This is a genomic window from Curvibacter sp. T50 (assembly GCF_057219955.1).
The window spans coordinates 1069746-1525033 of the sequence record NZ_JBXVVU010000001.1; the positions used below are offsets into that span (position 1 = coordinate 1069746).

Sequence of the window (455288 nt, forward strand, 5' to 3'; positions counted from 1 at the left end):
TCACGACCGGCCAGTTGCAGCGCCGTATAGGGCTTGACCCCTTCGATCGGCTGGGTTGTCGACTTCTGGAAGAAGAGCGGCACGATCTCCACGAGGCCGCCGAAGGCGACGGCCACGAGGATCAGCACGATCATCAGGAAGTTGTTGGTTTCGATCTTCTCGTGCGAGAGACCGCTGCTGTGGGTTTGATTGGCCATGTTGTTGTTCTCCTCAGGCGTGAGCGGCGACGGCAGGAATGGTGACCGGCTGAGCGCGGCCGACCGTTGCCGTCTTGATGACGTTCCACAGCATGATCAGCATGCCGCCCAGGTACAGCAGTCCGCCCAGCAGGCGCAGCACGTAGAACGGATAGGTCGCCTTGACGGACTCGACAAAGGTGTAGGTCAGCGTACCGTCGGCATTGACCGCGCGCCACATCAGACCCTGCATCACACCGGCGATCCACATTGCGGCGATGTAAATCACGATGCCGATCGTGGCCACCCAGAAGTGGATTTCCACGGCTTTCATGCTGTACATCTGCTTGCGGCCGAACAGGCGGGGGATCAGGTAGTACATGGAGCCCATGGACACCAGTCCCACCCAGCCCAGCGCGCCGGAATGCACGTGGCCGACGGTCCAGTCGGTGTAGTGCGACAGCGCATTGACGGTCTTGATCGACATCATCGGGCCTTCGAACGTGGACATGCCGTAGAACGACAGCGACACGATCAGGAAGCGCAGGATGGGGTCGTCACGCAGCTTGTGCCAGGCGCCCGACAGGGTCATGATGCCGTTGATCATGCCGCCCCAGCTCGGTGCCAGCAGGATCAGCGAGAACAACATGCCGACCGACTGGGTCCAGTCCGGCAGCGCGGTGTAGTGCAGGTGGTGCGGGCCCGCCCACATGTACGTGAAGATCAGCGCCCAGAAGTGGACGATGGACAGGCGGTAGGAGTAGACCGGACGCTCGGCCTGCTTGGGGATGAAGTAATACATCATGCCCAGGAAACCGGCGGTCAGGAAGAAGCCCACGGCGTTGTGGCCGTACCACCACTGAACCATCGCGTCCTGCACACCCGCATAGGCCGAGTAGGACTTGAACAGGTTCACCGGAACCTCGGCACTGTTGACCAGGTGCAGCAACGCCACCGTCAGGATCATCGCGCCGAAGAACCAGTTCGCCACGTAAATATGGCGAACCTTGCGGGTACCGATGGTGCCGAAGAACACGACGGCATACGCAACCCAGACCAAGGTGATCAGGATGTCGATCGGCCACTCGAGTTCGGCGTATTCCTTGCCGGTGGTCAGGCCCAGCGGCAGGGAAATGGCCGCGAGCAGAATGACCAGTTGCCAGCCCCAGAAAGTGAACGCCGCCAGCTTGTCACCGAACAGGCGAACCTGGCAGGTTCGCTGTACGACGTAGTACGAGGTGGCAAACAAGGCCGACCCACCGAACGCAAAAATCACCGCGTTCGTGTGCAGCGGACGCAAGCGCCCGTAGCTGAGGAAGGAGATCCCCAGGTTGAGCTCTGGCCAGGTCAGCTGGGCGGCGATGATCACGCCGACCAGCATACCGACCACGCCCCATACCACCGTCATGATGGCAAACTGTCTGACAACGGTGTCGTTGTAGACAGTGGCTTGTGTATTGGCAAATTTCATTTCCACCTCGTTTTTGATGTTCGCCTCGGGAGTGTCCCCGCGTAAACCCTTTGTGAACTTGATGAATATCAATCGTCTTTCAGAATGCGCTGGCCTTCGGCCTCGACATCCTCAAATTGGCCCCGGTAAATGGCCCACCACAACCCCCCCAGGATCAGGAGCACCAGAACAACCGACAACGGAACCAGCAGGAAAAGAATGTCCATGACTTATGCCCTCGCAGGGTCTGACGTTCGGGCAGACAGCCGCAAGGCATTGACCACCACAAACAAGGAACTGGCGGCCATGCCCAGCCCGGCCAGCCAGGCCGGGAGCCATCCGACCACGGCCAGCGGGACACAGACCGCGTTGTAGGCAGCCGCCCAGATCAGGTTCTGGCGCACGATACCCATGGTGCGGCGCGCCAGGTGCACGCTGTCGCCGATCGTTTTCAGCCGTTCACCCAGAACAACAAAATCGGACCGTGCCTGCGTCAGGGGAACGGACTGGCCGAATGCGAACGACGCATGCGCGCCCGCCAGAACCGGCCCGTCATTGAGTCCATCGCCGACCATCGCCACCCGGCGTCCCCGGGCCTGCGCCGCCCGCAGAAAATCCAGCTTGTCCTGTGGCGTGCAGCCACCACGGGCGTGGTCCTGGTCTATACCCACCTGGCGCGCCACCCGGGCCACCGCCGGCGCCACGTCGCCGGACAGCAACTGCACCTCGATACCCTGCGCCGCCAAGGCTTTGACGCTGGCGGCCGCGTCATCGCGCAGATCTTCGAGAAGCTCGAACGTGGCCAGCCAGCCGTCCTCGTCGGCCAGGCAGGCATGCAAGGAATCCGTCGGCGGCACATCGACGCCGCAGAACCGCGCGGAGCCGAGACGCATCGACGCCGGTTCCGCCGTCTGAGCGCCGTCCGCCCGGCGCACCAGGCCCTGCACTCCGGCGCCGGCATGTTCCTGCACCGCATCGGTCACCCAGGCCACGTCATCGCCTGCGGCCCGCACCAGCGCGCGCGAGACCGGGTGCAGCGAACGGCGGGCCAGCGCGGCCGCCATCTGCAGCGCCTGCTGCGGGGAGCAACCCGTCCGCGTCGTCACCGTGCCCAGGGCAAACGCGTCGCGGGTCAGCGTGCCGGTCTTGTCGAACACCACCGTATCGACGGTTGCCAGGACCTCAAGGGCGTGCAGCCGTCGCACCAGCACACCGCCCCGTGCCAGCGTTCCGGCGCCGGCGAGCATGGCCGCCGGGGTGGCCAGTGACAGCGCACATGGACAGGTAACGATCAATACCGCCACGGCCACCATCAGCGCATGGCCCGGGTCATGCCCCCACCAGAAAGCCGCGGCACCCGCCGCACAGACCAGCACCGCGATCAGAAACGGCCGCGCCATCCGGTCGGCCAGTTGGGCAATGTCGGGTTTGGAGCTTGAAGCGCCCTCCATCAGCGACACGATCTGGGCGAACCGTGTCTGGTCACCGGTCCGTTCGATGCGCACCAGAACCGGTGCCCCCAGGTTGTGACTGCCCGCAATGACGGCGCTGCCCTCTCCGCGTGCCAGCGGCCGCGATTCGCCCGTCAGGAGCGACTCATCGACATGGGTGGCGCCCTCGGTGACGGTACCGTCACCCGGGAAAGCTTCCCCGGCCAATACCCGCACCTCATCGCCCACCGCAATCCGGCGCGCCGCGACCCGCTCGAACCCGCCATCGGGACGCCGGCGTTCAACGCTGTCGGGCAGGCGGTTCATCAGTGCCTCCAGGGCGCCGGCGGTGCGGTCACGCATGCGCAGCTCCAGCCAGCGGCCGGTCAGCAGGAAGAACACGAACATCGTGAACGAATCAAAGAAAACCTCCTTGCCGAAAATCCCCTCCGGTTCGAAAGTGCCCAGACTGCTGACAATGAAGGTGATGATCATGCCCAGCGCCACCGGCAGGTCCATGCTGATGCTGCGCTGGCGCAAATCCCGCCACGCATTGGCGAAAAAGGGTTTGCAGGAGAACATCAACACGGGAATGGACAGCACCCACGAAGCCCAGCGCAACAGCAAATCCATATCGCGGGACATGTCGCCCGGCTCGGCCACGTAAGCAGGCCACGCGTACATCATCACCTGCATCATGCACAGCCCGGCGACACCCCAGCGCCAGATCATGGTGCGGGTTTCGGCACGGCGCCGCTCGCTGGCGAACGCGTCCCCGGCGGGCAACGGCCGGTAGCCGACCCGCTCTGCGGCCGCCATCCAGTCCGACGGTCTGACCGCCTGATCCGACCAGACAATGCGTCCGCGATGGCTTGCCGCGCCCACGGTGACCGACTGCACCCCGGGCACGGCGCGCACGGCGTCTTCGATGGTCAGCGCGCAGGCGGCGCAATGCATGCCCTCAAAGACCACGTTGGATTCCCAGCACGAGGGCTGATCCGGTACCGGACGGCTGAAAGACGTCCACTCCTGCGGATCATCCAGCAAGCTCCAGGCCGTGCGGTCGTCGACCGGCCGGCCGCCGGGGGCCGGAGGCAGTGAGGATGGCGCAGAGACAGTGTCGGCCAAGGCGGCCGCAGCGGGTGTGGACATGGAAGGCGAGCGTACCGTCCCGCGCCCGGCAAACACTTGATCTTGATCAAGACAGCAAACGCACCAGACGCTAATCTGACAACCGTGCCCGACACGGGTTGGCCTGTGCGCCCGGCTGGAGGGCACTCCCCCACATCAGGAGAACCGCATGTACACCAAAATACTCGTTGCCACCGATGGCTCCACCCTGTCCAAGAAGGCCGTGAATCACGCCATCGGCCTGGCAGCCCTGAGTGGCGCCGAGCTGGTGGCTGTCAAAGTCATCCCCCGCTATCCGCAAAGCTATTTCGAGGGTTCCATTCCCCTGTCGACCGAAGACGTGGCCCGCGTCGAAAAGCAGTGGCTTGACGAAGGGCAGACCGTGGTGGATGCCGTCAAGAAGGCCGCAACCGCCAAAGGGGTGGCGGTCAAGGCGGTGACGGTCAAGTCCGATCTGGTCTCCGATGCGCTGATCGCTGCCGCCAAGAAGCACAAGGCCGACCTGATCGTGATGGCCTCCCACGGCCGCAAAGGCATCAAGCGGCTCTTGCTCGGCAGCGAGACCCAGCAGGTTCTGACCCATTCCACGGTCCCCGTGCTGGTTTTGCGCTGATTTCAGGCGAAAATGGCCGATACCCAGCGTAAAAAGGTCATTCTCCGCTATCGAAAAAAAAGTAAAAAGCCCGGCTGACGCCGGGCTTTTTTCGGTTCCATACCCCTCGCGTCAGACAAACAAGGTCTTGTACTGGTCGCGCAGCAGGTTTTTCTGCACCTTGCCCATGCTGTTGCGCGGCAGTTCGGCCACGACGAAGCAGCGCTTGGGAATCTTGAAATTCGCCAGTTTGGACTTGAGGTCGGCAATCACGGCCTCGGGTTGCACCGTGGCGCCGGGTCTGGCGATCACCACCGCCACACCGACTTCGCCGAAATCCGGGTGCGGCACCCCGACCAGGGCGCTTTCGGCAACCCCCGGCATCTCGTTGATGGTGCCCTCGATCTCGGCCGGATAGACGTTGTAGCCGCCGGAGATGATCAGGTCCTTGCTGCGGCCGACAATGGTGACGTAGCCGCGCTCGTCCACCTTGCCGACGTCGCCGGTCTTGAACCAGCCGTCGGCGGTGAACTCCTCGGCGGTCTTTTCGGGCATGCGCCAGTAGCCGCTGAACACATTCGGGCCCTTGACCTGGATGCCGCCGATCTCGCCGACGGACAGGTCGGCGCCGTCGTCGCCCCGCACCCGCAGGCCTACCCCCGGCAGCGGAAAGCCCACGGTGCCGCCCCGGCGTTCGCTCTGGTTACCGAAGCGCGGGTCGGCCGCGTAGGGATTGGAGGTCAGCATGATGGTTTCGCTCATGCCGTAGCGCTCCAGAATGGTGTGACCGGTGCGCTGTTGCCATTCGGTGAAGGTTTCGAGCAGCAACGGTGCGGAGCCGGCGATGAAAAGGCGCATGTTTCGGGCCGCCTCGCGGGTCAGCGCGGGCTCGGCCAGCAAACGCACGTACAGCGTGGGCACACCCATGAAGACCGTCGCCTCCGGCATCCTGTCGATGACGATCCGGGGGTCGAACTTGCCCAGCCAGATCATCTTGCTGCCGTTGAGCAGCGCCGCGTGGATGGCGACGAACAGGCCGTGCACATGGAAGATGGGCAGTGCGTGGATCAGCACATCGCCCTTTCGCCATCCCCAGTAGTCCTTGAGCATGACTGCGTTGGAGCGCATGTTGCCGTGCGAGAGCATCGCGCCCTTGCTGCGGCCCGTGGTGCCGCTGGTGTACAGGATGGCAGCCAGATCGTCGTCGCGCCGGAACGCCGGCACCTGCTGGTCGCTGCAGTGGGCGGCCCGCTCCAGCAGACTGCCGCTGCGGTCGTCGCCCAGCGTGAACACATGCCGGGTGCCCGCAGTGAACGCGATTTTGCTGACCCAGCCGAAGTTCTGCGGGCTGCACACCACGACGGCGGGTTCCGCATTGCCGATGAAATATTCGATCTCGGCGCTCCGGTAGGCGGTGTTCAGCGGCAGGAATACGTAACCGGCGCGCAGCGTGGCCAGGTACAGCATCATGGCCTCGACCGATTTCTCCACCTGCACCGCGATGCGGCTGCCATCGGGGATGTCCAGCGATTGCAGCAGGTTGGCGATCATGGCGGTGGCGCGGTCCAGGTCGCGCCATGTGTAGCGCAAGGCGGGCGCGCCGGCCTCGGCGGTTTCCACCGCGATGGCGTCCAGGTCAGCGGGAAAGCCGGCGCGCAGCGCGGCAAAAAGGTTCTGGTTGGCTTGTTTCATGGTCCGGGACTGCAAAGGGAGTCAGAAATCGGGGCGGCGCTTTTCCAGGAAAGCACCGACACCCTCACGATGTTCGGCGCTGTCGGCATAGGCGTAGGCCCCGGAAACTATGTTATCCATAGCATCGGAAGACGCATTTGTGCTGGGTATTGCCTGTTTTAATGCCAGAAGTGTCCGTTTGTTCAGCCGCGCCGCCTGCGGCGCCATGGCGGCGACCCGCACGGCACGCGCATGCACCTCGGCGGGCACGGCGTCATCCGGCACCACACGGTTGAGGAATCCGCGCGCCAGCATCAGTGGCGCGTCCAGCACCGCGCCTTCAAGCAGCATTTCGCGCGCGGTGAGCTCGCCGGCGGCGGATGCCACCAGTTGCGCCTCACGCGGCGCCATGGGAAAGCCAAGCCGTCCTATGGGTGCGCCAAAGCGGGCCGATGCACCGGCCACGCGGATGTCGCAGCAGCTGGCGATTTCCATGCCCGCGCCCATGCAATGGCCCTCGATCTGCGCGATCAGCGGCAGCTCACAGGCCAACATGGCAGAAAGCCCGCCCCAGACATCGCCTTCGTGAAAATCGCGCAGACCGTCTTCGCGGAAGCGGAACGCCGGGTACTCGGCAATATCGCCGCCGGCGCAGAACTGCCCGCCCTGCCCCCGCACGATGACACAACGCAGGTCGCCGGGCGCGTCCGCAAGCTGGACAAAAACCGACCGCAGCTGGCGCCACATGGCCCGCGACATGGCATTGAGCTTGCCGGGATGGGTCAGCGTGACGGTCGCGGTGGCACCGTCACGCGCCAGTTCAATCGATCCGGACACCACCGGACGCCTTCACGACCTTGGCCCAGCGCTGCACCTCCAGCTTGATGAAGCCGCCGAAGGCGCCGCCTTGCAGGTCTGCGAACTCGGCCCCCTGGTTGGCCCAGACCTGGCGGTTTTCCGGGGTCAGGCAGGCGTTGCGAATGGCTTCGATGATGCGTGCCTGCGTGTCGGCGGGCGTGCCTTTGGGCGCCCAGATGCCGTACCAGGTGCTGACGTCGTAGTCAGGCAGGCCGAGCTCCCGCGACGACGGCACGTCCGGAAACGCCGGGTTGCGCGTGCGGCCGGCCACCATCAGTGCCTTGATGCGCCCGCCCTTGATGTGGGCCGCCGACGAGCCCAGCCCGTCGAACATCATGTCCACGTTGCCGGCAATCAGGTCCTGCAGGGCCGGCCCGGCGCCACGATACGGAATGTGCGTGATGAAGGTTCCGGTCTGCTGCTTGAACAGTTCGCCCGCCAGGTGGTGCGAGGTGCCGCTGCCGGCCGAGCCGTAGTTGAGCTTGCCCGGGCTGCGCTTGACCAGGTCCAGAAACTCCTTGAAATTCGCCGTCGTGATCTTGCGCGGGTTGACCACCAGCACCTGCGGTACCCGTGCGACCAGGATGAGCGGCACAAAGTCTGCCTCGATGTCATAGGACAGTCTGGGGTAGACCGAGGGCGCAATGGCATGGTGCACCGCCCCCATGAACAGGCCATAGCCGTCCGGTGCCAGCTTGGCCGCCGCAGCGGCCCCCACCGTGCCCCCGCCGCCGCCTTTGTTGTCGATGATGAGCTGCTGCCCGGTCAGCCGGGAAAACTGGGCCGACATCGGGCGGGCAAAGGCGTCGGTGCCGCCGCCAGCGGGAAACGGCACGACCATGGTCACGGGGCGGGTCGGCCAGGCCGCCTGGGCATGGGCCAGCGGCGCCGCCGCTGCGGCAGCGGTCCAGGCCAGAAAGTCACGACGCGCAAGCAAGTTTTTCATGGTTTGTCTCCGGTGGTTTCAGGGGAAATTTCGCGCAGGCACAAGCCGGCGATGGTAGCGGACGCGGCCGCTTTGCCGCGGGCCAGCACGGCCCGGTTGCGGTCCAGGCGCGGCAGGTCATACAGATAGTTGACCATCACCCCCCAGGACTGGCGCATGCCTTTCGGGGACGGGTCCGCCGCCCAGTTGATTCGCTCGATGCGGGCGCCGTTGCCCAGATGGAAACGCGCCACTGCATCGGCCGGGCGTCCCTGCACACGGGCCTGGGCCAGGTACTGCGCGGCGCAGCGCTGCAGCCACCGCGCCACGGCACCGTCGCTGTCACCGGCCGCCGCCCGGTCCAGCGCCGCCAGCAAGGACACGGGCGTGAGCGGTTCCGGGCCCAGCGCGCGCGCCAGCTCGTCGCGCTCGCGCGGTGGGGTCCATTCCAGCAAGGTGGCCGCTTGCCGGCTAAGCCAGCTGCGCAGCCCCGGTATCGGCGACAGCGTGGCAAAGGTGCGCAGCCGGGGCAATTCCGCCTGCAAGGTCTCGACGACCCGTTTGATCAGCGAATCACCGAAGCTCACACCCTTGAGCCCCGGCTGGGTGTTGCTGATCGAATAGAAGATGGCCGTGCGGGCGCGTTGCAGATCGGCGGGCGCGCCCTTTTCGTCCAGCAGCGGCGTGATGCTGTCGGCGATGTCGGGGGTAAAGGCCACCTCGACGAAGATCAGCGGCTCGCCGGGCAGGCGGGGATGGAAAAAGCCGTAGCACCGCCGGTCGGAGTCCAGCCGGTTCTTGACGTCGTCCCAGCTGCGAATGTCGTGCACCGCCTCATAGCGAATGAGCTTTTCGACCAGCGAGGCCGGCGAGTCCCAGCTGATGCGGTGCAGTTCCAGAAAGCCAACGTCGAACCAGGTCGAGAACATGTACTCCATCTCGACGTCGAGGGCGTACAGGCGGCGCTCGCCTTTCAGCGCCGCCTGCATTTCGGCGCGCAGGTCGACCAGAAACCGGATGCCATCGGGATTGACACTGAAACGCTGCAACAGACGCCGCCGCGGCGAGACGGTGGCCCGGCGCACCAGCACCTCGGCGGCGGCTTCGTCCGGTGTGCCGACAGCGGCCGTGTACTGGGCCTGGGCGGCACGCACCGTCTCGGGGTCCGCCATGAATTGTTCGCTCATCAGCCGCCACAGGTCCTGACGCTGCTCCGCCGGAGCCTGCGTGTACCAGTCGACCAGGGTCCGGGCCCGGCGGCCGCCTTCGACTTCGCTGACGGTGGGGTCGATGATGGCGCGCAGGTCGTCGTGCAGGCGCCGCAACTGGCGCGGCGACAAGGCTTCGCCTGTCTGGCGCAGCGTCGCGGCAAGGCGCTCTGCCGTGGTGCGCGCGGGCACCGCCGTCTCTACTATCTTTTCTGTAGCTGCTGGAGACTGTTTTACGATGGGTTTGGCCTGCTTTTGCGGATTTTTCCGCTCCGACAGCAAACCGGCGACGCGGCGGGGTATCCAGGCGGGGGTGTTCATGATTGCGGCGCCATCGGTTTGGGGCTCAGCCCAGCGCCTGCAGGCGCCGCAGGCGGGCCAGCTCACGCAATGCGGCCCGTTGGCGGGTCAGGTGGGTGCGCATCGCCACCTCGGCACCCTCGGCATCGCGGGCCTGCAGCGCTGCAAACACCGCCAGGTGCTCGGCCAGGCTCTGCTCCAGGCGGCCGGGTGCATGCAACTGCTGCAGCCGGGCCAGCTTGAGGAGCTTGCGCAGATCGGCAATCACCAGGGCCAGCCACCGGTTGTCCGCCAGCGTGATGATCGCTTCATGGATGGCCAGGTTGGCGGCGTAGTACTCGGAGATTTCTCCCGCGCGGGCATGCGCCTGCAGCCGGTCGTGGAGACTGGTGAGGGCCCGCAGATCGGCGTCCGTGGCATTCAGCGCCGCCTCATGGGCACAGCGCCCCTCCAGCAGCGCAATGACCGGAAAGATGTCGTCCAGATCCTTTTCCGTGATCTGGCTGACGAAACAGCCCCGGCGGGGCTCATGCCGCACCAGACCTTCGGCCGTCAGCACCTTGAGCGCCTCGCGCAACGGGGTGCGCGAAATGGCCAGGCGCTCGCACAGCGCGGGCTCATCAACAAAACTGCCGGGCTCCAGATGGCCATCGAAAATCAGCTCGCGCAGACGGTCCGCAACCGAATCATGCAGGGATTGCGCAACCGAACGGAGACCGAGGGGGTGGACGGACATGGGGGTAACGATGGTGATAATTTCCTGTAATTACCGGTAATTCTGATCAGTCTGCACTGCAGCGGCAAGGGCATCGTGCTCAGGACAAACCCTGAGAAGCAAAAATCGCTATATTTACGATAGCGTAAAAATACCTTTTTACGCTGGGTATCGGGCAAAAACACCCGAAACGGCCTGTCCGGACCGTCGGACGGGGGGCGGGACGACCCCGCTGGCGCGCAAGGGAGGGCTCAGCGACCGCCTGGCGCTGCGGCGCGCTGGCCGAACCACCACCAGAGGGCTGCCCCACCGGCGATCATCGGCACACACAGCCACTGGCCCATGCTCATCCCCAGCGAGAGCAGGCCGAGATGGGCGTCGGGTTCACGGAAAAACTCGGCGATGAAGCGGAACAGGCCGTACCCGCCCAGGAACGCCGCCGCCACCTGGCCCGGGGCACGCTCTTTGCGGGCGTACAGCCACAGCAGAACAAACAACAACAGGCCTTCGAGCAGAAACTGGTAGATCTGCGAGGGATGCCGGGCCGAACTGCCGGCACCCCGGAACACCATGGCCCAGGGCAGCGACGGATCCGCCACACGGCCCCACAGTTCGCCATTGATGAAGTTGCCAATCCGCCCCGCCGCCAGGCCGGTGGGAACACAGGGGGCGACGAAGTCCATGACCTGCAGGAACGGTTTGCTGCGCGAACGCGCAAACCAGGCCATCGCCGCCATCACGCCCAGCATGCCGCCGTGAAAGCTCATGCCGCCCTGCCAGACGGCAAAGATCTCCAGCGGATGGCTGGCGTAGTAGCCGGGTTTGTAGAACAGGCAATAACCCAGACGTCCGCCGGCGACGACACCGAGAACGCCCAGGAACAACATGTCTTCGACATCCTGGCGAGTCCAGGCGGAGGAACCTGCCAGCGTCGCAAACGGCGGGTGACGCAAACGCCGAAAGCCCAGGTACAGGAACAGGCCGAATGCGGCCAGATAGGTCAGGCCGTACCAATGGATGGCCAGGGGCCCGATCTGCAGGGCAACCGGATCAATTTGCGGGTGGTTCAGCATGGGCTGCGATTGTGCCGCAAGCCATGCCGGGCCGACTCCCCACGATCAGGAATGCTCGATGCGCACGTACTCGAAGTCCTGCGGCTGGTTGTTGATGCCCACGCGGGGCGGCGCAATCCAGCTGGCGTATTTTCCGGGCTCGAAGCAGGGCTTCATCAGCGCGTTGATGTGCGCGTAGTCGTCGTCGTTGCACAGCCACTCGCCCTGCCCGGCCTGCCAGGCTTCCTCGGTCAGGATCTCGCCGGCCGGATTCACCCGCACCCGCGAGAACTCGCCGATCTTGCGGTTGAACGCCTTGTGCGGCTGGGTGAACCGGAAGTCGATACCGGCCTTCTCGATCACCTTGTTCCAGCGGTCAATGCCCCCCTGGCAGTCGGCGATGTAGTCGTCCAGCAGGCGGCTGTTGATGGAGCGCAGCGCCGGCACCTCTTCGGTCACCAGCTTGCCGTCCACCACACGCAGCACCGGGTAAGTGGCGTTTTCCAGCTGGTGGTCGTCCTGCAGCGCGCTTTCGTTGAAGCGGCCCTTCAGGCCGGAGCTGAAGGCCTCGGCACCGTTGGAGGAAATTTCCGAGCCAAACAGGTCGCGCGTGACCGACATGTGGAAGTTGGCCTTCTTCTGCAGCGTGGGCAGGTCCACCACGCCGAGCTTGCGGATTGCGGCCTTGTCGTACGGGTCGCTGATGCCGGCGGCCTTCATCGCGTTGCAAGTGGCTTCGATGGTGCGGCCGACGCCGGTTTCACCGACGAACAGGTGGTGCGCCTCTTCGGTCAGCATGAAGCGGCAGCTGCGCGACAGCGGGTCGAACCCGGACTGCGCCAGCGCGGCCAGCTGCATCTTGCCGTCGCGGTCGGTGAAGTAGGTGAACATGAAGAACGACAGCCAGTCGGGCGTGCGCTCGTTGAAGGCGCCCAGGATGCGGGGGTTGTCCTCGTGGCCGGAGCGTCGCTCCAGCAGCGCCTGGGCTTCTTCCCGGCCGTCCTTGCCGAAGTACTTGACCAGCAGGTAGACCATGGCCCACAGGTGGCGGCCCTCCTCGACGTTCACCTGGAACAGGTTGCGCATGTCGTAGAGCGAGGGCGCCGTGGCACCCAGGAAGCGCTGCTGCTCCACAGAAGCTGGCTCGGTGTCGCCCTGCACCACGATCAGCCGGCGCAGCAGCGAGCGGTATTCACCCGGCACTTCCTGCCAGGCGGGCTGGCCCTTGTGGCGGCCGCAGGGGATGGTGCGGCCTTCTTCCTTGGGCGCCAGCAGGATGCCCCAGCGATACTCGGGCATCTTCACGTGGCCGAACTTGGCCCAGCCGCTCGGGTCCACGCCCACGGCGGTGCGCAGGTAGACCTCGGCCTCCTGGAAGCCGTCCGGGCCCATTTCCTTCCACCAGTCCACGTAGTTGGGCTGCCAGGTTTCCAGCGCGCGCTGCAGCTGCTTGTCGCTGGACAGATCGACGTTGTTCGGAATGCGGTCGTCGTAATTGACCGCGACAAACGCGTCGCTCTGGACGGCGGCGGCTTCTTCAACAAGTTCGGTGGGTTCGCTCATGGGGTCTCCTGATGGTCGGGGGTGAATCCAGTGAAATGCACTATGTTGCTTTTCGTGAATTTCAATGCATGCATTTTTATGCACGCCATCCCGAAAAAGTTTGATCCAACGCAAAGACCGCGCGCCTTCACCCCGCCGGGAGACGAAAAAAAGGGGCCGATGGCCCCTTTTCAAGTTCGAAACGCCGATCAATCCAGCAGCGACAGGTCGCGCACGGCGCCTTTGTCGGCCGACATCACCAGCTTGGCATAGGCCTTGAGCGCGGCCGACACCTTGCGTGGCCGGGGCTGGGCGGGCTTCCAGCCCCGCTTGTCCTGCTCCACCCGTCGCGCGGCCAGCTCTTCGTCCGACACCAGGACGTTGATCGTGCGGTTCGGGATGTCGATACGGATGCGGTCACCGGTGCGGACCAGGCCGATCGCCCCACCCGCCGCGGCCTCCGGCGAGGCGTGACCGATCGACAGGCCCGACGTGCCGCCAGAGAAGCGCCCATCGGTCAGCAGCGCGCAGGCCTTGCCCAGGCCTTTGGACTTAATGTAGCTGGTGGGATAGAGCATTTCCTGCATGCCAGGGCCGCCTTTCGGGCCCTCATAACGCACGATCACCACATCGCCCGCCTTGACCTGGTCGTTCAGGATGTGATCGACCGCCTCGTCCTGACTCTCGACCACGTGGGCGGGACCTTCAAACACCAGCAGGCTGTCGTCCACCCCGGCCGTCTTGACCACACAGCCGTCCAGCGCGATGTTGCCGCGCAGCACCGCCAGGCCGCCTTCCTGGCTGAAGGCATGCCCGACAGAGCGGATGCAGCCTTCGGCGCGGTCGGTGTCCAGGCTGGGCCAGCGCGCATTCTGGCTGAAGGCCACCTGGGTCGGGATACCGCCAGGGCCGGCCATGTAGAAGGTCTTGACGGCATCCGAGGGGTTGCGCGCCACGTCCCATTCATCCAGCGCGTCTTTCATCGTCTTGCTGTGCACCGTGGGCACGTCGGTATGCAGGCGTCCGGCGCGATCCAGCTCGCCCAGAATGCCCATGATGCCACCGGCCCGGTGCACGTCTTCAATGTGGTACTTGTTGGTATTGGGCGCCACCTTGCACAACTGCGGCACGAGCCTGGACATGCGGTCGATGTCGGCCATGGTGAAGTTGATCTCCGCCTCCTGCGCAATCGCCAGGATGTGCAAAATGGTGTTGGTCGAGCCGCCCATGGCGATATCGAGGGCGATGGCGTTCTCGAACGCCTTGAAACCCATGGACCGCGGCAGGATGCTGGTGTCGTCCTGCTCGTAATACCGCTGGCACAACTCGACCGCCAGGCGCCCGGCGCGTTTGAACAGCTGCTCCCGGTCGGCATGGGTGGCCACCACCGTGCCATTGCCCGGCAACGAGAGGCCCAGCGCTTCGGTCAGGCAGTTCATCGAGTTGGCGGTGAACATGCCGGAGCAGGAGCCACAGGTCGGGCACGCGGAACGCTCCACTTCGGCCAAGTCGGCGTCGCTGACCTTGTCGTCGGCGGCCATCACCATGGCGTCGATCAGGTCCAGCTTCTTGAACTCGATGGTCTGCGTGGCCGGGTTGGCCAGGCGCACCTTGCCGGCCTCCATGGGGCCGCCAGAGACAAACACCACCGGGATGTTCAGGCGCATCGCAGCCATCAGCATGCCGGGCGTGATCTTGTCGCAGTTGGAGATGCACACCATGGCGTCCGCGCAGTGGGCGTTGACCATGTATTCCACGCTGTCGGCGATGACGTCGCGGCTGGGCAGCGAATACAGCATGCCGTCGTGGCCCATCGCGATGCCGTCATCGACGGCGATGGTGTTGAACTCCTTGGCCACACCGCCCGCCGCCTCGATTTCGCGGGCGACCAACTGCCCCAGGTCCTTGAGGTGCACATGACCCGGCACGAACTGGGTGAAGGAGTTGACTACGGCGATGATGGGCTTGCTGAAGTCGCCATCCTTCATGCCGGTGGCGCGCCACAGCGCACGGGCGCCCGCCATGTTGCGGCCGGCGGTGGAGGTCTTGGAGCGGTATTGGGGCATGTTCAGGAGCCTTGACAAGTCCGGGAGGGAAGAAAACGCGCTCGGATTATCGCGCAGCCCTCTTCTTGTCGACGAAGCCCCTCCGACTGAGCGGGCTTCGCCGCGCGGCTTGGCCCGGCGAAACCGCCCACTGAAATGTCAACGACGTTTGCGTGGCGCGATGCCCAGAGATTCGCGCTGCTTCTCGATCCGATCCTGCTTGCGTTTCTCCATGGCTTCCATCGCCTTGCGTTTGCTGTAGCCTGTGGCGTCGGCCACCGCCCACCAGGCCGCTGCCAGCCCGAAAGGCGTGAGGATCCACGCCCAATGCCAGCCGGCAACGGGCGCGACCTCCAACACCTTCAGCAACAAAAGTATGACTCCGATACCCAGCAAATACATGGCGGTCTCCGAAGCAGCATCCCCGGGCAAACGTCAAGTCCACGTCAACCGGCAACACTACAATTGCGTTCAGACTACTGTACCCCAACCCCAAAAGGAAATCACGATGAAACGCGCTCTGTTTGTTCTGGCTGCCGCTGTCACGGTTGCCACCCCCGTTCTGGCCGACGAAGCTCTGGCCAAGGCCAAAAACTGCATGGCTTGCCACGCGGTTGACAAGAAGCTCGTCGGCCCGGCTTACAAGGAAGTCGCTGCCAAATACAAGGCCGACAAAACCGCCGCCGACAAGCTGGCTGCCAAGATTGTCAAGGGTGGTTCCGGCGTCTGGGGTGCGGTGCCGATGCCCGCCAACCCGCAGGTCAGCGAAGCGGAAGCCAAGAAGCTGGCTGCCTGGGTGCTTGCCGCCAAATAATCTGCGCATTCGCACAAAGCAAAAAGCCCGCTTCTGCGGGCTTTTTCTTTGGCCTGCGCACAGGCCGGCGGGACGAGCCCGCCGCCAGGCTATCAGTAGTTTTCGCCCAGTTGCTCCAGGATCGCCGGGTTTTCCAGCGTCGAGGTATCCTGCGTGATGGCCTCGTTCTTGGCAATCGAGCGCAGCAGACGGCGCATGATCTTGCCCGAACGGGTTTTGGGCAGGTTTTCGCCAAAGCGGATGTCTTTGGGCTTGGCGATCGGGCCGATTTCCTTGCCGACATGGTCACGCAGCTGCTTGGCGATCGCCTTGGCTTCGTCCCCGGTGGGGCGCGGGCGCTTGAGCACCACGAAGGCGCAGATGGCTTCCCCGGTCGTATCGTCCGGGCGACCGACCACCGCCGCTTCAGCCACCAGTTCGGTGCAGGACACCAAGGCCGATTCGATTTCCATCGTGCCCATGCGGTGCCCGGAAACGTTCAGTACGTCGTCAATGCGGCCCGTGATGGTGAAGTAGCCCGTATTGACGTCGCGGATGGCACCGTCACCGGCGAGGTAGTACTTACCCTGGAAATCAGCCGGGTAGTAGCTCTTCTTGAAGCGCTCGGGGTCACCCCAGATGGTGCGAATCATCGAAGGCCACGGCTTCTTGACCACCAGAATACCGCCCTGGCCGTTGGGCACGTCCTTGCCGGTTTCATCCACGATCGCCGCCTGAATACCGGGGAACGGCAATGTGCACGAACCCGGAATCATCGGTGTGGCACCAGGCAGCGGCGTAATCATGTGGCCGCCGGTCTCAGTCTGCCAGAAGGTGTCGACAATCGGGCAACGTCCGCCACCGACATGTTTGTGATACCACTCCCAGGCGGCCGGGTTGATCGGTTCCCCGACCGAGCCCAGCAGGCGCAGGCTGGAAAGGTCGTAGCTCTTGGGATGCACGGCGTCATTGGACTCGGCAGCCTTGATCAGCGAACGGATGGCGGTGGGCGCGGTGTAGAAAATGCTGACCTTGTGGTCCTGGATCATCTTCCAGAAACGGCCGGCATCCGGGTAGGTCGGCACACCTTCGAAAACGATTTCGGTGCCGCCGAGCGCCAGCGGGCCGTAGGTGATGTAGGTGTGACCCGTCACCCAGCCGATGTCGGCCGTGCACCAGAACACGTCGTCTGCCTTCAGGTCGAAGGTCCACTTGGTGGTCAGCGCGGCATGCAGCAGATAGCCGCCGGTGGAATGCTGCACACCTTTGGGTTTGCCTGTGGAGCCCGATGTATAGAGCAGGAACAGGGGATGCTCGGACTCGACCCATTCTGGCTCACAGGTGTCGGCCTGACCGGCGACTACATCGGCCATCCAGCGGTCACGTCCGGCCGTCATGGCGACTTCGGCGCCGCTGCGCTTGACAACAAGCACATTACCGACCGTGTCACAGCCGCCCAGCGACAATGCTTCATCGACGATGGATTTCAGCGGCAGCTGCTTGCCGCCACGAATCTGATGGTCGGCCGTGATGACCGCCTTGGCGCCGGTATCTTCAATCCGGTCACGCAGGGACTGCGCCGAGAATCCGCCGAAAACCACCGAGTGTGTCGCGCCGATACGGGCGCAGGCCTGCATCGCTGCCACACCGTCAATCGACATCGAGATGTAGATGATGACGCGGTCGCCTTTGCCGATACCAATGGAGCGGAGACCGTTGGCAATCTGGCAGGTCTTGGCCAGCAGGTCCTTGTAGCTGATCTTCGTCACTTCGCCGCCGTCGGCTTCGAAAATCAGGGCGGTCTTGTCACCCAGGCCGCGTTCGACATTGCGGTCCAGGCAGTTGTAGGAGGCGTTCAGGCGTCCGTCGGCAAACCACTTGAAGAACGGCGCGTTACTGTCGTCCAGAACCTGCGTGAACGGCGTTTTCCAGCTGATCAGTTCACGGGCGAGGCGAGCCCAGTAGCCTTCGTAATCCGTTTCGGCTTCCTTGCACAGGGCATGGTAGGCATCCATGCCGGAAACCGTCGCATTCTTGACAAACGCTTCGCTGGGCAGATAGAAATTTGCGGCGCCTTCACCGGATGTTGCACTCATTGGAATCTCCTCAGGTAGATGGGTGGCGGATAAGAACCCGTGAACTGTCGTTTCCAGCTCTTACAAACTACTGACTGTCGGCCAGATTACAAATCGATGATATCGGGAACGGCGTCACGGCCCAGCCCTACAATCGCCCACCCGTTCACCACCCCCAACCACCCATGCGTCCTTCCGATAACGGCAACAACTCCCCTTTGCGCCCGCTCCCGAATCTGATTTTTGCCAGTCGTTGGCTGCAGTTGCCGCTCTATCTGGGTTTGATTCTTGCCCAGGCGGTTTACGTTTTCCATTTCTGGGTAGAGCTGGTCCACCTTCTGGAGGCCGTTTTCGGCAGCCAGAAGGCCTTGCAGGCGTTGATCACCAGCATCGGCTACAAATCCGACGTACAGATTTCAGCATTGAACGAGACCATCATCATGCTGGTCGTGCTGGCACTGATCGATGTCGTGATGATCTCCAATCTGTTGATCATGGTCATCGTCGGCGGCTACGAGACCTTCGTCAGCCGCATGAATCTGGAAGGCCACCCGGATCAGCCGGAATGGCTCAGTCATGTCAACGCCTCGGTTCTCAAGGTCAAACTCGCGACGGCGATCATCGGCATCAGCTCGATCCATTTGCTCAAGACCTTCATCAATGCCGCCAACTACGACCTGAAAGTGCTGATGTGGCAAACGATCATCCATATCGTGTTCCTGCTCAGTGCGCTCGCCATCGCAATGACCGACCGTTTGATGTCGGCGCCGTCCGGGTCGAAATCGCACTGACCACGGTACGGCCCCAGTCCCGCCGTCCGGCTCCATAACCGGTCCTGCGCGTCAGGTCCGGGTCATCCGCGCTGTCAAAATAGCGGCCTCTCCACACGCCCAGCCTGCAAGTACCATGACCACGACCATCCAGCAAGCCGACCTGATCGAGTCCATCGCGGCCGCCCTCCAGTACATCAGCTACTACCACCCGGCGGACTACATCGCACATCTGTCGCGCGCCTGGGCCCAGGAACAGAGTCCGGCCGCCAAGGATGCGATGGCGCAGATACTGACCAACAGCAAGATGAGCGCCATCGGTCACCGCCCGATCTGCCAGGACACCGGCATTGTCAACGTGTTCCTGAAAGTCGGCATGGATGTGCGCTGGGAGGGCTTCACCGGAAGCCTGGACGACGCCATCAACGAAGGTGTGCGCCGCGGATACAACTACGCCGAGAACATGCTCCGCGCCAGTGTGGTCGACGATCCACAATTTGCGCGCAAGAACACCAAGGACAACACCCCGGCCGTGATCTTCACGGAGATCGTTGCCGGCAACACGGTGGACGTCACCGTCGCGGCCAAAGGCGGCGGCTCGGAGAACAAATCCAAGATGATCATGATGAACCCGAGCGACAACCTGGTTGATTGGGTACTCAAGACCGTGCCGACCATGGGTGCAGGATGGTGCCCGCCGGGAATGCTGGGCATCGGGATCGGCGGAACGATGGAAAAGGCGGCGTTGCTGGCCAAGGAAAGTCTGATGGACGAGCTCGACATGTACGAGCTTCAAGGCAAAGCGGCGCGCGGCGAGAAGCTGTCTCAGGTCGAAGAGCTCCGTCTGGAACTGCACGAGAAGGTCAACGCACTGGGCATCGGCGCGCAGGGCCTCGGAGGCCTGACCACGGTACTGGACGTCAAGATCAAGATGTACCCGACCCATGCGGCCAGCAAACCTGTGGCAATGATTCCCAACTGCGCCGCGACCCGGCATGCCCATTTCGTGATGGACGGCTCCGGCCCCGTGTATCTGGATCCGCCCAGCCTGGATCTCTGGCCCAAGGTCGACTGGGCGCCGAATACGGAAACCAGCAAACGTGTCGATCTGAATACGCTGACCAAAGAAGAAGTGGCCAGCTGGAAGCCGGGTCAGACCCTTCTGCTCAATGGCAAGATGCTGACCGGCCGTGACGCCGCGCACAAACGCATCCAGGACATGCTGGCCAAGGGCGAAGCCCTGCCGGTCGACTTCACCAACCGGGTGATCTACTACGTGGGGCCGGTCGATCCGGTCCGCGACGAGGTGGTTGGTCCGGCCGGACCAACCACCGCAACCCGCATGGACAAGTTCACCGACATGATGCTAGCAAAAACCGGTCTGATTGCCATGGTCGGCAAAGCCGAGCGGGGTCCGGTAGCCATTGAAGCGATCAAGAACCACCGGTCGGCCTACCTGATGGCGGTCGGGGGAGCCGCTTACCTGGTGTCCAAGGCCATCAAAGGTGCCAAGGTCGTTGGTTTTGCCGATCTGGGCATGGAGGCAATCTACGAGTTCGATGTTGTCGACATGCCGGTGACGGTGGCCGTCGATGCCGGTGGCACAAGCGCCCATATCACCGGCCCCGCCGATTGGCAGCGGCGCATTGCCACCGGGGAATTCAAGGGTATTGCCGTCGCCACGTCCTGACGTGGTGTTGGCCCGGCAGCGCACCCCCATGGATCACCGTCCGGTCGGCGTCTTTGACAGCGGCATCGGCGGACTGAGCATCTTGCAGGCGCTGCGCGCGGAGCTTCCGGCCGAGCCTTTTGTCTACGTCGCCGACAGCGGGCACGCGCCCTACGGCGAGCGCGATGACACCCATGTCATCGCTCGTACCGAGTCCATCCTGACGTACCTGCGCCGCCACCATCACATCAAGGCCCTGGTCGTGGCGTGCAACACGGCGACGGCGGCGGCCATTGCGGGGCTGCGGCGCCAGCATGGCGATATGGCATTGGTCGGCGTGGAACCGGCCCTCAAACCGGCACGGTCGCTGACCACCACAGGAGTGATCGGGGTGCTGGCTACGCAAGGAACACTGGCCAGCGAGAAGTTCAACCGGCTGCTGGCGGCGTTGGAAGGCCCGGTCCGGTTTCGGCTTCAACCCTGCAATGGCCTGGCCGAAGCGATCGAACAGGCCACCGTCACGACCGATAACGAAAAAACCATAGCACTTATCGACCGATATACAACGGGTATTGGCCCTTTTGGCACAAAACCGGGTGAAATCGACACCGTGGTCCTGGGTTGTACCCACTACCCCTTGGTCGCCGACATCATTCAGGCCGCCGTCGGCCCTGGCGTGCGTCTGCTGGAGCCGGGTCGCCCTGTCGCCCGTCAGTTGCGTCGGCTTCTGGAAGAGTCCGGCTCCCTCCATCCAGCAAGGCCCCACGGTCAGCCGGGCAGTGCCTCATTCCTCAGCACAGGCGAGCCCTCCCTGCTTGCGCGAGCCGCGCAACAGTGGTTAGGACTCGGTTCTGCTTCGGTTCAATACACCCCGATTGGCACAGCCCCCGCCAAGAACTGACAGCACTCGGGACACCGCGCGGATCAATCCGCCTTGCTGCTCGCTGGCACGCCCTCGGGCCACGCTCGCCAAAGTGGGCCGCCGCCTGCCGCCAGGTGCGTCAGGTACAGGCGAACATCCAGCTCGATCTGGTGATAGTCAGGCTCCATGTGGGCACAAAGCTGGTAAAAGGCCCGGTCGTGGTCCGGATGCCGCAGGTGCGCCAGCTCGTGCACCACGATCATCGACAGAAAAGGCAGCGGGGCATCACGAAAAAGCGCTGCGATACGAATGTCGTGCCGCGCCTTGAGCTGGGCACCGTGGACCTTCGTGGACCGAACGTGCAAGCCCAAAGCCTGATATGCCAATTGCACCTTGCTGTCGTAGACCACTTTTGCGATGCGACCGGCGGAGCGCAGGTGCCTTGCCCGGACTTGCTCGACAAAATCGTACAGCTGCCGGTCAGAACGCAGGCCATGGGCATGCGGGTAGCGGTCCAACAGACGACTGGACAGGCCATCTGGCTGGCTCAGGAGCGATTCAACCTGTCGGAGCAGTTCCGGAGGATAGCCTGACAACGCCGACAGATCAGGCATCCGATGGATCGGCCAGTGCTGCGGCGCGGCCGCGCTCAATCTGGATCGGGATCAGCAAGACGAGACCGATCACAAACAAGGCTGCCGTGGAAGCAATCGCCAGCCGCTGGTTTCCGCCAGTTCCCCAGGTGATCAGCCCGTACGCCAAGGGCCCGATGATGCTCGCCAGCCGGGTTGCGAAGGTCCACAAGCCGTAGAACTCGGCCAGTTGGCGGGGTGGCGCCAGCAGGCCGGCCAGCGCTCGGCCGCAGGATTGGCTGGAGCCCATGCTGATGCCCGCAATGGCTGCAGCCCACCAGAAGCCCGCCTTGGTCGTGGTCGCAGCGGCCAGAAAACAGGTCGCGGCCCAGGCGACCAGAGTGATCGCCAGGGTCCGCTTGTGACCCAGCAGGTCCTGAAGGTAGCCAAAGGCGAATGCCCCGAGCGCCGCGGCAATGTTGAGCACGAAAATAAGCACCATCGTTTCCTGCTGCTGGAAACCGATCACCTGCTCCGCATAGATGGCAGCAAGCGTGATCGCGACGGCCACCCCTCCTTGATAGGCGGTCGCGCAGGCCAGCAGCCAAGCAAAATCAGGATAGTGACGCAATTGCCGAAACGTCCCGTGCAACTGGCGAAGGGCGGCGCGAAGGCCCTTGTCGCCATCGGCTCGCGGACTCGGGGTGGCTCGCTCCCTGAGCCAACGAAAAGTCACCAGCGATGCCAGGCCATAGATGGCGGCAGTGATCAGCATGGTCACCGGAACAAACATCGCGGCAGGTTGTCCCTGTCCTTGCGCCCAGATTACGTAGGCCAGTGAAAGGCCCAAGGCCAACATTCCCCCAAGGTAGCCAAAACTCCAGCCCCAGCCGCTGACCCGGCCTAAGGCATCCGCGCGAGCAAGCTCCGGAAGAAAGGCGGCCGAAACAGATTCCCCATAGGAGAAAAAGAGGTTGGAAGCAATGATCAACACCACAGCAAGCCAGACATCGCCCGGCTGCACCCCGCCTAACGCCGCGGTTGAAACCACACAACCGGCCGTGACCATCATCAGAAGTGGCTTCTTTTTGGCCCGTTCGTCCGCCCAGGCCCCCAGGCCAGGCATGGTCAACATCACCAGGGCATACGAGACACTCAACGCAGCCGACCACGCAAGGGGCCCCCAATCAGCCTTGCCAGCGACAGCACCGGCAAAGTACGCCGAAAAGACAGCCGTGAGAACAACGGTGGTGTACCCGGAGTTCGCAAAGTCGTACATCGCCCAGGCAAACACTTCACGGCGTTGCACACCGGGATTGAGGGACTCTTCGCTTGCGAGGGAAGCCATGCTGTCTCCTGACCCTTGCGCCCCTTGACCTACCAATGCCAAATCACCCGGTCAGGAGCAACCGCCCGGTCGATACGTTCTTTCAGTGCAGATGGCGCGGACGCCGGCCACCACCACCTCCGTGACCGCCGGAGCCAGTCCCACCACCCCCGCTGCGGGGAGGTTTGCCCAACTCCAGCGAAGTGACCAAAGCATCAAACCGCTGGTTGAACAAACGGTCGATTTCGCCGACAACGCCGCCGAGTTCGCTCGCATCGAAATGGCGCTCCATCAGGCTGATGACGTCCTGGACCAGGAGATCGCGCTGCGCCTGCATGATGGCCGCCGGCGTGGGACCGACAAACAGCAGGACAAAATCGTCGCGGGCTTCTTCCTCCGCCGACTCGTCTTCCTCATCGAACTCGGTATCGTAAAAGGTCACCTCGATCGCGGCACCGGTTTCGGTCAGGTCATTGAGCGCCATACACATTTCGTCGAGAACCTGGCGGAAATCCTCGTCACCGGACACCGTCCAGCAAATCTGCAGGACATGGTTTTGCGGATCGAAACGTATGCCCGGTTCTTCCTCGTAGGCACTGGCAGCACCATCGGCCAGAGAGCGAGCACCCGCGTACTTCCACAGGGGCTTGAGGGCATCCTGAATCGCGTCGTACCCGACATCGGCGCGCAGGCGGATGTCCCCGTGAACATGGATTTCGAAAGGGGCGTCGTAGCTGCTCATGATGGGGTTCCTTCTGGTGCCTCGAGCCGGAATCGAACCGGCACGCTCCCTTTCGGGCAAGCGGCGGATTTTAAGTCCGCTGTGTCTACCTGTTTCACCATCGAGGCGGTGGAGGAATTGTCGCAGGGACCGATGCTGAAAAAAATCCCCGGCAACCAAACGATGCCGGGGATTTCTGGAGGCGCGGGCCGGAGTCGAACCGACCTACACGGATTTGCAATCCGGTGCATAACCGCTTTGCTACCGCGCCAGGGTTTCTGCGAACTCTCTGACAAAAAAGGGAAGCTAGGCTTCCCTTTCAGCGGAAGATGTTGGCACTTCTTCCTGAATATTGGAGCGGGAAACGAGGCTCGAACTCGCGACCTCAACCTTGGCAAGGTTGCGCTCTACCAACTGAGCTATTCCCGCGTAACCGCAAACTATACATCGAAGCATCGTTTGCTGCAATAAAGAAATTATAACCTGAATTTCCGCCCTTTTGCGCCGACAGTGTCACTTTCCGGAAAAAGCAGCCTCATCAATGCTTCACCGAGTCATCCACCGGCGCGACCACCGAAGGCGTCGGGGTTGCAACAGGCGTGGCAAGGTCATCGACGGGCAGCGGGGCCGGCTTGCCGCAAAGTGCAATCTCCAGAACCTGATCAAACCAGCGAACCGGAACAATCTCAAGGCCGTTGCGGACATTCTCGGGAATCTCCTGCAGGTCCTTTACGTTCTCGTGAGGAATCAACACCGTACGGATTCCACCGCGCAACGCAGCCAGAAGCTTTTCCTTCAGACCACCAATCGCCGTAATTTCACCGCGAAGCGTAATTTCACCGGTCATCGCAACATCGGCTTTGACGGCAATCCCCGTCAGCGTAGAAACCAGGGCGGTCGCCATGGCGGCTCCGGCACTGGGCCCATCCTTGGGCGTCGCACCATCGGGTACATGGATGTGAATATCCTTTTTTTCAAAGGCGTCATCACGGATTCCCAGCCCCCGCGCGCGGCTGCGGACCACGGTGCGGGCCGCTTCGACAGACTCCTTCATGACATCGCCAAGCATCCCCGTACGCGTGATCGCTCCTTTGCCTGGCATGACTGCAGCCTCAATGGTCAGGAGATCCCCACCGACTTCCGTCCACGCCAGACCAACAACCTGTCCGACCTGATCTTCCTTCTCCGCACGCCCGTAGGTGAACTTGCGCACACCAAGCAGCTCATTCAGGTTCTCGGCGTCAACAACCACGCCCGGCTGAAGGGTGCGCAGTTGAAGTCCTTTGACGACCTTGCGGCAAATCTTGGAGAGCTCGCGCTCGAGCGACCGCACCCCGGCTTCGCGGGTGTAGTAGCGCACGATATCCCGAACGGCAGCCTCGGTTACCTCCAGCTCACCGGATTTGACCCCGTTGTTCTGCATCTGCTTGGGCAAGAGGTACTTGGTGGCAATGTTGGTTTTTTCGTCTTCCGTGTAGCCGGAGAGACGAATCACCTCCATTCGGTCGAGCAAGGCGGGCGGAATGTTCATGGAATTCGACGTTGCCACAAACATAACGTCGGACAGATCGAAATCCACTTCGACATAGTGATCGGAGAATGTATGGTTTTGCTCCGGGTCCAGCACTTCCAGCAAGGCACTGGATGGGTCCCCCCGGAAATCCATACCCAGCTTATCAATTTCATCGAGCAAAAACAGCGGGTTGCGAGTCTCCGCCTTGCTCAGGCTCTGCAGAACTTTGCCTGGCATGGCGCCGATGTAGGTGCGGCGATGGCCCCGAATTTCTGCTTCATCACGCATTCCGCCCAAGGCCATCCGGACATACTTCCGCCCGGTCGCCTTGGCCACGGACTGCCCCAGCGAAGTCTTGCCCACCCCGGGGGGGCCGACCAGACACAAAATGGGCGCTTTGACCTTGTCAACCCGCTGCTGAACGGCAAGGTACTCGAGAATGCGGTCCTTTACTTTTTCGAGTCCGTAGTGGTCTTCATTGAGGACTGTCTCGGCGTACGAAAGGTCGTTTTTTATGCGGGTTCGCTTGCTCCACGGCAGGTTGACCAGAACATCAATATAGTTTCGAACGACGGTCGCCTCGGCCGACATCGGCGACATGAGTTTGAGCTTCTTGAGTTCGCCTTCTGCCTTCTTGCGCCCTGCAGCCGGCATCCGGGCCGCCTTGATCTTCTTTTCGATCTCTTCGATGTCGGCCCCGTCTTCCCCTTCACCCAACTCTTTCTGAATCGCCTTGACCTGCTCGTTCAGGTAGAAGTCCCGCTGGTTCTTCTCCATCTGCCGCTTGACGCGCCCGCGGATACGCTTGTCGACATTGAGAATTTCTACCTCGCGGTCGAGTTGCCCGAACAGATTCTCAAGGCGCGCTTTCACCGCCGCCTGATCCAGGACCAGTTGCTTGTTTTCCAGCTTCAGCGGCAAGTGGGCCGCAATCGTATCGGCGAGGCGCCCCGCATCATCAATGCTGGCAATCGAGGTCAGGATTTCGGGCGGGATCTTCTTGTTCAGTTTGACGTACTGATCAAACTGCTGCATGACCGCACGACGCAGGGCCTCAATTTCGGGATCGCGATCCCCCTGCTCGACCGGGAGCGGGCTCAGGGAGGCAGTGAAATGGGTCTCGCTTTCGTCGATCCGCGTCACGCGGGCTCTCTGTTGTCCTTCGACCAATACCTTGACCGTCCCGTCCGGCAGCTTGAGCATCTGCAGGATCGTTGAAACACAGCCGACCTCGAACATGTCGCCGATCTCTGGTTCATCCTTCGCGGCGGTTTTTTGGGCCACCAGCATGATGCGCCGCTCTGCCGCCATTGCTGCTTCCAACGCCTTGATGCTCTTGGGGCGCCCGACAAAAAGCGGAATGACCATATGCGGGAAGACGACAACGTCCCGCAAGGGCAGCAATGGCAGTTCGATCGGGTCGATAGGCAGCGGTGTGTTTCCGGACATGGCGATTCTTTCTATGACCCTGTCATATGGTTGTCGGGCTGGTATTTTCAACCCTGCCCCGGCACAACGGGTCAGCAGTTCGAAAAAAGCTGCGGGCAACGGGCAAATGCCCGCGCCCGCGTTTCAAGCCTTGCGGGCAACCTCGCGATAAAGCAGCAGCGGGGCCTTGTTCTCTTCGATCGTGGCCTCGTCGATCACGACCTTTTCGACATTCGCCGAGTGGGGCAGCTCGAACATGGTGTCTATCAGAGCCAGTTCGAGAATGGACCGCAGGCCCCGTGCGCCGGTTTTTCGCGCCAGTGCCTTGCGCGCGATCGCCTTCAGCGCCGAAGGACGAATTTCCAGCTCCACCCCTTCCATGGCCAATAGCTTCGCATACTGCTTGGTCAACGCGTTACGGGGCTCGGTAAGAATCTGGACCAACGCTTCTTCAGTCAGTTCGGCAAGGGTTGCGACCACCGGCATCCGTCCGACCAGTTCCGGAATCAGACCGAACTTGATGAGGTCTTCGGGTTCGATCTCGGAGAAAAGATCTGAAATCGAGCGCTGCTGCTTGCTGCGCACACTCGCCCCGAAACCGATTCCGGACGCTTCCGTCCGGTTTTCAATCACCTTTTCCAGACCGGCGAAGGCACCGCCGCAGATAAACAGAATGTTGGTGGTGTCAATCTGCAGGAAATCCTGGTTCGGGTGTTTGCGCCCACCCTGAGGCGGCACACTCGCCATCGTCCCCTCGATAAGCTTGAGCAACGCCTGCTGGACCCCTTCGCCCGAAACGTCACGCGTAATGGAAGGGTTGTCCGATTTGCGTGAAATCTTGTCGATTTCGTCGATGTAGATGATTCCTCTCTGGGCCCGTTCGACTTCGTAATTGCAGCTCTGCAGCAGCTTGGAGATGATGTTCTCGACATCTTCACCCACATAACCTGCTTCGGTCAGCGTGGTCGCGTCGGCCATCACGAAGGGAACATCGAGCATGCGCGCCATGGTCTGCGCAAGCAAGGTCTTGCCGGAGCCGGTCGGTCCGATCAGCAAGATGTTGCTCTTGGCCAGTTCGACATCGTCCTTTTTGCCTTTTTCCCGGTGCCGAAGCCGTTTGTAGTGGTTGTAGACGGCCACAGCCAAGGTCCGTTTGGCTTTCTCCTGCCCGATCACATACTGGTCGAGATTGGCCTTCAGGTCAGCAGGGGTCGGGAGATCGCCACGACCGTCGGACTCCGCCGCGGCAGCGGGGATTTCGTCGCGAATGATGTCGTTGCACAGGTCAATGCACTCGTCGCAGATAAACACACTCGGGCCGGCGATGAGCTTCTTGACTTCATGTTGGCTCTTGCCGCAGAAGGAGCAGTAAAGGGTTTTTTCCGACGAAGAGCCTTTTTTTTCGGCCATGGGCAACGCCTGTCAATTGGGATCACGAATGATAGCGAAAACAAAACGGCGTTCTCCCCGGGGAGAAACGCCGCCACAAGGCATCCCGATCAGGGGCGCTTGGCAATGACCTGATCGACGATGCCGTACTCGCGGGCTTCGTCAGCTGTCATGAAATAGTCGCGCTCGGTGTCGCGCTGGACCTTCTCGAGCGGCTGCCCGGTCCGCTCCGCCAGGATGCGGTTCATCTGGTCCTTGGTACGCAGAATATCGCGGGCATGGATTTCTATGTCCGTCGCCTGTCCCCGCGCACCGCCCAGAACCTGGTGGATCATGACCTTGGAGTTAGGAAGCGAAAAGCGCTTGCCCTTGGCCCCCGCTGCGAGCAAAAAAGCCCCCATGCTGGCTGCGAACCCACAGCACAGCGTGGAAACGTCGGGCTTGATGAAGTTCATCGTGTCGTAAATGGCCATGCCGGCCGTGACGGAACCGCCCGGAGAATTGATATAGAAGGAGATGTCCTTGTCAGGGTTCTCGCTTTCCAGGAACAACAACTGGGCCACCACCAGATTGGCAGTCTGGTCATTGACTTCGCCGACCAGGAAAATCACCCGCTCCTTGAGCAAGCGGGAGTAGATGTCATACGAACGCTCCCCGCGCCCCGATTGCTCGATGACCATCGGAATCATGCCTAAACCCAAAATTTCCTGTGCGCTCACTGCGTGTTCTCCATTGAATGACGGACTGTAACGAATTTTCAGCCCCGACAAGAACATAGGGCCTGTGCCCTTCGACACAAGCCCTGTTTCGATCAGAACTGAAAGGCAGAAGGTCTGCGACTGATCAGCCCTGACCCATCAGTTCGTCAAACGACACCGCCTTGTCGGTGACCTTGGCCTGCCCGAGCACAAACTCGGTCACATTGTTTTCGATCACGATCGCCTCGACCTCGGACATGCGGCGGTTGTCGCCGTAGTACCAGCGCACCACGTCGGCCGGTTTCTCATAGCTGGCGGCCAGCTCTTCAATATGCGCGCGAATCTGCTCCGGTTTTGCCTGGAGGTTGTTGGCACGCACCAGTTCAGCCACCACCAGACCCAAACGGACCCGGCGTTCGGCCTGCTCCTGGAACAGCTCGGCAGGAATCGGCGCCTTGTCGGCATCCTTGACACCGCGTTGCTTGAGGTCGGCACGGGCACCCTCGATCAGGCGGTCCACTTCAGCCTGGACACTGGACTTGGGCAGATCCAGCTCGGCCTTGGCGATCAGCGCGTCCATGACCGCCTGCTTGTTTCGGCCCATGAGGCGGAACTTCACCTCGCGCTCCAGATTCTTCTTGATGTCGGCGCGCAGTCCTTCGACCGTGCCATCGGCGATGCCCAGTCCCCGGGCCAGGTCGGCGTTGACTTCGGGCAGGTTGGCCGCCTCCAGCTTCTTGAGCGTGACCAGGAAGTCTGCGGTTTTGCCAGCCACATCCTTGCCATGGTATTCCGCCGGGAAGGCCAACGGAAAGGTCTTGCTTTCCCCGGTCTTCATGCCGCGCACGGCGTCTTCGAACTCCTTGAGCATCTGGCCTTCGCCGACGTGGAACTGGAAGTCCTCCGCTTTGCCTCCGGCAAAGGCTTCGCCGTCGATCTTGCCCTCGAAGTCCACTGTGACCCGATCACCATCCTGTGCCGCCTGGTCATGGGCACGCTGGGCGAAAGTCCGACGCTGCTTGCGCAGGATTTCGATGGTGCGATCGATCGCCGCGTCGGACACCTCGGCCGAGACGCGTTCAATCTCGGCACTGTTCAAATCACCGATCGTGACGTCCGGGTACACCTCGAAAATGGCGTCGAACGCCATTTGCCCCTCTTCGGCGCCGTCCTTCTCGCTGATTCGGGGCTGACCGGCAACCCGCAATTGGGCCTCATTGGCGGCCGAGGCAAATGCTTCACCGACCTTGTCGTTCATCACCTCGTAGTGCACCGAATAACCGTAACGCTGGGCGACGACATTGAGCGGCACCTTGCCGGGGCGGAAACCATCCATCTTGACGGTACGCGCCAGCTTGCGCAGACGGGCCTGGACCTCGTTCTGGATGTCCGTGACCGGAAGGGTCAGCGTCATCTTGCGTTCAAGTTTTTCGAGCGTTTCAACAGTAACAGCCATGGTGTTCTCAGCCTTCAGAGGTCAGTGGTGCGCGGGGGGGGACTCGAACCCCCACACCCTTGCGGGCGTCAGGACCTAAACCTGGTGCGTCTACCAATTTCGCCACCCGCGCGGGTCCAAACGAAACGGGCGCGTCACCCGAAAGGATTCAGTGCCTTCCGGACCAACCGCCCGCATGAAATCGGTCAACCTTTTATTTTACCCTCAAGCGGACTCCCGCCGTACCTTGAACCAGGCAGCGTACATGGCCGGCAAGGCCAGCAGGGTCAGGATGGTGGCGACCACCAGCCCTCCCATGATGGCCACCGCCATCGGCCCCCAGAACACGCTGCGCGACAACGGGATCATCGCCAGCACCGCGGCCGCCGCCGTCAGCACAATCGGGCGCAGGCGGCGCACGGCCGATTCGACGATGGCCTCCCAGGCGGGCACCCCGCGGGCACGGTCCTGCTCGATCTGGTCGATCAGAATGACCGAATTGCGCTGGATCATGCCCATCAGCGCGATCACCCCCAGCAACGCGACAAAGCCGAACGGTCGATCGAGCAACAGCAATGCGGCGGCAACGCCGGCAATGCCCAGGGGCCCGGTCAGGAAAACCAGCATGGCCCGGCTGAAGCTGTGCAACTGCAACATCAGCAGCGTGAAAGTGATGAACAGCATGATCGGCATTCCGACCACAATCGATGCCGAGCCCTTGGAACTCTCTTCGACAGCGCCCGCCACCTCGATCCGGTAGCCCGGCCCCTGGCGAGCCCAGTTTGCCTCCAGCGCGCGCAAAGCGGGCAGGAGCTCATTGGTCACCGTGGCGCCTTGCAAGCCTTCGACCACTTCGCTTTGCACGGTGATGGCAAACTCCCGGCCTTCACGCCAGATCACCCCCGGCTCCCAGGTGAAGGAAACCTTGGCAATCTGGGTCAGGGGAATGGCGCGTCCCGTCGCGGTCGGCAGGTACGCATTGCCCAGATCGGACAGGGTGTCGCGTTCCGATTCCGGCTGGCGCAGGACGATTTCGATCAGACGGTCGCCTTCGCGGTATTGCCCGACCGTTGCGCCGCTGAGCTGCACCCGCGACGCCTGCGCAATGGACTGGCTGGAAACCCCCAGCGCACGCGCCTTGGCCTGGTCGATCTCCAGGCGGAGGACCTTGACCGATTCATTCCAGTTGTCGTTGACACCCCGGGTATTGGGGCTGCCGCGCATGGCCAGCTTGACCTCGTCGGCCCGCTCCCGCAGGACCTGGGGGTCCGGCCCGACGACCCTGAACTGCACCGGATACGGCACTGGCGGCCCGTTGGGCAGAAGTTTCACCCGTCCCCTCACCTCCGGAAACTCCTGCGCCAGCACGGCGGGCAGGCTTTGGCGAATGCGCTCCCGGGCCCGCAGGTCCGACGGCATCACGATCAGCTGAGAAGCATTCGTCTGGGGAAAAATCTGGTCCAGCGGCAGGTAAAACCGCGGCACGCCCGAGCCTACCCATTGACTGACCGACACCACGCCGGGCTCAGCGCGCAGGCGGCTTTCCACACGCCGGGCCACCTCCTCATTGGCCGCAAATGCGGTGCCCTCCGGAAACCACAGGTCGACCAGTATTTCGGGCCGGCCCGAATCGGGAAAGAACTGCTGCTGCACCTTGCCCATGCCCGCGATACCGAGCACAAAGGTCAGCACCGTCGCGCCAATGGTGATCCAGCGGTGCTGCACACACCAGTCCACGGTCCGTCGGAAGACCCGGTAGAACGGGCTATCGAACACCTCGTGCAACTGCGCGCCGGCAGACGCATCGGTGACGTGGGGCGGATGCCGAAGCAACCGGGTCCCCAGGTAGGGCACAAAATAGACCGAGACCACCCAGCTGATGACCAGGGCGATGACCGTGACCGCAAAAATCGCAAAGGTGTATTCGCCGGTGGTCGACCGGGCCAGACCGATCGGCAGGAAACCGGCTGCGGTGATCAGGGTGCCCGTCAACATCGGCATCGCCGTGATTTCGTAGGCAAAGGTCGCGGCACGCACCTTGTCATAACCCTCTTCCATCTTGCGAACCATCATTTCGACCGCAATGATCGCGTCGTCCACCAGCAAACCCAGGGCGATGATCAGCGAACCCAGCGAGATCTTGTGCAGGCCGATCCCCCAGTAATGCATGGCCAGAAAGGTCATTGCCAGCACCAGGGGAATGGTGATGCCCACCACCAGACCCGGACGCAGGTCCAGCGTCCAGCGGCGCCACAGGGGATGAACCCCCTCGCGCCGGTGCAGACCCAGCGCCAGCAGGCTCACGCCCAACACGATCGCCACCGCCTCGATCAATACCTTGACGAATTCGTTGACCGAACTGGCCACCGCGCGAGGCTGGTCCTGGATCTGCGACAGCTGCACACCCGCCGGCAAGGAGGTGTCCAGCTCCCGGACGGCCACCGCCAGCGCCTTGCCCAGGGCAATGATGTCGCCCCCTTTGGTCATGGACACGCCCAGCGCTATGACCTCATGGCCATCGTGACGTACCTTGACCACCGGCGGGTCGACGTAACCGCGCCGGATCGTGGCAATGTCGCCCAGCCGCAATTGCGCGCCGGAGGCTCCCCGAATCGGCATGGCCCGCAGTTCATCGGGGGAGCGGAAGGCGCCGCCCACCCGGACCTGCACCGAATCCGCGGGGGTCTGCAGCACACCGGCGGACTCCACCGCGTTCTGCTGGCCCAACTGGGCGAGCACCGCGTTCATGTCCAGCCCCAGCTGCGCAAGCCGCTGCTGGCTTACCTCGATGAACAGCTTTTCGTCCTGGACGCCAAACAGCTCCACCTTGGCCACATCGGGTACCCGCAGCAGGCGCTGGCGTACGGTGTCGGCAAAGTCGCGCTGCTCGGCATGGCTGAAGCCATCGGCCCGCAAGGCATAGATCACGCCGTAGACGTCGCCGAAATCGTCGTTGAAAAACGGACCGACCACCCCTTGCGGTAGCGTACCCCGCATGTCGCCGACCTTCTTGCGCACGGAATACCAGACGTTGGGCACATCGGCCGGACGGGAAGAGTCCTTGATCTGGAAAATCACCTGGGACTCACCGGGCTTGGAATAGCTGCGAATCTTGTCGGCGTAAGGCACCTCCTGCAAGGTGCGCTCGATCTTGTCGGTAACCTGTTCAGCCACCTGCTGCGCGGTGGCGCCGGGCCAGTAGGTGCGCACCACCATGGCGCGAAAGGTGAACGGGGGGTCTTCGTCCTGGCCGAGCTGGAAATACGCCGCGACCCCCAGCAGCATCAGCACCACCATCAGGAATCGGGTCAGTTCGGCATGCTCCAGCGCCCAGCGCGAGAGGTTGAAACCGGCTTTGGGTTCGACTGCGTTCATGACGCTCACCGCTTCGCCGAGGCTGCCGGGGAGGCGCCATCAGATACTTTTTCGATAGCAGAAGAAGACCTTTCTGCGCTGGGTATCGGCTGTTTCTCCTTATAGACGGTCACTTTCTGCCCCGGCGCCAGCACGTGGACCCCGGCAACGACGACCTGATCGCCGGGTTGCAAACCGCCAGCGACCACCGCCCGGTTGCCGTCCACACCGCCGATCTGCACCGTGCGCGAGCGCACCGTCGTGTCGGACGGGTCAAAGACCCACACCGCGGTGTCCTTGCCTGCTTGCCACAACGCGCTGGTGGGCAGGCGGATGGCCTCCGCGCGGGCCCCCTCTCCCGCCCGCTGGGCCACAACCGTCACGGTCGCGCCCAAGGGCGGCAGCCGCTCGCCGGCGATGGCCACCTTCACGCCAAAGGTCCGGGTCACCGGGTCGGCACTGGCGGCAAGCTCGCGTACGGTGCCCGCCAGCGCCTCACCACCACCCCAGGGACGCACCAGCACCCGCTGGCCGACCGTAACCGACGCCACCCGGTCCTCCGGCACGGCAAAAACCACATCGCGTGGCCCGTCGAGCGCAAGCCGGACCACCGGCGCACCGGCGGCGACCACCTGCCCCACCTCGGCATCCACGGCCGTGACGACCCCCGCCCCGTCCGCAAGCAAACGGGTGTAGACGGCCTGGTTGCCCTGAACCTGCATCTGCGCCTGCGCCTGCTCCAGTGTGGCCTGGGCCGAGCGCAGCGTGGCTTCACGTCGCTCCAGCTCGGCGCTGCTGATGAAGCTCTGCTCCCGCAAGGCCTTGAAGCGCTGGAAGTCGGCCTGCGCCAGGTCCCGCTGCGTCTGCGCGGCGCGCACCTGCGCCTGCGCCGCGGTGGAGGCCAGTTGAAGATCCTGCGGATCGAGCTGCGCCAGCAACTGGCCGGCCCGCACCCGTTGGCCGGGCTCGGCGGGCCGGGCCGTCAACTTGCCCCCGACCCGAAACGACAGGCGGGACTCCACCCGGGCGCGGACTTCGCCCGCATATTCGGTGCTGGTGGACACGGCCTCCGGCGCCACGGTCATCAGTTTGACCGAACGGACCGGGTCCGGCTGCGGCGCCGGACGGCTGCAGGCGCCCAGCGCGATGGCGACCGCCACACCCACGGCGGGGATGGCAAGACGGCGGAACGTCCGAGCCGTGGCAACGGCAGAGGGACGGGTTGGAAACGGCAACGGACCCATGGCAGCGCCTTTATTAATGACTGACTGGTTAGTAATCTACTGAAGAGCCTGATCCATGTCAAGCGACAATGTCGATGTGAAACACACCGAGTCCGCCGCCCCGCTCCGCAGTCCCGGCTCAGGCCAGGCCGGGGACGGCGCCGGTGCGCCCACCCCGTTGCCCCCTGCGGTGACCCATTACGAGAACTTCCCGGTTGCCTCCTGGCTGTGCCCGGCGCCCTTGCGCGCCCCGATTGCCGCGATCTATCACTTTGCCCGCACCGCCGACGACCTTGCCGATGAAGGCGACGCCACGGCCCAGGAGCGCCTGCAGGCGCTCGGCAGTCTGCGCCAGGCGCTGGACGACCAGTTGCAGGGCCGCCCGGTCATGCCACGCTGGGCAAGCCTGCTGGCGCCCCTGGGCGAGGCGGTGAACCGGCACGCCTTGCCGCATGGACTGTTCACCGACCTTCTGGATGCCTTTGAGCAGGACATCCGCCGCACCGATGCCGGCCAGGGCTATGCCGACCTGGCCGATCTGCTGGACTATTGCCGCCGCTCGGCCAACCCGGTGGGTCGCCTCCTGCTGCACCTGTACGGCGTGCGCGACGAACGGGCGCTGGAGGCCAGCGACGCGATCTGCACAGCGCTGCAGCTGATCAATTTCTGGCAGGACCTCAGCGTCGACCTGTCCCGCGGCCGGTTTTACCTGCCGCAGGACCGCTGCGCGGCGCTGGGAATCGACCCGCGTCAGCCTGCGAGCGCCGGAAACGCTTCTAAATTGATAGCAGAATATGACCTTTTCACGCTGGGTATGATGCAAAAAGGCCAAAATCTGGTCCATCAGGTGCCCGGACGGGCCGGCTGGGAGCTCCGCCTGGTTGTCCAGGGGGGTCTGCGGGTGCTGGAGAAGGTTCGCCGCCTCGGTCCGGAGGTACTGGCGCGGCGCCCGCGCCTGCACTGGTGGGACGCGCCCTTGCTCGTCTGGCGCGCGCTGTGGATGTAGGGCCGCCGCCGCGATGGGACAATCGGCGCCGACCGAACCATGACTCCGCAAGACTACGTCCAGCAAAAGGCCGCCGCCTCCGGCAGCAGCTTCTACTACGCCTTCCTGTTCCTGCCGCCGCCCCGTCGCGCGGCCATCACGGCTTTTTACGCCTTTTGCCGCGAGGTGGACGACGTGGTCGACGACGTGCAGGACCCGGGGGTTGCCGCCACCAAACTGGCCTGGTGGCAGTCCGAGGTCGACCGCGCCTGGCGTGGCCAGGCCAGTCATCCGGCCCTGCTGGCGCTGATGCCCCATGCCCCCACCTTCGGGATCGAGCCCCGGCATCTGCAGGCGGTGATCGAGGGCTGCCGCATGGACCTGGAGCAGACGCGCTATCTCGATTTCGTCTCACTGAAGCGGTACTGCCACCTGGTTGCCGGGGTGGTGGGGGAAGTGTCGGCCCGGATCTTCGGCCAGATCGATCCGGCCACCACGCAGTACGCCCATACGCTGGGGCTGGCGTTCCAGCTGACAAACATCGTGCGGGACGTCGGCGAGGACGCCGGCCGCGGCCGGATCTATCTGCCCATCGACGAATTGCAGCGCTTCGACGTCAAAGCCCATGAACTGCTCAAACGCCAGTATTCGGACCGTTTCGAGGCGCTGATGCAGTTTCAGGCGACACGGGCCCATGCACTGTATGACGAGGCGCTGGCCCTGCTGCCCGCCGCCGACCGGCGCAGCCAGAAGCCGGGCCTGATGATGGCCAGCATCTACCGCACCTTGCTGCGCGAGATCGAACACGAGCGTTTTCAGGTCCTGCACCAGCGCGTCGCGCTGACGCCGCTGCGCAAACTGTGGCTGGCCTGGAAGGTGCAGGCGCTGGGGCGGATGTGAGCGGAAACAACCGGCGAAATCACATCGCCGTGGTGGGCGCCGGCTGGGCGGGTCTGGCAGCGGCCATAGCCGCCCACGAGGCCGGGCAGGCCATCACCGTGTTCGAGGCCGCCCGCAGTCCCGGCGGGCGCGCGCGAACGGTTCAGCACCACCATTCGCAAGCCCCGACCGCGGCCCTGGACAACGGCCAGCACATCCTGATTGGCGCCTATACCGAAACGCTGGCACTGATGCGCCGGGTCGGCGTCGATCCGGATCAGGTCCTGCTGCGCTTGCCCCTGGCACTGGTCGATGCACGTGGCCAAGGCCTGGCTCTGCCGGACCTGCCGCCGCCCTGGGATGCCCTGGTCGGAATCGCCCGAACGCGCGGATGGTCCTGGTCCGAACGTCTGGCGCTGCTGCGGTGCGCCCTGGACTGGCGCCTGGGCGGTTTCACCTGCTCGCCGGGGGAAACCGTCGCCGACCTGTGCCACGGTTTGCCCGCGCGGCTGTGGGACGATTTCATCGAACCGCTGTGTGTTTCCGCCCTCAACACCCCCGGCGACCAGGCCAGCGGCCAGGTTTTCCTGCGGGTATTGCGCGACGCCCTGTTTGGCGGCCGGGGCGGCTCCCACCTGCTGCTGCCACGGACCGACCTGGGCGGCCTGCTTCCCGATGCGGCCCTGGCGTGGCTGCGCGCGCGGGGCGCCTCGGTCCACCTGGGCCGGCGCGTGCAGTCGCTGTGCGCGGCCCGGAACACTGCCTGGGAAATCGATGGCGAACCCTTTGATGCCGTGGTGCTTGCGACTCCCGCCTGGGATGCTGCGCGCCTGTGCCGGCAGGCCGCCGAGTCGCGCCCTGACGGCGGTGCAGCGGCCCGCCTGCGCGCCTGGTCCGAACGGGCCCGTGCCCTCACCCATACCGCCATCACCACGGTCTACGCCCTGGGGTCGACGCCCTTGGCGCGGCCGATGCTGGCGCTGCGCGCGGCGCCCGGTGCCCCCGCGCAATTCGTGTTCGACCGCGGCCAACTGGGCGGTCCGAGCGGCATGCTGGCCTTTGTGGTCAGCGCCAGCGCAGGCGAGCGCACGGTTCTGGCCGAGCAGGTCACGCAACAGGCCCGCGATCAACTGGGTCAGACCGTCCGGCCGGTGCAGGTGCTGTGCGAGCGCCGGGCAACCTTCGCCTGCACCCCCGGCCTGCAGCGGCCCGCGACCGCCGTGGCGCCGGCGCTGTGGGCCGCCGGCGACTTTGTGGCCGGACCTTATCCCGCCACCCTGGAGGGCGCGGTGCGCAGTGGCCTGGCCGCCGGCCGGGCCGCGTCCGGGCGCGAGCGCCCGTAAAGAATCAGCGCCAGCGCCGCAAAGATCAGCGGCAACGCGGCCCAGACCCAGCCGGTGAGCAGCTCGCCGCCCACCACCGTCCCCACCAGCAACGCCACCGCCGGGTTGACAAAGCTGTAGCTGCCGGCCAGCGCCGGCGCGGTGTTCTGCAGCAGCCACAGGTAGGCGTTCAGCGCCACCAGCGTGCCCATCACCAGCAGGTAGGCCCAGGCCAGCCAGGCGCTGGCGCCCGCCTGCAGCAGCGGCGCGGGCGACTCCAGCGGCGCGGCGACCGCGGCGCACAGCAGCCCGCCGACCAGCCACTGCACCCCGGCAGCCATGGCCGGTGCCGGCTGCTCCAGCTTGCGGCTGGCATAGGAGCCCAGGCTCCAGGCCAGCGGCGCGCCAAAGGCCATCAGGCCCCCGGCGAGCGTGGTCGAGAAATCCCGCTCCAGCGCCAGCAGCAGCGCGCCCACCACCCCCAGCACCAGCCCGACCCAACTGGCCGCGGGCACCCGTTCGCCGCCGAGCCGGCTCCACAGGGCCAGCCACATCGGCATGGTGGTGACCACGGTCGCCATCAGGCCCGAGCCGATGCCCGCGCGCTGCGCCAGCACCACCAGGTTCATGGCCCCGAACACCATCAGCGCGCCCACCAGGGCCGCGTTGCGCCACTGCCGCGTCGTAGGCAGGCATTGACCTTGCATGCGGGCCCACAGCATCATCAGCAGCCCGGCGGTGACGAACCGGCTGGCGTTCAGCCACAGCGGCGGCATCTCCTTGAGCGCCACGCCGATGGCGAAATAGGTGGTGCCCCAGACCACATAGACCAGAAACAAGGCCGCTGCCGTGCGGCGGATCAAACCAGAAAAGGAAAAACGGTTGAAAATGATCGACATGGAAGCTCGATGTCCGTAAATTTTTCGACGCGATTCGCCGTTCAGTCGATTTTATTCAAAACTCATACCGATGCAAGCAAATATTCAGCTCGACGACATGGATGCCAGAATTCTTTCGGCCATGGGGGCTGACAGCCGGCGTTCGTACGCCGACGTCGGTGCCGAGGTGGGCCTGTCCACCGCGGCCGTCCACGAACGGGTGCGCAAGCTGGTCGAGCGCGGCGTGATCCGGCGCTTTTCGCTCAGCGTGGACCCGCTGGCCCTGGGGCTGGCCTTTACCGCGTTTGTGGCGATCCGCAACGACGGCGGCACCCACTGCCGCGACGTGGCGCCGCGGCTGCGCGACATGCCCGAGGTGCAGGAACTGCACAGCGTGGCCGGGGAGTACGACTTCCTGGCCAAGATCCGCGTCACGCATCCGCGCGCGCTGGAGGACGTGCTCTACGCCATCAAGTCCATTCCCGGCGTGGCGCGCACCACCAGCACCGTGGTGCTGAACACCGAATTTGAAGACCGCCCCCTGGTCCTGGCCCGACCCCACCCTGCCCCGTCGGCCACCGCCGGTGGCGGCTGATTGCCCCCTGATGACCCGTATTGCCCTCCAGCTGGACCTCTCCTACCAGATCGACGCCCAGGGCGCCGACTTCGTTTTCAACATCCACGCCGCGCAGACGGCCGGCCAGAGTGTCAGCGGCGAAAACCTCTGGCTCAGCCAGCCGCTGGCCACCCGCATCCACACCGACCCCGTCACCGGCACCCGCTTCATGCGCCTGCGCGCCGGCCCGGGCGAGCTGCGGGTGCACTACGCGGCCACGGTGGACATCCACCACCACTTTGCCGACCCGGCCACGCTGGCCGAGGTGCCGGTCTGCGACCTGCCGCCGGAGGTGTTTCCCTACATCCTGCCCAGCCGCTATTGCCAGTCGGACCGGCTGGGCAAACTGGCCATGGCCGAATTCGGCCGCCTGTGGCCGGGCTACGCCCGGGTGCTGGCGATTCAGCACTGGGTGCAGCGCCAGGTGGTGTTTACCTCGAACACCACCAACTCCAGCACGTCGGCGGTGGACACCCTGATCGAGCGCGTGGGGGTGTGCCGCGACTTTGCCCACCTGATGATCGCGCTGTGCCGGGCGCTGAACATTCCGGCGCGCTTCACCACCGGCACCGATTTCGGCGCCGACCCGGCGCTGGGCCCGCCGGATTTCCACGCCTATGTGGAGGTCTACCTCGGCCACCGCTGGTACCTGTTTGACCCGTCGGGCACCGCCATCCCCATGGGCCTGGTGCGCTTTGGCACCGGCCGTGATGCGGCGGACGTGGCCTTTGCCACGATTTTTGGCGGTGTGCAGGCCCGCGCCCCGGTGATCCAGGCGTTCGACGTGGCCGACGCCAGCGGAGCCCGCCACCCTCCGTACCACCGCAGCGAGGCCATTTCGACCGACGCAGGCGGGCGGGCGCCCATGGGGCCAGGGATCGGCCCGGCTTGAGCGATGCCGTGCCGGCCGGGGCCGGGCTCTTCAATCCTGCGCCAGGATGGTGCAGAGCTGGGTCAGATTGCTCACGGTAATGTGCGGCACATGCGGCTCAGGGGTCCAGACGCCGCCGGGGCGGTTGACCCAGGCGACCTGCATTCCGGCCTCCAGGCCGCCCACGCCATCGAGGTGTGCGTCATCGCCGACATGCAAGACGTCTCCGACCGCGACCCCGGCCAGATCCGCTGCGGCATGGAAAATCGGGGCATGGGGTTTGCCAATGCCGGCGCTGCGCATGCTGATCGCGGCGCTGAAAAAGCGGCCGATGCCGACACGGTCGACGTCGGCATTGCCATTGGACAGTGCCACCACCGGGAAACGGTCGCTGAGAAACTGCAGCGCCGGCAGGGCATCGTCGTACAGGTCCACCCGCTGGCGCATGTCGTAGAAAACCTCGAAGGCGGCCTGGTCCAGCGCCGGGTCTTCCCCGGCGTGGAGCAAAGCCAGCCGGATGGCCTCGCGCCGCTGCGCGCCCAGGTCATGGGCCAGATCCGGGCGATTGACCCGCACCTGGCGCCGCAGTTCCTGCTGGCGGGCGGCGTCCTCGCACCAGAGCACCGCCTGCGGCGCGTGGTCGGCCAACCAGTCCCGCAAGGCCTTCTCGGCGCGTTCGATGGTGGGGGCAATCGGCCACAAGGTATCGTCCAGGTCGATGGTGATCGCCCGGATGCGCGCGCGGTCGAGTACGGGGGCGCGAAGGCCAGGGGCCGGGCTTGTCGAGGGTTCGGGCAGGGCATTCATGCTTGACCGAGAATACCGCATGTCCTTTCGCCCCGAACCCCCCTATTCCCATGGTCAGCCCGCCCGAACCGCCGTGCTGCTGTGCAACCTGGGCACCCCTGACGCCCCTACCGCCGCCGCGCTGCGACGTTACTTGGCCGAATTCCTGGGCGATCCGAGGGTGGTGGAAATCCCCCGGCCGCTGTGGTGGCTGATCCTGCACGGCATCATTTTGCGCACGCGGCCGGCAAAGTCGGCGGCCAAATACGCCAGCATCTGGACGCCCGATGGCTCACCGCTGGCCGTCTGGACGGCTCGGCAGGCCACCTTGCTGCGGGGCTGGCTCGGTGAGCGCGGCCATCAAGTCACGGTGCGACATGCCATGCGCTACGGCAATCCGTCCATCGCATCGCAACTGGACCAGCTCAAGGCCGAAGGCGCCACCCGCGTCCTGATCTTGCCGCTGTACCCGCAGTACAGCGGCACCACAACCGCCAGCATGGTCGATGCAGTGACGGACTGGAGCCGGAACATACGCCAGCTGCCCGAGCTGCGGTTCGTCAACCGTTTCCACGATGACGCCGGCTATATCGGGGCGCTGGCCGACCGTATTCGTGCCCACTGGCGTGACCATGGCCAGCCCGAGCAGCTGGTGATGAGTTTTCATGGCGTGCCCGAACGCACCCTTCACCTGGGCGACCCCTACCACTGTGAATGCCTCAAGACCGCCCGGCTGCTGGCCGAACGGCTGGGTTTGCCGCGGGAGCGCTGGCGGGTCACCTTCCAGTCCCGGTTCGGCAAAGCCAAATGGCTGGAGCCCTATACCGAGCCCACCCTGGTGGAGCTGGCCCGCTCCGGTGTTCGACATGTGCAGGTGGTCTGCCCCGGCTTTCCGGCGGACTGTCTGGAAACGCTCGAAGAGATCGCGCAGGAGGTCCGTGAGGCCTTCGTGCATGCCGGGGGCGAGCGTTTCGAATACATTCCCTGCCTGAACGACAGCCCGGCGTGGATCACCGCCCTGGCTGACCTGGCCGAGCGCCACCTGGCCGGCTGGCCGACCCGTGAACCAGCCGATCCCGCCGCATTGGCCGCGTCCCGCGCAGCCGCGCTGGCGGCCGGCGCGCCGCGCTGAACCGCATTTTTCGCCCTTTTTCGACACCATGAGCCTGAACGACAGCACCCACGACAGCAGCGCCCCCCTCGCCTGCGCCCATCCTCTCGACAATACCGCCATGGCGCCGCTCCAGGACACCGCGCCGGAAACCGCCGACGCGTCGCCCCCGACGAAATCATCGACCGCGCCCGCCCGCCAGGCCAGCCCGGCGGTGCGGGCCGCCCTGGCAACCCTTGCCGAGCGCTTCCCCCAGCTGTTCGGACCGGAACCGCGCCCGCTCAAACGCGGCGTTTTCGAAGACCTCGCCGGTGCCGGCCTGGAGGGTCTGGACCGGGACACCCTCAAACTCGCTCTGGCCCAGCACACCCGATCAACCCGCTACCTGCAGGCCGTCGCCCACGCCCAGCCCCGGCACGACCTGCAAGGCAAACCGGTCGAGGCCATGGCGCCGGAGCACACGGCGCAGGCGCTGCTGGAAGTGTTTCGCCGGCGCCAGCGACGGGACGGCACCCTGGCGCACGAGGCCCTGGTGCGCCGACTCGTCCACCTGATGGTGACGTCCGACCTCAGCGTCGCGCAATGGGCCGACTGCGTGCAGACCCGGGACGAGGGTCTGGCGCGGGCCATGACCGAGGCCCGCGACAACTTCGCCATGCAGCTCGCCCGCGACGAGGCCCTGCTGCGGGCGTTTGACACCAGTGGCACCGCCCTGGAAGACTTCGCGCACCAGTACGGGCTGCCCGTCCATACCGCCCGGATGCGCCTGGCCAGCGCCCGTCGCCGACGGACTGCGACTGCAGAGAGCACCTGAGAACTTTATTTTTTATAGCTGAAAAGCACCTTTTCACGCTGGGTAAGCCCCTGTTTCGCGTGAAATCAGCCGCCCCGCACCGCGTCGCGCCGCTCCCGCTCTGGCGCAGCGGCTTTCGCGGTCGGCGGCGGTGCGACCGCGGCGGTGTCAGGCCGCCGATTTGGCCAGAAAGCCGCTGACCAAGTCCAGCTGGGCGGCGACGTTCAGCGCCGGGGCATGGCCACAGCCGGGCACCTCGATCACCGTGAGCTGGCCGGTGCGGCCGGGGCCGCGACCGACCATTGCCGACACGGTCTCGGGCAGCACCAGGTCGCTTTCGGCGCCGCGCAGGCACAGCACCGGAATGTCCAGCGCGTCATAGTGGTCCCAGATTCGGTAGTCGTCGGGGTACAGCACAAACTGCTGCACCATCGCCGGGTCGTAATGCGGCGTGACCCGGCCGTCGGGCAGGCGCCGGGTGGAGGTTTCGGTCAGGCGGCGCCACTGGGCGTCGCTGAGCCATCCGTAGGGCGCATAAACCTGGCGAAAAAATGCTTCCAGCTCACGCACCGTGACAAACGCCGGCGGTTGGCCGGCGTAGGCCTTGATGCGCTCGATGGCCGGCTGGGCCAGTTCGGGCGCGTTGTCATTGAGCACCAGCGAACGGATGCGGCCCCGCAGTGACGGCTCCAGCAACCCGGCCGCGCAGACGGTACCGATTGCACCGCCCATGGACGTCCCGACCCAGTGCACGGTGGCCAGTTCCAGCTGATCCATCAGTTCGCGGGCCTGGCGGGCGTAGAAGGCCAGGCAGTATTCGTCACGCGGCGCCGGACTCCATTGCGACAGGCCGCGGCCCAGCGTGTCCGGGCAGATCACCCGCCAGCCCTGGCGGCTCAGGTGGACCGCCAGCTCGTCCATGTCGCGTCCGGTGCGGGCCAGTCCATGCCAGGCGATGACGGTGCCCCGCGAACGGGTGGCGACCCCCTCGCCCGGCCAGGCGGGCGCGGGCGCGGCCGAGCCGGTAGCCGGCCAGTCCAGGTAGTGAATCTCGCGGCCGGCGCAGGTCAGGTAGGCGGATACGGGGGTCATGGGGTCAATCCTTGGTCAGGGCGGACGCCGGCCAGCGACCGGGTCCGCATCCGGGGCCGCGCCTTGCAGCACGGCCCCATCGCGACGCACTCAGTTGGGAACGTTGATGGCGGTCCCGGCGAAACCGATCACGTTGCCGGCCGCTGGCGCAGCCACGGCAGCGGGCACCTGCGCAGCCGTAATGGCCGGCGCCGCGCCCGCGGCACCGCCACGCGGGGTGGCGCGAACCACCTGGCTGGGTGGCAGCGCTGCGCCCGACTTCAGATTCGCCCAGACCGCGTTGAGCGCCTGGTTGAAATACGGGTGCAGGGGCACGAAACGATTGTCGAAACCGGAGAACGGCAGGAAGGCGTCGAAATGCTGCGCGTTGGTCACTTCCCAGTAGGTCAGGCGGGTATTGGGCCCTTCCGTGACGCGGTTATAGGCCACATAGGCCCGGGAGGAGTGGTTGACCGGCACCAGGGCGTCGTTGCGACCGTGGACGATCACGGTGGGTTTGCCACGCAGGTTGCCGCCCAGCTGCACTTCTGCCATGCCCGCCCGAACCGCGTCGCTTTGCGCTTTGGTCGGGGTGCTGGCGGCGTTCAGCTCGGCGCCCGTCATCGGGTCGCGGCCGGTCACCAGCGCGCGCTGGCACAGGGCAGCGTCCAGCGCGAAGTCGGAGCGGGTGGAGCTCTGCGATACGCCAAACTGCCAGGCCTTCGCGCCACCCACCGAGTTGTTGAACACCACCGTGGCCGGAACGCCATTGGCGGTGCCGTTGCCAGTGGCGTAGGACGTCGCCTTGACTGCCGCAACGGGGGCGATCACATCTCCGGTGGCGTTGGTTTGCGCCAGGCTCGTGCCACACAGGTTTTCCGTGACACTGAAACGCCCCAGCGCGTTGGTGTACATCATGGCGATGATGGGCGAGTTGCCCAGCCCGTAGTGCGCGGTGTGCATGGTGTCGTGGACCGCGTCGTAGCCATAGGCCCGCAGCTTGGCCAGCGCGTCGGACGCGCGGGCCGCTGTGGTGGCGCCGGTCACCATGCCTTTTTCGGCCAGTGAGGTACAGCGGTTCTCGGCACGGCCGGACATGCCCAGCAAGGCCATGTAGTTGTAGATGCTGGCCTCGGCCATCGCCGCCTCGGGCGCCAGCGCCGCGCAGGGCTGGAAGATGTTGCCATAGGTGAAGTAGTCGATCAGCGCCAGGCCATGCCGGCCGGCCGCCACCCCGCCCTGTTGCACGCCGTAACCGGCGGTCGACTTGGGTTGGGCGCTGGGCTCGGACGCCACCACCGCATCGATCAGGCCGGCGCCGTCCTGTTCGGCCGCCTGCAGCACGGCCGCGCCCCCGTTGGACACCGAGGCGGCAATCACCAGGGTGTTGTCCGGCTTGAACTTCACCTGTTTGCCCGAGCCGCTGGAGTGCGCCGGGGCGTATTCCTGGTTGAGGACGTACAGCGCGTACTGGATCGATGCCAGCGTGTCGTTACCCCAGTCTTTCTCGGGGTTCTGTTGCGAGTGGGCATGTTTGAGCGCCAGCCGGTTGGGGAACGCGGCATTGAAGGCGGCGCGTGCCGCGTCGGTCACGTTGGCCGCAAAGTGTGCCAGCACCCCGGCTTCGGCCCGCGTGGCGCGAGTGCCGTCGATGCGGTGAACGCTGTCGTCGCCCAGGTCATGCAGGCCCATGCCTTTGCCCGAATCGGTCAGCGCGACCGCGCAGCCGCGCTTGAGGCCCCATTCGGCCGCACTGCCGATCGAGCCGTACACCCCCCGCGAGCCCGACGAAGGCCCGGCCACGATACAGGGGTTGTTGACGTCAAAGCTGGCCGGAACCTGCACCGCCATGGTGACGTTCTTGCGTCCGGTGCCGTCGTCCAGGCGGGCGACATATTCGACCCCTGGAATCAGGCCTTCGCCCAGCGTATTGTTGCCGGCAAGGTCGATATTGGGGCCGTACAGCGTGCCATAGCCGCCATTGGCGGACGGGTCCAGGATTCCCCGGTAATTGGCATAGATTGCATTGCGGCGCAGCTCCATTGCGGTGGGCGCAGCGGCATTGGCGTAAGCGGGCGCGGCGGCGGCCCCCAGCCCCGTGCGACCCAGGCCGCCGGTCAGCAGGTCCTGCGTGTCCGCACTGGTGCCCGCACCCGGTGCGGTCGCGGTATAGGCCGTGCGCGACAGCTCGACCGATCCGGCCGGCGCGCTGGCGCGTGGCTCCGGCGAATCACTGCAGGCTGCCAGCGCGGCGGCGGCAAGCAGGCTCAGTCCCAGGCGGGTGGTGTGGTCCTTCATGGTGTCTCCTTGTTGATGGACGGGTGGGGGGAATCGGGTGGAAACGGTGTCACGGTAAGGCACGCGCGGGCCGCTGGCGGAGGGCTCGTTCGCGCAGCCGCCCGACAACGCCCGTCGGGAAGTAATAGACCGACAGCACAAACAGCAGGCCCAGCCACAGCAGCCAGCGATCGGGCGAGAGCAAGGCTGCAAGCAGGGGCACGGCCGCGGCGGCCTCGCTGGCCAGACGCAGCAGGTCCTGCAGGTAGCTTTGCGCCACGACAAAAATCACCGCACCGATGGCCGATCCGTAGATCGTGCCCATGCCGCCGATCACCACGATCAACAGCACGTCCATCATGATTTCGAAGGACAGCGAGGTATCCGGTCCGTTGTAGCGCAGCCAGATGGCCAGCATCGCCCCGGCCAGTGTGGCAAACAGCGCCGACAACACGGCGGAGGTGGTACGGTAGACGACCACACGGTAGCCGATGGCTTCGGCGCGGAATTCGTTCTCGCGAATGGCCTGCAGCACCCGGCCGAACGGGGAATTGACCACCCGCAGCAGGGCCAGCATCAGCACCACGGTCAGCACAAACAGTCCGTAGTAGGTCAGCAGCCGGCCATCGAGCGAAACGCCCAGCAGCGGCTCCTCGCGAAACACCGTGCCGGGCGACAGCAGCGCCGGGAGCTTGAAGGTCAGACCGTCCTCGCCACCCGTGATTTCGGACAACTGGGACGCCAGCGTCTGGAAGGCCGCGGCGACCGCCAGGGTGATCATGGCAAAAAAGATCGCGCGCACCCGCAGGGAAAACAGGCCGATGACCAGCGACAGCAGCAGCGACAGGCCCAGCGCCACCGCCACGCCGGTGCCCAGCGCCGTCCAGGTCGGCCCCAGGGCGGTGCTGGCGATCGCCACCCCGTAGGCGCCGATGCCGAAAAACATGGTGTGCGCGAAACTGACGATGCCGGTGTACCCCAGCAACAGGTCAAAGCTGGCGACCAGGACAATGAAAATCAGAATCTTGGCCGCCACACTGAGTGCCTTGACACCAGGAAAGAGGAACGGCGCGAAAGCCAGTCCCAGCAGCACCGCCGCCAGCACAAGGGCCAGCACAAGGCTGCGCGGGAAGTCGTTGGAAAGAATCCGGTTCAGCATGGGAAAGCCTTCATTCGGAGGAGCCGGCGAACCGCTTCAGCGGTTGGCCACGGGGTACACACCCTGCGGACGCCACAGCAGCACCGCCACCATCAGCGCGATGTTGGAAAACAGCGCCACCTTGGGCGCCAGAAATCCGGTGTAGTTGGCCATCAGTCCCACCAGCAGCGCCCCGATCAGCGCGCCACCGGTGCTACCCAGGCCGCCGATGATGATGACGATGAAAATCAGCACGTTGACCTGCGCGCCCATCTGCGGCACCACGTTCTGCTGGTACAGCCCCCACATCACGCCGCCCAGGCCGGCCAGCGCGCTGCCCACCACAAACACCCCGACAAACAGCCGGCGGATGCGGTAGCCGAGCGACTCGACCATCTCGCGGTCCTGCACGCCCGCGCGAATGAGCAACCCGATCTTGGTGCGCGACAGCGTCCAGATCTGCAGCCCGAACACCAGCAGCCCCACAACCACGGCAATCAGCCGGTATTTCTCGACCGAGGCGTCGCCCAGCAGCAGCGACCCGCGCATGCCCTCGGGCAGCGGCAACGCGATCTGCAAGGGCCCCCAGATCACCTTGATCAGCTCTTCACCGATGATCATGCCGCCCATGGTGATCAGGATCTGCTTGAGGTGCTGGCCGTACACCGGCCGGACGATGAAACGCTCGAAGGCCAGCCCCACCGCCGCCGCCACCGCCATGGCAATCACCATGGCCGGCACCACCGCCACCAGGTTGCGCCACAGCTCGGCCGAGCCGGTCCAGTCGCCCATGGCGCCCAGCACGCTGGTGGCCACAAAAGCGCCCAGCGCAATGAACACGCCGTGGCCGAAATTGAGCACGTCCATCAGCCCGAAAACCAGCGTCAGGCCCGACGCAATGATGAAAATGATCATGCCCATGGCCAGACCGGCGACCGTCAGCGTCACCCAGGTCGAGCCCGATCCCACCGCCGGCAAAGCGGCCAGCGCCAGCAGCGGCACCAGGGCCAGCGGCTTCCAGTCCAGTTCCAGCGCCTTCATGCGGCACCTCCACGGAGTTTCATTACTACAAACCTGATAGCAAAAAAGCACCATTTTGTGCTGGGTATTGCCACTTTTTCCATGAAATCGCTCATAAGGACAGCCCGAGCAGCGACTGTTGCAAGGCCTCGTCGTCCGCCAGCGCCTGCATGGCGCCGGCATGGACCACCACACCGTTGTCCATGACCGCCACGGTGTCGCCGAGCCGCTTGGCAAACGACAGGTTCTGCTCCACCAGCAAAATCGTCACGCCCTGCGCCTTGAGCTGGCGGAAAGCGTCGATCATGTTGTTGATGATGGCCGGCGCCAGGCCCTTGCTGGGCTCGTCCACGATCAGCAGCTCGCGCGGCTCGACGATGGCGCGGCTGACGGCCAGCATCTGTTTCTGCCCGCCCGAGAGCTTGCCGGCCGGGTGGTTCCAGAACTTTTCCACCGCCGGAAACAGGCTGAAGATCCACTGCAGCCGGGCCTGGTCGATCTGGCCGGCGTTTTTTGCCTGGCGCGCGGCCAGCAGCATGTTTTCCTTCACCGTCAGGTCGGCAAAGATGCCCATGTTCTCGGGAACATAGGCAATGCCACGTCCGGCGATCTGCGGTGTCGCCTGGGCCGTGATGTCATCGCCCTGGAACCGGATGCGCCCCCTGGACGCTGGCCACAGCCCCATGATGGTGCGCAGCGTGGTGGTTTTGCCCGCACCATTGCGGCCGAGCAGCATGGTCAGCTGCCCGCGCGGCACCACCAGGTCCACCCCGTGCAGGATGTGGTAGGCCCCGATGTGGGTGTGCACCCCTTCGAGGGTGAGCAGCACGTCGTTCATGCGGCCTCCTTGCTCACGCCCAGATACGCTTCCTGCACGACCGGCGAAGCAATCACCGCGGCCGGCTCGCCGTCGGCCACCAGCGTGCCGTTGGTCAGCACGATGATGCGGTCGGCGAGTTCGCGCACCACATCCATCTTGTGTTCGACCAGCAAGATGGTCTTGGTCTTGTCCTGCTTGAGCCGGCGGATCAGGTTCAGGATCACCGGCGCCTCGTCATGGCTCATGCCCGCCGTGGGCTCGTCGAACATGTACACCTGTGGCTCCAGCGCCATCAGCAGGGCCACCTCCAGCTTGCGCTGGTCGCCATGGGGAAGGCTGGCCACCGGCATGGTCTGGCGGTCGGCCATGGACACCGACTCCAGAAGCTCCTGCGCGCGCCGCGTCAGCGCCGTATGGTCGCTCCAGATGCTCCACAGGTTCAAACCGCGCCGGTGCGGCCCTTCGCGGGTGGCCTGCACCGCCAGGCGCACGTTTTCCAGCACGCTCAGGTTGGGAAACAGGTTGGTCAGCTGAAACGCCCGCCCCAGCCCCGCCCGCGTGCGCGCCGAAACGCTCAAACCCGAGAGGTCGCGGCCGTTGAGGCTGACACGGCCTTCACTGGCGCGCAACTGGCCGGAGATCAGGTTGAAATAGGTCGTCTTGCCGGCTCCGTTGGGGCCGACGATGGCCGTCAACGTGCCGGGCTGGAACGTGCAGGTCACCCGATTGACGGCCACATGGCCGCCAAAGCGGATGGTCAGGTCCTGGGTTTCAAGCATGGTTTCCTTGAAAAATGCGGCCTTCAGGGGCAGGTGCCAATCACGTAGTAATTGGTTCCGGTCATTTTGAGGGTGGTGGTGGTGAACACATTCCACAGCCCCATGTTCTGGTTCGATCCCTTTGCATAGGTGTAGCCGCCGGACTGCGTTGCCCGACCGGCGGTGGTATGGGCATAGTTGCTGGCTGTGAAACAGGTGGCCGGCGGCGGCGGGTTGGCACTCGCGGTGGTTCCCGTCACCGTGGCCGAGGCCGGGCCCTCGACGCCGTTGGCATCCGCAGCGCGGACCGCCCAGTTGTAGGTGGTGGCCGCAGCCAGTCCGGTATCAGTGAAGCTGGTGCCATAGACCGGCAACGCGTTGGTCTTGTTGCTGTTTCGGTAGACGTTGTAGCTCGCAGCGCCCCCGACCGGATTCCAGGTGATGTTCATGGAACTGGTGGTGGCGTTCGAGCTTGCGACGCCCGTCGGCGCGGTCAGGGCCGTTCCGCCGCCACCACCACCGCCACCGCCGGAGCCTGTGCCTGACGAGATGCGGTCGACCATGGCCTTGATGGCGCTCATCTGGGGCCCGGTCTTCTGCGCGAAGTTGGTGCCGTACCAGCCGATCCAGTCCCAGCAGGCGTTGGCGTTGGCCAGCGAACCGCTGGCGGCCGTGCTGCGGCTGGTGTTATCGGTCTTGGTCTGAGGGAACAGCACAATGATGTTGTTGGTGTCGGCCCAGCGGGCGTAGCCGGTGTTCCTGACGAATTTGTCGCCGATCTTGTCGGTACTTTGCTGGCAACCATGCAGCGCCACATGCACCTTGCACTGGGTGCCGCTGGCACAGCTGCTTGGGACATAGACCCAGCCGGTGGACGCCATCCCGGGGTTGGCCGTGAATTCACTCTGGTTGAACTCGATGAAGTTGCTGGCCGCCGGCGCATTGTTGCGGGCATTCAGCGGGCCGTAGAACTTGGTCAATACCGCCTTGGCGCCGTCGTAGCTGCAGTTGCTGATGTAGGGCGACGCAGCCGTGCCGCAACTGTTGTTGCCGGTGCTGTCGAAGTCGGTCGGAAAGGTGTGCGAGGCGCCACTTCGCACCACATGCTCCAGGTTGGCGGCGGAAACCCCGTTGTTGGTGTACTGCGTCTTCAGCGCCGTCACCGGGTTCTGACCCACGGTGGTATCGCTGGTGCCGATGAACAGATAGACCTTCTGGCCGGCGATGTTGGCCTTGTTGTCGATCTGCGCGCCGCTCCAGGTGTCGATGCGGTTTTGCATGTTCGTCAACGCGGTGCTGCTGATGCTGGCGTTGTACATGCAGGCGGTGTAGTTGCTCAGGCCGGCGCACATGTAGGGGCCAGCCGCGAACACGCCCACACCCTTGAACAGCGACGAGTAGGCAATGCCCAGCTGGTTGGCCATGAAGCCCCCCGAGGACAGGCCGGATACCGTGGTCTGGCTGGTATCGACGTTGTAGGCCGGGAGGTTGATGGCCGCCGACGCCGCACCCGACGCGAAAACTCCAAGAAGAACCGCCGCACGCACATGTTTCATGGTCATTGAATGTCTCCGGTAGTTGATGGAAAGAACACAAATGACTCCCGTGGGTTCGGGGGTTCCTGAATAGGTACATCGCAACGACGGACCGCCGTGAAGGTCATGCGCGGCCAGCCCATCGCGTGTACCGTCTCCCTGTCCATACGGTCAGCGGGCCAGCGCACCGGCGGCTTCGGACGCGAGTTGCGTCCGGTTGCGCAAGGGAACACTGATCTCCGACGCCTTGATTTCCTTGACCAGAAACAGGTCGGGAATGGCTCCGGGGCGCGCGCCGGGAGCGACGCGGAAGTGGTACATCGCCTGCATGGCCTGGTGGTCTTCCTTGCGGAAGGTCATGGTGCCCTTGGGTGTCTCGAAGCTCATGCCTTCCATGGTGGCCAGCAATCGGGGGGTGCTGGCATCGCCCTGCGTCTTGCGCAGCGCCGTCACCAGCGCCATGGCCGACGAGAAGCCCCCCGCCGTGAAGAAGTCCGGCGGCGACTTGTAGCGGCTGTAGTGGTTGGTAACCAGCCACATGTTCGACGGATTGCGGGAGAACGCGTAGTAGTAATACGTGGCGCCCTGCATGCCCGGGAAGTTGCCGAACTGCACCATGGCCGGCAGGATGTTGCCGCCGGTGGCGATCTCGATGCCGTAGCGTTTCAGATCGAGGTCGGCGATCTTGAACGGATTGCCTGCCCCGGCCCAGTTGATGAACACGACCTTGCGTTCCGCCGCGACGGGCTTGAGCTTGTCCACGATGCGCTGCGCTGCGGCGGTGAAGTCGGTGGTGGCGGGCGGCAGGTACTCCTCGTGAACGATGCGGGCCGATTTGGCCGCATCCCTGAATGCCGTCACGAAGTCACGCCCGAACGCGGAATCTTGCCCGAGCGTGGCGATCACGACACCGGGTTTGTCCAGCGCTACCGCGTTGGCGATGGCGTCCTGCGAGCTGTTGCGACCCGTGCGGAAAACGTACTTGTTCCACCGCTCGCCGGTGATGCTGTCGGCCACGGCCGGTTCGACCAGCAGGATCTTCTTGAATTCTTCGGCCACCGGCAGCATCGCCAGCGCGACGCCGGACGAGGTGGGTCCGACCGCAATGTCGGCCCGGTCATCCGCGTAGGCCGCCGCGAGCAAGGACTTGCCCAGGTCGGGCTTGCCCTGGTCATCCTTCTCGATCACCACCAGCCGCTTGCCCGCGACCATCATCGTGCCCTCGGTGGCGTACTCCAGACCCATCATGAACCCGGTCGACGTCTGTTTTCCGTAGGCTTCCAGCGGACCGGTCGCGCTGCGGATATGGGCGATGCGGATCTCGCCGCCCGGAGACGGCGTGGCCGTTCGGGATGCGCTCCCTTTGCCCTGCGCCAGAACCAGTGAACTGGCCACCAGCGCGGCCGCCAGTAGGCCGCTGCGGCGCGTGTTGCGCCAGAAATCAGAAGAAGTCATCCGTGGCATGCGTGGTCTCCAATGGTGTTTTGAGGCAAACCATCCCTGACCCCGAACGAATCGGGGTTCTTTTTTTCTTTGTGGGAATCCGGATTGGCGGACGGCGGCTCGGCCCCCGTCGCGCGCACAGCACCGTGCGCCCGGGTCCGGACGGACCCGGCGCCGGGGTGGTCGATCAGCGCTTGTTGCGGATCGGCACGTTCATCTCGGAGGGTTTGATCTCGCGAACCAGCTCGGGCACACCCCAGGCGAAGGCCGGGTCAACCTTGATCCTGAAGTGGTACATGCTCTGCATGGCCTGGTGGTCTTCCTTGCGGAAGGTCATCGTGCCCTTGGGGGTGTCAAAGCTCATGCCTTCCATGGTCTTGATCAGCGTCTCGGCGCCGGTATCCCCATTGGTCTTTTTCAGAGCGGTCACCACGGCCATGGCGGCCGAGAAGCCGCCGGCAGTGAAGAAATCGGGCGGCGACTTGAACTGGCTGTAGTGGCGCGACACCAGCGCCTCATTGACCGGGTTCTTGGGCATGCCGAAGTAGTAGTAGGCCGCGCCTTCCATGCCCGGGAAGTTCTTGTAGGCCACCATGGCCGGCAGGATGTTGCCGCCCGTGGCAATCTCGATACCGTGGCGCTTCAGATCCATGTCGGCCACCTTGAACGGGTTGCCGCCCGCCCAGATGATGAAAATGATCTTGCGGCCCGGCAAGCCCTTGAGCTTGTCGATCATGCGCTGGCCACCGGCAGTGAAGTCGGAGGTTGCCGGCGGCAGGTATTCCTCGTGCACGATCTTGGCCTTCTTGACCGCTTCGCGGAAGGCCTTGACGCCATCGCGGCCGAATGCCGAATCCTGCGCCATCGTGACAATGGAGACACCCTCCTTGTCCAGCGCGACGGCGTTGGCAATGGCGTCCTGGCTGCTGTTGCGGCCGGTGCGGAAGATGTAGCGATTCCACTTGTCGCCGGTGATGGAGTCGGCCACCGCCGGCTCGACCAGCAAGATCTTCTTGTATTCCTCGGCCACCGGCAACATCGCCAGGGCCACCGGCGAAGCCGTCGGGCCGACCGCCAGGTCGACCTTGTCGTCGCCGTAGGCGGCGGCCAGCAGGCTCTTGCCCAGATCGGGCTTGCCCTGGTCATCTTTTTCGATCACGGTGATCTTTTTGCCAGCGACGGTCATGGTGCCGCCGGTGGCGTAGTCCAGACCCATCATGAAACCGGTCTGCGTCTGTTTGCCGTAGGCCTCCAGCGGACCGGTCTTGCTGTAGATGTGGGCGATCTTGATGTCTTTGGACTGGGCGAAGACCGGCGCGGCAAAGGCGGCAGCCACAACGGCCAGAGAAATCACGGAACGGCGATGCATGGAAAGGTCTCCTTGAGTGGTGCGACAGATATGCAGACACCGTGCCAGCACGCAAACCCTTGATTTCAATGATTTTTTCCAAACCACCCCCATCAAAACGCCTGAATTTCAGACACTTGACATGTATATTTTTCAGTCAACTGTCTGAAAAAGAATCAGGGTTTTCCAGACGTTGATACAAGGTCGCACGGGAAATGCCCAGCAGGCGCGCGGTGGCCAGCTTGTTGCCGCCGGTGGCCTGCAGGGCGGCATCGATGGCGCGCCGCTCCAGCGCCGCCACCTGTTCGGCCAGCGGGCGCAGCAGGTCCGAGCCGGCATCGCGCGGCGCCTCGGCCGCCGCCAGGGCGGGCGCAATCTGCGCCAAGCCCGAGCCGCGCAGCACCGACGCCAGCTGGCTCGCGTCGATACGCGCCGTGTCACAGGACATGGCGGCCTGCTCCAGCACATTGCGCAGCTCGCGAATGTTGCCGCGCCATGCCTGGCCGGCCAGCAGGGCCAGCGCGTCGGGCTGCCATTCGGGCGGTGGCATGTTGCTGCGATGCGCCAGGTCTTCGGTCAACGCCTCCACCAGGGCGGGGATGTCACTGCGCCGCTCGCGCAGTGACGGCACGCGGATGGGCAGCACATTGAGGCGGTAAAACAGGTCCTCGCGAAAGCGCCCCTCGCGCACCAGCGCGGGCAAGTCCCTCGAGGTGGCCGCAATGACGCGGGCATCGAACGGCACCAGCCGGTTGGAGCCCAGCGGCTCAATCTCGCCCTCTTGCAGGGCGCGCAGCAGCTTGGCCTGCAGGCTGGGCGGCATGTCGCCAATTTCGTCCAGAAACAGCGTGCCGCCGTCGGCCAGCTTGAACTTGCCATCGCGCCCCTTGCGGTCGGCGCCGGTGTAGGCACCGGGCGCGACACCAAAGAACTCGGCCTCCAGCAGGGTATCGGGCACGGCGGCGATGTTGACGCCCACAAACGGCCCGCCCGCCCGCGCCGAGGCGGCGTGAATGGCATGGGCCAGCACTTCCTTGCCGGTGCCCGTCTCGCCCAGCAGCAGCACCGGGCTGGATGACTGCGCGGCACGTCGCGCCTGGCGTTTGACCTCCACCGCCGCCGCGCTGGCGCCGACAAAACTGGCAAAGGTGTAGCGCGACTGGCGCTGCCCCGCCACCGCCGGGCGGCTGCGCTGCACGGCCAGCTCGCGCCGCGCGTCGTCCAGGTCGCGCTGCAGCAGCGAGAACTTGTCCATCAGCGGCTGCAGGTTGGTTTCCGCATGGTCGAACAGCACAATGCCCAGCGCGCCGATCACCGCCCCGGCGCCATCACGCAGGGGAATGCGGCTGACGACAAAGGTGCCGGCACGGTTTGTCAGCAGGTCGATCAGGATCGGCTTGCCGGTTTCCAGTACCTTGTGCATCTGCGTGTTCTGCACCACCCGCGAGACAGGGTGGCCGACAAAGTCTTCCTCGCGCTCGAAGCCCAGCGCGGGCAGGTAACGCCGGTACTGGTCATTGATCCAGACCACACGGGCCTCGCGGTCCACCAGCAGCATGCCCTCGCTCGCCGTGGCAAACAGATCGAACATCGACCGCGCGGCCAGCTCCAGAATGCTGGCGGCATCACGCGGCAGCGCCGCCTGAGCGCCGCCCGCCCGGGGTTCGGTGGCAGACATGGCGCGGATGTTACCCAAGCGGCTGCGGCCGGGGCATGGGCGCAGGGGTTGCTCGCACCCTCTTTACTATATTTTTTATAGCGCAAAGTGACCTTTTTACGCTGGGTATGGGCATTTTTCGCCATATTTTCCCCAACCAGAGCCATTGCGGCCGGCCCCCCCTCCCGTCCGCCCGCCGATGCGTCACCACGGGCGAGGCGGGCGCCCCCGAAACCACTCACTCAATACCGCAGACGACCGTCGGTATCCACGGTCGCCAGTTCGACAAAGGACAAGCCAGCCCTTCGCTGGGGCGTGTAGCGAAGTACCAGGCCGGCAAGATCAATCTCCGCGTCGCGCAGTCCATCAATGAACCGTCGGCGCGTGAGGCTCGGGCCCGTCCGTTCCAGGGCCTCGGTCAGGGCCCAGGCCGTCAGATACCCCTCCAGGCTCGCATAGGTTGCGACCCCACCCGGATATCGCCTGTCAAATTCCGCCCTGAATGTCCGGATGACCGGATGCTTCAGGCTGCCGGGCGGCGGTGTGATGGTCGCGAACACCATACCCGCCGCTCCTGGGCCCAGCCGCTCGACAATCTGGGAGATGCCGGAGTTGACGGCATACACCCGCACATGGGGAGCCAATCGCTGCAAGGCCTGGAACAGGCGCACGTAAACGTCCGGGCTTCCATGGTTCATCACCATCTGTGCGCGCGAATCCAGAATCCGGCCCGCCACGGCTTGAAGCGCCGCATCGCTGACTTCCCCTCGGAAGGGCAGATCAGCGACAACCGACATGCCCAGTTCACGGCTTAACGTGCGGACATTGCTGACGTGTTTTTCACCCGTGGGGCTGTCCGCACGAAAAAAGGCCAGGCGGGTGAACCCGGAGGTTTTCGCGTGCTGCATCATCTTCCGAAACTCGTCCTTGTGCTCGGCGCGCACAGGCACCACCAGGGGGTCGTAAACCTCGCGAAAATCCGGCGACCCCGCCATGGGGCCGAACAGCGGCACGCCCAGACTCCTGGCAACTTTCAACACCGCCGTGGAGGGCCCTCCCTCCAGCGTGCCAAAGAGAACAAAGGCCTTGTCGCGTTCGACAAGCGTGCGGGCGTTGTCCTCGGCAAGCGCAGCTTTCCCCTGATCGTCAAGTGTTCTCAGGACCAACTTTCGCCCGTGGACACCGCCAGCCCGGTTGACGGCATCAAGCTTGAGCCGGATGCCGTCCATCACCGCGGTTCCATAGGGGTCGCGGCCTTCTTTGAGGCTGAGGGTCTGTCCGATGACGATGGCGTCTGCCGAAACACCTTCGTTTGCCCGCACCTGGCCGGCAAGCATCCCGGTCACGCCGACAAAAAGGGCAAATCGAAGGACCCGCCGACGGGTCCATGGGAAAAGTGGAAATCTCATGGTGATCAAGGAATTCACGTTCCGGTTGCCGTGACCAGACAATCGACGACGAACCGGACCACCCCCCCTGCAGGAAACGAAGGCAGACTCGTCCCGCCAGGAGTCAGGATGTCCGCGGGTGTCGCCGGACACGTAGCCGCCGGCAGTCCACCCGCCGCGGTACAAGCCGAAACACTGCAGCCGCCAAGGCCGGGGCCGGGGGTATCGACAACGATGGCGTTATCGGCTGCGGAAGGCCCCAGGTTGCTGAAGGTCACCGTGTAACTGGTTGTTTGGCCCGAATACAGCTGGGTGACGTTATTGGTCTTGGTGACCTGCAGGTTCGCGCTGCAAATGAGGCTGGTAACCGCCGTCGCGGTGTTATTGGAAGGCGCAAGGTCGGCCAACGGGCTGCTGAAGCCGGAAATCGTCACCGTGTTGGTCGCGGGTCCGGCACAGGCGGCCGAGGAAACACGGGTCGTGAGCGTGATGGAGTCGAGCGAGGTCGCGGCCGAAATCGGGGCCACAGGCCCAACGCGGTCGCAGGTGATCGTCTGTCCAGCTGGCGTGCAAGTCCAGTTGAACGGCGTCGGAGCCGCGGTGAGCGTTAACCCGACAGGCAACGTATCGCGCACACGAACCGTACCAAGGGCCAAGGTCTCAGTGCCGGTGCGACTGGTGGCCTGATGGGTGGCGTAGTTCAGGTCGCCGATACCCCTGCCGTTGTTGCGGGGTGTGAGGGTATAGCTCAGCGTGGCGCCGGCAGTCACGCTGGCTGGCGCGGACTTGGAGATGGAAAGGTCGCCGTTCAGGCACACATCCTCGGCAGAGGGGCCGGCCTCCAATCCGGAATAGTTGGACCCGCCCACCGTGGTACCCGGCCCGGGATTCGTCTGATAGGCCGTAGTGACGGTGCCCCCGACCATCGCACCGGCGCGATTGGCCGTGTTGTTGGCGGCAATCGTTACGGTCCGGTTGATGTCCGAACGCGTGGGATCGTAAAAGTTCAAACCTGCCGGGTTGTGGTAGCAACCCACCGTGGCCGTTGCCGGTATGCTGACCGCAAAGCTGAGCGTAAGCCGTCCCGGCGAGCCGTTGACCTGGCCAGGCACCGTAAATCGCCCCCACACAGGTGCCGCAGCCGGCGTGCCGTTCACCGAGAGATTTGCGGTACCGCCGGGCGAACCGGTGACAGCGGGCAACCCGGGCGTGGGGCCCTCGACGAATCCGCCGAAAACGGTGGCCGAAAGGGTGGGCGAAAACGTGATGCCCGTCGATTGCGCGAAGGTCCAGCCTGGCGGCAGGGCATTGTCGACCAGACTGGCACCGATGGCCGCGCCGCCAGCGTTTGTGATCACCAAGGTGTAACTCGCCGATGCCGCCCCCAAGGCGCTGATGCTGGGTGTGAGCGTCGCCTTGGAAACGTTCAGCTCCGGCAGGCAGCGCGCGCCGGGGCGAGTACCTGGCGGTGTGCCCGCGTCGATGATGTCAGTGCCGCTTCCGCCCGGGGTCGCACCATGCGCGGCACCGCCGACCGGGTCACTACCCAGGTTGGTTGTGCCGTTCGGTCCACCGGAGACATCGACGGCCGCCCCGGACGCACGGATCACAACACCGCCGGCACCACCCCCACCCCCCGCGTGGGAATCCGGACCTGCCAGGTACGAATCACCGCCGCGGCCTCCCCGCGCCAGCACCACCAGATTCCCTAACGCACCGGACTGGCTCGATATAACAACGGAGCCTCCCGCACCTCCTGCGCTCGCCCCGTCGTTATCCGGGTTGTTGATTCCGGCCAAACCGTTTGCGGTAATGGTTCCGCTTCCCACCGCAGAGCCGACGTGCACCAGCACGATACCGCCGCCCGCCCCTCCTCCAAAAGCAACCGGGTCACCCGAATTGTTGGCGCCACCCGCTCCTCCACCTCCGCCCATCACCAGCCGGTTCAGGCCCGCCGCCGCAAAACGTGCGCCCCCAATGCCACGCATGTCGAAATCAGCGACCGTGAAGGTCCCGCCCCACCCGGAGTCTTTCCACCCATAGCCGCCATAGCCGCCGATGCCACCATTGCCGCCGCCACCGCCGCCACCGTTGTCCCTGCCGCCATCACGGTTGTTTCCACCACCGCCTGCGGTGGCCGGTGCGCCCCGCCCGTCATCGCCGTTGGCGTATCCACCCCACGCGACACCGTTGTCCGTGCGAAGGTTCGTCGCAGGATCAAACGTGAAGCGCGGAGTCCCACCAATGCCCTCACCTTTGGTGGCGTGGGCATTGTTGGCGACGGTTTCCACCCAATCGGGTAGCACATCGTCGTCATTCGACAGCTCCCAATCCAGCGACGCCCCCCCGCGAAACCCGAAACCGCTGACGTTGATCGTCTGACCATTCCAGTTGAGTTGGCCTGTCACATCAATGGCCACTACCCCTCCGACGCCCTCGGACGCCACCCAGTAGAGCGGCGTGACCGGACCACTGAGCGCAAGTGCGGAGTACTGCGGAACCCGGATGACCTGAAACGTCCTTCGGTTGAAACTACTGGTGTCCTGCTGAACGTATGCTGCCAAAAGCTGGTTTGTGCCGCCGTCCAAACGCAGATTCAGCACCGAAGCACTGGAGCCGGGGCTCGCCCGAACATATTGGTATCGGCCGGCTGCACAGGTACCGGGTTCGGTGTACCCGCGCCCTTGTGTGCCGCCTTCACCATAAGCACTGGTATTCGAAGTATTCAGCGTCGCGCATTGCATCTGAATCACGAGCACAAGGTCGCCCTGAGTGATGTCGGTGCCGCCACCCACTTTGGTCAAGCCGATCGTCGTACTGCTTGCGTCGTACGTACCGACCGCAGGGCGGTAATAGGTGTTTACCTGCCCAGCCGTCGGACCGATGGCGTCACGCCCGGGGATCGCGCAGGTTTGGGCTTGAACCCAGCCAGGAAAAAAAACAAATAAGAAAACCGCAAGCGGAGGAAATGCCCGAAAAATAACTTCGCGTAAAAGAAACGCCGATAATCTTCGATAGAGAAAGTCTCGAATAGAAGCGCCAGTTTGCATTCGCACATGCTAATTGCGCAAGGCATCTGCGTTATGTGCAATCGAATCGATCCGCGTGTCCAAGGGAACTGATTGGTCGTGCCAAAACGGCAAAAACACCTACCGCACGAATTTTCCGCCACGACTGATCATGGTGAGCTCCGTGAATCGGGAACCTTCGTGATTCTGTGGTGTAAATGTGATGCGGAAACCACCGATATCAAATTCATACAGTGATTCGAGGCCAGCCACAAAGGACTCGCGCGTCAGGCCGCGACCAGCTCGCCGTAATCCTTCGGTCACAACCCGTGCAATGAGATAACCCTCCATGCTGGAAAAATCGATCTCTTTTTCCCCCATGGCGGCCATATGACGTTGATAATCCCGAACCACCGGCAAGGCCGACTGAAACGGCGAGGGCACCACCTGCGAAATCACCACGCCGATCCCGCTTTCACCAAGCTCATCTGCCAATGCCTTGGAACCCACAAAACTCACATTGAAAAACTGCCCCCCGTAACCCCGCTGACGCGCCGCCTTGATGAATGCGGCACAGGATTTGTAGGCGCTGACCTGGACAATGGCCTCCGGTTGGGTTTTGAGAAGCTGGTCCAGTGCCTTGGCGACATCCACACTGTTGCGCTCGACGGTCCCCAACCCCGCCGGCTCCATCTTGCGCCGTTGAAGCGCACGGCGCACACCGGCCAGGCCCGCCTCGCCATACGAGTCGTTCTGGTAAAACACACCGATCTTCGTGACGCCGAGGGTTGTCAATTGCTGGACGATGCGTTCCATCTCATCGAAGTAACTCGCCCGTACATGAAAAAGATTGCGATTGAACGGCTCACGCAGGCCTTGCGCACCGGTAAACAGACCGATGAGCGGTATGCCGGCTTCGGAAATCACCGGCACCGCCGCAAGGCCGGTGGGCGTACCCACTGAGCCCGCCAAGGCAAATACCTTGTCCTCGTTGATCAGTGCGTTGACGGCCGCGACTGCCCTGTTGGCTTCATACCCGTCGTCCCGGGAAACAAGGCGGATGGTGCGCCCGCCTACGCCTCCACCGGCATTGACCTGCGCAAAACAGGCTTTCATACCCGCTTGCAAACGCAAGCCCAATTGGGCGGCGGGCCCACTCAAGGCAGCAAACTGCCCGAAAACCACTTCCCTATCAGTAACGCCAGGAGCGCTTGCCCAGGAATGCGGCAGGTGGGCAAAAGTAAGCGGCAACGAATAAAAAAGGCGGCGTGAAAGAAACATGGTACAAACCTCATTCTCACCAGGACATCAATGCAACAGCACTGAAAAGGCCGCAGCAATAGGCATCAGCGACAGTCAAAACCGAAATTAATCGGAAAAAACCGGCCAGATCCGAATCAACCTCGACCGACGTCGACTGAATTGCTGAAATTCAGCGTAGAAACATCAAAAATCATGGAATCATCATGATAGATTTTCGCCTCACGTATGGAACGTCTATCTGCAGACTTCCAGTGGTCCAGACAATAGTCAAGTCTTGTAAATATCTCATGACGTTTCATCTGCCCGCCACTGGATGCAACCCATGCAATCCGCGGGGAAAGATCAACCTTCTCCTGATTCTCGAATACATTCAGTCGCAGCAAACCTGAAAGAACCTTGGATGCCGTCGCCTTGATATCGTCGCTCTTGCCCAGCGTCTCAACAGCAACATAGAATTCTGTATCGGAAATACGGCCCGCCATATTGAACTCGCCTGCTGTATTTTCAATCACCCGGGCAACGGACTGAATATTCGTCAAACTCAAAACGACATTACTTGCAGCCTTGATACGAATTTGGACCTTTATCAAACCGTACGAATGCCCGTTTCGCCGGCTTCTTTCAATCATTTCATCGACGAACTTTGCCAATCCGACCTTATTCAACAAACCGGTCAATGCGTCCCGAGTATGTCCGTAATACGCAGCAACGCGATTCCGATGCTTGCTCAAAACACGGACAAAAAGCAATGCAATGCCGATGGTGATGTGCACACAAAAACCGAACTCGACAGCACCTTTCACCCACCACTCCTCATTGCTCACGACACCAGAGTCCCGAAGCGCGGCAACAAATGAACCACAAACGAGAGGAATGCCACTCAACGCGGCGGCGACAAGATGACGATTGCCCAACTTGATCGCAGTGAACAGGATTCCGCCGGTGACAACAACGGCCACGGCAAATAAAAGCCCCAGCAAAACCGACGGATTAGAGCCGAAGAAAAAGACAACAAATACCGGCAAAACAACCGAAGCAAGGGAAGCGGAATTCGCAATATCCACAGCGAAGGGATGCCTCTGCCCCTTCGCCGTAAGCGCAAGGACAATTTGAATCGCCATCGCAATGGCCGCGCCGGATAAAAGTGCATCGAAGAGATAGACACTGCCTGGCCCGGGCCGCACCAAAGCCGGCAACGGCAATCCGTTGTAGTGATAGAGGAAAAGAAAGGCGATGAATGTTCCGCCCAAGTAAAGCAGATTCAATCGATCGGGAAGGAAATACAGAAGCGAAAACAGAATCAACGTGGCGAGTACACCGTAGCCAATCAGAATGCCAGCGTACAAATTATCAATGCCTTCATGCATCCGCCCTTCCAGACCATCTTTCTGGAGTTCAACTTTCATGATGATGGGCAGCTTGTTGCTGATTCGCACAAGATAAACGTTCGAATACTCACTGCCTGGATTGCCAGAAACCTGAAGATGGGGAAAGCGAAGTTGCGGCAATGCCCAGGATTCCCTGGGGAACAACAGGCCCGTCAGGCCAATTCGCTCTGCCGCCCCGGCACGATTGATCCTGTACAACTCGGCCTTTTCCAGTCGAACGTAGTCAAGATACAGAAAAGCAGGGCCGGACAAGCGGGGTATCTTTCCAACATCGATCGCAAGCCACAGACTTCGCTCATCACGAGGAATCTGCACGACATTGGACGTGAGGGGGACAAAAGAAGCTATTTGCTTCGCCGCATCGCTGGCGCCGACTTCACCAACGTAGGATGCAGGCAAATGGGAAAGCGCCGGATTCGGTGCCGCATCGTGAGATCGTGGCGCAATGAAAAAAAATACCGCCGCAACAATGATGACAAAAATCGGTGAGTACCTCATTACCTCGATGGCCAAAAGTGACTTCAAATAGCCAGATTCTTTCCATGATTTCATGACTCGCGCTTCCTGATAATGATGTCTTTATCGGTCACCGTGCGCCAGAAGAATAGACATCGGAAACTCGGTCATACATTTCTTCTGCGAGATCCTGATAATGTTCTCGGGAGACCATTTCGTAGACCATGGTTCGAACTATCTCAATATCACGCCGACCATTCGCCTGAAGAACCTTCAATCTTGCTCCATGGGCCTCTTTGCACGCACAGGTCTCTAGATATTCAAGAATAATTTCCTTGGCCTGTTCATTGCGATCCAGAATCCTTTTCCCTGTTGTATTTTCGTCCTTCTTCAACCAGAAGCCGATGAGATTAACAAAACCAATGACTATGGAAGAATTCGGTTTGATCAGGGATTCCTTTTCATTTTTTTTCATTGGTGTCGTCACTCGACCTCCGTTTGAAAGCGTCGTGTTTCTGAAAGGTAGGCGACTCACTTGGAAAACTGAACGGTTCAGCAAAGGGCCTCATACGACCATCGCGAAATTAAAAAAAATCGCCAGACATACCCGCCATGCCCTTCAGCTTGCTCGGACACAGGCAAAGCCCCGAGTGGAGCAATTAATCCGCGGGAACCGTCAAATTTTGAGTCACCGGGGAGCGCCAGAAACCGAGAGGACATTTGCATTTTCCCCATAACGATGCACGCGCTTACAGAGCCCTTGGAACGCGCGAAAGAAATTCCGCTTAACTCATGCGAAGGTCCGAAACTTCGGGCCTGATAGCAAATTTCAAGGAGAATTCGCTATCAAGTTCAATTTCCGATCTGTGACCGATGAGCGATCAGGTTGTGCTTCAGAATGTCATTTCTTTGTCAAGCTCCATGATCTTGCGCCGCCCAAGCGCCAGATTGGACCGGTTCTTATCGAGGACGACGTAAATGAATACCCCCTCTTTTCTTGTCGACGGCCGAAGAATGTGGTACTGCTTCGACAAAGTAATAAGCATGTCTTCAATCTCGTCGTTCAGCCCAAGCGCTTTCATGGTCTTGTTTTTCGCCCGAACCACTTCCGTGTTGCCCGCAGCCGCGATCTCCAGATCCAATCCGGCGCCGACACTGCCGAGCATCATGCCGCTTTGACTATCGACCACTGCCGCACATAGCGCGCCATCGATGTTGAGAATTTCATCCAGGGTTTGTTTGATTGTTGCCATATTTGCCGTTCACGTTCGCGGATTGAGAATGGGTAAATCATATTGCCGCGAACACCAATATGAATTACTTTCATGGCGAGAGGGGTATCGCTTTCTGCGACACGTCATCAGGCCGACCGAAACACCATTTTCCAAAGTTACGGATGGAATCCCTGCTTGCTGCGTACTGCAAAGGGAACTAGAAAGTTGAATTTCCAGCAGCTGAAAATTCCTTTGCCAACTGGTTGGCTCTATACATCACCTGCGCGAGGAGGCCAAAACCATCTGCCACGACAATCATGACAACCTCGCGTTTCTCTATTTCAAATTGACGTACGACGGCAAACCCGCGTTCGGTATTCAATATCATGTTCGAGCAGTGCCCGAGACCAGCCTCCTGCGTTGCCACCGAGCCGATGCTCGCTATTGAGCTGGCAAGTGCCGCAATTCGTTCCGGCTGGGCGGGCCCGGAAACGGCAGAGACAATCTCAAACCCATCAATCGTCGCAACCACGACGGCTTCGAGGCCCACCTCGCTGGCCATAGCCACTTGCGCACTTTGCCTGCACTTTCGAAGGCATTCTTCGGAAAAAATTTGGTTCGTATTCATTTTTTATTCAGTTCAGGACAGGTCTGCTTCGGCCTGGGACAGTAAAACATCGATGAGCAAAACAACATCGTCACGCAATCTGACATCTACGGGTATGACAGGGAATACGTATCCTTCGCTTTCCAGCAATTTGGCATAATCTTCGATTGTCGGAAAGCTACTGTTTTCAGTACGTCCGACCCCGATCACACAGGGAACCTTTTTCAACTCTTCGGCAAAGCCCTGCAGGTAGACCGACAGATCGCTCAGCGGCTCCGCCCGGGAGTTGTCAATAAGGATGATGATTCCGAGTGCGCCCCTGGCAACAATTTGCCAGACAAAGCGAAAGCGAGACTGCCCGGGGGTTCCGAACAGGCGAATTCGGTCCCCGTTATCCAGCGTAAGAAATCCATAATCGAATCCCACCGTTGTGGTTGCCTTGGCAACCTCGACATCATTATTGGTGACGTCCGTCAGGATGGGCGGCACCTCACTGACGGCGGCAATAGCCGTTGTTTTGCCAGCGCCAACGGTGCCAGTAAATATTATTTTGTACTCTTTCATGGCCTCAGATTCCAAGGCGCCGTCGAATTCTTGAAATCAGGGAAACTCCCTGAGTTTCATTCTTCGTTTCCGGCTTGCGGCTTTCGCTGCCATAAATGGAATCGAGGAAATTTTTATTTGGTGGCGGCGAAGCGTCTTGCATTTTTCGCAATAAACCTCGCCGGTCCAGCTCCACAACAAATTTTTCACATTCGCTGAACGACACATTCGCATGACCGGATATCGAATTCAGATCAAAATATCTGCGGGTCAACAACGTTGCGATCCGTATCCGGTTGTGATCACCTTGTATCAGGTCGGGCCCGGGCCAGCGAATCAGTTTGAAGTACGCTTTTCTGCCTCCGCCCTCGGGGTTGTGTTTCGAAGGCGTACCTGCACCGTTAAGCCAGGAATCCGCACCAATATTTGCCGATTCGGGGGCCGTGGATTGCGGTTTGGCCTTCCAGCGGCTCAATATTCCCTTGTCAATCTGTCGGGTTCCTTCGATCTCAAGCTGAACCTGACCGAGCCAATCAACAAGTTGCTCTGACCGGATGGGCCGTCGCATACCGTCATCGGCTTCCTGGCCGAACGGCGCTACTTTCATGACTGATCGCCCGTAGGTATTTTTGTTCAGATCGTCGGGCCAGTATCGGTAATCAATCAACAGGGCATCGTAAGGGGGATTGGTAACCAGGTGCCATCTGAATTCCGGCTCGACACCGTATAGACGGAACAAAGTTTTTATCAACGCCTCTTCAGCGGGATGCAATTCGATGACCCCGAGCCTCAGGATTTTCATGTTGCCGCTCACCGAAAAGGATTCTTGCGCCGTGTTATTGATATTTCGACTACCCATTTCTTTTCCTTTGTTGGCTTCCGCCTTTTTCAGCACTTGATTTTTTTATAGTCCCGTTCGATGCCAGTTTTAGCTTTCAAGGCGTCGGTCGTCTTTTCTCAACCGGATGGAGTCTACGTTTTCATTGGTGCGGATTCATGCGCAATCGGCTTGATGTTCATGCTGGTTCGGATATTTTTCGAGATCAGTTCGATGTGCTGCGGCTACTCTTTTTCCGGATGGCGTTTAAAATGGAATGTGCTTTTTCCGCACGGCTCTCCGCCTTTGTTTATTGAACTCTCTATGCCTATCAAAAGCTTCGATGCCGGCTGCTCGGGTCATCCGATTGAATTGCTATTGGCTTTGGCCAGCTGTTCATCGCCCGAGGTTCGGACCCTGACATTGACGCATTTGGGTTGGGTGCCATCGGTTTCGGAGGACGCGGCCGGGTTGCGTCTGATCTGGGTCGAGCGCGGACACTGCAGCATCCAGACTCACGACGGGCATTCGGTACTTTTGGAGCCGGGGTCGGCTTGTGCCTTGCGGCGTGACGCACAGGTCAAAGTCAGTGCCACCGCGTCCAGGCCAATGCCCTGGCTGATGGTGGTGGAGGTTCCCACCACCGGATGGCTGCAAGAGCAACTACTGCGCGTAGATCGTGTTGCTGGCCTGGACCTGTGGCATTGGAATCATCCTGAGGCTGAGTCCTTGCGGATGTTGCGCCTGGTCGTTCAGGACCAGATCCTCGCGGAGAACTCGCGAGAACAGCAGCAGTGGCTTGCTCCCGCCGCCATGGCGCTGATCAAATGCGCCGCCAGCGAGCTGATCAATCAGCCTGGGCTCAGCCCCCTTTCCGCGCTCGTCGCTGATCGAAGGCTTGGGCGCGCCATTTCATCCGTCCTGATGACGGAGGGGCCACTTGCGGATATTGATAGGCTCGCTCAGGTTTGCTATTGCGCTCGTGCGACCTTCACCAACAAGTTCAGTGACCTGACCGGTGACAGCTACCTCAGTTATCTGACGTCGTGGCGCATGAATCTGTCCAGTCTCCGATTTCGCCTTCAACGGGCAACGGTCGCGGACGAATCGGCCCGATACGGATATCGCAGCGAGGCGGCCTTCCGAAAGACGTTCAGCCGCGTCAATGGAATCGCACCCGGCAAAGTGCGGCGGGCGCTCGATGCAGGATCAGCGTCCACGCCCGCAACCACAGCGGCAAAGTCACATGCCAAACTGTTGCCGCCCGTCATCCATGTGGGTCACCATGCCTCTCCCCCAGACCTGCAGCAGCTGATTTCCCAGGTGATTACGAGACTCTGATCCGGGCTTTGGGGTGGGCGTCCCCATCACCCAGCCAGCGGAACCGGACCGGCACGCCCTTTATCGCTTTTGACTGCGGGTGATTGCGAGAAATACCGGCTCGCCGTTGACCAGCAAATGGCTGAGGGTAATCTCCACGTTGATCAGGTCACCACTCTTGCAGGACAGGTCGGCACTGTAGACAACCGAGTCGTTCAACTTCATGGATTGGGTCAGCGCGCGCCATGCGGCGGCATCCGTGACCGCTTTGTTGATATCCGTCACACCCATTTGAGTCACTTCGCTCAAATTGAATCCGAGTTGATCGATGGCTTCCCCGTTTGCATCCAGAAAGCGGGAAGTGGCCGGGTCAATCACCCACGCCGGCTCTCGAATGTCCTGCAGCAATTGAGCAAAGTTTCCCGAGGCCAGGAAAGGCGACTTTTGCAGTTCATCCCGCATGAAATGTCTCCGATTTTTTGTGTTTTGAAAGGCCCCCAATGTATCCGCCGTGACCCAGAGGGAGACGTCCCATCCGGAAAGTTGCTTGGAATGAACATGAATCTGCATCCGATCAGACGCACTTTTGTTGCCGGGCACACCACGGCGGCCGGTTGCTTGCTGCGGCTACTTGCGGGGAGGCCCAGGGTGACCAGCCCGACTCACCGGAATGGACCATGCCGACTGCAGGCAACTTTGCGGATCAGTTGGCGAGGTTTCACGGAATGGTCTCTTTTCGATAGCAAGGAACGACCTTTTTACGCTGGGTACGGGCACAAAACGCCTGTAATTGGCCCAAATGGCCTGTTTTCGGACGGCCGGGGCAGCCGCGCAAGGGGCGCGGGGCTGCGTCACCGTGCCAGGCGGGTCATCAGCAGGCCGAGCCACTCGTGCAGGGCGTTTTGCCAGGCCAGCAGGCTCTTGGCCAGGGAGTATTCGGTCAGTGGGGTACTGGCGCCGGTGCGAAAGTCCACCGGATAGGGGGTCACGGTACAGGGCACGGCGGCAAATTCGGCCATGGCGCGCGGCATGTGGGCGGCCGAGGTGACCAGCAGCCACGGCTGGCGGCAGCGCGGGCCCAGCAGGGCCGCCACCTCACGCGCGTTCTCACGGGTATTGCGCGAGCCGCTCTCCAGCAGCACCCGGCGTGGGTCCACTCCCTGTTCGCGGTAGAAGGCGCGCGCCAGCTCGGCTTCGGGTACGCCGGTGGGCAGCAGGCGCCCTTCCCCGCCGCTGAACACCACGGTCATGCCGGGGTACTGCCGCAGCAGGGCCAGGGGCACGGTCATGCGTTCGGCGGCCTCGTTGAGCGGCACCTGCGCATGCGCGCGAAAGGTGTCTGTGGGGCCAACGGCGCCACCGAGCACGATCACCCCCGCGTACCGCGACAGCGATTCGGCGGGTGGCACCGGGTAGCGGTTTTCCAGCGGACGCAACAAGGCATCGGGCAGCGCCCGAAACCCCAGCAGCCCCAGCAGCAGCAGCCCCACCCAGAGCATCACCGTCGCGGTGCGGCGGCGCCGCGCCAGCAGCAACAACGCCAGCAGCCACCACAGCGCCAGCCAGAAAGCGGGCTGAGTGATGGCGGTCAGCAGTTTGGAGAGGGCGAACATGCGCGGCGAAGTCCGGCGGCGACGTTTGACGGCAGCGACGGCGCCGGTGTCGGTGTCGGGTGCTTTTCAGACGGGGGCACCACCGGCGGCGTTTCGGCGTTGCCACAGCCGCGCAAGTCGGGGCAGCAGGAGCACCAGGGCAACCACCACCAGCAGGAACAGGGATGCCGGCCGCTCCACGAACACGCCCCATTTGCCTTCGCCGATGGACATGGCGTTGCGCAACTGGGCCTCGGCCAGCGGGCCGAGAATCATGCCGACAATGACCGGCGCCACCGGGAAGTCGTACCGGCGCATCAGCACACCCAGCAGGCCGATGCCGTACATCACGAACAGGTCGAAACTGCTCTGGCGCATGCCGTACACGCCCACGGTGGCGAAGATCAGGATGCCGGCATACAACTGCGGGCGCGGGATCTTCAGCAGTTTGACCCACAGGCCCACCAGGGGCAGGTTGAGGATGAGCAGCATCACGTTGCCGATGTACAGCGAAGCGATCAGCGCCCACACCATGGTCGATGAGGTTTCGAACAGTTGCGGCCCGGCCTGGATGCCGTAGTTCTGCAGCGCCGACAGCAGGATGGCGGCAGTGACCGAGGTGGGAATACCCAGGGTGAGCAGCGGCACCAGCGTGGCGGTGACCGCCGAGTTATTGGCGGCCTCCGGGCCGGCCACGCCTTCGATGGCGCCCACGGTGCCAAATTCGTTCTTGTGTTTCGAGAGCTTCTTTTCCGTGGCGTAGCTCAGGAAGGTGGGGATTTCCGAGCCGCCGGCCGGGATGGTGCCGAACGGAAAGCCCAGGGCCGTGCCGCGCAGCCAGGCCGGCCAGGAGCGGCGCCATTCGCTTCCGGTCATGTGCACCTTGTTCAGGCGGTTCATTTCGGTGACGCTGCGGCCCTCGTACATGGCGTTGTAGATCACCTCGCCCACGGCAAACAAGCCCACCGCGATCAGCACCACTTCGATGCCGTCCATGAATTCAGGGATGCCGGCGGTGTAGCGCACCTGGCCGGAGATCTGGTCCATGCCGATCAGCCCGGCGCCCAGACCGAGGAACAGCGCCGTCAAGCCACGCAAGGTGCTTTTGCCCAGCACGGCGCTCACGGTCAGGAAGGCCAGCACCATCAGCAGGAAATACTCCGGCGGCCCGAGTTTGACGGCGTGCTCGGCCACGATGGGGGCGAACAGCGTCACCAGCACGGTCGCAATGGTGCCCGCCACAAACGAGCCGATGGCCGCCGTGGCCAGCGCGGCACCGGCGCGACCGCTGCGGGCCATCTTGAAACCCTCCAGCGCAGTGACCATGGTGCCGGTCTCGCCCGGCGTGTTGAGCAGGATGGACGTGGTAGAGCCGCCATACATGGCACCGTAATAAATGCCGGCGAAGAAAATCATCGAAGCGGTCGGCTCCACCTGGCTGGTGATGGGCAGCAGCATGGCCACGGTGACGGCCGGCCCCAGGCCGGGCAGCACGCCGATGGCGGTGCCGACCGCGCAGCCGACAAAGGCCCACAGCAGATTGACGGGACTGATGGCGGTGGCAAAGCCACCCATGAGATGGGTCCAGGTCTCCAGCATGGCGACTCCCGAAAAAAGGAAGGTGTGGCGCGCGGGCGCGCGCTCAGATCCAGCCGGTGCCGGTGAGCCCCGGCAGATTGATGGCCAGCAGCTTGGTGAACAGCCAGTAGACGGGCGCGGAAACCAGCATGCCGGTGATGGCGTCCATCACGGTCTGGCGGACACCCCCGGCGGGTTTGCCTTCGGACAGGCGCAAACCCCGCACGGCGAGCGCAAAACACAGGGCGCAGCTCAGCACAAAACCGGCGGTGGTGATCAGCGTGGCGTTGGCCAGCACGCCTGCAGACACCCAGGCAAAGGCTGGCCAGTCACCGCGCTCGGCTCCCGAGGGCTCTTCCAGTTGCCGGAAACCGCCGGTTGCCGCCTCCCACAATAGCCAGACGCCGCAGACCGCCAGCACCGCTGCCACCACCCAGGGCAGGAAGTTCGGTCCGACGCCGGCGTAACCAGCATCGGACGGGATCGAGGCCGCACCGTAGGCCAGCACGCCGGCCACACCCAGAGCCCCCAGCGCGATGAGCCAGTGGGCTCGACGGTCGTGGCTGGAATGCGACCGCGACGGAGACACGGCGGCGTGGTCCATGATCAGATCATTCCGGACTTGACCATCGTGGCCCGCAGGCTGGCGAAGGAGTCGTCGACAAAGTTGTCGAAGTCCTTGCCAGTCAGCACCGCAGGCGTCCAGCCGTTCTTTTCCAGCGCCTCGGCCCAGGCCTTGGACTTGGTGGCCTTGACGATCATGTCGGTCAGGGCCTTGCGTTGCTCGGGTGTGATGCCGCCAGCGGCATAGACGCCGCGCCAGTTGCCCAGTTCGACGTTGAAGCCCTGTTCCTTCATTGTGGGCACATTGACACCCTTGATCCGCGTGGCGGAGGTCACGCCGATCGCCTTCATCTTGCCGGCGGTGATGTATTGCTCGAACTCGCTGTAGCCGCTGCCACCGACAGTGACGTTACCGCCCAGGATGGCGGCGGTGGCTTCGCCACCCCCACGGAAAGGCACGTAATTGATTCTGGTCGGGTCCACGCCCACTTCCCGGGCGAGCATGGCAATGGCAATGTGTTCGGTGGAGCCGCGCGAGCCACCGCCCCACTTGACGCTTCCGGGGTCTTTCTTGAGCTGGGCCACGACATCGGCCATGGTCTTGAACGGCGAATTGGCCGGCAGGACAAAAACGTTGTATTCGGTCGTCAGCCGGGCAATCGGCGTGACTTTGTCCAGCCCGACCGGGGGTCTGGTCTGGATGATGCCGCCCAGCATGACGGCGCCCATCACCATCAGCGCATTCGGGTCCCCCTTGGTGGCGTTGGCGAACTGGGCCAGACCGATGGCGCCGGCCGCGCCGCCCTTGTTCTCGAAGGTGACCGACGATGCCACACCGGCGTCCTGCAGAGCCTTGCCCAGCGCACGGCCGGTGCTGTCCCAGCCGCCACCCGGGTTGGCGGGAATCATCATTTTCACGTTGGCGGCGGCCAGCGCGGGCAGCGGCAACGCGCCTGCTGCAGCCAGGGCGGCCATGGATTTGAGGAAGGTGTCACGGCGCATGGGAGGTCTCCTGAGTACGATGAACGATGACCCGATGTTGCCGCATCGCGCTGTCAGATACCTGTCCTTCGACCTAGGGGAAACACCGATCCGGGACTTTTCGAAGTCCGCCAATCCGTCCGAGAATCACGCATGCGCAAACCCGGGCACCCATGCTGATCAAACTGCTCCTGATCGAAGACGACCCCGCCATGCAGGCGACCCTGGCGCGGTCACTCAGCCGCAAGGGGTTCGATGTGCGGTCTTTTTCCACGGCACGCCCCGCGCTGCTTGCCTGGCCGTCGCTGTCTCCCGACGTGGTGGTTCTGGATCTGAGCCTGCCGGACCTTGACGGACTGGAGGTCCTTCAGCATGCCCGTAAATCGGGCTGGACCGAGCCTGTCCTGATCCTCACCGCGCGTGGCACCGTAGGTGACCGGGTGCTGGGCCTCAACACCGGCGCGGACGACTATCTTCCCAAGCCTTTCGACCTGGACGAGCTCGAAGCGCGGGTCCGGGCCCTGGCGCGCCGGCGCACCACCAGCCCAGCGGACGCCAGTGCTCAAGGGGGGGGCCAATCCACGCGACTGGGCTCACTTCGGCTGGACGGATACAGCGGCGCGGTCTACTGCCGCGACACGGTGATGGACCTGACGCCCCGCGAGCTGGGCCTGCTGCAGGCGCTGATGGCCCGCCCCGGGCAGGCAGTGACCAAGGAGCGCCTGTTCGACCGGGTCTTCCCGGGCGAGGAGACAGTCCACCCGGAGGCTATCGAAGTGGTGGTCTATCGCCTGCGCAAGAAGCTGACGGACTCGGGCACTCAGCTGGTGACGCTTCGAGGGCTGGGGTACCTGCTGAGGGCAGACCCGTGAGCCTGGAACAATCGTGGCTGCGTCGCTACGGCGCATCGCGCGCTTCTTTGCGGAAACAGCTGCTGACCGGCATTCTGGTTCCGCTGGCCCTGATCGGGCTGGTCGGGGCGTGGAGTCTTTACGATCAGGCTTTCGATGCGGCCAATCGAGCCTATGACCGCACCCTGCTCGCGTCGGCCAAGACCATCAGCGAACAGATTGACGTCCAAGGCTACGACGCGGCGGCCCGGATCAGGGCGCTGGTACCCTTTTCCGCACTGGAGGCGTTCCAGAACGACAACCAGAGTCGAATCTTCTACCGGGTTTCCGGCCCGGACGGCAGCACCGTCTCTGGCTATGCAGACTTGCCTGTCTGGCAGGGGTCCGTGCCGGACCGTCCGAACTATGACTCCCTGGTCGACTTCTATGACGACCGGTACCAGGGTGTGGCGGTGCGGGTCGCCGCTTTGCTGCAACCGGTGGTCGGACCGGACGGCCGCGGCATGGCGCTGATTCAGGTTGCAGAAACGCTGGAGCTCCGCAAGGCCATGGCCCGCCAACTGTTGACCGATTCACTGTGGCGGCATGCGGTACTGGCGCTGGTGGTGGGCGCGGTGGTGGTGCTGGTGGTCCAGCGGGTCACCCGCCCGGTGCGCCAATTGTCGGCCGACCTGGACGCTCGCCCGGAAGGTGACCTGTCACCCTTGTCGGCCGAGGACGCGCCCCGGGAAATGCTGCCCCTGATTGACGCGACCAACACCGTCATGGCGCGCCTGCGGCACCTGCTGGAGCATCAGAAGCGTTTCGTTCGGGATGCATCGCACCAGCTGCGAACACCGCTGGCGGTGCTGAAAGTCCAGGTGCAGTCTGCGCGGCGGGGCGATCTGCCGTCTGAACTGGCATTGGCCGAAATTGCCGCTACGGTCGAGCGCGCCACCGAACTGGCAAACCGCATGCTCTCGCTGGCACGCATTGAGCAGCTGCGCCATCAGGGCGACTCCGAGGTGACCGAAGCCAGCGACGAGGTTCGCGCTGTCGCGCTGGATCTGGCGCCCCTGATCGCGGAGCGTCGAATCGATTTCGACATCCATACGGAGTCGGCCCCGGTACGCGCCCATGCCTGGATGCTGCAGGAGCTGACCCGCAATCTGTTGCATAACGCCGTCCGGCACACCCCGCCGAACGGAAGGCTCACCGTACGGCTGGTCAGGGAGGGGAACACGATGGTCCTTACGATTGACGATGACGGACCTGGCATCAGCGCAGAACTGGCGGCACGGCTGTTCCAGCCGTTCTCGGCCGGTGATGAACGGCGCGGCTCCGGCCTGGGGCTGACGATCTGCAGGGAAATCACCAACGCCCTGGGGGGATCGGTCTCGGTCAATAACCGCGTGGAGGGCGACAGGGTCAGCGGACTCACGGCGACGGTTCGCCTGCCCATGCCATCCCGCCTGCGAAACGGGGCTCCCTGATGGATAAACTGCGTATCGACAAATGGCTGTGGGCCGCCCGGTTCTACAAGACGCGCAGCCTGGCGGCAGATGAAGCGGACCGCGGGCGCGTGCAGATCAACGGCAGCGATGCCAAACCGTCCCGCGAAGTTCGGCCCGGCGATACCGTCACCTTGCGCCAGGGGGTGGTGCTGCGCTCAGTGATCGTGCGGGGCATCAGCGCCATGCGAGGCCCCGCCGCGATCGCACAGGCCTTGTACGAGGAAACAGCCGACAGCGTGGCGGCCCGGCTGCGAGCCGCAGAACAGCGCCGCCTGGCACCGGAACCCGCCGAAAGCCTCACCCAGGGCCGCCCGACCAAACGCGACCGCCGCGACATGACGCGCGCCACCCACAACTGGGATGACCGCTGGAGCGCGTCGCTGGATGACTGATGCAATGGCGACAGCCGGCCCACTGCGGTGTGCCGTCTTCGCACAACCTCCACGCCCAAAGAAAAACCGCACCGGACAAGCGCCCGGCGCGGTTGGTCTTGGCGGAAACGGAGGGATTCGAACCCTCGATGAGGCTCTACACCCCATACTCCCTTAGCAGGGGAGCACCTTCGGCCACTCGGTCACGTTTCCAATCCCGCCATTATGCCAGAAGGGCGGCGAATTCAGCCCCCCGGCACGCCCCGATCAGGCCTGGTCAAGATCGAACGCGCGGTGCAGGGCCCGGACGGCCAGCTCCATGTATTTCTCGTCGATCACGACGGACGTCTTGATCTCGGAGGTCGAAATCATCTGGATATTGATCCCTTCTTCGCTCAATGCACGGAACATCTTGCTGGCGATGCCGACATGGCTGCGCATGCCGATACCGACGATGGAAACCTTGCAGATCTTCGCGTCCCCCGCAACTTCCTGTGCGCCGAGCGCGGGGACGACTTTGTCCTTGAGCAGATCAATGGTCCGGGCGTAGTCGTTGCGATGCACCGTGAAGCTGAAGTCGGTCTTGCCGTCCTTGCTGACGTTCTGGATGATGACGTCGACTTCGATGTTGGCGTCGGCCACGGCACCCAGAATCTGGTAGGCGATGCCAGGCTTGTCGGGCACACCGAGTACAGAGACTTTGGCTTCGTCGCGGTTGAATGCAATGCCGGAAACGACGGCTTGTTCCATTTGTTCGTCTTCCTCAAAAGTGATCAGGGTACCGGAGCGGGCTTCTTCACCCAGATCGATGTCCCAGGGGGTGAAGCTGGAAAGCACCCGCATGGGCACTTTGTATTTGCCTGCGAATTCGACGGAGCGGATCTGCAGCACCTTGGAGCCCATACTGGCCATCTCCAGCATTTCCTCGAAGCTGACCGTGTGCAGGCGGCGAGCCTCGGGAACGATGCGCGGATCGGTGGTATAGACCCCGTCGACGTCGGTGTAGATCAGGCATTCGTCGGCCTTCATCGCGGCCGCAACAGCCACCGCAGAGGTATCCGAGCCTCCCCGGCCAAGCGTGGTGATATTGCCAGCATCGTCAACACCCTGGAATCCGGTGACGATCACCACGCGGCCAGCGGCCAGATCGGCGCGGACCTTCTGATCGTCGATGGACTCGATGCGGGCCTTGGTGTAGGCGCTATTGGTCTTGATCGGAACCTGCCAGCCCGCGTAGCTCACAGCCTCCAGACCCTCGGCCTGCAGGGCAATGGCCAGCAAGGCCGATGATGCCTGCTCACCCGTTGCGGCGAGCATGTCGAGTTCGCGGTTGTACGCGGTATCCGGGCGCGGGGGGGCCAGATCCTTGGCCAATGCGAGCAAGCGGTTGGTTTCGCCGCTCATGGCGCTGGGAACGACCACCATCTGGTGTCCGGCCCGCGCCCATTTGGCCACGCGTTTGGCGACGTTGCGGATGCGCTCGGTAGAGCCCATCGACGTACCGCCGTATTTGTGAACGATCAAAGCCATCGTGTTCGTATCTCAGGGGAACATAAGAAAGCCGGCTGTCGCCGGCAAAACCTTGCAATTGTATCGGCACTTTTCGCCCTGTTCAGCGCTGGAGGTGAGCCCAACGGTCCGGCAACTCAGGCCCCCACCGGGTCGGGCACCCAGCGCAGGCGTTCCCCGTCGCGCAGAATCCGGCCGCCACCGACCTTCAGATTCAACCGATGTCCGCGTGTGGTGCAGGCCGCAATCTGTTTCTGCAGTTGCGCCAGTTGCGCCTCCGCTGGCATCTGGTTATGGCTTCGCTTGAGCCAGAACCGAAGAACGTTCGCCTGTCGATCCGCGCTGTAACACTGCAATGCGTGAATGGACGGGGGATCTCCCACGACTGCCAGATCTTGCCCGGCCAGCTCATCCAGCAGGCGAACCGCCTGCGCCGCATGGCGTGCTCCGCGGGCGACGGTCTGCCGAAAATGAGGAAAGGACGCATCGATGCCCGGCACCAGAAGCTGGCGCAACCGGTTGCGAGTGAATCGGTGATCGTCGTTGCTTGGGTCATCCACCCAGGCAATACCCTCTTGCGCCAGCCATTGGCGCAACTGCGCCCCGGTGACCTGCAAGAACGGGCGGTGAAAAGTCATGTGGCCACGGGTCCAGACGGCCGGCATGGCGGCCAGTCCCGGCAGGCCGCTTCCGCGCAGAAGAGCCAGCAAGACGGTCTCGGCCTGATCATCGAGATGCTGCCCTAAAGCTATATTTTTTATAGCTAAATGCGACCATTCTGCGCTGGCTATCTGGTCAAAAGCTGCATATCTCGCCCGACGGGCGGCATCTTCGGGGCTGACCCCGTTGCGCGCCGTCGCATCGACATGTCGCACGACCAAGGGAACCGACATCGCGGAGCAGAGCGACTGGCAGTGCGACACGAACAGGTCTGCCGCCGGCTGCAGTCCATGGTGAATATGCACGGCATGCACCTGCCCCGGCCAACGCCGCACGCAAGCCAGCAGCAAAGCAGTGGAGTCCGCGCCGCCGCTGAACGCCACCCCGAATGGAAGGTCCGGGCGAAACGCGTCCAGGGCCGCAGCAATCGGCGCCGGCAACGCGCCGCGCAAGTTGACAGGTTGGTGACCGGGCCCCGGTTCAGCGCCCTGTTGCCTTGGTGTCGGTGAACCGGCCATAGGCGCGAATACGCTCGTAGCGTCGGTCAAGAAGCTCGGGCGTCTTCAGATCTGCCACCTGGCGGAAGGCATCGGTCAACGCCCGCTTGAGAAATGCAGCCATCTGGGCAATGTCCCGGTGGGCGCCGCCTACGGGTTCGTTGACGATTTTGTCGACCAGGCCCAGGGCCTTGAGCCGATGGGCGGTGATACCCAGCGCATCGGCCGCTTCCTGGGCTTTTTCGCTGGTTTTCCAGAGAATCGACGCACATCCTTCGGGGCTGATGACGGAGTAGATTGAAAACTGCAACATCAGTACCTGATCGGCCACCGATATGGCCAAGGCGCCGCCAGACCCACCTTCGCCGATGATGGTGGTGAGTATCGGAACGCGTAACTGCGCCATTTCGAAAATGTTGCGTCCGATCGCTTCGGACTGCCCGCGCTCCTCCGCATCTATGCCGGGGTAGGCGCCCGGTGTGTCCACAAACGTGAATACCGGCAGGCCGAACTTTTCGGCGGTTTTCATCAGACGCAACGCTTTGCGGTAGCCCTCGGGTTTGCTCATCCCGAAATTTCGCATGGCGCGTTCTTTGGTATCGCGCCCTTTCTGGTGCCCGACCACCATGCAGGCCTGCCCGTTGAAACGCGCCAGGCCGCCAACAATCGAGAGATCGTCCCCGAAATGGCGGTCGCCGTGCAATTCCACGAAATCGGTGAAGATTTCCCGTACGTAATCCAGCGTGTACGGACGCTCGGCATGGCGGGCAATCTTGGTGATCTGCCAGGGACTGAGATCGGAATAAATGTCCCGGGTCAGCTGATGGCTTTTTTTGCTGAGCTGGTCGATCTCCGCAGAAATGTCGACCGCCGACTCGGTCTGGACATAACGCAACTCTTCGATTTTTCCTTCGAGCTCCGCGATCGGTTGCTCGAAATCGAGAAAGGTTCGTTTCGCCAACGTAATTCTCCTAGTGGTGGTGCGCGCGACGGTGCAACCGGACCGGCAAGGTCAGTACGCGACCGGCACCGGATCGAGCGATCGCCAAATATACCAAGTTGCCACGCTGCACCAGGGCTGCCAGGCCTGTGCGACCTCGCGGGCGTCGCTGCGGCTGACAGGCTCGCCGGAAAAGTAATTGAGACTGATGCCCTTGATCAGCCCCACATCGTCCAAGGGCAGGACGTTCGGGCGCAGCAGATGGAAGATCAGGAACATCTCAGCAGTCCAGCGACCGATGCCGCGGATGGCCACCAACTCCTTGATGATGGACTCATCGTCCATTGTCGTCCAGCGATCGGGTTTGAGCTTTTCGCCGTCAAAATGCAAGGCCAGATCGACAAGATACTCGACTTTGCGGGCGGACAAACCGGCCGCCCGCATGTCATCCACCTTGAGACGCAACACAGCCTGTGGCGTCATCCGACGCGCCAGGCTCTCAAAACGCCCCCAGACCGATTGCGCCGCCTTGACCGAAATCTGCTGGCCGACCACGCTTCGTGCCAATGTGGTGAAGGCATCGCCGCGCGATTCGATACAACCCGCGCCAAATTGCGGAATGATCCGGCCCATCACCCGGTCCTGATCGGTCAACTGGCAACACGCCTGATCCCAATACCCGGGACGGCTTGACACAGAGGACGAGGCCGGCTTATTGCTCATGTCTGCGGGTCAACGGATCTGAGTGGGTCGGGTGAAATCGAAAACGTCAGGCGACGTTCAGGATACCGCTTCCCAAGTGGTCCCGGAGGGAGAATCTTTGAGCACGATGCCCTGCTCCACCAGGTTTTGCCGGATTCGGTCGGCTTCGGCAAAGTCTTTCGCCTGTTTCGCTTGGCGGCGGGCCTCGATGAGGCGCAGGATCTCGGCCTCATCGACGCGTGCACCAGACTGGAGAAAGGCGCGCGGATCGCCCTGCAGCAAGCCGAGATGCCCCCCCAGCGCGCGCAACAGGCCGGCATCGGCGGCGGAGTGGCTGCGGTTGACTTCCGATGCAAGATCAAAAAGCACCGCGACGGCCTCGGGGGTTCCAAAATCCTCGTCCATCGCTGCCTTGAAGCGCCTGGCGTACGGATTGGCCCAGTCGACCGGCACATCGGATGGCGGAGCAGAGTCCAAGGCGGTGTAGAGGCGGCGGAGCGCACTTCGGGCATCCTGCAGATGCACGTCGCTGTAGTTGAGCGGGCTTCGGTAGTGACTACGGACAACAAAAAAGCGCAAAGTCTCCGGGTCAAACGCCTTGAGCACCTCGCGAATGGTGAAAAAGTTGCCCAACGACTTGGACATTTTCTCGTTGTCAACATTGACGAAACCGTTGTGCATCCAGAAACGGGCCAGCGGCTTTCCATGCGCCCCCTCACTCTGGGCTATTTCGTTTTCGTGGTGTGGAAACTGAAGATCGGCCCCACCGCCGTGGATATCAAGGGTTTCGCCGAGTATTGCGCAGGCCATGGCGGAACACTCGATATGCCAACCCGGTCTACCTTTGCCCCAGTTGCTGTCCCATTTGACATCGTCCGGCTCCGACTCTTTGGCGGCTTTCCACAGCACAAAGTCAAGCGGGTCCTGCTTGCCGTCGGCCACTGCGACCCGTTCACCTGCATGGAGCTCATCCAGTGACTTGCCAGACAACTTTCCGTAGCCGAAGAAACGGCGAACCGCGAAGTTCACGTCCCCCCCCTCGGCCTGATAGGCAAGGCCTCGCTCTTCCAGCCGCGCAACAATCTCCAGCATGGAGGGAACGAAATCGGTGGCTCGCGGATCGAAAGTGGGTCGCTCGACACCCAACGCATCGAAATCGCGGTACATCTCGTCGATCATCCGGGAGGTAAGCGCTTTGACCGACTCGCCGTTTTCGACCGCCCGACGAATGATCTTGTCGTCGATATCGGTGATGTTTTTCACAAACGTGACGCGGTAGCCACTCGCTCTGAGCCACCGCTGAACCACATCAAAGGCGATCGCCGAACGGGCGTGCCCGATATGGCAATAATCATAGACCGTGATTCCACAGACATACATCCGGACATGACCGGACTCGATCGGCGTGAATTCCTCAAGGCCGCGCGAAAGTGTGTTGTGAATGCGCAAAGACATGTATCGGGAAAAGTGGCGTGTTCCTTGACGACCTTGGGTCGCTTGCGCATCGCGCCAGAGCCCACACGGTCAACCCGCCGAAGGTCCGCAAAGACGACCCTCAGCTACAATCAAAGCCAGTATATCGTTCAGCGATGCGCGCGATTGAGGCGTGGCGCGGCTGACACCACAGATTCCGCGAGCGCCCATGAAAACTCTGACGTCACCGCCTTTTGCTCCCGTTCGGATTGCCATGCTGAGCGCAGTGTTGCTGGGGGCACTGAGTGTCGGCGTATCGGCCCGGGCCGACGAGTTTTCGGATGTCAGCCAACTGCTTCGCGCAGGCAAACCGGGCGAAGCGCTTGCCAAAGCCGATCAGTTCCTCGCAACGAAACCCCGCGATCCGCAAATGCGCTTTCTCCGCGGCGTGATTCTGACCGAATCGGGCCGCGCCAGCGACGCGATTGCCGTCTTCCTGAAGTTGACGGAGGACTTCCCTGAGTTACCTGAACCCTACAACAATCTTGCCGTGCTCTATGCGGGCCAAAGCCAGTTCGACAAGGCGCGTGCCGCGCTGGAAATGGCCATTCGCACCAACCCGAGCTACGCGACCGCCCACGAAAACCTGGGCGACGTTTATGCAAAACTGGCCAGCCAAGCCTACAGCAAAGCGTTGCAGCTGGATGGTTCCAATGCCGCCGTTGCTCCCAAACTTGCGCTGATCCGGGATTTGTTTGCCCCTGGCAGCAAGGCGCAACGCCCGGCGGCATCCGCACCGGCCACCGCGCCTAGGCCCGCGACATCCGTCGCTGCAGCGCCGGCGGTTACGCCGCCTGTTCGTCCCGCGTCTCAACCGGTGGCGGTGCCTGCACCGGGCCCCGTCGCCGCACCACCCGCTGCGCCGGCACCCGCGCCCGCTGCTGGGGGTGCCGACAAAGAGATTGAAGCGGCCGTCAGGGCCTGGGCAGCAGCATGGTCGGCAAAGGATATGAGCGCCTACCTGGCGGCGTATGGGAAAGATTTCGAACCGGCCAACAAGCAGGCCCGCAAGGCCTGGGAAGAGGACCGGCGCTCCCGCATTGTTGGTAAGTCCAGGATATCCGTGACCGTGAGCGACCTGGCTGTTTCCGTTAATGGCGACAAGGCAACGGCGCGTTTCCGGCAAGCCTACTCGGCCGATAACCTGAATGTCACCAGTCGAAAAACACTGGAATTGGCCAAGCAGGCCAACCGCTGGGTTATCGTCCGCGAGTCCACCGGTTCGTAACAATGGGACCGCTGGCCGCCCGCAATCCCGCTTCCCGGGCTACACCTCAGCAACGCCATAGCGCGCCGTGAGGCTCTACGTTCTGATCGTGCCGGCCCTGGTGGCTGGTGCCGGCGCAATGTGGGCTGCGGGTTCAGAGGCTCAGGTCGTCCGAACGGAAAGATCTGTCGGCTCTCAATCAACATCCAAGCCACGTGAATCGGTCCGGCAGAAGGGGCGCAAAGAAGCGCCCCGCTCCGGACGAGCCAGCGGCGCGCGCAAGACGGCCGCCGCAGGCGCTGCTGCCGGAGCCATTGCCGCGGCGCGTTCCAATGTGATCTCAGCCAAATCCACTGAAGACGGTGCTGCCGAGGCGCGACTTATTGAGGTCTATCGACTGGTCGGACAAGGTCGTGGCGAGAGCGCTTTGCGCAAAGCGGAAGAATTGGTGCGCGATCATCCTAACTTCCAACTCGCTCAACTGGTGTATGGCGACTTGCTGAGCAGCCGTACGCGATCGCTCGGACGTTTTGGGGATGTCCCTGACGCTCTCGCTTTCCGCGGAGCCACGACTTTGGTGGACCTGCGTGAGGAGTCCCAATTGCGGCTCCGTGCCCTGCGCGAACGCCCCCCAATCGGTAGTGTTCCCGCCCAGTTTCTGCAGTTGTCCGCCCGCGTGAAACACGCCATCGCAGTCGACACGTCCCGGTCGCGTCTTTATCTCCTTGAGAACAACTCTTCGGGAACCCGGCTCATTGCCGATTACTATATCTCGGTAGGGAAGCTGGGTATCGAAAAGCAGGTCGAAGGCGATCAACGGACACCGCTGGGCGTCTACTTCATTACCAGCAATCTTGACCCAGCTTCGTTACGGGACTTCTACGGATCCGGCGCTTTGCCCATCAACTACCCCAATCCGCTCGACATCAGTCGCGGCAAGACGGGAAGTGGCATCTGGTTGCATGGTTCTCCGCCAAACCAGTTCGCTCGCGCGCCCCGCGCGTCGGATGGCTGTGTTGTGCTAGCGAATCCCGATCTGGAGCGCCTCCTTCGCACGGTGGAAATCCGGACAACCCCGGTAGTCATCGCACAATCCCTTCGATGGGTGTTGCCAAACGTCATCCAAGCGGACCGAAAGCCCTTTGAAGACCAGTTCGAAGCATGGCGTCGGGCAAAATCGTCGGGCGATCTGACACGAACTCTTGCACACTATCACGCGAACTTTTCCAGCAATGGTCGCTCGCTGCGGGAATGGACGCCATTACTCAAGCAAGAGCTTTCCCGGGCGGGAGGTCAATCGGTCAACGTCAAAGACCTTTCCATCATCCGATGGACCGATCACGCCGATGTGATGGTTGTGACGTTCGGTGAAGTGCTGTCCGGGGCTCGCACCGGAGCCGTAAAGCGGCAATACTGGATTCGCGAGGGCAGCAATTGGAAAGTTTTTTTTGAAGGAGTCATCGGATGAGAGCGAGAAGCCTGTTTCCTGCACGCCGGACGGCCGTACTGCTGACCTTGGCCGCGAGCCTTGCGGCAAGTCCGGCCATTGCTCAGGACGCCCCGAAGGTCAGACTGGTTACTTCCATGGGGGACATTGTGGTCGAGGTGTACCCCGACAAAGCGCCCAAGACCGTCGAAAACTTCCTTCAATATGTGCGGGACAAGCACTACGACGGTACTGTTTTTCACCGGGTCATCGAGAACTTCATGATTCAGGGGGGCGGATTTGACGGGAAGTATGTGCAGAAACCAACCCGACCGCCGGTGACTCACGAAGGCCGGGAGGCCCTGGGCAAAGGGCTGAAGAACGCCGTTGGCACGCTGGCCATGGCCCGGACAAATGATCCAAACTCGGCGTCTTCCCAGTTTTTCATCAATGTCAAGGACAATGCGTTCCTGGACCCGACACTGATCCCCCCCGGCGATCCGGTTGCGCGCTTCGAGTTCCGCGGCCGGGTATACGAGAACATCCCTCGCGCGAGTTTGCTTGGAGCGGCCGAACTTTACGGCTACACCGTTTTCGGCAAAGTCGTCAGCGGAATGGATGTAGTCAACAAAATCAAGTCGACCCCGACCGGACCAGGGGGCCCCTTCCCGACCGACGTGCCGAAGACACCGGTGATTATCCAATCCGCGACCATCGTGAAATAGGAACTGACCATGACAAACCCCCGCGTTGAGCTGCACATCACCAGTTTTGGTGTCATCACACTCGAACTGGACGCGCAGCGCGCACCGAAATCGGCTGCCAACTTCCTTGCCTATGTCGCAAAAGGCCACTACGACAACACCATCTTCCATCGGGTGATTCCGGGTTTTATGATCCAGGGTGGTGGGTTCGAGCCGGGCATGAGCCAAAAAGCCACCGATGCGGCGATAGAAAACGAAGCGAACAACGGGCTGCTCAATGATCGCTACACCGTTGCCATGGCGCGCACCAATGTGCCTCACTCCGCAACGGCACAGTTTTTCATCAACGTGAAGGACAACGCGTTCCTGAACCACACGGCCCCGACCGCCCAAGGCTGGGGCTATGCAGTATTCGGTCGGGTTGTCGCTGGCTCCGATGTGGTCGACCGGATCGAAGCCGTTGCGACGGGTCGCAAAGGGTTCCATGATGATGTACCGAAGGCAGACGTGGTGATAGGCAAAGCCGTGGCCCTCTGACCTGCGACCTGTGGCCGTGTCCGACCTGGACCAAGCCAATTTTTCGCAGCTGGTCGCCATGAACAGCTGGCGGCGGGTTGAGTTCATATCCGATCTTCACCTGGACGAGCCGGAATCCCCCACTTTCCAACTTTGGCGGGATTACATGGCCTCTACGGCGGCGGACGCGGTGTTCATTCTCGGTGACCTTTTCGAAGTGTGGATCGGCGACGACTCGATGGACATGCCAGGGGTCGGCCGGGCCGCTTCTTCCGTTCTTGCCAGCGTGAGGCCCGGTACGTCCGTCTATTTCATGGCGGGCAACCGGGATTTCCTTGTCGGCGAGGTCTTTCTCCGCTCCTGCGGAGTCATTCGACTGCAGGATCCAACGTGCCTGCACTTTGCAGGATGCCGATATCTGCTGACGCACGGCGACCAGCTGTGTGTGGACGATCGGGCCTACCAGGAATTCCGGCGAGCCGTCCGAACGCCGAAATGGATCGATAGTTTTCTTGAAAAGCCCCTGTCGGAGCGGCATTCCATCGCGCGAAGCCTGCGGCATGCAAGTGAGGAACGTCGCCAGAGAGGCACGGTGGAGGCTCTGGCCGATGTCGACGATAGGGAGGCCAGCAGCTGGTTAAGTCACGCCGACGCGAACGTCCTTATCCACGGCCATACTCATCGCCCCGACGATCATGATTTGCCGCAAGGTCGGCGCCGTGTTGTGTTGTCGGACTGGGACGGTTCGGCCAAACCCGCTCGTGCCGAGGTGCTGGGCCTCGACCAAAACGGCCTGACGCGGCAGAGCGTGCCGTGAAGGCCTCCTGGCTACGGCGCCTGTTCAGCGCCCCAATTCCTGCCCTTCAGCAGCGCTCGACCATTCCCGACAGGCTGTGGACCACGCAGCTTGCCGCCTTGCCTTTCATCGCGGCCCGCGACCCGTCGATTCACGAACGACTGCGTACCTTGTGCGAGCGTTTCCTGGCATCCAAGGAATTTCACGGAGCCCAAGGTTTGGCGGTTTCGGACGAAATGGCGCTGTCTGTCGCAATGCAGGCCTGCCTGCCCTTGTCCACCATGCCGACGGGCTCCTCGGCTCACTCTTTGCTGGCCTGGTACGACGATTTTGTCGGCATCGTCCTTCAGCCTGGTGAAGTGGTGGCCCCACGCAACATTACCGACGACAGCGGGGTCGTTCATGAATGGCAGGAAGTCATTGCCGGCGAAGCGATGGAACTCGGGCCGGTGATGCTCAACTGGAACGACGTTGCTCAGGCGGGAGAATCGGCGGCCGACGGCTACAACGTAGTGGTTCACGAATTCCTGCACAAAATGGATCTCCGCGACGGCGTCGCAGACGGGTGTCCGCCCCTCCCATCCGGGTTTTGTGGCGCGGGCTCCTACCGCCAGGCGCGCCAATGCTGGGCGGCTGTCTTCGAGCCCGCCTACCAGCGATTCCGCGAAAGGGTGATCCGCGCCGAGCGCTTTGGCAGCCCCGCGCCATGGCTGGATGCCTACGGCGCAGAATCGCCAGACGAATTTTTTGCCGTGACCGGCGAAGCATATTTCGTCAACCGTCGCCGTTTCGACGAGGAATTCCCCGAACTTGCGCAGCTGTACGACGCTTTTTTTGCTGCAACCGTATCACCGCCTGATCAGCGCTGAAACCGCGTACCCGCCACCTTGAGCCCCCAGAAAAGCTCCACCAGTGCCGGGTTGTTGACCAAGGGCTCGCCCCCGAGAATCAACCAATAACCAGTCCCATCTACCCAGAACGGCATGAACGAAACACTGGGCAACAGAAACTCGGCGTCCCGATGGAACGAGACAAATCCCGTCGCCGCGCCGTCCCACCCGCGCCGCGCCTGTCGAGTCGAAAAGTCCCCGAAATCGGCCGCAGCTGCGCTGAGCGCATCGGCCTCGTCCTGCTCGATCCCTGCACGCCCCAGGCAGAACCCCTCCCCGGAGGCCAGTACCGCGCGCCGCTCGCCTGAGAGCGCCGCAATGACGTGCTGCAAAAAATCATCGAGATTAGCGTCCGGACCTTGCATTGGCCGGCCCAGCGACTGAATCCAGCCTTTGGCGAGCGCCTCCGAGTGCAACTGCGCCGCCAAGGGCGAAGCCCGAGTCCAGTCTGACAAATCCAGCGCACGATCACCGGTCAACAAGGACTGCAAACAGGTTTGCTCGGGGGTTGGCTCGGACTGGGAAAACGCATGCAATCCACCCGCCGGCGTCAGCATGAACCATAGTGCGGTGTTGGTATCCATTACGAGTCCTCGATAGGCGAATGAAGTGTGCCGGCTGACCGCTGGCAACAAGCTGAGCTAAGTCAAGATTTTTCACCGAACGAGGCCTTTTCGAGCCGCGCCAGAAACGGCTCCAACGGCTCGACCGGCAAACCCAGACGGTGTGCGCGGCCGAGTGGGTCCTCATCGTCCAGCACACGAAAGTTCACCACCGACGCCAGCGCGCTGCTTGAGCAAAGGCGCTCGATGACAGCCATCGGAGTATTGGATGCGACCCAGCGGTCCGTTGCGTCAACAATCACGACATTGTTGACGGTCAGCCGCATTTCGACAGCGGACGCCCCCGAAAGCGCCTGCAGCAGCGCACCCAGAAAGCGGGGGCGCTCCTGAGCCGCCGTCCGTTCCAGACGCTGACGGATCGCGTCGAGTCCGACTTCCCGGTCCGTCGGCAGGGACTGAGGCGGCTGCATACCCTGGTCAACAACCGGGACTGCAGGCATGGCCGAAAGGCGGACGGATGCCAGAACCGGCTTGCCCAGGCTTTCCGGTTGTCGTGATGGTGGCGCCGAAACCGGCTGAGCCACCGGCATGGCAGCCGCCTTGCGGGCAAGCCCCTCCAAAGCGGCTCGCAGTTCTTCGGATCGGATCGGCTTGTTCAGTACCGCGATCATTGCGTTCTGCGCCAAGGGGCTCTCCGGCCCATTCCAGCTGGTATCAAATGCAGGGGCCAACAGGACGGTTGGCCGTCCATTGAGATACGACGCCACGTCCCGGTCGCCCGCCTCCAAGTTTCGCTGGAGTCCGGCCCCAGCGAGGTCAAGCACATACACGTCGGCCTGCGCCAAAACGACACCGCGGGTGAATGACACGGGCTCGCCGCGCCATCCCTTCATGTTGCGAGAAATGTAGAAACGGAGAGCCGCTTCCTCCCGGGCAGGTAGCGCCACCAGGCCGACCAACATTGCCGAACTACCCAGCCTGTTCGAGTTGGCCGCTGACCACTTCCCATTCGGGCGGGAGTACCGCGCCCGATTTCAGCAAGGCCCGGCGGGCAAGCATGAAGGCCAGGTTGTCATGGCAGGTCACGCAATGGTGCAGAAAGGCCTGTACGGCGACTTCGTCGCCACGATCCATTGCCGCGATGGCATTTGTCGCCAGCGCACGCGAGTCATCCACGCTGCAACGGCGGGCCCGAGTGGAAATGTCCGCAGACGGCCGAGCCAGCACACTCCAGCGTGTTGCAAGCGCATTGATCTGCGGCAAAGGCTCCGCCTTGGCCTGCGCGTCGAACCAGCGAGCCACATGACCCGCCAGCCGCCCGCTGGCCAACTGCAAGGCGCTGTGTTTGAGGGCATGCTCGCGCGCGCCAAATTGGGTAAACAGATCGGCCAAAGCGCCTTGAACCGGTTCGGAGCCGCCCATTTCCAGCGCAGCATGAAGTCGGGAAAGATGCGCTCCCACATCTCGGGGATCACGTTTGATCCGCCGGGCCTGCACGCGGAATGCGCGCCGTGCCAGCATGGGGTCGGAATGGGCGGGATTCACAGGCATCGTCCTCAATCGAGCAAGGTGTCCATCAAATCGATCATGAACTCCGCATCCTCCTGCTCCATTGATTCAAAACCTGCGGGCAAACCCAACGCATCGAGGATCTCAGCATCGCCCGCAGTCGCGCCAATGCCCAACAGTGCCGCCTTGATTCGAGGCAATTCGCCAGCAATCCGAGGATGCGCAAGAACAACATGGGAGATGTCACGTATCCGCGATTCGACCAGAACCTGCAGTTGCGAGCGCGTCATCCGTGAAAGCGAGGCAAATGCATCGGCCAGGAAGAACGCCGCCTGAACTTCACCTTTGATCGCCATCCGGGCCGCGGCCTGGTAACTGTCGACCGCCACCCATTCCAGCAGCGATTCAGTCAGATCGGCCGGCTCAAGCAAGCGCAGACCAATGAGCTTCACGTCCTTGTTGTCGGTCATCGCAATTCGATGCCCGGGGCGAAGGTCTTCGACCCTGCCAAGACCGGATTCGGCACCGGTAGCGATCACCATTTCGTCGAACCGCTCAGCCGGCCGCGCGAACGGGATGAAGCCTCGCGCACGGACCATGTCGGCGGCATCGAAGGGATTGGCGTAAATGACATCGGCCTGGTCGGCGGCAAGCACCGCAGCCTGTTCGGACGCACCGGACGGCGTCATCAGATGCAAGTGGATGCCCGAGCGGCGCTGCAACGCGGTGTTCAGCATGTGCCAGCCGGCAAAACGTTCTGGCGCGAAATCAGGAGCGATAAGGAAATTGAGCGTCATGATGGCGACTTCTCCTGCTCAAGCCATTGGCGGTACACCGGGATCAGTTCATTGATGCGTGTTCGTGACGGCTTGCGGCGCACCGATGTGTATCCGACGATCTGACCGTTGCGAATATTGGGCACCGCCGTGGCATACACCCAATAGTAAGAGCCGTCTTTGCGAAGGTTTTTCACGTATCCGTGCCACTTCTTGCCGGCCGCGACGTCATCCCACAGGCCCTTGAAAGCGACAGCGGGCATGTCCGGGTGGCGCAGGATATGGTGCGGCGCGCCGATCAGCTCGTCTCGCTGCCAGCCGCTCATTTCAACAAAAGCATCGTTGGCGTGCGTGATGACACCCGCCAGATCGGTTCTGGAGACAATCAGGCGACCTTCCGGGAAGGGCACCTCCACGTCCGTCGTGAATACCGTCCGCGACGTACCGTCGCTATAGTTCAACCGGGCCTCGACCGCGTCGGGTCCGGGCCGCGTCATGTCGGGTATCGCCATGTCCCGCCTCCTCAGATCATCTGGGACAGCGCCTGCGCTGCCCGCTTGATGTCCAGAAAGATGAGTCCCAGCTTGGCATTCGGTTTGGCCAGCACGGTCAGCACCGCTTCGGGACCTGCCGCGCTCATGATCACATAACCGCGCTCACCCTGAATCAAAACCCGCTCCAGAGAACCCCGCGCCAGTTCTTTGGCGGTACGCTCCCCCAGCGACAGCAAGGCCGCCGACATCGCGCCGATCCGGTCTTCGTCCATGCCCTGAGGCAGGGCCGAGGCAATCATGAGGCCGTCGGTCGAAATCAGCGCCGACGCTTCAATGTCGGCAGTCGAGCCGTTGAGTTCTTCCAGCGACTGCTGGAACATGTCGGTGCGCATGGTCTTCCCCTCTTTTCGAAGATTTGTTACGAACCTGCCGATTTGACAGGACTGCGACAGCCTCAACCTTGACACGGATCAGCATTGACAGCAATCAATTTACTGCCCGCAACAGGGGCTTCGACGGGCCCGGACAACACCCGCTTCCAAACCGAATACTTTCCCATGACATCGTTTCCCGCGTGCAGAAGAACGGGCCCCGAGGGGCCCGTATACCTTCACAAGAAATCCAGAGTACGCCTTACCGGCGCAGCAAGACCTTGAGTACGTTCTGCAATCGGCGGCCGTCACGCGGGTCATGGGCCGCACGCAGGACAGTGGCCACATCCTGGGCCCAGGTTTGCGCGGGCGCAGGCTCATTGCGTCGGGTCAGCAGCTGCAACTGATAAGCGCGTCGGGCTTCGAGTTGTTCGGCCGGTGTGGGTACTTCGGCAGCCATTTCCAGGCGCATCAATGGCTCTGCCGTACTGCCGGTCGGCACTTGCGCCAATGCCTGCCCCCAACTGTTCCGCACGCCCGGCGGAACCGCCTTCCCCAGCTCCTGCACGGAAGGCAACTGATCGGCATTGCGCGACTGCCAGGCATCCAGCAATTGGGTCAAGGCCTCGCCGTGCGCTTGCGCGGCGAGCTTGCGCAGCGTGGACTCCGCATGTTCCAGTGCCTCACGCTGCGCCCGGAACGCGGTGTCACCAAGACGTGGACCGCGATCTTCCCGCGGAGCCCGGTCGGTGAATCGACCGCCATCGCGGGCCGGACGGTCACCAAAACGCGCGGTCGCCCGATCGTCGCGACGGGGTTCGAACCTGTTGTCGCCTGGACGGCCAGGACCGCGAGGGCCGTCCTTTCGGTCACCGAATTTGCCACCCCGACCTGCGGCGGCTGGCTCAGCCTTCTTCATGCCGGGACGGTCATCCCCGCGCATCGCCACAACCCGTTTGGGTACTGGCGTCGGCGTCGCGGGAGAAGAAGCCTCGCCATTCACCACCTGTTCAGGTCTATCGACCGCTACGTCATCGATAGCATAAGACGACTCTTTTGCAGTGGGTACGGGCTGTTTTTCATCCGAATTTGCCGGTGCGACGCCTGCCCGCTCTACCTGCGCGGCTGCCAGCGCCTGTCCGCGAAGCGCGGCGTCCAGCGCAGCCATTGCTGCACGAATTTTCTGCGCATCACCGCCAGAATTGGCGGCCTCCAGCGCTTTGGCCGCGTCGAGCACGATACGGTCCCGTTCGCTCAAGGCGGCGGCCGCCTTGTCACGTTCGGCGTTCTTGCGGCTGAAAGCCTCGTCCAGCGGTTTGCGGAAGGCATCCCAAAGGCGCTGCTCGTGTTTGCGATCGAGCGCAACGGACTGCGCCTCGTGTTGCCAACGCTGCTGCAAGCCTTTGACCGCATCGATGCGCAGGATGGGCGATGCGCCCAGTGCCACAGCTTCGGCGATCAGGGCCTGGCGCCGCGCCACACTGTCCTTCTGGGCCGTCTCCAGGGGCAAGGCGGCCGCATGGATTGCGTCCTTCCACTGCGCCTGCAACTCTGCAAACGCTTTTTCACCCAGGTGTCCGGATTCGCGCCAGCGTTCGGAGAACTGATGTATCGCCCGCATCTGCGCCTTCCAGTCGGTGCTGGACTGATGGTCAGCCGTCCATGCGCGGACTTCCGCAATGAGGGCCAGTCGGCGGGCGCGGGTCTCGGCCGACTCGGCCTTGAGCTTGTCCAGCCAGATGTCGACAAAATGGTGCGCACGGTTGCAGGCTTCGTCAAATCGTCGCCACAGCGCATGGTTGGGCGTGCCGCCCTGGTCGGTGGCCTTCCATTGCTCGCGCAACTGGCGAATCGCCTCCTGCAGTTTGCGCCCCCCCAAAGCGGGGACCCCTTCGCCAGCCGCCGGGACCGCAGCCGTCTGTTCGACCGTGCCTGTGTCCTGCGCCTCCTGAGCGGCCACAGTAGCCGGAGCCGCCTGGGTGGGCGCGTTGCGAACCAGTGCCTCCGCCTTGTTCACCAGCTCTTCGCGGATCTGGTCCGCACGCCAGCGCTGCCAGCCTTCCAGTTCCCCGGCCTGAGCCAAAGCGGCATGCACTCGGGCTTCGAGGGCAGAATCGATCAGTCGGCCCTGCGTCTTGACCGCATTGCGCAACTCCGCCGCGGCACCCGCACTGGCACGGGCATGTCCCTGTGCCAGCTCAGCCTCCACCCGGGCCAGGGCCGCACCGACCAGCCGCGCCGCCTGCTCACGCGCCGCAGCCCTTTCCGCCACATCCACAGCCGAACGCACGGCCGCAGTTCGGCCATCATCGGCCGGCGCGCGCCCGGCGGCAATTTCTTCCGACCAGACCGGCACTGAGGGCAGCGGCGCCTGCGGATCCTCGGCCGCAGCCGCCGCCTGGGTCAGCGCCGCATCAAACGCCTCCCAGACCACCAGCAGTTGCGCTCGCGCACCGTCGATCTGGTTGTGAAAGCGTACATCCACATTGACCCAGTCAGGATGCGCCGCCAACTGGCTGGCCTGGTCCTGCCAGTGGCGGACGTCCGTGCCCAAACCCGACTGGGTTCCTTGCGCATCCCGCCAGCTCTTGGTTGACAACAACTCGATACGCTGGGCCAGCAGCACGGCAGCCTCACGCTGCACCATGACCTGATGCTGCAGGTCCTCGACCGCCTTGACCCGTTCTGCCAGACGCGCCTTCATCGATGCCAGGGGTTCCCGAGAAAGCGGTGCGCCCGCTTTCGCCGCGTCGCGCTGCCAGGCCATCGCATCGGCAATGTTCAGCCGCGCGCCGTCCAGCAGGAGTTGCCCTTTGGCGGCCCATTCGGCCGCCACCGCCTCCTGTCCCTTGGCCCGCTTGATGTCATCCAGCCGTTCGCGCAACGCCCGGGCAGCACCTTTGTCCTTGACGCTCAGTTCACGAAAAACTTCCTGCATCAGGTCAAGGCTCGGATCGGTGGCCAGCCATTCCCGGACGCGGGCGCCCCGTTCACCGGAGGTTGCCGCCGTAAAGGCGCCGCCCGTGAGGGCGTCGAGCTGATTCAGATCATGTTTGCGGGGCAAAGCGTTCGTCACGGGGAAACCTGATGCGAGGAATGGGATGGACAAGAGCCTGGATGGGCCAAACGGATATTGTCGCCGGGAAACGGGCCTGCGCGAGAACGATCCATGCGGCCGGGCTTGGTATCAGCCCCGCGTCGGAACACGGTGAACCTAGGGAAAACACCCGGAAAAATGTTGCGAATCCTCATTGAATTGATTATTCAACATAACCAGAATAGCGCCATTGAGGAGTTTCCATGACCGGTGCCAAAGACCTAGACCTGCAGATCCGTGACGATGTCGCGGTCGTCCGCCTGACCCGCCCGCACAAACGCAACGCGCTCAGCGACGGACTGATATTCGCTTTGCGCGACACCTTCCAGAATTTGCCGGGCACGGTGCGCGCGGCTGTCCTCGACGGCGAGGGAGAGCATTTCTGCGCCGGCCTGGATCTGTCGGAATTGAAGGAACGCGACGCTGGACAGGGCCTGCACCACTCGCGTTCGTGGCATGTCGCCCTGGAGGCACTGCAGTACGGCCCGGTTCCCGTAGTGGCAGCGCTACACGGTGCCGTGGTCGGTGGCGGCCTCGAACTGGCCAGCGCCTGCCACGTGCGGGTGGCGGACAGCACGACGTTTTATGCATTGCCCGAGGGTTCGCGCGGCATCTTCGTCGGCGGCGGCGGCTCGGTGCGCATTCCCCGCCTGATCGGTGTGCCGCGCATGATGGACATGATGCTGACCGGCCGCGTCTATAACGCCGCAGACGGCGAGCGCCTGGGCTTCGCCCAATATCTGGTCGACGAAGGCACCGCCTTCGACAAAGCGCTGGAACTGGCGCGCCGCATCGCCGAAAACGCCCCGTTGACCAACTACTCGCTGATGCACGCCCTGCCGCGTATTGCGGAGCAGCCCGCCGACCACGGCTTCCTGACCGAAGGCCTGATGTCTGCGATTGCCCAGGCTGCGCCCGAAGCGAAGGAACGGGTTCGTGCCTTCCTTGAGGGACGTGCGGCGAAGGTCAGCCGCGGTTAAGCCGACGGCACCGACTGCACCGCGAACAGACCATTCCCATTGAGGTATCCATGAACGCCCCATCACCGCGATTTCGGCCCTTGAAGTTCGGCGTGACGCAAGTCAGCCTGTCGGGTGACAAAGGCGCCGTGCAGTACCTGCGAGCCCAGCAGCCACTGCAGTCATGGTCGCCCCGCATGGCCGATCGCCTCTTGCATTGGGCCTCTGAAGCACCGGACCGAAGCTTCCTCGCCCAGCGCGTCAGAAGCGCCGATGGCACGCGTGGTGACTGGCGCCACGTTACCTTTGCCCAGGCACTGGATGCCGCACGGCGCATCGCACAGGCGCTGCTGGACCGCGGTCTTTCGGCCGCGCGCCCGGTGGTGATCCTGAGCGAAAACGACATCGAGCACGCCTTGCTCACGCTCGGATGCCTGCTTGCCGGTGTGCCCTGGTGCCCGGCATCCCCGGCGTACTCCACCATCAGCCAGGACTACGGCAAGCTGCGCCATGTTCTGGATACCCTGACCCCGGGCCTGGTTTTCGCCAGCGATCCGCACCGCTACGGACGCGCCATCCTCGCGACCGTCGGCGAAGACGTTGAGGTCGTCACCACGGAGTCCAGCGTTCCCGGTCGTGACACCACCAGCTTCGCCCGTTTGCTGGCCACCGAGCCCACGCCGGCCGTGGACGCCGCGATGGCCGCCACCGGGCCGGACACGATCGTGAAGTTCCTGTTCACGTCGGGCTCCACCAAGCTGCCCAAGGCGGTCATCAACACCCAGCGCATGTGGTGCGCCAACCAGCAGCAGATGCGCCAGTCCATGCCGGTGCTGACCGAAGAGCCGCCGGTGCTGATCGACTGGCTGCCCTGGAACCACACCTTCGGCGGCAACCACAACTTCGGCCTGACCCTCTACAACGGCGGCACGCTGTACATCGACGAAGGCAAACCCACGCCGGCGCTGATCGGCGAGACGCTGCGCAACCTGCGCGAGATCGCGCCCACGCTGTACTTCAACGTGCCCACCGGCTTCGAGGCGATTGCCGGCGCGATGAAGACCGACGACGCGCTGCGCCGGAACTTCCTGTCGCGGGTCAAGATGTTCTTCTATGCGGGTGCGGCGCTGGCCCAGCCGGTGTGGGACAGCCTGTACGAGAGCGAAGAGCGCGAAATCGGCGAGCGCATCGTCATGACGTCCGGGCTGGGCATGACCGAATCCAGCCCCTACGGCCTGTTCGTCACCAGCCCCAACGTCAAGGCCGGCGACCTGGGCGTGCCCACGCCCGGTCTGGAGCTCAAGCTGGTGCCGGTCGACGGCAAGCTGGAGATCCGCTACCGCGGCCCCAACATCACGCCCGGCTACTGGCGCTCGCCCGAAGCCACGGCCGAGGCTTTCGACAACGAGGGCTTCTTCTGCACCGGCGACGCGGTGAAATGGATCGACGAGAACGACCCGCACCAGGGCCTGCGCTTTGACGGCCGTATTGCCGAGGACTTCAAGCTGGCCACCGGCACCTTCGTCAGCGTGGGGCCGCTGCGGGCGCGGATCATCGGTGCGGGCGCGCCGTACATCCAGGACGCGGTGCTCACCGGGCTGAACCTCAAGGAAGTGGGCGCCATGATTTTCCCCACCGCCGCCGTGCGCACGCTCAGCGGACTGGGCCCGGACGCCAGCATGGACGAGGTGCTGGCCAGCGAACCGGTGCTGGCGCATTTCCAGAACGTGGTTGACGACCTGGCCATTCTGGCCACCGGCAGCGCCAACCGCATTGCGCGCCTGATCGTGCTGGCGACACCGCCTTCGATCGACCTGGGCGAGATCACCGACAAAGGCTCGATCAACCAGCGTGCGGTTCTGAAACACCGCGACGCGCTGGTCACGGCGCTGCACAACGACACCGCCCCGAACATTCTCAAACCCCGCGTCCGCCAGGGCGCCTGAAAGGAACACGGCCATGGCCACCAAGGGATTTTTCAACGCCTTCGACGACGTCTGGATGCTGGACGGCGTGCGCACGCCAATGGTTGACTACTGCGGCGCGCTGGGCCACATCTCGCCCACCGATCTGGGCATCAAGGCTGCGCGCGAAGCGCTCCAGCGCGCGGGCGTGCCGGCCAGCGACATCGGCTCGGTGGTCACCGGCAACATGGCGCCGGGCGACTTCGACCAGTTTTTTCTGTCCCGCCACGTGAGCCTGTACGCCGGCGTGCCGCTGGAAGTGCCTTCGATCAACGTGCAGCGCATCTGCGGCACCGGCTTCGAGCTGTTCCGCCAGGCGGGTGAACACGTGCAGGGTGGCCAGGCCGAGGCCGCACTGGTCGTCGGCACCGAAAGCATGACGCGCAACCCGATCGCCGCCTTCGACCACCGCACCGGCTTCAAGCTGGGCGCGCCGGTGGGCTTCAAGGACTACATGTGGGAAGCGCTGAAGGACCCGACGGCCGGCATCAACATGATCCAGACCGCCGAGAACCTGGCAAAGAAGTACGGCATCACCCGCGAAGAGGTGGACCAGTTCGCCAGCGACTCGTTTGCCAAGGCGGTGGCGGCGCAGCAGGCGGGCTTTCATGCCGGCGAGATCGTGCCGGTGGTCACCGAGAAGTTCGAACTCGACGGCTACAAGCCGCGCGGCATCAAGCTGCAGGGCAAGCTGACCGAGGTGGCGCAGGACACCCATGCCCGCATCTCGCCGGTCGAGGTGCTGGCCAGGCTCAAACCCGTTTACGAAGGCGGTGTGCAGACCGGTGGCAACAGCTCGGCGCTGGTGGATGCGGCGGCGGCGGCGGTGGTGGCCTCGGGCGCCTACGCGAAGGCGCGAGGCAAGAAGCCGCTGGCGCGCCTGGTGGCAGCGGCGGCGGTGGGCGTGCCGCCCGAGATCATGGGCATCGGCCCGGCGCCGGCGATCCGCCTGGTGCTGGAGCGCGCCGGCCTCACGCTGGACCAGATCGGCCGTTTCGAAATCAACGAAGCCCAGGGCGCGCAGACCCTGGCGGTGGGCCGCGAACTCGGCCTGGACCTGGCCAGGCTGAACGTCAACGGCGGCGCCATTGCGCTGGGCCATCCGCTGGCCTGCACCGGCGTGCGCCTGACGATCACGCTGGCGCGCGAGATGAAGCGTGCCAACGTGCGCTGGGGCGTCTCCTCGGCCTGCATCGGCGGCGGTCAGGGCATCGCCCTGCTGCTGGAGAACCCGGACGCGGCCTGACGAGGCCTGGCGGCGGCGGATTTTGAATAAAAAGTGCCGTTACCCAGCTTCAAATGGTCATAGTTTGCTATTAATTCATGAGTTAACCGGAGTCATGCGATGAACATTCAAGGACAGGCCGCCCTGGTCACCGGCGGCGGATCGGGCCTCGGCGAGGCCACCGCGCGCGAACTGGCCCGCCTGGGCGCCAAGGTCGCGGTGCTCGACATCAACCTGGCCAACGCCCAGAAGGTGGCCGCGGAGATCGGCGGCGTGGCGTTTGCCTGTGACATCACCGACAGCGCCAGCCTGCAGGCCGCGATCGATGGCGCAGCCGCCGCCCACGGCGCGGCGCGCATCCTGGCCCACATCGCCGGCATCGGCGCGGCCAAGCGCGTGATCGCCAAGGACGGCAGCGCCGCCCCGCTGGAAGACTTTGCCCGCATCATCAACGTCAACCTGATCGGCACCTACAACGCGGCCCGCCTCTTCGCCGCCGCCTGCGCCAAGCTGGAGCCACAGGAAGACGGCGAGCGCGGTGTGATGGTGTTCACCGCCAGCGTCGCCGCCTTTGACGGCCAGGTGGGCCAGCAGGCCTACAGCGCCTCCAAGGCGGGTGTGGCCGGCATGACGCTGCCGATGGCGCGTGATCTGGCCCAGCACGGCATCCGGGTCTGCACCATCGCGCCGGGCCTGTTCGCCACGCCGCTGATGCGCACCCTGCCCGAGCCGGTGCAGGCTTCGCTGGCGGCCAGCATCCCGTTCCCGCCGCGCCTGGGCAAGCCCGAAGAATTCGCGGCCCTGGCGGCGCACATCGTCACCAACACCCACCTGAACGGTGAAGTGATCCGCCTGGACGGCGCGCTGCGCATGGCGCCACGCTGAACGCTGGAACGTCATCCATGACCAAAACCACCGTCTACGACATCAAGGTGCAGTTCGGCGACTGCGACCCGGCCGGCATCGTGTTCTTCCCCAACTTCTCGAAGTGGATGGACGCGGCCTCGCTGCATTTCTTCATGGAGTGCGGCGTGCCGCCCTGGCGCGAGCTGAAAAAAACCACCGGCATCATCGGCACGCCGCTGCTGGAGATTCATACCAAGTTCATGCGACCGGCCACCTACGGCGAGACGCTGCACGTGCACACCAGCATCGAATCCTGGGCCGCCAAGACCTTCGTGCAGAAGCACGTGGTGATGCGCGGCGACACGGTGCTGTGCGAAGGCCGCGAAACACGCGCTTTTGTGGTGCATCCCGAAGGCGAACCGGACCGCATCAAGGCGATTCCGGTGCCCGAGGACATCAAGGCCCTGTGCAGTTGAACTTCCTTCCGTTTTCCCACCCCGCACCTTCCCTTCAACAGGAGACACTCATGAGCACCCGTCGTCAATTCATTCAGGCCAGCGCCGCCAGCACCTTGCTCGGCAGCCTGGGTTTGCACCCCGCCTTTGCCCAGGGCCTGGATCAAGTCAAGATCGTCAACGGCTTCCCTGCCGGTGGAACGGCGGACACCACCAGTCGCCGGGTCGGCGAGCGACTGGCCGGCACCCAGTACACAAAGAACGCGGCCGTGGTCGAGAACAAGACCGGCGCCGGCGGCCGCATCGCAGTGGAAACGGTCAAGAATGCCGCGCCGGACGGCGCCACCCTGCTTCTGACCCCCTACTCGATGATGGCGGTCTACCCCCACATCTACCGCACGCTCAGCTACGACCCGTTCAAGGACTTCGTTCCGGTCGTCATGGGCTCGATGCTGACCCACGGTCTGGCGGTCGGACCGCTGGTTCCAGCCTCGGTAAAAACCGTCAAGGAGTACCTGGCCTGGGCCAAGGCAAACCCCAAAGATGCCAGCTACGGCTCGCCGGCCGCTGGCTCCACGCCCCACTTCCTGGGCGCGCTCATGGGCTTGAACAACAACGTTGACCTCAAGCACGTGCCCTACCGGGGCTCGGTACCTGGCGTCGCCGACCTGATCGGCGGCACCCTGGCCAGCATGGTCACCCCACACGGCGATTTCCTGGCCAACCACAAGGCCGGCAAGATTCGTATCCTGGCCACCTCCGGCAAGGCCCGCTCTCCTTTTGTGCCGGAAATCCCGACTTTCGCCGAGCAGGGATTCCCCGAACTGACCGTGGAAGAGTGGTTCGGCTTCTTCGCGCCGGCCAAGACTCCGGCTGGCGTGATCACCAATGCCAATGCCGCCATCAACGCTGCGCTCAAGGAAAAGTCCGTGATCGACAGCCTCGCCGTTTCGGGCCTCGTGCCGATCGGCGGTACTGCGGACGCCATGGCCAAGGACCTGAAAGCCCAATACGACGCCTGGGGTCCGATCGTCAAACGCATCGGCTTCACGGCCGAATCCTGATCGGCCTTTCTGCGGAGACAGCGCATGTACGACGAACCCGGCAGGACACCCCCGGGTTTTCCGCGCGATCCGTGACGTACTGCGTCGTCCCGTAGCCTGGTGCCCGCATCGCCACGGTGGACGCGCGGGGGCGCGACCACGTGGCACCCTGCAGCCAGTTCCGGAAAATCTCGCTGATTACCCATTTCTTTTCGCTGCCGTGAACCACTACCAGCCCCGAACCGACGACATGTTTTTCATCCTGCAGCAGGTGCTGCAGGCTCCAGCCCAGTTGCAGGAGTTGCCCGACTTCGGCCCTGCAGGGACCGCGGTCGACACCGAACTGATGCGCCAGGTCCTCGACGAAGCGGGCAAGTTCGTCGGTGACGTGGTCGCTCCGCTGAACCGCGCCGGAGATCAGGTCGGCGCCCGATGGCAAGACGGCGTCGTCACGATGCCGCCCGGCTTTCGGGATGCCTATCAGGCCTTCTGGCAGGGTGGCTGGCCGGCGCTGTCCGCCGCCAGCGAAGACGGCGGACAGGGTTTGCCTGCCGTGCTGGAAGCGATGCTGTACGAAATGCTCTCCGCCGCCAACCATGGCTGGACGATGGCACCAGGGCTGCTGCACGGGGCGTACGAGTGCATACGGCACCACGCCAGCGACGAACTCAAGGCACGGTACCTGTCCAAGATCGCCACCGGTGAATGGCTCGCGACGATGTGCCTGACCGAACCCCACGCCGGCTCGGACCTCGGACTGTGCCGGTCCCGGGCGGTGCCGCAGGCCGATGGGAGCTACCGACTGTCAGGCACCAAGATCTTCATCTCCGGTGGCGAACACGACTTGACGGACAACATCATCCATCTGGTCCTGGCCAGACTCCCCGACGCCCCGCCGGGACCCAAAGGGCTATCCCTGTTTCTCGTGCCGAAGTTCTGCCCCGACGGATCGCGCAGCGCCGTGGTCTGCGAACGGATCGAAGAAAAAATGGGTCTGCACGGCAGCCCGACCTGCGTGATGCGCTTCGATGAGGCATCGGCCCGGATCGTCGGCGAGCCGGGCAAAGGCCTGAACGCGATGTTTGTCATGATGAATGCGGCCCGACTGCACGTGGGGCTGCAAGGCATCGGCCTGCTGGAGGCGGCCTGGCAGAAGGCCGATGCCTATGCCCAAGAGCGCCGCCAGATGCGCGCGCCCGGTGCCCGCAGGGCCGCCGATCCGTCGCACGGGGCCAGCGTCCCCGCGGACGCCCGCGCAGCAGCGAGCGCCGGCGCACCCCTGACGCCCAGCCCGATTGCCGAACACCCCGCGATACGGCGCATCCTGGACACGCAGCGCGCCTGGATCGACGCCGGGCGGGTAGTCGCCTACCGCACCGCGCTGGAGCTGGACATCGCCCATCGTCACCCGGACGCAAAGCGCCGCGCTGCGGCCAGCCGATGGTGTGCGCTGGTCACCCCCGTGCTCAAAGCGGCCTGGACGGATCAGGCGTTTCAGGGCGCCAGTGCCTGTCTGCAGGTTTTTGGTGGCCACGGCTACGTGAGCGAATGGGGTATCGAGCAGATCGTGCGCGACGCGCGAGTGGCCATGATCTACGAGGGCACCAATGAAATCCAGGCCATCGATCTGCTGCTGCGCAAAACCTTGCCCGACGGCGGCGCTGCGATGGCCGATCTGCTGGGTGACCTGGCAGCCGATCTGGCCGGGCGCGGGGGTGCGGCAGCGACCGTAGTAGCCCACCTGGAAGCGTTCTCCCGTTTCCTGCGCGAGCGCTTGTTGCCCCGTGTTGCCGCACCCGACGCGCCGGCCGACCTGCCTTACTGGCTGGCCGACGACTTTTTGCGCGCGGTGGGGCTGTTGCTCCAGGCCTGGGCCTGGGCACGCATCAGCAACGCTCCGGGGTGCGACCCGTATGCCGCCGCGGGAACGGCCTTCTGGCGCTGGATATGGCCCGAATCGTCCATGAGGCTCGCAATGATGGAAGCCACGCTGGCCGCCTGAGCATCAAACAGCAACGGAATTGCACCGGCCACGGAGGCGGTTATGCTTGCCAGCCATGCCTGAAACCACTGTCGCCAACACCCTCCGACGTCCACGTGCCGTGCGCAAGAGCCCGATCCGGCAGGCGCGCCCTCCGGAGCCGGACGGCGGTGAATCGCGTATCGACACCCGCTATCTGGAAACACTGCTGGGCTACAACGCCCGCCGCGCGGCGCTGGCCATTATCGAAGTCTTCCTGGAGCAGATGTCCGTATATGGCCTCCGGCCGGTAGATTTTTCGGTGCTGTCTCTGGTGCGTCACAACCCGGGAATCACCTCCCGCCAGCTGTGCCAGGCGCTGGGGCTGTTGCCGCCCAATCTGGTGGGACTGATCCAGTCACTGGAGCGCCGAGGCCTGATCGAGCGTCATCCCCACCCCCACGACGGGCGGGCCATGGGCCTGCACCTGACCGCATCCGGCGACAAGATGATGCAGGCGGCGGAGATCACGGCGACCGAGCTGGAGATCAGTGCCGCCGCTCGCCTGAGCATGGCAGAGCGCAAAACCTTGATCCGCCTTCTGCAAAAGGTCTATCTCTGAGCGCATGCCGCCCAGCGATCAGGCGTTCGTTGGCAATCAGGGTTAACCCCCGCCCTGCAACCAAAGCTACTAAACTTGTAGCGACCGATGAACTGCGCTATAGTTCTCGCCAACATCGCCGCCGCTGGCACCCCATCGCCTGAACCCCTTGAGGAGTCCACCCGAATGAGTTCCAAAGAAAACGCCAACGTCAACCAACTGCTGGCCCTGCTGGAGGCTCGCTACGCCCTGCGAGTGCTCTGGGCACTGCGTGATGGTCATCCGCAGACCTTCCGCCTGCTCCAGGACAGCGTCGGGGGCATCACGCCCAACACGCTCAATACCCGCCTGAAAGACCTGCGGGCTGCGGGGCTGATCGTCCACGGCGGCGACGGCTATGGCCTCACGCCCTCGGGGCTGGACCTGCTCAAGCGCCTGTCCGACGTCCAGGCTTTTGCGACCAAGTGGGTCAACGCGCAGGCCCGCAAGAAGGTCTGAGGCTGCCGCCACGGCTCCCACAGCAGCTGCGGCTGCTTTTTTTTCGCCTGAGGGTGCCAGCGGGCGGGCTGGTATGATCTCGCCCGCAAATTTGCCGCCTTTTTGTGCCATACCCAGCGTAAAAAGGTGCTTTCAAGCTATATTTTCAATAGTGATTCGGAGACCGGAATGATCACAACCCCCAGCGGCCTGCAAATGGAAGACACCCTTGTCGGAGGCGGCGATGAAGCTCGCCGTGGCCAGCAGGTGACTGTGCACTACACAGGCTGGCTGTGGGTCAATGGTCAGCAGGGCGCCAAATTCGACTCCAGCCATGACCGACGCGACCCGTTCGAGTTCACGCTTGGCGCCGGCATGGTCATTCGCGGCTGGGACGAAGGCGTCGCCGGCATGAAAATCGGCGGCCAGCGCACACTGATCATCCCCGCCAACCTCGGCTACGGTGCCCGTGGTGCCGGTGGAGTGATTCCGCCCAACGCCACGCTGAAGTTCGACGTCGAATTGATCGCCATCAAGGGCTGATCGGCTCGACTGCGGCCCCGGCCGATCGGGGCTGCCTTCCGGCGGGCCGCACTTTCTGCGGCTATGCCCCCTTGAAAACCGGAAAATTGTCGCCACCTCAGGCCCAAGTTCAGGTCTTCTTCCCGCATGTCCATGTCCGATACACCATCCCCAAGCGCAAATCCCCCTGTCGACGGCGACGCGTTCGCCCAATCACCCGACGCCGAGAGCCGGCCGGGGGATCCGTTGGCCGAGGTTCAGGCCGAGTTGGCCGAGCTGAAAGCCAAAAGTGCCGAGCTGGCCGACCAGTACCTGCGCGCCCAGGCGGATGTGCAGAACGCCCGCCGCCGCGCCGAGGACGAAATCGCCAAGGCACGCAAGTTCGCGGTCGAGAGCTTTGCCGAAAGCCTGCTGCCGGTGACGGACAGCCTGGAAGCCGGCCTGGCCATCAGCAACGCCACCCCGGAGCAGATCCGCGAGGGCGCGGAAGCCACGCTGCGCCAGCTCAAGAGCGCGCTGGAGCGCAACAAGGTCATCGAGATCAACCCCGCCGCCGGCGCGAAGTTCGATCCGCACCAGCACCAGGCCATCAGCATGGTGCCGGCCGAGCAGGACGCCAACACCGTGGTCACGGTGCTGCAAAAGGGCTACCTGATCGCCGAACGCGTGCTGCGCCCGGCCCTGGTGACCGTGGCCGCCCCGAAATGAGATGACTTGAAAAACCGCAAGTTATCCACACGTTATTGACATTCCAACTTTTTCAGATCTCGGAGAACACACATGGGACGAATCATCGGCATTGACCTGGGCACCACCAACAGCTGCGTGTCCATCATGGAAGGCAACACCACCAAGGTGATCGAAAACTCGGAAGGCGCCCGCACCACGCCCTCCATCGTCGCCTACCAGGAAGACGGCGAAGTGCTGGTCGGCGCCAGCGCCAAGCGCCAGGCCGTCACCAACCCCAAGAACACGCTGTACGCGATCAAGCGCCTGATCGGCCGCAAGTTCACCGAGAAGGAAGTGCAGAAGGACATCGACCTGATGCCCTACTCCATCGTGGCCGCCGACAACGGCGACGCCTGGGTGGAAGTGCGCGGCAAGAAGATCTCGGCCCAGCAGGTCAGCGCCGACATCCTGCGCAAGATGAAGAAGACCGCCGAGGACTACCTGGGCGAGCCGGTCACCGAAGCCGTGATCACCGTGCCGGCCTACTTCAACGACGCCCAGCGCCAGGCCACCAAGGACGCCGGCCGCATCGCCGGCCTGGAAGTCAAGCGCATCATCAACGAGCCCACCGCGGCGGCCCTGGCCTTCGGCCTGGACAAGCAGGAAAAGGGCGACCGCAAGATCGCCGTCTACGACCTCGGCGGCGGCACGTTTGACGTGTCCATCATCGAGATCGCCGACGTCGATGGCGAAAAGCAGTTCGAGGTGCTGTCCACCAACGGCGACACCTTCCTGGGCGGCGAAGATTTCGACCAGCGCATCATCGACTACATCATCAGCGAGTTCAAGAAGGATCAGGGCGTGGACCTGTCCAAGGACGTGCTCGCGCTGCAACGCCTGAAAGAAGCCGCGGAAAAGGCCAAGATCGAGCTGTCCAGCTCGGGCGCCACCGACGTCAACCTGCCCTACATCACGGCCGATGCGTCGGGCCCGAAGCACCTGAACATCAAGCTCACCCGCGCCAAGCTCGAAGCCCTGGTGGAAGAGCTGATCGAACGCACCATCGCGCCGTGCCGCACCGCCATCAAGGACGCCGGCGTGTCGGTGGGCGACATCCATGACGTGATCCTGGTCGGCGGCATGACCCGCATGCCCAAGGTGCAGGAGAAGGTCAAGGAGTTCTTCGGCAAGGAGCCGCGCAAGGACGTCAACCCCGACGAGGCCGTGGCCGTCGGCGCCGCCATCCAGGGCCAGGTGCTCTCGGGCGACCGCAAGGACGTGCTGCTGCTTGACGTGACGCCGCTGTCGCTGGGCATCGAGACGCTGGGTGGCGTGATGACCAAGATGATCACGAAGAACACCACCATCCCGACCAAGTTCGCGCAGACCTTCTCCACCGCCGATGACAACCAGCCGGCCGTGACCATCAAGGTCTACCAGGGCGAGCGCGAGATGGCCGCCGGCAACAAGCTGCTGGGCGAGTTCAACCTCGAAGGCATTCCGCCGGCCCCGCGCGGCCTGCCGCAGATCGAGGTGAGCTTCGACATCGACGCCAACGGCATCCTGCACGTGGGCGCCAAGGACAAGGGCACCGGCAAGGAAAACAAGATCACCATCAAGGCGAACTCCGGCCTGTCCGAGGCCGAGATCCAGCAGATGGTGAAGGACGCCGAGCTCAACGCCGCCGAAGACCACAAGAAGCTCGAACTGGTCCAGGCCCGCAACCAGGCCGACGCCACGGTGCACAGCGTCAGAAAGAGCCTGACCGAATACGGCGACAAGCTGGAGTCGGGCGAAAAGGACAAGATCGAGGCGGCGATCAAGGAGCTGGAAGAAGCCCTCAAGGGTGACGACAAGGCCGCCATTGAGAGCAAGGGCCAGGCCCTGATGACCGCCAGTCAGAAGCTGGGAGAGAAGATGTACGCCGACATGCAGGCACAGCAGGCGGCAGCCGGCGCTGGCGCGGCGGGCGGTGGCGGCCAGCAGGCTGGTAGCGGCAGCGCGGCACCCGACGACAACGTCGTCGATGCCGAGGTCAAGGAAGTCAAGAAGGGTTGATTGCTGCGGCGCAAAGCGCCGCCAATCCTGCGCCGCGCGTGAATGATTCCACCCCGGAATCGACCGCGCGGCGTTTTCGCTGAAATGGTTTGAGAAACACGATGGCCAAGAGAGACTTTTACGAAGTGCTGGGGGTTCCCAAGAACGCCTCGGACGAAGAGATCAAGAAGGCGTATCGCAAGCTGGCGATGAAGTACCACCCGGACCGCAACCAGGGTGATGCCGCCAAGGAGGCCGAGGTCAAGTTCAAGGAGGCCAAGGAAGCCTACGAGATGCTGTCGGACCCGCAGAAGAAGGCTGCCTACGACCAGTACGGGCATGCCGGGGTCGATCCCAACATGCGCGGTGGCCCCGGTGGACCGGGCGGCGAAGGCTACGGCGGCTTCGCCGAGGCGTTCGGTGACATCTTCGGTGACATCTTCGGTCAGGGTGGCAGCCGCGGCAGCGGTCGGGGCGGCCGACAGGTCTACCGTGGCGCCGATCTGTCCTATGCCATGGAGGTATCACTCGAAGAAGCGGCGCTGGGCAAGGACGCCCAGATCCGCATCCCCAGCTGGGACGACTGCGACACCTGCCATGGCACCGGTGCCAAGCCAGGCACCCAGGCCAAGACCTGCCCCACCTGTCAAGGCGCCGGGGTGGTGCAGATGCGCCAGGGATTCTTCAGTGTTCAGCAGACCTGTCCGCAGTGCCACGGCAAGGGAAAGATCATTCCCGATCCGTGCACCACCTGCCACGGCCAGGGCAAGATCAAGAAACAGAAAACGCTGGAAGTGAAAATTCCCGCCGGTATCGACGATGGCATGCGCATCCGCAGTGCCGGCAACGGCGAGCCCGGCACCAACGGCGGCCCGCCGGGCGACCTGTACATCGAGATCCGCCTGAGAAAGCACGACATCTTCGAACGCGACGGGGACGACCTGCACTGCCAGGTGCCGATCAGTTTTGCCACCGCGGCGCTGGGAGGCGAAATCGAGGTGCCCACCCTCGCGGGCAAAGCGGCCATCGACATCCCCGAGGGCACCCAGGCGGGCAAGCAGTTCCGGCTGCGTGGCAAAGGCATCAAAGGGGTCCGCTCCAGCTACCCGGGTGACCTGTACTGCCATGTCCTCGTCGAAACACCGGTCAAACTGACCGAACACCAGCGCAAGCTGCTCAAGGAATTCGACGAATCGCTTCGAAAGGGCGGTGCCAAGCACTCTCCGGGCGGCGAGAGCTGGACGGATCGCCTCAAGGGCCTGTTCGGCTGAGCGATCCAGGCAGGCCCGGCAGTATCATGGGCCCATGACTGTTTCGATTACGTTCCTGGGCGGAGCCGGCACTGTCACCGGCTCGAAATATCTTGTTCGCCATGGTGACCAGACAGTACTGGTCGACTGCGGGTTGTTTCAGGGCTACAAGCAACTGCGCTTGCGCAACTGGAGTCCGCTGCCTGTGGTGCCAGCCCAGATCAACGCGGTCCTCCTGACCCACGCCCACCTCGACCACAGCGGCTACCTGCCCTTGCTGGCGCGAGAGGGTTACCGCGGCCGGGTCTTCGCAACGGCCGGTACCCGCGACCTCTGCGGCATCCTGTTGCCCGACAGCGGCCACTTGCAGGAGGAAGATGCCGCATTTGCCAACCGGCATGGGTTTTCGAAACATGCGCCGGCACTTCCCCTGTACACGCGCCAGGATGCGCTGTCCTGCCTGAGGCTGATCAAACCGGTGCCGATGGATCGCCCTTTCCAGCCCTTGCGGGGCTGGCAGGCCCGTTTCTCTTCCGCCGGTCACATTCTGGGCGCGGCCAGCCTGACGCTGGAGGTTGCCGGTCGCCGCATCCTGTTCTCCGGCGACCTGGGCCGGCCGGACGATGCGCTCATGAATCCGCCGGCCCCGCCCCCGCCGGCCGACACCGTGCTGATCGAGTCCACCTATGGCGACCGCCTGCACCCGCCGACCGACCTGGTCACCGAACTGGCGCCCGCGTTGCAGCGGGTGGCCGCCCGCGGGGGCGTGGCAATCCTGCCGGTGTTTGCGGTCGGCCGGGCGCAAGCGGTGCTGCATGCGATCGCACAGATGAAAAGCCGCAAACTCATTCCCCGGTCCCTGCCGGTCTTTCTCGACAGCCCCATGGCCATACACACCACCGAGCTGTTCGGCCACCATATGGATGCGCATCGGCTCAATGCGACCGAGGTCCGCGCGATGGGAAAGGTCGCCACGATGCTGGAAACCACCGAGCAGTCCAAGGCCCTGGCACGACGACATGGGCCCAAAGTGATTCTGGCCGCCAGCGGCATGGCAACCGGCGGGCGGGTATTGCACCACCTGGCGCTGTACGCGCCCGACCACCGCAACATGATCGTTCTTACCGGTTACCAGGCCCCCGGCACCCGCGGTGCCCGACTCGCCGCGGGCGAATCCAGCCTGCGCATTCACGGCCAGGAAGTGCCGGTACGCGCCGAAGTGGTCCAACTGCAAGCCGCGTCGGCACACGCCGATGCGAACCAGATTCTCGACTGGCTGCGCCTGATGCCGGGGCGACCCGACCAGACCTACGTCATTCATGGCGACATGGCGGCGTCGGACACATTGCGCCAGCGCATCGAACATGAACTGTCCTGGCGCGCCCTGGTTCCTGAACATGGCTCAACCTGGCCCTGTTGACGCGCCAGTTTCGCCCCCCGCCCCGGTTGGGCACACTCCCGGCCTGAGATGGGAGATTTTTTGTCGGGTGATCGACAACCACGGCGATATCGGGGTGTGCTGGCGTCTTTGTGCCGATCTGGCCGAGCGCGGTCACCGTGTCCGGCTGTGGGTGGACGACCCGTCGGCTTTGGCCTGGATGGCCCCGGGTGCGCTGCAGGGCCTGTTGCCGGGCATCGAGGTTCGTCACTGGATGCGGCCCGACCGGGAAAAGGAAAATGCCCCTGCCGAACCGCCAGACGTGCTGGTGGAGGCTTTCGGATGCGACATCGAGGAAGAACGCCTTGCCCAGCTTTTTCCCAACCTGCCTGCCCGGGACGGCACGGAGTACGCCCCCCCCGTCTGGATCAACCTGGAATACCTGTCCGCAGAAGCCTGGGTAGAACGCTGCCACGGCCTGCCATCGCCGGTACAACGCGGGCTTGCAAAAGGCCAGGTGAAAACGTTCTTTTTCCCGGGCTTTCGCGCCCAAACCGGTGGCCTGCTGCGTGAGCGTGACCTGCTGGCTCGTCAGACCCGGTTCGATGGGCTTCAGTGGCTGAGCAAGCTCGGCCTGTGCGGGGAACAACAACTGCGCCTGTCCCTGTTCTGCTATGAGCCGGTGGCGCTGCCTGCCTGGTTGAACCGTCTGCACCGGTGGCCGTGCCCGGTCCACCTGCTGGTGGCCGCCGGGCGCCCGACAGCCGCCGTAAAAGCCCTGGAGCCGATCGATTCGAAGGAAAACAACACGCACCCAGCGCAAAAAGGTCACTCTCCGCTATCAATTTCGTACTTGCCGAATCTCACACAACGGGACTTTGACCACCTGCTGTGGAGTTGCCACCTGAACTTTGTCCGCGGTGAAGACTCGCTGGTACGCGCCCTATGGGCGGGCCAGCCGCTGGTCTGGAACATTTATCCGCAGGACGACAACGCCCATCACGCCAAACTGGAAGCATTTCTTGACTGGCTTGAGGCCCCCGATTCGCTTCGGGACTTTCACCGGATATGGAACGGTCTCCAGCCCGGCGAGCTGCCGGTCCCGGAATGGGGTGCGTGGCGGGCCTGTGTCGGGCGGGCGCGCGAACGATTGCTGTCCCAGGACGACCTGACCACCCAATTGCTCCGAACTGTCGCGGAAAAACGCTAAAATAGACGGTTTTGCAAACTTCGCCAGCCTAAAACTGGTCGGTTTCGCCCAGCTGGTGCGCCTTGACTGTCCGCAGCATCGGCAACCCAACCTCAGGAAAAGCTCCATGAAAATCGCCCAGGAAATCCGCGTCGGCAACGTCATCATGCATGGCAAGGATCCAATGATCGTTCTGCGCACCGAATACGCCCGCGGCGGCCGGGGCGCTGCCACCGTGCGCATGAAACTCAAAGCCCTGCTCAACAACATGGGCACCGAAGTGGTCTTCAAGGCCGACGACAAGATGGACCAGATCATTCTGGACCACAAAGAGTGCACCTACTCGTACTTCGCCGACCCGATGTACGTGTTCATGGATGCCGACTACAACCAGTACGAAGTTGAAGCCGAAAACATGGGCGACGCCCTGAACTACCTGGAAGACGGCATGGCCGTGGAAGTGGTGTTCTATGACGGCAAGGCCATCTCCGTGGAACTTCCCACCAGCGTCGAGCGCGTGATCACCTGGACCGAACCCGCCGTCAAGGGTGACACGTCCGGCAAGGTGCTCAAGCCCGCCAAGATCGCCACCGGCTTCGAAGTGGCTGTGCCGCTGTTCGTGGCCCAGGACGACAAGATCGAAATCGACACCCGCACTGGCGAATATCGCCGCCGCGTCTGAGCGCCGAAGTACGTCTGGCAGATTCAGGGCTCCTTCGGGAGCCTTTTTCATGCGCCACAGAACAATCCGGACCTGCCGTGCGAAACTTGTCCCATGAAAGCCACCCAAGACATTTCCGAGCGGCGCATCGCCGATGCCTGGGCCGACCTGCAGGCACACTCCAGCAACGGCAACCCGATCGCGGCCGACGCCTACCGGCTGGCCTTCGCCGACCCTGAATTCCTGCTGCGCCGTGAAACACGGGGCATTCGTTTCCAGCTGGAGATGCTCAAGCCAGACCTGGCGCAGTCCGAGCTGGGGATTGAAAACACCATTGTCGTCTTCGGCAGCGCTCGGGTGCGGGACCCGGACGAAGCACGGGAACACCTCCGCGTTGCTCAAGCCAGCGGCGATGCGGACGCGATCGCCCGGGCACATACGCTGCTCAGAAACGCCCACTACTACCAGCATGCTCGCGAGTTCGGGCGCCTCGTGGCTCGCTACAGCGCCCGTTGTCCCCGCGAAGATCAACTTTTCATTTGCACCGGGGGTGGCCCCGGCATCATGGAAGCCGCCAACCGGGGGGCGCACGACGAAGGGGCGCTGAACGTGGGCCTGAACATTGCGCTGCCGCACGAACAATCGGGCAACCGCTTCATTTCACCCGCCCTGAGCTTCAAGTTCCATTACTTTGCGCTGCGCAAGATGCACTTCATGATGCGCGCCAAAGCCCTGGTGGCATTCCCCGGCGGCTTCGGCACGCTGGATGAACTGTTCGAAGTCATCACCCTGGTTCAGTGCAAAAAGGCCAAGCCGGTTCCTATCGTGCTGTTTGGTACCGGCTACTGGAAACGGCTGATCCACTTTGACGTGCTGGTCGAGGAAGGCATGATCTCGCCGGAAGACGTGAAGCTTTTCGTTTTCGTCGACGACCCCCAGGCGGCCTGGGATCACATAGTCTCCTTCTACGACCTGCCCGCCTGAGCGCTGTCCGGGTACCTCTCCCGTCCTCAGAGACCCGGCGGCAGATCGGTCGGCTCAGAGGCTCGCGAAGGCAGGCGCAGATGCAGTGCCGCTTGCGCCAGCAGGTTCGCCGAAACCGGTGCTGTCACAAACACGAACAAGGTAATGAGCAGTTCGGCCACGGCAAGCCGCTCCTGCGACCAGCCCAGCAGCAAAGACGCCAGCAAAACCCCGCCCACGCCCAGCGTGGAAGATTTGGTGGGCGCATGCAGCCGCATGTAAAAGTCCGGCAGTCGCACCATGCCGATGGCACCCACCAGCAGAAAGAACGCGCCGATCAGAATCAATGCGGCAGCGAGCCATTCGACGACGGGATTCAGTGTGTCCATGGTCTCACTCCACCACGTCGCCACGGCTGAGGTAGCGGGCCAGCGCTACCGTGCCGACAAAGCCCAAGAGCGCGACGATCAGCGCGGCCTCGAACAACAGCGTTGTCTGCCAGCGCAGACCCAACATCACGACCAGCGCCACCAGGCTGAGGTACAGCGTGTCCAGCGCCAGCACACGATCGACAACCGTGGGGCCGAGCAACAGGCGCCAGCCACACAGCAGCAAGGTCAGGGTCACCGCGCCGATTCCGATGGTCAGTGCCAGGTCCAGAACGTTCATGTCAGCCCTCCCCGTCCAGGCGGAACACCGCCAGCAGTGGCGCTTCGTAGCGGGCCTTCATCTCGCCCACCATGCCGTCCGTGTCGTCGCAGTTGAGCGCGTGCACCCAGATGCAGCGGGCCTGTTCATCCACCACGGCAGAAACCGTGCCCGGCGTCATGGTGATGATGCTGGCGAACAGTGCGTTGACCCGGGGGTGATCGCTGGCCGTGGGCACCCGCAGCCAGGCGGGTTGGGGTCGGCTCATGGGGCCGAGCACCAGCTTGGCGACGGTGATGTTGGACATGACGATGTCCCAGGTCACCACCAGCATCAGCCGTGATGCAGCGCCCCAGTGGACTGCGTTCCCCTCGGGCAGAAGGCCACGCAGCAGGCGCGGCACGATCAGGCCCAGCAACGCGGCGGAGATGAGGTGCACCGGCTCCAGGCTTCGCGACAGCGCCAGCCAGCTGGCGGCCAGCAGCAGGGACAGCACGGGGTGGTCGAACCAGCCGCTACGGCGTTCCGTGGCTTCGGATGTCATGGTTGTTTCTCCTGCGCAGGCGCGGCGCGACGTCCGTCGTAGTCCCGCGTCGTCGGTCGGCCAGGCGCATCGCTGCCAAGTACGGCGCGCACATAGTCGGCCCGGGTCGAAAGCTGTACGGCGGAGGCATCGGTGTAACGCTTGACCGGCGATGCCATCACCGCCAGCACCAGGGTCAGGGCCATGAAACCCCAGACGGGTGCCAGCAGGCGCGGGCTGGAACCGCCCGCGCCGGCGTGGGTCGCCGGCTGAACATGCCAGAAGACGATCACGCCGGCGCGCGCCAGACCGACAATGGTCAGAAAACCGACCGCCAGCACGACACTCCAGACCCAGGCTTGGGCCGGCAGACCTGAACTGGATTGCAGCACCATCAGCTTGCCAAGAAAGCCGGGCAACGGCGGCAATCCGGCAGCCGAGGCAGCGCCGAACAGCATCATCACCCCCAGCAGCACCGGTTCACGGACCGCGTGAGCCGGTTGCAGACTGTCCGCGGCCTCGCCCCGCTGCGCGGCGATCAGTTCCACCAGCAGGAACAAGGCAGCGATCACGATGGTGCTGTGCAGGGTGTAGTACAGGGCTGCAGACAGCGCCTGCGGCGTGAACAGGCCGACACCCGCAAGAATGGTACCGACGGAAGAGACTGTCAGATAAGACACCAGACGCCCCATCGAATGAGCCGCCAGCGCCCCCAGCACACCCAGCACGCTGGTGGTCAGGGCCAGCGGCAGCAGCCAATCCGCCACGGCCAGCGCAGCGCCGCCCGCCTCGGTACCAAACAGCTGCCAATGCACGCGTACGATGCTGTAGACACCCACCTTGGTCATGATGGCAAACAGCGCCGCGACGGGCGCACTGGCCGCGGCGTAGGTACCGGGTAGCCAGAAGTACAGTGGCAGCATGGCCGCCTTGAGCCCAAAAACCACCAGCAGCACCAGTGCTGCGGTCCGGGCAAAAACCAGTTGGTCACCCTGCAGCTGCGCCAGACGCTGCGCCACGTCGGCCATGTTCAGCGTGCCCGTCGCCGCGTAGACCAGCGACAGGCCGATCAGGAACAGCCCCGAAGCCACGAGGTTGAGCACCACGTAATGCACACCCACGCGGAAACGCTCCCGCCCCTGACCGTGCACCAGCAGGACATACGAGGCGATCAGCAACACCTCGAAGAACACGAAAAGGTTGAACAGGTCACCGGTCAGGAAGGCCCCGGCCAGGCCCATGAGCTGGAACTGGAACACCGCATGGAAGTAGCGGCCATGACAGTCCCAGCCACCAGCCGCGTACCAGAGCACCGGCAGGGCCACCAGGCAGGTCAGCAGGACCATGAGCGCCGAAAGGCGGTCCACCACCATCACGATGCCGAACGGCGCCGGCCATTCACCGAGGCGGTAGACCAGCAGCTCCCCCGTGGCCGCATGCTGCACCAGGCCTGCGGCCATCAGCAGGCCAAGCATGGCCGACGCCAGGCTGATGCGCCGGCGCCAGCGCAGCGGCGCATCGTCGTGGGCCCCACCCTGCCCGGCCATGCCGCCCTGGTCGCCGATCAGCAGCAGAACCACCGCCGTCAGCATCGGCAGCACCACCGACAGCACCGGGGCGTGTTGCAGCCAGAAGCTCGTCAAACCCCCGGTCATGCGCGTGGCCCCCCCGGCTCGTGACCGTCCACATGGTCGCTGCCGCTCTCATGGCGACTGCGCAGCGCAAGCTCCACCACGAAACCGGTGGTGGCGAAACCGATCACGATGGCGGTGAGCACCAAGGCCTGTGGCAGCGGGTCGGCCACGGGGCCCTCGCCGACCAGAATCGGGGAGGCATTGGTCCACAAGCGGCCCATGAGGAAGATGAACACGTTGACCGCGTAACCAAACAGCGACAGTCCCAACACCACGGGAAAGCTGCGCCCTCGCAGCATCAGATAAATACCGGTGGCGGTGACCATACCCACACCCGTCGCAACAAGAAATTCCATGCTCATGACAGGCTCCGGTGGGGAGAAACCGCGGGCGCCTCCCGGGACGCCTGGCCCAGCACCGAAAGCGTCAGCAAGGTGCTGCCGACCACGGTCAGATAGACACCCAGGTCGAACAGGGCCGCCGTGGCCAGCGGCAGCTCACCCAGCAGCGGTACGTGGGGGTGACCGAAGGCGCTGGTGAGGAAAGGCCGGCCCAACACGAAGGCACCCACCCCGGTGAGCCCGGCGATGCCCAGCCCGGCGCCGATCCAGCGAACAAAGCGTCGACCTCCGCCAGCGCGCAGCAGCTGTTCGGCCCGCGCCTGCCCCAGCGACATGAACTGCAGCACCAGCGCCACTGCCGTGATCAGCCCGGCGATGAAGCCCCCGCCGGGCAGGTTGTGCCCGCGCATGAAAATGTAGAGGCTGAATACGAGCGCCAGCGGCAGCACCACCGAGGCGGCCACCCGCAGAAGCAAGGGGTGTTGGGCGAACGTCCAGGCCCTGCCCTCCGGGTCCATGCCGGGCTTGCGAGCACGCATGCCGTCCATCAGGGCGAGCACGCCGATGGCGGCGATGCCCAGCACCGTAATCTCGCCCATGGTGTCATAACCGCGGAAGTCCACCAGGATCACGTTGACCACGTTGGAGCCACCGCCTTTAGGCAGCGACTGCTCCAGAAAAAACCAGGAAATCGACTCCTGATCGCGGGTCAGCACCAGCCATGTGACAACCGACATGGCCGCGCCGCCCGCCAGTGCCAGCGCAGCATGCAGGCTCTTGCGAAGCCATGGCGTCTCCCTGGGGCTGGTCTGCGGCAAAAGGGCCAGGCCCATGAGCAACAACACCGTCGAGACGATGTCGACCGACAGCTGTGTCAGTGCCAGATCGGGTGCCGAGAATCCCAGAAAGGTCATCGAGGCCGCCACGCCGACCACCCCCACCAGCACCACCGTCACAAAGCGCTGGTGGTGCATGCGCACGATGGCCAGGCAGGTGACCAGCAGCAACACCCACATCGCCCAGGCCAATGGCGTGGCGGGCATTTGCGGTCGGGCCCCTGTACCCATGCCGCTGCCCACCAGCGGCAGTGCACCCAGCACCAGTGCGGTCAGCAACAGCCACCCGACGTAACGCTGCAGCGAGCCGGTCTCCAGCCTTGCCGTGATGCGGCCGGCCAGCCCGAACAGGTGGTCGATCAACCCCTCGTAGATCGCCCGTCCCGTGGCGGCGCCAAACCAGTCCTCCGAGCGGATGCGGTGCAGCCGCCTGCCCTTGGCCAGCCACAGGTAAAGGCCGACACCCACCGCGAGCGCGATGGCACTCATCAGCAACGGCAGGTTGAAACCATGCCAGATGGCCAGGTAATAGTCAGGCAAGGGCTGGCCCGCCAGGGCGGTGGCGGCCACGTGCACCAGCGGCCCGAAGGTGACAGCGGGCAGCAAGCCGACCACGATGCACATGACCACCAGCAGCACGGTAGGCAGCTTCATGCCCAGCGGCGGCTCATGGGGATGCTTGTTGGGCACATCGCCCAGCTCACCGTTGAAGTAGGTGTCGTGCACAAAGCGCAGCGAGTAGGCCACGCTGAACACACCGGCCAGCGTCACGAGCACCGGCACCAGCCAGGCATACGGGCCGCTTGTACCGGCCACCGCTTCGGTAAAGAACATCTCCTTGGACAGGAAGCCGTTGGTCAGGGGCACACCCGCCATCGACGCGGCGGCCAGCATGGACAGCGTCGCTGTCCAGGGCATCAGCTTGTAGAGGCCGCCGAGCTGGCGCATGTCCCGCGAATGGGTTTCGTGGTCGACGATGCCCGCGATCATGAACAGCGAAGCCTTGAAAGCGGCGTGGTTGAGCACATGGAACACCGCGGCCACGGCGGCCAGCGGAGAACCCAGCCCGATCAGGAACACGATCAGCCCCAGGTGGCTGACGGTCGAATACGCGAGCAATCCCTTGAGGTCATGTTTGAAGATGGCAATGAAGGCCGCGAACAGCAACGTCGCCAGGCCGGCTGCGCTGACAATAATCTCAAAGTGGCCGGTGCCGGCAAGCACCGGGTACATGCGCATGAGCAGGAAAACACCGGCCTTGACCATGGTGGCCGAATGGAGGTAGGCCGAGACCGGCGTCGGCGCCGCCATGGCGTCGGGCAGCCAGAAGTGGAACGGGAACTGCGCGCTCTTGGTGAAGGCGCCCAGCAAGATCAGCAGCAGCGCCGGGACAAAGCGCGGATCGGCCTGGATCGCCGCCACGTTGGCGGCCATGGCACTGAGCTCGAAAGTGCCGGCAATCTGCCCCAGCAGCACGAAACCGCCCAGCATGGCCAGCCCGCCGCCGCCGGTGATGGCCAGGGCCTGACGGGCGCCGGCGCGTGCGTCGGCACGATGGCTCCAAAAGCCGATGAGCAGGAAAGACGAGATGCTGGTCAGTTCCCAGAACACCACCAGCAGCAGCAGGTTGTCCGACAGCACCACGCCCAGCATGGCGGCCATGAACAGCATCATGAAGCTGAAAAACTTGCCCGCGGAGTCCTCGGAACTGAGGTAATAGTGTGCGTACACCACGATGAGCAGGCCGATGAACAGGATCAGTCCCGCAAACATCATCGACAACCCGTCGAGACGGAAGCTCAGCTGCAGACCGATCTCGGGCACCCAGGGCCAGGCGTTCATCAGCGTGGCGCCGCCCATGACCGCTGGCGCCTGCGACAGCAGCACCGCCAGCGAAGCGGCAGTGACCCCGCCGGCGGCCATCGCGGCCAGAAGGCGGGACTTCGAGCCGAGCCAGGCGCTCAGCAAGGTCCCGACAAGCAGCGGCAACACGACAATGAGAAGGAGCACATCAACCTTTCGTACTGCCGGGTATTCTAGGAAAGCGGGCCATATCCCCCGGAATGGGAGGGCGTCTGATCTGCCACTGGCGGTCTCACTCCTTCGAGCGCGACCCGGGGTCGATGCGCGCGGCGACCACGGCACCGAGTCCGACAACGCTACCCACAAACCAGAAGACGCCGCCGGCGCCAATCACCAGGCCAGCCGATCCGAACAGCAGGGGCATCAGTACGCTGGACCCGTTGATCGCCATGGAACGAAGACCCAGCGCCTCGCCGTGCCGGTTCCGTGGGGTGATCTGGTGCAGGGTGCTCATCACCATCGGTTGAACGGATCCCAGCGCCAATCCCAGCAGCACGGAAAGCGCACCCATGGCCCAGGCGGCCTCAACCAGTGGATAGACCCCAAAAAGCACCGCCGTACTGACCATGGCACCGGCGATGACCCACGATTCGCGCAGACGCGCAGCCATCAGGGGAAGGACCAATCGGATCAGTGTCGCGGCGATGGCAAAGGCACCGAGGATGGTCCCGATGACCGTGGCGGAATAGTCCCGATCGTGGCCCAGGACGGGAACCAGAAAAGTGTGGACATCCCAGCACGAGGAGAGCATCCAATTGACCAGCATCAAATTGCGAAAGGGCCGATTGCGCAGAAGGCCCCAGGCTGACCCCTGGGATGCGACCGTTATGTCGGGTTTGCTGCGATGCTCCGGAATCTTGCGTATCCACCACCAGGCCAGCGAAGGCAGCAACGCCAGGAGCAGATAAGCGGCGCGGAAGCCGCTGGCGTCAATGAGGAGCCCGGCCAGAAATGGCCCCAGGAAATTGGAAATCGAAGGCCCGATAGCCACCCAACTGAAAACCTGACGCAGTTCTGTCGCGTCCGCCGCGAGGTGGCCCACATGGCGCTGGAGTGCAATCATCGCCAGACAGACGCCGGCCCCCCCGCACAAAGCCGTGAAACACAAGACGCCAAAGTGCGGCCACACCACCGCCGCCATGCCGCCGCCCGTCGCCACGGCGCTGGCCAGCACAAACGGCTTGAACAATCCGTGCCTTTCCGCGTAGCGCCCGGCGGGCAAGGCCAGAAACACCTGGGCCAGGGCAAAAAGGGCCAGCAACACGCCTACGGCGGCGGCGCTGTAACCCTCGCGCAGCGCCATGAGCGGCGCAGCCATGCGAAAACCGGTCATGCCCGCATGGACACAGATCTGCGCACCGATCAGGCGCGCTACCGCAGCGCGGGTGCCGTGTTTCAAGCCCGGTCGGCGTCGGGCGCCTCCGTGGGGTCAGCCGGCAGCAAGGCCTGCGCCTTGTCCTGGGGCAGCGCCTCCACCGTCTTCAGGGCGCGGCCCATGGCGCGACTGCGGGTTTCGGCGGCGTCCAGCGTGTTGAGCACGGTCTGGGTCTGGCTCTTGACCCGGGCCAACACGTCGCCGAACTTGCCGAACTCGGTCTTGACCGCCCCCAGCACCTGCCAGACTTCGCTGCTGCGCTTTTCCAGGGCCAGCGTGCGAAACCCCATCTGCAGTGCGTTGAGCATGGCCATCAGCGTGGTCGGGCCGGTCAGCGTCACGCGGTGCTCGCGCTGCAGCGCCTCCATCAGCCCCGGGCGGCGCAACACCTCGGCGTACAGGCCTTCGGTCGGCAGAAAAAGGATGGCGAAGTCCGTCGTGTGCGGCGGCTCCAGGTATTTCTCAGCCATGGATCGGGCTTCCATGCGGATACGCTGCTCCAGGGCACGCGCCGCCAACTCGGCGCCTTCGGCATCGGCGCGTTGCTGGGCGTCGAGCAGGCGCTCATAGTCTTCATTGGGGAATTTGGCGTCGATCGGCAACCAACACGGCGCGCCGTCGTCGCCGCGGCCGGGCAGCCGGATGGCGAAATCGACCGCGTTACGGCTGCCAGGCCGGGTGGCGACCTGGGTGGCGTACTGGTCCGGCGCAAACACCTGCTCCAGCAGCGTCGCCAGCTGCGCCTCACCGAACATGCCCCGGGTCTTGACGTTGGACAGCAGGTGCTTGAGATCGCCTACACCCTGCGCCAGGTTCTGCATCTCGCCCAGGCCTTTGTGCACCTGCTCCAGGCGTTCGCTGACGAGCTTGAACGACGCCCCCAGGCGCTGCTCCAGCGTGGCATGCAGCTTCTCGTCGACGGTGCGGCGCATCTCCTCCAGCTTGGCGGTGTTGTCCGCCTGGATCGCGGCCAGCCGCTCATTGAGCGCGGACCGCAGCTGTTCGGCGCTGTGCTGCGTGCCCTGCACCAGGCCGGCGAGCTGTTGGGACACGGCATCCTGCAGCACGGTGAACTGGTTGCGGATCTGCTGACCATTGCCGGCGAGCTGGTCCGCCAGCGCGCCGGACATCGTGCCCAGCTGGCCCTGAAGGTCGGCTTTGAGCGAATCGAGGGTCTGCCGCGTAGCCGCCGTCAGCGACTCGAAGCGCTCCTGGATGCGCTGCTCGAACAGGGCCGTGCTCTCGGCCATGGCCGTGCGCGACCTGACGCTGTCGGCGGTCAGCGCGGCGGCCGTGGTGGTCAGCTCGGCGCGAAATCCCGCCAGCATCTCGGACAGTTCGCGGCGGGCCACCGCGGCATCGGCCTGGCCGCGTGCCAGGTTTTCCGCCAACGATTTTCCGTTGGCGTCGAGTCGCCCGGCGATCAGCTGTTGCAGACCGTCCAGACGCCCCGTCAGGGTCACCTCGAAACCGGCCAGGCGCTGGCTTTGGGTGCTGCCCAGGGCTCCCATGTGTTGCGCCAGCTGGGCCTCAAACGACCCGAAGGCGCTCATCAGCTCGGCGCGGCCGGCGCGCGACTCGCCGATGGCCTGGGCCAGGCGCTCGTCGACCGCCTGGCGCAGTGCGCCGAGATGGGCTGTGGACGTTCCGGTGAAATCCTGCAACCGCGCTCCCATGGCCGACAGCGCGCCATCGCTGCGGGCCACGCCCTGCAGCGTCCCCTGGGCGGCGCGCTCCAGCGCCTGCAGCCTGGCGTCCCACTCCGGCGGAAACTCGACGCGGGGACGGCGCAGCAACAGCACCAGTTGCAGAACCAACACGACCAGCACAGCCAGCCCAAGCGCCACAAGGGCGGGATCAGACCCGTTCATTTCCGACTCCTGCGCCCCGAGAAGGGTGCATGATTACTATAAGAACAATAGCTAAATATGACCTTTTCACGCTGGGTATTGCCACTTTTTCTTCAAAACTCCAGTCCGCGGGCCGCCGGGGCGGTTCCGGCCAGCCTCAGGGCGTCAGAACTTCGGAGTTCAGGGGTGTCAAGGGCTTGCCGTGGACCAGAAAACCGATCAGGTTGTCCGCCGCCAGCATGGCCATGGCCCGGCGCGTGGCCAGCGTGGCACTGGCGATATGCGGCGTCAGAACCACATTGGGCACCGTCAGCAGATCCGGATGGACGGCCGGTTCGCCCTCGAAAACGTCCAGGCCCGCCGCCGCGATGCGCCGCTCGCGCAAGGCCGCCGCCAGCGCGGCGTCATCCACAACGCCCCCGCGCGCGATGTTGACCAGCGTGGCGGTAGGCTTCATCTGCGCCAGCTCCGCAGCGCCGATGGTGTGGTGCGACTGCGCCGAATAAGGCAATACCAGCACCAGGTGATCTGCCGCGCGCAGCAGCTCGTCTTTGCTCACATACCGCGCTTTGCAGGCTGCCTCCCGATCCGGGGCCAGGCGGGACCGGTTGTGATAGAGGACATTCATGCGAAAGCCGTGGGCTGCGCGCCTTGCGATGGCTTGACCGATCCGCCCCATGCCCAGAATGCCCAAGGTGCTGCCATGGACTTCGGCCCCGGCAAACAAGTCCAGGGACCATTCTTTCCAGCGACCGGCCCGCAGGAAATGTTCGCTCTCGGTGATGCGCCGAGCCGTTGCCATCAGGAGCGCAAAGCCGAAGTCGGCGGTGGTCTCGGTCAGCACATCCGGCGCATTGGTTCCCAGCACCCCGGCCGCCGTCATGGCCACCAGGTCGAAGTTGTTGTAGCCGACAGCTAGGTTGGCCGCAATCTTCAGACCCGGACAGGCCGCAAGCAGCCCGGCATCAATGCGCTCGCCGCCGGTGGTGAGCACGCCGACCTTGCCTTGCAGGCGGTCAACCAGCTGCGCAGGGGTCCACACCACCCCGGGTGGCGTGGTTTCGATTTCAAAGAATGGCCGGAGACGATCTTCGATCTCCGGAAAAACGGCGCGGGCGATCAGGATGGCAGGGCGAACAGTCGACATCCGTCTATGGTAAGCCCCGGCCGGCCCGGGCCGCGGACGATTACAGGAAGAATATCCAGGTCATCAGGATGAACAGCGGCACCAGAATGGCAATCGACCATGCCATGTACCCGAAGAAGCTGGGCATCTTCACGCCGCGGTCTTCGGCGATCGCCTTGACCATCAGGTTGGGCGCGTTGCCAATGTAGCTGTTGGCACCCATGAACACCGCGCCGGTCGAAATCGCCACCAGGGTGGGCGCCATGGTCGTCATCAGCACCTGCGCATCACCGCCTGCCGTGTTGAAGAACACCAGGTAGGTTGGTGCATTGTCGAGGAACGAACTCAGAATGCCGGTTGCCCAGAAATACATCGCCGGATTGGGCGTGCCATCCGGATTGGTCACGGCCCGGACAACAGCGCCGAACGGACCGTCGACGCCGGCCTTGAGCATCGCAATGACCGGAATGATGGTCAGAAAGATCCCCGCAAACAGCTTGGCCACCTCCATCATGGGGCCCCAGTTGAACTGGTTGTCGGCATGCACACTGCCAGGCGTGACCTGCAACGAAACCACCGTGATCAGGATCAGGCCGACGTCTCGAATGATTCCGGGCAGGCCGACCTCCGTGCCCGCGATGGTGAAAACAATGTCCGATTTCCACAGGCCACTCATCAGGACGAGCCCCACCACGCCACCAAGCAACAGGAAATTGATCGCACCGTCGAAGCCGAACTTCTGGTCGTCGGGTGTCGGATCCTGGGGCTTGATCTCTTCCTTCTTGTGGTAGTACCACCAGTCCATCGCATAAAAAAGCGCCAGCAGGATGCCGACGAGGAACAAGGTCTCCGGGAAGATGTGCAACAGAGTCCAGCTGAAATCCACCCCTTTCAGAAAACCCAGAAACAAGGGCGGATCACCCAGGGGAGTCAGGGAACCGCCAGCGTTGGACACGATGAAGATGAAAAACACCACCACATGCACCACGTGTTTGCGGTTGTCGTTGGCCCGAATCAGGGGACGGATGAGCAGCATGGACGCACCCGTCGTGCCCATGAAACTCGCCAGGATAGCGCCAATGGCCAAAATGGCGGTGTTGAGCGCCGGACTCCCATGCAGATTGCCCCGGATGAAAATGCCGCCGGCTACGGTAAACAGCGCCGTCAGCAAAATGATGAACGGGATGTACTCGGCCAGCAGCGCATGGACGACGCCGGCACCGGCAGCAGCTGGCCCGAACACCATCGCAAAAGGCAACAGAAACGCGAGCGCCCACGCCGCGGCGACCTTGCCGAAATGGTGATGCCAGAAAATAGGCGCCAGAAGGGGCATCAGCGCAATGGAAAGCAAAATCCCTGCAAAAGGAACCCCCCACAGGACGGAAAGCGCCCGTCCGTCCAGGTCAGCTGCCAGTCCCACGGTTGGCACAAGAAGCGCCAGCACAAGGGCGGCCGATCGCAAAAGTCGCTGACGTGGGGTGATGAGGGCCATCATGCCATCCGTTTTCATGTTGTTCGGTGAAAGTCGCGCTTGCCGGCGAACCGGTCACGCACTGTGGGGCGAATCAATTTCAAAAACCTGACGCAGGTAGGCCAGATACTTCTCGTCATCGCACATTCCTTTTCCGGGCGAATCGGAAAGTTTGGCCACCGGCTGTCCGTTGCACCGGGTCATCTTGATCACGATCTGCAAGGGCTCATAACCAAGGTCATTGGTCAGATTGGTACCGATACCGAAGGCCAGCTGGCAACGGCCCCGAAACCGGTTGAACAGTTCAATGGTCTTCGGAATGGTGAGGCCGTCGCTGAAGATCAGGGTCTTGGTGTGGGGGTCAACCCGGTTTTTCCGGTAGTGCTCGATCAGCCGTTCCCCCCATGCGAACGGATCACCACTGTCGTGGCGGGCGCCATCGAACAGCTTGCAGAAATACATGTCGAAGTCGCGCAGGAAGGCGTTGAAGCCGTACACGTCCGACAACGCAATTCCCAGGTCGCCCCGGTATTCCTTCGCCCATGACTCAAAGGCGAAAACCTGACTGTCGCGCAATCGGGGACCCAGTGCCTGGCACGCCTGCAAGTACTCATGCGCCATCGTCCCCAGCGGCGTCAGCCCCAGCTTCATTGCCAGCAGCACGTTGCTGGTTCCGGCGAAACGTCCGGCCGAGCCGGTCCCCAGACGTGCCGCCAGTACCCGCAGCACCTCTTCTTGCCAGGCTTTGGAGAAACGCCGGCGGGTGCCGTAATCGGCAATTTTCAGTTCGCCCAGGCCTGCGTCTCCCAAACGGGTGATTTTCTCGTCCAGGCGTTTGCGCCCCTCGACGAAATCGGGAACCTGATGAACATTGCGGAAATACACCTCGTTGACGATGGCCAGCACCGGAATCTCGAACAGGATGGTGTGCAGCCAAGGCCCCTGAATGGTGATGTCGATCTCGCCCGAAGGCAAGGGCGAAACGGAAATGCACTTTTCATTCAGGCGAAAAAGCCCCAGGAAATCGACAAAGTCGCTTTTGATGAACCGCAGCGAACGCAGGTAGGTCAGTTCCGCTTCCTGGAAATGCAGGCTGCACAAGGACCGGATCTCGTCGCGGATTTCCCGAACATAGGGTGCCAGCGCAACCCCCGGGTTGCGGCAACGGAAGCGGTACTCCACCTGAGCACCCGGGAACTGATGCAGGACAACCTGCATCATGGTGAACTTGTAGAGGTCTGTGTCCAGCAAGCTGGTGATGATCATGAACGCGGTCCCGGACAACTGCCGGCGGCAGGCGGCAGACCCGATTGAGTGTACGTGAGCGGGCGACGCAATCGACCGGACCGCGCCCCGGAAAAACCCCTGCCTGGCGGAGGCGCTGCGAGTGCGACGGGCCTGGCGCCGCCAGCAGATTTCGGAATATCGCCGCAGCCCCTTTTCCCGGCGACGGGTTCAGGCACCGACCCGGCCACTGACCAGGGTGACGACCCGATCAGCCCGATCGGCCAGGATTCGGTTCTGCTCGGCGACCAGCATGGGCATTCCCTGGGCCTTGAGGTGCAGCAGCGCATCACGTATGGCGACGACCAGCAAAGGGGCAATACCCTCACAGGGCTCATCGAGCAGGAGCAAGCGCGGCGAGGTCATCAGCGTTCGCGCAATGGCCACCATCTGCTGCTCGCCGCCACTGGTGTGGCTGGCAGGTCGGCCCATGAAGCCCGCCAAGGGCGGGAAAAGCTCCAGCACTTCGCGTTCCCGCCGCGCCACATCGCCCCGTGCGGCAAGGTGCAGGTTCTCGCGAACCGTCAGCGCACCGAACAAGCGCCGGTCTTCGGCCACGTAACCGAGTCCCGCCTGGGCACGACGGTACGACGGCCAGTGCGTGATGTCGGCGCCGTCCCACGTGATGGTGCCCGACGCCCGATCCGCGAGCCCGATGATCGATTTCAGCAGGGTGGACTTTCCCGCTCCGTTGAGGCCCTGGAGCACCACCATCTCACCGGCTTCCACGCGCAAGGACACATCAAAAAGCGCCCGCGCCGGACCGTACCAGGCGCTAACGGACTGCAGATCAAGCACCGCCACCGCTCCCGAAGCCAAAATCATGGCCGAGATACCGGCCCCGCACCCGATCGTCCTGCGCCACCGCATCAGGGGGTCCGCTGGCCGCCAGTTGGCCGTCAATCAACACCAGGACCCGATCGGCAACGCCGAACACGGCATCCATATTGTGTTCGGTGTACAACACGGTCACCCCCTCTGTCACCAGGCTTCGCACCAACGCCATCAGTTCCTTGCGTTCGGCCGCCGCCAGACCCGCGGCCGGCTCATCCAGCAGCAAGAGGCGCGGTCCGGTTGCCGACAAACCCGCCAGCGCAATTCCCAGTTCCAGACGTTTGCGCGCGCCGTAGGGCAAATCCGCAGCGGCCTCATCGGCGAGCGGCGTCAGCCCCAGCCGCTCCAGGATGCGGTCGGCCGCCCCGACCTCAACACCCGCCAGGGCCCGCCAGGCAGACAAGGCCGGCGCGGCCAGCGCCAGTTGCACGTTCTGCCGAACGCTCAGTGCCTCGAACGTCTGCGCAACCTGAAAGGTACGCGACACGCCATGCCGAAGCCGCGCTGCGGGCGCCAGATGGTCCAGCCGAATGCCATGCCAATGGACCTCTCCCGCCGTCAGCGGGTGTTGTCCGGCGATACAGGCGAACAAGGTACTTTTGCCGGCTCCGTTGGGCCCGATCAGCGCCGTGCACTCGCCCTCGGACACGGAGAAACTCACGTCATCCACCGCATGGACGCCGCCAAACCGCTTGACCAGGTGGGTGACCTGCAGCCCCACGCGTTCTGCCGTCACACCCCACCTCCGCCGTGAGCTTTTCGGCGCAATCCACCCGAAACCAGTCCCAAAAGACCCGACGGGGCGAGAACCATGATTACCATGACCAGGACGCCGAGCGCGCCACGCCAATAATCGAAGCCCCGGCCCAGCTCGGCAGCAAGGCCCGTCAGCAGCGCGCTGCCGACGGCCACGCCCCACAGCTGGTGCACGCCACCGAGCAAAACAACCAGCAGCGCATCGACCGAAGTCGCCACGCTGGCCACCGAGGGGAAAACCGACCCCTTATGCGCCGCAAACAGCCCCCCGGCCAAACCGGCCAGTACCGCGCTTTCCACGAAGATCCGATAGCGCATCCAACCGAGCGAAAACCCCGAGGCAGCGGTCCGCTGGGGCGCATCCCGGCCCGCCTGCAAGGCCCCGCCGAAGACCGAACGGGAGAGTCGTCCCAGAACAAGGACGCTCAGCAGCGCCAGTGCCAGCAACAACAGATCAAACACCATTCGGGTATCCGCCGTGACCAGGCGCAGCCCGATCAGGCCGTTGTCACCGCCCGTGAGCCCGATCCATTGCGTCGCGGTGGCCCAGATGACCTGCGCCAGGGCCAGAGACATCATGGCCAGATACACCCCGGCGCTGCGGACCGCCGCCGCACCGAACACAAGGGCAACCGCCATCGCCGCCGCACAACCGACCGCCAACGCGGCTGGAAGGGAGAAATCCCACATCCGGTGTGACAGGGCGGTGCCATAGGCCCCCAAGGCGAAAAACGCTGCGTGCCCGAAACTGACAAGCCCGCCCAGCGCCATCATGGCCTGCAGACTGATGCCGAACATCATCAGGATCAACGCATCGGCGGCAAGCAAGCGCCAGTACTCACCCCCACCCCAGGCCAACAGAACCGGACCACAAAACGCTATCATATAAATAGCGTTAGATGACGTTTTTACGCTGGGTACGATGAATTTTTGCGCTATTTCTCGCGGTCCATCGGCTAGGGGCTTCCCCAGCAGCCCCTGCGGCCGGATCGCAAGCACCACCGCCATGGTCAGAAAGACCAGTACCAGGGTCGCCTGCGGGAAATAACCCACACCGAAAGAATGCACCAGCCCGATCAACAGGGCCGCCAGAAAAGCGCCGGTAATACTGCCCAGCCCCCCGGTGACCACCACCACAAAGGTCTCGACCACAACACTCACGTCCATCTGCAGGTGGGCAGGCTCGCGGGGCAATTGCAGCGCCCCGCCCAATCCCGCGAGACCACAGCCGATGACCACAGCGGCCAGCATGAGAGGCTTGGGATTGACCCCCAGGGCCGCCAGCATGGCGCGATCCTGCGTGGCCGCGCGCAGGCGACGACCGAAGACCGTCCGGTTCAGCATGGCGTGCAAGCCCAGCCAGACCAGCGGCCCAAGAACCAGCGTAAACAGTTGCCAGGTCGGGAAAAACTGGTCGGGCGCGATTTCAACCGCGCCTTTGAGCCCCGGAAAGCGCGGCGCGAAGACTTCCTCCGGGCCGAAAAACCAGCGCATCAGGTCATGCAGTGCCAGGGTCAGCCCGAAGGTTGCCACCAACTGATACAACTCGGGCACCCCATACATCCGCCGCAACAGCACCCACTCGACCAGGGCACCGACCAATGCAGCTGCCACAGCCCCCAGGACCATGGCCCCCGCATACAACAAGGCACTCTCGGACCAGGTGGGGAACCACTCGGTGACCCAGTGGGCGCTCAGCAACGCCCCCAGCATGAAAAAGCTGCCATGCGCGAAGTTCACGATCCGTGTCACCCCGAAAATCAGGGTCAGACCGGCCGCCATGAGAAACAGGGTGGTCGCGTGGCTGAGGCCGTTGAGCAGCGGAAGGAGGAAAGCTTCGGTCATGACAGAAGTCCGCCCGGGTCAGGACAGTCCGGCACCGCAAGGGCAACCGGGCGGAGAACGCAACATCGTTGACGCGAAGGCCCGCTCACCCGACCCAATGGGTGAAATCAACCGGATCGACCCGGGTGGTCTGGTAATGATTCACCGGCTCCGATTCGTCCGCATAGCCGAGCGACATCCCGCAGACCAGCATTTCATTCTCGGCGGCGCCGATCAGGGGCAGCACGATGGAGTGAAAGCCGTTCCAGGCAGCCTGGGGACAGGTATGCAAACCGCGGGCCCGCGCCGCCACCATGATGCTCTGGAGGAACATGCCGTAATCGAGCAGGCTGCCCCGGCCCATGATCCGGTCGATGGTGAACATCAGACCGACCGGCGCGTCAAAAAACCGGAAATTGCGCTGATGCTGCTGATGCATGCGATCGCGGTCCCCTTTGCCGATGCCCAGCACCCCATACAGGCCAAAGCCACATTCGCGGCGGCGGTCGATGTAGGGGCTGACCCATTTTTCCGGATAGTAGTCATAGGGTTCGGGGTGTCCGGCCGCCAGCGCCGGGTTCGCCGCAATGGCATCGTGGGCGGCGCAGACCTGGCTGACCAGTTCGTCCTTTTTGCTCCCTTGCAGCACGTACACCTTCCACGGCTGGGTGTTGGTTCCGCTCGGCGCTCGCGAGGCAACCCGAAGAATGTCCTGCAGAACGGTCTTCGGGACGGGCCGGGGCAGAAACGCACGGGCCGAAAAGCGGCTTTCAATGGCGGCATCCACGCTGGCCGGATCGTGGATGACGGTGCTTACCTGCACAACGGTCGAGGGGTGTTTCATGTCAGTCCTTTCAATACGGAAAGCAGATCCGGTGGCAGCGCCGCAGGGCGACGCGTAGAGCGATCCACATACACATGGACGAAATGCCCCCGTGCGGCGCACAGCGGCTTGTCCCTGGCAAACAGCCCCACTTCATAACGAACACTGCTGCTGCCGATCCTGGCCACCCGGATACCGGCTTCGATGGACTGGGGAAAGGCCAGCGGCTCGAAGTAATTGCACTGGGTTTCGATGACCAGGCCAATCGTCTCGCCACGTTCAATGTCCAGAACCCCGCGCTCGATCAGATACGCGTTGACCGCCGTATCGAACCAGCTGTAATAGACCACGTTGTTCACATGCCCGTAGGCATCGTTGTCCATCCAGCGGGTCGTGATTTCACGGAAAACGCGATAGTCGGCACGAGAAGCCGGCGTGGGTCGGTGGAAAGTTGGCAATTCGCTCATGCCCGCGGATTCTGCCAGCCCGGCTCGGCAGGGGCTGACGCAGGACCGACAGGCACCGGGGCAATCACGCGCCGCCATCGCCGCCAGTACTCCAGCGCGACACGAAAGGTCGTCTCCTGGATCTGCAGGGTGCTCTCCAGGCGCTTTCCGTATCCCCCCGCCATCACAAACGCCAGTGGCAGCCGGCGCTGCCAGGCCCAATCGAAAACCCGCCGGTCCCGCGCCTCCAGCCCTTCGAAGCTGAGGGAAAGCCGGCCCAGGCGATCGTCTTCGTGCGGATCGGCACCGGCCAGATAGATCAGCAAGTCCGGATCGAAGCGATGGCTCAGTTCATCGAGGGCGCCATCGAGCGCCTGCAGGTATTCCGCGTCGCCGCAGCCGTCGGGAAGTTCACAGTCCAGGTCGCTGCGCGCCTTCCGAAACGGGTAGTTTCGCGCGCCGTGCAGCGACAGGGTGAACACGCACGGGTCGTCGGCGAATATCCGCGCGGTGCCGTCGCCCTGGTGGACGTCCAGATCAATGATGGCAACCTGAAGTACTTGCCGGCTCTGGCGGGCGTGTTCGGCTTGCGCCAGCCGCGCCGCAACAGCGACGTCGTTGAACACACAAAATCCGGCCCCGCCAGCCACACCCGCATGGTGGGTGCCTCCCGCGAGGTTGGCGGCCAACCCCTCCGTTCGGGCCACCCGCACCGCTGAAATGCTGGCGCCGACGGACAGCCGGGCACGCAGCGCCATGGCCGGTGACCAGGGAAAGCCAATTTCACGAACCACGGCGGGCGGCACCGTGCCGTTGCGGATCGCTTCGACATAGTCTGGCGCATGCACCAGTGCCAGTTCTCCGGCAGTCGCCTCCGGTGCTGGCCGCAGTTGCAACTCGGGGAGTGAACCGAGCAGACGATCACGCAGGAGCCCGTACTTGGCCATCGGAAAGCGGTGGCCCGGTGGGAGCGGCAGGACAAACTGATCGGCGTAAAAGGCGCGCACGGACGGTGAACAGCAATCGACCGCGCATTGTGACGCGGGTACGAAACGGAGCCGATTTAGGGTTTTCCGCCTAGATGTTGCACCGCAACAAAAAAGCACTTGCAATTGCCGGGCAAGTCCATAAAATACGAACCATGCTGCACTGCAACATATCGTCATTCTGACGGGTTCAGCGTGGCAGAAGATCCACCATCACCTTTTGGAGAGCCCTATGCTGACCCCTGAACAACTCGTCGCCGCCCAGAAAGCCAACCTCGAAACCCTGTTTGGCCTGACCAACAAAGCCTTCGAAGGCGTCGAAAAACTCGTCGAACTGAACATCACCGCCACCAAAGCGGCCCTGAACGAATCGGCGACCCACACCCAGGCCGTGCTGAGCGTCAAGGATGCGCAAGAACTTCTGGCTTTGCAAGCCAGCCTGTTCCAGCCCCTGGCTGAGAAGACCGCAGCTTACAGCCGCCACCTGTACGACATCGCTCAGGGCACCGGTGCCGAATTCACCAAGGCGTTCGAGGGCAAGGCCGCTGAAGCCCAGCAGCAGTTCGCCGCTCTGGTTGACAACGCCGCCAAAAACGCCCCCGCCGGCTCCGAAACCGCAGTTGCGGTGGTCAAGAGCGCTGTCGCCGCTGCCAACAACGCATTCGAATCGGTGCAAAAGGCTGTCAAGCAAGCGTCCGATGTCGCCGAAGCCAACTTCAACGCCGTGACGACCACCGCCGTCAATGCGTCCAAGACGGCCACGAAAAAGCGCTGATCGGTCCCCGCGAGGACCCGCAGTGGAGGGGAACCTCTACACCCCGGGCCCGCGAAACCTCATACTGCCGGTCAACGAGATGTCGCTTTGAAGCGTTTTCTCAACCAGTTGTCTCCTCGGGTCCTTTCGTAACCTTCAGGGTTCAGGGATCCCTTGAAGGCCCAGTCGCAAGACTGGGCCTCTTTTTTTTGTCCGCCCGTCAGTCCACCGCGCCAATTCCCGGGCGGATTGCTGCCCTGGCGGCTCGACTCTTCAACCGGCGGACCACGGAAATACCTGACCGGATTACTGGATTTTATTAGGAATGATTCGCGTTTGCTTTATCATCACGCCATTCGCTTCAACCCTCTCTCTGCCTTCACATGACCACACTCCCCACCGTCCGCCCCCTGATGTTCGGCCTGCTCGCCGCTTTGCTCGCCAGCGGCACCGCATTGGCGCAGGAAAAGGTACTCAACATCTATTCGGCCCGGCACTACCAGACCGATGACACGATGTACGACACATTCACACGAACCACCGGCATCAAGATCAACCGGGTCGACAGCGACGATGCCGGACTGCTCAACCGCCTCAAGACAGAAGGCGCCGCTTCGCCGGCCGACATCGTCTTGCTGGTGGATGCGGCGCGTCTGGCCCGCGCCGAAAGTGACGGTCTGTTCAAACCTGTCACGTCCAAAGTGCTGGAAGAGCGCATTCCTGCGCAGTACCGGGGCCCGGCATCCGCTGATGGCACCGCCTGGTTCGGCTTTTCCACCCGTGCCCGGGTCGTGGTCTATGACAAGCTCAAAGTCAGGAAGGACGATGTCGACACGTACGAAGAACTCGGAGACCCGAAGAACAAAGGAAAACTGTGCACCCGCTCCGGCTCACACCCCTACAACATCAGTCTGTTCGCCACCATGGTCGAGCATGTCGGTGAGGCCAAGGCGGAAAGCTGGCTCAGGGGCATGGTGGACAACATGGCGCGCCCGCCCAAAGGCGGCGATACCGACCAGATCCGCGCCGTAGCCTCGGGCGAATGCGCCATTGCCGTCACCAACACCTACTACCTCGCCCGTCTGATGAAGTCGACCAAACCCGAGGACCGTGCCGTGACCGAGAAAATTGGGGTGGTTTTCCCCAACCAGAGCAGTTGGGGCACCCACATGAACATCGCCGGTGGAGCCGTGGCGCGTCATTCGAAAAACCCGCAGGCCGCCATCCAGTTCCTGGAGTTCCTCTCCAGCGACTTCGCCCAGAACCATTTCGCCAACGGCAACAACGAATGGCCCACTGCCAAGGGCGTCGCAATCGACAACCCGGCGCTCAAGGCCATGAGTGGCGGCCAGTTCAAAGCCGAGACCATCCCGCTGAGCGTGGTATCGAGGAACCTGACACGGACCCAGCAGATGCTGGACCGCGTGGGCTACAAGTAACCGGGGTTTGCGCTGCCGGCGACCGGCGCAATCGGGATGACGGAATCCAGCCAGAGGCATTGGGGCGCCGTGAAACCCCTGCCTGCGCAAAGCCCGTCATCGGCGCCGAGGTGACCGCCAACGCGATTCCTCGGCCACCAGCCCTGACTCTCGTCGGTATCTGCCGGGGAGTGCGAGAGGAGCGAATGCTTGCCCAACTGCCGCGGGGTGACGACCGGAACAAATGCGATCAATTCGCATTTGAAAACCTCGGATCAGGCATAATTGACGTTTACGTCAACGTCAACTCTTTCAGGAGACTCCCCATGCAGATTCAAGGCAAGGTTTTTATCGTCACCGGCGGCGCTTCCGGCCTGGGTGAAGGCACGGCGCGCATGCTGGCGGCCCACGGCGGCACTGTGGTGATTGCCGACATGCAGGTTGAAAAAGGCGAAGCCGTCGCGAAAGAGATCGGTGGCGCTTTCGTCAAGTGCGATGTCAGCAGCGAGGCCGACGGCCAGGCCGTGGTGGCCAAGGCCGTTTCGATGGGCAAGCTGATGGGCCTGGTCAACTGCGCCGGCATCGCCCCGGCGGAAAAGACGGTGGGCAAGAACGGCGCGCACAGCCTGGCCCTCTACACCAAGACCATCATGGTCAACCTGGTGGGCAGCTTCAACATGATCCGCCTGGCCGCGGACGCCATGTGCAAGAACGAACCCGAGGCCACCGGCGAGCGCGGCGTGATGATTTCCACCGCCAGCGTGGCCGCCTACGACGGCCAGATCGGCCAGGCGGCCTACGCCGCCAGCAAAGGCGGCGTGGTCGGGATGACGCTGCCGGTCGCGCGTGACCTGGCGCGCAACGGCATCCGCAACATGACCATTGCCCCCGGCATCTTCGGCACGCCCATGCTGTTCGGCATGCCCAAGGAGGTGCAGGACGCGCTGGCCGCCAACGTGCCCTTCCCCAGCCGCCTGGGCACGCCGGAAGACTATGCCAAGCTGGCCAAACACATCTTCGAGAACGACATGCTCAACGGCGAGGTGATCCGCCTGGACGGGGCCATCCGCCTGGCACCGCGATAACGCCCGAACAGCCCGGCGCATCGGTCCTGATTTCGTAGCAAAGAGTGACCTTTTCACGCTGGGTATTGGCCGTTTTTTCTTGTAATCGGTGATTTCGATCGCCCGGCGCCTGGTGCGGCGTAAGATGGTGCATCCACAACCAGGAGACACCATGTTGACGCACCATCGCCCCCCTCTGACCCGCCTGCACTGGCTTGCCGCGCTGATGCCGCTTGTTCTGGCGGGCTGTGCCAGCGCTCCACAAGCGACGTTCCAGTACACCGTCCCCGCGCAGCCCGAGGGCTCCAGCGGTTACCAGGAAAAGCCGGGCTGGACAACCCGGAAATTCGCCGTGGCGGCCGCCAATCCGCTGGCCACTGACGCCGGCTACCAGGTCCTCAAGGCCGGCGGCTCCGCAATTGACGCCGCCGTGGCGGTGCAACTGGTGCTAGGTCTGGTCGAACCGCAGTCCAGCGGCATTGGCGGCGGTGCCTTTTTGCTGCACCACGACGGCAAACGCATCGAGGCGTTCGACGGCCGGGAAACCGCACCGGCGGCGGCGGACGAAAAACTGTTTCTGGGCGCTGACGGCAAGCCCCTGCCCTTCATCGAGGCGGTGGTCGGTGGACGCTCGGTGGGGGTGCCGGGCACGATACGGATGCTGGAGGTCGCGCACCGGCAACATGGCCGGCTGCCCTGGGCCGACTTGTTCAAACCCGCGATTGCCCTCGCGGAAGGCGGCTTCAAGGTCAGCGCGCGCCTGAATACCCTGCTGGGCAACGAGAAGAACCTGAGCAAAGACGCCACCGCTGCCGCGTATTTCTACGATGCGGCCGGCAAGCCCTGGCCCGTTGGCCATGTCCTGAAAAATGCGCAGTATGCCGCCGTCTTGCGCGCCATCGCCGCGCAAGGATCCAAAGCCTTGCATGAAGGGCCGATTGCCCAGGCCATTGTCGACAAGGTCCGCAGCCACCCCACCAATCCCGGCCGGCTGAGTCTGGCTGACCTGGCGGGCTACCAGCCGAAAAAACGGGAAGCGCTGTGCCACGACTATCGGGCCCGCGATCGCGACTACCGCATCTGCGGCTTCCCGCCGCCCAGTTCGGGCGCGCTGGCGGTGGGCCAGATTCTGGGCATCCTGAACCAGACCAATGCTGCCAGCCTGCCGCTGCAAAACGGGCTGCCCTCGGCCGACTGGCTGCACCTGTACACCGAAGCGTCGCGGCTTGCGTTCGCAGACCGCGCCCAATACGTCGCCGACCCCGACTTTGTTGCTCCGCCCGCCGGCAACTGGATGAGCCTGCTGGATCCGGCCTATCTGGCCGAACGGGCCCGCCTGATCGGCCAGGGTCCTGCCGCCCCGTCCATGAAAACCGCACGGCCCGGCACCCCCGGCGGAACGAGGACCAGCCACGCGCCCATGCCAGACCAGCCGGAATACGGCACCAGCCACATCAGTATCGTGGACGGATTCGGCCATGGTCTGGCCATGACCACAACCATCGAGGACGCCTTTGGCGCCCGCCAGATGGTTCAGGGCTTCCTGCTCAACAACGAACTGACCGACTTCAGCTTCACGCCGGCCGATGCCAGCGGCGCACCCATTGCCAACCGCGTCCAGCCGGGCAAGCGCCCGCGCTCGTCCATGTCGCCCACCCTGGTGTTTGACAAAGCCACCGGTCAGCTGGTCATGAGCGGCGGCAGCCCCGGTGGCGCGCTCATCATCCACTACACGGCCAAGACGCTGTACGGCACTCTCAACTGGGGCATGACCCCCCAACAAGCCATCAACCTGCCCAATTTTGGTTCCCTGAACGGACCGAGCCTGATGGAAGAAAAGCGCTTCCCCGCCGCAACCGTTGACGCTTTGCGCGCCCGCGGTGCCGAAGTGCGCGAGATGAACATGACCAGCGGCTTGCAGGCCATCCAGCGCCTGCCGGGCGGCGGATGGTCTGGCGGCGCCGACCCTCGACGTGAGGGTATCGTCATGGGTGACTGAGCGACACGACACGCTGCCATGCCCCAGGCGCCACCCGCCCCGGGGCACAGGCGGCGTCGAAGACCTTTCCGGGGTGCCGCCATTTCGCATTCCGGGATCTGGTTGCAGAATAATGGCCGAAATTCAGCCTCGCGAAAGCCGGGGCTGGAAAGATACCGGCCCACACCGGCGCCCGGGTCCCGGCGCCCGGCACGACCCACACCGACAACAGGAGATATGCCATGAGTACCTCGCAGCAGTCCACCATCATCTACACCCTGACGGATGAAGCGCCGCTTCTGGCGACCGGCTCGTTCCTGCCCATCATCCAGGCGTTTGCAGCCCCGGCGGGCGTCAAGATCGATACAGCCGATATCTCCGTGGCCGCACGGGTGTTGGCACAGTTTCCCGAATTGCTGCGCGAAGACCAGCGCGTGCCCGACACCCTGGGCGAACTGGGCAAGCTCACGCTGCGTCCGGACGCCAACATCATCAAGCTGCCCAACATCAGCGCCTCCGTCGCGCAGCTGAAGGCCTGCATCAAGGAACTGCAAAGTCAGGGGTTTGCGCTGCCCGACTATCCCGAAGACCCGAAAACGGATGAAGAAAAGGCCATTCGGGCCAAGTACGGCAAGTGCATCGGCAGTTCCGTCAACCCGGTGCTGCGCGAGGGCAACTCCGACCGCCGCGCACCCAAGGCCGTGAAGGAATACGCGCGCAAGAATCCGCACAGCATGGGCGAGTGGGCCCAGGCCTCGCGCACCCATGTGTCACACATGCATCACGGCGACTTCTATCACGGCGAGAAGTCCATGACGCTGGACCGCGCCCGCAACGTCAAGATGGAGCTGATTACTGCCAGCGGCCAGACCATCGTGCTCAAGCCCAAGGTCGCTTTGCAGGACCGCGAAGTCATCGACAGCATGTTCATGAGCAAGAAGGCGCTGTGCGCCTTCTATGAACAGGAAATCGAAGACGCGCGCAAGTACGGCGTGATGTTCTCGCTGCACGTCAAGGCCACGATGATGAAGGTGTCGCACCCCATCGTGTTCGGTCATTGCGTCAAGATCTTCTACAAGGAAGCCTTCGAGAAACACGGCAACCTGTTCAAGGAGCTGGGCATCAACGTCAACAACGGCATGGTTGACCTGTACACCAAGATCGCCACACTGCCCCAGAGCCTGCAAGACGAAATCAAGCGCGACCTGCATGCCTGCCACGAACACCGCCCCGAACTGGCGATGGTCGATTCCGCCAAGGGCATCACCAACTTCCACTCGCCCAACGACATCATCGTCGACGCCTCCATGCCCGCGATGATCCGCAACGGCGGCAAGATGTGGGACGCCAACGGCCGCCTCAAGGAAGTCAAGGCGGTCATGCCCGAATCGACCTTCGCCCGCATCTACCAGGAGATGATCAACTTCTGCAAATGGCACGGCAACTTCGACCCGAAGACGATGGGCACCGTGCCCAACGTCGGGTTGATGGCCCAGCAGGCCGAGGAATACGGCTCGCACGACAAGACCTTCGAAATTCCCGAAAACGGTGTGGCCAACATCACCGATCTGGACACCGGCGAAGTGCTGCTGAGCCAGAACGTCGAAGAGGGTGACATCTGGCGCATGTGCCAGGTCAAGGACGCAGCCATCCGCGACTGGGTCAAACTCGCGGTCAATCGGGCCCGCAACTCCGGCATGCCCGTGGTCTTCTGGCTCGATCCGTACCGTCCGCACGAGGCGCAGCTGATCACCAAGGTCAAGATGTACCTGCACGAGCACAACACCACCGGGCTGGACATCCAGATCATGAGCCAGGTGCGCGCCATGCGCTACACGCTCGAACGCGTGGTGCGCGGTCTGGACACCATCAGCGCCACCGGCAACATCCTGCGCGACTACCTGACCGACCTGTTCCCCATCATGGAGCTGGGCACCAGCGCCAAGATGCTGTCCATCGTGCCGCTGATGGCTGGCGGTGGTATGTACGAGACCGGCGCCGGCGGCTCCGCGCCCAAGCATGTGCAGCAACTGGTCGAAGAGAACCACCTGCGCTGGGACTCGCTGGGCGAATTCCTGGCGCTGGCGGTGTCGCTGGAAGACCTGGGCATCAAGACCGGCAATGCGCGCGCCAAGCTGCTGGCCAGAACACTGGACGCCGCCACCGGCAAGCTGCTCGACAACAACAAAGGCCCCAGCGCCCGGACCGGCCAGCTGGACAATCGCGGCAGCCAGTTCTACCTGGCGATGTACTGGGCCCAGGCACTGGCCGCGCAGACGGAAGACGCGACCCTGGCGGCAACCTTCGCCCCGTTGGCCAAAACGCTGGCCGAGCAGGAAGCCGTCATCCTGGCCGAACTGGCCAGTGTCCAGGGCAAGCCCGCCGATATCGGCGGTTACTACCGGCCGGACTTCGCCAAACTCGCTGCCGTCATGCGCCCCAGCGCCACCTTCAACGCGGCGATTGCAGCCCTGACGGCCGCCTGAAGCCCCCTGTTGCCCGCCCCGCCGCAGCGCAGGGCAGGCGACCCGGTGAAAAGTGCTCTGTTATTTATAGCTATAGAACACCTTTTTACGCTGGGTATCGCCTGAAATCAAGCAAAAACCGGTCCCAGGACCGGTTTTTGCGCTTCAGACGTCGATCGCCCGGGCCGACCCCGCCTGTTTGCGCAGCTCGAACTTCTGGATCTTGCCGGTGCTGGTCTTGGGCAGTTCGCCGAACACCACGAAGCGCGGCACCTTGAAGCCCGCCAGGTGTTTCTTGCAATGCGCGACGATCGCCTCGGGTGTGGTCTGCGCGCCAAGTTTCAGCTCCACGAAGGCGCAGGGCGTCTCGCCCCACTTCGGGTCGGGCCGCGCCACCACGGCGGCGGCCAGCACATCGGGGTGGCGGTAGAGCACATCTTCCACCTCGATGGACGAGATGTTCTCGCCGCCGGAGATGATGATGTCCTTGCTGCGGTCCTTGATCTTGAAGTAACCGTCGGGGTATTGCACCGCCAGGTCGCCGCTGTGGAACCAGCCGCCGGCAAAGGCCTCGGCCGTCGCCCCGGGATTCTTCAGGTAGCCCTTCATGGCGATGTTGCCCTTGAACATGATCTCGCCCATGGTTTCACCGTCCTGGGGCACGGGCAACATCGTCTCGGGATTCAGCACCCGCACGTCGCGCTGCAGGTGGTAGCGCACGCCCTGGCGCGCGTTCAGGCGGGCGCGTTCACCGATGTCGAGCGCGTCCCAGGCCTCGTGTTTGGCGCAGACCGTGGCCGGGCCGTAGACCTCGGTCAGGCCGTAGACATGCGTCAGATCGAACCCCATCGCCTCCATGCCCTCGATCATCGAAGCCGGCGGCGCGGCCCCGGCCACCATGGCCTTGACCCCGGCGGGGATGCCTTCCTTCATCGCGGCCGGTGCGTTGACCAGCAGGCCGTGCACGATGGGCGCGCCGCAGTAGTGGGTGACGCCGTGGTCGCGGATGGCGTCGAAGATGGCCTGGGCCTCGACCCGGCGCAGGCACACGTTCACGCCCGCGCGGGCCGCCACCGTCCACGGAAAACACCAGCCGTTGCAGTGGAACATCGGCAGTGTCCACAGGTAGACCGCGTGCTTGGGCATGTCCCACTCCAGCACGTTGGAGATCGCGTTGATCGCCGCGCCGCGGTGGTGGTAGACCACGCCCTTGGGGTTGCCGGTGGTGCCGCTGGTGTAGTTCAGGCAGATGGCGTCCCACTCGTCCGCCGGCAGCTGCCAGGCGAAAGCCGGGTCACCACCGGCCAGAAAGGCTTCGTAGGTCGCACTGCCGATCGGCGTGGACTCGCCAGTGAACAGCGCGTCTTGCACGTCGATGACCAGAATGGGCGCGGCGGACTGGCGCAGCGCCAGGGCTTTCTTCATCGTCGGCGCAAATTCGGGGTCCACGATCACCACCTTCGCCTCCCCGTGGTCCAGCATGAAGGCGATGGTCTCGGCATCCAGCCGGGTGTTGAGCGCGTTGAGCACCGCGCCGGCCATCGGCACCCCGAAATGCGCCTCCACCATCGGCGGCGTGTTGGGCAGCATCACCGCCACCGTGTCGTTCTTGCCGATCCCGGCGCGCTGCAGCGCGCTGGCCAGGCGCCGGGCTCGGGCATGGGTCTCGCCCCAGGTCTGGCGCAGCGCACCGTGCACGATGGCGAGACGGTCCGGATAGACCTCGGCGGTGCGCTGGATGAAACTCAGCGGCGAGATGGGCGCGAAATTGGCCTCGTTGCGGGGCAGGTCCTGGTCGTAGATGCTGGGCATGGCGGGGCTCCGGTCGGGGATTGGCGACCCCGATTTAACCAAAAGCGCCGCCGGCCCGCCCGCGCGTGATCGGTCAGAATAGGCCCGTGGCCATTCCCCCGTCTTTCATCACCGAACTGCTCTCCCGCGTCGACGTAGTCGAGGTGGTGGGCCGTTATGTGCAGCTCAAGAAGGGCGGCGCCAATTTCATGGGTCTTTGCCCGTTCCACGGGGAAAAATCACCCAGCTTCAGTGTCAGCCCGACCAAGCAGTTTTTCCACTGTTTCGGCTGCGGCAAAAGCGGGGACGCCATCGGTTTCCTGATGGAGCACAACGGTCTGAATTTTGTCGAGGCCGTCAAGGATCTGGCGCAGCAGGTCGGCTTGCAGGTTCCCGAGGAAGAACGATCCCCCGCCGAGCGCCAGCGCGCCGCGGCGGAGCGCGAGCACCGCGATACCTTGACCGACGTCCTGGAGAAAGCCGGCGCGGCCTGGCGCGCCCAACTCAAACGCGCACCACGTGCCGTCGCCTACCTCAAGGGCCGGGGCCTGTCGGGCGAGATTGCCAAACGCTTCGGCCTGGGCTATGCGCCCGAGGGCTGGCGCGGCCTCGCCAGCGTCTTTCCTGCCTACGACAGCCCGCTGCTGGTCGAAAGCGGCCTGGTCATCCTGAATACCGAAGAGGGCGCCGAAGAACGGCGGTATGACCGCTTCCGGGACCGTGTCATGTTCCCGATCCGCAATGTCAAGGGCGAATGCATCGGATTCGGCGGACGGGTGCTGGGTGACGAAAAACCCAAGTACCTGAACTCGCCGGAAACCCCGGTGTTCCACAAAGGGCGTGAACTCTACGGCCTGTACGAGGCGCGGCAGGCGATCCGCGAGTTTGGCTACGTGCTGGTCACCGAAGGCTACATGGACGTGGTCGCCCTGGCCCAGCTGGGTTTTCCCAACGCCGTGGCCACCTTGGGTACCGCCTGCACACCCGAACATGTGCACAAGCTTTTTCGCTTCACCGACGCGGTGGTGTTCAGTTTTGATGGCGACGCCGCCGGCCGGCGGGCGGCCCACAAAGCCCTGACCGCCGCCTTGCCGCTGGCCACGGACGTGCGGTCCGTGCGTTTCCTGTTTCTGCCCCCCGAGCACGATCCCGACAGTTTCATCCGGGAGCGGGGTGTCGACGCATTTGCCCAGTGTGTGGCGCAGGCGGTGCCCCTGTCGCGCTTTCTGTGCGAAGCGGCGGGCGAAGACTGTGATCTGGGCAGCGCAGAAGGCCGATCGCACATGCTCGCCAATGCCCGCCCGCTGTGGAACGCCTTGCCCGAAGGCGCCTTGCAACAACAAATACTGACCGAACTGGCGAGCCTGGCGCATCTGGAGCGCACCGACCTGGCCCGGCTATGGGCCGGGGGTTCTGCCACCGAAAGCCCCGGCGGAGCACTGGCAACGCCGCGCGGCCGGACGGCCGGCTCCACCGGCACGCGAACCGCGCCGTGGTCGCGGCGCCGGCCGGGTGGACGCAATCAGCCAGCCAGCCGCGCGGACCATGCCGCCCGCCTGCTGCTGGCACGGATGGATCTGTGGGAACGCCTCGCCCAGGCGGACCATGACCTTCTGTGTACCTTGCCGGATCCCCATGGCGAGCTGTTCCGCTGGCTGGACAGCCGCTTTCATGACCAGGGGCCACTTGCCTGGGGCGGCCTGCGGGAAGCCCTGGCCGGTCAGGGACTGGAACCCTTCGCCGTCGCGCTGATGGAAACCGTCCTGCTGGCGCCAGCCGATGCCACGGCGGCGCCTCCTGCACCGGCCGCCGGCTCGAACGAAGCGTTGCGTGAACTGCGCGACCTGCTCAACCGGCTGCGTATCGACGGCCTGATGGAGGAAGAAAACCAGGCGATGGCGGATGCCGCCCACGACCCCGAAGCCCTGCAGCGCTGGCGGGCGGCGCACGAACTGCGGCGCGAGCTGACGGCGGCACTGGCAGCCGCTGATATGGGACAGCGTTGAGACCGGGCGGCCCAGGACCGCCAAGGACAATGCTGGCCCCGCTATAATCGGGGGTTTTGCGATCCGCAAGAGCGACAGCAGCACCTCCGGTCCCGGCCACCGCTGAACACCAGCGCACCCGCAACGGGCAGGCCAATTTCCCGCAAGGACTGCATCCCAAATGTTCGCCCCACCATCTTGCGCTCGTCAGCGTGCTCTCGCGGCACGCGAGGTTGCCCTGCCCGCGCCGGTAGTTTGCGGCGCCAGTGTGTTTTCTGTCCGAGTTTTCTGATCCGAGGTCGCCCGATGCCCGCTCAAAAGCCGAAGAAGCCCGCTTTGCCCGCTACCCCAGCCCCTGTGGCAGTCAAAAAGCCCGCCACCGCGGCCGCGCCCCCCAGGGCGGCGGCCAAAGCCAAACCGTCTGAACCGAAAGCTGCTCCCGTGCCTGCATCAAAGAACAAGAGTCCCGAAGCCGCCGTCAAATCCCCCAAGGCCGCCAAAGTGGCAACGGAAGAGAAAGTCACCAAAGCGCGCAAGGCCGCCGAACCCGAAGCCCCTGCGGCCGATGCCGAATCTGCGCCCGCGCGCAAGAAGCCCGGCCGCCCGCCCAAGAGCGACGCCGCCGCAGTCAGCCCCGCAGCCGGTGGCGCCAAGCGGGGCCGCAAGCCCAAAACTTCCGAGGCACCCAAGCGAGAGATCGAAGAAGAAGATCTCGGCGACATCGAAGAGGACCTGGTCGGTGATGTGGAGGTGGAAGCCGACGTCGAGACCCCGACGGCCGAAAAGGCCAAGCCGCTGCGCATGAAGATCAGCAAGGCCAAAGAGCGGGCCTTGATGAAGGAGTTCGGTCTGGACGAAGCGGTTCTGACCGAGGAGGAAATGACCAAGCGCCGCCAGCGCCTGAAGACCCTGATCAAGCTGGGCAAGACCCGCGGCTACCTGACCCACGCGGAAATCACCGACCACCTGCCCGAGAAACTGGTGGACGCCGAGACGCTGGAAGTGGTGGTCTCCATGCTCAACGACATGGGTGTGGCAGTCTACGAACAGACCCCGGATGCCGAAACGCTGCTGCTGACCAATACCGGCCCAACCACCGCCACCGAAGAAGAAGCGGAAGAGGAAGCCGAGGCCGCCCTGTCGACCGTGGACAGCGAATTCGGTCGCACCACCGACCCGGTGCGCATGTACATGCGCGAGATGGGCACGGTGGAACTGTTGACCCGCGAAGGCGAAATTGTCATCGCCAAGCGTATCGAAGGTGGTCTGATGGACATGATGGAGGCCATCAGCGCCTCCCCGGCCACGATTGCCGCCATCCTGGAAATGGCCAACGAGATCCGCGAAGGCAAGGTGGTCATCTCTGCCGTGGTCGACGGTTTTTCCAACGCCGGTGAAGCGGACGACTATGTCGCCGAAGAAGACTTCGATGAATTCGACGAGGCCGACGACGACGACGGCAAAGGCGGCTCCAAGGCGCTGACCAAAAAACTGGAAGAACTGAAGAACCAGGCGCTGGAGCGGTTTGACCGTATCGCCATGCTGTTCGAGAAGGTGCACAAGATCTACGACAAGGAGGGCTGGGGCACCCCCGCCTACCAGAAGGCGCAGCACGCCCTGTCGGAAGAGCTGATGACCATCCGTTTCACCGCCAAGACCATCGAGAAACTGTGCGACATGGTGCGGGGCCAGGTCGACGACGTGCGCAAGAAAGAGCGTGAACTGCGCCGCATCATCGTCGACAAGTGCGGCTATCCGCAGGAGCTGTTCATCGCCGACTTCAGCGGCCGCGACAAGGCCGGCAACCGGGTTCCGTCCCACGTCCTGGACCTGACCTGGATCGAAAAGCAGGCCGCCGCCGGCAAGCCATGGAGCGCCATCATGGGCCGCAACATCCCGCCGGTGCAGGACCTGCAGCAGAAGCTGATCGACCTGCAGGCGCGCGTGGTGGTGCCGCTGGAGGAACTCAAGGGCATCAACAAGCGCATGAACGAGGGCGAAGCCTCGTCGCGCGACGCCAAGAAGGAAATGATCGAGGCCAACCTGCGCCTGGTGATTTCCATCGCGAAAAAATACACCAACCGCGGCCTGCAGTTCCTGGACCTGATCCAGGAGGGCAACATTGGCCTCATGAAGGCGGTGGACAAGTTCGAATACCGCCGCGGCTACAAGTTCTCCACCTACGCCACCTGGTGGATCCGCCAGGCCATCACCCGCTCGATCGCCGATCAGGCGCGCACCATCCGCATTCCGGTGCACATGATCGAAACCATCAACAAGATGAACCGCATCTCGCGCCAGCATCTGCAGGAATTCGGCTTCGAGCCCGATGCATCCATCCTGGCGGCCAAGATGGAGATTCCGGAAGACAAGATCCGCAAGATCATGAAGATCGCCAAAGAGCCGATCTCCATGGAAACACCGATCGGCGACGACGACGACAGCCACCTGGGTGACTTCATCGAGGACAGTTCCAACACCGCGCCGATTGAGGCCGCCATGCAGGCGGGCCTGCGCGACGTGGTCAAGGACATCCTCGACAGCCTGACCCCGCGCGAGGCCAAGGTGCTGCGCATGCGCTTCGGCATCGAAATGTCCACCGACCACACCCTGGAAGAAGTCGGCAAGCAGTTCGATGTCACGCGCGAGCGCATCCGGCAGATCGAAGCCAAGGCGTTGCGCAAACTCAAGCATCCCAGCCGGAGCGACAAACTGCGCAGTTTCATTGACACCCTGTAAGTCCCCGGAAAGCTTTCGGACCCTTGCGGGAGCGCGAGGGCGTTCTTACCGGACGAGCGCTTTCGCGGCACCAAAAAAAGATCCTGACCCATGTCAACGGCAGGTAAACCCGCCGCGTTGAGAGCAGGCCCTGCGCTTTCACGCGGGCAATCCATTCCAACATTGCAATCCAAGGACAGACTGTTCATGAACTTCAAACTCGCCCTCCTCGCCCTGTTCGCTGGCGCTTCCATGGTCGCCACCGCACAGACCCCCGCCGCTGCTCCGGCTGCCAAAGCCGAAGTGAAGGCCGAGAAGAAAGAAGAAAAGAAAGAAGAGAAGAAGGCCGAAGCCAAGGCCGAGAAGAAAGCTGACGCCAAGGCCGAGAAGAAAGCCGACGCCAAAGCTGAGAAGAAAGCTGACGCCAAGGCTGAGAAGAAGCCCGAAGCCAAGGCTGAGAAAAAAGCTGAAGCCGCTGCTCCGGCCGCTGCTGCCGCTCCGGCCGCTGCTGCCAGCGCCAAGAAGTAATCCGGCAGCGTCCGCGATTACACCGAAAGGGCCCATCGGGCCCTTTTTTCATTTCGGGGTCGCGCCCGCACCAACGTGCCGGCGGCATGGCGCCCCGGTCGGCCCGGCCTGCGGGCGCCCGAGCCCGCATCGCCCGCCCGAACCCGCAATCTGAGGCGGCTGTCCGGACGGCGACAGCGCAAGCGGGCTCGGTCGCCGTAAGGTCACTGTCTGACAACCCTCCCTACCGACCGAAGACCAGGAGACCTTGATGCGCGCTTTCCCCATTGTCGTTGCGGGCCTGCTGTCCGCCCTCCTCGCCGGCTGCGCGAGCAGCCCGCCCGCCACGCCCATCCCCGCTGACAAGGACGTGCCCGAAATCCGTCCCGGCATGATGGCCGGCTATCTGGACCGCAAGCAGCTGCCTGACAGCCGGGCCCTGCTGCCGCCCCCGCCCGCGCCGGGATCGCCCGCCCAGGCGGCCGACGATGCCGCCTTCCGCGCCACGGTGGCGCAGCGCAACACGCCGCGCTGGGCGCTGGCCCGGGCCGACAACGAGCTGCGCTTTCCGCAGGCCGCCGGCACGTTTGCCTGCGCGCTGGACGTGACCATCAGCCCCGACACCACGCCCCACCTGCACACCCTGCTGCGCCGCACGCTGGTCGACGCCGGTCTGTCCACCTACGGCGCCAAGGACCACTACAAGCGCACCCGCCCGTTCGTCGCGGAAAAAGCGCCGCTGTGCGCACCGGAAGAAGCCGAGCGACTGGCCAAGGACGGCTCCTACCCCTCGGGCCATTCGGCACTGGGCTGGGCCTGGGCGCTGGTGCTGACCCAGATTGCCCCGGAGCGCGCCGACGCCCTGCTGCAGCGCGGCCACGCCTTCGGCCAGAGCCGGGTGGTGTGTGGCGCGCACTGGCAAAGTGATGTGGACCAGGGCCGGGTCATGGGCGCGGCGGCGGTGGCGCGGCTGCAAAGCGACCCGGTGTTCCGCGCCCAGCTCGACGCCGCACGGGCCGAGGTGGTGGCCCAGCGGGCCAAGGGCGCCCGGCCTGCGGCCGCCGCCTGCGCGGCCGAAGCCGCCGCACTCAAGCCCTGACCGCGGCACGGCACCGCCCGAGACGGCCCTTCGGGGCCGTTTTCAGGCAAAAAGTGGCCTTACCCAGCGTCAAATGGTCGTTTTCAGCTCCTGTTTTGATACCGATTGTTCGCCTGAAAACCGCCCTCACCGCACGGCCGTGACCGCAATGCCGCGAAACTGGCCGGCCTGGGCCGCGCGAGGCGGGGCCGGGAACCGGTTAGGGTCCCAGCGGTGCAGCAGCTCGACTTCGCGCGTGTGCATGCGGGCGGCGGCCGCCTCCTTGACGGGGCCGTAGCCGCGCACCGACTGCGGCAGCGCCGCGATCTGCGTCGCCAGCGGCAGGCGGTCGGCATCCAGCGCACCCAGCAGGTCGTCCAGCCGGGCCTCGTAGGCCGCCAGCAACGCGCGCGACAGCCGGGCCTCGGCGCCGAAACGCAGCGGATCGGCCCAGCCCCCGCGCAGCGCCCGGCCACGGGCCAGCAGGCGCAGCAGCGGCAGCACCCAGGGACCGAAGCGGCGTTTGGCGGGCCGCTGGCCGTTTTTCGCCCGGGACAGGAAGGCCGGCGCGAAGGCAAATTCCAGCCGCAGATCACCTTCGAACTGCGCCTCCAGCGCCCGCTGCAGGCTGCCGTTGGTGATCAGGCGCGCCACCTCGTATTCGTCCTTGGGGCTCATCAGCCGCAGCAGGCTGCGCGCCACGGTGGCGGTGAAGCGCCCGTCGCCGCCCACGGCCTGTTCCCGCGCGGCCACCGCCTGCACCCGGCGGCGGTAGCGTTCGGCCCAGTCCGCGTCCTGCCAGGCGCGCAGGTGCTCCCCGGCGCGGCTCAGGAAGGCGTCGAGCGGCTCGTCATCGGGCTCGGCCGCCGGCGCGGGGGCGTCGCGCAGCGCGGCCAGGGCGGCCGGATCACCCGCCGCCAGCCGCCCGAGCGAAAACGCCAGCTGGTTGGCCGCCACCGCCACGCCGTTGAGTTCGATGGCACGCTGCAGCGCCGGCAGCGCCACCGGCACCAAGCCGCGCTGCCAGGCATAGCCCAGCGCCAGGATGTTGGCCGCGACGGTGTCGCCCAGAAAAGACTGGGCCAGCGCCTGCGCGTCAAAGGTTTCCAGCTGCGTGTCACCGGCCGCGTGCGCCAGCTTGGCCAGCAGCAGCGGGGTCTGCAGCTGCGCGTCGGGGTCGCGCAGCGCGCCGGCCACCGGCGTTTCGTGGGTGTTCACCAGCACCCGCGTGCGGCCGTGGCGCACCGCCTGCAGCGCCTCGGGCGAGGCGCCGACCACCGCGTCGCAGGCCAGCAGCGCGTCGGCCTGCTGGGTGTCGATGCGCACCGGGTTCAGCAGCTCGGGCCGCGCGGCCAGGCGCACAAAACTCAGCACCGCCCCGCCTTTTTGCGCAAACCCCATGAAATCGAGCACGCTGGCGCTGTGCCCCTGCAGGTGCGCGGCCATCGCCACCACGGCGCCCACCGTCACCACGCCCGTCCCGCCCACGCCGGTGACCAGCAGATCCCAGGGCGCCGCGCCGTCCGGCACCGGCGGCAGCGGCAGCGCAGCGACGCGGCGTTCGAAGTCCGCGCGGCCGGTCCCCGCCAGCACCCCCGCGTGGCGGCGCAGCCGCGCGCCCGTCACCCGCACGAAGCTGGGGCAGAAACCCTGCTCGCAGGTGGTGTCCTTGTTGCAGGCGGTCTGGTCGATGCGGCGCTTGCGGCCGAACAGGCTCGCCGACGGTGCGCGGTCGTGCGGCAGCACCGCCACACAGTTGCTCTGCACGGTGCAGTCGCCGCAGCCTTCGCAGACCGCTTCGTGGATGAACACCCGCGCCTCGGGCTCGGCCAGCTGGCCTTTTTTGCGGCGTCGGCGCTTTTCGGCGGCGCAGGTCTGTTCGTAGATCAGCACCGTCACGCCCGGCACTTCGCGCAGCCGGCGCTGCACCGCGTCGAGTTCCGCGCGGTCGTGGAAGGTGGTGGTGGCCGGGAAGCGGCTGCGCTGGCCGTCGTAGCGGGTGATGTCGTCCGAGACCACCACCACCTGCTTCACGCCTTCGCTGTCCACCTGGCGGGCAATGGCGTCCACGCTCGTGACCCCGTCCACCGGCTGGCCGCCCGTCATGGCCACGGCGTCGTTGTAGAGGATCTTGTAGGTGATGCTGGCGCCGGTGGCCACCGCCTGGCGGATGGCCAGGTAACCCGAGTGGTAGTAGGTGCCGTCGCCCAGGTTCTGGAACACATGCGGCACGCGGGTGAACAGCGCGTGCGACACCCAGTCCACGCCCTCGCCGCCCATCTGGATCAGGCCGGCGGTGTCGCGGTCCATCCAGTTGGCCATGAAGTGGCAGCCGATGCCGGCGCGCGCCGTCGAGCCTTCCGGCACCCGGGTCGAGGTGTTGTGCGGGCAGCCGGCGCAGAAATACGGCAGGCGCCGCACCGCGTCGGCCGCGTTGGAGAGCACCGGCGGCGCGGTGAAGTCGCGCACCCGCGGCAGCCGGTCGGCAAAGTGGTGCGGGAAATGCCGCACCAGCCAGGCCGCCACGGTCTCGATCAGCCGCGAGGGCCGCAGCTCGCCCAGCGCAGAAATCAGCGGCGCGCCGTCCGCCCCGCGTTTGCCCAGCACGGCCGGGCGGGCACCCGCCGGCGCGTCGTACAGCAGGTCGCGCAGCTGGGTTTCGACCACCGGGGCTTTTTCTTCGATCACCAGGATTTCGCGCAGCCCCTGCGCAAAGGCGCGCAGCCGCGTGGGCTCCACCGGCCAGGCCAGACCCACTTTGTACAGGCGCACGCCGGCCGCGGCCAGCATCTCGGGGCTGATGGCCAGCCGGCGCAGCACCTCCAGCAGGTCGCGGTGCGCCTTGCCGCAGGTGACGATGCCCACCGTGGCCTGCGGCGACACGATCACCTCGCGGTCGATCGGGTTGACGCGCGCAAACGCCGCCACCGCCGCCAGCTTGGCGTGCACCCGCTCCTCGATGGCCAGCGACGGCAGATCCGGCCAGCGGTAATGCAGCCCGTCGGCGGGCGGCTGGTGGCCGGTGGCCGCGCGCACCGCGTCGGCCCCCTGCCAGGCGGCCACACGGGCGGCGAGTGTGTCCAGGTCCACGGTGGCGGCCGATTCGACCACTTCCGACAGCGCCGCCAGCGCCACCCAGTTGCCGCTGTAGCGCGACAGCGCCCAGCCCCACAGGCCGAACTCCAGCAGCTCGGCCACGCTGTCGGGCTGCAGCACCGGCATGTGAAAGGCCTGGAACAGGCCATCGCTCTGGTGCGGCATGGACGAGGACACACAGCCGTGATCGTCTCCCGCCACCACCAGCACCCCGCCGTGCGGCGAGCTGCCGTAGGCATTGCCGTGCTTGAGCGCGTCGCCGGCGCGGTCCACGCCGGGGCCTTTGCCGTACCACAGCGCGAACACGCCGTCGCAGGTGCGCTCAGGATCGGACTCCACCCGCTGCGTGCCCAGCACCTGGGTGGCGCCCAGCTCTTCGTTGACGGCCGGCACAAAACGCACACCGGCCTGCGTGAGCCGCTCGCCGGCCTCCCACAGCGCCTGGTCCAGCGCGCCCAGCGGCGAACCGCGGTAGCCGCTGACAAAACCGCGGGTGTCGAGCCCGGCGGCGGCGTCGCGCGCCCGCTGCATGCGCAGCAGCCGCACCAGCGCCTGCGTGCCGGTGAGGAACACCGTGCCGGCGTCGGCCCACAGGGCATCGTCCAGGCGGTAGTCGGGGCGCAGCAGGTCCAGCGGTGCGGCCGCAGCCAGGTCGGGTTCGCCCGGTCGGGGGGTGAGCACGTCGGTGAGGGTGGATTCGGGCAGTGTCATGCCGCCAGTGTGTTCGCATTTTCCGAGAGATTTTTCCTTCTCTTTCTTGCAAACGGCACAATACAGACCGATCCATTCCTGAAAATCGCCATGAACGAGGAAATCCATCTCGACCGCTGGAGCCTGCACATCCTGCAGGAGCTGCAGCGCGACGCGCGCCAGACCGTGCAGCAGATCGCCGACGCGGTGGGCCTGTCGGCCACCCCCTGCTGGAAGCGCATCAAGGCGATGGAAGACGCCGGCGTGATCCGTGGCTACACCGCGCTGGTGGACCGCCGCCGTGTGGGGCTGGACCTGCTGGTGGTGGTGGAGGTGAACCTGACACAGCACAACGAAGAGCTGGTGCAGGGCTTCGAGCGCGCCGTCGCCGCCGAGCCCGCCATCGTGCGCTGCCTGTCCACCACCGGCGGTTCGGACTACATCCTGACGGTGATGGTGCCCGGCATTGCCGAGTACGACCGGTTCCTGCACGGCACGCTGTTCAAGCTGCCCGGTGTGACGCGCGTGCGCTCCAGCATCGTGCTCAAGGAGATCAAGGCCGAGGTGCGGCTGCCGGTGACGGCCGCCGCGCCACCCCTGACGACCACCACCGTCGCCGAAGTGCCGAAAATCTCCCGCCGGTCGGCAGGCAAAAACCGCTGAACCGTACACTGGCGCACTTCACAACCCGATGACCAGACCACCATGCCCCTGACCTCCGCTGCTCGACGCCGCGCCCTGCTCGCGGCCACTTTTTCCGTCATCGCCCTGGCGGCCTGCGGCAAGAAAGAGCCGGCTCCGGCGCCCGCTGCGGCGCCAGCCGCGCCACCGGCGCCGGTGGTGAAAACCTATACCGTCGGCACCGACGCGGCCTACGCGCCTTTCGAGAAGCTCTCGGCCAGCAATGAGGTGGAGGGGCTGACGGCGGATCTGCTCAAGGCCGTTGCCGCCAAGGGGGGCTTTGAAGTCAAGTTCGTCAACACCCCGTGGGAAGGCATCTTCAAGACGCTGGAGTCGGGCGAGCGCGACATCGTGGCCTCCAGCGTGACCATCACCGACGAGCGCAAACAGACCATGGATTTCTCCAAACCCTACTTTGACGCCGTCCAACTGATTGCGGTCAAAGAGGATTCCAAGGTCACCCAATTCGCAGATCTCAAGAAGCTCAAGGTCGGTGTGCAGACCGGGACCACCGGCGACGAAGTGGTGCAAAAGCTCCTGGGCAAGACCAACCCCAACATCAAACGCTTTGAATCAACGCCCTTGGCCCTGCAGGAGTTGTCGGCCGGCGGCGTGAGCGCGGTGGTCGCGGACAACGGTGTCGTACAGCACTACATTGCCAACAACCCGGCCGCAAAGTTCAAGTCGGTCAGCGACGCCTCGTTTGTGCCGGAGCAATACGGCTTCGCGGTGAAAAAAGGCAATGCCGAACTGCTGGAAAAAATCAACAAAGGCCTGGACGCCATCAAGGCCGACGGCAGCTATGACGCCCTGATGGCGAAGTATTTCGGCGCCAGACCGGCAGCCGCCTCGGCTGCACCAGCGGCGTCGGCCACACCCGCCGCCCCACCGGCTTCGGGCGCCGCCAAGTAAACTGCGACATCTCCGCGCCAGGGCGCATCGACTGCGGTTGATGCGCCCTGTTGCTTTTTCGGCCCCTTCAGGACTTGATTCCCCATGGATCTTCGCTGGGAAATACTGGCGCCCTACGCCTCGCTTTTTTTCACCGGCGCCTGGATGACCGTCCAGCTGACGACGATCGCGCTGGCGCTGGGACTGGTTGCGGGGCTGGCGATTGGCCTGGTCACCGCCCGGCGCCAGGCCGGCTGGCGCCAGCCATTGCGCTGGCTGTGCCTGGCCTATGTGGGCTTTTTTCGCGGCACGCCGCTGTTCGTGCAGATTCTGCTGGTGCACTTTGCCTTCATGCCGCTGCTGATCCACCCCAGCGACGGGCTGCTGATCAGCGGCGAGGCCGCACGCGAGTTGCGCCAGAACCATGGCGCGTTTGTCTCCGGGGTTGTGGCGCTCACACTCAACGCGGCCGCCTACATCAGCGAGATCGTGCGCGCGGGCATCCAGTCGATCGCGCGTGGCCAGCTGCAGGCTGCGCAGAGTCTGGGCATGGACGACCGCCAGGCGATGCGGCTGATTATCCTGCCCCAGGCACTGCGGCGCATGGTGCCACCGCTGGTCAACGAAGCAATCACCTTGCTCAAGGACTCTTCGCTGGTGTCGGCCATCGGCCTGGCCGAACTGGCCATGGCGGCGCGAACGGTGGCGGGCGCGTATTCCCGCTACTGGGAGCCCTATCTGGCGATTTCGCTGGTCTATCTGGTGCTTACCGGCGTCCTGACCCTGCTGGCCCGACGGCTGGAAACCCCGACCGAGATGCGGGGGCGGTGATCGGTCAGCGCCCCAGACGCCCGACGTGGAAGTCCTGCACGGCCTGGTGAATTTCGGCGGCGGTGTTCATCACAAACGGGCCGTACTGCGCAATCGGCTCGCCCAGCGGACGGCCAGCGATGAGCAAGGCCCGGGCGGGGCCGGTGGTTTCCACCACCACACCATCCGCCTGCGGCTCGTTGGCCAGAATCGCCATGCGCTGCACCGGTACCGGCTGCCCCCCCACCTCCGCGGTGCCCCGGTAGACATAGACAAAGGCGTTGTGATCGGCCGGCAGCGGCTGCACAAACCGCGCGCCGCCGTCGGGGAAATGCAGGTCGAGGTAGAGCGGCGCCGCGGCCTGGCGCGTGACGGCGCCCGTCACGCCGCCACTGGCGCCGGCAATCACCGTGACCGCCACACCGGCCGCGCTGGTGTAGCGTGGCAGATCGGCGGCGCGGAAGTCGCGGTACCACGGCGGCTGCATCTTGTCGCGGCCGGGCAGGTTCAGCCACAGCTGGAAGCCCTCCATCACCCCGGCTTCCTGTTCGGGCATCTCGGAGTGAATCACGCCGCGCCCCGCGGTCATCCATTGCACGCCGCCGTTTTCCAGCAAGCCTTCATGCCCGGCGCTGTCGCGGTGGCGCATGCGCCCGGCGATCATGTAGGTGACGGTTTCGAAGCCACGGTGCGGATGGTCGGGAAACCCGGCGATATAGTCGCCGGCACGGTCGCTGCCAAAGGCATCGAGCATCAGAAACGGATCCAGCCGCCGCTGCAGGTTCTGGGTCAGTACCCGCGTGAGTTTGACGCCCGCCCCGTCCGACGTGGGCTGACCGGCGATGACCTGTTCGACACGGCGCGGCCGGTGCACCGGCGCGTCAGCGACCGCCCCGCACGAGGCCGCCGTCATTTGACTTTGAGGTTGTTCTGGACGCCTTTGACGTCCGCTACCCCGGCAGCGATTTTTGCGGCGGCCTTGATCTGTTCCGGGTTGTCGACGAAACCCGACAACTGGACACGGCCTTCGTAGGTTTCAACCGAGATCGCGGTCGACGGAATTCCCTTGGCCACCAGCAGCTCACCCTTGATCTTGGTCGTGATCGCCGAATCCTTCAGCACCCGCTTGGCGTTGTCCTGTTCCGCCTTCTGAAACTCGGCTTCCTGCAGCTTGCCGTCCTTGTTGGCGTCAAAAGCCTTCAGCCGCTTGGCGATTTCCTTTTCGGCGGCCGCCTCGGCGGCGGTGACCGCCCCATCGCCGTTCTTGTCCAGGCGCGAGAACCCGGATTGGACCACTGCGGCCCCGTCGGGGTTGTTCGGCTGGGCGTGGCCGGTGCCCGCCAGCAGGGTCAGGCCCAGGCCGAGCGTGGCAAGGCGAATCCCTGCCGTGACAGAGGCCCCGGGACGGGCAGAGGAGGTTTGCAACAGACGCGATGACATAAGCAGCTCCGGTTGAAATGTGAACAGGACCCCCACTGTATCCGTGCCGGAGCCAGCACGCCGCGCCGCCGGACCGTCCCCCAACCGGTTTCACCCCTGGCTTCGATCAAAAAGGGGCGATACCCAGCGTAAAAAGGTCATCTTTCGCTCTGTTTTTTGACAGAAAAGGCGCCGACCGGATCGCCTTCCCGCCGGCTCAGCGCTCCACAATCGCCACCACGCCCTGCCCACCGGCGGCGCAGATGGAGATCAGGCCGCGGCCGGAACCCTTTTGCGCCAGCAGTTTCGCCAGCGTCGCCACGATGCGGCCGCCGGTGGCGGCAAAGGGGTGGCCGGCGGCCAGGGAGCTGCCGGTGACGTTGAGTTTTTTCGGGTCGATCTTGCCCAGCGGCCGGGCCAGGCCCAGGCGCTCCTTGCAGAAGGTCTTGTCCTGCCAGGCCTGCAGCGTGCACAGCACCTGGGCGGCGAAGGCTTCGTGGATTTCGTAGAAGTCGAAGTCCTGCAGCGTGAGGCCCGCGCGTGCCAGCATGCGCGGCACGGCATAGGCCGGGGCCATCAGCAGGCCTTCCTTGTTCTCGCCGAAAAAATCCACCGCCGCCACCTCGCTGTGCGTCAGGTAGGCCAGCGGCGCCAGGTTGCGCTCGGCGGCCCAGCGTTCGCTGGCCAGCAGCACGGCCGAGGCGCCGTCGGTCAGCGGGGTGGAATTGCCGGCGGTCAGCGTGCCCTGGCCGGGAGCGACCTTGCGGTCGAACACGGGTTTGAGCTTTTGCAGCTGCTCCAGCGTCAGGCCCGGGCGCAAGTTGTTGTCGCGGGTCAGGCCCCGGAACGGGGTCATCAGGTCGGTGAAGAAGCCCTCGTCGAAGGCGCGCGCCAGGTTGGCGTGGCTCTTCAGGGCCAGCTCGTCCTGGGCCTCGCGGCTGATGCCCCAGTGCTGCGCCATCTGTTCGGCGTGTTCGCCCATGGACAGGCCGGTGCGCGGCTCGCCGTTGCGCGGCAGGTTCAGGCTCATCAGCATGCCCGGGCGCAGTCGGGCCAGCACCGCCAGACGCTGCGCGGGGGTTTTGGCACGCGACAGGTCCAGCAGCACGGCGCGCAGCCCTTCGCTGACGCCGATGGGCGCGTCGGAAGTGGTGTCCACCCCGCCGGCGATGCCCGCGTCGATCTGGCCCAGCGCGATCTTGTTCGCCACCAGGATGGCGGCCTCCAGCCCGGTGCCGCAGGCCTGTTGCAGGTCATAGGCCGGGGTCTCGCGCGCCAGCGTGGTGGACAGCACACTCTCGCGCACCAGGTTGAAGTCGCGCGCATGTTTCATCACCGCGCCGGCGGCCACTTCGCCCAGGCGCTGGCCGTGCAGGTCGAAGCGGTCCACCAGGCCTTGCAGCGTGGCCGTGAGCATCTGCTGGTTGCTGGCCTTGGCATAGGCGGTGTTGGAGCGGGCAAACGGAATGCGGTTGCCGCCCAGGATGGCAACGCGGCGGATGGAGGATTCGGTCATGGTCGGTAGGACAGGCAAGGGTGGATCAAAGTCAGGGGAGAAGGCGCCACTGGCCGCGAAGATGGGGCTTTTCGCCGCGGGCGTCGCGCACCTCGAAATCGGCGCCGCCGGCGCTGCGGCGGCTCCACAGGCTGGCGCGGCCGGGCAGCAGCAGCGGAGCCTTGAAATCCACCGCCACCTCGGCCGCGTTGACGCCGACTGGCGGCAGCAACAAGGACAGCGCCCGTGCCTGCGTCCACATGCCGTGGGCAATGGCGCTGCGAAAGCCGAACAACCGGGCCGACAAGGCGCTCAGATGAATGGGGTTGTAGTCCCCCGAAACGGCGGCATAACGCCGGCCGGTGTCGGCCGGCGCATCCAGCTCGGCCTGGCGCGACAACCCGGGCAGCGTGCCGACGGCACCGGGCCAGGCCTCGCCGGTGGCGGGCGCGCCGATGCGCAACAGGGTCTGGGTGGCGGTCCAGACCGTCTGGCCGCCGCGCTCGATGCGCAGGTCCAGATTCAGCGCCTGACCTTTGTCGTGACTGAACAGCGCGCCGGGCTGAAGCAACACGTCAACCCGGTCGCCGATCGCCAGCGGCGCGAGCTGCACGACCCGGTTGGCCAGATGCACCGTGCCCAGGGCCGGCCAGGGACAGTCGTCCGAGGTGATCCAGTCCATCGCCAGATCAAAGCTCAGCAGCTGGGGATACAGCAGCGGCACACCCATGCGGTCGGCAAAGCCACACAGCGCGGCGTAGCGCGCCACCGCGTCGCGCTCGATGGTCACGCCGTGGCGCGCACGCCCCCGTTTCGGCAGGCGGCGCACAAAACCGGGCTTCTTGCGGCTGGCGGCCAGCGCCCGCACGGCCAGCAGGGCCGGACTGCGCACGGGAGTTTCCTGGGGCAGGCGGCTGGCCATGTCAGGCTCCCAGCAGGCTCTGGCCGCAGACCCGCACCACATTGCCGGTCAGGGCCTGCGAGGCGGGGCTTGCCATCCAGGCGATGGTCTCGGCCACATCGACCGGCAGGCCGCCCTGGCCCATGGAGTTCATGCGCCGCCCGGCCTCGCGGATGGCAAACGGCACGGCCGCTGTCATCTGCGTCTCGATGAAGCCGGGCGCCACCGCGTTGATGGTGATGCCGCGCGCGGCCAGATGCGGTGCGTGGCTTTGCACCATGCCGATCACGCCGGCCTTGGAAAACGCGTAGTTGGTCTGCCCGAGGTTGCCGGCAATACCCGAGATGGACGACACGCACACGATGCGCCCGCCGGCGCGCAGCGCGCCGGCGTCGACCAGGGCGGCGTTGATGCGCTCCTGGGTGGACAGGTTCACGTTCACCACCGCGTCCCAGAAGGCGGGTTTCATGTTGGCAATCGTTTTGTCGCGGGTGATGCCGGCGTTGTGCACCAGCCCATCCCAGCCGCCGTCGGCCAGCGCGGCATCCACCAGCGCCTGCGGCGCCTCGGGTGCGCCGATGTCCAGCGCCAGCGCGCGGGCACCCAGACGTTGCGCCACAGCCTCCAGCCCGGCCTGGGCCTGCGGCACGTCCAGCAGCACCAGATCGGCGCCGTCGCGGGCCAGCACCTCGGCAATCGCCTCGCCAATGCCGCGTGACGCACCGGTCACCAGCATGCGCCGGCCTGCCAGCGGGCGCGCCGGGTCGGCCAGGACCGCGTTCGCGGCTTCCCCGGTCACCGGCGCCAGGCGGACCACCTGGCCCGACACATAAGCCGAACGCGGTGACAGCAGGAAAGCCAGGGTGGAATCCATCTGCGTTTCAGCGTCCGGCGCCAGATACAGCAGGTTGGCAGTGATGCCGCGTTTGAGTTCCTTGCCCAGCGAGCGCACCAGGCCTTCGAGCGCGCGCTGAACCGTGGCCTGCCGGGGTTCGGCGCAGGACTCGGGCGACCGGCCGATCACCAGCACCCGCCCGCCCGGCAGCACCGAACGGGCGGTGTCGTGGAAGAACGCGTACAGCGCGTCGGACTGCTCGCTGGTCTCCAGGCCGGTCGCGTCAAACACCAGCGCGCGCACCTTCACGCCCTTGTCGCCGTCGGTGTTCCAGCGCCCGGTCATCAAAGCGGCCTGGTTGGCCAGCGGAATCCAGCGCGCGGCGCTGGCATGCGCCAGCGTGGCGACGCGGCGCGGGGCCAGGCAGGCAGCCAGTGCCGGCAGCACGCTGGCGCCGGGGCCGGCACCGATCAGCAGCGGCCCTTCGATGTCAGCGCGGCCAGCCTGGTGGCGCGGCAGCGGAACCGGTTGTGGCAGGCCGAGCAGCGTCGTCAGGCGTGCGCCCAGAAGGGAATTGGCAAAATCAAGGTAGGAGTCGGTCATGATGTCGGGGAGTTTCGGCGCGGATTGTTGGGGCTTTTTCCCCGGCCGCGTAGGGTATGGCGTCTAGGAAATGCCGCACTTGCACCCGCCCCGGCCGCAGCCGCCCGCCCGGACACCCCAAAAATTGCCTTAGACTTGGCCCCCGACCATCCGGGTGACATTCGCCCGCCATCCCTACCCATGACCACCAGGCCCAACCGACCCAAGCCGTTTGCGATGATCCGCGAGTTCCATCTTGCGGACTGGTTCACGCTGGGCAACGCCGTCTGCGGCACCGGGGCGCTGTTCGCCGCCATGAGTTACATGCAGACCGGCGACGTGGTGCATATCTACTTTGCCGCGGCGCTGGTGGTGGCGGCGCTGATATTCGACATTCTGGACGGCCGCATCGCCCGCTGGCGGCACAAGAGTTCGCCACTCGGCCGCGAGCTCGATTCGCTGGCCGACGTGATCTCGTTCGGTGTGGCGCCCGCCGTCATTGCCTACGGCTGTGGCATGCAGGGCCTGTACGACCGCATCGTGCTGGTGTTTTTTGTCGCCTGCGGCGTGTCCCGGCTGGCGCGCTTCAACGTCACCGCCGAGGCCATGGCCGATGAGGATGGCAAGGTGAAGTACTTTGAGGGCACGCCGATTCCGACCTCGGTCGTTCTGGTGGCCCTGCTGGCCTACGCGGCCTCGCAGGGGGCCGTAGGCGCCAACCTGTGGGCCGGCTCGACCGAGATCGCCGGCTACACGCTGCACCCGCTGGTGCTGCTGTTTGCGCTGTCGGGCTCGCTGATGATCAGCCGCATCCGCATTCCCAAGCTCTGAGCGCCACCGACTGACCTGGTCCGCTGCCATCGGACGATCCCCAGGTGCGCAGCGCCCCTTTTTGAGATTTTTCAGACCTTTTTTGGGCATACCCAGCGTAAAAAGGTCGCTTTCTGCTATGGTTTTTGACCATTCGCCAACCACCCTGGCGCCCCGGGCTGCGGCCACGGCCTACAAAGGGTGGCGCGTCAGCGACTGCCGGACATGGGCCACCAGCTGCGCCACCGCACGCGGCACGATGCGCGAGGCGGTCACGGCGTAGAGCGGCCAGGCGGGCGTGGCTTCCCCGGGCAGCACGGGCTCCAGCTGGCCACTGGCCAGGGACGGTGCGGCCAGGTGACGTGGCAGCAAGGCCACGCCGTGGCCCTGTTCGGCCAGCACCCGCAGCAGCCCGACGCTGTTGGCCGCCATCGCGCAGGGCCCGGGCGCCTGCGGCCAACGGTGGCCGCCGACGGACCAGGCCATTGCCCCCTGCGCGGTGCGCAGCTCCAGGCACGGTACGGCCGGCAGCTGACTGGCGCGCTCCAGCGGCGCCACGGTGCGCAAAAAAGCCGGCGCGGCATAAAGCCCGCTGGCAATGACGCCCACACGCCGCGCCACCACACGGTCGTCCAGCGCCCGGCCGATGCGGAACGCCAGGTCCACCGGGTCGCGGAACAGGTCGCTGGCGCTGGACGAGAGCGCGAACTCCACCCGCAAGGCCGGCCGGTCCGCCAGGTACGCGGCAATCAGCGGGCCAAGCACCTCCACGCCCAGGTCCACCGGCATCGCGATGCGCAGGCGGGCGGGCTGCTCGCGGCCGGCGTCGAGTGTGTCCCGGGCCTGCTCGGCCGCCTCCAGCACTTTTTCGCAGCGCGCCAGATACGCCTGCGCCAGCGGCGTGAGCGCCAGGCTGCGCGTGGTGCGCTGAAAAAGCGTCACGCCCAGGCGCTTTTCCATCGCGGCAATGCGTCGCGACAGCGTGGAAGCCGGCATGTCCAGCCGCTCGGCCGCCCGCCCGAAATGACCGGCCCGGGCGACCGCGACGAACAGCGCGATGTCGGGCAGGATGCTCCAGGATTCTTTCATGAATGGAATGGTGTTTTCCATCGATGCTACTTCAAGCGGCGGCCGGCCGCGCCTACCATCAGCCCAACGCCCCGCGGTGGGGCCGCTGAGGAGACACCATGACCCGTTTCACCCTGTTCGGCGCCGGCCTGATGATGCTGGTGGTCGGCACGCTGCACCTGCTGGCCCCGCAGATGATGATGAAAGAACCCGGCATCGCCCTGGAGACCGTGAACCACCTGCACGTGGTCCGCGCGGCCTACGGCGGGGCCTACCTGGGCATTGCCGCGCTGTTCCTGGCGGGAGCCTTCCGGGTGGTGGACACCCGCGCGGCGCTCAGCGCGGTGGCGATCATCTTCGGCGGCTTTGCGCTGGGGCGGCTGGTCAGCGTGGTGGCCGACGGCCTGCCGGTGCCGCTGTACCTCGGGGTGCTGGGTGCCGAACTGTTTTTCGCCACCTGTGCGGTGCTGGCACTTCGGGGTGCAACCCCGGCCGGCGCCGGCGGCAGGCACTGAATTCGCCCCATCCGGACGCCCGGAGCCGTTGGCACAGGCCTGCGACCGCACAGCTCCCCCGGCGTCAGGTTCAGGGCAGCCACGGAGGGAACCGGCCTCATCGCCCGCCGGCAAACAGCCCCGCCAGCACCACCCCCCCCAGAAACAGCGTCTCGCCCAGCATCAGCGCCACCGGGCGCCAGCCCACCGTGGCCAGCTCGGCCAGGCGGGTCTTCATGCCGATGGCGGCCATGGCCGCCACCAGGCAGCCGCGCGAGACCTCGCCGCCCAGCGCCTGCACCGGCGCCGGCACCCAGCCGGTGCTGTTCACCGCCACCAGCGCCGCGAAGACGACGACAAAGCCGGGCAGCAGCGGCGGGCGTTCGGCCCCCGGCTCGCCGCCGCTGCGGGCGCGGGTGATGGCCACCGCCAGCAGGATCACCGGCAGCAGCAGGGCCACGCGCAGCAGCTTGACCACGGTGGCCACATCGCCGGTTTCGCGCGACAGGCTGTAGCCCGCGCCCACCACCTGGGCCACGTCGTGAATGGTGGCGCCCAGAAAGATGCCGGCCTGCGCCGCGTCCATCCCGGCCGCCCGCACGACCATCGGGTACACCACCATGGCCAGCGTGGACAGCGCGCTGACACCGATGACGGTGAACAGCGTGGCGCGTTCCTTCAGCGGGTGCGCGGGCAGCGCGGCGGACAGTGCCAGCGCGGCCGAGGCGCCGCAGATGGCGGTGGCGCCCCCGGTCAGCAGGCCGAAGATCGCCTGAAAGCCCATGCGCCGCGCCGCCACCATCGACACGCCGATGGTCAGCGCCATCGACCCCACCACCAGCGCCACCGGCTGCCAGCCCAGCGCCTGCACCTGCGCGACCGTGATGCGCAGGCCCAGCAGCGCAATGCCCAGGCGCAGCACCGTGCGCGCGGTGAACCCGATGCCGGCCGCGCAAGGACCCTCGCCAGCCAAAAAATTCATCGCCAGGCCCAGCAGCAGCGCAAACAGCATCACCGGCGCGCCGTAGTGGCCCGACAGGAAAGCCGCCGCGGCCGCCACCACCGCGCAGGCCATGACACCCGGCGCCAGCGCGCGCGCCTGCTCGCGCCCGCCGGTCCAGATCGTCCGGATCGGTGCCACGCTCAGATCACGCAGCCGCCGTTGGGGCTGATGACCTGCCCCACCAGGTAATGCGGGTCGCACGCCAGGTGCACCACGGTGGCGGCGTATTCGGCCATCGTGCCCAGGCGCCCGGCGGGAATCATCTGCCACAGGCGGTGGCGGGCGGTCTCGTCCAGGCTCGCCAGGTACGCCTCGAAATCCGGGGTGTGCACGCCACCCGGCGCCAGGGCATTCACCGCGATGTTGGCGCCCGCCACCTCGGCGGCCACCGCTTTGGTGAAGGCCACCACCGCCCCCTTGGCGGCGCTGTAGTGCGGGCTGTGGGCGCTCATGGCCGAGATGCCGGCCACCGACGCGATGTTGATGATGCGACCGTAGCGCTGCGGCTCCATCAGGCGCAGCACCGCGCGGGTGCAGTAGAAGACACCGTGCACGTTGACGGCCCAGAAGCGCAGCCATTCGGCGTCGGTCATCGCGGTGGTGAAGCCCAGCGCGCGCCGGGGCTCGGGGGTGGTCAGGTAGCTGTAGTGCGCGCTGCGCCGCTGCTGGTCCGCCGGGCCGGCGGGAATCAGCGCCGCGTTGTTCACCAGCACATGCACGGTGCCGAAATGGCGCGCGGCCTCGTCCACCAGTGCGTCCACCGCGGCGCTGTCCGACACGTCGCACACGCGGGCGAGCACTTCGGCGCCCAGCGCCTGCAGCCGCTGGGTGGTCTGCGCCAGCCGCTCGGGGTCGATGTCGCAGATCACCAGCCGGGCGCCGGCCTCTGCCAGCGCCACCGCCAGCGCGCCGCCCAGCCCGGGGCCCGCGCCGGTGACCAGGGCCACCGGGTTGGGCACTGCCGCAACCGGGCGGCGGGCCGCTGCGGCAATGGCGCTCATTCCGGCTTGAAGCCCACCGCCTTGAGCGCGGCGGCCTGCCGGTCGGAGGCGGTGCGCAGCGCGCGGGCCAGATCGTCAGGGGTGGAGGCCGGCGCCGGGTCCAGGCCCAGCGCGGCAAAGCGCTGGCGCACGGCGGGCTGCTCCAGCACCTTGGCCGTGGCCTCGCGCAGGCGGGCCTGGGCAGCGGCGGGCACGTCGGCGGGCAGGAACAGGCCCATCCAGGCGGTTTCGGTCAGGTCCTTGTAGCCCAGCTCGGCAAAGGTGGGCACGTCCGGCAGCAGGGCCAGCCGGCTGGGCGCGGTGGTGGCCAGCACCTTGAGCTTGCCAGCCTTGATCATCGGGATCGAGGTGGCGGGCCCGTCGAACATGAAGGCCACGTGGCCGCCCACCACGTCGGTCAGCGCCGGGGGCGAGCCCTTGTAGCCCACGTGGGCCATGTCGGTGCCGGCCAGCTGGTTCAGCGTCAGGCCCAGCGTGTGCGACAGGCTGCCGGGGCTGTAGGACGCGTAGCTCACCTTGCCCGGGTTGGCCTTGATGTAGGCCACCGCCTCTTTCACATTGGCCGCCGGCACCTGCGGGCCGGCCACGAACAGCAGGCCGGTGCGGGCCAGTTCGGCCACCGGGCGCAGCTCTTTCATCGGGTCCAGCGGCAGCTTCATCGCGTGCGGGATTTCCGACAGCAGGCCGTTGACCGACACCATCACCGTGTGGCCGTCGCGCGGGGCTTTCAGCAGCTCCTGCAGGCCGATCAGCCCGGCGGCGCCGGGTTTGTTGTCGACCAGCACCGGCTGGCCGAGCTGCTGCGACAGCCCCTCGGACAGGGTGCGCGCCATCACGTCGGCGGTGCCGCCGGCCGGCGCCCCGACCACGATGCGCAGCGGCTTGTCGGGAAACTGCGCCCAGGCGGGCGCGGCAGCGGCCAGGGCGGCGCCGGCCAGGGCCAGCAGGGTGAAACGGCGGTTCAGCGTGTTCATGAATGTCTCCTTGGTGTTCAGGGGTGATCGTGTACTGTTTTCATGCGAATTTGATTTCAAGCTACCCGGCGCAGCGGCATGCCGCGCACACCAGCGGCGCGGTTGGGTGCCAGGCCGAGCTGGGCCAGGGTTTCGTCGGCGCTGCTGTAGTGGGTGCCGATCTGGTAGATGGCCCGCGCCTGCGCGCCGGTGGCCACCTCGCGGTGCAGCTCGCGGGACAGGCGCACCATCTGCTCCACCTGCTGCACGCTGGTCATGCGTTCGCCTTTCTTGCCCCAGAGGTTGTCTTCGATGCCGCAGCGCACATGCAGGCCCATGGCAATCGCCATCGCGCCCAGCGGCGCCACGGTGCGCATGATGCCCTCGACGGTCAGCACCGCGCCGGGCGGGGTGCGGCGCACAAACTCCATCAGGTTGAACGGGTTCGGGCCGTCGGCGCCGCCGCCGATCATCACGTGGTTCAGCACCAGCGGGCCGGTGTAGACACCGCGGCGGATCAGCCGCTCCACGGTTTCGAGCTGGCCCACGTCGCCCAGCATGAAGTGCGGCTGGATGCCCGCGGCCTGCAGGCGGCGCAGGTGCTCGGCCACAAAGGCCGGGCCGGAGGGGATGGTCATCTCGCTGTAGGCGGCCTGGTAGGCGGGCAGTGCGAGCGACGTGCCGGCCACATCGTCGGCGCTCATCAGCTCGCAGACGTTCATCTGGTTGGTGTTGATGGCGATCGTCACCTGGTCCGGCGTGGGGGTCAGCTCGGCCAGCATGTGGCGGGTGTCGTCGTTCAGCCATTTGGCGTCGCCGCCCTCGCCTTCCGGCGCGAACGAGATCGAGCCGCCCACCTGCAGCAGCATGTCCGGCACCGCTTCGCGCAGACGCGCCAGCATCTCGTTGAACATCGACAGCCGCTTGGAGCCCTGGCCGTTTTCCTCGCGGCAGTGCACGTGCAGCACGGTGGCGCCGGCGTTCCAGCAGTCCACCGCTTTCTGGATCTGCTCGTCCATCGTCACCGGAATGTCGGTGGAGTCCTGGGGCAGAAATTCGGGGCCGTAGGGCGCGACCTGGATCACCAGGGGTTGCTGGTTTTCGGGCAGCAGGGAGTCGTCGAGAAATTGCATGGTGAAAGTCCTTGGGGTGGGCGGTGGGGGATGGGTGAAGACAAGCCTTCAGGCCTGCGCGGCGGGTGCCGGCGCCTGGGGGGAACGGGTCTGGAACGCGGCCAGCTCTTCCTGCAGGATCGGCGCGCCCAGGCTCATGGTGTGGATGCCGAGCACGCTGGTCAGCTGCAGCACGGCGGTGATCTGCTGCGGGGTGGCGCCCAGCTCCAGCGCCTTGCGGATGTGGCGGCGCACGCCGGGCGCGTACATGTGGGTGCACGAGGCATCGACCGCGATGGCGATGAACTCGATGGTCTTCGCGTCCAGCACGCCGGACATCATGGGCTTCAGGCCCATGGCCATGAAGCGCTCGGTCCAGTCCGGGTCCAGCTCGGCAAAGGGCGTCCAGTTGGGGTTCCACTCGCCGGTGCGGCGCAGGTGGTCACACAGCGGGGTGGCGGATTCGGCCGCGGCGGCGGGGGCATTCGGGGCAGTGGTCATGGGGCTCCTCGGGTGGCGCTGCATCGTTGACACCTGAAGTTCTGATGCAGATCAAACCCGTATTCTGGGAATCCGCCGCGCCCATGTTTTGCTTTTCGGGACAGGCATTTATCATTTCGGGACAACTCCGGGCAAACCCACCCCCGCCGCCATGACCGATTTCGTCCGCGCTGCCACGCTGACCCACTTCCCCGAGGTGGCGCGCGCCGCCGGGCTGGACCCGCTGCGCCTGCTGGCCGCCGCCGGGCTGGACGCCGCCTGCCTGCGCGAGCCCGAGCTGCGCGTGCCCGCCGCCGCCGTGCAGCGCCTGCTGGAAACCGCCGCCGCCCAGGCCGGCCAGGAAAATTTCAGCTTGCGCATGGCCGAAAGCCGGCGCCTGTCCAACCTGGGCGTGATCGGCCTGCTGGTGCGCGAGCAGGCCACACTGCGCCAGGCGCTGGCCACCCTCACCCGCTACAGCCGGCTGCACAACCAGTCGCTGTTTTTGCAGTGCGAAGAAGCCGACGGTGTGGCCGTGATCCGCGAAGAAACCCTGCTGCAGGGCGCCGCCGCCCCCGCCACCGGCCTGCGCCAGGCCACCGAGCTGACGGTGGGCGCGCTCTACCGCTTTCTGAGCCTGCTGCTGGGGCCGGACTGGCGCCCGCGCCGCGTCTGCTTCACCCACGCCGCGCCGCGCGACACCAGCGTGCACCAGCGCCTGTTCGGCCCGGTGGTGCGGTTTGACCAGGACTTCAACGGCCTGGTGCTGGCCAGCCGCGACCTGGACACCCCCCTGCCCTCGTCCGACCCGGTGATGGCCCGCTACGCCCGCCAGGTGCTGCAGGCCGCCGAAGACGCCGCCGACCGCAGCCTGGCCGCCGAGGTGCGCCAGCTGATCCTGGTGCTGCTGCCCGCCGGCCGCTGCACCGTGGAACAGGTGGCCCGCCAGCTGGGCGTGGACCGCCGCACCGTGCACCGCCAGCTCGCCCGCGAAGGCACCGCCTTCACCACCCTGCTGGACGCCACCCGCACCGAACTCGCCCGCCGCCACCTGGCCCAGCCCCAGCGCCCCCTGTCCGAAGTGGCCCAGCTGCTGGGCTTCTCCGGCCTGAGCGCCTTCTCACGCTGGCACCGCAGCCGATTTGGCGACACGGCCAGCGCGCGGCGGGGGCGTGGCGGGGAGGCTGGGGGCGACGCCGGGTTGCCGCCGGGCGGTGGTTTGGGTGCCGGGGGGTGAAATCCGGATGAAAAAGACCGGTTCCCAGCGTGGAATGGTCGTTGTTTGCTCTGGACTAAGAAATTTAATCCCCGCATCACCAGGATTCAACCCTCCATATAGGAAACCCAGTTCCGGAGACAAGGGGAATGCAAAGAAAAATTTGCACCGCACTGAATTACCAAGGCCGAAATCAAAAAGCAATGATCACTTTCCTATTAGGTTTGCACTCGAATCACCTTCGCAACACCGAATGGGTTCCATTTTTTGTAGAATTTCATATAGAGTGATGAGCACAAATATCTTGCAAATTTCAGCACCCAAAATCTAATTCAATTTATACAATTGAAAACAATGACATCGCCAAAATATTAAAATATTTATAGATTTTGTGTTTTGCACACCAACATCACGTCTTCAAGAAAAGATAAGGATTATTTTTCTCTTGATCCAATCGCTCAATATAATCACCGCCATTGATCCGGCGTGTGTACAGATAGTCAATCATGTAGGGTTTACATGCTGCGGCGTCGGTCGCATCACGAAGGACCTTTATAGCAGCAAATCCCTTTTCAACAGAAGAGCCGAATGATAATGGCGTCAAAGACGAAAACAAATTGTTGTACTCGGAGGAAACGGCTTCAGAAACAGTCAGCGCATGACGCAGTTCATTGGTCCGGATACGACAATCGATACGGACGCTGTTGCAAAGCATGAGCATCTGAACCATTTGCCAGAAAATTTCCGGATCGATTTGACCTTTCGTTTTAGCGATAAATGCAATTTCACCTTCAAAGTACGCGGCCTGATCGCCCAATGCTGCGGCGACTTCAGAATATTCTACGCGAGGATCAGAGAGCGCCTGCGCTTGCTGGGTTCGTTGCAAGAGGCTTTTGGTGAGGTGCAGTTGTTTTCGCAAGTCCCGGTGTCCGGCATTTTCGAATCCAGCTTTGATAGTTTCACTGAGCTGATCGATGCGACTCTCCAAGGAATTGAAACGCTTGTGCATGTAGTAAAAACCTGCAACGCTAACGCCAACACCGGCAAGGGAGACGCCAAGTGTCGCCACCTGTAATGTCTGTAGCGTTTCCATCATTTCCTTGAGTTGGTTGATCTTAACGCCAGCATAAATACTCGCTCCAGCGTTAATTACATCAGCCGCCATAGAAATCGGTGCAAAAGGACCAGCGCCCAAACCAGACATCACAGATTGCGCAACTCCTGTCTCCTGCAAATGACGAACGATCTGTCCGGTGGCGGAGTCTTTTAGAATCGTCCCATATCGTACAAGTTCGCCACTTGCAACTCGACCAAAGACTTGCGACGGTATTTCGAAGGCAATAGTGCTGATCATGATCCATTAGCTTCCAGTAGTTTTCTTGCAAGATGTTGAGCTTGATCGCGATAGTGCTCAGCGAGTCCTGAGGGCTTAAAAATAAATGTACGAATTCTAGAATTAATTAAATCCTCATTACTAGGTTTAAAACCAACATCATGAAGGACCCGACATTCTCCAGTCAGCGTGTAGACATCAAAGGTCAGTTCGAATATTTCCAGTAAACCCCATTTTTTTGCGCAATCATTCAACCTTTTTTCTTCTTTTCTAAGTTCCAAAACAAACGGAGCGCGCACTATATGTATAAACTCTGACTGAAGCACCTCATCTGATGGGCGAGTTATTAATCCCCTCACCAGCCCCACCCCCCTAATTTCTTCGAAAACATGTTCTTCAAAGGCATTCTGCAATCGATTCAAGGTAATAGTTATATTAGCATGGCAGGCATCACGCCAATCCAACACCTCGCGGCGAAAAGCCATTTGTGACAGTTTTTTAATATCAACCAAGGATTCGAGCGGAACAATATTATTCTCCACCAACCCCATATCGCCCATTTGATAAAAATCCTTCTGATTTATTATTTGCTTTTCTTCACCACTCGACCAGAAAGATCTTACATCTCTATTCAAAAATGTGGCGGCTTTACCCCATATTTTATTTGAATTATTTTCGGCTTTTGTCATTTTGAATTTAGAGGGGTTTTGAATTTAATTTATTTAATTAATTTTCTAGGCGATCGCTTTCGAATATTTTTTAAGCTGTACAAGCAATTCGGTATTCCACTCTTTCGGAGCTTCGATCATCACGCTCGGTATCCAGTACCGCACTATCGGCAATATCTGGTTTGGATGTCCAACGGTGGTCTCGACTTTTATCGAACCGTCTACGTTTTCTTGGAGCACCTTCTGGTGTGGGATCAGTTGTCGCCGCTTGAAATATTCGGCTGCTTCTGGCGCCACTGACAGCAGCACCTTTTGAGGTTGTGGTGAATGCCATATGCCCTCTTCTGCCTCAACAGACGATTCGACGACCGGATCTGGGATGAACGTTTCAGCTTGCATTTCCACCGACCGGATCTTCCCCACGCCGAAGGTCTTGAGTCTCCCGTCATGCACGGCAGCCAAGTACCAAATTCCCTTGGTGTTAACCAGTCGGTATGGCTGAACGGCGGAGTAGCGTTTGGTCCGCCCATTTCTGTGCATTTCCAAGTTCAGCAACCGAGTGTGTAAAACAGCCTCTTCCAGTCTGCTGAAGATCGCGCGGTGTTCAGACAGGTCTTCGTAGTGATGACCGTGTACCAGCCAGGGCGGAGGAGTTTGGTCCGTCAGCAAGTCTTTCAAATAGTCGCGGCTCAGCGACGGGAACAGACCTTTGAGGCCCGTCAATGAGGCAAATCGCTCGATGTCCGCGAAGTTCAGTTTGCCTAAATGAGCGGGTTCGAGGTGGTAGCGGCCACGGGTTTTAAGCAACGGCAGGTACGCGAGGCGAACTTTCAGATCCCGCTGAATGGTTCTGACGTGTGTACCGAACTCTTCAGCCAATTCTGAGGGGTCAAGATAATCCCCTTGATTTAGCTTGATCAGAATGTGCGACAGCCGGTATGCAATGGTGTCGCGCTGTCCGGTAGCCATGGTTGAGCGAACCTTCCGTGTCTTGCGCCGCACAGATGGACATCGGCCATCCTTTGGCGCACTGTTTCTTCGTCAAGACCTTACACGATATGTTGTCAGCCTTGGCGACCAGGGCCAGCTTTTTTCTTGCGCAACCACAACCAAGCAGCCGTAATCAGCCCGGCAAAGATGACAAACAGGAGCAGTTTGACCGCCAAGGTCAGGATACTCGCAGTAGCAGACAGGGCGCCAAGCTTGATGAACATCCACGAAAACGAAAGGCCAAGAAACGCGATCCAGAACATGTGAAAACTCCAATAAGCAGTTGAGGGCTTCAGTGTGGAGAGTGGTTTGGACAGGTGGTGTCGTTTTTGACAGCGAGTTGTCCTGGCGACGCACTTTTTTCGCGTGACTCCGGGGTGTCCGATTTTTTGGGTGCGGATCATCGTTGGTGCTCCATGGCGGAGTGGAGTTGGACTCCAACTCCAAAGGGCGTGAGTTCCGCCGAACGCAGGGATGAAGCTACCGGCGACCCCAGCGATCAAGCCTAAGCATCCGCAGAAGAAAATTTCAAGCCAAAACACCCGGTTCCCAGCGTGGAGCGGTGATTGTTCGCTACTCTTTTCATATCAAACCGCCTCCTTCCTGACGCCGCCACCGACACACACCGGGCGCTGGGCGCGCCTCGCGGGCGGGTGCTGGGGGTCGCACGTGGAGCGGGGCCGCTGCGCACGCAACTTCGCAGCAACGTCACCGCCCGGCAGCGGGTCATGCGTGTGGCGTCTTCGCCGGATCAATTGCTGGGTGCCCTGGGCATTTCAGCTCCCGCACGGCGCTCGCGCAGCCCGGCGATGTAGCGCAACTGCCCCTGCGCCGTGCGGTCGTCCGGGTTCAGCTGCAGGCACTGGGCGTAGAGCTTTTCGGCGTCGTCCAGCTGGTTCAGCTCGATGCGCACATAGGCCTGGCCCCGCAGTGCCCGGCCCCATTCCGCCTTGCGGCTCTCGGGTGACGAGAATTCCCGCGCGGCTTTTTCGGCCGCCGCGAAGGTCTTCTGGGCTTCGGTCCAGTTTCTGGCCAACAGGTGCAAGTGCCCGCGCTCGTTCAGGTAGTGGGCGTTCTGGGGCGACAGCGCGATGGCGCTGTCCAGGGCCGCAGCCGCCTCAGACGAGCGCATGAGCTCACCCAGCGCATAGCCTTTGAGGAAATACGCCATGCCCCAGGCCCCGGGGAATAGACCCTGACGTTTTGTCGGGGCTGCGCATCGGCGCCCTCCAGCACATAAAACAGCGTTTCAGCGGCGCCCATGGCGGAATAGACCCGGGTCTTGCCGTCCCGGTAGCGCTGCTCGTAGGCCTGGATGACCGGTTCGAAATGCTGGGCGATGGCCTGCGCCGGCTGCCCGCCGCGCATCACCCCGATGCCCTCGACCAGCTGGGCTTGCAGCCGCTTGTCATCCAGCGGCGGCGCGCCGGCCGCCTGGCCCCATGCCGAAACCCACCCCGCCACCGCAAGCAGCACGCCCACCACCACTTTGACCATGACACCCATGTTTCCCCCCATCAAGTTTGCGTTGCAAGGCAGTCTACGTGCCGGCCCGCGCGCTGTCGCGGACACCCCTGTCAGATTTGACAGTCATCTGCGCTGGCGCGGTGCCAGGCCGGGGAGAAGTCAGGATATTTTTGGACGATACCCAGCGTCAACGGGTGAATGTTTGCTATGGATTCAAAAGCAAAAAGCCGCCCGAAGGCGGCCGGTGAGTGGGTGCGCGTGTGGGGGCCGGATGGATCGCGGCGGGCGCTTCGGCAACGAGCCATTGATCGGTCAGCTTCATGCTGCCGGGAGGCAGTGTGTATGCGAACGGTCAAGGGCCACCATTTGTGCACCCCGGTGACGGATGTCCGTTCCAGCGAAGAGGCTCGCCGCCCGCGCTATTTGGCTATTTGGCGAACGGACGGGTGCACAACTGTTGCTCACAAGGTATCCCATCGTTGTTGCCGTCCATCGTCGTACCGGGGCAGTTGTTGATGAACCAAGTTGCCTCGGCACAGGAAGTCATCTGCGAGCAGTGAGTTCGACCGTCGCAACGAAACGTCGTGGTTGCAGTCGTGGGCGCTGCTGCAACCGGTGCTTCGATTGAGCGACCGAGCGACGGTGGCGTCTCCGAAGCCAGTGCGCGACGATGTTGGCCTGCGGCGAAGTGCTGGTAAGCCCATGCGCCGGCGACAAGGACAAACGCAAGGACGACCAGGTTGCCGACCAACGAAGACTTTGTGTTCCGAGTTTTGACACCAGCCGATCTGGCGGGTCGATCCACACCGATGGCCAAGCGAACAACTTTGACTGCCTGGGCCTTTCCATCGCGGCCCCGCCCAAGCTCGTAGCTGAGTTTCTCTCCGACAGTCGGTCGGGAGCCGTCGCGCGGGAACTCACTGATGTGGACAAATATCTCTGCGCCTCCTTGCGTCGGGGCAATGAAGCCGAACCCGCGTTCATCATTCCAACTGCGGAGCGTTCCGAAAAGTTGCATGCGAGGCCTAACGAATAGAAGGGACTTCCCCGTCCCGGGTGATCCGCGCAGTGGCGGGGTGCGGCATCCAGGCGCCACGTCGGGAAATGCAATCTCTCATCAACTCACTCGCTTTTCGGAAGTGGAACCCTTGATCATTTTCACCATGGGCATCGATCTCGCCAACAAACTCTTTGCCCTCCATGGCATGGATGCCACACGCAAATCAGGCGTGCCGTGTTGTCTATTGCGGCCAAAAACGCGCGCATGCGCCAAGCGATGATGCAGGGCGGCTTGGCGTTTACCCACAACAACCGCGGTCGTTAAACGAATTTGCATGGTTTCTCCGCAAAGTGTTTGAAATCAACGGCCGACCGCCGCAACCGGTGCGCTTGATCAGGTTGACCAGGTCCGAGCAACCCGACGGCTTCTACGCCCAAGCCTCAGTTTTCCCAATCACCCGCGCGAACCCGTTTGCGCCTCGAACGACAGCCTACCGACCCGAGCGGCTGGCGTCCAGCGAGACGCGGCGTTGGTGTGCGGGCCGGCGCCGGGTGTGGCGCCACCGGCCCGACCGGGCTGCTCACAACCCCGCAAACACGCCCAAACGACCTGCCCGGCCAGTTTTCAAGCCAAAACACCCGTTACCCAGCGTCAAAAGGTGATGGTTTGCTATTGATTCAGAAGTAAAAAAGCCGCCCGAAGGCGGCCTGGTGGGTGAGTGAAAGGGCGGGTGACCGCTGGCGCTTCGCAGACGGGCCAGCTGTCGGTCAGGTTGTTGGCGGTGTGGGTAGCGTGCGTACGACGGCTGTGACGCGACCGGATGCAATTTCAGGCCGGCTGGGCGTGCAGGCGAACGCCCAGAGCGCGTGCAACTTTGAGCACCGTCGCGAAGCTGGGATTCCCGCCTTCGCTGAGCGCACGGTACAGGCTCTCCCGGCTCAGGCCTGCTTCCTTGGCAACCTGGCTCATGCCCTTGGCCCGAGCGATGTCCCCCAACGCACGTGCAATGCCGGATACGTCATCCGGCGCCTCTTCCAACCACGCATCCAGATAGGCGGCCATCTCCTGCGGGGTGCGCAGATGTTCAGCAACATCGTACGCGGAGGTTTTGAGTTTGGCGGTGGACTTGCGAGCAGTGCTGGCCATGTTCATTCTCCGAATGCCTGTGCCAGGCGGATGGCCCTGGCAATATCCTTGGACTGTGTGGACTTGTCGCCGCCGACGAGCAGAAGCAGCAGGCGATCACCGCGCTGGGTGTAGTAGACACGATAACCCGGACCCACATCGACCTTGAGTTCGGAAACGCCGTCGGTCAGGTTGCGGTGCGTGCCGGGGTTGCCATGGGCAAGGCGATCAACCCGCATCAGTATGCGAGCCCGCCCAGCGAGATCCGTCAATCCATCGAGCCAGTCGCGGAATTCGTCCGTCTTTTCGACACGCATCCGTTGATCGTAGCCCATAAGCTACATCGAGCGCAACCGTGCGTGTGGCGTCGAACGAAGCGTTACCCGGCTTGCAGCGGCGTGGCGCCCTGGCCGTGACGCGTCCGGGTCAATGCCAAGCGAGGCTGCGCTGTCTGCACGGCGTTCTGCATCTTGCTGGTGCAGGCGCATCGCCTCCGCCTGCAGGGCGACCACAATGTCGTGTTGCGGTTGTTCGTCACGTGAGAGATGTCAACGTCGTCTGGCGAGACGCGCAGTGGCAGCGATGAACGGTCGAGCGGGCCAAGGAATGCGGCGCGGGTGCTCAGGCCGGCGCCGGGTGTGGCGCCATCGGCCCGCCGGCCGGCTCACAACCCCGCAAACGAACCGCAGCAGCCTGCGCGACCAGATTTCAAGCCAAAACACCCGTTACCCATCGTCAACAGGTGATGGTCTGCTATTGATTCAGAAGTAAAAAGCCGCCCGAAGGCGGCTGGCGGGTGGGTCATCGGCTGCATGACCGGGTGAATCACCGGGGGGGGCACCGGCTGCCAGCCCGTGCGCACCGGCCTTCCGCCGTGGGTCAGCCCTTCTTGGCCACCAGGGTCAGGATGTCGTAGCTGGCGACCAGTTCGCCGTGCTGGTTTTTCACTTCCACGTCCCAGGCGACCACGCCCTGGCCGTTGCCGTTGGCGTCTTTTTTGTTGCGGTCGATCTTGCGTTTGCAGGTCAGGCGCACCTGGATGCTGTCGCCAATCGCCACCGGCTTGACGAAGCGCAGCGTGTCCAGGCCGTAGTTGGCCAGCACCGGGCCGGGTTCGGCCACGACGAACAGGCCGGCGGCGTCGGACAGCACCAGGTAGCCGTGGGCGATGCGCTGGCCGAAGGGCGAGGCCTTGGCGGCTTCGTCGTCGAAGTGCATGTAGAACATGTCGCCCGTCAGGTGGCCGAAGGCGTGCACGTCTTCGTCGCCGATCACGCGGCTGGGGGTGAGCAGCGATTCGCCGATCTGGATCTCTTCAAAGTGGCGGCGGAACGGGTGCACGCCGGTTTCCAGCACGGCGCCGCCGCGCACGTATTCGCGCGTCACCGCCGTCAACATGGTGGGTGAGCCCTGCACCGCCGCGCGCTGCAGCAGATGCGTGACGGCGCGCAGGCCGCCCAGCTCTTCGCCGCCGCCGGCGCGACCCGGGCCGCCGTGCTTGAGCACCGGCAGCGGCGAGCCGTGGCCGGTGGATTCAGCCGCCGAGACGCGGTCGAGCACGTGCACGCGGCCGTGCAGCGCGGCCAGCGCCGGCACCATGGTCGCGGCCGTCTCCGGGCTCTTCGTGATGAGCGAGCACACCAGGCTGCCCTGCCCGCGCGCGGCCAGTTGCAGGGCTTCTTCCACGCGGTCATACGGCATCAGCGTGCTGACGGGGCCGAAGGCTTCCACGTCGTGCACTGCAGCATTGGCCAGCGGGTTGCGCGCCAGCAGCAGCGTGGGCTGGAAGAAGGCGCCGGCGGCGGTGCCCTCGCCCACCGGGGCAAAGCCCTCGCCGCCGCCAAAGACCACTTCCGCGCCCTGGCGCAGCAGCGCCACGCGCTCGGCCACGTCGGCCTGCTGCGCGTGCGAGGCCAGCGCGCCCATCTTCACGCCGTCCACCAACGGGTCGCCCACCGCCACCTTGGCCAGGCGGGCGGCAATGCGCTCGGCCACGGCGTCCAGGTGCTGGCGCGGCACGATGGCGCGGCGGATGGCGGTGCATTTCTGGCCGGCCTTGATGGTCATCTCGCGCACCACCTCCTTGACGAACAGGTCGAACTCTTCGTCGTCGGGCGTCACTTCGGGCGCCAGGATGGCGCAGTTCAGCGAGTCCGCCTCGGCGTTGAACGGGATGCTGTGGCGCACCACGTTCGGGTGCACGCGCAGCTTGGCGGCGGTGTCGGCCGAGCCGGTGAAGGTGACCACGTCGCGGCCGTCCAGGCGGTCCAGCAGATCGCCGGTGGAGCCGATCACCAGCTGCAGCGCGCCCGCGGGCAGGATGCCGGATTCGTTCACGATGCGCACCATCGCTTCCGTCAGGTAGCTGGTGGCGGTGGCGGGCTTGCCGATGCAGGGCATGCCGGCCAGGAAGCTGGGCGCGAACTTTTCCAGCAGGCCCCAGATGGGGAAGTTGAAGGCGTTGATGTGCACCGCCACGCCGCCGCGCGGCACCAGGATGTGCGTGCCGCCGAACAGGCCCTTTTTGCCCAGGTTCAGCGCCGGGCCTTCGTGGATGAGGTTGCCGCTGGGCAGCTCGGCCGCGCCGGTGCTGGCATAGGAAAACAGCGTGCCGCTGCCGCCTTCGATGTCGATCCAGCTGTCCACCCGGGTGGCGCCGGTGTGGGCCGAGATGGCGTACAGCTCTTCCTTGCGCTCACCCAGGTATTTGGCCAGCGCCTTCAGCCGCGCGGCGCGCTGCTGGAAGTCCAGCGCCAGCAGGCCCGGCAGGCCCACGCGGCGGGCGTAGTCCACCGCCTCGGCAAAGTCGAGCGCTTCGGCATGCGTGTGGGCCACGGTCTGGCCGTTGACGGCGCTGCGCAGCGCCTGGGCCGGCTGCGCGCCGATCCAGCGGCCGCCGATGAAGCTTTGGAGAAGAGTGGTCATGACAGCCTCGACAGGTAAGAAAGAGGAAGTGGGCGGGAAACGGAACGCGAAGCGCGAATATTAACCGACCGATGGGTCGTGAAATATCGTGCATATCCCGATAGAGCAAGGGAATTTTCCTGGGGACCTTGCGTGACGGAACCCGGGGGAAACAGCAATGTAATGCATCTCGTTAACCCTTACGGGTTTACGCTAGAAAAAAAACGAACGTTCGTTCGTATATTCCGCCCAGTCGCAGTACCCCTCCACCCCGCCCCTTGTCTTTTCTGGAGAAAAGTCCGATGAAGCGCTTCCTCGCCGCCTGCGCGGCTTCCCTGGCCCTGCTGGGCACCCCGGTCGCCCTCAATGCCGCCGACACCTACACCCAGACCCGCCACCCCATCGTGCTGGTGCATGGCCTGCTGGGTTTTGACGCGCTGGGTCCGGTGCAGTATTTCTACGGCATTCCGTCGGAGCTGCGGCGCAGCGGCGCGGTGGTGCACACCGCCAGCGTGTCGCAGTCCAACAGCACCGAAGTGCGCGGTGAGCAGCTGCTGCGCGAGCTGCAGGGCCTGCAGGCCCGCTACGGCTACACCAAGTTCAACCTGATCGGCCACAGCCACGGCGGCAGCACCTCGCGCTATGTGGCCGCCGTTGCGCCCGGCCTGGTGGCCAGCGTGACCACCGTGGGCACGCCGCACAAGGGCAGCAAGGTGGCCGACGCGGTGGCCGGCATCACCAGCTTCACCGGCACCACCGGCGCCGTGGCCGCGCTGGTCAACGGCCTGAGCAGCGTGGTCGCCTACCTGTCGGGCAGCGGCGCCAACCCGCAGAACGCGCTGGCCTCGCTGCAGTCGCTGTCCACCGCCGGTGCGGCCGACTTCAACCGCCGCTTCCCGCAGGGCGCGCCCACCACCGCCTGTGGCCAGGGCGCCGAAGTGGTCAATGGCGTGCGCTACTACTCCATGGGCGGCACCTCGGTGCTGACCAATGTGCTGGACGTGTCCGACGGCTTCCTCGGCGCGGCTTCGGTGTTTTTTGGCTTCGAGCAGAACGACGGCCTGGTCGGCCAGTGTTCCAGCCACTGGGGCAAGGTGCTGCGCGACGACTACAACTGGAACCACATGGACGAGGTCAACCATGTGTTCGGCCTGCGCAGCTGGTTCAGCTCCGACCCGGTCAGCGTCTATCGCACCCAGGCCAACCGGCTCAAGTCGCTGGGCCTCTGATCGGCCGGCTGCGCCATGTCCACCGGGCTTGCCTTGCACGCGACACCCCCGCGCGCCGGCACACTGCGCCGGCGGATCGTGGCGGGCGCCGCGCTGGTGGCTGCCATGGCCCTGGTCCTGTGGTGGGCCGTGCCGAGCCCGGCGCCGGTTGAGGCCCCGCCCACCGCCACCGACACCCGCCCCGTTCACGCCGGCATGACCAACCCGTTTGGCACGACCCCCGGTCCGGGCACGGGCGCCGGAAACTCATCGGGCGCCCAGCGTGCCGCCGAAATCCCCGACCTGCGCCAGACCTCGCTGGCCGGCACCAGCGCCGACGGCGACTGGGCGGTTGGCGCCGACGGCCGCCTGACCCCCAGCCACACGCTGCGCCGCCGCTTCGACTACTACCTGACGCTGGTGGGCGAGGTGCCGCTGGACAGCCTGCGTGCCCTGGTGGCCCAGCAGGCGGCGGCTGAATTGCGCGAGCCCGCACTCAGCGCCGTGATGGCCCTGTGGGACCGGTACGTGGCGCTGCAGCAGACGCCATGGAAACACGCGGTGGACCTGCGCCGCCGCGACACCTGGGCAGCGGCGCTGGCCGAGCGCAGCCAGGGCCGCCGGGCCGCCCTGGGCGCCGAATGGGCCGAGGCCTTCTACGCCGACGAAGAGCGCGAGCTGGCCGCCATGATCGCCGGCCAGCCGGGCAGCCCCGCCGCGACCGGCGCCACCGGCGCGCCGCCCGCCCACCCTCAGGCCGCCGAGCGCGAGGCCGCCGTCGCCGCCCAATGGCAGCAGTGGGAGCAGCGCCTGGCTGCCGCCCGCCAGCAATTGCAAGCCCTGAACACCGACGCCACCCTCACCCCCGCCCAACGCGCCGAACGCGCCGACCAGCTGCTGGCCGCGCAGTTCACCGGCACCGAGCTGACCCGAGCGCGCGGGGTGCTGCTGGGACGCTAACAGAGCTGAGGAGGGGCGCCGCCGAACCCAACAAGGCGCCCGTTCACGCGGTTTTCCAGACGGCAATGAGGTCATTGAGGTGCCTGGGCCTGGCACCCTGGTGCCGGCGTTACGATTTCTCCACCTTATGAAATCCGATCATTCGACACACACCGGCCGCCAACGTCACAGGTTCTGGGTCGCGGGTCTGCTGGGCATCTGTGTCGCCGCAGTCAGTCTGGACGGCCCGCGCGCTCAAGAGGCCGGGCAAACGGTCGCAATCTCCGCTTCACCCGCTCCAGAAGCTTTGGCAGTGGACGCGTCGCGGTTCACCGCACAAGACTTCGATTGGTTCGACAGCGAGCGCCAGCGACAAGTGCCCGCGAAACTGTATCTGCCCGCCGGAAAGCCTGCGGTGGGGTCGGTCCCTCTGGTCGTCTTTTCGCACGGAATCGGCGGCTCCAGGGACGGCTACCGCTATCTCGGTCAGTACTTCGCCGCGCACGGGTATGGCAGCCTGCACGTGCAGCATGTGGGCAGTGACCGTCAGATATGGCGGGGCAATCCGTTTGCGCTGACGGCCCGCTTGAGCGACGCGGCGCAAGCTGCTGAGGCGCTCCATCGCGTGCAGGACCTTCGCTATTCGCTCGATACGATCCTGGCTGCCCCAGTGGGCGCACTGTTCGACACCCGGCGAATCGCCGCCGCCGGTCATTCCTATGGCGCCAATACCTCCATGCTGATTGCAGGGGCGCAGTTCGAGCAGCAAGGGCGAACCGTGTCATTGCAAGACCCCCGAATCAGCGCGGCCATCCTCATTTCAGCGCCCCGCTTGTACGACCAGGGCGATCCCAAGCGAATCCTTGGCAGCATTGACATTCCGACGCTTCACATCACCGCCACCGAAGACGTGATCCAGATCCCCGGCTACTTCTCGGGCCTCCAGGATCGGGTGGACATTTTCCAGGCCATCGGCAGCGAACGTGGGGCTCCCAAGGTCCTTGCCGTTTTCAACGGCGGGTCGCACAGCATCTTCACCGACCGCGCAGCCACCGGCGGGCTGGACCTGAACCCCAAGGTAAAAATCGCCACCCGCCAATTGGCGCTGGCCTTCTTGAACGCGATACCTGCGCGCGATCATCAGGCGATGGATGCCTGGCCACGGGACAACGCCGGCCTTCTTGCCCGATTCGAAAAGCGCGAACCTTAGCCCGCTTGCCACCGCGCCACGGGCGTTCATCTGACCACACCCCGGCATGCGGCGCGTCAAAGCCTTCCAAGCTTGCGATCCGTCTTCAAGCCACGGGTTCGATCCCGCTGGCGGAAAGCCGGACGGCGGCCATCGCCCCTTCCCGCCGCCCGCGCAAGTTCCGGCTGCACGCGCATATTCCCGAAGTGTCTCGTCGAAATTTTCTGCTTTTGGCGAAGCGATTCGCCCCCAGATCGGACCTTTGAGTCCCCTTGCGGCGCCGCCCCCCCCGGCGCTCTTCGCAACCCGAGATCGGAGGCCACACCATGCAAACCCATCTGGACGAGCTGCTGGCGCGTATCCGCGCGCTGCAGGAAGAGGTTGAAGACGAATATCACCAGCAGCGCAGCGTCTGGGAGGCGCGGCGCCAGGCGCTGGCGGGCGACCTGTCGCGCCAGCAGCGGCGCTACAAGATCGGGCTGTTCCGCTTTCTGCGGCGCTCCAGCCTGCTGGCGGTGATCACCGCGCCGGTGATCTACCTGGGCTGGATTCCGTTTGTGCTGATGGACCTGTTCGTCACGCTCTACCAGGCGGTGTGTTTCCCGGTGTACCGCATTCCCAAGGTGCGGCGCGCCGACTACCTGGTGTTCGACCGCGAAGATCTGCCCTACCTGAACGCGATCGAAAAGTTCAACTGCTTTTACTGCTCCTACGGCAACGGCGTGGCGGCCTACACCCGCGAGGTGGCCGCACGGACCGAGCAGTACTGGTGCCCGATCAAACACGCCCGCCGCATCCGCGACGCGCACGGCCGTTACCCCAGGTTCTTCGACCACGGCGACGCCGAAGCCTTCCGCCAGGGCCTGGCGCGGCTGCGGCGGCAGTATGAGGACGAGACGCGCCAACCCGGGGGTGGTGTTCCGCCGGACGGACCGGGGCGGGACTGAGGTGGGGGCGGCGGGCGGGATCTGGTGGACGGTGGCCGTGGCGAAATCTGGATGAATTTGACCGGTTCCCCACTTTTAATGGTCTCTTTATGCTATTGAATCAGGAGTTTCGGGAGAGCTGTTCGCGGGAGCGAATCAGGCTGGTTCGAGCCTGAGAAACCCTTGTCCAACGGCTGTTTCAGGCTTGGTCCGGTCATTCAGCTCGTTCGATGCTGATCGACTTCGCTGATGGCGAGGCGCCACCAAAACAAAGGAATCGCCTCTGGGCGGGCCAATGAATGCTGGCACTTACCACGTGTGTTCCTCCCTGTATTTGCCAGAAATTCGACCGTCGCGCTCCCTGACTTCGCAGACAAATACATTTGCCAAGAATCCGGAGAACCGAGCTTGATGTCGAGTTGTTCCGGACACTGGCGGCCATGTCAGCAACTGCGCACTTGCTTCACCAGCCTGGTATGCCAGGTGACTTGCATCCTTGCCGACTGGAAGTGAGGAACAGAATGCATCTGCAGCGGCTCGCGCTTCCCTGTCCTGTTTTGGACCGAGGTAAGCGAACCATAGGACGATCAACGCGATGCTTCCGAGCAGTCCGTAGCCAATTCCATAGGCTGCTATCTCCAATCTCGATATCGGCTTGACCATAGAGCGTTTACTTGATGCCAATAGCAACACGATGCGCTGCATTCTGGCAGACACAGTGCAAGGCGAGCCGTCGATTCCGGGGCTCCAGGTCGAATTGCAAAACAACCGGTACAAGAGTGCCCAACGACCGCATTCGCTGCACAACGGTCACCACCAGAGGCCGCCGCCACACCGCACACCGCACCGCCCCCCGCAGGCCCCCGCCCCATCACCACAGCCCCATCACCACAGCCCCATCACCACAGCCCCATCACCACAGCCCCATCACCACAGCCTCGCACCCACCCCGCCGGCCCAAACCACCCAAGTCACCCTTCCACCGCCAAAACCCCAATAAAAAAGCGACCATCCCATCACGGAATGGTCGCTTGTTGCCACACATTCAATAGCAATCAAAGGCCACCCTCACCCCCTCACACCACCTCCCACCCCAGCAACCCGGTCGCGGTGTTCGCGATCGGGATGTGCTCGTTGCCGTGCACCTTCTTGACCCCGGCGCCGCCGGCCGCGAGGGCGCCGCGCCTGGCCAGGCAGCTGAGCAGTTCCACGCCCTGGGTGCCGGCTTTTTCCACCAGTTCCAGGTCGCCGAACGGCGTGGCCCGTTCGGGGTCGGGTTCCCTGCTGTCCGGAAACGGCGGGTCAAAGCGCGGGTTGATGAAGCCGGCGCGCTCGAATCGGCGACCCGAAAGGGCCGCCAGCCCAGCGGTCGATGTTGCAGGCGCCGCCAGCACGCCGCAGGGCCCGGCCGGGCGCCAGGGTTGCGCTGCCGGTGGCCGCGTCGCCGAACGCCGCTAGTGGCCCAACCGGCCCAGTCCGACCTCGATCAGGCCTTCGGCGCGGCGCAGCAAAAAGAGCACATCCAAGCCCATGTGCTGTGCCATGGCAAGTCCGTCGTCGGGGCCTGCCACCAGCAGGGCCGTGGCCCAGGCATCGGCCTGCATGCAGCTGCTCGCCAGCACGGTGACCGAAACCACGGCGTTGTTCACCGGCGCACGGCGGCGGGGGTCCATGGTGTGGGCCAGGCGGGTATCGCCCACTTGCAGAAAGCGTCGGTAGTCGCCCGAGGTGGCCACCGCCACGTCATCGAGTTCGATGACGCCGTGCGCCGCGCGGCGCCCGGCCTCCGGGCGTTCGAGCGCCACCGCCCACGGCACACCGCTGGCCTGCGGGCCCAAAGCGCGCAGCTCACCATCCAGCGACGCCAGCGCATGCCGCACACCATGCTGTTGCAGCACGTGGACCATGCGGTCCACCGCGTAGCCCTTGGCAATGCCGCACAGGTCGAGCTGCACGGGATCGTGCTTGCGGGCCCGGCCTGCGCGACTGTCCAGCTCCAGGCAGCCGTTCGCATGGTGTGGTGTGGGCTGCCGCGCCATGCGGATCGCTTCCGGATCGGGGGTCTCGCGCACGGCGCCAAAGCCCCAGGCATCGACCAGTGGTCCCACGCAGGGGTCGAACGCGCCTGCGCTCAGGCGGTGGACGTCGAGCGCACAGGCCAGCACCTCCATGGTCTGCATCGGCAGGTCCACCCAGTCGCCCACCGGCGCGCGGTTGAGGCGCAGGAGGTCGCTGTGCGGCTTCCAGGGGGACATCTGCGCGTCCACCTGCTCCACCGCTCGGGCGAGGTCCAGGCGCAGGGCGGCCAGGTCGACCGTGTTTTCGGCATCAACACGGACCGACCAGCGTGTGCCCATGGTCGGGCCATGCAGGGTGGTGCGATGGCACGGCGCAGCGGATTCAGAAGACATCTTCGGCATACCGCTCCCTGGCTTTCAGGTTCGCGACGCTGAGCTGCAGTGGCGCCAGCACCGTGTCGAGCGCTTCGGCCACGCCCTGCGCCATGGCGCGGCTGCCGCACACACGCACGAGGGCGCCCTGCGCCACCAGGCGGCGCACGAACTCGGCGTCTTGGCGCAGGGCGTCCTGCACATAGCCACCGCCGTCGGGCACGCGCGAAAAAGCCGTGTGCAGCGTTGCCAGGCGCCCTTCGCCAAGCCAGCGCTGAATGTCGGGGTGGAAGTAGAAGTCCTGCGCCGGGTCGCGTCCACCAAAGTACAGGTGCATGGGCGTTCGCCGGTCGTTGCGACGGATGAAGCCCGCCAGCGGAGCAACCCCGGTGCCTGCCCCGATCAGCAACACCGGCTTGCGCTGGTGTGGCAAAGCAAATCCGGGGTTGGGCCGGATGAAGGCGGTGATGAGCCCCCCCGTCTGCAGGCCCAGCAGGTGCGTGGAACACAGCCCCCCGGGCATCTGGCGCACGCAGATTTCCAGAAACCCGTCCTGCCAGCCCGATGCCAGCGAGTAGTACCGCGGCACGGCCGAGCCGGGCGGCACGATGCCCACCAGATCGCCCGCCGCGAACGGCGCCAGGCCCTGCCCGCGCAGGCGGGCGCCAAGGCCTTGTGCAGGCCATGCAAAGCGCAGGATCGAGGTGGCCTGTCCGGCGGCACCGACGAAGTCCTGGCGCCCGATGAGCGTGAGCGCCGTGGTGGCTGGCACGGGCGGCACATGCTCCAGCACCAGGGGTTCGCCCAGCGCCTCGGCCAGGGCAACGCCCCAGCGCGCGAATTGCTGGCCCGATTGCTGGTGGATGCACTCCAGGGGCAGCAGCGCCGGCCAGGCGTGTGCGCGCAGCGTCTGGTCCAGCGCCTTGGCGAAGGCGCAGAAGGCCGGGAACTGCCGGTCGCCAAAGCCCAGCACGGTCACCGGCACCGCGCTGGCGGTGCGTGTGGCGATGTGGGCCAGCGCCTGGCGGGCGTGGGCCGGGGCCTGGCCTTCGCCATAGGTGGCTGCCAGCACAAACACCTGCCGTGTGGCGGCCGTGGTCTGAAAATGTTCCAGCGCGCTGGTGTGCACGCGGTGGCCGCACTGGTTCAGTGCGTCCTGCAGCGTTTGGGCAAAACCCCAGGTGCTGCCGCCCTCGCTGGCCACGAAGATCAGCACGTCGGCCTGCGCCAGGGTCGTGTTCCCCGTGATCCGCGGTGCCTGGCGGCGTGCCTGCCACCAGATGACAAGGCCCGACAGCCAGAACAGCAGCACGCTGGCACCCACCAGCCCGAGCACCACGGCCCAGGGCCAGGCCGCTTCGCCCGTGTGCAGCACCACGGCCCAGTCGTAGACGCGCTGAGCCAGGGTGGCGTCCTGCCAGGCCAGCATCTGGCCCGAGTACCGGTCGATCCAGCCCTGCCCCTGTGTGGTGGTGACCTTCCAGGTGTCTTCGGGGTCGGCGGCGCCCGGGAAATTCAGCTTGCGCAGATCCTGCACCACCAGGGTTTGCAGCGCAGCCAGCTGCGCGCCGGGCAAGGCTGGCTGGCCGCCAACCACCGACAGCACCTCCGGTTCGGTCCGGGCATCCAGCGTCACCAGCCCCAGCGTCGATGCGCTCATGGTCAGCGCCGTGATCGCGCTCAGGCACAGGACCAGGAGCACCACACGGCCCGCGACCACGTGGATGCGCTGCGCCAGCGAGCCACGCACCCGCGCCGCCAGCTGTCGCCAGCCGCCCATGCGCCGCAGCAAGAGCACCAGGGCCGAGATGCACAACAAGGCCATGGCCAGCGCAGTGCCCGCTGCGCCCCAGCGCCCGGCATCGCCCAGCAGCAGCGAGCGGTGCAGGTTCTTCACCCAGCGCGGCAGTGCCGAGGCTTGCCAGGCACCCAGGACCCGTCCATCGGCCGGGTCCACGTACTGCGCCTGCGGCTGGTCGCCGGCAAAGCTGAACACCACGATGGCACCCGAGGGCAGATGGCGAATTTCCTCAGCGCCTGGAACCGTGCGCGTCACGCGCTCCACCAGCGTGGCCACCGGCAGACCGCCCGGTGCGGTGGGGGCCTGCCAGGCCTGCTGCACCGGATCGATCGCCAGCATGGCGCCACTGACACCCAGCACCACGGCCAGGGTGCCCACGGTCAGTCCCAACCAGCGGTGGATGCCTTTCCAGCTCATGCGAGTCCCTTTACTTGAGTTGCAAGGTCACCGACTGGATGTACTGCTTGCCGGCCTGCGGCTTGCCGACACTGGCGGTGGACAGCGGCATGCGAACCTCGGACGGGCTGTCACGCATGTCTTCAACAGCGGCATCGAGGCGAATTTCATAGCCGGCGTCGATCAGCGCATCCGCCAGATCGGCCGTGACCTTGAGGGTGCGCCCCGCACCCACGCTGGCGCCGGTGACGCCGTCCAGGCGCCTGGCGTCACCAGCGGAGAGGCGGCTCCAGTCGGACAAGTGCTTGTGGTACTTGGCTTTGCCGCCGGCCACCCACAGTGTGCGCACATAAGCGCCCTTGGCATCGGTCAGGTAGGCCGCCACGTAGGCGCCGTTGCCACCGTAGTCCTTGAGCTGTGCGGTCAGCGTGACCTGGCGGCTGTGTGCCAGAGCGGGAACGGCCAGGGCGCAGGCGGTGGCCAGCATGGTCAGAATCGGTTTGGACATGGTGATGTTCCTGTGAGGTTGGGAAATGAGAGGGGGGTCACCCGATCTGGCCGCGCGGCGCGCCGCCCGGGGTCGGCAAAGGCGATGAAGAGGTGGCGCCGTCGGCTGGTGGGGGGCGGACGGGCTGCGGGGCCGATTCATCGGCACCGCGACCGTGATCGCGATCCCGCCGGTGGTCGTCTTGCCTGCGCTTCAACACCTTCAGGGTTTCCGGGTCGATGGTGGCTTTGAAGCGGCGGCCTTGGGCGTCGGTGCCGCGAACCTCGTAGCAACCGTCGTCGATCTTCAGCCGCTGGATCTGCCAGCCCTGGGCCGCGGCCATCTGCCGCACGGCCTCGCGTGACTGCCAGCGATTGAGGGGCGCATCACACTCATCCCCGGCCGATGCGGACAAGGCGGCCAGGCCCAGAGACAGCAACAGCAGGCCCTGGCGCAGACGGACGTCGGATTTCATGGGGGCTCCTTTCGGGCGGGTTCACGGGTGTCCACGGTTCAGGCCGTGGTGTTGGGGGCATTGTGGAAACCCCGCCGTGTACGCATACTGAACGGCGTATTCATGGCCTGTTCATCAACCCGGCGTTCCAATGGGCCAGCGACCGCATCCGGCGCCGGCGTTCATGGGCATGCGTCAGATCATTGGCCCGCCGAGGCCAGGCGCGTATGCTGAAAACCGGAGCGCGCCAGTCCGGACCTTCCCCACCCGCCTTGAACCTGTCATGCCATCCCTGAGCCCCGCCGAGGACACCGAAGACCCCGACCACAGCCTCCAGGAGCGGGCCGCCGCCTGGCGCTCAACCAGGGTCAGCGTCGCGGCCAACCTGGTCCTGACCACCACGCAGCGGGTGGCGGGCGTGCTGGCGACGTCGCAAGCCCTGATCGACGAATTCGTCGTGCCGCTGGCCAACCACCCGCGTCAGAAGGACGCCGACGGGGGCCACCGGTATGGTCCCCATCGGTTCGAGACCGCGGCCAGACTTGTCCCGGGTGCGACGCTGCGTGTCGAAGCGGGCCACGACCGTGCCGTGGACGCCCGCAGCCGGGTGATGCCGCGACACCGCGTCCGCCACCGCATGACCCAGCTGGCCCCCTGGCAACGGCCCGACCGGGATCATGCGGTGGCCATGCAACCGCCCGCGGGCTAGGACGACGCCATGGAGACCGTTCCTGCCCGTGGTCTGACGTCGGCCGAGGCGCGTCAGCGCCTGGCCCAACAAGGCGCCAACGAGCTGCCGGCTGCGGCGCAGCGCCGGGGGTGGGACTTGCTGCGGGAGGTGGTGGCAGAGCCGATGTTCCTGCTGCTGGTGGCCTGCGGGGCCATTTACCTGGCGCTGGGTGATCGGCATGAGGCCTTGATGTTGCTCGGGTTCGTGCTGGTGGTCATCGGCATCACGTACGTCCAGAAGCGCCGCAGCGAACAGTCACTGGCGGCGCTGCGCGACCTGTCCAGCCCGCGTGCGCTGGTGATCCGCGATGGGCAGACGGTCAGGATCGCCGGGCGCGAACTGGTCGTCGGCGACACCGTCCTGCTTGCCGAAGGCGATCGGGTGCCTGCCGACGTCCGGTTGATCGAAGCGTCGAACCTGATGATCGACGAATCGCTTCTGACCGGCGAATCGGTGCCGGTGCTGAAGCAGGCGAACGATGTGATCGACGCCGGCGACGCAGACCCTCGCAGCCAGGCCCTGTCGGGCGCGCTGGTCACGCAGGGCACGGGCAAGGGCATTGTGGTGGCCACCGGCGCACGCAGCGCCCTGGGGCGCATCGGCGCCTCCCTGAAGTCGATGGCCACCGAGACCACGCCGGTCCAGCGCGAGACCCGGCGGATCGTCACCTGGGTGGCGGCGTCCGGTCTCAGCCTCGCCGTGGTGCTCGCCCTGGCCTGGGCCCTGTCGCGCGGCGACTGGCTGCATGGGCTGCTGGCCGGCCTGACGCTCGCCATGGCCATCCTGCCGGAAGAGCTGCCGGTCGTGCTGACCATCTTCCTCGGTCTCGGTGCCTGGCGGCTCGCGCGCGAGAAGGTGCTGACCCGCAGCATGCCGGCGGTCGAACTGCTGGGGGCGACAACGGTGTTGTGTGTTGACAAGACCGGCACGCTGACGATGAACCGCATGGCGGTGCGCAGGCTGTGGTCCGCCGACGCGCAGCATTGTCTGGGTCCCACCGATGCGCCAGCCTTGCCGGAGGCGCTTCACCCGGTGCTGGAATACGCCGTGCTCGCCAGTCACCGCCGCGCTTTCGATCCGATGGAGTCCGCGATCATCGAAGCGGGTCAGAGTCGTCTGTCGGGCACCGAACATCTGCACGCGGACTGGGACCTTCTGGACGACTACCCGCTGTCGCCGCAGATGCTCGCCATGTCCCGCGTCTGGCAGTCACCGGATCGACAGGACCGGCTGGTTGCTGCCAAGGGGGCGCCAGAAGCGATCATGGACCTCTGTCACCTTGATCCATCGCAGCAGAAGCCTGTTGCGCAACAGGTTGAGGCGATGGCTGCCGACGGGTTGCGGGTCCTGGCGGTCGCACGGGCCTTTTTTCCCTCGGGTGAGTTGCCCGGCGGCCAGCACGACTTCGATTTCGAGTTCATGGGACTGGTTGCGCTGGAGGACCCGGTGCGACCGGACGTGCCGGCGGCCATCGCCGAGTGCCGGGCCGCCGGCATCCGGGTCGTGATGATCACGGGCGACCATCCCCACACCGCCCTGGCCATCGCACGACAAGCGGGGTTGGTCGCCGATGGGCGGGCCGTGACCGGCCCGGAGCTGGACCGACTGGATGACGCAGCGCTGGCGGCGCGCCTGGCCGACACCCATGTGTTTTGCCGTGTGCAGCCCGAGCAGAAGCTTCGGCTGGTGCAGGCTTTTCGCACCCGAGGCGACGTGGTTGCGATGACCGGCGATGGCGTCAACGACGCCCCCGCCCTCAAGGCTGCCCACATCGGCGTGGCAATGGGCGCCCGGGGGACCGACGTCGCCCGCGAGGCCGCGGCCCTGGTGCTGCTGGGTGACGATTTCGCGTCCCTGGTGACGGCCGTGCGCTATGGACGCCGCGTCTTCGCCAACCTGCGAAAGGCCATCGCCTTCGTCCTGGCGGCGCATCTGCCGATCATCGGTTTGTCGATCGTGCCGCTGATCCTGGGCTGGCCGATGGTGCTGATGCCGGTGCACATCCTGTTCCTCCAGCTGATCATCGACCCGGCCTGTTCCATCGTCTTCGAAGCCGAGCCTCTGGAGGCCAACGCCATGCGGGTGCCGCCCCGGCGCCCGGATGCGCGCCTCTTCGACCGGCAAGTCCTGTTGCGCGGTGCGCTTCAGGGCTGCGGCCTGTTCGGCATCGTGCTGATGGCCTACCTGCTTGCCCGATCGGATTCCGGCTCCGACGAGACGGCGCGTGCGCTCGCATTCACGGTCCTGGTGGTCGGCAATCTGGTGCTCATCCATGCCAACCGGACCTGGACAACCCGAAGCGGCCCGGCGCCATCCTGGAACATCGCTTTCGGCTGGATCGTTTTGGGGACAGGCGTGCTGCTGGCGCTGGTTCTGGGTGTTCCCGCCATCAGCCGCCTGTTTCTGTTCGCGACACCATCTGCTGCGCTCTTGTCGAGTGGCGCGGCATTGTGTCTGGGCGCGCTGGTTTGGTTCGAGGCGACCAAACGGCTCGCAAACCGATGGGGCAACTGAATGGGCCACTGAGGCATCGAGTCGTGCCGTGCGGCCCACGCCACCCGAGACACCCTTCCACCGCCAAAATCCCATCAAAAAAGCGACCATCCCAGCACGGAATGGTCGCTTGATGCTATGAACTCAATAGAAAGTCAGGAGGGGGGTGCTTCACCCCCTCACACCACCTCCAGCGCCAGCAGCCCGGTGGCGGTGTTGGAGATCGGGATGTGGTAGTTGCCGTGCACCTTCTTCACGCGGGCGCCGCCGGCCGAGAGGGCGCCGCGCATGGCCAGCCAGTTGAGCAGTTCCACGCCCTGGGTGCCGGCTTTTTCCACCAGTTCCAGGTCGCTGAACTGGGTGACCCACTCGGGGTTGGTTTCCATGCTGTCGAGGAACTGCAGGTCAAAGCGCTTGTTGATGAAGCCGGCGCGCTCGCCTTCGAGCTGGTGCGACAGGCCGCCGGTGCCCAGCACCGCCACGCGCTTGGGGCTGTCCCAGCTGCGGATGGCTTCGCCCACGGCCTGGCCCAGGCGGTAGACGCGGCGCGCGGTGGGCAGCGGAAACTGCACGGTGTTGATGTTGATCGGCACGATCTCCACCGGCGCGCTGTCGTGGCCGGGCCAGAACAGCTTGAACGGCAGCGAGCAGGCGTGGTCGATCAGCAGTTCCTGGCAGGTGACGATGTCGAACTCTTTGGCGATCAGCTGGTTGATCAGGTGCCAGGACAGATCCTGGTTGCCCTTGAGTGGCGGCAGGGTGGGAATGCCCCAGCCTTCGTCGGCGTTGTGGTATTCGGCCGCGGCGCCCACGGCGAAGGTGGGCATCTTGTCCAGGAAGAAGTTCAGGCCGTGGTCGTTGTAGAACACCACCACCACGTCGGGCCTGATCTGCTCCAGCCAGCGGCTGACGGGCGGAAAGCCGTCGAAGAAGGGTTTCCAGTACGGGTCTTGCTGCTTGCCCTTGTGGATGGCGCCGCCGATGGCGGGAATGTGCGAGGTGGCGAGGCCGCCGATGAGTTGTGCCATGGTTGTGCTCCGGTGTTTGTTTGGCTTTTTATTGCTCGTTCGCCGCGACCAGCTTGGCTTTGAACTCGTCTTTCGTGACGCCCGTCTGCTGCGCGCCGATGTCCTGCATGTCCAGCCCGTAGATGCCGGCCAGCTTGGCCAGGTAGTAGGCGTTGCCGCCGGCGGCCAGCATCTGCAGCACCTGGCCGGAGCGCACGGCGGCCATCTGCTCGTCGGTCAGTGCGTAGCGGCGCATGTAGGCCTCCGCGTCGGCCAGGAAGGCGTCGCGGTTGGCCTTGTCGTTGAAGGAGTAGCACATCTTGTTCAGCGCGTAGCCTTTGCGGGCCATGACGTCGTCGAACACGGTGGTGCCGGGAATGGTGGGTTTGGTGGCGCTCACATCGGTCTCCTGAGGGCTTGGGATGGTTGATTCAGCTCAGGCCTGCAGTATTGAGCCGCCATTGCAAAAGATAAACCGATGAATCATGATCGAACACATGAACGAAATTGATTGGTCAAGCCTGGACGCCCGCCTGCTGCAGCTGCTGGTGGCGGTGTTTGAGAGCGGCGGCATCACCGCAGCGGCGCTGCGGCTGGGGCTGACGCAGTCGGCCGTCAGCCACGGGCTGGACCGGCTGCGCGCCATCACCGGCGATGCGCTGTTTGTGAAAAACGGACGCGGCATTGCGGCCACGGCCCGTGCCGGCGTGCTGGCGGCGCAGGCGCGCGAGCTGCTCGGCGCGCTGGAGCGCTTTGCCCACCTGGGCGACTTTGACCCGGCTCGCTGGCAGACCACCTTCACCATCGCCGCCAACGATTTCCAGCGCGACCTGCTGCTGCCGCCGCTGGCCGCGCGGCTGCGCGAAGCGGCGCCGGGCGTGACGCTGCGCATCATCCCCTCGGCCGTGCCGCGGCTGGACATGCTGCGCAGCGACGACTGCCAGCTGGTGATCAGCCCCCGCCCGCCCGAGGGCAGCGACATCGTGCAAAAGCGCCTGTTTGAAGACCTGTACCGCGTCTTCTACGACCCGGCCGTGCGCGACGCGCCGCTGACCGAGGCCGACTACCGCGCCGCCCGCCACGCCACCGTGGTGTACGAGCCGCGCCGCAGCCTGGACCTGGACCAGCTGCTGGCCGCGCGCGGTGTGGTGCGCGACTTTGCGGTGCTGGTGCCCGCCTTCAGCGCCCTGCCCGCCTTTGTGCGCGGCACGCCGCTGCTGGTCACCGCGCCCGGCCTGCTGGCCCGCCACACCCTGGCCGGCCTGGCCAGCTGCCCGCCGCCGGTGCCCTGCCCCACGATGCCGATGTACGCCATCTGGCACCTGCGCTACCAGCAGGACAGCGCCCACCGCTGGCTGCGCAGCCTGCTGGAAGCGGTGGTGGGGCCGGCCCTGGCCGCACAGGCCGGGTGAAAACGCCGCCGCCGGACATTTTTAGGGCTTTCAGGCCCATACCCAGCGCAAAAAGGTCACTCTTTGCTATGTAAACAGGAGTGAATCAGCGCCCGTCGGCGTCCTCACCGGGCTCGCGCGCCAGGTACAGCTCGGCCAGGCGGCGGCGCGCGGCGGGTGTCAGGCCCAACTGGCGGGCCAGGTAACGGTCCAGGCCGCCGTGGTCGCGCTCCACGGCGTCGAAGGCGGCGTGCAGAAAATCTTCCTGCACCCGCCACAAGACATTCAGCACCTCGGGCGGCGCCAGACCGGACACCGCCGAAGGCATGCGGTAGTGCTGGTTGGTGAGCAGATAGTCGTGCATCACCACGTCGTGCGGCACGTCCAGTGCCCGCAGGATCAGCGCGGCGGCAAAGCCGGTGCGGTCCTTGCCGGCGGTGCAGTGGAACACCAGCGGCGCGTCGTCGGCCAGCAGGTGCTCGAACAGCTCGGCAAAGCGGTGCGCGTTGTCGTGCACAAAGGCGCGGTAGGTGTCCTGCATCAGGCCCACGGTCTGCTCGGCGGTGACACGGTGGCCGGCGGCGACCAGGTCTTTCATGCGCTGCACCACCGTGGGCTCGATGGGCAGCGGGTGCTGGGTGATGCCCGGCACCGCATAGGGCACGGCGGCGCGCTCGTGCACCCCGCGGAAGTCAAAGGCACGCGCCAGCCCCAGCGCGGCCAGCCGCGCGGTGTCCTCGGGCGTCAGGTCGGCCAGGTGGTCGGAGCGGAAGATGCGCCGCCAGCGTACCGGCCGGCCGGCCTGGCCGATGTAGCCGCCCAGGTCGCGGAAGTTGGTGGCGCCGGCCAGGGGCAACACCCGCCCGGGGGCAGCGCCCGGGCCAGTGGGGGTGGAGGCCGCCGCAGGCGGGCGATCAGCGTGGGTCATGGTGACCCGATGGTAGCGCCCGCGTGTGACTAGCCGCCGTGTCAGCGCGCCGGAATGCGGCTGGCCAGCGTCTTGACGGCGTAGTCGGGCAGAAAGCGGCAATCGGCCGCTGCGCCACCGCCTGCGGCCTGGAGGCTGCGGCACTGCTCCGCAATCGTGACCGGCGTGGGCTTGCGGCCGGTGTCCACCCAGGTGATCAGTGCCTGCAGCAGCGGCGGGTAGATCGCCTCGCCCAGGTAGCTGTGCTCGGACGATTCGACAAAGGTCTGCACCAGCCTTTGGCCGTTGCCCGCCGCCACCATGCGCTGGCGCAAGGTGTCGCTGCCTTCGACAAACACCGTCGAATCATGGATGCCGTGGGTGGTGACCACCGGGACGGCAAAACGCCCCTGATGGTCCACATCGGCCACAAAGCGCGCCCGCGCGGCCGGATCGGCGGCAAAACGCAGCCCGGCGCGGTCCAGGTCGGCATTGAGGGCGGCGTCGTTCGGCGAGCCGGTGTAGCGCACCCCGGTGTTGCCGATGGGCGCGCCGCCGTGGCGGCGGGTGACGTCGGCCAGCGTGAAGGTGCCCCAGTTCAGGTGGCTGAGGATGGAGTTTTCCGGCACGCGGATGATGTCGGCGATCAGCTTCGCGCGGGCACGCTGCTCGGGGGTGCGCTCGGCGGCGGGCTTGTTCAGCGCCAGGCATTCGTTGACCCGGGCGGCCAGTTGGGCGTTGGTCATCGTGGAGCCCGCGGGCAGGCCCAGCGCCAGCGGGTACTGGGGTTCGTCGGCGCGGGGATGGTTCTTGCACAGATGCTGGTAGACGGCGCGGATATCGACCCGGAAGTCGTAGGTGGCCGGGCCCGCCACCACGGCGCTGGTGAACAGGATGCCCGCCCACGAGCGCGGATACAGCTCGGCCGCGCGCGCCGCCACCATGCCGCCCCAGGACTGGCCGTGCAGGAAGGTGCGGCGCGGTTTGTCGACATGGGCGACGAAAATGCGCCGCACCCGCTCGGTGTCTTCGGCGGCGGTGGTGACGGCAAACCCGCCCTGGCGGAACACCGAGGCCGCATAGGCATGGCCCTCGCGCACGATGACCGACCAGCGCTTGATGTCTTCATTGGCGCGGGCGTCGGTGGGCGCGCCCAGGAACGGCCCGCCGTGCGCATGCACGAACAGGTTGCCGCTCCAGCGGGCCGGCACCACGATCAGATACGGCGCGCCGGCAGAATCCTTGCCGCGCAGGCAGCGGGCGCCCGGCGGCGGCCCCTCCGGGCAGGTCACGGCCGCCGGCGCGGCCTCCGCCGGCCAGGCCGCCGCAGCTTTCTCGGCGGCGGTTTCAGGCGCCTGCGCGGCGGGTGCGGCAGACTGTGGCCCCGGACCGGCACAGCCGGCCGCCAGCGCAAGGGTCAACGCGGCAGACAGCAACAGAATCCGAGGGATGCCAGCGGGGCGACGGGACAACAGGGGCATGAGAGAACTCCGGCAGATGACAAAGCGGCTTGCATGATCGCCGCAATCGCGCCAACGCCCCAGCGGAAAAACCCGCGCCGCCGGCGGTGGCACCATATGGGCCGTGCCGGGAGGTCCGCAAAGTGCCCAAGCGGTGGGCAATCCAGGCCAGAAGTCGGCAAGAGTCTCTGTGAAAAGGTCGTTTGCAGCTAGCTATTTCAGAGCGTCACGCCGCGCCGCTGGCCAATGCGTCCAGGATCCAGGCGTGCTGGGTGGTCAGCAACACGGGGTTGAGCTCAAGCTCCGACAGCGCCGACGCCAGCAGTGCCTGTTGCAGGCGCACGAGGTCGCGTGCCAGCGCCTCGCGCGCCAGCGGTGCGCGACCGCGGAAGGCGCCCAGCAGCGGAGCGCAGCGCAGGGCACGCAGCAGCGGCAGAACGTCGGCCTCGGTCAACAAGCCCACGTGGACGACATAGTCGCGGTCGGCCTCGATGGCCAGGCCGCCACGCCCCAGCACCGTCACCGCGCCATAGATGGCGTCGCGCCGCATGGTCACGAAGAGCTCGACGCCAGGCTCGCTGACCAGCTCTTCCACCAGCACGCCTTCGGGTTCCACCGCGGGCGCATGGGCTCTGACCCGCGCGCACAGGTCGGCATAGCAGCCGGCAATGTCGGCGTCCGGATCGCGGCACAGGGCGACGCCACCCACGTCGGACTTGTGTGGCAAAGCGGGCGAGACGATTTTCAAGGCGACGCCACTGCCCAGCGACGCGGCAAATGCCTGCGCACTGGCGGCGTTGGTGCAGAGCTGGCCACGCGGCACACGCAAGCCCTGCGTGCGCAACCACGCTTTGACGGAGGGCTCGGTGCGCCATGCCTGCGTCGCAGGTTCGCCAGGGCCGGGCTGGGGCGCGTGCACAATGGGCGCGAAGCGCGCGGGCTGGCGGGTCACAGCAAAGGCTGCCAGCGCCGCGGCGGCCTGCCCGAGGTCGCGGAACGCGACAAGCTGCGTGCTGGCCGACAGTGCGGCCCATTCCTCGGGCGTTGCCGCCTCCCAGATCACCCACACGGGCTTGGAGGACCGGGCGGCCATGCGTTCGAGCAGGCTCACTTTGTCCAAGCCGCCCATCAGCGTGGGTGAACTGGTAAACAGGTAGACCACCAGCAGGTTGAATGACGCAAGGTCAAGCAGCCCCTGCAACGTGCCTTCGAAGGCCACCGGGTCGAAAACGGCAGGACCCAGGTCCATCGGGTTGGCCGCCGTGAGAAAGGCGGGCAGGTGCTGCGACAGTTGGTCGCGATCGCCGGGGCTCAAGGCCGGCAGCGCCAGCCCAAGCCGGTCGGATTGGTCGGCCCACAAGGCACAGGCGCCACCGGAGATGCTGGCAAAAGCCACCGCCGGCGCCCGGTCCAGGCGGGTACCCGACAACGCCTTGAGCGTCCAGAGAAACGACTCTGCCGAGTCGCACAGTGCCACGCCCAATTGTGCGCACACCGCGCGGAAGGCGTCCGCATCACCGCTCATCGACGCGGTGTGCGAAGCCACGGCCTGCGCCCCGCGCCGCGACAGACCCGAGCGCAGGATGGCGACGGCTTTGCCCGCAGCACGGCAGGCTTGCACCGCTACGGCAAAGGCCTGGCCGTCGGTCATGCCTTCCAGGTACAGGCCGACCACGTCGGTCTGCGGGTCGCTTGCCAGCCAGTGCAGCGCCTCAATGGGGGACACATCGGCCGAGTTGCCGAACGTTGCCACGTAGCTGAAGTCGAGCCCATGGACGGTCTGGCCGCGCACGGCCAGCGAGATGGCCATGGCGCCGCTTTGGGTGAGCAATGCCGTGCGCCCGGTGCGCAACTCCATGCGTTCCATGATCTGGGAGAGCGACAGCGGCATGCGGTCGACAAAGTTGACCAGCCCGATCGACTGCGGCCCCACAATGCGCAAGCCCCCCCGCGCGGCACGCTCCAGCAGGACTTGCTGGGCCCGGGCGCCGTCGGCACCCGACTCCGCGAACCCCGCAGCCAGCACCACCAGAAAGCGCGCGCCGACGGCGACGGCGTCGTCCACCAGCGCCTCGATGCCGGCCGACGGCGTGCGTGCCAGCACCACGTCGGGCGATTGCGGCACCTCACCCAGCGAGGCGTACACCGGCCGGTCGTACAGCGACTGATGACGCGAGCTCACAGGGTAGATGTCCCCCTGCCAACCCGCGCACACCAGGTCGTGCAGGGTGCGCGTGCCCATGCGTGCGGGGTCGTTGAGTGCAGCGCCCACGATGGCAATGCGGCGCGGCCGGAACAGGCGCTCCAGGTCGGGAACAGAGGCAGCGGGTGTCATTTGGTCTTGCCGGGGGCGTACCCGAGCTGGCGTGAGAGTTCGAGAGCGGCCTTGCTGAGAATTTTTCCTGCCGCCTGCAGCGCGGCGTCGTCCAGCCGGTCGGCCGGCCCCACGATGGCCAGCGCCGCGATGGCGTTCTCGCGCCCCACCAGCACTGGTGCAGCGGCACCGGCCACACCGGCACGCCATCCCTCGCGATTGGTGGCATAGCCCTTCACGCGCACGGCCTCGATCTCGGCCCGCAGCACATCGGGGTTGGTAATCGTCTGCGGCGTGTAGACGCGCAGCTTGCGCAGCACGCGCCGCACCTCCTCGTCGGGCTGGTAAGCCAGCAGCACCTTGCCGCTGGCCACGCAGAAAGCCGGAGCGCGCAGGCCCGGCTCGGAGCTGGCGCGGATGGGCGCGTTGTTCTCGATCTTGTCGAGGTAGATGATCTCGGCGTTGTGATAGATCATGATGTGCGCGGACTCGCCTGTCTTGCGCACGATGCGCTGCAGGTAGGGGCGCGCCACCTCCGACAGGCGCAGGCGTGAGACCATGCGCGAGCCGATCTCGAACAGCTTGTAGTTGAGCTGGTACAGCGCCCCCGCGTCAAAGCGCACCACGTACCCCTGCTCGACCAGTGTGGTCAGGATGCGGTGCACGTTGCTCTTCTGGTAGCCCAGCTCCAGCGCCAGTTCGGACACGCCACGGGGTGCGTCGCTGAACGCCAGCGTCTCGATCACACGCAACGCCTTGACGAGGGATTTGTCCATGGCTCAGCCCGCAGCCCGCGCCTGCAGGCGCGCGGCCATGTCCTGGCGCATGAGATGCTTCTGCGCCTTGCCCGTCACTGTCATCGGAAAGTCCTCCACAAACTCGATGTAGCGAGGAACCTTGTAATGGGCAATGCGGTTGCGGCACCAGTCCCGCAAGGCGTCGGCCGTGACGGCGTGGCCCGGGCGAAGCCGCACCCACGCGCAAACCTCCTCGCCGTAGCGCGTATCGGGCACGCCGAAAACCTGCACCTCGGCCACGGCCTCATGGCCGAAGAGAAATTCCTCGATCTCGCGCGGGTAGATGTTTTCACCGCCACGGATCAGCATGTCCTTGATGCGGCCCACGATGCGGCCGTAGCCTTCGTGGTCCAGCGTGGCCAGGTCGCCGGTGTGCATCCAGCGCGCGGCATCAATCACCTCGGCGGTGCGTTGCGGATCGCCCCAGTAGCCCAGCATGACGCTGTAGCCCCGCGTGAGAAGTTCCCCAGGCTGACCGCGCGGCACCACCCGTCCGGCGGCATCGACGATCTTGACCTCGACGTGTGGATGCACCCGCCCCACGGTCTCCACCCGGCAGGCAACGGGATCGTTCACCTGGCTCTGGAAACTGACCGGGCTGGTCTCGGTCATGCCATAGCAGATCGTCACCTCGTGCATGCCCAGCACGTGCATCACGTCGCGCATCACGGCCTCGGGGCACGGCGCACCCGCCATGATGCCGGTACGCAACGCGCCAACCTTGCGGGGGCGCCGGCCCTGCTCTTCCAGCATGGCGACAAACATGGTGGGCACCCCATACAGGACAGTACACGCCTCGGCCTCCACCGTATCCAGCGTGGCGGCCGGGTCAAAGCCTTCACCGGCCAGCACCACGCAGGCCCCGTGGCTCAACGCGCCCAGCACGCCCATGACGAGGCCGAAGCAGTGGTACAGCGGCACACACAGGCACAACCGGTCACGCGCAGACAGGCGCAGGGTTTCGCCGACAAAAAAGCCGTTGTTCAGGATGTTGTGGTGCGACAGCGTCGCCCCTTTGGGTGCGCCCGTGGTGCCGCTGGTGAACTGGATGTTGATGGGATCGTCAAATTGTGTGGCCGCCAGCGCTGCGGCACGTCCGATGTCGTCACCGATGTCGCCCAGGCGCTGCAGGTCGGACCAATGCATCCAGCCGGGCTGCGCCTTCTCGTCGAGCGAAATCACATGCATCAGCTCGGGCAGCTGGTTGCCCTGTGCGCCCTGCGTCAGCGCCAGCAGCATGGCGTGGTAGTCGGAGGTCTTGTGCATCCGCTGCGCCACCACGGCCTTGCAGCCCGACAGGCTGAGCGCGTGGCGCGCCTCGTGTACGCGATAGGCCGGGTTGATGGTGACCAGGATGAGGCCGACACGCGCGGCCGCAAACTGTGTCAGCACCCATTCGGCGCGGTTGGCTGACCAGATGCCGATTCGGTCCCCTTTGCACAGGCCGGCGGCCAGAAAGCCGCGCGCGATCTGGTCGACCGCCGCACGAAATTCGGCGTAGCTGTAGCGCAGGCCCTGCGCGCGGGACACCAGCGCCGGCGCGTCGCCAAAGCGCTCAGCCACACGGTCGAGCAAGGCACCGATGGTCTCACCAAGCAAAGGCTCGTCCGTGGTGCCACAGACATAGCTGGGCAGGGCTTGCATGCAGATTCCTTTCACCGAGCGCGGCTGTGGTACTCGGGATTGGCCTGCATCCCGGTGCCAATGGCCAGGCGGTTGGACATGGCGTAGAACGACGCCGTGGAAACAATGTCCCAGATGGCGCGGTCGCTGTAGCCGGCGTCACGCAACGCCTGCCGGTCGGCGTCGCCAACGGCTTCTGGCGTGTCCGTGAGCTTTACGCAGAACGCCAGCATGGCGGTTTGCGCTGCAGGCAGCTCGGCCACGCGATGGTTCATCACCAGCGCCTCGCCCAGCATCGGGTCGCCCGAAAGTTCACGCACGGCCTGCCCGTGAGAGACCAGGCAGTAATGGCAGCGGTTGCGTGCCGAAACCGTGGTGGCAATCATTTCGCGCTCAAGCCGCGAGAGCTCGGAGTCGCCCATCATGAGGTGGTTGTAGAAATCCATGAAGTTGCGCAGCTTGACCGCGTCAAAAGCATGCGCCAGCAGCACATTGGGGATGAAGCCGAGCTTGCTCTGGCATTTGCCGAAGTAGGCCTGGAGATCGGGCGGCAACGCCGCCTCGTCCAGATCGGGCAGGCTCAAGGCGGTCACGTTGCTGGGCTGGGTCTTGCGGATGGTATTGCTCATGGTTGTCCTCATCGGCCTTCAAACACGGGCGGGCGCCGTTCAATGAACGCGCTGCGTCCCTCCTCGAAATCACGGCTCTGCTGCATCTCCCGAACGCGGGACATGGTGCGCAGGGCGTGCACCGTCGGGCTGTCGGGCAGCACGTGCGCGTCCACGCTTTCCTTGAGCCAACGGATCACCAGCGGCGCCGCGTCCGCGATGTCCTGCGCATATTGCAGGGCCACCTCGACCAGTTTGTTCCGCGGCACCACGCTGTTCACCAACCCCATGCGCTCGGCCCGTTCGGCGCTCAGCGGCTTGCCACGCAGCATGACCTCCATGGCCAGCTTGTGAGGGATGCGGGCCGCCAGCCCGCTGATGAGCCCATAGGCCAGCCCGACACGCGGTTCTGAGTACATCAACTGGGCGTCCTCGGCAGCAATGCACAGGTCCGATGCCTGCACCACGGCCATGCCGACCCCGACGCAATAGCCCTGAACGGCCGCGATGACGGGTTTGGTCACCCTGACCGCCACACCGGGAACGCCTTGCCAGACGTCGGAAGGCATGTCTTTCAGATCGGCGCCAACCGTGAAATGGCGCGAGCTGCCGCCCGAGATGACAGCCACCCGTTCGGGGCCGTCTTCAAAGCGCTGCCAGGCGGCGCACAGGGCGGCGACCATGGCGTTGTCGAAGGCGTTGTGCACATCGGGCCGCTCGATGATGATGTGGCCCACCAGGCCTCGCGTCTCGTAGTGAATGGACATGGTCTGCGCCCGCCTTATTCCGGCTTGAGATTGGCCTTGCGGATGAGTTCACCCCAGCGCCTGGTCTCCTGCGCCATGAAGCCGCCCCACGCTGCAGGCGACAGGGCCTGCGGCTCAAAGCCCCGGCTGATCAACTGTCGGCTGATTTCCGGGTCCTCCAGCAGGCGGTTGATCTCGGCGTTCAATCGCTCGACCACCGCCGCCGGCGTCCCGGCCGGGGCAAGGACGCCGAACCAAGCCGTGGCCTCAAAGCCCGGAAGCAGCTTTCCCACCGGCTCCAGATCCGGAAAGACGGCCGAGGGTTTTTCGCTGGCGACACCCAGGAAACGGATGCGGTTGCCCTGCTGCAGCGGCGCAAGGGCCAGCTGGCTGTCCAGCAGCATCGAGATGCGCCCGGCCGCCAGATCGGTCGCGGCCGCTGCCCCCCCCTTGTAAGGCACCATGACAAGCTTGCCGCCGGTCAGCTGAGAGAAAAGCTCACCGCCCAGATGCGAAGCGCCACCGGTCGCGGACGACCCGTAGGTAAGCTTGCCGGGGTTTTTGCGGGCTTCGGCAATCAATTCCGCAGCGGTCTTCTCACCAGTGGCCGGCACGGCCAGCAGCAAAGGCACCTTGCCGAGAAACGCGACGGGCGCAAAGCTGGCGGCGCTGTCATACGGAAGTTTGGCCATCAGCCATGGATTGATCGCATGACTGGTGTAGTTCATCAACAGCGTGTGGCCATCCGGCGGCGCGCCGGCCACAAACTGTGAGGCAATCAAGCCGCTGGCGCCCGCCTTGTTTTCCACCAGCACCGCCTGTCCGAGCGCGGTGCCCAGCCGCGTGCTGATGGCGCGGATAACGGTGTCGGCCGTGCCGCCCGGTGGCGCCGGCACCACGATGGTCACGGGCTTGGTCGGAAAGGCAAGTGCCAGATTGCACAGCGCGGCGAGCGCCAAGCCAGCCAGGCCACGAACGAACAGGGGCTTCATGGGGTCGATCTCCAGTCAGGACATTTGGAACGCGGTTCCATCACCGCCACGGCAGTATTGCCGCGCCCCCGGCCGGCTGCAACGCAGATTTTTGGAACGCGGGCGTCCCACCACCACGCCAGCCCCGACCGTCCACGCCGCGTGCCCGCTCAGGCGAAAAGCGGATGAAATTTCGGCTTGACCCAGCGTGAAAAGGTCTTCTTTTGCTACGAAAACAGAAGCAATCAGGCCGATTCGGCGCCCGCCAGATCCCCCGCGATCAGGCGGAACTGCTCCAGTGCGGCCTCCAGATCGTCGACGATCTCCTGGGCAATCACCTCGGGCGGCGGCAGGTTGTCGCCCTCAAGCAGGGCGTCGTCTTTCAGCCAGAAGATGTCCCGGCTGGCGGCTCGACATCGTCGCCATCGCCCATGCCATCGCTGCGCAGCACGTTGCAGTAGTTCCAGAGCTTCTGGACGATGGTGGCTGAGTTCATGGGTTCTCCAAAGTTGGTTGTTTCTTGGGCGGCTTTGACAGCACGGCGGCAGGGCTTGTTTCGGCGTCGTCGGACTCCTTCAGGCGTTCCGCGGTGGACAGCCCGAAGGGCAAGATGTGCACGCGAAAAAACGTATCCAGGTTCGTGATCGGGCACCCGCAGGCTCTTTCAAAAGCATCCGTCAGCGACAGCAAGTCCCCGTCGCCCGATACCAGCACATCGGCCTGCCCGGCCACCGCCAAATGCATGAAGGGCATGTCCAGCGGGTCACGGCAGTCGGGCACCGGGGGTGGCGGCTGCGGGATGCGCACGGTCTGGACCCAAGGCAGGTAATCGGCCAGCAACTCCTGCTGCTCGGCCGCACCAACGCGGAACTTGGGGTAAGCCAGCACGCGCACCAGTTCCTGCACGGTGGCCGTGCTGGCCAGCGGCACAAAAGCGCCCTGTTGCCAGCCCAGGCGCAAGCGCCCGGCCGCGCCACCGCCAAACACCAGCGCGGACAGCACCACGCTGGTGTCCAGCACCACACGCAAAGGTGCGCTCACGCTTTGAGGGTCCTTTTGCCGCCCGCCGCCGTCTTGCCTGCTGGCGGCCCGGCATCGGCAGCAGCGGCACCATAGGGTGCTTCCGGCTCGGCGGCCACAGCGGGCGCCGCTGCAGCAGCCGATCTTGACCAGGCCACGGCATCCGCGATGTCCGACTCGCTCAAATCCAGCTCCGCCAGCTTGGCACGCACCGCATCGCCGCGCTGGATGCGCACCGGGGTCAGGATGATCTGCCCCGCGCGGGCTTCCACGTCAAAGTACTCCGTGGCGCCCACGGCCTGAGTCACACTCTTGGGCAGCGTGAGCTGGTTTTTTGAAGTGAGTTTGGCAAGCATGGCAGAACATTCGAAGTAAGGAATCCTTACTTTAGCGGTTCAACGTCGTCCTGTCCAGACACGCCACTTAGGCAGCTTTCCAGGCACCGCCCGCACCACCAAGTTCGTCAAGCCCCGTCGCCGCATCCGGCTCAAGGGTGGCGGGCGCGGGCCTCGGGGCTCATGCGGCGGGGGTTCTCCTTGCGAAAGATTCTACGGTCGGGCCCGGCGGGGGAAAACGGCCGGGCGGCAAGGAATTGCGGTGCAACGCGGGCAGGCCGGGGCAAAAAACTTGAAACTGAAGGCTTCTCACCCCATATCCATGATCATGCAAATACTCATCTGGACTCTTACCCTTCTGGTGTTGGCGCTGTGGAGCGCCCTGGCCTGGACGGTTCATGCCGTCTGGAATCTGTTGACTACCCTGCCCTGGCCGCAAGTGCTGGCGCAGTTGCAGGCGCACGGCAACAACCTGCCACCCTGGCTGGAGCCCTGGCTGGGCCCGGTGTGGAAGGTCTGGCTGGACTTGCTGGCCGCCGCCGGGCCGGCGCTGGAGGCATTGGCCGGCGTCCTGCGTGGCTCGGCCAACTGGCTGGTCGACGCGATGCCGGTGTTGCTGACCATCGGCTGGGGCGTCGGCGCGGTGGTGTTGCTGATACTGGCGGCGGCGGCCAGCGGTGTCACCGCCTGGCTGCGCCGCGGCCCGGCCGCTGCCTGAACCGCACCGGCGGGCACCGTCCAACCGAAAAAAGTGCGCCCTGGAGGCGCACTTTTTCGTGGTGGCCCTCAGGAGGGCCGGGCACTTACTGGGAAATCTTCACTTCCTTGAAGTTGGGGTCGGCCTTGATCTGCGCCTCGGTATAGGGCAGCTTCACCCACTCGCCGGCGGCGTACTTGCGCGTCTGGTCGCTGAAGTTCGGGCTGGCCGGGTTGGATGACTGGCCATAGGTCAGGATGCCCTCGGCCACCGGGCCGTTGTCGTCCCAGGTCACAAACTGCATGTAGCTGTTGCCATAGGCGCCGGCATTGGTCTTGGGGTCGGCGGTGTAGATGAAGCTGCCCGGGGCGACCTCGGTCTTCTGGCCGCGCCAGTTGTTGAAGGCGTAGCGGCCACCAGGGATGGCCAGCGGGCCCTCGGGGCGCGAGAGGATCTGCACATCCATGGGCCGGGCGCGGCGCTTGAGGGCGCTGTCAAACTGGGTGCTGGCGACCAGCGTCTCCAGCTTGGCCAAGGCGTCGGCGGTGCCAGCGTTGCCCCGCGGGGTTTCCAGCGGGTCGGCCGCGTTGAATGGCACCGACCACCACGATGCGGCCTTGAGTTCGCCCAGGGCGGCGTAGAACTCGTAGAACAGGATGGCGCCCGAGCTGGTGGGCGCATGGCTGCGGTCCCACGACTGGAGCACGGTACAGGCATCCTTGGCGGCGGCGGAGGCCGACGCACTGGCCAGACATTCGGTCACGAACCCCGGAACCCACTTCTCGGCGCGGTACAGCCGGCTCTTCTGGTAGATCTGTTGCAGGTTGGCCACCGTGAAGCGGTTGCCCGTCAGGCCGTCGGTGCCGGCCAGGCGGTCACGCACGATGGCGTGGCCGGTACGGGTGCGCTCGCCCTGCACCGAACCTTCGGCGTCCGGACCGGTGGCGATGATCTTCGGGAAGCCGGTGAGGAAGCTGTTGGCCGCAGACCACCAGTGGCTGTCGTTGGCGTTGACGATGTAGTCGCTGCGCTTGATGGACGGGCGCTGCGTCGCACCGATGCTGCCGCTCCAGTCACAGGCCGCGGTGGTGCCGGCCATGACGACCACGCCGGTGCTGGCCATCAGCGCCTTGAAGGGCGCACCCGATTCGGGGCCGGGCACACAGGCGTCGAGCTGGGCGTTGGCCACGTTGGCCGCCACGGAGTAGTTGAAGTACATCGCGTCGCCGTTCTTGTCGGCGGCCATGGTGTTCACCCAGGGCATGGCGGTGTGGGTGGCGGCGGCCTGCAGAAGGCCGTCCACCGTGGTGGCCTTGCCGTTGAGGATGACCTGATCGATCAGCTTGGTGTTGGTGTAATTGGCGTCCTGAAGGGCAAAAGCGGCGCTCTTGCTCCAGGCGAAGCTGCTGTCCATGATCATCGGGCCCCACTCGGTGGTGTAGAGCGTGCGGGTCAGGGGAGCCAGCTTGCCGTCGGCGCCCTTGACCTGGATGCTCAGCGGCACGGCGGTCATGGGTTTGGAGACGCCGTCCTTGACGTAGCGTGTCGGGTTGGCCGGGTCGAGCGCCAGGTAACGCAGGGTGAACCGGTTGTCGGTCGAGAAGGTGTGGGTCCAGCCCAGGGAGCTGTTGAAGCCGATCAGCGGCAGCGGCACACCCAGCAGCGTGGCACCCATGACATCGTATTTCTCGCTGGGGACCGTCACGTGAATCTGGTGCAGCCGCAGCGCGCCCCACCAGGGGAAGTGCGGGTTGCCCATCACGATGCCTTTGCCGCTTTGTGTGACGTCTTTGCCCAGGCCGTAGCCGTTGGAACCAATGGTGTGGTCGTGCAGGTTGCGCAGCGCCATCAGCGTGGGGGAAGCCGCCAGTTGCGCCGCCGTCGGGCGCTGGGCCGGCTTGGCCGACCGCTGCGACAGGGCAATCGAGGCGGCCGGCGGCCGGGCGTTGCCGATGGAGTTGATGAAGGCCATGGAACTGCCCGCCATGGCGGCCTGGGACAGGCGCAGGAAGGCTTCGTCTTCCGTCATGGGCTTGACCCATTCGGCGTTGCGGCACTCGGCAGGCAGGTTGGCCACGCCGGTTTCGGCCAGGTAGCGGTTGTAGCCGGCCGCGAAACCGGCCACGATGTCGCGGGCCGCCTGGCTGGAGCCCGCCCGGATGCGGTCGGCCTGGGCTTTGTCCAGCAGCAGCTTGTAGAAAAAGTCCGAATCGACGTTGCCGGAAATGGTGCCCAGGCTGCCCAGATAACCGCCGGCGCCGCCGAAGTACTGGGCGCGTTCGCCACGCAGCGTGACCAGTTCTTCGGCGTACAGGCAGAAGTTCTGCTGCGCAAAGGCATAGCCATAGCCGAATCCCGCGCCTTTGAAGTTGTCGGCCACCACATGGGGCACCCCGTAGGAGGTGGTGCGGATGGTGGCAGCGAATTCGGGGGGCGGTGGCGCGGGCGGATCGTCACTGCCCAGGCAGCCGGCCAGCAGCGCGGCAATGGCAATGGCGCTGAGCGCCTGGGGTACGGCGCGGACAGCGCGGCGGTGATGCGAAACGGTCATGACAGGTCTCCGGATGGGGCGGGCCGAAACCTGGCCCGCCGCAAAAAAATCATGCGCCCGCGATTTCCTTATGCCCAGAAGGGTTTCCCCGGTGACCTATGCGGAACCGAACTTCCCCGGCTTTTGAACAAACCGGCACCCCAGGAGGGGGCCCCGACCCCCTCGGCAGCGAGATTTCAAGTCATTTCGGCCCATACCCAGCGTGAAAAGGTCACTTTAAGCTACGTTTTTTATAGCCGAAAAGCGTCCTGTCGCGGCCGGGCAGGAGGCCCCCGGCGCGTCACGGACCGGGCAGCGTCACGGTGACCGCCAGTCCGGGCGCAGCGTTGCGCAGCACAAAGGTGCCGCCATGCGCCTGCGCCACCAGGCGGCACAGGGTCAGGCCCAGGCCCACGCCGCCGGCGCTGCGGGTGCGGGCGCTGTCGGGGCGGTAGAAGGGTTCGGCCAGGCGGGCGAGCTGGTCGTCGGGCACACCGGGGCCGTGGTCCCGCACGGTGATGCACAGGCCGCCGTCCGCCATGGCGGCGAACGTGATCGCGGGCGGCAGCGGCCCGCCCGCACCGTGGCGCAAGGCGTTGTCGAGCAGGTTGCGCAGCAGCAGGCGGATGCGGCTGCGGTCCAGCGGCAGCGCGGGCAGCGGCTCGGCCGTGTGGATGGCGACGGCAGCGGCCGCCGGGTGGCGAATCTGCAGCTCCCCCAGCACCTCGCGCGCCAGCGCGGGCAGTTCCACCGGCTCGCGGTGCAGCGCGGCGTGGCGGCCGGCCAGGCGCTCGCTTTCCAGCAGGTCGCTGACCAGGTTGGACATTTCCTGGAGGTCGCGCAGCAGGGCTTCGCGCTGGGGCGCGACGTCGGGGCCTTCAGGCAGCAGCTCGACATTCAGGCGGGCGCGGGTCAGGGGGCTGCGCAATTCGTGGCTGATGGCCAGCAAGAGCGCTCGTTTGGCGTCGAGCATCTGGCGGATGTCGTCGCCCATGGTGTTGATGGTCTGGGCCAGCTGGCCAAGCTCGTCCGGCCGGCGGGGGTGGCGCACGGGGATGGGCTGCCCGAAGTCGCCGGCGCCGAACCGGCGCGCGCCCTCACCGATGGCGTCCAGCGGCCGCAGCAGGTGGCGCGCGTACAGCCAGGCCAGCAGCGTCATCAGCAGCAAGGCGGCCAGCCCGTAGCCGACCAGGCGCGGGCGGCGCTCGAACACGCCGGTGTGCAGGCCGAACTCGATGGTGTGGCCGTCGGCCGTGGTGCGCTGGGTGATGCGAGGCCAGTCGGCGCCCCAGTCGTCGCGGCGGCCGTTGGCCTCGGCCCCGGCCACGCCGCCGTCGTCCGCGCGGCGCCAGCGTTCGCTGCGTGCGGGCTCGGGGTGCGAGGCCCACTGCACCTGCGGGCCGCGGATGTGCACGGTCAGCACCGCCAGCCGCTCGGTGAGCGCGCGGGCGCGTGCCACGTCGGGGCTGCCGGCGACCGTGATGTCGGCGGCCAGGCGGTCCACGTAGTCAATCAGCAGCGGGCGGGCGGCCTCGCGCCAGCCGACCGAGAACGCCTTCTGTGCGCCGGTGACGAACACGAAGGTCATCGCCGCGGCGAGCAGCAGGAACAACAGCACCAGCCGCAGCTTGATCGAATGCGCCAGCCGGTGGCGGGCGCGGTGCCAGCGCGAGGCGGGCGGCCGCGCGGCGGCCTTGGGGTCGGGTGGCGGGGCGGGCGTGGCGGGGTGCATCAGGCGTCGCGCCGCAGGGCCAGCGCGTAGCCGGCGTTGCGCAGCGTCTTGATGGCGTCCAGCGGCTCCAGCTTCTTGCGCAGGCGGCTGATGACGATGTCCACCGCGCGGGTGTAGAGGTCGGCCTCGTGGCCGCGCAAGCGGTTGAGGATGTCGTCGCGCGAGAACACGCGGCCGGGCTCGCGGGCCAGCACCAGCAGCAGCTCGTATTCGGTGCCGGTCAGCTCCACCGCGGTCCGACCGCGCCACACCGCGCGGGTCGCGGTGTCGATGTGCAGGCCGTCGAAGCGCAGCGTGGTCGCATCGTCGGCCGGGGTGGATTCGACGGCCGCCGGTTTGCGCCGGCGCAGTACCGTTTGCAGGCGAGCCACGAGTTCGCGCGGCTCGAAGGGTTTGGGCAGGTAGTCGTCAGCGCCCAGCTCCAGCCCGACGACGCGGTCCATCACGTCGCCGCGCGCGGTGAGCATGACGATCGGGAGGTCGCTGTCCTTGCGGATGGCGCGGCACAGCGCAAAGCCGTCCATCTCGGGCAGCATCACGTCCAGGATGGCGGCGTCAAAGCCACCGGCCTTGAGCCGCGCCAGCCCCTCGCTGGGACGGGTGGCGTGTTCCAGCTGCAGGTCAAACCGCTGGAAATAGGCGGCCAGCGGCGGGCCGAGGTTTTCGTCGTCGTCGATCAGCAGGATGCGGGTCATGGACAGATTCTGGCAGGCCGGTCAGTGCAAGGCGTCGCTGAGCGCCCGGTGGCGCAGGATGAGACGCCGGATGCGCTGCTGCGCGGCGTGCTCCAGCCGGTCGAAGCGCTCCCCCACGTCCATCAGGGCATCCAGCACCGGAGCGGCCGCTTGCGGATGGCGCCCGGCCAGCGGCGCCGCCAGATGCCGCGCGTGATCGCGGTCGAAGCGCGGGCCCCAGACCAGGGCCAGCACTTCGGCGTGGGGATCTTCGGCCCCGGCCAGCAGCGCCTGCACGTGCGCGTGGCCCTGCCGGGTCAGGGCCCGCAGGCGATCAGCCACGGCCCCACCAGCCGCGGCGGGCCATGCGGTCTCGCACCTTCTGCTGCTGCTCGGGCGTGAGGCTGTCATAGAAGTCGCCGAACGCGGTGAGCAGTCTGGGGCTGCTGCCTTGGGCGGTCTGCAGTTTCTGGTCGACCATCTGCTGGGCCTTGCTGCGGTCGAACTTCGCGCCGGCGATCAGGCCCTGCAGGTCGGCCCGCGGGTCCGTGCTGGCGCCGCGCATGGCCTTGCGGGCGGCGACCATTTCGTCGGCCAGCACGCCGAGTTTGGCTTTCTGGTCGGCGTTGAGCTCCAGCTTGTCGGTGATGCGCTCGACGGCTTTGCCGCGCATTTCGGTCACGCGCTCGTCGCTCCAGCCGCGACCGTGATCGCGATGGCCACAGGCGCTGAGGCCGCCCAGCAGCACGGTGAGAGAGGTCAGGCCGATCAGGCTGCGTTTGATCCAGGGTTTCATGGCGGGTTTCCTTTCCGGGAAATGGTGTTGAACCGGCTTGCCATGGTGCCGGCGCAGGCCTGAAACGTCTTCTCGGGGCGGTATCGCTTTGTTTCGTTTTATTTCGGCGGGGGCATGCGGGCTTCATGCGCGCTTGACAGTCGCCTGCCCATAATCCGCGCCATGCCCACCCGCCGCCACTGCCTGACCCGCCTGGTTGCTGCCGCCGCGCCCCTGGCGATCGGCGGTCGCCTGGCGCACGCCTCCACCCTGCCCGGCCCGACCGTCATCGACGACCTCTGGACCGATGCCGCGCGCCAGCGCACGGTGCCGGTGCGCCTGCGCTGGCCGGACGCGAACCGGCACGCCGGGCCCTGGCCGGTGGTCATCTTTTCACACGGGCTGGGAGGCACCCGCGATGGCGGCGCCGTCTGGGCCGAGGCCTGGGTGGCGGCGGGTTTTGCCGTGGTGCAACTGCAGCACCCCGGCAGCGATCTGGACGCGGTGGGTGCCGTCGCGGCCAGCTTTCGGGACCAGGCAGCCCTGCGCAGCCTGACCGGGCCCGAGCAGCTGATGGGCCGGCTGCGCGATATCGGCTTTGCACTGGACGAAATCAGCCGGCGCCACACGGCCGCAGAGGGCTGGTGGAGCCGGGTACGGCCCACCGGCGTGGGGCTGGCGGGCCATTCGTTCGGCGCACACACCACTTTGGGCATGGCGGGGCAACGCTACCCCGCTTTTGACGGCATCGACGAGCCACGGCTGGCCGCGTTCATTGCGTTCTCGCCCACCGTCCCCAGGCTGGGCTCGGCCCATCGGGCCTTTGAGCGCCTGACGCGACCGGTGCTGTCCATCACCGGCACGCGCGATGGCGACGTGGTGGGCGTGGGCGCCACGCCCGAGCGGCGCATGGCGGTGTTCGGCGCCCTGCCGCCGGGCCACAAGGCGCAGCTGGTGCTGCAGGACGCCGACCACATGACCTTCGCCGGCCAGACCGGCCGCGCCGTGGAGATCGTGCCGCGCGAGCCCATCACGCGCGACCTGCAGGCCACCCACCATGCGCTGGTAGCGTCCCTCACCGCCGACTGGTGGCGGGCCACCTTGATGGACGATGCTGCCGCCTGGCAACGGCTGGCATCGCCGCCCGGGCTGGCCAGCGGCGACCGCTGGCAGCGCAAGTAGCGCCACCAGCGCTCAGGAGCCGGCTGCCCGGACGGCACCCAGCCAGTCGGCCACCTGCGCCGTCAGCAGCTCGGCCACGATGCGGGCCATGCGGGGCAACGGGCGCGAGGCGCTGATGGCCACGCCCACCGTCTGCGGCTGCAGGTTGCGGTCGCGCAGGGGCACAAAACGCACCGTGCCAGCCAGGATTTCCGGGCCCATGTCGAATTCGGACGTCAGGGCCACATGGGTGCCGCTGACGACCAGCTGCTTGACCAGCTGCAACGAGTTGGTCACGACCGGCGGGCGGGCCTCGTGCAGCAGCCAGCCATGGCGCCGCTCCAGGTAGCGGCGGATGCTCAGTGCGCGGCTTTGCACCGCCAGCGGCCACTGCGCCACGTCCTTGAGCCCCGGTGCGGGCAGCTGCGCCAGCGGATGCCCCGCGGCCACCGCGCAGCCCAGCGGCAGTTCGGCCGACCACAGCAGGTGCAGCTCGCGCTGCGCACGCAGGTTGAAGGCCACGGCCACGTCCACCGAGCCATCGGCCAGGCGACGCACGGCGTCGTCGGGGCTGGCCACGTCGACCTCCAGCGACACGCCCGGGTGCGCCTGCCCGACCACATGGACAAACGCAGGCAGGAAGCCGTTGACATGGCTGTCCATCACCAGCAGACGCAGCTGCCCGTGGCTGACGCCCTGCAGCTGCTTGATGTCCGACAGCGCGCGGTTGAGGTCGCTCTTCCAGCGCTGCGACAGCGCCATCAGCAGTTCGCCCGCCGCCGTCAGGCGCATGCCGCGCGGCAGGCGCTCGAACAGCGGCACACCCAGCTCTTCCTCCAGCAGCAGGATCTGGCGGTCGATGGCCGAGGCCGAGATCGCCACCTCGCGCGCGGCGGCCTGGACCGAGCCGAGCTGGGCCACCGCGGCCAGGTAGCGCAGTGACTTGGGATGGAGCGAGACCGGCAGGTTCATGCGTTCTGTTTTGGGCAATGCAATGTCAGAAATTATGCGATGGACAGCAACAATGATCGCCCCCACACTGTGGCCACGCAGGCCGTGTGGCCTGCCCTTCGATTCCAGGAGTCCGCCTCATGTTGTCCCGCCGTTCGCTGATCGCCACCGCCGCTGCCGCCGCCCTGCTCCCGCTGGGTGCCCAGGCCCAGGCCTGGCCCCAGAAACCCATTCGCATCGTGGTGACCTTCGCCCCCGGCGGCTCGTCCGACATCGTGGCGCGGCTGCTGCAGCCCGGACTGCAGGAAAAACTCGGCCAGCCGGTGATCGTGGACAACAAGCCCGGCGCCGGCAGCACCATCGGCGGCAATGAAGTGGCCAAGGCGCCGGCCGACGGCTACACCCTGCTGCTGTCGAACACCGCGCCGATCAGCATCTCGCCCTTCATGCTGGACAAGTCGCCCTACGATCCGATCAAGAGCTTCACCCACATCGCCTACATCGGCTCGGTGCCCAACGTGTTCGTCGTGAACCCGTCGGTGCCGGCCAAGACCATGCCGGAACTGATCAAGTGGATCCAGGCGCAGAAGACGCCGGTGAACTACGGCTCGGGCGGGGTGGGTTCGATCGGCCACATCGTGGGCGAAATGTTCAAGGCGCAGCACAAGCTGAACATGGAGCATGTGCCCTACAAGGGCTCGACCCCGATGCACACCGACCTGCTGGGCGGCACGCTGCAGTTTGCGGTGGACACCTACACCAACAACGTGCCGTTCATGAAGGACGGCAAGCTCGTCGGCGTGGCCGTCACCTCGCGCGCCCGCATGGGCCTGACGCCGAACGTGCCCACCGTGATCGAGGCGGGTTATCCGAAGCTGGTGGCCGAGAACTTCCTGGGTGTCTCCGCGCCGGCCGGTGTGCCCAAGGACGTGGTGGACAAGGTGCACAAGGCGGTGGCCGAGATCGTGGCGCGGCCTGAGGTGGTCAAGCGGCTGGAAGACCTGGGCGTGGCGACCGGCAAGATGAGCCAGCCGGAATTTGCCGACTTCGTCGCGAAACAGGTGGCTGAATGGGGCCCGGCCGTCAAGGCGTCTGGCGCCCGACTGAACTGACATGCCCCACTTCGGCGGGCTGTCCATTCACTGCGTCGACGTGGCCGCCGGTCGCGTGGCGACCGGACTGCGGGTGCGGGTGCGCCGCCTCGGGCCGGACGGCGAACCCGAGGGCGCCCTCCTGGCCGAGGGCATCATCGGACCGAACGGTCTGCTGAGCCACCCCGTGCTGATGAGCGAGGCCATCGGCCCCGGCGGCTACGAGGTGCGCTTTGACGTGGGCGACTTCTACCGTGCCCAGGGCACCGTGACCCCGTCGCCGGGCTTTCTGGAAGTGGTGCCCTACCGCTTCCATATTGCCGACGCCAGCCAGCACTACCACCTGCCGTTCAAGTTCACCGCCTGGGGTTTCTCGCTGTTCCGCGGCGGCGCCTGATCCGGGTCGGCGGGTTCAGGACGGCGCAAACACCTCGGTGTCCACCTCGCGGTTGGCCTGGTCGCTGTAGCGGTCACCGGCCACGGTGCGGGCGTTGATCAGCGCGTCCAGCCGCGCCAGCACGTCGGCAGACAGGCCCACCTGGGCGGCGCCCAGGTCGTCCATCAGATGCTCGACGCTGGTCGTGCCCGGAATCGGCAGGATGTCCTCGCCCTGGTGCAGCAGCCAGGCAAGGGCCAGCTGCGCGGGCGTGCAGCCCACCTCGGCCGCGAGCGCGTTGAACGGGGGCAGCAGGGCCTGGTTTTTCGCGTAGTTCTCCGGCGAAAAGCGCGGCATGCTGCGGCGGATGTCCTTGGCGTCGAACGCGGCCACATCCAGCGGCCCGCACAGGAAACCGCGCGCCACCGGGCTGAACGCGACAAAACTCACACCCAGCGCGCGGCAGGCCGCCAGCACGGCGATCTCGGGATTGCGCGTCCACAGCGAATACTCGGTCTGCAGCGCGGCAATCGGGTGCACCGCGTGCGCGCGGCGCAGCGTGGCGGCGGACACTTCGGAGAGGCCAATCGCGCGGATCTTGCCCGCGCGCACCAGGTCCGCCAGCGCGCCGACGCTGTCTTCGATCGGCACCGATTTGTCCCAGCGGTGCAGGTAATACAGGTCGATCACGTCGGTACGCAGGCGCTGCAGCGCGGCCTCGCAGGTGGCCCGGATCGTGTCCGGGCGCCCGTCGATGACCCGCACCAGCTTGCCGTCCCCGGCCACATCCACGCCCTGCATGCCGCACTTGCTGGCCAGCGTGAACTTCGCACGGTGGGCGCCCAGCACCTTGCCCACCAGCGTCTCGCTGGCGCCGAAGCCGTACAGCGCGGCCGTGTCGAAGTGCGTCACCCCGGCGTCCAGCGCCGCCAGCAGCAGCCGCTCGGCCTGCGCCTCGGACACGGGCGCGCCGTAGGCGTGGCAGATGTTCATGCAGCCCAGGCCGATGGCGCTGACGGAAAACGGGCCCAGTTGGCGTGTTGGCATGGAAATAGTGGTCAAAACGGTCAATACCCAGCGTGAAAAGGTCGTTTATTGCTATCAATACTGCAGTTTTTCAATGCCCGACCGCAGCGTCTTCCCGTTCCGGCTGGTCCGGCACCGCCGCCAGAAAGCGCTCGAAATCCGCCCTTCGGCCGAGTGCGGCTTCCTGGCGCAAATAGTCCAAGGCTTCCACGGCTTCACCCCTCCAGCTGCTGCTCCAGCTCGTGCAGCACACGGTAGCAGTCCAGCACCTGGTGCACGCTGCTGTTGGGTTCGCGGCCTTCGCGGATGGCGGCGAAGAATTCGCGGTCCTGCAGCTCGATGCCGTTCATCGACACATCCACTTTGGACACATCGATCTTTTCTTCCTTGCCGTTCACCAGATCGTCATAACGGGCGATGTAGGTGGCGGTGTCGCCGATGTAGCGGAAGAACGTGCCCAGCGGGCCGTCGTTGTTGAAGGAGAGGCTCAGCGTGCAGATCGCGCCATTGGCGGCCTTGAGCTGAATGCTCATGTCCATCGCGATGCCCAGCACCGGGTGGATCGGGCCCTGGATGGCGTTCGCTTTCACGATGGGGCTGCCGCACTGGTACGCGAACAGGTCCACGGTGTGGGCGGCGTGGTGCCACAGCAGGTGGTCGGTCCAGCTGCGCGGCTGGCCCAGTGCGTTCATGTTGGTGCGGCGGAAGAAATAGGTCTGCACATCCATCTGCTGGATGTTGAACGCGCCGGCCTTGATCTGCTGGTGCACGTACTGGTGGCTGGGGTTGAAGCGGCGGGTGTGGCCCACCATGGCGACCTTGCCGGTGGCTTTTTGCAGCGCGGCCACGGCCTGGCCGTCACGGTAGACATCGCACAGCGGAATTTCCACCTGCACGTGCTTGCCCGCTTCGAGGCAGGCGATGGTCTGGCTGGCGTGCATCTGCGTGGGCGTGCACAGGATCACGGCGTCCAGCTCCTTGATCGCCAGGCTGTCGGCCAGCTCGGTGGTGACGTGGGCAATGCCGTACTTGTCGGCCACTTCGCGCGTCTTGTCCAGGTCGCGGCTGATCAGGCTGATGACTTCGACATCGGGAATGTTCCTGATGCCGTCCAGGTGCTTGATGCCGAAGGCGCCGGCGCCGGCCAGGGCTACTTTGATGGTCATGGTGTGTTCTCCGAATGAATGGTTTGGGTTCCCTCTCCTTGTGGGAGAGGGTCAGGGTGAGGGCTCCAGGTGCAAAAGAACCCTCACCCCTGCCCTCTCCCGCGGGCGGGAGAGGGGGCGAATCACGCGTTTTCCAGGATGAGGTGGCCCACCGCCGTGTTGGACGCGGGCACATGGTAGAAGCGGTGGCGCACGGTGGGAGCCGGGCCCTGCACCTGGCCGTCGACCACGTCGGCCATCGCGCCGCGGGCGATCAGCCACATCACCAGTTCGATGCCTTCACTGCCGGCCTCGCGCACGTAGTCGATGTGCGGCGTGGCGGCGCAGGCCACCGGGTCGGCAATCATCTGGTCGAGCCAGGCGTTGTCCCATTCGCGGTTGATCAGGCCGGCGCGCGCGCCCTGCAGCTGGTGGCTCATGCCGCCGGTGCCCCAGATGTGCACGTTCAGGTCTTCGTCGTAACTCTCCACGGCCTTGCGGATGGCCTGGCCCAGCGCGAAGCAGCGCCGGCCCGAGGGCACCGGGTACTGCACCACGTTGACGGCAAACGGAATCACCGGGCAAGGCCAGGCGTCGGTCTTCGGGTCGAGCTCGCCGCACATCAGCGACAACGGCACCGTGAGGCCGTGGTCCACGTCCATCTTGTTGACGATGGTGAGGTCGAAGTCCTGCTGGATGACCGACTGCGCGATGTGCGAGGCCAGGTCCGGGTGGCCGATGACGGTGGGCACCGGGCGCGGGCCCCAGCCTTCGTCGGCCGGCTGGAACTGCGCCGCGGTGCCGATGGCAAAGGTGGGAATCATCTCCAGGCTGAAGGCCGTGGCGTGGTCGTTGTAGACGAGGAAGATGACGTCGGGCTGGTGGTCCTTCATCCATTGCTTGGAGAAGTCGTAGCCGGCGAACAGCGGCTTCCAGTAGTCTTCTTTCGTCTTGCCCAGGTCCATGGCCGCGCCGATGGCGGGCACATGGGAGGTGTAAACGGAGGCGGTGATCTTGGCCATGGTCAGGCTCCCTTCTTCTGGCCCGCCGCACCTTGCGGCTGGTGCTGGGGTTGCGCATCACCGTCCTCGCCGAGGAAGCGGTTGCCTTCGATGGAGCGGCCGCCGCCGATCATCATGTCGCGGTATTCCTGCTCGGTCATGCCGGTCATGGAGCCGGCCATCTGCTGGAAGCTCTTGCCGTCGGTGGCGCCGATCTTGGCCAGGAAATAGATGTTGCCGCCGGTGCGCATGCACCAGTTGAGGTCCCGCGCCAGCACGGCCTGTTTCTGCTCTTCGGTCATCGGCCATTCATCCAGGTAGGCGCGTTCGTCCGCCTTGAAACGCTCGCGGTTGGCGGCCTTCATCAAGCTCATGCAGAACTGGTTGAGCCAGTAGCCTTTGCGGCTTTGCTCGGCATCAAAAATGATGGTGCCGGGCACATCGAGGTAGGGTTTCTCAAGGGACATGGTCAGCCTTTCACTTCTTCAGGCCAGTACAGGCGCATCGGGTTGTCCACCAGCAGTTTGCGTTGCAGCTCGGCCGTGGGCGCGATGTGCGGGATGAAGTCCACCAGCAGGCCGTCGTCGGGCATGTGGTCTTTCAGGTTGGGGTGCGGCCAGTCGGTGCCCCACAGCACGCGATCGGGGAATTCCTCCACCACCTTGCGGGCGAAAGGCACCACGTCCCGGTAGGCGGCCTGTTCGCCGTTCAACGCCTTGGGGCCGGTGACCGACAGGCGCTCCGGGCAGCTGACCTTGCTCCAGACGTTGGTGTGCTCCCGCATGAATTTTTCGAACAGCGCGAACTGCGGGCCGTCCACCGGCAGACTCACATCGGGGCGGCCCATGTGGTCCACCACCACGGTGGTGGGCAGCGCGGTGAAGAAGTCCCACAGCTCGGGCAGGTCCACCGCCTCGAAGTAGATCACCACATGCCAGCCGAGCTTCGCGATGCGCCCGGCAATCTCCATCAGTTCGTCCTTGGGCGTGAAATCGACCAGACGCTTGACGAAGTTGAAGCGCACGCCGCGCACGCCGGCCGCGTGCAGGGCCTGCAGTTCATCGTCGGTGATGCTGCGCTTCACCGTGGCCACACCGCGCGCCTTGCCGCCGCTGCTCAGGCAGGCATCGACCATGGCGCGGTTGTCGGCCCCGTGGCAGGTGGCCTGCACCACCACGTTGCGTGCAAAGCCCAGGTGGTCGCGCAAGGCGTACAGCTGGTGTTTGCTCGCATCGCAGGGCGTGTACTTGCGCTCCGGCGCGTAGGGAAATTCGGCGCCTGGGCCGAAGACGTGGCAGTGCGCGTCAACGGCGCCTGCCGGAAGTTTGAAGGTCGGCGTGGTCGGACCGGTGTACCAGTCGAGCCAGCCGGGGGTCTTGGTGAAGTCGCCAGTGGTGGGTTTGCTCATGGTGAGCCTTCAATCGATGTACTTCAGACCCGCAGCCGCCAGCGGCTCACGCATCTTGTACATGTCCAGGCCCAGCACGCCGCTGGCCAGCCTGGCGCGCTTTTCGCCTTCAAAGCTCTCGCGCTTGACCGCCGCCTCCAGTGTCTGCACGGCGCGGGCGGCGGGCACGCAGACCACGCCGTCGTCGTCGGCCACGATGACGTCGCCGGGCGTGACCAGCATGCCGGCGCACACGATGGGGATGTTCACCGAGCCCAGCGTGGCCTTGATCGTGCCCTTGCTGCTGATGGCCTTGCTCCAGACGGGGAAGTTCATCTCCTTGAGCGTCTTCACGTCGCGCACACCGGCGTCGATGATGAGGGCGCGGGCACCGCGGGCCTGGAAGCTGGTGGCCAGCAGATCGCCGAAGTAGCCGTCGGTGCATTCGGCGGTGACCGCCGCCACCACGATGTCGCCCGGCCGGATCTGCTCGGCCACGACATGCATCATCCAGTTGTCACCCGGTTGCAGCAGCACCGTGACCGCCGTGCCGGAGACCTGCACACCAGTCTGGATCGGGCGCATGTAAGGTTTGAGCAGGCCCACGCGGCCCATGGCCTCGTGCACGGTGGCCGAGCCCAGCGCGGCCAGGCCGTCGGCGGCGACGCGGTCGGCGCGGGTGATGTTTCTATAGACAACGCCTAGTTCGTACATGTTCTTTTCTCCGAGATGCTGTTGGTTCGTGGTGGTTGGGCGTTTTGCGGAGGTCAAGGAGGAGCCTGAAGGGCGGGGGACACGCAGCAAAACGTCCGGCCGCCACGAACTGCCCTGGAAGAACTACCTGCCTGTGGCCTTCAGACGCGCGTCGAGGCGCGAAAACACGCGGCGCGTGTTGGCTTCGTAGATCTGGTGCTTGTCCTCGGCGCTGAGGATGGTGGACGCCTCGATATAGCGCTTCGTGTCGTCGTAGTAATGCCCGGTGGTCGGGTCGATGCCGCGCACCGCGCCGATCATCTCGCTGGCGAACAACACGTTCTTCACCGGGATCACCGTGTTCAGCAGGTCGATGCCCGGCTGGTGATAGACGCAGGTGTCGAAGAAGATGTTGTTCAGCACATGGTCGGTCAGCAAGGGTTTCTTCATCTCCTGCGCCAGGCCACGGAAGCGACCCCAGTGGTAGGGCACGGCACCGCCGCCATGGGGAATCAGGAATTTCAGCGTCGGGAAATCCTTGAACAGGTCGCCCTGCACACACTGCATGAAGGCAGTGGTGTCGGCGTTCAGGTAGTGCGCACCGGTGGTGTGAAAGCAGGCGTTGCACGAGGTGCTGACGTGGATCATCGCCGGCAAGTCGTACTCCACCATCTTCTCGTAGATGGGGTACCAGTGGCGGTCGGTCAGCGGCGGGCTGGTCCAGTGGCCGCCCGACGGGTCCGGGTTCAGGTTGATGCCGACGGCACCGTATTCCTTGACGCACTTCTCCAGCTCGGGGATGCAGGTGGCCGGGTCCACGCCAGGGCTTTGCGGCAGCATGGCCACCGGCACGAAGTGGTCGGGGAACAGCTGGCTCACGCGAAAGCACAGCTCGTTGCAGATCGCGGCCCAGGTGCTCGACACGTTGAAGTCGCCGATGTGGTGCGCCATGAAGCTGGCGCGCGGCGAAAACAGCGTGAGGTCGCTGCCGCGCTCTTTCATCAGGCGCAGCTGGTTGGTCTCGATCGACTCGCGTAGTTCGTCGTCCGAAATCTGCAGCTCCGACGCCCTGGGCATGGCAGCCGGGTCCTGGATGCCGGCGATCTGGCGGTTGCGCCAGGTTTCCAGCGCCTTGGGCGCGGTGGTGTAGTGGCCGTGGCAGTCGATGATCAGGCTCATGCGGGCTCCATGCCGTGGCGGCGCTTGACGGCGACCGCTTCGGGCGAGTTGAAAAAAGCCAGTAATGCCCGTGCGGCATCACCCTGGACGGTACCGGCCCCGAGGCCGGCGGAAAAAACGGTCGTGATCGCAACAGCCGCGGGCAGATCGCCAACCAGCTGGATGCCCTCCGCCCCCAACAGCTCGCTGCGCTGCTGAAAGCCCAGGGCCACCTCGCCGGTCGCCACCAGCCGGGCAACCGGCACACCGGCCGGGGCCTGGCGCAGCCGCTCAGCCAGTTGTAATTTCAGGCCCCAGCGCTCAAACAGACGCAGCAAGGCCGTGCCGCTGGGACCGGTCGAAAAGCCGATGGTGGGCGCCGCCACAACCGCCGCTCGCAACGCGTCCTCGCTGGCGATATCCGGCACGGACGCTCCGCTGGCCACCGCTGCCGCCACCGAAGATCGCACCAGATCAACCCGGCTGCCCGCCTGCAGATGGCCGGCCTCCAACAGCAGCTCGATCGCATCAGCGGCCAGAAAGACCAGGTCAAAGGCTTCACCGGCCTGCACGCGTCGTGCCGCGTCAACGCCACCGACGGACTCGATCTGCGCCGTCGCAAGCCCCTGGCGCGCCGCGGCATGTGCCAGTTCGGCCAGCAACGCGCGCGTTGCCATCGAAGAGATTGCCCGCAGCGGGGCGGGCGGAGCATGCAATGAGGCGCAGGTCATGATGGTGCGATTCTGAAAGCCGGTGTGTTATGCCAAAAGGCGCTGTACCATCTATCAGCTATCCCAACTTTTAATAGATGTCGGCATGGACCTGAAGCAACTGGAGTATTTCGTCCGCGTGGCGGAACTGGGCAGTTTTACCCGGGCATCCATCGCGCTGGACATTGCGCAACCCGCTCTCAGCCGCCAGGTCCGTCTGCTGGAGGTGGAACTGCGGCAGAACCTGCTGATCCGCAACGGCCGCGGCGCAGTGCCCACCGAAGCCGGCAAATTGCTGCTGGACCATGCCCGCGGCATCCTGCACCAGGTGGCCGCCGCCCGGGAGGACATGCGCACACGGCGCGGCGAGGCCGCCGGCCATGTCTCGATCGGGCTGCCACCCAGCCTGTCGCGGCTGATGACGGTGCCACTGGTGCAGGCCTTTCGGTCCCAGTTGCCCAACGCCCAGCTGACCCTGACCGAGGGCTTTTCCCTGCAGATGAACGAAAACCTGCGTCTGGGTCACCTGGACCTGGCGGTGCTGTACAACCCGGCACCCTCGCCCGACCTGGAGGCGACCATCTTGCGGACTGAGGAACTGGCGCTGATTTCCAACCGACCGGAAGTCGCCCCCGGGGTCGCTCCCGCCCTGGCGGCCAGCGAATCCATCAGCCTGCGCGAAGTTCTTGCGCTGCCGCTGATCCTGCCCAGCCGCCCCAACGCGTTCCGGCTGCTGATGGACGGCGAAGCGGTCACTCTCGGCTGCCCGCTGCATGTCGCGATGGAAGTCGACGGGCTCAACGCCATCCTGAGTCTGGTGCGCGAGGGTCTGGGCCATGCCGTTTTGCCGGCCTACACCCTCGCCGGCTTCAGCGACCCGATGCGCCTGAGTTTGCGACGCATCCACTCGCCGCAGCTGATGAGCCAGCTCAGCCTGGTCCGTTCCAGCCGGCGGCCGGTCACCGAGACCCAGCGACGGGCCTGCGACATGGTGCGAGCGGTCGTGGAACAGGCGATACAGCCCCTGCCGTGAGCGGCAACTCCCAGCTTCGCCGGGCGCCGGATTTCGCTTGCGACCCGCGCCCGACGCGGGAAACCTGGAACGAAAAGTGGGAAACCGAGAACTAATGCTTACGAACGCCCCATTGATGTGCGTCACGATGTCGTAACAAAGCGTTGCATCTGCTAAGCTTGAATTCATGAAGTTGAATGCTTTCGTTCTCATTGTTGTCTCTGTCTACGTCGCCCTTGTGGGTCTGGTGGCCGCATCGGTTCCGGGCGAATACCTGGGAACCACCATCGCCCTGGCCGTGATCGGCGGCATTCTGGTCGGCCTGTTTGTCCTCGACGAAGTCCGAACCATCGAGAAGGCCCGTCAGCGCGGACAAAGCCTGGTGCCGTGGAAACACCGTGCCCGGCAACTGCTGCGCGGCACCCCGTTTCGGGTGATTGCCAGTCTGTGTGTTGCTGCCGTTGTGGCATCCGCAGCATCTGCGTGGATGAAAGCACCCGCCGGGGAAGCCCCGAGGCCGATGCCTTCGCTGACCACACCGACAGCGACGGAAAAAGTCGGTCTTGACGTTGACACCGCAACCCGTGGCCGGGTTGTCGAAATGTCACCCGCACGCCTGGCCTGAACGGCCCGTTGACCCCCTGCCCCGCCGCCACAGGCGGGAAAACTGCCGGCCTGGGCCGGTTTTTTTCCTTTCCGGGGTCAAAGGAGGGGGTTTCAAGGTGTATCTTCCGCACCCGTATGAATTCGACCCGGTCCAATCCCCTGACTCTGGCGGCCCTGGGGGGCCTTCTGGTTCTGGCACTCATCCTGTTGCTGGTGCCGTCCGACCTGCGTGCCGCCGCGTTGGCCCTGGCGCTGATTGCCGGCCTGGTTGTGCTCCTGTTCGCGATGGACGAAATCCGCACCCAGGAAAAAGCGCGCCAGCGCGGCCAACGGGTCAAACCGCTGCACCGCCGGATCCGTTACGTGATGCAGACCACACCCGCGCGGGTGCTTGCCGCCGCCTGCGCAGTCGTGCTGCTCGGCGCGATCGCGTGGGTCTGGCTCCTGCCTGACGATGCCGATACCCGCCAGGCGGAACTGCCCCGGTCGGCAGCGGCGCCGGCACGCGCGGCCAGTGCCGCCTCGCGCCTGCCTTTGCCCATGCCCACCGCCAGTGTCCCGGTTCCCACCGTCACTGTCCCGGTCACGCCGGCCACGCCAGCCGCGGCTGCCGCGGCTGCCGCAGCGCCGGCGGCAGTGGCTGCACCCCCGGCACCCGCCGTGGGGGGTGGCAGGCCCTCCGGCCCCAGCCCGGATCTGGGTGACATTGATCGGGCCGTGCGCACCTGGGCCAGCGTCTGGTCCGCGCAGAACGTGGAAGCCTATCTGGCGGCCTACAGCCCGGACTTCGTGCCCGCATCGGGCGTGCGCCGCGACCAATGGGTGCAACAGCGCCGTGAACGCATCGGCAAGGCCCGCAACCCCCAGGTCAGCCTGGACCGGATGGTGATCAGCACCCAGGGGTCGGATACGGCGCGGGTGCAATTCCAGCAGCGCTACCAGGCCAGTGGCATGGACGAAACGATCTCCAAAACGCTGGTACTGGTTCGCGCGCCCGACGGGCGCTGGCTGATCCGCTCCGAAGTCGCGGGATCGGGCTCCTGAGTCTCCGATCGGGTTGCGCCAGACCGCGCCGGAACCCCCCGGCGCCTCAGCGGGTGCCCAGACTCAACTCGGCGTGGGGGCTCCAGGGTTTGCGGCTGCCTGACGCCGTGCCGGCGGCGTCAGGCGCCGCAGGCCCCGCGAGACCACCGTCGGCGGCGGCCGCCGTCCTGGGCGCGCCCAGGAAAAGGCGATCCGGCGAAATCTGCCGACTGGCCAGGTAGTCGCGCACCACAACGCCGCGGCGCGTGGCCAGCTCGCGCACCATTTCCTCCTCGACCGGAAGACTGGCCAGCAACAGCGCCTCCATTTCCGCGACCGGCAGGTCACGCGCCAGGCCCACCAGGTTGCGGGGCTTGGGAATGTCCGCTCGACGATAGACTGCCTTGAGCCATTGCGGATAATCCGCCGGCGTCACCACCGCAGTCGGCGTATCGGCCGGCAGACCGGCAGCCACCTGGCCCCGGCGCTTTTCGGCCCGCACCATGGCGTCCAGCCGTTCGCGCTGCAAACCGTCGCGTTCGATGTCCAGCCGTGCCGTGCCCACCACCGTCATGCGCAGGCCGGGCCGTTGCGCGAGCGCCTGCGCAACCTTGTCCAGGCCCGCACGCGCACTGTCGCCCAGCGCGGCGCTACCCGGCGCAAAACTCACCTGCGACAGTTCGTCGCCACCGCCCAGCGCCCCCGCCAGCAGCGAAAACGGCGCAGTGATCGCCTTGACCACGAGATTGACGATCAGTTTGAAAATGATCGGCCCGATACGAAACTGCGGGTCATTGAGCGAGCCGCTGACCGGAAGGTTGATGTCTATCACCCCGTTGCGGTCGGCCAGCAAGGCCACCGCCAGCTTCACCGGCAGGCTGGCCGGCGCGCCCTCGACCTTGTCGCCGAAGGACAGCTGGTTGAGCACGATGGCATTGGACGCGGTGAGCTGCCCGTCGGGCTGCACCCTGTAAGCGACGTCCACACTGAGCTTGCCGCGTTCGATGCCATGCCCGGCATATTTGACCGAGTAAGGCGACAGTGGTGCCAGTTCGAGGTCACGGACCTTGCCCTGGATGTCCAGCGCCAGTGGCCGGGCGAGCGGATTGACCTTGCCCAGAATCTCCAGGGCAGCCGTTCCCTCCGCGCGGCCGCGCAACTCCAGGTCGGCCAGCTGGGGGGTGCCTGCCGCGACGGCGGTGGAAAAACCACCAAGCCGACCGGTCAGCTCGGTCAGATTGGCCGAGTAGTTGGGTTTGATGAACCGGTCCGAGAACGCCACACGCCCGCCAACCAGGCTGACCGGACCGATCCGTATGGTCGGCTCGCCCGCTGCGGTGCTCCCGCCAGTCGCGGCAGTCCCCACCGTTGCTGTTGTGGCAGTCGTCGCCATGGTTGCTGCGGTCGCCGTACTCGCCGAGGCTGGGGTTCTGACCATGTCCTGCAGATTCAGCCGCCCCTGTTCATTGAGGATCACCCGGGCATAAAAATCGTCCAGGGCGGTTTCGGCGACCGCCAGGTCCATGGCCTGGCCGGGCGCCAGCGACAGCTCGACACCCCTGACGCTGAGCATTTTCCAGCTCAGCAGATCCTCCCCCAGCGCCGGAACGGCCGCTGGCGCCGTTGCGGTCGCCGCGCCGGTCGCCGGGCCACCGACCAGCGCAGCCACGGCGCTGTGGGCCTGAAAATCTTCGACCAGCAGATCGCCGCTCACCCGCGCCCGGGGGCCGGCGGGCAGCATCGCCACCTCCACCTGTCCGCGAAACCCGGTGTCCGCGCGGAGGATGTCCACATTGAGCGCCCCACCGAAATACGGCTCGAAGAGATGGACCGGCAGACGCTCCACCACCAGCTTGCCCTGACTGGTCACGGGACTCAGCGTCGCCAGCCCCTGGAAGTCGACAGCGCCCCCTTCCCGGTCGGGCGCATGCACGCGGGCCGCCAGCTGCACCTTCACCGGCCGGGCGCCGCCCAGGGAAAACTGCGTCAACTGCGCCTGCAACCCTGACAGATCCACCGCAACCGGGGACCGCGCCGCCTCATCGCGCCATTGCAGGGCGCCGGCGACGACCCGAATCTCGCCCGCATCCAGCTTCCACGCGGGCGCAGTGGCTGATGCGGTGGGCGCAAGCGACGAGGCAGCGGGCGTGTCGGGCACCCGCAGCCAGCGCTGCGCCATCCACTCCCCCTGGGCATCCCGGCTGACGACCGTCCGCGGTTGATCGACCAGCACCCGCCCCAGCGACACGGACCGCGCCACCGGGTCGATGGCGGCATCGGCCAGGTCCAGCTGCCGCACGCTGGCCAGCACGGCGCCGTCGCGAACCAGTTCCAGCCGTTCCGCGCGCAAGCGGTCCACCCGCAGGGACGGCTTTTCCGCCGTGCCGCCGTCTGCCGCCAGCGGCACGGTGGCCGCGACAGCCACCGCCAGCTTGCCGCCAAGGCGGGGCACAAGCGCCTGTGCGACATAGGGCTCGATCCAGGCCAGTTGCCAGTCAGCCAAGGTCGCCGTCGTCCGAACCGCCGTGGCAGACACCGTGCCGGCGAACGCCAGCGCCGCACCCGCCGATGCGCCGGAAGCCGCTTTCCCCCCCGGCGGGCCGGCCAGGACCGCACTGCCGTCAAAGCGCGCCGCGGTGCCGGTGCCGTCCGGCAAAGGCCAGGTCAGCGCCAAAACCTCCAGTCGCCCCTCACGCAGCTGCAGGCGGGCGGAGGGCTGGCCCGGGGTGACCACCGTGGACTCATCCGTCCAGTTCACCCGGACGTCACGCAGCGCAAGCCGCTGCAGGGCGGCTTTCCAGGTGTTTTTCGACGATTCAAAGGACTTTTGGCCGATACCCAGCGAATTTTCGTCGCTTGTTGCTATCTTTTTCGATGGTTCCGGATCGGGTTTGCGATTTCCCGGCATGAGCAGGCGACCGTCCCGGGCACGCGCCAGCGTCAGGCTGGGGGCCTCGACCTCCACGGATTCCAGATCGACCTGTCGGGCCAACGGTTGCAGGTCGGACAGGCTCACGGCGATCCGACCCACCTCCAGCAGCGGCCGTCGGCCGGGGTCCACCAGCGCCACATCACGGGCCGCGACCTTCCCGGTGATCCGCACGACCGGCTTGTCGACCTGCTCGAAGTTCACCCGCAGGTCGGCATCCACCACCGCCCCGGTGAGGCGGACCGGCAGATCGGCCGGCAAATACGCCAGGTAAGGTGTCAGATCCAGACCGGCGAACCTGAGGGTCGCGTCGGTCCTTTGGGTGCGCGCGAATGGTGTGGATTGGGCCCGGGTATCGAAAACCACCCCGTTGAGGCGCAGGGCCAGCAAGGGCTCGGTGTGGACCTCCCGGTGAGCGTCCAGATTGCTGAGGAACGGCACGGCAACCTCCAGCGCGTCGACCCGGTGGACCTTGCCGACCGGCTGGTCGTCAAACACGACGGTGCCGCCGCTCAGGCGCAGGTTGTACAACGCGAATCGCGCGGGCTCGGCGGCGGCGGTCTCCGGCGCGCGCCGCAGGCGGTTGAGCATGTCGTCCACGTCATAGCGCCCGTCCCCCTGACGTTCCAGCCGCACGGTCGGCGATTCGACGGTGACCGACTGCACCACGGGCGCCAGGCGAAACAGCGACTCCAGCTCGGCATTGACGTGAATCCGCGCCACCTGCAGCTGCGGCTCGCCACCCGACGCTCCGGCGACAGACAGGTCACGAACTTCCAGCTCCAGCGACCAGGGCCTGAAATCGACCTGTCCCACGCGGACCTCGCGACCCAGGGCTTCACTGGCGTGCTTCTCGGCCTGGTGACGCAGCACCGGCGGCAGCACCAGCCAGCCCAGCGCCCACACCAGGAGCCAGCCAGCCGCCAGCCAACCCAGCCACCTCGGCCACCGCGATGAGCCTGAGGGGCGGTGCGAAAAAGCGGACGAGGGTACTGACGAGGGTACGGACGCGGACATGGAACCATCATGCCACCACCGGCCCGCACGGTTCATCCGGGTAGTCACCCACAGACACCAGGGCGTGAAAAAGCCCGGGGGCCAGGTTATCCACCCAACACCCGGGCTTGACGGCGAACCGCAGGTCCTTGCCGTCGGGTTTCGGAGCGGCGCGGGTATCGGGCGCCATTCCGGGGAGGCAACGGATTGCCTCCGTCTGTGGGCTCGGTTGCCACTGTTTCGTTGAGGAAACCGCAGCACCGCAGGCCCGAATGCTCGGACATTGCCAAGCGACCTCAGGTTAGCCCATCACCGCCAGGTCTGCCAATAAGGAATTTCAATAGCGGCACGAAGGCGGATTGTCGGGCGGACGCTGCTTCACCCGCAGACGGTGGACGAATACGGCGCTTTCGCGAAAAACTGCGCAAACAGGCTTTTTTTATATACTTATTAATATTAGAGAGCGCTTTCATATTATTGACCGGTGATTAAAACCCTGCCTAGAATCCAACCGTCCCTCAAAACCTAGGGACAACCCGTATCCGCTGCCGACCCCGGCTGAGTCGGCTGAAAGGGCAAATCCACGGGATCCGGAACCCGGAACCGTTGCCCCAGCCGACAGCGTACCAATCCACACGAGGCGCCAGGCCCCTGCGAAAGCAGACCCCGAGCCAGGCCCCATGCGAGAAAGGAAGTGCTATGACAGCGTCAAACACCGCCATGCCCCTGCCCCAGTTGCGCTGGACAGGATTGATCCACAAAGGCTTCATTGCCTTGACCCACCACAGTTTTGCCTTGATTGGCTTGCTGGTGGTGTTCGCCGCCATTGCCCTGGTGGCGCGGCCCGACTTGCGCCTCGCCGGCGAGACCCAGCTGATGAACTGGCTCACCGCACGGCAAACCGCCCAGCTGGGCCTGGAACCGGAGCCTGATGCCATTGGCCGGGCCACCGCCACCGATCCGCGCGAGTTGCCCAAAGAGCAGGCCGCTGTAGCCCACTGGCTGGCGCGCAAATACCGCGTCGCGCCCGAACCGCTTTCGGCCCTGGTTGCCGCGGCGTACGAAGCCGGTGCGCGCGCCCGGCTGGACCCGACCCTGATTCTTGCGATCATGGCGGTGGAGTCCAACTTCAACCCCTTCGCCCAAAGTGCCGTCGGCGCACAGGGCCTGATGCAGGTCATGACCGGTGTGCATGCCGACAAGTACGAACACTTCGGTGGCCGGCTGGCCGCGTTCGACCCGGTCAGCAACCTGCGGGTCGGCGTCAAGGTGCTGCAGGAGTGCATTGCGCGTGCCGGCTCGCTGGAGGGCGGCCTCAAATACTATGTCGGCGCGGCCAATCTGGAGCACGACGGCGGCTACACCGCCAAAGTGCTGGCCGAACACACCCGGCTGCAGGCCGTCGCCAAAGGACGCCCCGCCCCCACCACCCTGACACCGAACCTGCCCGCGCCCATCCCGGCCAAATTGCCTGCGGAGTCGTCGGCGGACGCGGAGCGCGTCGCCGCGCTGGACCTGCGCTGACCGGAAACGCCGCCCCGCCCGATGGGCGACGCCGGTTACACTTGCGGCTGTGCGCAACTGGCGATAGGCCCGGATTCCATCGGATGGATGCCCGGCGCTGACGTGGACTCCCGGCCCGACCGGCCGGAAAACCACTGGGAAGCGCACCGCCCGGCTGAAATGGCCGACGCGTTCCGCCGTTCGCCTGGGCAGCCCTTGTCACCGCGCAAGGAACCACGTCTTGAAGGACTGCCATGTACAACCGAAACATTCTGATCGAGCACACCGACCCTGAGCTGTGGAGCGCCATCCAGGCCGAGAACCGCCGCCAGGAAGACCACATCGAGCTGATTGCCAGCGAAAACTACGCTTCGCCCGCCGTCATGGCCGCGCAGGGCACCCAGCTGACCAACAAATACGCCGAGGGCTACCCGGGCAAACGTTACTACGGCGGCTGCGAATTCGTCGACATCGCCGAGCAGCTGGCCATCGACCGCGTCAAGCAGCTCTTTGGCGCCGATTGCGCCAACGTGCAACCGCATTGCGGCGCGTCCGCCAACGAAGCCGTGTTTCTGGCTTTCCTGAAGCCCGGCGACACCATCATGGGCATGAGTCTGGCCGAAGGCGGCCACCTGACGCACGGCATGCCGCTGAACATGTCCGGCAAATGGTTCAACGTGGTCTCCTACGGGCTGGATGCCAACGAGGCCATCGACTACGACGCGATGGAGCGCAAGGCGCACGAGACGAAACCGAAGCTCATCATCGCCGGCGCCTCGGCCTACAGCCTGCACATCGATTTCGAGCGCTTTGCCAAGGTGGCGCGCGACGTCGGCGCCATCTTCATGGTCGACATGGCGCATTACGCCGGCCTGATCGCCGCAGGCGTCTACCCCAACCCGGTGCCCCATGCCGATGTGGTGACCTCCACCACCCACAAGAGCCTGCGCGGCCCGCGCGGCGGCATCATCCTGATGAAGGCTCAGCACGAAAAGGCCATCAACAGCGCCATCTTCCCCGGCCTGCAAGGCGGCCCGCTGATGCATGTCATCGCGGCCAAGGCGGTGGCCTTCAAAGAGGCGCTGGCGCCCGAATTCACCACCTACCAGCAGCAGGTGGTGACCAATGCCCGCGTGGTGGCGGAGACCCTGACCCAGCGCGGCCTGCGCATCGTCAGCGGCGGCACCCAGAGCCACGTGATGCTGGTCGATCTGCGCGCCAAGGGCATCACCGGCAAGGAAGCCGAAGCCGTGCTGGGCAGCGCCCACATGACGATCAACAAGAACGCCATCCCGAATGACCCGGAAAAGCCCATGGTCACCAGCGGTGTGCGCATCGGCACCCCGGCCATGACCACCCGGGGCTTCAAGGAAGAAGAGGCCCGCCTGACCGCCCACCTGATCGCCGACGTGCTCGATAACCCCCGCGATGCGGCCCATATTGACGCGGTGCGCGCGCGGGTGAATGCGCTGACCAGCCGCTTCCCGGTCTACCGCTGAGGCCGGGATGATGCGCAGACACTCCTTTTTTCATAGCTGTCTGCGACTGTTTTACGCTGGGTTTGTGCCAAAAACGCCTGAAATCTCGGGGCGAACGCCATGAAATGCCCTTTCTGCGGCCATGCGGAGACCCAGGTGGTCGAAACCCGTGTGTCCGAAGAGGGCGATTCCATCCGTCGCCGCCGGCAGTGCGCCGCCTGCGAGAAGCGCTTCACGACCTATGAACGCCCGGAAGTGAACTTCCCGTCCATCGTCAAGAAGGACGGTCGCCGCATCGAGTACGAACGCGAAAAGCTGCGGGCCTCCTTCAATCTGGCGCTGCGCAAGCGGCCGGTCAGCACCGAACAGGTGGACAGCGCCATCGAGCGCATTGAGGAACGCATGCTCAGCCAGGGCGCCCGCGAACTGCCGTCGAGCCGCCTGGGTGAATGGGTGATGCGCGAGCTCAAAAAGCTGGACAAAGTGGCCTACATCCGCTTTGCCAGCGTCTACCGCAGCTTCGAAGACATCGACGACTTCCGCGCGCTGGTCGACGAGGTCCGACGCTGACCTCGGCGGAGGCCCTGGCCTGGCCTCCCGCCTGTCGCCCGACTTCCGCCGCCCGTCGCTGTCCATTCGACCAACGCCAAAGCCTGCGGCACAGTGCCACCATGGCAAAAAAACCGTTTCTTGCTTCCCGGCGCAGCCGCCGCGCGGCTGCGGTCGGCATGACCCTGATCGAAGTTCTGGTGGCGCTGGTCATCTTTGCGCTGGGCATGCTCGGTGCCGGCGGCCTCATGCTGGCCAGTTTGCGCTCCGGGCAATTCTCCCGCAATGCCTCGATCGCCACCAGCCTGGCGCGCGACTACAGCGACATCATGCAGATGGTTCCACCGTCGGTCATCGCCACGGCAGGCGGTGCAACCAACACCTTCACCATTGACACCGGCAGTCCACCCGCCCTGCCGACCGATCGCTGCAAGACGTCCGACTGCACCCCCACGCAGATGGTCAACATGGCCGTGTGGGACTGGTCCCGGCGGGTGATCGGCTCGCTTCCTGGCGGACGGGCGGTGGTCTGCAAAGACACCGAGCCCCGGGAGACCACCGGGTCGGCCGCGGGCCTGTACCGCTGGGAATGCAACGACACCGGGGATCTGATGGTCATCAAGTTCGGCTGGGAGGCCAAAACCGGCCCCTCCGGCACTGGCGACGACACCTTGACCGCCACCGATGCCAACAGCAACGTCCGCCCGAAAATGGTCATCACCCTGTTCGGCAACCAGCAGGAAATTGACGGCATATGAACGCCTTGCCCATCCGCTCCGTCGCCACCCGCCTGCGCCAGCAGGGTCTGACCCTGGTGGAAATGCTCGTTGGCATGGTGCTCATGCTGCTGGTCATCATGGCCACGGTGGCGCTGTTTTCCGTGACCAGTTCCAGCTACCGGACCGTGGACGCCGGCCAGGAACTGGAGGACAACGCCCGTTTTGCCTTCGAAATCATCGGCCAGGCCATCCGGCAGGCGGGTTTTCAGGAGCGTACCGGTCCGCCTTCGGCGTCAGGCCTCCTGGCGGACAGCGTATTTACCGGCCCGCCGGGTGGCACCTGGCGCATCGAAGGCCGCAACGCGCAGACACTGACCGGCGGCGGCAGTCTCAGCTACTCCGGCAGCAACGTGGTCAATGGCAGCGACGCCTTGATCATCCGGTTCTTCGGCTCGAATCTGCCCGATCCCGCCAACCCTGCCGTCGGCCTGGTCAGCGGCGGCAATTTCGTTGCTGACGGGACCATGATCGACTGCTCGGGAATCGCGGTGCCCTACCCCAGTGGCGTGACTGACATCGGGCACAGCGGATTTTTCGTGCGGGTGAATTCCGCCAGCGGAGAGTCGGAGCTCTATTGCATGCGCCAGGGTGGCGGGACATTCAGCACCACACAACTGATCAAGGGGATCGATTCTTTCCAGGTCATGTACGGTGTGGACACCGACACGACCCCCGACGAAGTGGTCGACCGCTGGGTCAGTGCCGACGCGGCATGGGATGACCCCGCACTCAATCCCAACTGGAACCGCGTGGTTGCCATCCGGGTGGGCATGGTGCTGCGCGGCCCTGTCGGCTCGGGCCAGGGGGCCAGCGCCACCAGCGCGGAAAACGAGTATTACCCCATGGGACGCGCCTTTACCTGCGAGAGCGCGACCGCCACCGCCAGTTGCAGTCCCAGTGAAGCCGGGCTGAAATTCACCGCGCCCGCCGACACCCGCTTGCGGCGCGTTTTCACCACCACGTTTCACGTCCGCAACACCGCCTTATGACCCGCGTCGTACACCCTATCCCCCACCGCCCGCGCGGACGGTCCGCCGGCCAGCGTGGCATGGCGCTGGTCATGGTGCTGATCATGATGAGCATCGTGTTTGTCATCGCCTCCGTCAGCTCGCGGGTGGCGACCCTGGGCGAACGCGCCGCCCGCAATGACCGCGACCGGCAGACCGCCTTGCAGGCGGCCGAGGCGGCCTTGTCCGACGCCGAGATCGACATCATGGGCCCCACCTCCATGGGCACCCGGGTGGCCATGTTCGGCACGCTGCCGGCCGGCGACGGCTGCAGCACCGAAACAGACACCCGTGGTTACTGCGGCCGTCTGTTCCCGGCCTCCGGTTCCACCTCGCTGCTGTCGGTGTACCGGCCGATTTTCGAGACGGCTGAAACCAGTGCCGATCGGGCCTACAGCATTTTTGGCGAGTTCACCGGCCGCACCACCTTCAGCGGCGGCGCCGTCACCGACAGCCAGTTCGCCACATCCACCGGCGGCGCCTTGCCCTCGCGCCTGCCACGGTACGTCATCGAAAAAACCGCTTTGAGCTTCCGCAACCGGTCGGCAACCGCCGGCAAGCCCTACGACGCCTACATTGTCACCGCCATCGGCTACGGCCTGCGTACCGAAACCCAGGTGGTGTTGCAGGCGGTGATCTCCAAACCCGTGGCCACCACCAACTGAACGGGGACCCCGATGCGACGCATACTGCAATTCTTCCGAACCCTGGTCTCGCCGGGCATCGTGTGCGCGGCGGCGCTGGTCATCGGCGGCAGCACCGCACAGACACCGCCATCCTTCCCGACCGTGGACCTGAGCATCGGGCCGGTAGCCGTCAACACGCAGGCGATCAACATCGCCCTGGCGCTGTCGGTCGAATTCCCGACCGTCGGCGCGGCCTACCGGCAGGCGGATTACAACCACGCCACCACCTACCTGGGGTACTTCGACCCCAAGGGTTGTTACAAGTACCGGGACACCACCGTCGGCGCCCCGGTCAACGGCGAATATTTCCTGCGCACCGGCAACGTTGACACCGACGGCTACTGCGAAACCGCCGCCTCGGGTGGCGGGCGCTACAGCGGCAACGCGCTGAACTACGTCACCACCTCGTCCATCGACCTGTTGCGTTATGCACTGACCGGCGGGGACCGGGCCGTCGACACCGCTGACACCACCATCCTGCAGCGCGCCTATCTCTACAACGGCTGGAACCTGCACAACGGCACCTATTTCCCCTCCAAACGCTTTCCGCAGGCCATGGTGGGCCGGGTCATCCCGCCGTTTATCACGGGCTCCGACGTTTACGGGGGCGGCTGTCAGGACAAGGTCTGGTTCGGCACCTCCAACGCCGGCGCCAGTTGCACCACCCCGGGCACCTCGGGCAATCTGAACCCGACCACGGCCACGGTCACCGTCACTACCGTGGTTACCAACACCGTGACCGTCCCCTATGGCGCGCCGGCACCAACCGGCAACACGGTCACCTTCATCACCACCACCTGGGCCATCAGCAATCCGCTGGTCACCGTCAGTTCGGCCAGCGCGGTGGAATCGCCCACGGTGGCCACCTCGGATCCGCCGCTGACGACCACCGGGGTTCCGGTACTGACCGGCGGCACCACCACCTCTCTTCCACCGTCACCCATCACCACGGCGACGGCGTACCTGACCACGGTATATGTCGCCACCGCGGGTACGACGACCACCACACCGACCGCCCCCTTTCCGTCGGTGGTGATAGGCAGCCAGACCGTAACCTTTGCATCGCGGAACTTCTACTTTCCGGCCACCAATGCGTCGTCTCCACAAAGGACTTTTACGTTCAACAGCACGTCGATCAACGTGTGCACGAATGCGAACACGTCATCACCGACGGCGTTCATCGGCTCGCTTAACGCTAGTGGGTCGCCCACCAGTGTCGCTTCAGGTTCCTGTGGTTCAGGCGTATATACCGGATACGGGACGCGACGGACAATCAACGGAAACGTGCGCACGGTCGCCGAACCGTGGTTAGTTCAGAACATTTTCCGCGTTCATACACCTCAAAACGTTTACCGCGAATACACCATCCGCACCGACTACCACGTCTACATTCCGTCGGACCAGTATCAGGTGTCCGTGGCTTCCAGCGGTACGGCAACCGTCACCACCACGGCGGCCATGTTTGCCCGGGTCAAGGTGTGCGATGACACCGAAAAGACCTCGCGGACCGACCTGTGTGAGCGCTTTCCGAATGGCAACTACAAACCCATCGGCGAAATCCAGCGCTACAACATCCGCGCCCGGGTGTCGGCCTTCGGTTACCTGGCCGATGACAGTACCCGCTACGGTGGTGTGTTGCGGGCGCCGATGAAGTTCACCGGCCCGAAATTCCTGGACCAGGACGGTGTGCTGCAGACCAACGCCAACCCGGAATGGGACGCCAACACCGGCGTGTTCGCCACTGATCCCCTGAATGCCTCGCCCACCTACGCATTCAGTGGTGTGATCAACTACCTGAACAAATTCGGCCGCACCGGCACGCTGGGCTACTACAAAGGTCTGGACCCGGTGGGTGAGCTGTACTACGAGGCCATCCGCTATTTCCAGGGTCTGGGGCCGACGGCGCTGGCCACTGACGGGGCCACCCCGGCCATGGCCGACGGTTTCCCCTACTACACCACCAGCGGTACAGCACCCGCCATCTGGCAGGACCCGGTGCAAAACGCCTGCGAGCGCAGCAATTTCATCCTGAACATCGGCGACGTCAACACCCACTGGGACAAACATCTGCCCGGCCATCGCCGATCCGGCAGCTCCATGGAAACCTCCACCGACCTGACCCGTGCGGCGGTGGCCATCCCCGGCACCACCACGCTGTTCGACGCCACCGACTGGACCAACCTGCTGACCGGCTTCGAAACCGGCACCAGCATCGCCTATGTCGACTCCAAAGGCCGGGCCCAGAACACGACCGGCAACCCCAATACCAACAGCAACAACACCAACCTGGCCACCAAGACCACGGGCTCCAACAATTCCGCCTACTACTGGGCCGGGGCGGCCTACTGGGCCAACACCCAGTCCATACGGGCCGACGTCAAAGGCGGCATGAGCATGCGCGATGTGCGGGTCAAGACCTTCACCATTGACGTGGACGAAGGCGGCAACGGCGACATTGAGGACACCAATCCCCGCGGCATCAAACCCCGCCGCAGCGCGGCCTATCTGGCCGGCAAGTACGGCTGGTTCGTCGACAAGAATGACGACGGCAACCCGTTCCGCACCGAGGGCGGCGCGGTCAACAACACCGAGTGGGAAGACCCCAGCGCACCCAACACCCCGGACGGTTATGTCATCGCCAGCCAGGCCGCAAAAATGATTGCGGGTATTCGCAAGTTCTTCGAGGCGGCGTCCAACGTGCGGGGTGCGGCATCCACCTCGGCCGTCAGCTCGGCGCGATTTACCGCCAACTCCCCGGATGGCGACTTCTTCGCGCCCAAGTTCGAGGCCGGCGACTGGACCGGCACCATCGAGCGTACCCGCCTGGTGCTCAATACGTCCACCGGTGACATCGAGGCACTTTCGGCCGTAGTCTGGGACGCGGGCAAAATCCTGACCCTCGCGTCCACCACCAGCACCACTACACCGCCGGACCCGTACGTCAGGCCGGCCGACCGCAAAATCCTGACCATGAAGCGGGACAGCGGGTCCATGGTGGGTATTCCGTTCACTGTGGCGGACAAAAACGACCTGGACGCGCTCGTGCTCAGTTCGCTCAACACCAATCCCGGGCTGGGTACCACTGACAGCCTCGCCGATGTACGCATCAACTGGCTGCGCGGCGTGCGGAGCAACGAAATCGGTCAGACCGGAGGCACCTTGCGCGCCCGCAAGAGCGTCATGGGCGACATCATCAACTCGGGCCCGGTCTACAAACAGGGCGCGGACCCGACCATCACCGGCCCGGGATATCTGGCTTTCGCCCAGTCGGTTTCCGGCCGCACCGCCGTGCTGTATGTGGGCGCCAACGACGGCATGTTCCATGCCTTCCGCGCCAGTGACGGCAAGGAGATGTTTGCCTACATTCCCCGTGCCGTGGCGACCAACCTGAACAAGCTGACCCGCCCCGGCTATACCCACCAGCCCTATGTGGATGCGGTCCCGCTGGTGAGCGAAGCGCAAGTCGGTGCGAACTGGCGCACCCTGGCCGTCTCGGGCATGGGCGGGGGTGCGCAGGGATTGTTTGCGCTCGACGTCACGGCGCCGGCGTCGTTCACCACCACCAATGTGTTGTGGGAGTTCACCGACCAGGACGACCCGCAGATGGGCAATATCGTCACCCAGCCGCAGCTGATGAAGCTGAAGGTGGCCGGCACACCCGCCACCTACAAATGGTTTGTCGTGGTGGGTAGCGGCTACAACAACTACAAGAGCGACTCCTACACCCAGACCAACGGGGAACAGGCCTTGTTCTTCCTGAGTGTGGACAAGGCGGCCAATGCCAACTGGCAGCTGGGCACCAACTATTTCAAGGTGAGCCTGCCGTATGCCAGTGGCTCCATCGTCAACGGGCTGTCCAACCCGGCGGCGCTGAACGGTGCCCTGGGCGAAGCGCAAATCATCTATGCGGGCGACCTGCAGGGCAACCTGTGGAAGTTTGACGTCACCGCGGGCCTGAGCACCAGCAACCTCAACGATGCGGTGTTCAAGGTCAGCAGTGTCAAGACGCCGCTGTTTGTTGCCACGGACAGCCTGGGTGCGAGACAACCGATCACCATTCCACCGGCCATTGTCGAAGCCAATGAGCGGGGACAGATGGTTCTGTTCGGCACCGGCAAATTTGTCGAACCGTCCGATGCCACCACGGTGCAGACCCAGGCCATTTACGGCGTCTGGGATTCGCTGGAAACCACGGCGACGGATTTTGCCGTTCCCAAAGCCAAGCTGTATCAGCGGACGGCAACCCTGTCAGGCAACTCGGTGACGGTGGGCTCGGCAACGTTCGCGTTCGGTCTGGGAACGGGCAAGTACCGCGGCTGGTATTTCAACCTGCCTCAGACCCGCGAACGGGTGGCCGTCGAGTCGACCCTCGGGCTGGGCTTGATCGCTTTCAGCGCGGCAATTCCAGAGGGAACCTGTTCAGGTGATGGCGCAGGACGACGCTATTGCCTCAATCCGGTCACTGGCGCGCCCGTCCCCGGTTGTTCTCCCGAAGCGAAACCCGGCATTCCTGGCGTCGTGAAGATCTTGCAGGTGGAACTCGATGACACGTCCTATTCGGCGCGCTCACCTACCGGACGGCGGACCGTATCCATCGAACAGAAGGTGATTGGTTCCAGTACCAAACTCAGTGACGCGGGCACGGTGCAGGTTTCGACGGACTCCGTTCAGTCCATCATCATTCCAGCGGGTCGTGTCAACTGGCGGGAGTTGCGCCAGTGATGCCGCTTCACGATAAGATGGTTCGCATCATCCCTCGGAGTTTTGCCATGCCTCAACGGTCCGTACGCGGCTTCACGCTGATTGAGCTGATGATCACGGTGGCCATCATCGGCATCCTGGCGGCGGTGGCTTATCCGGCCTACACCAACCAGATCGCCAAAGGCCGCCGCGCGGAATGTCGATCGGGCCTGATGCAGGCCTTGCAGCAGCAGGAGCGTTACTTCACCCAGTACAACGCCTATGTCGCCTTCGGAGCCGCCTCGGGTGCGGTTATCCGAAAGTTCTCCGGCGACACGGCGGCAGAGAGCGCGTGTTTCGAGTTTTCTGCGGAAGCCTGTGGAAGTGGCATCGGCAACTGTGTCCTGATGGAGGCGCGCATGCGCAGCGCCGACCCGGCCAACATCACGCACCTTTCGCTCGACAGCAACGGCGGCAAGGCCTGCAAGATCAGCAACGGCTCACGGGTCACCGGCAACAAGGACTGCTGGCCATGAGGTCCTTGCGCCGGTCGGCAGCCCACGCCGGCTTTACCCTCATCGAGCTGATCGTGACCATGGCGCTGGCCATTGTTTTCCTGGTGGTGGCGGTGCCTTCGATGCAGGATTTCATGGCCAGCCAGCAGGTGGCGGCCACGGCCACCTCGCTGCAGACGGCTGCCATGCAGGCCCGCAGCCGGGCGATGCAGGACAACCGGCGGGTGATGGTGCAACCGTTCTGCCATCCGGACACCGCCAGCTGCTCCAGTCCACCGGCCTGGGCCGACGGCTGGCAGGTGTATGTTGACGTCGTCGTGGATCAAAGCTACCAGGCGGGTACCGACACCCTGGTGGCAACCGAGGCAGCAGCGCCTTCGGGTGTCACCGTGACCAAGGAGTCGGGCACCAACGACTACTTCGCCTACGACGGCAGCGGGTTTCTGGCGTCCATCGGCGGATCGTCCAATGCCCGCTGGAAAATCGCATCCAGCAAGACCAGTCGAATCCGCTGCATGTTTATCGAGCGGTCCGGCAGGGTGCGTATTTTCGACCCCAATCCGTCAACCACCTGCCCGACTTCCGACTCGTGAGCGAGGTCGGCCCTGCCGCATCGGGCGAGTCGCCCGCCCTTGAACGCGCCGGCATCCTGGCCAGGAGCGCCCTGCTTCTCAGCAACCCCAACCCGCGGGTCGGCTGTGTGCTGACCGACCGGTACGGGGCGGTGATCGGTGAGGGTTTTACCCAGCAGGCGGGCGGGCCGCACGCCGAGGTCATGGCCCTTCGGGACGCCCGCCAGCGCAACGCCGACACCACCGGTTGCACCGCCTGGGTGACGCTGGAGCCCTGCTCCCACCACGGCCGCACGCCGCCATGCTGTGATGCGCTGGTCGCCGCCGGCGTAGCGCGCATCGTCGTGGCCAGCCTGGACCCCAACCCCCTGGTCGCCGGACGGGGCGTGGCGCGCCTGCGCGGTGCCGGTGTGGTGGTGGATGTCCTGCCGCCCGAACACCCGGCAGCGAGGTCCTGTCGCGAACTGAACATCGGCTTTTTCAGCCGCATGATCCGCCGCCGGCCGTGGGTGAGGCTCAAGATGGCTGCCTCGCTGGACGGCACGTCGGCCCTGGCCAACGGCGCAAGCCAGTGGATTACCGGCGAGGCAGCGCGGGCGGACGGCCACACCTGGCGGGCCCGGGCCTGCGCGGTGCTCACGGGCGTGGGCACGGTTCTCGCCGACAACCCTCGCCTGGACGTGCGCCACTGCGCAACACCCCGCCAGCCGCACCTGGTCATCGCCGACAGCCACTGGCAGACACCCCCGGATGCCGCCGTTTTCGGCCTGCCCCGCACGGTGCGTATCGTCGGCACGGCAGCCTGCGGCACGGCGACCGAGGCATTGGCCGCACGCGGCGCGCAGATTACCCGTTTGCCCGCCGATGGCACCGGTCGGGTTGACCTGGCGGCTCTGATGGAACTGCTGGGCCAGTCCGAAACCAACGAGTTGCATGTCGAAGCCGGCCCCACCCTCAGCGGCGCGTTGCTGGCTGCCGCCCTGGTCGACGAGTTGCTGGTGTATCTGGCGCCGCGCCTGCTGGGCCCGGGGCAACCGCTGGTCCGCTTGCCAGGCATCGAGCGGCTGGAGGACGGCCATTGCCTTCGCTTCGAGCAAATCGACCGGGTGGGCGATGACCTGAGGGTACTGGCCCGATTCGGGGCGCCGGACCCGTTTTTGTCCGGCGTTACGGCGCTGTAAGCCCATCAGGGGGCTCAGTGGCCACGCGGAGCGGCGGTCCATGCCGGCCCGGTCGGCACGGCTTGGGGTTTTCCCTGCGAGAATAGCGCCATGTTCACCGGAATCATTACCGGCGTGGGGCGCATCGCCGCCGTCCACGACCTCGGCAGCTCTTTCAGTCACGGCAAGCGGCTTGTCATCGAGGCGCCGGCTGGCTACCTCGATGACGTGGGCCAGGGCGACAGCATCGCACTGAACGGCGCGTGCATGACCGTCACCACTTTCGACGCCAACGGCGGCGAGTTCACCGTCGACGTATCGGCCGAGTCCCTGGCCCGCACCGCCGGGCTGGACCGCCCCGGGCCGATCAACCTGGAGAAAGCGCTGCGCGCCAACGACCGCCTGGGAGGCCACATCGTCTCCGGGCATGTCGATGGGATCGGGGTGGTCAGCACCATGGCCGAAATCGGCGAAAGCTGGGATCTGCGCATCCGCGCCCCGCGCGAGCTGGCCCGATTCCTTGCCTACAAGGGCTCGATCACCGTCAACGGCGTCAGCCTGACGGTCAACCGCGTGCTTGACAGCGCCGACAGCTGCGAGGTGTGGATCAACCTCATCCCCCACACCGTGCAAAACACCGCACTGGGCAGCCTGGTGGCCGGCACGCCGGTGAACCTCGAAATTGACCTGATCGCGCGCTATGTGGAACGCATGCTCGCGACCGACCCGCAGTTGCCGACGAAAGCCCTGACATGACTGAACGCCCCCCTGCACCCATTTCCCCGACCGATGACATCGTTGCCGATCTGCGTGCCGGCCGCATGGTCATCCTGGTGGACGAAGAAGACCGGGAAAACGAAGGCGATCTGGTGCTGGCTGCCGACCATGTCACCCCCGAAGCCATCAACTTCATGGCCCGCTTCGGCCGGGGACTGATCTGCCTGACCCTCACCCGCGAACGCTGCGAATACCTGCGCCTGCCGCCCATGGCGGCGCGCAACGGTACCGTCTACAGCACGGCCTTCACCGTATCCATCGAGGCGGCCGAAGGCGTCACCACCGGCATTTCCGCGGCCGACCGGGCGCGTACCGTACAGGTGGCGGTGGCCACCGGATCGCGGCCCGACGACCTGGTGCAGCCCGGCCATGTCTTCCCGCTGCAGGCGGTGGATGGTGGTGTGCTCATGCGGGCCGGACACACCGAAGCCGGCTGCGACCTGGCAGCCATGGCGGGCTGCGCGCCCGCCGCCGTGATCTGCGAAATCATGAATGACGACGGCACGATGGCCCGCTTGCCGGACCTGCAGCGTTTTGCCGCCGAACATGGGCTGAAGATCGGCACCATCGCCGACCTGATTCACCACCGCAGCCGCACCGAGTCGCTGGTCGAAAAAGTTGGCTCGCGCGTGCTGGCAACCGCCCATGGCGAATTCACCGCCCATGCATTTCGCGACAAACCCAGCCAGGGTGTGCATCTGGCCCTGGTCCGCGGCCGCTGGGCCAGCGGCGACGAGGTGCCGGTGCGGGTGCACGAACCGCTTTCCGTCCTCGATCTGCTGGAGACCGGCCGCACCATGCACTCCTGGGATCTGGACAGCAGCCTGGCCTACCTGGCCCAACGCGGCCAGGGAGTGGCCGTGCTGCTCAACGCCGGCGAGAGCGCCGAGCAGTTGCTGACGCAGTTTGAAGGACGGGCGCAGGCCAGCCAGGCGCCACAGCGAGGCCGCATGGACCTTCGCACTTACGGCATCGGCGCGCAGATTTTGCGCATCTGCGGCGTACAGCGCATGAAACTCATGGGGCAACCCCGTCGCATGCCCAGCATGACCGGTTATGGCCTCGAAATCACCGGGTACATCCCCAAGGAATAAACACAGATGTTTGGCGCAGAAAAAGGCAAATCGGACAAGCTGGACGGCAGCAGGCTGCACATCGGGATCGTGCAGGCCCGTTTCAACGAATCAATCACCGACGCGCTGGCCTCGGCCTGCCTGCAGGAATTGCAGGCGCTTGGCGTCAATCCCCGCCACATCGAACATGTCCGGGTGCCTGGCGCCCTGGAAGTGCCGGTGGCCCTGCAGGCACTGGCAGAGCGCGACCGGTACGACGCGCTGATCGCCCTGGGCTGCATCATCCGCGGCGAGACCTACCATTTCGAACTGGTCGCCAACGAATCCGGCGCCGGTGTCAGCCGCATTGCGCTGGACTACCAGCTGCCGGTCGCCAACGCCATCCTGACCACCGAGAACGAGGCCCAGGCCCTGGCCCGCCAGCATGAAAAAGGACGCGACGCCGCCCGCGTTGCCGTCGAAATGGCCAACCTGCTGGAGGATCTGGCATGACGCCCGACGGTACCCAGGCTCCCCTGCCGGGCAGCGCGGCCGGCGCGGTCGGGCGTGGTGGCAAATCCAGACCCGACGGTGCGAAAGCGCCAACCCGCTCGGCCCGCTCGCGAGCCCGGGAGTTCGCCGTGCAGGCCCTCTACCAGCATCTGGTGGGCCGCAATGAGGCGACTGCCATCGACGCCTTCACCCGGGACCTGAGCGGATTCAACAAGGCCGACTCAGTACATTTTGACGCGTTGCTCCATGGCTGCATCGCCGAAGCCGAGGCACTGGACGCCCTTCTGGTTCCGCTGCTGGACCGGCGCCTGGCGGAGATTTCGCCGATCGAACGGGCCGTTCTGTGGATCGGTGGCTACGAGTTCCAGCATTGCCCCGATGTGCCCTGGCGGGTGATCATCAACGAATGTGTCGAACTGGCCAAGTCCTTCGGCGGCACCGATGGCCACAAGTACGTCAACGGCGTGCTGCATGGCCTGGCGCGACGCTTGCGTCCGGCCGAGGTGGCGGCCGATCCCAAATCCGAACGCGCCCCGCGTTGATCGGGGAGCACCATGCGCCTGTCTCGCCGCGCTCAAAACATCGAGCCCTTTTATGTCATGGAGGTCGCCAAGGCCGCCGGACAAATGGCCCGCGAGTTCGCCGGCAGCGGTGAACCGATGATTTTCCTCAACATTGGCGAGCCCGATTTCACCGCTCCGGCGCTGGTGCGTGAAATGGCGCACCGCTGCATCCGGGACGGCATCACCCAGTACACGCCTGCCCTGGGCCTGCCGGCCTTGCGCGAACAACTCAGCGGCTGGTATGCCAGCCGTTTCGGGCTGGACGTGCCGGCCCGGCGTATTGTCATCACCGCCGGGGCCTCCGCCGCCCTTCAGCTGGCCTGCCTGGCGCTGATCGATGCCGGAGACGAGGTGCTGATGCCCGACCCCAGCTACCCTTGCAACCGCCACTTCGTGACCGCCGCCGACGGCCGCCCGGTGCTGATACCGGCCGACGCCGCGGGCCGCTTCCAGCTGGGCGCCGACACCGTCCGGGCCGCCTGGGGAGCCCGCACCCGCGGGGTGCTTCTGGCGTCGCCCTCGAACCCCACCGGCACCTCGATCGACCCGCAGGAACTTGCCCGTATCCACCAATGCGTGCGCGAACACGACGGCTTCACGCTGGTCGACGAGATTTACCTTGGCCTGTCCTATGACAGCCGCTTCGGGCAGTCGGCGCTGGCTCTGGGTGACGATGTGGTGAGCATCAACAGCTTTTCCAAATACTTCAACATGACCGGCTGGCGCCTGGGCTGGCTGGTGGTGCCGGATTCGCTGGTGCCGGCCGTGGAGCGGCTGGCGCAGAACCTGTTCATCTGTGCCAGCGCTGTCTCGCAATATGCCGCGCTGGCCTGTTTCGAGCCCGAAAGCCTGGCCGAATACGAGCAGCGACGCGCCCAGTTTCGGGCCCGGCGCGACTTTTTTGTACCGGCGCTGGCGAAAGCGGGCCTTGCCGTGCCGGTGATGCCGGATGGTGCGTTTTACGCCTGGGCCGATTGCAGCCAGGCCGCCGCTCGGCTGGGCGTGGGCGACAGCTGGGACTTTGCCTTTGCCCTGATGCGCAGTGCCCGGGTGGCCGTGACTCCCGGGCGCGATTTCGGCAACGCCACCACGGGCCGTTTCGTGCGGTTCTCCACCGCCAGCTCGATGGAGCACCTGCAGTGCGCCGCCGACCGTCTGCATGCGGTGCTGGCGTGACCGCAGCCTTGTTTGAATGGCCCGTGCGGGTGTATTGGGAAGACACCGACGCCGGTGGCATCGTGTACTACGCCAACTACCTGCGGTTTTTCGAGCGTGCGCGTACCGAATGGCTGCGCGCCTGCGGGGTGCACCAGCAGGCGCTGCGGGAGCAGACCGGTGGCCAGTTTGTTGTCAGCGAGGCGTCGGTGCGTTACCACCGGCCGGCGCGTCTGGACGACAGCCTGGTGGTGACTGCCGAACTGGTTGAAGGCGGACGCGCGTCGCTGCTGATCCGCCAGCGCGCGCTGCGCCGTCCGCCAACCGGTGCCGCCGAACTGCTGTGCGAGGCGCTGGTGCGCGCCGGCTGGGTCGATGCCCTGACGTTGCGGCCGACCCGAATTCCCCCCCCTGTCCTGGAGGCCCTGCGCTCATGAGTCAGAACCTGTCCATCGTCCAGCTTGTGTTGCATGCCAGTCTGGTCGTGCAACTGGTCATGCTGCTGCTGGTTGCGGTATCGGTCGCCAGCTGGGCCGCCATCTTTCGCAAGTTTTTCACGCTCAAGCGGGTGCGCGCCCTCAACGACAGCTTCGAGCGCGATTTCTGGTCCGGCACCAGCCTGAACGACCTCTATGCCGCTGCCGCCCAGAACGCCAAGAACGCCGGCCCGATGGAACGCATTTTTGCCAGCGGCATGCGCGAATTCCAGAAACTGCGCGAGCGCGGCATCACCGACGCCGGCACCGTGCTTGACGGCGCGCGGCGCGCCATGCGCGCCAGTTACCAGCGCGAGCTGGACGCGATCGAATCGAACCTGTCACTGCTGGCTTCGGTCGGATCGGTATCGCCGTATCTGGGGCTGTTCGGCACGGTCTGGGGCATCATGCATGCGTTTACCGGGCTGGCCAGCCTGCAACAGGTGACCCTGGCAACCGTCGCACCGGGTATTGCCGAAGCGCTGGTGGCTACCGCCATCGGGCTGTTCGCGGCCATCCCGGCGGTGGTGGCCTACAACCGCTTCGCACACGACATTGATCGCGTCGCCAACAAGCTGGAGACCTTCATCGAGGAGTTTTCCAACATCCTGCAGCGCAACCTGGGGGCCCATTCGGCCTCGGGGCACTGAGACCGTCAACCCTGCGGACCGGAGCCTGCCATGCCAGCCGTCATTTCCCGCAGCCGTGGTCGGGGCCGTCGCACCATCAGCGAAATCAACATGGTGCCTTTCATTGACGTGATGCTGGTGCTGCTGATCATCTTCATGGTCACCGCGCCGCTCATCACCCCCAGTCTGATCGACCTGCCCTCCGTCGGCAAGGCGGCACGCACGCCCGATCAGCTGATCCAGATCACCATCGGGCGGGACGAGTCGCTGAGCCTGCGCCACGGCGATTCCCAGCGGCCGGTTGCGGCAGACCAGCTGCTGGCGCAGGTCCGGGCCGCGCAGGGCGGGCAGGCCGATCTGCCGGTGGTCATCAGCGCCGACCGCGCGGTGAAGTATGAGGTGGTGGTGAAAGTCATGGACCGGCTGCAGCGCGGTGGCGTCAGCCGGGTCGGTCTGGCCGTGCAACTGGCGCCCTGAGCGGCTCTGCCTTCAGCCCGCGCAAGCGCCTGTCGTCCATCACAACCCCTGCCATGTCCGCCACGGTCACCCGGATTCCTGACGACCCCGCACTGTGGGCGCCGGCCCCCCCGCCGGGCCAGGGTCTGTCGGTCGGGCTGGCGCTGGCCGTGCATGTTGTCCTTGTGCTGGCGCTGGCCTGGGGCACCCGCTGGCAGCGGGACGCCCCGGTCACCACGGTACAGGCCGAGCTGTGGGCGGCCATGCCCACCCTGGCGCCCGCGCCAGCGCCTCCACCACCTCCTGCACCGGCGCCACAGCCCCGCCCCGCCCCGCCGCCGCCGGCTGCCCCACCGAAAGCCGCCTCGCCACCGGAAACCCGTAACGCGGCCATCGCCACCGAGCGCCAGCGCGCCGCGTCGGAAGCGGCACGCAAACTCGCCGAACAAAAAGCCGCCGAAGCCCTCAAAACCCGCCAGGCCGCCGAGGCAGCGAAGCGGCACGAGCAGGAACAAAAGGCCGAGGCGGCCCGCAAACAGGCCGAAAAACGCGAGCAGGATGCCCGCCAGAAAGACCAGATCGAACGGGCAATGCGCCTGGCCGGAGCAGCCAGCCCCAGCCCGAACGCCAGCCCGGCAATGCCCAGCCCAGCTGCGGCGGCGGCACTGGCCGCGGGCGGCGCGACCCAGGCCAGCATCGGCGCCGCCGGCCCCTCGGCCACGTATGCCGGGCGGGTGGTGGCCGCCGTCAAACCCAACATCGTCTACCCGGACCTGATGGCCGGCAATCCGCGCGCCATCGTCGAGGTCCGCACCGCACCCGATGGCACCATCACCAGCCGGCGGCTGATCACCCCCAGCGGCCTGCGCGCATGGGACGACGCCGTGCTGCGGGCGCTGGACAAGACCGAAAAAATGCCCCGCGACACCGACGGGCGGGTGCCCGCCGTGATCGAGATGGGCTTTCGACCGCGTGACTGAAGGCCACGGGTACGAAAAACGCTACCTTTTCAGTAGCTGAAAGTGACCTTTTTACGCTGGGTTTCTGGCAAAAAGACCCAAAACCTTCATTCCGGAGCCCGAACCACCAGCACTGGCTGGTCGGCATGCTGCAGAACCCGCTGCGCGACACTGCCGAGCACCATTTTTTCCAGTCCGCGCCGGCCATGCGAGCCCATCACGATCAGGTCGGCCTCGATGGCATTGGCGGTCTCGATGATGCCACGCCACGGGGTATGGTTCTCCACCACGGTGGACTCCAGCGACACACCGGCCGCTTCGATCCGTTCGCGGGCCGCGCGGATCGAGTCATTGGCCTCGGCGCTGGCCGCGCTCAGGTACGTGGCCTGGCCGTAGGCAAAGTCGGTGCCGACGCCGGTGAACGGATAGGGGTCGATGACATAGATCACCGTGACCTTGCCATCAAAGGCCTTGGCCAGATCAACCGCCTTGTCAACGGCCTTGAAGGACGTGGCCGAGCCGTCGACCGGAACCAGAATGTGCTTGAACATGGGTGACTCCTCTGTGGTGTGGTGCCTCATTATGGGGACCGGCCCGGCGCCACTTCTTGACCCGGATCAAGCGCCTGAGGGGTCCACCACTTCGGCATCCGGGAAACCGACCGCGCGCAGTGTCACCACCAGGGTATCGCGCCAGCCAAAGCCGGCCAGCGGCTGAATCGGTGTGGATTCATGGATGACCCGGTGGTCGTCGAGCAGCAACACCGACCACGGTTCGGTGAGCGTAAACCGTTGGCCGGTGGGGCCAGCGGCATCAAAAACCCGGGTCTCGCCGCCCTTGACGCCCTGGCGGGCCACCAGAAACACCGCCACCAGATCGACGCCGTCGCGGTGTGCGCCCTCGGGAGTGGGGCGACCGATGCCGTCGGTGGTGTCGATACGGAACTGATGCGCCTCGCCGTACCAGGGCTCCACACCCCAGAGCCCGTCGGCCACCGTGCCCAGCCAGCACAGCAAACGCTGCCAGGTCACCGATGCGGTGGTGTCCGGCGCAATCGGCTCAAACCAGCGCGCCATGCCGCCATGCAGCGCGTTGTAGTCCACGCTCTGCCAGTGGGCGCGGTGCGACACCGGTACCACCTGGGCGTCACGAATCATGAAGCTCTCGTGCCGGCGGCGCCGGTAGCGCCCGCCGTCGCGCAGGTAGGCGTCCGGGGGCAGGTGATCCCAGTCGGCGGCCAGCTGGTGCAGCGCCGGCTCCGACAGGCCCGCAGCCTGCCGCACTGCCTGTGCCGACAGCACGCCGTAGCCCTGATCCCTCAGCGTCGCGGCAAGCGCCTCCGGAGCTGTGACGGGCGGGGCAAGAAGACTTTGGGGCATGGCAGCGGGACGGGAAGAACGAGGCGGAAGAAGCGTTTCAGTATGGCAAGGACCTGGCGTCGTGGCATGACCTGGATCAAGCCAGCGCGACACCGGCGCGGCTAAGCTTGCCACTTCGATTTTCGCAAAGCCTCATCATGCCTTATCTCGAGTGGTCGGACGCCTTGGCCATGGACCTGCCGGTCATGGATCAGACGCACCGTGAATTCATTGATCTGCTCGGCGCCGCCGAGATGGCGCCCGACGACCAGTTGCTGGGCCGCTGGCGTGCGCTGGTGGCCCATACCGACGACCATTTCGCCCAGGAAGACCAGTGGATGGCGGCCACCCGGTTCTCTTCGACCAATTGCCACACCACGCAGCACAAGGTGGTGCTGCAGGTTCTGCGCGAGGGACTCGCGCGCGGCGAGCGCGGCGAACTGGACGTCATCCGGGCGATGGTCCGCGAACTGTCGGCCTGGTTCCCGCACCATGCGCAGGCCATGGATGCCGCCCTGGCGCTGCACCTGCGCCGGGTGGGCTACGACCCCGAAACCGGTGTGGTGCGGATGCCCCAGGCGCTGCCCCAGGAGGTCATTCACGGCTGTGGCGGTGACACCTGTTCCGAGCCGGCCACCGCGACCCCGGCGGAGGCGGTCGCCACCCCGGCATGAGCGCCCGCACCGCCCAGGCGCCGCTGGCGGCGCCCGCAGCGTCCAAAACGCCCGCCGCGCCCGGGGCCTTGCGCCATCGCCTGTACGAAGACGTGCAGGCACTGCTCACGGGTACGATGTTTGTGGCGCTGGGCGTGATGATGTTTGCACAGGCCTCGCTGCTCACCGGCGGCACGGCCGGCATCGCTTTCCTGCTGCATTACGGCGCCGGAACAAGCTTCGGCCTGGCGTTTTTTCTGATCAACCTGCCGTTCTACCTGCTGGCCTGGAAACGCATGGGCCCGGCGTTCACGGTCAAGACCTTTGTGGCCGTGGCGCTGCTGTCGCTGTTCACCTGGCTGTTGCCCAAAGGACTGAGTTTCGGCCATGTCGCACCGCCCCTGGCGGCGGTGCTCGGCGGGCTGCTGTGCGGCGCGGGCATGCTGATCCTGTTTCGCCACCGTGCCAGCCTGGGGGGACTCAATGTGGTCGTCCTGCTGCTGCAGGAGCGTTTTGGCTGGCGGGCCGGGTCCGTGCAGCTGGTGCTCGATTCGCTGATTGTCCTGACCGCGTTGTGGATCGCCGATCCGGGGCGGGTGGCGCTGTCGGTCCTGGGCGGTGTGGTGCTCAACCTGGCGCTGGCCGTGAATCACCGGCCCGGCCGCTACGTGGCATTCTGAGCCCGAGACGCGGCGGACCACCGCATGAGCGCCACCCTGATCGTTGCCACCGTGGCACTGGCAGCGGCAATGCTGATGCGGCCCTGGCGCATGCTGCGCGACGGCACGCTCGCCACGCCGCTGCTGGCGGCGCTGGTGGTTCTGCCCTGGCTGTGGGCCCTGCCGCGCCTGCACGCCATGCCCTTGCAGTTGCAATGGTCCGGAGCCTGTATGGTGCTGCTGACCCTGGGCTGGCCGCTGGCGGTGCCGGTCCTGCTGCTGGTCGCCTTCATTTCGTCCCTGTGGGCGCCGCTGCCGCTGCTGGAAACCATAGACCTCGCGGTCTGGCTGGGCATCGTGCCGGCCACCATTGCCCTGGCCTTGGGCGGCGCGCTGCGCCGCTGGGTCTGGCATCACCCCTTTGTCTACATCCTCGGGCGCGGCTTTCTGGGCACGGCCGTGGCGGTGTTCGGCGCAGGTTTGCTGGCGCAGTGGAGCGGTCAGGAACTGGCACACGTCAGCACCGGCCTGGGCCTGGTGGCCCGCTGGCTGATGGCCTGGGGCGATGCCTTCATGACCGGCATGATGGCCGCCATCTTCGTCGCCTTCCGCCCGCAATGGCTGGCAACCTGGTCGGACATGATCTACCTCAACAAGAACGCCGATGCCGAACCGGCGATTGATAAAGATCAGAACCGTCCGGACGAACCGGGCGGACAGTAGCGGTCACTGCAACCGGGCGCATCGCGCTCCAGGAGACTGACCGTGAAACTCTTCAGCGATCTGATCGGCACCGACTACGGCGCCATGAGCTTGGCCGTCATTGTGTTCATGCTGGGCATGGGGGTCTGGTATGTGCGTTACTTCGTGAACAAGATGAACGAAGACGCGAAAAAGGCCGGCAAGTAATCCAGCAAGGGACGCTGGCGGTTCAAGCCACCAGCGCCAGTGTCATACCGGCCTGGCGCAGCCGGTCGGCCAGCACCACCCCCAACCCGCTGGCCGGCGTCAGAACCCCGCCGCCGGACTTCCCGCCCGGCAATGCGCGGGCGTCCAACGCCAGGGCCAGGGCCAGCGCCGCCTCACACACCATCACCGTCGTGGCGCGGTTGCCGGGGTCACCCGACGCCGCCACCCGAGCGCGGGCCACCGTGCCGCGCGCACCGAAACCCACCAGTTCGCAGCGGAAACCGCCCCGGTTCATGCTGTCTTCGGACGGCCCCTCACCGGGCGCGGGCGCCAGCCGCCGCGCCAGCGCTCGCACCGGGGCGAGCTTGAGCGCCGCCTGCGAGGCGCCCATCCCGGCGCTCAACCCCGCCGCCATCAGCGCCGCCGCGGCGCCGGAGCCGAAACGCAGGTATTCCTGGTAGTGGAAACCGGGCCCGTAATCCAGCAGCGCGGCACTGCGCCGAACCACCCGGGTATTGACCGGGCCCATGAAAAACGGGCCGACCCAGGCCTTGAAATCGGCGTCGCGATGCGGCGCCACGGGGTCCGCATCGGTGGGTCCGGCCGGGGGTCGGGTGTCCGCGGGATTGAGCAGCCACGGGTCGGCCAGGGCATCGGCCTGGCCGGAGTCGAGCATGTTCAGCGCCGACGCCAGCGTGCCGCCATTGAAGCCCCCGCGCAGCGAGAACGCGGCCTTCACTTGCTTGCAGGGTTCGCCCTGGGCCGCGAAGTGCTGCACCAGCATCGCGGCACCCAGATCGGATGGCACGGAGTCAAAACCGCAGCAGGGGATGATGCGGGTGCCATCGGCGGCTGCCTGCGCATGGTGGCGGTCGATCAGGCCGCGCACCCACGGGGTCTCGCCGGTGATGTCCACATAGTGGGTGCGCTGCGCCACGCAGGCGGCGACCAGGGCACTGCCGAACAGGGCAAACGGCCCGGCCGTGCTGAGCACCACGCGGGTGTCGCCCGCCAGCGCGGCGAGCGCGCGCGCGTCGGCCGCATCGGCCACCACAATGCCGGCATGGGCCGCGCCCGGTCCGGCGGCCTGCCGGGCCGCCTCCAGCTTGTCGCGGTTGCGTCCGGCCAGCGCCCAGCGCAGCCCGCCCCCGTGCGCGGCGAAATACGCCACGGTCTGGCGCCCGACAAAGCCGCTGGCGCCATAGAGAACCACGTCGTAAGGCCGGCTTTTGCTCATGTCACACCCCACATCGACTATCGAATTTATAGCTTGAAAGCACTGCTTTTCGCTGGGTATTGCCCTGTTTTCTTCAAAACTGCCCGGTTTTGCGCCCGAACAGGCCGGCGACGCGACGCAACAGCCATTTGGGGGTGCCGCGCGAGGCCAGAACCGCCGCCTGGTTGACAGCGCCGGGCACACAGATGACGTCGCCGTTCATGCAGGCCGCAAAACCTTCGCGGGCCACCTCCTCGACGCGGCCGATCAGCATCCCGGGCAGGCGCGAAACCTGGGCATTGGCCGCGGCAGCGGAATCGAGCATGGGCGTGGCCGTGATGCCGGGGCACAACGCCGTCACGGTGACGCCGCTGTCACGCAGTTCGACCGCCAGCGATTCGGTCAACGAAAGTACATACGCCTTGGTGGCGGCGTAGGTCGCCAGCGAGGGCACCGGCTGGAACGCGGCGATGGAAGCCACGTTCAGCACCCGGCCGGCGCCCCGCTGCGCCATGGCGGGCACAAAGGCCGACAGCAGGGCCGTGAGCGCCGTGATGTTGAGGTCGATCATCTGCCGGTGCACCGACGCCTCCTGACGCACAAACGCGCCCTGGGCCAGCACACCGGCGTTGTTGACCAGCACATCCACCGACAACCCGGCGCGGTCAAGACGGGCGGCCAGTGCGGCGGCCGCGTGCGGCACCGCCAGGTCGGCCGGCTCGACCCGCACGGTAACGCCGTGGCGGGTGCGCAGCGCCGCGGCCAGCGCCTGCAGCTTGTCGGCGCTGCGGGCCACGAGAACCAGATCATGGCCGGCGGCCGCGAATTGGCCGGCCAGCGCCTCGCCAATTCCAGAGGATGCGCCCGTGACCAGGGCAAGGGGTTGGTGGGGGCGGGTTCGGGACATCAGGGCTCCGGGGTGAAGAAGACGGACCGGGCGACTCAGTCGACCAGCATGGCGTAGACCATGTCGCGCAGCAGCGGGCGGTAGAACTCCCGCTGGTTGGGTGCCTGGATCATCAGGATCGCAAACAGCTCTTCGGCCGGATCGACAAAAAATGTGGTGCCGGCGATGCCACCCCAGTAGTACATGCCCACGGAGCCCGGGGTGGGCGCCTCGCCGGCGGCGATGCGCACGGCAAAACCCAGGCCGAAGCCGTGGCCGGGCGGCAGCAGGGACGCGCTGGCGCCGGGCGCCACCGGAATGTCGCCCAGGTGGTCGGCGGTCATGTAGTCGACGGTGCGCGGACCCAGCAGGCGCACACCATCGAGTGCGCCCTTGTTCAGCAGAAACTGCAGGAAGCGGGCGTAATCCCGGGCGGTGGACACCAGCCCGCCGCCGCCGCCTTCCATGCGGCCGGGATGGCGAAAATCGGTCACGGGCATGGGCACGCCGCCATCCGGGTCGTGGGCAAAGGGCTCGGCCAGGCGGGGCAGATGCTGTTCGGGCACCGTGAAACCGGTGTCGGTCATGCCCAGGGGCTCGAAGACATGCTCGCGCAGGTAGGTGCCCAGGCTATGTCCGGCGACCACCTCCACCAGTCGGCCGAGCACGTCGGTGGCGCGGCTGTACTCCCAGACGCTGCCGGGCTGGAACATCAGCGGAATGGCGGCCAGCGCGGCGCAGAACTCGGCATTGCTGCGTTCGCGCGAGCCCAGCCGGGCCTGCGCATATTCGCGCTGCACGCCGGCCACACCCAGGAATTCGTAGGTGAATCCGGCGGTATGGCGCAGCAGGTCCTGCACCGTCGCCGGCCGCGCCGCCGGCACCAGCGTGCGCACGCCGTCGTGCTCCACCGCCACCGGCTGGCCGGCGAATTCGGGCAGGTATTTCGCTATCGGGTCACTCAGCAACACGCGGCCCTGCTCCATCAGCATCAGCGTCGCCACCGACACCAGGGGTTTGGTCATCGAATAGATGCGAAAGAGCGAATCCCGCGCCATGCGGCTGCCGGTGGCGGGGTTCTGCCGGCCCAGGTGCTCAAACAGGGCCACTTTGCCGCGCCGCGCGACCAGCACCACCGCGCCGGGCAGGCGGCCGCGGTCCACATCGGCCTGCAGCCGGTCGAGCAGACGCTGCGCGCGCAGCGGACACAGGCCGACATCGGCGGGGTTGGCCTGGGGCAGGGGCAGGTGGCTGGCGATCATCCGTAACTTCTCCGTGGGGCGGCGGCCGGGGCCGCCGGTTCATGGCAACATCGCTGCCATTGTGCGACCAAGCGCCGGCAAGCGTCCGGCGGAGCCTTATGCATCTGCGTTCCCGACACCCGATACGAACCTTCGTCGCCGGCCTGCTGGCCCTGTTGCCGCTGGCGGCGACGCTGGCGCTGCTGGTCTGGACGGCACGCATCCTGTCGTCGTGGCTGGGGCCCGACAGTCTGGTCGGCTCGCTGCTGACCCGGCTGGGCCTGGGCCTGACCGGCTCGGATGCGGCCGGTTACGCCCTGGGTGTGCTGCTGCTGGCACTGGGGGTGTATCTGTTCGGGCTGCTGGTGGAGACCGAACTGCAACGCGGCCTTGCCCGCGCTTTCGATGCGGTGATGCAGAAAATCCCGGTGGTGCGCACGGTCTACGACGTGGCGCAGAAGCTGGTGGCGCTGGTGGGACCGGGCAAACGGGACGGCATGCCCACCATGAAGCCGGTGTGGCTGCACTTCGGCGGCCCCCCGGCCCCGGGTGAGCCGGCGGCCAGCACCGTGGTGCTGGGCCTGCTGTCGACGCCGGTGCCGGTGCTGATCGGCGGGCAGGCCTTTCATGGCGTTCTGGTGCCGACGGCGCCCGTGCCGGTCGGCGGTGGCCTGATGTATGTGCCCGCCCATTGGGTGGTGCCGGCCGACGTGGGCATGGAGGCGCTGACCAGCATCTACGTTTCCATGGGGGTGACCTCGGGCCAGTACCTCGAAACTATGAAAAAGTGAGCATTCGGCGACCTTTTTGCGCTGGGTATTGACATAAAAGGCCTGTAATCGGGTTTGGCGAGGGCCTGGGGGTCGCCGGCGGCGGCGGCGCGGCGTCTCAAGCGCCTTCGGCCTCCTGCAGCAGGCGCCACATCACCTTGCCGCTGCCGCTCTTGGGCAGGCTGTCGGCGAACTGCACCACGCGCGGCACCTTGTAGACGGCCATGTTGTCGCGGCACCAGTCGATGATGTCCTGCTCGCTCACCTGCCCCTGGTGGCTGGCGCGCAATACCACCACCGCCTTGACCGATTCGCCCCGGTAGGCGTCCTGGGTCGCGATGACACAGGCCTCCTGGATGGCGGGGTTGCGGAACATCAGCGCCTCCACCTCAGCCGGCCAGACTTTGAAGCCCGACGCGTTGATCATGCGTTTGAGCCGGTCGGTCATGAAGAAATAGCCGTCTTCGTCAATGCGTCCCATGTCACCGGAACGGAAGAAGCGCTTGCCCTCCAGGGTGATGAAGGCCTGCGCGGTGGCGTCGGGCCGCTTCCAGTAGCCCTTGAACACTTCGGGGCCGTGGATGACGATCTCGCCCGATTCGCCCTGGGGCAGCTCCTGCAGCGTTTCGGGGTCGATCACGCGGGCATCGGTGCTCATGTAGGGGATGCCCAGGCATTGCTGCTTGGGCCGGTCGGGCGGGTTCTGGTGCGAGGGCGCCGCGGTTTCGGTCAGGCCGTAGCCTTCGACGTATTTCAGGCCGAACAGGTCTTGCAGCCGCTGCGCCACCGCCTGCGGCATGGCGGCGCCGCCGCCACCGATCAGCACCAGGCTGGACAGGTCGTAGCGGTCAAAGCGCGGGCTGGCCAGCAGGTCGATGACCATGGTGGGAATGTTGGTCCAGTGCGTGACCCGGTAGCGGGAGATGAGACGCCCGGCCAGGTCGCGCTCCCAGCGCGGCATCAGGATCAGCGTGGCGCTGCCGTAGATGGCCGCGTGCATTACCGACACCATGCCGGTGATGTGGAACATCGGCACGACCGCCAGCGACACGGTCTCGGGCGTGCCCTGGCCCCACAGGCTGGAGGCCATGGCGTTGTGCATGACGCTGGCATGGGTGTGCATGCAGCCCTTGGGCAGCCCGGTGGTGCCGCTGGTGTAGGGCAGGATGGACAGATCCTCCGGGCCGGCGGTGACGGGCGGCAGCGGCAAGTCGTTGGCCAGCGCGTCGTTCCAGGACAGCACCGCGCCACCGGCCAGCGGCGGCAGCGCGTGGTGCGTCAGCAGCCAGTCGGTCCAGACCTCGGGCGGGGCGTCGTCACCGACGATGTTGCCGTCGAAGGCGTCGGTGAAATGGGTGACGATGAGGTGGGCCAGGCGCCGGCCTTCGGGCAACGCGTCGCTGGCGCGGGCGAATTCGGCCGCCAGATCGCCCGTGGTGATGGCGACCCGGGTGTCGGGGTCGGTGATGTAGTGCTTGAGTTCTTCGGCGCGGTTCATCGGGTTGACCGGCACCACCACCGCATTGGCCCTCAGGATGGCAAAGTGCGCAATCACCAGCTGGGGGCAGTTCTGCATGTTCACCACCACGCGCTCACCCGCCGCCACGCCCAGCGCCACCAGGCGCGCCGCCAGCCGCTCAGCCTGGGACTGGAGCGTGGCATAGGTGTAGACCCGCCCGAAAAACACGATGGCCGGCTTGCGCGGGTAACGCAGCGCACTGATCGCCAGGTTGTCCCACAGCGAGGTGCACGGCGGATGGATGGTATGCGGCAGGCGCCGGGGCCAGAAACGGTGGTGGGATGGCATGGAGTCTCCTTCTTGTCGCTTGTCGGCCACCGGGGTGGCCGCTGCGGCGCCCATGCTACGGCGGCCGGCACACGGCACGGGGCGCCACACTGTCGCCGCCGCGACGCCGGGCGGCCTGCGTATCATGGGCGTCATCCCACACAGAACCGGAGACCTCCCATGCATCCCCTGCTGCGAACCCTGCTGGCCTGCGCCACCCTGGCGGTCAGCGCCACCGCGTCCGCCTTTCCCACCAAACCGGTACGCATCGTGGTCGGCTTTCCGGCCGGCGGACCACTGGACCAGCATGCGCGGCTGTTGTCCGACCGGCTGCAGGCGGTGCTGGGCCAGCCGGTGCTGGTGGAATACAAGGCCGGCGCCGGCGGCACCGTGGGCGCACAGGAAGTGATGAAAGCCGCACCCGATGGCCACACCCTGATGCTGGCCAACACCGGTGTCATGGTGATCAACCCCGCGCTGTACAGCAAGCTGCCCTACGCCACACTCAAGGACTTCACGCCCATTGCCCGCACCGCGATGCAGCCGCTGGCGCTGCTGGTCAATCCCAAGGTGCCGGCCAACACCCTCAAGGAGTTCATGGACTACGCCCGCACCCGGCCCGGGCAGGTGAATTACGGCTCGGCCGGCAATGGCGGCATCAGCCACCTGGTGCCGGAAATGTTCAAGACCGCCACCGGACTGTTCATGGTGCACATCCCCTACCGCGGAAGCGCGCCGGCCTTCACCGACCTCATGGCCGGCCAGGTGCAATTCATGGCCGAATCGATTCCGCAGGCGGCCGCCTATCACAAGCAGGGCAAGGTGCGCGCGCTGGCCGTGACCAGTCGCGAGCGCAACCCCGCCCTGCCCGACACCCCGACGGTGATCGAATCCGGTCTCAAGGGTTTCGAGGTGGTGGGCTTCTATGGTTTCCTGGCACCGGCCGGCACACCCAAAGAGGTGGTCGCCAAACTCAGCGACGCCTTCCGCCAGGTGTTGACCACGCCCGACATTCGCAATCGCATGATCACCCAGGGCGCCGACCCGGCCTTCCTGGGTGCGGACGACTTCGCAAAGTTCCTCGCCGCGGAGATGCCACGCTGGGCCGATGCGGTGAAGAAATCCGGCGCCAAGCTCGATTGACGCGAACGGCTCTTCAGGGCCCGGTCATGCCACGCTCCTCGACCAACCGATTAATTCCTTTTTCATAGCATCATGCGACCATTTCACGCTGGGTATCTGGCATTTTTGCTGGCTTTCTCCGTCGCCAGCCCCCTGGCGGCGGCTTTTGACCTCCAGGGCCATCGCGGCGCACGGGGCCTGATGCCGGAAAACACGCTGCCGGCCTTCGAGCGGGCGCTGGCCATCGGCGTGACCACGCTGGAGCTGGACACCGGCATCACGGCGGATGGGGTCGTGGTGGTGTCGCACGATCCGATCCTCAACCCCGACCTGGTGCGCGGCCCGGACGGCCAGTGGCTGACGGCGCCCACGCCGATCCGCTCGCTCACCTGGGCTCAGCTGCAGACCTACGATGTGGGTCGCCTGCGCCCCGGCAGCCGCTATGCGCAGCAGTTTCCGCAGCAGCAGCCCATCGACGGCACCCGCATGCCCCGCCTGGCGGACGTATTTGCACGCGTCAAGGCGCTGGGCGCGGATGCGGTGCAGTTCGACATTGAGACCAAAATTGACCCGCGCCGGCCGGATGCCACGCTGGCGCCCGAGCCCTTCGTGCAGGCGCTGCTGGCGGTGATCCGCGAGCACGGCATGGAAGAGCGGGTGATGGTCCAGAGTTTCGACTGGCGCACCTTGCAGCTGCTGCGTGCGCAGGCGCCCAAAGTCCGCACCGTCTACCTCAGCGTCCAGCGGCCGCAGTTGAACTCCATCGAATCCGAGCCCGGTCTGTGGACCGCCGGCCAGCGCCTGGCCGACCATGGCAGCGTGCCCCGGATGGTCAAGGCCGCCGGCGGCCATGTCTGGTCACCCAACTTCAACGACCTCACACCCGCGCTGCTGCGCGAGGCGCAAAGCCTGGGCCTGAAGGTGATCCCCTGGACGGTCAACGAACCGGCCGATATCGCCCGCATCCTTGATCTGCCGGTGGACGGGATCATCAGCGACTACCCCGACCGCGTGCGCTCCGAAATGACGCGCCGCAAGCTGCCGCTGCCGCCCGCCGTGAAGCTCTGACACCCCTCACCCGTGCCCGCGCTGCTGTACCTGCTGGCCGCCTGCAACCTGGTGATCGGCAGCGGGGCGTTCGGGCTGACCGGCATTCTGGCGCCCATGGCCGCGTCGCTGGGCAGCAGTGTGGCCACGACCGGTCAATCCATGACGGTGTACGCCCTGGCCAATGCCATCCTCGCCCCCGCCGTGATGCTGCGAACGGCGCACTGGAGCCGGCGCGCCTGCCTGCAGCTGGCTCTGGCCCTGTTCGCGGCCGGCCAGCTGCTGTGTGCGCTGGCAACCAGCCTGGAGTGGCTGCTGGCCGGGCGGGTGCTGATGGGTGCCGGTGCCGTGCTGACCCCGGTAGCGGCCGGCCTGGCCGTTGCCCTGGTTCCCGCGGCGCAGCGGGGCCGGGCGCTGTCGCTGACTTTCCTGGGCATGAGCCTCAGCTACGTGATCGGCTTGCCGCTGACGGCCTGGGCGGGCACCGCCTGGGGCTGGCGGGTCCCCGTGCTCGCGCTGGCCGCGCTGGCGCTGCTGATGCTGGTGCTGGTCAGCCTGTGGGTGCCCCGTCAGCTGGCCGGCGGTGGTAGCGGCTTCGGCGACCTGCGGCCGCTGCTGGCCCGTCCGGTGGTGCGCCGGACACTGGCGCTGACACTTTTGTATTTCACCGCCATCTTCGCGGTGTTTTCGTACATCGGGCCAGTGCTGCAGGCCCTCAACCCGATGAATGCCGGCGCCCTGTCGACCACACTGATGGTGTTCGGGCTGGCCGGTGTGGCCGGGACCGTGTCCGGTGGCTGGGCCGCGGACCGCTTCGGTCCCCTGCCCACCCTGCGCCTGCAACTGGCCGGTCTGGCCGCGATGATGGCCCTGGTGCCCGTCACCCAGGGCCTGCCGCAGGCCATGGTCGCCGTTTTTGTGGTCTGGGGCGTCTGTGGCTTCGGCATGATGGCGCCGCAGCAGATACGGCTGGCCACCGAATCGCCCGCCCATGCCCCCTTGCTGATCAGCCTGAATGCGTCGATGCTCTATTTCGGCACCGCCCTGGGCGCGGCGGTGGGCGGTATCGGCAGCGCCTGGATCGGTCTGCGCGAGCTGGCCTGGCTCGCCCTGCCTTTCGCGCTGGCGGGCGGACTGACCTTGCTGACCTCCCCTTCAACGGAGACTCGTCATGAACGCCCTGACCCAACTGGATGATCTGACCCGCTCGCTCGACGCCGTGCGCGCCGGCCAGCTTGGCACCGCCGCATTCTGCCGCGCGGCCCGCGGACACGACGCGCTGCTGCAGGCTCTGCCACCCCGCTACGGCGAGGTGCTGTTCGGTCTGCTGGATCGACTGGAATCGAGCGCCCTTTTCACCGAGGAGAGCTGCTCCTTCAGCCAGCGCGATCTGCTGGACAGCGTGGCGCAGTGGCGCGACAAGGCACTTGCCCAACTGGAGCGAACCCCGTGACAGCCGCCGACCTGACCAACCCGCTGCTGGACGGAACGTACAAGGGCTTTCCACCCGCCGCTGGCGCCCTGCGCCGCTCGGCGGTGGGCGCGCAAGGCTGGAACCTGCTGCGCGGCGACCTGCCGCTGCCGCTGGCCGTGGTGCACCGCGACGCGCTGGCCCACAACCTGCGCTGGATGCAGGATCTGGTGGCCCGCGCCGGCATCGACCTCGCCCCCCACGGCAAGACCACGCTGTCGCCGCAGCTGTTTCGCGCCCAGCTGGACGCCGGCGCCTGGGGCATCACGGTGGCCAGCGTGGCGCAGGTGGCCGTTGCCCTGGCGGCCGGTGCGCGCCGGGTGCTGATCGCCAACCAGGTGCTGCAGCCGGTCGATCTGTCCGCGCTGGCGGCGCTGCGCCGGGACCACCCGGGGCTGGTGGCGCCCTTTCTGCTGGATTCACCCGCACAGCTGGCCGCCATCGAAGCCTGGCACACACAGACCGGCGCCGCACCGCTGGACGTGCTGCTGGAACTGGGCCTGGCGGGCGGGCGCACCGGCTGCCGGGACGCGGCCGACGCGCTGGCGCTGGCACGGGCGGCGCGGGCCAGCCCCGCCGTGCGCCTGGTGGGCATCGAGTGCTACGAAGGCCTGTGGGCCAAGGGCGACGACGCGGCCGACACCGCGCTGGTGGACACGCTGATGGCACGGGTGCACGCCCTGGCCGCGCAGGCCGAAGCCGAGGGCCTGTTCGAGGCCGACGAGGTGCTGGTCACCGCCGGTGGCTCGGCCGTGTTCGACCTGGTGGCGCGGGCGCTGCGCCCGGCGTTGCAACGCCCGGTGCGGGCGCTGCTGCGCGCCGGCTGCTACGTCACGCACGACGACGGCTTTTACCGCCGCATGGGCCAGGCGGTGAACCGGCGCCTGGGTTGCGGCACCGGGTTGCAGGCCGCGCTGCGGGTGTGGTGCGTGGTGCTGTCCATGCCCGAACCCGGCCTGGCGGTACTGGGTGCCGGCAAACGCGATGTGTCGACCGACATGGGCCTGCCGATGCCGCTGGTGGTCAGCCCGGCCGGCACACACACCACCCACCCCGCGCCGGCCCACTGGCAGATCGATGCCCTCAACGACCAGCATGCCTACCTGCGGGTCGGTGACGATGACGCCGGTCTGCGCGTGGGCGACCGGGTTGCCCTGGGCATCTCGCACCCCTGCGCCACCTTTGACCGCTGGCGCTGGATGGCGGTGGTGGATGAAGATCTCAACGTGGTCGATGCGATCACGACAGGATTCTGACGGCCAGCCCGGGCACCGAGGGCTCATGCCAGCGGCAGGCCCGGCGACAACGGGTGGGGGCGGGAACTTGTTGGCACCGGGCGGTATCATCTTTCCCATGCGCCACTGTTTGCTTGTTCTGCTGATCGCCCTGCTGCCCCTGCGCGGCTGGGCAGCGGACACCATGGCGGTGCAAGGTGTGGAGAACTTCGCCAAACATGCGATTTCCATAGCAGGAAGTGACCATTCCACGATGGGTATGGCCGAATATCCCGCGATTTCAGCGGCTGCCGACGGCCACGGACCCTGTCACGACGCCCTGGCGGCCAGTGAGGGCGGCGAGCCCGACAGCCACCACGCCAGCACCTGCGGCACCTGCCAGATCTGTCACTTGGCCGTGCTGCTGCAGCCGCTGCCGGCGGCAGCCGAAACGGCGTTACCCGGCGCCCAGCCCGCCTTTCGGGCCGGCGGCCACCGCAGCACGCTGCCGGGTCCGCAGCTCAAGCCGCCCATCGCCTGAGCCGCTTGCCCGGGCCCGGGGCGCCGCAACGGCGGCGCCCGAGCTTCCCCCGGGATGAACCTTGACCACCCGTTGGGCACCCCATGGTGCCGTGCGCCGATTTCCGCCCGGCACTTCGGGTCCGTTCACCCCACTCAGGAGCATTCATGTTTCACCGTAAAGTTTTCCGGCAGGCTGCCCTCACCGTCAGTGCCGGGCTGACGCTGACGGGAGCGGCTGCCGCGCAGGACCTGGACGACGCCTTTCGTCCCGCTGCGGCCGCTGCAGCGTCGACGCCACAGCTGCCGCCACCGACCCCACCCGGCCCCCAGCCGGCCAGCGAACGCGGCGCCGCGCTGGCGCAATGGCAGCAGGCCAACGCCCGTGTCGCCGAGTTTCCGCGCGGCCATGTCGACATCCTGCGCTGGGAGAGCGCCCAGAGCGGCGATCCGAAAGCTGCCGTCGGCACCGCTGCCGCCCCGGCAACCACCGCCCTTGCCACACTCGTCACGCAGGCCTTGCAGCAACGCCCCACGCTGGTGGACACCCCCGGCCTGAGCGCGCTTGAAAAAGCCCAGCGGCGAGCCGACATGGCGGAGGTGGTGCGCGAAGTGCAGCGTGCCTGGCTGGCCGCCGTTGCCGCCCGTGCCCGCCTGGCCCGCGCCACGGATACCCTGGAAAACGCCCGCACCGGCGCCGAGCTGGGGCGGCGCATGGTGCTCGCCGGCAACTGGAGCCGCCTGCGCCACCTCAATGAGCTGCAGACAGAAACCGCCGCGCGCCAGAGCTGGCTCGCCGCAGGACTGGCCGAGCGGGTGGCTGTCGAGCAACTGGCCCGCAGCCTGGGGATCTGGCAGCCGCAAGCGCTGGAGGCCATGCGCCGGCACCTGCCTGGCGACCTGCCTGCCCCTGCCAGTACACCGCCCGAGGAACCGCCGCTCGGACCGGAAGGCGCCGCGCTCCATGCCCGGCCGGACTTGCACAGCGAATACGCGGCCACCGCCCGGTTGCCCCAGGATATCGGCACCATGGCCTGGACCGCCGCCCATGCCCGCGCGCTAACGCAGGCCGTCGACGCGGCGGGACCGGTCACCCTGCCGCCATTGACAGATCGCCGGGCGCTGCTTGACCACCGCAGCGCCCATACCGTGCAGGCCCGCGCCCGGCTTCTGCTGTCGGTCTCGCACCTGCGTTCGCAAGCCCGCGAGGCCTGGGCGGCCCTGCAAGCCCACCACGCCCTGGCCAGACTTGCACAGGACGAAACGCTGGCGCACCGGGAAGCACGGGAGCAGGACGTGCTGCAACGCTACAACGGCATGTTGGTCAGCACCTGGGATCTGCTGGGCGCCGCCCGCGAACGTCTGGCCGCACTCGACAGCGTCACCCAGGCCCGGCTTGCCTACTGGCAGGCCGAGGCAGACTGGCGGGCGCTGCTGGCCGGCGCACCCTATGCGGGGGCCGAAAGTGCCCCGTTTCCCGGCGGCGCCGCCGCCCGTTCCGCAGGAGGACACTGAGATGAAAAGACGCCAGTTTTTTGCCGGCGCCGCACTGGGCGCCGCGGCTGCTGCCAGCGTCAGCCGGGTTGCCATGGCCGCCCTTCCCGAGACCGTCTCGCAGGGCTCTGCGGCCACGGCGCCTCCATGGACCCCGCCCGGCGTCACCGGCGCCGGCCGCCCCTACCAGCCCGTGGTGACCCTCAACGGCTGGACCCTGCCCTGGCGCATGAACCAGGGCGTCAAGGAGTTTCATCTGGTCGCGGAACCGGTCGTGCGCGAGATGGCGCCGGGGTTTCTGGTCAACATGTGGGGCTACAACGGTCAAAGCCCCGGACCGACCATTGAGGTGGTCGAGGGGGACAAGGTTCGCCTGTATGTCACCAACCGCCTGCCCGAGGCCACCACCATCCACTGGCATGGTCAACGTCTGCCCAACGGCATGGATGGGGTCAGTGGCCTCAGCCAGCCCTCCATCGGACCCGGCAAGACTTTTGTCTATGAGTTCGAGGCCCGCCGACCCGGCACCTTCATGTACCACCCGCACGCCGATGAGATGACGCAGATGGCCATGGGCATGATGGGCTTCTGGGTAACCCACCCCCGCCAGAAGCATCCGCTGATCGACGACGTGCAGCGCGACTACTGTTTCCTGCTCAACGCCTTCGACATCGAGCCCGGCAGCATGACACCCCAGGTCAACACCATGCTGGATTTCAATATCTGGGCCTTCAACAGCCGCGTGTTCCCGGGGCTGGATCCGCTGGTCGCGCGACTGGGTGACCGGGTGCGGGTGCGGGTGGGCAATCTGACGATGACCAACCATCCGGTGCATATCCACGGCATCGAGTTCGAGGTCACCGGAACCGACGGCGGGCCGGTTCCGCGTTCGGCACGATGGCCCGAGGTCACCACCGACATTGCCGTGGGACAGATGCGTCAGATCGAGTTCCTCGCCGATGAGCCGGGCGACTGGGCCATGCACTGTCACAAGAGTCACCACACCATGGGCGCGATGGGCCACAGCGTGCCCACGATGATCGGCACCGACCACCGGGGCCTGGTGGCACCGCTGCAGCGGGCCAATCCTGGTTACATGGTGATGGGCGAGCGCGGCATGGCCGACATGAAGGACATGGAGATGGAGTTGCCCCCCAACACCGCACCCATGATGAGCGGCTTTGGCCCTTACGGACCGATCGGCATGGGCGGCATGTTCACCCTGCTGAAGGTGCGCGCCGACCAGAAGCCGGGCGACTGGAGCGATCCCGGGTGGTATTCCTTGCCCCGTGGCACCCAGGCCCGTGAAGTGGCCCAGGCCCCGCAAGTGCGCCGCGCAGCCGCAACCCCGGCCCCCGATGGCAGCGCTGCCGCACAGGCGCGCAAGCCCCAGGGACATGCCCATTGAACGCACGGAATCCCCATGAAACGACGAATTTTTCTGACCGCCGCGGCCGCATGGGCTGCAGCAGGCGCCGGCCCCGTACTCGCACAGCCGTGGCCGGGCGGCCCTTTGGTGGAGGTCTGGAAAGACCCGAACTGCGGCTGCTGCAAAGACTGGATGCGGCACCTCGAAGCGAACGGCTTCGCGGTGAAGGCCCATGACCAGGGCAACGCCGCGATGCGGCGGCGCCTGGGATTGCCGGAGCATCTGGGGTCCTGCCACACAGCGCTGGTCTCTGGCTACCTGATCGAAGGCCATGTCCCGGCGCGCGAAGTGCGACGACTTTTGCGCGAGCGCCCCGATGCCTTGGGCCTTACCGTCCCGGGCATGCCGATCGGCTCACCCGGCATGGACGGCCCCGAATACGCCGGCCGCAAAGACCGGTACGACGTGCTGCTGGTCGACAAAAAGGGCAAGCCGCGCGTCTACCAGACCTATCCCTGACCACCCCAAGCGGTGCCGCCACCGGCGCTCGCGGTCTGCCATGCACCCATGCACACCCACACGCTCCCGAAAGGAAACACCATGAGATTGCCCCACCAACTGCTTTGCGCCCTGACGGGCATGGCTGTAGCGCTGGCGGCGCAGGCCCAGAGCCCCGCAGTTCCTTCGGCGCCGCCGGCCACCGCCGCTGCGTCCAGTCCGGCCGCCAGCGCTGCCTGGACGGCGGCTGAAGTGCGCCGGGTCGACCGCGCGGCCGGCAAAGTCACACTGCGACACGAAGCCATTGCCAATCTGGACATGCCGCCCATGACCATGGTGTTTCGTGTCACCGAGTCCGCAATGCTCGAAGTCCTGGCGGCCGGCGATCGTGTGCGCTTCACCGCCGATAAGATTCGGGGCGAATACACCGTGACCCAGATCGAAAAGGCAAGCCCCTGACCATGAATGACGCAGCCCCGGGCCGGGGCGCCATCACCGACGTCGCCGGCATCGAGGTCGGCCATTTCACCGACCCGCGCCGGCCCACGGGCTGCAGCGTGGTGATTGCCCGCGGCGGTGCCGTGGGCGGCGTGGATGTGCGCGGCGCCGCGCCCGGCACCCGGGAAACCGATCTGCTGGACCCGGTGAACACCGTGGGCACGGTACACGCCGTGCTGCTGTCCGGAGGCAGCGCCTGGGGGCTGGACGCCGCCGGCGGCGTGATGCGCTGGCTGGACGGTCAGGGCATCGGTCTGGAGGTGGGGGGTGCACGGGTGCCCATCGTGCCGGCGGCGGTGCTGTTCGACCTGCACGTGGGGAACGCCTCCGTGCGGCCCGACGCGGCGGCCGGGTATGCGGCCTGCGAGGCGGCATCGCGGGCCGCGCCGGCCGAGGGGAACGTGGGCGCCGGGGCCGGGGCCACCGTCGGCAAACTGTTCGGCATGGCCCACGCCATGAAAGGCGGCATCGGCACGGCCTCGGTCACGGTGGAGGGCGTCACCGTCGGGGCACTGGTGGCCTGCAACGCCCTGGGCGACGTGCTCGACCCCGACACCGGGGCGCTGATGGCCGGGGCGCGGGTGCCCGGCAGCCGCGCGCTGCGCGACGCCCGGCGCAGCCTGCTGCGCGGCGAGCCGCCGCTGGCCATCCTGGCGGGCACCAACACCACCATCGGGGTCATCGCCACCGATGCGCCACTCACCAAGGTGCAGGCCCGCCGCCTGGCGCAGGTGGGCCACGACGGACTGGCCCGCGCCATCAACCCGGTGCACACCCTCTCCGACGGCGACACGCTGTTTGCGCTGTGCACCGGCCTGGCCGGCCGCTCACCCGGCATGACGGTGCTCTGTGTCATGGCCGCGGAAGCCGTGGCGCAGGCGACAGTCCGTGCGGTAACCCAAGCCACCGAACTGCGCCTGGCGGGCCTGGAACTGCCCGCAGTCCAGCGGCCCGATTCGACAGGAGCAGGCCGTGGCTGACACCGGCACAAAGCCTTCGGCCGGTCAGTCGCTGCGCGAGCTGTGGGTCGCCTTGCAGGCGCTGCTGCTGTCGGCCGGCCCGATTGTGGTGCTGGCCATCGGGCTGGTGGTTGCAGCGTTCTGGTGGCTGCAGCCGAATCCGCCAACCACGGTCCGACTGGCCACGGGCCCGGCACAAAGCGCCTATGACGAATTCGGTCGCCGGTATGCGGCGCATCTGGCCGCACATGGCATTCAGGTTGAACAGATTGCCACCGAGGGGTCACAAGACAACTTGCGCCGGCTGCAAGAGGGCTCCGTCGACCTGGGTTTCGTTCAGGGAGGCAGCGACGACCTGTCCGCAGGCCGGCCGGACGAGCAGACCGACGCGCTGCTGACACTGGGCAATCTGTTTCTTGAGCCGGTCTGGGTGTTCTATCGCGAGGCATCCCTGCCGGCCGCATCCCCGCGCAAGGCAGGTGCCGCCGAGCCACCGGGATTGGCCCGCTACACAGGGCTGCGCATGAACATCGGCACCGCGGGCAGCGGCGGCCCGGCGCTGGTCCACCGCCTGCTGGACATCAATCGCATTGACGCCGCGCAGATGCGGCTTTCCTACCTGGCAGCAACCCCGGCCGTGGTGGCTTTTCTGGGCCAGGAACTGGACGTACTGGTTTTCGTCTCGGCGCCCGAAGCGCCCATGGTGCAGATGCTGCTGCAGACCCCCGGGGTTCGGCTGGCCAGCTTCGCCCAGAGCGAGGCTTATGCGCGCCGGCTGCGTTTTCTCTCGCCCGTGGTGCTGCCGCGCGGTGTGGTTGATCTGGCGGCCGACCTGCCCCCCGAGGATGTTCGACTGGTCGCGACAACCACCAGCCTCCTGGCCCGCGATGGCACCCATCCCGCACTGCTGCAATTGTTCTCGCAGGCTGCCGCGAAGCTGCACGGTGGCGCCGGCTGGTTCAACCGGGCGCGGGAGTTTCCAAATGCGGCACACAGTGAACGGCCTCTGGCCCGGGAGGCCGAGCGCCAGATGACCGGCGGCCCACCCTGGCTGCAGCGGTACCTGCCGTTCTGGCTGGCCAATCTGGTGGAACGCATGTGGCTGGTTCTCGGTCTGATCCTGGCCATTGTGCTGCCCCTGTCACGTATCGTGCCCCCGTTGTACGACCGGCGCATACGATCCCGCGTGTTTCGCTGGTATGCCCAACTTCGGGGCATCGAGGATGCACTGGCCGCCGGCGTCCGCCCACAGGCCATCCTGCTGAACGAACTCGACCAACTGGACCGGCACGTGGCCACCATCACGGTACCGCTGTCGCACGCCGATGAACTCTATGCCCTGCGCCAGCACATCGCCCTGATCCGCAGCCGCTACCCGGCGCAGTGAACGCCGGCGGACCCGGTCCGCTTTCGGCGCCGGTCTATTCCGCGTCCGGCAGGCGGCTGAGCGAATTGAGCAGCGCCTGCTGGGCCACGTCATCCAGGGCCTGATCGACGATCTGGCCACTGGAGATGATCCGGATCATGCCTTTGGCCAGCAGGCGGTTCATGGTCCGTCGGGACATCGAATGGGCGGTGCCCCGCAAGGCGGTGAACATGAACAGGGTCCGGTGCGGGCTGATCCACGACAGCTGCAGGCGCTCCCACTTGCCATCCAGCATCAGTTCAACCCAGGCACCATCGCCGATCAGACCATTGCCTTCGGGTACCGGCGCGGCAGTCGGCTCGGGCTGTCCGGTGTGCGCCAGATCGAGTGGCAACACCGAATCGGCCTCCAGGTAGCCGGCGCCATCGGTTTCGTCCTCGGCGAGCCAGGGTGTTTCGGCAAAATCCTCGGTGACCGAAACGCCTTGCGCAAGATCCTCGGCGCTGCTGATGGCTGCGCTTTCGGAGGGTGGCACAGTGGCGGAAACGACCGACTCTTCCGCCGCCGCGCCGGCCGCTTCCCGGGCGGGCCGGATTTCCTGCAGCACTTCCTCATGCCAGCCGATGAGCTGATCGAAGAATCGGGTGATCAGATCGGGCGGGTAGTTGATCATCTGCAAGCCCGCCCGCAGCGTGGACAACACCCCGGGAATGATCTGCACCAGTCGCGCCGGGTTCTTGCGCGAACGGGCCGGCTGCACGCTCCACAACAGGTCGTCAACCACATGGGTCAGACGATGTTGTTCGTCGACACCGACAGACGGGTTGAGCTGCGCCTCGGCAACGGCCTGGGCCCAGGGGCCACTGACAAATTCCACCACCGGCCGGGGAATCGCTTCCTCCAGCAGCGAGGGGCGCCATTCGTGCACCAGACGCTCGGCAAGCAGGTTACGCTGCTCGATGTGCAGCAAGCGGCGGGCGGTTTCTTCGCGCAACTTGGTCTGTGTGCGGTCGTCTCGCTCCCACTGCTGCTGCAGGCGTTCCAGTTCCAGGGCGAAGTGTTGTGACCGCTCTTCGGCTGCACTGGCAGCCAGGGTCTGGATCGCACGTCCGACGTCACGCACAAAACGGTCGAAGCCCGGCTCGCTGTCGGTGGCAAAGGCCAGGCTGCGATCGGTGACCCGCTCCAGAAACTGGCGCGCGGGATGGCGCGCGTCGCTGAAAAAGCGCGCATCGGACTCCGACAGCTCCATCAGGGTGGGCCCCAATTCCTCCAGCAAGGCCCGCACCCGAGGCAGCAGTCGCTCGTCCAGCGTCAGGTTGTCGAGAACCATGCGAGTCACTTCCTGCCCGATCTGCCGACCGAGCCAGCGCCCTTCCGATCCGGCCCTGCGCATCGAATCGACCTGCTGGGCGGCCGCGTCGCCGGCTTCGGCGCTTTTCTGGCGCTTTCTCAGCTCCAGTCGCTGGATCATCGCCTCGACCTGCTTCATGTCCTGCAGCGCCTGAATGGAGGCCGGCACCGTATGCAGGAAATCCACGCCACCGGTCAGCGACCCCATGGCAGCCAGGTCCGCGGAAAACAGGCGCCGCAATCGGTCCAGGGTGAGCAGGGTGCGGGCCGTTTCACTGAGGCGCTCGGGGGTCTTGGCCGTTTCTGCCGTGGCAACGGCCGGGGTCAGTCCGGCCGGCTCCACCCCCGTGGACTGCAGCCACTCCGACAATTCCCGATAAATCTGACGCAGACCGACGCCCAGCCGACCGGCCGCAATTCCGAGCAGTTCCCCACGATGCTCGCGGGACGGCACAAACACCGCCACCGCATCACGAAGGGCCTTGGCAAAGAACTCCGGACGCAGCGGGTTGATGGCTGGCTGCACCGTGATCCAGCCCATCAGGGCGCTCATCAACGCATTCAGCCGCGGCAAGACCGGCTCGACGACAAAAATCAGCTCCTGCTGCACCCGTGCGAGCTCGATGCTTTCGTCAAGCTGGTGCATGTCCAGCAGTTGAATGTCTTCGAAACGCACCAGCGGCTTGTCCGGCCCATCTGCCAGCCCGCCATAGGCCAGGACCCGGATCTGTCCGGCGAACGCATTGCACAAGGGCTCCCGACTCGCACCCAGGTGCCGAATGATCGTTACCAGCTCGGGGCGCAAAGTCGCCCCTTGGGGCTTCTTGAAGGCATGCAGGCCGGCCGCGATCTGGAGGCCGTCGAGCACATTGCCCATCAGCGCCGGCATCTGGGACATCACCAGTTCCATGCAGGAGCCGAGGGTTGCCTTCCCGGACGAATGGTCGTCGACGAGGCCAAACTTGCGCATGGGCATTCGTTTCATGGTCGGGAGCCCCCAGGTATCACCGTGCGTGGGCCGCTTCACGGCCCCGATTGTCACTTCAGTGCTTTATACCGCACGCGCTTGGGTTTGGCACCTTCCTCACCCAGGCGCTTCTTCTTGTCAACTTCGTACTCCTGGTAGTTGCCGTCAAAGAACACCCACTGGCTGTCACCCTCGGCCGCGAGGATGTGCGTACAGATGCGGTCCAGGAACCAGCGGTCGTGGCTGATGACAAGGATGGAGCCGGCAAATTCCAGCAGGGCATCTTCCAAAGCCCGCAGGGTTTCCACGTCCAGGTCGTTGGACGGTTCGTCCAGCAGCAGCACGTTGCCGCCGGCAATCAGCGTCTTGGCCAGGTGCAGGCGACCACGCTCGCCGCCCGACAGCATGCCGACTTTTTTCTGCTGGTCGCCGCCGTTGAAGTTGAAGCGGCCGCAATAGGCCCGGCTGGCCATCTGGAACTTGCCGACGGTCAGGATGTCCAGCCCGCCCGAGACGTCTTCCCAGACCGTTTTCTCGTTCTCCAGGACGTCGCGATTCTGGTCGACGTAGGCCATCTTCACCGTCTGGCCGATCACTACGTGGCCCGAATCGGGCTGTTCACGCCCGGCGATCATCTTGAACAGGGTGGACTTGCCGGCCCCGTTCGGGCCGATGATGCCGACAATGGCGCCGGCCGGCACGCTGAAGCTCAGGTTGTCGATCAGCACCCGGTCACCGAAGGATTTGGTGACGTTGTGGAATTCGATCACCTGGCTGCCCAGGCGGTCGGCCACCGGAATGAAGATCTCCTGCGTCTCGTTGCGCTTCTGGTATTCGTAGTCGCTCAGTTCCTCGAAGCGGGCAATGCGGGCCTTGCTCTTGGCCTGGCGGCCCTTCGCATTCTGGCGCACCCACTCCAGTTCTTTCTTCATCGCCTTGGTTCGTGCGTCCTCGGTGCGCTGCTCCTGCTCCAGGCGGGCTTCCTTCTGCTCCAGCCAGGTGGAGTAGTTGCCCTTGTACGGAATGCCGCGGCCGCGGTCCAGTTCCAGGATCCATTCGGCGGCGTTGTCCAGGAAATAGCGGTCGTGGGTGATGGCCACCACGGTGCCCGGGAAACGCTGCAGGAATTGCTCCAGCCAGTCCACGGATTCGGCGTCCAGGTGGTTGGTGGGTTCGTCGAGCAGCAGCATGTCGGGGCGGCTGAGCAGCAGGCGGCACAGCGCCACGCGGCGCTTTTCACCGCCGGAGAGCTTGCCGATCACTGCGTCCCACGGTGGAAGGCGCAGCGCATCGGCGGCGATTTCCAGCTGATGCTCGGAGGCATCCCCCGCGGTGGCAATGATGGCTTCGAGTTTGGCCTGTTCGGCCGCCAGTGCGTCGAAATCGGCGTTCTCGTCGGCATAGGCGGCATAGACCTCGTCCAGGCGCTGTTGCGCTGCCTTGATCTCACCCATGCCGTTTTCCACCGACTCGCGCACGGTTTCGTTCGGGTCGAGCTGCGGCTCCTGGGGCAGGTATCCGATCTTCAGGCCGGCCATGGGAATGGCCTCGCCCTCGATCTCTGTGTCGATGCCGGCCATGATCTTGAGCAGCGTGGACTTGCCGGAGCCGTTGAGGCCCAGCACGCCGATCTTGGCGCCGGGGAAGAAGGACAGGGAAATGTCCTTGAGGATTTCGCGTTTCGGCGGCACGATCTTGCCGACGCGGTTCATGCTGAAAACGTATTGAGCCATGGTGTGATCTTGCGGGCTTAACCCGGGAAAAAAGCGCATCGAACGGCGCCAGAACGCCAATTATCGGCTCATGCGACAATACGGCCGTCAGGGCGCACCAGTTCGCCCCGACGACAGCAGATTGCTGGGGGTGTTCCCGAATCCGGAATCCGCACCCGAACCACAAACCCGATCGGTCTTTGACTGGCCCGGCACCCCGCCGGAACAGGCCGATTCCCAAGCGCCCAGGACGGGCGCCTCCATGAATGAACTTTGACGAACTGAACCTGGCTCCGGCCATTCTGAAGGCCGTGCACGAGCAAGGCTACGAAACCCCTACCCCCATCCAGGCCCAGGCGATTCCCGCTGTGCTGGAAGGCCGCGATCTGCTCGCCGGGGCGCAGACCGGCACCGGCAAGACGGCCGCCTTCACGCTGCCAATGCTGGACAAACTCAGCCGGGTCGAACCGGGCCGCAACCGGTTTGGCGGCAAAGCCATCCGCGCTTTGGTGCTGACACCCACCCGCGAGCTCGCCGCGCAGGTCGAAGAGTCGGTGCGTGACTACGGCAAATACCTGCAGATCAACTCGGCCGTGATCTTCGGTGGCGTGGGCATGAACCCGCAGATCAGCCGGATCAAGAGCGGCGTGGACATTCTGGTGGCCACACCCGGCCGCCTGCTGGACCTGCAGGGCCAGGGCCACCTCGACCTGTCCACCGTGGAAATCCTGGTACTGGATGAAGCCGACCGCATGCTCGACATGGGCTTCATCCATGACGTGAAAAAGGTGCTGGCCCTGCTGCCGCGCGACAAACAGAGCCTGCTGTTCTCCGCCACCTTCAGCGACGAAATCCGCGACCTGGCCGGCGGCCTGCTGAAAAACCCGCAGAGCATCCAGGTCACGCCCAGCAACACCACAGTGCAGCGCATCACGCAGGTGATCCATCCGGTGGGGCGTGGCAAGAAAAAGGAGGTGCTGGTGCACATCATCAACCAGCACAACTGGAGCCAGGTGCTGGTGTTCACCCGCACCAAGTTCGGCGCCAACAACGTCGCCGACTACCTGACCAAACACGGCATCCAGGCCATGGCGCTGCACGGCAACAAGAGCCAGACGGCGCGGACCCAGGCGCTGGCCGGCTTCAAGAGCGGCGACATCCGCGCGCTGGTGGCCACCGACATCGCGGCCCGCGGCATCGACATCGAAGACCTGCCGCATGTGGTCAACTATGAAATCCCCAACGTGCCCGAAGACTATGTGCACCGCATCGGCCGCACCGGCCGCGCGGGCAAGGAAGGCCAGGCTGTCAGCCTGGTCTGCCTGGATGAAGAAGGCTTCATGATGGAGATCGAGCGCTTCACCAAGCAGGAAATCCCGGTGCAGATGCTGGACGGTTTCGGTCCCGAGCCGGGCGAAAAAGCCGAGCCGATTGCCATGGGCCGGCAGACCATCTGGGGCGGTGCGGGCAAGCCGCCGAGTCGGGATGTCATGGCGGCGGCTGCAAAAGCCGCGCGCCAGGAGATGATGCAGCGCATCCGCGACAACAAGACCGAGCGCTCCGGCGACGGCCGCAGTGAGGGCCGCGGGGACGGCCGCAACACCCGTCGCGGTGAGTCCCGCAGCGACGCCGAACCGCGTGCCGGCGACGGCAGCGGCCGACCGCCAGGCCGTAACGCGCGCCGGGGTGGCAACGCGCCCCGCGGACCCCGCCAGGGTGGCCAAGGCGCCGGCAGCAACCCGAATCCGGCAGCCGCGCGGTCTGACGTGCCCCGCGGATACGACGACGGCGACGAAGACCGCGAGCCCGATTTCCTGCCGCGCCATGTGGACCCGCTGAAAACCAGCCTGCACAATCGGCGCAATGACCAACGCAAACCCAGCCACGGCGCCCAAGGGCAGCCGGACCCTATGCGCACCAGCATCGACCTCATGTCGCAAGGCAACCGCCGCGGCGGCGGCGGCGGGCAGAACCGCTCTGGTGGCGGGGGCTTCCGGTCTCGTGGGCCGGGAAATCCTGGCCGCTCTTCCGGGCGCTGAACCGCCCGCGGTGGTCCATGCGCTGGTCCGCCGCCCGCTGGACGGCGCGCCGGCGGGCATCCACCAGCAAGTGGTGGACTTTGCGGCTTTGCCGCCGCTGGCGGCGGCCGACGAGGTCTATATTGCCCTGGGCACAACCATCAAGGCCGCCGGAAGCCAGGCCGCGTTTCGTGCGGTCGATTTCGACGCCGTGGTCGCGGTCGCCCGCGCGGCCCGCGCGAGTGGCGCCTCACGAATCGGGGTTGTCAGCGCATTGGGCGCCGATCCGCAATCGCCCGTTTTCTACAACCGGGTGAAGGGCGAAATGGAACGCGCCGTTTCGGCCTTGGGCTTTGAAACCGTCGTATTCGCCCGCCCCTCCCTGTTGCTGGGCGACCGCGATCGGCTCGGGCAGCCCCGGCGGTTCGGCGAGCAGCTTGGCCAACGGGCGATGCGGTGGGTGGGCTCGGTGGTACCGGCCCGCTGGCGCGCGATTGACGCGCGCGATGTGGCGATCAGCCTGGTTGAAGCCGTGCGCACCGGCAGTCCAGGTGTGCATGTCCTGTCCTCTGAAGCGCTGCGACGCGATTGACCATGGCCGCGACCTCAAACGCTCGGACCACGGTTTTGAGCGCGCGTTGCTGCGGCTGAAGGCGCCGACGCCTTCCGGTCAGCCCGCAACCGGTCGGTTGAGGATGTTGAAGGCCGATACCCATCGAAAAACGGTCTTCTTTTGCTATCTTTTCAGGATTATTCGGCATCGACCGGGTCTGCCTCACCTGGCCGCGGTGCGTCTCGCGGTTCGATGATGAAATCGTGCAATGCCTGCGCCGCAGGGCCCAGCTGATCGCCGCGCCGGCTCAGCAGCGCGATCGAGCGGTGAACCACCGGGGCCGTCAGCGGGACTCCGACCAGCTCATGACTGCCCCGCGGCAGTGCCAGCTGGGGAACGGCCGCGACGCCCAGTCCTGCGGCGACCAGGCCCAGCAGCGTGTGAACATGGCGGGCCTCGAACACCGGCTGCGGGCGCCAACCGAGACCCGCCAGCGCCTTTTCCAGCAGAAGCCGATTGCCGGAGGTCTGTCCGACCGACAGCAAAGCTTCGCCGCGCAAGTCGTCCCAGCGCACCTGGCGACGGGTAGCGAGGCGATGGTCGCGACGGCAGGCAAGAACGAAGCGTTCGCGCAGCAGCGGTGTCCAGCGCAGGGAGGGTTCGTCCGCGCCGACGAAATTCAGACCGAAATCCGCCTCGCCGGACAACACCACCGCCAGCGCCTCGTGCGCGTGCGCGTCGTGGACCCGCACCCGGATTGCCGGATACCGGGCGTGAAAGCGCTGCAGCACGCCGGGAAGGAAATGCAGCGTTGCCGACGGGACACAGGCGATCGTGACCCGGCCGGTCCGCTGAGCCGCCAGCGCCTCGATGCCCAGCAAGGTGCCGTCCAGGTCGTCGAGCAGGTTCTGCACTTTCAACGCAAACTGGCCCCCGACCGGAGTCAGCGCCACCCGACGGGTCGTGCGTTCGACCAGGCGGACACCCAGGGCGGACTCCAGTTTCTCGATGCGGCGCGACAGGGCGGGCTGCGACAGGTGCACCGCGTCGGCCGCGGCGCGAAAGCTGCCCAGCCGCGCCAGCGCAGCGAAGGCCTCCAGGTCGGCCAGGTCGAATCGGCGTGCGGGCAGGTTATTCATGTTTTGAAAGCATTAATGAATCCGAATTATGCAATTCACTTTCTCGGCACCTGCTACCACAATGCCATCCGACAACCACCGCAATCGGGCCGGCGTGGCCCCAGGAGACATTCATGGATCTGAAACTGAACACCAGGACAGCGCTGGTCACCGGGGCGAGCGTAGGCATCGGCCGTGCCATCGCCAAGGCCTTGGCCGCTGAAGGGGTGCGCGTCGCCGTCTCGGCGCGCCGGACCGACAAGCTGCAGGAGCTGGCGGCTGAAATCTCGGCGGCTGGCGGCCACGCGCCGGTACTGATCGCCTGCGACCTCTACGCCGACGATGCCGCCGCGCGGCTCGCCGCCGAAGCCATCGCGGGACTGGGACAGGTGGACATCCTGGTCAACAACGCCGGCGGCTCGCGCAGTTTCAAGGAGCTGCATGTCAGCGAAGACGCCTGGCAGGAAGCCATCACGCTGAACTTCCACCGCCCCCGACAACTCGCCGACGCGCTGATCGACCCGATGATCGAACGTCGCTGGGGCCGCATCATCAACATCACGGGCAAAAGTGAACCCGAACACATCAACGGCGCTTTCTGCGCCAAGGCCGGCATTCATTCCTGGGCCAAAGGGCTGAGCCGCATGGTGGGCAAACACGGTGTGACGGTGAACTGCATCCCTCCCGGGCGCATCCACTCCGAACAGATCTTTCGCAACTACACGCCCGAATACCGCGCATGGCAAAGCGAGAACGAAATTCCGGTGGGCCGTTACGGCGAACCGGAGGAACTGGCCGATCTGGTGACCTTCCTTGCCTCGCCCCGCGCGGCCTACATCACCGGCGCGGTGATTCCGGTTGATGGGGGTTTGCGCCGGTACCAGTTCTGATTGATGCCCGCATACTGGCCATCCGGACGACACACAGGAGACAACATGCCTTTCGATCCCACCCTTTCCCGCCGCCGCCTGCTGGCCGGGGTTGCCGCCACACTCGCCCTGCCCGCCGTGCGTGCCCAATCGGCCTGGCCCAGCAAGGCCGTGCGATTTGTCGTGCCCTTTGCCCCCGGTGGCACCAGCGAGATCGTCGCTCGCTCGGTCGCGGCGGAACTGACCAAACAGCTTGGCCAGAGCGTGTACGTCGAAAACAAGCCCGGCGGCGCCGGGGTGACCGCGATGCAGGAGGTCGCCAAGGCCCCGCCCGACGGCCACACGCTGATCCTCACCCATGTGGGCACGCTCGCGGTCAATCCCTACATGCTCAAGAACCAGCCCTACGACGTGAACCGGGATTTCGCGCCGGTCACCCTGCTCGCCAAGGTGCCCAACGTTTTCGTCATCCATCCGGATGTTCCGGCCAGGAACTTCCGCGAATTCGTGGACTACGCCCGCAAAAATCCCGGCCTGCTCAATTACGGCAGCGCCGGCAACGCCAGCGCCGGGCACCTGGCGATGGAATACCTCAAGCTGGTGACCGGCATGTTCCTCACCCATATTCCCTATCGCGGCACGGGTCCGCAACTGACCGATCTGCTGTCCGGGCGCACCCAGGCCAGTTCGGCCGGCATGCCGGCGCTCGGCGCCCATATCCGCTCGGGAAAGCTGCGCGCCATTGCGGTTGGCACACCGCAACGAATTCCCGCATTGCCGGATGTTCCCACCGTCCAGGAAATGGGCTACAAGGACTTCGAAACGTCACAGTGGTACGGCATCCATGTGCCAGCGGGCACCCCGACCGACATCATCCGCCGGCTGCAGGAAGAATCGCACAAGGCGCTGCGATCCAGCGCCGTGACCGAGCGCTTTGCCACCGACAACGCCGTGGGCGGTGGCGGGCCGGCGGCCGAGTACGCAGCGTTCATCGCCCGGGAGCAACGGATCTGGAAAGACATCGTCGCCCGCGCGGGCATCAAACCCGACTGACACCGACCCGCAGGTGGCCACGCCGCGGGGCAACCTGCCTCCGACCGGCGGCGCGGGCACATGCGAACACACTCCATGACTGTTGAGCCTGACATCCTCGTCATCGGCGGCGGCAACGCCGCCCTGTGCGCCGCCCTGACCGCCCGGGAAGCCGGGGCAACCGTGCTGTTGCTGGAGGCGGCCCCCCGCGCCTGGCGGGGCGGCAATTCCATGCACACCCGCAATCTGCGCTGCATGCATGATGCGCCGCAGGACGTACTGACCGATGCCTACCCCGAGGAGGAGTTCTGGCAGGACCTGCGAAAGGTCACCGCGGGGCGCACCGACGAGGCGTTGGCCCGGTTGGTCATCCGCGGCTCGGCCACGGTGCGGCCCTGGATGCGCCGCCATGGTGTGCGCTTCCAGCCTTCGCTGTCGGGGACACTGCACCTCAGCCGCACCAACGCCTTCTTCATGGGCGGGGGCAAGGCGCTGGTCAACGCCTATTACCGCAGCGCTGAGGCGCTGGATGTACGCATCCGCTACGACACCGCCGTCGAACGCCTGGAAGTCACCGACGGCCGCTTCGTCGCCGCACACACGGCAAACGGCGAACGCATCACGGCCCGTGCCTGCGTGCTGGCCTGCGGCGGCTTCGAATCCAACCGTGACTGGCTGCGCGAAGCCTGGGGACGCAACGCGCGCGGCGAATGGCCGGCCGACGAGTTTCTGATCCGGGGAACCCGCTTCAACCAGGGCAGGGTGCTGCGGCAACTCATGGACCACGGCGCCGACACCCTGGGCGACCCGACACAGGCCCACATGGTGGCGATCGACGCGCGTGCACCGCTGTACGACGGCGGCATCTGCACCCGGGTCGACTGTGTCTCCCTGGGCATCGTGGTCAATGCCCAGGCCCAGCGCTTCTATGACGAGGGCGAGGACTTCTGGCCCAAGCGCTACGCGATCTGGGGCCGACTGGTCGCGCAGCAGCCGGGCCAGCGTGCCCACAGCATCATCGACGCCAAGGCGGTTGGCCGATTCATGCCGCCGGTTTTCAAGGGAGCACAGTCCGACACACTGGCCGGGCTGGCCGCCCAACTGGGGCTGGACCCGGCGGCGCTGGAGGCCACCGTGCGGGCCTACAACAGCGCCTGCCAGCCCGGGCAGTTCGACCACGCGGTCCTGGACAACTGCCGCACCGAGGGCCTCACCCCGCCCAAGACCCATTGGGCCCTTCCACTGAATCAGCCGCCCTACTTCGGCTACACCTTGCGCCCGGGTGTGACCTTTACCTACCTGGGCGCACGCGTCAACGCCGCCGCGCAGGTGCATTTCGCCGGACAGGCGAGTCCGAACCTGTTTGCCGCCGGCGAGATCATGGCCGGCAACGTATTGGGACAGGGCTACACCGCCGGTGTGGGCATGACCATTGGCACCATCTTCGGGCGGATCGCCGGCGCCGAGGCGGCCCGGGCGACCGGTCACGGAGTCGGCGCGTCCGCGCTGGAAGGCGGGGAGACTACCCAATGAACACCTTGTCGACCCTCACCGCCCAGGCGCGGGCGCTGGCGGACGGCCAGCCGATTGGCGCAGCCGAGGCCGAGGTCGCGCGGCAGCTGCAGATCTGCAATGCCTGCCGGTACTGCGAGGGGTTCTGCGCCGTGTTCCCGGCCATGACCCGCCGGCTGGAATTCCCGGCCGCTGACACCCACTACCTCGCCAACCTCTGCCACAACTGCGGCGCCTGCCTGCACGCCTGCCAGTACGCGCCCCCGCACGAATTTGCGGTCAACCTGCCCCAGGCCCTGGCGAAGGTGCGCCTGGAGACCTACCGCCAATACGCCTGGCCGCGACCGCTGGGCGCGCTGTACGCGCGCAATGGGCTGGCACTCTCGCTGGCGCTGGCGCTCGCCCTGGCGCTGATGCTGGTAGCTGCCCTCGCCCGTGGCGGCTCACTGGCGGCGGTGCCGCCCGGCGGCGATTTCTACGCCGTTTTCCCGCACGGCTGGATGGTGGCGGTTTTCGGTCCGGTGTTCGGTTTCGCCCTGCTGGCACTGGGCGTGGGGCTGACGCGCTTCTGGCGCGCCCAGGCTCCCGCAGGCGAGGGTGAAGATCGCGCGGCGGCCGCGCGCGAAGCCGGGCGCGACGCGCTGGCCCTGACCTACCTGGACGGCGGTCACGGCGAGGGCTGCCACAACGAGGATGATCGCTGGACACACGCCCGGCGCCGCGCCCACCACCTGACGGCGGGGGGCTTTCTGCTGTGCTTCGCCGCGACCTCGGTGGCCACCCTGTACCACTATCTGGCAGGCTGGCCAGCGCCCTACGACCTGCCCAGCCTGCCCAAGCTGCTGGGCGTGACCGGCGGCATCGCCTTGGTGGCGGGGCCCGCAGCACTGATGGCGCTGCGTCTGCGCCGAAACCGCGCCCATGGCGACCCGGCGCAGGCGGGCATGGATCTGGGGTTCGCTGCCCTGCTGTGGCTGTGTGGCGCCACCGGACTGGCGCTGTGGCTGGCGCGCGGGCAGACCGGACAGACCGCCTGGCTCGCCATCCACCTGGGCTGCGTGCTCGCGCTGTTCCTCACCCTGCCGTACAGCAAATTCGCCCATGGCCCCTACCGTGTGGCGGCCCTGCTGAAATACGCCATCGAGCGGCGCCAGCCGGACCGGCTGCGCCTGGGCGGCGACTAGGTCCGGGGATCAGGCAGCTTCACGGCAGGTGACCGCACCGGCCACTGGCGGGGGAAGAGCGGCGCCCTCAGCCCCGCACGAAGGCCGTCACCAACGGCTCGTCGCCGACCTGACGGCTCCAGTGACCGTGGATGGCGGGGTCGAAGATGGCCCCTTCGGGCAGGGTGTCTGCTGAATAGAAGTGTTCACCCGGTCCGAACACCCGCGAGGACCCATCCTGCAGCCCGATTTCCATCCGTCCACGCAAGACAAACAGCCACTGCGGCGTGGTCGTGCAGTGAAAGCTGCTGCGAAAGCCCACCGGACTCTGGCGCAATTGCAGGCCGCTGGCCGGCAACAGGGGTGACAGGCGGGCCGCCTCGCTGCCCTCGGCAAGGCTGAGCGCCTCCTCCCGGAATCGGGCTCGGCCATCGGCATCGGTGAACAGCACAACTTTCGGGAAAACGGGCACGGCAAGCCTCCGGTGACAGGTGAAGTCGGGATGATCGCACAGTGCGGGAGGCGATACGCGGTTCACCTTTCATAGCAAACAGTGACCATATTACGCTGGGTATGGGCCGAAAACGCCGAATTTTCGCGTGCCGAAGGTGTTTTCGGGCCGCCTGCGTGGTGTGCCGGCGCCTGCCACTGCTAGCATGCAGCCATGAACGCACCGACTGCCCCCATTTCCTTCGGCCTGAGCGGCCGTGTTGTCATCATCACCGGGGGCGCCCAGGGGATCGGCGAGGCCTGTGCCCGCCGCTTCGCTCGCGAGGGCGCCCGCGTGGTGATCGCCGACCTGGCCGACGTGCCCGGGCAGGCGCTGGCCGCGGAGCTGGGCGCCACCTATGTCCACACCGACGTGGGCGCGAAAGCCCATGTCGATGCCCTGGTGGCGCAGACGCTGGCGGCACATGGCCGAATCGACGTGCTGGTCAACAACGCCGGGATCTTTCGTGCCGCGCCGTTCCTGGAAGTCACCGAAGACGACTTTGACGCCGTGATCCGCGTCAACGTCAAAGGCAGCTTCCTGATGGGTCAGGCCGTGGCCCGCGCCATGGCCGCCGGCGGCGTGCGCGGCGCGATCGTGAACATGAGCTCGGTCAACGGCGTGATGGCCATCCCCACGATTGCCAGCTACAACGTCAGCAAGGGGGGCATCAACCAGCTCACGCGTGTGATGGCTCTGGCCCTGGCCGACCAGGGCATCCGCGTCAACGCCGTGGCCCCGGGCACCATCGCGACCGAACTGGCTGCCCGCGCGGTACTGACCAGTGACGAGGCCCGCCAGAAGATCCTGATGCGCACGCCGATGAAACGGCTGGGTGAACCGTCGGAGATCGCCGATGTGGTCGCTTTCCTGGCCAGTGACGCCGCCAGCTACATCACCGGCGAAATCCTTACCGTCGACGGCGGGCGGATGGCATTGAACTACACCGTGCCGGTCTGACTGCGCGCTTCGGTCTTGCCGGGCAGTGTCCGCAAGGCGGCGTAAGCCCGGCGCAGGCGGCCGCGCAGCAGCCGAAAATGGCCCAGGTCATGCGCCCAGCGCGCGGCCGACTGCTCGCGGTAGTGGGCCAGAAACTCGGAGACGTCGTTATAGACGCCGTGGTCGAACAGCGGCATGCCCCCGGCATGGTCCAGCGCCAGCGCGACATAGGCGTCCTCGCGCAGGTCACATTGAACCTGGCCGTTGCGGTGGATGCCAAAGCCCCGTGACCAGCCATGCGCCATCAAAGCCCGGCGGGCGGCCGCCAGCATGGGCGGATCGTAGATATGGGTGTCGGTGCGCACCCAGCAACCGTCGACCCACAGCTCCACCAGCGGATGGAAAAACGGGCGGTGCGTCTGAACCAGCCCCCGCAGAATGTCGCCCGGCACCGAGACGACCCGCATCCGCGCGGGAATGCCGGCCACCCGCAGCATGGCAATCAGCAGGGTGCTTTTCTCAAACCAAGCGGCGCGATGCGCGTCCAGAACCCGGCGCGCGCTGCGCAGGCCGTATCGCGGTGCAAGCTCGAACGGAATGGCCCGCACAAACGCCAGCAGGGCCATCGCCGCGGACCGCGCGCCATGGTGATGCTGCACCAGCGAGTGCACCCGCAGGCGCAGCCGGGTGTCGTCCAGATCCAGAAGATGGGTGGTTCCCAGCCAATGCGCCGGTGCCGATTCCACCGCCAGCCAAGGCGACGCCGCCTTGCCGGGCCCGATGGCCCGCCGGGATCTCCGGGCGGAAGCGGCAACTTGCATGGGGAGCATGGTCCTCCCGCCACCCGCGCTCTGTCAAGGCGGCCGAAAGTGCTATTTTTCGCCGCGGCGAGCCGCCTCAGTCGTTCCATCGGGGGGCAGCCTTGCGCCCTTGGCCTCGGCTACTTCGGCCTCCGGGGCCAGCAAGGCCATCGACTCATCCAGCAGCGCATGCAATTGCACCACCCGGGCCGGCCCCAACTGTGCGTTCAGGGCCAGCTGCGCCACCCGCCAGTGCCGCTGCGCCTCCACCCGTTTGGCCTGGCCAGCGTCCGTGGCCACGACCCGCCGGCTGCGGGCGTCATCGCCCGGCAGCAGGGCCACCCAGCCGGCGGCCAGCAGCGGCTGCAGGTTGCGCGACAGGGTCGACGGCGTCAGCGCCAGTGCAGCCGCCAGGTCCACGGGGCGGATCGGCCCCAGCTTGACCACGTGCGACAGCAGTGAGTACTGCGTGCCCTTCAGCCCGGTCTTGCCGACCTCCGCGTCATAGTGCTGCGCCACGCGGCGCATCAGCTGGCGCAGCTTCAGGTTGGTGCAACCCTGCGGTTTGACGGCGTTTTCCATTTCGTTTAGTGTATATACAATTGTTGCAGATGCAAGTATTTTCGAAAGGACTACCGTGAGCCATACCCCCCACAACCACCTCGACACCTGGCTGGCCGAGGAGGCATCCATCCGTGAACGGCTGCGCAGCGGGGCGGGTCCGGGGGTAGCCAGTCCGGAGCAGATCAGCGGCAAGTCCGGGCTGCAGGTGATGCAGGCCATGCTCGCGGGCCAGATCCCCTACCCCACCATCGGCGCCACGCTGGACTTTCTGCTGGTGCATGCCGAAAAAGGGCAGGCCATCTTCCAAGGCACTCCCGGCGCGGCGCACCTGAATCCCATGGGGACCGTGCATGGCGGCTGGTTTGCCACGCTGCTCGATTCGGCCCTGGGCTGCGCCGTGCACACGATGATGCCGGCCGGCCGCGCCTACACCACGGCCGAGCTGAGCGTGAACATCGTGCGTGCGCTGCTGCCCAAGGTTCAGCGGGTACGGGCCGAAGGCCGCGTGATCCATTGCGGGCGCCAGCTGGCCACGGCCGACGCCCGCCTGGTGGGGCCGGACGGCACGCTCTACGCCCATGCCACCACCACCTGCCTGGTGTTTGACCTGCGCCACCCGCCCGCCCACGGCGCCACCGCATAATCGGCGCCCTTCCCGCTCGACCCCAAGGACACCCCCATGCGATTTCTCCACACCATGCTGCGCGTGGGCAACCTGCAGCGCTCCATCGACTTCTACACCCAGGTGCTGGGCATGACGCTGCTGCGCACCTCCGAGAACCCGGAATACAAATATTCGCTGGCGTTCCTGGGTTTTGACGGTGGCAACCCCAGCCAGGCCGAGATCGAGCTGACCTGGAACTGGGGCGTCGAGCAGTACGAACTGGGCACCGCCTACGGCCACATCGCCCTCGGCGTGCCCGACGCCTATGCCGCCGTGGAGACCATCCGCGCCGCCGGCGGCAACATCACCCGCGAAGCCGGCCCGGTGAAAGGCGGCACCACCGTCATCGCCTTCGTCACCGACCCGGACGGCTACAAGATCGAGCTGATCCAGCGGGCCGGGCCTGGTGCGGGCGGCGGTCCGGGCTGAGGCAACACCGCGAAAGCACGTCTTCCGGCGTCTCAAGGCCCCGTTTCGATACGTTTTCCATAGCAAAAAACGACCTTTTCACGCTGGGTACGAACGAAAAACGATAAAAAAGCCCGGCAAGCCGGGCTTTCGGTGTGGGAAGGGCGCCGTGTTTACTGCAGCGTCACTTCCACGCGACGCGCTTCGGCGTTGGGGCCGGAAGCTTGCATTTCTTCGGGCTTCTTGAGTTCCACCTTGTCTTCGCCCACCCCCAGCGCCTGAAGCGCCGCACGGACGGCCAGGGCGCGCTCCTTGGCCAGTTCGGCGTTGCGGGCGGGGTCGCCCGTGCTGTCATGGAAGCCACTGACAACGGCCTTCTTGCCGGCCGCGACAGCCTTGACCACATCGGCCAGCGCATCGGCTGCGCCGGCGGCCACCTCGGCCTTGCCGGAGGCGAAGTAGAACTTGACGACGCCGTTTTCCACCTTCACGCTGGCGGCATCGGCCGCGGCCGGGGCAGCCGCCACGGCGGCCGGCTTCGCGGACGCCTTGTTGCCCGTCTTGTGGATGGCCAGGCCAATCACCAGCGCGATCACCAGCGCAATGACGCCGAACACCACACCCAGGGCAACGCCCTGCCCATCATCTTCCTGAGAAAACATGTGTCACTCCGTATTAAAACTGGCGCGATTGTAAAGTGCGGTCATGACAGAAGCTGACAGGCCCCGCCCGCTGCGCGATCCGGCGCCCTTGCTGGAGCTTGTCCGCCGGCAGTGGCGCCAGCAACGCGCGGTGGGCGGCCCGGCGGCCGACCTGTGGGTGTTTGGCTACGCCTCGCTGATCTGGCGGCCCGAGTTCGCGACCACCGAATCGCATCCCACCCGGGTGCACGGCTGGCACCGGGCACTGAAGATGTGGAGCCGCATCAACCGCGGCACCCCCGCCGAGCCTGGCCTGGTGTTTGCGCTGCTCGCCGGCGGCAGCTGCCGGGGGGTGGTCTACCGGGTGCCCCACCGCGAGGCCGAGTCCGTACTGGAGGCACTCTGGGAACGCGAAATGCCCACTGGCGTGTACGACCCGCGCTGGCTGCCCTGCGCCACGCCCCACGGACCGGTGGCCGCGCTGGCCTTCACCCTGTCACGCCGCAGCCCCAGCTTTACCGGGGAGCTGCCCGCTGACCAGGTGCGCCACATCCTGCGCCACGCCAGCGGCCGATACGGCAGCACGCTGGACTACGCCCGCCGAACCGACGATTGCCTGCGCGCCCATGGCATCCGCGACCGCGCGCTGGCGCGCATGCTGGCCCACGCGCCTGCGGACTGACGCGCATCAGGCGCCGGCACGCCGGCTTTCCTATACTGGGCCGATGAACATCGCCGATATCCGCAAAAGTTACGAAAAGGCCGAGCTCAGCGAGGCCCACTCCCACGCCGACCCGCTGGCGCAGTTTGACCAATGGTTTCAGGAGGCGCTGCGCTCGGAACTGCCCGAACCGAACGCCATGACGGTGGCCACCGTCGCCAGCGATCTGCGCCCCAGCACCCGGGTGGTGCTGATCAAGGGCTACGACGCGCGCGGCATCGTCTGGTACACCAACTACGGCAGCCGCAAGGGGCAGGAACTGGCCGGCAACCCGTATGCCGCGTTGCAGTTCCACTGGGTGGAGCTGGAGCGGGTGGTGCGCATCGAAGGCCTGGTCGAGAAAGTCAGCGACGACGAGAGCGACGCCTATTTCGCCACCCGCCCGCTGGACAGCCGCATCGGCGCCTGGGCCAGCCCGCAAAGCCAGGTCATCCCCGACCGCACGGTACTGGTGACCCAGGCCGCGAAATATGGCGCGAAATTCCTGCTGCAGCCCCCGCGCCCGCCGCACTGGGGCGGTTTTCGGCTCCGGGCTGACCGCTGGGAATTCTGGCAAGGCCGCAAAAGCCGCCTGCATGACCGGCTGCGCTACCGGCTCGACGGCGAAACCTGGGTGCGCGAGCGGCTGGCGCCGTGAAAATAACTCCTATTTCAGGAGCAACAGACGACCTTTATACGCTGGGTATGACCTGATTTCTGCACAAAACGGCGCCCACGGCCGCTGCGCGGCCGCTCAGCCCGTCAGGCGCGGCAGCCAGGCCATCACCACGGTGACGCTGGCGATGGCGAACACGGTGGATACAGCCACGCTGGCGGTGACCAGTTCCTCGGCCTGGCGGTAGCGCTGCGAAAACAGGAACACATTGGCGCCCACCGGCAGTGCGGCGGCGACCACCATCACCGCCAGCGGCAGGCCCCGCAGACCCAACGTCCAGCCGGCGGCGGCCATCAGCAGCGGGTGCAGCACGGTTTTCAAGGCAGAGATCACCAGCGCCCCGCGCAGATGGGCGCCGATGGCGGTCTGCGACAGCGTCACCCCCACCAGCACCAGCGCCACCGGGCCGAAAGCGTCCCCCAGCAGCTTGAGCGGGCGGTCCACCACCGCGTGCAGGCCCAGGCCGGTCTGGGCATAGGCCAGGCCCGCCAGAATCGGCAAGGGCACCGGATGCAGGACAGCGTTTTTCACCGCCTGGCCTACGGTGGCCAGCAGGTGGCGCGGGGCGGCCGTGCCGGCACGGGCGTCTTCGCGGGCCACCAGCAGCTCCAGCACCACGGTCGCAAAGGTCAGCAGCACCAGCGCGTGCAGCGAGATCAGCGTGAACAACTGCACCAGGCCCGCTTCCCCGTAGGCCAGGCCAACCAGCGGAACACCGATCATGAGCGTGTTGCTGAAGATCGCCGCCAGCGCCACCACGGCCGATCGCGCGTGCAGGCCCTGCGCCAGCAGCGTGACGATGAACAGCGCCGCCGCCACCGCGTAGTACAGGGCCACCGAGCCGAAGTCGATCCGCTCGATGTGCACGGCGCTCATGGTGCGAAACAGCAGCGCCTGGGTCAGCACCAGGAACACCAGATTGGACAGGTCGCGCACCCCCTCGCCGCGCACCAGCCGCGCCCGCCCGGCAACCCAGCCGATGGCGATCAGCAGCACCACGGGCAGCAGGGCGGAAACAACGGGATGGTCAAGCGACATGGGGGCGCGATCTTAGCGGCCGGGGCCGGCGCTCTGCCGCAGGAGGCCTCACGCCGGGACAAGAACACGGCACCGGCGGTGGGGCTTGGCCGTCACATCGGCGGTGGCTCGTCGCGCCGGGCACTGGCCTGCAACGCGGCCCGGGCCACGGCGTCAAAGGCACCGGTGACCGACGGCGCCGCGGCCACTGCAACAATGGCGTTGGCCACGGCCAGTCGCTCCACACTCAGGCGTGACAGCGCGTGGGTCTGCCCCGCTGCGTCGGCAAACAGGAACACCTTGGCACCGGGGCCGACCCAGTCCAGACGCCAGCGATGGCTGACCGAATCGATCACCAGATCCCACCAGCTGCCCAGCCGCAGGTCGGGCAGGCGCGGCGGCAGCGCCGGCTCGCCAAGCGCGGCCCGGTCGCCCGCCGACGGTTGGGTGTCGGGCAGGGTTTCGGCGGCGGGCTGGGTGTCCGCGATGAAGCCCGAGTCTCGCGCTTCGGCCGGTGCCATCCAGAAGTCCGAGTCCAGTTCGACCACTTCCAGCCCGGGCACGGCCGCGTCGGGCAGCGCCTCCGGGGGCAGTTCACCGCGCATCAGGCGCTGGTGCAGGTCGGCCAGTTCATTGAAGAAAGCGCGGATTTCGGCGTCATCGAGCGCCAGGCCACCCAGGCCTTCGCGCAGGCCCTGCAAAAGCCCGGGCACTTTGTGCGCCAGGCGGCTGCGGTGGTTGTGGACCAGCCGGGCCTGAACGCTCCACAGCAGGTCATCGACCAGGGACAGCCGGGTTTGCGGGTCGCCGGTTCCGGATTCGGTTTCGTCCTTCAGGCGTTCGGTGGCGACCACCTGAGCCCAGGGGCCGAGCAAAAAACGTCGCACAAACCGGGGCGCCGACGCCAGATCGGGCCGGCTGCGAAAATCCGCCGCGATTTCGGCGGCGTGGGCATTGCGTCGCGCCGCCCACCGCAACGCCCGCCGGGCCTGTGACTGGCGCTGTTGTTCACGGTTGCTTTCGCGCTCCCAGCTCTGTTCCAGCATCGCCAGGGTGAACTCGAAGGGCTCCGCATTGAGCATGGGCAACTCGCGCAGGGCCTGGACGGCATCGCGCAACTCATGCAGAAACTCGCCATATCCGGTGCCCGCCTCGTCGGCCCAGGCGCCGCTGCGCCGCAACATGGCCTGCATCAGCGCCCGCGCCGGGTGGCCGGTGTCCCAGAAAAAGCGCGGGTCGTTGAGGGCAATGCGCTGCAGCGCCGGCTCCAGGTCCATCAGCACCGCCCGCATCGACGGCAGCACCTGCGGGTCCTCACACAGACGCAGCAACACCAGGCGGACCACCTCCTGGCTGAGCGCGGCTGTCGCCGCGGCCCGCAGAGCCAGCGGATCGTCACCGGCCGGGGGCGGCGCCAGTTCCTGCTGCAACTGGATGCGTTCGATCACCTCCGGGGCGCCGCCCATGTCCATCAGCGTTACCAGCACCGACGGTATGGTGGTATCCCCGCCGCGCAGGGGCGCTGGCGCCGAGGCGACGGCGCCGCCGGCACCGTGGTGGCGGGCACGGCGGGAAATCAGACGCCACAGCGCCAGCAGGTCGAGGCCCTCTGCCGAACCGGCTGATCCGGCCTGGACCAAGGTGTCGGCCGGGGCCGGCGCCGCGGAAGGCGGTGGCACGGAATCGGACTCGCCGTCGCGCGCCCACGGCGCGGGCTGGGTTCCGAGCGCGCTCAGCAGGCCACACAGCCGGTCGATGGTCGCGGGCAGTTCTTCGACCAGGGCATTGCCCAGATGGCGCACCCACAGCGCCCGCAGATCGAATGGCACGTTGACCCGGTGGGCCGCAGTCGCGATGGCATCCACCCAGACCTCGGAGGGCAAGGGGTTGTCTTTCGCGCGCGCGATCCGCCGCCCCCGCAGCCCGGCGACCAGCGAAGTCAGGCGGGTCATGGCCAGATCGGTTTCGGCTTCCATGCGGTGGCGGGCGCGCACCCGCTCCACGGTCTCCAGCACCTGGTCTTCGGTCATCAGTTCCAGCGATTGCAGGTCGAGCGGGACGGGGCGCGATGTCGGGCCCTCAGCCAGATGGTCCCCCAGCGCCTGGGTGAACGCGGCCGCCAGTTCGGCGGTTTGCCGGACCATAAAGGCGGCGGGGTCCAGGTCGGTGGCGCCCCGGCCCAGACGCAGGTGGATGGTGGCGGCATCGTGCGCCAGCGCCAGGCGGGCGCGATCGACCAGCCGCTCCATCAGCGGGCCGGCAGCCTCTGCCACGGCCTCACGCAGGGCCTGCGGCCAATCGGAACCGGAAATGGCGGGCTGGGTCATGCACAAATGGTAACAAGCGCCGACGCCGGGACCAGCGCGGCGGGGGGCTGGTTTACCCTACTTCACCGCGACCGCGTCGGTGATGCGGTAGTACAGGCCATAGGGATCGTCCTTCAGCACCGCGAATTTGCCCTCGACCACCAGCACATCCAGGGTTGCCTTGATGGCTGTGCGCGCGCGAACCTCGACCATGCTTTCCGGCCCGCCGGGGGTGCAGAAACTGCAGGTCAGCGGCACCGAGCTGAGCAGAAAGTGGCGCACCCGCTCCCCCGGCTCCAGCGGCAACATGAAGCCCTGGATGCGCTGGGTCTTCTGGTTCAGCCCGGTCTGGGCCGCCTCGAACACCGGCACGATACGCTTGTTTTCCACCCGCGTGCGCACCTGGGTGAGTACCGACCAGGGCACCACGTCGCCCCGTTCAACGAGCGGCGCAAACGGACTGTTGGGGCTGTGGACGCCCGCTCCCGTGCCCGCCGGTACGGCACCGGCCGGCCCGGCGCCCCCCCCGACCGACGCGTTCGCACCCCGGGGCGCGGGCTGGACCCCGGGGATCGGCGAGCTGAGCACCACCTGGGCCCGGCTGGCGCCGACCCCGCCCGCGAGGGCCATCAGGCCGACGAGCATCCCGCGGCGGCGGCGATCAGTGGGCATGTTTCATGCCGCAGTACTTGCCGATCGCCAGGCCTTTGCACGCCGCTTGCAGTTCGGCAAAACAGACATCTTCCTTTTTGCCGGATTCCAGGCATTTGGCGGCCGCCTCATGGGCGGCTGCCATCGCCCGGTGGCGGGCAATGTCTTCCTTGCGTTCCTTGTCGGAGTGTTGCGCTACGGCATTCATAGCAAAAACCGACAGAAAAATGCTGGCTATCAACCATTTCGGAGCCATTTTTTACCTTTCATCAGACAGCAGGGCCACATCGGCCCGATACACACTCCAGGCCGGCAACAAGGCCGCCAGAACCGCCACCAGCAGCGCCAGCGCCGGCACGGCAGCCAGTTGCGGCGGCCACAGACCCGCCGCCAGGGTGATCGAGCGCTCGGCCTGCAGGGCGTAGCCTACCAAGGTCGCCAGCGCCTGTCCTGCAGCGATGCCGGCCACCGTGGCCAGCGCGGCCAGCCACAGTGCCTCGGCCAGCAGCAAGGCGACCAGCCGCCCCGGTGGTGCGCCCAACATGCGCAGCAGCGCCAGGTCCGACCGGCGCTCGCGGATGGCGCTCCACAAGGCCATGAACACCCCCAGGCCCGCGGTCAGCAGCAACACCAGCCCGACCCCCTCCAGCACCCGCGCGCCCACACCCAGCAGCCCCAGCAGCCGGGTGATTTCGACCGCCGGGGCGGCGGCCTGCATCGTGGTGTCGGCATTCACCCGGCGCGGAAAGGTCACCGCAGCCAGCGGCGTGTTGTAACGGATCAGTGCAATGGTCACCTCGCGGTCGGCTGCCAGTGCTTCGCGGTCGGCGGCATCCAGGCCATCGGTGCCGGCGTGCATTTCTTCATGCACCTGCCAGACCGATTCGGTCGACGTCAGAATCAGGCGGTCGAGCACGCAGCCGCAGGGCGCCAGCACGCCGGTCAGCACATAGGGCGCCTGTTCATGGGCATGCCCGCCGCCGCCCAGGCCATGGCTGCCGACGAGCCGGTCCCCCGGGCGCAGACCGGTGCGATCGGCCACCTGGGCGCCCGCCACCGCCTGCATGGGTGCAGACCACAACGCGCCCACGCCCAGGCGGGCCTGGTAGTGCTGCACATAGTCGGCCGTGGTACCCACGATTCGAAAGCCCCGGAAGTTGTCGCCCAGGCTGAGCGGAATGAGCTGCGCGACCTGGGGATGCGCCTGGAGTTTGCGCACTTCGGCCAGCGGAATGTTGCCGGGGGGCACGTCGATATGGAACACCCCCGCCAGGATGAGCTGCAGCGGGCTGCCCTTGGCTCCAATCACCACGTCGATGCCGGCCAGGTCGCGATCAAAGGCGCGCTGCAGGCGCTCGTTCATCAGCAGCACAAAGGTCATCGAGGCCAGGCCCAGGCCGAGCAACAACAGGTTGAGCACCGTGCTGAGCGGGCGCGACCACAGGTAGCGCCAGGCGATGACTACAGTATTCATAGCGTAAAGCGACCTTTTTACGCTGGGTATTGCCCAATTTCGCTGGAAATCTCCAGCACCGCAGCCTGGGGCAGCGCCTCGGCCACCCGCCGGTCGTGGGTGGCGACCACCAGCGTTGCCCCGGCGTCCGCCGCGCAGTCCCGCAGCAAGGCCAGCGCCGCCGCGCAGGCGGCATCATCCAGACTGGCAGTGGGTTCGTCGGCCAGGATGACACGGGGCCGGCGCAGCAGGGCGCGGGCCAGGGCCACCCGCTGCGCCTGTCCGCCCGACAGCTGGCCCGGCCGGCGCTCGGCCAGATCGCCGACATCCAGCGCGGCCAGGGTGCGCGTTATGGCCGCGCTGTCCACCGGCAGTCCGGCGGCAAAGAAGACCAGCTCCAGGTTGCGCCGCACCGACAGGGGCGCGCTGAGCGCCAGGCGCTGCGGCAACCAGCCCACTGTCGCAGCGCGCCAGGCATCCCGGGCACGACCGTCCAGCCGGTGCAGCTCCGTGCCGGCGACCGTCACGGCTCCCCCGTGAGCCGCGAGCAGACCGGCCACCAGGGCCAGCCAGGTGCTTTTGCCACTGCCCGAGCGCCCCTGGACCCGCAGCACACCGCCTTGTGGAACCGAGATGTCGGCAAACCGGATCGGCGCCGCCCCGCCGGGGTAGCGGTAGACCAGGCCGCTCGTGGTGATCATGGGCTCAGCGCTCGGGCGGCGGGCTGGCGCAATCGGCGCAAACGCCGCGCACCGCCAGTTCGACGCTCACGCCCTGGTAGCCCTGCTGCTGCAGCGTGTCCACCGCCGAACGGGCGGCCTGCTCCAGCGCTTCGCTCTCGCGGCGCAGCGCCTCGGTCAGCGGGCGGTCCCGGTGGCAACTCTGGCATTCGAAATGGGGCGCCGCCAGCACGCTGTCAGGCATGGCCTGGAAACGTCGCACCCGGCGGGCGTCGACCCGGCACAGCAGCAGGCCCGCCAGGGTCAGACGATCGACCAGCCGATACAGGGTAACCCGATCGAGCGTGACGCCATCTTCCGCCGAAAGGTGAGCCTGCAGGTCGGCATGGGTAAAGGCCGTGTCGGGGTGGGCCAGGAACCAGCCGAGCACCTGGCGGGCAGCTGCCGTGCGCCGCAGGCCATGAGCCTGCAGTCGCTCATCGACCTGCGCCGGGGCTACAGGAATCGCTTGTGGGTTCATCGATCAGGGTCCAGACCAGCAACACGAGCGTGCTCAACAATAACGCAACCAAGTTGCATTAAAATGGCTGCAACTCAGTTGCATTATCGCGCAGCCGGGCCGCGCAGCGCCCGCATTTTCTCTTCCAGGAGCCTCCATGCATCACCGACCGAACCGACGCCTGCACCACCGACTGTCCCGGATCGGATGGAGCCTGCTGTTTGGGAACATCCTGGCCGCCTCCGGCGCCCTGGCGCAGGCCGGCAAAGGGGCACCCAGCGAAAAGGGCTGGGAGTTCGGTGCCGTTCTCGACACCACCGCCACCTCGCGGCCGCTGGCAATGGGCTCACGCGACAAGGGCCTGCAACTGGGGCACAGCGACCTGACCGCCCACGGCCCGCTCGGAGCCCACCTGCGCGCGGGCGTGGTGGCGAGCGTGGCCACCCATGAGGGCAAGCTGGAAAAAGGCTTCGAGGAGGTCTGGATCGAGACCACCTCGCTGCCCGCCGGTCTGCAACTGCGTGCCGGCCGTTTCCCCTCGCAGGTCGGCTACCTGAACACCCAGCACCCGCATGCCGATGACTTTACCGACCGCCCGCTGCTCTACCGTGCGTTTTTCGGCGGTCACTGGAACGACGAAGGGCTGCGGCTGAGCTGGACGGCGCCAACATCCCTGTATTGGACCGTGGGGGTCGAGGCATTTCGCGGGCGCAAACTGGTGACCGAGACGGCCAACACCCCGGGGCACATCGGCGCCATCACCTGGGCGACCAAGCTGGGTGGCGACCTCAACCGCTCGCACAGCTGGCAGCTGGGCTTGTCGCACATCAACAACCGGCGCGAGGCCGCTGTCGAGGACGAAGCGGAACATGCCGAGGAAGGGCACGACCACAGCCACAGCGCGCAGCTGAGCGGACGCAAGACCTGGATGATGGACGCCACATGGAAGTGGGCCCCCAATGGCAACAACCGCGACCAGCAGGTGCGCCTGGGCTTCGAGGCCGCACGGATCACGGGACTGAACCGCTTCGCCAGTGGACGGGACCGCCACGAAGCCAATGCGCTCAGTGCCGTGTGGCGCTTTCACCCCAGCTGGGAGGTGGGCGCACGGTCCGACTGGCTGCGCGGCCGCATGCCCCACGGCGAACATTTCCACAACCTGCTGCTGCGCGAGCACAGCCTGATGGTGGCCTGGAAACCATCGCATCAGCAGACGCTACGGCTGCAATGGACCGGGCAGCGCGACGCCGTGGGTGTGGACGCGCCGGCGCGTCGTTCCCTGCAGCTGCAGTACATCCTCGCTTTCGGAGCCCATGGTGCGCATGCGTTCTGACGCGCTGGTGCTCGCCCTCGGCCTGCTGGTCGGTGGCGCGGCGCAGGCGGTCACCGTGTTCACCTGCGAGCCGGAATGGGCCGCGCTGACCCGAACCCTGTTGCCCGAGGCCCGGGTCCATGTCGCCACCCACGCGGGCCAGGATCCGCACCATGTCGAGGCGCGTCCGGCTCTGATTGCGCAGCTGCGCAATGCCGACCTGGCCGTCTGCACCGGCGCGTCGCTGGAGGCGGGTTGGCTGCCCATGCTGCAGCAACGCGCCGGCAACGCCCGCACCCGGGAGGTGTTCGAGGCCGCCGACCATGTGGAACTGATCGACCCGCAGCCCGGTGCCATCGGAACGCCCTGGGCCGGTGACGTGCATGCCGAGGGCAACCCCCACCTGCATACCGACCCGCACAAGCTCCTGGAGGTGACCCATGCCCTGGCGGCTCGCCTCGCGCAGGCGGTGCCCGACCAGCGCAGCGCCATCGAACAACGGCGGGTCGGCTTTGAGCGCCAGTGGAAAGCGCGCATCGCCGCCTGGGAAACCCGCGCCCGCCCGCTGCGGGGCCGGAGCATTGCGGCACAGCACAGCACCTTCGGCTATCTCTGGCGCTGGCTCGGGCTTCGCCAGACGGCCGATCTGGAGCCTCGCCCGGGCATGGCGCCCACGCCGGGGCATCTGCAGCGGCTGCTGGACGGCCTGCGGCGCCAGCCGCCGATGGCGGTGGTGGTTTCCAGCTACCAGGACCCACGGCCGGCGCGATGGCTGGCAGGACAACTGGGTGACCGGGTTCCTGTGCTCGTTCTGCCGTCGTCGCCGCCGGATGACGCCGGCCCTGACGCATTGGCCGCCTGGTTCGACCAAATGCTGGACGCACTGCTGAAAGCCGCAGCATCGTCACCGCCATGACGCTGGCTGACGCCTGGTTTCTGCCGCCGGCTGCCGCCCTGGCCCTGGGTCTGCTGGCCCTGGCGCCGCTGGGCGCTCAGGTGCTGGCCCGCGGCGTGGTCTTCATCGACCTGGCCGTGGCGCAGGCCGCTGCCGCGGCGGCGCTCTGGGTGGCTGCGCTGGTAGATCACCCAGGTCTGACCACCACACAAATGGCGGCTGCCGCAGGCGCGCTGGCCTGTGCCGGCGCCGTGGCCTGGCTGTCAGATCGATGGCCCCGGCAGCGTGAAGCCTTGATTGGCCTGTTGTATGTCGCCGGCGCCTGTGTCGCCCTGCTGGGTGCGCGGCAGGACCCTCACGGCCGCGAGCGTCTGGCCAGCCTGCTGGCCGCTGACGTGCTGTGGGCGGGATGGACCCAGGTCGCGATGCTGGGCGTCGCGGCGGCAGGGGTGGCGCTGTTCGGCCGCAGACTCGCGTCCAACCGGGTTTTTTACCCCCTGTTCGCGCTGGTCGCCAGCCTGGCCGTGCCGGCGCTCGGTCTTTTCGTCGTATTCGCCCTGCTGATCGCCCCTGGGCTGTGGCAACGTGCCGGCCTGGGCAAGCTTGCCGCCGTGGTGCTGGGTGCGCTCTCCTGTGGCGCCGCATTGGCCTTGTCCTGGTGGCTGGACCTGCCCAGCGGCGCCTGTGTCGCGCTGGTCCTGGCGGCCACCGGTTTGCTCGCAGCCGTCGTGCGTCCGGACACTGACCATGCCTGACCTGCGTCACCCGACACCCCAAACGGCCGCCGCATCCCCGGTCTGCCTGGTGGTGCGGAACCTGACCCTGGGTTACGACGGTCACCCCGCCGTACACCACCTGGACTTGCGCATCGCGCCGGGCTCCCTGGTCGCCGTGGTCGGGCCCAACGGTGCCGGCAAAAGCACACTGTTCAAAGGACTGTGCGGCGAGCTGGCGCCGCTGTCGGGGTCGATCAGCGGGCTGGAAGCGGTGCGGCCGGCCTGGTTGCCACAGACCAGCACGCTCGATCCCGGCTTCCCTGTAACGGTGTGGGAAATGGTCGCCATGGGATTGTGGCAGCAGGTGGGTGCGCTGGGACGGTTCACCGCCGAACACCGCCGGCGCTGCGACGCCGCTCTGGCAGCGGTGGGCCTGTCGGGTTTCGCGCTGCGGGGGCTGGACACCCTCTCGGGCGGGCAGCTGCAGCGCGCACGCTTTGCCCGTTTGCTGCTGCAGGACGCCCCGGTCGTGCTGCTGGACGAGCCCTTCGCCGCCATCGACCAGCGCACCACTGAGGATCTGCTGGCTCTGTTACACCGCTGGCAGGCGGCGGGACGCACGGTGATTGCGGTGCTGCACGACCTGCAGCAGGTTCGCGCGCACTTCCCGCTCACCCTGGTGCTGGCCCGCGAGCCGATCGCCTGGGGACCGACCTCCGAGGTGCTGACCGAGGCGAACTGGTCTCGCGCACTGGCCATGCGCGAGCCCTTCGACGAACGGGCTGGCGTCTGCGAACAGGCGCCCTCCGCCGAATCTGCCGTGCCCGGCCGGGTGATCAGCGACCTGGAGGCGGTGTGATCGCCCCCGATATCGCCGTTCTGGGCCCCTTCATCGAATTCGGTTTCATGCGCAGTGCGCTGTTCGGCTGCGTGGCGCTGTCGCTGAGTGCCGCCCCGGTCGGGGTGTTCCTGATGCTGCGGCGCATGAGCCTGATGGGCGACGCCATGGCACACGCCATCCTGCCCGGCGCGGCCATCGGTTACCTGCTGTTCGGCCTGTCGCTGGCCGCCATGACGGTGGGCGGCATCATTGCCGGCCTGGCGGTGGCCATCGGCTCCGGTCTGGTGGCGCGCAACACGCTGATCCGCGAGGACACCAGTCTCGCGGCCTTTTACCTGCTCTCGTTGTCGCTGGGCGTGCTCATCGTCTCGGTGCGGGGCAACAGCGTGGACCTGCTGCATGTGCTGTTCGGCACCGTGCTGGCGCTGGACACTGCGGCGCTGGCGCTGCTGTGGGGCATCACCGGGGTGACAGTGGCCACGCTGCTGGTGATCCGCCGGCCCCTGATTCTGGACTGCCTGGACCCCGACTTCCTGCGCCAGGTCAGCGGGCTCGGGGCGCTCGCGCACTATGGCTTTCTGGCCCTGCTGGTCATCAATCTGGTGGCTGGCTTCCACGCACTGGGCACGCTGATGGCGGTCGGCATCATGGTGCTGCCAGCAGCCGCCGCCCGCTTCTGGGTGCGCCGCGTCGGGCCGCTGATTGGGGCGGCCACCACCATCGCGCTGCTCGCCAGCGTGGCCGGCCTGCTGGTGTCCTACCACGCCGACTGGCCCACCAGCCCGGTCATCGTGCTCGGCCTCGGTCTGGTCTATTTGCTCTCCATGGTCTTTGCGCCGCGCGGAGTGCTGCGCCAGCGCAGCGTCCGGCGCAGCCACCTGCGCGCCTGAAAACCCCTTCTCCCATCTCCCCACATCCCATCACCCATCATGAACCTGCACCGCCGTCTTCATACCCTGGCTGCCATCGCCAGCCTGGGTGCCCTCGCCTTCAGTCCGCCGGGCCATGCCCAGAGCACGCCACCCGTAAAAGCCGTCGCCAGCTTCAGTATCCTGGGCGATCTGGTCCGCCAGGTCGGCGGCGAGCGGGTGGAGGTGGACACGCTGGTCGGCCCGGGCGCCGACGCCCATGTCTTTCAGCCCGCGCCCTCACATGCGCGCAAAGTCGGCCAGGCACAGGTGGTGTTCGCCAATGGCCTGGGTTTCGAGGGCTGGATGCAACGTCTGCTGGAGACGGCGGGCTTCAAGGGCAAACCCGTCGTGGTCAGCGAGGGCATCAAGCCGCTGCGGGCCGAGGGCGACAAGCACCACCACTCCGGCAAAAACCCTGCGCGATCGGAACACCACCATGGTGATACGGACCCACACGCGTGGCAGGCCGTGCCCAACGTGATCACCTACATCGGCAACATCTCCAAAGGACTGTGTGCGGCCGACGCCGCCGGCTGCGACCTGTATCGCAAGAACGCCGCCGCCTACACAACGCAGCTCCAGGCCCTGGACGCCGAGATCAAGGCCGCCTGGGCCGTCGTCCCACCGGCGCAGCGCAAGCTCATCACCTCGCACGACGCCTTCGGTTACTACGCCAAGGCCTATGGCGTGACGTTCCTCGCGGCGCAGGGTGTGAGCACCGACAGCGAGGCGTCCGCCAAGGGGGTGGCCCAGCTGGTGCGCCAGATCAAGAAGGAACAGATCAAGGCACTGTTTGTGGAGAGTGTTGCCGACCCGCGCCTGATCGAGCAGATCGGCCGCGAGACCGGCATCAAACCGGCCGGCGCGCTGTACTCCGATGCGCTGACCGACGCCAGCGGACCCGCCTCGACCTACCTGGCCATGATGCGGGCCAACACCCAGGCCATGACCCGCGCGGTCCAGGGCAAATGAACGAGGCAAGCACCATGGGTTTTACAAGCACTGCGAAAACCGACCGCCGCCTGCCAGTGACCGTTCTCTCGGGCTTTCTGGGCGCGGGCAAGACCACCCTGCTCAACCACGTGCTGGCCAACCGCGAAGGCTTGCGCGTCGCGGTCATCGTCAACGACATGAGTGAAGTCAATATTGACGCATCCCTGGTCGAGCGCGGTGCCGCGAACGCCGGTGCCGCACTCTCGCGCACCGAAGAAAAAATGGTCGAGATGAGCAACGGCTGCATCTGCTGCACCTTGCGCGAGGACCTCCTTCTGGAGGTGCGCAGGCTCGCGGCGGAGGGCCGCTTCGACTATCTGCTCATCGAGTCCACCGGCATCGGCGAACCCATGCCGGTCGCAGCGACTTTTGACTTTGAAGACGAAAATGGCGAGTCACTGAACGATGCGGCCCGGATCGACACCATGGTCACCGTGGTGGACGCCCTCAACCTGCTGGCCGATTTCAGCAGTACCGACCTGTTGGAGCAACGCGGCGAGACCGCCGGCCCGGACGACAACCGCAGCCTGGCGGCCTTGCTCACCGAGCAAATCGAATTCGCCGACGTCGTCGTCATCAACAAGATCGACAAGGTGGAGGCGGCACGGCTCGACGAAGTCACCGCGGTGGTCAAGGCCTTGAACCCGGTGGCCGAAATCGTTTACGGAGACCATGGCCGGATTCCGCTGGGCAAAATTCTGGGCACCGGCCGCTTCGACCTGGAGCGCGCCAGCGCCATGCCGGGCTGGGCGCGCGAGCTCGAAGGCCAGCACACACCCGAGACCGAGGCCTACGGCATCGAAAGTTTCGTGCTGCGAAGCCCCGAACCGCTGCACCCCTGGCGATTTTCGAACTTCATGGACCAGCCTCTGCCTGGCCTGATCCGCGCCAAAGGCTACGTCTGGCTGGCCAGTCGGCCGCAGTGGGTGGTGAGCTACTCTCGCGCCGGCAACACCGCTACCCATGAACCGGTGGGACGCTGGTGGGCCAGCGCGCCGCGCGACCGCTGGCCGCCCAAAGGTTCCTCGCTGCGCGAGGCGATCGAGGCCCGATGGAAAGAGCCTTGGGGAGATCGGCTCAACGAGGTTGTCTTCATCGGTCGCAACATGGACCGCAACGCCATCGAGCAGGCCTGGAAGGCCCTGCAGCTGAACCCCACCGAGATGCGCCAGGGCCTGAAAAGCTGGGCCGACCTGCCTGATCCATTCCCGCAATGGGAAGCCACGGCCGACGTTGCCTGAGGCAGCGCGGGCCCATCGGGTAGGCTCGGGGATTCCCGACCACCACTTCTGACTGCGTGCCCGTTTCCCATCTCTTTCTGGCCCTGGCCGTCGTTTGCGTCTGGGGCACCAACTTTGTCGTCATTCGCTGGGGCCTGGACGGAGGCATGCCGCCGCTGCTGTTCGCCACCCTGCGTTTTGCGCTGTCCGCACTGCCCTGGCTGCTCTTCATGCCCCGCCCGGCCGTGGCCTGGCGCACGCTCGCTTCCTTTGGTGTGCTGCTGGGCGTGGGCCAGTTCGGCCTGCTGTATCTGGCCATGCAGGGGCATATTTCGCCCGGACTGGCGTCGCTGGTCATTCAGCTGCAGGTGTTCTTCACCATCGCCCTGTCACTGTGGGTGCTGCACGAGCGGGTACAGGGCTTTCAGATCATCGGCCTGGTGCTGGCCTTGGGCGGGCTGGTACTGATTGCGCTCAACCTCGGGGCCCATGTCACGGCAACAGGCCTGGGGCTGGTGCTTGCGGCGGCATTTTTCTGGTCGTGTGCGAACCTGGTCGTGAAATCGGCAGGGGCCACGTCCGGGGCTGTTCCCGCCCCCCCCGCCGGCCCAGTCAACATGTTGCATTTTGTGGTCTGGAGCAGTGTGTTCGCCGTGCCACCCCTGCTGGCCTTGAGCCTGTTGCTGGAGGGCCCGGCGGCCATCACTGCCGCCCTGCAAACCGCCAGCGCCGCCACCTGGGCCACGGTGCTGTGGCAGGCGGTGGGCAACTCGCTGTTCGGCTACGGGGCCTGGAACTGGCTGCTGGCCCGCCACCCGGCAGCCAGCATCACCCCCATGGCCTTGCTGGTGCCGGTATTTGGCATGGGCTCTTCCTCCCTGTTGCTGGGCGAAGCCATGCCGGCGTGGAAGCTCGGTGCCTGTGCGCTGGTACTCGGCGGGCTGGCGGTGATTGTGTTCTGGCCCCGGATGCGCCCGCTGATCGTGCGCTGAAACCAGGCCACCGCGGCGCGTAGCGGATCGCTCAGGCCTTGGCCAGGCGCGCAAAAGTCTTGCGGAACTTCGCCACCTTGGGCGCGGCCACGGCCAGGCAATAGCCCTGGTACGGGTTCTTCTCGAAAAAATCCTGGTGGTAGTCCTCGGCGGGCCAGTAATGGGCCAGCGGCAGCACCTCGGTGACGATGGGCGCGTCAAACAGCTTGTCCTGGCTCATCTCGCGGATCAGGTCGTCGGCGGTTTCCTTCTGCTCTGGGCTGGTGAAGTAGATGCCGCTGCGGTACTGCGTGCCGCGGTCGTTGCCCTGTCGGTTCAGCGTGGTGGGGTCGTGGACGACAAAAAAAATCTCCAGCAGCTCGCGGGTGGACACGTCGGCCGGGTCGTAGACCAGCTTGACCACCTCGTTGCAGCCGGTCAGGCCGGTGCACACATCCTCATAGCTCGGCCGCGCGGCCTGGCCATTGCTGTAGCCCGATTCCACATCGACCACGCCGCGGACTTCCTTGAACACCGCTTCCGTGCACCAGAAGCAGCCGCCGCCCAGGACCAGGGTTGACAGGGATGGGGTCATGATTTCTCTCCTGCGGTGAGGTCATTGGTCGAGGCGCACCGTTCCATCTTACGGCGGCACCCGAACCCCTTGCCGGGCCAGGGCAACGGGCGAACCGTGGCCGTTGCCGGAAGGCAGCTCAGTCCCGCCGGCGCACGACACTTTTTCGATGGCGCAAGGGCCCGACCAACGTGCGCATCAGTCGCAGCAGCAGCAGCATCACCACCGCCCCGATCACGGCCAATCCCAGCGAGCGCGGGGAGAAAACCGCGTCGTTCACCCCATCGGCCCGCAGCACGGCGGCCACAAAGTCGCCACCGATAAATGCGCCGAAGATGCCGACGGCCAGGTTCTCCAGCAGCACGATGCGGTTCCCGCGGGCGCCCAGGCGCCCCGACAGCCAGCCCAGACCAGCGCCTACGGCGCACCAGATATAAGAATTGATAAAAGCTCCGTCCTGTTGAAGGCCCATAGTGACAGGTTTACGGCCCGGCGCGCATTTATATTTCTCCACCCTCCCAAGGGAGCAGGGCCGCGCCGCCGCCCGGCTTTTTCGGGGCCGGCGCTCAATCGTGGCCGTGCGCGACGTGCCGGACCGCCTGCGCGAAAGCCTCCAGCGCCGGGCGGCCGGCATCGGCCTTCCAAAGACAGTAGGTGTCGTAAAACGGCGCTTCGCCGTCGACCGGCACAAACACCGCCCCGGCAATGGCCGACTGGTGCAGCGCCTGCGGCACCAGCGCCACCCCCAGGCCCTGCGCCACCAGGCTGACCACACTCAGCCAATGCTGCAGCTCATGCAAGGTGTCCGGCACAAAACCGGCGGCGGCGCAGGCGGCGAGAATCTGCTCGTGATAGTCGGGCGAGACCTGGCGCGACACCAGCGCCAGCGGCTCGCCGGCCAGTTCGTCCAGGCGCAGGCGCTTGCGGGTTGCCAGCGGATGGGACGCCCGCAGGCACACCACAAACGGCTGCCGCGACACCCGGATCTGCGACACCTGCGGCGGCACGCGCGTGGTGTGGACAAAGGCCAGATCGAGCCGTCCGCGGGTCAGCTCGACCAGCTGCTCGCTCGAGCTCAGCTCGCGCAGCACCACCCGCAAGCGGCGTTCACCGGCGTGAAAGGACGCCAGGATCTGCGGCAGACCGCGATACAGCATGGTGCCGGCGAAACCGATGCGCAAGGTGCCGCCGAGACCCTGCTCGATGTCGCGGGCCTGGAGGGCGGCGGCCTGCGCCTGCTCCAGCAAGGCGCGCGCGGACGGCACGAAGGCCTGCCCCGCCTCGGTCAGCTGCACCCCGCGGCTGTTGCGCAGGAACAGACGCGCCCCGACCGACGCCTCCAGCTGCTGGATCGCCATGGTCAACGGCGGCTGCGTCATGGCCAGGCGCTGGGCGGCGCGGCCGAAATGCAGCTCTTCGGCCAGCACGGTGAAGCAGCGCAGGTGACGGAATTCCATGAATCTGGTTTTCGTATTGATCAATCGGCAATCAATATTAGACAGCTATTCATGACGCCACGACAATCCACGCTGTTCCCACCGTGAACCCCTCACCGTTCGCCCTGAGCGTGTCGAAGGGCTCACCCACCGTTCCAACCCGCACCGGAGACACCGCATGGCATCGCCCAAAAACACCTTCAGCTGGGAAGACCCCTTCCACCTGAGCGCCCAGCTCACCGACGACGAGCGCCAGGTGCAGGAGGCCGCCCGCGCCTACTGCCAGGAAAAGCTGCTGCCGCGCGTGCAGCTGGCCTTCCGCAACGAAACCACCGATGCCTCCATCTTTCGCGAAATGGGCGAGCTGGGCCTGCTGGGCCCCACCATTCCCGAAGCCTACGGCGGCGCCGGCCTGAACTACGTCTGCTACGGCCTGGTGGCGCGCGAGGTGGAGCGCGTGGACTCCGGCTACCGCAGCATGATGAGTGTGCAGAGTTCGCTGGTGATGGTGCCGATCTACGAGTTCGGCAACGAAGCCACCCGCCAGAAATACCTGCCCAGGCTGGCCACCGGCGAGTGGATCGGCTGCTTCGGCCTGACCGAGCCCAACCACGGCTCCGACCCCGGCAGCATGATCACCCGCGCCCGCAAGGTGGATGGCGGCTACAGCCTGTCCGGCGCCAAGATGTGGATCACCAACGCACCGATCGCCGACGTGTTTGTGGTCTGGGCCAAGGACGACGGCGGCCAGATCCGCGGCTTCGTGCTGGAAAAAGGCTGGAAAGGCCTGTCGGCGCCCGCCGTGCACGGCAAGGTGGGCCTGCGTGCCAGCATCACCGGCGAAATCGTGATGGACGAAGTCTTTGTGCCGGAAGAAAACGCCTTCCCCGAGGTGCGCGGCCTCAAGGGCCCGTTCACCTGCCTGAACAGCGCCCGCTACGGCATCGCCTGGGGCGCCTTGGGCGCGGCGGAAGACTGCTACTTCCGCGCCCGCCAGTACGTGCTGGACCGCCAGCAGTTCGGCCGCCCGCTGGCCGCCAACCAGCTGATCCAGAAAAAGCTGGCCGACATGCTGACCGAGATCAGCCTCGGCCTGCAGGGCTGTCTGCGCCTGGGCCGCATGAAGGACGAGGGCACCGCGGCGGTGGAAATCACCTCCATCCTCAAGCGCAACAGCTGCGGCAAGGCGCTGGACATCGCCCGCCTGGCGCGCGACATGATGGGTGGCAACGGCATCAGCGACGAATACGGCGTCGCGCGCCACCTGGTGAACCTGGAGGTGGTGAACACCTATGAAGGCACCCACGACGTGCACGCGCTGATCCTGGGCCGCGCCATCACCGGGATTGCGGCGTTTGCCAACTGAATCGTTTTCCGTCTTGCCGCACCAAGGGCTGCCTGCGGCAGCCCTTTTCGCTATTTAATTTATAGCTAGAAGTGACCTTTTTACGCTGGGTATGGCCCGTTTTTTCTTGAAAAGTGGCTGAAAACCCTCCGCGGGGCGCGCGTCAAGGCTCCGAAAACCACTTAGGCAAGCAGGGGCCGGCTCTGTCCTTACCCGCCGGCTTTACACAGGTTTACCCACCCGGGACCGATCCTCAGGAACAAGCCGGTTACGCTGGCCGCTTTCGTTGCTGGCGGTGCCCGGCTCTTGACCCTGCCAGCGGGGTCGACTACATTACTAACCAACTGGTCATTAAATGCACCCCTTCAGGTGCTTCCTTCCTCCACCCCTGTAGAACCCATGCCCACGGCCCTGATGTCCGAGTCCCCTCACCGCCGCGAACGCCGCAAGGAAGCGCGTCCGGGCGAATTGCTCGATGCCGCACTGGACCTTTTTGTCGAGAAAGGCTTTGCCGCGACCCGGGCCGAAGAGGTGGCGCACCGCGCCGGCGTCTCCAAGGGAACGCTGTTTCTGTACTTCCCGTCCAAGGAAGAGTTGTTCAAGGCGGTGGTGCTGGAGAGTCTGGCCCGCCCGGTCAGCGAGGGCGCGCAGGAACTGGCCCAATATGAGGGACATACGGCCGATCTGTTGCGTTACCTGCTGGAGCAATGGTGGACCCGCTATGGGTCAACCAAAGCCTCCGGCATTACCAAGCTGGTCATCAGCGAGGCGAGCAACTTTCCCGAACTGGCGCGCTTCTATCACCAGCATGTGGTGTTGCCCGGCACCGATCTGGTGCGCCGGGTGATTCAACGCGGTATTGACCGCGGGGAATTTCGCCCGGTGAATCTGCACCTGACCGTGCACGCAGTCATGGCGCCGATGATTTTTCTGGTGATGTGGAAACACTCCATGGCACCTTGCTGCAGCCCGAATGAAACGCTGGACCCGGAAGCGTTCATCGCCCAGCATGCCGACCTGCTGACCCGGGGACTGGTGAAGGACGTCGCTCCATGAAATCCTGGCTGCGCTGGCTCATAGTGGCCTTGATTCTCGCGGCGGTCGCCGGGGCGGTCTTGCGGGCAGTCAAGGCCCGCAAAACCCAGCAAGAAGCCGTGGCGGCAGCGGCCGCCAGCCGCGCACCGCTGGCAGTGGAACTGGCCGCCAACGAACGCATCACGGTTGCCGAGCGGGAACTCTCCCAAGGCATCGCCATCAGCGGCACGGTACGCGCCGTGCGCTCGGCGGTGGTCAAGGCCCGCGTGGCCGGGGAACTGCAAGGCCTGGTCGTCCGCGAAGGCGATACGGTCCGTGCCGGTCAGGAGCTGGCCCGCATCGACCCGGCCGAGGCACGCTCACGGGTACAACAGGCGCAGCAACAGGCCGAAGCGGCTCGGGCGCAGATCGAGATCGCACAGCGACAGTTCGATAACAACCGGGCATTGGTCGACCAGGGTTTCATTTCCCGCACGGCGCTGGATCTGTCGCAATCCAGCCTGGCCGCGGCACGCGCCACTCATCAGGCGGCGCAGGCGGCCGTGGAACTGGCCGGCAAAAGCCTGGCCGACACGGTGCTGGTAGCCCCGATTGCCGGCCAGGTGTCGCAACGCCTGGCCCAGCCGGGCGAGCGGGTCGGCGTCGATGCCCGCATTGTGGAAATTGTCGACCTGACCCAGATGGAGCTGGAAGTGACGGTGCCTGCCGAAGAGGCCGCCGCCGTGCGGGTAGGCCAGACGGCGACCGTCGCCGTGGAAGGTGCGCCCGCACCGCAGACGGCCCGCGTGGCGCGGATCAATCCGTCGGTGCAGGCCGGCAGCCGGCAGGTGCTGGTGTACCTTGCACTGGCGCCCTCGCCCACACTGCGGCAGGGGCTTTTTGCGCGGGGGACCTTGGCTACCGGCACCGTCCGTGCCCTTGCCGTGCCGGTCACGGCGCTGCGTACCGACAAGCCGGCCCCATACGTGCAAGTCGTGGAAAACGGACAGGTCACCCACCGCACGGTCGCCACCGGCGCACGCGGCGAGGCCGATGGTCAGGACTTTGTGGCCATCGACGGGCTGACAGCAGGTGCCACGGTGATCGCGGGCACCGCCGGCGTGTTGCGTCCGGGCACACCGGTCAAGCCACTGGCCGCGCCAGCGACCGCGGCCTCGGCCGCACCGGCGGCCGCCGTGGCCGGGGAGCGCTGATTTCATGTGGTTTACCCGTGTCAGCCTGCAGAACCCGGTCTTCGCGACCATGGTGATGCTGGCCTTTGTGGTGCTGGGCCTGTTCTCGCTGCAGCGCCTGAAGGTGGACCAGTTCCCCAACATCGACTTTCCTGTGGTGGTGGTGACCGCCGAATACCCCGGCGCAGCGCCCGAGATCGTGGAAAGCGAAGTCACCAAAAAGATCGAAGAGGCGGTGAACTCGATTGCCGGTATCAACGCGCTGACCTCACGCAGCTATGAGAACCAGTCGGTGGTGATCATCGAATTCCAGCTGCATATTGACGGCCGCAAGGCCGCGGAAGATGTGCGCGAGAAGATCGCTGCCGTGCGGCCCAACTTGCGCACCGAAGTCAAAGAACCGCGGGTGCTGCGCTTCGATCCGTCGGGACGCTCCGTCTGGTCGCTGGCGGTGCTGCCGGTGGCCACTCCGGGCGCAACCGGCGCGCCATTGCCCCCCACCGCCGTCGAGCTGAGCAACTGGGCCGAACAGGTGCTGAAAAAGCGGCTGGAGAACGTCCGGGGCGTCGGTTCGGTCGCGCTGGTGGGCGCGACCCGGCGCGAGATCAACATTTACCTCAAGCCCGATGCGCTGGAGGCACTGGGCGTGACCCCCGACCAGGTGGTCGCCGCAGTGCGCACGGAAAACCAGGACCTGCCCGTGGGCGCCGTGCGCTCCCTGACGCAGGAACGGGTGGTGCAGGTGGCGGCCCGGTTGCAGCGGCCGGAGGACTTCGCCCGCATCATCGTCGCGCGCCGCGGCGGTGCGCCGATTCGCCTGGACCAGGTGGCCACGGTGAAGGACGGCGCCCAGGAGGTGGAATCGCTGGCCCTGCACAACGGCGAGCGCACCTTGCTGCTGTCGGTGCAGAAGGCGCAGGACGAAAACACCATTGCCGTGATTGACGGCCTGACCCGCGCCGTGGCCGAACTGCAGCCGCAGTTGCCGCCGGGTGTGCAGCTGGCGCCCATCTTTGACGGCTCGCGGCCGATCCGGGTCGCCGTGGACAACGTGCGCCGCACCCTGGTGGAGGGCGCGGTGCTGACGGTGCTGATCGTGTTCCTGTTCCTGAACTCGTGGCGCTCGACCGTCATCACCGGACTGACCCTGCCGATTTCGATCATCGGCACCTTTCTGTTCATGCACGCCTTCGGCTTCACGATCAACATGATCACGCTGATGGCCCTGTCGCTGTGTGTAGGGCTGTTGATCGACGACGCGATTGTTGTGCGCGAGAACATCGTGCGCCATGTCCAGATGGGCAAGGCGCCGTATCAGGCATCGCTGGAAGGGACGCAGGAGATCGGCCTGGCGGTGCTGGCGACCACGCTGTCGATCGTGGCGGTGTTCCTGCCGATCGGTTTCATGGGCGGCATCATCGGCAAGTTCTTCCACGAATTCGGCATCACCATCGTCGCGGCGGTCATGATTTCGATGTTCGTCAGTTTCACGCTGGACCCGATGCTGTCATCCGTCTGGCACGACCCCAGCATCCACGCTCACGGCCAGCGCACGAAACCGGTCACGCTGTATGACAAGACCATCGGCCGGGTCACCGGATGGTTCGACACCGCCACCGACCGTCTGGCCGATTCCTACCAGCGCATCCTGCGCTGGAGTCTGGTACACCGGGTCGCGACGGTGCTGATGGCCGTGGCGGTTTTTGCCACCAGCGTGGTGATGGTGCCGCTGCTGGGCACCGAGTTTGTGCCCAAAGCGGACTTCTCCGAGACCTCGATCAACTTCCAGACACCCGTGGGCTCATCGCTGGAAGTCACCGAAACCAAGGCCCGGCAGGTGGCGGCCATTTTGCGCGAGTTCCCCGAGGTGCGCTACACGCTGACCACCATCAACACGGCCAACGCCCAAGGGAAAACCAACGCCAGCATCTATGTGCGGCTGGTCGACCGCAAGGACCGCAGCATCAATGCCGACGCGATGGCCGCCCGCTTGCGTGATCGCCTGCGCACAGTGCCGGGGATCACCGTCATCCACGCCGGTCTGCTCGACCCGGTGGGCGGCAACAAGCAGATCGAATTCTCGCTGCAGGGCCCGGATCTGCGCGAACTGGAACGCCTGGCGGTCGCAGTAACCGAGCGCATCCGCACCGTGCCCGGCCTGGTGGACCTGGATTCGAGCGTCAAACCCGACAAGCCCACCATCGATATCCAGGTGCGGCGCGATGTGGCATCTGACCTGGGTCTCGGTGTGGGAGCCGTCGCCGGCGCGGTGCGCACCCTGGTAGCCGGCCAGACGGTGGGCAACTGGCGCGCGAGTGATGACCAGACCTATGACGTCAATGTGCGCCTGGCGCCCGAAGCCCGCGACAGCCTGGCCGATCTGGCGCGCATACCACTGGTGGTGGGCACACAGGCCGATGGCAGCGCGCGGGTGGTGCGATTGAGCCAGGTTGCCGAATTGCGCGAATCCACCGGCTCCAACCAGATCAACCGGCGCGACCTGACGCGGGAGGTCTCGATCAATGCCAACGTGTTCCAGCGCTCGGCTGGTGAGGTGTCAGCCGACATCCGCGCCGCACTGGACTCGATCAGCTTTCCGCCCGGCTACCGCTATCAGTTCGGCGGCAGCACCAAGAACATGAGCGAGTCGTTCGGGTATGCCATTTCGGCGCTGGTCATGGCAATCATCTTCATCTACATGATCCTGGCCAGCCAGTTCAAGAGCTTTCTGCAGCCGCTCGCACTGATGACATCCCTGCCGCTGACGCTGATCGGCGTGGTGCTGGCACTGATGATGTTCCGCTCCACCTTGTCAATGTTTTCGGTTATCGGCATCGTGATGCTGATGGGGCTGGTGACCAAGAACGCCATCCTGCTGGTGGATTTCGCCATCCGAGCGCGCGATGAGGGCATGGAGCGGGCCGAGGCCCTGCTGCTGGCGGCGCGGGTGCGGCTTCGGCCTATCCTCATGACCACCCTGGCCATGGTGTTCGGCATGGTTCCGCTGGCCTTTGCGCTCACCGAGGGCTCCGAGCAGCGTGCGCCTATGGGCCAGGCCGTGATCGGCGGTGTCATCACCTCGTCGCTGCTGACCCTGGTGGTCGTGCCCGTGGTGTATTGCTACCTTGACGATCTGGCCTCCTGGCTGCGCAGGCGGCTGGGTTTGGCCGCCCGATCGTCAAGCTCCGGTAACCCCTGACCGGTAAAATTCGCGAGAATCGGCTAACATACCCCAAGGAGTATTTGAAATGAATTTCGAGCAAGCCCGCTTCAACATGATCGAGCAGCAGATCCGCCCGTGGGAGGTGCTGGACTCCCAAGTGCTGAACCTGCTGGGCGTGGTCAAGCGCGAAGACTTCGTGCCGCTGGCGCACAAGGCGCTCGCTTTCGCGGATATGGAGATTCCCCTGAGCGCCGGGGGCGCCAACGGACAAGTGATGCTTGCCCCCCGTGTGGAAGCCCGCCTGCTTCAGGATCTGGCGGTGCAGCGGCATGAAAAAGTGCTGGAAGTGGGCGCAGGCTCCGGCTACATGGCCGCGCTGCTGGCGCATCAGGCCCAGCGCGTGATCTCGCTGGAGATTGACCCTGAAATGGCTCGTGTGGCACGCGACAACCTGCAGCGCGCCGGCGTGCACAACGCCGAAGTACGCGTCGGTGATGGCGCCGCCGGCACCCAGGTCGACGGACCGTTTGACGTGATTGTGCTGAGCGGGTCGGTTGCCGAGGTTCCTTCCCGGCTGCTGGCGCAGCTCAAGGTCGGCGGACGTCTGGGCGCGATCGTCGGCTCCGAGCCGATGATGCGTGCGACGGTGGTCACACGCGTTTCCGACCTTGCCTGCAGCACCAGCCAAAACTGGGACACCGTCGCGCCGCGGCTGCTGAACTTCGGCGAGCCGACGCGCTTTCGCTTCTGAAACAAGACTCCACCCGACGATGATCGAACAGATTACCCCCACCGATCTGCCCCGCTGGATCGCGCAGATGAGGGCCAACGGACAGGAGCCTGTGGTTCTGGACGTGCGCGAACCCTGGGAATGGCAAACCGCTTCGGTCCAGGCTGACGGCTTCGAGCTGGTGCGCATGAACATGGCAAGCATTCCGGTACGCCTTGGCGAGCTGCCCGCGGACCGGCCGATCGCCTGTCTTTGCCACCACGGGGGGCGCAGCCAGCAGGTTGCGCATTTCCTGGCAAATCAAGGGTTCGCAGCGGTGGTCAACCTGGCCGGTGGCATTGATGCCTGGTCGCGCCAGGTCGACCCGGCGGTTCCCCGCTACTGACCCACGGCCTATCCTTCTGCGACTGCATACCCTGGAGAGCACCCATGCACGCGTTCCGACCCCGCCCATTGATGCTGGCTTTGTCCGGCCTGTTCCTCGCTGGCGCCCACGCCCAGAGCCTGTCGGAGCTTTACGAGGCCGCTCGCGGGGTTGACGCTTCCTACCAGTCGGCGCGCGCCCAGGTGGACGCCAGCGTCGCGCGGGCCGACCAGGCCCGGGCCGGCCTGTTGCCCTCGGCAGCGCTGACCGCCGGCCTGTCGCGCACCGAACTGGACTCCCGTGCGGGCGGGACCGCCTCGGATCGCAGCTACTCGACCCAGAATCTGGCCCTGAGTGCTTCGCACCCGCTGTATCGACCTGCCAACTCGATCACTTGGGAACAGGCTGGCAAACAGGTGGAACTGGCGCGGGCGCAGCTCACCGCCGCCGAGCAGGATCTGATCGTGCGACTCAGCCAGGCCTATTTCGACGTGCTGGCGGCCCAGGAAAGCCTGGCCTTCGTACAAGCCCAGAAGACGGCCGTCACCGAACAGCTTGCTGCCGCGCGGCGCAATTTCGAAGTTGGCACGGCCACCATTACCGACACGCGCGAGGCTCAGGCGAAGTATGACCTCGTGGTGGCCCAGCAGGTGGCCGCCGAAAACGACCTGCGCGTGCGCAAGCTGGCACTTGATCTCCTGACGGGCCGATCCGGCACCGATCCCGTGCCACTCAAAACCCCGGTGGTGCTGCCGGCACTGGCACCCGACGCGGTAGAGCCCTGGGTCAGCCAGGCGCTGGATGCACACCCGAGCTTGCGTCAGGCCCAACTGGCCGTGGAGATCGCAACGCTGGAGTCACGCAAGGCGCAGGCCGGCCACTCCCCCACCCTGGACCTGACGGCCAGCCACGGCATCACCCGCAACCCGTCCGGCAGCGCCAACAGCGCGCTGAGTTCACGCTCGGCGGCGACCACGGTCGGGCTGGCCTTCAATCTGCCGCTGTTCACCGGGTATGCGGTACAGAATCGGGTGCGAGAAACCCTGTCGCTGGAGGAGAAGGCCCGCGCCGACCTGGAAACCGCACGCCGATCCGTCACACAGGCGGTTCGCACCGCCTACTTCGGTGTGCAGTCGGGCGCGGGCCAGGCCAAGGCCCTGGAGGCGGCCGAGGCCTCCAGCCAGAGCGCCCTGGATGCCAACAAGCTGGGCTACCAGGTGGGCGTGCGCATCAATATTGACGTGCTCAACAGCCAGAGCCAGTTGTTCCAGACCAAACGTGATCTCGCCCAGGCGCGCTACAGCGTGCTGGTGAACGGATTGCGGCTGCGCCAGGCCAGCGGCGTGCTCAAGGACGAGGATCTGCGCGCCATCAACGCGCTGCTGGGGAAATAAAAGCCGTCAGCGCCGACACCGTGCGGGCCGCGGCCCCCCGGTGGGCCGCGGCAAATGCCACCGCAGCCTCGCGCATCGCGGCCAGCGCCGGGGGATCGGCCAGAAGCGCCTGGGCCCGCGACACCGCCTGCGCCATGTCGTCCACGCGGCAGGCGGCCCCCACCGCGATGGCCTGCCGCGCTGCTTCGGCAAAGTTGAAGGTGTGCGGCCCAAGGATCACGGGGCAGCCGCAGGCGGCGGCTTCGATCAGGTTCTGCCCCCCCAAGGGCGCGAAACTGCCCCCCAGCAAGGCCACATCGGCCAGCGCGTAATACAGCGGCATTTCACCCAGGCTGTCACCCAGCCAGACGGCGCCCCGCCCGGGCGCGGGAGCCGGCGGGCCGTCGCAAGCCCAGTCGCTGCGGCGCGACACGGCGCCGGTTTGCGCCGCAAGGTCCGCCGCCACGGCATCAAACCGCTGGGGATGCCGAGGAACGATCAGCCACTGGCATGCCGAAAACCCCTCGGCAACTTCATTATTTATAGCAGAAAGAGACCGTTTTGCGCTGGGTACGGCACCGATTTGCTCCAAAAGCAGCGCTTCTTCCCCTTCGCGGCTGCTGGCCAACAGGACAACCGGTCGGCCGAACCCCGCGCGCCAGGACCGGCCGCGCGCCAGCAGCTCGGCCGGTGGAGTGGCGTCGAACTTGAGGTTGCCGAACACCCCACAGACCGGCGCGCCGAGCTGGCGCAGCCGCCGGGCGTCGTCCTCGGTCTGCGCCCACACGGCAGCCAAAGTGCCATACGCGGGGCGCGCCAGCACGCCCAGACGGCGAGCGCGACGCAGCGAGTGTTCATTGAGCCGCGCATTGGCCAGCATCAGCGGCACCCCGCGCGATCGGCAGGCCGCCACCAGATTGGGCCAGACTTCGGTTTCCAGCAGCACTCCAGCACAAGGCTGGAAATGATCAAGGAAACGCGCGACGGCACCCGGGGTGTCCCACGGCAGCCAGACCTGGACATCCCCGGGTTGCAGCAAACGTGTGCCCTCGGCCCGGCCTGTGGCGGTGCCATGGGTCAGCAAGAGCCGCAAATCCGGGCGAACGCGGCGCAACTCGGCCAGCAACAGCGCCGCCGCCCGGGTTTCACCCAAGGACACCGCATGGACCCAGATGGCACCGGAGCGGGCCGGCACGTCGTACCGGCCGAACCGTTCCTCGACCGCGACCGCATACCCGGGTTCGGCGATGGCACGGCGGGCCAATTTGCGACGGAGCAGCGGCTGCGACAGCCACAACAGCGCGCCATACAGCGACCGCGCGGCACCGCCCAGCAAAGACATCAATGCGCCGCCGAGCCAAGCACGGCGTCGGGTTTGACCTGCCGCAGCAGCGCCAGCATGTCACCTTCGATCCGGTGCAAGGCTTGCGGGGTGTGCCCCTCGAAGCGCAAGACCAGCACCGGGGTCGTGTTGGAGGCGCGGATCAGGCCAAAACCATCCGGCCAGTCGATCCGCAGGCCATCGATGGTATTGACCCGGGCAACCGGATCAAACCGGCCTTCGGCCAGAGTCTGCAGCCGGGCCGTCAGCCGGTGGGGCTCGCCTTCGGCGCATGCGACGTTGAGTTCAGGTGTGCTGTGGCTGGTGGGCAGTGCGTTGAGCACTGCGCTGGCGTCGGCGCTGCGGCTGACGATCTCCAGCAGACGACAGCCGGCGTAGGTGCCGTCGTCAAAGCCGAACCAGCGTTCCTTGAAGAAGACATGCCCGCTCATTTCGCCGCCTAGCGGGGAATCAAGCTCTTTCATGCGGGCCTTGATCAGCGAGTGGCCTGTCTTGAACATCAGGGGTACGCCACCCGCCTCTTCGATGGCGGGCGCCAGCCGCTGCGTGCACTTGACATCGAACAGAATGGTGCCACCTGGCACACGGGTCAGCACGTCGCGGGCGAACAGCATCATCTGGCGATCAGGAAAGATGTTGTTTCCCTCTCGGGTCACGATGCCCAGGCGGTCGCCGTCGCCATCGAAGGCCAGGCCCAGTTCGGCATCGCAGGCGCCGATCGTCTCAATCAGGTCACGCAGGTTCTCCGGCTTGCTCGGGTCGGGATGGTGGTTGGGAAAATTGCCATCGACCGCGCTGAACAGTTCGATCACCTCGCAGCCGATGGCACGCAGGATGGCCGGGGCGGAGGCGCCCGCGATGCCGTTGCCCGAATCCACCACGATTTTCATGGGGCGTGCGAGGCGGATATCGCCCACGATGCGGTCACGATAGGCAGTGAAGACGTCCACCTGTCGCATCGAGCCACCGCCCTGCAGGTCCCAGCTTTCATCGGTCATCGTGGAGCGCAGCGACTGAATCTCATCGCCATAAATGGCTCGTCCGCGCAGCACCATCTTGAAGCCGTTGTAGTCCTTGGGGTTGTGGCTGCCCGTGACCTGGATGCCGCTGGTGCACAGGGTGCTGGCCGCGAAGTACAGCATGGGCGTGGTGACCATGCCAACGTCGATGACCTCCATGCCAGCGGCCACCAGGCCCCGCATGAGGGCCGCCGACAGGGCGGGACCACTGAGGCGGCCGTCCCGGCCCACGGCGACCGCCGTCTCGCCTTCGCGGCGCGCGGCCGTGCCAAAGGCGCGGCCCAGGGCCTCGGCAACGGCCTCGTCCAGCGTGGCGGGGACCACACCCCGGATGTCATAGGCCTTGAAGATGGACGCGTTCACTTGCATGCGGGGTTCCCGGGTTTGAAGGGTGTCTTCTGGCATTGTAGGCGGGCTCTTTTTCAGGCAGATGTCCGGAAACGGCCAGTCGGCGCTTTGGGCGCGTGTAGGATGGCCGCCATGTCTGCCGCTGCCGAAAGTCCCGCTGAAATCCGCGACGAGGATGCGTGTTACCGGGCGCTGACGGCGCATGACGCCCGCTTCGACGGGCACTTTTTTACCGGCGTGATATCGACCGGGGTGTATTGCCGCCCGGTATGCCGGGTCAGGGTACCGCGGCGTGAGAACTGCCGCTTCTTCAACTTTGCCGCTCAGGCAGAACAGGCCGGGTTCCGCCCCTGCCTGCGCTGCCGCCCCGAACTCGCGCCCGGCCCGGGCACCTGGACCACCCAGGATGCCTCGGGAGTGCTGGCGCGGCAGGGAGCGCGCATGCTCGATGAACTGGCCGCCACCGCGAACGAAACCGGCACCTTGGTCCACGTGGCCCAGCGCCTCGGTGTCAGCGACCGCCACCTGCGGCGCATTTTCGAAGCGCATTTTGGTGTCGCACCCGTGCAATACCTGCAAACGCGGCGCCTGTTGAACGCCAAACAGTTGCTGACCGATACCGATTTGCCGGTGACCCGGGTCGCGTTGGCCAGCGGCTTCGGCTCGCTGCGCCGATTCAATGCTGCCTTTCTCAGCCGCTACGGGCTCAACCCCACGGCGCTGCGCCGCACCAGCGCTGCGCCGCACGCGCGAGGAAGCATCATTCGCCTCGGCTACCGTCCGCCCTACGCCATCACCGCCATGCGGGAGTTCCTTGCTCGGCGTTGCATCGGGGGATTGTCATTCGTCGAGAACCCATCCTGCGACACGGCTCTGGCGGGTGCCACCTTGCGGGTCACCGCCGGACACCAGACCCGGACCGGGTGGGTGACGATACGCTTCGACCCCGCCCGCACTGCCGTCGACCTGCAGGTCAGCGACACCTTGTGCGAAGTCTTGCCCAGCGTGATTGCCAAGGTCCGCGCCTGGCTGGACCTGGATGCCGACCCGGCCGTCATCGACGCCTGTCTGTCCGCCGATGCGAGCACGGCTGCGATGGCCCCACCATGGCCGGCCGGGCTGCGGGTACCCGGCTGTCTCGACGGCTTCGAACTGGCGGTGCGGGCCATTGTGGGCCAGCAGATCACCGTGGCGGCGGCCCGCACGCTGGGTGAACGGCTGGTACTGACATTCGGCGAGCCGCTGGTTACGCCCTGGCCTGACCTCTCGCGGCTGTTCCCGACACCTGTAGCGCTGGCTCAGGCCGATCCCGAACGTCTCGGGCAACTGGGCATCGTGCGCCAACGGCAGCGTGCCATTGTGGCGCTGGCGCAGGCGGTGGCCGGCGGTGGCTTGCAACTGGAGCCATCCACCGACCATCGCAGCACCATGGAGGCACTGACCGCACTGCCAGGCATTGGCGACTGGACAGCCCAGTACATCGCCATGCGTGCGCTGCGCTGGCCCGATGCTTTTCCGGCGGGTGATATCGCCATGCAAAAGGCGCTTGACCTGGGCAGCGCCCGCGAGGCCGAAGAGCGCTCGCAGAACTGGCGGCCGTGGCGCAGCTATGCCGTCGTGGGGGCCTGGCACCGCATCCACGCCGCGAACGCTCCGTTTTCTGTAGCGCAAAACAACCAAAATTAGCTGGGTACTGGCATAAATGTCTGAAAAAGCTTCCCCGGTAACCGTCTGTTGCCAGATCGACAGCCCGCTGGGCGCACTCCTGCTGGCGGCCAGTCCTGCCGGACTCTCCGGAGCCTGGTTCGTCGAAGGCCAGCGGGACACCCCCGATCCCGCGCCATGGGCGCACCAGCCCGAACACCCCATCCTCCTGCGCGCGGCGCAGCAGCTGAACGACTACTTTGCCGGTCAACGTCACGCGTTCGATCTCCCGCTGGACCTGCGCGCCGGTACGGCATTCCAGCAAGCAGTCTGGCAGGCGCTGCTGGCGATCCCGTTCGGCGAGCACACCAGTTACGGCGCCCTGGCGCAAGCAATCGGCCGGCCACGGGCAGTTCGTGCATTGGGCGCGGCGGTGGGACGCAACCCGGTGAGCATCATCGTGCCCTGCCACCGCGTGCTTGGTGCTGACGGATCACTCACCGGCTATGCCGGCGGTCTGACGCGCAAGACAGCGCTGCTGGATCTGGAGGGTTCGTGGTGAACGCTCCGGCGACCGCGCCGGTACGGACCTGGATTGTCGACTTCGTTTTGCTCGGCGCCATCTGGGGGGCTTCATTCCTGTTCACCCGACTGGCGGTGGTGGAATTCGGGGCGTTGCCCACAGCAGCCGGGCGGGTTGCCATCGCCAGTCTGTTTCTGGTTCCGCTGATGCTGATGCGCGGACTCGGGCCGCAACTGCGTTGCCACTGGAAACGGGTTTTGCTCATCGGCATGGTCAATTCCGGCCTGCCGTTTGCCTGTTTCGCGTTTGCGCTTTTGTACTTGTCCACGGGACTGTCGGCGATCCTGAATGCGACGGTGCCGCTGTTTGGCGCACTGGTGGCCTGGGCGTGGCTGCGCGACCGTCCGGACACCGGGCGCATGCTCGGGCTGGTGGTCGGGTTTGTCGGCGTGGCGCTGCTGGCGTCCGACAGGATCGGGTTTCGAGGTGCAAGCACCGGGACTGGCAGCGGCTGGCTGGGGACCTGGGGCCCTGCGCTGGCGGTCGGGGCCTGTCTGCTGGCGACCTTGTGCTACGGCATCGCCGCCAGCTACACCCGGCTGTACCTGCAAGGCGTGCCGCCGCTGGTCACCGCCACCGGAAGCCAACTGGGCGCCACCTTGGGGCTCGCCCTGCCCGCCTTGGCGTTTCTGCCACCGCAGATGCCCAGCCTGAACGCCTGGCTGTCCCTGCTCGTGGCCGGCGTTGTCTGCACCGGCGTGGCCTACGTGTTGTACTTCCGACTGATCGAACGCGCTGGCCCGGCGCGAACGTTGACGGTGACCTTCGTCATCCCGGTTTTCGCCGTGCTGTATGGCACGCTGTTGCTTGACGAGGTCATCACACCCTGGATGCTGGGCTGCGGCGCCGTCGTATTGCTCGGCACGGCGCTATCGAGTGGCATGCTGCGCCTGCGCAACCTGCCCGGCTGATCCGGCTGATCCGGCTGATTCGGCCGATTCGGCCGATTCGGCTGATTCGGCTGATTCGGCTGACGCCTGGTGTGAGAAAAGAAAAAGCCCCGAACAAACAATGTTGCTCGGGGCTTGATTTGGCGGAGTGGACGGGGCTCGAACCCGCGACCCCCGGCGTGACAGGCCGGTATTCTAACCAACTGAACTACCACTCCTGGTAGATAGCTTCGGCGCCTTTCAGCAACCCAAGTGCTACAAACTTGGCGACCCTACGGGGATTCGAACCCCGGTACTCACCGTGAAAGGGTGATGTCCTAGGCCTCTAGACGATAGGGTCAAAACCTTGGACGCTTCGATACAGTGGTGGAGGTAAGCGGGATCGAACCGCTGACCTCTTGCATGCCATGCAAGCGCTCTCCCAGCTGAGCTATACCCCCAAACACACGAAACTGCATCTTCAGCAGAACAATTTCGTTTGCATCGAGCCTTGAATTATAGACCGCTTTTCAAGCTTCGTGCAAACTAGCCAGAACTTTTTCGCGATCACACAGTTCCAGCACCGCATCCAGAGAAGGCGTCTGTGCGGTGCCCATCACCAACACCCGAACCGGCATCGCCAGTTGCGGCATCTTGAGGCCGGCTTCTTTCAGCACCTCCTTGATCGCTGCGGCAATGGCGGCCTTTTCCCACTCGACCGCCCCCAAGCGGCCGGCCAGCGCGCGCAAGGCCGGCCGAACCGCGTCGGTAACATGCAGCGCGTGCTCACTCGGGTCCGGCGTGACTGGGGCGTAAAACCGCGCGACCCAGTCGGCCAGAATCACCAAGGTGTCGCAGCGGTCCTTGAACAACCCGCAAATGCGGGGCAGCCGACCATCGGCGTCAATGGCGCGCGCCGCAAGAAACGGCGTCAGCAACCGCGCCAGTTGTTCGTCCGCCATGGCCTTGAGATGCTGCGCGTTGACCCAGCGCAGCTTGTTTTCATCAAACTGTGCGGCGCTCCGTCCAAGGTGGTCCAGATCGAACCACGCGACAAACTGGTCCCGGCTGAAAATTTCGTCGTCGCCATGGCTCCAGCCCAGCCGGGCAAGGTAATTGACCATGGCATCGGGCAGGAAACCATCGTCACGGTACTGCGTGACCGGTTTGGCGCCATGGCGTTTGCTCATTTTCTCGCCCTGCTCATTGAGCACGGTAGGCAGATGGGCGTACACCGGCGGTTCCTTGCCCAGAGCGCGAAAAATGTTGATCTGTCGGGGGGTGTTGTTGACATGGTCATCACCGCGGATGACATGGGTGATGGCCATGTCGATGTCATCCACGACGACGCAGAAGTTGTACGTCGGCGTGCCGTCCGGGCGGGCAATGACCAGATCATCGAGCTCGTCGTTGCGGATCTCGATTCGGCCCTTGACCTTGTCGTCCCAGGCGACCACACCTTCGCCCGGGTTGCGAAAGCGCAGCACCGGTCGAACGCCCTCGGGCACCGGCGGCAGGATTTTCCCTGGCGCCGGACGCCAGGTCCCGTCGTAACGCGGCTTGACCTTGGCCGCCATCTGCCGCTCGCGCAGCATGTCCAGTTCTTCCACGCTCATGTAGCAAGGATAGACATGCCCGGTGGCGCGCAATTCCTCGAGGACCGCCTTGTAGCGATCAACACGCTGCATCTGGTAGTACGGGCCCTCGTCCGGGTCGAGGCCCAGCCAGCGCATGCCTTCCAGGATGACGTCGACCGCCGCCTGGGTCGAACGCTCCTGGTCAGTATCTTCAATGCGCAAAATGAAGTCGCCTCCGGTGGCGCGGGCAAAAGCCCACGGATACAACGCGGAGCGGATGTTGCCGAGGTGAATGAAGCCGGTGGGCGACGGTGCAAAGCGGGTGCGAACGCGGCCAGCGGCGCGCGTGAAACTATCGGTGGTCACAAGGTCTCCAGGCCACGGCCGATATCGGCCGTGATGTCATCAAAATGTTCAAGTCCGACGGCAACACGGATCAGCCCCTGACCGATTCCCGCCGACTGTCGCTGGTCTTCGGAGAGCTTGCCGTGCGATGTACTGGCCGGATGGGTCAGCAAGGTCTTGGTGTCGCCCAGGTTGGTACAGAGGGACAGCACCTGCAGGGCATCGAGAACGCGGAAGGCCCGCTCACGAGCCATCTGCGGCGACGTGGCCTGGACCTCAAACGACAGCACGGCACCCCCGACTCCGCCCATCTGCGCCATGGCCAGCGCATGTTGCGGGTGGCTGGTCAGACCCGGATAGAAGACCCGGGCAACCACCGGATGGGACTCCAGCCATCGCGCCAGCGCCAAAGCGGCTTCGCTTTGAGCGCGCATGCGCAGGCTCAGGGTCTCCAGACCTTTGAGCACCACCCAGGCATTGAACGGCGACAGCACCATGCCTGCATTCTTCTGCACCGGCAGGAAACGCTCCTGCACCATGGCGCGGGACGCACACAGCGCGCCCGCCATGACCCGGCCCTGGCCATCGAGGAATTTGGTTCCCGAATGCATGATGATGTCTGCACCCAGTTCAATCGGTCGCTGCAGAGCGGGCGTGGCAAAACAGTTGTCCACCGCAAGCCAGGCACCTGCCCCATGGGCAATGTCGGCAAGCGCAGCGATGTCGCAGACTTCGGTCAGCGGGTTGGTTGGCGTTTCCGCAAACAACAACCGGGTATTGGGCCGCATCGCCTGGCGCCATGCCGTGATATCGGTTTGCGGCACGCAGGTGGTCTCAACACCGAAGCGTGCGAATTCGCTGCCAATCAGCTTCAGGGTCGACCCGAACATGGACTGGGAAATCACCACGTGGTCTCCGCTGCGCAGCAAGCTGAAACACATCAGCATGATCGCGGACATGCCCGATGCCGTCGCCATGGCCGCTTCGGCGCCTTCCATCGCCGCCAGGCGCTGTTCCAGGCTGTGGACGGTCGGGTTGCCAGTCCGGCCGTAGGTGTATCCGTCCTCATCACCGGCGAATCTGCGCGCCGACGATTGCGCGTCGGGCTGAACGTAACCGCTGGTCAGGTACAAGGCTTCGGAGTTCTCGCCATATTGACTGCGCGGGACGGCAGCCCGAACAGCCAAGGTGTCGCGATGCAAGGGGCGCAGATCGTTCGGGTCCGGAGTTTTCATGGTCAGATACCGAGTGTCAGTGCTGGGTATTGGGAAGCGCGAGGCGAGAGGTGTCCTCGCCCGCCTCGTCAGCCTGAACCCGCTTTTCGTTCAGCCGCGCAATGTCGCTGTCGGCAATGTCCCCGGTCACATAGACACCGTCGAAGCAGGAGGCATCGAAACCGGCGATCCGGGCGTTGAGCGAACCTACCGCGCGCTTCATGCCATCGACTTCCTGGTAGATCAGCGCATCGCAGCCGATGATCTGGCGGATTTCTTCATTGGTCCGACCGTGGGCGACCAGCTCGTCCTTGGTCGGCATGTCGATGCCGTAGACGTTCGGATACCGGACCGGCGGCGCCGCGCTGGCCATGTATACCCTGCGCGCGCCGGCATCACGTGCCATCTGGACGATCTCCCGCGACGTGGTGCCCCGCACGATGGAGTCGTCGACCAGCAGCACATTGCGACCGCGGAACTCGCTGGCGATGACGTTGAGTTTCTGGCGGACTGACTTCTTGCGCACTGCCTGGCCGGGCATGATGAAGGTGCGCCCGACATAACGGTTCTTGACGAAACCCTCCCGATAGGGCTTGCCAATCAGGTGCGCCAGCTCTGTGGCACTGGGTCGACTGGATTCCGGGATCGGGATGACCACGTCGATGTCGGACGGCGGCACGACCGAAACGACACGCTGCGCAAGGGTTTGCCCCAGATTCATTCGGGCCTGGTAAACCGAAATGCCGTCGAGTACCGAATCAGGCCTGGCGAGGTAGACAAACTCGAAGATGCACGGATTCAGGCGGGAGTGCTCGGCGCATTGCTGCCCATGGATCTGTCCGTCCAGAGTCACGACCACGGCCTCGCCGGGTGCGATGTCACGTTCGAAAACGTGCCCCGTCCCTTCCAGCGCAACCGACTCGCTGGCGGCCATGACGGTGCCATCACTTCCCCTCCCGAGACACAAGGGACGAATTCCATAGGGATCACGAAAGGCCAGAAGCCCGTATCCCGCGATTTGCGCAATTACCGCGTAAGAACCCCGCAGGCGCAGGTGAACCCGCCGCACGGCCGAAAACACCACTTCGGGGGTCAGCGGTTGTCCACGGGTGCACTGCTCCAGTTCGTGGGCAAGGATGTTGATCAGGACCTCGGAGTCACTGTCGGTATTGATGTGGCGGTGATCGGCCGCAGCCAGTTCCGCCCGGAGTGCATGGGCATTGGTCAGATTGCCGTTGTGAACCAGAACAATGCCAAAAGGCGCGTTGACATAAAACGGCTGGGCCTCTTCCTCACTGTACGCATTGCCGGCAGTGGGATAGCGCACCTGACCGAGGCCGCTGTTGCCCGGCAGGGAGCGCATGTTGCGGGTGCGGAAAACATCGCGCACCATGCCTTTGGCCTTGTGCATGAAAAACTTGCGATCCAGCTGGGTCACGATGCCGGCAGCATCCTGGCCGCGGTGCTGCAAGAGCAGCAGCGCGTCATAGATCAGCTGGTTGACGGGTGCGTTGCTGACAACGCCGACGATTCCACACATGCTTGTTACTTTCTGTACGGCCTGTGGTGCAACAGGCCTTTCATGCGTTCAGCGATTGCCGAACCACCGATGGCAACACCGGTTTGAGGCCTTCCAGCATTGTCGCCAAAAGCGCCGCACCCCTGGACTCTTTCCACCAGGTCTCCTGCCGCAGGGGCGTCATGCCAACAAACACCGCCAAGGCCAGCAAGATGATGAAGCCCCGAACGAGTCCGAATGCCAGACCCAGCGTCCTGTCGACCGGGCGCAGCCCGGCGGCGGTTACCAGCTTGCGTGCCAGCCATGCCAACAAACCACCAAGGAAGGCGCAAGCGACAAAAATCAACACGAAAGCCGCCGCGAACCGTACCGGCTCGGACGCATCGCCCAGCGGCAAACGCGGCGCCAGATCGGTCGCAAACCACTGCGCGGCGACAAACGCGGCCACCCAGCCCAGTACCGACACCATCTCGTACACCAGCCCGCGCCACAACCCCAGAACCGCCGAAACCAACAGGACACCCAGAAAAACCCAGTCTGCGACCGCCATCGCCTGCACAGCCTGCATGCCTGAACTCACAGGGTAAGAATGGCAGCCGGAAGATCCAGCGCGCGAATGCGCCCTGCCGCTTTGTCCGCCTCGGCACGGGTTGGGTAGGGGCCCACCCGCACACGAATGCGTTTGCCCTCACCGGTTTCGATGACGTGGGTGTAGGTTTTCAGGCCCGCGCGTTCGACTTTGAGCCGTACCTCACGGGCCTTGGTGGCGTCGGCAAAAGCGCCGATCTGAACGATGAAGCGACCGCCTCCTGACGCAGCCGGATCCTGGCCGTCCAGCAAGGCCCGTGCGCGGGCGCCGTCATCCGCTTTCGGCTGAGTCTTGTCCGAGGGCGCCTTTTCCGGTACTTTTTCGATAGCACCAGATGACGGTTTTACGCTGGGTATCGCCTGATTTCTCTCTGATATCGGAGCAACCGGCGTCTGGGCTGCCGCAGCGGGCTCCTTTTTCGTCGCTCCAGTGGCGACGGAAGCGGCCGGTTTCGCTGGTGGCGCCGCAACCGCTGGCGGAACCAGTTCTTCGCGCGCGGCCAGGCTCGCCGTCGCGCCGACCGGGCCCGTCCCCTGGACCGGGGCACTGGCCGCAACGGCCACTGGCGCGGAATTTGCCGGCACAGCCGGAACCGTCAGCGGTTTGACCTTGTCGCGGTCCGGAATCGTGATGGGCACATCGACCGATACGGGGCGCGGCTGGCTGTCGAACAGCAGGGGAAACCCGAAAACTGCCGCCAGCACCAGAACTGACGCGCCCAGCAGGCGGTGCCGCGCGCGCCGCCGCAGTGCTTCGACCGTCTCTGCCTGCACCGCTGCCGAGCCGGCGTCCGGCCCACGGGGAGTGCGGGACAGGGATGGGGCGTCGGACTTGCGAAACGAAAACAAGGGCATGACGCTGGGGGTCAGGCACCGAGGTGGCGGGCACTCCGACGAGGCAAGCCGTCCTGAAGGACACCACCGACGGTGAAGAAGGAACCAAAGACGATGATTCTATCAGCCGGGTCTGCCGCCGCCAGAGCGGCCTGCAAGGCTTCGGACGGTTTGCCGGCCACGCTGCCATGCGCCCCGGCGTGCCGGCTGACGCCCCGCCATGCCGACATCAGATCCGTAGCCGACGCCGCACGCGGCGTCGGGAGGTCACAGAAATACCACCGATCGACCAGCGGATCGACCCGCGCCAACATTCCGGCCACATCCTTGTCGGCCATCGCGCCGAACACGGCGTGTGTCGCCGGGTAAAAGCCCATCGCATCAAGGTTCTCGGCAAGTGTTGCCACCGCATGCGGGTTGTGGGCCACATCCAGCACCAGTGCCGGCTCGCCCGGAATGATCTGAAAACGCCCCGGCCACTCGACCAGCACCAGGCCATTGCGCAGCGCCTGCGCATTGACCGGCAGGCGGTCACGCAAAGCCTGCAATGCGGCGATCACGCCGGCCGCGTTGACCAGTTGGTTGGCGCCCCGCAAGGCCGGAAACGCAAGCCCGCTGTAGCGGCGCCCCCGCCCTTGCCAGGACCATTGCTGACGATCGCCGCTGACATGAAAATCCCGCCCCGCACACCACAGTTCGGCGCCGATCTCGCGTGCTCGGTCCATCACACTGCGGGGCGGCGCGGGATCGCTGACCACCACAGGCCGGCCGGTCCGCATGATGCCCGCCTTCTCGTAACCGATCGCCTCGCGATCAGGCCCCAGGAACTCCATGTGGTCCAGATCGATACTCGTAATGACGGCGCAGTCGGGATCGACAACATTGACGGCATCCAGCCGGCCCCCGAGTCCGACCTCCAGAATCACCACATCCAGGGCCGCTGCGGCCAGTCGGGCCAGAATCGCCAAAGTGGTGAATTCGAAATAGGTCAACGAGACGTCACCGCGCGCCGCTTCGACCCGTTCGAAAAACGGCACCAGATCTTCGTCGTCGACGACCTGACCCTGGATCCGGCAGCGTTCGGCAAACCGCACGAGGTGCGGCGACGTGTACAGCCCGGTGCGGTAGCCTGCGTGCGTCAGGACGCTGTCGAGCATGGCACAGGTCGATCCCTTGCCATTGGTGCCCGCGACCGTGATGACAGGACAGGCAAAAGCCAGTTCCATGCGCTGCGCTACGGCACGTACCCGTTCCAGACCGAGTTCAATCGTGGCGGGATGCAGGCGCTCGCAGTGTGCAAGCCAGTCGGACAAGTTTTTCATGGCAGGGGGAATAATCGGCCCGAATTGTCGCGCACCGCGCTTTCCCGCATGATCTGTCCGATGAGCAAACCCGTTATTCGCCTGTATGGCATTCCCCATTGCGACACTGTCAAAAAAGCCCGCGCGTGGCTTGACGCGCGCGGTGTCGATCATGTTTTTCATGATTTCAAGAAGGCTGGCGTTCCCGATGGGCCGCTGGATGAGTGGCTTGGGGTGGTCGGTTGGGAACGATTGCTGAACCGAAAAGGCACGAGCTGGCGCGCATTGGACGAGCCGATTCGCGCTGGCGTCACGGACAACGCCAGCGCGCGCGCCGTGATGCGGGCGCAAGCCAGCACCATCAAGCGGCCCGTCGTGGACTGGGGCCCCGGGGTCGAACCGCGGGTGAGCGTCGGATTTGCCGAGCCGGACTTCGCCCGAGCCGTTGAGCAGGCGCGCCAGCGCCAGTAACTTAAAATTGGCGGCTACCGGGAGCACGCCATCGCTCCTGCGAGCGGGTACACACCGTGTCGTTGGCCGGACCACCCGGGCATTCGCCCCCACCGCGCGACGCGAAGTCACCCATTACCGTTTCAACGACAACCAAGCACCCCAGCCATGACCACCCAGACCTTTGACGGCGTGTCCGTCAACACCCAGGCCAGCGTCTACTTCGACGGCAAATGCGTCAGCCACGGCATCACCCTGCCGGACGGCACCAAAAAATCCGTCGGTGTGGTGTTGCCCGCCACGCTCACCTTCAACACCGGTGCGCCCGAGGTCATGGAATGTGTGGCCGGCCGCTGCGAGTACCGGCTGGCCGGCAGCGACACCTGGATGACATCGGGCCCGGGGGACAAGTTCAGCATTCCGGGCAACTCGTCGTTCGACATCCGCGTCACCGAGGCCTACCACTACATCTGCCACTTCGGCTGATCACCAAGGACACCGCATGGCCACCATCCTGCAGAACCTTCCCACCCAGCAGAAAGTCGGCATCGCCTTTTCCGGCGGCCTGGACACCAGCGCCGCGCTGCTGTGGATGAAGAAAAAAGGCGCGATTCCGTACGCCTACACCGCCAACCTGGGCCAGCCCGACGAGTCCGACTACGACGAAATCCCGCGCAAGGCGCTGGCCTACGGCGCGGAAAAGGCCCGCCTGATCGACTGCCGGGTGCAGCTCGCCCACGAGGGCATCGCCGCCATCCAGTGCGGCGCGTTCCACATCAGCACCGGCGGCATCACCTACTTCAACACCACACCGCTCGGCCGCGCCGTGACCGGCACCATGCTGGTGGCGGCCATGAAGGAAGACGACGTCCACATCTGGGGCGACGGCTCCACCTTCAAGGGCAACGACATCGAGCGCTTCTACCGCTACGGCCTGCTGACCAACCCCAGCCTGAAGATCTACAAGCCCTGGCTGGACCAGACCTTCATCGACGAGCTCGGTGGCCGCAAGGAGATGAGCGAATTCCTCATCGCCAACGGCTTCGACTACAAGATGAGTGTGGAAAAAGCCTACAGCACCGACTCCAACATGCTGGGCGCCACCCACGAGGCCAAGGACCTGGAACACCTGAACAGCGGCATCCGCATCGTCAACCCGATCATGGGCGTGGCGTTCTGGAAGCCCGAGGTGGAGGTCAAGGCCGAGGAAGTGACCATCCGCTTCGAGGAAGGCCAGCCGGTGGCACTGAACGGCCAGACCTTCGACTCGCCGGTGGACCTGTTCCTCAAGGCCAACGAAATCGGCGGCCGCCACGGCCTGGGCATGAGCGACCAGATCGAAAACCGCATCATCGAAGCCAAGAGCCGCGGCATCTACGAAGCCCCCGGCATGGCGCTGCTGCACATCGCCTACGAGCGCCTGGTCACCGGCATCCACAACGAGGACACCATCGAGCAGTACCGCATCAACGGCCTCAAGCTCGGCCGCCTGCTCTACCAGGGCCGCTGGTTCGACCCGCAGTCCATCATGCTGCGCGAAACCGCCCAGCGCTGGGTGGCGCGCGCCGTGACCGGCGAAGTGACACTGGAGCTGCGCCGCGGCAACGACTACTCGATCCTGAACACCGACAGCCCCAACCTGACCTACGCGCCCGAGCGCCTGTCGATGGAAAAGGTGGAAGACGCACCGTTCAGCCCGCTCGACCGCATCGGCCAGCTGACCATGCGCAACCTGGACATCACCGACACCCGCAGCAAGCTGGGCATCTACACCAAGACCGGGCTGCTCTCGCTGGGTGACGGCGCCAGCATGCTGCGCCTTGAAGGCGGCAAATAAGGCGGCGTGACAGGCCGGCCGGGCACACCACCGGCCGGCGCGTCAGCGTCAGCGGATATTGGCCGCAATGCCCTGGTTGACGGTGGCGATGCCCTGCGCGGCCAGTCGGACCATGGCCGCCGTGTCCACGTCAATCGCCATCTCCACGCGTTTGTTCTGGTTGCCGGCCTGCCCCATCAGCCGGCCCAGCGCCTGGATTCCCTGCACGGCCGCGTCCTGGCGGCTGTCATAGCCACCGGTTTCGCGGAAGGTCGCAAACTGACCCGGCACGGGCAACGGTTTGTCCATTCGCATGCCGTGGGTGTGCGCATGGCTCTGGAACAGGTTGGCGCGTGTGCCCACCATCTCCATCGCGGCCGAGGCATTGGCGCTGCTGCCGCTGCGAAACAGCGATGAGCCGCTGCCGGACGACTCCTGCGCCGCCAGGTTCACCGCAATCGAGACCGAAATCGCCTCGACGTTGCCCTTGATGAACGCCATGCGGTTGCCCAGGTTGCCGGCGCCCAGCCCGGCCATGCCGCGCGGATTGAGCTTCATGCCGCTCGGCGCGAACACCATGTAGCGGCGGTGGCCGAAACCGAGGTCCTGGTCTTCGATCACCGGCGCGCCGGGCCGGGTGGGCTCCAGCGACGCGTCGTACACGGTGCCGAATTCGCGGATGAACGGCTCGGCCGGCTCCGGCTTCGCCCCTGCGGCTTCCAGGCGCGCCAGAAAATCGGCATACGAGCGGTCGACGAGCGCCTGCAGCGCCGCGATGTCCATGTTGGCCACCTGGTAGTTGACCGTCACCCGGGTGCCGCCGTAGTTGGTGCCCCCGAAATACGCCGCGCGGGAACTGGCCGTCACCGTGCCGTTGACTTCAAACAGCACGCGGTACTCGCTGACGTAAAAGCGCTTGCCTTTGAGATCGGCACTGCCCTTGACCACCTGGGCGCCGCCATCGATGACCGGCAACGGGCCCTGCAGCAGCGCCCGCCAGTCCGGCGCAGACGGCGGTGCGGCAGCCGGCGCCACCGGCGCGGCGGCGAGCGCCGGGCTTGCCGGCTTGGCCTGCGCCGGGGCCGCACCCAGATCGCTGGTGCGGCAGCCGCGCTGGACAAAAAAGCCGGTCAGGAATTCCTTGCGCGCGCGGGCCTGCTGCCCCATGGGCGAGGCGGCATTGAGCGCCAGAACATCGTCCATCTGCCCGATTTCGGCGTGGATCTGCGCGCAACTGAGCTCACCGTCGGTCAGTTTCATGCGCGGAATGGTCTGCGCGTTCAACCCTGCCACCAGCGCAAGGAGTCCGGTGGCCGCAACGCATTTTTTCATGGGAAACCTCCTGTTGGAGCTGCCCGGCCGACAAACCGGGCGCCTGCCGGCATTCTCCGACAAACGCTGTCAGACCACCACCGGCTCGGGCTCCAGCCGGATGCCGAAACGCTCGTAGACACTGGTCTGGATGGCGCGGGCCAGCGTCATCACCTCGCCACCGGTGCACGGGTGCTCCGCGTCGCCCCGGTTGACCAGCACGAGGGCCTGCCGGTCATACACACCGGCATGCCCCACCGTCTTGCCTTTCCAGCCACAGGCATCGATCAGCCAGCCGGCAGCCAGCTTCACACTGCCGTCGGGCATCGGGTAATGCACCAACTTGGGGTCACGGGCAATGATGTCGGCGCACTGCTCGGGTGTCACGCTGGGGTTCTTGAAAAAGCTGCCCGCGTTGCCGATCACGGCCGGATCGGGCAGCTTGGCGCGGCGAATGGCGCAGACCCAGTCGAAAATCTGCCGGGCGTCCGGCGCGGCGATGCCGGTCTCCTGCATGCGGCGCTCCAGATCCAGATAACCCAGCACGGGTTTCCAGGGCCGCGGCAACGCGAACCGCACCCGCAGGATCAGCGCGCGGCCGGCCAGACCGAAGTCACCCGGCTTCGACGCGTGGTGTTTGAAGACCGAATCCCGGTACCCGAAGGCACACTGGGCGGCGTTCAGCGTGAAAACGTCACCGCTGTGCAGATCCATGGCATCGAGTGATTCGAAACGGTCCTGCAGTTCCACGCCATAGGCGCCGATGTTCTGGACCGGCGCGGCGCCGACGGTGCCGGGAATCAGCGCCATGTTCTCCAGCCCGGGCAGACCCTGCTCCAGCGTCCATGCCACCAGATCGTGCCAGCGCTCGCCCGCCCCCGCTTCCACGATCCAGGCCCGCGACGTCTCGCCCACCACGCGCCGGCCGGCCAGTTCCACCTTGAGCACCAGCGGCCGGACGTCGCCGGTGAGCACGATGTTGCTGCCGCCCCCGAGCACGAATTTGGGCGCCGGGCCGAGCACCGGATCGGCCAGAACCGCGCGAAGATCGTCTTCGGACCGCACCCGCACCAGTGTCTGTGCGCGGGCGGCGATGCCGAAGGTGTTGAGGGCCTGCAGCGGCACGTTGGTCTCGGGGAACATGGGAGAATTGTCGCATTCCGAACTCTGCCGACCGAGACTGACATGCCCTCTTTCGATACCGTCTGCGACCCCAATCTGGTTGAAGTGAAGAACGCGGTGGAAAACACCGCGAAGGAAATCGCCACCCGTTTCGATTTCAAGGGAACGTCGGCGGCCGTGGAGTTCAAGGACAAGGAAATCACTTTGTTCGGCGATGCGGATTTCCAGCTGGTGCAGGTCGAAGACATCCTGCGCAACAAAATGACCAAACGCAACGTCGATGTGCGGTTCCTCGACAAGGGTGCCGTGCAGAAGATCGGTGGTGACAAGGTCAAACAGGTCGTCAAGGTACGCAGCGGCATTGGCAGCGAAGACGGCAAAAAAATCCAGAAACTGGTCAAGGAAAGCAAACTGAAGGTCCAGGCGGCCATTCAGGATGAGAAGGTACGCGTGACCGGCGCCAAACGTGATGACCTGCAGGCCGTGATGGCCATGCTGCGCAAGGACATGGCTGATCTGCCGCTGAGTTTCGACAACTTCCGGGACTGACGCGCCATGCCGCAGCCTTGGCTGCAAGTACTGACCCTGGTCATGGCCTTGACGGCCGGAGGCACCGTTGCGGCCCAGTCGGTCAGCCTGAGCGGCATCATGGGGCAGCGGGCCTTGCTGGTGGTGGATGGCGCACCGCCACGGACGGTCGCCCCGGGCGAAAGTCATCTGGGGGTACGACTGATCTCCGTGTCCGGGGCCCAGGCAAGCGCCGTGGTCGAAATGGCGGGCCGCCGCCACACCGTCGGCTTGGGCGAAGCGCCCGTCAGTGTCGGCAGCACGGCGCCCGCGCCTGGGCGGGGCAACCGCGTGGTGCTGACCTCCGACGGCGGCGGCCATTTCATGGGCGGCGGCCAGATCAACGGGCAGACCGTGCAGTTCATGGTGGATACCGGCGCCTCTGTCGTCGCCCTCGGTTCGAGCGATGCCGACCGCATGGGACTGAATTACCGCACCAGCCCCCCGGTACGTGTCGGCACCGCCAACGGCATGGCGCAGGGATGGCGGGTCAAATTCGCCAGCGTGCGCCTCGGCGACGTGGAGCTGTTTGATGTCGATGGCATCGTCACCGCGCAGCCCATGCCATTCGTTTTGTTGGGCAACAGCTTTCTCAACCGCTTCCAGATGCGTCGCGAAGCCGATCTCATGGTGCTGGAACGCCTCTACTGAGGTGTTTTCAGGTATTTCTGGCCAATACCCAGCAGAAAAAGGTCGTTTTCAGCTATATTTTCAGGAGCAAAATCAACGATCCTGAACGGCGGCGGTAACGACGATTTCGATCCGGTAGTCCGGGTTGGCCAGCGCCGCCTGCACCGTCGCACGGGGTGGCGCCGTGCCAGGGACCACCCAGGCGTCCCACACCTCGTTCATGGCGGCAATGTCGGCGATGTCGGCCAGAAAAATCTGCACCCGCAACATCCGCGACCGGTCGCTGCCACACTCCGCCAGCCGCCGGTCGACCTGGGCCAGCACATCGGCCGTCTGTGACCGGATGTCAAGCTCCAGACATTCGGGGACCATGCCGGCGAGGTACACCACGCCATTGAAAACCGCCGCCTCGCTGTACCGGGCGGCCACGTGCAGGCGCTGCAGCGCGCTCACGATTTGGTTCCCAGCTTGGCTTCTTTGCCTTCCAGCAGGCGGTTGATGTTCTCGCGATGGCGCCAGAACAGCGCCATGCCCATGACAAAGATGCACAGCAGCACCGGCCGGGCCATGTACCACTGCACCCGGTCACCAAAAATGTAAAAGAAAGGCGCAAATGCCGTCGCCACCAGCGAGGCCAGGGAGGAATACCGGAACGCATAGGCGACGATGCCCCAGGTGGCGACCGTTGCCAGCCCCAGCCAGGGATCAATGCCAAACAGCACTCCCGCTGCGGTGGCGACACCTTTGCCTCCCTGGAAGCGGAAAAACACCGGGTACAGATGGCCAAGAAACGCCGCCAGCCCCACCAGACCGACCGTGGCGTCGCCCAGGCCAAAGGGTTTGCCGTAAAGCTGAACCAGAAAAACCGGCAGCCAGCCCTTGACCGCATCCAGCAGCAGCGTCACCACCGCCGCAACTTTGCTGCCCGAGCGCAGCACATTGGTGGCGCCCGGGTTCTTGCTGCCGTAGGTCCGCGGGTCATTGAGGCCCATAAGCCGGCTGACAATCACCGCAAAGCTGAGCGAACCGATCAGGTAAGCCACCACCGTGGCCACAAAGGAATACAGGAAGTCCAAGGCACTTTCTCCGCAGAAAACTGCGCGGATTGTGCCAGCGCGGACGGCGATGGTCGCGCCGCCGCCTCAGTCACCGGGCAGGGCGCACTGCACCGGTCGCGCGCCGAGCAGTTCCACGCACACCTGCGGGTCGATCCCGACCAGATAGCCGCGGCGGCCGCCGTTGATGAGAATTCGGGGCAGCGCCAGGATGCTCTCCTCGATGAAGACCGGCATCTGCCGCCGGGTGCCGAACGGCGACGTGCCCCCCACGAGGTAGCCGCTGTGGCGGTTGGCGGTTTCCGGCTTGCACGGTGCGACCGACTTGACCCCGATCTGGCGCGCCAGGTTCTTGGTCGACACCTTGCGGTTGCCGTGCATCAGCACCAGCAGCGGCCTGGCGTCCTGATCCTCCATCACCAGGGTCTTGACCACGGCAAACGGATCCCATCCCAGCACCTCGGCACTGTGCGTGGCGCCGCCATGCTCCAGCCATTCATAGGGATGCTCGGTGAAGGCCACCCGGTTGGCCCTCAGCAACGCAGTGGCGGGGGTTTCGGATACGTGGTCTTTTCGGGCCATGGTGCGACATGGAGTGGCGTTGGAGTCGGAGCGGGCATTCCGGCCAAGGGCTGCACCACTCAGATGGCAGGGTCGAAGTGCTCCTGGCGGATGCGGTCGATCGCAGCAAGCAGTTCGGCGCTCAGGCGGGTGCCCCAGGCGTCGAGGTCCTCATCCAGCTGCTCCATGGAGGTCACACCGATGATCGTGCTGGCCACGCGCCACTGGGTGTAGCAGAACGCCAGCGCCATCCGGGTGGGGGAGAGTCCATGGTCGCGGGCCAGCGCGTTGTAGCGGCGCGCGGTGGCCAGGGCTTCGGGGCGACCCCAGCGCTGCTTTTTCATGCTGTCGAAACGGGCCATGCGACCCTGGGGCGCCTCGGGCTGGTCAATGCCGGTCTGATCGTACTTGCCGCTCAGCAGCCCGAAGCCCAGGGGCGAATAGGCCAGCAGCGACACGCCCAGACGATGGCAAGTTTCATCAAGCGCGTTTTCGTAGCTGCGGTTGATCAGGCAATACGGGTTTTGCACGCTGACAACCCGTGGCAGGCCCATTTGCTCGGCCAGACGCACAAACTCGTGCACGCCATAGGGTGTTTCGTTGGACAGACCGATGTAGCGGACCTTGCCGGCTTGCACCAGTTCGCCCAGGGTCTGCAGCTGCTCCAGAATCGGCGTCGCGGATTTCTCCTTGGCCGGATCGTAGGAACGGATACCGAAGGCAGGCACATGGCGCTCGGGCCAGTGGATCTGGTAGAGGTCGATGACGTCGGTGCGCAGGCGGCGCAGGCTGGCATCACACGAGGCGCGGATATCGGCGGCCGTCATTCCGCCGCCCTCGCGAATCCAGGGCATCCCCCGTGACGGGCCGGCGACCTTGGTGGCCAGCACCATGTGCTGACGGACCCCCGGATGTTTGGCAAACCAGTTGCCCAGGATGGTCTCGGTCGCGCCGCAGGTTTCGGGTCGGGCCGGCACGGCATACATCTCGGCCGTGTCGAGAAAATTCACGCCCCGGGCCCGCGCCCGATCGAGAATGGCGTGGGCATCATCCTCACCCACTTGTTCGCCGAAGGTCATGGTGCCCAGGCAGACGGGCGAAACGCGCAGATCACTGGCGCCGAGGGCAATCAGATTCATGGTCGATACGGACGATGGCTCGTCAAAGGTCACACACAGCGGCCAAGTGTACGCAAGGGTTGCCGCCTGTGCAGGCGCCGGGGCGGGGAAATGGCGCAGTACCGCGGCACTACAACCGACCGTCGGCGCGGGCGCGCTCCTCCTCCTGCAGGCGCAAAACACGCCGCTGGACTTTGCCGGTGGTTGTCATGGGCAACTGGTCGATGAACTCGATCTCTTTGGGGTATTCGTAGGGCGCAAGCAAGCCGCGCACATGGGTTTGCAATGCGGCCGTGATTTCCGCCTCGAAAGCTACCTTGCCCATCGCAAATTGGTCTCTTTGTGCTATGAAATCCGGTGCAAGAACCACATAGGCCTTGACCACGGCCCCGCGCTCGCGGTCGGGCTTGGGGACCACGGCGGCATTGGCCACCGCCGGATGTTTGACCAGGCAGTTTTCGATCTCGCCGGGGCCGATGCGGTAGCCGGCGGCCTTGAACACGTCATCGGCGCGGCCCTGGTACCAGAGGTAACCGTCGGCGTCGCGCACCGCCACATCGCCGGTGCGGCACCAGTCGCCGGTGTATTTGGCGCGGGTGGCGGCCTCGTTCTTCCAGTAACCGAGGAAAAAGATCGGATCGGGCTGGCCGTGCACGTCCAGCCGGTGCAGCGCCACATCGCCGGGAACACCGACCGGGCATTCCACCCCGGCGTCGTCGATGACCGCCACCCGGTGTCCCGGATAGCCCTTGCCCATGCTGCCGGGGCGCGCCGGCCAGTAACGCGCGCAATTGCCGACGATGTAGTTGATCTCGGTCTGGCCGAACATTTCATTGACCGTCACCCCCAGTTCGTCACGGCAGTACGCAAACACCGCATCGCCAACAGCCTCTCCGGCACTCATGATGGCCTGCAAACCCAGACGGAACTGCTCGCGCGGTCGGGGATAGGCCTTCATCATGGCCTTGAGCGCGGTCGGAAACAGGAAGGTGTGGGTCACATCGTGCTGCTGCATCAGCGAAAACGCCAGTTCGGGGCTGAAACGCCCGTTCCAGGCGACGATCGGCCGACCGAAGTACAGCGTCGGCAGCAGCGCATCCATCAGGCCGCCGGTCCATGCCCAGTCGGCGGGCGACCAGAAAACGGCCTGCGTGTCCTGATTGGTCACGCCATCGAAGCCGAACCAGTTCTGGCTCGCGACAAAGCCGCTCAGGTTGCCGATCAGCGCCCGGTGGGGAATCAGCGCGCCCTTGGGGTTGCCGGTCGTGCCGCTGGTGTAGATCAGGACCGCGGGATCGTCGGCCGCTGTGTCGACGATCCGGAACTGCGGCGGCTGCGCCGCCAACGCATCGGCCAGCGCCAGATCGGCACGCCCTCCCGCCGCGCCCGCACCGATCACGCAGCGCAGTTGGGGGCAGCGCCCGCGAACCGCGCTCAGCGCGTCGATGGATGCCTCGTCGCAGATCGCCAGAATCGCTTCACTGTCGCGCAGGCGAAACTCCAGGGCCTCCGGCCCGAACAACATGGACAGCGGCATGGCCACTGCCCCCATCTGGAGAACGGCCATGTAAGCCACCGCGGTCTCGAACCGCTGCGGCATCACGATCGCGACGCGGTCCCCCTGCTGGACGCCCCGCGCCTGCAATGCCCGTGACAGGCGGCAGGCGGCCTCAAACAGGCTGCGATAGGAATGACTGGTGCCGATACCCGACGTGGAATGGTCGATGATTGCTATTCTTTTTTCACCATCGACCGCGCCGGACGACGCTTCTGCCCAGCGCGAACAGCACACCCGGGCCATGTTGAAGCGCTCGGGAACCTCCCAGCGAAAAGCCGCATGAAGCGCCCGATACTGATCCACCGCGCCGGCGCTGCGCGCGGCCCTGTTGCCTGCTTGACTGCGTGGCATGCCTGTCTCCTGAATAATCGGCCGAATGTACCAAGTCCGATACGACGCACACACCCGGTCAATCCCGATTCGCGGTCTGAACTACCACTTGCGCCAATGGGGCGAACCGCGCAACAACAAACCGCCGCTGGTGCTGCTGCATGGCTGGATGGACGTGGGCGCCTCGTGGCAGTTCATGGTCGACGCGTTTTCCGGCTCGTTCCTGGATGGCCGCATGGTGCTGGCACCGGACTGGCGCGGCTTCGGCGACACGGCGCACCACCCGGGGGTGGACCACTATGGCTTTGCCGACTACCTGGCCGACCTGGAATTCCTGCTGGACGCGCTGGCGCCCGACCGGAGCGTTGACCTGGTGGGCCACAGCATGGGCGGCAATGTCGCCATGCTGTACGCCGGCATCCGCCCGACCCGCATCCGGCGCCTGATCAACCTCGAAGGATTCGGCATGCCGGCGACCCGACCCGCACAGGCCGCGGGCCGTTATGGCCAGTGGATCGACGAGCTCAAGGCATTGCACCGTGGCGAGCTGGGCCTGAAGACCTACCCCAGTCGCCAGGCCGTGGCCGACCGCCTGGTGCGCACCAACCCCCGGCTCGATGCCGACCGGGCCCTGTGGCTGGCGGGCCACTGGGCCCGGCCGTCAGCAGACGGCTCCTGGGCCATTCTGGGTGACGCCGCGCACAAGATTGTCAACCCCCACCTGTACCGGGTGGACGAAGCCCAGGCCGTTTTCCAGGCCATCCAGGCCCCCACGCTGGCGGTGGAGGCCGAAGGCGACTCGCTGCAGCAGTGGTGGCAGGGTCGCTACAGCCTGGCCGATTACCATGATCGACTCAAGGCGGTGCCCGATTGCCGCGTTGCGGTGGTAGCGGACGCCGGTCACATGCTGCACCACGACCAGCCAGCCATTCTGGCGGGTCTGATCGAAAATTTCCTCGCGTGAGAAAATACGCGGTTGCCGTCCCGCCAGAGCCCCCAGGCCCTCGGCCGGACCCCTTTTCTCCACGCAGGACATCACATTCATGGACGCAGAACACATCAACCAGATCGGCGCGCAACTGGCAGACCTGAGCGCGCGGACTGAAGACCTTCGGAGGTATCTTTGACTACGATGCCAAAGCGGAACGACTGAGAACCGTCAACGCATCGCTCGAAGACCCGGCAGTCTGGAACGACCCCAAAAAAGCCCAGGAACTGGGTAAGGAAAAGAAGGCGCTCGATTCGGTGGTGGTCACCATCACCGAACTCACGCGTGAGCTGGCCGACAACAGCGAGCTGTACGAGATGAGCAAGGAAGACGGCGACGACGCCGGCCTGCTCACCATAGAGGCCGAGGGAGCCAGGCTGGCTGCCCTGGTCGAACAGCTGGAATTCCGCCGCATGTTCAGCAACCCGGCCGACCCGCTGAACTGCTTCGTCGACATCCAGGCCGGCGCCGGGGGCACCGAAGCCTGCGACTGGGCCAGCATGCTGCTGCGCCAGTACCTGAAATACGCCGAGCGCAAGGGTTTCAAGGCCACCGTGGAAGACGAAACGCCGGGGGACACCGCCGGCATCAAGAGTGCCACCATCAAGATCGAAGGGGACTATGCCTATGGCCTGTTGCGCACCGAGACCGGCGTGCACCGGCTCGTGCGCAAGAGCCCGTTCGACAGTTCGGGCGGGCGACACACGTCATTCGCTTCGCTGTTCGTCTATCCGGAAATCGACGACTCGATCGAAATCAACATCAACCCCGCCGACGTGCGCACCGACACCTTTCGGGCCAGCGGTGCCGGTGGCCAGCACATCAACAAGACCGATTCGGCCGTGCGCCTGACACACATCCCCACCGGTATCGTGGTGCAGTGCCAGGACGGCCGCAGCCAGCACAGCAACCGGGATGTCGCCTGGCAGCGCCTGCGTTCGCGCCTGTACGACCATGAGATGCGCAAGCGCATGGAAGAGCAGCAAAAGCTGGAAGACACCAAGACCGACGTCGGCTGGGGTCACCAGATCCGCAGCTACGTGCTGGACAACAGCCGCATCAAGGACTTGCGCACCAACGTCGAAATCTCGGCCACACAGAAAGTGCTGGACGGCGATCTCGACGCCTTCATCGAAGCCTCGCTCAAGCAAGGCATCTGACCCCTGCCCCAACCCGGAAAGTTTCCCCATGATGCGTGAAGGACAAGCCTCGGTGATCCGCCGCGAGGACTACACCGCGCCGGCCTACTGGATCGACACCGTCGATCTGGGATTTGACCTCGATCCTGCCAAGACCCGCGTGCTCAACCGCATGCGCATGCGCCGCAACCCGGACGTCGCGCCCCAGGCCTTGCGTCTGGACGGCGAGGAGCTCAACCTCGCCCGGGTGCTGGTCAACGGCAGCGGCACTTCGTTCAAGATGGACGGCAACCAGCTGGTACTGGAGAACCTGCCCGAAGGCCCCGAGCCTTTCGATCTGGAGATCTTCACCACCTGTGTCCCGGCCAAAAACACCAAGCTGATGGGCCTGTACGTCAGCAACGAATCGTTCTTCACCCAGTGCGAGGCCGAGGGTTTCCGCCGCATCACCTACTTCCTGGACCGCCCGGATGTGATGGCCAGCTACACCGTGACGCTCCGGGCCGACAAGGCAAAGTACCCGGTGCTGTTGTCCAACGGCAATCTCGTCGACCAGGGCGATCTGGACGACGGCCGACATTTCGCGAAATGGGTGGACCCGCATCGCAAACCCAGCTACCTGTTCGCCCTGGTGGCCGGGGTGCTGGTCAGCCGGGAACAGCGCATCGTCTCGCGCAGCGGGCAGGAGCACCTGTTGCAGGTGTACGTGCGCCCCGGCGACCTGGACAAGACCGAACACGCGATGAACTCCCTGATGGCCAGCGTGGCATGGGACGAGGCACGCTTCGGGCTGCCGCTGGACCTGGAACGTTTCATGATCGTCGCCACCAGCGACTTCAACATGGGCGCGATGGAGAACAAGGGCCTGAACATATTCAATACCAAGTTCGTGCTTGCCAACCCCGCCACCGCCACGGACACCGACTTCGGCAACGTAGAAAGTGTCGTCGGCCACGAGTATTTCCATAACTGGACGGGTAACCGCATCACCTGCCGGGACTGGTTTCAGCTGTCCCTGAAGGAAGGGCTCACCGTCTTCCGTGACCAGGAGTTCAGCCAGGACATGGCCGGCGAAGCCAGCGCCCGCGCCGTCAAGCGCATCGAAGACGTGCGGGTGCTGCGCACTGCCCAGTTCCCCGAGGACGCCGGCCCGATGGCCCATCCGGTACGGCCCGACCAGTACCTGGAGATCAACAACTTCTATACCGTCACGATCTATGAAAAGGGTGCCGAGGTCGTGCGCATGATGCAGACGCTGGCCGCGACCGAGGGCGACCCCCTGGGACGTGCCGGTTTCGCCCGTGGCATGACACTGTATTTCCAGCGCCACGACGGACAGGCGGTTACCTGCGATGACTTTGCCCAAGCCATTGCCGACGCAAACCCGGACTCGCCTCTGGCGGCGCTGCTGCCCCAGTTCAAGCGCTGGTACAGCCAGGCCGGCACACCCCGGGTGGCCGCCACCGGGCACCATGACGCCGCCTCGGGCCGCTACAGCCTGACCCTGACCCAGAGCTGCCCGCCAACCCCCGGCCAGTCGACCAAGGAACCCTTTGTGATCCCGCTCGCGCTGGGTCTGCTGGACGCGGATGGCCGGGAGATTTCCGGCTCCGCGCGCACCCATGTGCTGACCGAAGGCAGCGAGACGGTGGTTTTCGATGGCGTCAAGGAGCCGCCGGTACCCTCCATCCTGCGCGGATTTTCGGCGCCGGTGATCCTTGAATTCGACTACAGCGATGCACAGTTGCTGACCCTGCTCGCCCACGACACGGATCCCTTCAACCGCTGGGAGGCGGGCCAGCGTCTTGCCCTCAAGCGGGCCCTGGAGTTCATCCGCAGCGATGCCGACCCGGCCGGCGCGCCGGTGCTGGACGCCGCCTGCCTGGACGCCCTGCGCAGCGTGCTGCGTCACCCGGTTCTGGATGCCGCCTTCAAGGAACTGGTGTTGACCCTGCCCTCGGAGACCTACATTGCCGAGCAACTGGACATCGTCGATCCGCAGCGCATCCATGCGGTGCGCGAAGCCATGCGTGAGCAAATGGCCCGGGCATTGCAGGCTGACTGGCAGTGGGCCTGGGAAACACATCGAGATACCGGTGCCTACCGGCCCGATCCTCAGTCCTGCGGACGCAGGGCACTGGCGGGCCTGGCGCTGACGATGTTGTGCCTGGCGGCCCGTGCAAGCGGTGACGTGATCTGGCCCGGCCGGGCCTATCAGCGTTTCAAGGACGCCGGCAACATGACCGACCGCTTTGCGGCGCTGTCCGCCCTGGTCGGCAGTGCGCATCCGCTCGCGGCCGAAGCGCTCACGCGTTTTCATGCCCTGTTCCGCGACGAGGCGCTGGTGCTGGACAAATGGTTCGCACTGCAGGCCGGAGCGCCGGACCGCGGCGGCGACGTGCTGCCGCGCGTGCGCCAGCTGTTGCAGCATCCCGATTTCACTTTGCGCAATCCCAACCGTGCGCGCAGCCTGATCTTCAGCTACTGCAATGCCAACCCCGGTGCATTCCACCGTGCCGACGCCGCCGGATACGTGTTCTGGGCCGAACGGGTGCTGGAACTGGACACATTCAATCCGCAAGTCGCCGCCCGCCTGGCCCGCGCGCTCGACCGCTGGAAAAAACTGGCCGACCCCTGGCGCACCGCCGCCCGCGAAGCCATTGCACGGGTTGCCGCCCGCAACGACCTGAGCAACGATCTGCGCGAAGTGGTCACCCGGGCGCTTGCCGATTGAGTTCGCGGCCAAAACTGTCCCTTTTTTCTGGAGAGCCTGATGAGTAAACGAGTTTTCCTGACCCGCTATCTGGTCGAGCAACAACGCCACGATGGCCGAATCCCGCCGGAGCTGCGACTGCTGCTCGAAGTGGTCGCGCGCGCCTGCAAACGCATCAGTCTGGCCGTCAACAAGGGCGCTCTGGGTGAAGTGATGGGCTCCGCCGACAGCGAAAACGTGCAGGGTGAAGTGCAAAAGAAGCTGGACATCATTGCCAACGAAGTACTCATTGAAGCCAATGAATGGGGCGGCCACCTGGCGGCCATGGCCTCCGAAGAGATGGAGGGCATCTACCTGGTGCCCAACCGCTATCCCCAAGGTGAATACCTGCTGCTGTTCGACCCGCTGGACGGCTCCAGCAACATCGACGTCAACGTGAGTATCGGCACCATCTTCAGCGTGCTCAGGAAGCCGGAGGGTGACCGCGGCGTGGAAGAAAGCGACTTCCTACAGCCGGGTTGCCAGCAGGTGGCCGCGGGCTACTGTGTCTACGGCCCTCAGACCACGCTGGTGCTGACGGTGGGCGACGGCGTTGCGATGTTCACCCTGGACCGGGAGCAAGGCTCTTTCGTTCTGACCGAAGAAAATGTGCGCATCCCGGAAGACACCAAGGAATTCGCCATCAACATGAGCAACATGCGCCACTGGGACGAACCGGTGCGCCGCTACATCGACGAATGCCTGCAGGGCAAGGAAGGCCCGCGCGGAAAGGATTTCAACATGCGCTGGGTGGCTTCCATGGTCGCAGATGTGCACCGCATCATGACCCGCGGCGGCGTCTTCCTGTACCCCTGGGACAGACGCGAACCCACCAAACCGGGCAAGCTGCGCCTGATGTACGAGGCCAACCCCATGGGCTGGCTGATCGAGCAGGCCGGCGGCGCCGCCACCAATGGCCGCCAGCGCATCCTGGACATCGCGCCGCGCACGCTGCACGAACGCGTGAGTGTGATCCTGGGCTCCAAAAACGAAGTGGAGCGGGTAACCAGCTACCACAACCCGCTATAATTTAGGGCTTACGCCGGTGTAGCTCAGTCGGTAGAGCAGCTCATTCGTAATGAACTGCTCATACCTCCGAAAAACTGACAAAAAACTCATCAGCATCAACAACTTAAGCGCCACCTGTGTGGCGCTTTTTTGTTGTTTGGCACACTCATGGCACAGCGCCCAAGTTGTGCCAAGAAGGCCCAGGACAGTCAACCCCGATGTGCTCCGTGTCTCCCTCAACTTTCAAGCGTGAAGGGGAAAACACATGGCAAGCATTCGAAAACGCACTGACTCCTCCGGCACGATCCGGTATCACGTCCAAGTTCGCCTGCGAGGCTTTCCGCCTCAGACAAAGACCTTTGACAAGCTCAAGGAAGCCAAGGCGTGGGGAGAGCGGACTGAGGCCGAACTGCTCGACGGGCGCCTCATGCCCCACGTCATCGCTCAGCGCCACACCGTGGAAGAAATGCTGGAGGACTACCGCAGCCGCGTACTGATCCCGCACAAACCGAAAGAGTTGCGCACTCAGGGCCCTCAACTGGACTGGTGGATCAGCAAGATTGGCCGCTACAGCCTGGCAGACATCACGCCCGCCATCATTGGCAAGTTCAGGGACGAGTTGCTGGCAACGCCGGTAGGTGGCAAGACGCCGAAGCCGCGCGCGCCCGCCACTGTCGTGCGCTACATGGCAGTGCTCTCTCACGCCTTCAACGTGGCGTCCAAGGAATGGGGCTGGTTGCCTGCATCGCCGATGGAAAAGGTCAAGAAGCCGAAGGTCGCCAACGGCCGCATTCGCTACTTGACCGTTGAAGAACTCGAACGCCTGCGAGCTGCCATCGCGCAGTCGGAAAATAAGTTTCTGTCCGTGGTTGTCGAAGTTGCTCTCGCCACAGGCATGCGCCATAGCGAGATCATGAATTTGCGCTGGCAAGATTTGTTGCTCGACGTGCAGGGGCTGCCAAGCCTGGTCATCCTCAACGAAACCAAGAACGGCGAGCGTCGCGGCGTACCTCTGACGGGCCAGGGCCTAGCGCGCGTTGAATCCTTGCGGCAAGAGCACATGCAGGCCAACAAGGGCGTCGTCAAAGGTGAGCGCCTTCTGTTCCCCAGCGACACCAAACAGGACACCCCTGTCGAGTTGCGCACAGCCTGGCACACGGCATTGCGCCGCGCCAAGATCGAGAACTTCAGGTTCCACGACTTGCGCCACTGCACGGCAAGCATGTTGGCCATGGAAGGCGCCAGCGGCCCGGAAATCGCCGAAATCCTCGGCCACAAAGACCTGCAAATGGTCAAGCGTTACGCCCACCTCAGCAAGGCCCACATCGCGGGTGTCCTGACGCGGATGAACGAGGCCCGCTTGACTGTTCCGACACCCGCCTCCGAGCCCAAATCGACCAGCGTTTAGCGGGTCAATTCGCCTCGCCGGTCATCGACATCAACGTCATTGAGGCCACGGAAGCCGCGACTGAGAAGGCGACAGGACGGTCACGTTTGCTCGCGCTTCACTGGGAAACACCTCTGAAACCGACCGTCCAGTTGTGTCAAACACCGTATGCGCCAGGAGCATTCTTGAGCGTCCACGGCGACAGGCGATAGCATTGATCCCACGCCGTTGTGCATGAGACTAGCTCTTCATGACCTCGGCGTGGTTGCCATCGCTCTGATGGCAGCAGCGCAGGTGCCGTACTGGTGCTGTGCGCGCCACGCGGGTTAGACGACCCGCGCATTGAATTCGACTCTGACCACCAATCGTCCAAGCCCTCGGGGCTCTGTGTCCCGCGCAGTGCTTGGCTCCAACTCCCGCATCAGCAACGTGCTGAGCGGACATCTTTCAACCTCTGCAGTGCAGCGGGTGAAGGCTGGTTGCGTGCGTCATTGAGTCGCTGAAGCTCACACTTCCGTCAATACCGTGCACGTAGCCGGTCCCTCCATGCACTGCCCATCCGTTCAAACGGAAGGAGCTACGTATGACCATGACATCAAGCCCTCGCGACACACGCGAGACCAAGACTACGCCGCACGTCGAGGCACCCAGTCCACAAGATCGAACACCGTGCACTGAGGGCGTGACATCACCTGCGAACAAGGATCAAACCATGGCTGCAACGTCCCTGAGCCCATCGGTACAGGATACTGCCGCAGATTCCACTGCCGTGCCCAGCGAGGTGCGCCGCAAACGTAAAGCAGCACCGGCAGCAGCACCACTGAGCATCAACGAGAAGCCCGTGCTGACGGTCCTGGAGGCAGCATTGCTTGGCGCGCACAGCCCCGGTGCGCTGCGGCACCTGATCTTCAATTCCGAAGCCTGGAACCGCTACCCCGATGGCAAGTACCGCCGCTCGATGGGTTTCGACCGTTGTGTCATCCGCCCGCCAGGCCAACGCCGTGTCTTCATCGACCGCGTCAAGTACCTGCAATGGCTGAACAGCAACACGGAGGTGACGCCATGAACACCATGACCATTTCGCACCGCAAATGGCAATTGCCTGTGCCAGTGGCTGACCTACAGGCGATGAAATTCCACAACCCTAACGACCCTGCGGAAGCCGGTGAAACCACCTTTGATGTGAATGTCGGCACGACTCCCTTCCGCCTCTATTGCGCTGATCGCGATCCAGACCAGGTGCTGCGTCACGCCGTCGCCGGAATCCAGATTTTTCACTCGGTGATCTTGAACGACCCGGCACAGCGAACGCGCCAAACAGTCAACTTCAAGATCGATGGTGTCGGCACTTTCGACATTAGTGCGAACCACCAGGAAGAGGAAATTAACGTCTTTGTGCATGGCAAATCGCACCTGACCATCGAGTTGACTTCGCCCCTCAAATGGAAAGACCACGGGCTGAGTTGGCTTTTGGAGCAATCAACTACGGACACGGTCAAAGCGTTGATCGCCTACTTGCGCAGCCACCCTATCGGCCCCGGCCGCGTGCCGGTCCTGGCTGGCAAGTACACCAGTTGGAATGCCGCGCTGGAGTATGCAGGCCTGCAACTTGACGACGGGTGGGGCCATGACTGAACTTCATTTGCCATATCGACCGCAGGCTGTTTCAGCTCACCGCGAGGCCATCGAAAGCCGCCGACCGATCTTCAGCCAACTCGTGACTCTTGGCGACGATAACTCGTTGCTGCACATGGACCTGATGTTCGAGCCGAAACACTGGATCGACCGCCGCATTGTGGGCGTCTTGTTCCGCATTCGCGAGGCGTCGTTCGAGGGAATTGATGCACTGGGCCTGGCCATGCTTTGCCTGGAGAACCACTACTTGCGCAACGACGCCACCGCAAGCATGTCCCAAGTGGCGCGGCTCGCAAACACAGACCGGCTGAACGAACTGGCGGAGGGAACCACCACCGTCAACGTGCGCACGGAGCCCACTTCCGGCCATGTGGAAGTCACCTGGCATGAACGCGGCGTGCATGTCGATCTGCCAGCCTACTGCATGTGGCCCACGGTCGGCCTCGGCTGGGTGCTCGACCTCTTGCGCACCGGCCGTTGCCGAAACCCGTTTCGCCAGTCAGAGACGGCGACCGAGGCCTGGTAGTGCACGCCAGGCATGTACTTCAACCCAGCGGCGAGCAGCCAAGTAACGGCACACATGGCTGCTCGCCACAATAGCCACCGACATTGCAACCATGCTCGACGCCGCCACCATCTCAGGCCTCATTAGACCGGTCAAATTCACAGACGCGAACCGTTTCCAGCAGGTTGCGTTCCTGCAAGAAAACGGCACAACTTTCAAACACACCGACGGCTACTACCAAAGCCCGCTCACCGGTGCGCAATTCCGCATGACACCCGCGAAGGAGCGCCACAAGAACGACATCTACTGGCGGCTGCACATCTGGCTGCCCGTCAACGCCATCTTGCGCGGTCAGAACTACCTCCTGGGCGAGCACACCGACATCCCGTTCATCCTGCACACCCTCGCCAAGTTCATCCGCCTGTTCTTGCTGCACTTCGGCTTCACGCCCAGCGAAGTTCAGTACTTCATCGACACCGCGCGCCTAGAAGACATGGAGCCTAGCTACCACGTAAGCTGCTCTTCACCAAAGGCCGCCGCCAATGCCCAGAAACGCTTGCTGCGCCACCTAGAGTGCTTGTCGCCTTTGCGCCTGGCGCACTACCGTCTGTGGAAGGTCAAGGTGATGCGCACCAACAAGGCCATGACCACTTACGCGCATGTGGACCGTGCCATGTTGCGCACCTACCTCAAAGCCCTGCTGGCACGCCCCACGGAACGCAAGGCCCGCATGGTGGGCTTCATTGCGGAGAACATGAAGCCATTTGCCAAGCATCTGCGGGCCGCCGTGGCCTCAGATATTCGCATCGAGCCGTTTCTTGAGCGCGGGATGCTGGTCAAACACGGCATTGACGATCCCCGCACCCTTGACCCCGAAAAGGTGCTCATCGCCATCGAGGACGTGTTCACGCAAGCTGGCTTGACCACTCCCTTTGTAAAGTCCATTGACGAGGTAAATCAAACCGGCCTGCACGTGGGTGTGCGCAACACCTTGCATCGTTACTTCGCGGGCGAAGACCTCAACAAATCACTCACCCCGGCGACGCGCAGCCGCCATGGCGCAATCTTGCGCAAGCGTGGCGTGGAGATTGGCGTTTCACTGCGTGACCACCGCGCGGAACTGAGTGGCACCATCGGCAAACAGATTGGATATGCCAACCGCCGCAAGCCGCCGGTAGAGCTGTTGCCACTGATGCTGACACGGAAGTTCTTGTCGGTCTTGAACGCGTACTTCGACAAGGAGATCGCCATCGTCACGGCGCGTTTCGACCAGGCCACTCATGACATGCGCGAAATGGAGCGCCAGCAAGGTGTGTTCCTGTTCCGCTGTCGTGACCCGTACTTGAGCGACTGGCTGCGTCCGGTGAGCGCACCGCAGCACCCGGAGCACACCAATGCCACGGCCGTCGATTCCGAACGCCCGCGCAAACCCCCATTGCGGATCACCATCGGCGGGAAGAAGGCGCGTGGTGTCGGCTCGGTGCCTGTCGTCCGTGACGACGATGAAAACTCCGGGGAGGCCACCAACGTATAGGCAACCCCATGCAAAGCAATCAGCCAGGAGGGCTCCATGCGGAGCCCTTTTGTGTTCGCGAGCGTCAGCTCGCCAACAGACTGTGCCAGCGCCGGGTTTCTAGCCACCGCCGGTGCCAGGGGCACCACTCCACGTACACACAGCCACCACGACGCCGCCAGCAGGCCTCGGCAATTTGCTGGCTATACGTTGTATATACATGGAGGTAGGCGATGCCGCTCTTGACAGCATGGGGCAATTCCACTGGGTGCCGGTTACCCGTCGCGATTCTGGATGTTGTCGGATGGAAGGCTGGCGACCGGGTGCAGATCATTGCCCGTCCGGATGGTGTGGTGGAAATCCGCGCGAACCACGTTTCAGGCCGCGCCGTACCGCGCCCACCCACAGACGCCGTCGAGGCCGATGAGGAGCCCACGCAATGGTGAGGTGCTTGATAGAAGCCTACGCCGCCAGCGGGCGGCGCTGGATCATCGACGCTGAAACACCCCGACAGGTAGTCAAGGATGCGATCAGCTTGACTTTGCGGGTCGCGATGCTGTCCGCAAGCTCCGCCTGCTTTTAGGGCTCATCAATGCTTTCGGCCAAGTCGGCAAGATCATTCAGACAGATCACAGGCATTTCGTCAGGAAACGTGTCACGCATTACCGTCAGCTTTGCCGGGCCAAGGATCAGCCGCAGCTCAGGCAATTCATAGCGGCGATGGGTCACGCGGCATAGACGCTCCCAGCCCAGCTTGATCTGCGCGTAGCTGGTGGGGTTGAGGGGCTGCTCGCCAAACCAGCGATACAGCTCGGACCAGTCGATGGCGACTGCCGCATCTTGGTAGAGGCCTTCGAGTGCCTGGTTCAGTTCCAGGCGGGTGGCGGGGGTGATGTTCATGCTGGGCTCCAAGTCGTTGAAAGCGAACAGCACAAAATTGATCCACGCACCTTGACGCACAGACATGAAGGCGCAAACTCGGTGTGCCATGCTGTGCCCCGGCGCCAGAAAGCAAAAAGCCGCACGAGGCGGCTTCTTAACTTGTTGATTTTTATGGATTTTTTGGTGCCGGAGAGATGAATCGAACACCCGACCTTCTCATTACGAATGAGCTGCTCTACCGACTGAGCTACACCGGCACTACCCACAAAACTGTGTTCCGTAGAGCCTCGCATTGTAGCGTCGATTTGGTGTTCTAGGAAGCAGTCCGCGCGGAGTGCCGCGACGTGAATCCACAACAGATGGGTCAAGGGCGGTAGAAACGGATCAGCCCCGGCGTCGTAAGAGGTGCAGGCTGCCGAAGTTTTACGGCGCTCGATCCGCACACGGCCCCCGTGCTACCGTGAAAAAGCCGCCGCTCGGGGACACCACGCAGCGCACGGCAACCGCTCGCACAGCAGCCCCGTTTATCGCTCGGGCTGCCAGCCATCCCCCTCGTTAACCGCCAAGCCTCCGACGGCCCTTGCCGCAGAGGCTGGTGCTGCTGTGCGCATTTTTCTTTCACGCACAGGAGCAATCTCAATGGCAACTACACCCACCCCCACCAGTTTCCAACCCACGTTCAAACGCATAGGCCAGCAAGATCGACATGACGATGCCATTTGCGTCATCGCGATGCTGTCCGGCAAAACCACCGACGCGATCATTCGACAGGCAGAAGGGCTCGGGCTCCCCAAGGTTGGCCCCTACCATGCATGGATCGACGGCGACATGATCGCCAAGCTGCTGGCCGGGAACGGACTGGTGGCAACCGTGTGGAAGGAGTGCACGAGCTACAAAGACCTGCCCGAGGTAGCCATCGTGATGGTGGACTACGACGCTGACTGGGAAGTCGGCCGCTGCGTGCTCTATCACCGCAACACTTCCAGCGATGGCAAGACAGCACAACCCTACGTCGTTGATCCCTACCCCCATACCGACACAAAACTGCACCTGCGGGTTGGCACCACAGACCTCAACGGGCTCCCGCCGTCCTGGTAAATCGGCGTCACGCAAATGGCGAAGGCGGCCGGCAAGTAAGCCATGCGCGGGCCGTACCTCTTCCCCGTGCTGATGGGTCAAACGGTCACGGCCCTGCGCGTGTGTGACTCCAACGAAGATACAAAAGGCACCTCCGCTTCGGCTCAGGGGCTAGGCTTTGGCGCCATTGCCCTGCAATGCGAGCACCATGCCCTGCTGTGCTACAGCCCGAGCCGATACCTTCGGTGGCCGCACGGCAGCGTCTTTGGCCGGTACGGTGGCGGCCAGGCGGTGCTGCCCTTCCGCATCAGCCTGTGCGAAGTCAGCGACTTAGAGTACTGGCTACCCATCACTGCAGGCGCGCACTGGTCGCATCAGTTCAACCCCATGCTACCCGTGCGTGGAGATGTGCTGTCCGAAGCGCCTCAACTGGTGCGAGACGCACCGTCCAACGATTGGCAGCTAGAGCTACGGCTTGCCCCCGAGAGGTGGTTTCGGGTGATGTGCCACTCGGACACCATAAAGGGCCTCCAACTGGCGCCGATCAAGCATCCCCATGCATAAATTTCGCATCATCCGCAATGATGCAAAAATAGTTTGATACCCGAGAATTCTCGGGTATCATCTGCGTCATGCTGATTGATGCAAAATATTCCGTCATAGGAAACCTAACCACCCTGCGAAGTGGTTACCCCTTCCGGGGCTCCATTGAGGAGTCGGCCGATGGTGAAGCCCTGGCCGTACAAATGAAAGATGTCGATCCAGACCTTGGGGTGAGCTGGTCAGGCGTCATGCGCACCACCCTAGCGGGCCGCAAACAGCCAGACTGGCTCAAAGCCGGTGACGTCCTGTTCGTGTCCAAAGGTGCCCGGTTTTATGCGGTTTGCATTGACGAGCCGCCCAGTGCGGCCGTGTGCAGCCCGCACTTCTTCCTGCTTCAAGTGTTGCCACGGGCCGAGCTACTGCCAGCTTTTTTGGCCTGGCAGATCAACCAGCCCCCATTCCAGCGTCAGCTTCAACAGGCCGCTGAAGGCAGCAGCCAGCTGAGCATCCGTCGCCCCGTACTGGAATCGCTCACGCTGAGCGTGCCGTCGCTGGCAGACCAGCAACGCATCGTTGCCCTGGCCGACCTTGCGCGCCAGGAGCGACACACCCTCCACCGACTCATTCACAACCGCGAGCAACAACTCCAGGCGCTCGCGGAAGGTCTTGCGCATGCCGCACAGGCCGCTCACTGAACAAACCAGGGAACCCACACCATGAACGACACCACCACCGAAATCACCTCTGTCAGCCAGGACGACATCAACGCCGCCGTCTGGGCCGCGTGTGACACCTTCCGCGGCACCGTGGACCCCAGCATCTACAAGGACTTCGTCCTGACCATGCTCTTCCTCAAGTACGTGTCGGATGTCTGGCAAGACCACTACGACGCCTACAAGAAACAGTACGGTGACCACCCGGAGCTGATTGAGGAAATGCTCAAGAACGAGCGTTTCGTGCTGCCAGCCAGGGCCAGCTTCTATGCCCTGCACACCCTGAGGCATAGCCCCGGCAATGGCGAGCGCATCGACAAGGCCTTGCACGCCATCGAAGAGGCCAACATCACCAAGCTGCGTGATGTGTTTCAGGACATCAGCTTCAACTCCAACAAGCTGGGCGACGAACAGCAGAAGAACGACATCCTGCGCCACCTGCTGGAAGACTTCGCCAAGCCTGAGCTGGATTTGCGCCCCAGCCGTGTTGGCCAACTCGACGTGATCGGCAACGCCTACGAATTCCTCATCAAGAACTTTGCCTCCACCAGCGGCAAGAAGGCTGGCGAGTTCTACACCCCGCCCGAAGTCTCTGCACTGATGGCACGCCTGATGGCGCCGCAAGAGGGCGACGAAATATGCGACCCCACCTGCGGCTCCGGGTCGCTGTTGATGAAGTGCGGTCGCCTGATCCGTGAGAACACCGGTTCACGCAAGTACGCGCTCTATGGGCAAGAAGCCATCGGCAGCACCTGGGCGCTGGCCAAGATGAACATGTTCCTGCACGGTGAAGACAACCACCGCATCGAGTGGGGCGACACCATCCGCAACCCCAAGCTGCTTGACGGTGCGGCCAGCCTCAAGCATTTCGACATCGTGGTGGCCAACCCACCGTTCAGCCTGGAAAAGTGGGGCTTCGAGGGCGCCGACGCCGACAAGTTCAGCCGCTTCCGCCGGGGCGTGCCGCCGCGCACCAAGGGCGACTACGCCTTCATCCTGCACATGATCGAAACCATGAAACCCGGCACCGGCCGCATGGCTGTGGTCGTTCCGCATGGCGTGCTGTTCCGTGGCGCTGCCGAGGGGCGCATTCGCCAGAAGCTGATCGAAGAGAACCTGCTCGACGTGGTGATTGGGCTGCCCGAAAAGCTGTTCTACGGCACCGGCATCCCCGCCGCTGTGCTTGTGTTCCGCAAGAACAAAGCCGACGACAAAGTGCTATTCATTGACGCCAGCCGCGACTTCGAGGCCGGCAAGAACCAGAACCTGCTACGCGAAACCGACCTGCTGCGCATCCTGACCACCGCCGCCACACGGCAGAGCGTGGACAAATATGCCTACCTCGCCACGCCTGCCGAGATTGCCGAGAACGACTTCAACCTCAACATCCCGCGCTATGTGGACACGTTCGAGGAAGAAGCCGAAATCGACCTGATGGCCGTGCGCAAGGAGCGTGAGCAGCTCAAAGCCGAACTGGCCAGCCTGGAAAACCAGATGGCCGTCTACCTGAAGGAGTTGGGCTATGAGTAAAGCGCCAAAACCCAGCACGCCGACTAAGGCAATAGATGCATCGGTGGCGTTGAAGACGCAAGCCAGCGCCGAAAGCCAGGGCGAATTCGTTCTCTACACCACTGACGACGGCCTCACCCGCGTAGAAATGCGGGCCGAAGGCGGCTCGCTGTGGCTCAGCCAGGCCGAAATCGCCACGCTGTTCCAGACCACGCCGCAAAACGTCACCCAGCATGTGAAAGCCATCTATGCCGAGGGTGAAGCCGACTCCGAAGCAACTTGTAAGTCTGGCTTACAAGTTCGCCAGGAGGGTGGCCGCTTGGTCCGCCGCAATGTGCGTTTCTACAGCCTCGACCTCATCCTGGCCGTGGGCTACCGGGCGCGTTCGGCACGCGGCACCCAGTTCCGCCAATGGGCCACGGCCAACCTGAGCGAATACCTCCTCAAGGGTTTCGTGATGGACGACGAGCGCCTGAAGAACCCGCCCGTGGGGGACTCGGTGCTGCCAGACCGCTTCGGCGAATTGCTGGAACGCATCCGCGACATCCGCGCCAGCGAGCGCCGCATGTACCTGCGGGTGCGCGAAATCTTCGCGCTGGCGGCCGACTACGCCCCCACGCTGCCCGAGACCACAGCCTTCTTCCGCATCATCCAGAACAAGCTGCACTACGCCGTGTCGGGCCAGACGGCCGCCGAGATCATCCGCCGCCGTGCCGACCACACCCAGCCCAACATGGGCCTGACCACCACCCGCAAGGGCCAGGTGCAGAAAGCCGATGTGGGCGTGGCCAAGAACTACCTGAACGAGCAGGAAATTTCAGAGCTGAACCGCATCGTCACCATGTGGTTGGACTTTGCCGAAGACCAAGCCACGCGCCGCAAAGAGGTGTTCCTGAAAGACTGGGCCGAAAAGCTCGACGCTTTCCTCAGCTTCAACGATCGGCAGGTGCTGGTGGGCGCAGGCAAGGTGTCGCACAAGCAGGCGGTGGCTCATGCGCAGAGTGAGTACGAGCAGTTTGCGGCGCAGCGGCGTACGACGTTGGAGAAGGAAGGCGAGGCTTATGCCGTCCGAATGCTGGGTTCGAACTCCACCGACAACGATGCCGTGGAAGCCTTGGGCAAGGTGGCCAAGCGGCTGACGAAGAAAAAAGGGGGACGTAATGCTGCTTAAGGGATGGAAGCGTTCAACGCTTGGGGAGTGCACAAAGCTACTTTCTGGCAACACGCCCAGCAAGGAGCGTCAAGATTATTGGTCCGGCGACTTTCCTTGGGTGACTGTGAAAGACATGAAAACGCCTTGGCTCCACAGGACAGGGCTGACCCTTACCCAGGCTGGCAAAGCAGCAGCATCGGTGGCCCCTGTGAATTCGATCTTGGTAGTTACACGTGGAATGGCCTTGCTAAAGGATCTCCCGATCAGCCTCGCCATGAGAGATGTCGCTTTTAACCAGGACATCAAGGCAATCGTCCCGAATCCAGGTCTGGATGCCCGCTTCCTCGCTTACCAACTGCAAAGCAAGAAGCACGTGGTATTGGATATGGTCGATACCGCAGGCCATGGGACTGGAAAGCTCGACACAGATCTACTGAAGTCCATTGATGTGGTGCTGCCGCCGATCCCGGAGCAGCGCCGCATTGCCCAAATCCTCGCCACCTGGGATCAAGCCATTGCTACAGCGGAGCGGTTGCTGGCCAACAGCCTACGGTGCGCCCGCGACCTAATGGTGTCGTTGTTGTCAGGACACCGCCGCTTTCCTGGGTTCTCAGATAAGTGGCGCTACGTGGATTTAGATGCCGTCTTTGAGCGGGTTACGCGCAAGAACAGCACGCAGAACACCAATGTGTTGACGATCTCAGGGGAGCATGGGCTCATCAGCCAACGCGACTACTTCAACAAGTCCGTCGCCAGTGCCAACCTCAGCGGCTACACGCTGCTGCACCGGCATGACTTTGCCTACAACAAAAGCTACTCGGCGGGTTACCCGATGGGGGCGATCAAGCCTCTGATGGCCTATGACGCGGGTGTCGTTTCAAGCCTGTATCTCTGCTTCAGACTGCGCGGCGACGTAGATGCCGACTTCGACTTCTTCCGTCATTACTTTGAAGCTGGCCTGTTGAATCAGGAGATTGAAGGCATCGCACAAGAAGGTGCTCGAAACCACGGCCTGCTGAATGTGAGCGTGACCGACTTCTTCAAACTGCAGCTCCACATTCCCACCGCGCCAGAACAGCGGCGCATTGCTGAGGTCATCAACGTGGCGAGGGCAGAGGAGGTGCGGCTTCAGGCTCAAGTGCAGGCATTGCGACAAGAAAAAGCCGCCCTCATGTCCCAGCTCCTGACTGGCAAGCGCCGCGTCAAGCTGCCCGCAACCGAAACGGAAGCTCAAACATGAAAACGGTGACCCGCGTGTCCGCTGGAGTAGATGCTCGTTTCTCAGACCTTTGTGATGCTAAAATAATGGCAACACAGCCGCCACGCCTCTGCTTTTGCAAGCGCAACCTTGGCGGCTTTTCTTTTGCCCGGCGAGGTTGCACATGGTGACGGCAGCCCTCGTGCCGTATGGCAAACCTGCATTGAGCTATGCGCAGCAGGTCGCGCAGTTGGTGGCGCGCGGTATGGCGGTCTCGGAGCCTTTAGCGGCTGAGGCCTTTCTCTCCAAGACCAGTTACTACCGCCTGAGTGCGTACTGGTATCCCTTTCGCGTCAGGGATGCTGCTGGAACCGTGCTGGATGCATTTGAGGCTGGAACCTCGTTCGATCAGATCGTCCAACTGTATGAGTTCGACCGTGAGCTGCGTTTGCTGGTACTGGATGCGTTGGAGCGTGTGGAAGTCTCCGTTCGCACGGCCGTGACCCACCAGCTCGGCATGGCCCATGGCGCATTCGGTCATGAGGTGGCTGGTAATTTTCATCCCCAGTTCAACCACGCGGACTGGGTAACCAAGCTTCGAACGGAGACGGGTCGATCGACTGACGCCTTCGTCGATCACTTTCAGAGCCGCTACTCGGACTATCCCGCGATGCCCATCTGGATGTGCACCGAAGTTGTGAGCATCGGCGCACTGTCTCTGCTTTATAAGGGAATGCAGAACAGCGACAAAGCGGCGGTAGCTGCAACGTTTGGCTTGCACCCCAAACGCTTGCAGGACTGGCTTCATGTCCTGTCTTACGTGCGCAATGTCTGTGCGCACCACAGCCGCCTCTGGAACCGCGACCTGGCGATCAAGCCGCGAGCCATGCCGGAACCAGAGTGGAATGCGCCGATGCTGCCCAGCAACAGCCGACTATTCTGTGTGCTCCTGATGTTGACCGTATTGCTGAACAAGTCAGGCGGAAGCCTTGCTTGGCGTGGCCTGTGCACCGGCTTGCTTCGTCGGTTGACAGCGTCTCCACGCTGGCGGGCTGCTATGGGGCTGCCGCCGAATTGGGAGGTGCATCCGCTGTGGAAATGACGACGATGACGCCCAACTCCCGCGAGCAGTACAGCGCCCACCTGCCCGCGCTGCACCTGCTGTGCAACCTGGGCTGGAACTTCCTGACCACGGCGCAGGCGCTGTCCTTGCGTGGCAGCACACGCGAGGTATTGCTCAAGCCCCGGCTGATCGAGGTGCTTCAAACCCGGCGCTACGAATACAAGGGCCAGTGGTACCCGCTGTCGCCCAGCGGTATCGACCAGATCGTGCGGGAGTTGTCGGCGCTCAGCCTGGCCGAAGGGCTGATGCCCGCCAACGAGCGGCTGTACGGCAAGCTGGCGCTGGGCATCACGGTGACGGAGTTCATGCCCGATGGCAAGAAGCACCAGCCCACCATTCCCGTGATCGACTGGGCTGACGCGAACGCCAACCGTTGGGATGTGACCGAAGAGCTGGAGGTTCTGGCCGCGCAGGGCACGCACCACCGCACGCCCGATGTGGTGGCGTATGTGAACGGCATACCGCTGGTGGTGGTTGAGGCCAAGCGGCCGGAGTCGGGCGGCGGCAGCCACCCCGCCAAGGCGATGGTGACCGAGGGCATCAGCCAACACCTGCGCAACCAGCGGCCAGACGAGATTCCCAACCTGTTTGCCTATGCCCAGGTGCTGCTGTCCATCAGTCAGACCGAGGGCCGCTACGGCACCACGCACACGGCGGCCAAGTTCTGGGCCAAGTGGCGGGAAGAAGAATGGGATGAGGCCCACATGCAGGCGCTCAAGAACAAGGCACTCAAGCCGGATGTGCGCACTGCGCTGTTCGACGGCAAGCCTGCCGCGCTGGCCGCGTACTTCGACACGCTGTGGAGCGCCCCCATGCAGGCCACCGAGCAGGACCGCTTGCTGGTGAGCCTGCTGACCCCGGCACGGTTGCTTGAATTCCTGCGCGGCTATGTGCTGTTCGACCGCAAGGTGGGCAAGATCGTGGCCCGCTACCAGCAGTTCTTTGGCATCCGCGCGCTGCTGGCGCGCATCAGCCAGAAGAAGCCCGAATCGCAGGGTGGTGGCCGCGAGGGTGGCGTGGTGTGGCACACCACGGGCTCTGGCAAGAGCTTCACCATGGTGTTCCTGACCAAGGCGCTGTTGCTGGTGGATGCCTTGAAGGAATGCCGCGTGGTGGTGGTGACCGACCGCATTGACCTGGAAACCCAGCTCGCCCGCAACTTCATGACCGGTGGGGCCTTTGGTTCCAGCATCGCCACGCAGAAAGATGGTGAGAAGAGCCGCACGCTGTCTGGTCGTGACTTGGCACAGCGCATTGGTAAGGGTACAGAGCGCATCACCTTCACACTGGTGCACAAGTTCAACACGGCGTCCAAGCTGCCGGAGTGCCGCAACGACTCGGCCGACATGATCGTGCTGGTGGACGAAGGCCACCGCAGCCACGGTGGCGAGACGCATGAGCGCATGAAGAAGGCACTGCCCAAGGCGGCTTACATCGCCTTCACGGGGACGCCCTTGCTCAAGGACGAGAAGACGGCCAACAAGTTCGGCCCCATCGTGCACGCCTACACCATGCAACGCGCGGTGGAAGACGAAACCGTGGCCCCGCTGCTGTACGAAGAACGTGTGCCCGAGTTGGACATCAACGAAGAGGCGGTCAACCGCTGGTTCGAGAAGATCACCAGCAACCTCAGCGATGCCCAGCGCACCGACCTGAAAAAGAAGTTCGCCAAGAAGGGCGCCATCTACGGTGCGGCCAACCGCATCGAGTTGATTGCCTGGGACATCGCCACCCACTTCAACGAGAACATCAAGAAGCTGGGGCTGGGCCTGAAGGGACAGGTGGCCACCGACAGCAAGCTCGACGCCATCCGCTACAAGAAGGCGCTGGACGACACCGGCTTGGTGACCAGTGCGGTGGTGATCTCGGCGCCGGACACACGCGAAGGCAACTCCGATGTTGACGAGGAAACGCTGCCCGAGGTGCAAAAGTGGTGGAAGCAGGCCATGGCCACGTGCGGCAACGATGCAGAGACCTATGAGAAGCAGGTGGTCAACGACTTTGGCACAGACGGCGCCCCCGACTTGCTGATCGTCGTAGACAAGCTGCTGACGGGTTTCGACGAGCCGCGCAATACGGTGCTGTACATCGACAAGCCTCTCAAAGGGCACAACCTGATTCAGGCCGTGGCGCGCGTCAACCGTCTGCATGACGCCAAGCGGTACGGCGTTCTGGTGGACTACCGAGGCATCTTGAAGGAACTCGACACCGCCATCCGTGCCTACCAGGACTTGGAAGCTCGCACACAAGGCGGCTTTGACATCAGCGACCTGGAGGGCCTGTACCACCAGTTCAGCACCGAGTACAAGCGCCTGCCAGCTTTGCATGACGAGCTTTGGTCGTTCTTCAATTCGGTGACCAACAAGCTCGACCGCGAGCAGTACCGGCAGGTGCTGGCACCGAAGTTCGTGAAGGGAAGTGACGGCGAGGAGTACGACGAGCGGCAGAAGCTGCGAGACGACTTCTACGAGGCACTGACCGCCTTCGGCTTGTGCTTGCAGACCGCGCTCTCCTCACGCAGCTTCTTTGAGGACAAGAGTTTTTCTGAAGCACAAATCGCTCGGTACAAGGCCGACCTCCGTTTCTTCACCGAGCTACGGCAGACTGCCCGCCGCGATGCCATGGAGACGGTGGATTACAGCGTCTACGAAGAACAAATCCGCAAGCTGGTGGACAAGCAGGTCATCGGTACAGAAGTGCGCGAACCCGAGGGCGTCTATCTGGTGCACCAGTTGGGGCAAGCAGAAGACCCGAAGGACTGGTCGGAAGAGAAAACGCGCAATGAGACGGACATGATCCGGACCCGGCTGCGCAAGACCATCGAACAGGAGCTGGCGGCCGACCCCTATGCGCAGAAGGTGTTTGGTGAACTGCTGCGTCAGGCCATCGCTGAAGCGGAGGCCATGTTCGACCATCCGCTGAAACAGTACGCCCTGTTTAAGTCCTTTGAGGAAAAGCTGGACGCCCGTGCCACCCCGGATATGCCGGATGCACTGGCAGGCAAGCCACATGCCAAGGCCTACTTTGGCGCGATGCGTCTGATCCTAGGAGATGAAGCCTTTGCCGCGCTGAGTGGCGATGCGACGGACAAGCTGGTGCAACAAGCAATTGCGATGGACACCGTGGTGCGCGACGCCGTGGCCGAGAACTCGCTCAACCCACAAAACATTGAAGCTGCCATTCGCAAGGGTCTGCTGCCCCTGTTGTTTGGCACGCTGGGCTTGGACAATGCCAAGCTGGTGGTCGAGCAAGTCATCCAGATCACACGTGTCGGGTTGAGCAAGTCTTGAGCATGCAGGTCACTGAACACGTCTCGCAGCATCGCATCGCCTATGGCGATGAGGTCATTGCCTTCAGCCTGCGCCGTCAACCGTCGCGCACTGTGACGCGCGTTGCCATTCATGTGGAACCAGACGCACGGGTGTTGGTGGATGCACCCGATGCAGCGCCCTTGGAAGATGTGTTGGCTGCCGTGAAAAAGCGGGTGCGCTGGATCAGCCAGCATGTGGAAGCAGCCAGGACACGGCTGGCCCATGTGCTGCCCCGCGAGTATTTGAGCGGCGAGTCTTTGCACTATCTGGGGCGCCGCTATCGCTTGAAGGTCGTGGTCGACGCCGGGGCCAGGGCAGAGGCACGGATGCGCGGCGCTTTCATCACGGTGACGACGCCCGAACACGCCCCGACCCCGATCAAGATGGCCTTGGATGCCTGGTATCGGCAGCGAGCACGGGAGGTGTTTGCAGATCGACTGAAAGCGATTGCTGCCCCTCTCCGATGGGTCAAGCAGCTTCCACAGACACGCCTGCAGTTCATGACGGTGCAATGGGGCAGCTGCTCACCCTCGGGCCGCATCACGCTGAACCCGCTGCTGGTGAAGGCGCCGCGTGAGTGCATCGACTACGTGCTGCTCCATGAACTGTGCCATCTGCTCCACCACAACCACAGCCCCAAGTTCTACCGCACTCTACATCGGCACATGCCGAACTGGCGAGCGGTGAAGGAGAAGCTGGACAACATGGCTGAGGAAATATTTAGGGGCTGATGTCTGAAAGGTGCGTTCGTCAAACACTAAAAAGAGTCCGGCAGTGACCTCCCGTTGAGTCCATCCCTTGATTCATCAATTGCCTGTCAACCAGGGAAAAATATGTCATCCAGAACCTACACAGAAGAGGAAGTTCAAGACCTTACCGACCGAGTGTTTCTCCTGAAAGAGCAACTGGAAGCGGGCAAGGTGCATTTCGCCAACCAGGAATTGGCCGATGGATTCCGTCGTAGCTACGAAGCCATTCGACTTCGACCTGATGGCAAGGTTGATCCGACTTCACTTGACGGTCGTATCCGCGCAATGACCCTTGCCATGATGGCGATGAGGCAACGCGAAGACGCTAAGAAGTCTTTGAGCTTGGCAAAAATCCAAGAAGAATACTTCGCGTTCCTCTTCCGGGAGTTTGGCTGGCTTTATGAGCAAATGAAGAAGGCCGAAGTCACGCCATCAGCGGCCGCCGAAATTACGTCTCGGCACGACGACATGATGCAGGGCCTGATGGAGGCATTGCCAGATATGGTCGACGCAGTTCGGGAATTCTGGTCGGCGGTCGGTGAAACAGCAGGCTACCACCTTCAAGATAGTAGACAGCTCAAGGCGGTGTTCGCAGGAGACATATTTCCCGCACACTGGGAAAACGCCGTTTCTACTGCAGGACTATATGTCGACACAATAATTTTGCCCTGTCCGATAACCCGGCTCGGCACCTTGTTGAAGGCTGCACCGTCCAAAGAATTAGTCAAACTAGTCATCAAACATGTACTCACCGCGATGACATACAGAGACATCGCGCTCGCCGATGTCGACCCTCCAATCGCGATGATCGTCCCGAATTCTGATGATGCAGACGAAGAGGATCGCAAGAGTTTGATTCTTCGTGCGACTCCAGCCATCTGCGCTCACGCGAAGTACCTATTTGACCGAACATTTGAAAGCGTCGAAGAGCTGCAGGAATTTTGCATCCACCTCAAGACGGTGGATTCGGTAATGAAGGAACTCAAGCGTCCTGATCGCTTGATTTTCGACACTGAATGGGGAAAGGACCCCGTTGAGCAGCTCTCCAGGTCGCTAAGGGAAAACTCCCACTTCCCAGGAATGAATGAAGCCAATGCAGGCCTCCATGTCTTTGCATCAAACATTGGGAGAATGCCGCAAGCATTCGGGGCACAGCAGGCTGCCAACCATTTCGGCGGATCGCCCTATATCAATGCTGAGACCTCTTGGTTGCACTTTACTTGGCTACTGGAATATCAGGGAGCGCCCAGCCATGACGATCTGAACATTCGCCATAGCATGCACGTGGTACGTGCCTTAGTGTCTGAGGCGGACAACAATCTCCAATGGCTTGGCAACGTTCCACCAGAAACTGTTTTGGAAATACGCAAGCGTGGCTTGGCCAATGAGTTGCGCGAATTACTCGGACAGGGTGTATCCAACCTAATCAACATCAATCGCGACAACTACTTCCGCACAGCCGATCAAGTCGTTGAGAATCTCGATACTGCGTTCCGCAAGCATCAGCAGGAGCTGACGGAAGCGCGCCAAAAGAAGCTGAAACTCTATGGGATAGACGTGGGGGCCTGCGCAGCGACAGGTGCCGTAGCCGTCGCAGCAGCATTAACTGGCAACGTAACGTTGGGGGCAATTTCTGGTGTTCTCGGCGTCGCTGGCCTCCCAAATCTCAGGGACATCAAGACGAAGTTCCAGCAAATTTCAGCTGAAGATAAGGCGCGTCGGGAATCACCAACCGGCCTATTGTTCAGACACGTAAGGCGAAACTGAATATCACCAAGTCTATTGCCCGCCCCAGCCGCGAGCTCGTCATGACCTGCATATCACAGCAATGAGCGGATACGCCGTTGCTCCACTACGCGCAGGTACTTTTGCAAGGACTGAATGCCCCGGTGCTGAGTGACTTGGGCAATCTCGGCGATAGGTCGCTGCATGGCAGCCGCAGTGGTCACAAAGCCCGCCCGAGCCGAATGTGAGCTGTAGTCGCTGGGGTCTCGCCCCGACAGCTCCACCGCCTGCTTGATGATGCGGGCAACCGAACTCACGTGCATGCGGTCGGTGCCAACCACCTCGCCCTGGCTTACGCTGCGGAACAGATAGCCACCATCCACACCAGCAACTTTGCGCCAGTGCTCAATGGCCCGAACCGGACACACCGTACCCATGGCGAATGGGATGCTGATGGTGGCGCCACGTTGCTGCTGGTCGGTTTTGCTCTTCGGTAAGAACAGGTCAAGCCCGAATTCATGTGCTGTAAGGTCTTCGACGCGAACGTTCACCACCGAATGCCGCCGAAGTGCACCGCTGAACATTAACAGCAGCAAAGCCACGTCCCTGGCCGCACGAATGGGCTTCTGGCGCTGTTGAACCGCCGCCACCACCATCAGCAAGTCATCGCGGACCAGTGGCTTCACAGCGCGCTGTGCCGCCCCCACAGTTCTGACCAGGCCGGAATACACTTTCTTCGCTCGGGTGTCGATGGGCGATGGCAAGTCGCGTTCCTTGTGCCACGCATGCAGTGAAATCATGCGGCGCTGAATGGTGGCGGGTTTGAGCTTGCTGGCCACCCTGACCAACCAGTCCACCGCATCGGTGGGCGTAGCTGGCAGCGTATAGCCCATGGCCAGGTAGTAGGCAATGTCGCCTGCGTAGGCCTTTCTGGTAGAGGCCGCCAAACTGGCCGCTGCCAAGTCGTCTGCGGTCATGGTGGCGATGCCGGTCGTGGTTGCGTCGGCGCTCGGACTCTGGTTTCTTGACATGATTGCCTCCTGGTTTGGTGCGCGTTTTGCGCACGCGAGCACGCGCGTGAATTTGTGTTTTACGCGCACACTTCAAAAAACGAAAGCCGCGACGGTGCGCGGCTCGGTGGGGAGTGGTCGTGGCGACGGCAGACCTGCCTGCCATCCTTTGGGGCTCATTCCTAGTAGTCGGCGGGCATGAGTACGCAGGTGCTGAGCCTGTGGCCATCGTCATCCTTGGCATCGGTGATGACCCAAACCCGTTCACGGCAGTCGCCCACCTCATAGGCCGAGAAGATGCGCGCGCCGGTCTGTAACGCCATCACGTTGCTGGCCTGGTCTTCGGCATCCAGCGAACCAGGGTCGAGGCGCAGGTGCCGCCGCACCAATTCGAGCGGTGAGACTCCAACGCCCTCCAACATGGCCAGCGCGGCGGGGGTGGCAACCACTTTGCCAAGCTCAAATTTGGGGATGCAGACGGCGCGTGGCAGAGAGCATGGCGGTTTCGATACGGATTCATTCATTTGCGTGTCCTTTGTGACGGAAGAATGCCATCAGGCGCACGCACACGGCGAAGCACAGCCAAGCCTTTTCGGGCCTGGCCGTGCGTCATCACGGATTCATTGAAGTGGGTACGCCAGTGGCGTTGGCTCGGCCGCCGCCGGTGCCTGCCGCATGGCGGCTGGTGTGGTGGCGTGAGCTGTTGACGATTTTCGCAGGCGACTCGCGTGGTTGCTGATCACGATAACTTTGTGCAGATCAACCATCCAGCCCCTTTTTGGCGGCATCCTGTACTCGCTTGATCCCCTGAAGTCGCTTCGCATGCGGCTTAACCTTCTCAAGCACGCGCTGTGTTGCTTCTGGGGTCAACCACCTCGGGCCTGCTTGGGACCGAACATGCTCCGCCTTGAGCAGCAAGGCCTCACGCTGCTCCCGCGTGGCGTTGTTGCCATAGGCAAGCTTCGCGGCCTCTTCCACCAGTTTCTCAAAGGGACTGGAATGCCCGCCCATCGAGTAAATGTCCTGCTGAGTGACAGAGGCAACCTCAAGCACAACCTCGCTTTGGGTATTGCCATAGCGCCCAGCGCCATCGTGATAGGCGACGATGCTGCCTTTGTGCTGCTCCAGCGCCGAGCAAAAGGCCGGATCCTGATACAACTCACGCAGATTAACAATGACGCTTCCTGGCTCTGGATGAACGCACAGGATGACTCCTTGGTAATCCTGCCCCTGGGGTGGCACGCCTCCCTTGAATCCTTTTGAAATCTCAATGTCTAGCGTCCAAGAGGAAATTTTTTCGGGTAAACGATTCTCCCCAATGAGTTTCCAAACACCACCTTTCGGCAAAGCAACTTGCCTGAAACAACACAGCAAACAGGAACGGTACCTATCAGGAATAGTCGCGCACACGTCCCTCAGTTTCGTTCCGCGCTTCATGTTTTGCTTAGCATCCCCTCCACGCTGCCAATCGCTGATAGCTTGGAGAAATTCGAGGGTGAAGGGATTAGGCATGTCAGACATGGTACCGGCTTCAATAGCGCGAGGCCGTTTATCCGTGGCACATGGAGGCATTGACGACGCGGCCACTGGTGTCGAGGATCGGTTGCCGAGAAATTTACGAGAATCATTCGGTGCCGTGTCGTGATCGAAATCAGTGCCTACGGGAGGATATCGACGTGCTGCTTTTGGCACGCTTTTCCCGATAGGACTGATATGAACACGAAGACTTCCACCCCGGCCGGCCCCGCATCGCCGATGACTCCTGCTGCGGCTTCCCGCATTCAGGGAGCGACGGCCAAGGGCAATGGCGGCGGCGTTGCCAAGGGCAGCTTTGCGGCGCGCGCGCAGAGTTCCGCCGCGAAGGGTGGCAAACGCTAAGTCGGCACGGGCGGCATCCCTGCCGCCCTGTACAGACAAAACAGATATGAAGACCTACATTTTTCCCCAGCTCGGCTTGCTGCTCCGAGCACTCATCACCAGTGCGGGCTACCGTCGCCGAATCACCGACCTCGGCCTGGACAAAGACCTTGACGACTTGGCATCCGACTCACGCCCGGGCTCATCGTGCGACTTGATGCAGCAAATCGAAGACGCCGTTCAGCGCGATATGGCAGCGGACTGCGGGGTGCAGTGGGCACAGTTCTTCCGCTTGGCTTGGCACAAAACGCGCGATGCCATTCAGCAGTCCGTTCGGTCGGTCGATACCGGCCCCATCGCTGATGAATCAGGGTGCGAGGTGGTTCGCCTCGGCTTTGAAGTTCCGATGTTGTCGGGCCTTGTGAGGCTGGTGGCTCACCAACACCCTGGCATTGATATCGACTCCTGGTGGGCCAGTCCAGTGGCAGCCTGGGTCAGGCTGGTAGCGAACTTCGCAAAGTTGACCGAAAGCGAAGCTGTGTCACGCCTTCATGAAACTCCCAGGACAACGGAGCGTTGGATGGCTGGCGAGCCCACCCGTGAGTTGCAGTGGCCCTTCCGCACGACCGTGTTACAGGTTCTTGGCGGCAACAGCGACAGGAATCAGCACTCGCCCCAGGATGTGGACCAGCTCACTGGCTGGCTGACCTTCGCCGTCGCCTTCCAATCGCTGGCCATCGAAACCCGTGAACTCGTTCGACAGGATTTCGAGCTGAGGCGACAGCATCCATGGTCCATGGGTGAGTTCATGACCAAGATGACGCATCAGAGCCTGGTTGCAGGTGCGCTGCCGATTCGCGAGCTAGCGATTCCGCTACTGACCCGGATCGAACAGCACTTTTCGGTTGACCGGAGAGATCTCGATGCCGCGCAAAGTGAACTGAACAGCTTTCAACACCTTATCGAGCAGGAAGCCCCGCATTGGCGAAGGTCCTATCAGTACATCCACGATTGGTTCGCTGGGAGACTTGCCGCTATTCAGGGCCGCGAGGCCGATGCGATGGCCTTCTATGCAAAAGCCATTGAGGGAGTCTGGTGGTTCGGTGGCCCGAACCAACTGCCGATGCTGAACGAGGCACTGCTCTATGCAGTAGGCGTGGGCGACAGCGTCGCGGCCAAACACTACTGGGACAAGACATTCATGCTGGGCCTCAACCGATGGCCGAAGCGACCGCTCGATGAACAAGAGCGCCGCCGACTGGCCTTCGCATTCGAGCGCCAGTTCTCACCCCAGAAGGCGAAGGATCGAGTTCCACCACCGGTCGAATTCATCTTGAGGGAGACACCCTTTGAACTCAGCCAGGAACAGTTGACGAATCCGAACCGTAAGGTGAAACACGCCGAAGGGCGAACTCGGCGAACACCATTGATGGACGCCGCACGCGAGGGCTCACTCGCTGAGGTCAAGCGCGCTGTTGCAGCCGGTGGTGATCCGAACGACTTCATCAAGGAATCCGGGGAGGGGCCACTCACCTATGCCATGCGCCGAGCGTGCGACCGGGGTGATCCGGTCATCATGAACTACTTATTACAGCTCGACTTGTCGAAGGAAACGGTCAACCGCCAGGCGTCTACCAGCCGCGAAACGCCACTGAAGATTGCCATAGAGATGGCCGACGCGGCAGCCGTCGAGCGGCTGATTATGTTGGGGGCCGATGTCGAACAGGCCAGCGACTATGTGCCGTCGGCGCTCTGTTACGCGATGCTGCTCTTGCACGGCAGCATTCACCGTACCGACACGACCCAAGAAACAGCGTACCTGGCGGGAAAGACCAGGGCCGACGTCCACGACGCCAAGGACGGCGCCGCACTGGACATCGAACTGGCCACGCGACGTCAGAGGCAAGCAGCTCTCCGTGACGCGTCGCCGAGAAATCGCGCCATCTTCGATGCTGTGATGGAGCACTACATCCGGCCCGCCGCGCCACGTCGCAAGGTGGTTCTCACGCTGCTGAAATGTGGCGCCGACGCCAACCGACGCTACAAGGTCGAACCTCACGATCTGGCCGAATGGACGCCAACCCTGTTCGCTGCGCAGGTCGGAGACATCGACATGTTCAAGTCTTTGATCGAGCATGGCGGGAACCCGGACTTGCAGTTGATGCAGTCGTCCGCGCTGGAACGTTATGACGCCCTGTGGGTTGCAGTGGACCACGGGCGCCATGCCATCGTGGATTTTCTTGTGAAGCGCGCAAGTGGTTCAAGGAGCGGCTGAGTAGCGCACCGACTTTTCCAGAATTCGGTTCGGCGTCGTGTCGGGACTTTGCAGAGCCGAAATCAGATCCTCCTGTTCTTGCATCAACGGGGGGACTTTCATGCGCTACTGTCGGGACAAACAGATCAACAAGTTGGTCGCAGACCTTGTGCGCGAGGGTTGGCAGTTCAGCCGAGGCAAACACGGCAAGCTGCGCACCCCGTCTGGCAATGGGTTCGTGACAGTCCCCAGCACTCCGAGCGACCACCGAACGTTCCAGAACCTCTGCCGGGACATACGCATCCAAGCCAAAAGGATTTCGCTCGTGGCGATGACAACTCCGCTGGACCATAATTCACACAAACATTTAGGGAGTGAGAATTTTGAACATCGATTTTGACAATACATGTCGTAGTTTGATGGCGCGAGTCTGCAACTCTGACAATCCATCGGAAGCTCTGTCCGTGTACCGCGCGGCGGCCCCCTTCCTAAAGGACTGCAGATTCGTGCTCGCATCAAAAAGTGGTGCTACGCCAGGGTTTGCGGTAAATAGGACATTCTCCGACGGGGCATCAGTCCGAAGTCTCTTCAAGACTAATAACGTGCTCGTTTTGGACGACACCACAGTTGCCGAAATGGACAAGGGAACAGCAACCTACCCCATTGACTTTTCGATTTCGCTAGATACACAAGCGTTGAGCTACCTGGCCCCGCACCTTGCCGGCAAGATCGCAGGCATACCACTGGATTTCAAGGAGGTCTTCGAATTCATTGCGCGTGATGATGTGCATGTCGACCCAATCCCCTACATGCTCGAAAATCTTCATAACCTTGAAAGTGAAGGTGCTGCTGCAAAAATTCTTGAGAAGCTAAAGGCGTACGAGGTGCTGCGAACCATTGACTTGAATTGGCTGAGTAGCCGAGGCGAGGCTCGGTCGACACTTTCGTCAACCGAACTGACTAAGCGCGCGAATGAATTACTCTCACGAATGCAACAAAATAGGGCGGATAGCTCACTGATGACAGAAATTTCTTTCCGTCACCAGTTTATGTATATCCAACTATTAAAAATGGCTTGCATTCAATTGAAGTCGCCAAGCCAGAGTATCAATAAAAAAATGGCAAGTTATGCCGAATTCTGCGACTCCCGACTCGCAACTATGAGTGGCCGAGAAACTGCAATCGCACGAGCGTATTTTGAACGTGGCCAGCAGTTGGAATTTTTCGGCAAAATTCAAAAGAAAGGCAAAGACTTGTTCGGCACGCTAGATGGGATGGCGTGGGACTTGTGGCACGTTAGACAGTTGGAAATAGCGATGACCCTCAAACCCGATGAGAACGCACGCTACTTTTTCCCGGCCCTGCTCACATTTGACAAAAGATTCATTGAGATAATGGATTTGTACCCCCTCAAGGCTTGTGCCTATCGGACAAACGACCCGGAACCTATGCCTTTTTTTGATGGTGACTTTTTCGATCTCGTTGCAACAGATTCAAATTCAAGGGACGAGTTTATCGAACGTTTCTACTCATCAGCTGCGAGAGATTCACGTGTAAAGCGGCGGGAATCTGCGAAGTCCGAAATTCCCAACCTCATTGTGGAATTGGAGGCTGACTTAGGTCACGTTGCGAATGTAGAACCGCCGCTTCGGACCGCTTTCAGTATTAGCTGATCCTAATCTCAGGTCCATGGCACACTTGCGGCACAGTGACACTGATCGTCAGTGAAAACCTGCGACAATTGAAACGACGTCGGGCATCAGAGGCAGTTGATTTCATTAGCCCTCAGTTGTCGTCAGATGTCATCCGTTTAACCTTCGAATTGATTCGTAATGAGAAGGTCGGGTGTTCGATTCATCTCTCCGGCACCAGAACAAACCCCTTGGTTCTTCCGAACCAAGGGGTTTTCTCTTTGCGTCCGACGGTAACAATCGCTGACAAGCGTCAAGCGCCGGTAAAGTACCGGCTGGCGGCGTCCCGCACCCCGCCTTCCGGTCAACCGGCAGCGCCGCCACGCCGTTGACCCATCATCGCCATCCCGGAGTCATTCATGTCCTTGCGCCGCCCGATCGTTCTACTCGCCCTTTCCGCCGTGGCGGTCCCTGCGCTGGCGGCGGAAGACTTCGCCCGGGTGGTAGCCAGCATGCCGGTCATTCAGGCGGTCACGGTGCCGCAACAGGTCTGTACGCCGCAACAGGTGACCACACCGGGCAGCAAGTCGGGTGCCGGCGCAGTGATCGGCGCCATTGCCGGCGGCGCGCTTGGCAATCAGGTCGGCAAAGGTGGCGGCCGGGCCGTTGCCACGGGCGTCGGGCTGGTCGGAGGCGCTTTGCTCGGCAACCAGATCGAAGGCAGCAGCGCGCCCCAGACACAGACCGTCCAGCAGTGCAGCACCCACAACGTGGTCGAAAACCGGGTCACCGGTTACAGCGTCACGTTCGAGTACGCCGGCAAACAGTACACAACGCAGATGGCACAGGATCCGGGCGCCTGGATTCGCCTGGCCTTGGTGCCGGTTGGCGGCTCGGCCGCACAGCCGGTCTCGGGCACACCTGGCGCCGTCTCGCCGTCCGCATACCGCTGATCGGCCTGGGCCGCGCGCGCGCGGCGTGCGCCGCGCCCCATCAGGGCCCCAGCGGCGGTTTTCAAGAAAAAACAGCCGATACCCAGCGCGAAATTGTCGATTTTTGCTATTTTTTCGATAGCAATCCACGGACCGGGTCCGGGTAACGCAGCCGCAGGCGCAGCTCGCGCTTCAGCCGGGTGTTGTCCAGGCGGCGCGATTCGCTCATGAAGGACAGCAGCGACAGCGGCAGGCTCTGCTGCGCTGCGCCACGCGATACCCGCGGGGGCCGGGGCAGACCCATGGCGTCGGCGGCGGCATCAAACCAGTCGCCCATTCGCATGGCACTGTCGTCGTTGACGTTGACCGCCCGCTGCGCCCTGCCCTGCCACAGCGCCCGAATGCAGGCTCGCGCCAGGTCATCGGCGTGGATGTGGTTGGTGAACACGTCGTCTTCGCGGGCCAGCACCGGGGTGCCGCGCAGCAGGCGCTCACGCGGCGTGCCTCCCGGGCGGTCGTTTGCGTAGATCCCCGGGATGCGCAGGATGCTCACCCGCAGCTGTCCCGCAGCGCGCCGACCGAAGTGGCGTAGCAAGCCTTCGGCATCGACCCGGCGCTGGGCGCGTGGCGTGTGGGGCCGAACGGGTCGCGACTCGGACACCATCGCGCCGTCACAGTCGCCATACACCCCACTGGTGGAGCCGTAGACCAGCGCGCGTGGCGCAGTGCGCCGGGCCAGTGCCCACACGAGCGCCTGGGTGCGCGGGTCGCGCCACCACGCGCCCGCCGCCTCGGTCGGAGGCGGCGCCAGGTGCACCACCCGGGTGGCCAGCCCGGCAAGGCGGGCCAGCGAAGCCGGATCATCCAGATTCCCGCGCAGCGGGGTCATGCCGGCGGCGCGCAGCGCCGGCAACCGCGCCGGGCTGGAGGTCAGCGCCAGGCGCCGCACCTTGGTTCCCAGGTCACGAGCCACGCGCAGGCCCACATCGCCACAGCCGACGATCAGCACCCGCTCGCGGCGGAAACGCGCCGGCAACGCGCCAAGGGGAGCGAGGTTTGAGGGCAAAATCGGCCGTTCAGCGGAAGTTCATCTTCCCCGAGGATACTCAAGCCATGACCTTCACCATCACCATCCAGCCCAGTGGTCGCGACTTTTCCGTCGAATCGGGCGAAACCATTCTCGCGGCCGGCATTCGCGCCGGTATTGGCCTGCCCTATGGCTGCAAGGACGGCGCCTGCGGCTCGTGCAAATGCAAAAAGCTGGGCGGCCAGGTGACCCACGGCCCGCACCAGGCCAAAGCGCTTTCGGATGAAGAAGAGGCGGCCGGTTATGTGCTGACCTGCTGCGCCACACCGGCAAGCGATGTGGTGCTGGAGTCGCGCCAGGTCACTCTGGCCGACGCTTTGCCGGTCCGCAAGATGCCCGTCCGGATAGCCGCGCTGGAGGCGCTGTCACACGATGTGATGCGGGTGGTGCTGCAATTGCCTGCCAACGACGGCCTGCAATACCACGCTGGCCAGTACATCGAATTTCTGCTGCCGGGTGGAGCGCGCCGGGCCTACAGCATGGCGACCGCGCCACACCGGCTGCTGCAGCCCCCGCCCGGTGGCGGCAACCCGGTGCCCATGGTCGAGCTGCATATCCGCCACATGCCGGGCGGCCAGTTCACCGACCGGGTGTTCGGCAGCATGAAAGAGAAGGAAATCCAGCGGGTCGAGGGTCCGTTTGGCAGTTTCCATCTGCGCGAGAGTTCGGAGAAACCGATGATTCTGCTGGCCTCCGGCACCGGTTTCGCGCCCATCAAGGCCTTGATCGAGCACATGCACTACCGGGGTATCACCCGGTCGGTGACCCTGTACTGGGGCGGCCGGCGGCCCGCCGACCTGTACCTGGACCGCTGGGTACGGGAGCAGCTGGCCGTGATGCCCACCCTGCGCTACGTGCCGGTGGTCTCGGATGCGCAGCCCGAAGACGGCTGGAGCGGCCGCACCGGCTTTGTGCACCGTGCGGTGCTGGACGACATCCCCGACCTGAGCGGACACCAGGTCTACGCCTGCGGCGCACCGATCGTCGTTGAGTCAGCCCGCCGCGACTACGCGGCCGCCGGGCTGCCGGACGACGAGTTTTTTGCCGACGCCTTCACCAGCGAAGCTGACAAGGCGCGAGCCTGAAAGCCTGCTTAACTACTTTATTTATAGCTAAAGGCGACCTTTTCACGCTGGGTATTGCCGTTTTTTGCTTGAAACCGCCCCAAAACGGCACAATGGCGGCATGAAACGTCGCACCTTGCTCCTTTCCGCCGCTGCTTCGGCAGCCGCCGTGGCCGCGCCGGCCATCGCCATCGCCCAGAGCCCGGCCCGCCCGATCCGCCTGATCGTGCCCTACGCGGCCGGCGGCCCGATCGACGTGACCGCCCGGCTCCTGGCTGAGCGCGTCAAGGACAGCCTGGGCACGGTGATCATCGAAAACCGCCCCGGCGGCGGTGGCAACATCGGCGCCGACGCAGTGGCCAAGGCCGCTCCGGACGGGCTGACCATCGGCATTGCCGCCGTGGCCACGCACGCGATCAACCCCTGGCTGTTCGCGAAGATGCCCTACGACGCAGCCAAGGATTTCGCCCCCATCACCCAGATGCTGCGGGTACCCAACGTGCTGGTGATGAACGCCGAAACGGCCGCGCGGCTGAACATCCACAGCCTCAAGGATCTGATCGCCTATGCCAAGGCCAACCCGGCCCGGCTGAACTACGGCAGCGGCGGCAACGGCAGCGCCGGCCACCTGGCGGGCGAGATGTTCAAACGAAACGCCGGCATCTTTGCGGTACACATTCCCTACAACGGCGGCAACCCGGCGCAGCTGGCGCTGCTGTCGGGCCAGGTCGATTTCAACTTCGACAACCTGGCCACGGCCGCGCCCAACATCAAGAGCGGCAAACTCAAGGCGCTGGCCGTGACCACATTGGGCCGCAGCCCGGCCCTGCCCGATATCCCGCCGGTTTCCGACCTGTTCAAGGGGTTTGCCATCGACACCTGGTGGGGCCTGGTGGCGCCTGCCGCCACACCGCGCGAGGTGATCGCCCGGCTGAACCAGGCCTTCGTCGCCGCGCTCAATACCCCGGAAGCCAAAACCCGCTTTGCCGCCCTGATGGCCGAACCGGTGCCGACCACGCCCGAGCAGTTCGGGACCTTCATGAAGGCCGAGCTGGCAAAGTACGAAAACGTGGTGAAGGCCTCGGGCGCGCGGGTGGACTGAGTCGTCAGTCCGCGCCCAGGGCCTCGCGTACGGCGGTCAGCTGCCGGCGCGAGACCGGTTGTGGCTCGTCCAGCCCCGCCAGCCAGAGCCACCAGCCTTCGCCGTCTTGCCCATCCTGGCGGCGCTCCAGCCGGCGCAAGGCGTGCCGCGCCACCAGGGCATTGCGGTGCGCCCGCACAAAAAGCGCCGGATACTTTGCCTCCAGCTCGGTCAGGCTGCCGTCCAGGATCAGGCTGCGATGCGCGGTCCGCACGGTGACGTACTTCAGCTCTGCCTTGAGGACCAGCACCTCGGCCAGCGGCACCCGCTCGATGCGACCCCGGTCGTGGATCAGCAAGGCTTCCGCCGCCGCCGGCGCAAGGGTCCCCACCGGGCGCGGCGGCAACTGGCGTGCCACCTTCATCAGCGCGGCCGCCAGGCGCTCGGCGCGGACCGGTTTGGTCAGATAGTCGACGGCATCGACTTCGAACGCCTGCAACGCATGTTCGGCATGGGCCGTGACAAACACCAACGCGGTCCGGTGACCTTGCTCCCGCACGGCGCGGGACAGGGCCAGCCCATCGGCCCCCGGCATGTGAATGTCCACCAGCGCAAGATCCACCTCGTGATGGGTCAGCGCTGCCAACGCCTGGGCCGCATTGCCGGCTTCGGCCACCACCTGCGTGGGCGGGTCGGCGCAGTCCGCCAGCAATCGCCGCAGGCGGGCGCGGGCCAGGGGTTCGTCGTCGACGATCAGGACCTTGATCACAGCGGCACCTCAATCCGCACGCGGTAGATGCCGTCAGCGCCCAGCCCCGCCTGCAGACTGGCCGCCAGATCGTGCAGCAAGCCCAGGCGATCGCGCACATTGGCCAGGGCCATGCCCTGTCCGGCGTCCCCCTGCCCCGCCGGCACCGTGTTGCTCACCTCCAGAAGCACCCGCCCGCCCACCACGCGGGTATGGATCTGCAGGTCGGCCCCGTTGTCGCTGGGCTCCACGCCATGGCGAACCGCGTTCTCCACCAGGGGCTGCAAGAGCAGATGGGGCAGCCGCGCGCCATCGGCGGCGGGGTCCAGAGACCACGACACCCGCAAGCGATCACCGAAACGGACGGCCTCGATCGCGAGGTATCGCCGTGCCAGCGCGATTTCATCGGCCAGGGAGACCGCGTGTCCCGGTTCTGCCAAGGCATGGCGAAACAGGTCCGACAGGTCTTCAAGCAGCGCCTCGGCGCGCGCCGGATCGTCGCGAACCAGCGCGATTGCACTGTTGAGCGTATTGAACAGAAAGTGCGGGCGAATGCGCGACTGCAGCTCCTGCAGACGCGCGGTGGTCGCCGCCGGCGTGCGCGCCCGCGCCCGCCAGAACAGGCCGGCCGCCAGCACCAGCGCCAGCAGGGCGCCCGCCAAGGCCGATGCCAGCCCGTCGCCATGGCCCGCCAGACCCGCCACGACCATCAACCCCCAGCCGTAAAGACCGGCCGCCGCGCCCAGAACCGCGCCGGCCGCCAGCTGGCCAAGATCCGGCAGCAACGCCAACCGGTTTTTCAGGCCACAACACACCAGAAGCCAGGCCAGCACCCCGGGCAGCGCCGCACCCGTGGCCAACGCCCAGCGCGCAAGCCAATCGGCCGGACCGGCCACACCGAACAAGGCGCCGACCGCCACAGCCGCTTCCACAAACACCACCGCCCGCAATACCACTCCGACCTGACAGGCATCGAATACCCGAACACCCGCCCGACCGGCCGGCACCTGGGTGGTCAACGGTTTGGTACGGGCCGATAAAATGGGTTTCTCCTTCAGGCCGCATGCGGCGTGCAGCGTGCATTATTGGGCAAGCCGGGTTCCGAATCCGGCCCGCCGACCAGCGCGCCGACGTCATGGCCTGCGCAATCGCCCGCCCTGCCGCCCCCACCGCCATGACCCAAAACCAACTCGACAAGAAATCCGAAGCCTGGTCCGCCCTGTTCTCCGAGCCCATGAGCGAGCTGGTCAAGCGCTACACCGCCAGCGTGTTCTTCGACAAGCGCCTGTGGCTGGCCGACATCACCGGCAGCCTGGCGCACGCGGACATGCTGGCCGCCCAAGGTGTCATTTCGGCGGACGATCTGGCCGCCATCCAGCGCGGCATGGCGCAGATCCGCTCTGAAATCGAGAGCGGCGCCTTTGAGTGGAAGCTGGACCTGGAGGACGTGCACCTGAACATCGAGGCCCGGCTGACCCAGCTGGTGGGCGATGCCGGCAAGCGGCTGCACACCGGGCGCAGCCGCAACGACCAGGTGGCCACCGACGTGCGGCTGTGGCTGGTGTCGGAAATCGACGTCATCGACGGCCTGCTGACCGAGCTGCAGCGCGCGCTGGTGGACGTGGCGGCGAAGAACGTGGACGTCATCCTGCCCGGCTTCACCCACCTGCAGGTGGCGCAGCCGGTGAGCTTCGGCCACCACCTGCTGGCCTATGTGGAGATGTTCGCGCGCGACGCCGAGCGCATGCAGGACGTGCGCCGGCGCACCAACCGCCTGCCACTGGGCAGCGCGGCCCTGGCCGGCACCACCTACCCGCTGGACCGCGAGCGCGTCGCCCGCACCCTGGGCATGGTGGACGCGCAGGGCATGCCGCAGGTCAGCCAGAACAGCCTGGACGGCGTGAGCGACCGCGATTTCGCCATCGAATTCACCGCCGCCGCCAGCCTGTGCATGGTGCACATCAGCCGCCTGAGCGAAGAGCTGATCATCTGGATGAGCCAGAACTTCGGCTTCGTGAAGATCGCTGACCGCTTCACCACCGGCTCGTCCATCATGCCGCAGAAGAAAAACCCCGACGTGCCGGAACTCGCGCGCGGCAAGACCGGCCGCGTGGTGGGCCACCTGATGGGCCTGATCACGCTGATGAAGGGCCAGCCGCTGGCCTACAACAAGGACAACCAGGAAGACAAGGAGCCGCTGTTCGACACCGTGGACACGCTCAAGGACACGCTGCGCATCTTTGCCGAGATGATCGGCGGCCAGGTCAACCCCGCCACCGGCGCCAAGGAAGGCGGCATCACGGTGAACGCCATCGCGATGGAAGAGGCGGCCAAGAAGGGCTACGCCACCGCCACCGACCTGGCCGACTACCTGGTGAAAAAAGGCCTGCCCTTCCGCGACGCGCACGAGACCGTGGCCCACGCGGTGAAGGCCGCGCAGAGCCACGCCTGCGACCTGTCCGAACTGCCGCTGACCGTGCTGCAAGGCTTCCACGCCTCGATCGAAAAGGACGTCTACGATGTCCTGAGCCTGCGCGGCAGCCTGAACGCCCGCAACACGCTGGGCGGCACCGCACCGGCCCAGGTGACGGCGCAGATCGCACGGCACCGGGCACGGCTGGGCTGAACAACCGGCGGCACCGCGCCGCCAGCCCTCAGCCGTGCGCGCCGGCCGCGCGCGCCCGCCCCAGCAGCACCAGCCCCACACCGGCCAGCGCCAGGCCGCCCAGGTAGATGGCGCCGGACACCACGGTCAGGGCGCCGGGCGCCGCCAGCGCCACGGTGCCCGCGGCCAGGCTGGCGATGCCCATGTACAGCGGCACATGGCCATAGGCCCAGAGACGCAGGCGCCGGCCCGCCACGGCGTCGGCGATGTGGCGCTCGCCCTGGCCTTTGACGCGGTCGAAGTACAGCAGCCACAGGCCGAAACTCAGCACCGCCCCCACCAGCGCCGAGACCACGGACGACCCGTGCAGTTGCGGCCCGTGATCCAGCGCATGCACGACCGAGGCCATGCCCTCACCCAGCAGGATGATGGTGAACAGTCCAAAACGCTCGGGCAGGTGTTCCGGATGCGGTGGCACGGCCGCGGTGTGCCGCGCCACCAGCCAGGGTGAGGCCAGATCCAGCCCCAGGGCCAACGCCCAGCAGGCCCCGCGCGCCCCGTCGGCCAGCACCACACCGGCCAGCCACAGCCCGGCCTGCGCCGCATACAGCGTGGCATAGACCCGGATCAGCCCGGCCGCGCCACGCCAGTGGCGTTCGCGCCAGTAGGCCAGCGCCAGCAGCACCTTGAACGCGGCGATGCCGCCCCCGAACGCCCAGGCCCGCTCGCCCAGCGGCGCCGACGCGCCATAGCCGATCAGCGCCGTGGCGGCCATCTGCAGAAAGCCGAGCAGCCGCCGGCTGCTGCTGTCGTCGTCGAAACGGGTGGCGTGGAAGGTATGGCCCAGCCAGCACCACCACATCGCCAGAAAGGCCAGCGCGAACACCGCCGCCCCGCCCGGGTCGTAGTGGTGCGCGTAGGCGCCCGACAGCTGCGCCACCGCCACCACAAACACCAGGTCGAAGAACAGCTCGAACCAGGTGGCCTTGCGGCCATCGGCATGGGTCGGGAGATCACGGTCAGGAACGGCCATCGCGCGTCTCCGTCAGCGGCGCAGCAGGCCGAAGGCGAAGCGGCGCCCGAAGCCCTGGCGGAACGCGAGGTGAATCCAGGTCATGGCAAACGGCTCCAGATACCGCGCGGCCGAGAGCGGCCCCATGTCCACCGCCTCGAAGCCGATCAGCGTGGCCAGTGCCATCACCCGCTGGCGCGCCTGCGCGTCGTCGCCGCACACCGGCATCATCGGCACGCCGGCGGGGTAACTGGCATCGGCCATGTTTTCGGCGCCGGTGCTGTTGAAGGCTTTCACCACCCGCGCGCCCCGCGCCAGCCGGGCCAGCTCTTCCGCGCCCGACGTGGTGGTGCCCAGCGTCAGGCCGGCCAGCCCCGGCGCCAGCGGATTCGTGGCGTCCACCAGCACCTTGGCCTGCCAGTCGTCCACGCTGTGGGCGATGGCCGCCACGGCGGCGTGCGGCACGGCCAGGATCACCACCTCACCGGCGGCAACGGCCTCGGCCGTCGTGGTCAGCCGCGCCCGCTCGCCCAGGGCCGCCACCGCGGTTGCGTACTTGGCCGGCTGGGGCACCCCCAGCACCACCGTTTCACCCCGGCGCGTGAAGGCGCCCGCCAGCGCCAGGCCGACGTTGCCGGCGCCCAGAATTGAAATCGTCATGGTGTGGCCCTCGTCAACGGCCCAGGGCCTCAATCACCAGGCGCGCCGTCTCTTCGCCCGAGAAGTTCTGCTGCCCGGTGATCAGGTTGCCGTCGCGCACGGCAAAGCTGCGCCACAGGCCGGCCTGCACGTAGTTGGCGCCCAGGGCCTTCAGGCGGTCTTCGATGCGCCAGGGCATCACATGCTGGTCACGCGGCAGCAGACCGTAGCTCCAGACCGCGTTGTCGGCGAAGTCTTCCTCGACGTTGGCAAAACCGGTCACCGTCTTGCCCTTGGCGATCAGCTCGCCGTCCGGGCCCTTGGCAAAGGCCAGCACCGCCACACCGTGGCACAGCGCGGCCGCGACCTTGCCTGCGCTGTGGAAGGCGGCGAACTTGGTGTGCAGGTCGGTCGCCGCGTCGAACGTGAACATCGGCGCCTGGCCGCCCGCGACGACGATGGCATCAAACGCCGCCACATCGATGTCGGCCACTTTTTTCGTCTGCGCAACCAGCGCCTTCAGTTCAGGCGTGTGGATGAAACCCTGGCTGATCAGGTCGGTCTTGCTGTAACCGCTGGCATCGTTGGGGTCACTCATGCCGTCGGCCTGGCAGGCGCCGCCGGCCGGGCTGAACACCTCGACTGCATAGCCGGCCTCGGTGAACACGTGGTACGGGTGCGTCAGCTCGCTCCACCAGAAGCCCACCGGCCAGCCGGTGGTGGTGGAGACGGCCGGGTTGGCGATGACGAGGGCGACGCGCTTTTTTGTCTGCGGGTTCAGCACGTTGGGGTCTCTGAGGCTCATGGATCTCTCCGGAAGTTGACAACGGAGCGCAGTCTCCGCCGTTTCCTTGTGCAGATAAATCCATCAGAATGCGACGATCTGTTGCCACCAAGAACAACAATGGAACTCAGTCACCTCGACACCTTCGTCAAAGTCGTGCAGACCGGCAGCTTCACCCGTGCGGCCGAACAGCTGCACACCCAGAAGGCCCATGTCTCGCGTGTGGTCAGCCAGCTGGAGGCCGAACTGGGCGTGCGGCTGCTGGAGCGCACCACACGCTCGCTCTCGCTGACCGAGATCGGCCGCGAGTTTTTCGAGCGGGCGGTCGGCATCCTGGGCGCGGCGGATGACGCGCGGCGCACCGTGCAGCAGGCCCAGGGCGAGCCGCGCGGCACCCTGCGCCTGAGCTGCGGCGTGGAGTTCGGGATGCTGGCCGTCAACCGCTGGGTGCGCGACTACCTGTTGCGCCACCCCGACGTGAATGTGGACCTGGAAATGACCGGGCGGGTGGTGGACCTCGTGCACGAGGGCTTCGACCTGGCCGTGCGCGTGGGCCCGCTGGCCGACTCCACCCTGGCGGCCCGCAAGCTGGGCGAGCTGCGCTACGGCCTGTTCGCGGCACCCGGCTACCTGCGCCGCCATCCACCGCCCCGCCAGCCGGGCGACCTGGCGCAGCACGCCCTGATCCGCTTTTCGGGTTCGCGCCTGCGCCTGGTCTGGACCTTCACCCGCGGCGCGGACACCCAGCGCGTCGAACCCGTGGCCCGTCTGAACGCCAACAACAGCTTCGCGGTGCGCGACGCCGCCGTCGACGCGCTGGGCATCGCCCAGCTGCCGCTGCTGCTGGCACAGCCCGAGGTGGACGCCGGCCGCCTGGTGCCGGTGCTGGCCGACTGGCAGCTGCCGTCCGCACCGGTGCACGCCGTCTTCGCCAGCGCCCGCTACCTCACGCCCAAGGTGCGGGCCTTCATCGACCTGGCGGTGGAGGCGTTCGCGGCCTGAGCGGGACACCGGCCTGGCCCGGCGCGCCCACCCAATGGCACCCAGCAGGGTTCCGGGGAAAAATTCGACTGGAAAGTGCCCATACCCATCTTGAAATGGTCGTTGTTTGCTATGGTTTCAGGACTTTTCAGGCCTCGATGTCGCAGGGACTCCTGCTGCTTACAGATTGGGGACGGCGACGCAGCCCCGCATGGGGCCTTCATGTTCACAAAACCGCAAAACGTCGACACGTTCTGGCGACGTGTCGATGCAGTCAACATGACACGCTCACGCCTCAGACTGTCCGCCCCCTTCCCCGAACAGCTCCGCCACCAGCCCCCGCAGCCACTGGTGCGCCGCGTCGCCGTGCAGGCGCTGGGGCCAGCATTGACGCACCACGAAGTCGGGCACGTCGAGCGGGGATGCGAGCTGGCCCAGCGGCTGGTGGGCCGCGAGCACACGCGCCGCGCTGCGCGGCACCAGGGCGACCAGGTCGGTGCCGGTGACGATGGCCGGCAGCACCAGAAAGTTCTGCACCCGCAGCACGATGCGCGCCTGCTGGCCGCGCGCCACCAGGGCCTGTTCCACCACGCTGTGGCCGGTGCCGTGGGGCAGCACCACGGCGTGATGCGCCTGATCGAACCGCTCCGGCGTCATCGCTCCGCTCAGCAGCGGGTGATCGGGCCGCAGGATGGCCACGTAGTGTTCGCGAAACAGCCGCTGCTGGTAAAAACCCGGCGCCAGGTCGGGCAGGTTGCCGATGGCCAGGTCCACCTCGCCGTGCTCCAGCGCCGCCTGGGGGTCACGGTCGGGCATGGGCAGCGTGGTGAGCGTCACGCCGGGCGCCACCTCGCGCAGCCGCGCCAGCAGGCGGGGCAGAAAGAAGGCCTCGCCCAGGTCGGTGAGGAACAGGGTGAAATGCCGCCGGTCCTGCGCCGGGTCGAACCGGGACCGCGCCCGCAGCGCCGCCCGCAGCGTGGCCAGCGCCTCGCGCAACGGCACGGCCAGCCGCTCGGCATGCGGTGTGGGCACCATGCCGCGCCCGGTGCGCACGAACAGCGGGTCACCCGTCAGCTGGCGCAACCGGCCCAGCGCGTTGCTGACCGTCGGCTGGGCCAGGCCCAGGCGCTGGGCGGCACGGGAGATGTGCCGCTCGGCATACACCGCCTCGAACACCAGCAGCAGGTGAAAGTCCAGCCGGGCATCCAGGCCATTGGGCGCTGCATCATTTGACATAGGAATATATCTATTCGTTGCCATTCGTTGCACGGATTGTCTGCCAAACCTACAGTGAGGCCACACCCACAAAACAGGAGACACCCCATGCTGGACGGATGCACCCCCTGGCCGCCCGAGCGCGAAGCGCGCTACCGCGCGGCCGGCTACCGCGAGGGCCTGACGCTGTGGGCCATGGTCGCCCGCACCGTGGCCCGCCTGCCCGACAAGGTGGCCCTGGTGGCCGGCGAGCGCCGCGAGACCTACGCCGATCTGGACCGCGCCAGCGCCCGCCTGGGCGTGGCCTTGCGGCGCCAGGGCATCCGGCCGCTGGACCGGGTGGTGGTGCAGCTGCCCAACACGCCCGAGTTTGTTCATTGGTACCTGGCGCTGGTGCGCATCGGCGCGATTCCGGTGCTGGCGCTGCGGGCGCACCGCGCCACCGAGGTGCGGCATTTCATCCGAGCGTCCGGCGCCGTGGCCTATGTGGTGCCCGACGTGGCGCACCATTTCGACTACCGGCCGATGGCGACCCAGATGCAGGGGGAGTTTGCCGGCCTGCGCGTGTTCGTGGTGGGTGAAGCCGGCGACGGCCAGACCGCGCACGCCGCATTGCTGGACGGGGTCGCCGGCGACGACGACGCTGCGATCGAGGCCACGCTGGCCACGGCCCGCTTCGAGCCCACCGACGTAGCCACGATGCTGCTGTCGGGCGGCACCACCTCGCTGTCCAAGCTGATCCCGCGCACGCACGAGGACTACGTGCTCAACGCCCGCCTGTGCGGCCGGGCCGCCGGTTTTGATGAGCAGACGGTGTTCATGGCCATCCTGCCTTTGGGCCACAACTACAACCTGGCCTCGCCGGGCATCCTGGGCGCTTTCTATTCCGGCGGCACGGTGGTGCTGGCGCCGAGCACGGACACGGCCGAGATCTTCCGCCTGGTCGAGCAGGAGCGCGTGACCGTGATTGCGGCCGTGGTGCCGCTGATCAGCGCCTGGCTGGCCTCGGATGAGCCGAAGCGCTTCGACCACTCGTCGCTGAAGGTGGTGCAGAACGGGGGCGCGCGGCTGGCCCCGGAGCTGCGCCAGCGCCTGATCGACGAGCTGGGCTGCACGCCGCAGGAGATCTACGGCACCGCCGAGGGCCTGATCAACATGACGCGGCTGGACGACCCGCTGGAGCTGATCCTGCACAGCTCGGGCCGGCCGGTGTGCGAGGACGACGAGATCGCGGTGGTGGACGACGACGGCCGGGAAGTGCCCGACGGCGAGGCGGGCGAGCTCATCACGCGCGGGCCTTACACGATCCGCGGCTACTACCGCGCGCCCGAGAAGAACACCGAGGCCTTCACCGCGGACGGCTTCTACCGCATGGGCGACATCGTGCGCAAATGGGGCCGCAACATCCAGGCCGAGGGCCGGCGCAAGGACCTGATCAACCGCGGCGGCGAAAAAATCAGCTGCGAAGAGGTCGAGAACTTCATCCACCGCCACCCGGCCGTCAAGTCGGCCTGCCTGGTGGCCATGCCCGACCCGGTGTTCGGTGAAAAGGCCTGCGCCTTCGTGATCCTGCGCGAGGGCGAAAGCCTCACGTTCGAAGCGCTCATCGCCTTCCTGCGCAGCCAACAAATCGCCAGCTACAAGCTGCCCGAGCGGCTGGAGGTGGTGGCGCAGTTCCCGCTCAGCCCGGTCGGCAAGATCCTCAAGCGCGAACTGCGCGACGCCATCGCCGCCCGGCTCGATGCCGAGGCCAGCCGCTGATCCCCCCAGACCCGACAAAACATTCAGGAGACACCCCATGAAGATCGCCATCATCGGTGCCGGCCCCGCCGGCCTGACCTTTGCCGCGCTGATGAAGCGCCAGGACCCGCGCCACGAGATCACCCTGTACGAGCGCGGCCCGCGCAGCGCCACCTGGGGCTTCGGCGTGGTGTTTTCCGACCGGGCGCTGGAATTCCTGCGCGCCGACGACGAGGATCTCTACCAGTACCTGACGCCGCACATGGAGACCTGGCCGCACCTCACGATCCAGGTCAACGACACGCGCATCCCTATCACCGGCAACGGCTTTTCCGCCACCGGCCGGCTGGAACTGCTGACGCTGCTGTACGCCTATGTGGAGCGGCTGGGCGTGTCCATCGCGTTCGAGCGCGACATCACCTCGCTGAACGAGCTGCAGGACGCCGACCTGATCGTCGGCGCCAACGGTGCGTTCTCCTGGGTGCGCACCGAGAACGAAGCCGCCTTCGGCACCACCACCGACTGGCGGCCGAACCGCTTCATCTGGTACGGCACCAGCCAGGTGTTCGACAGCCTGTCATTGACGTTCCGCGACACGCCCCACGGCGTGTTCTGCGCGCACCATTACCGCTACAGCGCCGGCATGAGCACCTTCCTGGTGGAGGTGGAAGACGCCACCTGGCGCCGCGCCGGCTTCGAGACGATGAGCCCCGAGGACACCATCCGCCACTGCGAGCAGGTGTTCGCCCCCGACCTGGGCGGCCACCCCATCCTGTCGAACAACTCCTACTGGCGCCAGTTTCCCGCGATCTGGAACGATCGCTGGAGCTTCGGCAAGGTGGTGCTGATGGGCGACGCGCTGCGCACCGCGCATTTCTCCATCGGCTCCGGCACGCGGCTGGCCATGGAAGACGCGGTGGCGCTGGCCAAGGCCTTCCGCGAGCACGGCACCGATGTGCCCGCCGCGCTGGCCGCCTACCAGCAGCTGCGCCTGCCGCCCATGAAGAAGATCTGGGACGCGGCCAACATCAGCCTGCGCTGGTACGAGCACATGGACGAGCACCTGCGCACGATGAACCCGGTGGAATTCGCCTACAGCTACATGACCCGCACCGGCCGTGTCAGTCACGCCGAGGTGCAGCGCCGCGACCCGGCGCTGGCCGAGGCCTATGCGCGCCAACACCCCGAGGTGCTGACCCCGGCCGCGTGAACCGGCGGCGGCCAACAAACGCCTGCCGGGCAGGCCATGGCGGCGGCGGGACCGCCCCGGCGGGAAATTTCAAGACTTTTTGGCCCTTACCCAGCGTCAAAAGGTCATTGTTTGCTCTTTTTTTCGAAGCGATCAGGCCACCCCGGGCCGGTGCGGAATCACGCGCCGCGCTATCCTGCGCAGCATGCGCCGCCCATCCGAAATGCCCGTCCGCTTCACCGCCGCCGCCGCACTGGCGCTGGCGGCGCTGCTCGCGGGTTGCGGCAGCGCACCGGTGCAGGCGCCGGAACCCACCGTGCCGTCCCCGTCGTTTCCCGAGGTGGCCGGGCGCCTGACCGAGGCACAGGCCCAGCACGTCACCATCACCGCGCTCGGGCTGGTGGGCACGCCCTACCGCTACGGCGGCAACACCCCGGAATCGGGTTTTGACTGCAGCGGCCTGATTGCCTGGGTGTACCGCACCGAGGCGGGCCTGGTGCCACCCCGCACCGTGGCCGCGCTGCAGGGCTGGGGGCAGCCTGTGCCGGCCGAAGCCGTGCGCACTGGCGATCTGGTGCTGTTCGGCAACGGCGGGCCGCCCACCCATGCCGGCATCGTGGTGGGTGAAGGCCGCTTCGTGCACGCGCCCTCCACCGGCGGGCGGGTGCGGCTGGAGAAACTCTCCGCCCCGCACTGGGCGCGTCAGCAGATCAGCTTCCGGCGGCCGTAAACCGCGAACGCACCGTTCGCTGCCCGGCGCGCCAGGCGCCGCCCGGGCCCGGCAGGCCCGCGCCGGGGCCTATGCCCCGGTTCAAGGCCGATTTTCTGCCATACCCATCACAAAATGGTCGTCTGACGCTCTCTTTTGTGGAGCGTTGACCGGCTGCGCCAATGCGGTGCAATTTTCCAAACCGGGACAAAGCTGGCGCCAACCGCCACACACTGGTGCGATATTTGCTTTCCTCTGGTGCAAGCGCGCGAAAACACCCCGTTTCGGCGCTCGATACGCACCAATATCAACCATCACTCCCGGAGAACTCTCATGGATGCACTGAAACAGGGCGCCGATGCCCTGTTCATTTTGCTGGGCGGCATCATGGTCCTGGCCATGCACGCCGGATTCGCCTTTCTGGAACTCGGCACGGTCCGCAAAAAAAACCAGGTCAATGCGCTGGTGAAAATCCTGGTCGACTTTTCTGTTTCGACCATCGCCTACTTTTTTGTCGGCTATGCCGTGGCCTATGGCACCAGCTTCTTCGTGGGCGCCGAGCAGCTGGCGCAGAAAAACGGCTATGACCTGGTGAAGTTTTTCTTCCTGCTGACCTTTGCCGCAGCCATTCCGGCAATCATCTCCGGCGGCATCGCCGAGCGTGCGCGGTTCTGGCCCCAGCTGATTGCAACCGCGGTCATCGTCGGCTTTTTCTATCCGTTCTTCGAAGGCATCGCCTGGAACGGGCACTTCGGGGTCCAGCCGTGGATCGAATCGGTGACCGGCGCCACCTTCCATGACTTTGCCGGCTCGGTCGTCGTCCATGCTGTGGGCGGCTGGATTGCGCTTCCGGCGGTCATCCTGCTGGGCGCCCGGGCGAACCGCTATCGCAAGGACGGCGGCATGTCCGCCCACCCGCCCAGCAGCATTCCATTTCTGGCCCTGGGAGCCTGGGTGCTGTGCGTGGGCTGGTTCGGCTTCAACGTGATGAGCGCGCAGACCCTGGACAAGATCTCCGGCCTGGTGGCGGTCAATTCGCTGATGGCCATGGTCGGCGGCACGCTGGCCGCGCTGGTGGCGGGAAAAAATGACCCCGGTTTCGTCCACAACGGCCCCTTGGCCGGCCTGGTCGCCGTCTGTGCCGGCTCGGATGTGATGCACCCGATGGGTGCGCTGGTGGTGGGTGCGGTGGCCGGTGTGCTTTTTGTGGTGATGTTCACCGCCACGCAGAACCGCTGGAAGATTGACGATGTACTCGGCGTCTGGCCCCTGCACGGCCTGTGCGGCACCTGGGGCGGCATCGCGGCCGGGATATTCGGCCAGCAGGCACTCGGCGGCCTGGGCGGCGTGAGCTTTGGCGCGCAGCTGATCGGCACCAGCCTGGGCGTGATCTGGGCGGTTTTCGGTGGTGTGGTGGTCTACGGTCTGCTCAAGGCCACCATGGGGCTGCGTCTGGACGCCGAGGAAGAATACGAAGGTGCCGACCTGACCATCCACAAGATCAGCGCCACGCCGGACCGCGAGGTGAGCTGGTAAGGGGGCCAGCGGGCAGCCTCAGTGCGCCGCAGGTCCCTGTCGCTCGGCGTCGGGGAACAGCAGCAGGCGAACCCGGCTGCCGGAGGCGCTCGCCGATGTTTCCAGGCGAGCTCCGAGCAGGTCGGCTCGCTTGCGCATGTTGGCCAGGCCTTTTCCGCGGTCGCCAGACATCGGCTGTGCCGCGGCAAGGCCGTGCCCGTTGTCCTGAATGTCCACGATCACAGCCTCCGAACTTGGGTCGAACGACAGCGACAGTGCGATCTCCGAGCCGCCGGAATGCTTGATCGCATTGGTCAGCGCTTCTTCAACGATGCGCTGCACATGCAGCACGTCCGAGGTGGACAGGTCCAGGCGAGCCGTGGACTCGTCGGCGTGCCATACCAGCGCGAAACCGGCCGCATTCAGCCGCGGCTCCAGCCGATAACGCAAGTTGCCGATCACCGTGGCCAGGTCGCCCTCATGGGGTTCCATCGCGTCCATGAACAGGCGCATCTCCGTCAGCGCATCCTGCAAAACCCCACGGGCCACCTCCGATTGGCCCTCGCGCCGAAGGATGTGCAGTGCCGCAGTGAGCTTCCCGCCAACGCCATCGTGCATTTCCTGGGCCAGACGGGCGCGTTCATCGCCCAGAAGACGCGACCGTTCGGCTTTGCGCATTGATTCGAACGCCTGCTCCAGGTCAATGCGCGCCTGATGAACCTGTCGCTCCAGAGTCTGACTGAGGCTTCGGTAGTGGCGAAGCATGCCGTCAAACCGGCCGGCGGTCACAAAACCCCAGAGCACAAGGAACAGGGGGCCAAGGTACAGAGGGACCTGCAGGTTGCTGGCGGTCAGGGGCGTCCCGAAACGCGCCATATTCACCGCGGAGGACACCACCTGGAAAGCGGACAAGGAGACGATGATCAGTATTTCGCGGTCGCGAGGCAGTTGCCGGCTGGCAATTCCGTGGGCTGAGAGCCAGCCCACCGCCAGCACGCCGTAGGCGACCAGGGCCCAGCGGTGCCACTGTGCAGTCTGCCCGCCCGCCATGAGCGCCAGGGCCAACACGGCGCCGAGCCCGAGCACCACGCGCTCGCCCGGCCCGCCCTCGGGCACCATACGCCGCCAGCCGTAACAACTCAGAAAAGCCAGACTTGCGAGGTTGCACAGCACCGTCACCTGCCCGGAGAAAGACCGCTGGTCTGGCAGCCCCAGCCCATGAATCAGCAGCCATCGCCCGGACAAGGTCAGCGTCGCCAGCACCAGGTAGGTGGTCAGCGCATCACCCGGCCGAACCACCCAGTAAAGAACGGCCGCCAGACAGATACCCAGTGCCATACCGGCAAAAAGCAACTGGAAGAGCACCGCCCGGTAGCGGGACTCTCCCACGGCCTGCACGATCTCGGCGCGCTGGCCCGCCTCAATCGTTCCGATTTCACCCAAGTATCCGGCCGGGGCGACCAGCACCCCTTCCAGCGTCCCGCCATGAAGCGCCAGTGACGGCGGCAACACAATAGCCATCGGCATCAGGGGGTTGCGGGCATCCAGCATCGACGGCATATCGACGGACTGGCCGTTCCACCGCAGATGCAAGGTTCCCAGCACGCGGCTGACCGCCAGCGCTTCGGTACCCGGGGCGATCGTGAGTCGAACCGGCGCGGTCGTATCGTGATCCAGCCGCGCGCGCGCCATGTGCCAGGGCAGCGTGACCGTCCTGGCGTTGCCCGCCTCGTCCAGTTGCTCGAACACCACCGGCGAGGCAGTGCGCTCTTGCGCCATGGCCGCATGGAAGAACAGTACCAGCCAACATGCCACCACCAGGCGCACCAGCACCCCGGCAACCTGCCCCGGCGCCGCCGGCCCCGTTGCGACGGGCCATGCGTGCAGTCTCCCGACAATGGCTTTGGCGGTCACGATCCGGGTCGATCGATCAGGTCCCGCCGCTGGGCCTCGAAAATAGCCGCAGCGCGGGAGTTGACGGCCAGCTTCTGGTAGATGCGTTTGACATGGGAAATGACCGTGTGGGGCGAAATGAACAATTTTTCGGCAATTTCTGCATGCCGGTACCCGCGCGCAACCAGGGACAGCACCTGTCGCTCGCGCTCGCTCAACGGCTCGGCCAGCGGCACCACCGTCGGGCGGTGCGGGGAATCGGCCGCCACATCGCCAATACCCTGAAAACGCCTCAGCAATTGTCGGGCAATGCTGGGCGTGATGGGCGATCCCCCGCGACGCAGCGTATCGAGGTGGGAGGTAATCTCGTCCGCTTCCGCGCTTTTGAGAATGTACCCGGTTGCCCCCGCCTCGATGCTGCCCAGCACATGCGCCTCGTCGCCGAACATGCTGATGACCAGAATGTCGCAGGCGGGGTGCGCCCGCGCGCAGGCGCGGATCACATCCAGACCTGAACCGTCCGGAAGACCCAGGTCCGTCATCAACACCTTCGGGGCCAGGCACTCCAGGGCCCGCAGGGCGCTGCGGCAGTCGTCACAGGCAGCAAGAACGCGATAGCCATCGCTGCGGTCAAGTACGGCGGCGAATCGTTCACGGGTGTGTGGATCGTCCTCAACCAGCAGGACACCGACCCGCCCGGATTCCGGCGGGTCGCCGGCGGAATCCGACATCGGCGAAAAAGGCGGCGCAACCATGCCCAGGATTAGACCGCCGAACCCGCCAGCGCCGAATACCAATTTTTTGGGATTGAAGTCGACATCCCCAGCCGCGACCATCACCCCATTGCATTTTCAGTCGGGCCCGGTACCCGGCGCCACACATCAGGAGGCAGGACATGGCAGCATTCTTCGGTCGCATCGGGCTGCGGATATGGGTCGCTACCCTGCTGACGCTGACACTGTCGGCCTGCAAAACCCACTGGGCCACCATCAGTGGAAGCGCCACCCACCATATTGCCGCCAGCCCCGTCGTGTCGCTGAACTGGCAAGTCGATCTGGGGGGACTTCACGCCCTGGAACCCACCCGCTACAACCTCGAGATCTTCAATGCGCAGAACGAGCGGATTGCCCTGCTGTCCGTGGCCGGGCCATCCGGCTGCTGCACGACGAGCCAGCCCGAGAACCGGTCCGTGGTGACCGCTGACGGCGAGATTCGAGCCACCGGCACTTACAGAGGTCAGCAAAGCAACAAAATCCATGTCGGCACTGCGGTTATCCAGGCCACTTTCGATATCGACCAGCTTCGCGCGATGCACGGGTCCAGCCCGGTACAGGCGCGTTTGGCCATGGTACCGCTGGGCGGCGCCAATAAATCCGCCAGCAACGTCAGCCTGATCGATCTGCGCAGCAGCGTGCAGATCATCACTCCGCGGCTGGACCTCCAGGCCGGCGAGCGGGCAACCGTCGCCTACGCCGGCCCCCGACCGGCCGGCAGCACCGTGAACTGGCGCACCAGCGGGCCGGGCGGCACCAGCATCCAGACGACCATGACTTGCGACCGCCTGGCCGAAGGGGTCGGCTGCCAGGTCGCCGAAACGGCCGCCCCGGCCTATTACTACCGCACCGGTGCATTGGCAACGACCGGGCAGTATGTGGTGACTGCCGAGGTGCGCTCTCCGGCCGGTGAACTGGCCAGCGTATCGACCGCGCTGATCAATGTGCAGCAGGCCGCCGAAGCACGCATGGTTCGCTACGACCCTGAGCAGCGGCTCGTCCTCGGCGTGCCGGTCCAGTTGGATGCGACGGGGTCGTACATTCCCGCCGGTGCCACGGTGCGCTATGTGATCGCCGGCACGACCGTGGCGGGCGAGATCGCCGGGCCCGCAACCTTGACCCCGACGGTCACCTTTCTCCGCAATCCGGGCGCCAGCACGGCCGTTGAAATGCACATTACCTACGCCGGCCGCACTGTCACCACGACAGTGCCACTGGGCAACTTCGTCTCTGTCACGGGGGCTTCGAGCTGAACAATCATGATTTGCACGCCTGTATCTCGTGTTTCCCGCTTGTTCCGTCCGGCGTCGTTTGCACCCGTAGGGCCGCTTCTTGCGCTGGCATGCATCGTCGCCCCATTGACCGGATGCGGCAATAGCGCCAGCACCAAAGCCCCACTGGCGCCGGTGGCGCTCGTCACCGCCTTGCCCTCCATACCGCTCAACACCACCGCGCAGGCGGCGGTAGACCAGATCCTCGCAACTGGAGTCAGCCCGCTGGATGCCGCCACGGCGCTCCAGCGCATGGCCCAGATCCAGGCGTCCGCCGGCGGTTTCAACCTCGCGGTCAGCCAGGCGATGGGAGTGGCGTACGCCGCGCAGGCGGGTGTCGGTGGACTCGCGCTGACCCAAGCGTTGGAGTCAATCTCGGCGACCTCGCCCGGATCGGTCTCGCCGGTCACGGGCGCCAGCACGGAGAACGCCGTCGCCGCACTGACGGGCTTCCCGGCCGGTCTCGACACCGCGGCGAAGGCGCAGTTTGCCCTGCAGATGGAGCAGGGACGTGCTGCCCTGGAACTGCTGGCCCCGGCAGGTGCTTCGGTCGCGGCATTTCCCGCGAGTGTGCAAAAGGAGATCGCAGTCACGGCCTCGCTGCATGCGGTGCGTCTGGTCAAGCAGGTCGCCGGGACGGCCTTCCCGATGAACATGAGTGCGGGAGAGTTCGAGGCGGCGGTCGGCGCCAACTTTACGCCTGCCGTACAGGCCGAACTGGGGCGCACCGTCTCACTGGCACTGCAGACACGCGCCCAAGTGGAGCAATCCTTTTCTGACGGCAATGACGCGACGACGCAGGTCGTGCGCGCCATGCTTTCCGCAATGACCGGCACCGAGACATCCGGTACGGTGACCGCGGCCGATCTGATGCGCCTTGGCGCCGCGCTGCGGTCCTTTTGAGGCAAGGTCAATGGCGGTGGGCGGCGCGACCGTTCGACCGACCGACCGACCGACCGACCGACCGACCGACCGACCGACCGACCGACCGACCGACCGACCGACCGACCGCCAGCGGATGATCGCGCAAAGCCGTCCGGCACGGCGGTTTCGTAGACAAAGTGCCCATAACCAACGTAAAAAGGTCGCTTTTTGCTATTTTTTTTGCATTGAGTTGCGGGTCCGTACTCCGCTCTTCATTTCCTCACGGCAGCCCTTCGGCAGCTTAAGACCCCGATGACCAGCACAACGACGGGGCACGCCCGCCAACCCGGCGCGCCACCGCGGCCCAGGCGGCCTGGCTCCGCCCGAGCCCCGAATTAGGTCGCGTCATCTAAATGATGTTGCAGTGCAACATTTTTTCCCCAAAGCCCCGGGTTTTCCCTATACTCGCACTCATGTTGCACTGCAACATAGCCACGGGCGGTGGTTTGGATCAGGCCGACGCCCACTTTGAAACTGTCCTTACCCAGGAGTCCGCCATGACCAACCCCGTTGACCAATTCACCGCCGTCCACAAAGCCAACCTGAAGGCTCTGCAAGGCTTCACCACCCAGGCTTACGCCGGCTTCGAAAAGCTGGTGGAACTGAACCTGGCCGCTTCCAAAGCAGTGATGGACGAGTCCTTCAGCCACGCCCAGGCCGTGATGTCCGCCAAGGACCCGCAAGAGCTGATGGCCCTGCAAGCCGGCCTGGTCCAGCCCATGGCTGACAAGTCCACCGCCTATGCGCAGCATGTCCAGTCCATCCTGAACGGCAGCAGCACCGAGTTCACCAAAGCCGTTGAAGCCAAAGCCGCCGAAGCGCAAAAGGCTTTCGCCAGCGCACTGGACAACCTGGCCAAGAACGCCCCGGCCGGTACCGAGCCTGCGTTTGCCGCATTCAAGACCGCCCTGACAGCCAGCCAGAACGCCATGGAAACCGCACAGAACCAGGCCAAGAAAGCGGTCGAAACCGCCCAGGCGAGCCTCAGCACCGCCGCAACGCAAGCCGCCGACGCAATCAAGAAGGCCACCAAGGTCTGATTGCGCCGCTCCGGCGAAACAGCCGGCCCGCCGCACCCGGGTGCGCACGGAGCCGCTGATGTAGCGCCACCACGGCACCTTCGGGTGCCGTTTTTTTTCCTGCGACCCGTCGCGCGGCGCCATCACCCAAGGCCGATTTGTTACGCTCTGCCCCTGTACCGCGACCGGGGGGCACCATGTTTTTTCGCCGTTTCGCCGGGGCCATTGCCCTGTTGCTGGGAGCAGCCAATTGCCACGCGCTGACCGTCACCTCGCTGTCGCCGCAGGGCGAAGTGGCCCAGGTACGGCAACTGGTCGCCCGATTCGACGAACCCGCCGTGGTCTTCGGCGACGCGCGGGCTGCCGCGCCGCTGAGCCTGCGCTGCAGCGACGCCCAGGCCACCCGGGGCAGCGGACGCTGGAACAACGACCGGGAATGGGTTTTCCAGTTCGACGAGGACCTGCCGCCCGGCCTGGTCTGCACCGTACAACGGATGCCCGGTTTCCGTTCACCCCGTGGCACCGAGATCAGCGGTCCGGACAGCTGGCGTTTCACCACCGGCGGGCCCTTCGTGCAGTCGGTACGCCCCGGCAGCTGGGAGCGGATTGACGAGGAGCAGGTTTTCCTGCTGCAGCTCAACGGCCCGGCCACCCAGCAATCGGTGACGGAAAAGGTCTGGTGTTCCGTCGAGGGACTGGGCGAGCGCGTTCCCGTGCGCTGGGTGGATGGCGCCACCCGCGCGGCGCTGCTCAAATCCCTTTACCTGGACAAGGCGGCCGCCAAAGACCCGGCCCGTTTCCCCGCCCTGGCCTGCGCCCGCCGCCTGCCGGCAGGCGCGCGGGTCACCCTGGTCTACGGCGCCGGGGTGGCAACGCCATCCGGAGTCGCCAGCCGCAGCCCGCAACGCTTTGCCTGGCAGGTCCGTGAGCCCTTTGCTGCCGAGTTCAGCTGCGAGCGCGAAAATGCCCAGGCCGGCTGCCTGCCCATCCGGCCGATGCGCCTGGTCTTCAACGCGCCGGTCGACCGCAAGCTGGCGTCGGCCATCACACTGAAAGCCGACGGACGGGTCATTGCGGCCAAACCCGAGGCTGACCCCGGTGAGGGCAACAGCGCTGTCACCGCCGTGCGTTTCGACAGCCCGCTGCCCGAGCGCACCCCGTTCCGGATCGAGCTGCCCGCCGGTTTCCAGGACAGTTCGGGCCGCAGCCTGCGCAATGCCGCCAACTTTCCCCTTCCAGTCACCACGGCACCCATGCCGCCGCTGGCCAAGTTTGCCGCCGCGCCCTTCGGGGTCGTGGAGCGATTTGCCGAGGGGGCGGAGGGCCCGGCCCTGTTGCCCGTGACGCTGCGCAATGTCGAAGCGGCCCTGCCGATCCAGAGCCTGGCCGCCAGCCGGGTCAGCACGCTGCAGCCCCGCACCGACGCGGAGATCATCGCCTGGTACCGCAAGGTTCAACGTTTTCATGGTTTCACCGTGGCACGTGAGCAGGCCGCCGCTGAGGTCAAGGGACCGCTGCCACGGCCACTGGATCCGCAGGATTCGCGTGTGCAAACCCGCATGCTCTCGCTGCTGGCCGGACAGGCCGGTGTGCAGACCCTGCAGTTGCCCCAGCCGACCGGCACCGGTACAGCGGCGGTGCCGCGACCGTTCGAGGTGGTGGGGATCCCCCTGGCGCCGGGTTTTCATGTCGTCGAAATCCAGTCCCCCTTGCTGGGGCGCTCGCTGCTGGATGAACGCCATGGCCCGGGCCGCACCATGGTGGTGCGGACTTCGGCACTGGTGACCAATCTGGGGGTGCACTTCAAGTTGGGCCGCGAAAACGCGCTCGCCTGGGTGACCACCCTCGACAAGGGCCTGCCCGTTGCCGGCGCGCGGGTCGCGGTGTCGTCCTGCGACGGCACGGTGCGGGCCACGGCGACCACCGACGCACAGGGTCTGGCCCGTTTCACCGGCTTGTCGCCGCGGCCACCGGCCTGCCCCACCCCGCGCCGCACCGCAACCGCGGAGGCCGACGAAGAGGAGCCGGTCGGCGAGGCCTGGTTCATCAGCGCCCGCGCCACCGACGCGCGCGGCGGCGACGAACTGGCCTTCACCTGGAGCCACTGGAATCGCGGCATCGAACCCTGGCGCTTCAACTTCCCCACCAGTCAGGAGGCCAGCCCGGACCAGCGCGCCCACAGCATCATGGACCGGGCCCTGCTGCGGGCCGGTGAAACCGTGTCGATGAAACACCTGATCCGTACCGAAACCTCCAATGGACTGGGTGTGCCGGGCGACCCCTTGCCGACCACCCTGGTGGTGACCCATGTGGGCAGCGGGCAGGAGTTCACCCAGCCGCTGACCTGGCGGCGCACCGCCACCGGTGGGCGCAGCGCGGAAAGCCAGTTTGCGGTGCCGCCGGCGGCCCGCCTGGGCCTGTACCAGATCGCGCTGCGCCATGGCGACGACGGGCCGATCGCGCGCCGGGGCCAGGTGCTGGAAACCGGCCAGTTCCGGGTCGAAGAATTCCGTCTGCCGGTGCTGGAGGGCCGGATCGGCCCGGCCGACCCGGCGGGCCTGGTGGCGCCGAAAAACGTGCCGGTGGGTGTACAGGTCAACTACGTCGCCGGCGGTCCTGCGGTGAACCTGCCGGTACGGGTGTCCGCACTGGTGCGGCCGCGCAACCTGCAGTTTGCCGACCATGAGGAGTTCAGCTTCCAGCCGCCGCGTGGTGCCCGCGCGGGCGGACATGAGGATGCCGAAGAAGAAAGCGCCTCCGGCCAGGACAGTCGGGTCATTGCCGACAAATTGCCCCTGACGCTGGACCGGCAAGGTGCCGGGCGAGTGAACGTCGACGCCGTGCCGGCCGCACCGCATGCCCGCGAACTGCTGCTGGAGGCCACCTACGCCGATCCCAATGGCGAGGTCCAGACGGTGCGCAGCACCAACCCGCTGTGGCCTGCGGCCGTGATCGCCGGCATCCGTACCGAAGGCTGGGTTTCCTCCGGCGCCCGCGCCCGACTGCAGGCGCTGGCGCTCGACCTGAACGGACGCCCGGCGGCCGGCGTGCCGCTGGACGTGCGCGCCGTGGCCCGCATCACCACCACCACGCGCAAACGCATGGTGGGGGGCTTTTACACCTACGACAACAAGACCGAGACCAAGGATCTGGGCAGTGTCTGCAGCGGCACCAGCGATTCCCGCGGCCTGCTCCTGTGCGAGGCGCGGCTCGACCAGGCGGGCGAGGTGGAACTGACGGTGACCGCCCGCGACCGCGATGGCCGCACCGCCCAGGCCGCCACCTCCGTCTGGGTCACCCGCCAGGGCGAGCTGTGGTTCGGGGGGGAGGACCACGACCGGATGGACCTTCTGCCGGAAAAAAAGAGCTACCAGCCCGGCGAGACCGCCCGACTCCAGGTTCGCATGCCTTTTCGCTTCGCCACAGCCCTGGTCACCGTCGAGCGTGAAGGCCTCATCAGCCAGCGCGTCGTCACGCTCAACGGACAGGACCCCACCGTGGAGTTGCCGATCCAGGACGGATGGGGGCCGAATGTGTATGTCAGTGTGCTGGCGCTGCGCGGTCGCCTGCGCGAGGTGCCCTGGTACAGCCTTTTTACCTGGGGTTACAAGGCCCCACGCGAATGGTGGCGCGCCTTCCGCCTGGAAGGCCGCGACTACATCGCCCCCAGCGCCCTGGTGGACCTGAGCAAACCGGCGTACCGCCTGGGTGTGGCCGAAATCCGGGTGGGCACCCAGGCGCACCGCATCGACGTGGCGGTCAAGGCCGACCAGGACCGGTATGCGGTTCGCACGACTGCCACCGTGACCATCACCGGCCGGCTGCCGGATGGCAAACCCGCCGCAGGTGCCGAAGTGGCGCTGGCCGCCGTTGACCAATCCCTGCTGGAGCTGATGCCCAATACCAGCTGGAACCTGCTGGAGGCCATGCTCCAGCGCCGCAGCTGGGGCGTGGAAACCTCCACCGCCCAGATGGAAATCATCGGCCGGCGGCACTACGGCCGCAAGGCCGTGCCCGCCGGCGGCGGTGGCGGCAAGAGTGCCACCCGGGAACTGCTGGACACACTGGCTCTGTGGAACCCCCGGGTGGTGCTGGACGCCAATGGCCAGGCCGTGGTGCGGGTACCGCTCAACGACACCCTGACGCGCTGGCGCATCGTTGCGGTCGCCGATGCCGCCACCGGCCTGTTCGGCACCGGGCAGACCACCGTGCAGACCGCGCAGGATTTGCAGATCATCAGCGGCCTGCCACCGCTGGTGCGCGAAGGTGACACGTTCCGCGCGGCCTTCACCCTGCGCAACACGACCGCCCGGGCCATGTCGGTCATCGCCACGCCCCGGGCCACCCTGCTGCAACTGGCCGCCCAGTCGGTGGACATCCCCCCTGGCGAATCGCGCGAGGTTGCCTGGTCGGTCACGGCACCCGAAGGCCTGGCGAACACCCGCGCCGAAGCCCTGCTGTGGGAGCTGGACGCCAAAGACAGCCGCTCGGGTGCCCGCGACGCCCTGAAGTCGCGCCAGCGGCTGATCCCCGCCGTGCCGCTGACCGTCCAGCAAGCCAGCCTGGCGCAACTGGACGGCCCTTTCAGTCTGGCCACAGCGGCCCCGGCGGATGCGCTGGCCCACGGCGGCACCGCCCGCGGCGGCATTCGCCTGGCGCTGCAGCCGCGACTGGCCGAGGGGCTGCCGGGCGTGCGCGACTGGTTCGCCGCGTACCCCTACTCCTGCCTTGAACAGAAGGCCAGCAAGGCCGTCGGCCTGCGGGATGCCCGGGCATGGCAGACGGTGGTGGCGCAGATTCCGACCTACCTCGACAGCGACGGCCTGGCGAGCTATTTCCCGCCCCGGGCGGGCGACGGCGCGCGCGGCAGCGACAGCCTCACGGCCTACCTGCTGGCGGCTGCGCATGAAGCTGCCGCGCTGAACCCGGTTTTTGCGCTGGACGATGCGGTCCGTGCGCCGATGGAGCGCGGCCTGATCGCCTTTGTCGAAGGGCGACTCCAGCGCACGCCCTGGGCACCCCGCAAGGACCTGGACATCCGCAAGCTGGCCGCGCTCGAAGCGCTGTCGCGCTATGGCAAGGTGCAGGCTCGCCTGCTGGGCAGCCTCACCGTCGCTCCCAACCAGTGGCCCACCAGCGCGGTGATCGACTGGCTGGCCATCCTCAAGCGTGTGCCGGATGTACCCCAGCGCGAGCAGCGGCTGGCAGAGGCGACCCAGATTCTGAAATCGCGCCTGAACTGGCAGGGCACCAAGCTGACCTTCAGCACCGAGCAAAGCGACCACTGGTGGTGGCTGATGACCAACGGTGACGTGAATACCGCCCGCCTGCTGCTGGCGGCCCTGGACGACCCCGCCTGGCGGGACGACATCGGCCGCCTGGCCAGCGGTTTCATCGCCCGCCAGCAGCGTGGTGCCTGGTCCACCACCACGGCCAACCTCTGGGGCGGACTGGCCCTGGAGAAGTTCTCCGCGCGCTTCGAAGCCACACCGGTCGCCGGCAGCACCCGTGCCAGCCTGGGCACCGCCACCGCGACCATCGACTGGGCCCGGGTCGAACGGGTCAAACCCGGCGACACCGGTGGCGCACCGCACCAGACCACCCTGTTCGGCGCCCCCGCCGCAACAGCCGCCCTGCGCGGCAACACCGCGCTGCTGCCCTGGTCGCCACGGCCCGAGAGCCTGACCGTGAACCACCAGGGCAGCGGCAAACCCTGGCTGACCTTGCAGTCCCTGGCGGCCGTTGAACTGAAAGCGCCGCTGAACGCCGGCTACCAGATCACCCGCCGTGTCACGGCCGTCGAACAAGCGGTACCGGGCAGCTTCACGCGCGGCGATGTGCTGCGCGTGACACTGGAGGTCAACGCCGCCGCGGACATGAGCTGGGTGGTCATCACCGACCCGGTACCCGGCGGTGCCACCATCCTGGGCACCGGGCTGGGGCGGGATTCCGAAATCGCCACACAGGGCGAAAAACGCGACGGTGCGGCCTGGCCCGCGTTCGAAGAACGCAGTTTCGAAGCGTTTCGCAGCTACTACGACTATGTGCCCAAAGGGGTGCTGACCGTGCAGTACACGCTGCGCCTGAACAATGCGGGCAACTTTGCGCTGCCGCCAACCCGGGTCGAGGCGATGTACGCCCCCGAGATGTTCGGCGAGGCGCCCAACGCCCGGATGAAGGTCGAGGCGGCGAAGTGAAACGCCCTGCCCGGCGCAGCCTGGTTGCTCTGCTATGGATAGCAGGCTTTCACCATTCTGCGACGGGTATGCCCGCTTTTGATGCGGTAAAGGCCGGTTATCAGCCTTCTGACACGCTCCTCCTCGACCGCCGGGGCGAGGTGGTGCAGCGCCTGCGGTCCGACACCACGGTGCGCCGCGGCCAGTGGGTGGCGCTGGCCGATGTGTCGCCCGCGCTGCGCACCGCGCTGGTGCTCAGCGAAGACCGGCGCTTCTGGGAACACAGCGGCGTGGACTGGCGTGCCGTCTCGGCGGCCGCCTGGGGCAACCTGTGGAACACCCGCACCCGGGGCGCTTCCACGCTGACCATGCAATTGGCCGGGCTGGTGGATGGCGACTGGCGCGCCGGGCCGGGCGGGCGCACGGTGGGCCAGAAGATCGGCCAGACGATCGGCGCACAACGGCTGGAGGCCGGCTGGCGCAAGGACCAGATTCTGGAGGCCTACCTGAACCTGGTGCCGTTTCGCGGCGAGTTGGTCGGCATCGACGCGCTCAGCCGCACCCTGTTCGGCAAGGCCGCGCACGGGCTGGACGAGCGCGAGGCCGCCGTGTCCGCCGCCCTGGTGCGGGCGCCCAACGCCGCGCCCGCCCGCGTGGCCCAGCGGGCCTGTGGTGTGCTGCAGGCGATGAGCCCGGCGCCTGACGCTCCGGCCACGACGGCGAAGCGGGCGGCTTCGCCGGTGCCGGCCGCCGCCGCGCGCGCGCCCGGCATCGATTGCGAAGGGCTGGATCTTTTTGTCACCGCGGCCCTGCAGCGGCGCGACTACGCCGCCAGTGAAGGCATCGCACCCCATCTGGCCCGCCGCCTGGTCGCCGACGCCGGCCTCCCGGCGCCGGCGCGCCTGTCCACCACACTGGACGCCGGTCTGCAGCGTTTCGCCGTGCAAACCCTGCAAGGCCACCTGCGCGAATTGCGCGGGCGCCACGTCGAAGACGGCGCCCTGGTGGTGCTCGACAACGCCAGCGGCGAAGTGCTGGCCTGGGTTGGCTCGTCCGGCACCATCAGCGCCGCGGCCGAAGTGGACGGTGTGGTCGCCCCGCGCCAACCCGGCTCCACCCTCAAACCCTTCCTCTACGCGCAAGCGATCGCCGAGCAGCGCCTGACGGCCGCCTCGCTGCTGGAGGACGCGCCCACCCATATTCCCACGCCGGCTGGCCTTTACATTCCGCAGAACTACGACCGCCAGTTCAAGGGCTGGGTGTCGGTGCGCACGGCGCTGGGGGCTTCGCTGAACGTGCCGGCGGTGCGTACCCTGGTGATGGTGTCGCCCGACGCCTTTGCCCGCCAGCTTGCCGCCCTGGGGCTCCCTTTGCGGGAGACCGGCGACTGGTACGGCACCAGCCTGGCGCTGGGCAGCGCCGAAGTGCGCCTGCTGGACCTGACCAACGCCTACCGCAGCCTGGCCAACGGGGGGTATGCCGGCGCCGTCCGCACCGTGCGAGCCGCCGCCCCCGAAACACGTCCGCGCCCCCCCGCGAACCCAACCCACGCGCCACCCGCGCCCGTGCCGGCACTGGACCCCCGCGCCGCCTACATCGTCACCGACATCCTGGCCGACCCGAATGCCCGCGCCAGAACCTTTGGCACCGACAGCGTGCTGGCCACCCGGTTCTGGACGGCGGTCAAGACGGGCACCAGCAAGGACATGCGGGACAACTGGGCCGTCGGCTTTTCGCGCCGGTACTCGGTGGGGGTCTGGGTGGGCAATGCCAGCGGCGCCCCCATGCACGCCGTCAGCGGCACCAGCGGCGCCGCGCCGATATGGGCGGCTCTGATGGACTACCTGCACGCGCGCACACCGAGCCGGCCACCGGCGGCCCCGCCGAAACTGGACCGCCAGCGCGTGCATTTCGCCGGTGCGCTGGAAGCGAGCCGGGACGAATGGTTTCTGCCGGGCACCACGCAGTCCCTGTTCACTATTGAATCAATAGCTAAAGGTGACCTTTTCGCGCCGGGTATCGACCAAAAATATCCTAAAAGCGTCGCGCTGACCGGTTCGGGGGCCGTGCGCATCACCAGCCCGGCCGATGGCACGGTACTGGCGCTCGATCCGGACATTCCACCGGGTCGCCAGCGCCTGACGATACGCGCCGATGGCCCGGGCGGACATTGGCAGCTCGACGGTCGGGCGATCGGGCGCGGGGAGTCGGTCACGTGGTCACCCCGGCCCGGGCGGCACCGGCTCAGTCTGCATGCGGCGGACGGGCGCGAGCTGGACGCGGTGCGTCTGGATGTGCGCGGCGCCGGCATCAAAGCGGCGCCGGCTGCCGTGGCGGCCAAATAATTTCACGGGCGACCCATCCGCCTTCACACCCGCGCGGCGGTGAGGCGAACTACCATGGCGGCATCCACACAACAACGCCGGAGACATCCCCATGACCGTCATCACCACCATCGAAGACCTGCGTGTCATCGCCAAACGCCGCGTGCCGCGCATGTTCTACGACTATGCCGACAGCGGCAGCTGGACCGAGAGCACCTACCGGGCCAACAGCGACGATTTCCAGTCCATCAAGCTGCGCCAGCGCGTGGCCGTGAACATGGAAGGCCGCAGCACCGCCACCACCATGATCGGCCAGCCGGTGGCCATGCCGGTGGCCATCGCGCCCACCGGGCTGACCGGCATGCAGCATGCCGACGGCGAAATCCTGGCGGCGAAGGCGGCGAAGAAGTTCGGCATCCCGTTCACGCTCTCGACCATGAGCATCTGCTCGATCGAGGACGTGGCGCAGCACGCGGGCGAAGGCTTCTGGTTCCAGCTGTATGTGATGAAGGACCGCGGCTTCATCGAGCGCCTGATCGACCGCGCCAAGGCCGCCAACTGCTCGGCCCTGGTGCTGACGCTGGACCTGCAGATCCTGGGCCAGCGCCACAAGGACCTGAAAAACGGCCTGTCGGCCCCCCCGAAGCCCACGCTGGCCAACATCATCAACCTGGCCACCAAGGTGCGCTGGGGCCTGGGCATGCTGGGCACCCCGCGGCGCCAGTTCGGCAACATCGTCGGCCATGTGCAGGGGGTGGACGATGTGGCCAACCTGGGCGCCTGGACCGCGCAGCAGTTCGACCCGGCGCTGAACTGGGGCGACGTGGAATGGATCAAGAACCGCTGGGGCGGCAAGCTGATCCTTAAGGGCATCCAGGACGTGGAAGACGCCCGGCTCGCGGTGCAGTCCGGCGCTGACGCCCTGATCGTCTCCAACCACGGCGGACGCCAACTGGACGGCGCCGAGTCCAGCATCCGCGCGCTGCCGGCGATCGTCGATGCGGTGGGCAAGGACATCGAGGTGCAAATGGACGGCGGCATCCGCAGCGGTCAGGACGTGCTCAAGGCGCGCGCGCTCGGCGCCCAGGGCACCTACATCGGACGTGCCTTCCTGTACGGCCTCGGGGCGATGGGCGAAGCCGGTGTCACCAAGTGCCTGGAGATCATCCACCGCGAGCTGGACCTGACGATGGCCTTCTGCGGCCGCACCCAGATCGACACCGTGGGCAGCGACATCCTGCTGCCGGGCACCTATCCGACCGCCTGAGCCCCGACCGGAGGCAACGGCCGGCCCGACCCCGGCGCCCGGATCACCGCCGCAAGACGCCGCGCCCATTCGCGGTACACCGCCGGGCCGGGGTGAAAACCGTCAGCCGCCATGTCGGCCGGTTCCAGGCCGCTCTCGCCATCGTCGTAGCCGACCCAGACGCAGCCGGGCGTATCGAGTGCCAACGCCTGCAGCCGGCGGTCGAAACGACGCGCCTGGGCGCCCAGATAGGCACGCAAAGGCTGCGGCAAGGCGGGAAACAGGTGCATCGGCGGCAAGGCCGAGAGCAGGCAGCGCGGCGCACCGAAGTCCCGGCGCAAGCGCTCGAGCAAGGCCTGCTGATCGGCCATCCAGCGCCGCTCGCTGTGACCGCCGGTGACGTCGTTGACCCCCAGCGAAGTCACCACCACGTCAAATGGTTGCGCCGGAAACGCGGCCAGCGCGGCCAGCGCATCGCGGGTGGCATCGCCGGTACGCGCCAGCAGCCGCCATTGCACGCTGAAATGCCCCTGTAGCTGGGCCACCAGCTGGCCTGCCAACGCCTCCTGCTGGGAGGCTGCGCCGACGCCGGCTGCCGCAGAGTCGCCCAGGATCAGCAGGCGCAGCGCGGGCCCTGAGCCGGCGTGTCCGTCGCGTGGCCCCGGTGGTTCGGGCAGCACAGGCGTCACCCGGCGCACATGACGCCCCTGAAGCAGCAAAACCGGTCCGAGGACCACGGTGGCCGTGAGATGCAATACCGACATGCCGCCATGCTGCCACAGCCGCCCCGCCCAGGCTGGCGGACGGGCCCCGTCGACCGCAGCGGTGTGATAGGCTGAAGGCCGATGCCATCGACCTTGTCCCCGACCCTTGCCGGGCGCCGTTTGTCCACCGCGGACCGCTTGCCCGAACCGCCCGCCGACAGGGTGCTCGCGCCGCCCCCCTGGCGCCTGTGGCTGGCGGCCGGTTTTCTGGCCGTCCTGGCGCTGCTCGCCCTGGCGGCGCCCGATCTGGCCCGCGCCGAGCCCCGCAACCCCGGCACCGAATCCAGCGTGCGCCGCAGCATCGAGCCGGCAATGCTGGTGTTGTTCAACCGCGACATCGTTGAATTGCGCGGCTCGCTGGGGGGACTGGAGCCCGCCAAGCGGGCCGAACGCGCCCGCACCCGATTCAACCGCCTGACCGGCGAAGAGCTGGCCAGCCCGGTGGCCCTGCGACCCGCCTCGCTGGATGAGGGCAGCGGCTACGCCGTTCTCGCGGGCGAGCGCCACCTGTTTACCGTGCTGCAAAGCGATCTGGACCCGGAGGAGCGGCTGAGTCTGCGCGAAGCCGCCGAGCGCGCACGCCGCCATGTGCAGGACGCCACCGATGCCCGGCGCGCCCAGGGCGCACCGCTGTTGTGGCTCAAGGGGCTGGCCGTGGTGCTGGGATCGTTGCTCCTGTTTTCATTGGGCCTCGCCGTGGTCTGGCGCTTGCGGACCTGGCTGCTGGCCCGGGCGCAGCTGGCCGATCCGGGCCTGGCGACGTATCTGCGGGTCGGCGCGCTGCGCCTGGCCGCGCTGCTGCTGTGGCCGGCCCTGCTGACCCTGGTCTGGGCCCTGGTGGTCGCCACACTGGCCGCCTTTCCGTGGACCCAGCCGTGGGGCGATCGCCTGACCGATTTTGTGCGCCAGCTCGGCGGCTGGCTGGTGGCCGGCACGCTGGGCGCCATTCCGGGTCTGGTGACGATCGCATTGGTCCTGCTGGTGGCCCGCATCGTCCACGACCTGCTGCGCCACGCGCTGGAGCAGGTGCAGTCCGGCCGGGTGCAGGTGCCTTTGCTGCATGCCGAGACGGTGGGCGCCACCCGGCGATTGCTGGCCGTGCTGGTGTGGGGCGTCGCCGCGGCCATCGCGTACCCTTACCTGCCCGGCTCGGACAGCGACGCATTCAAAGGCCTGTCGGTGCTGTTCGGGCTGATGCTCACCCTGGGTTCGACGGGTGTCGTGACCCAACTGATGAGCGGGCTGGTCATCGTGTATTCCCGCTCGCTCAAGAGCGGTGACTTCATTGCCGTCAACGGGGTCGAAGGGGTGGTGCGGGAAGTCGGCGCGCTGGCGGTGAAGGTGGTCAACATGCGCAACGAAGAAATCACCCTGCCCCACTCGGTGATCACGGCCAACGCCATTCACAACTACAGCAAGCTGTCCGGCCAGCAGGGCACGCTGGTGTCCACCAAGGTCACCATCGGCTATGACACCCCTTGGCGCCAGGTGCACGCCATGCTGGTCAATGCCGCCAGCCGCACACCGGGTGTGCGCACCCAGCCACCCCCGTTTGTCTACCAGCGGGCCCTGAGCGACTTCTACGTCGAATACGAGCTGTTCGCCCACATCGACAAGCCGCTGGAGCGGGTTCCCATCCTCTCGGCGATCCACGCCGCGATACAGGACGAGTTCAACACCTACGGCGTTCAGATCATGTCGCCGCATTTCTACGAGCAGCCCGCGCAGGCTCTGGTGGTGGCGCGCGAGAAATGGTTCGACGCCCCCGCCCGTCCGCCGAACCGCGGCCCCTCGGACGGCAGCTGAGCGGTCAGACCCGCCCGTGCGTCAGGGCGCGATCTTGCGCTTGAGCGCGCGGGCGACCGACGGCGGCAGCGAGGGCAAAGAACGCAGCAGCCAGGGCAACACCTTGCGTTTGGCGCCCGAAAGGGACTCGGGTACGACCGCTTCGATCAGGTGCGGGCCGGGATGCGCCAATGCGTATTCCAGCGCCTTGCAAAAGCCTTCGGCTTCATCGGTCCGGACGGCGTGCACGCCCATGCCCTGGGCCAGGCGGGCAAAGTGCAACACGGGGCCGTGCAAGTCGAGCTGCGAAAGGGCCTTGGGGCCGGGACGCTCCGCGCCGACCCGTTCCAGCTCCACATTCAGCACCGAATAGGACGCATTGTTGAAGATGATGACAGTGACGTTGAGCCCCTCGCGGGCCATGGTCCACAGTGCCTGGATGGTGTACATGGCGGTGCCGTCCCCGATGAGGGCAATGACCGGGCGTTCGGGACAGGCGATGGCTGCGCCGATCGCGTTGGGCAGGCCCTGCCCGATCGCACCGCCGGTGAGCGTAATCAGGTCGTGCCGCGGCGCACCGGCCGTCATCGCGCCCAGCAGGAGGCCCGAGGTAATGGCCTCATCGATCAGGATGGTGTTCTCGGGCATCAGATGGCCCACGGCCTTGCACACTTTGGGGGCATTGAGCCGGCCACGGGGGCGCCCGGGCCGCCAGGCTGCCTGCAGGGCCGGGGTCGCCTGGTCCGCACCCAGCGCCTGCGCGAGACGGGCCAGGCTGGCGCAGGCGTCCTGAGAGGGACTGCAGAGGGTATGGACCGTACAGCCGTCCGGCACCAGGTCGCTCTTCTTGCCCGGATAGGCGAAGAAGGAAACCGGCGACTTGGCGTCGACCAGAATCAGGTGCTCGATATCGGCCAGCTGCACGCCCGCCATCTCCGCCAGGTAGGCGATACGCTCCACCGCAGGCAGCCCGGCGCCCCGCTCCAGCCGGGTGGGAAACACCTCGGCAAACAGGTGCACACCACTGGCTGCGGCAATTCGTGCGGCCAACACCAGGCCCGGTTCACGCAAGGCCTGGCCACCAAGCAGCAGGGCGGCTTTCCGTGCGGACCTCACCGCCAGGGCAATGGCCGCCACCACACCCTCATCGGCCGCCGGGGCCGGGGCCATGGCGGGTACCGGCGCTGGCTCGCCGCCCTCGCCCCAGGACACATCGGCCGGCAGGATCAAGGTGGCGACCTGGCCAGGCAGGCCCCGTGCAGCGGCGATGGCATCGGCCGTGTCGCGACCCAGTTCGGCGGTGGATTTCGCGGTGCGGACGAAACCCGGCGAGACGTTGCGCGCCACGGTTTCGATGTCGGACTGCAACTGCGCGTCGTATCGGGTGTGGTCGGTGGCATGGTCGCCGACGATGTTGACGACGGGCACTTTGCCCTTGCGCGCGTTGTGCAGGTTGGCCAGACCGTTGCCCAGGCCGCAGCCCAGGTGCAACAGGGTGGCCGCCGGTTTGTCGGCCATGCGGGCATAGCCGTCGGCCGCGCCGGTGGCAACCCCCTCGAAGAGCGCCAGCACCGCGCGCATTTTTGGCTCGCTGTCCAGCGCTGCGACAAAGTGCATTTCGCTGGTGCCGGGGTTGGTGAAGCAGACTTCGATGCCGGCATCCACCAGCGTTTTCATCAGGGCATGGGCGCCATTGGTCATGGAAATCTCCGCATCAAAAGGTCAAGGGATCAGGCCGGACGGGCATACCCAGGCCGCAAGAGCACGCTGGAAACGATGTCGCCCTGCATGGTGTCTTCGGGTTGTCGGTGAAGTCCGGTTCCGACGGGGCTGGATTCAGCCGCCGCCCGCGATCGACCGCACGGCGGCCCGCGCGGTCAGGATACAGCCGGGCAGGAAGGTGCCCTCCAGCGAGCGTTTGCCGCTGGCCCCCCCGCCACCGAAGCCGGCGGCCTCGCCCACACAGTACAAACCAGGGACAGGCGCGCCCGCGCCATCGAGCACCCGGCTGTGCAGATCGGTGCGCAACCCGCCCAGACTTTTGCGGGTGATGAGCTGCATCTGGATGGCGATGAACGGCCCCGCCCCCGGCTTTTGCAGCGGCGCCGGCGCGCAGGTTCGCAGTTTGTCCGGCCCCCATTGCCTGGCGTGCTGAATGCGCCGGATCTGGTCGTCGTTGTGCAGCTTGTTGCCCCGGGCAAAGTTCGCATCGAAGGCGTCTGCCGTCGCCTGTAGTACGGCGGGGTCGACGTCGTGGGACGCCGTCAGCGCATTCATCTTCGCGGCCAGCCCCGACAGCGTGTCATCGACCAGGAAATGCGGACTCTCCGCCGCCATCTGCCGCACCAGCCGGTGATTGCCCAGCAGGGTTTCCTTCAGGAACAGCGGGAACTGCCGGTCACGTATGCGCTGGTTGTGCTCGGCCCCCGAAATGGCAAATTCCTTGGCCGCGATACGCCAGTTGAGCAAATGCCAGGTCCAGGGTTTTTCCTGGGCTGCCACGCGCTGGCACAACCAGTGGGTATCAAAGCCGGTGACCAGGGGCTCGGGGCCGATGCGTTCGCCTTTGTGGTTGAGCCACAGCGCCGACTTGCAGGGGATGGTGGACAGGCCATGCCCCTCGAAATGCGCAAACGGATGGGGAAAGCCCGCCGCGTAGTTCCACATCTCACCCGCCCGCACGATCTGCCCGCCCAGCCCCGCTGCCACCTGGTGCAGTGTGCCGTCAGCGAACGGGTGGGCGCCGTTGAGCATCGTGGCGGGCCGGGGCCGGTCTGCCGGCCAGTGGGCACGGGCCTGCTCATGGCTGCCGTTGATCCCGCCCATGGCCAGCACGACCACCGGCGCGACCAGCCGCCGCGCAGCGCCCGAGCCCGTATCGACTGCGACCGCGCCCACCAGCCGGCCGCCCTGCCGTTCGACCTCGGTGACACGGTGACCATGCAGCACGGTCAGCCGCCCGCCGGTGTCGGCTGCGCGCATCTGTGCAATCATCCGCCGGGTGAGCTCCCGCGCGGTTCCCCAGACGATGTGGTAGCGCGGCACACTGTTGCCGTCACCCTGCAGGCCCCGCTCGACCCAGTTGACTGCCGGCATGAAGCGGATGCCCTCGCCAATCAGCCAGTCATACACCTGCGCACGGGAGTGTTCCACGTAGTAGCGCGCCCACTGCTGTGCCCAGGTGTCATCGGGGTCCAGTTCGCCGAAACGTTGCCAGTCGCGCAGCGCGCGTTCGGGGGTGTCGGGGATCTTCATGCGGGCCTGCAGCGGCGTGCCCACCAGCGCCATGCCACCGAAGGCCCACAGCGCCAGGCCCCCCAGACGCTCGGGGGTATCGCGGTCGACGAGCGTGACGCGCTGGCCCGCCCGCAAGGCCTCCAGCGCGGTGACCAGGCCCGCAAGCCCGCCACCGATCACCAGCAGGTCACTGGTCAGCGTCTGAGTGTTCATGCCCTGTCTCCTTGTCGGCTTGGCGGCCGCTGTTTGTCCGGGGACGCCGGCGCGCCCCGTTGCCAGGGGGCGCTGTCTACCATTTTCCACCGCTTTCGCCCGCGCCACGCGGACCGGCGACACGCCCGGGACACCAGCGACGGGTGGCCAGCACCCCTAGATCGCTACGTTGTTAGTAGCATAAAGTGACCTTTTTACCATGGGTATCGCCCTTTCTGACATCAAAACCGGCTCCGCGAGGCCCTCAGGGTCGAACCCGGGGCAATATCAGGCGCACCAGTGTCCCGTTTTCCCGCGGTGGATACTCGCAGCGGGCGCCGACCAGTGCCGCGCGCTCGGTCATCGACCGGCGGCCGTTGCCGCCGGTCGATGTCGGGTCGCTGCCGCAACCGTCGTCTTCCAGTTCAAGCAACACGTCGCCGTTGTCGGCGGTGGCACGCACCGTGAGCCGGCTGGCGCGGGCATGCTGGATCACGTTGGAGATCGCCTCCAGCAGGATGAATTGCAGGTGGCGCATGTCGGCAGCCTGCAGGTAGACCAGCAGGGGCAATTCCTCGACCCGCCACTGCAGCCGCAGCCCCGCCGCCTCGATCCGGCGTCCCAGGCGATACCGGAGACTCGACAAAAGCGCGTTGACATCACCGGGCGGCAGGTTCATGGCATCAATCGACAGCCGCAGCTGATCCAGTGATTCCTGCAGCGTACCCAGCAACTCGCCGCGTTGCGCCTGGCCACTTTCGACCTGCTTGATGGCGGCGATCAGGTGGGCACCGGCACCGTCGTGCATGTCGCGCAGAATGCGGCTTCGCTCCTCGGCTGCGGCCTTGGCCTGCGCCAGCGCGGTCAGCTCGGCATGGCGCTGGTTGAGTTCCGCCTCACGGGCGGCCAGGCGCTCACCGATACTGTGGTTCAGTTGCACCAGCTGTTCGCGCGCCTGCTTGAAGCGCAGGCTCACGATCACCAATACCGCCAGGGCCAGCGTCACGCCGGCGTATTTGTTCCACGCCGACTCTTCATACAGTTCGACCATCGAGCGGCCGGCCACCAGGTCCCGCGTGATGGCCGCGACACAGAGCGTCAGCGCCAGCGTCACCAGCCAGCGCGGCCATGACGGCTGGCGGCGACAGTCCCACCACAGACGCGCCGCGAGAACCATCCAGAGCGTCAGCGATGCGAGCATCCACAGCACCAGCGGCTGCGAACGCCCGGCCACCCACGAGACCGCCAGCAACAGCGGCCCGGCCAGCACAACCGCCGCCACCGCCCGCGCTTCAGACCGAGGCCGCTGGTTGTCCCAAAGGGACGCGATCATGCGGTACAGGGCGGCGGTCCAGACCCAGAACAGCACCAGGGTGAGCGCCACCGCGCCGGGCCAGTCCAGCCAGGTCTGCTCCCACCAGGTGTCGATCAGGCGCAGACCCCAGGCGGTCTCGCCGACCGCGGCCCAGGCGTACAGCGAATCACGCTGCTGCAGCCACAGCAGCGCGGAAAGGCCCGCCACCAGAAGACTCAGCACCGTCACGGCCTGCGGCAAGGTGATGCGGACCCATTCCTCCCGCTGCCACAGCGCCTGCAGTTCGGCGGCCGGGCCGACCCAGACAGCGGACAGCCCGGCACGTCGCCCAAGGTCCGCGCGAAGGCGCACGCGCAGCTCGTTGTCGGGCTGCAGCAGGAAATCCGGCACCACCACCCAAACCGGACGGCGGGCGGCCCAGGCGTCATTGGCGCGCTCCAGCTCGCCGCCCGAAGCGAGCGGATGCCCGTTGATGTCTATGGTCCAGGCGTTGCCCAGGCGGGGCACCACAACGGCCCAGGGCTCGGGCGGAGTGCCTTCCGCGCGCGCCGGGCGGTCAAACCGCAGACGAAGCTCCACCACACCGGACTTGCCGGGGGCCTGCAGGTCCCAGTGCAAGGGCAGGTTTCGGGCGCCGGCCAGTCCGCTGGGCGGACCCCGGTCGACCAGCTCGGCGCGAACCAGCCGTTGCGCGTCGCCGCCGGGAGTCACCGGGCGCGCCAGCCAGGCCAGCGCCGCGACGAGCAGGATCGCCGCCATCAGGAGCACCGCAGCCGGGCCGGGGATCGGCCCGCTTGCCCCGGAGGCAGTGCGGTCGCTCACGGGCGCGGGGGCTCGACCAGCCCCAGCCGGCTGGCTTCGTAGACCGCCTGCCCACGGGAGTGGACCGACAGTTTGCCGTACAGATTCTTGATGTGCATCTGCACGGTATGGCGGGTAATGCCTTCCTGCTCGGCGATTTCGGCGTAGGTGTAGCCGCGGGCGATCAGGCGCAGCACATCGTGCTCGCGGGGGGTCAACGGAACCGGCGGCGGCGGTGCAGTACCCGGCCCCGGGCGGCCCTCCGGCGCAAGGTCGACCTGCCGCAACCGCTCCAGCAGGCGACGGGCCAGCATCGGTGATATCGGAGACGCCCCGCCTTTGACATCGGCGATGGTCCGCCCCATGTCGGCCGGCGCGGCGTCCTTGTGGATGTAGCCGACGGCGCCGGCTTCGACACAGGCCAGTACCGTGTCTTCGTCACCCAGCACCGAGATCACCAGCACCTCGCAAGCCGGCTGCAGACGCCGCAGGCGGTAGATCAGCTCCAGCCCGTGGCCGTCCGGCAGCGCCAGGTCGGTCAGCAGAATGTCGGCCGGATGTGTTTCCAGCCAGGACTGGGCGTCGCGCAGGCGGCTGAAGGAGGCCTGCAACGCCAGCGCCGGGTGATCGCATATGCTGCGCTCGAAATATCCCCGCAGCCGCTCGTCGTCTTCGAGCAGCACTACGCGCCAGGGCTCGGCGTGGACGGGGGACGGTGGCGTATTCATGGCGGCAGGGGCAACCGGTGCGGCGCAACGCTCGGCGTGGCGCCGGGCCGGACCATGAATCTTAGCGCCCGGCCGCCGGACCGACCCCCCACAGATATGGGTAGTGCGTTCGCGCCGGACTGCCGATCATGCCGCCATGAACCGCATTCCACTCCCCCCCGACCGAACGCGCTGCGTCCGAAACCGCATGACCCGACTCGCAGCGGCGCTGTGTGGCCTCGCGGTGGCCGCTGGCTGCGCGAGCGTGCCCCCTCACGAAGCCGCCACAGAGGCTGCACCACCGGCGCAAGGCGGGTCCACCGGCGGCGCCGCCCCGCGACCGGACTGGCTCCAGGCCGCCTTGGGCGCACTGCGCCAGGGTCAGACCGCGGCAGCAAGAGACCTGCTGCAGGACGGTCTGGTCCGTCACCCCCGTGCGGCACAAGGACACCTGATGCTGGCGGTGGCACACCATCTGGACGGTGACGATGCCGCGCTTGATCTGGCCGGCACCGGTTACGGCCTGGCCCGGCGTTTCGCCGCCGATGTCTTCTGGCCACCCTTTCTGGCCGGGGTGAGCGCCCTGCAACGCCAGCACAGCGGTGAAGCGCTGGCGCTGCTGGCGGAAGCCGTGGCAGCCGACCCCTCGCAAGCCTTGGGTCTTGAGGCGCTTGCCGCCGCGGCCTACCTGAACGGCGAGTTCGGTCTGGCCCAGGCCGCCGCCGACGAGGCGCTGCGCCTGACGCCCCGTTCGGAGCGCGCCACCCGCACTGCGCTGATGGCGCGCGCCGCGCAGGGCGACCACGCGGCGGTGCGCGAGCGTCTGGAGCACCCGGACGCCCGCTGGACACCGGAGCTGCGGCGGCGCAGCGCCCAGCTGCTGCGCACCGCGAATGCGGAAGGCGCTGGTCCCGGCAGCGGCCCGGGCAGGGTCACGGACGGTTCAACAGCGGACGTGACGCCCAATCCCGATCAGCTGAGTGTGGACGTGGTCATGATTCTCTCGGACGGCCGCGATGCCCGCACCCTGGGGGTCAATCTGCTCGACGGTCTGCGCATCAGCTACGGCGCGGAGCGGGTGTCCACCAGCACACCGGGCACCGCCGCCTCGATCACCCGCGCGCTGCGCATTACGGATCTGACCTATAGCCTGAACATCGCCAACCGCAGTACCCGGCGCTACCAGATGACGGCCCGGCCCAGCCTCACCGCCTTTGTCGGACAGCCCAGCAGCTTCTTCGTCGGCGAACAACTGGTGGTGCAGACCTCCGGAGTGAATACCGCGCAGCTGGAACGCATCGACGTCGGCGTGCGGCTGAGCGTCACCCCCAGTCAGGTGCGTCCGGACGGCGCCCAGTTCCGCCTGGAGGCCGACCGCAGCTTCTTCAGCGACGTGCCCGGCGGCACCTTCCGCGAACAGTTGTCGATCTTCAAACAAAGCGTCAGTGCCACCGCGGACGTGCGCTATGGCGAGACACTGGTGCTGTCGGGACTGCAGGAGCAGGTGTTCGACCATCAGGACTCGAAGGTCCCCGGTATCGGCGACGTGCCCGGACCGAACCTGCTGCTCAACCAGACCAACCGCCGCGACCGGCAGCGCTCGGTACTGATTCTGGTCACCCCGTCGCAGCCTCTGGGATTCGCGCGCGGGGCCGGCGCACGTGCCGCGTCGGTAGAGCAACTCATCCGCCTGTGGGACCAGATCATTGCCCCGGGAACCGGAACCGGACCGACAGCCGAGGTGCTACGCCGCCGCTTCCCGGCCCGCATGGTCACGCCCGCCGACGTGGCTTTCCCCGATCTGCGCGACGACACCGTCCGCCAGACCTTGCTGGACCACCTTGAGCGCAGCCTGCCACCGCCCGTGGCGGCCATCCCCGGCGGCGGCCGGACCTGACACCCCAACACCCCAAGGAAGAAAACATGCCCGACCTGTCCAAAATCCTGGCGATCCCGCTCGTGGCGCTGACCCTGTCCACCACATCCACCGTTGCCCTGGCAGCATGGGAGTCGATCGGCGGCTGCCCGGCGTCCAGCCGGGCAAAGCTCAAGCCCGGTGACAACCGCCCGTTGCGACTGATGGCCGGTTTCGAAGGGGACGTGACGGTGTACGGTCATTTGCTCGATACCGTGCGCAGCGTCAACCTGGGCGGCATCACGAATGGCAGCGCATCGGATCCGCGCGGCGTCGGCGGATTCGTCAACGGCGGCAGCGGCGTCGTCGGCCGAACCGGGCCCGACTACTGCGCACTCGGTTCCCTGACCGTGAAGGTGTCCATTCCCGGCTCAACACCGCGCGGCCAGCGCGGTACCCTGACAGTGGGTGGTGAACGCATTCCGATCGAAGTGGTGGCCGATCGTTTTTCCGCTGCGTGGGATGCCCGCAACAACAGCGCCGGCCTGACACCCGGCACCCAGGAACAGATTGAGGCCGCCGCCAACGCCGACGCAGCCGCAGCCCGTCAGACCTGCCGGGCCAATGCGGAAACGCGATTCCAGCAATGTCAGGCCAACCGCCCGGCGGTTGAGGCCGCCCGCGCGCAGGAATGCGCGCAGCGCACCGCCGAGCGCGACGCAGAACGGGCGCGGCGCGAGGCTGAGATGCGCGCCAGCGGCAGCACCGGGGTGGCGATCAGCAATCCACCGCCCATCGCAGCCTGCCAGGGTCTGGCCCCGTGCGACGTCGTGCGCAACGGCGACCTGGCCCGCTGCGACGACGCCGAACCCCGCATCAGTGCCCCACGTGCACCGCGCTGCCTGCGGGACCTCGGTGGCTCCTCGCTGTTCCTGCCCGACGGAACACTGGAAGTCACCTTGCCGCCCGCTGATCGCGCCAGCGACGCGCAACTGCAGACCTGCCTGGACCGCGGCTTCGACGTGCGACTGGCGCGACAGCGCGCCAATTTCGATTTCGGAGGCGGTCAATGCGCCGCCGGGGTCGTGCATCAGCTGTCGATCTCCGGGCAAAGCGGCTCGCTCGGGGTGCGGCTGAGCCTGCCGGAGATTTCCTGCAACACCGGGGATGCCGTTCTTGTCGTTCCGGCCACCCTGCGCAATACCTTGATTTCCCCGGTCAGGGGTGCCGTCACCCTGAGCCACCGCGCCTTCAGGAATACGACCAGCGTGCGGTATGACATGGGCGAATCGCCCACGCCGCTGAACATCCTGGTGGTGCCGCCGCACCGCAAACTGGAGATCGGCAATCCGGTGAAGCAAGCGCCGAAGATCGGCTCCCCGCTGATTCAGCGTTGACGCAATGACGATCATGAAGCGGCCGGCGATGCACTGCGGGTTCCTGTTCCTGCTGCTGTCCGGCGTTGTGCCGGCGGGAGCGACCGACGCCACGCGACCGGTCGGGATCGCACCCGCATCGGCGGGCCTTTCAGGGCCGTCGCTGGTGGCACCCCGAGCGCCGGCTCCACCCGAGAGCGGGATCGCCCCGGCGCGACCCACGCCACCCGCAGCCCGCCCGCCGGGTTCGGCGGGCGCGGATTCCAGCACCGAGCAGTGGAGTCGCCTGTTGACTGGAACCTGGGAATACCGGGCGGTCGACAAGGCGGGGCGCCAGGTCGAAATCACCACCATCCGCTTCCTGCCGGGTGGTGAATACCAGACCCATCTGCTGTATGGGGCTTTCAAGGCCGAAGCGCTGTCGCGAGGGCACCTGCGCATTGCAAAAGCGACCGACACCGAGGCCGAACTGCTGCTGACCCCCGCCGACAAGGACCCGGAACGGCTTGGCGAGGAGTCGACCCTGACGTCCCGGGTCAGGCGCGTGGATGCCAACCGCCTGCGCGCCGCGGACGGCAGTGAACTGCTGCGGCGACCTTGAAGGAGCGCATCTGATGACCTGTCGCGCGCGAAAAAACACGATCCGCCGGATTCTGGCGACGGTGGTGATCGGTTTGGCTGGCCCCGTCGCTGCCCAGCCAAACGAGTTCTGCTTTGGCGCCGGTGGCATGCAATGTGGCGGTGTGACGGGCCAGCTGGCGGTGCAGGGCGTGGCCTTCTGTCTGCCCGTGCAGTCGCCGCTGGTAAAAAACGGCATCTGCAAGGTGCATGGCGGCAGCTGGGACCACGACACGTGCTGCTTCGCCAACCGCAACGGGGTCGAGTGTGGCGGGGACAACAGCTCCCGGGCCTGCGAAGCGGCGTGGAACAAGTCGATTCACCGAACGGTCTGGGGCTACTACTGGTTTCGGGCCACGGACTACACCCGCGCCAACGCCACGGGGGTGATTGAAACCGCCCTGTATTGCGCCCCCAGCGGCGCCCACCTGCACCGCAATGACCGGCAGCGCTGCTGCAATGGCGCGGCCAGCGCTGTGCCGGCCGATTTCTGGGCCCGGGTCGCGCGGCCCTCGCTCTGGCGCTGCCAGTAGCGTCAGCAGCCGGTAATCCACCCTTCCAGGGAATCAAACGGCGGCAGACCCCAGCCGGGGCCGCCCGGAGGGTTGTCACCGCAGGCATGCCGCACGGCCGCACAGGCGGCCAACAGCAGACACAGGACGGCGTCCAGCGTATCGCCGCTGGCATCGTCGGCAAGGGCGTCACGCTGGGCGTGGCTCAGGCGCAGGCGCAGACCAGCCGCCTGCAGCAGGGGCACGGTGCCGGCTTCCAGCGCGGTGAGAATGGCGCGCCGGGCAATCAGTCGCTCGGGCGTCTGGCGGGCCCGGTCGTCTGCCTTGTAGCTGCGCCGTGCCGCCGCCTCTCCGGCCGCTGCGGCCAGGGCCTGGCGGGCCAGCAGGCCGGGGTAAGCCTCCAGCGCCACCCGGTCGCGCCGCCCCGCAGACAGCCCGGGGAAATGGCAACCGGCAGCCCGCAGCAATGGCACACCCGCGTGCAGCATGTACGCCACCGGCGGGTTGACCCATTTCATGCTGGGGCTGGAACCTGCGGGACCGTCGGTGGCACGGTGGGCGAATTTGCCGCCGGCAGGGCGTGCCGCGCAGAAGGCGGCAAACGTATCGCGGATGGCCGCACGCGACAGACTGGCGTAGTGGTCCATGCAGCCGCGCCATTCAGTGGGCCAGCCCAGGGTTTCGACCAACTCGCGGGGCAGGCCAAAAGGCAGATCAAAGCCGCCCAGCCACGCGGCGGACGGCGCCTGCAACGCCTCTGCCACCGCCGGGAACGAATCCAATAGCTGTATTTTTAATAGCGACAAAGCACCATTTTTCGAGGGGTATTGGCACTTTTTGCCATCAAACTGCCCCCAGGCGATCACCACCGGCTTGCGCGGAGTCGGCCGGCTGGTGAAGTCGCAGCCCAGCAGGAGCGGCGGCAGATCGGCGGCCAGGGGCCGGGTCTCGTCGGGCTGAACGGTCACTGCGCCGGGCGCGGCCTCAGGCCTGCGGAGCAAGCAGCGCCCGCAATGCCGGTGGCAAGGGCTCGCCACGCAGCGGCGAGCCGGGCCCGGCCTCGTAGCGGCACCAGACACGGGTTTCCTGTCCGACGGCCAGTTCGGTGCCGTCATCACTGCGGAGGAAACGATGGCGCACGGTGAAGGACTTGCCGCCCATTCGGGCCACAGCGGTTTCCACCGTGCAGGCGTCTCCGAACCGGGGCGAGCGGACGAAATCGCACTGGGCGTGGACCAGTGGCAGGCTGCGGTGTTCGGCCCGCATGCGCTCGGCGTCATAACCGGCCTGAGCGAACAGATGCCAGCTGGCCGCGTCCATCCAGCGGTAGTAGGTGGGGTAGAAAATGATCCCGGCGGGGTCGCAGTCACCCCATTCGACGGTGCGGGTCAGGCGGGTGGTCAGCGCGGCAGGTTCGGCGGCGGCGTTCATGGCGCGGTATTCACGGGCGGTGGCGCAGCGTCGGGGCCGCGGGCCACCCAAGGTTTCAGGTGCGGCCGATGATGGACGCCGTGGCCAGCAGCTCTTCGATCAGCGCTTCGGACACCTTGCCGGAGACGCTGTACGGGTCGAGCTCGGCGCGCTCGGAATACTTGAGCAGGATCGATGGGTTGATGCGCGCCACATTGACCTGGCCCATGGTCCAGCCGCCGAAACGGCGCTCGCTGATCTCATGGTAGTGCAGCAGGACCACGTCGCGGTGGCGCGGATCGCGCACGATGTGGCCATAGAGCTCGTTGACTGCTGCGCGGCCGCCTTCGATGGCCTGCAGAAAGATTCCCCCGCCATAGACCAGGATGCCGGTGATGCCACTGGTGGGGTTGAACTGGCGCGACTGGGACAGGATGTCTTCGATGACGTCGGCGCTGGGGTCGACGGCGCGGCTGGCATAGAGCAGGCGAACAAGCATGGCGGCGGCTCTCAGGAGCGGGGAATGAGGGCGAGGAATTCGCGGCGCAGGTTGGCGTCTTTCAGGAAGGCGCCGCGCATCACGGAGTTGATCATCTTGCTGTCCATGTCCTTGACACCGCGCCAGGCCATGCAGAAGTGGCTGGCTTCCATCACGATGGCCAGCCCGTCGGGCTGGGTCTTGTCCTGGATCAGGTCGGCGAGCTGGATCACGGCTTCCTCCTGGATCTGCGGGCGGTTCATGATCCATTCGGCGATGCGCGCGTACTTGGACAGACCGATCACGTTGGTGCGCTCGTTGGGCATGACACCGATCCAGACCTTGCCGATCACCGGGCAAAAGTGGTGACTGCACGCACTGCGCACCGTGATCGGGCCGACGATCATCAGCTCGTTGAGGTGTTCGGCGTTCGGAAACTCGGTGATCGCCGGAGGATGGACGTAACGACCCTTGAACACCTCGTTGACATACATCTTGGCCACGCGGCGTGCGGTGTCGGCGGTGTTGTGGTCGTTTTCGGTATCGATGACCAGACTGGAGAGCACACCCTCCATCTTGCCGGTCACCTCATCGAGCAGCGCTTCAAGCTCGCCGGGGCGGATGAAGTCGGCGATATTGTCGTTGGCATGGAAACGTTTGCGCGCAGCCGCGATGCGTTCGCGGATCTTCACCGAAACCGGTGTCCCTTCGTCCACGCTGGCAAGCACACGCGCCGGATCAGCTTCATTCATGGCGTTTTCGGCTTTCATCAACATGGCCACATCGTACCAGCGTTGGAATTTTGGGGTTTTTGGGCAATACCCATGGTAAAACGGTCTTGCGAAGCTACGTTTTCGATAGCATCAACCACCCGATGACCTTGCGGAGCCGCAAGTCAGGGCATCCGCCGCCGCCGCGCCGGGTTGTGTGTCATATTTTTGTCATCTCAATTTCATTCAATCACGACAGAACAACAACAAAAAGGAGGACCCTGTGAAACTTCTCATCGCGCTCGTCCTGCTGTCGGTGGTCCTGGCGGGTGCCAGCGTCTTCTGGCGACGATATCGTCGGCAGGCACGCCAGAGCTACATCAACGGCTATGTCTTCGCGCCGCACCTGCGCGATGCCGTGCGCCAGACCTGGCCGCAGCTGGACGACGCCGCGCTGCGCGACATCGAACGGGGGCTGCGCCAGTTCTTTCGCATCAGTCTGGCCGCAGGCGGGCAAAAGGTGGCCATGCCGTCCAAAGCGGTCGATGAACTCTGGCACGCCCTGATACTGGACACCGCCCGTTATCAGCATTTCTGCCGCCAGGCGTTTGGCCGATTGCTGCACCACACCCCGGCCCAGGTGATGCGCGCCCAGGCGCAGGGCGCCGAACCCTTGCGGCGCGTCTGGCGCCTGAGCTGCCGCGACGAGGGGCTGGACCCTCGGCAAGCCGCCGCCCTGCCCCTGCTTTTTGCCCTGGACACCGATCTGGCCATTCCCGGCGGGTTTCGCTATGCGCCCGATTGCACCCGCCGCGAAGACGCAGGCACCTGGTGTGGCAACGCGCTGGGATGCAGCAGCAGTGGCTGCGGGGCAGACGGTTCGGACGGCGGCGGCGATGGGGGCGGATGTGGCGGCGACTGAACGCCGGTTGGCGCGAGCCGGCGCGCTCAGTAGCGCTTGCCGGTCAGGAACAGTGCCAACCGCATGAGCCCAAACGCGGCCCAGTCGAGCAATCGCTCCCGCACGGGGCGGTTGGCGTACTCGACGGGGCTGACAGGCAGGCTGTCGCGCTCGATGGCGAGCACCAGTTCATCGCGCAAGCGCTGCGAAAAGCCGGCGTCCTGCACCACCACGTTGGCTTCGCGCGCCAGCAGCAAGCTCAGCGGATCGAGATTGCTGGAGCCCACGGTGGCCCAGGACTGCTCGGTTCCGGCGTCCACCACGGCGACCTTGGCGTGCAGAAAGCTGGCCTGGTATTCGGCGATTTCGATCCCGGCGGCCAGGAGCTGATGGTAAACCGGCCGCACGCCGTGGTACTGCATGAAATATTCGTAATGCCCTTGCAGCAGCAAACGGACCCGGACCCCACGCCGCGCCGCCATCACCAGCGCCTTGCGCAGCTTGCGGCCGGGCAGGAAATAGGCGTTGGCAACGATGATCTCGGCGCGTGCACTGCCAATGGCGCGGCGATAGGCTTTCTCGATGTCGGCGCGATGGCGCACGTTGTCGCGCAACAGCAGCCCGGCTTTTTCAACCACCAGAGTGCCGTCCGGCACATCCGTGGCCGCTGTCCAGGGCAGGTGCAGGCCGGTTGACCGGAAGCTGCTGAACGCCTCGGGGAAATGACGCTCGCGCACATGGCGCACGGTCTGGATACGCCACCACAGACGGGCGGTGGTTTCCTGCACCGACTGCACCAGCGCCCCGGTCGCCTGGACCGCGAAGTCGAGACGCGGGCGGCTGATCGCACCCCGGTGAGGGTCGTGGAGATCATCCAGAATATTGATGCCGCCGCAGAACGCGACCCGGCCATCGACGACACACAGCTTGCGGTGCAAGCGTCGCCAACGGCTGGGAATGGCCAGGCCCAGCGCACCCAGGGGGGAATAAATGCGCCACTGAACGCCCGCCGCGTCGAACCGCTGGCGCCACGCCTCGGGCAAAGACCCGGTGCCTACCCCGTCGACCACCAGCCAGACGCGCACGCCGCGCTGCGCCGCCCGTTCCAGTGCCTGGGCGATCTGCTCGGCCGAGCCGGTCACGTCAAAAATGTAGGTTTCCATGCGAATGTCCGAGCGCGCCCGGTCCATTTCCCGGATGAGCGCGGGAAACAGCTCACGCGAACCCAACAGCAGCCGGATCTGGTGACGGTGCGGCATCAGTGCAGTTGCAATTCAGAAACGGAAGTCGGCGATCAGCGGCAGGTGATCGGACATCTGGCTCCAGATACGTCCCCGGGGCACGTGCAGGTGGGCGGGCTGCAGTCCCCGGGCATAGACATGGTCGAGCTGCACCACCGGCAGGCGGGACGGATAGGTGGGGCAGCGCACAGTGTCGGCCGAATGCAGGCCGTTCGCGTTCATTGCCTGCATGACCCGGTTGCCCCAGTCATTGAAGTCACCGGCGACAACCACCGGCGCATCGGGCGGCACTTCACGGGCAATGTACCGACCCAGATGGGCGGCCTGGCGCAGGCGACTTGCCGGTATGAGCCCGAAATGGATGACGATCACATGCAGCGGCCGGCCGTGAATCAGCACTTCGACATGAAGCAAACCGCGTTGCTCGAAGCGGTGGTCGGACATGTCTTCATGCCAGTGACTGAGCACCGGCCAGCGACTGAGCAAAGCGTTGCCGTGTTCGCCATGCCGGGTGACGGCGTTGGTGCGATAGACCGCCTCATAGCCTTCGGGGGCCAGAAAGTCGGCCTGGGGCAGCTCAGGCCAGCGGGTGAAATACTGCTCCTGCAGGCGGTGGACCTTGCGTACCTCCTGAAGGCAGACGATGTCGGCGTCGAGCTGCTCGACGGCGTGGCCGATGTTGTGGATTTCCAGCCGCCGGCGCGGACCGATTCCCTGCACGCCTTTGTGGATGTTGTAGGTTGCGATGCGAAGGGTTTCGGTGGCAGCGGTCACGCGGCGAACCTTACCGCAAAAACCGCGGCAACCAGAGAATCGCTTCCGCATTGGATGGCGAAAAGCAGATATCGGCCGCTTCGCGCCAGGGCAGCCAGCGCCACTCCGTGTGCTCGCGCGGGTTCAGGGTCACTGGCGTGCCCTCGGGCACACACAGTCCGAAAACATGTTCGGTGTTGGTACTGACACCCGGTGCATACCGATGGCGCCAGCGGGGGTAGATGGCGTAGACGTTCTCCAGCCCCCAGTCGGTCAGGGCGGTGCCCAGCGGGCTGCCTTCGGAGCAGTCGATGCCGGTTTCTTCCCGCACCTCACGGACCGCGGTGGCACGCAGGCTCTCGTGCTCGTGGTCCTTGCTGCCGGTGACAGATTGCCAGAAGACACTGGCGTCGGCGCGGCGAATCATCAGCACCGACAAGCCCGGTGTGTGAATCACCACCAGCACCGACTGGGGGATCTTGTAGGCCATCTGCGCGCGGGGCGCCCGCCGGTTCGCCGGCGCAGCGGTCCTACTCGCCCAGGTACGCGGCGCGAACCTTCGGGTCGTTGAGCATGTCCTTGCCCGGACCGGTCATGGTGATCAGGCCAGACTCCATGACGTAGCCGCGGTCGGCAATCGACAGCGCGCGGCTGGCGTTCTGCTCGACAAGCAGGATGGTCACGCCCTGGGCGTACACATCCTTGACCACCTCGAAAATCTTGTCGACCATGATGGGCGACAGGCCCATGGATGGCTCATCGAGCAGCAGCACCTTGGGGCGACTCATCAATGCACGGCCCATGGCGAGCATCTGCTGCTCCCCACCCGACATGGTGCCGGCCAGCTGGTCCTTGCGTTCGCGCAGCCGCGGGAATATGGAGAAAACCTTCTCCATGTCATCCGCGATGCCGGCCTTGTCCGAGCGGATATGGGCGCCCATCTGCAGGTTCTCAATGATGGTCATGCGGGTGAAAACGCCGCGCCCTTCCGGCACCATGGCCAAACCCTGCTTGACCAGATCCCAGGGACCCTGGCCGCGGATGTTCTTTCCCATGTATTCGATCGCGCCGTCATTCATCGGCAGGATGCCGGTGATGGCCTTCATTGTGGTGGTCTTGCCCGCGCCATTGGAGCCGATGAGCGAAACCAGCTCGCCCTCCTGCACCTCGAAATCCACGCCCTTCACGGCCTGGATGCCTCCGTAGGCCACCTTCAGGCCTTTGACCTTCAACAGTGTTGTGCCCATGTCAGTGTCCTCCGGTGCCCAGATAGGCTTCAATCACTTTTTCGTTGCGCTGCACATCGGCGGGCGTGCCCTCGGCAATCTGCTTGCCATAGTCGAGAACGGTGACGCGGTCACACAGACCCATCACCAGCTTGACGTCATGCTCGATGAGCAAGATGGTGCGGTTGTCCTTGCGGATCTGGTCGATCAGCCCGCGCAATTGCACCTTTTCGGTGGCATTCATGCCGGCCGCCGGTTCGTCCAAGGCGATCAGTTGCGGGTCGGTGGCCAGGGCGCGGGCAATTTCCAGGCGCCGCTGATCACCGTAGGACAGCGTGCGCGCCTTGTAATCGGCGAATTTGCCGATGCCCACGTAGTCAAGCAGTTCCTGGGCGCGTTTGGCAATGGCCGCCTCTTCAGCCTTGAATCCTGACGTCCGGAACATCGCACCGATGAGACCCGAGCCCGTACGGATATGGCGCCCGACCATGACGTTTTCCAGCGCGGTCATTTCGGCAAACAGCCGGATGTTCTGAAACGTCCGCGCGATGCCGGCCTTGGCCACCTCATGGACCGCCGTCGGCTGGTAAGGCTTGCCCGCCAGCTCGAAGGTGCCGCTGTCGGGCGTATACAGACCGGTGATGACGTTGAAGAACGTGGTTTTCCCGGCGCCGTTGGGGCCGATCAGGCCGTAGACCTGGCCGCGCTCGATGGTGATACCCACATCACTGAGGGCCTGCAGACCACCGAAGCGCTTGGAAATGCCGGCGACTTTGAGAACGATTTCTGACATGGTGTCGCCCTCCTTATCTGGACTGCTGCAGCGATTTGCCGTGATCGGGCGCGGGCCACAGGCCACGCGGGCGCATCAGCATGATGACGATCATGGCCAGGGCAATCAGCAACTGGCGAAGGATCGCGGCGTCCAGTCGACCGTCGGTCATCGCCTGCAATGGCCCCGCGACATACCTCAATACCTCCGGCAATGCCGCCAGCAGCACCGCGCCAAGCACGACCCCCGGCAAGTGCCCCAGCCCGCCCAGGACCACCATGGCGACGATCATCACCGACTCCATCAGCGAGAAGGACTCGGGCGAAACGAAGCCCTGGAAGGCGCCGAACATCACACCGGCCACACCGCCGAAGGTGGCGCCCATGCCAAAGGCGAGCAACTTCATGTTGCGGGTATTGATCCCCATGGCCTTGGCGGCGATTTCATCCTCGCGGATCGCCATCCAGGCGCGCCCGATACGCGACAGCTCCAGACGGTGGCTGATGATGACGCTGAAAACAACCAGCACCAGGAACAGGTAGTAGTACAGCGTGACCGAGGCCAGTTCGAAGCCACCAATGGTCAAGGGCTTGCCCAGATCCAGTCCGAAAAAGGTGATCGAGTCGATCTGGTTCAGGCCTTTGGGACCGTTGGTGATGTTGATCGGATGGTCCAGGTTGTTCAGGAAGATGCGGATGATCTCGCCGAACCCCAGCGTCACGATCGCCAGGTAGTCACCCCGCAACTTCAGTGTCGGCGCCCCCAGCAGGATGCCGAAAAGCCCCGCCAGACCGGCCCCGAGGGGGATGACCAGCCACAAGGGCGTGTGCAGTCCGTTCGGGAACATTGCCGCAAACGCCGGAAACGTGTCGGTCAGGTGCGGCGACGCCATCAGGCCGAACATGTAGGCTCCGACCGCGAAGAAGGCGACAAAGCCAAGGTCAAGGAGACCGGCATAGCCCACGACGATGTTCAGGCCGACGGCCAGAAGGACATAAAGCAGCGCCACGTCGGCGATCCGGACCCAGGCGTTACCGAACGACTGAAGAATCAGCGGCAGCACAAGCAAACCGATGGCACCGATGATCAGGTGGGTTCTGGTGAAATTCATGATTCGATCTCCAGTCGGTCAGGCGCGATCGGCCACACGTTCGCCGAGCAGCCCGGACGGCCGCAGCGTCAGCACGATGATCAGCACAATGAACGCGAAGATGTCGGCATAGTGGCTACCCAGCAGTCCGCCTGTCAACGCCCCGATGTATCCCGAACCGATGGCTTCGATCAGACCCAGCAATATGCCGCCAATGACGGCACCGGCCAGGTTGCCGATGCCGCCGAAAACGGCGGCGGTGAAGGCCTTCAGCCCCGGCAGGAAACCCATGGTGTGCTGCACGGTGCCGTAATTGGACGCGTACATGACGCCGGCGATGGTGGCCAGGATGGCGCCGATGATGAAGGTCGCCGAGATCACCATGTCGGGCTTGACCCCCATCAGCGCCGCAACGCGTGGGTTTTCTGCGGTCGCACGCATCGCACGTCCCAACCGAGTGGCGTTGACCAGCCACATCAGCACCGCCAGGGAAATGGCGGTGACGCCCAGGATCATGATCTGCGTGGACGTGATCACCGCACCACCGATCTGGAAGGGCGCCGCCGGCAGCAAGGTGGGATAAGGCTTGTAATTGGCCTTGAAAATGATCATGGCCAGCGTCTGCAGCAGGATGGACATACCGATCGCGGTAATCAGCGGAGCCAGCCGTGGACTATTGCGCAGGGGCCGGTAGGCAATTTTCTCGATCGAGAAGTTCAATGCCGCTGCGACTACACAGGCGATGGCGGTGGCCAGCAGCAGGATGATCCATCCCGGTGCGCCCGGCATGGCCGCCTGCATCATGCCGATGATGACCCAACTGGTCAGCGCACCGACCATGAGCACCTCGCCATGGGCGAAATTGATGAGCTGAATGATGCCGTACACCATGGTGTAGCCAAGGGCTATCAGGGCGTACATGCTGCCGAGAACCAGACCGTTGATGATCTGTTGCAGCAGAATGTCCATAGATTGAATCTCCGAGTTTTATGACCGGCTACGGGGTTTGTCGCGCCACCGATGGGTGACTGTAGCGCGTCGAACCTTGTGAGCTGGGCGGCTACCTAGCAAAAAACCCGCCATGACACACACAGTGGCGGGTTTCAGCGGTGAATTGTAGCGAACGGCAAGAAAGCTGATGCCAAACTGACAGCCGGGGTTTTCCCTCTGTTTGCGGCTTCATCAGCGCAAAAGGCCTTCTATCAGTCCGACTTATTATTCATGCGGCGCAACTCTGCGAGCTTATCGGCGATACGAATCTCCAGGCCCCGAGGGACCGGCTTATAGAAACCCGGATCGGCCATGCCGTCTGGCAAATACCGTTCTCCGGCAGCAAAGCCATCCTCCTCGTCGTGCGCATAGCGGTAGTTTTTGCCGTAATCCAGTTCTTTCATCAGGCGGGTCGGTGCGTTGCGCAGATGCAAAGGCACCGGACGGGTGCCATCCTCGCGCACGAAAGCCTGCGCCGCCTTGAAGGCCTTGTAGACCGCGTTGGACTTGGGCGCCACCGCCAGATAGACCAGGCATTCGGCCAGAGCCAGCTCTCCTTCCGGGCTGCCCAGGCGTTCGTAGGTCTCGGCAGCGTCGAGCGCCAGGCGCAGGGCACGGGGATCGGCCAGACCGATATCCTCGCTGGCCATTCGGATCATGCGGCGGGACAGATATCGGGGATCTGCACCGCCGTCGAGCATGCGGGCGAACCAATACAACGCAGCGTCCGGGTCAGACCCGCGCACGCTCTTGTGCAGCGCCGATATGGTGTCGTAGAACTGTTCTCCCCCTTTGTCATAACGGCGCAGACGCTCGCCCAGCACCCGCAGCAGCCAGGCATCGCTGATGCGCGCAAGGTTCTCTCGTGTGGCCGCCACGGCCAGGTTCTCCAGGGTATTGAGCAAACGCCGAGCGTCGCCGTCGGCGTAGGCAACGAGACGCTCGACCGCTTCCGAATCAATAGCGGGAAGTGACGAAAAAGCGATGGCTCTTGCCAGAATTTCCCTCAAATCGTCGTCCGAAAGCGCTTTCAGCACGTAAACCGCCGCCCGCGACAACAAAGCCGAGTTGACTTCGAACGACGGATTTTCGGTGGTGGCCCCGACAAAGGTGAACAGACCGCTTTCCACATGCGGCAGGAAGGCATCCTGCTGACTCTTGTTGAAGCGATGAACCTCGTCGACGAACACCAATGTCCGTTGGGCATGGAGGCTATCCCGCACCGCCTCGGCGCGATCGACCGCCTCGCGAATGTCCTTGACGCCGCCCAACACTGCGCTGATCGCGATGAACTGCGCATCAAAGGCATCGGCCATCAGCCGGGCGATGGTCGTTTTGCCCACGCCCGGTGGCCCCCAGAGGATGCAACTGTGGGGCTGACCCGATTCGAAGGCCAGTCGCAGTGCCATACCGTCACCCAGCAGATGCTTTTGTCCAATGACCTCGCCCAGGGTCCGTGGACGCATCTGTTCGGCCAGCGGAACCGCTGTCGCTCTGCGGGCGGTGGATTCGAGCGGCTTCACGGGAGCTCGGCCGCGCTCACGGACGAATGACATCCGCGCCCGGCGGTGGCCGGAACTGGAAGGTTCCCGCCGCAAGGTTGGCATTGATTTCGAAACCATTCAACGTCAAGACCGAACGTTGGCCAAAACTGTCGATCATGTCCAGCACCGCCAGGCTTGCGCCCCGCTCACCCGGTTTCAGTCCGATTCGCACCGATTTCAGGGTTCCCTCCGCGGACCGGGGAGACGCCAGAACCCACTGCAGGCCGTCTTGATCGGGCGCGTCCTGCAACACAAAGTCGCGCTGGAGCGACCGCAGGTCACTGGCCGAAGCAACCAGCGCCACGGGGGTCGCGGCCAATACATCACTTTGCTTGCGCGCCGTAACCTGGTTGAGGTCCGCGTCGAAATGCCACAGCGTCTGGCCATCGGCGACGATGGTCTGCTCAAACGGCTTGGCATAGACGAACCGGAAACGCGACGGGCGCTGGAACTCGAAAACGCCAGTGGAAGTTCGACCCCGGCTGATCTGTCCGTCCCGCGCGGGCGGGGTGACGACCTGGGTGAAACTCGCCCGCCCTGAACGGGTATTGCTCAGAAAACTCTCCAGGCTGGCCAGCCCGCCGGCCACCACCGCATGTGCCTGGCCGAGCGCCAGCGTGGCCACCAGCACTCGCACAGCGCCAATAAACCCCAGACAATTTGACCGCCGGTAAGCCCAAAGCCGCCTCATTACGGACACCATGGTCAATCTCCCGACGAACGGGCGGGAACCAGTACTTCCCGCTGGCCGCTGCTGGACAACGCACTGACCAGCCCGGCTTTTTCCATATCTTCCAACAAGCGCGCAGAGCGGTTGTAGCCGATGCGCAGCTTGCGCTGAACGTATGAAATGCTGGCCTTGCGGTCCTGCAGCACCACCGCCACCGCCTGGTCATACATTGGGTCCTTCTCCCCGCCGCCCTCGCCCGCGAGTTCAGCCGATGACTCGTCACCGTCCAGGGTCCCGCCTTCCAGAATGCCGTCGATGTAGTTGGGCTCGCCCAGGCTCTTGAGGCAACTGACGACCCGGTGGACCTCCTCGTCGCTGACAAAGGCTCCGTGGACCCGAACCGGAAAACCGGTCCCCGAGGGCATGTACAACATGTCGCCCATACCCAGCAAGGCTTCGGCCCCCATCTGGTCCAGGATGGTGCGGCTGTCGATCTTGCTGCTCACCTGAAAGGCGATGCGGGTCGGAATATTGGCTTTGATCAGGCCGGTGATGACATCCACACTGGGACGTTGTGTCGCCAATATCAGATGGATGCCGGCAGCCCGGGCCTTCTGCGCCAGGCGGGCGATCAGTTCCTCGATCTTTTTGCCCACCACCATCATCAGATCGGCCAGTTCATCAATGACCACCACGATATGTGGCAACCGCTCCAGTGGTTCGGGCGTTTCCGGTGTCAGGCTGAACGGGTTGTAGATGAATTCCTCACGCGCCTTCGCTTCGTCGATCTTGGTGTTGTAGCCCGCCAGATTGCGCACACCCAGCTTGCTCATCAACTTGTAGCGTCGCTCCATTTCGGCCACGCACCAGTTGAGGCCGTTGGCGGCCTGCTTCATGTCGGTGACCACCGGGCACAGCAGATGCGGAATGCCTTCATAAACCGACATCTCCAGCATCTTGGGGTCGATCATCAGCAAACGAACATCCTTGGCTTCCGCCTTGTACAGGAGCGAAAGGATCATTCCGTTGATACCCACCGACTTGCCCGAGCCCGTTGTGCCGGCCACCAGCACATGCGGCATCTTGGCCAGGTCGGCGACCACCGGATTACCCACGATGTCCTTGCCCAGGCCCATGGTCAACAGGGACCTAGCATCGTTATAGACCTGCGAGCCAAGAATCTCGCTGAGCCGGATCATCTGTCGCTTGGCATTGGGCAACTCCAGCGCCATGAAGTTCTTGCCCGGAATGGTCTCGATCACCCGAATGGACACCAGCGACAGCGAACGGGCCAGGTCTTTCGCCAGATTGACGATCTGTGAACCTTTGACACCCGTGGCGGGTTCGATCTCGTATCGGGTAATGACCGGTCCGGGTGACGCCAGCACCACCCGAACCTCAACCCCGAAATCGCGCAGCTTCTTCTCGATCAGGCGGCTGGTCATCTCGAGAGTCTCCGCAGCCACGGTCTCCTGGCGTCCCGGCGGCGCATCGAGCAAATCCACCTGCGGCAGCCTGCTGTCGGCAATCTCCTGAAACAGCGGTTTCTGGCGTTCGCGCGCCACGCGCGCACTGGGGGGCGTCGGGACAATCACCGGCTCGATCTGTACCGGGATCGGGGGATGCTCCTCCACTTCTTCGCGCAGTTCCATCAGGCCGTCGGCCCGCTCCTGCGCGGCCTGGCGACCCAGTTCAACGTCATGGGCTTTCTCGCGGCGATCGCGCGCGGCCTGAACGACTCGCTCGATCCGCGCCCCCAGCCATTCCGCCACCGATGCCCAGGAGAAACCGAAAGCAAGGCTCGCCGCAATGACACCCAGGACCAACGCCACCAGCGCCGATCCGGTAAACCCCAGCCACCGGATACCCATGGGGCCCAGCCAGTATCCCAGAACGCCGCCCGAATGGCCCGGCAGTCCGGCCTCGAATCGATACAGTCGCGACCACTCCAGCAGGGCACTGGCTATCAACAAGGCCAAGATCCCTGCGGCCGTTGTTGCCCGCCGGCGCCAGGAGGACTCGGCTGCTTCACCACGCAACCACCGGGCCAGCGCTTTCAGCCATTTCCAGCCACCCAGGGCCAACAGCCACCACACGGAATAGCCCAGCAGAAAGTAGCCCAGGTCAGCGATCCACGCACCGGCGCGCCCTCCCAGATTGCGCACCGTGGCATCGTGCCCGCCGGAAGTCGACCACGCAGGGTCACTTGCAGCATAGGTCACCAGCGAGAGGAAACAATAGGCCAGCAACAACAAACCCAGAACCAGCGCAATCTCGCCCCCCGTTCGCGGCGAGGCATCGACCGGATCACGGCGGGTCGAGGAGGTAGGGGACGGGATCGAAAGGGTCATCCGGGCAATAAACGAGGCCATGGTTACTCAAAAACCGGGTTTGAGATGACCACCTGCCCAGCGGAACGCCCGTCGGAGGAGATCATCTGCCCGTGTCGCGCAAATTGCCAGCGATGATGGCGAGCCCTGCTCGGACCCGCGGCGCAACAACGCCACGCCAGCCTCTGCACACGCCGCAGGCGCTGCCCTAGGGTATCGCAAACCGGGCTTCAGGTCAGTGAACTGAGACGCTCCTTGATGAGGGTCGACCCATCCTCCTGCGCCTCGATGAAGCCCCGTTCCTCCAGGTCCTTCATCACGCGGCTGACCATCTCGCGGGAGGCGCCAACCATCTTTGCCAGATCCTGGCGGGAAATTCGGTCCTTTATCAGACCAAATCCGTCTTTGTTGGGTACGGAACTTTCAATCAAGGCGCGGGCGACACGGCCATACACGTCCATCAGCGCCAGCGATTCGATCTTGCGGTCTGCATGGCGAAGCCGCTGCACCAGGCCTTTCATCACCGCGTAGGCCATGGAGGTGTTTTCAGGCAGGCAGCGCGCGAACTCCAGCCGGCCGAGCATCAGCACATCCGTCTGCACTTCGGCCCGAACGGTTGCCGAGTGGGGTTCGTTGTCGATGAGACTCATCTCGCCGATGTAGTCGCCGGGCGTCATGTTGGCCAGAATCACCTCGCGACCCCGGCCGTCGGCACTGACGACGCGCGCCCGTCCGGTCAGAATGATGAACAGCGCATTGCTTTTCTTGCCCTGCTCAACAATCGCTTCGCCCCGCTTGAAGCGACGCTTGACGACGGCTTGGGATACCGAATTCGCCTGCGTTTCCGTCAACATGGAGAACAGCGGAACCCGCCGGATCAATTCGAGATTGGACAACATGGTCATGGGCCTACTCCTGCGAATGCCTGAAGGTCTGCGCGGGGCTTTCTACAATGATTGCCAGACGAGGGCAAGACCATTGTGATCGATGAAAATGCCCGTCGCTTGATCCCCCTCCGCCGCGAATGTACACGCGCTCTCCGATGAATAGGAAAACTGTCCGATTATGACCCCCAACTTGCATGCAAAAGTTCTCATCCTGGGCTCAGGTCCGGCCGGATATACCGCTGCGGTGTATGCGGCGCGGGCCAACCTCAATCCGGTCCTGATCACCGGAATCGCGCAAGGCGGCCAGCTCATGACCACCACCGAAGTCGACAACTGGCCGGCCGATGTTCACGGCGTCCAGGGGCCCGACCTGATGCAGCGATTTCTGGAGCATGCCGAACGGTTCAAGACCCAGATCGTTTTCGACCACATCAACGCAGTTGACTTCAGTCGACGCCCCTTCAAACTGACCGGCGACAGCGGAACCTACACCTGTGACGCGCTGATCATCGCGACGGGTGCTTCGGCCAAATATCTGGGCCTGCCCTCGGAAACCGCCTTCATGGGCCGAGGGGTATCCGGTTGCGCCACTTGCGACGGTTTTTTCTACCGGGATCAGGTGTGCTGTGTGGTCGGAGGCGGAAACACTGCGGTCGAGGAGGCACTGTACTTGTCCAACATTGCCAGCAAGGTCTACCTGATCCACCGGCGCGACCGATTCAAAGCGGAGCCGATCCTGGTCGACAAACTGATGGACAAAGTTGCCGCCGGGAAAATCGAACTGAAAACCTTCCGGACACTGGACGAGGTTCTGGGTGATTCTTCGGGGGTAACTGGCGTGCGCATCCGCAACACAAAGGATGACAGCACGGAAGATCTGGAGCTCAAAGGATGCTTCATCGCCATTGGGCACTCCCCGAACACCGACATCTTTCAGGGTCAGTTGGCCATGGAGGGAGGCTATATCGTCACGCAGGGCGGACTGAAGGGTTTCGCGACCCAGACATCGGTTGAAGGCATCTTCGCTGCCGGTGATGTACAGGACCATGTCTACCGCCAGGCGATCACCAGCGCAGGCACGGGCTGCATGGCAGCGCTGGATGCCCAGCGCTTTCTGGAACAAAACGACTGAATCTGGCCTATAATCGACGGCTTTGCTGAAATTGAGCGACGCGCGCATTGCGCGTGTCTCCCATGCGGCAAATCGGGTTACCGCCACCCTTCTGGCGAGGTGAGGCTGAGCCGCCAGGCGGGCACCCCAGGTGCCGCCCCGCTGCGGTCAGCCGGATTGAAAAAGTATCGGAGTGTCCACATGGCACGCGTCTGCGACGTCACGGGCAAGAAGCCCATGGTCGGGAACAACGTTTCCCACGCCAACAACAAAACCAAACGCCGGTTCCTGCCGAACCTGCAATACCGCCGCTTCTGGGTCGAGAGCGAAAACCGCTGGGTGCGTCTGCGCGTCTCCAGCGCTGCTTTGCGCCTGATCGACAAGAATGGTATCGACGCCGTGCTCGCAGACCTGCGCGCTCGCGGCCAGGCCTGAACCCACTGAACTTCAAGGAGCGAAATCATGGCCAGTAAAGGCGGACGCGAAAAAATCAAGCTGCAATCGACAGCCAACACCGGTCACTTCTACACGACCAGCAAGAACAAGAAGACCATGCCGGAAAAAATGTCGATCATGAAGTTCGACCCCAAAGCTCGCAAGCACGTCGAGTACAAGGAAGTCAAACTCAAGTGACGTCCGGCGGTTGCGGGACTCCACCCCGGGGTCCTGCCCGTCAGGTTACGCAAAAAAAAGCCCGCCTGATGCGGGCTTTTTTGCGGGCTGTTTTCTTGCGCTGACGACCTGGCGGGTTCCTGCCGGCCCGGAAAAAGTCGCGTCAGGCCCGCGCGGTCCGAAGCCGGAGTGAAAACTCCCGCAGCGCCGCCACACCACTGTCCTCCGCCCGCCGACACCAGGCCTGCAGATCCGCCGTCAACTGCTCGCGGGACACACTGGTGTTGAGCCACAGCTGACGCAATTCTTCGCGCATGGCCACCATCTTGTCGACGCCGGGCAAGGCCGCACGGGCCTGAGCCAGTTGCGCACGCACCGCCGCCGGCACCTTGTCCGGATCCCGGTGCATCCAGCGGCGTGCCGCCTGAAGCGCCGTCGCATCGAGGGCACGCACACGCATCGCCTCGACTTCATCCTGCAGGACGGCACGCATCTGCCGGGCGTAGCCGGCCATGACCTCATAGCGGTGGGCAATCAACGCTTCCAGCGTGGCCTCGTCGGCGACGGGTCGGACATCGCCGAAGGCCAGGCGGGGCGGCGTTTTCTTCACCGTCGCCAGGCCCAGCGCGGACAGCGCACGGATGTAGGCCCAGCCGATGTCAAATTCGAAGGGCTTGACCGAAAGTTTCGCCGAAGTCGGGTAAGTATGATGGTTGTTGTGCAGCTCTTCCCCCCCGATCAGGATCCCCCAGGGCGAGATGTTGGTGCTGGCGTCCTGCGCCTCGAAGTTGCGATAACCCCACCAATGGCCAATACCATTGATCACACCGGCTGCCGTAACCGGGATCCAGGCCATCTGCACCGCCCAGACGGTCAGCCCGGCCACCCCGAACAGCGCAACATCGATCACCAGCATCAGGCTCACCCCCAGAGCCGAATGCGGCGTGTAGATGGTGCGCTCGATCCAGTCATCGGGTGTGCCATGACCGTAGCGGGCCATGGTCTCGGGGTTGCGCGACTCGGCACGGTACAGCTCCGCGCCTTTCCAGAACACGGTACGGATGCCGAATACATGCGGGCTGTGCGGGTCCCCCGGCTGCTCGCACTTGGCATGGTGCTTGCGGTGGATGGACGCCCATTCCCGGGTCACCTGCCCGGTGGTGAGCCAGAGCCAGAAGCGAAAGAAATGTGAGACGGCCGGGTGCAAGTCCAGCGCCCGATGCGCCTGGTGCCGATGCAGGAAAATTGTCACGCTGGCGATCGTGACATGCGTCAAGGCCAGCGTGACCAGGATCAGCTGCCACCAGGCCAGATCGAGAGCACCGTGGGCCAGCCAGTCGAGGGCGTGATTGAGCACCGGAGAATCGGAAACGTTCATGAGGGTTCAGGCGATGAATGGACGACGGGGCGACCGAATGACAGCGGCCGTACCGTCCGCAATTGTAGGTGCAGGCCTTGGTGGATGGCTTCAGATTCTTTCCCAGGCTGCGGCGAAAAAGCCGTCCGTGCCATGCCGGTGCGGCCACAGACGCAGATATTCCCCGCCGGAATGTGGTCCGGAACACAGCGAGGCCGGCGCATGCAGCTTCAGACGTTCGAAGATATCGACCATGGGCTGCAGGCGGAATCCGTCCGCCGCCCGCGCAAACTCCTGCGTGAAACGCTCGGCGACCGCTTCGTTTTCCTCGGTGAGCAGGCTGCAGGTGGCGTACACCAGCCGTCCCCCCGCTTTGACCAGCCGCGCAGCGCTGCTGAGGATCGCAAACTGCCGTGCCGCCAGTTCCTCGATGTCCTTGGGCGACTGGCGCCACTTGAGGTCCGGGCTGCGTCTCAAGGTGCCCAGGCCGGAACACGGCGCATCGACCAGCACCCGGTCCATCTTGCCAGCCAGGCGTTTGATGCGTTCATCGCGCTCGTGGGCAATCGCGGCCGGATGCACGTTGGACAGCCCGCTGCGCGCCAGGCGCGGCTTGAGCGCGTCCAGCCGATGCGCCGACGTATCGAAGGCGTACAGGCGACCGGTGTTGCGCATCGCGGCTCCGATCGCCAGCGTCTTTCCTCCGGCACCGGCACAGAAGTCGACCACCATCTCGCCGCGTCTTGCCTCCAGCACCCAGGCCAGCAACTGCGAGCCTTCGTCCTGGACCTCGATCGCACCACGGGTGAAGGCATCCAGACGATTGAGGACCGGTTTGCCTTCAAGGCGCAGGCCCCAGGGCGAATAGGGGGTCTCGACGGCGGACAAACCTTCACGCGCCATTTCCTCCCGCAGTTCGGTCCGGCGGGCGTTGAGCAGGTTGACGCGCAGATCCAGCGGCGCCGGGCCCAGCAGACAACCCGCCAGCGCGGAAAACTCGTCGCCGACCTGGGCCCGCAACGCGGTTGCCAGCCATTCGGGCAGGTTATGCCGGCTGGGCTCGGGCAAAGTGGCCGGATCAATCGCATCGCACGCATCGAGCCAGTGTTTTTCGGACTCGGTCAGCGCACTCTTGAGAAAATCACGTGGCCCCTGAAAGGCCAGAATGGCCAGACGGCGTTCGCGCGGCCCCATGCCCGAGCGCGCCAGGCTTTCGAACCTCAGTTTTTCGCGCAGGACGGTGTAGGCGGTATCCGCCACGGTGGCGCGCTCGCGCACTCCCAGGCGGTTTTCACGGACGAAACGGGAAACCACGGCATCGGCCGGGTGCTGAAACAGCAACACCTGGCGAACCGTTTCAGCGCAGGCGTCTAGGAGAGCTTTGGGGTGCATGGGCTGGATTGTCCCACCGGGGCGCCGCCGGCACCAAAGGCACCCCCAGCCCCGGGAACGCCAGAAATTCAGCAAAAACCACCGATACCCAGCGCAAAAACGTCACACTACGCTATGGTTTTTGAACGCCCCCAGAGAGCAGTCGGACCAGCGCACGCGGGTAGATCAGATGTTCCTGAGTCAATACACGGGCCGCCAGCGTGTCGGCGGTGTCCGCTGGCAGAACAGGCACCACCGCCTGCTCCAGGATTTCGCCGTGGTCAAGTTCGGCCGTCACCCGGTGTACCGTCGCACCGGCAAACCGGCAGCCCTCCGCCAAGGCCCGTTCATGGGTGTGAAGACCCGGGAATGCCGGCAACAGCGACGGGTGAATGTTGACCAGGCGCCCTTCGTAGCGTTGTACAAACGCCGGTGTGAGAATCCGCATGAATCCCGCCAGCACCACCAGCGCCGGGGCATGCCGGTCGATTTCCTCGGCCAAGGCCAGGTCAAATGCCTCCCGGCCCGGGTAGGCTTTGTGGTCTACGACCGCCGTAGCAATGCCCTCCTGCGCCGCCCAGGCCAGGCCGCCGGCGTGGGGGCGGTTGCTCACCACCGCGGCGATTCGCGCACCAAAACGCACGCCCCAATCGTCACGGGAACAGGCCCGGACAATGGCCGCCATGTTCGAGCCGGTGCCCGAGATCAAAATCACGATGTTTTTCATTTGCGCAAAATTATCCTGCCATGACGACTCGCCCCCTCTCCGCTATCGAAACCCGCGTGCTCGCCACGCTGATGGAAAAGGCCCGCACCGTACCCGACAGCTACCCCCTGACCCTGAACAACCTGGTCACCGGCTGCAACCAGAAAACCAGTCGTGACCCGATCATGCAGGTTGACGATGCGCAGGCCCAGGCTGCGCTCGACAGTTTGCGTGCGCTGTCGCTGGTGTTCGAAAGCAGCGGCGGGCGCACCGCCCGCTACGAACACAATTTCCAGCGCGTCTTCGGCGTGCCTGAGCAATCGGCCGTGTTGCTGGGCCTGCTGATGTTGCGCGGCCCCCAGACCCCCGGGGAGTTGCGCATCAACAGCGAACGCTGGTACCGCTTTGCCGACATCTCGTCCGTGCAGGCGTTCCTGGACGAACTGCAGGAGCGCGCCGAGGAAAAAGGCGGTCCCCTGGTCGTGCGCCTGCCCCGTGCGCCGGGCGCCCGCGAGCAGCGATGGGCACACCTTCTGGCCGGGCCGGTGGAGCTGGCCGAGCCCCCCGAAGCAACAGCCACCGCCGCACCCCGGGCCGACGACGGGGAACTGCGCCACCTGCACGCGCGCGTCGAGGCCCTGGAGGCGGAAACCGCCCGCCTGCGCGGGACCGTGCAACGCCTGTGTGCCGAACTGGGTTTGTCGCAGGACTGACAGCCGAAATCGAACGGGCGTGCTAAAACTGCGGTCCGTATCAACTTGCGACAAGCGTGCGGCGTCCGCGCCGCCTCTTGCGCCGCCCTACCGGAGAACAGCGCATGGATCTGGCATTCACGCCCGAGGAACAACAGTTTCGCGACGACATTCGCGCCTGGGTCAGAGACAACCTGCCCGCCGACATCTCGCACAAGGTGCACAACGCCTTGCGCCTGAGCCGTGACGACATGCAACGCTGGGGCAAGATCCTCGGCAAGAAGGGCTGGCTCGGCTACGGCTGGCCCAAGGAGTTCGGCGGGCCGGGCTGGACGGCGGTGCAAAAGCACCTGTTCGAGGAAGAATGCGCGCTGGCCGGCGCGCCGCGTATCGTGCCCTTCGGGCCGGTGATGGTGGCGCCCGTCATCATGGCCTTCGGCTCGCCGGCACAGCAGCAGCGCTTCCTGCCGGGCATCGCCAGCGGGGAAGTCTGGTGGAGCCAGGGCTACAGCGAACCGGGATCGGGCTCGGACCTGGCCTCGCTCAAGACCCGCGCGGAACGCCGCGGCGACCAATACATCGTCAATGGCCAGAAAGCCTGGACCACGCTGGGCCAGTACGGCGAATGGATCTTCTGCCTGGTGCGCACCAGCTCCGAAGGCAAACCGCAGACCGGCATCTCCTTTCTGCTGATCGACATGAAGTCGCCCGGCGTCACGGTGCGTCCGGTGCGCCTGCTGGACGGCGAATGTGAGGTCAACGAGGTCTTCTTTGACAACGTCGAGGTGCCCGCCGAAAACCTGATCGGCGAGGAAAACAAGGGTTGGACCTATGCCAAGCACCTGCTCTCCCACGAGCGCACCAACATCGCCGACGTGAACCGTGCCAAACGCGAGCTGGAGCGCCTCAAGCGCATCGCAAAAACCGAAGGCGTCTGGGATGACATGCGTTTCCGCGACCAGATCGCGCTGCTCGAAGTGGACATTGTGGCGCTGGAAATGCTGGTGCTGCGGGTGCTGTCGGCCGAGAAATCGGGGAAGAACTCGCTGGACATCGCCGGACTGCTCAAGATCCGCGGCAGCGAAATCCAGCAGCGCTACAGCGAGCTGATGATGCTGGCCGCCGGCCCCTACAGCCTGCCGCTGATCCACGAGGCCATGGAAGCCGGCTGGCAGGGTGACGCGGCCGCGGGTGCGCTGGGCGGCTTCCCCGGCGGTGTGGTGGCCAATGCGCCGCTGGCCTCGACGTATTTCAACATGCGCAAGACCACGATCTACGGCGGCAGCAACGAGGTGCAGCGCACCATCGTGTCCCAGGTGGTGCTGGGCTGATTCTTCCGTCCGGGCTGAGCCAGTCTGAGCCCTGCAACGATTTTTGCGAACACCCTTCGACCCGCTCAGGGCGAACGCTTGAAAGGACACGAACATGGACTTCGATTTTTCTGACGACCAGCAACAACTGCGCGACGCCGTGCGCAAGTGGGTCGACAAAGGCTACGACTTCGAGCGTCGCCGCAAGGCCGTGGCGGCCGGCGGCTTCGACCGCGCGGCCTACAACGAATTGGCGGAACTCGGCCTGGCCGGCCTGTACGTTCCGGAAGCCGACGGTGGCCTGGGCATGGGCCCGGTCGAGGGCATGGTGGTCATGGAAGAGCTCGGACGGGGCATCGTGCTGGAGCCCCTGGCCCAGACGCTGATCGCCGGCGGCGTGCTTTCGGGCTACGCGGGCGACACCCTCAAGGCGCCATGGCTGCCGAAGATCGCCGCAGGCGAAGCGCTGGTGGTGCTGGCCTACCAGGAGCGCCGGGGCCGCTACCAGCTCGGTGCCTGCGAAACCACGGCAACCCAGTCCGGCGCGGCATGGTCATTGAACGGTCTCAAGAACGTCGTCGCGGCGGGTGATCAGGCCGATGCCTTCATCGTCCCCGCCACGGTGAACGGCCAGATTGCCCTGTTCCTGGTCGAACGCGGCGCCGCCGGCGTGACCACGCGCGGCTACGGCACGCAGGACGGTGCCCGCGCGGCCGATCTGCAGCTCACGAACGCACCGGCCAGCCTGATCACCACCGACGGCCTCGTGGCCCTCGAACACGCCATCGACATCGGCATCGCCGCCGCCTGCGCCGAAGCCGTGGGCGTGATGGACAAGACCGTGGCCATCACCGCCGAGTACATGAACACGCGCAAGCAGTTCGGCGTGCCCATCGCCAGCTTCCAGGCGCTGCGCCACCGCATGGCCGACGTGAAGATGCAGCTGGAGCTGGCCCGCTCCATGAGCTACTACGCCAGCCTCAAGCTCAACGCCCCTGTCGACGAGCGCCGCCGCGCCATGGCGCGCGCCAAGGTCCAGCTGGGCAACTCGATGCGCTTCGTCGGCCAGCAGGCGGTGCAATTGCACGGCGGCATCGGTGTGACCGACGAGTACATCGTGAGCCACTATTTCAAGAAGCTGACCCAGCTGGAGATGACCTTCGGCGACACCCTGCACCACCTGGGTGAAGTGTCGGCGCGCATGCAGGACACGGCCGGCGTGTTTGCCTGATCCTGGGGTCAGCCGTGTAGGCGCGAACCCCGCGGCAGGTGCGCGACCAGAAACTCCATCTGGTCGGCAAGGATGCGGCGGTTTCGCAAGATGAAATCTTCCCACAGACTGGGCACATACGGCGCGAACAACAGCGGCATGTGGGCCTGTTCGGGCGTGCGGTTGCCTTTGCGGTGGTTGCAGGTGCGACACGCGGTGACCACGTTCATCCAGTGGTCACGGCCGTTTTGCGCAAATGGCACGATGTGTTCGCGGGTCAGATCGTCGTCGTGAAAATGGTCGCCGCAGTACGCGCAGATGTTGCGGTCGCGGGCGAACAGCTTGGCATTGGTCAGGCCTGGGCGCAGATCGAACGGGTTGATGCCCGGCACACCCCGGGTGCCGATGATGCTGTTGACGGTGATGATCGACTGCGCACCGGATCGGGCGTTGTTTCCGCCGCGAAAAATCGCCACCGGGCTGCCAGCCTCCCACCGGACCTCTTCGGCCGCGTAATGAATGACCGCCTGCTCCAGCGAAATCCACGATTGCGGCAAACCCTGAGCCGACAACTTCAAGACCTTCACGAACGCCTCCATTTCACAGCAGCAACCCACTGACCCGAAAACGCGGATGGTGCCAGCCGTCAACCCCGGGGGCCAACAGCTGCCTGAGTCACAATATACCGTCTTTTTGTGACGATTTCAGGTCATACCCAGCGTAAAAAGGTCATTTTTCGCTATAAAAAACATACCCTCCGGCATGAAGATCTTTCGCGGCTTCCACCATCCTGGCATCGCCCCCGCCTGCGCGCTGACCATTGGCAATTTCGACGGCGTGCACCGCGGCCACCAGGCCATGCTGGCGCTGCTGAACAACGAAGCGGCGCACCGCGGCGTGGACAGCTGCGTGATGACCTTCGAGCCGCACCCGCGCGACTATTTCGCCGGCGCACTGAAAAAACCCGAACTCGCCCCGGCCCGCATTGCCACGCTGCGCGACAAGCTCACCGAGCTGGAGCGCTGCGGCGTGCGCCAGGTGGTCGTATTGCCCTTCGACGCGCGACTCGCGGCCCAATCACCGCAAACCTTCATCGACCAGGTGCTGGTGGACGGGCTCGGGGTGCGCTACGTGCTGGTGGGGGACGACTTCCGCTTCGGCGCGAAACGTGCGGGCGACTACCCCATGCTGGATGCGGCTGGCCAGGCCCGCGGGTTCGACGTCGCGCGCATGATGAGCTACGAGGTACACGGCCTGCGGGTGTCGAGCTCGGCCGTGCGCGAGGCCCTTTCCCAAGGGCGGATGGACGATGTGGCCCGACTGCTGGGCCGGCCCTACTCGATCAGCGGCCATGTGGTGCACGGCCGCAAGCTCGGCCGCCAGCTGGCCGAAACCCGCCCGGGGCACGGCGACGGTTTTCGCACCCTGAACCTGCGCTTTGCGCACTGGAAGCCCGCCGCCAGCGGCATCTTCGCGGTGCGGGTTCACGGTCTGGGGGACGCCCCGCTCGCGGGCGTCGCCAATCTGGGCATCCGGCCCTCGCTGGATCCGGGCGACGTCAACGGCGGGCGGGTGCTGCTGGAAACCCATTGTCTGGACTGGCCCGACAGCCTCGGCGCCGAGGGTGCCTACGGTAAAATCATCCGCGTGGACCTGCTGCACAAACTGCACGACGAACTGAAATACGACAGCCTCGACGCCCTGACCGCAGGGATCGCGCGGGACTGCGACGACGCACGGGCCTTTTTTGCGTCCATGCACGCCGAAACGCACCGCCAGACCACCCGCGACCGAATTTAGGCGCCACGCCTGCCCGGTCGCCGCCCTTCGACAGGCTCAGGGCGAACGGAAAACCTCCTCCCGCTCCCCACACCCCGTCCGGGCTGAGCCTGTCGAAGCCCCCACCGAGTCGCATCCCATGTCTGACACCCAACCCGCTGCAGCATCCGCCGCCAAACCCGAAGCCAGCGCCTACCGCGCCACGCTGAACATGCCCGACACGCCGTTTCCGATGCGCGGCGACCTGCCCAAGCGCGAGCCGGCCTGGGCCAAAGCGTGGAACGAACAGGCGCTGTACCAGCGCCTGCGCGCCGCCCGACAGGGCGCCCCGCTGTTTGTGCTGCACGACGGCCCACCCTACGCCAACGGCAAGCTGCACATCGGTCACGCCCTGAACAAGGTACTCAAGGACATGATCGTCAAGAGCCGCCAGCTGGCCGGCTTTGACGCCCAGTACATCCCCGGCTGGGACTGCCACGGCCTGCCGATCGAAAACGCCATCGAAAAACTGCACGGCCGCAACCTGAGCCGTGACGACATGCAGGCCAAAAGCCGCGCCTACGCCACCGAACAGATCGACCAGCAGCGCGAAGACTTCAAACGCCTGGGCGTGCTGGGCGACTGGGAGCGCCCCTACAAGACCATGGACCCGGCCAACGAAGCCGGCCAGATCCGCGCGTTCAAACGGGTGATCGAGCGCGGCTTCGTCTACCGCGGGCTCAAGCCGGTGTACTGGTGTTTCGACTGCGGCTCGTCCCTGGCCGAATTCGAGATCGAGTACGCCGACAAGAAAAGCGACACCCTGGACGTGGCCTTCGAGTCCGACGACGCAGGCGCCCTGGCCCGCGCCTTCGGTCTGGCCGCCCTGCCGGCGGGCCAGCGGGCCTTTGCCGTCATCTGGACCACCACCGCCTGGACCATCCCCGCCAACCAGGCACTCAACGCCCACCCCGAACTGGAATATGCGCTGGTGGACACCCCACGCGGTGTACTGCTGCTGGGCGCCAGCCTGGTGGACAAATGCCTGGAGCGCTACGGCCTGACCGGCCAGGTGCTGGCCACCGCCAAGGGCGAGGCCTTGCGCGGTCTGGTGTTCCGCCATCCCCTGCACGACGCCGGCGAGGCCACCACCGCCTATGGCTACCGTCGCCGCGCCCCGCTGTATCTGGCCGACTACGTCAGCGACAGCGACGGCACCGGCATCGTGCACTCCTCGCCAGCCTACGGCGTGGACGACTTCAACTCCTGCGTCGCGCACGGGATGAAGTACGAGGACATCCTCAACCCGGTACAGGGCAATGGCACTTACACCGACGAGCTGCCCCTGTTCGGCGGCCTGAACATCTGGAAGGCCTGCCCGGTCATCATCGACACCCTCCGTGAGCACGGCCGACTCATGGCCACCCAGCCCATCGTGCATAGCTACCCGCACTGCTGGCGCCACAAGACGCCGGTGATCTACCGCGCCGCCGCACAGTGGTTCATCCGCATGGACGACGGCGAAGGGGTGTTCACCAGGGACAAGGCGCCCCGGACACTGCGTCAGCTGGCCCTGTCCGCCATCGACCACACCCGCTTCTACCCCGAAAACGGCAAGGCCCGCCTGCGCGACATGATCGCGGGTCGCCCCGACTGGTGCATCTCGCGCCAGCGCAGCTGGGGCGTTCCGGTGCCGTTTTTCCTGCACAAGGACAGCGGCGAGCTGCACCCGCGCACCATGGAGATCCTCGACCAGGCGGCCGACATCGTCGAACAGGGCGGCATCGAGGCCTGGAGCCGTGTCACGGCCGAAGACATCCTGGGCGCTGACGACGCGGCCCACTACACCAAGAGCACCGACATCCTGGAGGTCTGGTTCGACTCCGGCTCCACCTTCTGGCACGTGCTGCGCGGCAGTCACGCCCATGCCTACCCCAACGGTGCCTTTCACGCGCAGGGCCCCGAGGCCGACCTGTACCTCGAAGGCCACGACCAGCACCGCGGCTGGTTCCACAGCTCGCTGCTGCTCGGCTGCGCCCTCTACGACCGCGCGCCCTACCGCGGCCTGCTGACCCACGGCTTTGCCACCGACGGCCAGGGCCGCAAGATGAGCAAGAGCCTGGGCAACACGGTGGAGCCCCAGAGCGTGACGACCAAGCTCGGCGCCGAAATCGTGCGCCTGTGGGTGGCCAGCACCGACTACTCGGGTGACCTGAACATCGACGACAAGATCCTGGCCCGCGTGGTGGACACCTACCGCCGCATCCGCAACACGCTGAAGTTCCTGCTGGCCAATGTCAGCGACTTCGACCCGACGCTGGACACGGTGCCGCTCGAACGGATGCTCGAAATCGACCGCTATGCGCTGGCCCGGGCCAGCCAGTTGCAGGCCGACATCCTGCGTCATTTCGATGCCTACGAGTTCCATCCGGTGGTCAGCAAGCTGCAGGTGTACTGCTCCGAAGACCTGGGCGCGTTCTACCTGGACGCACTCAAAGACCGCCTCTACACCTCGGCCACCGGCAGCCTGGCGCGCCGGTCCGCCCAGACGGCGCTGTGGCAGATCACCCACGCCATGCTGCGCTGGATGGCGCCGTTCCTGAGTTTCACTGCCGAAGAAGCGTGGGCCGTGTTCGCGGGCGAGAAGAATCAGGGATCGATCTTCTTCGAAACCTTCTGGCCGTTCGCCACACCCGACGAGGCGCTGCTGGCCAAGTGGGACCGGCTGCGGCAGATCCGCGACCTCGCCAACAAGGAAATCGAAACGGTACGCACCGAAGGCCGGGTCGGCTCCTCGCTGCAGGCCACCTTGCGCATCACCGCCGGCGCCGACGACGCGGCCCTGCTGCGATCGCTGGGCGACGACCTCAAGTTCGTCACCATCACCTCGGCCGCCGAAGTGGTCGATGGCGAGTCACTGCAGATCACGGTGACGCCCAGCGCGGCAGTGAAATGCGAACGCTGCTGGCACTACCGGGAAGATGTCGGCGCGGACGTCGCCCACCCCACGATCTGTGGCCGCTGCGTGAGCAACCTGACGGGCGACGGCGAAAGCCGCCGTTTCGCCTGATGGCGGCCCGCCGCGGCGCCGGCAGTTCGTCCGGAATGTGGCTCTGGCTCGGGCTGGCACTGATCCTGCTCATCGCCGACCAGTTCACCAAGGTGCTCATCCTGGGTTATTACCGCCTGGGCGACAGCACGCCGGTGACCAGCTTCTTCAACATCGTGCGGGTGCACAACCCGGGCGCGGCCTTTTCCTTCCTGGCCTCGGCGGGCGGCTGGCAGCGCTGGTTCTTCACCACGATCGGGGTTGCTGCGGCGATCTTCATCATCTGGATGCTGCGCAGCCACCATCAGCAGCGGCTGTTCGCGTTTGCGCTGGCCTGCATTCTGGGCGGCGCCATCGGCAACGTGATCGACCGCGTGCTGTACGGCTATGTGGTCGACTTTCTCGACTTCCATTGGCGCGGCTGGCACTTCCCGGCCTTCAATATTGCCGACAGCGCCATCACCATCGGTGCCTGCGCGCTGATCCTGGACGAGCTGCTGCGGGTTCGGCGCGGGCGGTAGAGGGATTCGCTCCCCCTTTTCGCATCAGAGCACACATCCCGTCGAACCTTGGCCCGGGAACTACAAGGTCCGGGCCAAGGCTTCGAGCTGATCGGTGGCCTTGCCCCAGCCTTCATGGAATCCCATGGCTTCATGCTGCTGGCGATCGGCTTCGCTCCAGTGTCGGGCCACCGCGCGGTACACGGTGCCGCCGCCGGGCGCGTCGCGCAAGGTGATTTCGGCGACCATGAAGGCCTTGGCTGAGGGCCGCCAGGCGCTGGAGAACGCGTCGGTCGTGACCAGCCGATGGCCGACCTCAAGCTCCAGGTACACGCCCTGATTCGGAAATCGTTCACCGTCGGGTCCGTTCATCACCATGGCTATGACGCCGCCCGGCCGCAGATCGCTGCGCACATCGCTGACAAACCACGGCTTGGGACAGAACCATTGTTCGATGAGCGCCGGCTCGGTCCAGCAGCGCCAGATGGGCATGCGGGGCGCATCCAGACGGCGCTCCAGGACAAGCTCCAGCGGGGGATTCGGGTCGGATTGCTGCATTTCAAGCTCCTTGGGTATTGCCGGCGGTCCCTGCCGCGCGCCGGCGAGGAATGGATGCGGACACGCACTCAGTCGCGCAGCGCCGCCTCGATGGTGGCGATGTCGATCTTCACCATGGTCATCATCGCGTCAAAGGCCCGTCTGGCCTTGGCCGGGTCCGGGTGGGTGATGGCGTCCATCAGCATGGCCGGCGCGATCTGCCAGGAGATGCCCCAGCGGTCCCGGCACCAGCTGCAGGCGATGCCCTGGCCGCCGTTGTCCACCAGGGCGTGCCAGTAGCGGTCAGTCTCGGCCTGGTCGGCGGTGGCCACCTGGAACGAAAACGCGTCGCTGTGCGGATGCCCCGGACCGCCATTCAGGCCCAGGCAGGGCATGCCCAGCACGGTGAATTCCACCGTCAGCACATCGCCCAGTTTGCCGGCCGGGTAGTCGCCCGGCGCGCGGTGCACCGCCGTCACGGCCGAATCGGGGAACACCGACGCATAAAACCGCGCCGCCTCTTCGGCGTCGCCGTCAAACCAGAGGCACACGGTGTTTCGGGCGCGCGGGGTCATGGACAGCTCCTGTGGGTCGCAAACTTCCGGCAGTAGCTACCAATAAGATAGCAAACCATCACCATATTGCGATGGGTATGGGCGGTTTTCATCAAAAAATCCGTCCGACCCGGGGTTTTACAGCGTCAGAATCGTGCAGCCGGTGGTCTGGCGGGCTTCCAGGGCGCGGTGGGCGTCCTGCACCTGGGCCAGCGGGAAGCGCTGCTCGATGTGGATCTTCACCTGGCCGCTTTGCACCACGGCAAACAGGTCGTCGGCCATGGCCTGGGTGGCTTCGCGGCTGGTGATGTGGCTGAACAGCGTCTGGCGCGTCACATAGATTGAGCCCTTAGCGCCCAGCGTGGCAGGGGCGAACGGCGGCACCGGCCCCGACGCGTTGCCAAAGCTGGCCATCAGGCCAAACGGCCGCAGGCAGTCCAGCGAGCCGTCCCACGTGTCTTTGCCCACCGAGTCGTACACCACCTTCACGCCTTTGCCGCCGGTGATGGCCTTCACGCGCTCGACGAAATTTTCGGTGCGGTAGTTGATGGCGTGGGCCGCGCCGTTGGCCAGCGCCAGCGCGCATTTTTCGTCCGAGCCGGCGGTGCCGATCAGCTGCAGGCCCAGCGCCTTGGCCCACTGGCAGGCGATCAGGCCCACGCCGCCGGCGGCGGCATGGAACAGCACGAAGTCGCCGTGTTTCAGGCCCTCGACCGGAAGCGTCTTCTTCAGCAGGTACTGCGCCGTCAGGCCCTTGAGCATCATGGCGGCGCCGGTCTCGAAGCTGATGGCGTCGGGCAGCACACACACGCATTTGGCGGGCATGACCCGCAGCTCGCAATAGCTGCCGGGCGGCTGGCTGGCGTAGGCGGCGCGGTCGCCCACCTTGAGGTGGGTGACGCCCTCGCCCACCGCTTCGATCACGCCGGCGCCTTCCATGCCCAGCTTCAGCGGCATGGCCAGCGGGTACAGGCCGGTGCGCTGGTAGACGTCGATGAAGTTCAGGCCGATGGCGTGATGCCGGATGCGGATTTCACCGGGGCCGGGCTCGCCCACGGTCACGTCGACCAGTTTCATCTGCTCCGGGCCACCGGGCTGGTCGATCTGGACGGCAAGGGTCATGGAAAGTCTCCTGAATCGGTTGGTCTGAAAAATGCGAGGCTGCATCCTGCCATGTTTCGCCCGACCCTGCCGCCGCACCGGGCGGGCGCAGCGGCTACAGTGCCGGGCATGACACACACGCTCAGCCCCGGTACGGCGATGTTGCTGACCATCCCCCCGCTGCTGTGGGCCGGCAACGCAGTGGTCGGCCGCCTGGTGAACGATCTGGTGCCGCCCATCACGCTGAACCTGCTGCGCTGGGTGCTGGCCTTTGTCATCCTGCTGCCGCTGGCGCCCTGGGTGCTGCGCCGCGGCAGCGGCCTGTGGGCCCATCCGCGCCGCTTTGCGCTGCTGGGCCTGCTGGGGGTGGGCTGCTACAACGCGCTGCAATACCTGGCGCTGCAGACCTCCACACCGCTGAACGTCACGCTGGTGGCGTCCAGCATGCCGCTGTGGATGCTGGCGCTGGGCACGCTGTCTTTTGGCGCGCAGGTGGCGCGGGCGCAGGTGGCCGGCGCCGTGCTGTCCATGACCGGGGTGCTGGTGGTGCTCTCGCGCGGGGAATGGTCGCAGCTGCTGACGCTGCGCCTGGTGGCGGGTGATCTGTACATGCTGCTGGCCACGCTGTCCTGGGCCTGGTACAGCTGGTTGCTCTCCCGCCGCGACGAGCCCGAGGCCCTGCGCGCCGACTGGGCGGCGTTTTTGCTGGCCCAGGTGGTCTACGGCCTGGGCTGGTCGGCGGCGTTCACCGCCGGTGAGTGGGCACTGACACCGGCCCGCATCGTCTGGGGCTGGCCGCTGCTGGCCACACTGGCGTTTGTGGCCATCGGCCCGGCGGTGATCGCCTACCGCTGCTGGGGCCTGGGCGTGCAGCGCGCCGGCCCGGCCGTGGCGGGGTTCTTCTCCAACCTCACCCCACTGTTCGCCGCCGTGCTGTCGGCCGCGTTTCTGGGCGAACTGCCCAAGGTCTACCACGCCCTGGCGTTCGCGCTGATCGTGGGGGGGATTGTGGTCAGTTCGCGGCGGTGAGGCCTTTCAGCGCCGCGACGGCCTCGTCAAAGGCCCGCTGCGGCGCGCGCACATCCAGCTCCACCGCCACCATGCCGGCGCGGCGGGCGCCAGCAACGTTGCGCGCCTGGTCATCCACGAACACACACGACGGCGCTGGCACCCCCAAGGCCTGCGTCACGGAGTCGTAGGCCCGCGGATCGGGCTTGAGGATGCCGGTGTAGGTGGCGTCGACAATCACGTCGAAATCATCGAGCAACGGCAGGCGCCGGCGGAAGTCGGCACCATAGAACAGGTCCAGTTCGTTGGACAGAATCGCCAGCCGCGCACCCATCGCCCGGGCCTGCGCGATCGCGGCGCGGGCCTCGGGCCGGATCACGGCATCCGGTTCGGCACCCCGCGCGCGTCGCACCAGCTGCTCCATGCGGTCCCACGACTCGCCCAGCATCGCGCCCACTTCCCGGGTACGGGCGAGCCAGTAGTCGCGCTCGCTGATCGCGTCGGCCTGCATCGACTGCCACAGCGGGTCGCCGGCCGGATCGAAGGGGCCGCGCCAACGCAGCGACCCCGGTGCGAGCCCCAAAGCCCGCTCCGACTCCGCATGGGTCTCGAACAGGGTTCGGCTGATGACGCCACCGAAGTCCAGCACCAGGGCGGCCGGATGGGCTGTCATGCCCGATCTCCCGCCGCAGGGATGCGACCTTTCGCCACCCAGTCGTCGAAATCGGCCAGTGCCGCCGCCACAAAGGCGTCGTCGTTGATGTGGGCGTCGACGGCCTGACAGTCCAACCCGCGCGCGCGGGCCATCTGGGTGATCGCGCCGAGGAAAGCCTCCAGCCCCGGGGCGTCGTGCAGTGGCTGACCTGGCAGATCCCAGGCGTGCAGGCCCCGCATCGGCAGCAACAGCCGGGTGGGCCCGGTGGCGGCGGCCAGGCGTTCGACCACCGCCGCTGCGACCGCCTCGCGCCGCGGCCTGTCCAGCGTGGCCGAGGCGATCAAGCGGTTGTGGTCATGGCTGGGGCGACCCTCGAACCCCGGTGGCGGGCCGCCCCAGGCCGGGAAGTCGATCATGTCGACCGCGCCAGGGGCCACCAGCTGGGGCACCCCCGCGCGCCCGGCCCCGGTCAGGCGGTCCGGACCGGCCGTGACACAGCTGCCACCCAGGTGGTTGCTGATCTCCTGCAGGCTGAAATCGAACACCGCCGCGAACACCCCTTGCGCCGCCAGGCTCTCGAACGCCCGACCGCCCATACCGGTGGTGTGGAACACCGCCACCTCGAAACCGCGCGCCTCCAGCGCGGGCTTGAGGGCCACCATGTAGCGCAGACAGCTCTTGCCGAACGAGGTGATACCGACCAGGGGTCGGTCCCGCCGCGGCGGCTCGGCCACGCGGGCCGCCCCCACCACCGCGCCGGCCGCCTGCGACAAGGCGGCGCGGCAGATGCTGTTGAGCCCGTACAGGCCGCCGGCCCAGAGCATCATCGTCAGGTCGGGGGTGATGCGCTCGGGCGGAATCAGGTGCGAATGCGCAATGGTCGACAGCACCACCTTGGGCACGCCCAGCGGCAACGCGGCCGCCACGTCGAGCGCCAGGTCGGTGCCCATGCTGCCGCCCAGCATCAACACACCCTGGATGCGGCCTTCCCGCCAGGCGGCCAGGGTCAGGGCCGCCGCCCCCCGGGCCATCGCGGTCATCGCGGTGTTCTCATCGCCGCAGCCGCGCAGCGTGTCAAGAGTGCTGCCGCCGGCGCGGGCGACCGCGTCGTTGGTGAATTCGGGCGTGAAGGTGGCGGGTTCGAGCACGCCCACATCCATGAACAAGGGCGTTCCGCCGGCCGCGCGCACTCGCTCGCCCAGGTACAAGAGTTCGTCGCTTTTGGTGTCAGCGGTGCCGATGACAAGAATGGACGGATTGGCGCTCATCGGGAGGGCTCCGGTATCAGGAAGCGGTCACCGCTTCGTCGAAGGCGGCTTCCAGCGTTTCGCACAAAAACTCCAGCTCGGCCTCGGAGATGACCAGCGGCGGCGACAGGATCAGGTTGGCGCCGGACACCCGCACCATCAGCCCACGCCGGTAGGCTGCGCGGGCCACCCGCGCGGGCAGGTCACTGCTGCGGGGCAGTGGGGCCCGCGTGAGCGGATCGGCCACCATCTCGATACCCAGCATCAGTCCGTGGCCGCGCACGTCGCCAACACAGGCATGGCGCTGCGTCAGGCCGCGCAGGCGCGACTGGAAGGGCCCGCTGACCCTTGACACATGGCCCGGCACATCGCGCTCGACCAGCAGTTTCAGCGTGGCAAGGGCCGCCGCCGCCGCCACCGGATGGGCGCTGTAGGTGTAACCGTGCGCGATCTGGCCGGCGCCGCTGACGTCGGCGTCGAAGACCTGGGCCACCTTCTGGCCGACCGCCGTGGCGCCCAGCGGGACGTAGCCGCTGCTGATGCCTTTGGCCAGGCACCACAGGTCGGCGTTGACCCCCCACAGCCGGGTCCCGAACAGGGTGCCGGCGCGGCCGAAGCCGGTCACCACCTCGTCGGCGATCAGCAGCACACCATGGCGGTCGCAGACCTCGCGCACCAGCGGCCAGAAATTGGCGGGCGGCACGATGACCCCGCCCGCACCCTGGATCGGCTCGGCGATGAAGGCCGCCACGGTGTCGGGACCCTGGAAGACGATCTCGCGCTCGAGCGCGGCGGCCGTTTGCCGGCCGAGTTCGGCCTCGGCCTCGGTGCCGGTGTCGCGCGTCCACGGGTTGCGGTACAGCCACGGGCTGTCGATGTGAAAACACCCCGGCAACAGCGGCTCGTAGGGACGGCGGAAATTGGTGTTTCCGTTCACGCTCATGCCACCGAAATGCACACCGTGGTAACCCTGGCGCAGCGCGATGAACTTGGTGCGGTCCTTCTCGCCGCGCAGCTTGTGGTACTGGCGTGCCAGCTTGAGCGCGCCTTCCACTGCGTCGCTGCCGCCGTTGGAAAACATCACCGCAGCCACGCCGTCGGGCCGCATCAGATCGACCAGCGCGCGGCTGAGTTCGATGGCGCGCGGGTGTGTGGTGCCGCGGAAGGTGTTGAAGAACGGCAGTTCGTCAAGCTGCGCCACGATGGCGTCGCGCACTTCCCGACAGCTGTGCCCCAGGTTGCTGCTCCACAGGCCAGCCACGCCGTCGAGCAACTTGTGGCCGTCGACATCCCAGACCCAGCAGCCTTCGCCGCGGGCAATGATGTCGGGGCGCGACTTTTTCATCGCGGCCGGGTGGGCCATGGGGTGCCAGAGGTATTGCGCGTTGTCGGCCTTGAGCTGTTCGGTGGTCATCGGGTTTCCTGCGGATGTCAAAGCTGGATCCAGGCGGTCTTGAGGTCCTGGTACTTGTCCAGCGCGTGAATCGATTTGTCGTGTCCGTTGCCCGACTGGCGCACGCCGCCCAGCGGCACGGTGATGTCCGGCCCGCCGTACGTGTTGACATGCACCACGCCGGCGCGCACGGCCCGCACCATGCGGTGGGCGCGGGAGAGGCTGGCGGTCCAGACCCCGGCCGCCAGGCCATAGGGCGAGTCGTTGGCCAGCCGGATGGCGTCGGCCTCGTCGTCGAAGGGCAGCACTGCGAGCACCGGACCAAACACTTCCTCGCGGGCCAGTTCCATCGCCGGATTCACCTGGTCCACCACCGCCGGGCGCATGTAGCAGCCGCCGGGAACGGGTTCGATGCACTCGCCCCCAGTGCGCACGCGGGCGCCCTGTTCGACCGCCCGGGCCAGCGCGGCTCGGTTGCGGTCAAGTTGGCGCCGGCTGCTGACCGCGCCGACGTCGGTCTTCACATCCAGCGGGTCGCCCACCCGCAGCCGCGAAGCGGCATCGCACAGCCGCTGGACAAAATCCTCGTGAATGTCACGCTGCACGAGCAGGCGCGAGCCGGCCACACACACCTGGCCGCTGTTGCGGAAGATGCCCTGGGCCGACACCCGGGCAGCCTGCACCAGGTCGGGTGCGTCGGCAAAGACGATGTTCGGGCTCTTGCCGCCCAGCTCCAGATATACCCGCTTCAGGTTGGACTCTGCGCTGGCCTTGAGCAGCTGCCGCCCCACCGCGCCCGAGCCGGTAAATACCAGCACGTCCACATCCGGATGGCGGGCCAAGGCGTCGCCGGTGACCGAACCCGTGCCGGTCACCACGTTCAGCACACCGTCGGGAAGGCCGGCCTCGTGGCAGACCTTCGCCAGCGCCAGCAGGGCAAGCGAGGCGTCCTCCGAAGGTTTCAGGACCACCGAATTGCCGGCGGCCAGCGCGGGCGCGATCTTCCAGGCGCCGATCATCTGCGGAAAGTTCCACGGCACGATGGCCGCCACGACGCCGATGGGCTCGCGGTGCACCAGGCCGAGCAGGTTCTCGGCCGTCGGGGCGATCTCGCCCGGCCGCTTGTCGATGCATTCGGCATAGAAACGAAAGGTGGCGGCCGCGCTGCCCGGCTCCGCTTTCCAGGCCATCGCGATCTCGGTGCCGTTGTCGCGCACTCCGAGCACTGCCAGTTCGGCCTGCTGCGCCTCGATACGGTCGGCAATGCGAAACATCACCTTCTTGCGCTCGGCGGGCGGCAGCCGTGACCAGGAACCGGCTTCGAAGCTTTGGCGCGCGGCGCGCACCGCCGCATCGACATCGGTGACGCCTGCCGCGGCGATGCCACACAGGCGCCGCCCATCGATCGGCGAAACGACATCGAGCTGCTCGCCATTGCGGGCGGCCAGCCATTGGCCGCCGATCAGCAAACGGCCATCGTCCACCGGGAGTTCACGCAAGGCGTTGATGCGGGATGGGTCCATGACAGTTCCTGCAGCCAGTCCTCAGGCCGGCAAATGGAGCACCAGGCCGTCCAGTGCCCGATGCGCCACGATCTGGCAGCTCAACCGGCTGCGGTCCTGGGGGGCCACCGTGGCGGCCTCCAGCAGCATGCGTTCCTGGTCACAGGCCACGCCGACCCGGTCGATCCACGCTGGATCGACCACCACCTGGCAGGTCGCGCAGCTCATGCAGCCGCCGCATTCACCGGCAATGCCGGGCACGCCGGCGAACTGGGCCGCGTCCATCAGGTTGGTGCCGTCGGCGACCTCGTCCGAAATGCGGCTGCCATCAGGCAGGGTCCAGTGAATCAGGGGCATGGTGGAACCTCGGCTCAGATGAAACGGATGTAGTAGTCGCGCAGCGCGTCACCGGCCAGCGCCGCGGTGCGGGTGATTTCATGGCGCTTCATGCCCACGTGGTTGGCCACCAGGCCCTCGCCCACCGCCTGCACCAGCGCGGTGTCTGCTTCCAGCGCGTCCAGCGCACCGGCCAGATCGGGCGCCACGCTGCGTGTCGCGTCCTTGTTCTCCAGACAATCCCCGGTTTCTGCGGGCTGCAGCGCATACCGGTGGATCCAGCCCAGCCGGGCCGCCTGCAGCACCGCCGCGGTATGGGTGTAGGGGTTGGCGCAAGCGTCGCCCATGCGGTGCTCGATCCGGGCCGCCGGGCCGGCCTCGGCAGACAGGCGCACGGTCACGCCCCGGTGGTCGACGGCCCAGTTCTGCCAGAAGCCCGACAGGCTGGCCGGCTGCAGGCGCTGGTAGGAATTCGCGCTGGGCGCCAGCAAGCCGGCCAGCGCCGGGTGGTGGTGCATCAGCCCGGCGGTGCAGGCAAGCGTCAGTTCATTGAATTGCGACGCATCAGCCCCTCCGGAAATCGCGTTGCGGCCCTCGGTGTTGTTGAGACTGAAGTTGACATGGACCCCGCTGCCGCCCGTGGTCAGTACCGGTTTGGGCATGAAGGTCAGCAGCAGACCGTGCTGGAAAGCGACCTCGCGCGCCAGCAGGCGAAACAGGAAGATGTCGTCCACCGCCCGCACCGCGTGGTCGTAGGTCAGCGTCAGTTCAAACTGGGGCGAGTCGTATTCGGTGTTGAGGCTGTCAATGCGAAACCCTGCCGCGCACGCCTTGTCCCACAAGGTGTCGGTGAAGCCGCGAGGATCGGCGAACGGGCCGGTCGCATACACATGGGCCGACGGTGTTTCGTAAGGCGTCAGACTGCCGTCCGCGCCGATCTGGAACACGTAGGCCTCCAGCTCGATCCCCACCATGGGCGTGTAACCCAGCGCCTGCCAGTCGGCCACGGCTTTCTTCAGGGCCGTGCGCCCGCACATCGGCAGCGGCGTGCCGTCATTGGCCTTGAGGTCGCCGATGGCGATCCGCGTGCCGGGTTGCCAGCCGGGGCGCACGTCCTCGGCGCGGTACACCGCCTCCATGTCGGGTAGCCCTTCCAGCACCATGGCGCCTGGCACCGGGATCAGTTCCTTCTCGTAGGTGACCCCGAAGGTACCGCGGCAGAAGCGCGCCGCGCCACCCCGGCCCGGCCGCAGCGGCACGTATTTGCCCCGTGCGATGGCCAGGTGGTCGCAAAACAGCACCCGCAGCCGTTCCATCGCGGAGGAATCGTTTCCAGTCATCACAGGTTCCTTTCGGGTTGTTCAGAGCCGGTGCATGCGCACCGGCAGGCGCTTGATGCCACAGACAAAGTTGGAGCGCAGGAAGGCGTGTTCGCCCGTCTGTTCTATGCCGCGCACCCGCGCCAGCAGCTCCTGCAGCAGCACGCGCAGCTCCAGCCGCGCCAGCCACATGCCCAGACAGGTGTGCGGACCACCCTGCCCGAAGGACAGATGCCGGTTCACGCCGCGCTGCAGGTTGACGGTGAACGGGTTTTCGAAGGCGCGCTCGTCGCGGTTGCCCGAGATGAACCACAGCAGCACCTTGTCACCGGCCCGCACGAGCTTGCCGTGGTACTCGAAGTCCTCGGTTGCGGTGCGGCGGAAATGGGTGGCCGGCGATGCCCAGCGGATGAATTCGTCGGCCACACCTTCCCAGGCCGCCTCCCCCTGGATGGCCCGCAGGTCTTCCATGAGGCCCGGCTGGTTGGCCAAGGCATGCAGCGCCGCGGCGATGGAGTAACGCGTGGTGTCGTTACCCGCCGCCACCAGCAGGCAGAAAAAGTTGCGAAATTCGGTGTCGCTGATGACGTTGCCCTGGGCGTCCGGCTGGGTGATGAGGTGCAGCACGCCACTGCGGTCGCCGGCGTCGCGCTTGCGTTCCATCAGCCGCGCCGCGTAGTCGTAGAGCTCGGCGCCGGCGGGCGAGCGAAACGGCATGAAGCGGTAGGCGTCGGTGTCCACCTGGTCGACCACATGACGCGTGAAGTCGCTGTCGGTGTTGGCCATGAGCGCGTCGCCACGATCCACCAGCCAGTCCAGGTCTTCCTCCGGCAGTCCGACGATCCGGCCCAGCATGCGCATGGGCAACTGCCGGGCGATCGCGTGCACCGCGTCAAACTCCGAGTGCTCCAGCGCCTGGTCCAGTATGGTGGCGCACAGTTCGCGGATCTGCTGCTCATACAGCGCAATCATCGGTTTGGAGAACGCCTTGGCGACCAGCAGGCGGGTGCGGGTGTGTTCGGGGGGATCGGTTTCCTGAAAGGTGCGCCGGGCCAGGTATTCCTCGCGGGTCTGGTCTTCCATGCGAATGCCCTGTGCCGAACTCAGGCGCTGGAAGCTGCGGTTGAGCTCCAGAATGTCGGCATGCCGGGTGACCGACCAGAAACCCTTGCCGCCGGCCCATTCGCACCAGGCCATCGGATCCTCGTCGCGCAGCCGCCGAAAGGTGTTGTGGGGCGCGCCGTGGACAAAGCTGTCGTGGCTGGACAGATCGGCGTGGCCGTCGTCAGTGGGGTTCCAGATCGTCATGGCGGTGTGTGTTGCGGTATGGCGAACTCAGGCGCCGGGGGCGCGCTGCTCGATGAAATTCACGATCCAGCGGAAAAACAGGTCGGCGTCCACGGGTTGTTCGATGTCCTCGCGCGCTTGCGCCAACGCATCGGCCGGCCACTCGGCGCTGAAATGGTCCAGCAGTTCGCGCATGAAGGGTCGCGACAGCTCGGGGTGAAACTGCACCGCCAGCATGTGGTCTTCCACCACATAACAACCCACCGGGCAGAACGGGCTGCCGCCCAGCAGGCGGGCGCCGTCGGGCAGCCGCGTCACCTGGTCCTGGTGGACGGCGAACAGGTTCAGGAGGTCTTGCGGCGGGTCCATCCAGGGCAGCCGGGTGTTCAGGCGCACCTGGCCACGGCCCAGGCCCCAGCGGGCGGTCTGCTCAACCTGACCGCCCAACGCGGTGGCGATCAGCTGGTGACCAAAACACAGGCCCACGGTCGGCACCCGGTGTGCATGCAGTTGCCGCACAAATGCAGCGGTTCTTGCAATCCACTCCTCGTCGTCCAGCACCGAGGCCGGGCTGCCGGTGAGGACCACGCCGTCCAGCCCATGCGGGCCGGGCGGCAGTTCATGGTCGATCGCGCGCCAGACGCGGCAGCGCCAGGCGGGCCGCAGCGCCAGCAAGGCGGCCGCCACCTTCTCGCCGTCGTCGGGGTGCCGGGCGGCGAAATCCGAACGGTCGGTGTTGGTCAGCAGGATGGCGATCTGGCGAGTCATGGCGGGCGGGTCTGGGGTGGTCCGATGCTAGGCAGACCGCGGCAAGCGCGTTATCGTGTTTGCGCACCGGGAACCCGGGGTTTGCCCGGACACCACCACACCGGTCACTCCCCCAGAATCGTCCGCATGCCCTGCCCGCCCCCAACGCTGCCACCCCCCGCGGACGGCCCCACGCCTCTGGCCGCGCCAGGCGCCTGGCGGTGGACCGCACGCACCGACGATGTCGACCGCCACGCCCATGCCCAACCCGACTGGCACCAGCGGTACGAACAGCTGTCGCCCGGACGCTTCCAGGGCCTGGTGCAACATGTGCAGTTGCCGGGGCTGCGCCTGGTGCGGGAAGAATCCAGCCAGGCGCTGCGCCAGCGCGGCGACCTGGGCACCGGCGCCTACGGTTTTGCCATGCCGCTGCAGCAGACGGAAGCGGCCATCTTCAACGGCCAGCGGGTGGACCGCGACGCCGTCATGGTGGGCCGCAGCGAAGAACTCGACCTGTGCTCGCCGCGCGATTTCCGGCTGATCGCGGCCGTGGTGGACGCCGACCTGCTGGCCTCGCTGTGGGAACGCATGTACCTCAAGCCGCTGTCGCCCTGGATCCGGGCGCAGCTGGTGTTGCCGGCCCGGCCGGCCGCCGCCGAGGCGCTGCGCAGCTTGCACCAGGCGGCCATGGCCACCGCGACCGGCGACGGCGCGCCACTGCGCGATGAACTGGCGCTGCGCCAGCTGCGCGACGAGGTGCTGATCGAGTGGATCGAGGTGCTGCCCCCGCAGGTGGACACGTCCGAGCTGTCACGCGTGGCGGCGCGCAAGCGGCTGGTCGACAAGGCCTGCGAGCTGATGCTCTCGCACACCGACGAACCGTTGTCCATGCTCGAAGTCTGTCAACGGGTCGGCGCCAGCCGGCGCAAGCTCAACTACTGTTTCCAGGACGTGCTGGGCACCAACCCGGTGAAGTACCTGCGCGCCGTCCGCCTCAACGGCGCGCGGCGAGACCTGCGCGGAGGCGGGCTGGCCGTGCAGGATGTGGCCGCGCGCTGGGGTTTCTGGCATCTGGGGCAGTTCTCGCGCGACTACAAGGCCCAGTTCGGCGAGTTGCCATCGACCACCGCCGGCCACCGCGACCACCGCAGTCCGTCCGGCTGACCCGGGTCGCTGCGCCACACGCGCGGGAAAACCCGGCATCGCCTTTGCCGGTTCTTGATAACGGGCCGGAGGCTTCGCGGCAGAACATCGGGCCTGTCATTTCCCCCCAAGCAAACCGGAGACCCGCCCATGCCCGCCGCCTTCACCCGCCGTCACGCCATCACCCTTGCCGCCGCTGCCGTCGCCGCCAGCGCCGGACTGCCTGCCTGGGCCCAAGGGTTTCCAACGAAGACCATCACGCTGCTGGTGCCTTACCCGGCCGGAGGCGCGTCCGATTTCGTCGCCCGCAAGCTGCAGCCGGAACTGGCCGGAAAACTCGGACAGACCATTGTGGTGGACAACGTCGGTGGTGCCGGCGGCTCCATCGGACTGATGAAAGCGCTGGGCGCGCCGGCCGACGGCCACATGATCGTTCCCGGCACACCGATGGAACTGATGCTCACGCCCCTGGCCATTCAGGGCATCCGCTACAAGCCGGAAGACTTCCGCCTCGCCGCCCAGCTCATCAGCACCAACATGGTGCTGGCCATTCGGCCGAATCTGGACGTCAAGTCGGTCGAAGACCTGATCGCGCTCGCCCGCAAGTCCGCCGACAAGCCGCTGTCCTACGGCAGTGTCGGCCCCGGCTCCATGTACCACCTGATCGGCGAAAAATTCGCCCAGGTCACCAAAACCAAGCTGCTGCATGTGCCGTACCGGGGCATCGCCAACGTCATCCCCGACCTGATCGGCGGACAGATCGACATGGCCTTCCTGCCCATGGCCGGCCCCGTGATGCCCACCATTGCCGACGGCAAGATCAAGGCGCTGGGCATCACCGCCAAGGCGCCGCACCCGCTGTTCAAGCAATACCCGGGCATGGCCGCGATGCCCGGTCTGTCCGAGATGGAGTTCGACCTCTGGCTGGGCCTGCAGGTGGCGAAAGGCACCCCGGACGACGCCGTGGCCCGCCTGAACAAGGCCGCCTACGACGCGCTGCAGAACGCCGAACTGCGCAAAGCACTCGAAGCCACCGGCAACGCCATCCTGGCGCCCAAGTCGGTCGCCGAACTGGCCAAGGTCTACGCCAGCGAAATCGAACGCTACAACGCCATCGCGAAAAGCATCAACCTGCAGCCCCAGGCCCAGTGACGTCCTGCCTGGCATCGGCCGGTGAATGGCTGGCGCGGCTGCAGCGGCGCGAGCTGTCCTCGGTCGAGCTGCTGCGCCAGTTGCTGGCGCGCTGCGACACCCTCCACCCCGCCCTCAACGCCGTGGTGGTGCGCGATGCCGATCGCGCGCTGGCACGCGCCGCGCAGGCCGACGCCGCCCGCGCGCGGGGTGAGCACTGGGGTGCGCTGCACGGTTTGCCGATGACGGTCAAGGAATCGTTCGACGTGGCCGGACTGCCCACCACCTGGGGCCACGAGTTCCTGCGCGGGAACGTCGCCACCTACCATGCCACCGCCGTGCAGCGCCTGGTGGACGCCGGCGCCATTGTCTTTGGCAAGACCAACGTGCCGGTCTCACTGGCCGACTGGCAGACCTTCAACCCGGTCTATGGCACCACGAACAACCCCTGGGATGTTTCGCGCACGCCGGGGGGCTCGTCCGGGGGCAGCGCCGCCGCGCTGGCCGCCGGGCTGACGCCGCTGGAGCTGGGCAGCGACATCGGCGCCAGCATCCGCAACCCGGCCCACTACTGCGGCGTCTACGGCCACAAACCGACCTGGGGCGTGGTGCCCATGGCCGGCCACCAGGTGCCGGGCGTGGCCTGTATCGACAGTCTGGACATCGCGGTCGCCGGCCCCATGGCACGCAGCGCCGCCGACCTGAGGCTGGCCCTGGACGTGCTGACCCGGCCGCTGGAACGCTTCGGACCCCTGGGCTGGCACCCTGCCGCGTGGCGCCCGCCCGGCCCACCGCCCCCCCGCCTGCGTGTGGCGCTGTGGACAGATGACCCGGTCGCGCCGGTGGACGCGGCGGTACAGGCCCGGCTGCAGGCCCTGGCCGACTTTCTGCGCCAGCAGGGCGTGGCGGTGGACGAGGACACCCGGCCGGTGGACTCCGCGGAGACCCATTTCGTCTACCTGCACCTGCTGCGGGCCGCCACCGGCGCCTGGCTGGATGACGCGACGTGGACGCAGTTTCGGGAGCGGGCCGCCCGCTACGCCGCCGATGACCGCCGTTACGAAGCCGCCCACTACCGCGGCAGCACCCTGAGCCACCGCGACTGGGTGGCTCTGGACCAGCGCCGCGCCAGCCTGCGCCACCAGTGGGACGCTTTTTTCACCCGATACGACCTGCTGATTACCCCGGTGGCCTGCACCACCGCGTTCGCGCACCACCAGCACGGCGAACGCTGGGAGCGCCTGGTCCCAGTCAACGGCACCGCGCGGCCCGGCACCGACTCGCTGTTCTGGGCCGGCCTGCCCGGAGTGGTGGGCCTGCCGGCCACCGCGTTCCCGCTGGGGTGCGCCGCCGACGGCCTGCCGGTGGGCGCCCAGGTGATCGGCCCGGCCATGGCCGACCCGGACACCCTGCGTTTCGCGCACTGGCTGGAGCAGACCTGGCGCGGATTCGAACCCCCTCCCATGGCAACATCCCTCCCATGACCACCGACACCCTCACCGCCCTCGACGCCCACGCGCTGTCCGACGCCATCCACCGCCGCACGGTGTCGTGCC

General features: G+C 65.4%; 416 protein-coding genes, 9 tRNA genes and 1 riboswitch (2 of these 426 cut by a window edge). Of the genes, 196 read left to right on the top strand and 229 right to left on the bottom strand.

All coding sequences use genetic code 11. The features are described 5' to 3' along the window. From ccoO to AC2EBU_RS05110, 4 genes are all read right to left on the bottom strand, one after another. Positions 1-197 carry the 5' portion of a cytochrome-c oxidase, cbb3-type subunit II gene (gene ccoO / locus AC2EBU_RS05095; protein WP_484609279.1) on the bottom strand. It extends 430 nt beyond the left edge of the window, so 197 of the gene's 627 nt are visible here — the first part of the coding sequence; its start codon is at positions 195-197; its stop codon lies beyond the left edge, outside the window. Positions 198-210: 13 nt separating this feature from the next. Beyond that, positions 211-1647 (bottom strand): cytochrome-c oxidase, cbb3-type subunit I, encoded by a 1437-nt coding sequence (ccoN, locus tag AC2EBU_RS05100; RefSeq protein WP_484609280.1) that lies wholly within the window; start codon positions 1645-1647, stop codon positions 211-213. 68 nt (positions 1648-1715) lie between these two features. Beyond that, positions 1716-1853 carry a cbb3-type cytochrome oxidase assembly protein CcoS gene (gene ccoS, locus AC2EBU_RS05105; protein WP_484609281.1) on the bottom strand — a complete coding sequence of 46 codons (138 nt, stop codon included), beginning with the start codon at positions 1851-1853 and terminating at the stop codon, positions 1716-1718. 3 nt (positions 1854-1856) lie between these two features. After that, positions 1857-4208: a heavy metal translocating P-type ATPase gene (locus tag AC2EBU_RS05110; protein ID WP_484609282.1), complete on the bottom strand. Its 2352-nt coding sequence runs from the start codon at positions 4206-4208 to the stop codon at positions 1857-1859. A gap of 148 nt (positions 4209-4356) precedes the next feature. Here AC2EBU_RS05110 and AC2EBU_RS05115 point away from each other — a divergent pair, with 148 nt between their 5' ends. Next, positions 4357-4800 (top strand): universal stress protein, encoded by a 444-nt coding sequence (locus AC2EBU_RS05115; RefSeq protein ID WP_484609283.1) that lies wholly within the window; start codon positions 4357-4359, stop codon positions 4798-4800. Positions 4801-4911: 111 nt separating this feature from the next. Here AC2EBU_RS05115 and AC2EBU_RS05120 read toward each other — a convergent pair whose 3' ends face one another. The 9 genes from AC2EBU_RS05120 to AC2EBU_RS05160 form a co-directional block, all read right to left on the bottom strand. Next, the gene (locus tag AC2EBU_RS05120; RefSeq protein ID WP_484609284.1) at positions 4912-6471 is read right to left on the bottom strand and encodes a malonate--CoA ligase; all 1560 of its coding nucleotides are present in this window, start codon (positions 6469-6471) and stop codon (positions 4912-4914) included. Positions 6472-6492: 21 nt separating this feature from the next. Continuing rightward, the gene (locus AC2EBU_RS05125) at positions 6493-7287 is read right to left on the bottom strand and encodes an enoyl-CoA hydratase/isomerase family protein (RefSeq protein WP_484609285.1); all 795 of its coding nucleotides are present in this window, start codon (positions 7285-7287) and stop codon (positions 6493-6495) included. Beyond that, positions 7271-8254: a Bug family tripartite tricarboxylate transporter substrate binding protein gene (locus tag AC2EBU_RS05130; RefSeq protein WP_484609286.1), complete on the bottom strand. Its 984-nt coding sequence runs from the start codon at positions 8252-8254 to the stop codon at positions 7271-7273. Before AC2EBU_RS05130 ends, AC2EBU_RS05125 begins: the two co-directional genes overlap by 17 nt. Further along, positions 8251-9762 carry a malonyl-CoA decarboxylase gene (locus tag AC2EBU_RS05135; protein WP_484609287.1) on the bottom strand — a complete coding sequence of 504 codons (1512 nt, stop codon included), beginning with the start codon at positions 9760-9762 and terminating at the stop codon, positions 8251-8253. The genes AC2EBU_RS05130 and AC2EBU_RS05135 overlap by 4 nt, the downstream gene beginning before the upstream one ends. A gap of 25 nt (positions 9763-9787) precedes the next feature. Beyond that, the gene (locus AC2EBU_RS05140; RefSeq protein ID WP_484609288.1) at positions 9788-10477 is read right to left on the bottom strand and encodes a GntR family transcriptional regulator; all 690 of its coding nucleotides are present in this window, start codon (positions 10475-10477) and stop codon (positions 9788-9790) included. 230 nt (positions 10478-10707) lie between these two features. After that, positions 10708-11529, bottom strand: coding sequence for a prolipoprotein diacylglyceryl transferase (lgt, locus tag AC2EBU_RS05145; protein ID WP_484609289.1), 822 nt, complete (start codon positions 11527-11529; stop codon positions 10708-10710). 45 nt (positions 11530-11574) lie between these two features. Then, positions 11575-13071 carry a benzoyl-CoA 2,3-epoxidase subunit BoxB gene (boxB, locus tag AC2EBU_RS05150; RefSeq protein ID WP_484609290.1) on the bottom strand — a complete coding sequence of 499 codons (1497 nt, stop codon included), beginning with the start codon at positions 13069-13071 and terminating at the stop codon, positions 11575-11577. 188 nt (positions 13072-13259) lie between these two features. Beyond that, positions 13260-15116, bottom strand: a complete 1857-nt coding sequence (gene ilvD, locus AC2EBU_RS05155) for a dihydroxy-acid dehydratase (protein WP_484609291.1) — start codon at positions 15114-15116, stop codon at positions 13260-13262. Positions 15117-15254: 138 nt separating this feature from the next. Further along, positions 15255-15497, bottom strand: coding sequence for a TIGR04438 family Trp-rich protein (locus AC2EBU_RS05160; protein WP_484609292.1), 243 nt, complete (start codon positions 15495-15497; stop codon positions 15255-15257). A 106-nt stretch (positions 15498-15603) separates the two neighbouring features. On the opposite strand from AC2EBU_RS05160, the gene AC2EBU_RS05165 reads away from it, so the two are divergent. Continuing rightward, on the top strand, positions 15604-15909 hold the full coding sequence (locus AC2EBU_RS05165; protein WP_484609293.1) for a c-type cytochrome: 306 nt from the start codon (positions 15604-15606) through the stop codon (positions 15907-15909). Positions 15910-16001: 92 nt separating this feature from the next. Here the strand turns inward: AC2EBU_RS05165 and acs are convergent, their stop codons facing one another. Further along, a complete protein-coding gene (gene acs / locus AC2EBU_RS05170; RefSeq protein ID WP_484609294.1) occupies positions 16002-17984 on the bottom strand; it encodes an acetate--CoA ligase in 1983 nt (660 codons plus the stop codon). 164 nt (positions 17985-18148) lie between these two features. Between acs and AC2EBU_RS05175 the strand changes: the two genes are divergently transcribed. The 3 genes from AC2EBU_RS05175 to murI all read left to right on the top strand — a co-directional run bounded on the left by AC2EBU_RS05175 (position 18149) and on the right by murI (position 21303). Then, complete coding sequence (locus AC2EBU_RS05175) at positions 18149-18754, top strand: YqhA family protein (RefSeq protein WP_484609295.1); 606 nt, start codon at positions 18149-18151, stop codon at positions 18752-18754. 115 nt (positions 18755-18869) lie between these two features. Further along, positions 18870-20423 carry a fumarate hydratase gene (locus AC2EBU_RS05180; protein ID WP_484609296.1) on the top strand — a complete coding sequence of 518 codons (1554 nt, stop codon included), beginning with the start codon at positions 18870-18872 and terminating at the stop codon, positions 20421-20423. Between the two features lie 28 nt (positions 20424-20451). Continuing rightward, complete coding sequence (gene murI / locus AC2EBU_RS05185) at positions 20452-21303, top strand: glutamate racemase (RefSeq protein WP_484609297.1); 852 nt, start codon at positions 20452-20454, stop codon at positions 21301-21303. Positions 21304-21326: 23 nt separating this feature from the next. On the opposite strand, the gene AC2EBU_RS05190 is transcribed toward murI, so the two are convergent. From AC2EBU_RS05190 to AC2EBU_RS05250, 13 genes are all read right to left on the bottom strand, one after another. Continuing rightward, the gene (locus AC2EBU_RS05190) at positions 21327-21878 is read right to left on the bottom strand and encodes a M48 metallopeptidase family protein (RefSeq protein ID WP_484609298.1); all 552 of its coding nucleotides are present in this window, start codon (positions 21876-21878) and stop codon (positions 21327-21329) included. Next, the gene (locus tag AC2EBU_RS05195) at positions 21871-23184 is read right to left on the bottom strand and encodes an MFS transporter (protein WP_484609299.1); all 1314 of its coding nucleotides are present in this window, start codon (positions 23182-23184) and stop codon (positions 21871-21873) included. The genes AC2EBU_RS05190 and AC2EBU_RS05195 overlap by 8 nt, the downstream gene beginning before the upstream one ends. An 82-nt stretch (positions 23185-23266) precedes the next feature. Then, a complete protein-coding gene (locus AC2EBU_RS05200; protein WP_484609300.1) occupies positions 23267-23905 on the bottom strand; it encodes a DUF6806 family protein in 639 nt (212 codons plus the stop codon). A gap of 14 nt (positions 23906-23919) precedes the next feature. Further along, positions 23920-24012: transfer RNA gene (locus AC2EBU_RS05205), tRNA-Leu, on the bottom strand. A gap of 69 nt (positions 24013-24081) precedes the next feature. Then, positions 24082-24155, bottom strand: a tRNA-Cys gene (locus AC2EBU_RS05210). Positions 24156-24237: 82 nt separating this feature from the next. After that, positions 24238-24313: transfer RNA gene (locus AC2EBU_RS05215), tRNA-Gly, on the bottom strand. A 109-nt stretch (positions 24314-24422) separates the two neighbouring features. Continuing rightward, positions 24423-26846, bottom strand: coding sequence for an endopeptidase La (gene lon / locus AC2EBU_RS05220; RefSeq protein ID WP_484609301.1), 2424 nt, complete (start codon positions 26844-26846; stop codon positions 24423-24425). A gap of 123 nt (positions 26847-26969) precedes the next feature. Then, the gene (clpX, locus tag AC2EBU_RS05225) at positions 26970-28235 is read right to left on the bottom strand and encodes an ATP-dependent Clp protease ATP-binding subunit ClpX (RefSeq protein WP_484609302.1); all 1266 of its coding nucleotides are present in this window, start codon (positions 28233-28235) and stop codon (positions 26970-26972) included. Positions 28236-28324: 89 nt separating this feature from the next. Then, complete coding sequence (clpP, locus tag AC2EBU_RS05230) at positions 28325-28933, bottom strand: ATP-dependent Clp endopeptidase proteolytic subunit ClpP (RefSeq protein ID WP_484609303.1); 609 nt, start codon at positions 28931-28933, stop codon at positions 28325-28327. Between the two features lie 124 nt (positions 28934-29057). Continuing rightward, on the bottom strand, positions 29058-30368 hold the full coding sequence (gene tig, locus AC2EBU_RS05235) for a trigger factor (protein ID WP_484609304.1): 1311 nt from the start codon (positions 30366-30368) through the stop codon (positions 29058-29060). A 25-nt stretch (positions 30369-30393) separates the two neighbouring features. Continuing rightward, positions 30394-30480, bottom strand: a tRNA-Leu gene (locus AC2EBU_RS05240). A 92-nt stretch (positions 30481-30572) separates the two neighbouring features. After that, positions 30573-33722 (bottom strand): efflux RND transporter permease subunit, encoded by a 3150-nt coding sequence (locus AC2EBU_RS05245; RefSeq protein WP_484609305.1) that lies wholly within the window; start codon positions 33720-33722, stop codon positions 30573-30575. A 5-nt stretch (positions 33723-33727) separates the two neighbouring features. Then, positions 33728-34945, bottom strand: a complete 1218-nt coding sequence (locus AC2EBU_RS05250) for an efflux RND transporter periplasmic adaptor subunit (protein ID WP_484609306.1) — start codon at positions 34943-34945, stop codon at positions 33728-33730. Between the two features lie 55 nt (positions 34946-35000). On the opposite strand from AC2EBU_RS05250, the gene hpnC reads away from it, so the two are divergent. The 3 genes from hpnC to hpnE are packed head-to-tail and all read left to right on the top strand — an operon-like array spanning position 35001 to position 38131. Beyond that, positions 35001-35930 (top strand): squalene synthase HpnC, encoded by a 930-nt coding sequence (gene hpnC, locus AC2EBU_RS05255; RefSeq protein ID WP_484609307.1) that lies wholly within the window; start codon positions 35001-35003, stop codon positions 35928-35930. 39 nt (positions 35931-35969) lie between these two features. Further along, positions 35970-36809 carry a presqualene diphosphate synthase HpnD gene (hpnD, locus tag AC2EBU_RS05260; RefSeq protein WP_484609308.1) on the top strand — a complete coding sequence of 280 codons (840 nt, stop codon included), beginning with the start codon at positions 35970-35972 and terminating at the stop codon, positions 36807-36809. Continuing rightward, on the top strand, positions 36806-38131 hold the full coding sequence (gene hpnE / locus AC2EBU_RS05265; protein ID WP_484609309.1) for a hydroxysqualene dehydroxylase HpnE: 1326 nt from the start codon (positions 36806-36808) through the stop codon (positions 38129-38131). The genes hpnD and hpnE overlap by 4 nt, the downstream gene beginning before the upstream one ends. On the opposite strand, the gene AC2EBU_RS05270 is transcribed toward hpnE, so the two are convergent. Beyond that, positions 38053-39009 (bottom strand): EamA family transporter, encoded by a 957-nt coding sequence (locus AC2EBU_RS05270; RefSeq protein ID WP_484609310.1) that lies wholly within the window; start codon positions 39007-39009, stop codon positions 38053-38055. The two genes, hpnE and AC2EBU_RS05270, sit on opposite strands and share 79 nt — an antisense overlap. A gap of 70 nt (positions 39010-39079) precedes the next feature. On the opposite strand from AC2EBU_RS05270, the gene AC2EBU_RS05275 reads away from it, so the two are divergent. Beyond that, positions 39080-39583 (top strand): Lrp/AsnC family transcriptional regulator, encoded by a 504-nt coding sequence (locus AC2EBU_RS05275; RefSeq protein ID WP_484609311.1) that lies wholly within the window; start codon positions 39080-39082, stop codon positions 39581-39583. A gap of 10 nt (positions 39584-39593) precedes the next feature. Continuing rightward, positions 39594-40496: a transglutaminase-like domain-containing protein gene (locus AC2EBU_RS05280; RefSeq protein ID WP_484609312.1), complete on the top strand. Its 903-nt coding sequence runs from the start codon at positions 39594-39596 to the stop codon at positions 40494-40496. Between the two features lie 30 nt (positions 40497-40526). On the opposite strand, the gene AC2EBU_RS05285 is transcribed toward AC2EBU_RS05280, so the two are convergent. Then, on the bottom strand, positions 40527-41282 hold the full coding sequence (locus AC2EBU_RS05285) for an HAD-IA family hydrolase (protein ID WP_484609313.1): 756 nt from the start codon (positions 41280-41282) through the stop codon (positions 40527-40529). A 19-nt stretch (positions 41283-41301) separates the two neighbouring features. Here AC2EBU_RS05285 and hemH point away from each other — a divergent pair, with 19 nt between their 5' ends. Together hemH and AC2EBU_RS05295 are read left to right on the top strand one after the other, a co-directional pair. After that, complete coding sequence (hemH, locus tag AC2EBU_RS05290) at positions 41302-42393, top strand: ferrochelatase (RefSeq protein ID WP_484609314.1); 1092 nt, start codon at positions 41302-41304, stop codon at positions 42391-42393. A 28-nt stretch (positions 42394-42421) separates the two neighbouring features. Then, on the top strand, positions 42422-43186 hold the full coding sequence (locus AC2EBU_RS05295; protein WP_484609315.1) for a ProQ/FinO family protein: 765 nt from the start codon (positions 42422-42424) through the stop codon (positions 43184-43186). Between the two features lie 147 nt (positions 43187-43333). Here AC2EBU_RS05295 and AC2EBU_RS05300 read toward each other — a convergent pair whose 3' ends face one another. From AC2EBU_RS05300 to AC2EBU_RS05390, 19 genes are all read right to left on the bottom strand, one after another. Then, positions 43334-44257 carry an alpha/beta fold hydrolase gene (locus AC2EBU_RS05300; RefSeq protein ID WP_484609316.1) on the bottom strand — a complete coding sequence of 308 codons (924 nt, stop codon included), beginning with the start codon at positions 44255-44257 and terminating at the stop codon, positions 43334-43336. 90 nt (positions 44258-44347) lie between these two features. Next, complete coding sequence (locus AC2EBU_RS05305) at positions 44348-46534, bottom strand: 3-hydroxybutyrate oligomer hydrolase family protein (protein ID WP_484609317.1); 2187 nt, start codon at positions 46532-46534, stop codon at positions 44348-44350. Between the two features lie 49 nt (positions 46535-46583). Then, a complete protein-coding gene (locus tag AC2EBU_RS05310; protein ID WP_484609318.1) occupies positions 46584-47672 on the bottom strand; it encodes a branched-chain amino acid ABC transporter permease in 1089 nt (362 codons plus the stop codon). A gap of 36 nt (positions 47673-47708) precedes the next feature. Beyond that, positions 47709-48692 carry a branched-chain amino acid ABC transporter permease gene (locus AC2EBU_RS05315; RefSeq protein ID WP_484609319.1) on the bottom strand — a complete coding sequence of 328 codons (984 nt, stop codon included), beginning with the start codon at positions 48690-48692 and terminating at the stop codon, positions 47709-47711. A gap of 91 nt (positions 48693-48783) precedes the next feature. Next, a complete protein-coding gene (locus tag AC2EBU_RS05320; RefSeq protein ID WP_484609320.1) occupies positions 48784-49509 on the bottom strand; it encodes an ABC transporter ATP-binding protein in 726 nt (241 codons plus the stop codon). Continuing rightward, a complete protein-coding gene (locus AC2EBU_RS05325) occupies positions 49506-50270 on the bottom strand; it encodes an ABC transporter ATP-binding protein (protein ID WP_484609321.1) in 765 nt (254 codons plus the stop codon). The genes AC2EBU_RS05320 and AC2EBU_RS05325 overlap by 4 nt, the downstream gene beginning before the upstream one ends. 23 nt (positions 50271-50293) lie before the next feature. Beyond that, positions 50294-51811 carry an extracellular catalytic domain type 2 short-chain-length polyhydroxyalkanoate depolymerase gene (locus AC2EBU_RS05330; RefSeq protein WP_484609322.1) on the bottom strand — a complete coding sequence of 506 codons (1518 nt, stop codon included), beginning with the start codon at positions 51809-51811 and terminating at the stop codon, positions 50294-50296. 144 nt (positions 51812-51955) lie between these two features. Next, positions 51956-53248: a substrate-binding domain-containing protein gene (locus tag AC2EBU_RS05335; RefSeq protein ID WP_484609323.1), complete on the bottom strand. Its 1293-nt coding sequence runs from the start codon at positions 53246-53248 to the stop codon at positions 51956-51958. Positions 53249-53414: 166 nt separating this feature from the next. Continuing rightward, positions 53415-54596 carry a substrate-binding domain-containing protein gene (locus AC2EBU_RS05340; RefSeq protein WP_484609324.1) on the bottom strand — a complete coding sequence of 394 codons (1182 nt, stop codon included), beginning with the start codon at positions 54594-54596 and terminating at the stop codon, positions 53415-53417. Positions 54597-54732: 136 nt separating this feature from the next. Further along, entirely contained in the window at positions 54733-56253 is a 1521-nt protein-coding gene (locus AC2EBU_RS05345) for a sigma-54 interaction domain-containing protein (protein ID WP_484609325.1), read from the bottom strand. Positions 56254-56474: 221 nt separating this feature from the next. After that, positions 56475-57641: an ABC transporter substrate-binding protein gene (locus AC2EBU_RS05350; RefSeq protein WP_484609326.1), complete on the bottom strand. Its 1167-nt coding sequence runs from the start codon at positions 57639-57641 to the stop codon at positions 56475-56477. A gap of 14 nt (positions 57642-57655) precedes the next feature. After that, on the bottom strand, positions 57656-60184 hold the full coding sequence (locus AC2EBU_RS05355; protein WP_484609327.1) for a hypothetical protein: 2529 nt from the start codon (positions 60182-60184) through the stop codon (positions 57656-57658). Between the two features lie 585 nt (positions 60185-60769). After that, positions 60770-61909 (bottom strand): ABC transporter substrate-binding protein, encoded by a 1140-nt coding sequence (locus AC2EBU_RS05360; protein ID WP_484609328.1) that lies wholly within the window; start codon positions 61907-61909, stop codon positions 60770-60772. A gap of 116 nt (positions 61910-62025) precedes the next feature. After that, entirely contained in the window at positions 62026-63831 is a 1806-nt protein-coding gene (locus AC2EBU_RS05365; protein WP_484609329.1) for a hypothetical protein, read from the bottom strand. Positions 63832-63865: 34 nt separating this feature from the next. Next, positions 63866-64222, bottom strand: a complete 357-nt coding sequence (locus AC2EBU_RS05370; protein WP_484609330.1) for a hypothetical protein — start codon at positions 64220-64222, stop codon at positions 63866-63868. 406 nt (positions 64223-64628) lie between these two features. Then, positions 64629-64988, bottom strand: coding sequence for a hypothetical protein (locus AC2EBU_RS05375; RefSeq protein WP_484609331.1), 360 nt, complete (start codon positions 64986-64988; stop codon positions 64629-64631). 178 nt (positions 64989-65166) lie between these two features. Then, positions 65167-65577, bottom strand: a complete 411-nt coding sequence (locus AC2EBU_RS05380; protein ID WP_484609332.1) for a roadblock/LC7 domain-containing protein — start codon at positions 65575-65577, stop codon at positions 65167-65169. A 12-nt stretch (positions 65578-65589) separates the two neighbouring features. Beyond that, complete coding sequence (locus AC2EBU_RS05385; protein WP_484609333.1) at positions 65590-66120, bottom strand: GTP-binding protein; 531 nt, start codon at positions 66118-66120, stop codon at positions 65590-65592. A 4-nt stretch (positions 66121-66124) separates the two neighbouring features. Next, positions 66125-66994, bottom strand: a complete 870-nt coding sequence (locus AC2EBU_RS05390) for a hypothetical protein (protein ID WP_484609334.1) — start codon at positions 66992-66994, stop codon at positions 66125-66127. Positions 66995-67111: 117 nt separating this feature from the next. Here AC2EBU_RS05390 and AC2EBU_RS05395 point away from each other — a divergent pair, with 117 nt between their 5' ends. Further along, on the top strand, positions 67112-68257 hold the full coding sequence (locus tag AC2EBU_RS05395; protein WP_484609335.1) for a helix-turn-helix transcriptional regulator: 1146 nt from the start codon (positions 67112-67114) through the stop codon (positions 68255-68257). A 60-nt stretch (positions 68258-68317) separates the two neighbouring features. Here the strand turns inward: AC2EBU_RS05395 and AC2EBU_RS05400 are convergent, their stop codons facing one another. The 5 genes from AC2EBU_RS05400 to AC2EBU_RS05420 form a co-directional block, all read right to left on the bottom strand. Continuing rightward, positions 68318-68698 (bottom strand): hypothetical protein, encoded by a 381-nt coding sequence (locus AC2EBU_RS05400; protein WP_484609336.1) that lies wholly within the window; start codon positions 68696-68698, stop codon positions 68318-68320. A gap of 389 nt (positions 68699-69087) precedes the next feature. After that, complete coding sequence (locus tag AC2EBU_RS05405; protein ID WP_484609337.1) at positions 69088-69849, bottom strand: YdcF family protein; 762 nt, start codon at positions 69847-69849, stop codon at positions 69088-69090. 66 nt (positions 69850-69915) lie between these two features. After that, positions 69916-71427 carry a tripartite tricarboxylate transporter permease gene (locus tag AC2EBU_RS05410; RefSeq protein ID WP_484609338.1) on the bottom strand — a complete coding sequence of 504 codons (1512 nt, stop codon included), beginning with the start codon at positions 71425-71427 and terminating at the stop codon, positions 69916-69918. A gap of 43 nt (positions 71428-71470) precedes the next feature. Next, positions 71471-72010, bottom strand: a complete 540-nt coding sequence (locus AC2EBU_RS05415; RefSeq protein ID WP_484609339.1) for a tripartite tricarboxylate transporter TctB family protein — start codon at positions 72008-72010, stop codon at positions 71471-71473. A gap of 2 nt (positions 72011-72012) precedes the next feature. Beyond that, complete coding sequence (locus AC2EBU_RS05420) at positions 72013-72972, bottom strand: Bug family tripartite tricarboxylate transporter substrate binding protein (RefSeq protein ID WP_484609340.1); 960 nt, start codon at positions 72970-72972, stop codon at positions 72013-72015. A 152-nt stretch (positions 72973-73124) separates the two neighbouring features. On the opposite strand from AC2EBU_RS05420, the gene AC2EBU_RS05425 reads away from it, so the two are divergent. The 3 genes from AC2EBU_RS05425 to AC2EBU_RS05435 are packed head-to-tail and all read left to right on the top strand — an operon-like array spanning position 73125 to position 75687. Beyond that, positions 73125-73823, top strand: coding sequence for a response regulator (locus tag AC2EBU_RS05425; RefSeq protein ID WP_484609341.1), 699 nt, complete (start codon positions 73125-73127; stop codon positions 73821-73823). Further along, positions 73820-75274 carry a sensor histidine kinase gene (locus tag AC2EBU_RS05430; RefSeq protein ID WP_484609342.1) on the top strand — a complete coding sequence of 485 codons (1455 nt, stop codon included), beginning with the start codon at positions 73820-73822 and terminating at the stop codon, positions 75272-75274. The genes AC2EBU_RS05425 and AC2EBU_RS05430 overlap by 4 nt, the downstream gene beginning before the upstream one ends. Then, positions 75274-75687, top strand: coding sequence for an RNA-binding S4 domain-containing protein (locus AC2EBU_RS05435; protein ID WP_484609343.1), 414 nt, complete (start codon positions 75274-75276; stop codon positions 75685-75687). The genes AC2EBU_RS05430 and AC2EBU_RS05435 overlap by 1 nt, the downstream gene beginning before the upstream one ends. Before the next feature lie 99 nt (positions 75688-75786). On the opposite strand, the gene AC2EBU_RS05440 is transcribed toward AC2EBU_RS05435, so the two are convergent. From AC2EBU_RS05440 to cysS, 6 genes are all read right to left on the bottom strand, one after another. Beyond that, positions 75787-75879 (bottom strand) — tRNA-Ser (locus tag AC2EBU_RS05440). Positions 75880-75933: 54 nt separating this feature from the next. After that, positions 75934-77196, bottom strand: a complete 1263-nt coding sequence (locus AC2EBU_RS05445; RefSeq protein WP_484609344.1) for an aspartate kinase — start codon at positions 77194-77196, stop codon at positions 75934-75936. A 116-nt stretch (positions 77197-77312) separates the two neighbouring features. Further along, entirely contained in the window at positions 77313-78287 is a 975-nt protein-coding gene (gene tilS, locus AC2EBU_RS05450; protein WP_484609345.1) for a tRNA lysidine(34) synthetase TilS, read from the bottom strand. Positions 78288-78315: 28 nt separating this feature from the next. Beyond that, positions 78316-79293, bottom strand: coding sequence for an acetyl-CoA carboxylase carboxyltransferase subunit alpha (locus AC2EBU_RS05455; protein WP_484609346.1), 978 nt, complete (start codon positions 79291-79293; stop codon positions 78316-78318). Between the two features lie 51 nt (positions 79294-79344). After that, positions 79345-79995 carry a DNA-3-methyladenine glycosylase family protein gene (locus AC2EBU_RS05460; protein WP_484609347.1) on the bottom strand — a complete coding sequence of 217 codons (651 nt, stop codon included), beginning with the start codon at positions 79993-79995 and terminating at the stop codon, positions 79345-79347. A gap of 57 nt (positions 79996-80052) precedes the next feature. Then, positions 80053-81429 (bottom strand): cysteine--tRNA ligase, encoded by a 1377-nt coding sequence (cysS, locus tag AC2EBU_RS05465; RefSeq protein WP_484609348.1) that lies wholly within the window; start codon positions 81427-81429, stop codon positions 80053-80055. Between the two features lie 187 nt (positions 81430-81616). On the opposite strand from cysS, the gene AC2EBU_RS05470 reads away from it, so the two are divergent. From AC2EBU_RS05470 to AC2EBU_RS05495, 6 genes are all read left to right on the top strand, one after another. Beyond that, positions 81617-82675 carry a L,D-transpeptidase Cds6 family protein gene (locus AC2EBU_RS05470; RefSeq protein WP_484609349.1) on the top strand — a complete coding sequence of 353 codons (1059 nt, stop codon included), beginning with the start codon at positions 81617-81619 and terminating at the stop codon, positions 82673-82675. 67 nt (positions 82676-82742) lie between these two features. Continuing rightward, positions 82743-84122, top strand: a complete 1380-nt coding sequence (locus AC2EBU_RS05475; protein WP_484609350.1) for a L,D-transpeptidase family protein — start codon at positions 82743-82745, stop codon at positions 84120-84122. Further along, the gene (locus AC2EBU_RS05480) at positions 84119-84805 is read left to right on the top strand and encodes a peptidylprolyl isomerase (protein ID WP_484609351.1); all 687 of its coding nucleotides are present in this window, start codon (positions 84119-84121) and stop codon (positions 84803-84805) included. The genes AC2EBU_RS05475 and AC2EBU_RS05480 overlap by 4 nt, the downstream gene beginning before the upstream one ends. A gap of 9 nt (positions 84806-84814) precedes the next feature. Then, complete coding sequence (locus AC2EBU_RS05485) at positions 84815-85321, top strand: peptidylprolyl isomerase (RefSeq protein ID WP_484609352.1); 507 nt, start codon at positions 84815-84817, stop codon at positions 85319-85321. Positions 85322-85337: 16 nt separating this feature from the next. After that, entirely contained in the window at positions 85338-86117 is a 780-nt protein-coding gene (locus tag AC2EBU_RS05490) for a UDP-2,3-diacylglucosamine diphosphatase (RefSeq protein ID WP_484609353.1), read from the top strand. After that, positions 86114-86965, top strand: a complete 852-nt coding sequence (locus tag AC2EBU_RS05495) for a M90 family metallopeptidase (protein WP_484609354.1) — start codon at positions 86114-86116, stop codon at positions 86963-86965. The genes AC2EBU_RS05490 and AC2EBU_RS05495 overlap by 4 nt, the downstream gene beginning before the upstream one ends. Here the strand turns inward: AC2EBU_RS05495 and AC2EBU_RS05500 are convergent. From AC2EBU_RS05500 to AC2EBU_RS05530, 7 genes are all read right to left on the bottom strand, one after another. After that, a complete protein-coding gene (locus tag AC2EBU_RS05500) occupies positions 86956-87570 on the bottom strand; it encodes a hypothetical protein (protein WP_484609355.1) in 615 nt (204 codons plus the stop codon). The two genes, AC2EBU_RS05495 and AC2EBU_RS05500, sit on opposite strands and share 10 nt — an antisense overlap. Positions 87571-87632: 62 nt before the next feature. After that, entirely contained in the window at positions 87633-88235 is a 603-nt protein-coding gene (locus tag AC2EBU_RS05505; protein WP_484609356.1) for a hypothetical protein, read from the bottom strand. Between the two features lie 283 nt (positions 88236-88518). Beyond that, complete coding sequence (locus tag AC2EBU_RS05510) at positions 88519-89100, bottom strand: hypothetical protein (RefSeq protein ID WP_484609357.1); 582 nt, start codon at positions 89098-89100, stop codon at positions 88519-88521. A gap of 5 nt (positions 89101-89105) precedes the next feature. After that, positions 89106-89855, bottom strand: a complete 750-nt coding sequence (locus AC2EBU_RS05515) for a PhnD/SsuA/transferrin family substrate-binding protein (protein WP_484609358.1) — start codon at positions 89853-89855, stop codon at positions 89106-89108. After that, on the bottom strand, positions 89852-90346 hold the full coding sequence (locus tag AC2EBU_RS05520) for a PAS domain-containing protein (protein WP_484609359.1): 495 nt from the start codon (positions 90344-90346) through the stop codon (positions 89852-89854). Before AC2EBU_RS05520 ends, AC2EBU_RS05515 begins: the two co-directional genes overlap by 4 nt. Before the next feature lie 11 nt (positions 90347-90357). Next, positions 90358-90720 carry a roadblock/LC7 domain-containing protein gene (locus AC2EBU_RS05525; RefSeq protein ID WP_484609360.1) on the bottom strand — a complete coding sequence of 121 codons (363 nt, stop codon included), beginning with the start codon at positions 90718-90720 and terminating at the stop codon, positions 90358-90360. 241 nt (positions 90721-90961) lie between these two features. Beyond that, on the bottom strand, positions 90962-93775 hold the full coding sequence (locus AC2EBU_RS05530; RefSeq protein ID WP_484609361.1) for a DUF349 domain-containing protein: 2814 nt from the start codon (positions 93773-93775) through the stop codon (positions 90962-90964). Between the two features lie 224 nt (positions 93776-93999). Here AC2EBU_RS05530 and AC2EBU_RS05535 point away from each other — a divergent pair, with 224 nt between their 5' ends. The 17 genes from AC2EBU_RS05535 to AC2EBU_RS05615 all read left to right on the top strand — a co-directional run bounded on the left by AC2EBU_RS05535 (position 94000) and on the right by AC2EBU_RS05615 (position 112016). After that, positions 94000-94776: a crotonase/enoyl-CoA hydratase family protein gene (locus AC2EBU_RS05535; RefSeq protein ID WP_484609362.1), complete on the top strand. Its 777-nt coding sequence runs from the start codon at positions 94000-94002 to the stop codon at positions 94774-94776. A 50-nt stretch (positions 94777-94826) separates the two neighbouring features. Then, on the top strand, positions 94827-96701 hold the full coding sequence (locus tag AC2EBU_RS05540) for a feruloyl-CoA synthase (RefSeq protein WP_484609363.1): 1875 nt from the start codon (positions 94827-94829) through the stop codon (positions 96699-96701). 13 nt (positions 96702-96714) lie between these two features. After that, entirely contained in the window at positions 96715-97965 is a 1251-nt protein-coding gene (locus AC2EBU_RS05545; RefSeq protein ID WP_484609364.1) for a thiolase family protein, read from the top strand. Between the two features lie 99 nt (positions 97966-98064). Next, positions 98065-98829: an SDR family NAD(P)-dependent oxidoreductase gene (locus tag AC2EBU_RS05550; protein ID WP_484609365.1), complete on the top strand. Its 765-nt coding sequence runs from the start codon at positions 98065-98067 to the stop codon at positions 98827-98829. 17 nt (positions 98830-98846) lie between these two features. Continuing rightward, complete coding sequence (locus tag AC2EBU_RS05555; RefSeq protein WP_484609366.1) at positions 98847-99266, top strand: acyl-CoA thioesterase; 420 nt, start codon at positions 98847-98849, stop codon at positions 99264-99266. Positions 99267-99316: 50 nt separating this feature from the next. Beyond that, positions 99317-100309 (top strand): Bug family tripartite tricarboxylate transporter substrate binding protein, encoded by a 993-nt coding sequence (locus tag AC2EBU_RS05560; RefSeq protein ID WP_484609367.1) that lies wholly within the window; start codon positions 99317-99319, stop codon positions 100307-100309. Positions 100310-100538: 229 nt separating this feature from the next. Then, complete coding sequence (locus AC2EBU_RS05565) at positions 100539-102290, top strand: acyl-CoA dehydrogenase family protein (RefSeq protein ID WP_484610125.1); 1752 nt, start codon at positions 100539-100541, stop codon at positions 102288-102290. Between the two features lie 55 nt (positions 102291-102345). Continuing rightward, the gene (locus AC2EBU_RS05570; protein ID WP_484609368.1) at positions 102346-102870 is read left to right on the top strand and encodes a MarR family winged helix-turn-helix transcriptional regulator; all 525 of its coding nucleotides are present in this window, start codon (positions 102346-102348) and stop codon (positions 102868-102870) included. 165 nt (positions 102871-103035) lie between these two features. After that, entirely contained in the window at positions 103036-103347 is a 312-nt protein-coding gene (locus AC2EBU_RS05575) for a winged helix-turn-helix transcriptional regulator (RefSeq protein WP_484609369.1), read from the top strand. A 168-nt stretch (positions 103348-103515) separates the two neighbouring features. Beyond that, positions 103516-103869 carry an FKBP-type peptidyl-prolyl cis-trans isomerase gene (locus tag AC2EBU_RS05580; RefSeq protein WP_484609370.1) on the top strand — a complete coding sequence of 118 codons (354 nt, stop codon included), beginning with the start codon at positions 103516-103518 and terminating at the stop codon, positions 103867-103869. Between the two features lie 126 nt (positions 103870-103995). After that, entirely contained in the window at positions 103996-104556 is a 561-nt protein-coding gene (gene grpE / locus AC2EBU_RS05585) for a nucleotide exchange factor GrpE (RefSeq protein WP_484609371.1), read from the top strand. Between the two features lie 72 nt (positions 104557-104628). Further along, complete coding sequence (gene dnaK / locus AC2EBU_RS05590; protein ID WP_484609372.1) at positions 104629-106575, top strand: molecular chaperone DnaK; 1947 nt, start codon at positions 104629-104631, stop codon at positions 106573-106575. Positions 106576-106676: 101 nt separating this feature from the next. Then, positions 106677-107825 (top strand): molecular chaperone DnaJ, encoded by a 1149-nt coding sequence (gene dnaJ / locus AC2EBU_RS05595; protein ID WP_484609373.1) that lies wholly within the window; start codon positions 106677-106679, stop codon positions 107823-107825. A 34-nt stretch (positions 107826-107859) separates the two neighbouring features. After that, positions 107860-109224 carry an MBL fold metallo-hydrolase RNA specificity domain-containing protein gene (locus AC2EBU_RS05600; protein WP_484609374.1) on the top strand — a complete coding sequence of 455 codons (1365 nt, stop codon included), beginning with the start codon at positions 107860-107862 and terminating at the stop codon, positions 109222-109224. A gap of 67 nt (positions 109225-109291) precedes the next feature. Then, positions 109292-110392, top strand: a complete 1101-nt coding sequence (gene earP / locus AC2EBU_RS05605; protein WP_484609375.1) for an elongation factor P maturation arginine rhamnosyltransferase EarP — start codon at positions 109292-109294, stop codon at positions 110390-110392. 106 nt (positions 110393-110498) lie between these two features. After that, entirely contained in the window at positions 110499-111053 is a 555-nt protein-coding gene (gene efp, locus AC2EBU_RS05610; protein WP_484609376.1) for an elongation factor P, read from the top strand. A gap of 93 nt (positions 111054-111146) precedes the next feature. Next, positions 111147-112016 carry an LOG family protein gene (locus AC2EBU_RS05615; protein ID WP_484609377.1) on the top strand — a complete coding sequence of 290 codons (870 nt, stop codon included), beginning with the start codon at positions 111147-111149 and terminating at the stop codon, positions 112014-112016. Positions 112017-112042: 26 nt separating this feature from the next. Here the strand turns inward: AC2EBU_RS05615 and AC2EBU_RS05620 are convergent, their stop codons facing one another. The 17 genes from AC2EBU_RS05620 to AC2EBU_RS05700 all read right to left on the bottom strand — a co-directional run bounded on the left by AC2EBU_RS05620 (position 112043) and on the right by AC2EBU_RS05700 (position 130636). Beyond that, positions 112043-112384, bottom strand: a complete 342-nt coding sequence (locus AC2EBU_RS05620) for a Na+/H+ antiporter subunit G (RefSeq protein WP_484609378.1) — start codon at positions 112382-112384, stop codon at positions 112043-112045. A 4-nt stretch (positions 112385-112388) separates the two neighbouring features. Beyond that, on the bottom strand, positions 112389-112664 hold the full coding sequence (locus AC2EBU_RS05625) for a K+/H+ antiporter subunit F (RefSeq protein WP_484609379.1): 276 nt from the start codon (positions 112662-112664) through the stop codon (positions 112389-112391). 1 nt (position 112665) lies between these two features. Further along, complete coding sequence (locus AC2EBU_RS05630; RefSeq protein ID WP_484609380.1) at positions 112666-113187, bottom strand: Na+/H+ antiporter subunit E; 522 nt, start codon at positions 113185-113187, stop codon at positions 112666-112668. Then, positions 113184-114821, bottom strand: a complete 1638-nt coding sequence (locus AC2EBU_RS05635; protein ID WP_484609381.1) for a monovalent cation/H+ antiporter subunit D — start codon at positions 114819-114821, stop codon at positions 113184-113186. The genes AC2EBU_RS05630 and AC2EBU_RS05635 overlap by 4 nt, the downstream gene beginning before the upstream one ends. Continuing rightward, positions 114818-115156, bottom strand: coding sequence for a Na+/H+ antiporter subunit C (locus tag AC2EBU_RS05640; protein ID WP_484610126.1), 339 nt, complete (start codon positions 115154-115156; stop codon positions 114818-114820). The genes AC2EBU_RS05635 and AC2EBU_RS05640 overlap by 4 nt, the downstream gene beginning before the upstream one ends. A 2-nt stretch (positions 115157-115158) precedes the next feature. After that, complete coding sequence (locus AC2EBU_RS05645) at positions 115159-117987, bottom strand: monovalent cation/H+ antiporter subunit A (RefSeq protein WP_484609382.1); 2829 nt, start codon at positions 117985-117987, stop codon at positions 115159-115161. Positions 117988-118072: 85 nt separating this feature from the next. Further along, positions 118073-119239, bottom strand: a complete 1167-nt coding sequence (locus AC2EBU_RS05650) for an MFS transporter (protein ID WP_484609383.1) — start codon at positions 119237-119239, stop codon at positions 118073-118075. After that, entirely contained in the window at positions 119236-121086 is a 1851-nt protein-coding gene (locus AC2EBU_RS05655) for a DNA recombination protein RmuC (RefSeq protein WP_484609384.1), read from the bottom strand. The genes AC2EBU_RS05650 and AC2EBU_RS05655 overlap by 4 nt, the downstream gene beginning before the upstream one ends. 136 nt (positions 121087-121222) lie before the next feature. Further along, positions 121223-122212 carry a 2-hydroxyacid dehydrogenase gene (locus AC2EBU_RS05660; protein WP_484609385.1) on the bottom strand — a complete coding sequence of 330 codons (990 nt, stop codon included), beginning with the start codon at positions 122210-122212 and terminating at the stop codon, positions 121223-121225. 40 nt (positions 122213-122252) lie between these two features. Further along, positions 122253-123686, bottom strand: coding sequence for a sodium:proton antiporter (locus AC2EBU_RS05665; RefSeq protein ID WP_484609386.1), 1434 nt, complete (start codon positions 123684-123686; stop codon positions 122253-122255). 51 nt (positions 123687-123737) lie between these two features. Beyond that, positions 123738-124928, bottom strand: a complete 1191-nt coding sequence (gene pncB, locus AC2EBU_RS05670; protein WP_484609387.1) for a nicotinate phosphoribosyltransferase — start codon at positions 124926-124928, stop codon at positions 123738-123740. A 189-nt stretch (positions 124929-125117) separates the two neighbouring features. Further along, complete coding sequence (locus AC2EBU_RS05675; protein ID WP_484609388.1) at positions 125118-125771, bottom strand: ABC transporter ATP-binding protein; 654 nt, start codon at positions 125769-125771, stop codon at positions 125118-125120. Next, complete coding sequence (locus AC2EBU_RS05680) at positions 125737-126516, bottom strand: ABC transporter ATP-binding protein (RefSeq protein WP_484609389.1); 780 nt, start codon at positions 126514-126516, stop codon at positions 125737-125739. The genes AC2EBU_RS05675 and AC2EBU_RS05680 overlap by 35 nt, the downstream gene beginning before the upstream one ends. Continuing rightward, positions 126513-128381 carry an ABC transporter permease gene (locus AC2EBU_RS05685; RefSeq protein ID WP_484609390.1) on the bottom strand — a complete coding sequence of 623 codons (1869 nt, stop codon included), beginning with the start codon at positions 128379-128381 and terminating at the stop codon, positions 126513-126515. The genes AC2EBU_RS05680 and AC2EBU_RS05685 overlap by 4 nt, the downstream gene beginning before the upstream one ends. An 85-nt stretch (positions 128382-128466) precedes the next feature. Then, a complete protein-coding gene (locus AC2EBU_RS05690; RefSeq protein ID WP_484609391.1) occupies positions 128467-129204 on the bottom strand; it encodes a nitroreductase in 738 nt (245 codons plus the stop codon). Then, positions 129201-129650: an acyl-CoA thioesterase gene (locus tag AC2EBU_RS05695; protein ID WP_484609392.1), complete on the bottom strand. Its 450-nt coding sequence runs from the start codon at positions 129648-129650 to the stop codon at positions 129201-129203. The genes AC2EBU_RS05690 and AC2EBU_RS05695 overlap by 4 nt, the downstream gene beginning before the upstream one ends. Further along, complete coding sequence (locus AC2EBU_RS05700) at positions 129647-130636, bottom strand: histone deacetylase family protein (protein ID WP_484609393.1); 990 nt, start codon at positions 130634-130636, stop codon at positions 129647-129649. Before AC2EBU_RS05700 ends, AC2EBU_RS05695 begins: the two co-directional genes overlap by 4 nt. 211 nt (positions 130637-130847) lie before the next feature. Here AC2EBU_RS05700 and AC2EBU_RS05705 point away from each other — a divergent pair, with 211 nt between their 5' ends. The 5 genes from AC2EBU_RS05705 to AC2EBU_RS05725 all read left to right on the top strand — a co-directional run bounded on the left by AC2EBU_RS05705 (position 130848) and on the right by AC2EBU_RS05725 (position 138315). Next, positions 130848-131390, top strand: a complete 543-nt coding sequence (locus AC2EBU_RS05705) for a phasin family protein (protein WP_484609394.1) — start codon at positions 130848-130850, stop codon at positions 131388-131390. A 392-nt stretch (positions 131391-131782) separates the two neighbouring features. Next, on the top strand, positions 131783-132808 hold the full coding sequence (locus AC2EBU_RS05710) for an extracellular solute-binding protein (protein ID WP_484610127.1): 1026 nt from the start codon (positions 131783-131785) through the stop codon (positions 132806-132808). Between the two features lie 305 nt (positions 132809-133113). After that, on the top strand, positions 133114-133872 hold the full coding sequence (locus tag AC2EBU_RS05715) for a 3-hydroxyacyl-CoA dehydrogenase (protein WP_484609395.1): 759 nt from the start codon (positions 133114-133116) through the stop codon (positions 133870-133872). 151 nt (positions 133873-134023) lie between these two features. After that, entirely contained in the window at positions 134024-135850 is a 1827-nt protein-coding gene (locus AC2EBU_RS05720; protein ID WP_484609396.1) for a gamma-glutamyltransferase family protein, read from the top strand. 221 nt (positions 135851-136071) lie between these two features. Then, positions 136072-138315 carry an NADP-dependent isocitrate dehydrogenase gene (locus tag AC2EBU_RS05725; RefSeq protein WP_484609397.1) on the top strand — a complete coding sequence of 748 codons (2244 nt, stop codon included), beginning with the start codon at positions 136072-136074 and terminating at the stop codon, positions 138313-138315. Positions 138316-138459: 144 nt separating this feature from the next. On the opposite strand, the gene AC2EBU_RS05730 is transcribed toward AC2EBU_RS05725, so the two are convergent. Continuing rightward, a complete protein-coding gene (locus AC2EBU_RS05730) occupies positions 138460-140106 on the bottom strand; it encodes an acyl-CoA synthetase (RefSeq protein ID WP_484609398.1) in 1647 nt (548 codons plus the stop codon). Between the two features lie 86 nt (positions 140107-140192). On the opposite strand from AC2EBU_RS05730, the gene dnaG reads away from it, so the two are divergent. The 4 genes from dnaG to AC2EBU_RS05750 all read left to right on the top strand — a co-directional run bounded on the left by dnaG (position 140193) and on the right by AC2EBU_RS05750 (position 146394). Beyond that, positions 140193-142091, top strand: a complete 1899-nt coding sequence (gene dnaG, locus AC2EBU_RS05735) for a DNA primase (protein ID WP_484609399.1) — start codon at positions 140193-140195, stop codon at positions 142089-142091. 285 nt (positions 142092-142376) lie between these two features. Next, a complete protein-coding gene (gene rpoD / locus AC2EBU_RS05740; protein ID WP_484609400.1) occupies positions 142377-144809 on the top strand; it encodes an RNA polymerase sigma factor RpoD in 2433 nt (810 codons plus the stop codon). Between the two features lie 90 nt (positions 144810-144899). Next, positions 144900-145316 carry a hypothetical protein gene (locus tag AC2EBU_RS05745; RefSeq protein ID WP_484609401.1) on the top strand — a complete coding sequence of 139 codons (417 nt, stop codon included), beginning with the start codon at positions 144900-144902 and terminating at the stop codon, positions 145314-145316. Positions 145317-145566: 250 nt separating this feature from the next. Further along, on the top strand, positions 145567-146394 hold the full coding sequence (locus tag AC2EBU_RS05750; protein WP_484609402.1) for an acid phosphatase: 828 nt from the start codon (positions 145567-145569) through the stop codon (positions 146392-146394). 126 nt (positions 146395-146520) lie between these two features. Here the strand turns inward: AC2EBU_RS05750 and AC2EBU_RS05755 are convergent, their stop codons facing one another. Further along, the gene (locus AC2EBU_RS05755; protein ID WP_484609403.1) at positions 146521-150180 is read right to left on the bottom strand and encodes an indolepyruvate ferredoxin oxidoreductase family protein; all 3660 of its coding nucleotides are present in this window, start codon (positions 150178-150180) and stop codon (positions 146521-146523) included. A 90-nt stretch (positions 150181-150270) separates the two neighbouring features. On the opposite strand from AC2EBU_RS05755, the gene AC2EBU_RS05760 reads away from it, so the two are divergent. The 3 genes from AC2EBU_RS05760 to AC2EBU_RS05770 all read left to right on the top strand — a co-directional run bounded on the left by AC2EBU_RS05760 (position 150271) and on the right by AC2EBU_RS05770 (position 152562). Next, positions 150271-150822, top strand: coding sequence for an Lrp/AsnC family transcriptional regulator (locus tag AC2EBU_RS05760; RefSeq protein ID WP_484609404.1), 552 nt, complete (start codon positions 150271-150273; stop codon positions 150820-150822). Positions 150823-150864: 42 nt separating this feature from the next. Then, entirely contained in the window at positions 150865-151752 is an 888-nt protein-coding gene (locus AC2EBU_RS05765; protein WP_484609405.1) for a basic amino acid ABC transporter substrate-binding protein, read from the top strand. Positions 151753-151836: 84 nt separating this feature from the next. Next, on the top strand, positions 151837-152562 hold the full coding sequence (locus tag AC2EBU_RS05770) for an amino acid ABC transporter permease (protein WP_484609406.1): 726 nt from the start codon (positions 151837-151839) through the stop codon (positions 152560-152562). Between the two features lie 4 nt (positions 152563-152566). On the opposite strand, the gene AC2EBU_RS05775 is transcribed toward AC2EBU_RS05770, so the two are convergent. From AC2EBU_RS05775 to AC2EBU_RS05795, 5 genes are all read right to left on the bottom strand, one after another. Further along, entirely contained in the window at positions 152567-153454 is an 888-nt protein-coding gene (locus AC2EBU_RS05775) for a pirin family protein (protein ID WP_484609407.1), read from the bottom strand. Next, positions 153451-153981, bottom strand: a complete 531-nt coding sequence (locus AC2EBU_RS05780) for a BON domain-containing protein (protein ID WP_484609408.1) — start codon at positions 153979-153981, stop codon at positions 153451-153453. The genes AC2EBU_RS05775 and AC2EBU_RS05780 overlap by 4 nt, the downstream gene beginning before the upstream one ends. 196 nt (positions 153982-154177) lie before the next feature. Beyond that, on the bottom strand, positions 154178-155476 hold the full coding sequence (locus AC2EBU_RS05785) for an acetyl-CoA C-acetyltransferase (protein ID WP_484609409.1): 1299 nt from the start codon (positions 155474-155476) through the stop codon (positions 154178-154180). A gap of 31 nt (positions 155477-155507) precedes the next feature. Further along, positions 155508-156377: a MaoC family dehydratase gene (locus AC2EBU_RS05790; protein ID WP_484609410.1), complete on the bottom strand. Its 870-nt coding sequence runs from the start codon at positions 156375-156377 to the stop codon at positions 155508-155510. Position 156378: 1 nt separating this feature from the next. Then, on the bottom strand, positions 156379-157794 hold the full coding sequence (locus AC2EBU_RS05795) for a 3-oxoacyl-ACP reductase (RefSeq protein ID WP_484609411.1): 1416 nt from the start codon (positions 157792-157794) through the stop codon (positions 156379-156381). A 180-nt stretch (positions 157795-157974) separates the two neighbouring features. On the opposite strand from AC2EBU_RS05795, the gene pssA reads away from it, so the two are divergent. Next, positions 157975-158604 carry a CDP-diacylglycerol--serine O-phosphatidyltransferase gene (gene pssA / locus AC2EBU_RS05800; RefSeq protein WP_484609412.1) on the top strand — a complete coding sequence of 210 codons (630 nt, stop codon included), beginning with the start codon at positions 157975-157977 and terminating at the stop codon, positions 158602-158604. A gap of 171 nt (positions 158605-158775) precedes the next feature. On the opposite strand, the gene AC2EBU_RS05805 is transcribed toward pssA, so the two are convergent. Then, entirely contained in the window at positions 158776-159672 is an 897-nt protein-coding gene (locus AC2EBU_RS05805) for a LysR family transcriptional regulator (protein WP_484609413.1), read from the bottom strand. Positions 159673-159770: 98 nt separating this feature from the next. On the opposite strand from AC2EBU_RS05805, the gene AC2EBU_RS05810 reads away from it, so the two are divergent. Beyond that, positions 159771-160166, top strand: coding sequence for a DUF4345 domain-containing protein (locus tag AC2EBU_RS05810; protein WP_484609414.1), 396 nt, complete (start codon positions 159771-159773; stop codon positions 160164-160166). 97 nt (positions 160167-160263) lie between these two features. Here the strand turns inward: AC2EBU_RS05810 and AC2EBU_RS05815 are convergent, their stop codons facing one another. From AC2EBU_RS05815 to AC2EBU_RS05835, 5 genes are read right to left on the bottom strand one after another with little or no spacing between them, the layout of a single operon-like run. After that, positions 160264-161286, bottom strand: a complete 1023-nt coding sequence (locus AC2EBU_RS05815; RefSeq protein WP_484609415.1) for a YeiH family protein — start codon at positions 161284-161286, stop codon at positions 160264-160266. Between the two features lie 2 nt (positions 161287-161288). Continuing rightward, on the bottom strand, positions 161289-162149 hold the full coding sequence (locus AC2EBU_RS05820) for an SDR family NAD(P)-dependent oxidoreductase (RefSeq protein WP_484609416.1): 861 nt from the start codon (positions 162147-162149) through the stop codon (positions 161289-161291). Beyond that, positions 162146-163123, bottom strand: a complete 978-nt coding sequence (locus AC2EBU_RS05825) for a tripartite tricarboxylate transporter substrate binding protein (protein WP_484609417.1) — start codon at positions 163121-163123, stop codon at positions 162146-162148. The genes AC2EBU_RS05820 and AC2EBU_RS05825 overlap by 4 nt, the downstream gene beginning before the upstream one ends. 56 nt (positions 163124-163179) lie before the next feature. Beyond that, entirely contained in the window at positions 163180-164235 is a 1056-nt protein-coding gene (locus tag AC2EBU_RS05830; RefSeq protein WP_484609418.1) for a beta-keto acid cleavage family enzyme, read from the bottom strand. A gap of 48 nt (positions 164236-164283) precedes the next feature. Further along, positions 164284-164715: a carboxymuconolactone decarboxylase family protein gene (locus tag AC2EBU_RS05835; RefSeq protein WP_484609419.1), complete on the bottom strand. Its 432-nt coding sequence runs from the start codon at positions 164713-164715 to the stop codon at positions 164284-164286. Between the two features lie 151 nt (positions 164716-164866). Here AC2EBU_RS05835 and AC2EBU_RS05840 point away from each other — a divergent pair, with 151 nt between their 5' ends. Then, complete coding sequence (locus AC2EBU_RS05840) at positions 164867-165931, top strand: AraC family transcriptional regulator (protein ID WP_484609420.1); 1065 nt, start codon at positions 164867-164869, stop codon at positions 165929-165931. Positions 165932-166319: 388 nt separating this feature from the next. Here the strand turns inward: AC2EBU_RS05840 and AC2EBU_RS05845 are convergent, their stop codons facing one another. From AC2EBU_RS05845 to paaZ, 11 genes are all read right to left on the bottom strand, one after another. Further along, positions 166320-167264, bottom strand: a complete 945-nt coding sequence (locus AC2EBU_RS05845) for a hypothetical protein (protein WP_484609421.1) — start codon at positions 167262-167264, stop codon at positions 166320-166322. Continuing rightward, the gene (locus AC2EBU_RS05850) at positions 167261-167932 is read right to left on the bottom strand and encodes a hypothetical protein (RefSeq protein ID WP_484609422.1); all 672 of its coding nucleotides are present in this window, start codon (positions 167930-167932) and stop codon (positions 167261-167263) included. Before AC2EBU_RS05850 ends, AC2EBU_RS05845 begins: the two co-directional genes overlap by 4 nt. Before the next feature lie 45 nt (positions 167933-167977). Next, positions 167978-168880: a helix-turn-helix transcriptional regulator gene (locus AC2EBU_RS05855; protein ID WP_484609423.1), complete on the bottom strand. Its 903-nt coding sequence runs from the start codon at positions 168878-168880 to the stop codon at positions 167978-167980. A 95-nt stretch (positions 168881-168975) separates the two neighbouring features. Further along, entirely contained in the window at positions 168976-169164 is a 189-nt protein-coding gene (locus AC2EBU_RS05860) for a hypothetical protein (RefSeq protein ID WP_484609424.1), read from the bottom strand. A 488-nt stretch (positions 169165-169652) separates the two neighbouring features. Further along, positions 169653-170033, bottom strand: a complete 381-nt coding sequence (locus AC2EBU_RS05865) for a hypothetical protein (protein ID WP_484609425.1) — start codon at positions 170031-170033, stop codon at positions 169653-169655. Continuing rightward, the gene (locus AC2EBU_RS05870; RefSeq protein WP_484609426.1) at positions 169961-170407 is read right to left on the bottom strand and encodes a hypothetical protein; all 447 of its coding nucleotides are present in this window, start codon (positions 170405-170407) and stop codon (positions 169961-169963) included. Before AC2EBU_RS05870 ends, AC2EBU_RS05865 begins: the two co-directional genes overlap by 73 nt. A 388-nt stretch (positions 170408-170795) precedes the next feature. Next, on the bottom strand, positions 170796-171386 hold the full coding sequence (locus tag AC2EBU_RS05875; RefSeq protein ID WP_484609427.1) for a cold shock domain-containing protein: 591 nt from the start codon (positions 171384-171386) through the stop codon (positions 170796-170798). A gap of 99 nt (positions 171387-171485) precedes the next feature. Beyond that, positions 171486-171704 (bottom strand): hypothetical protein, encoded by a 219-nt coding sequence (locus AC2EBU_RS05880; protein WP_484609428.1) that lies wholly within the window; start codon positions 171702-171704, stop codon positions 171486-171488. A 492-nt stretch (positions 171705-172196) separates the two neighbouring features. Then, positions 172197-172514: an addiction module antidote protein gene (locus AC2EBU_RS05885; RefSeq protein WP_484609429.1), complete on the bottom strand. Its 318-nt coding sequence runs from the start codon at positions 172512-172514 to the stop codon at positions 172197-172199. Between the two features lie 2 nt (positions 172515-172516). Beyond that, the gene (locus tag AC2EBU_RS05890; protein ID WP_484609430.1) at positions 172517-172810 is read right to left on the bottom strand and encodes a type II toxin-antitoxin system RelE/ParE family toxin; all 294 of its coding nucleotides are present in this window, start codon (positions 172808-172810) and stop codon (positions 172517-172519) included. A 562-nt stretch (positions 172811-173372) separates the two neighbouring features. Then, positions 173373-175418 (bottom strand): phenylacetic acid degradation bifunctional protein PaaZ, encoded by a 2046-nt coding sequence (gene paaZ / locus AC2EBU_RS05895; protein WP_484609431.1) that lies wholly within the window; start codon positions 175416-175418, stop codon positions 173373-173375. Positions 175419-175699: 281 nt separating this feature from the next. On the opposite strand from paaZ, the gene AC2EBU_RS05900 reads away from it, so the two are divergent. The 4 genes from AC2EBU_RS05900 (at position 175700) to AC2EBU_RS05915 (ending at position 179680) form a co-directional block, all read left to right on the top strand. Then, positions 175700-176626, top strand: a complete 927-nt coding sequence (locus tag AC2EBU_RS05900) for an esterase/lipase family protein (RefSeq protein ID WP_484609432.1) — start codon at positions 175700-175702, stop codon at positions 176624-176626. 15 nt (positions 176627-176641) lie between these two features. Beyond that, complete coding sequence (locus AC2EBU_RS05905; RefSeq protein WP_484609433.1) at positions 176642-177565, top strand: hypothetical protein; 924 nt, start codon at positions 176642-176644, stop codon at positions 177563-177565. A gap of 127 nt (positions 177566-177692) precedes the next feature. Beyond that, the gene (locus AC2EBU_RS05910) at positions 177693-178754 is read left to right on the top strand and encodes an alpha/beta hydrolase family protein (protein ID WP_484609434.1); all 1062 of its coding nucleotides are present in this window, start codon (positions 177693-177695) and stop codon (positions 178752-178754) included. Between the two features lie 305 nt (positions 178755-179059). Then, on the top strand, positions 179060-179680 hold the full coding sequence (locus AC2EBU_RS05915) for a hypothetical protein (RefSeq protein WP_484609435.1): 621 nt from the start codon (positions 179060-179062) through the stop codon (positions 179678-179680). A 1055-nt stretch (positions 179681-180735) separates the two neighbouring features. Here the strand turns inward: AC2EBU_RS05915 and AC2EBU_RS05920 are convergent. The 5 genes from AC2EBU_RS05920 to AC2EBU_RS05940 are packed head-to-tail and all read right to left on the bottom strand — an operon-like array spanning position 180736 to position 185208. Then, a complete protein-coding gene (locus tag AC2EBU_RS05920) occupies positions 180736-181053 on the bottom strand; it encodes a hypothetical protein (RefSeq protein WP_484609436.1) in 318 nt (105 codons plus the stop codon). A 60-nt stretch (positions 181054-181113) separates the two neighbouring features. Further along, positions 181114-182079 carry an FAD:protein FMN transferase gene (locus AC2EBU_RS05925; protein WP_484609437.1) on the bottom strand — a complete coding sequence of 322 codons (966 nt, stop codon included), beginning with the start codon at positions 182077-182079 and terminating at the stop codon, positions 181114-181116. Further along, entirely contained in the window at positions 182060-184267 is a 2208-nt protein-coding gene (locus AC2EBU_RS05930; RefSeq protein ID WP_484609438.1) for a PepSY domain-containing protein, read from the bottom strand. The genes AC2EBU_RS05925 and AC2EBU_RS05930 overlap by 20 nt, the downstream gene beginning before the upstream one ends. 10 nt (positions 184268-184277) lie before the next feature. Continuing rightward, positions 184278-184754 carry a DUF2271 domain-containing protein gene (locus AC2EBU_RS05935; RefSeq protein ID WP_484609439.1) on the bottom strand — a complete coding sequence of 159 codons (477 nt, stop codon included), beginning with the start codon at positions 184752-184754 and terminating at the stop codon, positions 184278-184280. 37 nt (positions 184755-184791) lie between these two features. Then, positions 184792-185208, bottom strand: coding sequence for a PepSY domain-containing protein (locus AC2EBU_RS05940; RefSeq protein WP_484609440.1), 417 nt, complete (start codon positions 185206-185208; stop codon positions 184792-184794). A gap of 262 nt (positions 185209-185470) precedes the next feature. Here AC2EBU_RS05940 and AC2EBU_RS05945 point away from each other — a divergent pair, with 262 nt between their 5' ends. Both AC2EBU_RS05945 and AC2EBU_RS05950 read left to right on the top strand, forming a co-directional pair. Continuing rightward, positions 185471-185896 carry a hypothetical protein gene (locus AC2EBU_RS05945; RefSeq protein WP_484609441.1) on the top strand — a complete coding sequence of 142 codons (426 nt, stop codon included), beginning with the start codon at positions 185471-185473 and terminating at the stop codon, positions 185894-185896. 9 nt (positions 185897-185905) lie between these two features. Further along, positions 185906-188431 (top strand): cation-translocating P-type ATPase, encoded by a 2526-nt coding sequence (locus AC2EBU_RS05950; protein ID WP_484609442.1) that lies wholly within the window; start codon positions 185906-185908, stop codon positions 188429-188431. 158 nt (positions 188432-188589) lie between these two features. Here AC2EBU_RS05950 and AC2EBU_RS05955 read toward each other — a convergent pair whose 3' ends face one another. Then, a complete protein-coding gene (locus AC2EBU_RS05955; protein WP_484609443.1) occupies positions 188590-189438 on the bottom strand; it encodes a class III extradiol dioxygenase family protein in 849 nt (282 codons plus the stop codon). 28 nt (positions 189439-189466) lie between these two features. Next, on the bottom strand, positions 189467-189817 hold the full coding sequence (locus AC2EBU_RS05960; protein WP_484609444.1) for a protocatechuate 4,5-dioxygenase subunit alpha: 351 nt from the start codon (positions 189815-189817) through the stop codon (positions 189467-189469). Positions 189818-189914: 97 nt separating this feature from the next. On the opposite strand from AC2EBU_RS05960, the gene AC2EBU_RS05965 reads away from it, so the two are divergent. Further along, on the top strand, positions 189915-190829 hold the full coding sequence (locus AC2EBU_RS05965) for a LysR family transcriptional regulator (protein ID WP_484609445.1): 915 nt from the start codon (positions 189915-189917) through the stop codon (positions 190827-190829). A gap of 85 nt (positions 190830-190914) precedes the next feature. Here the strand turns inward: AC2EBU_RS05965 and AC2EBU_RS05970 are convergent, their stop codons facing one another. The 10 genes from AC2EBU_RS05970 to AC2EBU_RS06015 all read right to left on the bottom strand — a co-directional run bounded on the left by AC2EBU_RS05970 (position 190915) and on the right by AC2EBU_RS06015 (position 201610). Beyond that, entirely contained in the window at positions 190915-191736 is an 822-nt protein-coding gene (locus tag AC2EBU_RS05970; RefSeq protein WP_484609446.1) for a tyrosine-protein phosphatase, read from the bottom strand. Positions 191737-191777: 41 nt separating this feature from the next. Then, positions 191778-193196, bottom strand: coding sequence for an alpha/beta hydrolase family protein (locus AC2EBU_RS05975; protein ID WP_484609447.1), 1419 nt, complete (start codon positions 193194-193196; stop codon positions 191778-191780). 205 nt (positions 193197-193401) lie between these two features. Next, positions 193402-195510, bottom strand: a complete 2109-nt coding sequence (locus AC2EBU_RS05980) for an acetate--CoA ligase family protein (protein WP_484609448.1) — start codon at positions 195508-195510, stop codon at positions 193402-193404. Next, positions 195507-196265, bottom strand: a complete 759-nt coding sequence (locus AC2EBU_RS05985; RefSeq protein WP_484609449.1) for an IclR family transcriptional regulator — start codon at positions 196263-196265, stop codon at positions 195507-195509. The genes AC2EBU_RS05980 and AC2EBU_RS05985 overlap by 4 nt, the downstream gene beginning before the upstream one ends. A gap of 3 nt (positions 196266-196268) precedes the next feature. Next, positions 196269-197930 (bottom strand): AMP-binding protein, encoded by a 1662-nt coding sequence (locus tag AC2EBU_RS05990; RefSeq protein WP_484609450.1) that lies wholly within the window; start codon positions 197928-197930, stop codon positions 196269-196271. An 11-nt stretch (positions 197931-197941) separates the two neighbouring features. Then, complete coding sequence (locus tag AC2EBU_RS05995) at positions 197942-198538, bottom strand: peroxidase-related enzyme (RefSeq protein WP_484609451.1); 597 nt, start codon at positions 198536-198538, stop codon at positions 197942-197944. 8 nt (positions 198539-198546) lie between these two features. Beyond that, positions 198547-199284 (bottom strand): enoyl-CoA hydratase/isomerase family protein, encoded by a 738-nt coding sequence (locus AC2EBU_RS06000; RefSeq protein ID WP_484609452.1) that lies wholly within the window; start codon positions 199282-199284, stop codon positions 198547-198549. Positions 199285-199298: 14 nt separating this feature from the next. Further along, entirely contained in the window at positions 199299-200255 is a 957-nt protein-coding gene (locus AC2EBU_RS06005) for a tripartite tricarboxylate transporter substrate-binding protein (RefSeq protein ID WP_484609453.1), read from the bottom strand. 471 nt (positions 200256-200726) lie between these two features. Further along, the gene (locus AC2EBU_RS06010) at positions 200727-201275 is read right to left on the bottom strand and encodes a putative toxin-antitoxin system toxin component, PIN family (protein ID WP_484609454.1); all 549 of its coding nucleotides are present in this window, start codon (positions 201273-201275) and stop codon (positions 200727-200729) included. Then, positions 201272-201610 carry a hypothetical protein gene (locus AC2EBU_RS06015; RefSeq protein WP_484609455.1) on the bottom strand — a complete coding sequence of 113 codons (339 nt, stop codon included), beginning with the start codon at positions 201608-201610 and terminating at the stop codon, positions 201272-201274. The genes AC2EBU_RS06010 and AC2EBU_RS06015 overlap by 4 nt, the downstream gene beginning before the upstream one ends. A 307-nt stretch (positions 201611-201917) precedes the next feature. On the opposite strand from AC2EBU_RS06015, the gene AC2EBU_RS06020 reads away from it, so the two are divergent. After that, positions 201918-202307, top strand: coding sequence for a hypothetical protein (locus AC2EBU_RS06020; protein ID WP_484609456.1), 390 nt, complete (start codon positions 201918-201920; stop codon positions 202305-202307). 85 nt (positions 202308-202392) lie between these two features. Here AC2EBU_RS06020 and AC2EBU_RS06025 read toward each other — a convergent pair whose 3' ends face one another. From AC2EBU_RS06025 to AC2EBU_RS06045, 5 genes are all read right to left on the bottom strand, one after another. Beyond that, complete coding sequence (locus AC2EBU_RS06025; protein WP_484609457.1) at positions 202393-204837, bottom strand: penicillin acylase family protein; 2445 nt, start codon at positions 204835-204837, stop codon at positions 202393-202395. Positions 204838-205117: 280 nt separating this feature from the next. After that, positions 205118-206548, bottom strand: coding sequence for a sensor histidine kinase (locus AC2EBU_RS06030; protein ID WP_484609458.1), 1431 nt, complete (start codon positions 206546-206548; stop codon positions 205118-205120). Continuing rightward, entirely contained in the window at positions 206548-207243 is a 696-nt protein-coding gene (locus AC2EBU_RS06035; RefSeq protein WP_484609459.1) for a response regulator transcription factor, read from the bottom strand. The genes AC2EBU_RS06030 and AC2EBU_RS06035 overlap by 1 nt, the downstream gene beginning before the upstream one ends. A gap of 21 nt (positions 207244-207264) precedes the next feature. After that, positions 207265-207564 carry a hypothetical protein gene (locus AC2EBU_RS06040; protein WP_484609460.1) on the bottom strand — a complete coding sequence of 100 codons (300 nt, stop codon included), beginning with the start codon at positions 207562-207564 and terminating at the stop codon, positions 207265-207267. After that, positions 207557-208018 (bottom strand): Spy/CpxP family protein refolding chaperone, encoded by a 462-nt coding sequence (locus AC2EBU_RS06045; RefSeq protein WP_484609461.1) that lies wholly within the window; start codon positions 208016-208018, stop codon positions 207557-207559. Before AC2EBU_RS06045 ends, AC2EBU_RS06040 begins: the two co-directional genes overlap by 8 nt. 162 nt (positions 208019-208180) lie before the next feature. Here AC2EBU_RS06045 and AC2EBU_RS06050 point away from each other — a divergent pair, with 162 nt between their 5' ends. Next, on the top strand, positions 208181-209179 hold the full coding sequence (locus AC2EBU_RS06050) for an alpha/beta hydrolase family protein (protein ID WP_484609462.1): 999 nt from the start codon (positions 208181-208183) through the stop codon (positions 209177-209179). Positions 209180-209191: 12 nt separating this feature from the next. Here the strand turns inward: AC2EBU_RS06050 and AC2EBU_RS06055 are convergent, their stop codons facing one another. Then, positions 209192-210130 carry a LysR family transcriptional regulator gene (locus tag AC2EBU_RS06055; RefSeq protein WP_484609463.1) on the bottom strand — a complete coding sequence of 313 codons (939 nt, stop codon included), beginning with the start codon at positions 210128-210130 and terminating at the stop codon, positions 209192-209194. 119 nt (positions 210131-210249) lie between these two features. Here AC2EBU_RS06055 and AC2EBU_RS06060 point away from each other — a divergent pair, with 119 nt between their 5' ends. Next, the gene (locus tag AC2EBU_RS06060) at positions 210250-211221 is read left to right on the top strand and encodes a Bug family tripartite tricarboxylate transporter substrate binding protein (protein WP_484609464.1); all 972 of its coding nucleotides are present in this window, start codon (positions 210250-210252) and stop codon (positions 211219-211221) included. Between the two features lies 1 nt (position 211222). Further along, entirely contained in the window at positions 211223-211597 is a 375-nt protein-coding gene (locus AC2EBU_RS06065) for a hydroxyisourate hydrolase (protein WP_484609465.1), read from the top strand. Between the two features lie 15 nt (positions 211598-211612). Here the strand turns inward: AC2EBU_RS06065 and AC2EBU_RS06070 are convergent, their stop codons facing one another. From AC2EBU_RS06070 to AC2EBU_RS06105, 8 genes are all read right to left on the bottom strand, one after another. Beyond that, entirely contained in the window at positions 211613-212623 is a 1011-nt protein-coding gene (locus AC2EBU_RS06070) for an aldo/keto reductase (RefSeq protein WP_484609466.1), read from the bottom strand. A gap of 194 nt (positions 212624-212817) precedes the next feature. Beyond that, a complete protein-coding gene (locus AC2EBU_RS06075) occupies positions 212818-213768 on the bottom strand; it encodes a Gfo/Idh/MocA family oxidoreductase (RefSeq protein ID WP_484609467.1) in 951 nt (316 codons plus the stop codon). A gap of 122 nt (positions 213769-213890) precedes the next feature. Continuing rightward, positions 213891-214769 (bottom strand): class III extradiol dioxygenase subunit beta, encoded by an 879-nt coding sequence (locus tag AC2EBU_RS06080; protein ID WP_484609468.1) that lies wholly within the window; start codon positions 214767-214769, stop codon positions 213891-213893. Between the two features lie 2 nt (positions 214770-214771). Beyond that, positions 214772-215215 (bottom strand): protocatechuate 4,5-dioxygenase subunit alpha, encoded by a 444-nt coding sequence (gene ligA, locus AC2EBU_RS06085; RefSeq protein WP_484609469.1) that lies wholly within the window; start codon positions 215213-215215, stop codon positions 214772-214774. A 2-nt stretch (positions 215216-215217) separates the two neighbouring features. Continuing rightward, positions 215218-216156, bottom strand: a complete 939-nt coding sequence (locus tag AC2EBU_RS06090; RefSeq protein ID WP_484609470.1) for an amidohydrolase family protein — start codon at positions 216154-216156, stop codon at positions 215218-215220. A gap of 9 nt (positions 216157-216165) precedes the next feature. After that, on the bottom strand, positions 216166-216849 hold the full coding sequence (ligK, locus tag AC2EBU_RS06095) for a 4-carboxy-4-hydroxy-2-oxoadipate aldolase/oxaloacetate decarboxylase (protein WP_484609471.1): 684 nt from the start codon (positions 216847-216849) through the stop codon (positions 216166-216168). A gap of 123 nt (positions 216850-216972) precedes the next feature. Further along, positions 216973-218007, bottom strand: coding sequence for an amidohydrolase family protein (locus AC2EBU_RS06100; RefSeq protein WP_484609472.1), 1035 nt, complete (start codon positions 218005-218007; stop codon positions 216973-216975). After that, complete coding sequence (locus tag AC2EBU_RS06105) at positions 218004-218717, bottom strand: substrate-binding domain-containing protein (RefSeq protein WP_484609473.1); 714 nt, start codon at positions 218715-218717, stop codon at positions 218004-218006. The genes AC2EBU_RS06100 and AC2EBU_RS06105 overlap by 4 nt, the downstream gene beginning before the upstream one ends. A gap of 85 nt (positions 218718-218802) precedes the next feature. On the opposite strand from AC2EBU_RS06105, the gene AC2EBU_RS06110 reads away from it, so the two are divergent. From AC2EBU_RS06110 to AC2EBU_RS06120, 3 genes are all read left to right on the top strand, one after another. Continuing rightward, the gene (locus AC2EBU_RS06110; protein WP_484609474.1) at positions 218803-219729 is read left to right on the top strand and encodes a LysR substrate-binding domain-containing protein; all 927 of its coding nucleotides are present in this window, start codon (positions 218803-218805) and stop codon (positions 219727-219729) included. A gap of 166 nt (positions 219730-219895) precedes the next feature. Beyond that, positions 219896-220333, top strand: a complete 438-nt coding sequence (locus AC2EBU_RS06115; protein WP_484609475.1) for a hypothetical protein — start codon at positions 219896-219898, stop codon at positions 220331-220333. Between the two features lie 116 nt (positions 220334-220449). Next, positions 220450-221358 carry a YybH family protein gene (locus AC2EBU_RS06120; RefSeq protein WP_484609476.1) on the top strand — a complete coding sequence of 303 codons (909 nt, stop codon included), beginning with the start codon at positions 220450-220452 and terminating at the stop codon, positions 221356-221358. A gap of 46 nt (positions 221359-221404) precedes the next feature. Here AC2EBU_RS06120 and AC2EBU_RS06125 read toward each other — a convergent pair whose 3' ends face one another. Next, positions 221405-225283, bottom strand: coding sequence for a DUF748 domain-containing protein (locus tag AC2EBU_RS06125; RefSeq protein ID WP_484609477.1), 3879 nt, complete (start codon positions 225281-225283; stop codon positions 221405-221407). Positions 225284-225961: 678 nt separating this feature from the next. Here AC2EBU_RS06125 and AC2EBU_RS06130 point away from each other — a divergent pair. The 19 genes from AC2EBU_RS06130 to tolA all read left to right on the top strand — a co-directional run bounded on the left by AC2EBU_RS06130 (position 225962) and on the right by tolA (position 244792). Next, positions 225962-226786 carry a lytic transglycosylase domain-containing protein gene (locus AC2EBU_RS06130; RefSeq protein WP_484609478.1) on the top strand — a complete coding sequence of 275 codons (825 nt, stop codon included), beginning with the start codon at positions 225962-225964 and terminating at the stop codon, positions 226784-226786. A 43-nt stretch (positions 226787-226829) separates the two neighbouring features. Beyond that, positions 226830-226983, top strand: a riboswitch (ZMP/ZTP riboswitch). 36 nt (positions 226984-227019) lie between these two features. Continuing rightward, positions 227020-228264, top strand: a complete 1245-nt coding sequence (gene glyA, locus AC2EBU_RS06135; protein ID WP_484609479.1) for a serine hydroxymethyltransferase — start codon at positions 227020-227022, stop codon at positions 228262-228264. A 99-nt stretch (positions 228265-228363) separates the two neighbouring features. Further along, positions 228364-228813, top strand: coding sequence for a transcriptional regulator NrdR (gene nrdR, locus AC2EBU_RS06140; protein ID WP_484609480.1), 450 nt, complete (start codon positions 228364-228366; stop codon positions 228811-228813). Between the two features lie 101 nt (positions 228814-228914). Then, on the top strand, positions 228915-229550 hold the full coding sequence (gene pilV, locus AC2EBU_RS06145) for a type IV pilus modification protein PilV (protein WP_484609481.1): 636 nt from the start codon (positions 228915-228917) through the stop codon (positions 229548-229550). Next, the gene (locus tag AC2EBU_RS06150) at positions 229547-230560 is read left to right on the top strand and encodes a PilW family protein (protein WP_484609482.1); all 1014 of its coding nucleotides are present in this window, start codon (positions 229547-229549) and stop codon (positions 230558-230560) included. Before pilV ends, AC2EBU_RS06150 begins: the two co-directional genes overlap by 4 nt. After that, a complete protein-coding gene (locus AC2EBU_RS06155) occupies positions 230557-231243 on the top strand; it encodes a pilus assembly PilX family protein (protein ID WP_484609483.1) in 687 nt (228 codons plus the stop codon). The genes AC2EBU_RS06150 and AC2EBU_RS06155 overlap by 4 nt, the downstream gene beginning before the upstream one ends. A 12-nt stretch (positions 231244-231255) precedes the next feature. Then, positions 231256-235986: a PilC/PilY family type IV pilus protein gene (locus AC2EBU_RS06160; protein WP_484609484.1), complete on the top strand. Its 4731-nt coding sequence runs from the start codon at positions 231256-231258 to the stop codon at positions 235984-235986. 47 nt (positions 235987-236033) lie between these two features. Beyond that, entirely contained in the window at positions 236034-236480 is a 447-nt protein-coding gene (locus AC2EBU_RS06165) for a type IV pilin protein (RefSeq protein WP_484609485.1), read from the top strand. Further along, positions 236477-237052 carry a GspH/FimT family pseudopilin gene (locus AC2EBU_RS06170; RefSeq protein ID WP_484609486.1) on the top strand — a complete coding sequence of 192 codons (576 nt, stop codon included), beginning with the start codon at positions 236477-236479 and terminating at the stop codon, positions 237050-237052. Before AC2EBU_RS06165 ends, AC2EBU_RS06170 begins: the two co-directional genes overlap by 4 nt. Beyond that, positions 237049-238212, top strand: a complete 1164-nt coding sequence (ribD, locus tag AC2EBU_RS06175) for a bifunctional diaminohydroxyphosphoribosylaminopyrimidine deaminase/5-amino-6-(5-phosphoribosylamino)uracil reductase RibD (protein WP_484609487.1) — start codon at positions 237049-237051, stop codon at positions 238210-238212. The genes AC2EBU_RS06170 and ribD overlap by 4 nt, the downstream gene beginning before the upstream one ends. A 90-nt stretch (positions 238213-238302) precedes the next feature. Then, the gene (locus AC2EBU_RS06180; RefSeq protein WP_484609488.1) at positions 238303-238947 is read left to right on the top strand and encodes a riboflavin synthase; all 645 of its coding nucleotides are present in this window, start codon (positions 238303-238305) and stop codon (positions 238945-238947) included. Beyond that, positions 238944-240062: a bifunctional 3,4-dihydroxy-2-butanone-4-phosphate synthase/GTP cyclohydrolase II gene (gene ribBA / locus AC2EBU_RS06185; RefSeq protein WP_484609489.1), complete on the top strand. Its 1119-nt coding sequence runs from the start codon at positions 238944-238946 to the stop codon at positions 240060-240062. Before AC2EBU_RS06180 ends, ribBA begins: the two co-directional genes overlap by 4 nt. Before the next feature lie 6 nt (positions 240063-240068). Beyond that, positions 240069-240533 (top strand): 6,7-dimethyl-8-ribityllumazine synthase, encoded by a 465-nt coding sequence (gene ribH, locus AC2EBU_RS06190; RefSeq protein ID WP_484609490.1) that lies wholly within the window; start codon positions 240069-240071, stop codon positions 240531-240533. Then, positions 240530-241075 (top strand): transcription antitermination factor NusB, encoded by a 546-nt coding sequence (nusB, locus tag AC2EBU_RS06195; RefSeq protein ID WP_484609491.1) that lies wholly within the window; start codon positions 240530-240532, stop codon positions 241073-241075. The genes ribH and nusB overlap by 4 nt, the downstream gene beginning before the upstream one ends. Positions 241076-241087: 12 nt before the next feature. Then, positions 241088-242272: a pyridoxal phosphate-dependent aminotransferase gene (locus AC2EBU_RS06200; RefSeq protein WP_484609492.1), complete on the top strand. Its 1185-nt coding sequence runs from the start codon at positions 241088-241090 to the stop codon at positions 242270-242272. After that, a complete protein-coding gene (gene ybgC, locus AC2EBU_RS06205; RefSeq protein ID WP_484609493.1) occupies positions 242269-242688 on the top strand; it encodes a tol-pal system-associated acyl-CoA thioesterase in 420 nt (139 codons plus the stop codon). The genes AC2EBU_RS06200 and ybgC overlap by 4 nt, the downstream gene beginning before the upstream one ends. Beyond that, positions 242685-243377, top strand: a complete 693-nt coding sequence (gene tolQ / locus AC2EBU_RS06210; RefSeq protein ID WP_484609494.1) for a protein TolQ — start codon at positions 242685-242687, stop codon at positions 243375-243377. Before ybgC ends, tolQ begins: the two co-directional genes overlap by 4 nt. A 30-nt stretch (positions 243378-243407) precedes the next feature. Further along, on the top strand, positions 243408-243833 hold the full coding sequence (locus AC2EBU_RS06215; protein ID WP_484609495.1) for an ExbD/TolR family protein: 426 nt from the start codon (positions 243408-243410) through the stop codon (positions 243831-243833). Positions 243834-243886: 53 nt separating this feature from the next. Beyond that, positions 243887-244792, top strand: coding sequence for a cell envelope integrity protein TolA (tolA, locus tag AC2EBU_RS06220; protein WP_484609496.1), 906 nt, complete (start codon positions 243887-243889; stop codon positions 244790-244792). 86 nt (positions 244793-244878) lie between these two features. Here the strand turns inward: tolA and AC2EBU_RS06225 are convergent, their stop codons facing one another. Together AC2EBU_RS06225 and AC2EBU_RS06230 are read right to left on the bottom strand one after the other, a co-directional pair. Then, positions 244879-245322: a universal stress protein gene (locus AC2EBU_RS06225; protein ID WP_484609497.1), complete on the bottom strand. Its 444-nt coding sequence runs from the start codon at positions 245320-245322 to the stop codon at positions 244879-244881. Positions 245323-245388: 66 nt separating this feature from the next. Further along, entirely contained in the window at positions 245389-246150 is a 762-nt protein-coding gene (locus AC2EBU_RS06230; protein WP_484609498.1) for a 2OG-Fe dioxygenase family protein, read from the bottom strand. 137 nt (positions 246151-246287) lie between these two features. Here AC2EBU_RS06230 and AC2EBU_RS06235 point away from each other — a divergent pair, with 137 nt between their 5' ends. Genes AC2EBU_RS06235 through AC2EBU_RS06250 form a run of 4 tightly spaced genes read left to right on the top strand, consistent with a single transcriptional unit; the run spans position 246288 to position 248350 of the window. Next, positions 246288-246803 (top strand): hemerythrin domain-containing protein, encoded by a 516-nt coding sequence (locus AC2EBU_RS06235; RefSeq protein ID WP_484609499.1) that lies wholly within the window; start codon positions 246288-246290, stop codon positions 246801-246803. Then, entirely contained in the window at positions 246800-247462 is a 663-nt protein-coding gene (locus AC2EBU_RS06240) for a YitT family protein (RefSeq protein WP_484609500.1), read from the top strand. The genes AC2EBU_RS06235 and AC2EBU_RS06240 overlap by 4 nt, the downstream gene beginning before the upstream one ends. Positions 247463-247486: 24 nt before the next feature. After that, positions 247487-248164, top strand: coding sequence for a hypothetical protein (locus AC2EBU_RS06245; RefSeq protein ID WP_484609501.1), 678 nt, complete (start codon positions 247487-247489; stop codon positions 248162-248164). A 42-nt stretch (positions 248165-248206) separates the two neighbouring features. Continuing rightward, positions 248207-248350, top strand: a complete 144-nt coding sequence (locus tag AC2EBU_RS06250; RefSeq protein WP_484609502.1) for a DUF3149 domain-containing protein — start codon at positions 248207-248209, stop codon at positions 248348-248350. A gap of 22 nt (positions 248351-248372) precedes the next feature. On the opposite strand, the gene AC2EBU_RS06255 is transcribed toward AC2EBU_RS06250, so the two are convergent. The 3 genes from AC2EBU_RS06255 to AC2EBU_RS06265 all read right to left on the bottom strand — a co-directional run bounded on the left by AC2EBU_RS06255 (position 248373) and on the right by AC2EBU_RS06265 (position 251714). Further along, positions 248373-249587 (bottom strand): saccharopine dehydrogenase family protein, encoded by a 1215-nt coding sequence (locus tag AC2EBU_RS06255; protein ID WP_484609503.1) that lies wholly within the window; start codon positions 249585-249587, stop codon positions 248373-248375. A 73-nt stretch (positions 249588-249660) separates the two neighbouring features. Then, the gene (locus AC2EBU_RS06260) at positions 249661-250473 is read right to left on the bottom strand and encodes an SDR family NAD(P)-dependent oxidoreductase (protein ID WP_484609504.1); all 813 of its coding nucleotides are present in this window, start codon (positions 250471-250473) and stop codon (positions 249661-249663) included. A 35-nt stretch (positions 250474-250508) separates the two neighbouring features. After that, positions 250509-251714, bottom strand: a complete 1206-nt coding sequence (locus AC2EBU_RS06265; RefSeq protein WP_484609505.1) for a serine hydrolase domain-containing protein — start codon at positions 251712-251714, stop codon at positions 250509-250511. Between the two features lie 98 nt (positions 251715-251812). Between AC2EBU_RS06265 and AC2EBU_RS06270 the strand changes: the two genes are divergently transcribed. Then, the gene (locus tag AC2EBU_RS06270; protein WP_484609506.1) at positions 251813-252484 is read left to right on the top strand and encodes a DUF502 domain-containing protein; all 672 of its coding nucleotides are present in this window, start codon (positions 251813-251815) and stop codon (positions 252482-252484) included. A 97-nt stretch (positions 252485-252581) separates the two neighbouring features. Here AC2EBU_RS06270 and AC2EBU_RS06275 read toward each other — a convergent pair whose 3' ends face one another. Further along, positions 252582-254270 carry a long-chain fatty acid--CoA ligase gene (locus AC2EBU_RS06275; RefSeq protein WP_484609507.1) on the bottom strand — a complete coding sequence of 563 codons (1689 nt, stop codon included), beginning with the start codon at positions 254268-254270 and terminating at the stop codon, positions 252582-252584. A 159-nt stretch (positions 254271-254429) separates the two neighbouring features. On the opposite strand from AC2EBU_RS06275, the gene AC2EBU_RS06280 reads away from it, so the two are divergent. The 12 genes from AC2EBU_RS06280 to AC2EBU_RS06335 all read left to right on the top strand — a co-directional run bounded on the left by AC2EBU_RS06280 (position 254430) and on the right by AC2EBU_RS06335 (position 265827). Continuing rightward, positions 254430-255392 (top strand): Bug family tripartite tricarboxylate transporter substrate binding protein, encoded by a 963-nt coding sequence (locus tag AC2EBU_RS06280; protein ID WP_484609508.1) that lies wholly within the window; start codon positions 254430-254432, stop codon positions 255390-255392. 72 nt (positions 255393-255464) lie between these two features. Beyond that, positions 255465-256439 carry a glycerophosphodiester phosphodiesterase gene (locus tag AC2EBU_RS06285; protein WP_484609509.1) on the top strand — a complete coding sequence of 325 codons (975 nt, stop codon included), beginning with the start codon at positions 255465-255467 and terminating at the stop codon, positions 256437-256439. Positions 256440-256451: 12 nt separating this feature from the next. Further along, positions 256452-257615, top strand: a complete 1164-nt coding sequence (locus AC2EBU_RS06290; RefSeq protein ID WP_484609510.1) for an MFS transporter — start codon at positions 256452-256454, stop codon at positions 257613-257615. Further along, a complete protein-coding gene (locus AC2EBU_RS06295) occupies positions 257590-257871 on the top strand; it encodes a hypothetical protein (protein ID WP_484609511.1) in 282 nt (93 codons plus the stop codon). The genes AC2EBU_RS06290 and AC2EBU_RS06295 overlap by 26 nt, the downstream gene beginning before the upstream one ends. Next, the gene (locus AC2EBU_RS06300; RefSeq protein ID WP_484609512.1) at positions 257868-259145 is read left to right on the top strand and encodes an alanine racemase; all 1278 of its coding nucleotides are present in this window, start codon (positions 257868-257870) and stop codon (positions 259143-259145) included. Before AC2EBU_RS06295 ends, AC2EBU_RS06300 begins: the two co-directional genes overlap by 4 nt. Positions 259146-259242: 97 nt before the next feature. Further along, positions 259243-259644, top strand: a complete 402-nt coding sequence (locus AC2EBU_RS06305; RefSeq protein WP_484609513.1) for a hypothetical protein — start codon at positions 259243-259245, stop codon at positions 259642-259644. A 146-nt stretch (positions 259645-259790) separates the two neighbouring features. Then, a complete protein-coding gene (locus AC2EBU_RS06310; protein ID WP_484609514.1) occupies positions 259791-261137 on the top strand; it encodes a TolC family protein in 1347 nt (448 codons plus the stop codon). A 1-nt stretch (position 261138) separates the two neighbouring features. After that, entirely contained in the window at positions 261139-262524 is a 1386-nt protein-coding gene (locus tag AC2EBU_RS06315; RefSeq protein ID WP_484609515.1) for a multicopper oxidase family protein, read from the top strand. A gap of 15 nt (positions 262525-262539) precedes the next feature. Further along, on the top strand, positions 262540-263004 hold the full coding sequence (locus AC2EBU_RS06320) for a DUF411 domain-containing protein (RefSeq protein ID WP_484609516.1): 465 nt from the start codon (positions 262540-262542) through the stop codon (positions 263002-263004). Positions 263005-263085: 81 nt separating this feature from the next. Then, on the top strand, positions 263086-263442 hold the full coding sequence (locus tag AC2EBU_RS06325; RefSeq protein ID WP_484609517.1) for a copper-binding protein: 357 nt from the start codon (positions 263086-263088) through the stop codon (positions 263440-263442). Between the two features lie 2 nt (positions 263443-263444). Next, on the top strand, positions 263445-264461 hold the full coding sequence (locus AC2EBU_RS06330) for a P1 family peptidase (protein ID WP_484609518.1): 1017 nt from the start codon (positions 263445-263447) through the stop codon (positions 264459-264461). Beyond that, positions 264454-265827, top strand: a complete 1374-nt coding sequence (locus AC2EBU_RS06335; protein ID WP_484609519.1) for a TAXI family TRAP transporter solute-binding subunit — start codon at positions 264454-264456, stop codon at positions 265825-265827. Before AC2EBU_RS06330 ends, AC2EBU_RS06335 begins: the two co-directional genes overlap by 8 nt. 34 nt (positions 265828-265861) lie before the next feature. Here the strand turns inward: AC2EBU_RS06335 and AC2EBU_RS06340 are convergent, their stop codons facing one another. Next, entirely contained in the window at positions 265862-268135 is a 2274-nt protein-coding gene (locus tag AC2EBU_RS06340; RefSeq protein WP_484609520.1) for a DUF1631 family protein, read from the bottom strand. Positions 268136-268197: 62 nt separating this feature from the next. After that, a complete protein-coding gene (gene ettA / locus AC2EBU_RS06345; protein WP_484609521.1) occupies positions 268198-269859 on the bottom strand; it encodes an energy-dependent translational throttle protein EttA in 1662 nt (553 codons plus the stop codon). Positions 269860-270104: 245 nt separating this feature from the next. Here ettA and AC2EBU_RS06350 point away from each other — a divergent pair, with 245 nt between their 5' ends. Beyond that, positions 270105-271877: a DEAD/DEAH box helicase gene (locus AC2EBU_RS06350; RefSeq protein WP_484609522.1), complete on the top strand. Its 1773-nt coding sequence runs from the start codon at positions 270105-270107 to the stop codon at positions 271875-271877. Next, positions 271840-272448, top strand: a complete 609-nt coding sequence (locus tag AC2EBU_RS06355) for a Rossmann-fold NAD(P)-binding domain-containing protein (protein ID WP_484609523.1) — start codon at positions 271840-271842, stop codon at positions 272446-272448. The genes AC2EBU_RS06350 and AC2EBU_RS06355 overlap by 38 nt, the downstream gene beginning before the upstream one ends. A 158-nt stretch (positions 272449-272606) precedes the next feature. Here the strand turns inward: AC2EBU_RS06355 and AC2EBU_RS06360 are convergent, their stop codons facing one another. Next, complete coding sequence (locus tag AC2EBU_RS06360; RefSeq protein WP_484609524.1) at positions 272607-273548, bottom strand: LysR family transcriptional regulator; 942 nt, start codon at positions 273546-273548, stop codon at positions 272607-272609. A 113-nt stretch (positions 273549-273661) separates the two neighbouring features. On the opposite strand from AC2EBU_RS06360, the gene AC2EBU_RS06365 reads away from it, so the two are divergent. The 4 genes from AC2EBU_RS06365 to tcuB all read left to right on the top strand — a co-directional run bounded on the left by AC2EBU_RS06365 (position 273662) and on the right by tcuB (position 278124). Then, entirely contained in the window at positions 273662-274417 is a 756-nt protein-coding gene (locus AC2EBU_RS06365) for an SDR family oxidoreductase (protein ID WP_484609525.1), read from the top strand. Positions 274418-274462: 45 nt separating this feature from the next. Continuing rightward, positions 274463-275449 (top strand): Bug family tripartite tricarboxylate transporter substrate binding protein, encoded by a 987-nt coding sequence (locus AC2EBU_RS06370; protein ID WP_484609526.1) that lies wholly within the window; start codon positions 274463-274465, stop codon positions 275447-275449. Between the two features lie 75 nt (positions 275450-275524). Continuing rightward, entirely contained in the window at positions 275525-276961 is a 1437-nt protein-coding gene (tcuA, locus tag AC2EBU_RS06375) for an FAD-dependent tricarballylate dehydrogenase TcuA (protein ID WP_484609527.1), read from the top strand. After that, the gene (tcuB, locus tag AC2EBU_RS06380; protein ID WP_484609528.1) at positions 276958-278124 is read left to right on the top strand and encodes a tricarballylate utilization 4Fe-4S protein TcuB; all 1167 of its coding nucleotides are present in this window, start codon (positions 276958-276960) and stop codon (positions 278122-278124) included. The genes tcuA and tcuB overlap by 4 nt, the downstream gene beginning before the upstream one ends. Before the next feature lie 67 nt (positions 278125-278191). On the opposite strand, the gene AC2EBU_RS06385 is transcribed toward tcuB, so the two are convergent. Next, positions 278192-278575, bottom strand: coding sequence for a cupin domain-containing protein (locus AC2EBU_RS06385; protein WP_484609529.1), 384 nt, complete (start codon positions 278573-278575; stop codon positions 278192-278194). Positions 278576-278767: 192 nt separating this feature from the next. Here AC2EBU_RS06385 and AC2EBU_RS06390 point away from each other — a divergent pair, with 192 nt between their 5' ends. Further along, on the top strand, positions 278768-279553 hold the full coding sequence (locus AC2EBU_RS06390; RefSeq protein ID WP_484609530.1) for an SDR family NAD(P)-dependent oxidoreductase: 786 nt from the start codon (positions 278768-278770) through the stop codon (positions 279551-279553). On the opposite strand, the gene AC2EBU_RS06395 is transcribed toward AC2EBU_RS06390, so the two are convergent. Both AC2EBU_RS06395 and AC2EBU_RS06400 read right to left on the bottom strand, forming a co-directional pair. Then, positions 279535-280353, bottom strand: coding sequence for a transglutaminase-like domain-containing protein (locus tag AC2EBU_RS06395; protein ID WP_484609531.1), 819 nt, complete (start codon positions 280351-280353; stop codon positions 279535-279537). The two genes, AC2EBU_RS06390 and AC2EBU_RS06395, sit on opposite strands and share 19 nt — an antisense overlap. A gap of 51 nt (positions 280354-280404) precedes the next feature. Further along, positions 280405-280914, bottom strand: coding sequence for a MarR family winged helix-turn-helix transcriptional regulator (locus AC2EBU_RS06400; protein ID WP_484609532.1), 510 nt, complete (start codon positions 280912-280914; stop codon positions 280405-280407). A 55-nt stretch (positions 280915-280969) separates the two neighbouring features. Here AC2EBU_RS06400 and AC2EBU_RS06405 point away from each other — a divergent pair, with 55 nt between their 5' ends. Both AC2EBU_RS06405 and gloA read left to right on the top strand, forming a co-directional pair. After that, positions 280970-281539 (top strand): PaaI family thioesterase, encoded by a 570-nt coding sequence (locus tag AC2EBU_RS06405; protein WP_484609533.1) that lies wholly within the window; start codon positions 280970-280972, stop codon positions 281537-281539. 36 nt (positions 281540-281575) lie between these two features. Next, on the top strand, positions 281576-281989 hold the full coding sequence (gloA, locus tag AC2EBU_RS06410; RefSeq protein ID WP_484609534.1) for a lactoylglutathione lyase: 414 nt from the start codon (positions 281576-281578) through the stop codon (positions 281987-281989). A 152-nt stretch (positions 281990-282141) separates the two neighbouring features. Here the strand turns inward: gloA and AC2EBU_RS06415 are convergent, their stop codons facing one another. Next, positions 282142-282630 (bottom strand): OmpA family protein, encoded by a 489-nt coding sequence (locus AC2EBU_RS06415; RefSeq protein ID WP_484609535.1) that lies wholly within the window; start codon positions 282628-282630, stop codon positions 282142-282144. Positions 282631-282673: 43 nt separating this feature from the next. On the opposite strand from AC2EBU_RS06415, the gene AC2EBU_RS06420 reads away from it, so the two are divergent. Both AC2EBU_RS06420 and pdxH read left to right on the top strand, forming a co-directional pair. After that, entirely contained in the window at positions 282674-283291 is a 618-nt protein-coding gene (locus AC2EBU_RS06420) for a gamma-glutamylcyclotransferase (protein WP_484609536.1), read from the top strand. Positions 283292-283334: 43 nt separating this feature from the next. Then, a complete protein-coding gene (gene pdxH / locus AC2EBU_RS06425; protein ID WP_484609537.1) occupies positions 283335-283967 on the top strand; it encodes a pyridoxamine 5'-phosphate oxidase in 633 nt (210 codons plus the stop codon). Positions 283968-284063: 96 nt separating this feature from the next. On the opposite strand, the gene AC2EBU_RS06430 is transcribed toward pdxH, so the two are convergent. The 7 genes from AC2EBU_RS06430 to AC2EBU_RS06460 form a co-directional block, all read right to left on the bottom strand. Beyond that, entirely contained in the window at positions 284064-285023 is a 960-nt protein-coding gene (locus AC2EBU_RS06430; RefSeq protein ID WP_484609538.1) for an AEC family transporter, read from the bottom strand. Positions 285024-285115: 92 nt separating this feature from the next. Then, positions 285116-287329, bottom strand: a complete 2214-nt coding sequence (locus AC2EBU_RS06435; RefSeq protein ID WP_484609539.1) for a DUF1631 family protein — start codon at positions 287327-287329, stop codon at positions 285116-285118. Positions 287330-287386: 57 nt separating this feature from the next. Next, complete coding sequence (locus AC2EBU_RS06440) at positions 287387-287980, bottom strand: DUF3299 domain-containing protein (protein ID WP_484609540.1); 594 nt, start codon at positions 287978-287980, stop codon at positions 287387-287389. Next, the gene (locus AC2EBU_RS06445; protein WP_484609541.1) at positions 287970-288167 is read right to left on the bottom strand and encodes a hypothetical protein; all 198 of its coding nucleotides are present in this window, start codon (positions 288165-288167) and stop codon (positions 287970-287972) included. The genes AC2EBU_RS06440 and AC2EBU_RS06445 overlap by 11 nt, the downstream gene beginning before the upstream one ends. Positions 288168-288218: 51 nt before the next feature. Continuing rightward, positions 288219-289433, bottom strand: coding sequence for an FtsX-like permease family protein (locus AC2EBU_RS06450; RefSeq protein ID WP_484609542.1), 1215 nt, complete (start codon positions 289431-289433; stop codon positions 288219-288221). 17 nt (positions 289434-289450) lie between these two features. After that, positions 289451-290113 (bottom strand): ATP-binding cassette domain-containing protein, encoded by a 663-nt coding sequence (locus AC2EBU_RS06455; protein ID WP_484609543.1) that lies wholly within the window; start codon positions 290111-290113, stop codon positions 289451-289453. A gap of 4 nt (positions 290114-290117) precedes the next feature. Then, a complete protein-coding gene (locus AC2EBU_RS06460) occupies positions 290118-290612 on the bottom strand; it encodes a Fur family transcriptional regulator (RefSeq protein WP_484609544.1) in 495 nt (164 codons plus the stop codon). Between the two features lie 136 nt (positions 290613-290748). Between AC2EBU_RS06460 and AC2EBU_RS06465 the strand changes: the two genes are divergently transcribed. Genes AC2EBU_RS06465 through AC2EBU_RS06500 form a run of 8 tightly spaced genes read left to right on the top strand, consistent with a single transcriptional unit; the run spans position 290749 to position 298471 of the window. Next, positions 290749-291924, top strand: coding sequence for a hypothetical protein (locus tag AC2EBU_RS06465; protein WP_484609545.1), 1176 nt, complete (start codon positions 290749-290751; stop codon positions 291922-291924). Beyond that, positions 291914-292819, top strand: a complete 906-nt coding sequence (locus AC2EBU_RS06470; protein ID WP_484609546.1) for a metal ABC transporter substrate-binding protein — start codon at positions 291914-291916, stop codon at positions 292817-292819. The genes AC2EBU_RS06465 and AC2EBU_RS06470 overlap by 11 nt, the downstream gene beginning before the upstream one ends. Further along, the gene (locus AC2EBU_RS06475; RefSeq protein ID WP_484609547.1) at positions 292816-293553 is read left to right on the top strand and encodes a metal ABC transporter permease; all 738 of its coding nucleotides are present in this window, start codon (positions 292816-292818) and stop codon (positions 293551-293553) included. Before AC2EBU_RS06470 ends, AC2EBU_RS06475 begins: the two co-directional genes overlap by 4 nt. Continuing rightward, positions 293546-294373 carry a metal ABC transporter ATP-binding protein gene (locus AC2EBU_RS06480; RefSeq protein WP_484609548.1) on the top strand — a complete coding sequence of 276 codons (828 nt, stop codon included), beginning with the start codon at positions 293546-293548 and terminating at the stop codon, positions 294371-294373. Before AC2EBU_RS06475 ends, AC2EBU_RS06480 begins: the two co-directional genes overlap by 8 nt. Further along, entirely contained in the window at positions 294373-295245 is an 873-nt protein-coding gene (locus AC2EBU_RS06485; protein ID WP_484610128.1) for a metal ABC transporter permease, read from the top strand. Before AC2EBU_RS06480 ends, AC2EBU_RS06485 begins: the two co-directional genes overlap by 1 nt. 39 nt (positions 295246-295284) lie before the next feature. Next, on the top strand, positions 295285-296238 hold the full coding sequence (locus AC2EBU_RS06490) for a metal ABC transporter substrate-binding protein (protein WP_484609549.1): 954 nt from the start codon (positions 295285-295287) through the stop codon (positions 296236-296238). A 14-nt stretch (positions 296239-296252) separates the two neighbouring features. Next, on the top strand, positions 296253-297500 hold the full coding sequence (locus AC2EBU_RS06495) for a GTP-binding protein (protein WP_484609550.1): 1248 nt from the start codon (positions 296253-296255) through the stop codon (positions 297498-297500). 56 nt (positions 297501-297556) lie between these two features. After that, positions 297557-298471: an EamA family transporter gene (locus AC2EBU_RS06500; protein WP_484609551.1), complete on the top strand. Its 915-nt coding sequence runs from the start codon at positions 297557-297559 to the stop codon at positions 298469-298471. 31 nt (positions 298472-298502) lie between these two features. Here AC2EBU_RS06500 and msrA read toward each other — a convergent pair whose 3' ends face one another. From msrA to AC2EBU_RS06515, 3 genes are all read right to left on the bottom strand, one after another. Continuing rightward, a complete protein-coding gene (gene msrA, locus AC2EBU_RS06505) occupies positions 298503-299045 on the bottom strand; it encodes a peptide-methionine (S)-S-oxide reductase MsrA (protein WP_484609552.1) in 543 nt (180 codons plus the stop codon). A 118-nt stretch (positions 299046-299163) separates the two neighbouring features. Next, positions 299164-299496 (bottom strand): hypothetical protein, encoded by a 333-nt coding sequence (locus AC2EBU_RS06510; protein ID WP_484609553.1) that lies wholly within the window; start codon positions 299494-299496, stop codon positions 299164-299166. A 94-nt stretch (positions 299497-299590) separates the two neighbouring features. Next, complete coding sequence (locus AC2EBU_RS06515; RefSeq protein ID WP_484609554.1) at positions 299591-300481, bottom strand: LysR family transcriptional regulator; 891 nt, start codon at positions 300479-300481, stop codon at positions 299591-299593. 157 nt (positions 300482-300638) lie between these two features. Here AC2EBU_RS06515 and AC2EBU_RS06520 point away from each other — a divergent pair, with 157 nt between their 5' ends. The 7 genes from AC2EBU_RS06520 (at position 300639) to AC2EBU_RS06550 (ending at position 309663) form a co-directional block, all read left to right on the top strand. Then, complete coding sequence (locus tag AC2EBU_RS06520) at positions 300639-301826, top strand: acyl-CoA dehydrogenase (RefSeq protein ID WP_484609555.1); 1188 nt, start codon at positions 300639-300641, stop codon at positions 301824-301826. Between the two features lie 393 nt (positions 301827-302219). Then, the gene (locus AC2EBU_RS06525; protein WP_484609556.1) at positions 302220-302861 is read left to right on the top strand and encodes a TetR/AcrR family transcriptional regulator; all 642 of its coding nucleotides are present in this window, start codon (positions 302220-302222) and stop codon (positions 302859-302861) included. Next, a complete protein-coding gene (locus AC2EBU_RS06530; RefSeq protein WP_484609557.1) occupies positions 302858-304033 on the top strand; it encodes an efflux RND transporter periplasmic adaptor subunit in 1176 nt (391 codons plus the stop codon). Before AC2EBU_RS06525 ends, AC2EBU_RS06530 begins: the two co-directional genes overlap by 4 nt. Positions 304034-304037: 4 nt before the next feature. Further along, positions 304038-307211, top strand: coding sequence for an efflux RND transporter permease subunit (locus AC2EBU_RS06535; RefSeq protein WP_484609558.1), 3174 nt, complete (start codon positions 304038-304040; stop codon positions 307209-307211). A gap of 49 nt (positions 307212-307260) precedes the next feature. After that, positions 307261-307926: a protein-L-isoaspartate O-methyltransferase family protein gene (locus AC2EBU_RS06540; protein WP_484609559.1), complete on the top strand. Its 666-nt coding sequence runs from the start codon at positions 307261-307263 to the stop codon at positions 307924-307926. 19 nt (positions 307927-307945) lie between these two features. Continuing rightward, positions 307946-308290, top strand: coding sequence for a rhodanese-like domain-containing protein (locus AC2EBU_RS06545; RefSeq protein WP_484609560.1), 345 nt, complete (start codon positions 307946-307948; stop codon positions 308288-308290). Between the two features lie 44 nt (positions 308291-308334). Then, positions 308335-309663, top strand: a complete 1329-nt coding sequence (locus AC2EBU_RS06550) for a TolC family outer membrane protein (protein WP_484609561.1) — start codon at positions 308335-308337, stop codon at positions 309661-309663. Here the strand turns inward: AC2EBU_RS06550 and AC2EBU_RS06555 are convergent. Next, a complete protein-coding gene (locus tag AC2EBU_RS06555) occupies positions 309641-310984 on the bottom strand; it encodes a 3-deoxy-D-manno-octulosonic acid transferase (RefSeq protein ID WP_484609562.1) in 1344 nt (447 codons plus the stop codon). The two genes, AC2EBU_RS06550 and AC2EBU_RS06555, sit on opposite strands and share 23 nt — an antisense overlap. Continuing rightward, entirely contained in the window at positions 310984-312372 is a 1389-nt protein-coding gene (locus tag AC2EBU_RS06560) for a phosphomannomutase/phosphoglucomutase (RefSeq protein WP_484609563.1), read from the bottom strand. The genes AC2EBU_RS06555 and AC2EBU_RS06560 overlap by 1 nt, the downstream gene beginning before the upstream one ends. Positions 312373-312483: 111 nt before the next feature. Between AC2EBU_RS06560 and AC2EBU_RS06565 the strand changes: the two genes are divergently transcribed. Genes AC2EBU_RS06565 through AC2EBU_RS06575 form a run of 3 tightly spaced genes read left to right on the top strand, consistent with a single transcriptional unit; the run spans position 312484 to position 315489 of the window. After that, the gene (locus tag AC2EBU_RS06565) at positions 312484-314037 is read left to right on the top strand and encodes an Ada metal-binding domain-containing protein (protein WP_484609564.1); all 1554 of its coding nucleotides are present in this window, start codon (positions 312484-312486) and stop codon (positions 314035-314037) included. Between the two features lie 16 nt (positions 314038-314053). Further along, positions 314054-314557: a methylated-DNA--[protein]-cysteine S-methyltransferase gene (locus tag AC2EBU_RS06570; RefSeq protein ID WP_484609565.1), complete on the top strand. Its 504-nt coding sequence runs from the start codon at positions 314054-314056 to the stop codon at positions 314555-314557. After that, entirely contained in the window at positions 314554-315489 is a 936-nt protein-coding gene (locus AC2EBU_RS06575) for a DMT family transporter (protein ID WP_484609566.1), read from the top strand. The genes AC2EBU_RS06570 and AC2EBU_RS06575 overlap by 4 nt, the downstream gene beginning before the upstream one ends. A gap of 120 nt (positions 315490-315609) precedes the next feature. Here AC2EBU_RS06575 and AC2EBU_RS06580 read toward each other — a convergent pair. From AC2EBU_RS06580 to folC, 9 genes are all read right to left on the bottom strand, one after another. Beyond that, a tRNA-Asp gene (locus AC2EBU_RS06580) sits at positions 315610-315686 on the bottom strand. Positions 315687-315732: 46 nt separating this feature from the next. Then, positions 315733-315808, bottom strand: a tRNA-Glu gene (locus AC2EBU_RS06585). Between the two features lie 24 nt (positions 315809-315832). Then, positions 315833-315908 (bottom strand) — tRNA-Ala (locus AC2EBU_RS06590). A 69-nt stretch (positions 315909-315977) separates the two neighbouring features. After that, on the bottom strand, positions 315978-317390 hold the full coding sequence (gene gltX / locus AC2EBU_RS06595) for a glutamate--tRNA ligase (RefSeq protein WP_484609567.1): 1413 nt from the start codon (positions 317388-317390) through the stop codon (positions 315978-315980). Continuing rightward, complete coding sequence (locus AC2EBU_RS06600) at positions 317387-318604, bottom strand: O-succinylhomoserine sulfhydrylase (protein WP_484609568.1); 1218 nt, start codon at positions 318602-318604, stop codon at positions 317387-317389. Before AC2EBU_RS06600 ends, gltX begins: the two co-directional genes overlap by 4 nt. A gap of 16 nt (positions 318605-318620) precedes the next feature. Continuing rightward, positions 318621-320123 (bottom strand): amidophosphoribosyltransferase, encoded by a 1503-nt coding sequence (purF, locus tag AC2EBU_RS06605; protein WP_484609569.1) that lies wholly within the window; start codon positions 320121-320123, stop codon positions 318621-318623. Positions 320124-320163: 40 nt separating this feature from the next. After that, positions 320164-320670 (bottom strand): CvpA family protein, encoded by a 507-nt coding sequence (locus AC2EBU_RS06610; RefSeq protein ID WP_484609570.1) that lies wholly within the window; start codon positions 320668-320670, stop codon positions 320164-320166. An 8-nt stretch (positions 320671-320678) separates the two neighbouring features. Further along, entirely contained in the window at positions 320679-321545 is an 867-nt protein-coding gene (locus AC2EBU_RS06615; protein ID WP_484609571.1) for an SPOR domain-containing protein, read from the bottom strand. Between the two features lie 11 nt (positions 321546-321556). Beyond that, entirely contained in the window at positions 321557-322846 is a 1290-nt protein-coding gene (folC, locus tag AC2EBU_RS06620; RefSeq protein WP_484609572.1) for a bifunctional tetrahydrofolate synthase/dihydrofolate synthase, read from the bottom strand. 60 nt (positions 322847-322906) lie between these two features. On the opposite strand from folC, the gene AC2EBU_RS06625 reads away from it, so the two are divergent. From AC2EBU_RS06625 to argG, 3 genes are all read left to right on the top strand, one after another. Beyond that, positions 322907-323296, top strand: a complete 390-nt coding sequence (locus AC2EBU_RS06625; protein ID WP_484609573.1) for an arsenate reductase — start codon at positions 322907-322909, stop codon at positions 323294-323296. 147 nt (positions 323297-323443) lie between these two features. Continuing rightward, entirely contained in the window at positions 323444-323761 is a 318-nt protein-coding gene (gene ppnP / locus AC2EBU_RS06630) for a pyrimidine/purine nucleoside phosphorylase (RefSeq protein ID WP_484609574.1), read from the top strand. A 16-nt stretch (positions 323762-323777) separates the two neighbouring features. Beyond that, entirely contained in the window at positions 323778-325112 is a 1335-nt protein-coding gene (gene argG / locus AC2EBU_RS06635; protein WP_484609575.1) for an argininosuccinate synthase, read from the top strand. Positions 325113-325160: 48 nt separating this feature from the next. Here the strand turns inward: argG and AC2EBU_RS06640 are convergent, their stop codons facing one another. Both AC2EBU_RS06640 and murB read right to left on the bottom strand, forming a co-directional pair. Then, positions 325161-326423, bottom strand: a complete 1263-nt coding sequence (locus tag AC2EBU_RS06640; RefSeq protein WP_484609576.1) for a hypothetical protein — start codon at positions 326421-326423, stop codon at positions 325161-325163. 69 nt (positions 326424-326492) lie between these two features. After that, positions 326493-327545 (bottom strand): UDP-N-acetylmuramate dehydrogenase, encoded by a 1053-nt coding sequence (murB, locus tag AC2EBU_RS06645; RefSeq protein WP_484609577.1) that lies wholly within the window; start codon positions 327543-327545, stop codon positions 326493-326495. A gap of 42 nt (positions 327546-327587) precedes the next feature. Here murB and AC2EBU_RS06650 point away from each other — a divergent pair, with 42 nt between their 5' ends. Continuing rightward, on the top strand, positions 327588-328073 hold the full coding sequence (locus tag AC2EBU_RS06650; RefSeq protein WP_484609578.1) for a YajQ family cyclic di-GMP-binding protein: 486 nt from the start codon (positions 327588-327590) through the stop codon (positions 328071-328073). 6 nt (positions 328074-328079) lie between these two features. After that, the gene (locus AC2EBU_RS06655) at positions 328080-328742 is read left to right on the top strand and encodes a retropepsin-like aspartic protease family protein (protein ID WP_484609579.1); all 663 of its coding nucleotides are present in this window, start codon (positions 328080-328082) and stop codon (positions 328740-328742) included. Positions 328743-328814: 72 nt separating this feature from the next. Here AC2EBU_RS06655 and AC2EBU_RS06660 read toward each other — a convergent pair whose 3' ends face one another. From AC2EBU_RS06660 to AC2EBU_RS06680, 5 genes are all read right to left on the bottom strand, one after another. Further along, positions 328815-329174, bottom strand: coding sequence for a RidA family protein (locus tag AC2EBU_RS06660; protein WP_484609580.1), 360 nt, complete (start codon positions 329172-329174; stop codon positions 328815-328817). After that, positions 329171-329797 carry a glycerol-3-phosphate 1-O-acyltransferase PlsY gene (gene plsY / locus AC2EBU_RS06665; protein ID WP_484609581.1) on the bottom strand — a complete coding sequence of 209 codons (627 nt, stop codon included), beginning with the start codon at positions 329795-329797 and terminating at the stop codon, positions 329171-329173. The genes AC2EBU_RS06660 and plsY overlap by 4 nt, the downstream gene beginning before the upstream one ends. Before the next feature lie 66 nt (positions 329798-329863). Beyond that, positions 329864-330358, bottom strand: coding sequence for an aminoacyl-tRNA deacylase (locus tag AC2EBU_RS06670; protein ID WP_484609582.1), 495 nt, complete (start codon positions 330356-330358; stop codon positions 329864-329866). 59 nt (positions 330359-330417) lie between these two features. After that, positions 330418-331476: an aldo/keto reductase gene (locus AC2EBU_RS06675; protein ID WP_484609583.1), complete on the bottom strand. Its 1059-nt coding sequence runs from the start codon at positions 331474-331476 to the stop codon at positions 330418-330420. Between the two features lie 109 nt (positions 331477-331585). Next, entirely contained in the window at positions 331586-333364 is a 1779-nt protein-coding gene (locus AC2EBU_RS06680; protein ID WP_484609584.1) for an acetate--CoA ligase, read from the bottom strand. Between the two features lie 25 nt (positions 333365-333389). Between AC2EBU_RS06680 and AC2EBU_RS06685 the strand changes: the two genes are divergently transcribed. The 9 genes from AC2EBU_RS06685 to AC2EBU_RS06725 all read left to right on the top strand — a co-directional run bounded on the left by AC2EBU_RS06685 (position 333390) and on the right by AC2EBU_RS06725 (position 344291). Continuing rightward, complete coding sequence (locus AC2EBU_RS06685; RefSeq protein ID WP_484609585.1) at positions 333390-334307, top strand: alpha/beta fold hydrolase; 918 nt, start codon at positions 333390-333392, stop codon at positions 334305-334307. 79 nt (positions 334308-334386) lie between these two features. Next, a protein-coding gene (gene prfB / locus AC2EBU_RS06690) for a peptide chain release factor 2 (protein WP_484609586.1) occupies positions 334387-335491 on the top strand; the annotation gives its coding sequence in 2 pieces (ribosomal slippage) (positions 334387-334467 and positions 334469-335491; 1104 coding nt in all). Between the two features lie 31 nt (positions 335492-335522). Continuing rightward, positions 335523-338204: an aminopeptidase N gene (gene pepN, locus AC2EBU_RS06695; RefSeq protein ID WP_484610129.1), complete on the top strand. Its 2682-nt coding sequence runs from the start codon at positions 335523-335525 to the stop codon at positions 338202-338204. Between the two features lie 39 nt (positions 338205-338243). Next, the gene (locus AC2EBU_RS06700; protein WP_484609587.1) at positions 338244-339251 is read left to right on the top strand and encodes a class 1 fructose-bisphosphatase; all 1008 of its coding nucleotides are present in this window, start codon (positions 338244-338246) and stop codon (positions 339249-339251) included. 244 nt (positions 339252-339495) lie between these two features. Then, positions 339496-340638 (top strand): tyrosine-type recombinase/integrase, encoded by a 1143-nt coding sequence (locus tag AC2EBU_RS06705; RefSeq protein ID WP_484609588.1) that lies wholly within the window; start codon positions 339496-339498, stop codon positions 340636-340638. A 691-nt stretch (positions 340639-341329) separates the two neighbouring features. Next, positions 341330-341683: a hypothetical protein gene (locus AC2EBU_RS06710; protein WP_484609589.1), complete on the top strand. Its 354-nt coding sequence runs from the start codon at positions 341330-341332 to the stop codon at positions 341681-341683. Next, the gene (locus AC2EBU_RS06715) at positions 341680-342252 is read left to right on the top strand and encodes a hypothetical protein (RefSeq protein WP_484609590.1); all 573 of its coding nucleotides are present in this window, start codon (positions 341680-341682) and stop codon (positions 342250-342252) included. Before AC2EBU_RS06710 ends, AC2EBU_RS06715 begins: the two co-directional genes overlap by 4 nt. Further along, on the top strand, positions 342245-342778 hold the full coding sequence (locus AC2EBU_RS06720; protein ID WP_484609591.1) for a hypothetical protein: 534 nt from the start codon (positions 342245-342247) through the stop codon (positions 342776-342778). Before AC2EBU_RS06715 ends, AC2EBU_RS06720 begins: the two co-directional genes overlap by 8 nt. Before the next feature lie 91 nt (positions 342779-342869). Continuing rightward, the gene (locus AC2EBU_RS06725; protein ID WP_484609592.1) at positions 342870-344291 is read left to right on the top strand and encodes a hypothetical protein; all 1422 of its coding nucleotides are present in this window, start codon (positions 342870-342872) and stop codon (positions 344289-344291) included. 558 nt (positions 344292-344849) lie between these two features. Here the strand turns inward: AC2EBU_RS06725 and AC2EBU_RS06730 are convergent. Together AC2EBU_RS06730 and AC2EBU_RS06735 are read right to left on the bottom strand one after the other, a co-directional pair. Beyond that, positions 344850-345170 carry a hypothetical protein gene (locus AC2EBU_RS06730; RefSeq protein WP_484609593.1) on the bottom strand — a complete coding sequence of 107 codons (321 nt, stop codon included), beginning with the start codon at positions 345168-345170 and terminating at the stop codon, positions 344850-344852. A gap of 163 nt (positions 345171-345333) precedes the next feature. Further along, a tRNA-Thr gene (locus AC2EBU_RS06735) sits at positions 345334-345409 on the bottom strand. 382 nt (positions 345410-345791) lie between these two features. Between AC2EBU_RS06735 and AC2EBU_RS06740 the strand changes: the two genes are divergently transcribed. The 10 genes from AC2EBU_RS06740 to AC2EBU_RS06785 all read left to right on the top strand — a co-directional run bounded on the left by AC2EBU_RS06740 (position 345792) and on the right by AC2EBU_RS06785 (position 358295). Then, positions 345792-346250, top strand: a complete 459-nt coding sequence (locus AC2EBU_RS06740) for a hypothetical protein (protein WP_484609594.1) — start codon at positions 345792-345794, stop codon at positions 346248-346250. Positions 346251-346292: 42 nt separating this feature from the next. Next, complete coding sequence (locus AC2EBU_RS06745; RefSeq protein WP_484609595.1) at positions 346293-346793, top strand: hypothetical protein; 501 nt, start codon at positions 346293-346295, stop codon at positions 346791-346793. A gap of 68 nt (positions 346794-346861) precedes the next feature. Beyond that, a complete protein-coding gene (locus AC2EBU_RS06750; RefSeq protein ID WP_484609596.1) occupies positions 346862-347467 on the top strand; it encodes a restriction endonuclease subunit S in 606 nt (201 codons plus the stop codon). Between the two features lie 21 nt (positions 347468-347488). Further along, a complete protein-coding gene (locus AC2EBU_RS06755) occupies positions 347489-349015 on the top strand; it encodes a type I restriction-modification system subunit M (protein WP_484609597.1) in 1527 nt (508 codons plus the stop codon). Next, positions 349008-350165, top strand: a complete 1158-nt coding sequence (locus AC2EBU_RS06760) for a virulence RhuM family protein (RefSeq protein WP_484609598.1) — start codon at positions 349008-349010, stop codon at positions 350163-350165. The genes AC2EBU_RS06755 and AC2EBU_RS06760 overlap by 8 nt, the downstream gene beginning before the upstream one ends. After that, the gene (locus AC2EBU_RS06765; RefSeq protein WP_484609599.1) at positions 350155-351387 is read left to right on the top strand and encodes a restriction endonuclease subunit S; all 1233 of its coding nucleotides are present in this window, start codon (positions 350155-350157) and stop codon (positions 351385-351387) included. Before AC2EBU_RS06760 ends, AC2EBU_RS06765 begins: the two co-directional genes overlap by 11 nt. Before the next feature lie 142 nt (positions 351388-351529). Continuing rightward, complete coding sequence (locus tag AC2EBU_RS06770) at positions 351530-352447, top strand: Abi family protein (RefSeq protein ID WP_484609600.1); 918 nt, start codon at positions 351530-351532, stop codon at positions 352445-352447. Positions 352448-352452: 5 nt separating this feature from the next. Continuing rightward, on the top strand, positions 352453-355758 hold the full coding sequence (locus AC2EBU_RS06775; protein ID WP_484609601.1) for a type I restriction endonuclease subunit R: 3306 nt from the start codon (positions 352453-352455) through the stop codon (positions 355756-355758). A gap of 2 nt (positions 355759-355760) precedes the next feature. Then, complete coding sequence (locus tag AC2EBU_RS06780; RefSeq protein ID WP_484610130.1) at positions 355761-356510, top strand: M48 family metallopeptidase; 750 nt, start codon at positions 355761-355763, stop codon at positions 356508-356510. 102 nt (positions 356511-356612) lie between these two features. Then, a complete protein-coding gene (locus tag AC2EBU_RS06785) occupies positions 356613-358295 on the top strand; it encodes a hypothetical protein (protein ID WP_484609602.1) in 1683 nt (560 codons plus the stop codon). Between the two features lie 53 nt (positions 358296-358348). On the opposite strand, the gene AC2EBU_RS06790 is transcribed toward AC2EBU_RS06785, so the two are convergent. From AC2EBU_RS06790 to AC2EBU_RS06800, 3 genes are all read right to left on the bottom strand, one after another. Continuing rightward, complete coding sequence (locus AC2EBU_RS06790; RefSeq protein ID WP_484609603.1) at positions 358349-359284, bottom strand: site-specific integrase; 936 nt, start codon at positions 359282-359284, stop codon at positions 358349-358351. Positions 359285-359445: 161 nt separating this feature from the next. Then, complete coding sequence (locus AC2EBU_RS06795) at positions 359446-359787, bottom strand: hypothetical protein (RefSeq protein WP_484609604.1); 342 nt, start codon at positions 359785-359787, stop codon at positions 359446-359448. Between the two features lie 235 nt (positions 359788-360022). After that, positions 360023-360784, bottom strand: a complete 762-nt coding sequence (locus AC2EBU_RS06800; RefSeq protein ID WP_484609605.1) for a hypothetical protein — start codon at positions 360782-360784, stop codon at positions 360023-360025. Between the two features lie 192 nt (positions 360785-360976). Here AC2EBU_RS06800 and AC2EBU_RS06805 point away from each other — a divergent pair, with 192 nt between their 5' ends. From AC2EBU_RS06805 to AC2EBU_RS06825, 5 genes are all read left to right on the top strand, one after another. After that, entirely contained in the window at positions 360977-361141 is a 165-nt protein-coding gene (locus tag AC2EBU_RS06805) for a hypothetical protein (RefSeq protein WP_484609606.1), read from the top strand. Positions 361142-361187: 46 nt separating this feature from the next. Beyond that, positions 361188-363395 (top strand): ankyrin repeat domain-containing protein, encoded by a 2208-nt coding sequence (locus AC2EBU_RS06810; protein ID WP_484609607.1) that lies wholly within the window; start codon positions 361188-361190, stop codon positions 363393-363395. A 581-nt stretch (positions 363396-363976) separates the two neighbouring features. After that, positions 363977-365047 (top strand): hypothetical protein, encoded by a 1071-nt coding sequence (locus AC2EBU_RS06815; protein WP_484609608.1) that lies wholly within the window; start codon positions 363977-363979, stop codon positions 365045-365047. 35 nt (positions 365048-365082) lie between these two features. Further along, positions 365083-365397, top strand: a complete 315-nt coding sequence (locus AC2EBU_RS06820; RefSeq protein WP_484609609.1) for a hypothetical protein — start codon at positions 365083-365085, stop codon at positions 365395-365397. A 27-nt stretch (positions 365398-365424) separates the two neighbouring features. Next, positions 365425-365958, top strand: coding sequence for a glycine zipper 2TM domain-containing protein (locus AC2EBU_RS06825; RefSeq protein WP_484609610.1), 534 nt, complete (start codon positions 365425-365427; stop codon positions 365956-365958). A gap of 106 nt (positions 365959-366064) precedes the next feature. Here the strand turns inward: AC2EBU_RS06825 and AC2EBU_RS06830 are convergent, their stop codons facing one another. Next, the gene (locus AC2EBU_RS06830; RefSeq protein ID WP_484609611.1) at positions 366065-367003 is read right to left on the bottom strand and encodes an NAD-dependent epimerase/dehydratase family protein; all 939 of its coding nucleotides are present in this window, start codon (positions 367001-367003) and stop codon (positions 366065-366067) included. Positions 367004-367050: 47 nt separating this feature from the next. On the opposite strand from AC2EBU_RS06830, the gene AC2EBU_RS06835 reads away from it, so the two are divergent. After that, on the top strand, positions 367051-368109 hold the full coding sequence (locus tag AC2EBU_RS06835) for a CDP-6-deoxy-delta-3,4-glucoseen reductase (protein WP_484609612.1): 1059 nt from the start codon (positions 367051-367053) through the stop codon (positions 368107-368109). A 100-nt stretch (positions 368110-368209) separates the two neighbouring features. Then, positions 368210-369190, top strand: a complete 981-nt coding sequence (locus tag AC2EBU_RS06840) for a Bug family tripartite tricarboxylate transporter substrate binding protein (RefSeq protein WP_484609613.1) — start codon at positions 368210-368212, stop codon at positions 369188-369190. Positions 369191-369194: 4 nt separating this feature from the next. Here the strand turns inward: AC2EBU_RS06840 and AC2EBU_RS06845 are convergent, their stop codons facing one another. Both AC2EBU_RS06845 and AC2EBU_RS06850 read right to left on the bottom strand, forming a co-directional pair. Next, positions 369195-369935 (bottom strand): LytR/AlgR family response regulator transcription factor, encoded by a 741-nt coding sequence (locus AC2EBU_RS06845; RefSeq protein ID WP_484610131.1) that lies wholly within the window; start codon positions 369933-369935, stop codon positions 369195-369197. Then, positions 369935-370975 (bottom strand): sensor histidine kinase, encoded by a 1041-nt coding sequence (locus AC2EBU_RS06850; RefSeq protein ID WP_484610132.1) that lies wholly within the window; start codon positions 370973-370975, stop codon positions 369935-369937. The genes AC2EBU_RS06845 and AC2EBU_RS06850 overlap by 1 nt, the downstream gene beginning before the upstream one ends. Before the next feature lie 77 nt (positions 370976-371052). On the opposite strand from AC2EBU_RS06850, the gene argH reads away from it, so the two are divergent. Next, positions 371053-372543 carry an argininosuccinate lyase gene (gene argH, locus AC2EBU_RS06855; protein ID WP_484609614.1) on the top strand — a complete coding sequence of 497 codons (1491 nt, stop codon included), beginning with the start codon at positions 371053-371055 and terminating at the stop codon, positions 372541-372543. A gap of 28 nt (positions 372544-372571) precedes the next feature. Here argH and AC2EBU_RS06860 read toward each other — a convergent pair whose 3' ends face one another. From AC2EBU_RS06860 to AC2EBU_RS06870, 3 genes are read right to left on the bottom strand one after another with little or no spacing between them, the layout of a single operon-like run. Continuing rightward, the gene (locus tag AC2EBU_RS06860) at positions 372572-373555 is read right to left on the bottom strand and encodes a low temperature requirement protein A (RefSeq protein ID WP_484609615.1); all 984 of its coding nucleotides are present in this window, start codon (positions 373553-373555) and stop codon (positions 372572-372574) included. A gap of 12 nt (positions 373556-373567) precedes the next feature. Next, positions 373568-374194, bottom strand: a complete 627-nt coding sequence (locus AC2EBU_RS06865) for an NADPH-dependent F420 reductase (protein ID WP_484609616.1) — start codon at positions 374192-374194, stop codon at positions 373568-373570. Positions 374195-374207: 13 nt separating this feature from the next. Next, positions 374208-374978 (bottom strand): type 1 glutamine amidotransferase domain-containing protein, encoded by a 771-nt coding sequence (locus tag AC2EBU_RS06870; RefSeq protein ID WP_484609617.1) that lies wholly within the window; start codon positions 374976-374978, stop codon positions 374208-374210. 99 nt (positions 374979-375077) lie between these two features. Here AC2EBU_RS06870 and AC2EBU_RS06875 point away from each other — a divergent pair, with 99 nt between their 5' ends. Further along, positions 375078-375959, top strand: coding sequence for a substrate binding domain-containing protein (locus tag AC2EBU_RS06875; protein ID WP_484609618.1), 882 nt, complete (start codon positions 375078-375080; stop codon positions 375957-375959). Positions 375960-376226: 267 nt separating this feature from the next. Here AC2EBU_RS06875 and AC2EBU_RS06880 read toward each other — a convergent pair whose 3' ends face one another. Beyond that, positions 376227-377174 (bottom strand): LysR family transcriptional regulator, encoded by a 948-nt coding sequence (locus AC2EBU_RS06880; protein ID WP_484609619.1) that lies wholly within the window; start codon positions 377172-377174, stop codon positions 376227-376229. An 87-nt stretch (positions 377175-377261) separates the two neighbouring features. Here AC2EBU_RS06880 and AC2EBU_RS06885 point away from each other — a divergent pair, with 87 nt between their 5' ends. From AC2EBU_RS06885 to AC2EBU_RS06900, 4 genes are all read left to right on the top strand, one after another. Continuing rightward, positions 377262-378914, top strand: coding sequence for a (2,3-dihydroxybenzoyl)adenylate synthase (locus tag AC2EBU_RS06885; RefSeq protein ID WP_484609620.1), 1653 nt, complete (start codon positions 377262-377264; stop codon positions 378912-378914). 37 nt (positions 378915-378951) lie between these two features. Next, positions 378952-380103 (top strand): FAD-dependent monooxygenase, encoded by a 1152-nt coding sequence (locus tag AC2EBU_RS06890; RefSeq protein ID WP_484609621.1) that lies wholly within the window; start codon positions 378952-378954, stop codon positions 380101-380103. Positions 380104-380287: 184 nt separating this feature from the next. Continuing rightward, the gene (locus tag AC2EBU_RS06895) at positions 380288-380812 is read left to right on the top strand and encodes a C40 family peptidase (protein ID WP_484609622.1); all 525 of its coding nucleotides are present in this window, start codon (positions 380288-380290) and stop codon (positions 380810-380812) included. Positions 380813-381124: 312 nt separating this feature from the next. Next, positions 381125-382327, top strand: coding sequence for an ammonium transporter (locus tag AC2EBU_RS06900; RefSeq protein WP_484609623.1), 1203 nt, complete (start codon positions 381125-381127; stop codon positions 382325-382327). Between the two features lie 18 nt (positions 382328-382345). Here the strand turns inward: AC2EBU_RS06900 and AC2EBU_RS06905 are convergent, their stop codons facing one another. Both AC2EBU_RS06905 and AC2EBU_RS06910 read right to left on the bottom strand, forming a co-directional pair. Then, positions 382346-384220: a sensor histidine kinase gene (locus AC2EBU_RS06905; protein ID WP_484609624.1), complete on the bottom strand. Its 1875-nt coding sequence runs from the start codon at positions 384218-384220 to the stop codon at positions 382346-382348. Further along, positions 384217-384954 carry a response regulator gene (locus tag AC2EBU_RS06910; RefSeq protein ID WP_484609625.1) on the bottom strand — a complete coding sequence of 246 codons (738 nt, stop codon included), beginning with the start codon at positions 384952-384954 and terminating at the stop codon, positions 384217-384219. Before AC2EBU_RS06910 ends, AC2EBU_RS06905 begins: the two co-directional genes overlap by 4 nt. Before the next feature lie 140 nt (positions 384955-385094). On the opposite strand from AC2EBU_RS06910, the gene AC2EBU_RS06915 reads away from it, so the two are divergent. The 6 genes from AC2EBU_RS06915 to AC2EBU_RS06940 all read left to right on the top strand — a co-directional run bounded on the left by AC2EBU_RS06915 (position 385095) and on the right by AC2EBU_RS06940 (position 397953). Further along, positions 385095-386225 carry a hypothetical protein gene (locus AC2EBU_RS06915; RefSeq protein WP_484609626.1) on the top strand — a complete coding sequence of 377 codons (1131 nt, stop codon included), beginning with the start codon at positions 385095-385097 and terminating at the stop codon, positions 386223-386225. A 153-nt stretch (positions 386226-386378) separates the two neighbouring features. Further along, on the top strand, positions 386379-387146 hold the full coding sequence (locus tag AC2EBU_RS06920; protein ID WP_484609627.1) for a hypothetical protein: 768 nt from the start codon (positions 386379-386381) through the stop codon (positions 387144-387146). Positions 387147-387664: 518 nt separating this feature from the next. Further along, positions 387665-388207, top strand: a complete 543-nt coding sequence (locus tag AC2EBU_RS06925) for a phasin family protein (RefSeq protein WP_484609628.1) — start codon at positions 387665-387667, stop codon at positions 388205-388207. 176 nt (positions 388208-388383) lie between these two features. Then, on the top strand, positions 388384-394383 hold the full coding sequence (locus AC2EBU_RS06930; protein ID WP_484609629.1) for an alpha-2-macroglobulin family protein: 6000 nt from the start codon (positions 388384-388386) through the stop codon (positions 394381-394383). A gap of 68 nt (positions 394384-394451) precedes the next feature. Next, positions 394452-396707, top strand: a complete 2256-nt coding sequence (pbpC, locus tag AC2EBU_RS06935) for a penicillin-binding protein 1C (RefSeq protein ID WP_484609630.1) — start codon at positions 394452-394454, stop codon at positions 396705-396707. A 91-nt stretch (positions 396708-396798) separates the two neighbouring features. Next, positions 396799-397953 carry an alpha-hydroxy acid oxidase gene (locus tag AC2EBU_RS06940; RefSeq protein ID WP_484609631.1) on the top strand — a complete coding sequence of 385 codons (1155 nt, stop codon included), beginning with the start codon at positions 396799-396801 and terminating at the stop codon, positions 397951-397953. Here AC2EBU_RS06940 and AC2EBU_RS06945 read toward each other — a convergent pair. Next, positions 397938-398696 (bottom strand): SGNH/GDSL hydrolase family protein, encoded by a 759-nt coding sequence (locus tag AC2EBU_RS06945; protein WP_484609632.1) that lies wholly within the window; start codon positions 398694-398696, stop codon positions 397938-397940. The two genes, AC2EBU_RS06940 and AC2EBU_RS06945, sit on opposite strands and share 16 nt — an antisense overlap. A 93-nt stretch (positions 398697-398789) precedes the next feature. Here AC2EBU_RS06945 and AC2EBU_RS06950 point away from each other — a divergent pair, with 93 nt between their 5' ends. Next, positions 398790-400502, top strand: coding sequence for a mechanosensitive ion channel family protein (locus tag AC2EBU_RS06950; RefSeq protein WP_484609633.1), 1713 nt, complete (start codon positions 398790-398792; stop codon positions 400500-400502). A 21-nt stretch (positions 400503-400523) separates the two neighbouring features. Here AC2EBU_RS06950 and AC2EBU_RS06955 read toward each other — a convergent pair whose 3' ends face one another. The 4 genes from AC2EBU_RS06955 to AC2EBU_RS06970 form a co-directional block, all read right to left on the bottom strand. Then, entirely contained in the window at positions 400524-402182 is a 1659-nt protein-coding gene (locus tag AC2EBU_RS06955) for an acetolactate synthase large subunit (protein ID WP_484609634.1), read from the bottom strand. A 135-nt stretch (positions 402183-402317) separates the two neighbouring features. Continuing rightward, positions 402318-403931 carry an FAD-dependent oxidoreductase gene (locus tag AC2EBU_RS06960; RefSeq protein ID WP_484609635.1) on the bottom strand — a complete coding sequence of 538 codons (1614 nt, stop codon included), beginning with the start codon at positions 403929-403931 and terminating at the stop codon, positions 402318-402320. Positions 403932-404175: 244 nt separating this feature from the next. Then, positions 404176-406047 carry a sensor histidine kinase gene (locus AC2EBU_RS06965; RefSeq protein WP_484609636.1) on the bottom strand — a complete coding sequence of 624 codons (1872 nt, stop codon included), beginning with the start codon at positions 406045-406047 and terminating at the stop codon, positions 404176-404178. Continuing rightward, complete coding sequence (locus AC2EBU_RS06970; protein WP_484609637.1) at positions 406044-406754, bottom strand: response regulator; 711 nt, start codon at positions 406752-406754, stop codon at positions 406044-406046. Before AC2EBU_RS06970 ends, AC2EBU_RS06965 begins: the two co-directional genes overlap by 4 nt. 187 nt (positions 406755-406941) lie before the next feature. Here AC2EBU_RS06970 and AC2EBU_RS06975 point away from each other — a divergent pair, with 187 nt between their 5' ends. The 4 genes from AC2EBU_RS06975 to AC2EBU_RS06990 are packed head-to-tail and all read left to right on the top strand — an operon-like array spanning position 406942 to position 411115. After that, the gene (locus AC2EBU_RS06975) at positions 406942-408630 is read left to right on the top strand and encodes a hypothetical protein (RefSeq protein WP_484609638.1); all 1689 of its coding nucleotides are present in this window, start codon (positions 406942-406944) and stop codon (positions 408628-408630) included. A 26-nt stretch (positions 408631-408656) separates the two neighbouring features. Further along, positions 408657-409985, top strand: coding sequence for a hypothetical protein (locus tag AC2EBU_RS06980; RefSeq protein ID WP_484609639.1), 1329 nt, complete (start codon positions 408657-408659; stop codon positions 409983-409985). Positions 409986-409989: 4 nt separating this feature from the next. Continuing rightward, on the top strand, positions 409990-410565 hold the full coding sequence (locus tag AC2EBU_RS06985; protein ID WP_484609640.1) for a hypothetical protein: 576 nt from the start codon (positions 409990-409992) through the stop codon (positions 410563-410565). A gap of 13 nt (positions 410566-410578) precedes the next feature. Next, positions 410579-411115, top strand: a complete 537-nt coding sequence (locus tag AC2EBU_RS06990; protein ID WP_484609641.1) for a hypothetical protein — start codon at positions 410579-410581, stop codon at positions 411113-411115. Between the two features lie 2 nt (positions 411116-411117). On the opposite strand, the gene AC2EBU_RS06995 is transcribed toward AC2EBU_RS06990, so the two are convergent. From AC2EBU_RS06995 to folE, 4 genes are read right to left on the bottom strand one after another with little or no spacing between them, the layout of a single operon-like run. Next, positions 411118-412062: a DUF429 domain-containing protein gene (locus AC2EBU_RS06995; RefSeq protein WP_484609642.1), complete on the bottom strand. Its 945-nt coding sequence runs from the start codon at positions 412060-412062 to the stop codon at positions 411118-411120. Between the two features lie 16 nt (positions 412063-412078). Further along, positions 412079-412525, bottom strand: coding sequence for an acyl-CoA thioesterase (locus tag AC2EBU_RS07000; RefSeq protein ID WP_484609643.1), 447 nt, complete (start codon positions 412523-412525; stop codon positions 412079-412081). Positions 412526-412580: 55 nt separating this feature from the next. Beyond that, a complete protein-coding gene (locus tag AC2EBU_RS07005) occupies positions 412581-413003 on the bottom strand; it encodes a BLUF domain-containing protein (protein WP_484609644.1) in 423 nt (140 codons plus the stop codon). Positions 413004-413014: 11 nt separating this feature from the next. Then, complete coding sequence (folE, locus tag AC2EBU_RS07010) at positions 413015-413752, bottom strand: GTP cyclohydrolase I (protein ID WP_484610133.1); 738 nt, start codon at positions 413750-413752, stop codon at positions 413015-413017. Positions 413753-413975: 223 nt separating this feature from the next. Between folE and AC2EBU_RS07015 the strand changes: the two genes are divergently transcribed. Further along, positions 413976-414614 carry a glycine-rich domain-containing protein gene (locus AC2EBU_RS07015; RefSeq protein WP_484609645.1) on the top strand — a complete coding sequence of 213 codons (639 nt, stop codon included), beginning with the start codon at positions 413976-413978 and terminating at the stop codon, positions 414612-414614. Between the two features lie 26 nt (positions 414615-414640). Here AC2EBU_RS07015 and clsB read toward each other — a convergent pair whose 3' ends face one another. From clsB to AC2EBU_RS07070, 11 genes are all read right to left on the bottom strand, one after another. Further along, a complete protein-coding gene (clsB, locus tag AC2EBU_RS07020) occupies positions 414641-415852 on the bottom strand; it encodes a cardiolipin synthase ClsB (protein ID WP_484609646.1) in 1212 nt (403 codons plus the stop codon). A 15-nt stretch (positions 415853-415867) separates the two neighbouring features. Further along, positions 415868-416659 (bottom strand): endonuclease/exonuclease/phosphatase family protein, encoded by a 792-nt coding sequence (locus AC2EBU_RS07025; RefSeq protein ID WP_484609647.1) that lies wholly within the window; start codon positions 416657-416659, stop codon positions 415868-415870. Beyond that, positions 416619-417077 (bottom strand): dihydroneopterin triphosphate diphosphatase, encoded by a 459-nt coding sequence (gene nudB / locus AC2EBU_RS07030; RefSeq protein ID WP_484609648.1) that lies wholly within the window; start codon positions 417075-417077, stop codon positions 416619-416621. The genes AC2EBU_RS07025 and nudB overlap by 41 nt, the downstream gene beginning before the upstream one ends. A gap of 40 nt (positions 417078-417117) precedes the next feature. Beyond that, positions 417118-417834 (bottom strand): ABC transporter ATP-binding protein, encoded by a 717-nt coding sequence (locus AC2EBU_RS07035; protein ID WP_484609649.1) that lies wholly within the window; start codon positions 417832-417834, stop codon positions 417118-417120. Between the two features lies 1 nt (position 417835). Continuing rightward, positions 417836-418606: an ABC transporter ATP-binding protein gene (locus AC2EBU_RS07040; RefSeq protein ID WP_484609650.1), complete on the bottom strand. Its 771-nt coding sequence runs from the start codon at positions 418604-418606 to the stop codon at positions 417836-417838. 13 nt (positions 418607-418619) lie between these two features. Beyond that, positions 418620-419696, bottom strand: coding sequence for an ABC transporter permease subunit (locus tag AC2EBU_RS07045; RefSeq protein ID WP_484609651.1), 1077 nt, complete (start codon positions 419694-419696; stop codon positions 418620-418622). An 18-nt stretch (positions 419697-419714) separates the two neighbouring features. Further along, the gene (locus AC2EBU_RS07050; RefSeq protein ID WP_484609652.1) at positions 419715-420644 is read right to left on the bottom strand and encodes a branched-chain amino acid ABC transporter permease; all 930 of its coding nucleotides are present in this window, start codon (positions 420642-420644) and stop codon (positions 419715-419717) included. 233 nt (positions 420645-420877) lie between these two features. Next, positions 420878-422131 carry a replication-associated recombination protein A gene (locus tag AC2EBU_RS07055; protein ID WP_484610134.1) on the bottom strand — a complete coding sequence of 418 codons (1254 nt, stop codon included), beginning with the start codon at positions 422129-422131 and terminating at the stop codon, positions 420878-420880. Positions 422132-422204: 73 nt separating this feature from the next. Continuing rightward, positions 422205-422900 carry an outer membrane lipoprotein periplasmic chaperone LolA gene (lolA, locus tag AC2EBU_RS07060; protein WP_484610135.1) on the bottom strand — a complete coding sequence of 232 codons (696 nt, stop codon included), beginning with the start codon at positions 422898-422900 and terminating at the stop codon, positions 422205-422207. A 14-nt stretch (positions 422901-422914) separates the two neighbouring features. Beyond that, positions 422915-425230: a DNA translocase FtsK gene (locus tag AC2EBU_RS07065; RefSeq protein WP_484609653.1), complete on the bottom strand. Its 2316-nt coding sequence runs from the start codon at positions 425228-425230 to the stop codon at positions 422915-422917. A 209-nt stretch (positions 425231-425439) separates the two neighbouring features. Continuing rightward, on the bottom strand, positions 425440-426114 hold the full coding sequence (locus AC2EBU_RS07070) for a Crp/Fnr family transcriptional regulator (protein ID WP_484609654.1): 675 nt from the start codon (positions 426112-426114) through the stop codon (positions 425440-425442). Between the two features lie 160 nt (positions 426115-426274). Between AC2EBU_RS07070 and trxB the strand changes: the two genes are divergently transcribed. From trxB to rpmG, 3 genes are all read left to right on the top strand, one after another. Continuing rightward, complete coding sequence (gene trxB, locus AC2EBU_RS07075) at positions 426275-427228, top strand: thioredoxin-disulfide reductase (RefSeq protein WP_484609655.1); 954 nt, start codon at positions 426275-426277, stop codon at positions 427226-427228. Between the two features lie 180 nt (positions 427229-427408). After that, positions 427409-427642, top strand: coding sequence for a 50S ribosomal protein L28 (rpmB, locus tag AC2EBU_RS07080; protein ID WP_484609656.1), 234 nt, complete (start codon positions 427409-427411; stop codon positions 427640-427642). 27 nt (positions 427643-427669) lie between these two features. Next, positions 427670-427840, top strand: a complete 171-nt coding sequence (gene rpmG, locus AC2EBU_RS07085; RefSeq protein WP_484609657.1) for a 50S ribosomal protein L33 — start codon at positions 427670-427672, stop codon at positions 427838-427840. A 142-nt stretch (positions 427841-427982) separates the two neighbouring features. Here the strand turns inward: rpmG and AC2EBU_RS07090 are convergent, their stop codons facing one another. From AC2EBU_RS07090 to purN, 3 genes are all read right to left on the bottom strand, one after another. Then, positions 427983-429197, bottom strand: a complete 1215-nt coding sequence (locus AC2EBU_RS07090) for a DesA family fatty acid desaturase (protein WP_484609658.1) — start codon at positions 429195-429197, stop codon at positions 427983-427985. Positions 429198-429287: 90 nt separating this feature from the next. Beyond that, the gene (locus AC2EBU_RS07095; RefSeq protein ID WP_484609659.1) at positions 429288-430568 is read right to left on the bottom strand and encodes an RsmB/NOP family class I SAM-dependent RNA methyltransferase; all 1281 of its coding nucleotides are present in this window, start codon (positions 430566-430568) and stop codon (positions 429288-429290) included. 112 nt (positions 430569-430680) lie between these two features. Then, the gene (gene purN, locus AC2EBU_RS07100) at positions 430681-431274 is read right to left on the bottom strand and encodes a phosphoribosylglycinamide formyltransferase (protein WP_484609660.1); all 594 of its coding nucleotides are present in this window, start codon (positions 431272-431274) and stop codon (positions 430681-430683) included. Positions 431275-431294: 20 nt separating this feature from the next. On the opposite strand from purN, the gene AC2EBU_RS07105 reads away from it, so the two are divergent. From AC2EBU_RS07105 to AC2EBU_RS07115, 3 genes are all read left to right on the top strand, one after another. Next, positions 431295-431966 (top strand): YceH family protein, encoded by a 672-nt coding sequence (locus tag AC2EBU_RS07105; protein WP_484609661.1) that lies wholly within the window; start codon positions 431295-431297, stop codon positions 431964-431966. A gap of 104 nt (positions 431967-432070) precedes the next feature. Further along, positions 432071-433276: an acyl-CoA dehydrogenase family protein gene (locus tag AC2EBU_RS07110; RefSeq protein WP_484609662.1), complete on the top strand. Its 1206-nt coding sequence runs from the start codon at positions 432071-432073 to the stop codon at positions 433274-433276. 94 nt (positions 433277-433370) lie between these two features. Then, entirely contained in the window at positions 433371-434486 is a 1116-nt protein-coding gene (locus AC2EBU_RS07115) for an acyl-CoA dehydrogenase family protein (RefSeq protein ID WP_484609663.1), read from the top strand. An 8-nt stretch (positions 434487-434494) separates the two neighbouring features. On the opposite strand, the gene AC2EBU_RS07120 is transcribed toward AC2EBU_RS07115, so the two are convergent. Next, entirely contained in the window at positions 434495-435052 is a 558-nt protein-coding gene (locus AC2EBU_RS07120; RefSeq protein WP_484609664.1) for an HNH endonuclease, read from the bottom strand. Positions 435053-435227: 175 nt separating this feature from the next. On the opposite strand from AC2EBU_RS07120, the gene AC2EBU_RS07125 reads away from it, so the two are divergent. The 3 genes from AC2EBU_RS07125 (at position 435228) to lspA (ending at position 439793) form a co-directional block, all read left to right on the top strand. Beyond that, positions 435228-436265, top strand: coding sequence for a bifunctional riboflavin kinase/FAD synthetase (locus AC2EBU_RS07125; RefSeq protein WP_484609665.1), 1038 nt, complete (start codon positions 435228-435230; stop codon positions 436263-436265). A gap of 118 nt (positions 436266-436383) precedes the next feature. Continuing rightward, on the top strand, positions 436384-439293 hold the full coding sequence (gene ileS / locus AC2EBU_RS07130) for an isoleucine--tRNA ligase (protein ID WP_484609666.1): 2910 nt from the start codon (positions 436384-436386) through the stop codon (positions 439291-439293). Further along, positions 439293-439793 carry a signal peptidase II gene (gene lspA / locus AC2EBU_RS07135; protein WP_484609667.1) on the top strand — a complete coding sequence of 167 codons (501 nt, stop codon included), beginning with the start codon at positions 439293-439295 and terminating at the stop codon, positions 439791-439793. The genes ileS and lspA overlap by 1 nt, the downstream gene beginning before the upstream one ends. 60 nt (positions 439794-439853) lie before the next feature. Here the strand turns inward: lspA and AC2EBU_RS07140 are convergent, their stop codons facing one another. From AC2EBU_RS07140 to AC2EBU_RS07150, 3 genes are all read right to left on the bottom strand, one after another. Next, positions 439854-440330 carry an SRPBCC family protein gene (locus AC2EBU_RS07140; RefSeq protein ID WP_484609668.1) on the bottom strand — a complete coding sequence of 159 codons (477 nt, stop codon included), beginning with the start codon at positions 440328-440330 and terminating at the stop codon, positions 439854-439856. Positions 440331-440398: 68 nt separating this feature from the next. Further along, positions 440399-440884, bottom strand: a complete 486-nt coding sequence (locus AC2EBU_RS07145) for a VOC family protein (RefSeq protein ID WP_484609669.1) — start codon at positions 440882-440884, stop codon at positions 440399-440401. A gap of 117 nt (positions 440885-441001) precedes the next feature. Beyond that, complete coding sequence (locus AC2EBU_RS07150; RefSeq protein ID WP_484609670.1) at positions 441002-441985, bottom strand: quinone oxidoreductase family protein; 984 nt, start codon at positions 441983-441985, stop codon at positions 441002-441004. Positions 441986-442093: 108 nt separating this feature from the next. Between AC2EBU_RS07150 and AC2EBU_RS07155 the strand changes: the two genes are divergently transcribed. Then, positions 442094-442993, top strand: a complete 900-nt coding sequence (locus tag AC2EBU_RS07155; protein ID WP_484609671.1) for a DMT family transporter — start codon at positions 442094-442096, stop codon at positions 442991-442993. Here the strand turns inward: AC2EBU_RS07155 and AC2EBU_RS07160 are convergent. The 8 genes from AC2EBU_RS07160 to AC2EBU_RS07195 are packed head-to-tail and all read right to left on the bottom strand — an operon-like array spanning position 442977 to position 451479. Continuing rightward, positions 442977-443645, bottom strand: a complete 669-nt coding sequence (locus AC2EBU_RS07160; protein WP_484609672.1) for an HAD-IA family hydrolase — start codon at positions 443643-443645, stop codon at positions 442977-442979. The two genes, AC2EBU_RS07155 and AC2EBU_RS07160, sit on opposite strands and share 17 nt — an antisense overlap. Beyond that, positions 443642-444895, bottom strand: a complete 1254-nt coding sequence (locus AC2EBU_RS07165) for a Tm-1-like ATP-binding domain-containing protein (protein WP_484609673.1) — start codon at positions 444893-444895, stop codon at positions 443642-443644. Before AC2EBU_RS07165 ends, AC2EBU_RS07160 begins: the two co-directional genes overlap by 4 nt. A gap of 16 nt (positions 444896-444911) precedes the next feature. Beyond that, on the bottom strand, positions 444912-446288 hold the full coding sequence (locus AC2EBU_RS07170) for an aminotransferase class III-fold pyridoxal phosphate-dependent enzyme (RefSeq protein WP_484609674.1): 1377 nt from the start codon (positions 446286-446288) through the stop codon (positions 444912-444914). A 17-nt stretch (positions 446289-446305) separates the two neighbouring features. Continuing rightward, the gene (locus AC2EBU_RS07175; RefSeq protein ID WP_484609675.1) at positions 446306-447790 is read right to left on the bottom strand and encodes an aldehyde dehydrogenase; all 1485 of its coding nucleotides are present in this window, start codon (positions 447788-447790) and stop codon (positions 446306-446308) included. Positions 447791-447811: 21 nt separating this feature from the next. Continuing rightward, entirely contained in the window at positions 447812-448126 is a 315-nt protein-coding gene (locus AC2EBU_RS07180) for a 2Fe-2S iron-sulfur cluster-binding protein (RefSeq protein ID WP_484609676.1), read from the bottom strand. Between the two features lie 14 nt (positions 448127-448140). Then, the gene (locus AC2EBU_RS07185; RefSeq protein ID WP_484609677.1) at positions 448141-449445 is read right to left on the bottom strand and encodes a type I glutamate--ammonia ligase; all 1305 of its coding nucleotides are present in this window, start codon (positions 449443-449445) and stop codon (positions 448141-448143) included. 21 nt (positions 449446-449466) lie between these two features. After that, positions 449467-450732, bottom strand: a complete 1266-nt coding sequence (locus tag AC2EBU_RS07190) for a cytochrome P450 (RefSeq protein ID WP_484609678.1) — start codon at positions 450730-450732, stop codon at positions 449467-449469. Positions 450733-450759: 27 nt separating this feature from the next. Continuing rightward, on the bottom strand, positions 450760-451479 hold the full coding sequence (locus AC2EBU_RS07195) for a type 1 glutamine amidotransferase (RefSeq protein ID WP_484609679.1): 720 nt from the start codon (positions 451477-451479) through the stop codon (positions 450760-450762). Between the two features lie 126 nt (positions 451480-451605). Here AC2EBU_RS07195 and AC2EBU_RS07200 point away from each other — a divergent pair, with 126 nt between their 5' ends. The 4 genes from AC2EBU_RS07200 to AC2EBU_RS07215 all read left to right on the top strand — a co-directional run. Further along, positions 451606-452622: a helix-turn-helix domain-containing protein gene (locus tag AC2EBU_RS07200; protein ID WP_484609680.1), complete on the top strand. Its 1017-nt coding sequence runs from the start codon at positions 451606-451608 to the stop codon at positions 452620-452622. Between the two features lie 129 nt (positions 452623-452751). Then, the gene (locus AC2EBU_RS07205) at positions 452752-453753 is read left to right on the top strand and encodes a Bug family tripartite tricarboxylate transporter substrate binding protein (RefSeq protein ID WP_484609681.1); all 1002 of its coding nucleotides are present in this window, start codon (positions 452752-452754) and stop codon (positions 453751-453753) included. Beyond that, positions 453750-455216 carry an amidase gene (locus AC2EBU_RS07210; RefSeq protein ID WP_484609682.1) on the top strand — a complete coding sequence of 489 codons (1467 nt, stop codon included), beginning with the start codon at positions 453750-453752 and terminating at the stop codon, positions 455214-455216. Before AC2EBU_RS07205 ends, AC2EBU_RS07210 begins: the two co-directional genes overlap by 4 nt. Then, a protein-coding gene (locus AC2EBU_RS07215; RefSeq protein ID WP_484609683.1) for an amidase crosses the window boundary here: on the top strand, positions 455213-455288 show its start. It continues 1382 nt past the right edge of the window; only the first 76 of its 1458 coding nucleotides appear in the window; the start codon lies at positions 455213-455215; its stop codon lies beyond the right edge, outside the window. Before AC2EBU_RS07210 ends, AC2EBU_RS07215 begins: the two co-directional genes overlap by 4 nt.

Coding starts and splice junctions, on each gene's coding strand:
- ccoN (WP_484609280.1), bottom strand. CDS start 1,647: ATGAAATTTGCCAATACACAAGCCACTGTCTACAACGACACCGTTGTC.
- ccoS (WP_484609281.1), bottom strand. CDS start 1,853: ATGGACATTCTTTTCCTGCTGGTTCCGTTGTCGGTTGTTCTGGTGCTC.
- AC2EBU_RS05110 (WP_484609282.1), bottom strand. CDS start 4,208: ATGTCCACACCCGCTGCGGCCGCCTTGGCCGACACTGTCTCTGCGCCA.
- AC2EBU_RS05115 (WP_484609283.1), top strand. CDS start 4,357: ATGTACACCAAAATACTCGTTGCCACCGATGGCTCCACCCTGTCCAAG.
- AC2EBU_RS05120 (WP_484609284.1), bottom strand. CDS start 6,471: ATGAAACAAGCCAACCAGAACCTTTTTGCCGCGCTGCGCGCCGGCTTT.
- AC2EBU_RS05130 (WP_484609286.1), bottom strand. CDS start 8,254: ATGAAAAACTTGCTTGCGCGTCGTGACTTTCTGGCCTGGACCGCTGCC.
- AC2EBU_RS05135 (WP_484609287.1), bottom strand. CDS start 9,762: ATGAACACCCCCGCCTGGATACCCCGCCGCGTCGCCGGTTTGCTGTCG.
- AC2EBU_RS05140 (WP_484609288.1), bottom strand. CDS start 10,477: ATGTCCGTCCACCCCCTCGGTCTCCGTTCGGTTGCGCAATCCCTGCAT.
- lgt (WP_484609289.1), bottom strand. CDS start 11,529: ATGCTGAACCACCCGCAAATTGATCCGGTTGCCCTGCAGATCGGGCCC.
- boxB (WP_484609290.1), bottom strand. CDS start 13,071: ATGAGCGAACCCACCGAACTTGTTGAAGAAGCCGCCGCCGTCCAGAGC.
- ilvD (WP_484609291.1), bottom strand. CDS start 15,116: ATGCCCCAATACCGCTCCAAGACCTCCACCGCCGGCCGCAACATGGCG.
- AC2EBU_RS05160 (WP_484609292.1), bottom strand. CDS start 15,497: ATGTATTTGCTGGGTATCGGAGTCATACTTTTGTTGCTGAAGGTGTTG.
- AC2EBU_RS05165 (WP_484609293.1), top strand. CDS start 15,604: ATGAAACGCGCTCTGTTTGTTCTGGCTGCCGCTGTCACGGTTGCCACC.
- acs (WP_484609294.1), bottom strand. CDS start 17,984: ATGAGTGCAACATCCGGTGAAGGCGCCGCAAATTTCTATCTGCCCAGC.
- AC2EBU_RS05175 (WP_484609295.1), top strand. CDS start 18,149: ATGCGTCCTTCCGATAACGGCAACAACTCCCCTTTGCGCCCGCTCCCG.
- AC2EBU_RS05180 (WP_484609296.1), top strand. CDS start 18,870: ATGACCACGACCATCCAGCAAGCCGACCTGATCGAGTCCATCGCGGCC.
- murI (WP_484609297.1), top strand. CDS start 20,452: ATGGATCACCGTCCGGTCGGCGTCTTTGACAGCGGCATCGGCGGACTG.
- AC2EBU_RS05190 (WP_484609298.1), bottom strand. CDS start 21,878: ATGCCTGATCTGTCGGCGTTGTCAGGCTATCCTCCGGAACTGCTCCGA.
- AC2EBU_RS05195 (WP_484609299.1), bottom strand. CDS start 23,184: ATGGCTTCCCTCGCAAGCGAAGAGTCCCTCAATCCCGGTGTGCAACGC.
- AC2EBU_RS05200 (WP_484609300.1), bottom strand. CDS start 23,905: ATGAGCAGCTACGACGCCCCTTTCGAAATCCATGTTCACGGGGACATC.
- lon (WP_484609301.1), bottom strand. CDS start 26,846: ATGTCCGGAAACACACCGCTGCCTATCGACCCGATCGAACTGCCATTG.
- clpX (WP_484609302.1), bottom strand. CDS start 28,235: ATGGCCGAAAAAAAAGGCTCTTCGTCGGAAAAAACCCTTTACTGCTCC.
- tig (WP_484609304.1), bottom strand. CDS start 30,368: ATGGCTGTTACTGTTGAAACGCTCGAAAAACTTGAACGCAAGATGACG.
- AC2EBU_RS05245 (WP_484609305.1), bottom strand. CDS start 33,722: ATGAACGCAGTCGAACCCAAAGCCGGTTTCAACCTCTCGCGCTGGGCG.
- AC2EBU_RS05250 (WP_484609306.1), bottom strand. CDS start 34,945: ATGGGTCCGTTGCCGTTTCCAACCCGTCCCTCTGCCGTTGCCACGGCT.
- hpnC (WP_484609307.1), top strand. CDS start 35,001: ATGTCAAGCGACAATGTCGATGTGAAACACACCGAGTCCGCCGCCCCG.
- hpnD (WP_484609308.1), top strand. CDS start 35,970: ATGACTCCGCAAGACTACGTCCAGCAAAAGGCCGCCGCCTCCGGCAGC.
- AC2EBU_RS05270 (WP_484609310.1), bottom strand. CDS start 39,009: ATGTCGATCATTTTCAACCGTTTTTCCTTTTCTGGTTTGATCCGCCGC.
- AC2EBU_RS05275 (WP_484609311.1), top strand. CDS start 39,080: ATGCAAGCAAATATTCAGCTCGACGACATGGATGCCAGAATTCTTTCG.
- AC2EBU_RS05280 (WP_484609312.1), top strand. CDS start 39,594: ATGACCCGTATTGCCCTCCAGCTGGACCTCTCCTACCAGATCGACGCC.
- AC2EBU_RS05285 (WP_484609313.1), bottom strand. CDS start 41,282: ATGAATGCCCTGCCCGAACCCTCGACAAGCCCGGCCCCTGGCCTTCGC.
- hemH (WP_484609314.1), top strand. CDS start 41,302: ATGTCCTTTCGCCCCGAACCCCCCTATTCCCATGGTCAGCCCGCCCGA.
- AC2EBU_RS05295 (WP_484609315.1), top strand. CDS start 42,422: ATGAGCCTGAACGACAGCACCCACGACAGCAGCGCCCCCCTCGCCTGC.
- AC2EBU_RS05300 (WP_484609316.1), bottom strand. CDS start 44,257: ATGACCCCCGTATCCGCCTACCTGACCTGCGCCGGCCGCGAGATTCAC.
- AC2EBU_RS05305 (WP_484609317.1), bottom strand. CDS start 46,534: ATGAAGGACCACACCACCCGCCTGGGACTGAGCCTGCTTGCCGCCGCC.
- AC2EBU_RS05310 (WP_484609318.1), bottom strand. CDS start 47,672: ATGCTGAACCGGATTCTTTCCAACGACTTCCCGCGCAGCCTTGTGCTG.
- AC2EBU_RS05315 (WP_484609319.1), bottom strand. CDS start 48,692: ATGAAGGCGCTGGAACTGGACTGGAAGCCGCTGGCCCTGGTGCCGCTG.
- AC2EBU_RS05320 (WP_484609320.1), bottom strand. CDS start 49,509: ATGAACGACGTGCTGCTCACCCTCGAAGGGGTGCACACCCACATCGGG.
- AC2EBU_RS05325 (WP_484609321.1), bottom strand. CDS start 50,270: ATGCTTGAAACCCAGGACCTGACCATCCGCTTTGGCGGCCATGTGGCC.
- AC2EBU_RS05330 (WP_484609322.1), bottom strand. CDS start 51,811: ATGACCATGAAACATGTGCGTGCGGCGGTTCTTCTTGGAGTTTTCGCG.
- AC2EBU_RS05335 (WP_484609323.1), bottom strand. CDS start 53,248: ATGCCACGGATGACTTCTTCTGATTTCTGGCGCAACACGCGCCGCAGC.
- AC2EBU_RS05340 (WP_484609324.1), bottom strand. CDS start 54,596: ATGCATCGCCGTTCCGTGATTTCTCTGGCCGTTGTGGCTGCCGCCTTT.
- AC2EBU_RS05345 (WP_484609325.1), bottom strand. CDS start 56,253: ATGTCTGCCACCGAACCCCGGGCGGGCGGCGCTCAGGCGGCGCTGCCG.
- AC2EBU_RS05350 (WP_484609326.1), bottom strand. CDS start 57,641: ATGAGATTTCCACTTTTCCCATGGACCCGTCGGCGGGTCCTTCGATTT.
- AC2EBU_RS05360 (WP_484609328.1), bottom strand. CDS start 61,909: ATGTTTCTTTCACGCCGCCTTTTTTATTCGTTGCCGCTTACTTTTGCC.
- AC2EBU_RS05365 (WP_484609329.1), bottom strand. CDS start 63,831: ATGAAATCATGGAAAGAATCTGGCTATTTGAAGTCACTTTTGGCCATC.
- AC2EBU_RS05375 (WP_484609331.1), bottom strand. CDS start 64,988: ATGGCAACAATCAAACAAACCCTGGATGAAATTCTCAACATCGATGGC.
- AC2EBU_RS05380 (WP_484609332.1), bottom strand. CDS start 65,577: ATGAATACGAACCAAATTTTTTCCGAAGAATGCCTTCGAAAGTGCAGG.
- AC2EBU_RS05385 (WP_484609333.1), bottom strand. CDS start 66,120: ATGAAAGAGTACAAAATAATATTTACTGGCACCGTTGGCGCTGGCAAA.
- AC2EBU_RS05395 (WP_484609335.1), top strand. CDS start 67,112: ATGTTCATGCTGGTTCGGATATTTTTCGAGATCAGTTCGATGTGCTGC.
- AC2EBU_RS05400 (WP_484609336.1), bottom strand. CDS start 68,698: ATGCGGGATGAACTGCAAAAGTCGCCTTTCCTGGCCTCGGGAAACTTT.
- AC2EBU_RS05405 (WP_484609337.1), bottom strand. CDS start 69,849: ATGTTCGCCCTCTCCAAACTGCTGACCGCCATCACTCAGCCCGCTTTC.
- AC2EBU_RS05410 (WP_484609338.1), bottom strand. CDS start 71,427: ATGCTGGAGACCTGGACCCATCTCATGGGTGGCTTTGCCACCGCCATC.
- AC2EBU_RS05415 (WP_484609339.1), bottom strand. CDS start 72,010: ATGGACCACGCCGCCGTGTCTCCGTCGCGGTCGCATTCCAGCCACGAC.
- AC2EBU_RS05420 (WP_484609340.1), bottom strand. CDS start 72,972: ATGCGCCGTGACACCTTCCTCAAATCCATGGCCGCCCTGGCTGCAGCA.
- AC2EBU_RS05425 (WP_484609341.1), top strand. CDS start 73,125: ATGCTGATCAAACTGCTCCTGATCGAAGACGACCCCGCCATGCAGGCG.
- AC2EBU_RS05435 (WP_484609343.1), top strand. CDS start 75,274: ATGGATAAACTGCGTATCGACAAATGGCTGTGGGCCGCCCGGTTCTAC.
- AC2EBU_RS05445 (WP_484609344.1), bottom strand. CDS start 77,196: ATGGCTTTGATCGTTCACAAATACGGCGGTACGTCGATGGGCTCTACC.
- AC2EBU_RS05460 (WP_484609347.1), bottom strand. CDS start 79,995: ATGAGCAATAAGCCGGCCTCGTCCTCTGTGTCAAGCCGTCCCGGGTAT.
- cysS (WP_484609348.1), bottom strand. CDS start 81,429: ATGTCTTTGCGCATTCACAACACACTTTCGCGCGGCCTTGAGGAATTC.
- AC2EBU_RS05470 (WP_484609349.1), top strand. CDS start 81,617: ATGAAAACTCTGACGTCACCGCCTTTTGCTCCCGTTCGGATTGCCATG.
- AC2EBU_RS05480 (WP_484609351.1), top strand. CDS start 84,119: ATGAGAGCGAGAAGCCTGTTTCCTGCACGCCGGACGGCCGTACTGCTG.
- AC2EBU_RS05485 (WP_484609352.1), top strand. CDS start 84,815: ATGACAAACCCCCGCGTTGAGCTGCACATCACCAGTTTTGGTGTCATC.
- AC2EBU_RS05500 (WP_484609355.1), bottom strand. CDS start 87,570: ATGGATACCAACACCGCACTATGGTTCATGCTGACGCCGGCGGGTGGA.
- AC2EBU_RS05510 (WP_484609357.1), bottom strand. CDS start 89,100: ATGCCTGTGAATCCCGCCCATTCCGACCCCATGCTGGCACGGCGCGCA.
- AC2EBU_RS05515 (WP_484609358.1), bottom strand. CDS start 89,855: ATGACGCTCAATTTCCTTATCGCTCCTGATTTCGCGCCAGAACGTTTT.
- AC2EBU_RS05520 (WP_484609359.1), bottom strand. CDS start 90,346: ATGGCGATACCCGACATGACGCGGCCCGGACCCGACGCGGTCGAGGCC.
- AC2EBU_RS05525 (WP_484609360.1), bottom strand. CDS start 90,720: ATGCGCACCGACATGTTCCAGCAGTCGCTGGAAGAACTCAACGGCTCG.
- AC2EBU_RS05535 (WP_484609362.1), top strand. CDS start 94,000: ATGACCGGTGCCAAAGACCTAGACCTGCAGATCCGTGACGATGTCGCG.
- AC2EBU_RS05540 (WP_484609363.1), top strand. CDS start 94,827: ATGAACGCCCCATCACCGCGATTTCGGCCCTTGAAGTTCGGCGTGACG.
- AC2EBU_RS05545 (WP_484609364.1), top strand. CDS start 96,715: ATGGCCACCAAGGGATTTTTCAACGCCTTCGACGACGTCTGGATGCTG.
- AC2EBU_RS05550 (WP_484609365.1), top strand. CDS start 98,065: ATGAACATTCAAGGACAGGCCGCCCTGGTCACCGGCGGCGGATCGGGC.
- AC2EBU_RS05555 (WP_484609366.1), top strand. CDS start 98,847: ATGACCAAAACCACCGTCTACGACATCAAGGTGCAGTTCGGCGACTGC.
- AC2EBU_RS05560 (WP_484609367.1), top strand. CDS start 99,317: ATGAGCACCCGTCGTCAATTCATTCAGGCCAGCGCCGCCAGCACCTTG.
- AC2EBU_RS05565 (WP_484610125.1), top strand. CDS start 100,539: ATGTTTTTCATCCTGCAGCAGGTGCTGCAGGCTCCAGCCCAGTTGCAG.
- AC2EBU_RS05570 (WP_484609368.1), top strand. CDS start 102,346: ATGCCTGAAACCACTGTCGCCAACACCCTCCGACGTCCACGTGCCGTG.
- AC2EBU_RS05575 (WP_484609369.1), top strand. CDS start 103,036: ATGAGTTCCAAAGAAAACGCCAACGTCAACCAACTGCTGGCCCTGCTG.
- AC2EBU_RS05580 (WP_484609370.1), top strand. CDS start 103,516: ATGATCACAACCCCCAGCGGCCTGCAAATGGAAGACACCCTTGTCGGA.
- grpE (WP_484609371.1), top strand. CDS start 103,996: ATGTCCATGTCCGATACACCATCCCCAAGCGCAAATCCCCCTGTCGAC.
- dnaK (WP_484609372.1), top strand. CDS start 104,629: ATGGGACGAATCATCGGCATTGACCTGGGCACCACCAACAGCTGCGTG.
- dnaJ (WP_484609373.1), top strand. CDS start 106,677: ATGGCCAAGAGAGACTTTTACGAAGTGCTGGGGGTTCCCAAGAACGCC.
- AC2EBU_RS05600 (WP_484609374.1), top strand. CDS start 107,860: ATGACTGTTTCGATTACGTTCCTGGGCGGAGCCGGCACTGTCACCGGC.
- efp (WP_484609376.1), top strand. CDS start 110,499: ATGAAAATCGCCCAGGAAATCCGCGTCGGCAACGTCATCATGCATGGC.
- AC2EBU_RS05615 (WP_484609377.1), top strand. CDS start 111,147: ATGAAAGCCACCCAAGACATTTCCGAGCGGCGCATCGCCGATGCCTGG.
- AC2EBU_RS05620 (WP_484609378.1), bottom strand. CDS start 112,384: ATGGACACACTGAATCCCGTCGTCGAATGGCTCGCTGCCGCATTGATT.
- AC2EBU_RS05625 (WP_484609379.1), bottom strand. CDS start 112,664: ATGAACGTTCTGGACCTGGCACTGACCATCGGAATCGGCGCGGTGACC.
- AC2EBU_RS05630 (WP_484609380.1), bottom strand. CDS start 113,187: ATGACATCCGAAGCCACGGAACGCCGTAGCGGCTGGTTCGACCACCCC.
- AC2EBU_RS05635 (WP_484609381.1), bottom strand. CDS start 114,821: ATGACCGGGGGTTTGACGAGCTTCTGGCTGCAACACGCCCCGGTGCTG.
- AC2EBU_RS05640 (WP_484610126.1), bottom strand. CDS start 115,156: ATGGAATTTCTTGTTGCGACGGGTGTGGGTATGGTCACCGCCACCGGT.
- AC2EBU_RS05655 (WP_484609384.1), bottom strand. CDS start 121,086: ATGAACGGGTCTGATCCCGCCCTTGTGGCGCTTGGGCTGGCTGTGCTG.
- AC2EBU_RS05660 (WP_484609385.1), bottom strand. CDS start 122,212: ATGTCGACTGTTCGCCCTGCCATCCTGATCGCCCGCGCCGTTTTTCCG.
- AC2EBU_RS05665 (WP_484609386.1), bottom strand. CDS start 123,686: ATGATGGCCCTCATCACCCCACGTCAGCGACTTTTGCGATCGGCCGCC.
- pncB (WP_484609387.1), bottom strand. CDS start 124,928: ATGATCATCACCAGCTTGCTGGACACAGACCTCTACAAGTTCACCATG.
- AC2EBU_RS05675 (WP_484609388.1), bottom strand. CDS start 125,771: ATGATTTTGGCTTCGGGAGCGGTGGCGGTGCTTGATCTGCAGTCCGTT.
- AC2EBU_RS05685 (WP_484609390.1), bottom strand. CDS start 128,381: ATGACCGAAGCTTTCCTCCTTCCGCTGCTCAACGGCCTCAGCCACGCG.
- AC2EBU_RS05690 (WP_484609391.1), bottom strand. CDS start 129,204: ATGAAACACCCCTCGACCGTTGTGCAGGTAAGCACCGTCATCCACGAT.
- AC2EBU_RS05695 (WP_484609392.1), bottom strand. CDS start 129,650: ATGAGCGAATTGCCAACTTTCCACCGACCCACGCCGGCTTCTCGTGCC.
- AC2EBU_RS05705 (WP_484609394.1), top strand. CDS start 130,848: ATGCTGACCCCTGAACAACTCGTCGCCGCCCAGAAAGCCAACCTCGAA.
- AC2EBU_RS05710 (WP_484610127.1), top strand. CDS start 131,783: ATGTTCGGCCTGCTCGCCGCTTTGCTCGCCAGCGGCACCGCATTGGCG.
- AC2EBU_RS05715 (WP_484609395.1), top strand. CDS start 133,114: ATGCAGATTCAAGGCAAGGTTTTTATCGTCACCGGCGGCGCTTCCGGC.
- AC2EBU_RS05720 (WP_484609396.1), top strand. CDS start 134,024: ATGTTGACGCACCATCGCCCCCCTCTGACCCGCCTGCACTGGCTTGCC.
- AC2EBU_RS05725 (WP_484609397.1), top strand. CDS start 136,072: ATGAGTACCTCGCAGCAGTCCACCATCATCTACACCCTGACGGATGAA.
- AC2EBU_RS05730 (WP_484609398.1), bottom strand. CDS start 140,106: ATGCCCAGCATCTACGACCAGGACCTGCCCCGCAACGAGGCCAATTTC.
- rpoD (WP_484609400.1), top strand. CDS start 142,377: ATGCCCGCTCAAAAGCCGAAGAAGCCCGCTTTGCCCGCTACCCCAGCC.
- AC2EBU_RS05745 (WP_484609401.1), top strand. CDS start 144,900: ATGTCAACGGCAGGTAAACCCGCCGCGTTGAGAGCAGGCCCTGCGCTT.
- AC2EBU_RS05750 (WP_484609402.1), top strand. CDS start 145,567: ATGCGCGCTTTCCCCATTGTCGTTGCGGGCCTGCTGTCCGCCCTCCTC.
- AC2EBU_RS05755 (WP_484609403.1), bottom strand. CDS start 150,180: ATGACACTGCCCGAATCCACCCTCACCGACGTGCTCACCCCCCGACCG.
- AC2EBU_RS05760 (WP_484609404.1), top strand. CDS start 150,271: ATGAACGAGGAAATCCATCTCGACCGCTGGAGCCTGCACATCCTGCAG.
- AC2EBU_RS05765 (WP_484609405.1), top strand. CDS start 150,865: ATGCCCCTGACCTCCGCTGCTCGACGCCGCGCCCTGCTCGCGGCCACT.
- AC2EBU_RS05770 (WP_484609406.1), top strand. CDS start 151,837: ATGGATCTTCGCTGGGAAATACTGGCGCCCTACGCCTCGCTTTTTTTC.
- AC2EBU_RS05775 (WP_484609407.1), bottom strand. CDS start 153,454: ATGACGGCGGCCTCGTGCGGGGCGGTCGCTGACGCGCCGGTGCACCGG.
- AC2EBU_RS05780 (WP_484609408.1), bottom strand. CDS start 153,981: ATGTCATCGCGTCTGTTGCAAACCTCCTCTGCCCGTCCCGGGGCCTCT.
- AC2EBU_RS05785 (WP_484609409.1), bottom strand. CDS start 155,476: ATGACCGAATCCTCCATCCGCCGCGTTGCCATCCTGGGCGGCAACCGC.
- AC2EBU_RS05790 (WP_484609410.1), bottom strand. CDS start 156,377: ATGGCCAGCCGCCTGCCCCAGGAAACTCCCGTGCGCAGTCCGGCCCTG.
- AC2EBU_RS05795 (WP_484609411.1), bottom strand. CDS start 157,794: ATGACCGACTCCTACCTTGATTTTGCCAATTCCCTTCTGGGCGCACGC.
- pssA (WP_484609412.1), top strand. CDS start 157,975: ATGACCACCAGGCCCAACCGACCCAAGCCGTTTGCGATGATCCGCGAG.
- AC2EBU_RS05805 (WP_484609413.1), bottom strand. CDS start 159,672: ATGAAAGAATCCTGGAGCATCCTGCCCGACATCGCGCTGTTCGTCGCG.
- AC2EBU_RS05810 (WP_484609414.1), top strand. CDS start 159,771: ATGACCCGTTTCACCCTGTTCGGCGCCGGCCTGATGATGCTGGTGGTC.
- AC2EBU_RS05820 (WP_484609416.1), bottom strand. CDS start 162,149: ATGAGCGCCATTGCCGCAGCGGCCCGCCGCCCGGTTGCGGCAGTGCCC.
- AC2EBU_RS05825 (WP_484609417.1), bottom strand. CDS start 163,123: ATGAACACGCTGAACCGCCGTTTCACCCTGCTGGCCCTGGCCGGCGCC.
- AC2EBU_RS05830 (WP_484609418.1), bottom strand. CDS start 164,235: ATGCAATTTCTCGACGACTCCCTGCTGCCCGAAAACCAGCAACCCCTG.
- AC2EBU_RS05835 (WP_484609419.1), bottom strand. CDS start 164,715: ATGACCACTGCCCCGAATGCCCCCGCCGCCGCGGCCGAATCCGCCACC.
- AC2EBU_RS05840 (WP_484609420.1), top strand. CDS start 164,867: ATGACCGATTTCGTCCGCGCTGCCACGCTGACCCACTTCCCCGAGGTG.
- AC2EBU_RS05845 (WP_484609421.1), bottom strand. CDS start 167,264: ATGATCAGCACTATTGCCTTCGAAATACCGTCGCAAGTCTTTGGTCGA.
- AC2EBU_RS05850 (WP_484609422.1), bottom strand. CDS start 167,932: ATGACAAAAGCCGAAAATAATTCAAATAAAATATGGGGTAAAGCCGCC.
- AC2EBU_RS05855 (WP_484609423.1), bottom strand. CDS start 168,880: ATGGCTACCGGACAGCGCGACACCATTGCATACCGGCTGTCGCACATT.
- AC2EBU_RS05860 (WP_484609424.1), bottom strand. CDS start 169,164: ATGTTCTGGATCGCGTTTCTTGGCCTTTCGTTTTCGTGGATGTTCATC.
- AC2EBU_RS05865 (WP_484609425.1), bottom strand. CDS start 170,033: ATGCGCTCGTCTGAGGCGGCTGCGGCCCTGGACAGCGCCATCGCGCTG.
- AC2EBU_RS05870 (WP_484609426.1), bottom strand. CDS start 170,407: ATGGGTGTCATGGTCAAAGTGGTGGTGGGCGTGCTGCTTGCGGTGGCG.
- AC2EBU_RS05875 (WP_484609427.1), bottom strand. CDS start 171,386: ATGCAACTTTTCGGAACGCTCCGCAGTTGGAATGATGAACGCGGGTTC.
- AC2EBU_RS05880 (WP_484609428.1), bottom strand. CDS start 171,704: ATGCAAATTCGTTTAACGACCGCGGTTGTTGTGGGTAAACGCCAAGCC.
- AC2EBU_RS05885 (WP_484609429.1), bottom strand. CDS start 172,514: ATGGCCAGCACTGCTCGCAAGTCCACCGCCAAACTCAAAACCTCCGCG.
- AC2EBU_RS05890 (WP_484609430.1), bottom strand. CDS start 172,810: ATGCGTGTCGAAAAGACGGACGAATTCCGCGACTGGCTCGATGGATTG.
- paaZ (WP_484609431.1), bottom strand. CDS start 175,418: ATGACCACTCTTCTCCAAAGCTTCATCGGCGGCCGCTGGATCGGCGCG.
- AC2EBU_RS05900 (WP_484609432.1), top strand. CDS start 175,700: ATGAAGCGCTTCCTCGCCGCCTGCGCGGCTTCCCTGGCCCTGCTGGGC.
- AC2EBU_RS05905 (WP_484609433.1), top strand. CDS start 176,642: ATGTCCACCGGGCTTGCCTTGCACGCGACACCCCCGCGCGCCGGCACA.
- AC2EBU_RS05910 (WP_484609434.1), top strand. CDS start 177,693: ATGAAATCCGATCATTCGACACACACCGGCCGCCAACGTCACAGGTTC.
- AC2EBU_RS05915 (WP_484609435.1), top strand. CDS start 179,060: ATGCAAACCCATCTGGACGAGCTGCTGGCGCGTATCCGCGCGCTGCAG.
- AC2EBU_RS05925 (WP_484609437.1), bottom strand. CDS start 182,079: ATGCCGAAGATGTCTTCTGAATCCGCTGCGCCGTGCCATCGCACCACC.
- AC2EBU_RS05930 (WP_484609438.1), bottom strand. CDS start 184,267: ATGAGCTGGAAAGGCATCCACCGCTGGTTGGGACTGACCGTGGGCACC.
- AC2EBU_RS05935 (WP_484609439.1), bottom strand. CDS start 184,754: ATGTCCAAACCGATTCTGACCATGCTGGCCACCGCCTGCGCCCTGGCC.
- AC2EBU_RS05940 (WP_484609440.1), bottom strand. CDS start 185,208: ATGAAATCCGACGTCCGTCTGCGCCAGGGCCTGCTGTTGCTGTCTCTG.
- AC2EBU_RS05945 (WP_484609441.1), top strand. CDS start 185,471: ATGCCATCCCTGAGCCCCGCCGAGGACACCGAAGACCCCGACCACAGC.
- AC2EBU_RS05950 (WP_484609442.1), top strand. CDS start 185,906: ATGGAGACCGTTCCTGCCCGTGGTCTGACGTCGGCCGAGGCGCGTCAG.
- AC2EBU_RS05955 (WP_484609443.1), bottom strand. CDS start 189,438: ATGGCACAACTCATCGGCGGCCTCGCCACCTCGCACATTCCCGCCATC.
- AC2EBU_RS05965 (WP_484609445.1), top strand. CDS start 189,915: ATGAACGAAATTGATTGGTCAAGCCTGGACGCCCGCCTGCTGCAGCTG.
- AC2EBU_RS05970 (WP_484609446.1), bottom strand. CDS start 191,736: ATGACCCACGCTGATCGCCCGCCTGCGGCGGCCTCCACCCCCACTGGC.
- AC2EBU_RS05975 (WP_484609447.1), bottom strand. CDS start 193,196: ATGCCCCTGTTGTCCCGTCGCCCCGCTGGCATCCCTCGGATTCTGTTG.
- AC2EBU_RS05980 (WP_484609448.1), bottom strand. CDS start 195,510: ATGACACCCGCTGCCTCTGTTCCCGACCTGGAGCGCCTGTTCCGGCCG.
- AC2EBU_RS05985 (WP_484609449.1), bottom strand. CDS start 196,265: ATGGACAAATCCCTCGTCAAGGCGTTGCGTGTGATCGAGACGCTGGCG.
- AC2EBU_RS05990 (WP_484609450.1), bottom strand. CDS start 197,930: ATGCAAGCCCTGCCCAGCTATGTCTGTGGCACCACGGACGAGCCTTTG.
- AC2EBU_RS05995 (WP_484609451.1), bottom strand. CDS start 198,538: ATGAGCAATACCATCCGCAAGACCCAGCCCAGCAACGTGACCGCCTTG.
- AC2EBU_RS06000 (WP_484609452.1), bottom strand. CDS start 199,284: ATGTCCATTCACTACGAGACGCGAGGCCTGGTGGGCCACATCATCATC.
- AC2EBU_RS06005 (WP_484609453.1), bottom strand. CDS start 200,255: ATGAAGCCCCTGTTCGTTCGTGGCCTGGCTGGCTTGGCGCTCGCCGCG.
- AC2EBU_RS06015 (WP_484609455.1), bottom strand. CDS start 201,610: ATGCTTGCCAAACTCACTTCAAAAAACCAGCTCACGCTGCCCAAGAGT.
- AC2EBU_RS06020 (WP_484609456.1), top strand. CDS start 201,918: ATGCAAATACTCATCTGGACTCTTACCCTTCTGGTGTTGGCGCTGTGG.
- AC2EBU_RS06025 (WP_484609457.1), bottom strand. CDS start 204,837: ATGACCGTTTCGCATCACCGCCGCGCTGTCCGCGCCGTACCCCAGGCG.
- AC2EBU_RS06030 (WP_484609458.1), bottom strand. CDS start 206,548: ATGCACCCCGCCACGCCCGCCCCGCCACCCGACCCCAAGGCCGCCGCG.
- AC2EBU_RS06035 (WP_484609459.1), bottom strand. CDS start 207,243: ATGACCCGCATCCTGCTGATCGACGACGACGAAAACCTCGGCCCGCCG.
- AC2EBU_RS06045 (WP_484609461.1), bottom strand. CDS start 208,018: ATGAAACCCTGGATCAAACGCAGCCTGATCGGCCTGACCTCTCTCACC.
- AC2EBU_RS06050 (WP_484609462.1), top strand. CDS start 208,181: ATGCCCACCCGCCGCCACTGCCTGACCCGCCTGGTTGCTGCCGCCGCG.
- AC2EBU_RS06055 (WP_484609463.1), bottom strand. CDS start 210,130: ATGAACCTGCCGGTCTCGCTCCATCCCAAGTCACTGCGCTACCTGGCC.
- AC2EBU_RS06060 (WP_484609464.1), top strand. CDS start 210,250: ATGTTGTCCCGCCGTTCGCTGATCGCCACCGCCGCTGCCGCCGCCCTG.
- AC2EBU_RS06065 (WP_484609465.1), top strand. CDS start 211,223: ATGCCCCACTTCGGCGGGCTGTCCATTCACTGCGTCGACGTGGCCGCC.
- AC2EBU_RS06070 (WP_484609466.1), bottom strand. CDS start 212,623: ATGCCAACACGCCAACTGGGCCCGTTTTCCGTCAGCGCCATCGGCCTG.
- AC2EBU_RS06075 (WP_484609467.1), bottom strand. CDS start 213,768: ATGACCATCAAAGTAGCCCTGGCCGGCGCCGGCGCCTTCGGCATCAAG.
- AC2EBU_RS06080 (WP_484609468.1), bottom strand. CDS start 214,769: ATGGCCAAGATCACCGCCTCCGTTTACACCTCCCATGTGCCCGCCATC.
- ligA (WP_484609469.1), bottom strand. CDS start 215,215: ATGTCCCTTGAGAAACCCTACCTCGATGTGCCCGGCACCATCATTTTT.
- AC2EBU_RS06090 (WP_484609470.1), bottom strand. CDS start 216,156: ATGAGCAAACCCACCACTGGCGACTTCACCAAGACCCCCGGCTGGCTC.
- ligK (WP_484609471.1), bottom strand. CDS start 216,849: ATGTACGAACTAGGCGTTGTCTATAGAAACATCACCCGCGCCGACCGC.
- AC2EBU_RS06100 (WP_484609472.1), bottom strand. CDS start 218,007: ATGAGCCTGATCATCGACTGCCACGGCCACTACACCACCGCGCCCAAG.
- AC2EBU_RS06105 (WP_484609473.1), bottom strand. CDS start 218,717: ATGACCTGCGCCTCATTGCATGCTCCGCCCGCCCCGCTGCGGGCAATC.
- AC2EBU_RS06110 (WP_484609474.1), top strand. CDS start 218,803: ATGGACCTGAAGCAACTGGAGTATTTCGTCCGCGTGGCGGAACTGGGC.
- AC2EBU_RS06115 (WP_484609475.1), top strand. CDS start 219,896: ATGAAGTTGAATGCTTTCGTTCTCATTGTTGTCTCTGTCTACGTCGCC.
- AC2EBU_RS06120 (WP_484609476.1), top strand. CDS start 220,450: ATGAATTCGACCCGGTCCAATCCCCTGACTCTGGCGGCCCTGGGGGGC.
- AC2EBU_RS06125 (WP_484609477.1), bottom strand. CDS start 225,283: ATGTCCGCGTCCGTACCCTCGTCAGTACCCTCGTCCGCTTTTTCGCAC.
- AC2EBU_RS06130 (WP_484609478.1), top strand. CDS start 225,962: ATGACAGCGTCAAACACCGCCATGCCCCTGCCCCAGTTGCGCTGGACA.
- glyA (WP_484609479.1), top strand. CDS start 227,020: ATGTACAACCGAAACATTCTGATCGAGCACACCGACCCTGAGCTGTGG.
- nrdR (WP_484609480.1), top strand. CDS start 228,364: ATGAAATGCCCTTTCTGCGGCCATGCGGAGACCCAGGTGGTCGAAACC.
- pilV (WP_484609481.1), top strand. CDS start 228,915: ATGGCAAAAAAACCGTTTCTTGCTTCCCGGCGCAGCCGCCGCGCGGCT.
- AC2EBU_RS06150 (WP_484609482.1), top strand. CDS start 229,547: ATGAACGCCTTGCCCATCCGCTCCGTCGCCACCCGCCTGCGCCAGCAG.
- AC2EBU_RS06155 (WP_484609483.1), top strand. CDS start 230,557: ATGACCCGCGTCGTACACCCTATCCCCCACCGCCCGCGCGGACGGTCC.
- AC2EBU_RS06160 (WP_484609484.1), top strand. CDS start 231,256: ATGCGACGCATACTGCAATTCTTCCGAACCCTGGTCTCGCCGGGCATC.
- AC2EBU_RS06165 (WP_484609485.1), top strand. CDS start 236,034: ATGCCTCAACGGTCCGTACGCGGCTTCACGCTGATTGAGCTGATGATC.
- AC2EBU_RS06170 (WP_484609486.1), top strand. CDS start 236,477: ATGAGGTCCTTGCGCCGGTCGGCAGCCCACGCCGGCTTTACCCTCATC.
- AC2EBU_RS06180 (WP_484609488.1), top strand. CDS start 238,303: ATGTTCACCGGAATCATTACCGGCGTGGGGCGCATCGCCGCCGTCCAC.
- ribBA (WP_484609489.1), top strand. CDS start 238,944: ATGACTGAACGCCCCCCTGCACCCATTTCCCCGACCGATGACATCGTT.
- ribH (WP_484609490.1), top strand. CDS start 240,069: ATGTTTGGCGCAGAAAAAGGCAAATCGGACAAGCTGGACGGCAGCAGG.
- nusB (WP_484609491.1), top strand. CDS start 240,530: ATGACGCCCGACGGTACCCAGGCTCCCCTGCCGGGCAGCGCGGCCGGC.
- AC2EBU_RS06200 (WP_484609492.1), top strand. CDS start 241,088: ATGCGCCTGTCTCGCCGCGCTCAAAACATCGAGCCCTTTTATGTCATG.
- tolQ (WP_484609494.1), top strand. CDS start 242,685: ATGAGTCAGAACCTGTCCATCGTCCAGCTTGTGTTGCATGCCAGTCTG.
- AC2EBU_RS06215 (WP_484609495.1), top strand. CDS start 243,408: ATGCCAGCCGTCATTTCCCGCAGCCGTGGTCGGGGCCGTCGCACCATC.
- tolA (WP_484609496.1), top strand. CDS start 243,887: ATGTCCGCCACGGTCACCCGGATTCCTGACGACCCCGCACTGTGGGCG.
- AC2EBU_RS06225 (WP_484609497.1), bottom strand. CDS start 245,322: ATGTTCAAGCACATTCTGGTTCCGGTCGACGGCTCGGCCACGTCCTTC.
- AC2EBU_RS06230 (WP_484609498.1), bottom strand. CDS start 246,150: ATGCCCCAAAGTCTTCTTGCCCCGCCCGTCACAGCTCCGGAGGCGCTT.
- AC2EBU_RS06235 (WP_484609499.1), top strand. CDS start 246,288: ATGCCTTATCTCGAGTGGTCGGACGCCTTGGCCATGGACCTGCCGGTC.
- AC2EBU_RS06240 (WP_484609500.1), top strand. CDS start 246,800: ATGAGCGCCCGCACCGCCCAGGCGCCGCTGGCGGCGCCCGCAGCGTCC.
- AC2EBU_RS06245 (WP_484609501.1), top strand. CDS start 247,487: ATGAGCGCCACCCTGATCGTTGCCACCGTGGCACTGGCAGCGGCAATG.
- AC2EBU_RS06255 (WP_484609503.1), bottom strand. CDS start 249,587: ATGAGCAAAAGCCGGCCTTACGACGTGGTTCTCTATGGCGCCAGCGGC.
- AC2EBU_RS06260 (WP_484609504.1), bottom strand. CDS start 250,473: ATGTCCCGAACCCGCCCCCACCAACCCCTTGCCCTGGTCACGGGCGCA.
- AC2EBU_RS06265 (WP_484609505.1), bottom strand. CDS start 251,714: ATGATCGCCAGCCACCTGCCCCTGCCCCAGGCCAACCCCGCCGATGTC.
- AC2EBU_RS06270 (WP_484609506.1), top strand. CDS start 251,813: ATGCATCTGCGTTCCCGACACCCGATACGAACCTTCGTCGCCGGCCTG.
- AC2EBU_RS06275 (WP_484609507.1), bottom strand. CDS start 254,270: ATGCCATCCCACCACCGTTTCTGGCCCCGGCGCCTGCCGCATACCATC.
- AC2EBU_RS06280 (WP_484609508.1), top strand. CDS start 254,430: ATGCATCCCCTGCTGCGAACCCTGCTGGCCTGCGCCACCCTGGCGGTC.
- AC2EBU_RS06285 (WP_484609509.1), top strand. CDS start 255,465: ATGCGACCATTTCACGCTGGGTATCTGGCATTTTTGCTGGCTTTCTCC.
- AC2EBU_RS06295 (WP_484609511.1), top strand. CDS start 257,590: ATGAACGCCCTGACCCAACTGGATGATCTGACCCGCTCGCTCGACGCC.
- AC2EBU_RS06305 (WP_484609513.1), top strand. CDS start 259,243: ATGCGCCACTGTTTGCTTGTTCTGCTGATCGCCCTGCTGCCCCTGCGC.
- AC2EBU_RS06310 (WP_484609514.1), top strand. CDS start 259,791: ATGTTTCACCGTAAAGTTTTCCGGCAGGCTGCCCTCACCGTCAGTGCC.
- AC2EBU_RS06315 (WP_484609515.1), top strand. CDS start 261,139: ATGAAAAGACGCCAGTTTTTTGCCGGCGCCGCACTGGGCGCCGCGGCT.
- AC2EBU_RS06320 (WP_484609516.1), top strand. CDS start 262,540: ATGAAACGACGAATTTTTCTGACCGCCGCGGCCGCATGGGCTGCAGCA.
- AC2EBU_RS06325 (WP_484609517.1), top strand. CDS start 263,086: ATGAGATTGCCCCACCAACTGCTTTGCGCCCTGACGGGCATGGCTGTA.
- AC2EBU_RS06330 (WP_484609518.1), top strand. CDS start 263,445: ATGAATGACGCAGCCCCGGGCCGGGGCGCCATCACCGACGTCGCCGGC.
- AC2EBU_RS06340 (WP_484609520.1), bottom strand. CDS start 268,135: ATGCCCATGCGCAAGTTTGGCCTCGTCGACGACCATTCGTCCGGGAAG.
- ettA (WP_484609521.1), bottom strand. CDS start 269,859: ATGGCTCAATACGTTTTCAGCATGAACCGCGTCGGCAAGATCGTGCCG.
- AC2EBU_RS06350 (WP_484609522.1), top strand. CDS start 270,105: ATGAACTTTGACGAACTGAACCTGGCTCCGGCCATTCTGAAGGCCGTG.
- AC2EBU_RS06360 (WP_484609524.1), bottom strand. CDS start 273,548: ATGAATAACCTGCCCGCACGCCGATTCGACCTGGCCGACCTGGAGGCC.
- AC2EBU_RS06365 (WP_484609525.1), top strand. CDS start 273,662: ATGGATCTGAAACTGAACACCAGGACAGCGCTGGTCACCGGGGCGAGC.
- AC2EBU_RS06370 (WP_484609526.1), top strand. CDS start 274,463: ATGCCTTTCGATCCCACCCTTTCCCGCCGCCGCCTGCTGGCCGGGGTT.
- tcuA (WP_484609527.1), top strand. CDS start 275,525: ATGACTGTTGAGCCTGACATCCTCGTCATCGGCGGCGGCAACGCCGCC.
- tcuB (WP_484609528.1), top strand. CDS start 276,958: ATGAACACCTTGTCGACCCTCACCGCCCAGGCGCGGGCGCTGGCGGAC.
- AC2EBU_RS06390 (WP_484609530.1), top strand. CDS start 278,768: ATGAACGCACCGACTGCCCCCATTTCCTTCGGCCTGAGCGGCCGTGTT.
- AC2EBU_RS06395 (WP_484609531.1), bottom strand. CDS start 280,353: ATGCAAGTTGCCGCTTCCGCCCGGAGATCCCGGCGGGCCATCGGGCCC.
- AC2EBU_RS06400 (WP_484609532.1), bottom strand. CDS start 280,914: ATGGAAAACGCCGTCAAACCGCAGGGTTGCACCAACCTGAAGCTGCGC.
- gloA (WP_484609534.1), top strand. CDS start 281,576: ATGCGATTTCTCCACACCATGCTGCGCGTGGGCAACCTGCAGCGCTCC.
- AC2EBU_RS06415 (WP_484609535.1), bottom strand. CDS start 282,630: ATGTTTTCTCAGGAAGATGATGGGCAGGGCGTTGCCCTGGGTGTGGTG.
- AC2EBU_RS06420 (WP_484609536.1), top strand. CDS start 282,674: ATGACAGAAGCTGACAGGCCCCGCCCGCTGCGCGATCCGGCGCCCTTG.
- pdxH (WP_484609537.1), top strand. CDS start 283,335: ATGAACATCGCCGATATCCGCAAAAGTTACGAAAAGGCCGAGCTCAGC.
- AC2EBU_RS06430 (WP_484609538.1), bottom strand. CDS start 285,023: ATGTCGCTTGACCATCCCGTTGTTTCCGCCCTGCTGCCCGTGGTGCTG.
- AC2EBU_RS06435 (WP_484609539.1), bottom strand. CDS start 287,329: ATGACCCAGCCCGCCATTTCCGGTTCCGATTGGCCGCAGGCCCTGCGT.
- AC2EBU_RS06440 (WP_484609540.1), bottom strand. CDS start 287,980: ATGCCCACTGATCGCCGCCGCCGCGGGATGCTCGTCGGCCTGATGGCC.
- AC2EBU_RS06445 (WP_484609541.1), bottom strand. CDS start 288,167: ATGAATGCCGTAGCGCAACACTCCGACAAGGAACGCAAGGAAGACATT.
- AC2EBU_RS06450 (WP_484609542.1), bottom strand. CDS start 289,433: ATGAATACTGTAGTCATCGCCTGGCGCTACCTGTGGTCGCGCCCGCTC.
- AC2EBU_RS06455 (WP_484609543.1), bottom strand. CDS start 290,113: ATGATCACCACGAGCGGCCTGGTCTACCGCTACCCCGGCGGGGCGGCG.
- AC2EBU_RS06460 (WP_484609544.1), bottom strand. CDS start 290,612: ATGAACCCACAAGCGATTCCTGTAGCCCCGGCGCAGGTCGATGAGCGA.
- AC2EBU_RS06465 (WP_484609545.1), top strand. CDS start 290,749: ATGCATCACCGACCGAACCGACGCCTGCACCACCGACTGTCCCGGATC.
- AC2EBU_RS06470 (WP_484609546.1), top strand. CDS start 291,914: ATGCGTTCTGACGCGCTGGTGCTCGCCCTCGGCCTGCTGGTCGGTGGC.
- AC2EBU_RS06475 (WP_484609547.1), top strand. CDS start 292,816: ATGACGCTGGCTGACGCCTGGTTTCTGCCGCCGGCTGCCGCCCTGGCC.
- AC2EBU_RS06480 (WP_484609548.1), top strand. CDS start 293,546: ATGCCTGACCTGCGTCACCCGACACCCCAAACGGCCGCCGCATCCCCG.
- AC2EBU_RS06490 (WP_484609549.1), top strand. CDS start 295,285: ATGAACCTGCACCGCCGTCTTCATACCCTGGCTGCCATCGCCAGCCTG.
- AC2EBU_RS06495 (WP_484609550.1), top strand. CDS start 296,253: ATGGGTTTTACAAGCACTGCGAAAACCGACCGCCGCCTGCCAGTGACC.
- msrA (WP_484609552.1), bottom strand. CDS start 299,045: ATGACCCCATCCCTGTCAACCCTGGTCCTGGGCGGCGGCTGCTTCTGG.
- AC2EBU_RS06510 (WP_484609553.1), bottom strand. CDS start 299,496: ATGGGCCTTCAACAGGACGGAGCTTTTATCAATTCTTATATCTGGTGC.
- AC2EBU_RS06515 (WP_484609554.1), bottom strand. CDS start 300,481: ATGGAATTCCGTCACCTGCGCTGCTTCACCGTGCTGGCCGAAGAGCTG.
- AC2EBU_RS06520 (WP_484609555.1), top strand. CDS start 300,639: ATGGCATCGCCCAAAAACACCTTCAGCTGGGAAGACCCCTTCCACCTG.
- AC2EBU_RS06525 (WP_484609556.1), top strand. CDS start 302,220: ATGTCCGAGTCCCCTCACCGCCGCGAACGCCGCAAGGAAGCGCGTCCG.
- AC2EBU_RS06530 (WP_484609557.1), top strand. CDS start 302,858: ATGAAATCCTGGCTGCGCTGGCTCATAGTGGCCTTGATTCTCGCGGCG.
- AC2EBU_RS06535 (WP_484609558.1), top strand. CDS start 304,038: ATGTGGTTTACCCGTGTCAGCCTGCAGAACCCGGTCTTCGCGACCATG.
- AC2EBU_RS06540 (WP_484609559.1), top strand. CDS start 307,261: ATGAATTTCGAGCAAGCCCGCTTCAACATGATCGAGCAGCAGATCCGC.
- AC2EBU_RS06545 (WP_484609560.1), top strand. CDS start 307,946: ATGATCGAACAGATTACCCCCACCGATCTGCCCCGCTGGATCGCGCAG.
- AC2EBU_RS06550 (WP_484609561.1), top strand. CDS start 308,335: ATGCACGCGTTCCGACCCCGCCCATTGATGCTGGCTTTGTCCGGCCTG.
- AC2EBU_RS06555 (WP_484609562.1), bottom strand. CDS start 310,984: ATGTCTTTGCTGGGCGGTGCCGCGCGGTCGCTGTATGGCGCGCTGTTG.
- AC2EBU_RS06560 (WP_484609563.1), bottom strand. CDS start 312,372: ATGCAAGTGAACGCGTCCATCTTCAAGGCCTATGACATCCGGGGTGTG.
- AC2EBU_RS06565 (WP_484609564.1), top strand. CDS start 312,484: ATGTCTGCCGCTGCCGAAAGTCCCGCTGAAATCCGCGACGAGGATGCG.
- AC2EBU_RS06570 (WP_484609565.1), top strand. CDS start 314,054: ATGTCTGAAAAAGCTTCCCCGGTAACCGTCTGTTGCCAGATCGACAGC.
- AC2EBU_RS06600 (WP_484609568.1), bottom strand. CDS start 318,604: ATGAAAACTCCGGACCCGAACGATCTGCGCCCCTTGCATCGCGACACC.
- purF (WP_484609569.1), bottom strand. CDS start 320,123: ATGTGTGGAATCGTCGGCGTTGTCAGCAACGCACCCGTCAACCAGCTG.
- AC2EBU_RS06610 (WP_484609570.1), bottom strand. CDS start 320,670: ATGCAGGCTGTGCAGGCGATGGCGGTCGCAGACTGGGTTTTTCTGGGT.
- AC2EBU_RS06615 (WP_484609571.1), bottom strand. CDS start 321,545: ATGCCCTTGTTTTCGTTTCGCAAGTCCGACGCCCCATCCCTGTCCCGC.
- folC (WP_484609572.1), bottom strand. CDS start 322,846: ATGAAAAACTTGTCCGACTGGCTTGCACACTGCGAGCGCCTGCATCCC.
- AC2EBU_RS06625 (WP_484609573.1), top strand. CDS start 322,907: ATGAGCAAACCCGTTATTCGCCTGTATGGCATTCCCCATTGCGACACT.
- ppnP (WP_484609574.1), top strand. CDS start 323,444: ATGACCACCCAGACCTTTGACGGCGTGTCCGTCAACACCCAGGCCAGC.
- argG (WP_484609575.1), top strand. CDS start 323,778: ATGGCCACCATCCTGCAGAACCTTCCCACCCAGCAGAAAGTCGGCATC.
- AC2EBU_RS06640 (WP_484609576.1), bottom strand. CDS start 326,423: ATGAAAAAATGCGTTGCGGCCACCGGACTCCTTGCGCTGGTGGCAGGG.
- murB (WP_484609577.1), bottom strand. CDS start 327,545: ATGTTCCCCGAGACCAACGTGCCGCTGCAGGCCCTCAACACCTTCGGC.
- AC2EBU_RS06650 (WP_484609578.1), top strand. CDS start 327,588: ATGCCCTCTTTCGATACCGTCTGCGACCCCAATCTGGTTGAAGTGAAG.
- AC2EBU_RS06655 (WP_484609579.1), top strand. CDS start 328,080: ATGCCGCAGCCTTGGCTGCAAGTACTGACCCTGGTCATGGCCTTGACG.
- AC2EBU_RS06670 (WP_484609582.1), bottom strand. CDS start 330,358: ATGGCCCGAAAAGACCACGTATCCGAAACCCCCGCCACTGCGTTGCTG.
- AC2EBU_RS06675 (WP_484609583.1), bottom strand. CDS start 331,476: ATGAATCTGATTGCCCTCGGCGCCAGTGATCTGCGCGTTTCGCCCGTC.
- AC2EBU_RS06680 (WP_484609584.1), bottom strand. CDS start 333,364: ATGCCACGCAGTCAAGCAGGCAACAGGGCCGCGCGCAGCGCCGGCGCG.
- AC2EBU_RS06685 (WP_484609585.1), top strand. CDS start 333,390: ATGTACCAAGTCCGATACGACGCACACACCCGGTCAATCCCGATTCGC.
- pepN (WP_484610129.1), top strand. CDS start 335,523: ATGCGTGAAGGACAAGCCTCGGTGATCCGCCGCGAGGACTACACCGCG.
- AC2EBU_RS06700 (WP_484609587.1), top strand. CDS start 338,244: ATGAGTAAACGAGTTTTCCTGACCCGCTATCTGGTCGAGCAACAACGC.
- AC2EBU_RS06705 (WP_484609588.1), top strand. CDS start 339,496: ATGGCAAGCATTCGAAAACGCACTGACTCCTCCGGCACGATCCGGTAT.
- AC2EBU_RS06710 (WP_484609589.1), top strand. CDS start 341,330: ATGGCTGCAACGTCCCTGAGCCCATCGGTACAGGATACTGCCGCAGAT.
- AC2EBU_RS06715 (WP_484609590.1), top strand. CDS start 341,680: ATGAACACCATGACCATTTCGCACCGCAAATGGCAATTGCCTGTGCCA.
- AC2EBU_RS06720 (WP_484609591.1), top strand. CDS start 342,245: ATGACTGAACTTCATTTGCCATATCGACCGCAGGCTGTTTCAGCTCAC.
- AC2EBU_RS06725 (WP_484609592.1), top strand. CDS start 342,870: ATGCTCGACGCCGCCACCATCTCAGGCCTCATTAGACCGGTCAAATTC.
- AC2EBU_RS06730 (WP_484609593.1), bottom strand. CDS start 345,170: ATGAACATCACCCCCGCCACCCGCCTGGAACTGAACCAGGCACTCGAA.
- AC2EBU_RS06740 (WP_484609594.1), top strand. CDS start 345,792: ATGGCAACTACACCCACCCCCACCAGTTTCCAACCCACGTTCAAACGC.
- AC2EBU_RS06745 (WP_484609595.1), top strand. CDS start 346,293: ATGCGCGGGCCGTACCTCTTCCCCGTGCTGATGGGTCAAACGGTCACG.
- AC2EBU_RS06750 (WP_484609596.1), top strand. CDS start 346,862: ATGCTGATTGATGCAAAATATTCCGTCATAGGAAACCTAACCACCCTG.
- AC2EBU_RS06755 (WP_484609597.1), top strand. CDS start 347,489: ATGAACGACACCACCACCGAAATCACCTCTGTCAGCCAGGACGACATC.
- AC2EBU_RS06760 (WP_484609598.1), top strand. CDS start 349,008: ATGAGTAAAGCGCCAAAACCCAGCACGCCGACTAAGGCAATAGATGCA.
- AC2EBU_RS06765 (WP_484609599.1), top strand. CDS start 350,155: ATGCTGCTTAAGGGATGGAAGCGTTCAACGCTTGGGGAGTGCACAAAG.
- AC2EBU_RS06770 (WP_484609600.1), top strand. CDS start 351,530: ATGGTGACGGCAGCCCTCGTGCCGTATGGCAAACCTGCATTGAGCTAT.
- AC2EBU_RS06775 (WP_484609601.1), top strand. CDS start 352,453: ATGACGCCCAACTCCCGCGAGCAGTACAGCGCCCACCTGCCCGCGCTG.
- AC2EBU_RS06780 (WP_484610130.1), top strand. CDS start 355,761: ATGCAGGTCACTGAACACGTCTCGCAGCATCGCATCGCCTATGGCGAT.
- AC2EBU_RS06785 (WP_484609602.1), top strand. CDS start 356,613: ATGTCATCCAGAACCTACACAGAAGAGGAAGTTCAAGACCTTACCGAC.
- AC2EBU_RS06790 (WP_484609603.1), bottom strand. CDS start 359,284: ATGTCAAGAAACCAGAGTCCGAGCGCCGACGCAACCACGACCGGCATC.
- AC2EBU_RS06795 (WP_484609604.1), bottom strand. CDS start 359,787: ATGAATGAATCCGTATCGAAACCGCCATGCTCTCTGCCACGCGCCGTC.
- AC2EBU_RS06800 (WP_484609605.1), bottom strand. CDS start 360,784: ATGTCTGACATGCCTAATCCCTTCACCCTCGAATTTCTCCAAGCTATC.
- AC2EBU_RS06805 (WP_484609606.1), top strand. CDS start 360,977: ATGAACACGAAGACTTCCACCCCGGCCGGCCCCGCATCGCCGATGACT.
- AC2EBU_RS06810 (WP_484609607.1), top strand. CDS start 361,188: ATGAAGACCTACATTTTTCCCCAGCTCGGCTTGCTGCTCCGAGCACTC.
- AC2EBU_RS06825 (WP_484609610.1), top strand. CDS start 365,425: ATGTCCTTGCGCCGCCCGATCGTTCTACTCGCCCTTTCCGCCGTGGCG.
- AC2EBU_RS06835 (WP_484609612.1), top strand. CDS start 367,051: ATGACCTTCACCATCACCATCCAGCCCAGTGGTCGCGACTTTTCCGTC.
- AC2EBU_RS06840 (WP_484609613.1), top strand. CDS start 368,210: ATGAAACGTCGCACCTTGCTCCTTTCCGCCGCTGCTTCGGCAGCCGCC.
- argH (WP_484609614.1), top strand. CDS start 371,053: ATGGCCTGCGCAATCGCCCGCCCTGCCGCCCCCACCGCCATGACCCAA.
- AC2EBU_RS06860 (WP_484609615.1), bottom strand. CDS start 373,555: ATGGCCGTTCCTGACCGTGATCTCCCGACCCATGCCGATGGCCGCAAG.
- AC2EBU_RS06865 (WP_484609616.1), bottom strand. CDS start 374,194: ATGACGATTTCAATTCTGGGCGCCGGCAACGTCGGCCTGGCGCTGGCG.
- AC2EBU_RS06870 (WP_484609617.1), bottom strand. CDS start 374,978: ATGAGCCTCAGAGACCCCAACGTGCTGAACCCGCAGACAAAAAAGCGC.
- AC2EBU_RS06875 (WP_484609618.1), top strand. CDS start 375,078: ATGGAACTCAGTCACCTCGACACCTTCGTCAAAGTCGTGCAGACCGGC.
- AC2EBU_RS06880 (WP_484609619.1), bottom strand. CDS start 377,174: ATGTCAAATGATGCAGCGCCCAATGGCCTGGATGCCCGGCTGGACTTT.
- AC2EBU_RS06885 (WP_484609620.1), top strand. CDS start 377,262: ATGCTGGACGGATGCACCCCCTGGCCGCCCGAGCGCGAAGCGCGCTAC.
- AC2EBU_RS06890 (WP_484609621.1), top strand. CDS start 378,952: ATGAAGATCGCCATCATCGGTGCCGGCCCCGCCGGCCTGACCTTTGCC.
- AC2EBU_RS06895 (WP_484609622.1), top strand. CDS start 380,288: ATGCGCCGCCCATCCGAAATGCCCGTCCGCTTCACCGCCGCCGCCGCA.
- AC2EBU_RS06900 (WP_484609623.1), top strand. CDS start 381,125: ATGGATGCACTGAAACAGGGCGCCGATGCCCTGTTCATTTTGCTGGGC.
- AC2EBU_RS06910 (WP_484609625.1), bottom strand. CDS start 384,954: ATGGTTGCGCCGCCTTTTTCGCCGATGTCGGATTCCGCCGGCGACCCG.
- AC2EBU_RS06915 (WP_484609626.1), top strand. CDS start 385,095: ATGGCAGCATTCTTCGGTCGCATCGGGCTGCGGATATGGGTCGCTACC.
- AC2EBU_RS06925 (WP_484609628.1), top strand. CDS start 387,665: ATGACCAACCCCGTTGACCAATTCACCGCCGTCCACAAAGCCAACCTG.
- AC2EBU_RS06930 (WP_484609629.1), top strand. CDS start 388,384: ATGTTTTTTCGCCGTTTCGCCGGGGCCATTGCCCTGTTGCTGGGAGCA.
- pbpC (WP_484609630.1), top strand. CDS start 394,452: ATGCCCGCTTTTGATGCGGTAAAGGCCGGTTATCAGCCTTCTGACACG.
- AC2EBU_RS06940 (WP_484609631.1), top strand. CDS start 396,799: ATGACCGTCATCACCACCATCGAAGACCTGCGTGTCATCGCCAAACGC.
- AC2EBU_RS06945 (WP_484609632.1), bottom strand. CDS start 398,696: ATGTCGGTATTGCATCTCACGGCCACCGTGGTCCTCGGACCGGTTTTG.
- AC2EBU_RS06955 (WP_484609634.1), bottom strand. CDS start 402,182: ATGACCAATGGCGCCCATGCCCTGATGAAAACGCTGGTGGATGCCGGC.
- AC2EBU_RS06960 (WP_484609635.1), bottom strand. CDS start 403,931: ATGAACACTCAGACGCTGACCAGTGACCTGCTGGTGATCGGTGGCGGG.
- AC2EBU_RS06970 (WP_484609637.1), bottom strand. CDS start 406,754: ATGAATACGCCACCGTCCCCCGTCCACGCCGAGCCCTGGCGCGTAGTG.
- AC2EBU_RS06975 (WP_484609638.1), top strand. CDS start 406,942: ATGACCCGACTCGCAGCGGCGCTGTGTGGCCTCGCGGTGGCCGCTGGC.
- AC2EBU_RS06980 (WP_484609639.1), top strand. CDS start 408,657: ATGCCCGACCTGTCCAAAATCCTGGCGATCCCGCTCGTGGCGCTGACC.
- AC2EBU_RS06985 (WP_484609640.1), top strand. CDS start 409,990: ATGACGATCATGAAGCGGCCGGCGATGCACTGCGGGTTCCTGTTCCTG.
- AC2EBU_RS06990 (WP_484609641.1), top strand. CDS start 410,579: ATGACCTGTCGCGCGCGAAAAAACACGATCCGCCGGATTCTGGCGACG.
- AC2EBU_RS07000 (WP_484609643.1), bottom strand. CDS start 412,525: ATGAACGCCGCCGCCGAACCTGCCGCGCTGACCACCCGCCTGACCCGC.
- AC2EBU_RS07005 (WP_484609644.1), bottom strand. CDS start 413,003: ATGCTTGTTCGCCTGCTCTATGCCAGCCGCGCCGTCGACCCCAGCGCC.
- folE (WP_484610133.1), bottom strand. CDS start 413,752: ATGAAAGCCGAAAACGCCATGAATGAAGCTGATCCGGCGCGTGTGCTT.
- clsB (WP_484609646.1), bottom strand. CDS start 415,852: ATGCCGCACCGTCACCAGATCCGGCTGCTGTTGGGTTCGCGTGAGCTG.
- AC2EBU_RS07025 (WP_484609647.1), bottom strand. CDS start 416,659: ATGCGGAAGCGATTCTCTGGTTGCCGCGGTTTTTGCGGTAAGGTTCGC.
- nudB (WP_484609648.1), bottom strand. CDS start 417,077: ATGGCCTACAAGATCCCCCAGTCGGTGCTGGTGGTGATTCACACACCG.
- AC2EBU_RS07035 (WP_484609649.1), bottom strand. CDS start 417,834: ATGGGCACAACACTGTTGAAGGTCAAAGGCCTGAAGGTGGCCTACGGA.
- AC2EBU_RS07040 (WP_484609650.1), bottom strand. CDS start 418,606: ATGTCAGAAATCGTTCTCAAAGTCGCCGGCATTTCCAAGCGCTTCGGT.
- AC2EBU_RS07045 (WP_484609651.1), bottom strand. CDS start 419,696: ATGAATTTCACCAGAACCCACCTGATCATCGGTGCCATCGGTTTGCTT.
- AC2EBU_RS07050 (WP_484609652.1), bottom strand. CDS start 420,644: ATGGACATTCTGCTGCAACAGATCATCAACGGTCTGGTTCTCGGCAGC.
- AC2EBU_RS07055 (WP_484610134.1), bottom strand. CDS start 422,131: ATGCGTCCACGGACCCTGGGCGAGGTCATTGGACAAAAGCATCTGCTG.
- lolA (WP_484610135.1), bottom strand. CDS start 422,900: ATGAGGCGGCTTTGGGCTTACCGGCGGTCAAATTGTCTGGGGTTTATT.
- AC2EBU_RS07065 (WP_484609653.1), bottom strand. CDS start 425,230: ATGACCCTTTCGATCCCGTCCCCTACCTCCTCGACCCGCCGTGATCCG.
- AC2EBU_RS07070 (WP_484609654.1), bottom strand. CDS start 426,114: ATGACCATGTTGTCCAATCTCGAATTGATCCGGCGGGTTCCGCTGTTC.
- trxB (WP_484609655.1), top strand. CDS start 426,275: ATGACCCCCAACTTGCATGCAAAAGTTCTCATCCTGGGCTCAGGTCCG.
- rpmB (WP_484609656.1), top strand. CDS start 427,409: ATGGCACGCGTCTGCGACGTCACGGGCAAGAAGCCCATGGTCGGGAAC.
- rpmG (WP_484609657.1), top strand. CDS start 427,670: ATGGCCAGTAAAGGCGGACGCGAAAAAATCAAGCTGCAATCGACAGCC.
- AC2EBU_RS07090 (WP_484609658.1), bottom strand. CDS start 429,197: ATGAACGTTTCCGATTCTCCGGTGCTCAATCACGCCCTCGACTGGCTG.
- AC2EBU_RS07095 (WP_484609659.1), bottom strand. CDS start 430,568: ATGCACCCCAAAGCTCTCCTAGACGCCTGCGCTGAAACGGTTCGCCAG.
- purN (WP_484609660.1), bottom strand. CDS start 431,274: ATGAAAAACATCGTGATTTTGATCTCGGGCACCGGCTCGAACATGGCG.
- AC2EBU_RS07105 (WP_484609661.1), top strand. CDS start 431,295: ATGACGACTCGCCCCCTCTCCGCTATCGAAACCCGCGTGCTCGCCACG.
- AC2EBU_RS07110 (WP_484609662.1), top strand. CDS start 432,071: ATGGATCTGGCATTCACGCCCGAGGAACAACAGTTTCGCGACGACATT.
- AC2EBU_RS07115 (WP_484609663.1), top strand. CDS start 433,371: ATGGACTTCGATTTTTCTGACGACCAGCAACAACTGCGCGACGCCGTG.
- AC2EBU_RS07125 (WP_484609665.1), top strand. CDS start 435,228: ATGAAGATCTTTCGCGGCTTCCACCATCCTGGCATCGCCCCCGCCTGC.
- ileS (WP_484609666.1), top strand. CDS start 436,384: ATGTCTGACACCCAACCCGCTGCAGCATCCGCCGCCAAACCCGAAGCC.
- lspA (WP_484609667.1), top strand. CDS start 439,293: ATGGCGGCCCGCCGCGGCGCCGGCAGTTCGTCCGGAATGTGGCTCTGG.
- AC2EBU_RS07140 (WP_484609668.1), bottom strand. CDS start 440,330: ATGCAGCAATCCGACCCGAATCCCCCGCTGGAGCTTGTCCTGGAGCGC.
- AC2EBU_RS07145 (WP_484609669.1), bottom strand. CDS start 440,884: ATGACCCCGCGCGCCCGAAACACCGTGTGCCTCTGGTTTGACGGCGAC.
- AC2EBU_RS07150 (WP_484609670.1), bottom strand. CDS start 441,985: ATGACCCTTGCCGTCCAGATCGACCAGCCCGGTGGCCCGGAGCAGATG.
- AC2EBU_RS07155 (WP_484609671.1), top strand. CDS start 442,094: ATGACACACACGCTCAGCCCCGGTACGGCGATGTTGCTGACCATCCCC.
- AC2EBU_RS07160 (WP_484609672.1), bottom strand. CDS start 443,645: ATGACAGCCCATCCGGCCGCCCTGGTGCTGGACTTCGGTGGCGTCATC.
- AC2EBU_RS07165 (WP_484609673.1), bottom strand. CDS start 444,895: ATGAGCGCCAATCCGTCCATTCTTGTCATCGGCACCGCTGACACCAAA.
- AC2EBU_RS07170 (WP_484609674.1), bottom strand. CDS start 446,288: ATGACCACCGAACAGCTCAAGGCCGACAACGCGCAATACCTCTGGCAC.
- AC2EBU_RS07175 (WP_484609675.1), bottom strand. CDS start 447,790: ATGGACCCATCCCGCATCAACGCCTTGCGTGAACTCCCGGTGGACGAT.
- AC2EBU_RS07180 (WP_484609676.1), bottom strand. CDS start 448,126: ATGCCCCTGATTCACTGGACCCTGCCTGATGGCAGCCGCATTTCGGAC.
- AC2EBU_RS07185 (WP_484609677.1), bottom strand. CDS start 449,445: ATGACTGGAAACGATTCCTCCGCGATGGAACGGCTGCGGGTGCTGTTT.
- AC2EBU_RS07190 (WP_484609678.1), bottom strand. CDS start 450,732: ATGACGATCTGGAACCCCACTGACGACGGCCACGCCGATCTGTCCAGC.
- AC2EBU_RS07195 (WP_484609679.1), bottom strand. CDS start 451,479: ATGACTCGCCAGATCGCCATCCTGCTGACCAACACCGACCGTTCGGAT.
- AC2EBU_RS07200 (WP_484609680.1), top strand. CDS start 451,606: ATGCCCTGCCCGCCCCCAACGCTGCCACCCCCCGCGGACGGCCCCACG.
- AC2EBU_RS07205 (WP_484609681.1), top strand. CDS start 452,752: ATGCCCGCCGCCTTCACCCGCCGTCACGCCATCACCCTTGCCGCCGCT.